Source organism: Luteimonas sp. 3794 (assembly GCF_031456825.1).
Lineage (GTDB): Bacteria > Pseudomonadota > Gammaproteobacteria > Xanthomonadales > Xanthomonadaceae > Luteimonas.
In genome coordinates, this window is the sequence record NZ_JAVDVJ010000002.1 from 112,403 (window position 1) to 570,594 (window position 458,192).

Sequence of the window (458,192 nt, forward strand, 5' to 3'; positions counted from 1 at the left end):
GTATAGCCGATGACATGCGCCTGCTGGCGTCGATACCCGATGGATACGCGCTCTCACATTTAAAGGGGGCGGGTGAACCGGGCTTGTGCCTGCGTGCGGCTTCGCTTGAGATACGCCGCTTCGGCCCTATACTTGCGTGGTCAGAGCGACTTCTGACTCCCGGGGGTGCCCAGGCTTCGACGGGGGTTGCGAAATTGCCTGGTGCATGCCGAGGGGGCGACTTTCCTCGTTAATCCAGTAGCAAACTTTTAGTTGCCAACGACGACAACTACGCTCTCGCCGCTTAAGGCGTAAGCCCCGAACCTACTTGTGCCCGTGCTCGTAGATGTAGGGTCATTATCACGGAACCGGCTGTGATGGCTGCCTGTCAGTCACGGCTTAACCAAAGCAGGCTGGTCCTGGAGTGCGCTTCGCGCACCGTGCTGCTTCAGGGCGAGATCCAACGGTGAGCTAAGCATGTAGTACCGGGGATGGAGTGCCTTCGGACGCGGGTTCGATTCCCGCCACCTCCACCATTCATGAAAACCGGGCCTTCGGGCCCGGTTTTTTTGGTCGATTTCTCCGTTCTCGTTATGCTGTCGTGATGGCCGCGTCCACGCCGCAATCCGTTTCATCCCCCTTGCCTCGCACCCGCGCCTGGCGGCTACGTCGAAGCCATGCGTTGGCGGGTCTCGTGCTGCTCGGGTCGCTGCTGATGGTCGCGCTTTATGCGCGCGGCGCACACGAACGCGAGCGCCGGCTGGCCGAGGCGAGCTTCGTCGCCGACGCCGACCGGCTGGCGGAGGCAATCCGTCAACGTCTGCTGCAGTACGAGCTCAGCGTGCGCGGCGGCGTGGCGCTGCACAGCGCGGCGGTGGAAACTCCGACCGCGCGGCAATGGCGCGGCTACGTGGACGGTCTCGATGTCCGCCGGCAGCTGCCGGGCATGATGGGGCTTGGCTACGTCGCGTACCTCGATCCGCAATCGCTGACCGACCTGCAGCTGCAGCGCCGTGCGGCGGGCGAGGGTTTTTTCACGGTGACGCCGCGGGGCGTGCGTGAGCAATACGGCGCCATCCTGTATTTCGAACCTGAGATCGAAACCAGCCGGCTGTCGATCGGCTACGACCAGTACAGCGATCCGACGCGCCGTGCGGCGATGGACGCGGCCCGCGACAGCGGCGAGATCCGATTGAGTGCGCCCGTACAGCTGCGCCAGCAGGGGCGCGACGGGCAGGCAGGCGTGCTGCTATTCGCGGCGGTCTACCGCACCGCGCGTCTGCCGGTTTCGCAGGCGGGGCGCCGGCAGGCGCTGGTCGGTTGGGTGTACGCGCCGTTCCGGACCGCGGAGTTCATCGGCAGGTCGATGATTCCGGTCGATCACAATCTGGCATTCCGGATTGTCGATGTCACCGGCGGCGCGGAGACGCCGGTGCTCGCATCAGACGGCTGGGTCGAGGGCAATGCGGGGCAGGGCGCGCGCGTGCTGCATACCGTGACCCAGCATCTCTATGGACGCAGTTGGCGCTACGATTTCCAACTGATCGGTCCCTTGACCTCGGCGAGCATGCGCGAACTTCAGGCCACCCTGATCACCGGGGTGGTGGCGTCGCTGTTGCTGTTTGCGATGGTGATGACACTGGCGCAGACACAGTCGCGCGCCGAGACGCTGGCGCACCGGCTGAGCGATTCCTACCGGCGCAGCGAACAACGCTTCCGCAACGCCATGCAGTACTCGGCGATCGGCATGGTGCTGCTCGGCCGCAACGGCGCGATTCTCGAGAGCAATCCGGCGATGGCGGAGATCGCCGGCGTGAGTCAGGCGACGTTGACGGGGACACTATTCCACGGCTACTTCGCGGACGGGCACGACGAGGTGTCGCGCACGCGGGAGATGCAGGCATTGCGCGAGGGCGTCCATCGCAGTACGCGACGCTTGCGCCGCCACGACGGCGACATCCGTGAGGTGCATCTGGCCTCCACCCTGATGCCCGGCGACGACGGGAGCGACGTGGCGCGGCTGGTGCAGGTCGAAGACGTGACCGAGCGTCTACGCGCGGAAGCCCAGGTGCATGCCCTCAACCGAACGCTGGAATCGCGCGTGGAGCGTCGAACGCGCGCGCTCACCCAAGCCAATCACGAACTCGAATCGTTCGCGTACATCGTCTCGCACGATCTGCGGGCGCCACTGCGCAGCATCGATGGATTCGGTCGTATCCTCGCCGAGCGCTACAGCGCGGTTATCGATGCGCAGGGACAGGACTATCTCGCCCGTGTGCGCAATGCCGCCGCGCGCATGGATGCACTGATCGACGCGCTGCTGAAGATGTCGCGGATCAGCCGCGGCGAGTTCAAGCGCGCGCCGCTCGATCTCAGCCGCATGGCCCGCGAGGTCCTGTCGGAGTTGCGCCAGACTGATCCAGGCCGCGAGGTCGCAGTGCGCGTCGCACCTGGCCTGCGGGCCGAGGGTGATCCAGCGCTGGTGCGCAATCTGCTGGAGAATCTGCTCGGCAACGCCTGGAAGTTCACGGCGAATACCGCCCGTGCGACGATCGAGTTCGGTGTCGAGCCGGGCGAGGTGTTCTACGTCGCCGACAACGGAGCAGGCTTCAACGCCGAATACGCGGGCAAGCTGTTCCGGCCGTTCCAGCGCCTGCATCGTGACGACGAGTTCAAGGGGCACGGCGTGGGCCTGGCCTCGGTACGCCGCATCGTCGAGCGCCATGGCGGCACGATCGATGCGGTGGGGCGCCTCAACGGGGGCGCAACCTTCCGCTTCACGCTGGCCGCAGCCACGGCGCGCAGCTGAGCGAAGCCGGCGTGCCCTCAAGGGGCCGCGACCCGTGTTGCGAGATGCAGCGCGTCAGGCGTTCTTGTTGTGCGCTCGCATGGCGCGCTGCTTGTCGCGCGCCCAGTCCCGATCACGCGCGACATCGCGCTTGTCGTGGCTTTGCTTGCCTTTCGCCAGCACGACTTCGGCCTTGACCTTGTTGCCCTTCCAGTAGAGCGATGTGGGCACCACGGTGTAGCCATCGCGCTGCACCCGACCGATCAGTGTGTCGATCTCGCGCCTGTGCAGCAGCAGCTTGCGCGTGCGGTGCGGATCGGCGACCACGTGCGTGGAGGCCTGACTGAGCGGCGTGATCTGCGCTCCGATCAGGAACAGCTCGTTGTTGAGGACCATAGCGTAGCTCTCGCCGATGATCGCGCGGCCCGCGCGGATCGCCTTCAGCTCCCAGCCCTGCAGCGCCAGACCTGCTTCGAAGCGGTCTTCGAAGTAGTACTCGTGGCGCGCACGTTTGTTCAGCGCGATGGTGCCCGTGCTGTTTGCTTTATCCTTGTCCTTGCCACTCTTCTTGCTCATCCGTCCATTGTCCCCGAAGCAGGTCCCCCAGGCGAGTCATGCCCAAGATTGAACGTAGTGCCCTCGTCGGGCAGCCCGCCGAGCGCATGTACGCGCTGGTCAACGATGTCGCCGCCTATCCCCGCCGCTTCGCCTGGTGCGATGCCGCGGAGGTCCAGGAGACGACCGAATCGCGCATGGTCGCGCGTCTGGATCTGGGGCTCGGCGCGCTGCGGACGTGGTTCACGACCGAGAACACGCTGTCGCCACCCGACACCATCGACATGCAGTTGCGCGATGGTCCTTTCAAGTCGCTGCACGGCCGCTGGACCTTCCAGGCGCTCGACGAGGCTGCCTGCAAGGTCACGCTGCTGCTGGAGTTCGAACCCAGGAGCCGGTTGATGCTGCCTGCAATGACGCTCGGCTTCAAAGGCCTTGCCGACCGCATGGTCGATGATTTCGTGCGGGTTGCAGAACACGAGCCGGCGGCGTGAAGACAGTGCGCGTGGTCCGGGCCCGCCCCGGACGCCACGCGGCGTGGGCGCTGCAGCTCGACATCGATGCGTCCGTTGCCGATGCGATCGTCGCGATACGCCAGATCGCGCCCGAGGCACTCGATGCGGTCGCCGGCTATGCGGTGTTCGGCGTTCGCGTACAACCGGAGACGGTGCTCGGAGACGGCGATCGCCTCGAACTGCTCGAAGCGCTGCAGACCGATCCCAAGGATGCACGCCGCCGTCGCGCCGCCGCCAGTCGCGGCGACGCACGCTGAAGCACCCGATCAGCGGCGCTGGTTGCCCTTCTGGCGCGGCAGATTGCCGAACTTGCGCATCTCGGCGGCCAGCTCCTGGTCGCGTTTCGGAAAGTACTCGCCTTCCCAGCGGGCGAGCTGATCGTTGTCGAAGAACACCGTGAAGTTCTTCACCTCGGTGCGACCGCGACGGTCCACGCGCTGCGAAGCGGTGTAGTCCCAGCGCTGGTGGTGGAAGGGATCGGCGATCGACGGCGTGCCCAGCAACGCTTCGACCTGCGCCTTGCCCATGCCGACCTGCAACTGCTCGACCGCCGAGCCGTCGATCAGGTTGCCCTGGTAGATCGGCTGCTTGTACAGCAGGCCGCAACCGCTGGTGGCGAGGGCGAGAACCGGAACGAGAAGAAGCTTGTGCATGTCGTGGGGACGGCCTGGAATGACCGCCCGATGATACACTGCCGCCACGCCGCAACCGCGATCCAGGCAGCTGGCGTTCAACCGCCGGTGGCATGCCTGCCTGTATTCGGAGACACCATGGAATCGCTCGACCTGCGCAAGGCCGGACTGAAAGTCACCCATCCGCGGATGCGGATCCTGCAACTGCTCGAGCAGCGCACGCCGCGCCAGCATCTGACTGCCGAGGCCATCTACCGCCAGCTGCTGGAGCAGGGCGACGAGATCGGCCTGGCCACGGTGTATCGCGTCCTCACCCAGTTCGAGGCTGCGGGCCTGGTACTCAAGCACAACTTCGAAGGCGGTCACGCCGTCTATGAACTCGATCGCGGCGGCCATCACGACCACATGGTCGACGTGGACACCGGCAAGATCATCGAGTTCGAGAGTGCCGAGATCGAAGAGTTGCAGCGGCAGATCGCTGATCAGTACGGCTACATCCTCGAAGAGCACTCGCTGGTGTTGTACGTCCGCAAGAAGCGCTGACGCGCTCTACGAACCCTGCGCAGGCGAGCGCAGGGCGGTGCGCATGGTGTCCCTGCCGCATGCTGCCAGTGAGTTCCTGCCAGCCTTGAGCGTGTTCGGCGTGCAAGTCGACTGCCTGCGCGGGAGATCAGGATCGCCGACTGCGCCGCGCGCAACCGCGGTCAGATCGGGGTGCGCGTCCACGACATGCCACACGTTCGCACTGTAGGCGGAGCGACGCGCGCATACGTGGTTCGAAGTCGCCGTGCGTGCGTATTCGCTGTGCGCAAGAGTTGCTGAGAACGGAAGCCGTGTCTGCGCGCCGAGGATGCTGTCGCCGCAGCGCTGGCAGTCCTGACGGTGGCCGGCGGACACCCGGCGCCGGACATCGCGACACGCGAGCGCCCGCAGACGGTGCGGCAGCGGGGTTCGTCTCAGACCATGCCCTGCAGCAGTTTGCGCGCCGCGGCGCGTGCTTCCTTGCTGACGTCCACGCCGCCGAGCATGCGCGCGAGTTCCTCGGTGCGCTCGGCAGTGTCGAGCCGGCTGACCTGGCTTTCGGTCGCACCATCAGTGCTGGACTTGTGCACGCGGTAATGGGTGTGTCCCTTCGAGGCCACCTGCGGTAGGTGGGTCACGCACAGCACCTGGCGGCTGTCTCCGAGCGCGCGCAGCTTGCGGCCGACGATATCGGCGACGGCGCCGCCGATGCCCGAATCGACTTCGTCGAATACCATCGTCGGCACGGCGTCGTGGCCGAGTGCGGCGACTTCGATCGCGAGCGAGATACGCGACAGTTCGCCGCCCGACGCAACCTTGCGCAGCGGGCGCGGTGGCTGGCCGGCATTGGCCGAGACCATGAATTCCACGCGCTCGGCGCCCTGTGGATCGGGTCGTGAGGTCTCGACCGGTTCGATCGCGACCTCGAACACGCCGCCGCCCATACCAAGTTCGTGGATCAGCGCGGTGGACGCCTTCGATAGTGCCTTGGCCGCCTTGCGGCGTGCCGCGCCCAGGCGATCGGCCGCGTCACGCCAGCGGCCCATCGCGGCTTCGATCTCGCCGTCGAGCTGCTTCAGGCGTTCGCCGGCGCCATCGAGCTGGTCGAGTTCACCGGCCAGGCGCGTCTGCACGTCGATCAGTTCTTCCGGGGTCACGCGATGCTTGCGCGCAAGTTCGTGCAGCCGGCCGAGGCGCTGTTCCAGCGTCTCCAACTGCTCGGGATCGATATCGAGATCATCGCGGACCTGGCCGAGCAGCAACGTCGCTTCGTCGAGCTGGATCGCCGCAGCGTCAAGCAATGCGTCGACCTCGCCCAGGCGCGGCTCATGCGCGCGCATCCGCGTCAGGTCTTGGCGCAGCGTCTGCAGTGCCTGCGGGAGGCCGAGCTCGTCGTCTCCGCGCATGCGCTCGAGCGCCGCGTCGCAGGTCTGGATCAAGCCGGCCGCGTTCGCATGCCGGCGGTGGCTCGCGAACAGGTCGGCCACCGCGTCGGCGGCGAGCGATTCGCCGTCGAGTTCGCCGAGCTGGTGGCGCAGCCAGTCGCGGCGCTCGGCCACGTCGCCGATCCCCACCAGTGCATTGCGCTCGTCGTGCAGCGCGCGCCAGGCTTGGGCAGTGCCGCGCACCTCGGCGAGCAACGTGCCGTTGCCGGCCTGCGCATCCAGCAGTGCGAGCTGGCTGCCGCGGGCGAGCAGGGCCTGGTGTTCGTGCTGGCCGTGGATCTCGACCAGATGCCCGGCCAGTTCGCCGAGTTGGGTGATCGTCGCCGGTCGGCCGTTGATCCAGGCGCGCGAGCCGCCATCGGCGCGCAAGGTGCGGCGCAGCTGGCAGGTGTCACCGTCGTCGAGTTCGTGTTCGCGCAGCCAGCGCAACGCGGGCGCGGCGTCGTCGAGGGCGAACTCGGCGTGTAGTTCGGCGCGTTCGGCGCCGTGGCGCACGATGCCGCTGTCGGCGCGCTGGCCCGACAGGAAGCCCAGCGCGTCGACCAGCAGCGACTTGCCGGCGCCGGTTTCGCCGGAAATGACGGTCAGGCCGGCGCCGAACTCCAGGTCCGATTGGCTGGCGACGGCGAAATTGCGGATGGCGAGATGGGTCAGCATGGGTGCGGATTGTGCCTTGGTGCGTCGCGGGCGAGTAGGTGGATCGCTGGAAGCGATGGCCAACGGTGCGCTAAGTATCGTGCCCGCGTCTCAGCGCAAGAGAATGAGCGCTTGCATCGCAGTGAGGCGCACCGTATACCGCCCGCATGTCATCCGATCCGCGTCATCCGCTCGATCCGCGCGCCAGGCAGCTGTTGCGCACGCTGATCGCCCGGCATATCCAGGACGGTGGCCCGGTCGGCTCGCAGACCCTGGCCCGGCATGCGGGGCTCGATGTCAGCGCCGCGACGATCCGCAACATCCTCTCGGACCTGGAAGAGGCCGGCCTGCTGGCCTCGCCGCACACCTCCGCGGGCCGGGTGCCGACCGCGCAGGGCTATCGCGTGTTCGTCGACTCGCTGCTGCAGGTCAAGCCGCTGCGGGCCCAGGAGATGGAGCGTCTGCGCGGCGAACTGGGCGGCGGCGGACAACAGTCGCTGCTGGGCAGTGCATCCGAACTGATGTCGGCGATGACCCATTTCGTCGGCGTCGTCTCGGTGCCGCGTCGCGAGCAGCTGGCGTTCCGTCATATCGATTTCGTGCCTCTGGACGGTCAACGGGTCATGGCGATCATCGTCTTCGCCGACCACGAGGTGCAGAACCGCATCATCCAGACCCGGCGCAGCTTCGAGACTGCCGAGCTCGAGCGGGTGGCCAATTATCTCAACCAGCAGTTCGCTGGACGCCCGCTCGGCGACATTCGCGCGGCACTGGTCGACGAACTGCGCCACGCTCGCGACGAGATGGAAGCCTTGCTGTCGCAGACGATGGAACTGGCCGAACAGGCGCTGGTGCCCGGCGACGACGACATGCTGCTGGCCGGGCAGAACCGCCTGATCGGTGTGCAGGACCTGTCGGATCTCGACCGTCTGCGCGAGCTCTTCGATGCCTTTTCCCGCAAGCGCGAAATCCTGCAGCTGCTCGAACGCACGATCCGCGCGCCGGGCGTGCGGATCTTCATCGGCGAGGAGACGGGGCTGGCGCCGCTGGAGGGCATGTCCCTGGTGACCGCGCCCTACGGCGCGGGTGGTCGCACGCTCGGCGTGCTGGGCGTCATCGGACCGACGCGCATGGCCTACGAGCGGGTGATCCCGGTGGTCCAGGCGACTGCGAGTGTGCTCGGCGCGGCCCTGCATCCCGAGCCTTGAATCGCCGGTCGGCGGCCCCATAGCTGGGCGGGTCGGCGGCCAGACGCCCGCCCCGGAACCGGACATGACCCAGCCCCAAGACGACGCCCAGATCCCGAACCTTTCCGAAGACGAGGCCGCCGAGCTCTCGGTCGAACACCAGCTCGCCGAGCAGGTGGAATTGCTGAGCGCTGAGCTCGAGCAGCTGCGCGCGCAGGTGCTGCTCGAGCGCGCCGATCTCGAAAACCAGCGCAAGCGCCTGGCCCGCGAGGTCGAAAGCGCCCGCCGCTTCGCCAACGAACGACTGCTGGCCGCGCTTGTGCCGGTGTTCGATGCGCTGGAAGCCGGCCTCGCCAGTGCGTCCGATACCGATCCGCTGCGCAGTGGCGTCGAACTCACACTCCGCGAGCTGACCCGGGCGACCGAGTCGAATGGCCTGGCTACCCTCGCCCCGGCGCCGGGTGATCCGTTCAATCCCGAACACCACCAGGCGATGAGCATTGTCGAAGTACCTGGCGTGCCGCCGGGCGCGGTGGCCCAGGTCTTCCAGAAGGGCTACCTGCTCAATGAGCGCCTGCTGCGGCCCGCCATGGTCGTCGTCGCCAAGGCGGATTGACGCCCGCCCGGGCATTGCCCGGGCCAGTTCGATACACGACACCGCTTGAACGCTGTGTTGCGTGTCCCCAGATCACGGTCATCGACGGCATCGGCCGTCCCCCAGACATATTTCTTAGAGGAAGCACCGCAATGGCAAAGATCATCGGCATCGACCTGGGCACGACGAACTCGTGCGTGGCGATCATGGACGGCGGCAAGGCCAAGGTCATCGAGAACAGTGAGGGCGATCGCACCACCCCGTCGATCGTCGCCTACACCAAGGACGGCGAAGTGCTGGTCGGCGCCTCGGCCAAGCGCCAGGCGGTGACCAACCCGCACAACACCTTCTTCGCGGTCAAGCGCCTGATCGGCCGCAAGTTCACCGACGGCGAAGTCCAGAAGGACATCGGCCTGGTGCCGTACAAGATTCTTGAGCACGACAACGGCGACGCCTGGGTGTCGACCAGCGACGGCAAGAAGCTCTCTGCGCAGGAAGTCTCGGCGCGCATCCTCGAGAAGATGAAGAAGACCGCCGAGGATTATCTGGGCGAGAAGGTCACCGAGGCGGTCATCACCGTACCGGCGTACTTCAACGACAGCCAGCGCCAGGCGACCAAGGACGCGGGCAAGATCGCGGGCCTGGATGTGAAGCGCATCATCAACGAGCCGACCGCGGCCGCGCTGGCCTACGGCCTCGACAAGTCCGGCGGCGACCGCAAGATTGCCGTCTACGATCTCGGCGGCGGCACCTTCGACGTGTCGATCATCGAGATCGCCGAAGTCGACGGCGAGAAGCAGTTCGAAGTGCTGGCCACCAACGGCGATACCTTCCTGGGCGGTGAAGATTTCGACGCACGCGTCATCGATTATCTGGTCGAAGAGTTCAACAAGGACCAGGGCATCGACCTGCGCAAGGATCCGTTGGCGCTGCAGCGTCTGAAGGATGCGGCCGAGCGCGCGAAGATCGAGTTGTCCTCCTCGCAGCAGACCGAAGTCAACCTGCCGTACGTCACCGCCGACGCCTCGGGCCCGAAGCACCTCAACATCAAGCTCACCCGCGCCAAGCTCGAGTCGCTGGTCGAGGAACTGGTGCGCCGGACGATCGAGCCGTGCCGCACCGCGCTCAACGACGCCGGCCTGCGTGCGTCCGACATCAACGAGGTGATCCTCGTCGGTGGCCAGACCCGCATGCCCAAGGTCCAGGCGGCGGTCGCCGAGTTCTTCGGCAAGGAGCCGCGGAAGGACGTGAACCCCGACGAGGCCGTCGCGATCGGCGCGGCGGTGCAGGGCGGCGTGCTGGCCGGTGACGTCAAGGACGTGCTGCTGCTCGACGTGACGCCGCTGAGCCTCGGCATCGAGACGCTGGGCGGTGTGTTCACCAAGATCATCGAGAAGAACACCACGATTCCGACCAAGGCCTCGCAGACGTTCTCCACCGCCGATGACAACCAGTCGGCCGTGACGGTGCACGTGCTGCAGGGCGAGCGCGAGCAGGCCCGCTTCAACAAGTCGCTGGCGCGCTTCGACCTGACCGGCATCGAGCCGGCGCCGCGCGGCATGCCGCAGGTGGAGGTGTCGTTCGACATCGACGCCAACGGCATCCTGCATGTGTCCGCCAAGGACAAGAAGACCAACAAGGAACAGAAGGTCGAGATCAAGGCCGGTTCGGGCCTGTCGGACGACGAGATCGCCCGGATGGTCGCCGATGCCGAAGCGCATCGCGACGACGACAAGAAGTTCCAGGAGCTTGTCGGCGCGCGCAACCAGGCCGACGCGCTGGTGCACTCCACCCGCAGCGCGATCAAGGACAACGGCGACAAGCTGCCGGGCGACCTGATCGGCCGCGCGGAAGGCGCGATCGCCGAAGTGGAAACCGCGATGAAGGGCGACGACAAGGGTCAGATCGAAGCGAAGTCAAAGGCGCTGGAGGAAGTGGCGCAGCAGCTCTTCGCCGCCGCCGGTGCCGCCGGCCAGGCCGACGCTGCGCCGGGCGCGGATGCGCCGAAGTCCGACGACGTGGTGGACGCCGAGTTCACCGAGGTCAAGGACGACGAGAAGAAGGCGTAATTGGTGGATTCGTGATGCGTGATTGGAAGAAGCGGAGCGCAGGCTCCGTTTCTTTCGCACGTCATCGCGGACTCGACGCGCTTTTCCGAATCACCAGTGACGAACGACGAATCATGGCCCCATGAGCAAACGCGATTACTACGAGGTGCTGGGCGTCACGCGCACGGCCACCGAAGACGAACTGAAGAAGGCCTATCGCCGCTGCGCGATGAAGCACCATCCGGATCGCAACCCCGGCGACGCCAGCGCCGAGGCCGCGTTCAAGGAGTGCAAGGAGGCCTACGAGGTGCTGTCGGACGGCGGCAAGCGTCGCATGTACGACCAGCATGGCCATGCCGCGTTCCAGCACGGCATGGGCGGTGGCAACGCCGGACCGGGCTTCGGCGGCGGCGCCGACATGGGCGACATCTTTGGCGACATCTTCGGCAACATTTTCGGCGGTGGCGGTGGCCGTGGGGGGCCGCGTCGCGGTGCCGACATCGGCTACGTGATGGAACTCGACCTCGAGGATGCGGTGGCCGGTGTCGAGAAGCGTGTCGAGTTGCCGACGCTCGCCGGTTGTGATGATTGCGACGGCAGTGGCTCGGAAGACGGCAAGCGCGAAACCTGTTCGACCTGCGCCGGCCGCGGCCAAGTGCGCATGCAGCGCGGCATCTTCACGATGCAGCAGGCATGTCCGCATTGCGGCGGTCAGGGCCAGATCATCGCCAACCCCTGCAAAACCTGTCACGGCGCCGGACGCGTCGAGGAAGAGAAGGTGTTGTCGGTAAAGGTGCCCGCCGGCGTCGACACCGGAGATCGCATTCGTTTGGCTGGCGAGGGAGAAGCGGGCCCGGCCGGCTCACCGCCTGGCGACCTCTACGTCGAGGTGCGTGTGCGTCCGCATGCCATCTTCGAGCGCGACGGCGACGACCTGCACTGCGAAGTGCCGGTGCGCATCTCGCAGGCAGCGCTCGGCGACATCGTGCGTGTGCCGACGCTCGGCGGCGAGGCGGAAATCCGCGTGCCGGCCGAGACCCAGACCGGCAAGGTCTTCCGCCTGCGCGACAAGGGCGTCAAGTCGGTGCGCAGCCGCGGCCCGGGTGATCTGTACTGCAAGGTCGTGGTCGAGACGCCGGTCAATCTGACCAAGGAGCAGCGTGATCTGCTGGCGCAGTTCGAAACCACCTTCACGCGCGAGAACGCCCATCGGCATTCGCCCAAGTCCAGTACGTTCATTGACGGGGTCAAGGGGTTCTGGGACCGGATGACCTCCTGAGCCCTGATCGTATTGAATGACAACGCCCGGCCCAGCGCCGGGCGTTGTCGTTTCCGGGGATGGGTGCGAGGCGCCACACGCGGTCGGGGGCCCGCGGACCGCGCGGCCTGCGGACGCACGTCATCCACAGAAGGTGTGGATCACCTGTCGACAAAGCTGTGGATAAGCATTCCAAGTGCGCGTGTGCACAGGGCGCGCGGATACTGGTCAATGCGTGACCACTGTGACGCCGCGCACATCGACGCAGAATTGGCGTTTTCGAGCCAAACGCCGCTGTGGCGCGGTTTCTGGGATATCCGGACACGCCAATGCTTGACGCAGGCGACAAATGCGCCTAGTGCCCCGCTGGTGCCAGACGGCCTGCGCGGACTGTGGGTTGTGATGTGGATAAACGCGCGGAGGCACGCGCAGCGCTGTTCCCATGCGCATCCAGCGCCGTCCGGTCGGGATGCGGATGCCGGGTGACGTGAACGCCGACCCACCAGCCCTGTGCGGTGGCGCATGGCGGCGGATGCTCGGCCCATTCGGCCCGTTCGCCGGGTGCGGTCGGCCGTACGCTTGTCCGGGCTTGGTCTGAAGATCCGAGACACCGGGCGCAAGGGCGTCCAGCAGCGTTTGACCTCGCCGCGTGCATCGCGTAGCGATCCGTTTCTCCACAACCCATGTGGATCATCTGACGAGAAACTTGTGGATAAGCGACGCACGTCGCGTTGTGCCCGTGCGTGAGCTCGCTGGTGGTTTTCTCGCCAGTGGTGCGTGTAGATGCGTACACGGTGCTTGACCTGCGCAAGCAGATCGGCAGTGCCAGCAAGCGCCGCCGTGATGCGTGGCCCGCGCGCGCTTGGGGCGCCGGACCCGCGCCTGACCGCATGCGGGCAAAAGATATGGCAGGCGAATCATCCACAGCGGGTGTGGATGATTCGGCGGCACGTCTGCGGACAAGTGACGGAAAGGCGCTCGCGACGCGGTGCGCCGAGCGCCGGTCATTGTTTGACCAGGGCCGAGTCCCCGCACCAGCGCGATGCTCGACGCGCGCAGAACGCGCCGTCTTCACCCGGCGCGCGCGGCGAAACCTGCCTCGGTACCGGCTGGAAGAAACATTCAGTCGCGGACCAGCCCGCCATCGACGACGAGGTTTTGCCCGGTCACGGCGCGCGCCCATGGCGACGCGAAGAACAGCGCGGCGTCTGCAAACTCGACCGGTGTCGTGACCCTGCGCAGCGGGGTGTTGGCGGCGATGTAGTCGAACACCGCGTCCGGCGTGGCGGCGCTGGCGTCGGTCGTGCGCAGCAGTCCGCCCGACAGCATGTTCACCGTGAGGCCGTGCGGGCCGAGGTCGCCGGCGAGCGTCCGTGTCAGTGACAACAGCGCAGCTTTTGCCGCGGTGTAGTCGTGATACGGCACCACCGGGTTCTGGAAGAGGTTGGTGCCGATGTTGATGATGCGGCCGAAACCCTGTGCGCGCATGCCCGGCAACCCGGCCTGCACGGTATGCAGCGCAGCGCGGACGCTGCCTTCGAACTGGGTCGCGAACGCCGGCCACTGGATGGTGCCGGCGTCCGGCCGCGCATCGCCGTCGAATGCAAAATCGACCAGTGCATTGTTGATGACAGTCGTGAGATCGGCGCCGAAATGTGCCCGCGCCTGTGCGTACAGCGCGTCGACCTGGACGCGTTCGGTCACGTCCGCCTGCAATGCGATCGCGCGTGGCCCGATCTGCGCCGCAAGCGCTTCGGCGGCTTCGCGGCTGCGACGATAATTGACGACCACCCGCGCGCCTTCGCGCGCGAAGGCGCGGGCGATCTCGCGGCCGAGGCCTCGGCCGGCACCGGTGACGAGGACGATCTGTTCGGACAATTGCATGGCGAGGCCCGCGGGGAGGAACTGCAGAGCGTAACCGCGGCGGCGCCGCCGTCCGACACGCGGCTTGGCAAACGTCGGTCTTCATGGGTGCCGGCCTGCGTGATGCACGTCGAGTGCGACGCTAGAATGCGGCCATGAGTCTTCTTCCAGTGTTCTCGAACGTAATGCTTTTTTCGCTACGCGCGCGCCTGCACGCGGGTGCCGCATGAGCGCGCCGACCCGGGTGCTGATCCACGGCGCCTCCGGGCGTATGGGGCAGGCCTTGCTGCGCCTCGCCGCGTCGCGCGCTGATCTCGTTGTCGTCGCTGCCGTGTCGGGACGTGCGCCCAGGCAGCGGGTCGTCGAAGGTGTGCCGTATTTCGGTGCGTCCGAGCTCGGCGGCGCGCCGGCGTTCGATGTCGCCGTCGACTTCAGCCTCCCCGGTGGCTTCGATCCGCTGCTGGCCCTGTGCACCCGGCGTGGCGCGGCGCTGGTCTCGGGCACCACCGGGCTCGACGATACCCAGCGCGCCGCGCTCGATGCGGCAGGGGCGTCGATAGCGGTGGTCTGGGCCTCGAACTTCAGCCTCGGCGTCGCCGTGCTGCAGGACCTGGTGGTACGTGCCGCTGCGGTGCTGCCCGGCTGGGATTGCGACATTGTCGAGTCGCACCACACGCGCAAGCTCGACGCGCCGTCCGGCACTGCACTGACGCTGGGCGAAGCCGCGGCCGGGCAGGGCGCGACACCGCATTACGCCTCGATCCGTGCGGGCGACATCGTCGGTGAGCATCTGGTGCAGTTCACCGGTCACGGCGAGCGCATCGAACTGGTCCACCGGGCGACCAACCGCGACATCTTCGCCGGCGGTGCGCTGCACGTGGCGACGCGTCTCGCGGGGCGCGGACCGGGCCGGTATGCCATTGCCGACCTCCTCGGCGCCGCCCCGGTCTGAGTTCACCGCACGAATCACTGAACGCAGTCGTCACATGGCTGGCGCGACGCGGGGCGCATCGGTACAATTCCCGCTCGCCTGAACCCCAAACCTCCGGACCGGTTTCCACCGCTCTGGCGGTTTCCTGCAACCTGACGTAGGCGAAGACCTCGTGACAGATTCCGCAATCCTCGTCCTTGAAGACGGCACCGTATTCGAGGGCGTTTCCGTGGGCGCCCCCGGGCTTTCCGTCGGCGAAGTGGTGTTCAACACCGCGATGACCGGCTATCAGGAAGTGCTGAGCGATCCCTCGTACGCGCGCCAACTGGTGACGCTGACCTATCCGCATATCGGCAACACCGGCTGCACCGACCAGGACGATGAAGCGTCGAAGATCTGGTCAGCCGGCCTGATCGTGCGCAACGTGCCGCGCCGCCCGAGCAGTTGGCGCAGCCAGGTGTCGCTGCCGGATTGGCTGCGCGCGCGCGGCATCGTTGCGATCTCCGAGATCGACACCCGCAAGCTGACGCGCCTGCTGCGCGACCGCGGCTCGATGAACGGTGCGGTGATGGCGGGTGAGGTGAATGTCGAACAGGCGCTCGAAGCCGCGCGCAAGTTCCCCGGCCTGAAGGGCATGGATCTGGCGAAGGTGGTCAGTACCACCGGGCACTACGGCTGGACCGATGGCCAACTCGATCTCGACAGCAATGTCTTCGTCACCGCGCCTGCCAAGTTCAAGGTCGTGGCCTACGACTACGGCGTGAAGACCAACATCCTGCGCATGCTCGCCGAGCGCGGTTGCGAGTTGACGGTGGTGCCGGCGCAGACGCCTGTCGCCGATGTGCTCGCGCTCAAGCCCGACGGCGTGTTTCTGTCGAACGGCCCCGGCGATCCGGCGCCCTGCGATTACGCGATCGACGCGATCCGGGTGTTGATCGAGAAGAAGATGCCGACATTCGGCATCTGCCTTGGTCACCAGTTGCTGGCGCTTGCTGCCGGCGCGCAGACGCTGAAAATGCCGCACGGCCACCACGGTGCGAACCACCCGGTGCAGGACCTCGAGTCCGGCAAGGTGCTGATCACCTCGCAGAACCATGGCTTCGCCGTCGACGAGGCCTCGCTGCCGGCCAACGTGCGCGTGACGCATCGTTCGTTGTTCGATGGCACGAACCAGGGCATCGAGCTCACCGATGCGCCCGCGTTTTCGTTCCAGGGGCATCCCGAGGCGAGCCCCGGCCCGCACGATGTGGCGCCGCTGTTCGACCGGTTCGTCGCGCTGATGGGTTCCGCCCGGGCATGAGTGCAAGGCACGTCCTCGGACTCGTCGCGCTGCTCGCCGGGGCTCCAGTGCAGGCCGCGCCCGCGCCGGAGGCCGATGTGGCCGCGTTGCTGCAGCGCCTCGGTCTGGACCTGCTGGGTGAGGAGATCGCCCGCGGCGTGGTGGCATCCACGCCGCCGTTCTCCACACAGGCCGAAGCGGCGCGGCAATGCGCTGCTGGCCCGATGGGAGACCTGATCCTCGGGCACATGCGGGACATCTTCACCGACGCCCTGGGGCCGAACGGCGCCGAACACCTGGCGGCGTGGGATGCGTTCCTGCAGACGCCCGCCGGCGCGCGCATCGGCGATCTGGTGACCGCCAACATGCGTGCCGGGGCGGTCCATGCCTTGCCTGACGACATGACGGCAGGCGACGCGGCGGAAGTGGAGATCTTCATGCGCAGCGAGGCGTTTGGCGCCTTTGTGCGCGGGTTCGACCAGGGCATGAATTTCTCGCCCAAGCGCGTGCAGGCCGCGGTCGATGGATTCGAGCGCAAGTGCCGCATCACCGTGCCCGTCGAGATGCTGTCCTGAACATGCACGCCCCCGCACGTTACGCCGCCGCGCTCGGCGCGCCCCCGCTACGCTCACCGTCGGGCGCTGCAGCCCGGACTGGGAGGCGTTGCCAGCTCGCGGTGTTCGACGCCGGTCGCGAGCCATGCGCGGCGACACGTTCGCGGACGCCGGGCGTGATGCCGCAATACAGGGACGCCGTCCTTCCCGAAGTTCCATCCTGATCGACCGCGTGCGATCGCCCTTCGACACGCCGTACCGACTTTAGAGAAAACCATGCCCAAGCGCACTGACATCAAGACGATTCTCATCATCGGCGCCGGCCCGATCGTCATCGGCCAGGCCTGCGAGTTCGATTATTCCGGCGCGCAGGCGTGCAAGGCGCTGCGCGAGGAAGGTTTCCGCGTGGTGCTGGTCAACAGCAACCCGGCGACGATCATGACCGACCCCGAGATGGCCGATGCGGTCTACATCGAGCCGATCAACTGGCAGACGGTCGAGAAGATCATCGCCAAGGAAAAGCCCGACGCGCTGCTGCCGACGATGGGCGGCCAGACCGCGCTCAACTGCGCGCTCGATCTCGCCGATCACGGTGTGCTCGAGAAGTACAACGTCGAGCTGATCGGCGCCAAGCGCGACGCGATCCGCATGGCGGAGGACCGGGAGCTGTTCCGCGTGGCGATGGGCGAGATCGATCTCGAATGCCCGCGCGCCGAAGTGGCGCACACGCTCGAGGAAGCGATCGACATCCAGACACGTGTCGGCTATCCGACGATCATCCGTCCGAGCTTCACGCTCGGCGGTTCGGGCGGCGGCATCGCCTACAACCGCGAGGAACTGGTCGACATCGTGACCCGCGGTCTCGAGCTGTCGCCGACCACCGAAGTGCTGGTCGAGGAATCGGTGCTGGGCTGGAAGGAGTTCGAGATGGAAGTGGTCCGCGACACCGCGGACAACTGCATCATCGTCTGCTCGATCGAGAACCTCGATCCGATGGGCGTGCACACCGGAGACTCGATCACCGTCGCGCCGGCGCAGACGCTGACCGACAAGGAATACCAGCGCCTGCGCAACGCGTCGGTCGCGGTGCTGCGCAAGATCGGCGTCGACACCGGCGGCTCGAACGTGCAGTTCGGCATCAACCCGAAGGATGGCCGCGTGGTCGTCATCGAGATGAATCCGCGCGTGTCGCGCTCGTCCGCGCTGGCCTCCAAGGCGACGGGTTTCCCGATCGCCAAGGTCGCGGCCAAGCTCGCCGTCGGCTACACGCTCGACGAATTGAAGAACGAGATCACCGGCGGAAAGACCCCGGCCTCGTTCGAGCCGTCGATCGACTACGTGGTCACCAAGATTCCGCGCTTCGCGTTCGAGAAGTTCCCGCAGGCCGATGCCCGCCTGACGACGCAGATGAAGTCGGTCGGCGAGGTCATGGCGATGGGCCGCACCTTCCAGGAATCGATGCAGAAGGCGCTCCGCGGCCTCGAGACCGGCAAGGTCGGCTTCGATCCCACCGGCTTGGATCTCAACGACGAAGACGATATGGCGACGCTGCGCCGCGAAGTGCGCGAGCCGGGTCCCGAGCGGTTGTTCTACCTGGCCGACGCGTTCCGCGCCGGGCTGTCGGTCGAGGACGTCTATGCGCTGTCGTATGTCGATCACTGGTTCCTCGACCAGATCGAGGAACTGATCACGACCGAGGCCGAAGTGGCTGCTGCCGGCATCGATGCGCTCGACAAGGCGCGCGTGCGTGCGCTCAAGCGCATGGGCTTCTCCGATGCGCGTCTGTCGCAGCTGCTGGGCACCGACGAGCAGGCGGTGCGCGCATTGCGCCGCGCGTTCGGCGTGCGTCCGGTCTACAAGCGTGTCGACTCCTGCGCGGCCGAATTCTCGACCGACACCGCGTACCTGTACTCGACCTACGAGGACGAGTGCGAGGCGCAGCCGACGGGCCGCGACAAGATCATGATCCTCGGCGGCGGTCCCAACCGTATCGGCCAGGGCATCGAGTTCGATTACTGCTGCGTGCACGCCGCGCTCGCGCTGCGCGACGACGGGTACGAGACCATCATGGTCAACTGCAACCCGGAAACCGTGTCCACCGATTACGACACCTCCGACCGCCTGTACTTCGAGCCGCTGACGCTCGAGGACGTGCTGGAGATCGTCGAGGTCGAGAAGCCCAAGGGCGTGATCGTGCAGTACGGCGGCCAGACCCCGCTCAAGCTCGCGCGCGCGCTCGAAGCCAACGGCGTGCCGATCATCGGCACCTCGCCGGACTCGATCGATCTGGCCGAGGACCGCGAGCGCTTCCAGAAGCTGGTCGACGAACTGGGCCTCAAGCAGCCGCCGAACCGCACTGCGCGCAACCCCGAAGAAGCGCTGGTGCTGGCGCGCGAGATCGGCTATCCGCTGGTCGTGCGTCCGAGCTATGTGCTCGGTGGCCGCGCGATGGAAGTGGTGCACGCCGACAGCGATCTCGCGCGCTATATGCGCGACGCAGTCAAGGTCTCGAACGATTCGCCAGTGCTGCTCGACCGGTTCCTCGACAACGCGGTCGAGGTCGACATCGACGTGATCGCCGACAAGGACGGCAACGTGCTGATCGGCGGCGTCATGGAACATATCGAGGAAGCCGGCGTGCATTCGGGCGATTCCTCGTGCTCGCTGCCGCCGTATTCGCTATCGAGCGAGGTGCAGGCGCGTCTGCGCGAGCAGGTCGTCGCACTGGCGCGCAAGCTCAAGGTCATCGGGCTGATGAACACCCAGTTCGCGGTGCAGACCGACGACGACGGCGTGGATACGATCTTCCTGCTGGAGGTGAATCCGCGTGCCTCGCGCACCGTGCCGTTCGTCTCCAAGGCGATCGGCATTCCGCTGGCCAAGATCGCGGCGCGCTGCATGGCCGGCAAGACGCTGGCCGAGCAGGGCGCCACGACCGAAATCGTGCCCGAGTACTACTCGGTCAAGGAAGCGATCTTCCCGTTCGCCAAGTTCCAGGGCGTCGACCCGATCCTCGGGCCGGAGATGCGTTCCACCGGTGAGGTGATGGGCGTGGGCGAGAGCTTCGGCGCCGCGTTCGCACGCGCGCAGGAAGCGGCAAGCATCAAGACCCCGCCGACCAGCGGCAAGGTGTTCGTGTCCGTGCGCGATCCAGACAAGCAGCGCGTGCTGCCCGTCGCCCGCGACATCATCGCGCGCGGCTACACCATCGTCGCCACCGCCGGCACGGCCAAATGGCTGCGCGAGCACGACATCGCCTGCGAACAGATCAACAAGGTCGTCGAAGGCCGCCCGCACGTCGTCGACCTGATCAAGAACGGCGAGATCGCGTACATCGTCAACACGACCGAGGGCAAGCAGGCGATCGCCGACTCGTTCTCGATCCGGCGCGAGGCCCTGCAGCACCGGGTGACGTACTCGACCACCGTTGCCGGCGCCAAGGCCCTGCTGCATTCTCTGGAATTCCGCGGCACCGGCCCGGTCTGGGCACTGCAGGAACTGCACGCGCGGCTCAAGGGCAGCGCGGCAGCCACCACCACTCACTGACGGAGGCACGCCCATGCGCGCACCCATGACCATGCGCGGCGCCCAGCGCCTGCGCGAAGAGCTCGAAGAACTGAAGTCGGTCAAGCGCCCGGCGGTGATCGAGGCGATCTCCGAAGCGCGTGCACACGGCGATCTCAAGGAGAACGCCGAGTATCACGCCGCGCGCGAGCAGCAGAGCTTTATCGAGGGCCGCATCAAGCAGCTCGAAGGCGAACTGTCGCATGCCGATCTGATCGACGTCTCCAAGCTCAATGCCGGCGACAAGGTGGTGTTCGGCGCGACGGTTGTCATCGCCGACACCGAGACCGATGAAGAGAAGCGCTACCAGATCGTCGGCGACCTCGAAGCGGACATCAAGAAAGGTCTGATCGCGATCTCATCGCCCGTGGCCCGCGCGATGATCGGCAAGCACGAGGGCGACAGCGTCAGCATCGACGCGCCTGGCGGCTCGCGCGAGTACGACATCATCAGCGTCGAGTACCTCGGCTGAGCCGATGACCTCGGCCACCTTCCTGTTGCCCGCGGCCGCACGCTTCGGTGCGCAGCGCTGGCAGCAGGACGTATCGCGCGCGCTCGGGCGCGCGGATGTGACGTCGCTGGCATCCGGTCGTCGCGCGCAGCTGGTCCGACAGATCGAACTGCCAGGCGGTACCTGGCCGCTCGCGGCCCTGTCGCGCCAGGTCGACGTGGGCGATGCCGACACGCCGGACAGCGCCTGGCTGCGCGCCGATCCGGCGTGGCTGCGGCCCGACATCAACGGCGTGCGCCTGATGGCGCACGGTGACGCGCTCGGCCTGACTCGCGAAGACTGCGATGCGTTGCTGCCGGCGCTGCAGCCGGTGTTTGGCGATGCCGGCTTCGCACTCGATGCACCTGATCCGGCGCGCTGGTATCTGCGCGTGCCGCGCGCGAGTCCCGTCCCCGAGTTCCTGGATCCGTCCGAGGCGCTGGGCACCGACCTCGCCGATCATGACGACGACAGTGCTGCGGCGCGCCGCTGGCGCGCGCTGGCGACCGAGGCGCAGATCATCCTGCACAACCATCCCTGGAACGCACGCCGCGTTGCGGCCGGCAAGACGCCGGTCAATGCGCTGTGGTTCTGGGGTGGTGGCCCGTTGCCCGATGCGCGCGTGCACACGCGGAGCGCGCATGCGCAGGTCTACACCGAAGATCCCACCCTGCGTGCATTGGCCGCGAGCGCGACCACGGTTGCGCCGTTGCCGAAGGCCTTCTCCGCGCCGGGCGACGCGATGCTGTTCGATCTGGTCGGCGAGCGGGACCTGCGCCGGCTGCAGACCGATTGGCTGCAGCCCGCGCTCGCGGCATTGGCCCGCGGCCAATTGCGCACGCTGCACATCGATGACGAGGACGGGAACGTGCTGACGCTGCGTCGCTGGCATCGTCTGCGCGTCTGGCGTCGCCCGCGCATCGCATCGCCGGCGGCGACACCATGAGCGCGCAGGCGCCAACGATCCGCCGACGCGAGGCCGCAGTCGGCGATGGCTGGCCGGCGACCGTGCCGTCGCTGCTGCGGCGGATCTACGCTGCGCGCGGCGCACATGATCTCGATGCCGCGCAGCCGAAACTTGCGGGTCTGCTGCCGCCCGATGCGCTGTCGAACATCGACGCCGCGACAGAACTGCTTGCCGAAGCCATCGCCAGCGGCGAACGCATTCTCGTCGTCGGCGATTTCGACTGTGACGGCGCGACGGCCTGCGCAGTCGCCGTGCGCGGGCTGCGCATGCTCGGTGCGCGCGACATCGTGCATGCGGTGCCCAACCGCGTCACGCACGGCTACGGCCTGTCGCCGGCGCTGGTCGAATCGCTCGCGCCGCTGGCGCCGTCGCTTTTGGTGACCGTGGATCACGGGATCGCCTGCCATGCCGGCATCGAAGCTGCGAAAGCGCTGGGCTGGCGCGTGCTGGTGACCGATCACCATCTGCCGGGCACCGAGCTTCCGCCGGCCGATGCGATCGTCAACCCGAACCTGCCGGGCGACACCTTCCCGAGCAAGATGCTGGCCGGCGTCGGCGTGATCTTCTATGTGCTGATGGCGCTGCGCGCGCGGCTGCGCGGGCGGGGGGATGCACGTGCCGCGGATGCGGATCTGGGCAGCCTGCTCGATCTTGTCGCGGTCGGCACCGTCGCCGATCTGGTGCCGCTCGATGCCAACAACCGCGCGCTCGTGTCCGCCGGCCTGCGCCGCCTGCGTGCGCGTCGCGGCTGCGCCGGCCTCAACGCGCTGATCGAGATCGCCGGCCGCGATGCTGCGCGCCTGACCGCGGCAGACATCGGCTTCGCGATCGGTCCGCGGATCAATGCCGCCGGTCGACTCGAAGACATGGCGATCGGCATCGAATGCCTGCTCAGCGATGACGGCGCGCATGCGCGTGATCTCGCCGACACGCTGCATCAGATCAATGCCGAACGCCGCGCCGTGCAGCAATCGATGCTCGACGACGCCGAGGTTGCGGTCGCCGGGCAGCAGCCGGTCGATCCTGCCAGCGCCGGTGTCTGCCTGTTCGATGCCGAGTGGCATCCGGGCGTCGTCGGCTTGGTCGCGTCGAAGATGAAGGATGCGCTGCATCGCCCGGTGATCGCATTCGCGCCGTCCGAACCCGACAGCGAGCAGCTGCGCGGCTCGGCGCGTTCGATTCCCGGCCTGCACATCCGCGACGTGCTCGCGGCGGTCGACGTGGCCTATCCCGGGCTCATTGAGCGCTTCGGCGGTCATGCGATGGCGGCCGGACTCACCCTGCAGCGCGATCGCCTCGATGCGTTCACCGAAGCCTTCCGCGCGACGGTCGAACGGATGCTCGACCCCGCGCTGCTGCGCGCGGAGATCCTCACCGACGGCGCATTGCGCGGCGAGGAGTTCGACATCGTGCATGCCGCGCATCTGCGCGATGCCGGGCCGTGGGGGCAGGGCTTTCCCGAGCCGCAGTTCGATGGCGAGTTCGCGGTCGTCGACTGGCGCGTGGTCGGCACCCGGCACCTGAAGCTGACGCTGCGCGTTGACGGACATCCGAAGCCGCTGTCGGCCATCCATTTCGGCGGTTGGCGCGACATCGCCCCGGCCGCGCGCGAGCGCATCGTCTACCGGCTGGCACCGGATGACTACCGCGGCGGCGACGCGGTGCAACTGGTCATCGAACATCGCGAGCCGCTCGGCGCCTTCTAACGCTTCCGGCGTGTTGCGTGCGCAATTGTGAATGCGGGTGCAGAATAGACCGCCGCGCAAGCGGATGCCGCGGTCGTTGCCCCCGCAACGCCGCCCACTTCTGTACCGGGAGATGTTCTTGAAGACTGTCCATACCTTGGCCCTCGCCGTGGCGCTGGCCCTCGCACCGACCCTCGTCGCGCAGGCTGCGCCGGGCGATGCCGCCGAATCCGTGACCCTGGGCGCCGACCGCCGGGGCGAGATCACCAGCCGCTCCAGCCTCAACCACCAGGACGGCTCGCGCAGCCAGCTCTACCGCGTCGATCTGCGCGAAGGGCAGGTGGCATCGTTCAAGCTCGAAGGCCCGCTGCGCGGCAAGCTCACGGCGTTCCTCGGCGGTGATCTGGTCGCGGCGTCGAATCCCAACCGGGAATCGGCCTCGCTCATCGTGCGCGCCAAGCGCGCCGGCAGCTACACCATCGCCGTGAGCGGCGCAGATGCCAGCGCCTATGGTCCGTTCACGCTGCAGGCGACCGCGATCGAGGCCTACAACGGCGAGACCCTGCGCGTGGGCGCGGCGATCAGCGACTGGGCTGATGCCAAGCGCCAGCTGCCACTGCAGATCGACGAGGCCGGCTTCTACACCATCGACATGATGTCCGACGATTTCGATTCGGTGCTCAAGCTCGACGGCCCGGGCGTTGCGCTGAGCAACGACGATGGCGGCGACGGCAGCAATGCGCGCATCAGCGCACGCCTCGCGCCGGGCACCTACACGCTGACGGCGGAAGGCTACGGCAGTGATCGCATCAACGGCATGTATCAGCTCCGCGTTGCCGCGCGTCCGCTGCCCGCAGGCGGCCTGCGCGAAGGCGGCGAGCTGACGGTCGGCAGCACGGTCACCGGTGTCTACGAGGGCAACGCGCATCCCTATACGTTCTCGCTGCCGGCGCGTCGCGTGGTGCGCATCGACATGCAGAGCGACGAGATCGACCCGGCGATGCATCTGACCGGCAACGGGATCGACAAGAGCGACGACGATGGCGGCGACGGGCTCAACTCGCGCATCTCGATGCTGCTCGAGCCCGGGGACTACACGCTTCGCGCAGACGCCGCCTCCGCAGGCGCCGGCCTCTACACGCTGGCGCTGGCGGCGACGGAAGCGCCGGACAATGTCGGCGGCGGCGCGCTGGCGACAGGGCGTCCGATCGAGGCGACGCTGCTGCCCGGCATGACCGACCGCTGGACGTTCAGCGTGCGCAGTGCCGGCGAGTATGTGATCGCGATGAATTCCGACGATGTCGACAGCTATCTGCGTCTGAGTCGCGACGGCCAGGAGGTGGCCACCGACGACGACGGCGGCAATGCGTTGAACGCGCGCATCGCACACCGGCTCGACTCGGGCAGCTATGTCGTCGAAGCCTCGTCTGTCGACGGCAGCGCCGGCGGCAGCTACCGCCTCTCGCTCGAGCGTCGCTGAGGTCCAGCGACCGGCGCCGCGCAGTGCGGCGCCGGTCTGTCAGCAGGCCGGGGCAACGCCCGACGCTCGACGCGACTACGCCGGTGGGTGATCCGGGGTGGGGTCAGCCGCCACCTCGGCTTCGCCGGCGCCCCAATGGATCTGCGCCCGGCTGCTGCACGCAGCCGCGGCGCCCGATGCGATCGCGCCCTCCGGGTCGCGCAGGATTCCCGCAACGGTCGCGTCCGTGATGGCGTCGCCTCCCCACAGACCGGTCCACGCCGCCCGCCCGCCGCGTTTGGACGCGTAGAGCGCGCGGTCGGCCAGGTCGACTGCCTCCTGCCAGCCACCGCGACTCGCGCCAACGCCCGGAAGAAACGGCCAGCAGGCGAATCCGAGCGAGATCGACAACGGCACTGCGCCCACCTCGTCGATCTCGAACGGTGCGTTGCCGATCGAGTTCCTGAGGCGTTCGGCGATCTCGGTGGCGGCACGCAACCCGACACCCAGGCCCCGCGGCTAGAACTCGTCGCCTGCTTGGCGTGACGTCTTGCCAGGCGGTATCCAGCCCGAGCATCTGGCTTGCGTGTGTGGCCGCGTGATCGCCGGGGCCCGCATGGTGCGGCAAGTCCAGCCGGAACCGCCATTCAGCAGACCCGGATACGGCGCGCGGCGTGGCCGGGGACTTGGTAGAATCCCCGGTTTTCCGCGGTTCCCAATCCCATGCTTGAACTCAATCCTGTTCGCCAGCGCATCGTCGACCTTCGCGGTCGGCTGGATGCGCTCAGGGGGTTTCTTTGACTACGACGCCCGTCGCGAGCGTCTGGAAGAAGTCGAGCGCGAGCTCGAAGACCCGACCATCTGGAATGATCCCGAGCGCGCGCAGGCGCTGGGGCGCGAGCGCTCGACGCTCGACAAGACCGTCAACGGCATCCGCAGCCTGACCGAAGGTCTGGAAGGCGCGAACGAACTGCTGGAACTCGCCGAATCCGAACAGGACGAGGATACCGCGCAGGCAGTTGTCGACGACGTCGAGGGGTTCGCCGTCGAGGTCGACAAGCTGGAATTCCAGCGCATGTTCTCCGGCGAGTTCGACTCGGCAAACTGCTTCGTCGACATCCAGGCCGGCGCCGGTGGCACCGAGGCCCAGGACTGGGCCGAGATGATGCTGCGCATGTATCTGCGCTGGGCCGAGAACCGCGGCTGGAAGACCGAGTTGATGGAAGTGTCCGGCGGCGAAGTCGCGGGCATCAAGTCGGCGACGGTGCGCGTGGAGGGCGAGTTCGCCTACGGCTGGCTGAAGACCGAGATTGGCGTGCATCGCCTGGTGCGCAAGTCGCCGTTCGATTCCGACAACCGTCGGCATACCAGCTTCACTTCGGTGTTTGTGTCTCCGGAGGTCGACGACAACATCGAGATCGACATCAATCCGGCCGACCTGCGCACTGACGTGTATCGCTCCTCCGGCGCCGGTGGTCAGCACGTCAACAAGACCGAATCGGCGGTGCGTATCACCCACATCCCGACCAATACCGTCGTCGCCTGCCAGAACGGCCGCAGCCAGCACCAGAACCGCGACACCGCGATGAAGATGCTCGCCGCCAAGCTCTACGAGCTGGAAGTGCAGAAGCGCAATGTCGAGAAGGACGCGCTGGAAGCGACCAAATCCGACATCGGCTGGGGCAGCCAGATCCGCAACTATGTGCTCGACCAGAGCCGCATCAAGGATTTGCGCACTGGCGTGGAGCGCAGCGATACGCAGAAGGTGCTCGACGGCGATCTCGACGAGTTCGTCGAGGCCAGCCTGAAATCGGGTCTGGCGGCGGGTTCCAAACGTACCGACGCCGTCTGATCGACCCCTCCTGCCGACGCGCCGCGTCGGCACGTCGCGCGACCGGCACGCCGGTCGCGCGTGATTCCTCTTCGCACACCTACGAACCGCACCCATGACCGACGCCCCCGCACCGCAGACGCCCGCTGACGAGAACGCCCTGATCGCCGAGCGTCGCGCCAAACTGACCGCGCTGCGCGGCCAGGGCGTCGCGTTTCCGAACGACTTCCGTCGCCGCGACGAGGCCGGCGCTCTGCAGGCCTCGCACGGCGATGCGGAGCGTTGGACCGGTGAGGCGCTGGAAGCGGAGGGTGTGCAGGTTGCGGTGGCCGGTCGACTGATGGCCAAGCGGATCATGGGCAAGGCCGCGTTCGCGACGGTCCAGGACGTCAGCGGCCGCATCCAGCTGTTCCTGCAGTCGGCGACGCTGGGTGAGCGCTACGACGCGTTCAAGGGCTGGGATGTCGGCGACATCATCGCGGCCGAAGGCACGCTGATGCGGACCAAGACCGGCGAACTGTCGGTCAAGGCATCATCGTTGCGGCTGTTGACCAAGTCGCTGCGCCCGCTGCCGGACAAGTGGCATGGCCTGAGCGACGTGGAACAGCGCTATCGCCAGCGCTATGTCGACCTGATCGTCTCGCCCGACGCGCGCGCCGTGTTCGTCAAGCGCTCGAAGATCATCGGCGCGATCCGCCAGTGGCTCGATACCCGCGACTTCCTCGAAGTCGAGACGCCGATGATGCATTACATTGCCGGCGGCGCCGCGGCCAAGCCATTCACGACGCACCACAATGCGCTGGATCTCGATCTTTTCCTGCGCGTCGCGCCCGAGCTCTACCTCAAGCGTCTGGTCGTCGGCGGTTTCGAGCGCGTCTACGAGATCAACCGCAATTTCCGCAACGAGGGCGTGTCGACCCGGCACAACCCCGAGTTCACGATGCTCGAACTCTACGAGGCCTACGTGGCCTATGAAGAGGTCATGGATCTCACCGAAGCGCTGATCCGCGATGTCGCGACGCAGGCCGTCGGCACCACGGCGCTGGAATGGGACGCCAATGCGATCGACGTCGGCCCGGCATTCCGCCGCTGGAAGCTCGAAGAAGCGGTGCGCGAGCTCAACCCCGAGATCACCGTCGCCGACTGCCGCGACCGCGAGGCCCTGGCCGCGCATTGCGCGCGCCTGGGCGTGCACGTCAAGGCCGGCTACGGCTGGGGCAAGCTGCTGCTGGAGATCTTCGAAAAGACCGTCGAGACCGGGCTGATCCAGCCGACCTTCATCACCCATTACCCGGTCGAGGTCTCGCCGCTGGCGCGCGAGTCCGACAGCGAGGCGGGCATCACCGACCGCTTCGAACTCTTCATCGGCGGCAAGGAAATCGCCAACGGTTTCTCCGAGCTCAACGATCCCGAAGACCAGGCCGCGCGGTTCCGCGCCCAGGTCGACGCGCGCGACAGCGGCGACGACGAGGCGATGCACTACGACGCCGATTACATTCGCGCGCTCGAAGTCGGCCTGCCGCCGACCGGCGGTCTAGGCGTCGGCATCGACCGGTTGGTCATGCTGCTGACGGGGTCCTCGTCGATCCGTGACGTCCTGCTGTTCCCCTACATGCGACCGCAGACCGAGGCCTGAGTCATCTTCCGCCTTTGGAGGCGGCGCATGCGACGGCTGCCATGCGAGACTTCGCGGTCTGCATGTAGGTATTTCCCGCGAGTGTGGTGCGGGACTTGCTTCCGGTGGAGATCGCCCGCGATGATGCGGGCAGGGGACACCAACGGGAGACCAGCTACATGAACATCGTCATCGTCGATGATCAGATGTCCGCTCGGACCATGCTGCGTCATATTCTCGAGGACATCAGCCCGGAGCTCGAAGTGTTCGACTTCGGTGATCCCGAGCATGCGCTGCGCTGGTGCGACGATCATCGTCCCGACCTGCTGCTGCTCGACTACCGCATGCCGGTGGTCGATGGCCTCGAATTCGCGCGGCGGTTCCGCCGCCCTTTGATGCATCGTGATGTGCCGATCGTGCTGGTGACGGTGGTCGGGGACGAACCGATCCGGCAGGCGGCGCTGGAAGTGGGTGTCATCGATTTCCTGGTCAAGCCGGTACGGCCGCGCGAACTGCGGGCGCGCTGCCGCAATCTGCTGCAACTGCGCCAGCAGTCGGAGTCGGTGAAGCAGCGGGCGCTGTCGCTCGAACAGCGGCTGCTCAAGAGCATGCGTGAGGTCGAGGAGCGCGAACGCGAGACCCTGACCCGGCTGGCGCGGGCGATCGCGTATCGCGATGCCAGCACCAGTGCCAATCTCGAGCGCGTGGCCGCGGTGGCGGGCATGGTGGCGGAGGCACTGGGTCTGTTCGAGGACGAAGTCCGGATGATCGAACTCGCCGCGCCGCTGCACGACATCGGCAAGATCGCCATTCCCGATGCCATCCTGATGAAGCCCGGCCCGCTGACGGCCGAGGAAACGGCGCAGATGCGGCAGCATCCGCAGATCGGCTACGAGCTGCTGAGCAACAGCGAGAACCGTTTCATCCAGCTCAGTGCGGTGATCGCCTTGCGCCACCAGGAGCGCTTCGACGGCACCGGTTATCCCGACGGTCTGGCCGGCGAGGAGATTCCGCTCGAGGCGCGCATTGTCGCGATCGCCGACGTGTTCGATGCGCTGATGTCCAAGCGGCCCTACAAGCGCGCCTGGTCGATCGAGGAAGCGCTGGCCTACATCGGCGAGAACAGCGGTCGCCATTTCGATCCGCGCTGCGTCGAAGCGATGCTCTCCAATGTCCCGCGTCTGCAACACATCTGCGCGCAGTTCGGCGGACGGCCCGCCGGGCCGCTGCAATAAGCCGTTCGCGATGATCGCTGTCATCAACTCGTTGCGCGCGCGTCTGAGCGACCGCAACGACAGCGAGCACGGCCAGGCCACCGTGCGACTGGTGATGCTGGTGGTCATCTATGCCTACCTGCAGCTCGTCGTCGGCGGCAAGCCGGAGGTCGCGCGCGAACTGTGGTTGTCCGAAGCCTACCTCGCGATCGAGTATGCGGTCGCGCTCGGCATCTTCGGTTGGCTGCTGTGGCGACCAGGCGTCTCGCATCCGCGCCGTGTGCTGGGCATGGTGGCCGATTACAGCCTGATGGGCGTGGGCCTGTTTCTGCTCGGCGATCTACTGGCCTGGCTGTATGTGGTGATCATGTGGGTCACGGTCGGCAACGGCCTGCGGTTCGGCCCGCGTTATCTGTACGCCGCGATCGGATTCGCCGTGGTGACGTTCGGAACGGCGGTGGCAATCACGCCGTACTGGCAGCAGAACCTGTCGCTCGCGATCGGCCTGCTGGTCGGCCTCGTCGCGGTGCCGCTGTATCTGAGTTCACTGCTGCGTGCGCTCACAGAGGCCACGCGCGCGGCCAAGGCCGCGAGCGAGGCGAAAAGCCGGTTCCTGGCCAACATGAGCCACGAATTTCGCACGCCGCTCAACGGCATCATCGGCATGTCGGATCTGCTGGTGACCACCCCGCTGACCGCCGAGCAGCGCGATAGCGCCCACGTGATCCAGACGTCGGCGAAGGCGCTGCAGGCGCTGGTCGACGACGTGCTCGACATCTTCAAGATCGAGGCGGGCAAGTTCAGAAGCTTGCATGCCGATTTCTCGCTGCCCGAACTGGTGCGCGGTATCCAGGTAATGCTGATGCCGAGTGCGCTCACCAAGGGGCTCCAATTCGAGGCCGAGGTGGCAGACGGGGTCCCAACGCTGCTGCATGGCGACAGCAACCAGCTCCGGCAGGTGCTGGTGAACCTTCTGTCGAATGCGATCAAGTTCACCGACCAAGGCAAGGTCACGCTGTCGATCGATGCGGTTGCCGGCGAACAGGCGCCTTCACGCGTGCAGTTGCGGTGCTCGGTACGCGATACCGGCATCGGCATGCCGCCCGAGGCGCTGACCGGTATTTTCGACGCGTTCGAGCAGGTCGAAACCGGCCTGGGCCGTCGCTTCGGTGGCACTGGCCTGGGTACCACGATCGCGAAGGGCCTGACCGAACAGATGGGCGGGCAGATCCATGTCGAGAGCCGGCTGGGAGAGGGCTCTCACTTCTGGATCGAGATTCCGCTGGGCGTGGTCGAGCGTGACGCCTCGGCGCCGGCCCCGGCCAGCAATGTCATTCCCTTCGACGATCCGTTCGTCCGTCATCGCGCGCGCGTCGAGCCGATGCGCATTCTCGTCGCCGACGACCAGCCGGCGAACCGCATGGTGCTCAGGCGTCTACTCGAGAAGGCGGGCCATCGTCCGCACATCGTCAACGATGGCGATGATGTGCTGTTGGCGCTCGAAACCCAAACCTTCGATGCGGTGATCACCGATCTGCACATGCCGGGCGCGGATGGCCTCGACATCATCAGGCAGACACGTTTCATGGAGGCGGGGCGCGGCCGCCGGACACCGTTCATCGTGCTGACCGCCGATGCGACCGCCGAGGCGCGCGAGGCCTGCATTCGCGCCGGTGCAATGGCCTACCTCACCAAGCCGATCGTCATCGAGCGAATGCTCGAGAAGCTTGCCGAGATCGCGTTGGGTGGCGCGGCCGTCGCGGCAGTCCCCCCGCTGCCGGTTGCGCCGACGCGTGAAGCGCGTATGTCCGAGACCAGCGTGATTTCGCAGCACATCCTCGACGAACTGCGCGAGATGGGGCTGGGCGAACAGTTCGTACAGCGGTTCCTGGGCGAATGCACGCGCGATGCCCGCAAGTGTCTCGTCGATTTCGAGCATTCCGCCGGGAGCGGCAACTGGGATGCGGCCCGCGATGCCTGCCACGCGCTCAAGGGCGCGGCCGGCAACATGGGCGCAGTCCGGTTGGCCGACAGCGCGTCGACCGGAATGGGCATGCGCTCCGATCAGTTGCAGAAGGAATGGGGCGGTCTGCTCCTGACCCTGAACCAGCAGCTCGACGAAGCACTGGTTGCATTGCGCGAACGGGGCGATCTGCCGCGTGCGGGCATGCCCGGGTCCGAGAAAGCCTGACCCGGGCTTTGCGTCGCGCGCTCAGCCGACGTCGGCGGCCTTGTCGGCGTCCACCGCATCCGGCCTGCGCAGTTGCGCGCGTACCAGACGCTCCATCGTGCGCAGCTGGCGATCGCCGAGCTGCAACGCAGTGTCCACCCAGATCCGGGTGATGCGCATCAGTTCTTCGTGCGTCACCGGATGCGCGCCTTCGCGGACTTCGTGCAGGGCCAGACGTGCGGCGGCGATCCGGCGGTTCTGGCGGATCACCTCGTGCACCGCACGCGTGCCTTCGCCCTTGGGCACGAGCACGTCGACGATCCCCATCTTGTGGAGCTCGTCGCTGCTGTACATCACGCCGTTGAGCATCATCTCCTCGGCGACCTTCGGGCTGACCTTCTGCGCGAGCAGCGAGTAGGCGCCCATACCCGGGAACAGGCCGAACAGGACTTCGGGAAACCCCATCTGCACACCGCTCTCGGCGACGATGGTCTGGCAGGCCAGCGCCAGTTCGAAGCCACCGCCGAGCGCGTCGCCCTCCACCAGCGCCACCGTATGCGCATTGCGGTGCAGGCGCGTGTGCAGCAGATGGATGTTGTCGACGCACTCTGTCGCGTAGCGCAGCAGGCCCTCACGGTTGCGATCGCGGATCAGCGATGCGAAGAGCTTGAGATCACCGCCGAGATTGAACACGTGGCTGTCCGCGCCGAGCACGATGTGCGACACATGCATCGGTTCGGCCTCGGCCCGGCCAGCGATGCGATCGATCGTCTGCTGCGCGAAGAGGCGCAGTTCGCGTAGCAAGGCGGGGGAGAAGCAGGCGCGATAGGTAGGATCGGAGAACGCGTGCTGCGCATGCATGAAGCACCAGTGCGAATCATTGGATGCGTCATGTTCGATACGGATTGTGGACAGTGCGGCGGTTGCGTCACCGTGCAGCAGCTCGACGTTATGCATTGAAAATCCCCCTGAGCGGACCTCCTGCCGGTCGGGCGCCCGGCAGGCTGTCCCTATAAAAGTTTTCGCCCGATGCCGGCTTCTATGCGCGCATCAGGCGAAAAGGGCAAGGATTTCAATGGTCTAACGGCTGAATGCGAAAAACGTCACGCAATTTTGCGAACTGCGTCACACTTTAGGCGCTTCGTCCCGTAGTTCGCGCCGCAGGATCTTGCCGACATTGGTCTTGGGAAGTTCGTCCCGGAACTCGACCACACGCGGGTGCTTGTAACCCGTCAGGTTTTCACGCGCGTGCGCCTTGACCTGCTCGGCGGTCAGCGCCGGGTCCTTGCGCACGATCACCACCTTGACCGCCTCGCCAGATTTCTCATCTGGCACGCCGATCGCCGCGACCTCGAGCACGCCGGGCATCATCGCGATCACATCCTCGATCTCGTTGGGATACACGTTGAAGCCCGAGACCAGGATCATGTCCTTCTTGCGGTCGACGATGTAGAAGTACCCGTCCGGGTCCATCTTGGCCATGTCGCCGGTGTGCAGCCAGCCGTCGGCATCGATGGCTTGCGCCGTGTCCTCCGGACGCTGCCAGTAGCCCTTCATCACCTGCGGGCCGCGGATACACAGTTCGCCCACCTCGCCCTGCGGCATCAACGCACCGGCCTCGTCCTTGATGCATGCATCTGTGGACGGCACCGGCAGGCCGATCGCGCCGTTGTATTCGGCGAGTGTCATCGGGTTGATGCAGGCCGCGGGCGAGGTCTCGGTAAGGCCGTAGGCTTCGATCAGCGTCGTCCCGGTGGCCTGCTTCCAGCGCTCAGCGACGGCGCGTTGCACCGCCATGCCGCCCCCCAGGGTGAGATGCAGCCTGGAGAAATCGACCTCGTCGAAACCGGGCGTGTTTAGCAACCCGTTGAACAGCGTATTGACGCCGGTGATCGCGGTCATCCGGATGCCCTTGAGCTCCTTGACGAAGCCCGGCATGTCGCGCGGATTGGTGATCAGATGGTTGTGGCCACCGAACTTCATGAAGACCAGGCAGTTCGCCGTCAGTGCGAAGATGTGGTAGAGCGGCAGCGCGGTGACGATCAGCTCCTCGCCCATCTTGGCGTTGGTGCCGATCCAGGCGGACGCCTGCTGCATGTTGGCCACCATGTTGCGGTGGGTCAGCATTGCGCCTTTGGCCACGCCGGTGGTGCCGCCGGTGTACTGCAGGAACGCGATGTCCTCCAGTGTGATCGAGACCGCCGGCAGGGTGTGCTTGCTGCCGCGGGCGATCGCGTCGCGGAAGCGGATGGCACCCTGGATGCTGTAGTCGGGGACCATCTTCTTGACGTGCTTGAGCACGAAATTGACGATTGGACCCTTCGGGAAACCCAGCAGGTCGCCAAGGCCGGTGGTGATCACCTGCTTGATCTGGGTGTCGGCCAGTACGTCCTGCACGACCTTGCCGAAGTTGTCGAGCACCAGGATGGCTGCCGCGCCGGAATCCACCAGCTGGTGGCGCAGCTCGCGCGGCGTGTACATCGGGTTGGTGTTGACGACGGTCAGGCCGGCACGCAGCACGCCGAAAATCGCGATCGGATACTGCAGGCAGTTGGGCATCATGATCGCGACGCGATCGCCCTTCTTGAGCTTGAGCTCGCCAAGCAGATAGGCGGCAAACTCGCGACTGCGCGCGTCCAGCTCACCATAGGTGATCGTCCGCCCCATGTTGGAGAAGGCAGGCCGGTCGCCGAACTTCGCGATGGCCTCCTCCAGTACCGCCGGCACCGAACTGTATTGCCCGGGATCGATGTCCGCAGGCACGCCTGCGGGATAGTTCGCCAGCCACGGGCGTTGATCGGTCATGCAATCCTCTCCCTGATTGAAGGCCGTCACTCGAACGGGTGACGTGCCTGTGCAATGCGCTCGATTGGAGCATAGGCTCCAGGGGTAGGCAAGGCGCGATGCGGCGTAAATCGCGCAGGTTGCGCGCTGATCGGCGCGCTTTCGTCGGACGTAGCAGGGGGTTTGAAACATGCAGCACGCATGCAACAGGGCGGGATGGACACACTGGGAACTGGTGGCGACGCTGGTCTGCGTGCTGGCGATTGCCGGCTGTGGTCGCGAAGCGCCCGAGGACGCGATCCGTGCACAGGTCACAGCCCTGCAGTCCGCCATCGAGGACCGCAGCGCATCGGACGTGGCCGAAGTGCTCGATGAGGATTTCATCGGGCCATCCGGCATGGATCGCCAGGGCGCGCGGCGTATGGCTGCGGCGATGATGCTGCGGCATCAACGCATCGGCGTGCTCACCGGTCCGGTCGACGTCGCGCTGCAGGGCGAGGATCGAGCCACAGTGCGCACCCGCGCCGCGCTGACCGGGGGCGGGGGGAGTGCGGTGCTGCCCGACAGCGCGCAGGCGTGGCGGGTCGAGAGCGGCTGGCGCGCACGCGACGGCGTCTGGCGGATCACCAGCCTGACGTGGACGCCGGTCCTGGAGTGAGCCAGGGCGCTGGCAAGCGCCGCGTCCGGATCACTCGAAGTCGTAGTGCATGCCCGGACTCGCGGCGGCAAGGAAGTTGCCCTGCACGTAATCGATGTCGGCGCCGAACAGGATCGACATGCTGGCGGCATCCTGCACGAACTCGGCGATCGTGCGGATACCGACCTGGCGAGCCCGACGCGCGATCTCACCGATGCGTGCCTGGTTCTCGCTGTTGCCGGGCAGGTCCTCGGTGAAGCTGCGGTCGAGCTTGAGCAGATGCGGCTGCAGGTGGCTGAGCAACTGAAACGAATCGAGGCCGACGCCGAACTGTTCGAGCGCGAAGCGGCCATCGAAGCGCGCGAGGCGCGCAGCGAAGGACTGGGTCGCCTTGAGGTGGGTGAAGACCTTGGATTCGGGCAACTGCAGCACGAGATACTCGCCGGGCACTTGATGCTCGGCCAGCTGCGCGCCAATGAAATCCGCGAACGCGTCGCCTTCGAGCGACGCCTGGCTGACCTTGACCAGCAGCGTCGTGGGCTGGCCGGCGCGCAGGCGCTGGCCGATCGCCGCGATCGCCCGGCTGGCGACGTAGCGGTCGATCTCGCCGAGCATGCCGTTGTCTTCCGCGATCTGCAGGAACGTACCGGGCGCGATCAGCTCGCCGTCGCCGCCATCGAGCCGGAGCAGGATTTCGTAGACCGCGGCATTGTCGCCCTGCAGATTGATCACTGGCTGGTAATGCAGCACGAAGCCGTCGTCGTCGAGCGCGCCGCGAAGACGCGTCACCCAGGCCTGGATGCGCTCTTCCTCGACGCGATCGACAGCGCTCGGGTCGAACACCTCGCAGCGGTTGCCGCCGGTGCCCGACGCCGATTCCAGCGCATGGGTCGCGCGTGCCAGGACCTGGGCGACGTTGGCGATCTTCTCGCCGATCTGCACGCCGCCGATGCTGACGGTGATGACGCTGGAGCGTTCGCCGACGTCGAAGACGTGATCGGCAAATCCCGCGCGGATGCGTTCGGCGGTCGCGGACGTGGCGTGGTAGTCGTGCCCGCGCAGCAGGATGGCAAGCGTGTGGCCGGCGTAGCGGGCCACGGTGGCACCTTCGCCGACCAGCGTCCGCAGCCGCTCGGCCGCTGCCGCCAGCAGGTCGTCCGCATGGTGGAGACCGATGTCGGCCAGCAGTTGTTGGTGATGGTCGGGCTCGAGCATCAGGAAGCCGTACTGGCCATCCGACTGCGCGGCGTCGTCAACGGCGTCCTCGATCGCGCGCAGGAACGTCGGGCGGTTCAGCAGGCCGGTGACCTGGTCGCGGTGGCGCAGTTCCTCGAGTTCGAGCACGAGGTCGGCATCGAGTTCCTCGCGGCGACGGAACACCACTTGCAGGCAGGGTTCGCCCTCGTACTGCGCGGTGGTGAACTCCATCGCGGCCGGGAACGCATTGCCGTCGATGTCGCGCGCCTCGATCTCGTGGCGCGGCGGCGGCGGCTCGCCCTTGCTCAGGGATTTCAGCAGCGACTTGAACGATTCCACGTGCTGCGGCGCGACCATGTCGAGCAGCGAGATGCCTTCGACATCCTCGAAGCTGTCGTAGCCGAACATCTCCAGGTACGCGGCGTTGGCACGGATGTGCATGCCCTCGTGGATGTAGGCGATCGGGTCACGCGAAGAATCGATCAGCGCATCGCAGCGGCGCTCGGTTTCGCGTACGCGTGCTTCCAAGCGGCGCAGGCCACGCCGCGCGTCGCGGTCCGCCCAGGCCTCGCGCACGCAGGCGAGCACCTGCTGCGGGGCATGGCGCAAGGCGACCGCGCGGGCGCCTGACTGGATCGCGTCGAGATAATCGGCCTCCACCAGCGTGTCGACCAGGGCGATGACCGGCAGGTCACGGCCGCTGTCGGCGACGCGCTGCATCACCTGGGCGAAGGGCAGCAGGGTGGAGCCGCGCGCGGCGATGAGCACGTCGGGCGACTGGCTGCCGATGATGCGGCCCAGGTCGTCGTCAGACTCGGGCCGCAGCGGACGCACCGCGATGCCTGCATTGCGCAAGCCGCTGGCGAGCGCTTCGGCATCCTCGACACGGTCGTCGACGATCAGCAGGCGCAGCGCGGTGTCGGCTTGGGTCGACATTGGGGTCTCCAGGGCAGACCGCCTTATGCCACGGAGGGGGGGATCCGTCCATCGCCAGGCCCGGTCATCGAGCGTTTGGATGCGTCACCTGCGACCTCGCGCACAAGACGCGGCACCAGATAGCCCGACTGGCGGGCCACGAGCGCCGCGTGCAGGGCGAGCGCAGTCGCGTCGTCGACTTCGAAATGCGCGGCGCCGGCCACCCGATCGAGCTGGTGCAGGTAGTAGGGCAGGACGCCGGCAGCGAATCCGCGCTCGGCCAGTCCGGCCAGCGTGTCGACATCGTCGTTGACCCCGCGCAACAGCACCGCCTGGTTCAGCAGGACCGCGCCCGTGTCGCGCAGGGCGCGCATCGCCGAATCGACGTCGGCGTCGAATTCGTGCGCGTGGTTGACGTGGACCACGATCGCGACCGGCCACGGCAACGCCGCGAGCCAGGCGCACAGTTCGGCGTCGACGCGTTCCGGCAGCACGATCGGCAGGCGGGTGTGAATGCGCAGGCGGCGCACGTGCGGGATCGCGCGCAGCGCATCGGCGAGTTCGACCAGTTTGGCCGTCGCCAGCGAGAGCGGATCGCCGCCCGACAGCAGCACCTCGTCGATGCTCGTATCGGCAGCGATGGCCGCAACCGCCTCGCGCCATCCGTTCGCGGCCGCCGTTTCCTCGGCATACGGGAAGTGCCGGCGGAAGCAATAGCGGCAATGCACTGCGCAGCTGCCGGTGGTGACCAGCAGGGCGCGGCCCTGGTACTTGTGGATCACGCCGTGGCCAGCCTTGGCGGCGCCGTCGCCGACGGCGTCCAGGCTGAAACCGGGCACGGGACGCATCTCGGCGTCGAGCGGCAGCACCTGGCGCAGCAGCGGGTCATGCGGGTCGCCTTGGCGCATTCGGGCGACGAAGCTGCGCGGCACCCGCAACGGGAACTGTGCGGCGGCTTCGGCCGACACGCCCGGCGCGATATTGCCCAGGCCCAGCAGGTCCAGCAGTTCGCGCGGGTCCCGGACGGCCTCGCGCCAGGCCTGTTGCCAGCGCCGCGGCTGCATCGTGAGGGGGGCTGCGGGTATCATGTGCGATTGAATCCGAAGAGCCGTCCGCGTGGGTCGCGGCCGGTAAACCCCATAGTGTAGCCGCCGGCGAGTCCGGCCCAGCAGGAGCAGACGATGGCCAGTTATGGCTTGAACGACGTCAAGAACGGACTGAAGATCCTGGTCAACAACGATCCTTGCGTGATCACCGAGACCGAGTACGTCAAGCCGGGCAAGGGCCAGGCGTTCACCCGCATCAAGTACCGCAACATCAAGTCGGGCCGCGTCGTCGAGTTGACGATGAAGGCGACCGACTCGCTGGAAGCGGCCGATGTCATGGACACCGACATGCAGTACCTCTACAGCGATGGCGAGTACTGGCACTTCATGAATCCGGAATCCTTCGAGCAGGTGCAGGCGGACAAGGCCGGCATGGGCGGCGCGGAGAAGTGGCTCAAGGGCGAGGAAGAGTGCGTGGTGACGTTGTGGAACGGCACGCCGATCCAGGTCACGCCGCCGAACTTCGTCGAACTGCAGATTACCGAGACCGATCCGGGCGTGCGCGGCGACACCTCCGGCGGCGGCGGCAAGCCGGCGACGCTGGAAACCGGCGCCGTGGTCCGCGTGCCGCTGTTCGTCGGCCAGGAAGAAGTGATCAAGGTCGACACCCGCTCGGGCGAGTACGTCAGCCGGGTGAAGTGATTGATCCGCAGCGAAATCGCGAAGCGATTTGCGTCGCGGATCAATCATCCCCGCGCAGGCGGGGATCCAGCGTCTATGCCCGTTTCGTGCGAAATCGCGAAGCGGTTCGCGTCGCGGATCAGTCATCTCCGCGCAGGCGGAGATCCAGTGCCCGTGCGAGAGGTTGACGGCACCACGAAGCGATTGCGCAGGTGCCTCGCGGCGGGCGCTCTGCTGCTTGCGGCTGTGGGTGCGCCGGGCATGGCATTGGCGAAGGACGCCTGTCCGCTGCAGACCCTGTACGCATTGACCCAGGCGTCGTTGCTCCCGGCGGGCAATGACGTCCCGCTGGTGGCCGAGGCGTGCAAGGTCTGGCCTTACGACGACTCGCTCTCCCTGGCGGCGGTCGCCTATCCATTGCCGGCCTCCGATGAGAACGAGCGCGTGCTGCGTCTAGTGATCGCGGTGCTCGGTGCGCAGGAGGCCAACATTCTCGCGGTGCACGAGACCGATCTCGCCGAGGATGCGGTGTTTGCGCTGGCGGAACACGGGCTGCTTCTGGACACCGCGCGTTATGACCTCGCTGCCGGCGTGCGTGCGTTCGGCGTCATGCTCCGCAGTTCGGCGCCGGGCCCGAGTTGTCCGGATGGCCGTTTCAATGACGAACTCACGCTGTACGTGCGCGAGGGGCGTGCGTTGAGACCGGTGTTCACGTCGCCCATGGATTTCTGGGCTCGTGTGGAAGGTGAGCCCTGCAGCTGGTCCCAGGGTAAGCGTCTGGTGACCGAGGAAGCGGTGTTTACGATCGGCGTGGAGCAGAGCGCGCACAACGGCTTTGCCGATCTGCGGGTCACCGCCCATGTGGCGCGTATCGAAAGCGCCGCCACCAGCGAGGACGAGACGACGGTGCCACGCCGTGCCAGCCGAGTCGTGCGTTACGACGGCAGCCGCTACAACGTGGACGCGCTGGAAAACGGGTTCTTCTGGACCCAGGCCCCCGAGGACAAATGAACATGCATGATGCCGCCCCGCAATCCATCGACCTGTTGATCGAAGCCGCCCACGTGGTGCCGGTCGAACCACACGCGGTCGTGCTCGACGACCACGCCGTCGCGGTCCATCGCGGCGTCATCGTGGCGGTATTGCCGATCGCCGAGGCGCGTCAGCGTTTCGCGCCGACGGAAACGGTCTCGCGTCCGCAGTCGGCGCTGCTGCCCGGGCTGGTCAACGCGCACACCCACAACCCGATGACCCTGCTGCGCGGCATCGCCGACGACCTGCCGCTCAAGGTCTGGCTGCAGGAGCACATCTGGCCGATCGAAGGCGCGGTGATCGGCCCCGAGTTCGTCGCCGACGGCGTGACCCTGGCGCTGGCCGAAATGATTCGCGGTGGCACCACCTGCGTCAACGAGAACTACTTCTTCCCGGACGTGCAGGCCGCGGTCTACAAGCGTCACGGCTTCCGCGCGCGTGTCGGCCTGCCGGTCATCGATTTTCCGACCGCGTGGGCATCCAGCGACGACGAGTACTTCGAACGCGCTGGTGAAGTCCACGACCAGTGGCGCGACGATCCGCTGATCTCGATGGCGTTCGCGCCGCATGCGCCGTACACGGTCAACGACGCGAACTTTGAGCGCGTGCGCATGCTCGCCGACCAGCTGGATCTGCCGGTGCACCTGCATCTGCACGAGACCGCGCAGGAAGTGCAGCAGTCGATCGACGAGCACGGCCAGCGGCCGATCGCGCGTCTCGATCGTCTCGGTCTGGTCAACGACCGCCTGATCGCGGTGCACATGACCCAGCTGACCGACGCCGAGATCCACTTGTGCGCCGAACGCGGCGTCAGCGTGGTGCATTGCCCCGAATCCAATCTCAAGCTGGCGTCGGGCTTCTGCCCGGCGTGCGCGCTGGAACGCGCGGGCGTGAACATCGCGATCGGCACCGACGGCGTGGCCAGCAACAACGATCTCGACATGTTCGGCGAGACCCGCACCGCGGCAATCCTGGCCAAGGCGGTCGCGAACGATGCTGCCGGCTTCGATGCGTTCACGGCATTGCGCGCGGCGACGCTCGGCGGCGCGAAGGCGGTGGGCTTCGGTGATCGCATCGGCTCGATCGAGCCGGGCAAGCAGGCCGATCTGATCTGCGTCGACCTGTCGCCGATCGAAACCCAGCCGCTGCATCACGTGGTCTCGCAGCTGGTCTACGCGACCGGCCGCCACCAGGTCGGCGATGTGTGGATCGCCGGCCAGCCCAAGCTGCAGTCGCGGACCCTGATCGGCTTCGATCTCGACGCCATCACCGCGAACGCGCGTCAATGGCGCGCGCGCATCGCCACGTTGCGCAACGGCGCATGAGGACACCGCAATGACCGCAGCACGCGACAACTTCCACCAGGCCGAACTCGACAAGTTCGGCGCGCTCGCCAACCGCTGGTGGGATGCCGACGGCCCGCAGAAGGCGCTGCATGCGCTCAATCCGGTGCGGCTGGACTACGTGCGCGAACGCACCCGCCTCGACGATGCGCGCATCCTTGACGTGGGGTGCGGCGGTGGCCTGCTCAGCGAGGCCATGGCGAAGCGCAGTGCGCGCGTGACCGCGATCGATCTGGCCGAGGATCTGGTCAAGGTCGCGAAGCTGCACGGGCTGGAGAGCGGCGTGCAGGTCGATTACCGCGTGCAGTCGGTCGAGGCGCTCGCCGCCGAACAGCCGGGCAGCTTCGATGCGGTGACCTGCATGGAAATGCTCGAGCATGTGCCGGACCCGGCCGCGATCCTGAAAGCCTGCGCCACCCTGCTCAAGCCGGGCGGCTCGCTGTTCGTGTCCACGCTCAATCGCACGCCGGCCGCGTTCGCGTTGGCGATCGTCGGCGCCGAATACGTGGCGCGCCTGCTGCCGCGCGGCACCCACCAGTACGCCGCCTTCATCAAGCCGTCGGAACTCGGCGGCTGGTTGCGTGAAGCCGGGCTTGAACTACAGGATGTCACCGGCCTGATGTACGAGCCGTGGCGCAACGGCGCGCGGCTGATTCCGCGCACCGACGTGAACTACCTGGCCTGGGCGCGGAAACCGCAGTGAGCGATTCGAGTCCTGCCGCCCGGTTCCCGGCCGGCGCATTGTTCGATCTCGATGGCACGCTGCTCGACAGCGCGCCGGACATGCTCGCGACCGTCAACCGGATGCGCGCGAGCCGCGATCGTCCGCCTCTGACGCTGTCCGAGATCCGGCCCGTGGTCTCGCGCGGCGCACGCGCGATGGCCTCGGTCGCGTTTCCCGAGCTCGATACCGAAGGCGTGGCCGGGCTGGTGCCGGAGTTTCTTGCGGTCTACGCCGAGGAACTCGGTCGCCATAGCGTGCTGTTCGACGGCGTCGAAGCGATGCTGGCCGCGCTTGAAGCCGCCGGCACGCCGTGGGGCATCGTCACCAACAAGCCGGAATACCTGGCGGCGCAGATCCTGCCGCAGCTCGGCTGGCAGGACCGCTGCGCGGTGCTGATCGGCGGCGACACCCTGGCCGAACGCAAGCCGCATCCGCTACCGCTGCTGCGCGCCGCGGAGTCGATCGGCATCGCGCCGGCAGACTGCGTCTATGTCGGTGACGATGCGCGCGACATCACGGCCGCGCGCGCAGCGGGCATGCCGTCGGTGGTGGCCTTGTGGGGCTATCGGCTCGACGACGATGATCCGGTCGCCTGGCAGGGCGACGTGATGCTGGACGCGGTGCAGGCACTGGTCGATCCCGCCGGCTGGCCGCAGCGATGAGCGCGGCGATGCAATCGGGTGACGAGGATTTCGTCGGCAAGTGGCAGGCGCGTTGGCCGGAATGGCGCATCGGTATGGCCTTCGTTGCGCCGGCGCAACGCGACCGCGCTGCGCCGTGGTTCTCGCTGCTCGACGAGTTGTGCGATGCGGCCTGGGCCGGCACCGATGCGACGCCGGGGCTCGCGAAACTCGCGTGGTGGCAGGACGAACTGCAGGGCTGGGCCAAGGGCGCGCGACGGCATCCGCTGGGCGCGCAGCTGCAACGCGTGGATGCACCGTGGCAGACACTCGCCCTGGCGCTGCGTCTTCTACCTGCGACCCGCGAGCATCCCGCCGACACCGCGCGCAATCTCGCGCAGTTGCAGGATCTTGCGCTGGCGATCGCGGCCTGCGAATCGCGCCTGTTCGGCGATGGCAGTCGCGGCAGCGGCGATGGCCGTATCGACGCCGCGCCGCTGCTGGCGATGCAGGCGTTGGTGCGCACCGATCAGGCACTCGCTGCGCAATTACTGGCCGACTGGCGCGTCCCAGGCGACGGCACCCGGCCGCGACGGATCGGGGACGCGATTCTCGGCGCCCGTTTGCGCGTGCTGGCGCGCGACGGCGTGAGTCGTCCTGTGCCCGGGCCGCGCGTGCTGTGGTCGAGCTGGCGGGCTGCGCGTCTGCGCTGAACATCGGCTGCGCCCCACGGCCGCGGAAACGCAGCGTTGCGGGGGTCGATGCGGACGAGCCGGTAGACTGGCCACCCACGACGGGCGCCGAGAACCGGCGCCCGTCGCCTCATTCCCGCCCCATGCCACGAGTCCCGTCTTGAGCATCGCATCTTCCACCGACCGCCTCCCCGACGTCGCCGGCGACCAGGCCCAGGCCGCGCGCCTGCTGGACTGGGTGGGCATGGGCAATATCGCATTGCCGCTGCGCATCGAGGATTCCCATGGCGGTTCGGTCACGGTGCCGGCCTCGGCCGACATCGGCGTCAACCTGATCGATCCAAACGCGCGTGGCATCCATATGTCGCGCCTGTACCTGCATCTGCAGGACGCGCTGTCGAGCCAGGTGCTCGATCGCGAAACACTCGCGCGCGTGCTGCGCGACTGCATCGAGTCGCAGCGCGGTCTCGCCGATCGCGTGCAACTGACCCTGCGCTACGGTCAGCTGCTACGCCGTGCGGCGCTGGCCAGCGCGCATAGCGGCTGGAAGACCTACCCGGTCGAGATCGATGCGGTGCTCGGCCCTGATGGCCTGGCGCTGACGCTGTCGCTGTCGGTCGAATATTCGAGCACCTGTCCGGCATCCGCCGCGCTGTCGCGGCAACTCAATGCCGCACGCTTCGCTAGCGACTTCACGCCCGATGCTGTCGGCTACGACGTCGTGCGTGACTGGCTGGAATCGCCGCGCGGCCTCGCCGCAACCCCGCACGCCCAGCGCAGCCGCGCTGACGTGCGCCTGACGCTGGCGCCGGATGTCGAGACGTTTCCGATCCTGGCGGTCGTCGACGCGCTCGAGCACGCGCTCGGCACGCCGGTGCAGACCGCGGTCAAGCGCGAGGACGAGCAGGCCTTCGCCAGTCTGAATGCCGAGAACCTGATGTTCTGCGAAGACGCCGCCCGTCGCGTCGCTGCAGCGCTGTCGGCCGACCCGCGTGTCGCGAACTTCGACGCCAAGGTCTCGCACTTCGAAAGCCTGCACGCGCATGACGCGGTGGCGCGGGTGAGCGGGCCTTAAAGTACGGTTGCGGCGCTGCCTTCAGCGCAGCGGCCCTTGCGCCGCAGATCCCACGTGTTCGTGACGTTTCATTTCCAGGCCAACGGAAGTGGGGGCACCCGGCTGGCAGTCTGGGTTCCAGCACACGGGCCCGCCCTGACGCAGATGCTCGCGCTGTCTTGTTCTGGATTGCGCGACGCGTGCGCCACACGACGAGCGACACTTGAAAAAAAGAAGGGCGGCCGGAGCCGCCCTTCGTCTGGAACGCGACCGATCCTCAGAATTGCACGGAGAACCGGGCGTTGGCGCCGTGGTCACGCGCTTCATCCGACAGCGCGCCGCTGTAACCGAATTCCAGCATGCTGTTGGCCGACGTCCGGGCTGCCAGACCCAGTTCGACCAGCATGGCCTCGTCCCGGATGACCGGGCTGCGGACGCCGTACCACTGGTTGCCATTGAAGGACAGTTCCGTGGCCCGCGCCTGATTGCCGCCTGCGTAGCGGTAACCCAGGTTGCCGCGCAGGCTCAGCCAGCTCTGCTCCTGGGCCGTGCCGCTCAGGTTGACCGCGAGCCGGACGCCCGCCGTGGCCAGGTCGACACGCGTGTTGGCATCGCGTCCGCGCAACGCAGCCGCGCCGCCATCCTCGGTGAAGCCATCGGTGTCGAGCTCGACATGGGCGTACTGCAGGTAAGGCTCGAACTCCCAGGCGCCGGCGCCGAGGCGATAGCCGACCTCGGCGAACGCCTGCCAGCTGTCCGCGTCGTAGCGGCCATGCACGCCGTCGGCGAAGCCGGCGAAGCTGATGTCGCGCTGGACGTCGAGCTCATGCCATGCGTGCGTATAGCCTGCGCGCACGCTGAATCCGCTCCAGGTCTGGCTGCCGTAGATGCCGACATGGCGCGTATCGGCGTCGCCCTTCGAACTGCGATCGCGCACATCGAAATCGGTGCTGCCGACACCACCGAACACGCCCAGGCGCCATCCGCCTTCGAACTGCCGGTCGATGCCGGCCAGGGCTGCGGAGCCGTTGTACTGCGTGCGCGCAGCACTGCCGTCATTTGCGATGTGCCCGCCCTGGCGATGCACTTCCACCCAGGCGCCCGAGTTCGCATCCGCGTCGCGCTGTCCGCCGAAGCCGTCGGTGCCTGCGGCTGCGCGGGCGAGTGCGGCATCGCGGACCAGACGACCACTGTCGATCAGCACCTGCTGCGCACTCGCATGCACCTCGCCCGAGAGCTGGTCGAACGCGCGTGGCGCCGCAGCGGCGCTGAGGAGGGTGATCGGGACGAGCAGGCCGTTGCTGTCGGGAAGTGCGTCGACGGCATTGGCGACCGCCCACTGGTTGTCGCTCTGGGCCGCAGTCGAAAGCGCTGCGCCACGCACCACGCCGACATCGAGCGCGTTCGCGCCGTAGAGCATCGAAAGCGACAGGAAGGGCGAGAGTGCACCGGTGTCGACAGTGTCGAATGTGCCGGTGATGCCCCCGGCTGCCGAGAGGATCCTGTACTCCTGTCCGAGCAGGAACGTACCCGGCAGTTGGCGCGCGAGCAGGGTGCCGCCGAGCAGGGTCGCCGAACCGGTCACCTCGAGCAGATCAGACTGGTCCGGTGGCTGCATTTCGGCGACCAGGGTCGCGCCCGCGGCATGGGTGTAATCACCGTCGATGGTGAGCGTGCCGATCGAGTTGCCCGGTGCGATGGTGCCCGCCACCCAGGTGTCGCCGAGGGTGCCGCTGCCGCCGAGCAGGCCGCCGGCTTCGACGCGCGTGGGCGCACCGGTCACGCTGCCGTTGACGATGGCTACGCCGCCCGTCGTGCCGCCTTGTGTCCCGCGAACGGTGAGGGCGCTACCGACCAGGCTGCCCTGTGCATCGATCAGCAGGCGCCCGCCCGACACCACCACGTCGTCGGTCAGGGTGTTGCGGCCGCGCAGTTCGAGGGTGCCGCCGGTAACGCTGGCGCCGTTGAAGCTGTTGTCGCCATCCAGGCGCAGCCAGCCGCCGACATTCGAGTGGAAACCGAGGCGCCCCGGACCACTGATGTCGTTGCTCCACATGTCCCAGGCGTCGCCTTCCCAGACCTTGCGACCGCCGGCTGCCACATCCATCACCACGTCGGTGTCCACGCGCAGCGAGCCGTAGCCCTCGATGGCCGCTTCCAGGTTCAGCAGGCCCCAGCCGTAGATCTCATCAACGCCCGCCGCACCGAGGTCGGTGGCGGTGGTCAGCATCACGTCGCGTACCTGGTAACCCTGCAGGTAGGGGAAACGTTCGAACAGCAGGCCCAGTGCGCCGGTGACATGAGGCGCGGCCATGGACGTGCCCGAGTAGTCGGCAAAGCCCGGCAGGCCTTCGCGACTGTCGAACTCGTAGCGCAGGTTGCCTGCCTCGTCGACGAACCAGTCGCCCTGCACCAGATCGCTGTCGAAGACGGTCGAGGTGATGAAGCTGCCTGGCGCCGTGATGCACCACTGGGCCGAGACGCCGCACTTCATCGAGCGGTCGCTCAGCACGCCCGCTTCGTTGAGGTTCACGACGCTGACCCAGTACTGCTCGATGTCGGCGAAGATCGCCGGCAGGGTGGCCGGCGCCGCGGCCTGCGGGCTCGCCGCCGGCGATGCATTGACGCCGCTGTTGCCGGCGGCCACGACCTGGATCATGCCGGAACGCCGCGATGCGTCCGCCATTTCCTCGAACGTGGCTGCAATCGACGGGATCGTCATCAGCAGTTCGTGGTAGAGCGCGGCCTCCTCCGGGGTGTACGCCGTATAGGTGTAGCCCCAGCTGTGGTTCATCGCGCGCACGCCGTGGTCGATCGCCTGGTCGTACATCTGGGCGAAGGCGGTGCTGCCGGCCGATGTGCCGTACGTTTCGCACTGGTTGAGCAGAATGCACGGCAGATCGACGAACGTCAGGCTGTCGTTGAACAGACGCGCCGAGCTCAGGTCCGCGCCGAAGGCGACGCCGTGCATGCCGCTGCCATCCCGGTTGGCCGCGATCGTGCCGGCGACATGCGTGCCGTGGCTGTTGAAATCGAAGAACGTATTGCCCCAGAGGAAATTGTTCGCCGGGTTGGGGAAGAACGCGGCCAGTGCCGGGTCGTAATACTCGCCGTCGATCGCGACCTGGTCGCCTTCGGAATAAAAACAGGCATCGGGCCCCGCAATCGCACTGGTGTTATTGCACAGGGTGCCGTCTTCGAGGACGTCGGCCATCGTGATCGAGCGGTGGTCCTTGCCCGCGAATTCGGGATGGTCGAAGCCCGCGCCCGAGTCGAGCAGGCCGAGGCGGACGCCCGCGCCGGTCAGGCCGCGCGCATACGCATGGTGGGCGTTGATGACCTCAAGACCCCAGTCGGCCTGGAACTCTTCGGTGATCCATGACTGAGGATCGGACGGCGACGCCGGCACATCAGCAGCGGGCTGGGCGCCTGCCTGGCTGGCGGCTGCAGTCGCAGGTGCGCTGCGCTGCCAGCGCCGGCTGAAATCCTGCGCGGCAAGCGGGCGCCTGGGCAGCGGCGTCGAACGTGGGGTTGCATCGAAGGCCTCACGAATGACGCTGGCGACCGCGCTGTCCGATTCAATTTCAGACGCATGCGCGCTTCCGAATGCGGCCGTCATCAGAAGGCCACCGGTGATCGCCAGCGCGAGTGGCGTGCGCGCAAGACGGTGCGGGCGCGCGGAAATGGAGGTGTTGCGTGAATTCATGCGGACTGTCCCTGTGAGTGATGAACGCCGTGCTCATCAGCCGGCGTTCATCGATCCTAACCGCATGCCGGACTTATGTCAGTCGGGTTGTCCGCCGATCACGACGACATTGAAGCGGAGTGGCGTCAGCGGCGCAGGGCGCCGCACACGGATTGTCCACGTGCCCTCGGCAGGCGCTTTGAGTTCGAATCGTCCGTCATCACCGACGGTCAAACGCTGCGAATCGGTTTCGACAATGCTGGCTGGCGGCGCGCGCCCGTGCAGCGTCGCAAGCGCCGGCACCGTCGAGGGGACTCGGACAGCACTTTGCGCAACTTCACTGCCGGCGGCGCGCGTGGAGACGGCGTCAGACCTGTCCGGACGCTGTGCGTCCATGGCGGTCACGCTGGCGCAGCCCGCGGTCGCCAACACGAACCACCATGCGCACAGACGGCGCAGCGGTGAGGCAAGTGGGCGAGGCGGCGTGCGGGCGACATCGCGCATGACAACGCGCTCAGCGCTCAAGCACCAGCTGCGGATCCACCCGTACATCCAGCCAGTTCATGCCCCAGTGCAGATGCGGCCCGGTCGCTCGGCCCGTTGCGCCGACGGCGCCGATCACCTGACCCTGTTCGACGCGATCGCCCACTTTCGCGTCGATGCGCGACAGGTGCAGGAAGTTCGAACTCACGCCGTGGCCATGATCGAGCAGCAGCGTGCCGCCAGTCAGATAGAGATCTGGTCCGGCGAACGTGACGATGCCGGCAGCCGGCGCCTTGACCGGTGTGCCGGTCGGCGCGGCGATATCCATGCCCGAATGCGGTGAACCTGGCTGTCCGTTGTACGAACGCGCGCGGCCGAAGCGTCCACTGATGCGACCTTCGACCGGGCGGATGAAGCCGTTGCCGAAATCAACGCGGTCGTCGTCGCGTACGCGCGCTTCGGTGACCTGCGCCTGTTCGCGGCGAATGCGCTCGGCGATCGCCGCCGGCGGATTCACCGTGGCGGGCGGCACGCCGTTGACGCGCTCGACCGGCCAGTCGCGTGGCGTGATCGCGATCGATGCCGACTGGCGGCTGCCGTCAGGGCGCGTGACTTCGAGTTGCACGGGGCCGGTCTCGTCGCGCCCGACGCCGAGTACCACGGTGCCATAGCCGCTGACGCGCAGCGCGCGGTCGCGGTACTGCACCCGGCTGCCGGCCGGCACCTTCCCAATCACCAGGCTGCCCTGTTGCACCTGCGCCGGAAACCGCACGTCAGCCGCCTCCTGCGCCGCCAGCGGTGCTGCGCACACAAGCATTGCGAGGATCAGAAAACACGCGAGCGGCAAACGGCGGAGCAGGGGCATGCGGTGGTCCGGGCAGGAAGGGAATGCGTCGGGCACGCTACGTACCCGGCGATGAAGACACGGTGTCCCGTCGACGAATCAGCGTGCGAACGCGAGGCGTTGACCGGCCGCTTCGCCGACCAGCTGCGTGCCGTCCCATGCGAGACGACCGTTGACCCACGTCGAGGCGATGCGCGAGCGGAACGTCGTGCCCTCGAACGGCGACCAGCCGCACTTCGACAGCACCTGCTCGCGCGTCACGGTGAACGGCGTGTCCTCCACCATCACCAGATCGGCGAAGTAACCCTCGCGAAGGAAGCCGCGTTCGGCGACATCGAACAGCTGGGCCGGCGCATGTGCGAACTTCTGCACCACGCGGGTGATGTCGAAATGACCTTCGTGCACGCATTCCAGCGCCGCGCTGAGCGCGAACTGCACCAGTGGAAGGCCGCTTGGCGCACGCGTGTAGGGATTCTCCTTTTCGCTGAGCAGATGCGGCGCGTGGTCGGTCGCCAGCACATCGATGACATCGTCGGCCAACGCGCGCAGCAGCGCCTCGCGGTCGGACGCATCCTTGATTGCCGGATTGCACTTGATCTTGTGGCCCAGACGCGCGTAATCGGCGCGGTCGAAGCGCAGGAAGTGGATGCAGGTCTCGGCGGTGATGCGCTTGCGCAGGCGACCGGCAGCGTCGAGCAGCGGGCCTGCCTCGAACAGCGCCAGTTCCTCGGCGGTCGAGATGTGCAGCACGTGCAGACGCGTGTCATGGCGGCGCGCCAGCGACAGCGCCAGCTGCGTCGACTTCATGCAGGCCTCGCGCGAGCGGATGTCGGGGTGACATTCGGCCGGAATATCGTCGCCGTACTTCGCCACGTATTCGCGCTGGATCGCGTCGATCGTCGGCGTGTCTTCGCAGTGCGTGATGATCGGCACCGGGGTCTCGCGGAAGATGCCGTCGAGCGTCTCTGGATTGTCGACGAGCATGTTGCCGGTCGATGCACCCATGAACACCTTCACGCCCGGCGTGGTCAGCGGGTCGATGCGACGCACGTGATCGAGGTTGTCGTTGCTGGCGCCCATGTAGAAGCCGTAGTTCGCGCGGGCGCGACCGGCGGCGCGGTCGTACTTGTCCTGCAGCACGTCGGCGCTGAGCGTCGGCGGGCTGGTGTTGGGCATGTCCATGAAACTGGTCAGGCCGCCGGCAACGGCCGCGGCCGATTCGGTCGCCATGTCGGCCTTGTGTTCCATGCCCGGCTCACGGAAATGCACCTGGTCGTCGATCATGCCGGGCAGCAGCCAGCGGCCGGCGGCATCGACGATGGTGTCGCCATCGCGTGCGGCGAGGTCGCCGCCGATCGCGGCGATGCGGCCGTCGGCAATGCGCAGGTCGCCGTCGAAGATGCGGCCTTCGTTGACGAGACGGGCGTTGCGGATCAGGGTCGAGGTCATGACTTGGAGTCCAGGTTCGGCATCGGCACGGGGTCGTTTCCGCCCGGATGCAGGGGATGGCAGCGCGACAGGCGGCGCAGGGCGAGCCAGCCACCGCGCAGTACACCGAAGCGGGCGATGGCCACCATCGCGTACGACGAGCAGCTGGGATGGAAGCGGCAGCGCGGGCCGAGCAGGGGGCTGATGAAGCGCTTGTAGCCCTGCAGCAGGAAGATGAGCAGGCGCGCGATCACGGCAGGTCGGCGGGGGCGATGAACACGGTAGTCAGGACGGTTGCCGCTGCAGGGGCATGCAGGGTATAACACGCCGCTTCCCCGCCCAAGGGAATGACAAGGAACGCAGCACGTGGCAGTCAAGAAACCCGCAAAGAAGGCCGTCAAGAAGGCCGCAAAGCCCGCCGCGAAGGCCGCCGTCGGGAAGAAGGCTGCCCCCGTCACCAAGCCACCCGCCAAAAAGGCACCGGCCCCGAAGAAGGCCGTCGCCAAGGCCGCGCCCGCCAAGTCGGTTGCGAAGAAGGCGCCGGTCAAGGCACCCGCGAAGAAATCAGCGCCGCCCAAGCCTGCTGCCAAGAGCGTGCCTGCACAGAAAACGGCGAAGGCAGCCCCGGCGAAAGCCGTGGCCACCCAGCCTGCGACGAAGCCGAAGGCCGCTGCTCCCGCAGCGGTGACCAAGCCCGTCGCGAAGAAGGCGGCACCGGCCAAGTCGATCGCCGACACGTCCGCTGCCGCCCCGAAGACGGAAGCCCCGAAGAAGGCCTCCGCTCCGGCGAAAGCCGCCGCGCCGAAGCCGGTGCCGGCATCCACTCCCACGAAGCGTCCACGTCCGGTCGGCAAAGTCGCCGTCGCGGGCGTTGCGCGCCAGCAAGAGCCGGCGCCCAGAACAAAGGTGAAGGTCGTGCAGTACAAGACCGATGCAGAAACAGGTCGTCCCATCCTTCCGCAGGGCTACAAGCCCAGCGCCGACGAGGAGTACATGAGTGCGTTGCAGCTCGAGTACTTCCGCCAGCGCCTGCAGAACTGGCGTGCGGACCTGGTCGAAGAATCCAAGCAGACGATCGAGAATCTCAAGGACGAAGTCCGTGACGTCGGCGATGAAGCCGAACGCGCGACCCGCGAAACCGAGAACTCGCTCGAACTGCGCACGCGTGACCGCTACCGCAAGCTGATCGGCAAGATCGACAGCACGCTCAAGCGCGTCGACGAGGGTGAGTACGGGTACAGCGTGGATTCGGGCGAAGAGATCGGTCTCGACCGTCTCGAAGCACGTCTGACCGCCGAGCGTACGATCGACGAGCAGGAACGCTGGGAACATATGCAGAAGCAGATGGGGGATTGATCTAAAGCCGTGAGTGGGGATGACCAGCCGTTCGGCTGTTGAAAACCGTGATTCGGGATTCGAAAGAGCGGATCGCGATCACGCCCCCACTCCCTGCAGAAAAAGCCCGCCGTTGGCGGGCTTTTTCGTGCGCGCGGCGAGCTTCCCCCATCCCCAATCCCGAGCTCAGGTATTCACGTCAGCTCCCGCAGATCCAGCCGACGCAGCTTCGGCGCACGCCACGCAGTGGTCGCGACCACGCCCATCGTCACGAAGCCGCCGATCACGACCGCCGGCACCAAGCCGAGCAGGCGCGCCATTGAGCCCATGTAGAACGCGCCGATCTCGTTCGACGAGCCGACGAACAGGCCATTGATCGACGACACCCGCCCACGCATGTGGTCCGGTGTCGAGAGCTGCATGATCGTCGAGCGCATGACGACCGACACGCCGTCGAACATGCCCGACAGCAACAGGAAGAACGCCGACAGCCAGAAGGCCGTCGACAGGCCGAAGCCGACCATGCACAGGCCAAAGCCGGCAACCGCGACCAGCAGGAAGCGGCCCGCGTTGCGCTGGATCGGATTGCGCGCCAGCCAGATGCCCATCGCCACCGAGCCCAGCGCCGGTGCGCTGCGCAGGATGCCGAGGCCTTCGGGACCGTAGTCGAGGATGTCGTGGATGAAGGCCGGCGCCAGCGAGATCGCACCACCGAACAGCACCGCGAACATGTCGAGCGCCAGCGCCGCGAGGAGGATCTGGTGGCCGAACACGAAGCGCGCGCCCTCGGCGATGCTGGCGAAGACGGGTTCGCGCTGCAATTGCTGCGCAGGCTCGGTGACGTCCATGCGCCCCAGGAACACGATCACTACAAGTGCGAAGATCGACGCCAGCAGGAAGACGCCGGGAATGCCGAGTGGCTTGATCAGCAGGCCGCCGATTGCAGGGCCGAGCACCAGCGCGCTCTGGAATACGATGCTGCCCAGGCTCGCGCCGCGCACGAACTGGTCCCGTGGCAGCACGCGGGCGAACAGCGCGTTGTACACCGGTCCGAGAAACGCGCGGACCATGCCCGTCAGCATGATCGGCAGATACAGCAGCCAGACGCTGCCGGCGATCAGTCCCGAGGTCAGCAGTGCCAGCAGCAGCGGCGTGATCGCCAGACCCGCGGCGGCCACCATGCCGAGCTTGCGCCGCGGCAAATGGTCGACCAGATAACCGGCGAACGGCGCGACGCAGAAGTAGGGCAGCACTTCGGCCAGGCCGATCAGGCCGAGCATCCACGGATTGCCGGTTTCGGCGTAGATGTGCCAGCCGGCTGTGACCGCGACGATCTGGTACGACAGGATCGTGAAGATGCGGTAGCCCAGCAGGGCCCGGAAGTTGCGGTTGCGCAGCGGCGCCGCGCGACTGGAATCGCCAGCGCCCGATTCGTCGGGCTCCGGCGGTGGCGCGGTGCTCACGCCAGCGCACGCTGCGCGCGGTCGCGGATGAAGGCGAGCAGGGCAGCCAGGCCGTTGTTGCGGGTCGGTGACAGATGTTTCGCCAGGCCGATGTCGCCGATGTAGTCGGCATCGGTGTTGACTATCTCACGGGCGCTGCGGCCCCCATACACGCGCAGGGCCAGGTAGATCAGGCCCGAGACGATCGCCGAATCGCTGGCGGCAGCAAAGTCGAGACGGTCGGCGTCGCCGGAAGCGACGATCCAGACCATTGACTGGCAGCCATGCAGGCGGTGTTCTTCGGTCTTCAGCGCATCGGGAAACTCGGGCAGCTTGCGGCCAAGATCGATCAGATACTGGTAGCGCTCGGACCAGTCGCCGAAGAAGGCGAATTCTTCGGCGATGGCGCGCTGGGCATCGGCGGGGCTGGCTTCGAGGGGAAAGGGGGAGGCAGTCACGGGGGAATCGACTCTCAGACGCGGACGCGCGTTCGCAAGCCGGATATTGTGACCGATCCATCCCGAACACACCGCTGCCGGTGGCCGGCGGGCGCCTGTTTCCACGTTCGCCGGTTTTTACGGGACACCGCTTTCTCACGATCCTCACGCGTATTCATGGAAAGTCCGCCGCGGTTTGGCGCAAGGGGAAGCGCTGTGGCAAACGCGATCGTCTGGTTCCGGAACGACCTGCGACTCGACGACAACCCGGCGCTGCGTGCCGCACTGGATGCGGGGCTCGCGCCTGTCTGCGTGTACATCCATGCACCCGACGAAGAGGGTGACTGGGCGCCGGGCGCGGCCTCGAACGCCTGGCGTCACCGCTCGCTGTCCGCGTTGGACGCCGAGCTGCGCAAGCGCGGCAGCCGTCTGCGCCTGTTCCATGGCCCCAGCCACGCGACACTCGAAACGCTGGTCGACACCTGCGAGGCCGGGGCGGTGTTCTGGAACCGGCGCTACGACCCCGCGATCGAAGCGCGTGACACCGGAATCAAACGCGATCTGCGCGAATCCGGCATCCGCGCCGAAAGCTACAACGGCGCGCTGATGCTCGAGCCCTGGTCGCTGCAGACCGGGCAGGGCGGGCCGTACAAGGTGTTCACCCCCTTCTGGCGCAAGGCGCTGACCGAACTGCATCTGCCCGAGACCTGGGAGGCGCCGCGCACGTTGCCCGCCGTGGACGCCGGGCCGTCGGGCGTCGCACTCGACGACCTGCAGCTGGCGCCGACGCTGGATTGGGACACCGGTTTCTGGACGCTCTGGGACCCGGGCGAGGCCGGCGCCCGCGAAGCGCTGGAGGTCTTCGTCGACGGCGCCTTGCGCGGCTATCGCGCGAGCCGTGATCGTCCCGACCAGGCCGGCACCTCGCGCCTGTCGCCGCATCTGCATTTCGGCGAGATCGCGCCCTGGCGCGTCGTCGCCGCGCTCGAGGCCGAGCGCACCGCGGCTACTGCGCCGGACATCGATGCCTACGTACGCGAACTCGGCTGGCGCGAGTTCGCGCATCACCTGCTGCACCATTTCCCGAAGACGCCGGAGCAGGATTTCAATCCGCGCTTCAAGCGGTTCCCGTGGGCGCGCGCGGAACCGGCCGCGCTCGATGCCTGGCGGCAGGGGCGCACCGGCGTCCCGATCGTCGACGCCGGTCTGCGCGAGCTCTGGCACGTCGGCTGGATGCACAACCGCGTGCGCATGATCGTCGGCAGCTGGCTGTGCAAGCACATGCGCATCCACTGGCGCGAAGGTGCGCACTGGTTCTGGGACACATTGGTCGACGCCGATCTCGCCAACAACACGCTGGGCTGGCAATGGATCGGCGGTACCGGCGCGGACGCTTCGCCGTATTTCCGCGTGTTCAATCCGGTCACGCAGGCGCAGAAGTTCGATCCCGAAGGCAGCTACATCGCGCGCTGGGTGCCGGAGCTTGCCGGGCTGCCAGTCCCGCTGCGTTTCAGTCCGTGGACCGATCCGGACCTGCTGAAGTCCGTCGCACCCGACTATCCGCGTGCACCGATTGTCGATCTGGCGGCGGGTCGGGAGGCTGCGCTCACCGCGTACCAGACCTCTCGCTGACGCGTCGGCTGTGCCGGTCGCGTGCTCCACTCCCTCGTCTGACAGTCGAGGGGATTGCGTGGGAGTGCTCGACTGCACACCGCAAGCGTCGGCGCCGCACGCCAGGAACGCGCGTCGATACCGCATGGCCGCGCGTGGCTGCCACGCCAGACCGGCGGGGATCGCGGCCCTGCGGGCTTACGCCGAATGGAGGCCCGTAGACCCCTCGCACGCTATCCGAGCGATGGATCGACTGCGCGCAGTTCCCCGAAAAGCCGTCGGCCCCGCGAACAGCGCGACCCCAACGAAGACGGTCGCTTCGAGTTCGACTGTTCCAAGCGGCGCGCGGTATCGCCGGGTCCCCGGTTGCGGCGGCAGCGCATACACGCACGTGGATGCTCCAGACCGTTATCGACGGGCAAGCGTCCGTTACGCGGTCCCGGCACACCGCGCTGCAGTGCCATCTGATCGAGGCCACGTGGTTCATCACGGGCCGCGCATCCATCGCTGAACCCTATCGCTTTCGGGCCGGTGCAGATGCGGGTGTGGCTCAGCTAGCCCCGTTGTGGTCGGTCGGCGGCGATCTGGCCGCCAAGCCTGTTCGAGGCCGATGGCACGGGGGGCGCGCAGCCCCACTCGCACGTCGCAGGGGCAATGCCGGGCCGTGTCGTCGCTGTAGCTGCGCGCGCGCTGAACAATGTCCGTCTGGGGCGTCAGCCCGTCACCCTCTGTGCATTCTGAACACGCTAGTTTCGGCTCCGATTCGAGGTTCCGGGCACCATCGCCCGCGCCACACCAGGAGACCGACATCATGCGTAGACTCACCACCGCAGGCCTCACGACCGCACTTGCCAGCACCTTGCTGCTGTCGAGCTGCGCCACCTACACCGGCCAGACTAGTGCACCGGACGATCCGAACCGCACCCGCAACAATGCGCTGATCGGCGCAGGCATCGGCGCTGTCGCCGGACTGCTTAGTGGCGGTGATGCGACCGAACGTCGTCAGCGCGCGATGGTCGGTGCCGGCGTCGGTGGCCTCGCCGGCGGCGCGGTCGGCGTCTATCAGGATCGTCAGGAAGCCGAACTGCGTCGTCAGACCCAGGGCACCGGTATCCAGGTCGATCGCGATGGCGACGTCATCAAGCTCAACCTGCCCGATGGCGTGACTTTCGACTTCGGCAAGGCCGATCTGAAGTCGCAGTTCTACCCGGCGCTCAATAATGTTGCGCGCACGCTGGCCGAGTACGACCAGACGATCGTCGAGATCTCGGGTCACACCGACAGCGTCGGTTCGGACGCCGTCAACCAGCGTCTGTCGCAGCAGCGCGCCGACTCGGTGGGCAACTACCTGATCGGCCAGGGCCTGCTGCGCCAGCGCTTCGAGATCGTTGGCTTCGGCAAGACCCGTCCCATCGCCGACAACAGCACGGATCAGGGCCGCGCGCTGAACCGCCGCGTCGAGATCCGCGTGATTCCGCTGCAGTCGTAATCAGTTCCAGCGTCTAACGAAAAAGCCCCGGCAATGCCGGGGCTTTTTTGTTCTGTAGGAGAGCGCTTGCGCGCGAAACGCTTTACCGGGACAGGTCGACAAGGAGAGCCCTATCGCGCGCGAGCGCGCTCCTACAGGAAGCGGGGCACCTCAGAGCGCTTCGATCACACCCGCTGCGCCCATGCCGGTACCGATACACATCGTCACCAGACCGTAGCGCTTCTTGCGACGGCGCATGCCGTGGACGATCGTCGCGGTGCGGATCGCACCGGTCGCGCCCAGCGGATGGCCCAGCGCGATCGCGCCGCCCAGCGGATTGACCTTGGACGGGTCGAGGCCGCTGTCGCGGATCACCGCCAGCGCCTGCGCGGCGAAGGCCTCATTGAGTTCGATCCAGTCGATGTCGTCGAGCGTCAACCCGGCCTGCGCCAGCGCCTTCGGAATCGCCGCGATCGGACCGATGCCCATCACGTCCGGACGCACGCCGGCAACGGCGAAGCTGACAAAACGCGCCAGCGGCTTCAGACCGTAGTCCTGCACCGCGCGGCCCGAGGCCAGCAGGATGCCGGCGGCGCCGTCGCTCATCTGCGAGCTGTTGCCGGCCGTCACCGAGCCGCCGAACTGGCCGTTGCGGAACACCGGACGCAGCTTGGTCAGACCTTCGATGGACGAGTCCTGACGCGGACCTTCATCTGTGTCGACCAGCAGCTTGCGCAGACGCACCGCATTGCCGGCGAGGTCGGGCTGGTGCGAGACGATCTCGTAAGGGCTGATCTCGTCCTTGAACTCGCCGGCCTCGATCGCGGCGATCGCCTTCTGGTGCGAGGCGAGGGCGAACGCGTCCTGGTCCTCGCGCGAGACCTTCCATTCTTCGGCGACCTTCTCGGCGGTGATGCCCATGCCGTAAGCGATCGCGACGTGGTCGTCCTTGAACACGCTCGGTGAGAGCGCGACCTTGTTGCCCATCATCGGCACCATCGACATCGACTCGGTGCCACCGGCGAGCATCAGGTCGGCATTGCCGAGGCGGATCTCGTTGGCGGCCAGCGCCAGCGCCTGCAGGCCGGACGAACAGAAGCGGTTGACCGTCTGCGCGGCGACGGTGTCGGGCAGGCCGGCCAGCAGCACGCCGATGCGTGCCACGTTCATGCCTTGCTCGCCCTCGGGCATCGCGCAGCCGATCACGGCATCGTCGATGCGGTTGACGTCGATACCCGGCGCCTGCGCGACGACGGCCTTGAGCACGTGCGCCAGCATGTCATCGGGACGGGTGTTGCGGAACACGCCCTTCGGCGCCTTGCCCACCGGGGTGCGGGTGGCGGCGACGATGTAGGCGTCCTGGATCTGCTTGCTCATGGAATGTTCTCGTAATTGAGTGAGGGGGTGAGGGCGTCAGCCGGGTTGCCTCGACTGACACTTCGCGCGCACTGCGCGCCTGACGTCCTCACTAGTTCCGAAGCGGCTTGCCGGTCTTGAGCATGTGGCCGATGCGCGCCTGGGTCTTCTCCTGCTGGGCGAGCTCGACGAAGTGCTTGCGCTCCAGACGGATCAGCCAGTCCTCGTCGACGACCGCGTTGCGGTCCACGTCGCCGCCGCACAGCACGGTGGCGATGCGCTCGGCGATCTCGTAGTCGTATTCGCTGACGAAACGGCCTTCGAGCATGTTGACCAGCAGCATCTTGAACGTGGCGATGCCGACGTCACCCGCAACGCGAATCGCGCGCGCGGGCAGCGGCGGGCGATAGCCGGCTTCCGCCAGCGCGGATGCCTGCTGACGCGCGACGTGCAGCAGTTCGAATGCGTTGAAGGTCACGATGTCGTCGGCGCGCAGCAGGCCGAGTTCCTTGGCATTGACCGCCGAGTTCGACACCTTGGCCATCGCGATGGTCTCGAAGGTCTTCTTCAACTCGGCGAACACATCGCCATTCGGACCCGCGGCTTCGGACGCCCGCACTGCCAACTCCTTCAGGCCGCCACCGGCCGGCAACAGGCCGACGCCGGCCTCGACCAGGCCGATATAACTTTCGAGATGCGCCACGGTGCGCGCGCTGTGCATCTGGAACTCGCAGCCACCGCCCAGCGCCAGACCGCGGACGGCTGCGACCACGGGGACCAGCGAGGACTTGATGCGCTGGCTGGTCTTCTGGAAGTTCTCGACCATGGCCTCGAACGCATCGACCTTGCCGGCCTGCAGCAAGCCGAGCGCGCCGGCGAGATCGGCACCGGCCGAGAACGGCTCCTTCGGCTGCCAGATCACCACGCCCTTGAACTTCTGTTCACTGATGCCGATCGCTTCCTGGATACCGTCGAGCACGTGGTCGGAGACCGTGTGCATCTTGGTCTTGAAACTGATCACGCCGATGTCGTCGCCGTCGGTCCACAGACGGATGCCATCGTTCTCGTAGACGGTCTCGCCCGTCTCGAAACGCTCACCCAGCAGCGGATCCGGGAAGCGCTGGCGGCGATACACCGGCAGCGCCGAGCGCGGCAGCTTGGCATTCTTCGCCGGGCTGTAGCTGCCTTCGGCGGCGTGCACACCCTCGCGGCCGTCGAATACCCAGTCGGGCAGCGGCGCGCTGCTCATGGTCTTGCCGGCGACGATGTCCTCGGCGATCCAGTCGGCGACCTGCTTCCAGCCCGCGGCCTGCCATAGTTCGAACGGACCCTGCTGCCAGCCGTAACCCCAGCGGATCGCCAGGTCCACGTCGCGCGCGGTCTCGGCGATGTCTTCCAGGTGCACGGCGCTGTAGTGGAACAGGTCGCGCAGGATCGCCCAGACGAACTGCGCCTGCGGATGTTCGCTGGCGCGCAGCTGCGCCATGCGCTCGGCCGGGTCCTTGGTCTTGAGGATCGCGACGACCTCGTCGGCGGCCTTGCGGTCCGAAGCGCGGTAGTCCTGCTTCTCCAGATCGAGAACGAGGATGTCCTTGCCGGCCTTGCGGAAGATGCCGGCGCCGGTCTTCTGGCCCAGCGCGCCCTTGTCGATCAGCGCGGTCAGCCATTTGGGTGATGCGAAGTACTCGTGCCAGGGATCCTCGGGCAGGGTGTCGGCCATCGTCTTGATGACGTGCGACATCGTGTCCAGGCCCACCACGTCCGAGGTGCGGTAGGTCGCCGACTTCGGACGGCCGAGCAGGGGCCCGGTCAGCGCGTCGACCTCGTCGAAGCCAAGCTTCGATTCCTGGGTGTGATGGATCGTCGACAGGATCGAGAACACACCGATCCGGTTGCCGATGAAGTTCGGCGTGTCCTTGGCGTAGACCACGCCCTTGCCGAGCTGGGTGGTCAGGAACGCTTCGAGACCTTCGAGCACCGACTTGTCGGTGGTCTTCGCCGGGATCAGCTCGGCCAGATGCATGTAGCGCGGCGGGTTGAAGAAATGCACGCCGCAGAAACGGTGACGCAGTTCTTCGGGAAGAACATCGGCCAAGGCATTGATTCCCAAGCCCGAGGTGTTGCTGGCCAGCACCGCGTGCGACGGCACGTGCGGCGCGATCTTGCGGTAGAGGTCCTGCTTCCAGTCCATCTTCTCGGCGATCGCCTCGATGATCAGGTCGCAGCTTTCGAGCTCGGCCAGGCCGGTTTCGTAGTTCGCCGGGACGATGGATTCGGCCAGCGACTTGCTGCTCAGCGGGGCGGGGCTCAGCTTGGCCAGGTTCGCGAGTGCTTTGCGTACCACACCGTCCTTGTCGCCCTCCTTGGCCGGCAGGTCGAACAGGACCGTGTCGATCCCGGCGTTGGTCAGATGCGCGGCGATCTGCGCGCCCATGACACCCGCACCCAGAACCGCGGCGCGACGTACAAGCAGTTTCTCAGACATTTGCTCCATCCCTTTGTTTCGAAAGAAACCCGGCCTTGGCCGGGCAGGTGGTCAGGCGCGGAACCCGGCCGCGGCGAAGCGGATCAGCTCGCCGGCGATCCGGGTGCGGTGCGCATGTTCAGTGGTATTCGGCGGGCGCTTGATCAGGCCGAAATCGGCCATGGCATAGGTCAGCGCACCGGCGAGGAAATCGAGACGTCCGTAGAGCTCCGCCTTGCCAAGGCCGGGCAGACAGACGGCGAGGGCACCGGCGAATTCGCGCGGCACATGGCCGTACTGCTCGGAGAGGAACTTGCGCAGGGCGTCGTTCTTCTCCACGTATGCCCGGGCGATGACCCGGACGAAGGCGCCGCTGCCGGCGCGTCCGCTGGCCATGTCGAGTGCAGGCTCGACGAAGGCGGCGATGATCGGTTCGATCTCACCGGGCTGCTCGGCCAGTGCGCGCTTGAGCTGGGCGAGGCGCTGCGCGCTCATCTGGTCCATCCGGCGGCGGAACACCTCGTTGACGAGGTTCTCTTTGCTGCCGAAGTGGTAGTTGACCGCTGCGATGTTGACGTCCGCCCGGCTGGTCACCTGGCGCAACGATGTGCCCGCAAACCCATGTGTGGCAAACAGTTCCTCGGCGGCGCCGAGGATCTTGTCCTTGGTCGAGAACTGGACGGTACTGGCCATGCAAACGTGTGCCTCGATCAAACGCTTGTTTGGATTCTGGGGGCCAGGCGCCTGACGCGTCAATGACCGGCGACAGGGCTCGGACCGACGCAGTTGCAGCGGATACGTTAGAATCTCCGCAGCCATGTTGGCTAAACCCGCGTTTCGGCGCGGGTTTTTCCATGTAGACTCGGCCGTTCCGGAGTGGACGGCCCCATTCCAGACCGGAGAACTCCAGATGGCGCTCGAGCGCACTCTTTCCATCGTCAAGCCCGATGCCGTTGCCAAGAACGTCATCGGCGAGATCTATTCCCGCTTCGAAAAGGCGGGCCTCAAGATCGTGGCGGCCAAGTACAAGCAGCTCACCCGTGAGGAAGCCGAGGGCTTCTACGCCGTGCACAAGGAGCGTCCGTTCTTCGGCGCGCTGGTCGAGTTCATGACCTCCGGCCCGGTGATGATCCAGGCCCTTGAAGGCGAGAACGCCGTGGCCGCGCACCGCGACCTGCTGGGCGCCACCAATCCGAAGGACGCCGCGCCGGGCACGATCCGCGCCGACTTCGCCGACTCCATCGACGCCAATGCCGCCCACGGCTCGGATTCGGTCGAGAACGCGCAGACCGAGATCGCGTACTTCTTCAAGAACGACGAAGTCGTTTCCCGCTGAGGGATGCCATCGTGACCGAGGTCGCCATCGACGCCACCGTCGCCAAGCAGAACCTGCTCGACCTCGACCGCGAGGGTATGGAGCGCTTTTTCGCCGAGACTCTCGGCGAAAAGCGCTTCCGTGCCCACCAGATCATGAAGTGGATCCACCATCGCTACGTGACCGACTTCAACGACATGACTGACCTCGGCAAGGCGCTGCGCGCCAAGCTCGAGGCGCATGCCGAAGTCCGTGTGCCGCAGATCCAGTTCGAGAAGCCCTCCACCGATGGCACCCACAAGTGGCTGATCGCGATGGACGGCAAGAACGCCATCGAGACCGTCTACATCCCCGACAAGGGGCGCGGCACGCTGTGCGTGTCGTCGCAGGTGGGCTGTGCGCTCAACTGCCAGTTCTGTTCCACCGCGACCCAGGGCTTCAACCGCAACCTGTCGACCGCCGAGATCATCGGCCAGGTCTGGGTGGCGGCGCGGCATCTGGGCAATGTGCCGCACAAGCAGCGCCGCCTGACCAATGTCGTGATGATGGGCATGGGCGAGCCGCTGATGAATTTCGACAACGTGGTCCGCGCGATGAGCATCATGCGCGACGACCTGGGCTACGGCCTGGCTAACAAGCGTGTGACGCTCTCGACCGCCGGCATGGTGCCGATGATCGACAAGCTGGCTGAAGTCAGCGACGTGTCACTGGCGGTTTCGCTGCACGCCGCCAACGACGCGCTGCGCACTGAACTGGTGCCGCTGAACAAGAAGTACCCGATCGCCGAACTGATGGAAGCCTGTGCGCGCTATGCGCAGCGCAAGCGCGGCGAGTCGATCACCTTCGAATACACCCTGATGAAGGATGTCAACGACCAGCCGCAGCATGCGCGCGAGCTGGCCCGGCTGATGCGCGAGTTCGACAATCGCCTGCAGATGAAGGATGCAGCGAAGGTCAACCTGATTCCGTTCAATCCCTTCCCGGGCACGCGTTACGCGCGCCCTGACGATGCGACCATCCGCCGGTTCCAGAAGCTGCTCAACGAATCCGGCCGCATCGCACCGGTGCGCCGGACCCGCGGCGACGACATCGACGCAGCCTGCGGCCAGCTCAAGGGCCAGGTCGCTGATCGCACGCGTCGCCAGGCCGACCATCTCAAGCGTCTCGAAGCGCAGGGCGGGCCAGGTGTCGATGCGGCTGCCTGAGGCTGCCGTCTGCATTGTTCTCCTGCTGGCAGTGGCCGGCTGTTCACGTCTTACATTCATCAAGCCAAGCGCGAAGGGCGACTACCGCCCGGAACCGCCGTCGTACAACATCCGGGGCAATGCCGAGTCGCGGCGTAATGACGCGACGCGCCAGCAATTGGCGATCGCATCCCGCGAGTTCGCGGCCGGCAATTTCGACGCGGCGGCCAGCGCCGCGCGCGATGCGCTGAAAGGCGAGGGCACGGCAGCCGACGCCAATACATTGCTCGCGGTCATCGAAGACCGACGTGGCCGCAGCGCGCAGGCCGGCGGCTACTACAAGGCCGCCGCCGAACGCGCACCGGACCAGGGCGCCTATCTCAACAACTACGGCACCTGGTTGTGCCGCAATGGTCGCGCGACCGATGCGCTGGCTTATTTCGACGCTGCAGTGCGCGATCCCGCCTACGGCGATCCTTCCGGCGCACTGGCCAACGCCGGCACCTGTGCGATGACCGCAGGCGATACGGCGCGCGTCGAGCGCGATCTGCGGGCGTCGCTGGAGCTCGATCCGGAGAACCTGGTCGCGCTCGATGCGATGTCGCGCTACATGGTCAGCGAGCACCGTTACTTCGATGCCCGGGCTTTTTCGCAGAGACGGCTTGCCGCGGCCCCCGTAACTGCGGCAGCATTGCAACTTGCGGTGCAGATCGAGACCGCGCTCGGCGACACAGGGGCCGCCGAACGATATCAGCGACGCTTGCGCACGGAGTTTCCGTCCGCATCGAACCTTCAGCCAAGGGAAACCAGTCCACCATGAGTTCTTCGAACCAGACCATGCCAGCGTCTTCGCCTGGGGTCGGAGAACATCTGCGCGCGACGCGCATGGAGGCCGGACTCACCGTCGCCGATGTCGCCAGCCGGCTACGTATGCAGTTGCGGGTCGTTGAAGCACTCGAAGCGGAGAACTGGGCGAAACTCGGCGCGCCGGTCTTCATCCGCGGCCAGCTGCGCAGTTACCTGCGCCTGTTGAAACTGCCCGAATCGCTTGCAGATGGCGTGGCCGATGGCGACGGGCGGCCGCCCGACCTGACCCCGCGCACCTATACCCCGCCCATGCAGCGCATGCTCGACAAGGCCATGGGCCGCGCGGTGTATGTGGTGATCACCGCGCTGATCGCAGTGCCCGTCTGGGTGGCGACACGCTCGCATGTCGATGACAGCCGTCCGGCCGAGACGGCTTCGCTGGGACTGGATGGCGATCTGCAGAATGCCGGGGACGAGCCGCGCCCCGCGCGGCCGACTCCGGTGACCGCCTCGCTGGGCGCGCTGCCCAAGCGTGCGCCGCTCGCGCAGCCCGCGACCGAATCCGCTGCATCCGACGCCCAGGTGCAGGCGAGCTTGCTGATGCGCTTCAGTGGCGACAGCTGGATCGAAGTGATCGGTCCCGATGGCGGTCAGGTGGAGCAGGCACTGGTGCGGGCAGGTCAGGAGCGCCGCTTCGACGCGGGCACTGTCGCCCGCGTCAAGCTTGGCAATGCCAACGCGGTCGAGGTGTCCAGCGACGGCGACGTTCAGGATCTGTCCCGGTTCCAGCGGGCCAACGTGGCACGCTTTACGGTATCCTCCGACGGCACGCTGGCGCCGGCTTCCGAGTAGTTTCCGGCGACTGCGCCGGGTTCTGGGCCACCGCATCGATGCGGTGGCCGCAATCTTTCTTTCATCCGTTTGACCCGCCTTCGACAGCGGGCGTAGAGACCATATGGCGATTGACGAGTTGCTGGACGAGCGCGAACAGGGGGAGCGGGTCAAAGCCTGGCTTCGCGACAACGGTCTGGGGCTGGTGGGTGGCCTGGTGCTCGGCGCCGCCCTGATCGGCGGCTGGCAGTACTGGAAGAACCGCACGTATACGCAGGCGGTCGAGCAGCACGCGGCCTATCAGTCGGCGCTGCTCGACATCCGCGCCGGCGAGTTCGAAAAGGCGTCGCAGACCGTGTCGGCTTTGCCGGATACCGCGTACGGCGAACTGGCCGCGTTGCAGCTGGCCAAGGCGCAGGTCGACAAAGGCGATCACGAGGCTGCGATCGCGACACTCGAAGCGGTCGAGGGCGCCGAGCCCGGCGTGGCCGCGGTCGTGCAGCAGCGCCTTGCGCGGCTGCTGACCGATGCCGGTCGCGGCGAAGATGCGGTCAAGGTGCTGGCCGATGCCGAGGATGCGGTGTCGCTGGAAGCCCGCGGTGACGCGCATTTCGCACTCAAGCAGAACGAACAGGCCCGCGCCGATTACGCGCAGGCCCTGCGCCAGCTCGACAGCGCCGCGCAGCAGCGCGGTCTGCTCGAACTCAAGCTTTCCGAAGTCGGCGGTACGCCGGACGAACCCGAGGTTGAATCCTGATGACCCACCAGACCGCGCGTGGCGCGTCTTCCCATGCGCCGCAACGCCTCGTGCGCATCGCGGCGATCGCGCTCTGCGTGATGACCGTGACCGGCTGCAGCACTGTGCGGGGCTGGTTCGGCAACAGCGAGAAGGCCAACGCCAAGGCGCTGTCCGAGCCCGCGCGACTGACCGACATCGACGAGACGCTCAGCGTTTCGCGCCTGTGGTCGGCGAATGCCGGCAAAGGCGAAGGCCGTCTGGGCGTGCGCCAGTCGCCCGCCGTGGCCGATGGCCGGGTCTATGTCGCAGCGATCAAGGGCGGCGTGCGGGCGTTCGATCTGCAGACGGGCGCCTCGGTGTGGCGCTACGACTCGGACCTGCGGCTGAGCGGCGGCCCCGGCGTGGGCGAAGGCCTGGTCGTGGCCGGCAGTCTGGACGGTGAAGTCGTGGCGCTGGACGCGGCGACCGGCGCGGAGCGCTGGACCGCCAAGGTCTCCAACGAAGTCATCGCCGCGCCCGCGATCGGGCAGGGCGTGGTGCTGGTGCGCTCCAACGACGGCCGCGTGACCGCGTTCGATGTTGCGAGTGGCGAGCGTCGCTGGTTCTGGGTCCGCGAACTGCCGTCGCTGACGGTGCGTGGCAATGATGCGCCGGTGCTCGGCCCGGGTTTCGTGTTCGTCGGCAACGATGACGGCACCATCGCCGCGCTGTCGCTTGCCGACGGCCGCACGCTGTGGGAGCAGGCCGTCGCCCAGCCCGACGGTCGCACCGAGCTCGAGCGCATGTCCGATGTCGACGGCACCCCGGTGCTCGACGACGCCGTGCTCTTCGCCAGCAGCTACCGCCACCGCACGATGGCGTTGGAAGGCCCGAGCGGCCGTCCGCTGTGGGTCAGCGAGCACGGCGGTGCGAATCGTCCCGGCCTGTCGCCGCAGCGCGTGGTCGTGACCGATGCCAACGGCACGGTCTGGGCGCTCGACAAGTACAGCGGCACGGCCGCATGGCAGCAGCCGGCGCTGGCGCGTCGCAACCTGACCGGCGTGGCCATCCAGGGCGATTACGCCGTGGTCGGCGACCTCGATGGCTACCTGCACTGGATGCGTCTCGACGACGGCGAGTTCGTCGCCCGCAAGCGCGCCGGCCGTGATCCGATCCGTGGCGCGCTGGTCGTCGCCGACGGCGTGCTCGTGGTTCAGAACGTGGACGGCAACGTGACCGCCTGGCGCCTGGCGCAGTAATTCCGCCCCAGGTGCGACAATGACGGCCCCGGGCGGACCTCCTGCCCGGGGCCGTGTGTTTCCGGGCCTGCCGGCGCAACACGCAAGACCCATTCGAACGGAATCCGCCCCATGCTTCCCCTCGTCGCCCTCGTGGGCCGCCCCAATGTCGGCAAATCGACGCTGTTCAACGCGCTGACCCGCACCCGCGACGCACTCGTCCATGACGAGCCGGGCGTCACCCGCGACCGCCATTACGGTGTGTGCCGGCTCAATCCCGATGTGCCGTTCGCGCTGGTCGACACCGGCGGCATCGCCGGCGAGAACACGCATCTCGAGAGTGAAGGCCTGGCTGGTCCGACCGCGAAGCAGTCGCGCGCCGCCGCGGCCGAAGCGGATCTCGTGCTGTTCGTCGTCGACGGCCGCGAAGGCGCATCGGCGCTCGACGATGAGATCCTGCGCTGGCTGCGCAAGATCGACAAACCCACGTTCCTGGTCATCAACAAGACCGACGGACTCGACGCGCGCGCAGCCGAGGCCGATTTCTCGCGCTACGGCTTCTCCGACACGCATGCGATCTCGTCGGCGCATCGCCACGGCATCGACGAGCTGGTCGACGAGATTCTCGAAAAGCTGCCGGAAGTGGGCCAGTCCGAGCAGCTCGATAGCGACCCCGACCGCGTCCGCGTGACCTTCGTCGGCCGCCCGAACGTGGGCAAATCAACGCTGGTCAACCGCATCCTCGGCGAGGAGCGGATGATCGCGTCCGAAGTCGCCGGCACCACGCGCGATTCGATCGAAGTCGATCTCGAACGCGATGGCCGCAAGTATCGCCTGGTCGACACCGCCGGCATCCGCCGCAAGTCGAAGGTGGACGAGGCGGTCGAGACGTTCTCCATCATCAAGACCCTGCAGGCGATCGAGCATTCGCAGGTGTCGGTGGTGATGATCGACGCCAGCGAAGGCGTGACCGACCAGGACGCCAGCGTGCTCGGCGCGGTGCTCGACTCGGGTCGCGCGCTTGTCGTCGCGGTCAACAAATGGGACGGCCTCACCGACTACCAGCGCGAGCAGACTGAAGCGCTGCTGTCGCGCAAGCTGGCATTCGTGCCGTGGGCGGAAGCGGTGCGCATCAGCGCCAAGCACGGCTCGGGCCTGCGCGAATTGTTCCAGGCCATCCACCGCGCGCATGCGTCGGCCAACTACAAGTTCGGCACCTCGGAGGTCACCAAGGCGCTCGAGATCGCCTACGAGACCAATCCACCGCCGGTCGTGCGCGGTCACGCGCCGAAGCTGCGTTACGCGCATCCGGGTGGCGAGAATCCGCCGACGATCATCGTCCACGGCAACCGCCTGCGGACGCTGCCCGACAGCTACAAACGCTATCTGGAGAACTTCTTCCGCAAGCGCTTCAAGCTCGTCGGCACGCCGGTACGCTTCCTGTTCCGAGAGGGCGACAACCCCTACAAGGACAAGAAGAACGTACTCAACGATCGTCAGCTGGCGAAGAAGAAGCGACTGATCCGGCACGTCAAGCGCAAGTGATCCCACCGCCGTCCCGCGACACGCTGACCGTCGGCCTGCTGGCCGGCGGTCGCGCGACGCGGCTGGGCGGCCTCGACAAGGCCTGGCTGCTGCGCGATGGCGTGCCGCAGGTCGAACGGCTCCGCGAACGTTTCTCCGGGCATGCGTCGCGCGTGATTGTCAGCGCGAATCGCGAGCTGTCGCGTTACGCCGAGATGGGCATCGACGCCATCCCTGATCGCCATCCGGATACCGGTCCCCTGTCGGGTCTGGACGCGCTCGCGGCTGCGACCACGACGCCGTGGCTGTTCACGCTGCCGGTGGACGCGCTGCATGTCGATGCATCGGTGCTGGCGCGATTGATCGATGGAGCCGGCGACACCGGCGCGAGCGCGGAGGACGACGATGGTCTGCAACCGTTGGTCGCGCTGTGGCCGGTGCCCCCATTACGCGTGGCCGCCGCCGCCGCGCTGACCGGTGACGACTTCTCGGTGCGCGGTCTGCAGCGCGCACTCGGCATGCGGACGTTGCGTTTCTCGCAGGTCCGCTTCGGCAACCTCAACACGCCCGACGATCTGGTCCGGGCCGGAGTCACCCATGACTGAGCCTACGTTCCCGTTTCGCGTGCCTTTCACCGAGGCCTGCGCGATTGTCGATGCCGTCGCCGCCGAGCGTCGCCTGCAGCCGCAGACCGTCTCGCTGTCGCGCGCACATGGCCACGTGCTGGCGCGCGATGTCGTCGCCACCCTGCCGCAGCCGCCGTTCGACAACTCGGCGATGGACGGCTTCGCACTGCGCCACGCGGATCTCGCGACAGACGGTGCGCCGACGCGCCTGCGCCTGACCGGTGAGCAGTTCGCCGGTCCCGACACCGCGCTGACGGTCGAAGCGGGCAGTTGCGTGCGCATCACCACCGGCGCGCCGTTGCCGGCTGGCGCCGACACGGTGGTGATGAAGGAGAACACCGCGCTCGATGGCGACGATGTCATCGTGCAGGTCGCACCGAGACTGGGCCAGCACGTGCGCCGCGCCGGTGAGGATTCGAATGTCGGCGATCTGCTGCTGCAGGCGGGTGACACGCTGACGCCGGCACGCATCGGCCTCGCGGCTTCGCAGGGTCTGGCACAGCTGGATGTCGTCCGGCGGCCGACGGTCGCGGTGTTCGCCACCGGAGACGAGCTCGTCGAGCCCGGCATGTCGCTCGGCCCGGGTCAGATCTACAACTCCAACCGCGACCAGCTGATGGCGCTGCTGCGCGCCGAAGGCCTCGAGCCAGTTGCGTTTCCGACCCTGCCCGACGACGCCGCGCAGGTCACTTCAGCGCTGCGCCACGCCGGCGAAGCCTTCGATCTGGTGCTGACCTGCGGCGGGGTGTCCGCCGGTGAGAAGGATCTGCTGCCCGAACTGCTGCAGCGTCGCGGCCGTGTGCGGATGTGGAAGGTCATGATGAAACCCGGCATGCCGCTGCTGCTGGCCGAAGGCGACACGCTCGGTCCCGCGCTGTTCCTGTGCCTGCCGGGCAATCCGGTATCGGTCCTTGCGACCTGGCTTGCGCTCGGGCGTCGCCTCGTCGACGGTTTGCAGGGCAGGGCGCCGCGGGCGCTGCGACGTGCGCGTCTGGCCTCGGACTGGACCAAGCGACACGAACGTCTCGAACTGCTGCGCGGCCGCTGGTGGATCGACGCCAATGGCATCTCGTGGGTCGAACCGAATCCGGCAGATGGCTCGCACCGCATGCAGGCCGCGGCCGACTCGGATGCGCTGATCGTGCTTGATGCGGGACCGCGCGCCTACGCGACGGGCACACCTGTCGACGTGCTGCCGTACTGACGCCGCTCTGTCGGCGCGCGCTTGCGCGCGATGAGGCTGTCCCGACAATGCCCTCGCGCGCAAGCGCGCTCCTACAGGGTCTTCGGTTGATCGGGCGGCAGCCGCGCGTTCCGTCTCGAGCGTGCGCTTAGCGAGGCGCGGCCTCTGCGTTCCGCGCGATAATCGCGCTATGGCCATCCAGGAACTCACGCCGGCGCAGGCCCGGCAACGCCAGCAGCAGGGCGTGCGCCTGATCGATGTGCGCGACGCGCACGAGCGGCTCACCGGCATGGCCGAGGGCGCGGACGGTATCGATCGCGCCGTGCTCGAAGCCGCGCCGCTGGCCCATGCGCCGGACCTGCAGGCACCGCTGCTGCTGATCTGCCAGAGCGGGCGCCGCTCCATGCAGGCGGCCGAGACGCTGGCCGCGCTCGGCTACACCGACCTCGCGTCGATCGCGGGCGGCACCAGCGCCTGGCAGGCGGACGGACTGCCGACGGTGCTGCCGGACGGCGATGTCGATCTCGACTTCCACGAGCGCTACTCGCGCCACCTCAAACTGCCGGAAATCGGTCTCGCCGGCCAGCAGCGGCTCGCCGAGGCAACGGTGCTGGTGATCGGCGCGGGTGGCCTCGGGTCGCCGGCTGCGTACTACCTCGCTGCGGCGGGCGTCGGCACGCTGCGGATCGCGGACGACGATGTGGTCGACCGCAGCAATCTGCAGCGGCAGATCCTGCATGCCGAAGACCGCATCGGCCAACCGAAAGTGCAGTCGGCGGCGACAACCCTCGGCGCGCTCAACCCGCGCACGCGCATCGAAGCTGTTGCCGAGCGCGTGACCAGTGACAACGTCGACCGGCTGCTCGATGGCGTCGATCTGGTGCTCGACGGCGCCGACAACTTTCCGGTGCGCTATCTGCTCAACGATGCCTGTGTGCTGCACGGTGTGCCGCTGGTCTACGGCGCGGTGCATCGCTTCGACGGACAGGTCAGCGTCTTCGACGCCGGCCGCCGACGCGGCGAATGCCCTTGTTATCGCTGCCTGTTTCCCGAACCGCCGCCGGCCGAAGCTGCGCCGAACTGCTCGGAAGTCGGCGTACTCGGCGTATTGCCGGGTGTGATCGGCCTGCTGCAGGCGACCGAAGCGCTGAAACTGTTGCTGGGTATCGGCGTGCCGTTGGCTGGTCGTCTATTGCAGTTCGAAGCGCTGCGCATGCAGTTTCGCGAGACGCGACTGTCGCCCGATCCTGACTGTCCGGTCTGCGCACCGGGCCGCGCGTTCCCCGGCTATATCGACTACGCCGCGTTCTGCGCGGGCTGAGTGCGCGAGCGGACCCGCCCTTCACGTGCGACTGGGGCACGATGGCGGCAGCCGCGTGTCCCGCGCGGAATGGACGCCCCCGATGCGATCGATGCGCCACCTGTTGCTGCTCGTCTGCCTGCTGCTGTCCGCGCCGCTGACCGCGTTGGCGGCCGACCCCTGTCCTTTGTTGCGTGCGCAAGTCGCATCGCCCGATCCTGCGACCCGGCTCGCCGCTGCCGCGTGCGAAGAGCATCTGCTGTGGCACCGGCCTTTCATCGATGTCGAAGGCCGCTATGCCGGCTCGACGGTGCGCGAGGCCGAGACCGCGTTGTTGACCAATGGCGAACAGGCCTGGCGACGCGTCGCCGGTTACTGGCGCGGCGCGGATCAGCTGTCGCAACTCCAGCATCGTCCGGGCGCCTACGACTGCATGTTCGCCCCGACGAGCAGCCAGCCGTCGCCGGCCTGCCGCAGTTTTCTCGTCGACGTGCCGTGGTCGGCCGCGTTCGTGTCCTGGATCGCGCGGCGCGCGACGCTGCCGGGCTTCAGCGGATCGCCAAGCCATGTCGACTACGTGCGCAACGCGTACCGCAGCCCGGAGACGAACGCGTATCGCGTCGCCAATCCGGTCACGGCGCGTCCCGCCCGTGGCGATATGCTGTGTTACGTGCGCGCCGCCAATCGCGTGTTCGGTTTCTCCGGGCTCGCCACGTTGCTCAGCAGCGAAGAGGGCGGGCTGGGTATGCATTGCGACATCGTGGTCGGCGTCGAGGGCGGGCAGGCGCAGCTCGTCGGCGGCAATGTGCTCGACGGCGTGACGATGCGGCTGATGCCACTGACCGCGGGTGGGCAGTTCGCCGCGCTGGCACAGCGCAGTCTCGACGACCCACCGTGCAGCCCCGACGCCCCGCAGGCCTGCGATGCGAACCGGCAGGACTGGGCGGTGCTGTTGCAGTTGCGGCCGGCCAACGAACTCGCCGGCTTGCAGCCTTCGCCGGGCCTGTATGTCGCGCCGGCGCCGATGCCGGTCGGGCCGGACGTGCTGCAGCCGGGTCAGTCGACGCCGCGTCCGCAGACCGCACCGTGCTGTGTGGAGTGCAGCGTGGGCGATGGCTTGCCGCGGTGCCCGGGGGTGTGAGGCCTGCGCTTCCAGATGAAGCCCTGTAGGAGCGCGCTCGCGCGCGAAGGGGCTTTCCGGCGACGTTTCTCGCGCGCAAGCGCGCTCCTACAAAGAAAGGCCCGCATTTGCGGGCCTTTCTTGTTCCGATCAGGCTGATCTTTTCGCCGCCAACTGCCTCAGCACGTCATGCAGCAGACCGCCATGGTGGGTGAGTCGGGCGCGCTGCAGCCGGGTCAGTCGACGCCGCGTCCGCAGACCGCGCCGTGCTGTGTGGAATGCAGCGTGGGCGATGGCTTGCCGCGGTGTCCCGGGGCTTTGAGGCTTACACGTCATTGTAGGAGCGCGCTCGCGCGCGAAGGGCTTTCCGGCGACGTTTCTCGCGCGCAAGCGCGCTCCTACAAAGAAAGGCCCGCATTTGCGGGCCTTTCTTGTTCCCATCAGGCTGATATTTTCGCCGCCAACTGCCTCAACACGTCATGTGGCAGACCGCCACGGTGGGTGAGCCGGGCGCGCTCGCTCGCCCGATCCGGAGTCAGGCGGCTTTCTTTGCCGCCAATTGACGCAGCACGTAGTGCAGCAGACCCCCATGACGGAAGTACTCGACTTCCTTCGGCGTCAGCAGCAGCACGTCGACCTCGAAGCGGATTTCGGTGCCATCCGCGCGTGTGGCCACGATCTGCGCGGTCTTCGACTTGCCGTTCTCAAGACCGGTAAGTTCGACCGTCTCCGAGCCGTCCAGACCGAGGCTCTGCGCGTTGTCGCCATTGCGGAAGCTGCACGGCAGCACGCCCATGCCGACGAGGTTGGAGCGATGGATGCGCTCGAAGCTCTCGGCGATCACGGCCTTCACGCCCAGCAGGTTGGTGCCCTTTGCCGCCCAGTCGCGCGACGAGCCGGTGCCGTATTCCTTGCCGGCGAACACCACCAGCGGCACGCCGGCGGCCTTGTACTTTTGCGCGGCGTCATAGATCGACAACTTCTCCGGTTCTCCGTCGCCGAAGTACAGCGTGTTGCCGCCTTCCTCGCCGCCGAAGAACAGGTTCTTGATGCGGATGTTGGCGAAGGTGCCGCGCACCATGACGTCGTCGTTGCCGCGGCGTGAGCCGTAGCTGTTGAAGTCGGCCGGCTGCACGCCGCGGTCCTGCAGGAAGCGGCCCGCCGGTGAATCGCCCTTGATGTTGCCGGCCGGGGAGATGTGGTCGGTGGTGATCGAATCGCCGAACAGGCCCATGATGCGCGCGCCGTGGATGTCGTCGATGCTGCCGACGTCCATCGTCATGCCGTCGAAGTAGGGCGGGTTCTTGATGTAGGTCGAGGCCTCGTCCCATGCGTAGAGATCGCCGTCGGGCGATTCGATCGTGTTCCAGCGCGTGTCGCCCTTGAACACGTCGGCGTAGTTCTTGGCGAACATCTCCGGCCCGATCGTCTTGGCGATGAAATCGCCGATCTCCTGGTTGGTCGGCCAGATGTCGCGCAGATAGACCGGATTGCCGTCCGCATCCTTGCCCAGCGGATCGTGGGTCAGGTCGATATCGACCGTACCGGCGATCGCATAGGCGACGACCAGCGGCGGCGAAGCGAGATAGTTCATCTTCACTTCGCCGTGGATCCGGCCTTCGAAGTTGCGATTGCCCGAAAGCACTGCCGAGACCGCCAGATCGTTCTCGGCGATGCCCTTCGACACCGCGTCCGGCAGGGGGCCGGAGTTGCCGATGCAGGTCGTGCAGCCATAGCCGACGACGTAGAAGCCGAGCTTCTCCAGATCGTCGAGCACGCCGGCTTTCTCGAGGTAATCGGTGACCACCAGCGAGCCCGGCCCGAGCGAGGTCTTGACCCATGGCGCGGCCTTCAGGCCCTTGGCCGCCGCGTTGCGCGCGAGCAGGCCGGCGCCGAGCATCACCGCCGGGTTGGAGGTGTTGGTACACGACGTGATCGCGGCGATGACGACCGAGCCGTCGGTCAATTCGTGTTCGCCATCATCGAGCGTGATCGTCGACACCGGCCGCGCGGCGAGACGTTCGGCCTGCGGCTGGCCGCCGCCTTCCTTCTCAAATCGGTCGACCTGCGGATCCTCGCTGCTGGCCTTGCTGCGCTTGGCGATCAGCGGGCCGACGTTGTCGCGGAAATTCTGCTGCACGTTTTCCAGCAGCACGCGATCCTGCGGACGCTTCGGGCCGGCCAGCGACGGACGCACGTCGCCCATGTCGAGCTCCAGCACGCTGCTGTACTCGGCTTCGGGCGCGCCGGGTTCGTGCCACAGCTGCTGCGCCTTCGCGTACGCCTCGACCAGCGCGATCTGCTCTTCGCTACGGCCCGACAGGCGCAGGTAGTTCAACGATTCCTGATCAATCGGGAAGATGCCGCAGGTCGCGCCGTATTCGGGCGCCATGTTGCCGATCGTCGCGCGGTCGGCCAGCGGCAGATGCTGCAGGCCTTCGCCGAAGAACTCGACGAACTTGCCGACCACGCCGTGCTTGCGCAGCGTCTCGGTGACCGTCAGCACAAGATCGGTCGCGGTCGCGCCTTCCGGCATGCGGCCCTTTAGCTTGAAGCCGACGACCTGTGGAATCAGCATCGACGAGGGCTGGCCGAGCATCGCGGCCTCGGCTTCGATACCGCCGACGCCCCAGCCGAGCACGCCGATGCCGTTGATCATCGTGGTGTGCGAGTCGGTGCCGAACACCGTGTCCGGGTATGCCCAGGTCGAGCCATCCTCGCGCTCGGCGGTCATCACCACGCGGGCGAGATGCTCAAGATTCACCTGGTGGACGATGCCGGTATTGGGCGGCACCACCTTGAAGTTGTCGAACGCCTTCTGGCCCCAGCGCAGGAAGCCGTAGCGCTCCTTGTTGCGCTGGAACTCGATCTTGCCGTTGAGATCCAGTGCATCGGGGCGGCCGAACACGTCGACCTGCACCGAATGGTCGATCACCAGCTCCGACGGGATCAGCGGATTGATCTGCTCCGGGCGACCACCCAGACGTACCACCGCGTCGCGCATCGCCGCGAGGTCGACGACGCAGGGAACGCCGGTGAAATCCTGCAGCACCACACGCGCGGGCATGAAGGCGATCTCGGTGTCCGGCTCGGCCTTCGGGTCCCACTTCGCCACCGCCTCGATGTGGTGCGCGGCAACGGTCTCGCCGTCCTCGTGGCGCAGCAGGTTCTCGAGCAGGATCTTCATCGAGTAGGGCAGGCGGGCGATGTCGAACTGCTTGCCCAGCGCCGGCAGGCTGGCGTACTTCAGCCGGCGCCCGCCGACTTCGAGTTCGGCGTGGGTGGAAAAGGAATCGGTCATTCGGGGCTCCTGTCGCGGGGTGCTGGCGATGACGGCGCGTGGCGGTCACAGCGTGCGGGGACGGGTTCGATGCGACGGCTACCGATAGGCGGAACGAGTCGGAGGCCTGCGGATCGATCAGCAGAGTGTAGGCCGATCCACGTGGCGGATTTGTGCTCGCGCCGGGACGCATCGTGTTCTGGGAGTGCGGCAGGAGCCGACGCGGCAGGCGTCACGCGCGGCTTCACCACCGCATCGGCGCGAGTGCCGGCCCCAGTACTCGGTTTGGGTATGCGCAGTCAGGTATGTATAATCTGCGCATACCGCATCGGAGCCCGTCATGGAAGCCACCGTCGCCGAGCGTGGCCAGATCACCCTGCCCAAGGCCGTGCGCGATGCGCTGGGCCTGAGCAAGGGCACGATCCTGAAGGTCGAACTGGAAGGCAGCCGCATCGTGCTGCGCAAGAGCGTTGACGACGCCGTCTCACGCGCCCGCGGCCGTTTCAAACTGGAAGGCTTCGACGACACCGACGCGGCGATGCGCGCAGTGCGCGGCCAGCCGGCCGGCGAGCCCGAGGCCGGAATCGCGCACGATGGAGACGCCGACCGGTGATCGCCGTCGACGCGCCCGTGCTGGTGGATCTACTGGCCGACGGCCCGCAAGCCGACGCCGCCGAGGCCTGCCTGCGTCAGCACTTGAGCGCAGGGCCGGTCGTCGTCTGCGACGTCGCATTGGCCGAGATCTGTGGCGCGCTGCACGACGGCGCAGAGACGATGGCGGTGCTCGAGGACATGGGCGTACGCTTTTCGGCGATCGAAGCCAAATCGGCACTACGCGCCGGCGAGATGCAGCGGCGCTCCTGGCAACGCGGCGACATCGCCGGCCGCCCCTCGCGCGATTTCCTGGTCGGGGCGCATGCGCTGTTGCAATGCAATGGGCTGATCACCCGCGACGACGCGTTTTTCCGCACCTATTTCAAGGGTCTCAAGCTGATCGTACCGTCGGCCTGAGACCGGTTATCCCGGTACCACACGAACAAGACTCTGGAGTTGCCTGCATGTTGGAAGCCTACCGCCACCACGTTGCCGAGCGCGAAGCGCTGGGCATCCCGCCGCTGCCGCTCGACGCCCAGCAGACCGCCGACGTCATCGAACTGCTGAAGCATCCGCCGGCCGGTGAAGAGGCCTTCCTGCTCGACCTGCTGACCCACCGCGTGCCCGCGGGCGTCGACGACGCCGCCAAGGTCAAGGCCTCGTATCTCGCCGCGATCGCGTTCGGCACCGAGCGCAGTGCGCTGATCACCCGCGCGCGTGCCACCGAACTGCTGGGCACGATGCTCGGCGGCTACAACGTGCAGCCGCTGGTCGATCTGCTCGACGATGCGGACGTGGGCGCGATCGCTGCCGAAGCGCTCAAGCACACCCTGCTTGTGTTCGATGCGTTCCACGACGTCGAAGAGAAGTCCAAGGCCGGCAACGCCAACGCCAAGGCCGTGATTCAGAGCTGGGCCGACGCCGAGTGGTTCACCAGCAAGCCGGAAGTGCCGCAGTCGATGACGCTGACGGTGTTCAAGGTGCCGGGCGAGACCAACACCGACGACCTGTCGCCGGCGCCCGACGCGACCACGCGCCCGGACATCCCGATGCACGCGCTGGCGATGCTGAAGAACAAGCGTGACGGTGCAGCGTTCGAACCTGAAGAAGACGGCAAGCGCGGTCCGATCCAGGCCATTCGCGATCTCAAGGACAAGGGCCATCTCGTCGCCTACGTCGGTGACGTGGTCGGTACCGGTTCGAGCCGCAAGTCGGCCACCAACAGCGTGCTGTGGTGGACCGGCGAGGACATCCCGTTCATTCCGAACAAGCGCTTCGGCGGCGTGTGCCTGGGTTCGAAGATCGCGCCGATCTTCTACAACACGATGGAAGATGCCGGCGCGTTGCCGATCGAACTCGATGTGTCGCAGATGGAGCAGGGCGATGTCATCGAACTGCGCCCGTATGACGGCAAGGCGCTCAAGGACGGCACCGTCATCGCAGAGTTCCAGGTCAAGTCCGAGGTGCTGTTCGATGAAGTGCGCGCCGGTGGCCGCATTCCGCTGATCGTCGGCCGTGGCCTGACCGCCAAGGCGCGCGAGTCGCTGGGCCTGCCGACGCTGGAGCTGTTCCGCCTGCCGCAGCAGCCGGTCAATACCGGCAAGGGCTTCTCGCTGGCGCAGAAGATGGTCGGCCGTGCGATCGGTCTACCGGAAGGCCAGGGCGTGCGTCCGGGCACCTATTGCGAGCCGCGCATGACCTCGGTGGGGTCGCAGGACACGACCGGTCCGATGACCCGCGACGAACTCAAGGACCTCGCGTGCCTCGGCTTCAGCGCGGATCTGGTGATGCAGTCGTTCTGCCACACCGCGGCGTATCCCGAGCCGGTCGACGTCAAGACGCATCACACGCTGCCGGAATTCATCTCCACGCGTGGCGGCATCTCGCTGCGTCCGGGTGACGGCATCATCCACAGCTGGCTCAACCGCATGCTGCTGCCCGACACCGTCGGCACCGGTGGCGACTCGCACACGCGCTTCCCGATCGGCATCTCGTTCCCGGCGGGCTCTGGCCTGGTCGCGTTCGCGGCCGCGACCGGCGTGATGCCGCTCGACATGCCGGAGTCGGTGCTGGTCCGCTTCAAGGGCAAGATGCAGCCCGGCGTGACCCTGCGCGATCTGGTCAACGCGATTCCGCTGTACGCGATCAAGGCCGGTCTGCTGACCGTCGCCAAGCAGGGCAAGAAGAACATCTTCTCCGGCCGCATCCTCGAGATCGAAGGCCTGCCGGATCTGAAGGTCGAGCAGGCATTCGAACTGTCCGACGCCTCGGCGGAGCGTTCCGCGGCCGGCTGCACGGTGCATCTCGACAAGGCGCCGATCATCGAATACATCACGTCGAACATCGTGATGCTGAAGTGGATGATCAGCGAAGGCTACGCCGACGCCCGGTCGATCCAGCGCCGCATCGAGAAGATGGAAGCCTGGCTCGCCGATCCGCAGCTGCTCAAGGGCGACGCCGATGCCGAGTACGCCGCGGTCATCGAGATCGACCTGGCCGACGTGCACGAGCCGATCGTCGCGTGCCCGAACGATCCGGATGACGTCAAGACGCTCTCCGAAGTCTCCGGCGCGGTCATCGACGAAGTCTTCATCGGCTCGTGCATGACCAACATCGGTCACTTCCGCGCAGCGTCCAAGCTGCTCGAAGGCAAGCGCGACATCCCGACCAAGCTCTGGGTCGCGCCGCCGACCAAGATGGACGCCGCCGAACTGACCAAGGAAGGCCACTACGGCACCTTCGGCGCCGCCGGTGCGCGCATGGAAATGCCGGGCTGTTCGCTGTGCATGGGCAACCAGGCGCAGGTGCGCGAAGGCGCGACGGTGTTCTCCACGTCCACCCGCAACTTCCCGAACCGCCTGGGCCGCAACTCGAACGTGTATCTGGGCTCGGCGGAACTCGCTGCGATCTGCTCGCGTCTGGGGCGCATTCCGACCAAGGCCGAGTACATGGCCGACGTGGGCGTGCTGGATGCGTCGGCGACCGAGATCTACCGCTACATGAACTTCGACCAGATTTCGGAGTACGTGGACGCGGGCGAGAAGACCGCCGCCTGACGGCAGCGGTTTGCGGACGCGAAAAACCCGGCCTGGTGCCGGGTTTTTCGTGTCTGCGCTTTGGTGATGCGTGCCTGCAGGACGCGCGCTGTCTGGTGCGCCGACCCGCCGCCGATGCGCTACTCGCGGGCGAGCGCCAGCAGGCGTGCGGCGATGGCGTCGAGCGGCAGGATCTCCTGCGCAGCGCCCAGCTTGGCCGCGGCCCCCGGCATGCCCCACACCACACTGGTGGCCTCGTCCTGCACCAGCGTCGCAGCGCCGGCCTGACGCAGTTCCAGCAGGCCGCGCGCGCCGTCGTCGCCCATGCCGGTGAGGATGGCGGCAACCGCATTGCTGCCGGCGTTCTGCGCGACCGAACGGAACAGCACGTCGACTGCAGGCCGATGGCGGTTCACCGGCGGACCCGGATCCAGCTTGCAGCGCCAACGGGCACCGTCGCGGACCACGCGCAGGTGATGATCGCCGGGCGGCAGATAGGCATGGCCGGGCAGGATCATCTCGTCGTCGCGCGCCTCGCGGACCAGCATCGCCGAATGCTTGTTGAGCCGCTCGGTGAAGGGCCGGCTGAAACTCGCCGGAATATGCTGGGTCAGCACGATCGCGGGTGCGTCGGGCGGCATCTGCTCGAGCACCACGCGGATCGCCTCGGTGCCGCCGGCGGATGCACCGATCGCGATCAGGCGGTCGGTGGTGCGGTAGCGCGTGGCGACCGGCGCGACGATCCTCGGCGCCTCGGCGCGCGCAATCGGTGTCGCCACGGGCCCGGTCGCGGCGCGCACGCGTGCGCGCGCCGCAGCCTTGACCTTGGTGGTGATCTCTTCGGCGTACTCGGTCAGCCCGTTGGCGAGGTCGAGCTTGGGCTTGGTGACGAAATCCACCGCGCCCAGTGCCAGTGCCTGCAGGGTGATGTCGGCGCCACGCTCGGTCAGCGACGACACCATGACCACCGGCATCGGCCGCAGCCGCATCAGGTGTTCGAGGAACGCCAGCCCGTCCATGCGCGGCATCTCGACGTCCAGCGTCAGCACGTCGGGGTTGAGCCGCTTGATCTTCTCGCGTGCGAGCAAGGGGTCGGCGGCGCTGCCGACGACCTCGATGTCCGGATCCTGGTCCAGGATCTCGGTGAGCAGCTGGCGGACGACGGCGGAATCGTCGACCACAAGGACCCGGCAGCGGCTCATTCGAACAGCTCCACGCCGCCACTGACCGGCGTCTTCGACAGGCGCGCGCGCACGGCGGTTTCGGCGGCGACCACCTCGGCTTCGTGGGCGTGCGGCAGCTTGTTGACCATCACCTTGCCGGTCTCGGGGAAGAACCAGACCTTGCGCGGATGGATGCCGCGCAGGTCCTCGGCCACCACCGGGATCTGCTCGGCCTGCAGATACGCGAGCACGAACTCCGCGTTGCGCGTGCCGACCGGATTGGAGGTGAACCCCTTGAGCACGTTCGCGCCGCCGAACACCTTGGCCTCCAGGCGACGGCGACTGGCGCCGCGCTTGAGCAGTTCGTTGATCAGCAATTCCATTGCATAGCTTCCATAGCGTGCCGGGGCGCCGTCGCCGACGTTGCCGTCGGGCAGCATGAAGTGGTTCATGCCCCCCAGCTGCAGCAGGGGGTCACGGACGCAGGCGGCGATGCAGGAGCCGAGCACGGTCACCAGCGCGGTGCCGTCATCGACCACCAGGTACTGCGTGGGCAACAGCTTGGCGGCCGGCACCTTGAAGTGCGGGTCGCGGTAACGCAGGACATCGTCCTCTTGCAGGGCGGCGCGACTCATGCGGCGTCCGTCCCGAAGTTCCGCCGGTACAGGGTGCGGCCGCAAGGCCGGATCAGGTCCGCCGCGTGCAGGTAGTTCTCCGAATGCCCGGTGTAGAGCAGGCTGTCGGCATCCATGTGGGTCACCAGTCGCGACAGGATGCCGCGCTGGGTGGGTTTGTCGAAATAGATCATCACGTTGCGGCAGAACACCGCGGCGAACGGCCCGCTGATGTCGTAACGCGGCGCCAGCAGGTTGAGCGGGCGGTAATCGATGAGTGCCTGCAGGGCCGGATGCACCCGGCAGTGGCCCTCGTTGGGACCGGTGCCGCGCTGAAAGAACCGGCGGCGACGTTCGGCGTCCAGCCCGGCCACGCGTTCGACCGGATACACGCCGCGCTGCGCGGTCGCCAGCACCTGGGTATCGATGTCGGTGGCGAGGATGCGTACCGGCGGCGTCAGCGTGCCGAAGGCTTCGCAGGCGGTGATGGCGATGGAGTAGGGCTCTTCGCCGGTGGAGGCGGCGCAGGACCACAGCGCCAGCGGCGTGCGCGGCGAGGCGCCGGACGCGGCCAGTTGTTCGTGGAGATGCTCGAAATGGTGCGGCTCGCGGAAGAACGCCGTGAGGTTGGTGGTCAGCGCGTTGGTGAACGCCTGCCACTCCTCGCCGTCGACGTTGCGCTCGAGCTGGTCGAGATAGGTGCCGAACTCGGTCAGCCCGAGTGCGCGCAGGCGCCGTGACAGACGGCCGTAGACCATGTCGCGCTTGCTGTCGACCAGGGCGATGCCGGCGCGGTCGTGGATCAGCTGGCAGACCCGGCGGAAATCGCGCTCGGAGAACACGAAGTCGCGGTTGCCGACAGGCGAGTGGGGCAGAAGATTGGCGGCCATGGCACCTGGGTCTCGGACAAGGGATCTACAGCGTTATCGACCCGGACGGCCGGAAATTGACCGTCCGGGTGTGCGATGACGCGATCGGACTCAGAACTCGGCCCAGTCTGCTTCGGCGACGGCCAGCGCCGGCTTTGCAGCGACGGGGCGTGCCGGTGCGCGACGCGCCTGGGCGGGCGCGGCGAATGCCGGGGTGGACGCGACCGGCGCAGGACGGCGTGGCGCGGCCGCGCGGACCGGTTCCCGGCTGGCGTCGATGCGGAACACCGAGACGGTCTGGGTTAGCGCCGCGGCCTGTTCTTCCATCGAGCGCGCGGCGGCCGAGGCTTCCTCCACCAGCGCCGCGTTCTGCTGCGTGGTCTCGTCCATCTGGGTGACGGTCTGGTTGACCTGCTCGATGCCCGAAGCCTGCTCCTGCGAGGCGGCGGCAATCTCCGACATGATGTCGGTGACGCGCTGCACGGAGGACACGATCTCGCCCATGGTCTTGCCGGCCTGGCCGGCCAGCGCCGCGCCATCGGACACCTTGCTGGTCGAGTCGTCGATCAGGCCCTTGATCTCCTTCGCTGCCGCGGCGCTGCGCTGTGCAAGCGTACGCACCTCGGAGGCGACGACCGCAAAGCCGCGGCCCTGCTCGCCGGCACGCGCCGCTTCCACGGCGGCGTTGAGCGCCAGGATGTTGGTCTGGAAGGCGATGCCGTCGATGACCGAGATGATGTCGCCGATCTTGCGCGAGGACTGCTCGATGTCGGCCATCGTGGTGACCACCTGGCCCACCACGTCGCCGCCCTGCGATGCGACCGAGGCGGCGCCGATCGCCAGCTGGTTGGCCTGGCGGGCGTGATCTGCGTTCTGGCGGACGGTGGAGGTGAGTTCCTCCATCGAGGCTGCGGTTTCTTCGAGATTGGCAGCCTGCTGCTCGGTACGCTGCGCCAGATCGTTGTTGCCCGAGGCGATTTCGGAGGACGCGGTACCGATCGCACCCGCCGCGCCCTGGATCTGCGCGACGATCTCGCGGAGCTGGGCGACGGTTGCATTGGCGTCGTCGCGCATCTTGGCGAACACGCCCTGGAATTCGCCATCCATGCGCGTGGTGAGATCGCCCTTGGCGATCGCCTGCAGCACGTCGGACACCTGCTCGAGATTGCTGTCGGTAGTCGCCATCAGATGGTTCAGGCCTTCGACCATGTCGCGGAAATCGTGCTGGTACTGGCCCGCGTCGCCGCGCTGCGAGAAGTCGCCGCGCCCTGCGGCGCCAGCCAGACGCTTGATCTCGGCGTTGATCGCGGACAGGTTGCGTTTGACCGCGTCCATCGACTGGGTGATGACGGCTTTTTCGCCAGGCAGTTTCTCCATGTCCTGCGAAAGATCGCCGATCGCGTAGCGAGAAACCATGTCGACAATGCGCAACTTCGTTTCGATATGCGACGCGACCACGGCATTTGTGCCGCTGACCATGCGCGCGTAGTCACCCGGGAAGGCAGCCTCGTCCATGCGATAGCTGATCTGACCCTCGTCGTGGCGACGGGCCATCTCGGCCTGTGCAGCGAGCAGATTGCGCAACTGGGTCTGCATGCCGCGCATCGCGCTCAGCAGGCGTCCACTCTCGTCCTTGGCCTTGCTCTCTACGTCGTTGTCCAGACGCCCGCCGGCAATCGCTTCGGCGGCGCGCGTGGCCCGGGCGAGCGGCAGGGTGAGGCTACGGGTGATGGCGAAGGCCAACAGTACGCCGATGATGACGACCAGGACACCGACGACCAAGAGCAGCGTCCGCCCGCGGTTCATCACCTCGGTGGCCACGGCGTACGAGGCCGCGGTCTGCTGCGTCTGCAGCGCGACGTTTTCTTCGATCGCGTGTTGCCAGGCTTCCATTGCCGGGCGCGCGCGCTCCGTGAGCAGCGCCTGCGCTTCCTCGTTCCGATTCTCCTTGGCGAGTGCCATCACCTGGTCGTTCAAGGTTCGTGACGTTTCGCGATGGCCATCGATCGTCTCGCGGTTCCGGCGTGCAGCCTCGTCGGCGGGAAACTTTTCGAGCGCCTCGCGCGCGGCCTGGTAGCGCTGGCGCCCGTCCTGGATCCCCGCCAGCGCCTGTGCGTTCATTTCTTCGCTGGTCACCATGACCAGGGCGCCAAGCGCGATGAAGATCTCCGAGTTCGCGCTGTGCATGGCACTGCCCAGCTGCGTTTTCGCGACATTGACCTGGACGATCTCGTCCAGCTCGGCGCGGGCGCTGGACATCGTGCTGAGGCCCGCAGCGACCAGGGCGGCGGACAACAGGATCAGAATTCCGAACGCCGCTCCCAGACGGCGACCTACGTTGTAGCGCTGCAGAAATGCATTCATGGCAGAGTCCGAATGGAGTGAGCGGTATGGAGTGCCCAGACGAGCGCGTCATGCTCGATCAGTGGTGCACAGCAGATAACGGCGCTTTCATATCGGAGTTGAGGGGGTAACGGCGTCCAGGCGACAAGCGGTATTGAAACTGGAACGGACGATGTGAAATTCAGGAATCTGGCGAGGTCGATAAACCGGATTCCGCTGGCGACGCGGAGGCGCCGGCGCGATCCCGCCCTGCGAATGGGGGCACCCGAGCCGGTCGCGTGGCTGGAACGTCCAGTATTGACGGGTCGCCAACCGACCTCACTGCGATGAGATGGTCGCGGTCATGCGCACCGCAGGGCTGAATCTGCAGATCGAAGACGAGCGCCGCGCTTGTGTGCGTGAGCAGGCGCACGTGAGTGGTCTGCGGCAGAGGCGGGGAGTGGACCGTTCGCCCGCGAACCGTGGATACGCTGCTGACCTCGAATCTTCGCTTCGACTGGGGTATACCGTTCGTGGCGCCGCGAGCGCCCAAAACTCCGGCAGACGACGCGAGGGGGACTGCGCCCGCCTTGCGAGGCGGGCGCCGGTCCGGACACTCAGAACTCGGCCCAGTCCGCTTCCGCGAGCGCGGGCTTGGCTGGGGCAGAGGGCGCTTGCGCCTTCCGCACCTTCGGCGCCGGACGCACAGCTGGACTCGCGACCGAAGTCGCGCGTGGCGGAACCGCGGCCAGCGCGAGCGGCGCGCCTGCCAGCCGGAAGATCGAGACGGTCTGGGTCAAAGCCGCGGCCTGTTCTTCCATCGAGCGCGCGGCCGCCGAGGCTTCTTCCACCAGCGCCGCGTTCTGCTGGGTGGTCTCGTCCATCTGGGTGATGGTCTGATTGACCTGTTCGATACCCGACGCCTGCTCCTGCGAGGCCGCGGCGATCTCCGACATGATGTCGGTGACGCGCTGCACGGACGACACGATTTCGCCCATGGTCCGGCCGGCCTGGTCAGCCAGGGCCGCGCCGCTGGAGACCTTGCTGCTCGAGTCGTCGATCAGGCCCTTGATCTCCTTGGCCGCGGCGGCGCTGCGCTGCGCCAGTGTGCGCACCTCTGAGGCCACGACCGCGAAGCCGCGGCCCTGTTCGCCGGCGCGCGCCGCTTCCACCGCGGCATTGAGCGCGAGGATGTTGGTCTGGAACGCGATGCCGTCGATGACCGAGATGATGTCGCCGATCCTGCGCGAGGATGTCTCGATGTCTGCCATGGTGGTGACCACCTGACTGACGACATCGCCGCCCTGCGAAGCGACCGAGGCCGCGCCGATCGCCAGCTGGTTGGCCTGCCGGGCGTGGTCGGCATTCTGGCGCACGGTGGAGGTGAGTTCTTCCATCGAGGCTGCGGTTTCTTCGAGATTGGCAGCCTGCTGCTCGGTGCGCTGCGACAGGTCGTTGTTGCCCGAGGCGATCTCAGACGAGGCCGTGCCGATGGCGCCGGACGCTTCTTGGATCCGCGAGACGATGCCGGCCAGCTGTGCCACCGTGGCATTGGCAGCATCGCGCATCTGGGCAAATACGCCTTGGAAATCGCCGTCCATGCGCGCGGTGAGATCACCCCGGGCCAGTGCCGTCAGCACGCTCGACACCTGATCGAGGCTGACCGCATTCGCATCGAGCAACCCATTGAGTTGCTGCGCCAGTTGCAACAGAAAACCCTGCTTGTCGTCGGTGCGGACACGGCCCGACATGTCGCCGGCCGCCGCCGCGGCAACGATCCGCGAGACCTCGGCTTCGACCCGGACTTCGGCGGTGCGGTCCGCCCATTCGACAACGAAGCCTTCCTGACTGCCGTCTGCGGCGAGCACCGGGTTGATGATCAGCTGCATCGTGCGGCCACCGACGTGGATCTGCGCGCGGTGTGTATCGCGCAGCTTCGCCAGCATCGCGGCCTGGTGCTCGGGCGCGCGGTGGAAACCGTCGATGTTGCTGCCAATCAGAGTGGCCACGTCGAAAGCAGGCAGATCCTGGCGGATTTCGCTTTCGACATCACCCAGCATCTTCACCAGCGGGGCATTCGCGTAAATGATGGTGCGATTGGAATCGGCGATCATCACGTTGGCGGTGACCTGCTCCAGCGCGGTGCGGATACGCAGGTTCTCGGCGGCGATGCCGCGCTCGCGCTCGATCCGTTCCCGAAGCTCGCGCTGCATGCGCGCCAGCGCCGCCATCAGGCTGTGCGCGTGCTTGGCGGCGACCGGGATGGGTTGATCCAGACGACCTTCGGCGATGTGCTGGGCAGCGGCCATCGCCACGCGCGGTTCGCCGCCCAGCAGGCGCGAGAGCGAGCGCAGGATCCAGGCGGCGGCCAGTCCCAGACACAGGATGGCCAGCCCCACGGCACCGGCCTGCTGCCGGGTGACGCGATGGCTGTACCGTTCGGCTTCGCTGCGGTTGGCTGCGTTCAGTGCCGCGATCCGATCGCTGATCGAGCTCATGCTGGTCTCAAGCTGCTCGAACTTGACGGAAAAATCGGTATAGGCGGCGCCGCTGTCCGCCTGCGATTCAACCAGCGAGACGACCTGCTCCGCGGCCGCGATATATGCCTGAAGCGCAGGCGCGACGGCATCAAGTTCGCTGCGCAGTGCGGGGTCCAGCGGCAGCTTGCGGTTGTCGTCCAGCGCTTGGCTGAACTCGGCGGCATGCTCGGCCAGCGCGCTACGCGCGGCCTCGACGCCTGCAGTGTCCTGGCGCGAAGCCGACAGCAGCGCAGTGGTCACGTCACCGCGCAAGGCGTCATGCATCATGTCCGCCTGCATGTGGTTGCGCAGCGCATCGGATGACGTGACCTGCGCGGCGACCGCGCTGAGCAACCCCTGCTGCGCACCGTATCCGACGCCACCCAGCGCGAGCAGTGCGAGCACCGCGACCAGCACCAGAATTGCGAGCATGTGCACGATCTTCATGTGGATCACCTGATTCAGAAGCGGATGGATACACCGGCGCCGAGCGCATGTTCTGGCGCACGATCATTGAGGCTGTGGCTGTAGACCGCATCCAATTGCACGTCCTTGCTCAAGAGCCAGGCCGAACCGATATTGATCAAAGCGCTGGTACCGCCGTCGTCGCTGCTGGCGATCTGCGGCAATGCCAACTCCACGAACGAGCGGCTGCGATCGGTCCACGCCTTGCCGACCACCGCACCGAAGATGCCGGCTGCGTAGCGATTGCCGTTGCCGTCGTCGTCCCAGATCACGCCGGGCATCAATCCTGCAGAGACGCTCTCGCTGAGATCCCATTCGGCCACGAAGCGCAACGATGGCCGGGCGCCATGGCCGCGCAGGGCGCGTGCGCCGCTGGGCAGGTCCACGTGCAGCAGCCAGGCCAGCGATGCACCGCCGTCGCCGGAGCCGGCCAGGTGATGCTTGACCCCGAGGGAGACGTCGGCGAGACCCGAGACCCTGGGTTCGCCGTCTGCGTTGATGCGCTGCCAGCCGTCGCTTTCCAGGCGCAGTTCCCAGTTCGGGCCAAGCCCGTAGCGGAACAGCGTGGGCGTGGCATAGCCCTCCACATCGCCATCGCGCTCCCAGGTGACGCTGGTTTCCACTTGCAGGCGGTGATGGCCGACCGTGAGGCTGGATTCGACGAAGTCCGGCCGATCGGTGGCGATCGTCCCTTCGTCGGAGTGCGCAGGGCTGGCGATGCCGAACAAGGTCAGGCAGCTGGCAAGAACGATTGGCCTCATTGTGATCTCCCTGGATCGCGAGCTTGGAACACGGGTGCCTGGCTGTTCGGTCCCGCGATGCGCACAGGCTGCGTTTCCAAACCGTGGCTGCGCTTTCGTGACGTTGCCAATCCAGGTGTCTTAAGGACGCTAGCGGTCCGGCCCGGGGTTTCTTGACAGATCTCCGACAAACGGTGCGCGGCGTGCGCCCGCAGTAGGCGCGGGTCCACGCGTGTCGTGGTGCTTGTGGGCTTGCGCACGGTGTTGCCGCTGGTCAGGCGCAGGCGGACGCGCACCCGGGAACGCGCGCACTGGTGTCGACTGGCCAGCGCATTTGCCCTGAGCGGCAGGTTGTTCCCGGTCAGCGCACGGGCGAATGCCGGCCGTGTCTGCACACGGCCGGCTCGAAGATGGGCCATCCCCCGATTGCCCCAGCACTGAACATCACCCGCTATGGGGAGTCGCCCGGCGGGCAGGGCAGCTCAGAATTCCTGCCATCCGGCATCCACCAGGGCCAGGTCGGCGCGACCGCTGGCCTTGGCCTTCTGCGGCGCTGGCCTGGGGGCGGGCTTGCGAGCTGCGGGGGCGACTGCAGCCCGCGGCGCGGCCGGGGCGGAGCTGTGGATGTGGCCATCGCCCGCCTGCAGCACGAAGATCGACACGGTCTGGGTCAGCGCCGCCGCCTGTTCTTCCATCGAGCGTGCGGCCGCCGAGGCTTCCTCGACCAGCGCCGCGTTCTGCTGCGTGGTCTCGTCCATCTGGGTGATGGTCTGGTTGACCTGTTCGATACCCGACGCCTGCTCCTGCGAGGCTGCGGCGATCTCCGACATGATGTCGGTGACCCGCTGCACCGAGGACACGATCTCGCCCATGGTCTTGCCGGCCTGGCCGGCAAGCGCCGCGCCGCTGGAGACCTTGCTGGTCGAGTCGTCGATCAGGCCCTTGATCTCCTTGGCCGCGGCGGCGCTGCGCTGGGCAAGGGTGCGCACTTCGGACGCCACCACCGCAAAGCCACGGCCCTGTTCGCCTGCGCGCGCCGCTTCGACCGCCGCATTGAGCGCGAGGATGTTGGTCTGGAAGGCGATGCCGTCGATGACCGAGATGATGTCGCCGATCCTGCGCGAGGATGTTTCGATATCGGCCATGGTCGTGACCACCTGGCTGACGACATCGCCGCCCTGCGAGGCGACCGATGCCGCACCGATCGCCAGTTGGTTGGCCTGGCGGGCGTGGTCGGCGTTCTGGCGGACGGTGGAGGTGAGCTCCTCCATCGACGCAGCGGTTTCTTCGAGATTCGCAGCCTGCTGTTCGGTGCGCTGCGACAGGTCGTTGTTGCCGGACGCGATTTCGGAGGACGCGGTGCCGATGGCACCCGACGCCTCCTGGATGCGCGACACGATGCCGGTCAGCTGCGCGACTGTGGCATTGGCGTCGTCGCGCATGCGGGCGAACACGCCCTGGAACTCACCATCCATGCGCACGGTCAGATCGCCCTTGGCCATGGCCTGGAACAGGCGTGACAGTTCGCCCAAATTGTGGTCGCTGGTTGCCATCATCGCGTTGAGGTCACGCACCATGGCGCGGAAATCCGCCTGGTAGGCGGCCTCGTCGCCGCGCACGCTGAAGTCGCCCGCGGCGGCGGCATCGGCCAGGCGACGGATCTCGCCATTGATCGCGCGCAGACTGGCCTTGGCGGCATCCATCGATTCGTGCAGCACGGCGCGACTGCCGGGGAGCCGGCGGGCGTCGCGTGTGAGATCGCCATTGGCGTAATCCTGGAGCACGTCGACCGCGTCCAGGATCGCGTCCAGATGTTCGAACATCATCGTGTTGATGCCGGTCGCCAGCTCGCCGTAGACACCCTGAAAATCTTCCGGCATGCGGTGGCTGATGTCCTCGGCCTCGTGCTTGCGGGTCATCTCGCGCACTTCGCCGGAGAAACGCTCCAGCGTATGCACCATCTCGTCGGTCGCCTTGAGCATCTGCCCGATCTCGTCGCGACCATGGACGCCGGTGCGCACTTTCAGATCGCCGCGTGACACGCCGCGGATGGCGCCCAGCGCACGGCCGATGGAATCGAGCACCGAAGCGCCAATCGCCCAGCCGATCAGCAGATTGATCAGCACCAGAACACCGCCGGCCGCGGTCATGATGCCGGTGAAGCTCATGGCCTGTGCCTGGGTGTCGTCGAGATAGACGCCCGTGCCCACCACCCAGCCCCAGGGCGCGTACTGCGCGGCGTACGAAGTCTTCTGCACCGGGTCGGGCACGCCGGCCTTTGCCCAGGTGTAGTCAACAAACCCACCGCCGGCCTTTGCGACGCGTACGAACTCGGGAAAGATCGCTTTCCCATCCGGGCTGCGCACATCGCCGACGGGTTTGCCGGTCAGATCGTCGCGCAGCGGATGCATCAGCATGCGCGGCGAGTCGTCGGTAATGAAGAAGTAGTCCACGCCCTCGGATGCCTGCATCACCCGCAGCGTATCGAGCGCCCCGGCCTGGGCGGTCGCCACGTCCATCTCGCCGGCCTCGGCGCGTGCGGCGTACTGCTTGATCACGCCGAAGGCCATCTCCGTCTGCGCGCGCAGCGCGGCCTGACGGGTGGCATTGAGGTCCAGATACTGCATGCGCGCGGCCACGACGGCCAGCGCGACGATGCCGATCGCAACGAAGATGGTCTGCAGCAGGAATTTCTGCCGCATCGACAGATTGGACAGTCGTGCGTAGACGGCGCGCCTGAAATTCATAGATGGGTTCCGGAGTGTGTCGAGGTGGCTCCACTCCGGTATCGGCCGCCACCGGCATTTCTGTGGCGGTGGCGGCCGGACCAACTCACGGACAGCCCGGATGTTCCGGGTACTGGGCTTTTAGAACTCCGCCCAGTCCGCTTCGACCGTCGCAGGCGCAGGCCGGGGCGTCGATGCGCGGGCGCTGCGTGCGGGTGTTGCCGTCGCGGGGCGGTTGCTCTGGCGTACGGGCGTCGAAGGCCGCGTCCCGCGGGAGGCCGGGGGCAGGGGGGCGGTGTCGACACGGAACACCGAGACCGTTTGCGAAAGCGCCGCTGCCTGTTCTTCCATCGAGCGCGCCGCAGCCGAAGCTTCTTCGACCAGCGCCGCGTTCTGCTGCGTGGTTTCGTCCATCTGGGTGATGGTCTGGTTGACCTGCTCGATGCCCGACGCCTGTTCCTGTGAAGCAGCGGCGATCTCGGACATGATGTCGGTGACGCGCTGCACCGACGAGACGATCTCGCCCATGGTCTGGCCGGCTTGGCCGGCCAGCGCGGCACCATCAGACACTTTGCTGGTCGAATCGTCGATCAGACCCTTGATCTCCTTTGCAGCCGCCGCACTGCGCTGTGCCAGCGTGCGGACTTCGGAGGCAACGACCGCGAAGCCGCGACCCTGTTCGCCGGCACGTGCCGCCTCGACTGCCGCATTGAGCGCGAGGATATTGGTCTGGAACGCGATGCCGTCGATGACCGAGATGATGTCGCCAATCCTGCGCGAGGACTGTTCGATGTCGGCCATCGTCGTTACGACCTGGCTCACCACCTCGCCACCCTGCGAGGCGACCGAGGCCGCACCGATGGCGAGCTGGTTGGCCTGACGGGCGTGGTCGGCGTTCTGCCGCACGGTGGAGGTGAGTTCCTCCATCGATGCAGCGGTTTCTTCGAGATTCGCTGCCTGCTGTTCGGTGCGTTGGGACAGGTCGTTGTTGCCGGAGGCGATTTCCGAAGACGCGGTACCGATGGCGCCGGACGCGTGCTGGATACGCGAGACGATATCGGTCAATTGGGCGACCGTGGCATTGGCATCGTCGCGCATCTGCGCGAACACGCCCTGGAACTCGCCGTCCATCCGCACCGTGAGGTCGCCGCGCGCGATGGCCTGCAGCACGGTGGACACATCGGCGAGGTTGCCATCGGCTGTCTGCATCAGGCGGTTGAGCCCGTCGACCATGTCGCGGAAATCGTGCTGGAACCGCGCTGCATCGCCGCGCTCGCTGAAGTCGCCGCGCGCGGCGGCCTCGACCAGGCGGCGGATCTCGCCGTTGATCGCGACGAGATTGGCCTTGACCGCATCCATGGTCTCGGTGATCGCGGCCTTTTCGCCGGGCAGGCGGTCCATGTCCTGCGACAGGTCACCCACCGCATAGCGGCCGGCCAGATCGATGACCCGCATCTTCACCGCGATGTGGGCGGCGACGAGTGCATTGGTCCCTGCGACCATCGCGCCGTAGTCGCCGGGCAGGGCGGCGGCGTCCATGCGGTAACTGATCGCGCCGGCATCGTGTTCGCGGGCCATGTCACGCTGCGCGGCGATCACCGCGCGCAACTGCGCCTGCATCTGACCCATGGCCGTGAGCACCTGGCCCACCTCGTCCCGCTTGCCTGGGGCGATGGCGTCATCGAGTTCGCCGCGACTGACACGTTGCGCCGCGTCCAGCATGAGTCGCAGCGGTCCGGTGATGCTGCGCGTCAATACAAAGGCGATCACACCGGCGGCGATCACCGCGAGCAGGGTCAGGATGAGCATGAACATGGCGAAGCCGTCCGTCGCGTCCATCGCGGTGGCGGCCTCCTGCTGGTTCTTGCCTTCCTGCAGATCGATGAAGGCGTTGATGCGCGCCAGCCACGTGACGAATGCCGGGGCGGCCTGCGTCATCAACAGCTGCTGGGCGCCAGCGGCGTCGCCGGCATCGCGCAGGGCGCGGACCTGTGCGGTCAGCGGCAGCGCTTCGGCCTCGATCGCCTGGATGCTGGCCAGCATTTCGGCTTCGCGCGGATCCGTGGATTGCGCGACCAGGGCGTCCAGCGGCGCGGCCGATTCGGCGTAGAACGCCGCCAATGTGTCGATCTGCGTTTCGGCCGCACCGACGGCTTCGGGGCCATCGGCCAGCACGACGTCGCGCAGGGCGATTGCGCGATCGTGCACGCTGCCGCGGAAGTTGATGGCATGACGCTGTTTGACGCTGTTGACGTCATTGATGACGTGCAGGCTGTCGCTGATGCGGTGGACGCGCTGGATGCTCACCACGCTCAGCACGAGCGTCAACAGGATGAGTATGGAAAAGCCGGCAGCGAGTCGCTGCCCAATTCGAAAATTGCCGATATGCATGATGGTCTCGTCGTTGGATCCGGTTGTGCGGCGCTATCCAGGACCGTCGGGTGCTCCGGTCGACTGCTATAACGGCGCCGAAACCAAACTCTGAGTACTCAAAAATGCAACGAATCATGTGATCGGATTTTGGGATCCAAACGTGATCGGGATACGTATGAAGCGCGGTCCGCGCGCTCTCCTCTTGTCAGATGTTCAGGAACGGACGCGTCGGTGCCGCTGGTATGTCCCTAGCGTGCACCTGGGCACGCTGTGGTCCGTGCTTCACACCAACGCCATCGACGCGATGCTTCCGCGTCGATGGCGATCCGGATGCCGTCAGGCGATCGCGAGGTCCTGCGCGATCGCACGTCCGCGCGCAGGCGGCAGCGTTCCGCTGTCGGACTGCAGCCGGAAGACAGAGACAGTCTGCGACAACGCCGCAGCCTGCTCCTCCATCGAACGGGCAGCAGCCGAGGCTTCTTCCACCAGCGCCGCGTTCTGCTGCGTGGTCTCATCCATCTGGGTGATGGTCTGATTGACCTGCTCGATACCCGAGGCCTGCTCCTGCGAGGCGGCGGCGATCTCCGACATGATGTCGGTGACACGCTGCACCGAGGACACGATCTCGCCCATGGTCTGGCCGGCCTGGCCGGCCAGCGCCGCGCCGCTGGAGACCTTGCTGCTCGAGTCGTCGATCAGACCCTTGATCTCCTTGGCAGCCGCCGCGCTGCGCTGCGCCAGCGTGCGCACTTCAGTGGCGACGACCGCGAAGCCGCGGCCTTGCTCACCGGCACGCGCCGCTTCCACGGCGGCGTTGAGCGCGAGGATGTTGGTCTGGAATGCGATGCCGTCGATGACCGAGATGATGTCGCCGATTTTGCGCGAGGACTGTTCGATATCGGCCATCGTGGTCACGACCTGGCTGACCACGTCGCCACCCTGCGACGCGACCGAGGCCGCGCCGATGGCGAGCTGATTGGCCTGACGGGCGTGATCGGCATTCTGGCGCACGGTGGAGGTGAGTTCCTCCATCGAGGCCGCGGTCTCTTCGAGATTGGCGGCCTGCTGTTCGGTGCGCTGCGACAGGTCGTTGTTGCCCGAGGCGATTTCCGAGGACGCGGTGCCGATGGCACCGGACGCCTCCTGGATGCGCGACACGATACCGGCCAGCTGTGCGACCGTGGCATTGGCGTCGTCGCGCATCTGCGCGAACACACCCTGGAAATCGCCGTCCATGCGCGCGGTGAGATCACCCTGTGCCAAGGCCGTCAGTACGCTCGACACCTGGTCGAGACTGGTGGCATTGGCGTCGAGCAGGCCGTTGAGCTGCTGCGCAAGCTGCAGCAGGAAACCCTGCTTGTCGTCGGTGCGGACGCGGCCCGACATGTCGCCGGCCGCCGCTGCGGCGACGATCCGCGAAACCTCGGCTTCGACCCGGACTTCGGCGGTGCGGTCCGCCCATTCGACGACGAAGCCTTCCTGACGACCGTCGGCAGCGAGCACCGGATTGATGATCAGCTGCATCGTGCGGCCGCCGACGCGGATCTGCGCGCGGTGGGTGTCGCGCAACTTCGCCAGCATCGCGGCCTGATGCTCGGGCGCGCGGTGGAAACCGTCGATGTTGCTGCCGACCAGCGTGGCGGCATCGAACGCGGGCAGATCACGGCGCAGATCCGCCTGGGCCTCGGCGAGCATCTGCTGCAGCGGACGGTTGACGTAGACGATGTCGCGCGCGGTGTCGGCGATCATCACGTGGGTGGTCACACTGTCGAGCGCGGTGCGGATACGCAGATTCTCGCGGGCGACGACCAGGTCGGCCTCGGCGCGCTGGCGCAGGCCGGCCTGCATGCGTGCCAAGGCCTGCAGCAGCTTCGCGGTCTCGTCGTGCCCGACGGTGGTGATCGTGGTGTCCAGATCGCCGGCGGCGACACGATCAGCGATCGTGATCGCGCGGCCCAGCGGGCGCGACACCAGTCGGCGGCTGACCACGACGATGGCGGTGATCAATACGACCAGGGCGAACAGGGACACGCCGGCGATCTTCCAGCGCATCGTGGCCAACACGGCCTCGGTCTGCTGGCGCGGCTTGACTGCCAGCAGCACCCAGTTCCACGGCGCGAACGCGACCGCATGCAGATCGGCGCTGGCCGGGGGAGCGGATGCGTCCGGCGACAAGGCCATCCGCGCATCACCGCTGGCAGCAGGATCGGCCAGCAGCGCAGCGAACGCTGCTTGCTGATCGGCTTCGGCCAGCACCAGCGGATCGCCTGCGAGCCCTGCGGGATGGGACACCAGCACGGGCGCCTCGCCACTGCGATCGACCACGACGATGTAGCCGTCGCCGCCAATATGGGTATCGCGCAGGCGCGTCGCGAGGGCCGCGAGGCCCTCGGTGTAGTCCAGGCCGATGAAGAGGCTGCCCAGCAGTGCCCCGTCCGCGTCACGCAGCGGGCGGTAGTGGGTCATGTAGTCGCGGCCGAACAGTCGCGCCCGGCCGGTGTACGACTCGCCCGCGAACAGGCGTGCATAGGCAGGGTGTGCGGGATCGAGCGCGGTGCCGATCACGCGGTTGCCGGCGTCGTTGGTGAGCGACGTGGTCACGCGGACCAGTGCGTCGTCGTCGCGCGCGAAGATAGTGGCCACCGCGCCCGTGTTCGCGGTGAAGCGGTCGACGCTGTCGAAATCGAGATTGGCGACGTGGCTGCCGAACGTCAGAAGTGGTGTTTCGCGCTCGCCCACCGTGATGGTGGAACTGGCGTCGAGGGTCGGTGTGCCGGCGGGCAGCATGGCTGCGAATGCGCTGCCAAGACGCTCGGTGTTGTCGACCAGCGTGCGTTCGTACAGCGCGACACTTTCGCCGATGGTGTCCGCGGTGTCGGCGAGTGATACCTGGGCCTGCGCCTCGTACACCGCGGCGGCATCGCGATAGACGATGGTGGCCAGCAGTAATAGGCACAGTCCGGCGGCGAGCGCGGCGGCGAGCGAGAGTCGGGTGCCGATGGTGGCGTGTTGCAGGGCGCGAAGCATAGGGGCATCCGTTCAGTAACTGTGTTCACGTTCGTTATCGGCGGGTGAAGTCCGGCCTTGAATCGCGCCCGACGAACGGTGTCCAGATGTAGCGACGCCCCGGTCGATGACCGGGGCGTCGGGTGCAACACATGCAGGCGGGGTGGAGACCGTCAGAACTCGGCCCAGTTCGTTTCGCTGACGCTGCTGGGCGCCTGCTTCACCGGGGCCGGGCGCGCCGCCGCTGTGGGCTTGCGGCGTGCGGATAGCGCAGCGACGGGAGTCGCCTTCTGCACCGACTGCACCGACTGCACCGACATGGCGGCCTGCACGGCGACCTGGGTCGGGTCGAGACGGAAGATCGAGATCGTCTGCGCCAGACCCGCGGCCTGTTCTTCCATCGAGCGCGCGGCCGCCGAAGCTTCTTCCACCAGCGCCGCGTTCTGCTGTGTGGTCTCGTCCATCTGGGTGATGGTCTGGTTGACCTGCTCGATGCCCGAGGCCTGCTCCTGCGAGGCGGCGGCGATCTCCGACATGATGTCGGTGACCCGCTGCACCGAGGAGACGATCTCGCCCATGGTCTTGCCGGCCTGGCCGGCCAATGCCGCGCCATCGGAGACCCGGCTGGTCGAATCGTCGATCAGGCCCTTGATCTCCTTCGCCGCCGCGGCGCTGCGCTGGGCGAGGGTCCGCACTTCCGATGCCACGACGGCGAAGCCGCGGCCCTGTTCGCCGGCGCGTGCCGCTTCCACCGCCGCGTTCAAGGCCAGGATGTTGGTCTGGAACGCGATGCCGTCAATGACCGAGATGATGTCGCCGATCTTGCGCGAGGACTTCTCGATGTCGGCCATCGTGGTGACCACCTTGCTGACCACCTCGCCGCCCTGTGAGGCGACCGAGGCGGCGCCGATCGCCAGCTGGTTGGCCTGGCGGGCGTGGTCGGCGTTCTGGCGGACGGTGGAGGTGAGTTCCTCCATCGAGGCGGCGGTTTCCTCAAGGTTGGCGGCCTGCTGCTCGGTGCGCTGCGACAGGTCGTTGTTGCCGGACGCGATTTCCGAAGACGCGGTCCCGATGGCGCCGGAGGCCTGCTGGATCCGCGACACGATGCCGGTCAGCTGCGCCACGGTGGCATTGGCGTCATCGCGCATCCGGGCGAACACACCTTGGAAGTCGCCGTCCATGCGCACTGTCAGATCGCCGCTGGCCAGGGCGGTCAGCACGGTCGAGACCTGGTCGAGGCTGGCCGCATTGGCGTCGAGCAGGCTGTTGAGCTGGCTGGCGAGCTGGAGATAGAAGCCCGTCTTGCCGTCCAGGCCGATGCGGTGGGTCAGATCGCCAGCGGCGGCCGCGTCGATCACCCGCGCCAGTTCCACTTCCACGTGGACCTGCGGCGTGCGGTCGCGCCATTCGACGACGTAGCCGAGCAGGTTGCCGCTGTCGTCGTCGACGCGGGCCATGGTCTGGCCGAAATGCGCGCCGCCCATCGTGAGTTCGTCGTGGTCCACGCCGTCGAGCTGGGCCAGGACATTCGCGGTGCGCTCGGGATTGCGCTGATAGGCGTCGATCGAACTGCCGAGCAGCGTGTCGATATCGAAGTCGGGCAGGGCGACCTGGACCTCGGCATCGTACTGGCGCAGCAGATCGGTGACGGCGGCGTTGGCGTAGATGATGGTGCGCGCCGGATCGGCAATCATCACGCTGGTGCCCGAGCTGTCGAGCGCGGTGCGGATGCGCAGGTTCTCGCTGGCGATGGCCTGGTCGCGTTCGATCCGCTCGCGCAGGTCGCGCTGCATGCGCTGCATCGACTTGAGCAGGTCACCGATCTCGTCGGCGCGGCGGGTATCGATGTGGCTGTCGAGCTTGCCGTTGGCGATGTCCTGGGTCACGGATGCCGCTTCGCGGACCGCCGAGGTCAGACTGCGGGCCATCAGCCACGCGATCACCACGCCGCTGGCGATGCCGGCCAGCAACAGCACCACCAGCATCATGCTGGAGGCGGAGTAGGCACTGTCGGCCTGCGCCTGCGATTCGGCAGCGACACGGTTGGCTTCGACGGCCAGCGCCGCGAGTGCATCGCTCGCGACATCGTGCAGGCGACTAGTTTCGCCGATGAAGGTGTCGGTGGCGTCGTCGGGGAGCTCGAGGTCGAGCATCTCGTTGACCGAATCGTAGGAGGTTCTTGCGGCCGCCCATGCGGTGACGAGCTCCTGCAGAAGGCGCTGCTCTTCGGGCGTCGAGGCGTAACGCTGGTAGGCCTCGAAGTTGGCGGCCAGTTGGCCGTCGATAGCCGTTGCGCGTTCGCGCGCTTGCTGCTTGACCGCTTCACTGGCCCGGACCAGGCCACGATACGAGGTGGTGCGATATTCGCCGAGCAGGGCGCGCGTATCGCCGACGAGGGTGACGCTGGGCAGCACACCTTCAACGAGGTTTGTGGTGACCCGGTCCATGGAGCGCAGGCCGCTGTAGGCGCCGATGCCCTGGACGACCATGATGAGCAGAACGAGGCCGAACGCCAGCATCAGCTTCGGCGCGAGTTTGAGATTCGAGAACCACTGCATGTGTCTACTTCCTTGCGACGGAATGAAGAACGGCCCGGCCCCAGGGTTGGGGCCGGGCCGCGGCATCACTTGATCGTGGCGAGCTTGACGTCGCTCGGAGAGCGGACGGCGATCTCGGCACGCCCGGCATCGCGCTGGATGGTGCCCAGGACGCAGACGTCCTTGCCTTCAAGCTCTTCGGGAGTCGGGCGGAAGTTGCCGCGCTGATCCTGGGGGATGCGCGCGGAGAAGGTATGACGCGGGAACGCGCCACCCATGTGCAGGAAGGTGGGCTGACCTTCCGAGTTCTCGGCGTAACGGGTCTTCTCGACCTTGCCGCAGACCATGCCGCTCTGGCCGGCGAAACGGACGGCCTGTTCGGGACGGATGGCGTCCTGGGCGACGGCGGCGGACGCGAGGCCGGTCAACAGCAGGGTGGCCAGCAGGCGGGTCGGGGTCTTGGGGGGCATTGCGATCTACTCCAGTCGGGGTCATCGGGCCAAGGTGTTGCAGCCCGTTGCCCCCTCTAGCGGCAAGGGGGCGGGGAACTTGAGAGCGATTTCAGAAGAATTTCACGCCGCGACGGCGAGCGCGGCGGTGTCGACGAAATCGGCGCTGTCGAGCAGAGTCTCGATGTCGAGCAGGATCAGCATGCGTTCGTCGAGCGTGCCGATGCCGGCAATGAACTTGGTGTCGACCGTGGCGCCGAATTCGGGCGTCGCCCGCACCTGGTCCTCGGCCAGCGGCACCACGTCGGAGACGCCGTCGACGACGATGCCGACCACGCGGTCCTCGACGTTGAGCACGATCATCACGGTGAAGCTGTCGTAGCGGGCTTCGGCCAGGCGCAGCTTCAGGCGCAGGTCGATGACCGGCACGATGGTGCCGCGCAAATTGATGACGCCCTTGATGTAGTCGGGTGCGTCGGGGAGGCGGGTCACCGCGTCATAGCCGCGGATCTCCTGGACCTTGAGGATGTCGACGCCGTAGTGCTCGGCGCCAAGCGTGAAGGTCAGGTATTCGCCAGCGGCGCTCGGGGTGGAACTGGACATGCGGTGCGCTCCTGCTGCGTGGGCCGCGGAAGTGCGGCGAGTGGGGACATGCAGGAGATCGGCCGGCGCGGCGGCAACTTTAGGGCCGCGTCAGCCGCCGTGGCGCTGGCGCGCATTGCGCTGGCGCTCGATCTGGAAGATGTACTGCAGCACCCGCTGCTCATGGGCCGCGGGCAGGTTCACGAAGCGGCATCCCGCGCGCCAGAACGGCACGCCGCGGATGTCGAGGCGTTCGCCGTGGGTGACTTCGAGTGCGACCTGGATCGGCGCGGCATCGCCCAGGCGCAGCAGGCAGGGCGCGATGCGGGCATGGGCGGAGAAGCGTGATTCCTGGTGTTCGGGCGCGGCCAGCGCAAGGCCTCCGCCGCTGATGTCCAGCACGCGCAAACCGGATGCGTTGGCGTCCGGTCCGGCGCCGCTGTCGTCGACGTACAGGGTGACGGGCGCCGCCGTCGAGACCTGCAGGCGATACATCTCGCGGCGCTGCAGACGCAGCAGCAGGTCCGGCCAGGGCGCGCTGAAGGCGGCATAGCCTTCGTAGTCGATGGGTGTCGGTGTGGGCAGCCGGAAGCGGATCGGCACGAGATCGAGCTGGGTCCTGCAGACCAGACGGGTGGCGGCCGCCATGCGCCGGTTCATCGCGTCCTGACGGTTGCCGTCGAGCACCAGCGTGCCGTCGTCGTGGACGGCCAGCAACGCGGTGGGACAGGCCAGCCCGCCGGGCACCAACTGCGCGGTGATGATCGACCGTGCCTCGACCAGGGTGCGCAGCACGCCGCCGATTTCGAGCGGATGCCGCAGCGCGAAGGGCGAGTCTTCGTCGTCGTCGAGGAGGGACGCGTTTTCTTCAGCGACAGGCATCGTCGGGGCGGAGACATCCAGTGGTTGCATACGATAGCGGCCGCGCGCCCCGGGAGTTGAGGCGCGCGGCCGTGGCCTGTGCAGGGCGCTCGGCTCAGGCCGCTTCGGATGCCCGATACGATGTCGAGGCCCGGTCCATCGTGCTCTGCAATAGTGCTGTGGTGGCGTCGATGCGGAACACGGCGACGGTGTCGGTCAGGTCGCTGGCCTGTTCTTCCATCGCACGGGCGGCGGCCGAGGCTTCCTCGACCAGTGCTGCGTTCTGCTGCGTGGTCTCGTCCATCTGGGTGATGGTCTGGTTGACCTGCTCGATGCCGGCGGCCTGTTCCTGCGAGGCTGCCGCAATCTCCGACATGATGTCGGTGACGCGCTGCACCGACGACACGATCTCGCTCATGGTCCTGCCGGCCTGATCGGCCAGCGCCGCGCCGCTCGCGACCTTGCCGGTGGAATCCTCGATCAGGCCCTTGATCTCCTTGGCGGCCGCGGCGCTGCGCTGTGCCAGCGTGCGCACCTCGGAGGCGACGACTGCGAAGCCGCGGCCCTGTTCGCCGGCGCGCGCCGCTTCCACCGCCGCATTGAGCGCGAGGATGTTGGTCTGGAAGGCGATGCCGTCGATGACCGAGATGATGTCGCCGATCCTGCGCGAGGAGACCTCGATGTCGGCCATGGTCGTCACCACTTGGCTGACGACATCGCCGCCCTGCGAGGCGACGGACGCCGCGCCGATCGCCAGCTGATTGGCCTGACGGGCGTGGTCTGCGTTCTGGCGGACGGTGGAGGTGAGTTCTTCCATCGAGGCGGCGGTCTCCTCGAGATTCGCCGCCTGCTGCTCGGTACGCTGCGCCAGGTCGTTGTTGCCCGACGCGATTTCCGAAGACGCGGTGCCGATGGCGCCGGAGGCCTGCTGAATCCGCGAGACGATGGCGGTCAGCTGGGCCACGGTGGCGTTGGCATCGTCGCGCATGCGGGCGAACACGCCCTGGAAATCACCCTCCATGCGCGCGGTCAGATCGCCCTTGGCGATTGCCTGCAGCACGGTCGACACGTCGGCCAGGTTCTCGTCCGCGGTGTGCATCAGGCGATTGAGCCCGTCCACCATGTCGCGGAATTCGTACTGGAACCGGTCCGCGTCGCCGCGCACGGTGAAGTCACCCGCGGATGCGGCGTCGACCAGGCGGCGGATCTCGCCGTTGACGCCAGTCAGGCTGGCCTTGACCGCATCCATCGACTCGGTGATCACCGCTTTCTCGCCGGGCAGCTTTTCCATGTCCTGCGACAGATCGCCGATCGCATAGCGCTTGATCAGTTCGACCAGGCGCATCTTGACCGCGATATGGGCGGCGACGAGTTCATTGGTGCCCGCTACCATCACGCCGTAATCGCCGGGGAACGCCGTCGAATCCATGCGGTAGCTGATGGCGCCGGCCTCGTGCTCGCGCGACATGTCGCGCTGTGCGCCGATCACCGAGCGCAGCTGGTCCTGCATGCGACCCATCGCTGTCAGCAACTGTCCCACCTCGTCGCGGCGACCCAGCGCGATGTGGCCGTCGAGACGACCGGCCGAGACGTTCTCGGCCAGCTTCACCGCCGATCCGATCGAGACGGCCAGCGTGCGTGCGATAAAGACGCCCATGGCGACGGCCACCGCGATCAGCAGCGCGATACCGACCATCATCGCCACCACGCTGCTGCGGTAGGTGGCGTTGGAATGGGCGATATCCGCGTTGAGTCGATCGACGTTGAAGGTATTCAAGACCGCCATCGCCTCGAACAGGCTGCGACGCAGCGGACGCGACTGTTCGTCGGAGACGGCTTGCGCGGCGACCGGATCGCCGGCCTCCAGGGCACGTTCGATCTCGCGGTGTGCGCCCAGATAGGCCTTCAGGCGTTCGTCGACGACGCTGTAGAGGCGACGCTCCTCGGCTGCGAACGGAAGCGCCTCGTAGAGTGCCTGGTACTCGGCGATGCTGACCTCGATCTTCGCCAGCCGCTCGTTGTAGTCCTGCACCGCGTCGGGTTCGTCGAGCCGGGTGAGCTGTGCGATCTCGAACGTGCGGTACTCGCCCAGCTGGGCGCGGATCTCCCCCAGATACTGCACAGCGGGCATGTCGTCGGTGCTGACCTTCTGCAGTTCGTCGTTGATGCTCGACAAGCGCGCCAGGCCGAAGCCGCCGACGCCGATCGCGAACACGGAAATCAGGGTGAAGGCGATCCCGAGCTTGCGCGCGATCGACATGTTGTTGAGCCAGTTCATGCGGAGTCTCCGAGAAGGACGCGCCTGGCACGAATGTCCGTGAGGCGCAGGGTGCTGCTGTGAGGGATATCGGCCCCGGCGGCGCCGACTTGACTTCGAAATGACACATTCGGCAAGGCGGGAGGGGGGCAGTTCACCGCCGTGACGGCGCGATGCGGGCACCGGACAGGCAGCAGGAACTCGACGCGGCGCGGCACGCAGGAGTGCAGCGCTTGCACCGCAGAGTGGCGACGCGCCTGGCCCGGACGTACACGCCGATGTAGCCGGCGAGACCCCACACGCGATGGTTCGCCGCGCCACCGCGGTCGTCCAAGCAAGCGAGAAGGCCCTGGGGGATAGCGCAAGTCCGCTGCGCCGTTACATCTGGCGCGTCGGTATCGATCTCAGGGTCTGTACTGACGTCTGTCAGGATTGCCTGATACGCGCATTCAGGATTTTCGTATGCCGCTATCGACATCGGTCATGGCCGGGGCATGCCCGGCCGTGACCTCTCGCGTCAGGCGGCCTGCGGCACCCGCAACGTACGCACCAGGCCACCGATATCGACGATCAGGGCGACCCGGCCATCGCCGAGGATCGTGGCGCCCGAGATGCCGTCGACGCGGCGGTAGTTGTTCTCGAGGTTCTTGACCACGACCTGCTGCTGTCCGATCAGGTCGTCGACCTGCAGGGCCAGCTTCTGGCCGTCGCCTTCGACCACGACCACGATGGCGTCGTCGCGGCGGGCCTGTCCGTAGCGGTAGTACTCGTTGAGCGAGACCAGCGGCAGGTACTCGCCGCGCACCCGCAGCACCCGGCCTTCGCCGGCGACGCTGCGCATGTCGCCCGGCTCGGGCTGCAGGGCCTCGATGACGTGCGACAGCGGCAGGATCAGGGTTTCACTGCCGACGGCGACCGTCATGCCGTCGAGGATCGCCAGCGTCAGCGGCAGACGGATGACCACGCGGGTGCCACGGCCCAGTGCACTTTCGAGCTGCACTTCACCGCCCAGCGCCTGGATGTTGCGGCGGACCACGTCCATGCCCACGCCGCGGCCCGACAGGTCGGTCACCGCATCGGCGGTGGAGAAGCCGGGCTGGAAGATCAGATCCCAGACCTGGTTGTCGGTGGGCTTCTCGGGCACCACCAGGCCGCGCTCGGCGGCCTTGGCCAGGATGCGCTCGCGGTCCAGACCGCGGCCATCGTCGGTGACTTCGATGACGATGTGGCCGCCCTGATGCGACGCGGCGAGGGTGATGGTGCCGGTCTGGTCCTTGCCGGCCGCCATGCGGGCGTCGGGCAGTTCCAGGCCGTGATCAATCGAGTTGCGGACCAGATGCACGAGCGGGTCGGCGATCTTCTCGATCAGGCCCTTGTCGAGCTCGGTGCCTTCGCCCAAGGTCTTCAGGCGGACCTGCTTGCCCAGGCGGGCGGACAGGTCGCGCACCAGGCGCGGGAAGCGGCGGAACACGGCCTCCACCGGCAACATGCGCACGCCGATCACGGCTTCCTGCAGATCGCGCGTGTTGCGCTCCAGCAGGTCGAGGCCTTCGAACAGGCGCTCGGCGAGGGCTGGATCCAGGTTGGCGCTCACCTGCTTGAGCATGGCCTGGGTAATGACCAGTTCGCCGACGAGGTTGATCAGCCCGTCGATCTTGTCGGTGCTGACGCGGATCGAGCTTTCCGCCGCGTCGTGGCCACCACTCTTGGCTTCCGTGGCCGCGGCGACGGGGCCGGCGGCCGGCTCGAGCGCCGGTGGCAGGCTGATGTCGGCGCTATCTTCGGGCGCGTCGGGCAGGATCGCCTGCACGTCGAGTTCGCAATCGTCCTCGACCCAGGAGAACGCCTCGTCCACCGCGCTGCGCGGCACCGCGCCGATCAGGCCCAGATCCCAGGCCAGATACGCCTCCAGCGGGTCCATCTGCTCGAAGCCGGGCAGGCGTTCGACGCGGCAGGCGACTTCGAGATTGCCCAGGCGATCGAGCTCGCGAATGATGCGCAGCGGGTCGTTGCCACTCATGAACAGCGAAGGCGCCGGGGTGAAACCGATGCGCCAGCCGGCCGGTTCGGCCACCGGCACTTCGGCCTTCACCGCGGCGAGCACCGGGGCTTCGGTGCCGGCGAGCACGGCGTTGAGCCGGGCCTGCACGGCCTGCGAGGCCTGCGGATCGGCAGGGTGGCCGGTTTCGGCTTCACCGAGCAGGGCGCGCAGCACGTCGACCGAAGCCAGCATCGCATCAATCGCGTTGCCCGTGATCTGGCGCTTGCCGGCGCGCAGTTCGTCGAGCAGCGTCTCCAGCACGTGGGTCAGTGCGGCCACGGCGTCGAAGCCGAACGTGGCCGAGCCGCCCTTGATCGAGTGGGCGGCACGGAAGATCGAGTTGATCAGGTCCGGGTCGCGGTTGCCCTGCTCGAGGTCCAGCAGGCCGGCCTCCATGGCTTCGAGCCCCTCCCGGCTTTCCTCGAAGAAGGTGGCGTGAAAGCGCTGCATGTCCATGCTCATGGGAACTCGGCCTGCGGTCGGTGTAGGGGAGGTGCGCCGGGCCTTAGCCCAGGACCTTCTGGACGGTGGCGATGAGCTGCTCGGGATTGAACGGCTTGACCAGCCAGCCGGTCGCGCCCGCGGCCTTGCCTTCGGCCTTCTTGTCGAGGCCCGATTCGGTGGTCAGCATCAGCATCGGGGTGAACTTGTAGTCGGGAATACCGCGCAGGGCGCGGATCAGCGAGATCCCGTCCATGTTCGGCATGTTGACGTCGGTGACCACCGCATTGAAGCGCTTGCCCTGGGCACGCCCGAGGGCGACCTGGCCATCCTCGGCCTCGTCGACTGTGAAACCGGCCGAGGTCAGGGCGAAGGCCACCATCTGGCGCATCGAGGCCGAATCGTCCACTACCAGAATGTGTGCGCTCATGCGGCGTTCTCCACTGTGCTTGCGTGTGTTGCGTTGGAAGGATCCGGGCTGTCGTCGCCGAGCCCGAGTGCCGGCCCGAGGCCGAGCAGGCGGGCCGCATCGAGCATCGGCTCGCTGCTGCCCCGAAGCTGGGTGGCATGCCCGGTGCCGGCGCGGCTTGCGAAGAAGGCGCACAGCACCTGCATGCCGGCGGTATGTACCCGCCGCACGTCGGCCGCGTCGAGAACGACGGCGTCCGCCCGGTCCAGGTACGGCGCGAGCCGCTCCTTCAGGCCGGTGCTGGCCTCGATACCGAGGTCATCGCCCAGGTGCACGGTGTCCATGACATCTCCGACAAATTCAAAGGGGGTGGTCACGAATAGCGGCGTGCCGGCGACGATCTTTAGCCGCGCCGGCTGCCGCGATCGATCAGTTGGGCGGAAACAGCGGAATCGCCATGAGCTTGGCCGAATCCAGCAGCAGGGTGACCATGCCGCCCAGGCGGGCGATGCCGCGGATGCGGTGGTCGCCGACGGGTGCAAGTCGCGAGGTATGCGTGCCTTCGATCTGTGCATCGCCGATCAGCACCACGTCCTCCACCGCCGACACGCGCAGCCCGAGCACATCGCCGCCGTCGTCGAGCACGATGATGCGCGTGAGCGCCGTCTCCTCGACCGGCGCCGCGCCCAGCTGCAGGCCCATGTCCACAACCGGGACCACTTGCCCACGCAGGTTCATCACCCCGACCACGCATGGCGCGGCGCCCCGCAGCTGCAGCAGCGAAGCCGGCAACACCACTTCGCGGATCTTCAGCAGTTCGATCGCATAGGCCTGCGTGCCGCAGCGCAGACGCAACCAACGCGCCATGCGGTCGACGCTCCGGCGCTGCTGCGGCAGGGTGGTGTCGAGCACGTCGCCGGCTGCACGTGGCAGGGGCGCGATCGCGACCTTCGCGCTGGGAGGTGCGGCGCGCGGTGGGGGCGGCGATGCAGGTGGCTGTGGTGGCGCAGGCGGACGTGCCGGCGGGGCGGGTGCCACCGCGGCTGCAGCAGGCGCGGGCGCGGGCGCCTGCGGTGCAGGCAGGGGCGCGCGGCGCGCGGGCGCCTGCACCGCGGCTGCGGGCTCGGCGACCGCTACAACCGCCGGCGCCGGTGGCACCGGCGCGACCGGTGCCGACAGCAGCATGCCCAGATAGTCGTCGACGATGCCGGCGGCGCTCATGCGGCCTCCTCGACGGCCTGCTCTTCGGCGAGCAGCCAATCCAGGGCGCGCGTATAGGCCGACATCGCGCGGCCCGGCATGTCGCCGCTGAACACCTGACAGGCGAGCACGTCGGCATTGCTGAGTTGTGTGTCGACCGGCACCGCCTCGGTCCAGATGCGGCCGCGGTATTCGTCCTGCAGCTGCGCCAGCGTGTCGCGGCCGATGCGTGTGCGGCGGTCGTACATCGTCGGAATGATCGAGGCCGGCAGCGGCCGCTGACGGGATTTTTCGACCATCTCGCCGGTGCGCACCATGCCTGCCAGCCCGTAGAGCGCGAGTGGTTCGCACTGCGTGGGCACGATCAGGCGATCAGCCGCGGCCAAGGCATTGACCATCAGCAGGCCCAGCGTCGGCGGGCAGTCGAGCAGAATCGCGTCATGGCCGCCGGCGTGGCGGGTGATCGCCTGCGACAGCGCCAGGCCCAGGCCGGGCTGCGTCGCACTGCGCCGTTCCAGCGTCGCCAGAGCGGTTTGCGCGCAGACGAAGTCCAGGCCCTCGGTCGGCGAATGTCGCAACAGCGACTCCAGCGCCGGCGGCGGCGCGCCGAACAGGTCGACGACGCCCGGCGGCGGTGGTTCGCTCGGAACGCCGAAGGCGCGCGTCAGCGATGCGTGCGGGTCGAGATCGACCAGCAGCACACGCAGCCCGCGCGCCACCATGGCGCGTCCGAGGGCGAGCGAGGTCGTGGTCTTGCCCACGCCTCCCTTCTGGTTGGCAATCGCCCAGACACGCATCAGCTGTCTCCTTGCGGTGGGGGGGAGGAAAGGGGGGAGGGTGCGGCGGGAGAGGCGGCAACGGCGGGCTGCGGCACCGGCGCGGCCGGGTAGGCAGGTGCTGGCGGCGCGGCGGCGGGCTCGGGCACCGGGGATGTGCGGGGCGCGGCTGCGGTGTTCTGCGTGGCGAGCACCATCAGCACCACCCGACGGTTCGCATTGCGACCAGCGTCGGAGGTGTTGTCGGCCTTGGGTCGGTACTCGCCGTAGCCGACCATCACCAGCCGCTCCGGCGCGAACCGCTCGCTGACGAACAGATGCACGACGCTGGCCGCACGCGCGGCCGACAGCTCCCAGTTCGACGGGAACTGGGCGGTCGCGATCGGCCGGTCGTCGGTATAGCCCTCGATGCGGATCGGATTGGGCAGATCGCGCAGCACCACAGCCAGTCGCCCCAGCAGCTCGCGCGCCCGGAATTCCAGCGTCGCCGAGCCGCTCGCGAACAGCAGGTCGCTGTTGATCTCGACCTCCAGCCACAGGTCGGACCGACGCACGGTGATCAGGCGCGCCTTGACCATCTCCGACAGCGTGTCTTCGAGCTGCAGGGCCAGGCCCGAAAGCTGCTCGCGCGCCGCCGCGATCGATGCGGCATCCGCGCCGCCGTCGCCGATCCGGTCCGCGCGCAGTTTCGATTCCAGGATCGGCCGCAGCGGCGAGTCGAGCATCGGGCGCGAGGTCGGGCCTTCACGGGCGCCACGCGGCACCGGCGTGGGCTTGCCGATCGAGGCTTCCGCCTTCTGGTTGTCGCCGATCTGGATCGGGTCGAGCGTGCTCGGCGGCGCATTGAACGCGCTGGCCAGCGACGCGGCGACGGCGCGGTACTTGCCTTCGTTGACGGAGGAGATCGCGTACATCACCACGAAGAACGCGAGCAGCAGCGTGACCAGATCGCCATAGGGGATGGCCCAGGCTTCGTGGTTGATGTGGTCCTCGTGGGCCTTCTTGCGTGCCATGTCTGCGGATCAGTGCAGGAAGCCGGCGAGCCGAGCCTCGATGTTGCGGGGGTTTTCGCCCTGCGCGATCGCGATCAGCCCTTCGATGGCCAGCTCGCGCTCTCCGGTGCGGCGGCCGATCACACTCTTGAGCTTGGCGGCCATCGGCAGGAAGAACATGTTGGCCGAGGCGATGCCGTAGATCGTGGCGGTGAACGCGGCGGCGATGCCGTGGCCGAGCTTGCTCGGATCGGCGAGGTTCTTCATCACCGCGATCAGGCCCAGCACCGCGCCGACGATGCCCAGCGTGGGCGCGTAGATGCCCATGCCTTCGAACACCTTGGCCGCGGCGAGGTCATGGTGTTCCTCGCCCTGCAGTTCGATCTCCAGCATGTGACGGATGGCCTCGGGCTCGACGCCGTCGACCAGCATCTGCAGGCCCTTCTTGAGGAACGGATCGGTCTGCGCCGCGACGTGGCTTTCCAGCCCCAGCAGTCCCTGCTTGCGCGAGACATTGCTCCATTCGATGAGTTGCGCGATCAGCGCCGCGCGATCGGACACCGGCGGCTTGACCACCCAGCCGGCGATCTTGAACGCGTGTTTCAGCGTGCTGCCCGGTGTGTGCAGCATTATCGCCGCGACCGTGCCGACCATGACGATCAGGAAGGCGGCGGGCGACCAGAGCGCGCTCAGCCCCGCACCCTTGAGCACGCTGCCGCCCAGGATGGCGATCAGGGCAAGCACGAGTCCGGCGACGCTGAAAAGGTCCATGAGCTAGGTATCGGCGGAAACGGGAAGGACTTAAATGGGGCGCGGACCTGCCGCGGCCCGCGATCAGCGCAGGCGGAGCGCGTCGACGTCGAGGATCAGCGCGAGACGCCCATCGCCGATCAGCGTCGCACCGGCATAGCCGGGCAGGCCGCGCAGGGCCTTGGGCAGCGGCTTGATCACCACCTCTTCGCGGCCACGCACTTCGTCCACGACCAGGCCGAAGCGGCTGTCGCCGCGCTGCAGGACGACGATCGTCAGCAGGGTCGTGTCCGGCGCCGGGGTGCCCAGCCAGTGACGCAGGTCGAGCAGCGACAACGTGTGCGAGCGGCGGTCGAGTGCCGCGCGGCCGTCGAACCAGTTCACCGTGCGCGACGGCGCGTGCAGCACTTCCTGCACACGTGCCAGCGGCAGCGCATACGCATCGCCCGAGGCATGCACGAGCAGGGTCGGCAGGATGGCGAGCGTGAGCGGCACGCGCAGCGAGAAGCGGCTGCCGCGACCGAGTTCCGAGGTCACCTGGATCTGGCCGCCGAGCTCGCGGATGCGCGACTGCACCACGTCCATGCCGACGCCGCGCCCGGAGATGTCGCTGACCTCGTCGCGGGTGGAAAACCCGGCCATGAAGATCAGGTTGAGGCATTCCTCGGCGCTCAGGCGGGCCGCCGACTCGGCGTCGATCAGGCCCTTGTCGCGCGCCTTCGAACGCAGGCGTTCGGGATCGATGCCGGCGCCGTCGTCCTGGATCTCGATGCCGACGTAGTCGCCCTGCTGCTGCGCGCTCAGACGCACGCGACCGGCGCGCGGCTTGCCGGTGGCTTCGCGCAATTCGGGCATCTCGATGCCGTGGTCGATGGCATTGCGCACCAGATGGATCAGCGGATCGGCCAGCGCCTCGACCAGGTTGCGGTCGAGCTCGGTCTCCGCGCCCACCAGGTCCAGGTCCACTTCCTTGTCGAGGGCGCGGGCCACGTCGCGGGCGAGCTTGGGGAAGCGCGAGAACACCTTGCCCACCGGCTGCATACGCGTGCGCATGACCGCGCTCTGCAGGCGCGCGGTGGCGTTGTCGAGCGTGGTCACCGCGCGGTCGAGATCCTCGTCGCGCAGGCGCGTGCGCAGGGTCTTGAGCCGGTTGCGTGCGAGTACGAGTTCGCCGACCAGATCCACGATGACATCGAGCCGCTTGGTGTCGACGCGGACGGTCTGTTCGCGCTCACTCGTCGGCGCCGCTGCATCCGTCTTGGCGGCTGGCGGCGGCGGGCGACGCGGTGGCGGGGCGATGGCGGCCGGGGCCGCGGGTGCAGCTGCAGCCGGCGCCGCGACCGTGCCCGGCGCGGCGCCGCCATGCAGCTGGTCGAGCAGGGCCTCGAATTCGTCGTCGCCGATCATGTCGTCGGCAGGCGGGACGGCGGCGGTCGGCGCCACGCCAACAGACGCGCCCGGCACGCCGGCACCGTGAAGCTGGTCGAGCAGGGCTTCGAACTCGTCGTCGCCGATCATCCCCGGGTCGGGGGCGGGACCGGTCTGCAGACCCGGTGCGCGTTCGCCGTGCAACTGGTCGAGCAACGACTCGAACTCGTCGTCGGTGATCATGCCGTCGCCGCCGGCTGCGGGCGCGGCCTGGGGCGGCGCGGCAGCGCGCACCGGCGCGGCCGCGGGAACGTCGAACGGCGCGAAGCCGGCGATCAACGCATCCGGCGCGCTCGGAACGGTGTCCTGGTATTCGATCGCATCGACCATCGCCTGCAGCCAGTCCAGCGACTGCTGCGCGGCGTCGAAGTGACGCGGCAGCAGCGCCGCCTGGCCGGCGCGCACCATGCCGAGGGTTTCCTCGGCGGCGTGGCACAACTGCACCAGTGGTACCGCGCCAAGAAAGCCGGCACCGCCCTTGAGCGTATGGAAGGCGCGGAACACCGCATTGAGGCGCTCGCGATCATCGGGCGTCTGTTCCAGGCCAACGAGTTGCCCGCCGAGGTCGTCCAGCAGTTCGCGTGCTTCAAGCACGAAGTCGGCGACGATGTCGGGCGACTGCATGGCTCAGAGCCCCAGGTTCGACAGCAGGTCGTCGGCGTCGCTCTGGCCGACGGTGTGGCGGTCCAGCCCCGACACCGCCGGCCCGTTGCCGCGCGCGTTGTCTTCCTTCGGCGGCAGGCCGAGCGCGCCGAAGCCTTCGTGCACGCCGCGCACGATGCCTGCGACGCGGCGGATGATCTGCCCGCCCAGGTCCTGGTGACTCTGCGCCAGCGCCATCTCGCGCAGGTTCTCGCGCAGCGATTCCACGGTACCGGTCTGGGTGTCGTCGAGCGGACCTTCCTTGAGCCGGGCCACGAGCGCGCGGCTGTCGTCGATCAGGTCGAGCGTGCGATGGGTGGCCTGTTCGGTCATCTCGACCACGTGGTCCAGGCGCGCACACGCGTCGTCGAGTCCGTTGCCCTCGGCCGGCGTGGGCGGCAGCGTGTCGAGGGCCTGCGAAAGATCGCGGGCCAGGCGTCCCAGACCGCTGACGAGGCTGCGCGCGCGCGCGGCGGCCAGCGCATCGATCTGCCGGCGCCAGCCGTCCTCGTCGCCGCGCTCGAGCGCTTCGAGGGCGTCATGGAGCAGCGTGGCGAGCTGGCTGCGTTCGGTGGCGGTGGCGGTCATGCCGCGGTCCCCAGGCGTTCGAAGATCTTGCCGAGCTTTTCTTCGAGGGTCTGCGCGGTGAACGGCTTGATGATGTAGCCGTTCACGCCGTTCTGCGCGGCTTCGATGATCTGCTCGCGCTTGGCTTCCGCGGTGACCATCAGCACCGGCAGGGCGCGGAACTTGGGGTCGGCGCGGATTTCGCGCAGCAGTTCGATGCCGGTCATGCCCGGCATGTTCCAGTCGGTGACGACCAGTTCCACTGCGTCCTGACGCAGCACGGCGAGTGCGCTGTTGCCGTCTTCCGCCTCGACCGTGTTGTTGAAGCCCAGATCGGACAGCAGGTTCTTGACGATCCGGCGCATCGTCGAGAAATCGTCGACGACCAGGATGCGGATGTTCTTGTTCAAAACGGACTCCAGAGTGAGCGTGACATCAGTCGTCGGCACCGTAACCGGTATCGGCGAGTTCGAAGGCGGTGAGACGGCCGCGCAGGCGCACCACGGCCTGGCCGTGGATCTGGCAGACGCGTGACTCGCTGACGCCGAGCACGGCGCCGATTTCCTTCAGATTGAGTTCCTGTTCGTAGTACAGCGACAGCACCAGCTGCTCGCGCTCGGGCAGGTGGCCGATCGCGGACATCAGCTCGCGGCCGAATTCGCCACGCACCAGGTTTTCCTGCGGCGTGGGGCCGCCGCCGCGGTTGACCGGTTCCACCTCACCGTGGTCTTCGATGTGCGAATCAAGGCTCAGCACCTGACCGCGAGCGGCGTCCTCGAGCAGGCGCTGGTAATCCTCCAGCGGCATCTCCAGCTTCGCGGCGACCTCGTGGGCGCTCGCGGCGCGGCCGGTGCTCTGCTCGATCGAACGGATCGCCGAGGCCGCGTCGCGGGCGCGCCGGTGCACCGAGCGCGGCACCCAGTCGCCGCGGCGGATCTCGTCGATCATCGAGCCGCGGATGCGGATCGAGGCATAGGTTTCGAACGAGGCCCCCTGGTCGGCGTCGTAGCTGCGCGAGGCCTCGAGCAGCCCGATCATGCCGGCCTGGATCAGGTCGTCGATCTCGACGCTGGCCGGCAGCCGCGCAGCAAGGTGATGGGCGATCCGGCGCACCAGTTCGGCGTGCTGCACGAGCGGATCGACATCGGGGGCGACGGCGCGTTGCACCGACTGGTACTGCTGACGTGCGGCGAGGCTCATGCGACTGCTCCCTGGCGCAACATGCGCTCGACGAAGAATTCCACGTGGCCGCGCGGCGCGGTCGGTGCCTGCCAGCGCGAGACGCGCTGGGCGATCTCGATCAGCGCACGTGCCGACGGACTGCCCGGATACGCGGTGACCACGGCCTGCTGGCGCTGTACGGCCATGCGCAGCCAGTCGCACTGCGGCACCGCGCCCAGATAGTTCAAGGACACATCACCGATGAAGCGCTCGCACACGCGCGAGAGTTTCTCGTGCAGGTTGCGGCCTTCCTGCGGGCTGCGGACCATGTTGGCCACCACCTGCACCCGGTTCACCCCACGCTCGCGCGCCAGCACCTTGATCAGGGCGTAGGCGTCTGTGATCGAGGCCGGTTCGTCGCAGACCACGACAATCGCGTCCTGCGCGGCCTGGCAGAAGGTCAGCACCGAATCGGTGATGCCGGCGGCGGTGTCGACGACCAGCAGGTCGAGGTCACGCTGCAGGTCGTTGAACACGTTCACCAGCCCCGCATGTTCGGCGGGACGCAGCTCGGCCATGTGGCGACGCCCGGAAGCGGCGGGGACCACGAGCACGCCCGCGGGGCCTTCGAGAATGATGTCGTCGAGTTCGCAGCGTCCGGCCACCAGATCGGCCAGCGTGTGCTTGGGCGACAGGCCCAGCAGCACGTCGACGTTGGCCAGGCCCAGGTCGGCATCGAGCAGCAGTGTGCGCTGGCCCATGCCCGACAGCGCGACGGCCAGATTGGCCGATACGTTGGTCTTGCCGACGCCGCCCTTGCCGCCGGTGACGGCGAGGGTGCGGACGGGCTGGAAGGGCGCGGAGGACATCGGGAGCAGCTCAGGCGACGGCATGGGTATGTTCCGGGACAATCGGCTTATCGGCATCGCGGCGCAGATCTTCAAGGCGAAGCACCAGATGGGCGGCATTCGCCCGGTGCAGGTCTTCGGGCACGCGCTGGCCATCGGTGACCCAGGTCAGCGGCAACTGGTGGTCGACGGCGACCGACAGGGCGCTGCCCAGGCGGCCGGTTTCGTCCAGCTTGGTCAGCACCACGCCCTGCGGGCGCACGCTGTCGAAGCGGCGGACCACCTCGTCGAGATCGGCGAAATGGGTATTGGCTGGCAGGACCAGCAAGGTGCGCACGTTGCGGGCGGCGCGCAGCCAGTTCAGCTGGCCGGCCAGCGCACGGTCACGCTGGCTCAGGCCGGCGGTGTCGACCAGCACCAGCTTGTAGTCCTCCAGCTTCTGCAGCAACTGCACCAGGCCGGTTTCGCTGTCGGCCTCATGCACGGCGATGCCGAGCTGGCGGCCGTAGCTGTGCAGCTGTTCGCGTCCACCGATGCGCGAAGTGTCCGTCGTCACCAGGGCGATATCGCGCGCCTGGTGCTGGGACGCATACAGCGCCGCCAACTTGGCGATGGTCGTGGTCTTGCCGGCACCGGTGGGACCGACGAGGGCGATCACGCCCGCTTCGCTCAGCGGGTCGATCGGACAGACCGGCAGGCGCTTGGACAGCAGGGCGAGCATCAGGCCGCGCACGCGGGAATCGGGGGTGTCGGCGGGAATCTGCAGCACGGTGTCGCGGGTGATGCCGGCGTCGAAGCCGTAATCCTCCATCAGTTCCATGGCCTGGGCGCGCGCCGGCGAACCGCGCAGGCGCTCGTCGGTGAGGCGGGCCATCTCACGCTCGATCATCATGCGCATCTGCGCGAGCTCGTCGCGCATCTGCGCCAGTTCCCTGTCACTTGAGGGGACGGGCAGGCTGGGCACGGCCGACAGGACCGCCGGCTCGGGCGCGCTCGGCGACGGAAAACCGTCGTCCTGGGTGAGCGCGGCGGAAACGGGCGCGGGTGCTGCCGCGCGCGCCGGTTCCGGAGCGGAGCGCGGTGCCGCGGCCACAGGCGCTGCGGTGCGCGGCGCGGCCGGCGTGTCGTCGCGGTGGCCGGCGGCCAGCAGTTCGGCGAAGGTGGGGCCATCGAGATCGAAGCGGGCCAGTTCGGCCGGCGGGGCGAACGCAGCCGGTACCGGCGCGGAAGCCTGCGCGGCGGCGACGGCAACGGGCGCCGCCGCCAGCGTTGCGCCAGTGCGAGCGGATGCCTCGGCCCGCTGCGGCGTCGGCGCAGCCGGGGCCGCCGGTGGGGCTGCGAGGTCGCGCAGCCAGCGTTCGGACGGCGCCAGCGCGGCCTCGTCGTCGCGCATGGCGCGGCTGCCGCGCAGCATCGTCGCCAGCGGCGGGGCGGCCGCGGGCGCGTCGCGCTGCGCATCCTCGATGGCCCGCTGCACGTAGCCCTCGTCGTAATTGCTGGCCGCGACGATCTCCACGCCTTCGTCGGTCCGGCGGTTGGACAGGATCACAGCGTCCGGGCCATGCGCCTCGCGCACCATTTGCAGGGCGCTACGCATGTCGGCGGCGACGAAACGGCGGATTTTCATGTCGGGAGCCCGGAATTCGGAGTGCGTGAGAAGTGGTTCGAGACGCGGCGGAGCAGGGACGGCAACGGGTCGGGGGGCGGACCCTTGCAGGGGGTGACACGCGGCAGCGGGAGATGCATGCGCCGCGCGGCCGGATCCGCCGTCGCGGGCACCGGTCCTCGACGTGGTGGCCAGCGCCCGGTCTGCGGGCAGCCCGGCGTGGCGCCGGTTCTACCCTGCATGGGGTCCCGCGGCTGCGTTGTGTCGTCCATCACGTCTGACCAGTACCTGTTCAATTGATCGTTCCCAGGAGCTTCAAGCGCTTGTCTTCCGGCACTTCGTTGTAGGACAGCACCGAGAGGTTGGGGACGCTGTGCCGGACCAGGCGCGCCAGCGCGGCGCGGACCTGTCCGGGTACCAGCACCACCGCCGGCTCGTTCCTGGCTTCCTGCTCGCCCGCGCACGTGGCCAGGCTTTGTTGCAGGCGTTCCGCCAGGCCCGGCTCCAGTGCAGCGCCACCGCCCTGTGCAGAATCCTGCAAGACGCGTTCCAGATTCGGCGCCAGCGTGTAGACCGGCAGTTCCTCGGCCGGCCCGGCGATTTCCTGGACGATGAAGCGGCCCAGTGCGGTGCGCACCACGGCGGTCAGCTGCGCCGGGTCCTGGGTATGCGCGGCGTGCTCGACCAGCGCCTCGGCGATGCGGCGCAGCTGGCGCACCGGGATGCGTTCGATCAGCAGGTTCTGCAGCACCCGTACGACCACCGCCAGCGGCAGCGCCTTGGGCGTGAGGTCATCGGCCAGCTTGGGCGCGCTGCGCGCGAGGGTGGCCAGCAACTGCTGCACTTCCTCGTGGCCGAGCAGTTCCGGCGCCTGCTCGCGCACCAGGTGGGACAGATGGGTCGCGACCACGGTGGCCGGATCGACCACCGTATAGCCCGCGGCTTCGGCATTGGCACGCTGCACCGGCAGGATCCACAGCGCGTCCAGGCCGAAGGCCGGGTCCTTGCCGGGCAGGCCGTCGATCGGATGCAGGGCGCCGCCCGAATCGAGTGCCATCAGCCGGTCCGGATGGACTTCGGCGGTGGCCACCGGCACGCCGTGGACCAGTAGCCGATACGCGGTGGGCGCAAGTTCCAGGTTGTCGCGAATGTGCACCGGCGGGATCAGAAAGCCCACGTCCTGGGTGAGCTTGCGGCGCACGGCCTTGATCCGCGCCATCAGTTCGCCGCCCTGGGCCTTGTCGACCAGCGGGATCAGCCGGTAGCCGACTTCCAGGCCGAGCGGATCCACCGGCCGCAGGTCGTCCCAGCCCAGGTCGGCATTGGCCACCTGTTCCGGCGAGGGAAGCGCGGCGAGATCGGGATCGGCTTCCGCGCGTTCGGCGTCGAGGGCGCGTTTGCGCATCACCCAGGCGCCGTAGCCGACCACCGCCGCCAGGCTGAGGAAGGCGAGGTTGGGCATGCCCGGCACCAGGCCGACCACCAGCAGGATGATCGCCGCGATCGTCAGCGCCTTGTACTGGCCGAACACCTGGCCGCTCATCGCGCCGCCCATGTCCTGCTTGCGCGAGGCGCGGGTGACCAGCAACGCGACCGACGACGACACCAGCAGCGCGGGGATCTGCGACACCAGGCCGTCACCGATCGACAGCAGGGTGTAGATGGCGGCGGCCTGTCCCACCGGCAGGCCGTGCTGCATCACGCCGATCGCCAGCCCACCGATGATGGTGACGAACATGATCAGGATGCCGGCGATCGCATCGCCGCGGATGAACTTGTTGGCGCCGTCCATCGCACCGTAGAAGTCGGCTTCCTGGCGGACTTCCTCGCGACGCGCCTTGGCTTCGTCGCGATTGAGCAGGCCGGCGTTGAGATCGGCGTCGATCGCCATCTGCTTGCCGGGCATGGCATCGAGGATGAAGCGCGCGGTGACTTCCGAGACGCGCCCCGCGCCCTTGGTGATCACCACGAAGTTGATGATCGTCAGGATGGCGAACGCGACGATGCCGACCGCGAAGTTGCCGCCGACGACGAACTCGCCGAAGGATTCGATGACCTTGCCGGCCGCGCCCGGACCGTCCTGGCCGTTGAGCAGGATGACCCGGGTGGACGCCACGTTCAGCGCCAGGCGCAGCATCGTGGTGATCAGCAGCACGATCGGGAAGATGCTGAAGTCGAGCGGACGCTGCACGTAGATCACCGCCAGCAGCACCACCAGCGACATCGCGATGTTGAAGCTGAACAGCATGTCCAGAATCAAAGGCGGCAGCGGCACCACCATCATCGCCAGCAACGCAATCACCAGCAGTGGCGCACCCAGGCCGTTGCGCAGCATGTCGAATGCGCGGCGGGGGCCGGACGCCATTACCGCGCTCATGCGCCTGCGCCGCGGGTATCAGCGTCGACGACGCCCAGATCGGCCAGCTGCGGTTGCGGCGTGCCCGCCCGCCAGTCGCGGAGCTGATAGACGTAGGAGAGCACCTGGGCAACGGCAGCGTAGAGTTTCACGGGGATTTCCTGACCGATCTCCGCTTCCCGATACAAGACGCGTGCCAGTGGCGGCGCCTCGACCAGCGCGATCCGATGTTTCTTGCCGACTTCGCGGATGCGCAGCGCCATTTCGTCGATGCCTTTCGCCACGACACGGGGGGCGCCCATCGCACCGCCGTCGTACTTCAGCGCCACCGCGTAGTGGGTGGGGTTGACGACGATGACGTCGGCGGTGGGGATGTCTTCCATCATCCGCCGCTGCGACATCTCGTGTTGCAACTGGCGGATGCGCCCCTTGACCTCCGGGCGGCCTTCGCTCTCCTTCATTTCCTCGCGCAGTTCCTGGCGCGTCATCATCAGCTTCCGGCGCCAGTTCCACTTCTGGTAGGGCGCGTCGGCCAGGGCCAGGAGCAGCAGCGCCGCGGCGGTGGCCATCAGCAGCCACAGGGCGAACTTCAGCCCGCCGGCCGCGGCCTGCTCCAGGGGCTGGTGCAGCATCGCGCGCAGCCGCGGCATCGCCGGCCACAGGAACAGCGCGGCGGCGCCGCCGACCAGCAGCACGCGGAGTATCGACTTCAGCAATTCGGCCAGCCCTTCCGGGCCGTAAATGCGCTTGAGCCCGGCCATCGGATCGAGCTTCTTCAGATCGGGCACCAGGCCCTTGGTGGCGAAATTGAAGCCACCCATGGCCGCAGGCGCCACGAAGCAGGCCACCAGGGTGGCGATGATCAGCGGGGCCAGGACCAATAGCAGGCTCAGCAGCAGCTCGCCGAAATGGCCGAAGAGGTTCTGCGGGCTTTCGAGCAGGGCGAGATCGGGCGTCATCGCGCCACGCATCCAGTCCTTGGCCCGTGCGGTCACCCCGCCGCCCATTGCCAGCAGCGAGGCCACGCCGGCGCCGAAGACGGCGACCGTGCCCAGTTCCTTCGACCGCGGCACGTTGCCCTTTTCGCGGGCCTCCCGCAGCCGTTTTTCGCTGGGGAGTTCGGTCTTTTCCTGACCGTTTTCGTTCTCGGCCATGGGCCTGCATGCGCGGGGAGTCGGTCTTTCATCTGCAAGCGCCGTGCCGGCTCGCGGCGCTGGGCTTCACAGATGCGCTGGCCCGACGGGCGCCCGCTTGCCGGCGTCGCCGTTTGGCTCAGGGACCGCCCAGGGGCACGCGCCCTGCCGCATCGAACGCGCTGTCGAAGAGACGCTGCACCGGCGGGCCGAGTTCGCCGGCCAGCATCGCAATCAGGAACAGGCCGACCAGGACCGAGATCGGCAGGCCGAGCTGGATGGGATTGAGCGCGGGCGCTGCGCGTGCGAGCACGCCGAAAGCCAGGTTCACGGCCAGCAGCGCCACCATGACCGGCAGCGCCAGGGTCACCCCGCCGCGCAGCACCAGGGCGAAGAACTCCGGCGCGATACGCAACGTCGCCCGGACGTCAGGCAGGGCGGTGCCGATGGGCAGCGCCTCGTAGCTGTGCACCAGCATCGCCACCACCGCCAGATGGCCATTGGCGGCGAAGAACAGCAGGCCGAAGGCCAGATAGAACCATTGGCTGACCACGCCCGACTGCACGCCGCGCATCGGATCGCTCATCGTCGCGAACGACAGGCCCGAGCCCTGCGAGATCAGTTCGCCGGCCAGTGCGCCGGCCTCGAACACCAGCCGCAGCATGAAGCCCATTGCCGCGCCGACCGCCAGTTCGCGCGCGACCGACAACACCGTGGCGGCGTCGAATCCGGTCCAGGGCGGCGGTGCCGGCATCAGCGGCGCCAGCGCCAGGCTCAGCACCAGCGCAGCCATGACCCGGATGCGCGCGGGCAGGGCGCGGGTGCCGATCACCGGCATCGCCATCAGCAGCGCACCCACCCGCAGGGCGGTCCACAGCAAGGTGCCGATCATGCCGAAGGCCTGCTGGCCATCGATCGCAATCTGGGTCGCGGAATCCATCAGCGTGGGCGCACGTGCATCGGCGGTGTCAGCCGATCAGATGGGGAATGCTGCGAAACAGCGTGATCGTGTAGTCGACCAGGTAACCGAGGAGCAACGCGCCGAGTGCGAACAGGGCCGCCGTCAACGCGGCGGCCTTGGCGACGAAGGCGATGGTGGGCTCGTTGATCTGGGTCGCGGCCTGCACCACGCCGACGATCACGCCGACCGCCAGCACCACGGCAAGCAGCGGTCCGCCGACCCACAGCGCGACCTCGAGCCCACGCCGCAACTCAGTGAGTGCGAGTTCGGGAGACATGCCGGCGCCTCAGTTGAAGCTGGCGGCGAGGGTGCCGACCGTCAGCACCCAGCCGTCCACCAGCACGAACAGCAGGATCTTGAACGGCGCGGACACCAGCATCGGCGACAGCATCATCATGCCCATCGACATCAGCACACTGGCCACGACCAGGTCGATGATGATGAAGGGGATGAAGATCAGGAACCCGATCTCGAACGCGGTCTTGAGTTCGCTGGTGACGAACGAGGCCACCAGGACCTGGAACGGCACGTCGTCCGGGCCGGCGTAGGTGCTGTGCCCGGCCAGACCGGCGAAGGTCATCAGGTCGGTCTCGCGGACCTGGGCCAGCATGAAGCCGCGCAGCGGCGCGGTGCCGAGGTCCCAGGCGGTGCGGAAGTCGATCTGCCCGTTGAGGTAGGGCCCGAAGCCGCTGTTCCAGGCCGCCTCCCACACCGGCGTCATCACCAGCGCGGTCAAAAACAGCGCCAGGCCGACCAGCACCTGGTTCGACGGCGTCTGTCCCGTGCCCAGCGCCTGCCGCAGCAGGGCGAACACGACGATGATCCGGGTGAAGGCGGTCAACACCAGCAGCATCGACGGGATCAGCGTGATCGCCGTCATCAGCAGCAACGTCTGCAGCGGCAGGCTGACCGGCGCATTGCCGATCTGGCCGACCGTCACGTCGGGCAGCGCCGGCAGCTGCGGCGCGCCGGTGGCAGCTGCCGCCCACAGTGGCAGCAGCAGGCTGAGGACCAGGGCAACCAGCGCGATCAGGCGCGGACGGGTGCTGCGGGGCATGTCAGGTGTCCTTGCGCAGGCGCTGCGCGAGCAATTGCTTGAAATCGGGAAGGTTCTTGAGCGTCGGCATCTGCGCGGGCGATGTCTCGGGCAGCGGCTGCGGCAGTACGTGCAGGGTGCGCACCCCGCCGGCGCCGATCCCCAGCAGCAGTTGCTCGCCGCCGACCTGCACCACCGCCGCGCGCTCCTTGCCGCCCAGCGGAATGCTCGCGACGATGCGCAGGCCGTCCGCCTGGCGGAAGCCGCCGCCGGGCAGGCGCTTGAGCAGCCAGCCCAGACCGACGATCAGGCCCAGCACCAGCACCAGTGCAAGGAACGCGCCACCGAGCCCAGGGCCCTGCGGCGCATGTGCGCCGATGACGATCGGCTTGGCCGGCGGGGCGACGCTGGCCGTCGTCTCGACCGCCCGTGCAGGCGCTGTGGTCGATGCCACCACGGTCGAGAAGTCGACGGCGCCGTCTGCCGCGGCATTCGCCGCACCGTCGCCGCCCGTCTCCAGAGCGGCCGCCTCGTCGTCGTCGCGGGCGGACGATGAGGCCTCGATCTGCGGCTCTAGACCGATCTCGGCGGAGATCGACGGCGGAGCCGGGTCCGGCGCCGTGGCGTTTTCACGCGCCTGGGTCACCGCAGTCTCCGGATCCGCTCGCTGGGGCTCACCACGTCCGTCAGACGCACGCCGAAGCGGTCATTGATGACCACGACCTCGCCATGCGCGATCAGGGTGCCGTTGACGTAGACATCCAACGGCTCGCCTGCGCCGCGCTCGAGCTCGATGACCGAGCCGCGGTTGAGCTGCAGCAGGCTGCGGATCGGCATGCGCGTGCGGCCGACTTCCAGCGACAGCGCCACCGGCACGTCGAGGATCACGTCGAGGTTGAGATCGGCGCCGTCGATCGGGCCGTCGGCGCGCAGGTCGTCGAACTTGGCGGGCGCGGCGGCGTTCTGTGGAAACACGTTGTCCTGGTCACTCATGCGGGCAGATCCTGGGGTTCGGTACGGCGCGCGGGCGTGGCGCCCGGCGGATGGGTCTCGGTGATCTTCACGACGTTGTAGCCACCGGCGGTGCCGAAGCGGCCGGTGAACACGGGAATGCCCTCGATGCAGATCGGCACTTCGGCAGGCAGGTCGATCGGCAGGATGTCGCCGACTTTCAGGCAGGTCAGCTGGCGCAGCTCGATGTTGCGTTTGGCCAGCACGCTCGACACGGTGACCTCGGAATTCATCAGCTGCTGCCGCATCGAGATGTTCCAGCTCTCGTCGCGGTCGACGCGATCACTCTGGATGCCGGCGTCGAGCAGCTCGCGGATCGGCTCGAGCATCGAGTACGGCAGGGTGATGTGGATCTCGCCGCCGCCACCCTCCAGTTCCACATGGAAGCGGCTCACCACCACGTACTCGCGCGGAGTGACGATATTGGCGAAGTGCGGGTTGATCTCGGAGTTGATGTATTCGCAGTCGATATCCAGGACCGGCGCCCAAGCCTCGGTCATGTCGGCGAAGGTCTGCTTGAGCATCAGCTGGATCACCCGCATCTCGGTGGCCGTGAACTCGCGGCCTTCGATGCGCGTCGGGTAACGCCCGTCACCGCCGAAGAAGTTGTCGACCACCGCGAACACCAGCTTGGGTTCGAACACCACCAGCCCGGTGCCGCGCAGCGGCTTGAACTTGATCAGGTTGAGGTTGGTGGGCACGTAGAGCTGGTGCAGGTAGTCACCGAACTTCACCAGGTCGATGCCGCGCACCGAGACGTCGGCCGAGCGTCGGATCAGGTTGAACAGGCCGATGCGCCACAGGCGCACGAAGCGCTCGTTGACCATCTCCAGCGTCGGCATGCGGCCGCGGATGATGCGGTCCTGGCTGGCGAAATCGTAGGTGCGGGCGACGCCCGGATCCGGCGCCGGCTCGGTGTCCACCACGCCGGCGTCGACGCCGTGCAGCAGCGCGTCGATCTCGTCCTGGGAGAGCAGATCGCTCATCGTGGCGGGCTCACTGGGTCACGAAACTGGTGAACAGCAGCGCTTCGGCGACCGGCTTGCCGGTCTCTTCCGTCATCAGCGCCTGCACTTCCTTCAGGGCCTGCGCCTGCAGCGCCTCCTTGCCGGCGCGCGTGGACACGCCGTCATAGGTCTGCTGCGCGAACAGCATCAGCAGCCGGGCGCGCAGCGCCGGTTCGTGCGCCTGCAGCGCCGCGCCCGCCAGTGGATCGCGGGTGACCAGCTGCACTTCCACCTGCAGATAGCGGGGGCCCGACGGGGTCTCGTCCAGGTTCACCACGAAGGCAGGCGTCATCGGCAGGTACTGGGCCGGCGCAGGCAGTGCGGTCTTGGCCTCTTCCGCCGGGGCGGCCGCCTTGTGCATGAACATGTACCAGCCGCCGGCGCCGGCGCCGGCGAGCACGAGCAGGCCGATGGTGATCATGAGCAGGCGGCGTTTCTTGGAGGGCGCGGGCGAGGCGGGGCTGACGGCGGTCACGGGGCTGTACCGGTTGGGAATCCACCGGGAGGGATGCAAACCCTGTGCCGGACCGGCGCCGGTTTTCCGTCGGCCCCGTCGCGGCGCGGCATCGCAGGCCTCACGCAGGCTTCACGCCGCCTTGGATTGCACCCGTGGAGGTGACGCGAGACGGAATTCTGTCGTGATGGCCATCCCGTCCGATGCGCCCGCAAGCGGGCGGCAGGCGCCCCAGATACCTCGCTTGCCGTCCGCAGGTGCGGGTAGGACGTGGATCAGAGGTGTATCGGTCCGTGACCCGGCCCACGGGCGAGCAAACGCGAGGCGCAGGCGGCGCGTCGGGCGCTGGGATCAGGCGTAGGCGTCGAGCAGGCCGAGCGTGCGCATGTGCGCCGTCGGCGCGCGTGGGCCAACGCCCTCGTCTTCGGCGCCGCTGCTGTTGCCGTCCGGCGTTCCAGCGCCGCCGGACTGGCCAGCGCCGGGCTGACCGCTGCCCACGTTGGCGTGGGCCAGCTGGAAGCCGTGCTCGCCCAGCAGATCGCGCAGCCGCGGCATCCCGTGCTCGAGGGCCTGGCGGGTCTCGGTGTTGGCGCTGACGAAATCGGCGCGGATCCGGTCCCCGTCCAGATGCAGACGCACCTCGACCGGTCCGAGATCGTTCGGCGTGACACGGATGCGGGCCTCGCTGATCTTGCGGTCCGCCATCCATTCGATCTGGGCGCCGAATCGCGCCTCGAAATCCTCCGCGCCCACCTGGGGCGTGGGCAGTGGCGTCGCCAGCAGCGGCGGCGGTTCGCGCAAGGGCGCAGGCGTGGGCAGCACGAACGCGACCGGCGCAGGCTCGCCGCCTTCGATGGGCGCAGCCGCCTCCGCGGCCACGGCAGGAATCGGAAGCGGCGCTTCATCTGCGACCGGCAGTGTCGCAACCGGCATCGGTGTCGTGACGGGCACGCCCGGCGCAGAGGGCAGGTCGCGCGCCGGCGCCGGCGCTGCGCCCGTCAGCAGGCCTGCGGCCGGCAATTCGGCGTCCGCCCCGGCATCGGACGGCGCGAGGGGCGTCGGCATCGGCGATGCGTCATCAACCGCGAAGCCGAGCAGACCGGCCAGTCCAACGGGCGGCCAGACCGCGGTGGGAGGCTGTGCGTCGATCGCGGCCGGCGCATCCGGTGCAGTGTCGTCGACGGCGGCGCCATCCTCCAAAGTGGCCTTGTCATCCGCGAATCCCAGCAGACCAGCCAGTCCGACCGGCGGCCAGACCGCGGCGGGAGGCTGTGCGTCAATCGCGGCCGGCGCATCCGGTGCAGTCTCGTCGACGGCGGCGCCTGGCGGAGAGGTCGTCTTTGCCGGCGCGGCGCCGGTTGACGTCGTCGGATCGTTCTGGGGCGGCCCGCCCGCACGCTGCGCACCGGCGCTGCCGTCCGCGGCCTGACGACGCTGCAGCGCCTTGGCGAACGCATTGGATTCGCCGCCGCTGCTGGCGGCTGCGTCGGCGCGCGCCCCGGGCTTGGCCGCGACAGGCGCAGGCGACGGCGACGGGGCCGCGGTCAGCGGCGTCATGCATCCGCTCCGTCGGCCGCGGCGAGCTGGGCGATGCGCACCCGGCGTGCGCCCAGATCGTCGAGTTCCCGTTGCGAGCGACGTTCGTCGACCTGGCGTTCCTGCGCGCGGTAACTCGCCGCGAGCTGTTCCAGAACCTGTTTGTCGCGGCTGGCGAGCAGCAGGCGGCCGCGTTCGAGCTCGACGGTCTGGCGACTGTTGTCGACCGCGCGCGACTGTTGCTCGACGGCCGACTGCAGGCGGTCGAGGAAGGCACGGCGGTTGGCCAACTGGGCGGGATTGGTCGCCGACAGCTGGCTGCTGCCGTATTCGTCCGCATAGCGGCGCAGCTCGTCGAGCTGGGCCTCGTGCTGGGCCAGCGTGCTCTGCCGGTCGGCCAGCACGCGCGCCGCCGCGTCCTGGGTTTCCTGGGCGCGGTTGAGCAGCGGATCGATGCGGCGGGACTGTTTCATGCGGCGGGTTCCTCGGGATGCAGCAGGCGCTCGAGCGCTTCACGGCTGTGGGTCAGGTCGGCGGCGTGGGCGATGTCCTGGCCCAGGAATTCGACGATCTCGGGCCAACGCGCCAGGGCCTCGTCGACCGCCGGATCGGCGCCACGTTGATAGGCGCCGATGGCGATCAGGTCGCGGTTGGCGGTGTAGGCCGAGATCAGCCGCTTCAGTGAACGGATGCGCTGGCGCCAGGTCTCGTCGGCGATCTCGGTGACCACGCGGCTGACTGACGATTCCACATCGATCGCTGGATACAGGCCGGCGTCGGCGATCCGGCGCGACAACAGAATGTGGCCGTCGAGAATGGCGCGCGCGGCGTCGGCGATCGGATCCTGCGGATCGTCGCCCTCGGTCAGTACGGTGTAGAACGCGGTGATCGAGCCGCGCCCGGCGGCGCCGTTGCCGGCACGTTCCACCAGTGCCGGCAGCTTGGCGAACACGCTCGGCGGATAGCCGCGGGTGGTCGGCGGCTCGCCGACCGACAGGCCGATCTCGCGCTGCGCCTGGGCGAAGCGGGTCAGCGAATCCATCAGCAGCAGCACGTTGAGTCCCTGGTCGCGGAACCATTCGGCAATGGCCGTGGCGCGATAGGCGCCGTGCAGGCGTGCCAGCGGTGGACGGTCTGCCGGCGCGGCGACGACGACCGCGCGGCGCAGGCCCTCTTCGCCGAGCGTGCTCTCGACGAAATCGCGCACTTCGCGGCCTCGTTCGCCAATCAGGCCGACGACGATGACGTCGGCCGCGGTGAAGCGGGTCATCATGCCGAGCAGCGTCGACTTGCCGACGCCCGAGCCGGCGAACAGGCCCACGCGCTGGCCGCGACCGATCGGCAGCAGCGCATTGATCGCGCGCACGCCCACATCCAGCGGCTGGATGATGGGCTCGCGGGCCAGTGGATTGATTGAGACGCCGGCCATGCCGACGCTGCCTTCGGCGCGGATCGGGCCCTTGCCGTCGAGCGGCACGCCGTCGGAATCGATCACCCGGCCCAGCAGGCCTTCGCCGACCTCGACGCCGCCGCGGCGCAGCACCGGCACCACGCGTGCGTTGGGCAGCAGACCGTGGGTTTCGGCGCTCGGCATCAGCGAGGTGCGATCGCCGGCAAACCCGACGACCTCGGCCTCGACCCAGCCGCCATCGACTTCCACCTTGCAGGTGGCGCCCATCGGCGCTTCGCAGCCGACGGCTTCCAGCGTCAGGCCCACGGCGCGGCGCAGGATGCCTTCACGCACGAGGCCGCGTCCGGCCGCGGGATCCGGGCCGGTCGCATCCAGGCGCGTGGCCAGGCGCAGGTTGCGCGCGGTCAGCCAGTCGGCCGGATCGGCGAAGGGCAGGGCGACGGGACTCATGTGCGTGTCCCCGCGCGGCGCATCACGGTGTCCAGCACGCCGCGCAGACGGGCGTCGAGACTGCCGTCGATGCGGACGGTTTCCGCGTGCACGCGCAGGTCGCCGCGCGCCAGCGCCGGATCGGCCACCAGGCGCGTGGCCGGCGCGAGCGTCAGGATCGGTGCCAGCGCGGCGATGTCGTCGGGGTGCAGGCGCACCTCGACCTCACGCGCCATGCCGCCGGCCGCGTCCACCGCCTCGGTGACCAGGCCAGCCAGCAATTCGGGATCGGCCTCGTAGGCGCCGCCCACCAGCCCACCGGCGATGCGCACGGCGAGATCGCCGAGCGCCGCGACCACTTCGTTCTCCAGCCTGACCAGCGGCCGCGAGAAATTGTCGAGGATGCCTTCGATCTGCGCGGTCAGGCGGCGCATCTCGCCCTGGGCCTGGGCCAGTCCTTCGGCGTGGCCCTGGGCCATGCCTTCATTGAAGCCTTCGTGCTGGGCGTCGTCGCGGATCTGCTGGATCTCCTCCAGCGACGGCGGGTGCGGCATCTCCACCGGTTCATCGTCGACAACCGGCGGCGCCGCGTCTTCCAGCGACGGCGCATACCACCGCACGGCGCTGTTCATACGAGCGCCTCGGCGCTGCCGCCGCCGAGCGAGATGGTGCCCTCATCGGCCATGCGCCGGACCAGGGTGAGGATCTCCTTCTGCGCGCTTTCCACATCCGACAGACGCACCGGGCCGCGGGCTTCCATGTCCTCGAGCAGGATCTCCGCCGCGCGCTGCGACATGTTGCGGGTGATCTTGTCGCGGACCTTGGGATCGGCGCCGCGCAGGGCGATGCCCAGGCGCTCGCCGGAGACTTCACGCAGCACGGACTGCAGTTCGCGATCGTCGAGCTCGTTGAGATCGTCGAACACGAACATCAGGTCCTGGATGCGCTGGCCGAGCACTTCATCCACCTTGCGGATCGCAGCCAGCAGGCCCTGATCGGGACCGGTATCCATGAAATTGAGAATGTTCGCCGCCACCTTGATGCCGCCCACCGCGGACGATTTGAGGTTCTGGTTGCCGGAGAACTGGCGCTCCATGATCTCGTTGAGTTCGTTGAGCGCGTTGGGCGGAATGCCGTCGAGGGTGGCGATGCGCAGCAGCACATCGGCGCGGGTGCGCTCGGGCAGCAGCTTCAGCGCATCGGCCGCTTGGTCGGCGTCGAGATGCGAGAGCACGATCGCGATGATCTGCGGGTGCTCGTGACGCACCAGATCGGCGATTGCGCGCGGGTCCATCCACTTGAGCGTATCGAGGCCGGTGGTGTTGCGGCCGAGCAGGATGCGATCGATCACACCGCCGGCCTTGTCGGCGCCCAGCGCCTGCACCAGCACCGCGCGGATGTAGTCGTCGGCGCCGACGCCGAGCGAAGTCTGCCGGTCGAGCGCGCCCGAGAAGTCCTCCATCACGTGCCCGACCTGCTCGCGACTGACCGAGCCCATGGTCGCCATCGCCAGGCCGAGCTTCTGCACTTCCTTGGCGTCCATGTGCTTGAGCACCTCGGCCGCGTCCACTTCGCCGAGCGAGAGCAGCAGCACGGCTGCGCGCTGGACGCCGGTCAGGGCGTTGAGGTCATGCGGCCGCTTCATCGTCCAACCATCCCTTGACTACTTGCGCCACGCGCTTGGAATCCGTCTTCACCGCCTCGCGCGCAACGCGCAGACGGTCCTCGTAGGCATCCGATGGCAACGCGATCGGCGCACGCCCACCTGACAGTGTGTCGATGCTGGCGGTGTCCTCGGCCAGAGCCGGCAGCGGTTGATCGCCGTCGAGCAGGGTGACTTCGGCCGTCGCCGGCGTCTTCGGTGCGGGCAGCTTGGACGGGCCGGTGATCTGGCGGACGGCGGGGCGGACCACGCCGAACAGCAGGGCCAGGACCACGAGTGCACCCAGCGCCAGCCGCGCGATGTCGCGCAGCATCGGCTGCTGCCACCACGGCGGCCCTTCGAATCCTTCGGACGCCTCGCGCACGAAGGGCGCGTTCATCACCGACACCGTGTCGCCGCGCGCTTCGTCGAACCCGACGGCCTGACGCACCAGCGCCTCGATGCGCTGCAGTTCCGCGGCCGTCAGCGGCTGCGCGGTGGACGTGCCATCGGCACCCGTGCGCGGCACGTGGTCGACCAGCACCGCGGCGCTGACCCGGCGGATGCGACCGGGCGGCTGGCGGGTATGGCTGAGCGTGCGGTCGAGTTCGTAATTGCGCGTGGAACTGCGCGAGGAATCGCCGGCGGCGTCGCCGCCGGTGGCGGCTGCGACCTGGGCGTCGAGCGGCGCCGGGTTGATCGCATTGTCGGGCAGGTTCGGGGTGGCGCCGGGTACGCCCTGGGCCGCCGCCTCGCGGCTGGAGGACTCGCTCAGCTGCTCGCTGCGCAGCTTCGGCGGATCGGCGTTGTAGAGCTCGCGCGCTTCCTCGCTGACCGAAAAGTCCATGTCTACCGTGACTTCGGCATTGACACGTCCGGCGCCGGCCATCGGCTCGAGCAGCTCGCGGATGCGCTGGTTGAACGAGGTTTCCTGACGACGCACCTGCTCGAACTGGATCGCGCTGAGCGCGGCCGCGGGGTCCTGCGCATCGTTGCTGAGCATGCGTCCGTTCTGGTCGACGACCGTGACCCGGTCGGGCGAAAGATCGGGAATGCTCGACGCGACGAGGTGCACGATCGCATCGACCTGACCACGCTCGAGCGTGGAGCCGCCACGCAGTTCCAGCACCACCGAGGCGCTGGCCGCTTCGCGCTGACGGGTGAACGCCGAGGGCTTGGGGATCGCCAGATGCACGCGGGCATCGCGCACCGGGCGCAGCGCGGCGATGGTGCGCACCAGTTCGGTCTCCAGCGCATGCTGGTAGCGCGCGGTCTCGACGAACTGGCTGACGCCGAAGCCCGGATCACGCTCCATCAGTTCGAAGCCGACCCGACCCGACTCACCCAGCCCTGAGCCGGCGAGCTTCAGTCGCGCGTCGTAGAGATTGGCCTCCGGCACGGAAATCGCGCCCGACGCCTGGTCCATCTTGAACGGGATCTGCGCCGCCCGCAGCAGGTCGGTGGCTTCCGCGGTGGCCTTGGCGTCGAGCCCGGCGTAGAGCGGCACATAGCCGGGCTTCTGCGCCCAGAAGAACACCATCAGCCCGACCGCGATGGCTGCGGCCAGCAACATCATCTTCGCCAGACGGCCGGCCAGCTGCATTTTCTCGAGACGATCGAGCACGTCGACCGCCTTGCGGCTGGCCGCATCGGTGTTGAGGGCTTCCTTGGACAGCGTGATCGCCATGGGTTTCGCTTATTCCTGTCCGGGCCGCATCACAGCGGCATGTTCATGACGTCCTGGTACGCCTGTACCAGTCGATTGCGCACTTCCACGGTGGCGCGGAACGCCACCTGCGATTGCTGCGAGGCGACCATCACCTTGGCCAGATCCGCGCCGGGCTCACCCAGTTCGAATGCCCGCACCAGCTGCCCCGACTTCTGCTGCGCCCCGTTCACGCCTTCCAGCGCGTTGCGCAAGGTGGCGCCGAAACTCGGTGCCGTGGTCCCGGTCGTCGCGCCGACGCCCTGCATCCCGCCCACGCCGCCCTGGACCGCGATCGCATCGCTGCGCGGGACATCGCCGGCCATCGGCCGCGACTGGGTCACCTGGCCCTGGTAGCTGCGGATCTGCGACAGGATCGAATTGACGGAGTGGCTCATGGGATGGCCGGGGACGGAAACCTGTCAGCAGTGATGCAAGACGTGTGCCGGAATCTGTGGATCGGCGTGCCGGAATCCCGGCACGCCATGCGGCGTCGAATCGCGATCCCCGCGCCTGCGGGTCCGGCCCCCGGCCGGCCAGCTTGAGGGCCGGCTGTCTGGCCCCTGCCAGCGGGCCGTCCATGCGCGGACGGATCAGGCCGCTATATCGCGCTCGATGCCGTACTTGCGCAACTTCTCGGCCAGGGTGGTGCGACGCAGGCCCAGCAGCTGGGCCGCATGGGCAACCACGCCATCACTGCGCTCCAGTGCTTCGCGGATCAGGCCCAGTTCGATGCGCGCCATGTGGTCGCGCAAGTCCATGCCGTCCTCGGGCAGGTGCGCGCCGTCGTCGCTGCCCGCGGCGGTCTCGGCTGCTGCAGATACCTGTGACGCGACGGCAGCGGGCGGCACCGGCGGTACAGGCGCGGCTTCGATCTCGGGCAGCAGATCCATGGCCAGATGGTCGCGATAGCGCTGCGGCAGATCGTGCACGCGCACCAGGCCACCCGGATTGAGCACCGCCAGGCGCTCGACCAGGTTGCACAGTTCACGCACATTGCCCGGCCAGGCGTAGCCGGCCAGCACGTCGAGGGTGTCGGCCGCGAAGCGGATCTCGCCGCGGCCGTTGCGGGCCAGCTGCGCGGCGACGGTGCGCACCAGCTCGGGCAGGTCGTCACGGCGCTCGCGCAGCGACGGCATTTCGATCGGAAACACGTTCAAGCGATAGAACAGGTCCTCGCGGAACTGGCCGTCGCCGATGCGGGCTTCGAGATTGCGGTGGGTGGCCGCGATCACGCGCACGTCGCACTTGATGCTCTGGTTGCCGCCGACCCGCTCGAAGCAGCGCTCCTGCAGCACGCGCAGCAGCTTGACCTGCATCGGCAGGCTCATGTCGCCGATTTCGTCGAGCAGCAGGGTGCCGCCTTCGGCCATTTCGAAGCGGCCCTTGCGCGCCGACAGGGCACCGGTGAAGGCGCCTTTTTCGTGACCGAAGAGCTCGCTTTCCAGCAGCTCGGCCGGGATCGCGCCGCAGTTGATCGCCACGAACGGGCCGTTGCGCCGGTTCGAGCGCTGGTGGATCGCACGCGCGGCGACTTCCTTGCCCGAGCCCGATTCGCCCAGCACCAGCACCGTCGTATCGAACGGCGCCACCTGGTCGATCATCCGCCGCAGGGCCTGCACCGAGGCGCTGGTCCCGGTGGGGCCGCCGGCGTCGTCGGTCTTGACCTGTTCGGCGTCGAGCCGCTTGAGGCTGGCCATGCGCAGCAGATTCTCCAGCTGCATGTGGCGCAGCGGCGATTCCAGCGCCCAGACGCCGGCCTCGTGCAGGCCGTGCGCGGCGGCAAAGCGCGCGGGTTCGTCATCGAGCAGCAGCACCGGCGGCGGCACGGCGTCCTGGCCGAGCCAGGCGAAGAAGGTCTGCGCGGCCGACGCATCCTCGATGTTGCCCACCAGCACGGCCATCCAGTCGCTGGGCCGGTTGCGCGCGGCCGACACTTCGCCGGGCTCCGAGACCCAGCGCGGACGCAGGTCCATGAATTCGAGCAACGTGCACAGACGCTCGGCGCGGTCGCCGTTGCTGTCGATGACGAGGATGCGGGGTTCACTCACGACACGGCTCCATCACGCGCGGTATCCGCGTGCAGCGACTCGAGGATCTGCATGACGTCCTGGATGTAGGACAGCTTGCTGACGAAGTTGTCGGCGCCGGCGCGGGTGGCGTGCTCGCGGTGCTCGGCGTCGTCGAAATGGCTGGCGATGACGATATAGGGCGGTGCGTCCTGGGCCTTGATCAGGCGCGTGGCCTGCAGCCCCCCCATCTCCGGCATGGCCAGGTCCATCAGCACCACCTCGGGACGCAGGGCCTCGGACTGGGCGATCGCCTCCAGACCGTTGCTGGCGGTGCCGATTACCTTGAGCCAGTCGACCTTGCGGAAATGGCGTTGCGCGGCGTTGATGAAGCCTTCGTGGTCGTCGACGAGAAGCACGTGGATGGTCTGCATTGCGATGTCCTCAGCCCGCACGGGCGAGCAAGGTGGGGCGGGCGCCGCGACGGCGCGCGCGCGCCGGGGCGATGTCGAGCTGTTCGCGGTACTTGGCCACGGTGCGGCGCGCGATGTGCACGCCCTGGCGGGCGAGCAGCGCGGCGATCGCGTCGTCGGCCAGCGGGCGCAGGGCCGGCTCGGCCTCGATCAGACGCCGGACCATGGCCCGGACCGCGGCGCCGGAGACCGTCGCGCCCTCGAGACGCACGGCGAAGAAGCGCTTCATCTCGATGGTGCCGCGCGGCGTCTGCAGAAACTTGCCGCTGGTGATGCGCGACACCGTGGATTCGTGCATGCCGATCGCATCGGCCACGTCCTTGAGCGTGAGCGGCGCGATTTCTTCCTCGCCGCGCTCCAAGAACGCGGCCTGACGCTCGACGATCACCCGCGCCGTGCGCAGCAGTGTGTCGTAGCGCATCGACAGGCCGCGGGTGAACCAGCGGGCCTCCTGCAGCATCTCGCGCATCGGGCCGCTGCTCTCGCCATCGGCGAGTGCACGCTCGTAGCCGGCGTTGATGGACACCCGCGGCGCCGCGGCAGGATTGAGCGCCACGCGCCAGCCGGCGTCGGCATGCCAGACGACCACGTCCGGGACGACCGCGGTGTTCTCGCTGGGCGCACCCGCCTGCGCGGGACGCGGGTCGAGCGCCAGGATCAGGCGCACCGCCTCGTGGATGTCGGCCTCGTCGCGCTGCAGCTGGCGAGCCACCGCGGCGATGTCGTGCGCGCCGAGCATGTCGAGCGCTTCGTCGATCACGCGGCGTGCCAGACCGCGGCCGGCGACGCGACCGGGCAGGGCATCGAGCTGGGCGATCAGGCACTCGCGCAGATCGCGCGCCGCAACGCCGGCCGGATCGCCCGACAGCAAGGCCTGGCGCACACCTTCGACCGCGTGCGCAGCGCGACCGAAGGTGGCGACCGCCTCGCCGAGCAGCGCCGCATGCGGCCGGGTCAGGTAGCCGGCATCGTCGCAATGCTCGAGCCAGAACGCGGCAATCGGCAGATCGTCGGCGTCGAGCGTGGTGGCCAGACGCTGCAGGATGCGCAGATGCGGATCGCTCGACTCCGTCGCGGCAATGCGATGCAGGCCGTCTTCGTCATCGCCGCTCCAGCTGCTGCCGCGCACGTCCCACATCGAGGATTCGGGCAACTCGTCGAACGCGGCCACGTCGGAGGCACCATCGCTGACGTCCGGCACCGAATTTGCAGACGTCTCCTCGTCGAGTTCGAGCAGCGGGTTCTGCTCCAGCACGCGACGGATTTCCAGCTCCAACTGCAGGCCGTCGAGCTGGAGCAGACGGATCGACTGCAGCAGCTGCGGCGTCATCTGCAGGCCCTGGCCAAGCTGCATCGAGGTGGTGGCGCTGGCTTTCATGGCGTAGTCCCGATTCCGTCGTGGCGCGTGCTGCGCCAGTGAAAGAATCGTGAAGCCACGGTGACGGATCCGCTATCAGGGCGTTTCCCATGCCTGCCGGGGTGTGCCCCACAACTGTAGGGGTTTCCCTGACAGCAGGGCGGGCGCGCCGGTGGCGATTTTCCGTCGGCAGTCGCTCAGGTGTCGCTGCGGTTCTGGCGCGCGGCCAGCAGGACCAGTTCATTGGCGCGGCGGCAGCCGAGCACTTCCATCATGCGCGCGCGATGGGTTTCCACCGTCTTGACGCTGATCTCGAGTTTGACGCCGATCTCCTTGCTGCTCAGGCCGCGCCCGATCAGATCGAGAATCTGTCGTTGCCGGTTCGACAGTGCATCCACGCCCGATGTCATGGGCCGCCCGAACAGCGGCGCCATGATCCGCGACGACAGCCGCGGACTGAGAAACACTTCGCCGGCAAGCGCGGTGCGCAAGGCGAGTTCGAGCTCCAGCGGGGCGGCATCCTTGACCACGAACCCTGCTGCGCCGCGTTCGAGTGCGCTGCGCACGTGCTGGGCATCGTCGTGCATCGACATGATGAGCACCCGGACCGTCGGCAGTTCGGCGTGGATCGCCGCCATCGCCTCGATGCCGCTACGGCCGGGCAACGACAGGTCCATGAGGACCACATCGGGGCGGTGGATCAGGGCGAGGTCCAGGGCCTCGTCGGCCCGGCTGGCCTCGGCGCAGACATCGACACCACCAAACCCCTGCAGCAGCCGGGTCAGGCCTGCCCGCACAAGGGTGTGGTCGTCGACAATCAGCACTCGCAACAGCAGCTCTCCCTGCAGCCGGGCGTGCCCGGTGGCGCAAGGATACGACAGACGCCGATCCTCAGCGTCGACGCTGCTCGGCGACGGCGCGGCGGTGCAGGCGGAAGAGGTGGCGGTCGAGGGCTTCGACCAGGTCGCCGCGCAGGTCGACGAAGCCCAACCAGAGCCGCACGCGGCTGTCGAGCTGCTTGCGCGCGATCACCCGCGCCGGCAGTTCGAGGTGATCGGGCAGCCATTCCGCAGGCTGCAGACGCACCAGGGCGGGCGCGCCCGGCGTGAGCGCCGGGGCATCGTCCAGGTCCACGCGCACGCCGGCCGCCGACCACCGCAGGGCGCACTCCGGCAGGCCGTCCGCGCGCGCCGCCAGGCGGCCCACCAGGGCCAGGATGAGATCCAGCTTGGCGTCCATGCGCTGCGCGAGCAGCGGCAGGTCGCCGTGTTCCTCGTTCACGCCTTCGTCCTTGCGCAGATCCTCGATCTGGGCGAGTCCGTGAAGCAGGGTCACGGCCTGCGCCTGCCGTCCGCTCGCAGTTGACGCGACCACCTGCACCGGCAACGTCAGCGAGCAGTCCAGCGTGTCGCCGAAGAGCAGGGCGTCGGCGGGATCCTCGATCGGATGCAGGTCGCTGGTCACAGGGCGCTCTCCGCGGCGGAATAGGCGTTGGCTGCCGTTGCCTGGCGTTGGCTCTGGCGCAGGATCTCACCGATCGAGGCCTGCCGCTCGCGCATCTGCAGCAGCACGGCGTTCTGCATCCGCAGCAGCTCGCGCAGGACCTCGACAGGCGCATGGGGCGTGGTGGTCTCGATATAGCCACGCAAGGCCGTGTCGTAGCGGGCCATGCGCTCGGCCGCATCCTCGACGTCTCCTGACTCGACCGCGGCGCCGATCGCGGCAAGTTCGGATTCCAGCGCGGCCTGGCTGGCCTCTGTCACGCGCTCGCTCCGACCGTGAGCGCCGGCTCGCCGGCAGGCCGGATCGCGGTCCACGCCGAATCGATCTCGCCCAGCAGCTCCAGGCACTCGCGCAGCGCCGCCGGATCGTTGTGCAGGTTGGCTTCCGTCAGGCGCCGCAGCACGTAGTCGTAGAGCGACGACAGATTGGCCGCGATCTCACCGCCGGCCTCGTGGTCGAGCGAGCCATTGAGGTGACCGACGATCGAGCACGCCTCGCCGATCGCCTTGCCCTTGCGCGCGGGCTCGCCGCGTTCGAGGCAGATCTCGGCCAGGCGGATCCGCTCGCAGGCGCCCGAGAGCAGCAGCGCCACGAGCTTGTGCGGATCGGCATCCATCACCGCGCCCTCGAGCTGGCTCTGGCGGTACTGCTGGGCATAGTGGCGCTGCATCATGTCGGGTCTCCGCGCTTATCTCTGTTGGTTCTGGGCTGACAGGTTGGTCAGTTGCTGCGCCAATGCGCTGCTGGTGGTGGTCATCTGCGACATCAGCGAGTCGAGGGCGACGAATTGGGTGCGGTAGCGTTTGGCGGCCGCCTCCATACGCGCGTCGAGCGCCTCGCGTCGGCGACCGACGTCCTTTAGCTGATCGTTCAGACCCTTGGTGCGCAGGGTGATCGCGCCATCGGTGCCCACATACGTCTTGACGACCTCATTGAGCTTGGCGGCCAAGCCGGACTCGCCAGTGAAGGCGGCCACGACGCTTGCCGGGTTGGCTGCCATTGCTTCGTTGAACTTGGCCGAGTCCAAGACCAGGGTGCCGTCGGGATTCGGAAACCCCTGCGTCTGCAGCCCGAGCGTCTTCGCATCCAGGCCCTGGGCGGCAAGTCCACCCAGCAGATCGTTCATCACGCTGCGCAGCTGCGAGGCGGCGCCACGCATCTGCGCGTCGCCGGTTAGCGAAGACGGGGTCTTGGTCTCGGCGTTGTAAGAGGTCGCGCTGCCGATGGCCTTGAGCGCAGCGTTGTAAGCACGCACGAATCCATCGACCGCAGCCCGGCTGCCCGATGGATCGGACTTGACCTCGACCCGGCTGGTGCCGGTCTGCTTGAGCGCCAAAGTCATGCCCGGCACTGCTTCAGTGATGGTATTGCTGGCCGATGTGGTGACCAGTCCGTCGATGGATACCCGCGCGTCGGCCCCAGGGGACTGTTCGGTCAGCCCGTCGACGAGTGCGCGAAGATCACTGCCGCCTTCAACGATTTCGATACGGATCGCGTTCGCAGCGCCTGTCTTCGCACTACCGATCGAAAGGTGATGGCCTGCGTCGGAGGTCAGCAGTGCGGCCTGTACACCGTGCTTGCCTGCGGCCTCGTTGATGGCGCTGCGGATATCTGCAAGCGACGCACCGGCCTTGACCTCGACGTCCACCGACTCGCTGCCGATGGCGACGCGCAACATGCCTGCTTCGAATTTGCTGCCGATCTCGGTACCGCTGCCGAGCATCTTGTGCGCGGTGGCCAGCGCCTGGACCTCGACCTCGTAACTCCCTACCGGGGTGTTGCGGCCGGCTGACGGTGTGAGGACCGGGTCGGCCGTCCCCGTGGAGGTGGCGCCCGAAGCAAGCGAGAGCATCGTCGAGCTCACGCTCCGCGCGCCCAGGGCATCCACCTTCTGCAGGCTGTCGAGCGAGGTCTTCAAGGTGTTGAAGGCCGAAGTGACAGTGCCCAGCCCCGAAAGCTTGAACTTGGTGGTCGATTCCAGGGTGTTGAGTCGAGCGTTCTGCGGCGCACGGTCGGCCGCGACCAGTTGGTTCACGATCCCGCTGATGTCGAGACCGGAGCCGATGCCGCCGTAACCGAATGAATAGTCCGCCATGGTCCATCTCCTCGCCGGGAACCGCCCGGACGGGCCGCGCGCGGCGGCCACATGGTGTAACGGCACAATGCCGATCTTCTTGAGGGCTGCAAGATGTGTGCCTGCATGCCATGTCGGACTCGGCAATGCACGCAAACACAGCTTCCGTAGGAGCGCGCTCGCGCGCGATAACGCTGTCCTGGTAACCCACATCGCGCGCGAGCGCGCTCGGACGCCAATGGCCGTTGATCCAAGCCAGGGGCTCGAAGCAGACGCAATCGGCGAGGACCCAAAAAAAAACCTCCGGCGAATGCCGGAGGTTTTTGAAGCGGGCGAGGCCGGAACCGGTCTCGCCGCCAGTGTCGCCAGGACTCAGCGCAGCAGGCTGAGCACGCTCTGCGGCAGCTGGTTGGCCTGGGCCAGCATTGCGGTACCGGCCTGCTGCAGGACCTGCGAGCGCGACAGCTCGGCGGTTTCCTTGGCGAAGTCGGTGTCCATGATGCGGCTGCGCGATGCGGTCAGGTTCTCTGACGAGGTCTGCAGGTTCGCCACGACCGAGCTGAAGCGGTTCTGGATCGCACCCAGGTCCGCGCGAGCCGAGTTGACCGCGCTCAGCGCGCCGTCCATTGCCAGGATCGCGTTGTCGGCGCCGTCAATGGTCGAGATGTCCAGATTGGCGAAGCCGGTCGAGGCCTGGCCAGCCGCATAGTTGGTGCTCGCGCCCGCGGCCAGGCCGGTGTCAGCCGCTGTTGCCGTGCCACCCACCGTCACGTTGCCACCGGTCGAACTCACCACCAGTGCGCCGTTCTCCAGAGAGGCGGTTACGCCGGTGATGCCTGCGCTGTTGATCGCCGCCATCAGGTCCGAGGTGCGCTGCGATGCGCTCGTGGCCGCACCGACAGTGATCTCAGTGCCATTGATGGTGAGGGCACCCGTGCCGAGCGCACCGAAGGTTGTGGTACCGCCGGTGCTGGTCTGCGCAGCGACGGTGGCGGTCAGACCGCCGGTGATCGCGACTGGGGCGGCGCCGGCATTGCTCAGCGCGACATTGTCGCCATCGACGGTCGCGGTGAGGTCAGCGATGTTGGCACCAGTGATCGCGGTCTGAACCGCTGCGGCGAAATCTGCCGCCGAACGGCCCGGGGCCGCCGCGATGTCGATGTTGGCGCCACCGTTGATCGAGAACGAGACTGCGTCTTCGGGGTTGCTCAGTGTGAGGGTCGCGGTACCCGGACTCGGCGTACCGCCAGTGACCGTGCCCGTCGGTGCAGTACCGGTGACGGAGCCCGGCGTCGCCAGGCTCGTCCACTCGCCCAGCGAACCCAGGCTGGCGTTGGCGATGCCGCTGATCGAGATCGTCTGTCCCTGGTTCGCGCCGACCTGGAAGGCCTGGTCGGTGAAGGAGCCGTCGAGCAGCTTGGTGCCGTTGAAGTCGGTATCACGGGCAACGCGGCCGATCTCTTCCTTCAGCTGCACGACTTCTGCCTGCAGCGCGGCGCGGTCGGTGCCGGAGTTGGTGGCGTTGCGCGACTGGACGGCCAGCTCGCGGATACGCTGCAGGTTGTTGCCGATCTCGCCCAGTGCGCCTTCGGCGGTCTGTGCCAGCGAGATGCCGTCGTTGGCGTTGCGAGCGGCCTGGTTCATGCCGCGGATCTGGGTGGTGAAGCGCTCGGAGATGGCGAGGCCGGCGGCGTCGTCCTTGGCGCTGTTGATGCGCTGGCCCGACGACAGGCGCTGGATCGTGGTCGACAGACTGGCCGAGTTGGTGGCCAGGTTGCGCTGGGCGTTGAGCGAGATGGTGTTGGTGTTGATGACGGACATGATGCAGGTCTCCTGGTATGGGGAATCCGGCGCGGGAACAGGGCCTGGCCGGTGGCTCCGCAGGGAGTTGCCGGTGTTCGGCCCTGTCCTCTGCTGTAACCAATAACGGCGTCTCGTCGTCAAGCTTTAGTGCTGTAGTGCCGGCGATCCGCAGCCCGTTTCCGGACTGCTTGCATTAACGGCAGGACATCGCGCGGGTTTAGCAACGGCGTGCTGGCGGCGTCGCGCAATGGGCCGCAAGGGCGGCGGCGTCCCGTAGGAGCGCGCTCGCGCGCGATGTGGCCTTGCCGGTAAAGCGTCTTCGCGCGCGAGCGCGCTCCTACAGGCGCATGTGCGTCAGGGCGGACGGACTCTGGATGACGGTCGATCAGCCGGGAAGATCAGCAGCGACGCACGCTGCATCAGCGCGAAACTCTGCGGAACGTGGACCATGCCCTGTAGGAGCGCGCTCGCGCGCGATGTGGCCTTGCCGGTAAAGCGTCTTCGCGCGCAAGCGCGCTCCTACAGGCGCATGTGCGGCGGGAGCGGACCGTCTTTTGATGACGGTCGATTAGCGCGGCAGATCAGGCAGCGAAAGCGCAGGATCAGCGCGAAACTCAACGGAATATGGGCCACGCCCTGTAGGCGCGCTCGCGCGCGATGTGGCCTGGCCGGTGAAGCGTCCTCGCGCGCGAGCGCGTTCCTACAGTCGCAGGTGTGCTGCGGCGGACCGTCTTTCGATGACGGTCGATCAGCGCAGCAGGTCGAACAGCGACAGGCGCTGCATCTGCACGAAGCTCAGCTGGGCCGCTTCGAGCGCGACCTTTTCGAGATTGAAGCGACTGATCGCTTCGGCGTAGTCGAGATCGCGGATGCCCGACAGCGTGGTATCGAGGGTGAGCGTATGCGCGTCGCGCAGCGCGGCCGCGTTGTCGAGCGCGGCGAGTTGCGCGCCGCCATTGGCACGCACGTCGATCATGTGTTCCTGCGCGGTGGCGATGTCGCGCATCGCGCCCTGCAGTGCATTCTGCTGCGCGGCACGTTGTGCATCGGTGGTCGGTGCCATCTTCAGTGCGCCGAGCAGGTTGTCGATCGTCGCGAACACGTCGCGCGTGGCCGATGGTCCGAGCGAGAACGTATCGCCGTCCGCAGGCACGCCGCCGATGACCACGCGCGCGCCGGCGACGGTGATCGCCTCGCCCGTGGCATGCACGCCACTGGCCAGGACGTTGCCGCCCGCATCGCTCACCTCGTACGCACCGTCGGCGCCGAAGCTGATGCTGTAGGTGCCGCCGTTCCACTGGCCCGAGTCGGTCAGTCCGAAGCTGCCCACCTGGCCCGTGCCGGTATTGGTCGCGCCGGCTGCGACATCGATCCGGCCATCGCCGGTGCGTACGCGCAGGAAGACCTCGCTGCCGGGCATGGTGTCGGCCACGAACATCTGCGGCGCAATCTCGACCTGGCGACGGGTCTGGTCGCCTGCATAGGCGACACCGCCGGCGACCTTCGCGAACGGCGGCGACCCGTCCTGGGTGCCGCCGAACAGATAGCGTCCGGCGCCGTCGGGACTGTTGGCGACATCCAGCAGGCTGGCGCGCAGGCTGGTGACCTCGGTGGCGATCGCCTCGCGGTCGCCGTCGGACAGCGAGGCGCTGTTGGCGCGGACCGTCAGTTCGGTGATGCGGCCCATGATGCCGCCGGCCTGGGTGAGCGCCGCTTCCTGCATGCCCAGCCGGTGGCCGACTGCGTTCGCGTTCTCGCCGAAGCGCTTCAGCTCGGCCTTCGATCGGTCCAGCCCGACGGCAGCGCCAGCGCCGACCGGGTCGTCCTTGGCCGTCAGCACCTTCTTGCTGGTGGTCAGCTCGTTCTGGATACGCGCCAGCGACGCCTGCTTGGACTGCAGCGTCGAGATCGACTGCGTGTACAGCATGCCGGTTGAGATACGGGTCATCGGCGGACGGCTCCGAGCAGGGACTGGAACAGGGTGTCGGCAGTCGAGATGATCTGCGCCGCGGCCTGGTAGGCCTGCTGCAGTCGGAGCATGTTGGCCGCCTCTTCGTCGAGATTGACGCCCGAGATGCTCTCGCGCGCCGTGGTCGCCTGCTCGTGCAGCGTGGCCTGGGCCTGGGCGGCATAGCTGGCGTGACGCGCCGCCGAGCCCACCGCGGTGGTCAGGCCGGAGATCGCCCCGTTGAGGCTGAGCGAACCGCCGTTGAGCGCTGCCCGGTCGTCGACACCCGCCAGCAGGGCCGCATTGCCGTTGTTGCTCGAGCCCGGCGCAGTGGCTGCCATGGTGAAGGTGTCGCCGGCCGACGGAATGCCGTCGAGCACGAACGACCAGCCGTTGGCGCTGACCGTGTCGCCGGGCGTATAGGGGTAGGGGCCGTCGCCATCGATCAGATACTGGTTGGCGTCCAGGAACTCGATTGTCGAGGGTGTGCGCAGTGCGGGATTCGCGGCGTCGACGATGCGCACGGCACTGGGTTTTGCGCTGCCCAGATTGCCCAGCGTGGCCTGCACCTGGACCGGCGCGGCCGCGGCGATGCGGCCCGGATCGGTGATCGCCACTGCCAGCCCGCGCGCGGCCTGCGCAGTGGGCTGCAGCAGGAAGCGGTCGCCGTCCTGGGCAGTGCCGTCGATGGACAGCGCAATGCCGCCCACACGCAGCGGATCGCCCGGCGCGCCGGATCCGGTCACCGTTTTCGCCGCACCCGTCAGCGCATCGGTCGCCGACCATGTGCCGCCCTGGAACTGCAGCACGAGATTGCGGCCGTCGACTGCGGCGATATCGGCGACGCTGGCCGAGAATCGGGCCGTGCCACCGTTGGCTGCGTGGCCAGTGGCCACAGGCGCCGGGATATTGAAGAACGCCCCACCCATGTCGCCGTACTGGTCCACACCTGCGGAGTGCCCGGCATTGAAGGTGGTGCCGAGGGCGAGCGCGATCCGGCCCAGTTCAGCCTGGGTCTGGTCCAGCACCTGGCTGCGGAATTCGAGCAGGCCGCCGATCCGCCCGCCCATCACGCGCTCGTCGAGGCGGATCGTCTGGCCCTGGGTCTGCAGCGCCAGCTGCTGGCGTTCCGGGCGGTAGGAATCCGGTATCACGGTCAGCTGAGAAGCCTGCACACCGACCACCAGCGCCTGGCCACCGGCCGAGAACACATTCATCGCGCCGCCGTCCTGCTGCACGGCGGTACCGCCGGTCAGCGCGACGAGATCGCGGATCATTTGGTCGCGGCGGTCGAGCATGTCCGGTGCTGCGGTCTGCGCGCTGCCGATGCGGCCGTTGAGTGCGGCGATTTCGCTGGCGAGGCGGTTGACCTCGCCGGCGCTGGCGGCCAGGCCGCTGTCGACCTCCTTCGACAGCTGGTCGAACTGGCCCTGGAGCTGCTGGAACCGTGTAGTCAGCGCGTTGGCCTGGCCCAGCATGTTCTGGCGCTCGGCGGGCGCCGAAGCGTTGGAAGAGAGTGCGCTGACGGAATCGAAGAAGTTCGACCACAGGCCGGCGACGCCGGTGGTCGACTCGGACATCAGGCTGTCGATGCGGCCGGACATCGACGAGAGCTGTTGCAGGCGCGCCAGTTCGCCGCCGCTGTCGATGACCCGGGCGTTGGCGAGCTCGTCAGCGACGCGCCGGACATCGGTGATCTGGGTGCCGCGCCCCACATAGCCCGCGCCGATGAACTGCGGCGAGCGTGCCTCGAAATCGACCTGCTGCCGGCTGTAGCCGGGCGTGTTGATGTTGGCGACGTTGTGGCTGACCGTCGACAGCGCCCGCTGGAAGGCGAGCAGGGCGCTGGTGCCGGTGGAGAGGATGTTGGCCATGGACGGGACTCAGCGACGCAGAAGGGCCTGGGCCGCGCGCTCGGCGGCCTCGGCGATGGTGTTGACGGCAGTCGGCGCCGCGGTGGGCGGCGTTGCGCGGCTGCCGGCGCGTGCGAACTGGGAGATCGTGGACAGCGCCCGGTCCATCGTCGGGCCGTTGGCGATCGCGCTGAGCTTGTCGGCATAGCGTGGGTCGGTGGCATAACCGGCCTGCTGCAGCGCGCTGGCGAAGCGGCGGACGTCGCCGCCCGATTCCAGCGCCTGGCGGTAGCGTGGGTTCTGCTTCAGCAGGCGCACATAGTCGGCGAAGCTCTCGGCGGGCGAAGCGTAGGCGCGGAAGTCGGCACGCTCGGTGTGGCGCACCCCGTTGGTGTATTCGTGAGTGTTGACGGTGGCACGGTCGCCTTTCCAGCCGGTGGCCTTGATGCCGAACAGGTTGTTGGCGGTGCTGCCGTCGCTGCGGGCGATGGTGCGGCGTCCCCAGCCGGTCTCGAGCGCGGCCTGGGCCACCAGCGCCTTGGCATCGACACCGAGCTCGCGCGCCGCGGCCTGGGCATGCGACCAGATCGACGCGACGAAGCGTTCGGGCGAACGCGGCGCGAACGTGTCCGCGGCCGCGCGCGCGGCCTGCTCCAGCGCTGCGGGCGCCTGCGTGGCGGCTGCCACCGCGGTGCGGGCGACACCGGTTGCGGCATCGGCCAGCGGCCGTGCGCGCGCCATCAGGCCTTCGATGAAGCCATCCATCGGCGAACGCGCGTCGGAGGACGCGGACGCGGCTTCGGTCATCGGCCGGCCGGCGATCAGATCCAGCGTCTGCGCGCCGAGCGCCTCGGGCAGGGCGCTCATGCCCCCACCGCCCAGGTCGAGGCCCGACGTCGGCGCTGTCGGCGGCGTCAGGCGCGGATCGAGCGCAGGCCCGGAGGTGTCGCCGCCCAACTGGCGTGCGATCACCTTGGCCAGGCCGAGGCCTTCGCCATCGGTCATCGACTTCGCCAGGCGCTGGTCGTACATCTCGCGGTAGAGCTGGTTCTCGCCTGGAAACAGGGCATCGCCGAAGCTGGCGTCGCGCATGCTCTTGATCAACATCTGCGCGAACACGCCTTCGAACTCGCGCGCGGCCTTGTCGATGCGCGCGGCATCGGGTCGCTGGACGGGATTGAGCTCGATGGGGGCGGCGGCGATGCGCATGTCAGATGACCTCGAGCTCCGCGCGCAGCGCACCGGCCTGCTTGAGCGCTTCGAGGATCGCGATCAGGTCGCCCGGCGCCGCGCCCACGGCGTTGACCGCGCGTACGATCTCGTCCAGCGACGAGCCGCCGGCGAACTTGAACATCCGGCTGCCGCCCTCGTCGACCGAGATCTCCGAACGCGGTGTCACCACGCTGCTGCCGCGGCCGAAGGCATCGGGCTGGCTCACATCGAGGTTTTCGGTGATGGTCACGCTGAGCGAGCCGTGGGCGATCGCCGCAGGCATCACCCGGACCTGCGCGCCCATGACCACGGTGCCGGTCCGCGAATTGACGATGACCTTGGCCGGCGCAGTGCCGGGCGAGATCTGGACGTTCTCCACCTGGGCCAGGAAACCGATGCGTGCACCCGGATCAAAGGGCGCGCGCACGGACACCGTGACACCGTCGACGGCGCGCGCCGTGCCCGGGCCGAAGCGGGCGTCCAGCGCGCTGACCATGCTGGAAATCGTGCTGAAATCGGCGCGGTTGAGATTGAGGGTCAGCTCACCGCTGTCGCCGAAACCGCCGGGGACCTCGCGCTCGACCATCGCCCCGTTGGGAATCCGGCCGACGCTGGGCACGTTGACCGAAACCCGCGAGCCGTCACGGCCCTGGGCGCCGAAACCGCCGACCACCAGGCTGCCCTGGGCCACCGCATAGACCTGGCCGTCGGCGCCCTTGAGCGGTGCCATCAGCAAGGTGCCACCGCGCAGCGAGACCGCATTGGCGATCGACGAAACGGTGATGTCGATGGTCTGGCCGGGCTTTGCGAACGGCGGCAGTTCGGCATGGATCGCCACGGCCGCCACGTTCTTGACCTGCGGATTGACGTTGGCCGGCACGGTCACGCCCAGTTCGTTGAGCATGTTGCGCAGGCTCTGCACCGTGAAGGGCGCCTGGCTGGTGCGGTCACCGCTGCCGTCGAGACCCACAACCAATCCATAGCCGACCAGCGCGTTGCCGCGCACGCCGCCGACGGACGCGAGGTCCTTGATGCGCTCCTGCGCATGCACGGGCAGGGCCAGGACGGCGACGGCCAGCACAGCGGTCGGCAGCAGGCGGAACAGGGAGATACGGCGCATGGTCACGGTCCGGTGGAGACTCAATAGGGGTTCAGGCGCGAATGGAAGAACCGGCCGAGCCAGCCCATCGCGTTGGTTTGCGCAATCGCGCCGCGGCCGCCGTAGACGATGCGGGCGTCGCCCACACGGCTCGACATCACGGTGTTGTCGGGGCCGATGTCGGCCGGGCGCACGATGCCCTGCACCTGGACCAGCTCGTTGCCCTGGTTGAGGCGGATCTGCTTGCTGCCCTCGACCACCAGGTTGCCGTTGGGCAGCCGCTGGACCACGGTCACGGTCACGTTGCCCTGCAGGCGGTTGCTCTGGGCGCTGCGGCCGCTGGCGTCGAAGTCGCGGCTGCCGGCAGCCGATGCACTGAGCACATCGCGGCCGCCGATCGTGACCGGCGCGCCGAACACGCGCGGCGCGCCGATGTCGATGCTGCTTTCCTTGCCCATCTGGGTGCTGGCATTGGTCTGTGCGGTGGTGTTCTCGACCAACTGGATGGTCAGCAGATCGCCGACATCGCGCGCGCGCCGATCGGCGAACAGCGACATGCCGCTGCTGCCACCGCCCTGGTAGATGGCGCCCGGCGAGGCCTGCGCGGGCAAGGCGACGACCGGCTGGATCGGCGCCATTGCAGGGTAGGGACGGACATCACCGGCGGCGACGCAACCGCCCAGGAGGGCGGGCACGGCCGCAAGGGCGACGAGACGGAGGGTGTGGACGGCACGGTTCATCGCGGTGCTCAGACGTTGTTATTGAGGTAGCCGAGCATCGAGTCGGTCGTCGAGATCGCCTTGGCGTTCATTTCGTAGGCGCGCTGGGTTTCGATCATGCTCACCAGTTCCTCGACCACGTTGACGTTGCTGCCTTCCAGCGCGCCCTGCTCGAGCATGCCGAGGCCGTTGAGGCCGGGCGTGCCGTTCTGGGCCGGGCCGGAGGCGGTGGTCTCGAGGTAGAGGTTCTCGCCGCGGGCCTGCAGGCCCGCCGGGTTGATGAAGTCGGTGACCGTGAGCGCGCCGACCTCCAGCCCCTGCGCTTCGCCGGCGACCTGCACGCTGACCGTGCCGTCCTTGCCGATGGTCACGGCCTGCGCGCCCTCGGGGATCTGGATGCCGGGCTGCACCGGGAAGCCGCTGCTCGTCACCAGCTCGCCCTGGGCATTGATCTGGAAGCTGCCGTCGCGGGTATAGGCCGAGGTGCCGTCGGGCATCAGCACTTCGAAGAAGCCGCGGCCGTTGACCATGACGTCGAGCGCCCGGCCGGTCTGCTGCGGATTGCCCTGCTGGAAATCCTTGGACGTGGACACCACGCGCACGCCGGTGCCCAGTTGCAGGCCGGTCGGCAGCTGGGTCTGCGCGGAACTCGCGCCACCCGGTTGGCGCACCTGCTGATAGAGCAGGTCCTCGAAGTTCGCGCGGTCGCGCTTGAAGCCGGTGGTATTGGTGTTGGCGAGATTGTTGGACACGACCGACATGCGCGTCTGCTGCGCATCCAGTCCGGTCTTCGCTACCCACAGCGCCTGGTTCATCGGTCATTCCTCAGTGCGGGCGCACGTGGCGCCGTCGTGATGGGAGATGCAATCGCTGTGCCAGTGGCGCCGGGATTGGTGATTGAGGGTTCGTGATTCGGACAAGCGGCGCGGCCGCGAGTGTCATCCGGCAGGGCGCAGCGCCCGCCGTTCGCGTATCAGGACGCAAGAGTTAGGTGTGTTCCCGACTCGAGGCGAGGGCGTTGGCAATTCGCAACTCCGGGGCACGAACACCCGGCCGGATCACCGGCGCCAGCAAAGTGCCGCCTTTGCCAAGCCAGAATCCCAACTCCCACGCGCGCGAAGCGCGCCAATCAGCCGCCCAGACGCAGCAGGCTGTTTGCCGACTGGGCGTTCTCGTCGCCGCGGCTGATCAGCTTGACCTGCATCTCGAACTGGCGCTGCAGCTGAATCATCTGCACCAGGGCACCGGCCGCGTCGACATTGCTGGCTTCCAGCGTGCCGGTGGTCATGACTTCGCCGGGTGCCTGGGCGAAGGGCTGCTGCGGATCGGTATTGCGCATCAGGCCATCGAGCCCGCGCGTGAGCCGATCGGGCGCGGCCTCGACGGTCCGCAGGCGGCCGATGACCGCCATCGTCTGGGGGCCTTCCCCCTGCGGGATGATCGACACCGTGCCGTCGTGGCCGATGTCGAGCGCCTGGTGCGGGGGCAGGGCGAAGGGTTGGCCGTTCTCGTCGACCAGTGGATGGCCGCCGCCGGTCACGAGCTGGCCGTTGGGCGTCAGCGACAGGTTTCCGGCGCGGGTGTAGGCCTCGCCGCCATCGGGCGACTGCACGGCCAGCCAGCGGTCCGGTCGCATCGAGACATCGAGCGGATTGCCGGTCACCCGTTGTGCGCCGACGCGGCTGTTGAAGCCCTGGTCGATGTGCACCGCGTCGATGCGCGAAGCATGGGTGCCGCCCGGAATGCGATAGGCCTCGGTATTGGCCAGCGCCGCCTTGAAGCCGGCGGTGTCGGCGTTGGCGAGGTTGTGCGACACCGTGCCCTGCGCCTGCAGCGTGGCGCGGGCGCCGGTCATCGCGACGTAGAGGGCTTTGTCCATGGGCGGGGATTCGGGATTGGGGATTCGGGATTGGAAAGAACGGGATCAGGCGCGGGGAGGCGAGATGCGAGTCCGAATCCCGACGCCCCAATCCCGAATACCGCAGTCATCAACGGATGTTGATGACCGTCTGCGTGACCTGGTCCTGGGTCGAGATCATCTGCGCGTTGGCCTGGAAGTTACGCTGCGCGACGATCATGTTGACCAGTTGCTCGGTCAGGTCGACCGTCGACGATTCCAGCGCGCCGGACTGGATCTGGCCGAAGTCCGAGCTGTCGGGCGCGCCGGTGCGGCCGGCGCCCGAGCTGTAGGTCTCGGCCCAGACATTGTTGCCCTGCGGCTGCAGGCCCTGCGGGTTGACGAAGGTGGTCAGCGCGATCTGGCCCAGCGCGGCATCGGCGCCGTTGGAGTAGCGCGCGAACACCACGCCCTCGGCCGAAATGCTGATCTCGTTGAGCTTGCCGGCGGCGTAGCCGTCCTGACGGGTATCACGCAGCTGGAAGCGTTCGCCGTACTGGGTGGAGCCGCCCAGATCGAGGTCCAGGTTCAGCACGCCGGCGCCATTGGCGGGGGTGAACGGGTCGAGCGTGATGCGGCCGTTCGCCGGCGTGAGCAGGGCGCCGCTGTCGGAGAACTGCAGGGTGGTGGGCGCGCCGACGCTGGCGCCGTCGACGTAGTTGTGCACCTGCCATTCGTTGGGATTGGCGGTCTTGACCAGGTAGGAGGTCTGCACGTGGCCCACGCCGAGCGAATCGAACACGGTGATGCCGCCGGTCGAATGGCTGTAACTGTTGGGCTCGCTCGGATCGAAGGTCGCCATGGTCGGCGGCTGCGCATTGCCGGGCAGGGTGAACATCAGGTTGACCCGGCTGCTGGGCCGCGGCGGGCTGTCGGTGGTCAGCAGTTGCAGGTCACCGACGCGGCCCACATCGAAACCGTCGCCATTGGGGCGCGGCTGGTAGACCTGCAGGCGTGCGCCGTCGGGCGTGCCGACGAAGCCCTGTGCATCGGTCTGGAAATTGCCGGCGCGGCTGAACACGCGCGCGCCGTTCTTGTTGAGCGTGAAGAAGCCTTCGCCGTCGACGGCCATGTCCAGGCTGCGCCCGGTGGGGTCGATGTTGCCCTGCGAGAACTGCTGGGCCACGTTGCTGAGCTTCACGCCCGAGCCGATCGCATTGCGCGCCAGGCCGTAGGAGCTGTTGGAGAACAGGTCGGCAAACTCCGCGCGCGACTCCTTGAAGCCGGTCGTGTTGACGTTGGCGATGTTGTTGGCGGTGACGTTGAGATTGGCGTTGGCCGCGTTGATGCCGGACAGCGAGGTGTTGAAGCTCATGGCGGACTCCGTGAGGTCGTGCGCAGGGAATGGAGAGAAGAGGGGGGTCAGCCGACCCGCAGGACGTGGCTGAGCGGGGCGGTACCGAGGCCTTCCAGATCGAGGTACAGGCCATCGGACCCCACCGAGACGCTTTCCACCTTGCCGCGCACGTAGGTGCCGAGGTTGCTGCTCGTGCCGGTCTCGGTGACGTGCTTGGCGGTGATGCCGTAGGGGCCGGCGGGCAAACGCTCGCCGGCTGCGTTCTTGCCGTCCCAGGCGAACGCCACCTCACCGGCTGCCTTCGCGGGTACCGTGAACTGGCGCACCGGCAGCCCGTTGGCGTCGGTGATCTCGAAGGTGACCATGCCGGAGGAGGGCGCGGCGACGATGCCGGTGGTATCGCCCTCGGCCGGCAGGGCCACCCGCGACGACGGCAGCAGGACATCGCGCCCGACCATCGTCGCGCCGCGCAGCAACTGGTCGGTCGCCATCGACCCGGCGAAGCCGTTGACGGTGGCGTTGAGGCCCTGGATGCCCTGCACGGTGGAGAACTGGGCCAGCTGGCCCAGGAACGCGCTGTTCTCCATCGGCTTGAGCGGGTCTTGGTGCTTGAGCTGTTCGGTCATCAGGCGCAGGAAATCCGCCTGGCCGAGCGATTCGGCCTTCTTGTCGGCGGCTCTGGGCGCACCGGTCAGCCCGAGGCTGCTGGTGATGTCGTTGGCGATCGTGCTCATCGGTGGGTGCTCGGGTGGCGGGGCGGCGGGCTCAACGGCCCATGCTCAGGGTGGCCATCGCCAGTTCCTTGGCGGTGTTGAGCATCTCCACGCCGGCCTGGTAATTGCGCGAGGCGGAAATCATGTTGACCATCTGCGAGACCGGGTCGATATCGGGCGCGTAGACGTAACCCTGCTCGTCGGCCAGCGGATGGCCGGGCTCGTAGCGCTGGAGGGGCGGTGTGTCGCGCTCGACGATGCCGGCCACCTGCACACTGGTCAGTGCCGGATCGCTGGCATGGGCCGTGGCCCGGAACACGGGCTCCAGCGGCCGGTACACCTGGTCCGGCGAGCCGGCGACCGAATCCGCATTGGCCAGGTTGCTGGCCAGCGTGCTCAATCGTATGGACTGGGCCTGCAGCGCGGAGCCGGCGACGTCGAAGATCGGCAGATTGCTCATGGCTTACTGTCCCGTGATGGCGGTCAGAAGAGTGCGGACCCGCGACTCGAGGAAGCTCAGGGACGCGCGGTACTCGAGCGCAGCGCGGCCGTAGGCGGCCCGCTCGGCGTCCGGATCGACGGTGTTGCCGTCCAGGCTGGCCTGGGTGGCGACGCGGGAGATTTCGAAGGGCTGCAGCGAGTCGAAGCCTGTCAGCGGAATCTGTTTGCCCTGCTCGCGCGGCGGCGCTGCACCGGCCTCGCGAACCCGCGCGGCGTTGGCCAGGGCGGCATTGAAGTCGAGGTCACGGGCCTGGTATCCGGGCGTGTCGGCATTCGCCAGATTGCTGGCGATCAGCTTCATGCGCTGCTCGCGCAACGGCAATGCGTCGGCCTGCAGCCCGAGATAGGACGAGATCGGATTGGACATCGGCGCCTCCGGCAAACCTGTGCCGGGACTGCTGCAAGCGGCGTGCCAGAAGCCGTGGTGACGCGGGCGGCCGCGTCTACGGCGGTGCGGGAGCCGGTGTGCAATCCGCATGCCGGGCATACGCGGTGCTGGAGACTGGCGTGGCTTGCGGCGCCGTGAAGGCGATAGACGGGCGGCGCGGGCGCCCGGCCCCGAGCGCCGGTTCCGGATTATTGGCGTTCTATGGAACGCTCGGCGGATTGCCTGCGGGCGGTGGGCCAGCGCGCCGGATTGGCCTGGCGAGCTGCGGTCGAGTGCGGCCGCGCAGCGGGTGCGCCACCTGCCGGTCCCTTGACGGGACCGGGCTGGATCAGGCGTTGGCCACCAGACGCCCGCCGGCGGCTTCTGCCACCTCGTTCAGGCGCTTGAGCACCTCGTCGGCCAGATCATGGGGGCTGTACTTGGCGACGAACGCATCGGCGCCGACGCTCTTCACCATGGAGGTGTTGAACACGCCCGACAGGGAGGTATGCAACAGCACGTACAGGTCCGCCAGCCCCGGATGCCGACGGATTTCCGTCGTCAGGGTATAGCCATCCATTGCGGGCATCTCGATGTCCGACACCACCATGGCGTAGCGCTGCGACGGTGTCTCGCCGGCTGCGTGCAGTTGCAGCAGATGGTCCAGCGCCTGACGGCCATCCGAGAGCAGGGTCACGCCGACGCCCAACTGGTCGAGCACGCTGCGGATCTGCTGACGGGCCACGCGCGAGTCGTCGACCACCAGCACCTGCATCGGTGGTGCGCCTTCGGGCAGGGCGTATTCGGACGACAGATCGGCGTCCATGCGGGCCTGGGAGATGTCTGCCAGCACGCTTTCGACGTCGATGACCTGGATCAGCTCGCCCTGGTAGCGCGTCACGGCCGTCAGATAACCGCCGTCGGCGCCGAGATCGGGCGGCGGCAGGATGTCCTCCACCGCGATATTGACGATCCGCTCGACCTCGCTGACCAGAAAGCCCTGGACCGACCGGTTGAACTCGGTGACCACCAGGTAGCCGGGCAGGTCGTCGATGCCGCGTTCGGGATGGCCGATGGCCAAGCCCAGGTCGAGTACCGGCACGCTGCGTCCGCGCACGTCGGCGACCCCGGCGAATTGCGCCGGCAGTCCCGGCACCTGGAACAGCTTGGGCCGGCGCAGGACTTCCTGCACCTTGAACACGTTGACGCCAAAAACCTGGCGCCCACCCAGACGGAACAGTAGGAGCGCCAGCCGGTTGTGACCGGCGAGGCGGGTACGTTGATCGATGCGGTCGAGCAGATCGTGCGACATGGTCCCGGTATCGGCACCGGTCTCGATCACTTGAGTGGGCCCGTTGGATTGCCGACCTGCGAACCCGCAGGTCGCAGGCCCGGCGCCAGGCGGACCCGGCACGGGACTTGCATCGCAGACGGCAACCCGTTCCCGGACCGTCTCCATGCTCCCGTCCCCGCGTTCGCTTCCGCACTGGCACCTCGTTGTCAGACGCACCGTCATGGGCGCGTTGCTCGGGATGGCCGCCGCCAGTGCGGCCGCCAGCGGCTTCCACCCTGTCGACGCCATCCGCGCCGCAGCCCTCTCCACGGCGGAGGCCGGCGAAGACGCCGAGGTCACCCTGGATCCCGCGCTGCGCATGCCGCGCTGCGCGCAGGACCTGCAGGCGCGACGGTCCGGCGCAGCCACGGTTGAAGTTGCATGCCCCGAGGGCTGGCGCCTGTTCGTGCCCCTGCGCGTGCGTCGCCACCAGACCGTCCTGGTGCTGTCGCGCAGCGTGGCTGCAGGCGAGCCGATCACGGCCGATACCTTCATCGCACAGCAGCGCGATGCCAGCCGCATTGCGGGCGCTGCGATCGCCGACCCTTCCGAGGCCATCGGCCGCAACGCACGGCGCACCCTGGTGGCCGGCAATGTATTGACCGCCAACGACCTGGTGACGCCGCGTCTGGTCCGCAGAGGCGATACCATCGCCCTGGTGTCGCAACAGGGCGGGATCGAGGTCCGCATGGCGGGGCGTGCGCTGGCTGACGCAGGCGTACGGGAACGTGTCAGCGTCGAGAACCTGAGCTCGCGCCGGGTGGTGCAGGGCACGGTGAACGAGGCCGGCGACGTGCGGGTCGGCCTGTGAACCGCTCGATGAAAACGCCCCTCAAGCTTCCCGCAAACTGGCCGATACCGGTCATGTCCCCCAACAAGACCCGCGTGTCAGGAGCTCCGATATGAGCAACAGGATCGAAGGAACTGCCGCCCCCGTCAGCAACCGCGCTGTCGGTGCGGTGGGTACCGGCCAGGTCAGCCGGGCTGGCGAATCGCGTGACAAGCCGGTCGAGGCTGCGTCGCCGGCCGACAGCCTGCGGCTGACCGGCGAGGCCACCGGCCTGCAGGCGCTGCAGCGTGACCTCGCTACCAAGCCCGCGTTCGACGAAGCGCGCGTCCAGGCCCTTCGCGAGTCGATCGCGTCAGGCAGCTACAAGGTCGACGCCGAGGCCATCGCCTCGCGCATGCTCGATCTGGACGCCCGGCTGGCCGGCTGATGTCCGACCCGCAGGCCAGTCTGGAGCGCCTCGCGAGCGCGCTCACCGAAGAACGTGAGGCCCTGATCGGCCACGACGTCGAAGCGCTGATGCGCTCGACGCGCGCCAAGATCGTCGCACTGCGTGAGCTCGAGGCCTTCCCCAGCGGTGAACTGTCCGGTCCGCTGGCCGAGCTGGCCGAACTCAACCGCGCCAACGGCGCGCTGCTGGCCCGGCGTCGGCGCGAGGTCAACTGGGCCCTGCGTCATCTCGGTCGTGTGGAAAGCGCACCGGCCTACGACTCAAGTGGTCGCAGCGAATCCACCCGCCGGCCACGCGAGCTGGCTGTCGCCTGAGCGACTCGGCGGACACGCCCGGCGGTGCCGGGCTTAGACTCCAGGTTCCATGTCTCCGGATCCTGCCCGCCGTGCAACCGCCCTCACCGCTGCCCGCACCATTGGCCGACAAGGTTCTGACCCGCCTCGAAGAAGGCGTGCTCCTGCACGAGGCCGACGGCCGGCTGATTTACGCCAATCCCGCCGCCGATGCCCTGATTCGCCTGCATCCGGTCTGGACGGAAATGCGCGGGCAGCTCGATCAGATGATTCCGGTGCAGGCGATCGCGGACGCGCGCGCGCACCCCGATTGGCACGGCGTCGTCCCGTTCCTGCCCGGCCGAATGCTGGACGCGCGCCTGTACTGGCTGGGCCCCGATGCCGGCCGATTCCTGCTGCTGCTCAAGGATGGCGTGCGCGTGCGCAGCGACGACGAGCAGGCGCTGCAGTTGCGCCACGAAGAGCTCAATGTCCGCTTCAACGCCGCCCAGGAGCAACTGCTGCAATCGGAGAAACTCGCGTCGATCGGCCAGCTCGCTGCCGGCGTCGCGCACGAGATCAACAACCCGATCGGCTATGTCCACTCCAATCTCGGCAGCCTGCAGGAATACGTCGGCAACCTGTTCGCACTGATCGATGTCTACGAGCGCGCGATGCGCGCCCACGACCCGCACGCGATGCGCTCTGAGATCGACGACACGCGCGAGCGTCTCGACGTGGACTTCATCAGCCGCGATCTGCCGCAGCTGCTGACCGAATCGCGCCAGGGCATCGAGCGTGTGACCGCCATCGTGCGCGATCTGCGCGACTTCTCGCGCTCCGACCGCGAGCATGCCTGGCGGCTGGCCGACCTTCATGCGGGGCTGGATTCGACGATCAACATCGTCTGGAACGAATTGCGTTACAAGGCCACGCTGCAGAAGGACTACGGCACGCTGCCGATGGTCGAATGCCTGCAGTCGGAGTTGAACCAGGTCTTCATGAATCTGCTGATGAATGCCGGCCAGGCGATCGACGGCGAAGGCGTGATCAGCGTGCGTACCGGGCATGAGGCCGGCCAGGTGTGGGTGGAGATTGGCGACACCGGCAGCGGCATCGCACCCGAGATGCTGCAGCGGATCTTCGATCCCTTCTTCACCACCAAGCCGGTCGGCAAGGGCACCGGCCTGGGACTGTCGATTTCCTATGGCATCGTCGCCAAGCACCATGGGCGGATCGAAGTGGAGAGCACGCCGCAGTCCGGTAGCCGGTTCCGGGTGATCCTGCCGGTGCGCCAGCCGCACGTGGACGTGGCGCCCTGATCAGGGCGAGTTTTCGCGCCCCCGCTGGCTGTCGTAGGTGCGAAACGCCTGGCGGATGTGCTCGCGCAGCTTGTTGTCGTCCCACGGCTTGGTCAGAAACCGGTAGATGGCGCCGCGGTTGATCGCATCGGTGACGGTGGCCAGGTCCGTATAGCCCGACAACACCAGGCGGATCGTATCCGGATACAGCATCTTCACCCGGCCGAGAAACTCGGTGCCGTCCATTTCCGACATCCGCTGATCCGACAGGATCACCTGCACATCGTTGGTGGCCAGCAGGCCGAAGGCGTCGCGCACGTTGCCGGCGGCGAGGATGCGATAGCCATCGCGACGGAACAGGCGCACCAGCGAGCGCAGCACGTTCTGCTCGTCGTCGACCAGCAGCAGGGTGCGGTCGGACTGGGTGGCGGTGAACAGTTCCGGGCGCAGGTAGCGTCGACGCAGGGCCTGGCCGGCGACCTCGGCGCTGGTGGGTTCGCCGAACAGATAGCCCTGGAAATAATCGCAGTCGGCGCGGCGCAGGAAGCCCAGCTGGGCTTCGGTCTCCACACCGTTGGCGATCACCTTCATGCCCAGCTGGTGGCCCATCGCGATCAGGGCACGGACAATCGCGGTCTCGCGACTGCCGGCCGGCGCGGCGCTGATGAAACTGCGATCGATCTTGAGGATGTCGGCCGGGTAGCGCACCAGCGCGCTCAGGCTGGCATCGCCGGTGCCGAAGTTGTCGAGCGTGACGCAGATGCCCTCATGGCGCAGCGCTGACACCGTGCGGTAGACCACATCGGTGCTGTTGTGGGTCAGCACGCGCTCGTTGAGCTCCAGCACGATAGACGACATCGGCAGGCCGGCCTGCTGCATCCGGCCGAGCAGCCGGTCGACGAAGTCCGCCTGCAGCAGTTGCTGCGTGGTCACGTTGATGCCGACGAAGAAATCGTCGAATCCCTGTTCGCGCCAGGTGCGGACCTGGGCGACGACGCGATCGAGCATCCAGTCGCCGATCTGCAGAATCACGCCGATACGCTCGGCCGTGGGCAAGAACCGCTCGGGCAGCAGCAGCCCCAGCACCGGCGACTGCCAGCGCACCAGGGCTTCCATGCCGATCACGCGGCCATCGCGGGCGCTGATCTTGGGCTGGTAACGCAGCCGGAACTCGCCGTTGAGCAGCGCGTCGACGATCTGCCGCGCGATCGCGCTTTCGCTGTGGGCGCGGTCCTGCATGTCGGTGGCATGCAACTGCACCGGTTCGTCGGCCGCATGTGAAGCGCGGCGCACCGCAGTCTCCGCCAGATGCAGCAGTTCGTTGGGGTCATCGCTGTGTTGCGGACACAGGCTCACGCCGATCTTGGCCTCCAGGAACAGCGTGTAGGGCAGTACCTCGAGCGGCCGCTCGATCTCGGCGATCAGCGCTTCGGCCACCGTCTGCGCGGCTTGGGCATCACCGCCCGCGTGCAGCGGTACGGCGGCCACGAATTCGTCGCTGCCATGGCGCCAGACGCGGCCCTCGCCCTGCAGCCGTTCGTTGAGGCGCAGCCCGACCGCGACCAGCGCGGCGTCGCCCACCTCCATGCCCATGTTCTGGTTGACCGACGCGAAATGGTCGATATCGATATGCAGCAGCACCAGCGGCACGCCACTGCCCGCAGCCTCCCTGACCATGTCCACCAGATCGGGATGGGCGGCGCCCAGACGGGGCAGGGCGGAAGGTGGATCAGGAACGGACATGTGCATCGACCGAGTTTAGCGGCTTCACCCGGCGTGGCCGTGGCTGGGCTGCGGTGCATACGGGAACCACGCCTCGATGCGCGTGCCGCTGCCCGGCGTCGATGTCAGATCGAGGCGGCCGCCGACCCCTTGCGCGCGCTCGCGCATGATCACCAGGCCCAGGCCACGCGCGCCCTCGGGGGCGAAACCTGCGCCGTCGTCATGGACGCACAGATGCAGGCCTGCGCCGTCGTCGTGCAGGCGCAGCGACACCCGCTGCGCGCCTGCATGCCGGACCACGTTGGTGAGCGCCTCCTGGGCGATGCGGAAGCAGGCCTGCTCGACCGTCGCATCCGGACGCATGGGCAGCGCATCGATACCGAGGTCCGCGGTGATGCCTGCATTGCGCAGCAGGCGCTCGGCATGCCAGCGCAAGGCCGCCTCCAGTCCCAGGGCGTCGAGCTGGGGCGGCCGGAGCAGGATCGAGATGTCGCGCAACCGTTCGAGCGTCGCATCGGCGAGGACGAGGATATCTTCCAGATCGTCGCGGCGGCGCTGGGCATCTGACTCGTCGAGGGCCGAACTTGCGGCCATCTTCATCGCTGTGACGGACTGCCCGATGTCGTCGTGCAGTTCGCGCGAGATCGCGCGGCGCTCGTCTTCCTGCAGCGTGAACACGCGCGCAGCGAGCGCCTGCAGCTCCCGGTTGCCTGCGGCGAGCGCGTCACGCATGCGTTCGGCTTCGGTCAGATCGCGCACCACCAGCAGGGTGCAGGGCCGGTCCTCGTGTCGTGTCCGCGCCGCAGTCAGTGCGCCATGAAAGCCGGATCCGTCGCGGCGGCACATGCGCGGCGTGGTCGGCGGCGCGTCGGCGCCCGCGCCTGGTGACTGCAACCACGCATGGAAGGCCGCGCGCGCGTCCTCGCTGACCAGATCCGTCGCCACCATGCCCGCCAGCGCGCCCGGCGGGTGACCGAACAGAAGCTCGCAGGCGGGATTGGCATAGGCGATGCGATCGTCCACCACCAGCAGCACGCCATCGGGCAGCAGCCGCATGAGCTCCCGCAGTTCGCGGGCCCGGGCAGACGGAGCGTCGCATCGATCGGGGTGCAGCGAGCGGGCCGTCAAACGCGGCACCGCGATGTGCAGCCAGACAAAGAGTGCGCCCGTGCCCACCAGCGCCAAACCGAGCGCCGACCCCCACGCCCGAGGCGTGTCGGACGGCGCGGCGCCTGGCCAGGCCGCTGCCGCGATCGCCAGCGACGCCAGCACGAGGATCAGATGGGCGAGTGGCACCTGCCAACGCAACCCGGAGGGCCGGCGCCCGGAGGTGGCCCCAACGCGACGCGAGATCTCGACGTTGGGCTGTCGGGTCGACATACCGGCGACTCCTTCCATGCGAGTCGGGGCAGTCTACTCCGCATCGTCGGGCGCGGCTCAACTTCAGGCCGGAGGCGCCGCTAACACATGGGATGCCCTGCGTCGGTTCCGACGGCGGGGCATGCAGATCACGGAGCATAAACAGCGCGATGGAATCCGGCCTCATCTCCAGCCTCATCGATCATCCGGTATCGGATGGCGTGCTGCTGCTCGATCGGGGCGGCCGCTGTCTGGTGGCCAACCCCGCCGCACGCCGGCGCGGCCTCGATCGCCTGGTCGAACGCCACGCTGCCTCGCTCGCCGGTCTCTACGCGCGGCTGCTCGACGGCGAACCGGAACTGCCCTGCGAACTGCCGGACACCGGCATGCCGCTGCGCGGCCTGCTGCGGACGGTGAAGATCGATGGCGGTGCGCCGATCGCCTTCTCGCTGAGCATCCGGCTCTCCGAGGACCTGGATGATTGGCTCGAAGCCGCCGAATCCGGTGGTCATGCCCTCTGGGTCTGGGACCTGCGCCACGACCAGATGCGGGGCTCCGGCGCGTGGATTGACTGGGTGGGAACGCCCGGCCGCGATGCGCCGCTCCCGTTCGAGGCGATCGAGTCGCGCATCCATCCCGATGACCGCGTCGCGATGCGCGCCGCGCTCCACCGCTATCTCGAGGGCGAGGGCAGCCAGTACCTGTGCGAATACCGCTGCGCGCGCGCTGATGGCGCGTGGCGCTGGGTGCGCGACAGCGGTCGGGTCACCGCGCGCGATGCGCAGGGACGACCGTCGAAGGTCGCCGGCACCCTGACCTGCATCGACAATCAGAAACGCCTTGAACAGACCCTGCGCGAACAGCGCGGTCTGGTCGAAGACACCCAGCGGCTGGCCGGCATGGCCAGCTGGTGCTGGGATCTGGGCACCGGACGGGTCTGGTGCGCCGCCGCCCTGCGCGAGCGCCTGGGCCTAGCCGACGGCGCCGGCATCCGCGCCTGGCTGCGTCGCTGCGGCCGCGCCGACAACCATCCGATCGTACGCCGCGCCTGGCGCGATCTGCGCGACCGCGGCTCGCAACGCCATTTCGAACTGCTCGCCGACGGCGTCGATGGTCCCGTCCATCTGCAGGTGTGGGCGTCGCTGCAGGAGTCTGCCGACGGTGGCCCGGCGCGTATCGTCGCCCAGGTGCAGGACGTCACCCGGCAACGGCGCCTGGATGCGGAAATCCATCGACGCAGCGCGCTCCTGCGCCGCGTCGCCGAACTCGGACGCATCGGTGGCTGCGAGATCGATGCCGAGACCCGCACGTTGCACTGGACCGGCGAATGCGCCGGCCTGCACGGGCGCGAGGGCGAATCGCTGCCGCTGCAGGATCTGCTGCGCCACTACACCACCGAGTCGCGCGAAGCGCTGGAAGCCGGGATGAGCCGCGTGGCCGCCGGCGCGCCGCCCGAGACGCTTGAACTGTGTTTCTACCGTCCGGACGGCGAGCAGATCTGGACCCAGGCGGTGGTCGACTTCACCCGTGAGGGCGGGCTGCCGCCGCGCTATCTCGTACTGTTCCGGGATATCTCCGGCGAACGCGCTGCCAGTGAGCGGATCGAGCGCCTGGCGCATTTCGACGCCCTGACCGGACTGCCCAACCGCGCCCGCCTGCGCCAGGACGTGGATACCGCGCTCGCCGCTGGCGGCACCCTGTACCAAGCGCTGCTGCTGCTCGACATCTCCGGTTTCGGCGGCATCAATGAAGCGCACGGCCATGCAGCAGGCGACATCGTGCTCAAGGCGGTCGCCGCGCGGCTGCACATGCTGGTCGATGCCGGCGACCTGTTCGGTCGCGTCGGTGCGGACGAGTTCGTAGTGCTGCTGCAGCAGGGCACGGGACGCGACGATGTCGCCGCCACCGCGCAGCGGATCGTCGCCGGCCTGTCGGATCCGGTGCCCGCGGCGGGGGAAATCCTGCGCTTCGGCGTGAGCGCCGGCATCGCCGTGCGCCCGCCGGGCGTCGGCTTCGACGAACTGCTGCGCGCCGCAGGTGTGGCCCTGCACGGGGCACGCCAGCAGGGTCGCAACCACTTGGAGTTCTACAGCCCGGATGCCTGGCGGCGTGCACGTCGGCGGCTGGACATCGAGCACGCGCTGCGCGGTGCGCTCGAACACGAAGAATTCTCGCTGGCTTACCAGCCCCTGATCGATCTGTCGCGCCATTCGGTCTGCGGCATCGAAGCGCTGCTGCGCTGGCATCACCCCGAACTGGGCAGCTGTGCGCCCGACGAGTTCATCGAGATCGCCGAGGCCACCGGTGACATCGTCGCCATCGGCGAATGGGTCGTGCGCGAGGCCTGTCGCCAGGCGGCGGCGTGGAAGGCGGCCGGGCTCGAGTTCGGCCGCATGTCGGTGAACGTCTCGGCGGTACAGCTGCGTGATCCGGGCTTCGCCCAGCGCGTGCTGCAGGCCTGTGCGGACACCGGCTGGCCGGCGATGTGGCTGGAGCTGGAGATCACCGAATCGGCCCTGCTGCTCGACACCGATGCGCTCTGGGCCTGCTTCGATGTGCTGCAGAGCGCCGGCGTGGGCCTGTCGATCGACGATTTCGGCACCGGCTTCTCCAGCCTGAGCTACCTCAGCCGGTTCCCCGTGGGCCGGCTGAAGATCGATCGCAGCTTCATCGCCGATCTGGCCAGCGCGGACGGCACCGGGCGCGCAGTCGCCGTCACCCGCGCGATCATCCAGCTCGGCAAGGCACTGCGCATGCAGGTGCTGGCCGAAGGCGTGGAATCGAGCGCGGACGAAGAACTCCTGCGCGAGTACGGCTGCGACGAGGTGCAGGGATATCTCTACTCCCGCCCGTTGCCGCCGCGCGAGATGGTGCGCTGGCTGCAGGACCAGGCCCAGGGCATGGCCGAGCATCGGCTGGCGCTGGCCTGAAGTACACCGTCCACGCCCCCGGGCGTGGACGCGGATCGACCTGCCGCGGCGTCTCTCCGCATTCGCGGTGACGCGCCGCCCGGCGCATGGCCGCGCCACATCGTGCATCTCGACTGCAGCGATGCCACCCCCTATGCCGCATCGACATATCGGCCCGGCACGCATTGCGACGCCTGCGGCGCCCGGTGACGCATTGGCGCGGGCAACAAAAGCGCATGTTCGATATGCGGCTCGCAGTCTGCGAGACCCTGGACACCGTGCAAGGAATTCGGCGATGGACGTCTTTTTGCCGTTGTAAGCACACGGCTGCCGTCAGGCCTTGTATCGAATCGGCGACGCGGGCCTGCCCTGAAGATCCCGGCATTCGCGCGACGCAGTGCGGACGCTGCCGCGTGCAGCACACCGCCTGCACGCCGCGCTGCGAGCACGGCGCCGCCGCCGCGAACAGGCTGCAGCCTGGAGCGTGAATCGAATGGATGTCGGCACGGCGTGCGGCGACATGTGCACGTGGCAGCCGCCTGCCTGCGCCTGTGCGCAAGGTGCGCCCAACGACCGGGCAGTGCGCTGCGAGGCGAGCGCTCGTTGCTCCGCCCACGTGCGTCGCTCGAGGGCCCAGGTGCCGGGACCCGGCAAGGCGGTATCGACGCGTCAAGTCAGCGTTCGACTGATGGTCTCAGGTCGAGCAGATCGGCGGTGCCCAGCGCCGGGGTCCTGATGTGTCGTGCGCAGTGTTGGGTGACGCGTGCAGCACGCCCCCGCCGCGTGGTCGTCGACCTCGCGCTCGCGTCCCCGGGCCGACGGGCGTATCGCGCCCTGTGGGATTGCCGCAGGCATCTGTGTCGGGCGTGCCGCGCAACGGCGGCCCAGCGAATCGCAGGGGATGGATCAGAACCCGGCCGCCAGATCCCAGGCAATGACGGATTCCACCGGATCGAGCGGGTCGACGTGCCCGGCCGCAGCGGGCGAAGCGGCAGCCGCCAGCAGCGCGTTCAGTTCCTGCCGCGCTGCGGCCTCGAGCCGGTCGAGCAGATCGCCACCGATCCGGGTAACCGAAGAGGGTTCAAGCGTCAGCAACGCAGAGGCCCCGGACGGGGCCGGGGCGTGCGGGGTGTCGCGAGTGGGGGCTCGGTCCAAGAAGTTCGGCCGGTCAGAAGAGTTCGACGGTGCCGGCGCCCATCGAATCCTGGGTCACGGCCTTGTGCGGGGGACGCTCCCAAGTGTTGCGCAGCTCGCGCAGACGCTGGCCGATGCGCTGCAGGGCATGCATCAGTTCCTCGTTGAAGACGCCGCCATTGCGACGCAGCAGGTCCTGCAGGTCGATCGCCTCGCGGTTGATCGCGTTCAGGCGCTCGAGGTGCGTATGCACGCCGCCCAGGGCCTGGGTCGCGATGTCCTCGAACTGCAGGGCGCGCACCGCGTCGGTGACGCTGGCATCGATTGCCTTGCCGCACTCGGAGATCTCGCGCATGCCGTCGCCGAGCGAACGATTGATCGAGGCCACCTGTTCCAGCATGCCGGCTGCTTCGGAGCGTGCCTCGCGGGAACGGTCCAGGTCGCGGGACGCCATGCCCGACACCGTGTCACGCACCTTGGCGATCGACTCCTTCGACGAATGTGCGAGCTTGCGGATCTGTTCGTTGAACGCGGTCGAGCGCTCCGACAGGTTGCGCACCTCGTCGGCCACCACCGCGAACCCGCGTCCGGCTTCACCCGCCCGGGCGGCTTCGATCGCGGCGTTGAGGGCCAGCAGATTGGTCTGGTCGGCGATCGACTTGACGTCTTCGAGCAGGGCGAAGATCCCGTCCAGGTGTCCGGCCATTTCATCGATATGGGTGACGGTGACGCCACTCTGGCCGCTGACCTGTTCCAGCGCTTCTACCAGCTGCTCCATCCGCTGGCTGGCGTGCTGGGCGAAGCGGGCCACGTCGGCGCCGCCCATCCCGTCCTGGTCGCCGGTGCGATCGAGCAGACGGCTCATCGCCTGGGCCTGCTGCCGGGACTTGCGGTTCATGGCGTCGAAGCTGCTGCCCAGACCACTGACCGCCTGGCGGATCAGCTCACGGGCCCGCTCGACTTCGACACGCGAGCCTTCGATCTCGGTGCCGACGAACTGGCGCAGGTCGCTCAGCAACTCGTCCTGTTCCTTCATTGCACGGGCGTGCTCGGGACCGGGACGGCCCTCGCGCCGCACCAGCAGAAACGCGGTTACCAGCCAGCTGGCGGTCAGGGTGATCAGGATCGCCCAGCGCGCCGGAGCGGGCCAGTCGAGGACGGTCGCCACCGGCAGCAGCAGGGTCAGCGCGAGCGGCGCGGCGAGGCGGATCAGGATGCGTGCGTACATGGGCGCTCTCAGGGGATTACTCACGTTTCCGGTATCGGCACAGGGCCGCGCGGCTTTAGCGCGCCGTACGTGATCATCGGCCTCCTGCGCCGCTGCCCGCGCGCCCGGTGCGAGGCGTGGATCCACGCCTCGCGCCGCATAGCGCGCAACGCTGAATGAAGACGGTAGTTGCGCGTCCGGACAGACGTGTGTGACACAGGCAGCGCGGGCGGCGCATCCCGCTGGGGCACCCATCGCTCGGCCCGAGGAGGCCGCAGCCGCCGCGGCGCCGCTTCGTAGGCAGCTGGCTGAAAGGCGTCAGATCTGCTTGAGCATCTGCTGTCGACGCAGCAGGAAATCCCACAGGCTGCCGCCCATCTGCCGCCACAGCACCGCCGACCGCAGCGATGCGAGCAACACCGCGCGGATTTCGGCGACCACGTGGGCCTGTCCGAGATAGTGCGGATTGCCCTGAACCATCACCTTCGGGCGCAGATGGCTGACCGTGTCCGCATACAGGGCGCCGAGCGCGGAGAGCACCTCGGGATGGGTGTGGCCCAGTGCTTCGGCCTTGGGCTTGATCTCAAGAATGCCGTGGTGGACCTCGCCGCTGACGGCGCTGTCGTGGATGAAGCGGCGCTCGAGCTGCACGACAGCCAAACCGAGCTTGGGCAGCAGCGGATCGCTGCCCTGGTTGCCGAAGTAGTCGCGTAGCAGCATCAGGCCGGGCACCACCGCCTCGCGGCCGCCGTAGACATCGGCAGGTGACGTGGCATCGATGCGGAACACGCTGTCGAGCGCGGTCGACAGCACCGCGGCGTCGGCCTGGCCGGTTTCGGCGATGCGGCGGACCTGCTTGAGCGCCTGCGCCATGCCGGCGAGGGCGAGGACCCGTTCTTCCATCATGCCGCCACCCCCCGTGCGCGCAGTTCCAGCGGCGCGTCGGTACGCGCAATGACTGCGCCGCCGAGGCAGACATCGCCGTCGTAGAGCACCACGGACTGTCCGGGCGTGACCGCACGCTGGGGGCGGTCGAACCGCACGTCGAGCTGGCCGGTGTTCGCGTCGATGGTCACTTCGCAGAATTCCTCGTGTTGCCGATAACGGGTCTGGGCGGTGCAGCGGAAGCGCTGCGCCGGCGGGTCGCCGGCGATCCAGTGTGCGGGTTCGCTCGTCAGATGCGACGACAGCAGGTACGGCGTGTCGGCACCCTGGGCGACGAAGAGCACATTGTCGCCCACATCCTTGCCCACCACATACCAGGGCGCCGCGTCGAAACCGCGCACACCACCGATCTGCAGGCCTTCGCGCTGACCGAGGGTGAAATAGAAGACGCCGGGATGCGTGCCCACGCGGTGTCCGTCGGGCGTGCGCATCTCACCCGCGCGCGCGGGCAGGTACTGGCCCAGGAACGTGCGGAAATCGCGTTCGCCGATGAAGCAGATGCCGGTCGAGTCCTTCTTCTCCGCGGTCGGCAGGCCGGCGGCGCGGGCGAGGGCGCGCACATCGGTCTTGGGAAGTTCGCCGAGCGGAAACAGGGTGGCGGCGAGTTGCGCCTGGCCGAGCTGGTGCAGGAAGTAGCTCTGGTCCTTGTTGCGATCACACGCGCGCAGCAGGCGCCAGCGGCCGGCTTCGAAGTCGACGCGCGCGTAATGCCCGGTCGCGATCCTCAAAGCGCCCAGATCGCGGGCCGCATCGAGAAAGTGCTTGAACTTGATCTCGCGGTTGCACAGCACGTCGGGATTGGGCGTTCGCCCCGCGGCGTATTCGGCGATGAAATGTTCGAACACACCGGCCCAGTACTCGCCGGAGAAGTCACGAAAATGGATCGGCAGCCCCAACCTGCCCGAGACGGCGACCGCATCGCGGCGATCATCCTCGGCCCGGCAGTCACCGCTGCCGTCCTCGGCCCAGTTCTGCATGAACAGCCCGGCCAGCGGCGTGCCCGCGTCGCGGAGCAGCAGCGCGGCAACCGAGGAATCCACACCCCCGGACATGCCGACGATGACCTCCGGCGTGCTCATGCGATGTGCTGGAGCAGTGACAGCGAATGACGCTGGCCGGACAGACAGTCCGCCACCGCCTGCCAGACCAGTGGGCTGCGATGGCGCGCCTGTGCCTGGCGCAGTGCTTCGGGCGTCATCCACAGCGCTTGCGCGATGCCGTCGTCGAGCCTGCGGTCCGGGTCGTGCGACACCGGCGTCGCGACGAAGGCGAAACGCAGGAAATGGCGGCCGTCCGTCTCGCCCGCGCGCGGCGGCGACTTCCACTGGTAGGCACCGACGAAACCGGTCAGGGCGACCGTCCAGCCGGTTTCTTCCACAGTCTCGCGCAGCGCAGCTTCGACCAGCGACTCGTCCGGCTCCAGATGGCCGGCGGGCTGGTTCAGCACCAGGCGGCCGTCGACACGCTCCTCCACGCACAGCACACGGCCCGCGTCGAGCACGACGGTCGCCACGGTGACGTCGGGTTGCCAGAACCGCCCCTGCCGATACGCCATCACAGTTCGTCCCGGCCGCCCGAGAGTTGGATTTCCATGTCGTCGGCAGTCTGTGCGGCCATGTCCACCGCCTCTCGCAGGCGCGCACTGTCGGCGTCGTCGTAGACCTTGATCACATAGAACAGCACGTCCCCGTCGATCTCCCAGGCGCCCAGCACATTGGTCTGGCTGTCGCGCAGCAGCAGGTTTGCCTGCTCGGCGCTGAAGCCGCCCGCCGGCACCCGCGCGGCCGCGGAGAACACTTCGCGGACGGCGCCGGTCCCGAGCGAATGGGTCCGGCCGGACACGAAGGTGAGCTGCGAGCGGTTTTCCTGCTGCCAGCCGACCAGGATCCGGAAGTCGCCATCCACGTCGACTTCGTAGCCCAGCGACTCGGCCTCGAGCCGCGTGCGCACCGAGGCATCACCTTCAGGCGAAGCTGTCGACTGCGCGGGCACGACACCGTCGCGGGACGACGGCGCAGGCGTCTGCGCAGACACCGATGCCGCCATCGCCAGCGCAAGGGCAGCCAGCGGCACGGACACGGAGCGGGGAGGGCGGTTCAACATGGCGCGACACCTGGATGGGATGGCGCATTCTGAAGGGGGTGCCGGGACCCGTCCATTCGCGCCGGACTCTATAATTGCCGCATGAGTCGAAAACACCAGCACGAACACCACCACGGCACCGTGGCCGAAGCCAGCAAGCCCGAAGTGGCGCCGCCGCCGCTGTATTCGGTGCTGTTGCTCAACGACGACTACACACCGATGGACTTCGTGGTCGAGATCCTGGTGCGGTTCTTCGCGCTGGACCTCGAACGCGCCACCCAGGTCATGCTGCATGTGCATACCCGGGGCAGGGGCGTGTGCGGTGTCTACAGTCGGGAAGTGGCGGAGTCGAAGGTCGCACAGGTGAACGAATACGCACGGCTCAATCTGCACCCCTTGCTCTGCACGATGGAAAAGGCCTAAGTAGAGGCCAACGGGGGCAGGGTTTGTTTGCCGGAATCGGGCCCCATCTAGGGTGTCAGTGAAGCCGGAGGCGTCCGCCCCATGTTCAGCAAAGATCTCGAGTTCACGATCGGCCAGTGCTACAAGCGCGCCCGCGAGGCCCGCGACGAGTACATGACGGTCGAACACCTGCTGTTGTCGCTGCTCGAAAACCCGTCTGCCGAGGCCGTACTCAAGGCCACCGGCGCGGAATTCGAGCGTCTGCGCGGCGATCTCGAACAGGCCATCCTGACGTCGGTCACCAAACTGGCGGAAGACGACACCCGCGATACCCAGCCCACGCTCGGGTTCCAGCGCGTGCTGCAACGCGCGGTGTACCACGTGCAGTCCTCGGGCAAGAAGGAAGTCACCGGCGCCAACGTGTTGGTCGCGATCTTCGGCGAGAAGGATTCGCATGCGGTCTACTACCTCAACCAGCAGGACGTGAGTCGGCTGGACGTCGTCAACTACCTCTCGCACGGCATCGCCAAGAGTGGTGGCGAAGAGGGCGAAGGCGTGCAGGAAGATCCCGCCCTGGGTCGCCCCGAAGGCGCGGAAGGCGAGGGTAAGGGCGACGCGCTGGCCGAATTCGCCAGCGATCTCAATGCCGCCGCGCAGGAAGGCCGGATCGACCCGTTGGTTGGACGCGCCGAGGAAGTCGAGCGCACGATCCAGGTCCTGTGCCGCCGCCGCAAGAACAATCCGCTCTACGTTGGCGAAGCCGGTGTGGGCAAGACCGCCATTGCCGAGGGTCTGGCCAAGCGCATCGTCGACGGCGAAGTGCCCGAGGTACTGGCCGATGCGACGATCTTTTCGCTCGATCTGGGCGCGCTGGTTGCCGGCACCAAGTATCGCGGCGATTTTGAAAAGCGCCTCAAAGCGGTGCTGGCAGCGATCAAAAAGCATCCTGGCGCGATCCTGTTCATCGACGAGATCCACACCATCATCGGCGCCGGTTCGGCATCGGGTGGCACGATGGATGCCTCGAACCTGATCAAGCCGGCGCTGTCGTCGGGCGAACTGCGCTGCATCGGTTCGACCACGTTCCAGGAATACCGTGGCATCTTCGAAAAGGACCGCGCGTTGGCGCGTCGTTTCCAGAAGATCGACATCGTCGAGCCGACGGTCAGCGAGACCTACCAGATCCTGCAGGGACTCAAGCCCCGCTACGAAGCGCACCACGACGTGACCTACGCCGACGACGCGCTGCAGGCTGCGGTGGATCTGTCGGTCAAACACATCGCCGACCGCCTGCTGCCTGACAAGGCCATCGACGTCATCGACGAGGCCGGCGCCCGCCAGCGTCTGCTGCCAGAGGGCGTGCGCAAGGCGCTGATCGACGTCGAGGAAGTCGAGACCATCGTCGCCAAGATGGCGCGCATTCCGGCCAAGCAGGTCAGCGCGACCGACAAGGACGTGCTCGAGCATCTGGAACGCAACCTCAAGATGGTGATCTTCGGCCAGGACCCGGCGATCGAGATGCTGACCTCGGCGATCAAGCTCGCGCGTTCAGGGCTCGGCAGTCCAGACAAGCCGATCGGCAATTTCCTGTTCGCTGGTCCGACCGGTGTCGGCAAGACCGAGGTCACGCGCCAGCTGGCGCTGCAGCTCGGCATCGAACTCGTGCGCTTCGACATGTCCGAGTACATGGAGTCGCATTCGGTGAGCCGCCTGATCGGCGCGCCGCCGGGCTATGTCGGTTTTGATCAGGGCGGTCTGCTGACCGAGAAGATCGTCAAGACGCCGCACTGCGTGCTGCTGCTCGACGAAGTGGAAAAGGCGCACCCCGACATCTTCAACATCCTGTTGCAGGTGATGGACCGTGGCGTGCTGACCGACACCAACGGTCGCGAAGCGAACTTCCGCAACGTGATCCTGGTGATGACGACGAATGCCGGTGCCACCCAGGCCGCGCGCCGTTCGATCGGCTTCATGCGCCAGGACCACAGCAGTGACGCGATGGAAGTGATCCGCAAGAGCTTCACGCCTGAATTCCGCAATCGTCTGGATGCGGTGGTGCAGTTCCAGTCGCTGGGCTTCGAGCACATCCTGCGGGTGGTCGACAAGTTCATGATCGAACTGGAGGCCCTGCTGCACGAGAAGAACGTGTCGTTGTCGGCGACGCCGGCTGCGCGCGACTGGCTGGCCCAGCACGGCTTCGATCCGCAGATGGGCGCGCGTCCGATGTCGCGCGTCATCCAGGACAAGGTCAAGCGTCGCCTGGCGGACGAACTGCTGTTCGGCAAGCTGGCCAATGGCGGACGGGTGTCGATCGACGTGCAGGACGGTGAACTCACCGTCGAGACCTGGGCGGAGCCGGAACGACTGCTCACTGCCACGGTCGACTGAGCACCGTGTAGGAGCGCGCTCCTACAGCACGAAGAAGGCGCCCTAGGGCGCCTTCTTCGTTCACCGGCCTGGAACGCAATCAGCGCGTCGACGCCTCCACCCACGCATCGACACGGCGTTCGAGCAGATCCAGCGGCAGCGCACCACCGCCGAGCACCGCATCGTGGAAGCCGCGGACATCGAAGCGCTCGCCGAGACGTGCTTCGGCTTTGCTGCGCAGTTGCTGGATGCGGATCATGCCGATCTTGTAGGCCGTCGCCTGGCCCGGCCATGACAGATAGCGCTGCACTTCGGAGCGGATCGTCGCTTCCGGAAACCCGCTGTTGTCGTTGAAGTAGTCCACAGCCTGCTGCTCGGTCCAGCCCTTGGCATGCATGCCGGTGTCGACGACCAGCCGGATCGCCCGCCACAGTTCGGAACTCAGCTGGCCGTAGCGCGAGTAGGGGTCGGCGTAGGTGCCCGGAATTTCCTTGGCCTGCCATTCCGAATACAGGCCCCAGCCCTCCGAATATGCGGTGGTCTGATACTGGGTGCGGAACTGCGGCAGACCGGTGAGTTCCTGTGCAATCGCGATCTGCATGTGATGGCCGGGCAGGCCTTCGTGATACGCGATGACTTCCAGTTCCGGCTTCGGCATCGCGTCCATGTCGGACAGGTGCGCGTAGTAGATGCCGGGCCGGCTGCCGTCGGGGCTGCTCGGAAAATAGTGCTGCGCGGCGCCGGGTTCTTCGCGGAACGATTCGACGCGGCGCACGACCAGATCGGCTTTCGGCAGCAGCCCGTAGAACTGCGGCAGCTGCTGCTTGATGTTGTCGAGCAGGCGCGTGGATTCGTCGAGGTAGGCCTGGCGGCCCGCATCCGTGTTCGGGAACTTGAACTGCGGATCAGTGGCGATGAAGCGGAAAAAGGCCTGGAGATCGCCGTCGAAGTCGACCTCGTCCTTGATCGCTTCCAGATCCCTGTGGATGCGTGCGACATCCTGCAGACCGATGTCGTGCACCTGCTCAGGCGTCAGCTCGGTGCTGGTATTGCGGCGCAGCTGCGAGGCGTAATACGCCTCGCCGTTGGACTGCGTAGTGCCGACGCCTGCGGGATTCTCCAGCGCATTGGCGAGGTCGCCTTCGTGCCAAGCGATCACCCTCTGGTAGGCCGGGCCGACGAATTCGAGCAGCGCCGCGCGTGCCTGCGCCTTGAGCGTGTCGGCTTTCGCCGCATCGATCGTGCCGGCCTCGCGCAAAGCGTCGGCCTTCTTGACCAGGTCGGCCCACAGCGCGGTGTCGTCACGCTCGGCGAACGGTGCACCGGTGATCACGTTGCGCGACTGGGTGATGACGCCGGTGTAGGCGAACTTCGGTGCGCGGATGCCGGCGTCGGCGCTGGCCTGCGTGTGTGCGAGCAGGGTGTCGAACATCGTTGGCAACGCACGCAGACGGGCGACGTAGGCGAGATAATCGGCCTCGCTGTCGACCTTGTGGAAGTTGATCAGCAGCGTCGGCAGCATCGCCTGCGGCCCCATCATCTGGGTGAAAGCGTAGCCGTTGCGACGGTATTCGAACTGCTCGGCGGCCTCGCGCGCCTGCTGCGCCCAGAGTTCATAGGACAGCTTGCCCTCGAGATCGAGCGCGTCGGCATCGAAGCTGCGCTCCATTTCGGCGACGCTCGCGCGCTGCCAGGCCAGCTGCCGTTCCATCGCAGCGTCGGAGACATCGTCGAGCTGGTCGTAGAGGTCCTTGCGGCCGAGGAAGGTCAGCCCGATCGGGCTGAAGCGCAGCGAGGTCTCGTACTGCTGGTCGAGCCAGGCATTGAGGCGCACGGTCTCGGCGGCCGGCGGCGCCTGGGTCATCGCCGTGGGCGCAGGGACGGCAGGCGCCGACTGCGCGTGAGCGGGCAGGGCGAACGCGAGCGCAAGTGCGAGCGCGGTGATGGCGGGCAGTCTGGGCATCGGAAGCATCCGGTCGATCGTGGGGACCGAGCCTACGCGATCGATTCGCCTACGGCAGAGGCGGAATCGTGAGAGACCCCGACGGGCACCGAAAATCCACGGGCAGCGCAGCGACCCGGCGGCGCGGGTTGTGCCTCTCCCGTATGGAAGCGCCCAAACGCAAGAAGGCAGCCTGCGCTGCCTTCCAATTGCAATCGTCGCAATGTCTGCGTCGATTACTTCATGCGGTAGGTGATGCGGCCCTTGGTCAGATCGTAGGGCGTCATTTCGACCTTGACCCGGTCACCGGTCAGGATGCGGATGTAGTTCTTGCGCATCCGTCCGGAGATGTGCGCAATGATTTCGTGGCCGTTCTCGAGCTTTACCCGGAACATGGTGTTCGGGAGGGTCTCGGAGACCGCGCCTTCGAACTCGATGACGTCGTCTTTCGCCATTCGTCTGGAATATCCGTCGTTAGGGATGCGGCGCGCGGCCCGAATGATTTCGAGCTCGCGCCAACAAAGCGGGGTATTGTCGCACGCGACTGCATGCGATGCAAAACCACCCGCAGTGGAATTCAGTCCCGGGCGTCGAGCGCGGTGGCGGGGATCTCACCGAACGCGGAGGTCCACGGGCCGGCCACCGGGACCGTCGCCTCGGCCAGCGTATCGACCGATTCGATGAACCGTTCACGCGGCCATCTAGCAGCGCCCAGCGACGCCAGATGCGGATTGCCGACCTGGGCATCGATCAGCGGCATGTCCCAGCTGCGCATCTGCCGCGCGAGACCGAACAGTGCCGCCTTCGATGCGCCGCTGCGGGCGCTGAACATGCTTTCGCCGAAGAACATCCGGCCGATCGAGACGCCGTAGATGCCACCGACCAGCTCCGTGTCGTCGAACACTTCCACGCTGTGGGCGAATCCCGCAGCGTGCAGCGCGAGGTAGGCATCGCGCATGGCCTCCGTGATCCAGGTGCCGTCCTGACCGGGTCGCGGCGCCTGTGCGCAGGCGGTCACGACGTCGGCGAACGCGGTGTCGGCGCGCAGGATCCAGCCACTGCCACGCAAGGTGCGGGCGAAGCGCCGGTTGGGGCGCAGGTCTGCGGTCTCGAACACCGTGCGCGGATCCGGCGACCACCACAGGATCGGCTGCCCGTCGGAAAACCACGGAAACACGCCATGGCGATAGGCATTGCGCAGGCGCGTCACCGATAGATCGCCACCGAATGCGAGCAGACCGTCGGGACGGCGCAGTGCGCTGTCGACTGGCGGAAACGGCGCATCCGGCGCCACGCCGAGGCGCGGCAGGTGCAGGCTCACGGCGCTGCGTTCCGGAACGGGCTGCTGGCGGCGAGCGTCGCGGCGTAACCGCGGATCGACTGCGCCTCCTGCGTGCACCACTCGTGCAACGCACGCCGGAACTCGGGATCGGCGATCCAGTGACGGCTGTGCACCAGCGTCGGCAGGAAACCACGCGCGAGCTTGTGCTCGCCCTGCGCGCCTGGCTCGAAGTGGCTTAGGCCCTCGCGCAGGCAGTAGTCGATGCCCTGGTAGTAGCAGGTCTCGAAATGCAGGCCGGGCAGGGTGGCGATCGCGCCCCAGTAGCGGCCGTAGAGCGTGTCGCCGCCGCGCAGGCACAGGGCGCCGGCGACCGGCACGTCTCCCAGGTCGGCCAGCACCAGCACCAGCTGGCGCGGCATCGTCGCGGCGAGATGGCGCAGGAAATCCAGCGTCAGCGCGGGCGAGTTGCCGTATTCGGCGAAGGTCTGCAGATAGAAGCGGTACATCGTCGCGAGGTCGTGGTCGCTGGCCTCGTCGCCGTGCAGCACGCGGAAGCTCACGCCGGCACGCGCGACCTTGGCGCGCTCCTGGCGGATGTTCTTGCGGTGCTTGTGATCCATCGCGCCGAGGTAATCATCGAACGTCGACCAGTCGCCGGGATTGCGCCAGTGGTACTGCACGTCGATGCGCGGCAGCCAGTCGGCGTCGAATGCATCCGCTTCGGCTTCGGTGTGGAAATTGACGTGCGCCGACGACCAGCCCGCATCGCGCGTCGCGCTTTCGAGGGCGATGCGCAATGCGATCCGCGAGGTCGCATCGCGTGCCAACAGGCGCGGGCCGCTCACCGGCGAGTAGGGCGAGGCGACGAGAAGCTTCGGGAAATAGTCGTGCCCGTACTGCGCATAGGCGCGCGCCCAGGCATGGTCGAACACGAACTCGCCATGCGAGTTGGTCTTGCGGTAGGTCGGCGCAGCGGCGATCAGTGTGTCGCCATCCCACAACGTCAGATGCTGCGGGGTCCAACCCCATTCGGCGCGCAGACAGCCGTGCAGCTCGAGGCCCGCCAGGAACGCGTGGCTGACGAAGGGATTGCCGTCGTGCAGGGCATCCCACTGCGCCGCAGGCAACGCTGCGAGCGACTCGAGAAGCCGGATGTCGGGCGCGGCACGCATCAGGGTTGCAGCTCCAGTATGTCGATGGCCGGCGGATTGAACAGACGCAGCGGCAGACCCACCTCGCCCATGCCTGCCGTGGTGAACACGCGCACCGGTCTGCCATCGCGACCCGGGGTCGAGCCTTCGCCCCGATCGAATCCGAGTGCGCTGGGAATGGCGTGGCGATACAGCCCCGGGATCCGGATCTGACCGCCGTGGGTGTGGCCGGCCAGCACCAGCGTTGCCCCGGACATCGACAACCGCGACGCGCTGTCCGGATTGTGCGTGAGCATGAGCGTCGGCAGATCCGACGGCGCCTGCTCCAGAAAGCCGGGATCGTCCCGGCGGGCCCAGCGGTCACCGAGTCCGGCCCAGCGATAGCCATCGGCCTCGACGATGTCGCCTTCGATCACGCGCACGCCGTGCGCCTGCAAGGCTGCGCGCAGGGCGACGTCGATATCGGGCCCCGGCGCCTGCTGATCGTGGTTGCCCAGAACTGCGTAGACCGGCATCTCCAGCCGCGCGAGTGGCTCGAACAACGTTTCAAGCGCATGCGCCTGCGGCTCGTAGGTAAAGTCGCCGGCGATCGCGACCGCGTCGACCTGCAAGGCGGACAGCCGGTCCACCACCCGGTCGAGAAACGCCCGGTCCTTGTATACGCCGAGATGGAGGTCGCTGATCAGCGCAATGCGCGCCTCGATGCGGGTTCCCGCAATGCGCGTTTCCTGCACGCGGATCATCTGCGGCTCGATGAAGCGCGCCCAGGCAAACGTCAGGCTCGGAACCAGCAGCAGAAGCGCCAGCGAGCGTCGACGCCGCTCACGCAGCTGCCAGAGCAGCCACGCGACGAAAGGCAGCGCGAGCCAACTTGCGTAGAACAGGCACCGCTTGAGCAGGATCTTGTCCATGCGCCGACCGTCGACGCGGCGGACTCAGCCCTGCTGGTCGAGGAAGCGTTCGGCGTCGAGCGCGGCCATGCAGCCGAAGCCGGCCGAGGTGATCGCCTGGCGATAATGCTGGTCGGTCACGTCGCCCGCGGCGAACACGCCCGGCACATTCGTCGAGGTCGCATTGCCGTCGATACCCGAGCGGATCTCGAGGTAGCCGTTGTTCATCGCCAGCTGGCCTTCGAACAGCGTGGTGTTGGGCGTGTGGCCGATTGCGACGAAGAAACCGTGCACCGCGATCTCGCGCGTGCTGTCGTCCTGCACCGACTTCAGGCGCAGACCGGTCACGCCGGCGTCGTTGCCGAGCACCTCGTCGACGGTGTGGTGCCACACCGGCACGATCTTGCCGGCCTGGATCTTGGCGTTGAGCTTGTCCTGCATGATCTTCTCGGCGCGCAGCGTGTCGCGGCGATGGACCAGATACACAGTCCTGGCGATGTTCGACAGGTACAGCGCTTCCTCGACCGCGGTATTACCGCCGCCGACCACGGCCACGTCCTGGTCCTTGTAGAAGAACCCGTCGCAGGTGGCGCAGGCCGACACGCCCCGGCCCTTGAACGCCTCTTCCGACGGCAGGCCGAGGTACTTCGCGGTCGCGCCGGTGGCGATGATGATCGCGTCGGCGGTGTACTCGCCGCTGTCGCCCTTGAGCCGGAACGGGCGCTGCGACAGATCCGCGGTGTGGATGTGGTCGAAGATGGTCTCGGTGTCGAAGCGCTCGGCATGCGCCTGCATGCGCGCCATCAGGTCCGGACCCATCAGCCCGTGTGCATCGCCCGGCCAATTGTCGACCTCGGTGGTGGTCATCAGCTGGCCGCCCATCTGCATGCCGGTGATGACCACCGGCTTGAGGTTGGCGCGGGCGGCGTAGACGGCCGCGGTCCAGCCGGCGGGGCCGGATCCGAGGATCAGCAGACGGAGGTGGCGGGGGCTGGTATTCGGAGCGCTCATGTATACTCGCGGGCTTCGGCACTGCGGCCTGACGTGGTCCATAGCTTGGCGGTGCGCCCCCCGCAAAACAAGGTTCGGCAACGTCAGCCGACCGGAACAATCCATCCGCGACACGCCGCCGAAAGCGGCGTTTTTTGTGCAGGAGTCGGCGACATGCGTATCGGTATTCCCAGTGAGACCAAGACCCTCGAAGGCCGCGTGGCCCTGGTGCCGGAAGCGGCAGGCGATCTGGTCAACCGTGGTCACGAAGTGTGGGTCCAGCAGGGCGCGGGCCTGAAGTCGGGCTTCAGCGACGAGGCCTACACCCGCCTGGGCGTGAAGATCGCGCCGGACGCGGCCGCGCTGTACGAGAAGGGCGAACTGATCGTCAAGGTGAAGGAACCGATCGAAGGCGACCTGGCGCTGCTGCGCAAGGACCATCTGCTGTTCTGTTACCTGCATCTGGCGCCGCTGCCGGAGCTGACGAAGCGCCTGCTCGACATCGGCCTGACCGGAATCGCGTTCGAGACCGTCGAGCTCGACAACGGCGAACTGCCGCTGCTGGCACCGATGTCGGTGATCGCCGGCAAGATCGCGGTGCAGGTCGGCACGCATTACCTGCATCAGCCGCTGGGCGGCAAGGGCAAGCTGCTCGGCGGCCTGCCGTCGACCGAGCGCGGCAAGGTTGTGGTGTTCGGCGCGGGCGTGGCGGGCGGGGCCTCTGCGGCGCTGGCCGCGGCCGGCGGTTCCAATGTCGTGGTGTTCGAGAAGCGCGCCGACCGCATGGAACAGATGATGCGTCTGGGCAACAACGTCACCGCGCTGTATCCCTACGACGACGTGGTCGCCCGCGAGGTCGCCTCGGCAGACCTGGTGATCGGCGCGGTGCTGGTGACCGGCGCGGTCGCCCCGCACGTCGTCACCCGCGAGATGATCAAGTCGATGGAGGACGGTAGCGTGCTCGTCGACATCTCGATCGACCAGGGTGGCTGCTTCGAGACCTCGCGTGGGACGACCTGGAAAGAGCCGGTCTATGTGGAGGAGGGCGTGACCCACTTCTGCGTGACCAACATGCCCGGCGCCGTCCCGCAGACGTCCTCGCAGGCGATCTGCGCGGCCATCCTGCCGTGGGTCAACAAGCTGGCGTCCGGTCAGTGGCGCGACAGTCAGCCCCTGGTCCGCGGCATCAACATCGAAGCCGGCAAGCTCGTGCATCCTGCGCTGCAGGACATGAAACTTTGACGTAAGATCAAAGGCCTGTACCGACTTTCTCAGGTAAAAACGCACGGTGGCACGACCGCTTTCAGACCGCCCCAAGCGCACGCGCAGCGCAGCCAAGGATGCCGCAGCCGCGGCGTCCGCCAAGGCTGCGCCCAATCCGCGTCGCCAGCGGCTGGTCCGCGACATCGCGCTCATCCTGATCGCGCCGCTGCTGCTGTACCTGCTGGCGTGTCTGGTGACGTATTCGCATACCGATCCGGGCTGGACCAATGCCGGCAGCGTCACCGCGCCGCTGCACAACGTCGGCGGCCCGGTGGGCGCGTGGATTGCCGACGTGCTGCTGCATCTGTGCGGCTATGTCGCCTATTTGCTGCCGGTGATCCTGGGCGCGGTCGCCTGGATTGCGCTGTTCGGCATCGAACGCGATCCCGAGGGCACCGCCGATTTCGGCCCGGCCCTGCGTCTGGTGGGCATCGTCGGCTTTCTTGTGTCGGCCACCGGCCTGCTGTATCTGCGCGTGCCGGCGGTGCAGAACCTCTCGGCCGGCGGGGGCGGCATTCTCGGCCGGTTGGTCGGCAATTCGCTCTATGGCGTGATCGGGCCGGTCGGCGGCAGTCTGTTCCTGGTGGCGCTGTTCCTGGTGTCGGTGACGCTGGCGACGGGTCTGTCCTGGTTTGCGCTGATGGACCGGCTGGGCGGCTGGGTCATGCAGTTGCCGGTGCTGTTCCGCCGCAGCAGCAAGCAGGCCACCGACTGGAAGGAAGCCCGCGTGCACCGCGAGGAGCGCACCGAGGCGCGCAAGGTCGACACCGAACTGCGGGCCAAGCGCGCGCCGGTGAAGATCGAAGCGCCGGTCGTGCCGCCGGCGGTCGAGAAGAGCGAGCGCGCCAAGCGTGAGCAGCAGATCCCGATGTTCCACGGCGTCAATGCCAACGGTTCGGACCTGCCGCCGCTGTCGCTGCTGGATGATCCCAAGCCGCAGCCCCAGGGCTACGACGAGGACACGCTGGAAACCCTGTCGCGGCAGATCGAGTTCAAGCTCAAGGACTTCCGCATCGACGTGGTGGTCAAGGAAGCCCAGCCAGGGCCGGTGATCACGCGCTTCGAGATGGAACCCGCGCCGGGCGTCAAGGTCAGCCAGATCAGTTCGCTGGACAAGGACATCGCGCGCGGCCTGTCGGTGAAGGCCGTGCGCGTGGTCGATGTCATTCCGGGCAAGTCGGTGATCGGCCTGGAAATTCCCAATGTGCGCCGGGAGATGATCTATCTCTCCGAGCTGCTGCGCTCCAAGGAATACGACAAGTCGCCGAGTCCGCTCACGCTGGCGCTGGGCAAGGGCATCAGCGGCCAGTCCGTGGTCGCCGATCTCGCGCGCATGCCGCATCTGCTGGTCGCGGGTACCACCGGCTCGGGCAAGTCGGTTGCGGTCAACTCGATGGTGTTGAGCCTGCTGTTCAAGGCCAGCCCGAAAGAGCTGCGCATGCTGATGATCGACCCGAAGATGCTGGAACTCAGCGTCTACGAGGGCATCCCGCATCTGCTGGCGCCTGTGGTCACCGACATGAAGGAGGCCGCGAACGGCCTGCGCTGGTGCGTGGCGGAGATGGAGCGCCGCTACAAGCTGATGAGCGCGGTCGGCGTGCGCAACCTCGCCGGCTTCAACAAGAAGGTCAAGGATGCGGAGGACGCCGGGCAACCGATGTCGGACCCGCTGTTCCGGCCGAATCCCGAATCGAGCGACGTCGCCGAACTGCTCGAGCCGCTGCCCTACATCGTCATCTTCATCGACGAATTCGCCGACATGATGATGATCGTCGGCAAGAAGGTCGAAGAACTCATCGCGCGCCTGGCGCAGAAGGCGCGCGCAGCCGGCATCCACCTGATCCTCGCCACGCAGCGGCCCTCCGTCGATGTCATCACCGGTCTGATCAAGGCCAACATCCCGACCCGCATCGCGTTCCAGGTCAGTTCCAAGATCGATTCGCGCACCATCCTCGACCAGTCAGGCGCGGAGACGCTGCTGGGTAACGGCGACATGCTGTATCTGCCGCCGGGTACGGCGATGCCCGAACGCGTGCACGGCGCGTTCGTGTCCGACGAGGAAGTGCATCGCGTCGTCGAACATCTCAAGCAGAGCGGCCGGGCCGACTACATCACCGGCGTGCTCGACGAGGTGCAGACGATGGGCGACGGCACCGTCGTCGGCGCGACCGGCCTGCCGGAATCGAGCAGCAGCGGGGGCGACGAAAGTGATCCGCTGTACGACGAAGCGGTGAAGATCGTCACCGAAACCCGTCGCGCCTCGATCTCGGGTGTGCAGCGCCGGCTGAAAATCGGCTACAACCGCGCTGCGCGTCTGGTCGAGGCGATGGAAGCGGCGGGCGTGGTGACGCCGCCCGAGCACAATGGCGATCGCAGCGTGCTGGCACCGCCGCCGCCTGCGCGCTGAGTGTTCGGCCAACGGCGTGCGATGAATCGTCGATGCACGGCGTCGTCGGAATGCGGCACTGTCGTCGCCGCATTCAGCGAAGAATTCGCACACTCGCTCCACATCACACCGAACCCTGAGGTTGCTTCGATGCGCTCGATGATCCGTCATTCCCGCTGGTTCGCCGCCGCTGCCGTGCTGATGGTGGCCGGCCTCGCGCAGGCCGCCGATGCGCGCCCGCAACTCGAGCAGTTCACGCGGGGCCTCAAGGGCCTCGAGGCCCAGTTCACCCAGCAGGTCGCCGATGGCAACGGCCGGGTCAAGGAGAGTTCGAGCGGCACGCTGGCGCTGTCGGCGCCGCGTCTGTTCCGCTGGGAATACGTGAAGCCGTATCCGCAGCTGATCGTCGCCGATGGCCGCACGGTGTGGGTTTTTGATCCTGACCTAGAGCAGGTCACGCGCCGCTCGCAGGGCAGCGAAGAACAGGACAGCCCGCTGGCCGCGCTGATCGATCCGTCGAAGCTCGATCGTGATTTCAGTGTTGCCGAGGCCGGCAGCGCAGGTGGTCTGAACTGGCTCGAGCTGCGCCCCAAGCGCGCCGAGAACGCGGCGTTCGAACGCGCACGTCTGGGCTTCGGCAGTGATGGCAGCCTGTCGCGCATGGAGATCCACGACACCCTGGGCCAGCGCACGACCATCGGTTTCAGCGGCTGGAAGCGCAATCCCACGTTCGCCGCCGACACGTTCCGCTACACGCCGCCGGCGGGTGTGGATGTGGTGGGCGAGGAATAAGTCTTTCGCGTCCCGCGCTGCGGGATTCGCGGTGCATCGCATCGAGCGGCCGCCTCCGGGCGGCCGTTTGCGTTTCAGGCCTCGTGCGTCGCAATGCGATCGTGCGAGCGCCTAGCGATGCATTTCGCCGACCTGCCGGATCGGCGTGAACGCCGGCAGCACCAGCCGGTAGTGGTAGGGCGCATCGGCGGGCTGACGGCCCGCAGGGCGTGGCCGGCTGACGTCCACCGTGCCGCATGCGTCGATGTCCTGGCAGGCCCAGAACTGTCCGCGCTCGGCGGTGATGTCGATCGACACCGGGGCCAGATCGTGGAGATGGGCCGTCATCGGCGTCGTGCCCGCGAATGGACTCGCGGGATCGGTCGGGCGTTGGCGCATCGCGTGGAGATTGCCGACGACCACGACGATGCGGCCCGCGGGGAAGCCGTCGTACGCGCGCCTGAGCATATCGGCCATCACCGCTTCGCAGTTTCCGCGTTCATAGCAATCTCTGCTGCGCGGATCGAACGGCAGGATCGCGACATCGTGTCCGGCGCTGCGCAGCGCACCAATGCGCTGGACGAGCGACAGCACGTCTTCGCTGCGTCGGCCATCGCTCTGTTCGGGCGACAACGCCCACCATGGCCGCTGCCGCAGGCGATCGATCAGCGCGTCGGTGCCGCCACCGGTGACCGCTTCGCGCAGCGCCGAATGCTCCCGCGTGGGAATTTCCAGTGCGAGCAGTACGGGCGCCGCCTCGCTCCAGTGCTCCACCAGATCGCCTGCCAGCAGCGGAATCTCGCGCGTGCCGTGCATTTCGCCCAAAACCACGAGTCGATGCGCGCCGCTTTCGCGAACGAGCGTGTTTACCGCATCGCTGCGCCAGTCGGCTGCGGCCGTGGTCGAAGCGGCGAGCAGCAGAAGACCGCTGGCAAGCCGGGTCAGTCGGTGTCTTGCGGTTGTGATCACGTCCGTATGTCGCAATATCGTCATCCCGGCACTCCGTTGCAGCCCAGGCCGACAGGTTAATCGCGTGTCCCGTTCCCGCCCAACCCGCGCCGATGGCGGCGACCTGCTGCAGGTCGATCGCAGCGCCATGCGTCCGCTGGCCGAACGCATGCGCCCGGCGACGCTCGACGAAATGGTCGGGCAACGCCGGTTACTGACCGAAGGCACCGCGCTGCGCACGGCGGTCGAGGCCGGCAAGATCCATTCGATGGTGCTGTGGGGGCCGCCGGGCTGCGGCAAGACCACGCTGGCGCTGCTGCTGGCGCATTACGCGGACGCGGAGTTCAAGGCGATCTCGGCAGTGCTCTCCGGCCTGCCGGACGTGCGCCAGGTGCTGGCCGAAGCCGCGCACCGCTTCGATGGCGGGCGCCGCACGGTGCTGTTCGTCGACGAGGTGCACCGCTTCAACAAGACCCAGCAGGACGCGTTCCTGCCGCATATCGAGCGCGGCACGATCGTCTTCGTCGGCGCGACCACAGAAAACCCGTCGTTCGAACTCAACTCCGCGTTGCTGTCGCGTTGCCGCGTGCACGTGATGGAATCGGTGTCGCCCGACGACATCCTCGAATCGCTGCATCGTGCGCTGGCCGATGTCGAGCGCGGTCTCGGCGATCGCGGGCTGCGGATCGCCGACGATCTGCTGCGGCTGATCGCAGTCGCCGCCGATGGCGATGTGCGACGCGCACTGACGCTGCTGGAAATCGCCGCCGAGCTGGCGGGCGAGGGCGGCGAAGTCACCGCCAGCACGATCGAGCAGGTGCTGGCGGATCGCACGCGTCGGTTCGACAAGGGCGGCGAGCAGTTCTACGACCAGATCTCGGCGCTGCACAAATGTGTGCGCAGCTCCAACCCCGATGCCGCCTTGTACTGGTTGACGCGCATGCTCGATGGCGGTTGCGACCCCGGTTACCTCGCCCGGCGCATGACACGCATGGCGGTGGAAGACGTCGGTCTGGCCGATCCGCGCGCCTTGCAGATGTCGATCGATGCCTGGGACACTTTCGACCGTCTCGGCAGTCCCGAGGGCGAACTCGCGCTCGCGCAGCTGGTGATCTATCTGGCCAGCACCGCGAAATCCAACGCCGGCTACATGGCCTTCAACCAGGCCAAGCGCGACGTACGCGAGTACGGCACGCAGGACGTGCCGATGCATTTCCGCAATGCGCCGACCAAGCTGATGAAGGAACTCGGCTACGGCACCGGCTACCAGTACGACCACGACGCCGAAGGCGGCATCGCGCTCGACCAGACCGCGTTCCCGGATGCGATGGGCGAGCGGGTCTACTACCAGCCGGTCGCGCGCGGCATGGAGATCAAGCTCAAGGACAAGCTCGACGCGCTGCGCGCCGCGCGCGCCGAGGCGATCCGCAAGGCCCGAGAGGTTGGCGGCGACTGATCATCTGCGGATTTCCTGACGATCCTTGTGGGCCGCGACCGAAGGCGCGTGGGCGTTCGCACGATGGTGCAAGCCAGGGCAAGCGCGCAGGGTCGTAAGCGGTTCTTCCACGGAGGGAATGCCGATGCGGATCTGTGCAGTTTTGCTGCTGTTCGTCGCGTGGCCGGTCGCCGCGCAGTCGGTGCACAAATGCGCCGACGGTCGCGGCGGCCACAGCTATCAATCGCAACCCTGCACCGATGGCGAAGCACTGCGGACGTGGACGGCCGAGGTGCAGGACGCGCCTGCAACCACGGCAACGCAGCGCCCGGCGACACCGCCGACGCAACGTCGTGCGGCCACATCGACGCGGCAGACACCGGTACGTGCGACAAGGCCTCGACGCGACGATCAGCACGCGCGATGTCTGGCCGCACGCGCCAGTCGCGAGAACGCCCTGCGCAAGCTCGGCACCCAGCGCCGTTATGACGATCTGCGCCGGCTCAACGAACGCGTGTCGGCGGTGTGCAATCACCGCGGACGCGGCTGAGGCGACGGGCGATCAGGGATTACAAGGACGGTTGGTGCCTTCCCAACCGTTCGGCAGGCGACGGATGACCTGACCGCCGGCGCAGCGCTCGCCGGCCTGGAGCGGCGTCGACCGATACGCCACGAGCTTTTGCGCAGCGGGCGCGACGACCGCCGGCTTCGGATATTCGTAGATCACGCGCTCGGGCGAGGGCAGGTGGCCGAACTGACGCGAGAGCCCCGTCGCATCGTCGTCGCTACGGCTGGCGTGCAGCCAGGCCGCATTGGACGCGACCAGCAGGGCCAGCAGCACGATTGCCGTCGCCTGCCAGGTCGAACGCCGCCAGCGGGCGGGGAACAGGAACACGTTGCGTTGCCGATCCACGATGCGCTCCAGAGTCCGGACAGACTGGATTCGATGCTAGGCGCGGGAGGATGGGCGGACCACTAGGGACAACCCTGTAAACGTTTTCCGGTGCATCCATTAGTGGTCGCGTATCGCGTGGCAAAGGGCGCCTGCATGAACCGCTCAGGCGCGACACCGCCACCATCGCGAGGGCGGCAGTGAGGCGTGGAAGGCCGATCCTGGAACCGATGGCATATCGCGTTTCGAAGGTGTACAAATGTACACCATGAGCGATCTGTCCCCCCAGCGTGCCGCCGTCCTCGACTTCCTGCGCGAACGCATCGCCGCAGGTGCGCCGCCGAGCCTGGCCGAGATTGCTGCGGCCTTTGGCTTCGCGTCGCGCAATGCCGCGCAGAAGCATGTGCAGGCGCTGGTCTCGGCCGGGCTGGTGGAACTGCAGGCCGGTCAGAAGCGCGGGTTGCGGCTGCCGGGGCAGGGCGAACGCATGGCCGCATTGCCGGTGCTCGGACGCGTGGCCGCGGGTGTGCCGATCGGTCCTGACACCGGCAGCGACCGCGTGCTGTGGCTGGACCGCAGCCTGTTCTCGCTGCGCCCGGATTACCTGCTCCGGGTCGAGGGTGATTCGATGATCGACGACGGCATCCTCGAAGGCGATCTCGTCGGTGTGCACCGCAGCCGCGATGCGCGCGACGGTCAGACCGTCGTCGCGCGGCTGGACGATGCCATCACCATCAAGCGGTTCGAACACCGCGAAGGCGGCGTGCGCCTGTTGCCGCGCAATCCCGCGCATGCGCCGATCATGGTCGCCGCCGATGCCGATTTCGCCATCGAAGGCCTGTACTGCGGCCTGGTGCGACAGGGCTGAGATGGCGCCTGCACTGCAATCGCTGGATGCATTGCTCGCCGCGCGCACGGTGTGGTCGGCCGGACGCGGCACGCGCTGCGCCGACATCGGCCAGCCGACCGGGCATGCCGCGCTTGATGCCGCGTTGCCGGGCGGCGGCTGGCCGCCGCGCGCATTGACCGAACTGCTGCTGCCGGCCGATGGCGTCGGCGAAATCTCGTTGCTGTTTCCGGCGCTGTCGCGCATCACCGCCGCTGGTGGCCGCGTGGTGCTGGTTGCGCCGCCCTGCATTCCGTACGCACCGGCGTGGCAGGCGGCGGGCGTGCGCCTGGATGCATTGGATGTCGTCGAGGCATCGCCCGGCGATGCACTGTGGGCGTTCGAGCAATGCCTGCGCAGCGGTGCCTGCGCCGCGGTGCTGGGCTGGCCGGACACCGGTGATGCGCGGTTGATGCGGCGTCTCCAGGTCGCCGCAGACAGCGGCGATTGCCACGCCTTCGCGCTGCGCGACCGGCGCCACGCGGCGAATGCATCGCCGGCGGCGTTGCGGCTGGAATATCTGCCCGAAGTGCAGGCCTGGCAGGTGCGCAAATGCCGTGGCGGACAGGTGCCGTCGCAACCGCTGCGATTGGCGAGCTGAATGATCCTGCGATGCTCTGGGCCTGTCTTCTCCTGCCGCAACTGGCGCTCGACGCCGTTCTCCGCCGTCTGCCCGATCCCGACGCACCGTTCGCGCTGGTCGAAGGGCCCGCGCAGCTGCGCAAGCTGCACAGCGTCAACGCAGCGGCAGGCGCACACGGACTGAAGGCCGGCATGCGTCTGTCGGCCGCGCATGCGCTCTTGGCCGACGTGCGCACGCAACCGCACGATCCGCTGGCGGAATCGACCGCGCATCGTTTTCTGGCCGCCTGGGCGTATCGCCACAGCTCGCTGGTGAGCCAGCAGTGGTCACGCGCGATCGTGCTGGAAGTGCAGGCGAGCTTCCGCCTGTTCGGGCCGTGGTCGCAGTTCGAACGCACGCTGCGCGAAGAACTCTCGGCATTGGGCTTCGCGCATCGCATCGCACTCGCGCCGTCGCCGACCGCCGCGCGCGTGCTGGTCGGTCTGCGCGATGGCTTCGCGGTGACCGGGGCGGCGGAACTGTCGGCGCTGCTGGACCGCACGCCGGTGCGCCGCGCCGCATTGCCGGGCGATGCCGGTGAGCGCCTGTATCGCATGGGTGTGCGCACGCTTGGCGCCTTGCGTGAACTGCCGGGCGCGGGCGTGCAACGCCGGTTCGGCGCGGACGTGCTGGCGCACGTGCGCAGGTTGTATGGCGAGAGCGACGATCCGGTCGCCTGCTACACGCCGCCGGACCGTTTCGACATGCGCGTCGAGCTGGGTTACGAAGTCGAAGCACATCCGCCGCTGCTGTTTCCGTTGCGGCGCCTGATCAACGACCTGTGCACGTATCTCTCTGCGCGCGACGGTGGCGTGCAGCGTTTCGTGATCGGGCTGGAACACGAAGCGGGCAGTACCAACGTCGAGGTCGGCCTGCTCGCGCCCGAACGCACATCAACGATGCTGTTCGAACTGGCGCGCAACCGGCTCGAACGCACCGAAATCGCCAGGCCGGTCGTCGCGATGCGCCTGCTCGCACGCGAACTGCCGCCGTTCGTGCCGGCCGCGCGCGATCTGTTCGATACGCGCCCGCAACAGGCGCTCGACTGGCCGCATTTGCGCGAACGCCTGCGCGCGCGGCTTGGCGACGATGCGGTCTATAGCGTGACACCGGCCGGCGATCCACGTCCGGAGCGCGCATGGGCGCGTCGCATCGGCGATGGCGGTGACGCGATTGCGGATGCGCCCATGCGTCCGCCGCGTCCAGCCTGGCTGCTGCCGCAACCGGTACCGCTGCACGACGCTGGCCTGCGCATCCTGTCCGGGCCGGAGCGTCTGGAAAGCGGCTGGTGGGACGACGCCGATGCGCGACGCGATTACTACGTGGTCGAAACCCGCGAGGGCCAGCGCGGCTGGGCCTTCGTGCCCCCGGGACGCTTCGACGGCTGGATGCTGCACGGCTGGTTCGCATGAGCTGGGACGATGCGATCGATGGCGTCGACCGCGACACGCCGGGCAGCCATGTGCCACGTGCGCTGCGCGTCGCCGGACGCCTGCGCGCAGCTGCGAACGACGATGTCGCGCACGACACCAGCGATGATCTGCCGGCGTATGCAGAACTGCATTGCCTGTCGGATTTCTCGTTTCTGCGCGGCGCGTCCAGCGCGGAGCAGCTGTTCGCACGCGCCGTGCACTGCGGCTACAGCGCGCTCGCGATCACCGACGAATGCTCGCTCGCCGGCATCGTGCGGGGGCTGGAAGCGTCGGAGGAAACCGGACTCAAGCTGATCGTCGGCAGCGAATTCCGGCTGCTCGACGACACGCGTTTCGTGCTGCTGGTCGAAACCCGCGCGGGTTACACGCAACTGTGCGCGCTGATCACCCGCGGCCGCCGCGCCGGCACCAAGGGCCAGTACCGGCTGTCGCGCGCGGATGTCGAAGCCGAATTCCGTGGGAAGACACCCGGGGTTTTCGCCGTGTGGCTGCCGGGTGAGACGCCCGAAGCGGGGCAGGGCGCCTGGCTGCCCGACCTCTTTCCCGGGCGCGCGCACCTGGCCGTGGAACTGCACCGCGAACGCGACGATGCCGAGCGTCTCAGCGATCTGCTGGCGCTGTCGCGCACGCTCGGGATTCCGGCCCTGGCCAGTGGCGACGTGCACATGGCGACGCGGCGCGAGCGCATCCTGCAGGACACGCTGACCGCGATCCGCCACACCACGCCGATCGCCGACTGCGGCGAACACCTGTTCCGCAACGGCGAACGGCATCTGCGGTCGCGGCGCGCGCTCGGCAATATCTACGGCGCCGCGCTGATGCAGGCCACTGTCGACCTCGCGGCGCGCTGCACATTCGGTATGCGCGAACTGCGCTACGACTATCCGGTCGAACTGGTACCCGAGGGCCACACACCGACAACATGGCTGCGCGAACTGACCGAGCAGGGCATCCGCGTCCGCTGGCCGGGCGGTCCGACGGACAAGGTCCGCAAGCTGATCGATTTCGAACTGGCACTGATCGAGAAGAAGAAGTACGAGGCCTTCTTCCTGACTGTTGCGGACGTCGTGGGATTTGCCAGGGGGCAGGAGATTCTTTGCCAAGGCAGAGGATCATCTGCGAATTCCGCGGTCTGCTACGCGCTGGGTATCACTGCGGTGAATCCGGACGACACCCGTCTGCTGATGGCGCGCTTCCTGTCGGAGAACCGCAACGAGCCGCCCGACATCGACGTCGACTTCGAACACGAACGCCGTGAAGAAGTCATCCAGTACGTCTACGCCAAATACGGCCGCGAACGCGCCGCGTTGGCGGCGACGGTCATCGCCTATCGTGGCAAGAGCGCGGTGCGGGATGTCGCCAAGGCCTTCGGTCTGCCGCCGGACCAGATCGCATTGCTGGCCAACTGCTACGGCTGGGGCAATGGCGAGACGCCGATGGAACAGCGCATCAGCGAGGCCGGGTTCGATCTCGACAATCCGCTGATCGGCAAGATCCTCGTCATCACTGAAATGCTGCGCGACCACCCGCGGCATTTGTCGCAGCACGTCGGCGGTTTCGTGATCTCCAACGAACCGCTGTCGCATCTGGTGCCGATCGAAAACGCGGCGATGGACAACCGCACGATCATCCAGTGGGACAAGGATGATCTGGAGACGATGCAGCTGCTGAAGGTCGACTGCCTCGCGCTCGGCATGCTGACCTGCATCCGCAAGACGCTGGATCTGATACGCGGACAACGTGGGCGGACGTTCGAGATTGCGACGTTGCCGAGCGAAGATCCGCAAACCTACAACATGATCCAGATCGCCGACACCGTCGGCGTCTTCCAGATCGAATCGCGCGCGCAGATGGCCATGTTGCCGCGGCTGAAACCTGCGCGCTTCTACGATCTGGTGATCGAAGTCGCCATCGTGCGACCAGGGCCGATCCAGGGAAACATGGTGCATCCCTATCTGCGGCGGCGTCAGAATCCCGAAGAGATCGTGTACCCCTCCGAAGAAGTCGCAGAAATCCTGGAACCCACACTCGGCGTGCCGTTGTTCCAGGAACAGGTCATGGAACTGCTGATCAAGGGCGCCGACTACACCGACAGTGAAGCCGACAACCTGCGACGCTCCATGGCCGCGTGGCGACGCGGCGGCGACATGGAGCCACACCGCCTGCGTGTGCGCGAGCGGATGACCAAAAAAGGCTACGACCCGGGTTTCATCGAGCAGATCTTCGAACAGATCAAGGGCTTCGGTTCCTACGGATTTCCGCAGAGCCACGCCGCGTCGTTCGCGAAGCTGGTCTACGCCAGTTGCTGGCTCAAGCGGCATGAACCGGCGGCGTTCGCCTGCGGTCTGCTCAACGCGCAGCCGATGGGCTTCTATTCGCCGAGCCAGATCGTGCAGGACGCCCGTCGTGGCAGTCCGCATCGCGCACCCGTGGAGGTGTTGCCGGTCGATGTGATGGTCAGCGATCGCGACTGCACGCTGGTCGGCGGACGTCCGTGGCGCAGCGACATCGATCACGGCACGCAGCCCGACATCCGACTCGGCCTGCGTCTCGTTGCGGGATTGTCCAAAGACATGGCGGAGGCCATCGTCGCTGCCCGCGCACGGCGCCCGTTCGCCAGCGTCCAGGATCTGTGCCTGCGCGCCGGCCTCGACGAAAAGGCGCGCAGCGTGCTCGCCGAATCCGGTGCGCTGGCATCACTGGCGGGCCATCGTAATGCAGCGCGCTGGGCGGTCTCTGGCATCGAGCGGCAACGGCCGCTGTTGCCCGGCAGTCCCGACGAAGATGTCGTCGAACTGCCGGTGCCGCGGGCAGGCGAGGAGATCCTGTCGGACTACCGCAGCACCGGTCTCACGCTCGGCCAGCATCCGATGGCCTTGCTGCGCGCGCAGATGGCCGGGCGCCGGATCATCGGCCTGCGCGATCTGCAACAGCGCCGGCATGGCAGCGGCGTGCATGTCGCGGGCCTGGTGACACAAAGGCAACGCCCGGCGACCGCCAAGGGCACGATCTTCGTCACGCTGGAAGACGAGACGGGAATGATCAACGTGATCGTCTGGCCGCACCTCGCGTTGCGGCGGCGTCGTGCGTTGCTCGAGTCACGCCTGCTGGCAGTGCGCGGGCGCTGGGAACGCGTCGATGGCGTCGCGCACCTGATTGCCGGTGATCTCGAGGATCTCAGCGGCATGCTCGGTCGCATGCAGTTGCCATCGCGGGATTTCCACTGAGGCCGCATCCGCGATTGGCTCCGTGATTGTTATGTTGTAACTTTCGCGGCCGTCTTTCGCGCCAGCTATCAGGATCTCGATGTCGCTGTATCACCGGATCGCCGAACTCCAGGGCGATCGCCCCTGGGGCGCCATGCTCGACGCCGGGACCGGCCGCAATTCGATGCGCTGGCTGCTGTCACTGCCCACCGAACGCTGGACCGCGGTCACCGGCTCGGCGTCAATGGCGCGCCGGACGGACACCGAAATCGGTACGCGCAGCCGCCAAGCCGACCGTCTGGTCGTCGGCAACTGGCTCAATCCCGCGCTGCTCGCGGGCGAGCGCTACGACACCGTGCTTGCCGACTATCTGCTCGGCGCGATCGAAGGTTTCGCGCCGTACTGGCAGGACCAGCTGTTCGCGCGCCTGCGCGATCTGGTCGCGGCGGACGGCCGGCTGTACGTGGTCGGCCTCGCGCCCTATGTGCCGCAGCTTCCCGATACGCTCGATGCAGCCGGCAGTCTGGTCACGCGCATCGGCCGCTTGCGCGACGCCTGTCTGCTGTTGGCCGGCGATCGACCGTATCGCGAATTTCCAGTGGACTGGACGCTGCGCCAAATCGAGCGCGCGGGCTTCCGCGTCCTGCATGCCGAGCAAATGCCGATCCGGTTCGGCACGCGTTTCGTCGATGGCCAACTCGACATGTGCATACGCGTGCTCGAGCGCGTGGCGGATCGCCAGCTCGCTGCCGCGCTGCATGCGCACGTCGATACGCTGCGGATGGAAGCGCATCTGCGCATCGCCGAGGACGGCGGTCTGCGAACCGGTCACGATTACGTGATCGCGGCAGAGCCTGTCTGACGTCAGCTGGTTCGGCCCGCGTTTCAACCGGCGTGCAGGGGATGGAGGCTATCCGCAACCTTTTGATGACGCCGGAACGCCTGCTGCCCGATGCGACAGCTGACCCATCCGCCGGCAACTCAGGCAGCACGGCGGGTGGTTTGCGGAAGCAGGGCGGTCGCCAGTCCCAGCAGCGGCAGGAATGCCGTGACCTGATAGACCCAGACGATGCCGCGCGCGTCGGCCAGCTGGCCCAGCCCGGCCGCGCCGATCCCGCCGATACCGAACATCAGGCCGAACATCACGCCCGAGACCATGCCCACGCGTCCGGGCACCGCTTCCTGCGCGTAGACCACCAGCGCGGCGAATGCCGACGACATCACCAGACCGATGATCACCGCGAGGATCGCAGTCATCGCCAGACCGACGTGGGGCAGGGCGAGTGCGAACGGCGCGACGCCGAGGAAGGAAATCCAGATCACCGCCTTGCGGCCGATGCGATCGCCGATCGGGCCCCCGGCGAATGTGCCGAGCGCGATCGCGCCCAGGAACAGGAACAGAACCACCTGGCTCTGCTGCACGCTCACGCCGAAGCGCTGGATCAGATAGAAGGTGAAGTAGTTGGTGAACGACGCGATATAGACGAACTTCGCGAACATCAGGACCGACACCACGGTCATCGCCTGCACGATCTTGCCGCGGGACAGGCCCGTGCCGCGGGTGACCGCCAGCCGGCTCAGGCGCGCCTGTCCATGCTGCACCGTCCATTTCGTCAGCCGCAGCAGCACGAACACGGCGAGCGCGGCGACCAGCAGAAACCACGCGATGGCCGACTGGCCGTGCGGAATCACGATCGCTGCGGCCAGCAACGGCCCGATCGCCGAGCCGGTGTTGCCGCCGACCTGGAACGTCGATTGCGCAGTGCCGAAACGCCCACCCGAACCCATCCGCGCCACCCGCGAGGCTTCCGGATGGAACGTCGCCGACCCCACGCCGACAATCGCCGCGGCGACGAGCAGCATCGCGTAGCTGTGCGCCATCGCCAGCACACCAATGCCGATGAACGTCACCGCCATGCCGGCCGGCGACATCCAGGGCAGGGGACGCTTGTCGGTATAGAGCCCGATCCACGGCTGCAGCAGCGATGCGGTGATCTGGTAGACCAGCGCGATCACGCCGATCTGTCCGAAGCTCAGGTCGAAGTCGGCCTTGAGCATCGGGAAGATCGCCGGCAGCATCGCCTGGATCAGATCGTTGAGCAGATGCGCGAACGCCGCGGCGCCGACGACGCGGATCGCGAAGCCATGCGGCGGGGTGGAGATGTCGACCGGCACGACGGCCGACGCGTGATCAGGGTTGGGGACGGGTTGCGGCATCGAGGAGGAAGGCGATCCTGAGTCGCTCTGAAAGTCGCCCAACTGTGGGGCGTTCGTGCCGGTCGGCAGCGTCAGGAATCGGGAGGCGGTAGTGGGGCGTGCAGCTTAGGCGGTCCACGTCGAAGACCGCGAGGGCCGTACTGGGATTGATCTTTCCGCAATTCCGGGGCGGGAAGCCTCAACCCGCCGTAACGCTGAAATTGCGCCCTATGGGTGACTACGGTGTCGGGACCGGTGGCTACTAGGGGAGGGTGTGCGTACGTGCTGTGCTGTCCTCTCCGCTATGCTCCGCCTCGGGGAATGGAGCTAGTGCATATGGATTGGAAATACTGGGCAATAGTCGCATGCGCTCTTGCGCCTATTCCGGCATCCGCTCAGCACGTTTACAAGTGCATCAACTGGCAGGGCTCGGTTTCGTACCACTCTGACCGGTGCCCGCAGGGCCATCGTCAGGATCGCGTGTACTCACCAACGCACGTCGATGTCGACGGTCGAGCAGTTCGTAATTTTGTGCCCACTGCCAGTGCGGCCGCTGGGGGTCTTGCTCCGACCTACGGCCAGCCGATGAACGTCGACGGCTCGGCCAAATCCGATGCACTGTGTGGTGTCGCGCAGGCTGCGACAGCGCGCCGGCGGTATCGAAATATCGAACTTCTGGCGAGTGACGCCTCGCTGCGTTCGGCCCACTGCAATCACACGCGCGGACCGGGCGGTTGAACGCTGCAGGGCAGCGCCCTGCGGATACGCTTCATGCTGAGCCGACGTTTCGAAGTGCCGGATACCCGCATTGGCGGTACTCGGCGACCTCGGGTGACACGAGCTCTTTTCAGACCATCGGCCGGCAAGCCCACGGTTGCAAGGTTCCGTACAGGCATCTATTGAACTTCGCATAATGTACATTATGTAATTACTGGACCGACTGGCCCGGACCGCTAGGTGGCGCCCACTACGGGCGCCACCTCAAAGTCAGAACCAGGTCCGCAGCCCGAGCACGATCTTGGTGTGGTCTGGTGCCTCACCCATCGCGTCACGCAGGTCGCGCGTGTCGCCGTACGCACGTTCGTGCACGACGCCGATGTACGGGGCGAACTTGCTGGTGACCTCGTAGCGCAGGCGCAAGCCGGCCTCCGCCTTGGTGAGACCACTGCCGATGCCGCGCGTGGGATCGTCGCGGCGGGCCAGTTCGAGTTCGACCACGGGCTGCAGGATCAGCCGGTTGGTCAGCAGCAGTTCGTACTCGAGTTCGAGTTCGCCGATGACCTGGCCGCCTTCACCGGCGTACGCCATCGCCGAGACCTCGAACATATACGGCGCGAGGCCCTGGATGCCGATGGCTGCGAAGGTCTGCGATGGCCCTGGCCGGAACGATTGGCGAGCGCCGGCGACGACGTCCCACCATGGCGAGATGCTGCGCCCATAGAGCACATCGAGATCTGCGGCGTGGGTGCGCCCTGCACTGCGCTCGCCGCTGGCTTTCAGCCACAGTCGATCGATGTCGCCGCCGATCCATGCGTCCGCTTCCCAGGCTTGGCCGCTGCCGTGGTCGCCGTCGAACACTTCCAGCCGGTCGATCCGGACAAAGCTGCGAATCGCGTCGCCGTGCATCTCGTGGCCGTGCAGATGGTCGGGGAACGCAGCGGCGCGATCGGCGTCGGTGATCGGTGGCAGCGGTTCTCGTGGCGGATGGTCGGCTGGTAGATCGCCGGCGGGCTTTGAAGGTTCACCTCGATGGTGTGCGTGTGCGTCCTTGGCTGCGGGCGGCACAGGCGTATTGCCGGAAGCAGGATGCCCTGCATGAGACGCGTGATCCCGCGCGGCGTCGGGTTCGGCAGCGGCTTGGTTGCGATGCTGCGCATGCGAGCCTTCCGTACGCCCGCCCGTCGCGCCTGCAGGTTCGCCATGCCCGCTGCCATGCGCCTCATGCGTGGCCGCCGAGGCTGTATCGAGGCGCGGCGTCACCGCCGGTTCTGCTGGCCTGCGGTGATGCGCATGGGGATCCGCAGCCGGCGCCGTCGCAGGCTTCGAAGCGCGAGGTCGCGGCGGTGTCGCGCGCGGTTGCGCCGGCTTTTCTGCAGGCTTCGCGGTCGGCACATGATGCCCATGCGCGCTGTGTTGTGCGTGCGCGCTGCCGATCGCGGCACACAATGCAGCGGCCAGCACGCCGGTGCGTGCGAATGTCGACAAGGCGCTCATTCGACCACCTGCACTTCGCGGAACATGCCCGCTTCCATGTGGTACAGCAGATGGCAGTGGTAGGCCCATCGTCCGAGCGCGTCGGCGCGCACGCGGTAGCTGCGTTTTGAGCCCGGCGGCATGTCCACGGTGTGTTTGCGCAGCTGGAAGTTGCCCTGCGCGTCTTCGACATCGCTCCACATGCCGTGCAGATGGATCGGGTGCGTCATCATCGTGTCGTTGACCAGTACCACGCGCAGACGCTCGCCGTAGTTGAGCCGCAAGGGCTCGGCGTCGGCGAACTTGATGCCGTCGAACGACCACGCGAACTTTTCCATGTGGCCGGTCAGGTGCAGCTCGATCTCACGCCCTGGCGCGCGGCCGTCCGGATCGTCGAACAGGCTGCGCATCATCCCGTAGGTCAGCACGGTGCGGCCGTTGTCGCGCAGGCCGATACCCGGATCGTCGAGCCGGTGCGTCGGCGTCATCGTCTGCATGTCGACCAGCGGATTGTTCCGCTCGCTTTCGGGATGCGCCTGCATGGCGCTGGCGCCGTGATTTTCGCCGAGCCCCATCGCGGCATGGTCCATAGACGCATGATCCATCGCGGAATGGTCCATGCCATGCCCCATCGCGGCATGATCGGGCGCACTCCCCTGCCCCGCGCCGTGCCCGGCATGACCACCATCATGCATCCCGCCGTGGCCCATATCGTCCATGGTCAGGATCGGTCGCGCGTCCACATCCGGCACCGGCGCACGCAGACCTTCGCGCACGGCGAGCGTGCCGCTGACGAACCCGGTGCGCCCCATGTCCTGGGCGAAGATCGTGTAGGCGTCCTGGCCGGACGGCTCGACGATCACGTCGAAGGTTTCGGCCACCGCGATTCGGAACTCGTCGACGCTGACCGGATGCACGTACTGGCCGTCGGCTGCGACCACCGTCATCTTCAAGCCCGGAATGCGCACATCGAAGTACGTCATCGCCGAGCCGTTGATGAAGCGCAGGCGGATCTTTTCACCGCTGCGGAATAGCGCCGTCCAGTTGCCCGGCGAGGTCGTGCCGTTCATCAGATAGGTGTAGGTGTGCGCGTTGACGTCGGAAATGTCGGTCGGCGTCATGCGCATTTGGCCCCAACCACGGCGCTCGGCCAGCGTTGCCCGCAGGCCGTCTTCGCGCGCGTCGCGGACGAAGTCGCCGAGCGTGCGCTTGTAGTAGTTGTCGTGCTCGGCCATTTTCTTGAGCCGCGCGAACAATACCTGCGGCGGCAGGTCGGTCCAGTCGGTCAACAGCACGACGTAGTCGCGGTCGAACGCGAACGGCTCCGGCTCGATCGGGTCGATGATCAGCGCGCCGTACATGCCGGCCTGTTCCTGGAAGCCGGAATGGCTGTGATACCAGTAGGTGCCGCCCTGGCGCACGTCGAAGCGGTACTGGAAGGTCTCGCCGCGGTGGATGCCATCGAAACTCAGGCCCGGCACGCCATCCATGTTCGAAGGCAGCAGGATGCCGTGGCAGTGGATCGAGGTCATGTCGCCGTAGATCGAACCGGCCGGCAATGCGTTGCGCACGCGCAGATCGACCGTGGTGCCTTCGCGCCAGCGCAGGATCGGTGCCGGCAGCGATCCGTTGATCGTGGCCGCTGGGCGCGTGCGGCCGGTGAAGTTGACGAGGGTCTCGCCGACGACGAGGTCGAAATCGGTGCCGGCGAGCACGCGGCTCGTCGGCGACTGCAGCGCCCAGCTGGCGCGTGGCCACAGGCCGGCACCTGCGGCGGCGATGCCGCCCAGCGCCAGGCCCTGCACGAAACGTCGGCGCGACGGCGCAACGCCACCGTCCGCGGGAATTCGGAATGTCATGTCTGCTCCAGATCGGATGTCGGGTCGCGGGGCGACCCATGCCCTGCCCCAGTCGAGGCAGCGATGCGATCAGGCGCGGTGGATCGGAGGTCGGACGGGATCGTCGAGATGCGGCGCGGCGCGACCCTTCGACACATGCGCGACGACGACCGTACTGCCACTGGAAGCGGCGATGCGCGGCACCACCGGCAACACGCTGCCGCAGCCATGCAGACAGAGGCAGTCGCCGCCGTCGCAACAACTGTCGGATGCGGGCTGTTCGTCCGTATCCGCCGCCGCGGCATCGGGATCCGAAGCGATCGAATGGCAAGGCGGCGGCGTTTCGGAAGCCCCATGCGCGGCATGCGACATCGATTGCACAGGTGCCGCGGCTGCGAATACAGCGCCCATGCCGTCGAACGCCAGCAGGACGGCGAGCAACAGATGCAGCAGCACGAGCGCGGAAGAACGCATGCGGCGAGTATACGGCGACGGGCCGGTGCGCCACGCGGTACATGGGCCGGCCGCACATAGCAGAACGGGCAGCCCTTGCGAGCTGCCCGTTTGCCTGAAAAGTGGCGTCCCCACGGGGATTCGAACCCCGGTGTCCACCGTGAAAGGGTGGTGTCCTAGGCCTCTAGACGATGGGGACGCAGAAACCTGCATCATTCTATCGATCGGCCTTTGATCGACAGACAAATTGTGGTGGAGCCAGGCGGGATCGAACCGCCGACCTCCTGCATGCCATGCAGGCGCTCTCCCAGCTGAGCTATGGCCCCACGTTTGGGAGCGCGAAAGTGTAGTGTTCCGTGTCGGCAACGTCAACAGAATTTCGCACTTCCTTCGTTCGCGTCGATTCGTTCCGGGGAACGTCTCAGCCGGTGGCGCCGGCCTCGCTGCGATCGAGCCGCGCATCATCCTGATTTGGACGCAGGCTTGCAAGCCCATGTCCCTGATCGTCGAGATACTGCAGCCACTTTCCGAGGAAGGTGTTCATGCGCAGGCGGTGATCGACCACTTCTTCCGGCGGCGGAAACATGCCGATCACGTCCTGCCAGCGGCGGCCGACATAGCAATGCGTCGCCTCGACCTGCCCTGCATCCCGGTACAGACGCAGATGCGCGGACGGATCCGGTTCGCCGGTCACCGGGTCGAGCATCGCGTAGCTCAGGCGCAGTTGCGTGGTGTAGGGGTGCTGCTCGATGACGTCGAGAAACACCGGCAGCGCGCCTGGCACGTCGGAGCGGTATCGACCTGGTGCGAGGCGCGTGGGGTCGAACAGGCGGACCAGCCGCTCGTGGTTCTCCGCGTACAGCGCCATCAGCCAGCCGAACCGGCCCATTGAGGGAACGCGGGGACGGCGGCGGGTCAGGACCTTTTCCATGGATCGATGCTACATCCGCGGCGATGAATCCGTCAGGATCGAACACAGTCGCTTGGGATGGGATTCGGGGCCTGCAGGCCCCATCTCCGGCGCGACCGCTTCAATACATCACGCGCTCGATGCCCAGTGTCGACAGCACCTTGCTCGATATCTCCTCGATCGACGTGTGCGTGGTGCTCAGCGACGGCATGCGCTCGGCGCGGAACAACGCTTCAGCCGCGCTCACTTCGTGCTTGCAAGTCTCCAGCTTCGCGTACCGCGAGTTCGGCCGGCGTTCCTGACGGATCTGCGCCAGACGCACCGGGTCGATCGTCAGTCCGAACAGCTTGGCGCGATGGGCGCGCAGCCGCGGCGGCAGGCGATCATGTTCGAGATCCTCTTCGGTCAACGGATAGTTCGCCGCGCGCACGCCGTGATGGAGCGCGAGGTATACGCAGGTCGGCGTCTTGCCTGCGCGCGACACCGCGACCAGGATCACGTCGGCCTCGTCGTAGTTCGTCGCCATGCCGTCGTCATGGGTCAGCGCGAAGTTCATCGCGTTGATGCGGCGATGGTAGGTCTCGAAATCAACCATGCCGTGAGCGCGGCCCACACGTGATTCGCGCGATTCGAGCAGTTCGCGTTCCAATGGCTCGATGAACGGTGCGAAGACGTCGAGCACCAGCGCCCCGCTCTCCGCCAGGCCCGAAGCCAGCGCCGGGTCGACGCAGGAACTGATGACGATCGGGCGAACGCCCATCGCTTCGCCACGCGCGCGAATCAGCGCCGCCACCTCGCGGGCGCGTTCGAGCGAGTCGACAAACGGAATCCGATTGGTACTGAACTGCGTGCCGCTGAACTGGGTGAGCAGGCTGTGGCCGATGGTTTCGGCGGTGATGCCTGTGCCGTCGGACACGTAGAACACCGGGCGGGGACTGGACATGCGGGCTCCGGAAGTCGCGTGACGAGCGCCGCGGCGCCCGGGAGGGCTAAAATAGCCGTTCGATGCCGGGCCTGCCCGACCTCCTTCTCGATCAACGCGACACGGAGTCTCACCTTGAGCGCCAACATCCTGTGGCTGCATGACCTGCGCCTGTCCGACCTCGCCCAGGTCGGCGGCAAGAACTCGTCCCTCGGCGAGATGATCGGCAACCTCGCCAAGCTCGGCGTTTCGGTGCCCGGCGGTTTCGCCACCACGGCGGATGCATTCAAGGCGTTCATCGCCCACAACGATCTGCACCAGCGCATCTTCGATCGCCTGGCGCCACTGGACGTCGAAGACGTCGCTGCGCTGACCGCGGCCGGCAAGGAAATCCGCGGCTGGGTCATCGACGCGCCGCTGCAGCCCGATCTCGATACCGACATCCGCGCCGCCTACGACAAGCTGGCAGCGGAAAACGGCGGCGGTGACATCGCCGTGGCAGTGCGCTCATCGGCCACTGCCGAAGATCTGCCCGATGCCTCGTTCGCCGGCCAGCAGGAGACGTTTCTCAACGTCACCGGCGCCGACGACGTGGTGGTCAAGGTCAAGGAAGTCTTCGCTTCGCTCTACAACGACCGCGCGATCGCCTACCGCGTGCACCACGGCTTCAAGCACGAGGATGTGTTCCTGTCCTCGGGTGTGCAGCTGATGGTGCGTTCGGACATCGGCGCCTCGGGCGTGCTGTTCACGCTCGATACCGAGTCCGGCTTCCGTGACGTGGTGTTCGTGACGTCCAGCTTCGGCCTCGGCGAGATGGTCGTCCAGGGTGCGGTGAATCCCGACGAGTTCTACGTCTACAAGCCCACGCTGCGCGCCGGCAAGCCGGCGATCCTGCGTCGCGGCATCGGCAGCAAGCAGCTGCGCATGGTCTATTCCGATGTGCCCGGCGAGCGCGTGCGCATCGAGGACACGCCGGCCGAGCTGCGCGACACCTTCTCGATCACCGACGAGGACGTGCAGGAACTCTCGCGCCAGGCGCTGATCATCGAGGAGCACTACAAGCGCCCGATGGACATCGAATGGGCGAAGGACGGTGCCAGCGGCAAGCTGTTCATCGTGCAGGCGCGCCCGGAGACGGTGAAGTCGCGCACCAAGAACACCCAGATCGAGCGTTTCTCGCTCGAGCAGCGTGGCGAGGTGGTCTGCGAAGGCCGCGCGATCGGCCAGAAGATCGGCGCCGGCGTCGCACGCGTCGTGCGTTCGCTCGACGACATGAGCCGCGTGCAGCCCGGTGACGTGCTCGTTGCCGACATGACCGATCCCGACTGGGAGCCGGTGATGAAGCGCGCCTCGGCGATTGTCACCAACCGCGGTGGCCGTACCTGCCACGCGGCGATCATCGCCCGCGAACTCGGCGTGCCCGCGGTCGTCGGCACCGGCAATGCGCTGGAGACGATCGAAGACGGCCAGGAAGTCACGATCAGCTGCGCCGAAGGCGATACCGGCTTCATCTACAGCGGCATCCTGCCGTTCGAGCGCATCACCACCGATCTGACCTCGATGCCCGAGGCGCCGCTAAAGATCATGATGAACGTCGCCAACCCCGAGCGCGCGTTCGACTTCGGTCAGCTGCCCAATGCCGGCATCGGCCTGGCGCGTCTGGAGATGATCATCGCCGCGCATATCGGCGTGCATCCCAACGCCCTGCTCGAGTACGACAAGCAGGACGCAGACACGAAGAAGAAGATCGACGCCAAGACCATCGGTTACGGCAGCCCGGTCGATTTCTACGTCAACCGTCTGGCTGAAGGCATCGCCACGCTGACCGCGTCGGTCGCGCCGAATCCGGTGATCGTGCGTCTGTCGGACTTCAAGTCCAACGAGTACGCGAACCTGATCGGCGGCAAGCGCTACGAACCGGAAGAAGAGAACCCGATGATCGGCTTCCGCGGCGCCAGCCGCTATGTCGATCCGTCGTTCACCGAGGCCTTCGCGCTCGAATGCCGCGCGGTGCTCAAGGTCCGCAACGACATGGGCCTGGAGAACCTCTGGGTCATGATCCCGTTCGTACGGACGCTCGACGAAGGCCGCCGGGTCATCGAAGTGCTTGAGAAGAATGGTCTCAAGCGCGGCGAGAACGGCCTGAAGATCATCATGATGTGCGAGCTGCCGTCGAACGCACTGATGGCCGACGAGTTCCTTGAGATCTTCGACGGCTTCTCGATCGGCTCCAACGATCTGACCCAGCTCACCCTGGGCCTGGATCGCGATTCGTCGATCGTCGCCCACCTGTTCGACGAGCGCGATCCGGCGGTCAAGAAGCTGTTGTCGATGGCGATCAAGGCCGCGCGCGCCAAGGGCAAGTACATCGGCATCTGCGGCCAGGGCCCGAGCGACCATCCGGATCTCGCGCAGTGGTTGATGGACGAAGGCATCGAGTCGGTGTCGCTCAACCCCGACACCGTGGTCGACACCTGGCTCAAGCTCGCGAAGTCGAAGTCGAAGGCGAAGCGGCCCGCTGCCTGAGACGACATGCGCTTAATGCCGCATCGGCCAGTCTGATGCGGTCCACGAGCCCCGCTCCGGCGGGGCTCGTCTGTTTAAGGGCTGCAAGGTGCAGGCCCGCTCGACGCCGATGGAGGAAACGCGTGTTCCAATTCGAATCCGTGCACTGGAACCAGTTGCTGGTGTTGTGGGGCCCGCCGTTGCTGAAGACAGCTGGCGTGCTTGTGATCGGCATCTGGCTGGCGCGGCGTCTGACCGGCATGGTGCCCACCGCCCTCACCCGCTTCGGCTTCGACCCGATGCTGGGCAATTTCCTGCGCAACATCGCCTACATCGCCGCGGTGGTGATCGTGGTCGTGGTCGCGCTCGGCACGTTGGGGGTCGAGACCACGCCGCTGCTTGCGGTGATCGGCACTGCCGGTCTCGCAATCGGCCTCGCGCTCAAGGATTCTCTGTCCAATATCGCCTCGGGCGTGATGCTGGTGACGCTGCGTCCCTTCCATGTGGGCGACGTGGTGACCGCCGCCGGACAGACCGGCACCGTGCGCGAAGTGCGCATCTTCCAGAGCGTGCTGGAAGGCCCGGACAAGCAGCTGCACACCATCCCCAACAATCTGATCACCTCGTCGGTGATCACCAACCTGACGACCCAGGGCATCCGCCGCGTCGAACTGGTGATCGGCATCGGCTATGGCGACGACATCAAACAGGCCCGCCGCGTGGCGTTGGAACAGGTTCGCGCCGACTCCCGGGTGCTCGAGGAACCGGGCGCGGATGCGGTGGTCTACGAACTCGGCGACAACGCTGTGAACCTGGGGATCCGGTGTTTCGTGAAGTCTTCGGACTGGTTCGGCACCAAGACGACGCTGCTCGAACGCATCAAGACTGCCTACGATGCGGCGGGTATCAGCATTCCTTACCCGCAACGCGACACCCACCTGTATCTCTACGACGGCGACGGCAAGCGGGCGTCGCTCCCCGCGCCTGTACCGCGCGACGAGCCGGTCGTTCGCTGACGCCCCGCTCGGCTGATTGGGTGGTGCTCCCTGTCAGGCCATCGGTGACGCGAGCGCGGCCATGTGCCGCCGGTAGTGGCGCAGCTCGTCGATCGAATCGCGTACATCGCTGAGGGCCGTGTGCGCCGAGTGCTTGGTGAAGCCCGCCAGCACCTGCGGCGCCCAGCGGCGCGCGAGTTCCTTGATGGTGCTGACGTCGAGGTTGCGGTAGTGGAAGAACTTCTCCAGCGCCGGCATCTGCCGGTGCAGGAAGCGACGGTCCTGGCAGATCGAGTTGCCGCACATCGGCGACTTGCCCGGCGCGGCCCATTGCTGCAGAAACTCGAGCGTACGCGCCTGCGCTTCGGCCAGGCCCACGCCCTGCTCCAGCGAGCGCTGCCACAGGCCCGAGCGACGATGCTGGCTGCGGTTCCAGTCGTCCATCGCTTCGAGCACATCGAGCGGCTGCACGATCGCCAGCTCCGGGCCTTCGGCGAGCACATTGAGTTCGGCGTCGGTGACGATGGTCGCGATCTCGAGGATGCGGTCATGGTCGGTATCCAGGCCGGTCATTTCCAGATCGATCCAGATCAGTCGGCCTTCGATGGCCTTGTCGGCATTCATGCGAGCATTCGCCTTACGCGGAGTGACGGCGCATGATATCGCAGCCGTCCGGACGAACTGCCCGCGTGCTTCCTTCCCAGATCCTGTCCAATCCAGCCTTGACGCACTACGCCATTCTCACCGCGATGCTTGCACCGGCGTTCTTCCTGACCGCCACTGCGTCGCTGCTCGGCTCCGCGAACGCGCGTCTGGCCCGTGTCATCGACCGCACACGCGCGTTGCTGAGAGAGTTGGCCGACGACCAGAACGGTGACGCAGACGACCGTCGCATCCTCGAAGCACGCATCGCCCTGCAGCGTCGCCGCAGCCGCATCATCCTGCGCGGCAGCCAGCTGTTGTACGTGGCGATCAGCTGCTTCGTCGGCACCAGCCTGACCGTCGCCGGCGACTCACTGCTCGATCACCGGTTCGAGCAGGCACCGACCGTGCTGGCCTGCCTCGGCGTGCTGGCGATGTTCGCGTCCAGCCTGCTGCTGGCGCGCGAAGCGGCGATCGCCGTGCATGCGGTCAATGAGGAGATGGACGATGCCCACCGCAAGGCGAATCGCCGCAGTCCGTTGATTTGAGCTTTTGTGGTCCTTCTCCCTCTGGGACGAGGTGCCCTCCGGGGTAGAAGGTGTTCGAAGGGCGGATGAGGGTGCTCTCAGGCATTGGCCGCTTGAGCCCCGGCCCTCACCCCAAGCGCTGCGCGCTTCGACCCCGGATCGAGTCCGGGGCAGGCTCTCTCCCGGAGGGAGCGGTGTTGATTGGCCGCGATCCGAAAAAACGCGCGTTGATCAGCGCGGTGGCAGGCCGCGCTTGGCGCGGAAGTAGTTCGTCAGCATCGGTCCCGCGACATCGGCCAGTACACCGCCGCTGACCTCGATGCGGTGGTTGTGGCGCGCATCGCCGAGCACATCGAACACGCTGCCGGCCGCCCCGGTCTTGGGGTCGAACGCGCCGAACACGACGCGTGCGACGCGCGCATGGACCATGGCCATGGCGCACATCGCGCAGGGCTCGAGGGTCACGTACAGCGTGCAGCCGATCAGCCGGTGATTGCCGATCGCACGGCCGGCACGGCGCATCGCGACGATCTCGGCATGGGCGCTGGGATCGTGCTCGGCGATGTTGCGGTTCCAACCTTCGCCGATGACCGTGCCATCGGCGCTCACGACCAGTGCGCCGACCGGAATCTCGTCGTCCTCCTGCATCGCACGCTCGGCCAGGGCCAGGGCGCGCGTCATCCAGACAGCGTCGATGTCCTCGGCGTTCGGAAAAGGAAGCAGCGACATCGAAACCTCAGCGTGTCTCGCGAATCTGCGTGGCGCGCAGCAGGCCGGCGCTGCTGCAGACGGCGCACAGGCTGCAGGGGATATCGGGAATCCTGACCATGCGCTGTGCCCCGTCTGCCGGCGCGGCGCCGCAGTTCGGCGGCGACTTTACCGCAGGCGTGATTGCACGGCGCGGCTCAACACGAATCCCGGCGCCATTGCGCGGCTTCCGTGCGAATCAGCACCCGCTCCGCCGCGTCCAGCCGCTCCAGGCTGCGCACCTGTTGCGAGGTGCGCGGATTGCCGGCCAGCAACGCTTCGTGACGCAACATGAAATCCCAGTACAGACGCGTGTACGGACAGGCCTGCGCGCCGGTGCGCTGGCCCGGATCGAACCGACACCGGCGACAGTAGCTGCCGGCGCTCATGCGTTCGATGTAGCGGCCGCTGGCGATGTAGGGCTTGCTCGACATCAGCCCGCCGTCGGCGAACTGGCTCATACCGAGCACGTTGGGCATCTCCACCCATTCCACCGCGTCGACGTAGACGGCGAGAAACCAGCGGTGCACCTGCGCCGGCTCGACGCCCAGCAACTGCGCGTACAGGCCGATCACCATCAGCCGCTGGATGTGATGGGCGTAGCCGAGGTCGAGCGTCTGCCGCAGCGCGTCGGCCAGGCACGGCATGGGCGCATCGCCCGTCCAGTAGAAGCCTGGCAGATCGCCGGTCGCCTGCAGCGCGTTGCTGTCGGCGTAGCGCGGCATCTGCGTCCAGTAGACGCCGCGCACGTACTCGCGCCAGCCGAGGATCTGGCGGATGTAGCCCTCCGCCGCCGCCAGCGGCGCCCTGCCCGCCCGCCATGCGGCCTCGACCGCATCGACGACTTCCCTTGGATGCAGCAGCTTGAGATTCAGCGCCGACGCGATCTGCGAATGCCACAGCCATGGCGCGTCCGGCCACAGCGCGTCCTGCCAGCGGCCGAAGGCCGGCAGGCGCTCCTCGACGAAGCGCTCGAGTGCATGCAAGGCCTGCGCCCGGGTGACCGGCCAGGCGAAGGCATCCAGACTGCCGGGGTGATCGGCGAAGCGCATGCGCACCAGATCGAGCACCTCGCGCGTGATCGCATCGGGTTCCACCTGCGGTGGTCCGGGCACGACGCCCGGACCCTGCGCATCGAACGGCGCGCGGTTGTCGGTATCGAAGTTCCAGCGGTCGCCCGCGGGCGCGTCGCCGTCCATCAGCACACAATGCGTGCGGCGCATGTGCCGGTAGAAGGTTTCGAGCCGGAGTTCCGGCTGGACCCGCGCCCACGCGGCGAATGCGCGGACGTCGCAATAGAAGTGCCGGTCCGGTTCGATGACCAGTTGGACGCCCGCGGCCGACGTCGCATCGCGGATCGCCTGCAGCATGCGCCAGTCGCCCGGCGCGGTCATCCGCACCGTCTGCGGTCGCAGGCGGGCGATCACCGCGGCCAGTTCCGCGCCGAGGGCGCCGCGATTCTCCGGATCGTCGAGCGTGCGGTAGTCGACCGTCCAGCCGTCGGCACGCCGGTCCTGCGCGAAGTGCCGCATCGCGCTCAGGAACAGCGCGGTCCGCATCTTCGTCGACCACACGTGCGTGGATTCTTCGGCGACCTCCGCCATCCAGACGATGTCGAGCGCGGGATCGCAGCCGTCGAATGCGGCAGCCGCCGGATCGAGCTGGTCGCCGAGCACGACGACGAGATGGCGCACCGGGGCATCAGCCATCGCGCGAAGTTTCCGGCGCACCCGCCGCGCCCTTGTTGCGCCGACAGCGTTCCGAGCAGTAGCGCACCTCCTCCCAGGTCTTCGCCCACGCGCGGCGCCAGGTCATCGTGCGTCCGCAGACCGCGCAGAGTTTGCTGGGCAGATAGGCCTTGTTGCCGGCGAACGCGCCGTTGCGCTTGCTTGGCATCGCTACCCTGCCCTGTCCGTGCAACGACGCGATGATCCGGAGTCGCGTCGCAGCGCCTGCGATTGTCCGGGCGCCGGACGCTCGAACGCCGCGCCGCCGCTGCGAACAGCGGGCCCATGCGCGCTCAGGCGCCGCATGCGAACACCAGGAACTGGTGCAACGCCTCCGCCGGCGTGGACAGGGCATCGTCCGGACGCCAGACCAGACCGACTTCCATCGGCGGAATCGCGTCGTCCAGGGTCCGCACGTCGATCCGCCGCCCTTCCAGCGACCACGGCCGGTAGACCATGTCCGACAGGATGCTCACCCCGAAGCCATAGGCGACCAGCCCGCGCAGCGCTTCCAGCGACGAGGTGCGGAAGGCCACGTTGGGCTCGCGCTGCACCGACTGCCAGTAGCGCAACGCCGAGGCTTCGCCCTCGTCCACCTTCAGCATGATGTAGGGATGCGCGGCCACATCGGCCAGCCCGATCACCGGCAATGCGGCAAGCGGGTGCGACTCGGCCAGCCACAACTGCCGGCGCGAGCGGATCAGCAACTGCCGCTTCAGGGTGTAGGGCTCGACCATGTTGGAGATGATGCAGAGCCCGAAGTCGAGCGCGCCCTCGGCCACGCCGCGTTCGATCTCGACCCGGTCCATGTCGATCAGGTCGATCTCCACCAGCGGATACGAGCGCTTGAACCGGGCCAGCAGGCTGGGCAGGAAGTAGCCCAGCACGGTGTAGGACGCGCCCACCCGCACGGTGCCGGCCAGCGTGTTGGCCAGGAACATCGGCTCGCTGAGCGCGTCCTGCAAGGTGTCGAGGATGTGGCGCACGTGCTGGTGGAAGCGATGGCCTTCCGCCGTCAGCGCCACGCCGTGCGGCATGCGGTCGAACAGGCGCAGGCCCAGCAGGGTCTCCAACTGGGCGACCGCGGTGGTGATCACCGACTGCGAGACGTGCAGTTTGCGCGCGGCCTGCGAGAACTGCCCCAGCTCCGCCGCTTCAGCGAAGTAGCGCAACTGGCGCAGCGACATGTTGGCGGGGATCTGCACAACGCGCCTCCCGAGGGCACAGGTATCTGAATAAACAATACCTCATAGTCAATTAAACAAATTTACGATGCAGGGTCGCGCCCTTAGACTTCACTGCTGGCGGACTGCGTCACCGTCCATGCCGCCTCGAAAGCCGCGGGCCGACGCCCGCACGACCGGGAGAAGCGTTCTTTGTACCGTGCCCCGTCCCGTCCCCGCCTGCGCGCGCAGTCTGCGCGTGCCTGCCCGACGCACGCGGCTCCGGCCCCTGCCCGTTCCGCCATCGCCATCGCCTGCGCCCCCCGCCGCCGGCATGCCTGCAGCTCCATGACCCATGCCCAGCGAGGCCCCTGACATGTCCACATCCCAGAATCCGGCCGCGACCGAACCCTTGCGGTTGCACGTGCCCGAGCCGAGTGCCCGTCCGGGCCAGGCCACCGACTTTTCCTATCTGCAGCTCAGCCCGGCCGGCAGCGTCGACAAGCCCGCGACGGACGTGACCGCCCAGCAGACCATGCCGATGACCCGGCAGCTGATCCGCGTGCTCGACGACAACGGCGACGCCGTCGGTCCGTGGGCCGCCGACATCGACGACGACGTGCTGCTGCGCGCGATGCACGCGATGCTCAAGACCCGCGCATTCGACGCGCGCATGCTGATCGCGCAGCGCCAGAAGAAGACCTCGTTCTACATCCAGTGCACGGGTGAAGAAGCCATCGCGGTCGGCCAGACGTTGGCGCTGCGCGATGGCGACATGCAGTTCCCGACCTATCGCCAGCAGGGCATCCTGATCGTCAAGGACGTACCGCTGGTCAGCATGATGTGCCAGATCCTGTCGAACGCCGCCGACCCGCTGAAGGGCCGCCAGCTGCCGATCATGTATTCGTACAAGGACGCGGGCTTCTTCTCGATCTCCGGCAACCTGACCACGCAGTACATCCAGGCCGTGGGCTGGGCGATGGCGTCGGCGATCAAGGGCGACACCAAGATCGCGACCGCGTGGGTTGGCGACGGCGCGACGGCCGAAGGCGACTTCCATGCCGCGCTGGTGTTTGCGCACGTCTACCGCGCGCCGGTGATCCTCAACGTGGTCAACAACCAATGGGCGATCTCGACGTTCCAGGCGATCGCCGGTGGCGAGAACACCACCTTCGCCGCGCGCGGTGCCGCGTACGGCATTCCGTCGCTGCGCGTGGACGGCAACGATCTGCTGGCCGTCTATGCCGCCTCGCGCTGGGCCGCCGAACGCGCGCGCAGCAACCTCGGCTCGACCATGATCGAGTGGGTGACCTACCGCGCCGGTCCGCACTCGACCTCGGACGATCCGTCCAAGTACCGCCCCGCAGACGACGCCCAGCACTTTCCGCTCGGGGATCCGATCGACCGTCTCAAGGCACACCTGGTCAAGCGCGGCCTGTGGAGCGACGAGCAGCACGAACAGGTGCGCGCCGAACTCGATGCGGAAGTCTCGCGGGCGTTGAAGGAAGCGGAAACCCACGGCCTGCTCGGCAGCGACAACCGTCCCGGTGCCGCCGACATGTTCAACGACGTCTACAAGGAGCTGCCCGAGCACCTGCGTCGCCAGCGCCAGCAGTTGGGAGTTTGAAGATGAGTGAGACCCAGACCAACGGCGGCTCGCCGATGACGATGATCCAGGCGCTGCGCTCGGCGATGGACGTGATGCTGGAACGCGACGACAACGTCGTCGTGTTCGGCGAGGACGTGGGCTACTTCGGCGGCGTGTTCCGCTGCACCGACGGCCTGCAGGCCAAGTACGGCAAGCAGCGCGTGTTCGACGCGCCGATCTCCGAAAGCGGCATCGCCGGTGCGGCGATCGGCATGGCGGCCTACGGCCTGCGCCCGGTCGCCGAAATCCAGTTCGCCGACTACATCTATCCGGCCTACGACCAGATCGTGTCCGAGGCCGCGCGCCTGCGCTATCGATCAAACGGCATGTTCACCTCGCCGCTGGTGTTCCGCACGCCCTGCGGCGGCGGCATCTACGGCGGCCAGACGCACAGCCAGAGCCCGGAGGCGATCTTCGCCCACGTGGCCGGCCTGCGCACGGTGATGCCGTCCAACCCCTACGACGCCAAGGGCCTGCTGATCGCCTCGATCGAGAACGACGATCCGGTGATCTTCCTCGAGCCCAAGCGCCTCTACAACGGCCCGTTCGACGGCCACCACGACCGCCCGGTCGTCGCCTGGTCCAAGCACAGCGACAACCTCGTGCCCGAGGGCTACTACAGCGTGCCGCTGGACAAGGCCGCCATCGTCCGCGAAGGCAAGGCGGTCACGATCCTGACCTACGGCACCACGGTGTGGGTGGCACAGGCCGCGGCCGAGGACGCCGGCATCGACGCCGAGGTCATCGACCTGCGCAGCCTGTGGCCGCTGGATCTCGACGCGATCACCGAATCGGTCAAGAAGACCGGCCGCTGCATCGTGCTGCACGAAGCCACGCGCACCTGCGGCTTCGGCGCCGAGCTGGTCGCGCTGGTGCAGGAGCACTGCTTCTATCACCTGCAGGCACCGGTCGAACGCGTCACCGGCTGGGACACCCCTTACCCGCATGCGCAGGAATGGGACTACTTCCCGGGCCCGGCCCGGGTCATCGAAGCGCTGCAGCGCGTGCTGGAGGACTGAGCCATGGGACATCACGTCATCAAGATGCCGGACATCGGCGAAGGCATCGCCGAAGTCGAAGTGATCGCCTGGAAGGTCGAAGTCGGCGGCCAGGTTGCCGAAGACGAGATCGTGGCCGAGGTCATGACCGACAAGGCCATGGTCGAGATCCCCTCGCCCGTCGCGGGTACCGTCGTGTCGCTGGGCGGCAAGCCCGGCGAGATGATGGCCGTCGGCAGCGAGCTGATCCGCCTCGAAGTCGACGGCGCCGGCAATGCCGCGTCCGCCGGTGCACCGGCTGCGACGAAGCCCGCAGAAGCCGCCGCCGAGCCCAAGGCCGAAGCGCCGAAGCCGACTGTTGAAGCAAAGCCGGCACCGGCAGCGGACGCCAAGCCTGCTGCCGCACCTGCGAAGGCCGCAGCGCCTGCACCGGCCGCCAAGAACGATGCACGCGGCGCGGTCACCAACAGCGTGCTCGCTGCCGGCGAACAGCCGCTGGCCTCGCCTGCGGTGCGTCGCCGCGCCTGGGATCTGGGCATCGAGCTGCGCTACGTGCCGGCAACCGGTCCGGGCGGCCGCATCCTACACGCCGATCTCGACGCCTACGCCGAGGCCGGTGGCAAGGCGCAGCCGGTCGGCGGTGGCGCGGGCAGCAGCAGCTACGCGCGTCGCACCGGCGAAGAGCAGGTGCCGATCATGGGCCTGCGCCGCAAGATCGCGCAGAAGATGCAGCAGTCCTGGTCGAACATTCCGCACATCACGTATGTGGAAGAAATCGACGTCACCGAGGTCGAGGCGCTGCGCGCCAAGCTCAACGACCGTTGGGGCAAGACGCGCGGCAAGCTGACCCTGCTGCCGTTGCTGGCACGTGCGGTGGTGCTGGCCGCACGCGATTTCCCGCAGATGAACGCCCGTTTCGACGACGAAGCCAACATCGTCACCCGCTACGAGGGTGTGCAGCTCGGCATCGCGACGCAGAGCGCGGTCGGCCTGTCGGTGCCGGTGATCGCGCATGCCGAATCGCTGGACCTGTGGCAGACCGCGGCCGAGATCGGGCGTCTCGCCACCGCCGTGCGCGAAGGCAAGGCGACCCGCGATGAACTGTCCGGCTCGACGATCACCATCAGCAGCCTCGGCCCCGTCGGCGGTGTGGTGTCGACGCCGATCATCAATCACCCGGAAGTGGCGATCGTCGGCGTCAACCGCATCATCGAACGCCCGATGTTCCGCGAAGGCCAGGTCGTCGCGCGCAAGCTGATGAACCTTTCGTCCTCGTTCGACCATCGCATCGTCGACGGCATGGACGCGGCCGAATTCGTGCAGGCGATCCGTCAGCGCCTGGAAACCCCTGCACTGCTGTTCGTGGAGTAATTGATGAGCCAGACCCAGACCATCGAAACCCAGCTGCTGGTCGTCGGCGGCGGCCCCGGCGGTTACATCGCCGGCATCCGCGCCGGCCAGCTCGGCGTCAGGACCATCGTCGTCGAAGGCGTCAATCCGGGCGGCACCTGTCTCAACATCGGCTGCATTCCGTCCAAGGCGCTGATCCATGCCGCCGAAGAATTCGCCAAGGTCGCGAGCTATGCGGCCGGCACGTCCCCGCTCGGCATCAGCGTGCAGGCGCCAGCGCTGGATCTGGCCAAGACCATCGAGTGGAAGGCCGGCATCGTCAAGAAGCTCACCGGCGGCGTCAGCGCGCTGTTGAAGAAGAACGGCGCGCAGCTGATCAAGGGCTGGGCGACGATCGTCGACGGCAAGACCGTCGAAGTCGCGGGCGCCGGTGAAGACGGCGGCGCGCTGCGCATCAAGTGCGAGCATCTGCTGCTGGCGACGGGCTCGGACGTTGTCGAGCTGCCGTTCCTGCCGTTCGGCGGCAAGGTGATCTCCTCGACCGAGGCGCTGTCGCCGACCTCGCTGCCGAAGCATCTGATCGTCGTCGGTGGCGGCTACATCGGCCTGGAACTTGGCACCGCCTACCGCAAGCTCGGCTGCGAAGTCACCGTGGTCGAAGCGCAGGACCGCATCCTGCCGGCCTACGACGCCGAGCTGACCAAGCCGGTCGCCACCCACCTGCAGAAATCGGGCGTCAAGGTGCTGACCAGCCACAGCGTGCTCGGCCTCACCGATGACGGCGCGCTGCGCGTACGCGATCCGGGCGGCAACGAACTCACCCTCGATGCCGACCAGATCCTCGTCGCGGTCGGTCGTCGTCCGAAGACCGATGGCTTCAATCTCGAATCGCTGGGTCTCGATCTCGCCGGCAAGGCGATCAAGATCGACGACCAGTGCAAGACCTCGATGCGCAATGTCTGGGCGATCGGCGATGTCGCCGGCGAGCCGATGCTGGCGCACCGCGCGATGGCGCAGGGCGAACTCGTGGCCGAGGTGGTCAGCGGCAAGAAGCGCCACTTCATGCCGGCGGCGATTCCGGCGGTGTGCTTCACCGATCCGGAAGTCGTCGTCGTCGGCCTGTCGCCGGACGACGCCAAGGCGCAGGGCATCGAGATCAAGACCTCGATGTTCCCGTTCGCGGCCAACGGCCGCGCGATGTCGCTGGAATCGACGGACGGCTTCGTACGCGTGGTCGCGCGTGCCAACGATCACCGCATCCTCGGTTGGCAGGCGGTCGGCGTGCAGGTGTCTGAACTGTCGATCGCGTTCGTGCAGTCCATCGAGATGGGCGCGACGCTCGAAGACATCGCCGGTACCATTCATCCCCACCCGACGCTGGGCGAAGCCGTGCAGGAAGCCGCACTCCGTGCACTCGGCCATGCCCTGCACATCTGAGTCCCGCGCATGACTGACGCCACGTTCCCCACCTTCCGCCACGTCCCTTCGCAGCAGGCGCGCGCGCAGGCCGACCGCGAGAAGATCCTTGCCGATCCCGGTTTCGGTGTGCATTTCACCGATCACATGGTCGCCATCGACTGGACCGTCGAAGACGGCTGGCACGACGCGCACGTGCGTCCGTACGGCCCGCTGACGTTCTCGCCCGCCGCCGCGGTGCTGCATTACGGCCAGGAAATCTTCGAAGGCATGAAGGCGTTCCGGCATGCCGACGGTTCGGTGTGGACCTTCCGTCCGGAGTCCAACGGCCGTCGCCTGCAGCATTCGGCCCGCCGCATGGCGCTGCCGGAACTGCCGGTGGACCTGTTCGTCGAATCGATCAAGCAGCTGGTCCAGGCGGACGAAGCCTGGGTGCCGGCCGGCGGCGAGTCGAGCCTGTACATCCGGCCCTTCATGATCGCCAACGAGGATTTCCTTGGCGTGCGCCCCGCGCGTCGCGTGGCGTACTACGTGATCGCCAGCCCAGCGGGCGCCTATTTCAAGGGCGGCGTCAAGCCGGTCTCGATCTGGCTCTCGCGCGACTACGCACGCGCAGGCCGAGGTGGCACGGGTTCGGCGAAGTGCGGCGGCAACTACGCGTCGTCGCTGCTGCCGCAGCGCGAGGCCGTCGAGAACGGCTGCGCGCAGGTGCTGTTCCTCGACGCGGAAACCAATAAGTACGTCGAAGAGCTCGGCGGCATGAACGTGTTCCTGGTGCTCAAGGATGGCAGCGTCGTCACCCCGTCGCTGACCGGCAGCATCCTCGAAGGCATTACTCGCGACAGCGTGATCCAGCTGCTGCGCGATCGCGGCCACACCGTGACCGAGCGCCGCGTCGAGATCACCGAGTGGATCGAAGGCGTGCGCTCGGGCGAGATCGCCGAGGTCTTCGCCTGCGGCACCGCGGCCAGCATCTCGCCGATCGGTGTGCTCAAGGGCCACGATTTCAGCGTCGGCGATGCGGATGCGCAGCCGGGCGAGATCACGATGGCGATCCGCAAGGACCTGCTCGACATCCAGTACGGCCGCGCGCCGGACCGGCATGGCTGGCTGACGCGACTGGTCTGATCCATCGCGCCATGGTGTGACGAAAAAGGCCCGCATGGCGGGCCTTTTTCCTGAGCGTTTCTTGCTCCATGCGGGCGCGTTTCAGAGACGACCACGCCGACCGGCGCGATCGCGGCGCGTGCTTCGAGGCGCGGGGCCATGTCCGCTCGCGCCACACATCCGACCCGATTGCAGCGCCGCGAATGCCGCAGGAGGCAGCTTCCACGCGAATCATGTGTTGACAGCGCGACGGGGCGGCCCGAGGCTCGCCGGCATGAAGATCGATGTCGATGCACTCACCATTCGCGAACTCGATGCACTGCTGGCTGCCGCCGAGCGACGGAAGACCTTGCTGGCCAGTCGCCGACCCGTCGCCGTCGTGCGTAATGCACTGATCGCATTTGCCGAGTCGCAGGGGTACGCGATCGATGAACTCATCGGCGTCGCATCGCCGGCGCCCGCCGCCCGCAGGCCCGCGAAGAAGCAGAAGCGCGCGAAAGCGGCGGTGAAGTATCGCGACCCGCAGAACAAGCGGAACACCTGGTCCGGCCGTGGCCGGATGCCGCGCTGGCTCGCAGAGAAGACGAAGCGCGGCCAGAGCGCCGCGGACTTCCTCATCCCGGGCCTGGCCCGGCCGACCGCCAAGAAGAGCAGTTCAATCGGCCAGCGCTCGGTGTACAAGCAGGGCTGAATCGTAAGCTCCCCCACCTTACAGACACCGCATAAGTAGATCTTTCTGGCATCGTTTCCTCAGCCGGGAGGTTCCATGCGCACATCGAAGTTCACCGAGACGCAGATCATCGCGACGCTCAAGCAGGCCGACACAGGCGTGCCAGTCAAAGACATCTGTGCCAGGTCGGTATCAGTAAGGCGACGTACTACCAGTGGAAGAGCAAGTACGGCGGCCTTGAGGCGTCGGAACTGCGCCGGGTCAAGGCGCTCGAGTCCGAGAACGCCAAGCTCAAGCGCATGTATGCCGAGCTGGCGCTCGACAACGCGGCGATAAAGGATCTGATCGCAAAAAAACTCTAGGGCCGGCGCGCAAGCGCAGGCCGCGGCGGTACCGGATCGGCCGAGTGCGGCGGCAAAAACGTGTTTCTGGTGATGCGTGACGGCAGCGTGGTCACGGCAGCATCGTCGAGGGCATCACTCGCGACAGCTTGATCCAGCTGCTGCGCGATCGCGGCCACACCATGAGCGAGCGGCGCGTCGAGATCGTCAAGTGGATCGAAGGCGTGCGCTCGGGCGATTTCGCCGAGGTCTTCGCCTGCTGCACCGCGGCCAGCATCTCGCCGATCGGTGTGCTCAAGGGCCACGATTTCAGCTTCGGCGATGCGGATGCGTAGCCGGGCGAGACGACAATGGCGATCCGCAAGGAACTGCTCGACATCCAGCACGGCGCGCGCCGGACCGGCATGGGTGGTTGACGCGCCTGGTGTCACCAATACTTGACTACGCGCCGATAAACCTCCCGTCGCCTCAACGGCGGGAGGCTTCATCTTGCTATGGGATCCAATGATTGGCGGGATTTTGATATTCCGCAGAAGAAACTTCGGGTAAGTGCTGTTCAATCACCAGATCAAGGACATCGCGATAACGCGACGCGTGAATGCCCGGGTGAGCGAGTTCGTAGCGTAGGACACGGACGATACTGCGACTTCCGGCAGGCGCATTGAATCCCCTGATCAACGGCATTACCGGAGAAGGTGCCGCCTCGGCGTGCCATGCACCATCGGCATGCTGTTTCACCCGACGCGCTGTCACGCAAGTATTCTCCGCGCGCCCTGGGATGTGTGGTCCGTTGTACCCGCACCCCATCGTGTCCGGGCCTATCTGAAGATACAGAACGACAGGCTGCGGAAGCACGTCCTTCGGGTCGGTGAAGCGCAGCTCCCCGTTGTCGTAGAGCAAGAACTCATCGCCCCCAGGAGATTTGAGATGAAGCGCCGGTTTGGCCATCTGCGCGATTGGGGCGAACGAGACGCTAAACCCTCCTTTGAGCCGTTCGACCACAGATGCAAACGCGCCATCATCTTCGCAATCACCCAGCGAAGCGTACGCCTGCGCAATCACCAGTTGCTCCCCCTGCTGGCGGTAAGGGGCGACCAGCCGCCTGCAGGCGGTCGAAAATTCCAAATAACCTGCTCGGAACAACAGGGGCACGATTGTCCTGGCCCGATCGGGACTCTCCATGAAAGGCGCGACGGGATTCCCGTCCCCATCTCTGACTTGAAACAACACCCAAGCGGTATCCTGAAGGCTACGTGCTTCAGGCTTGCTTCCGCTGGCGTTCGCGGACCCCTGCGTGAGTACTAACGCCAATGTCAGTACCAGAGGCGCTGCACTTTTGACTGCGCGCCCAGCTACTGCATTCAAAGCTCTTCCAATGAACATGGCGGCTCCTAGAAAATCGATTTAATCCGCAGATTAACTTAATCTCTATCTTTTACGAGACTGAAATTGCGGCCGAAACGCCATGGAGCAACCGGCGACAGCGCGAGGCACTCCGAGCGTCAGCCGACTGTAGAGGACGCAGTATCAAGAGCGTCCGATCTGCTCGTCGCGTTCGCCAACGCTACCGTCGCGAGCTTGCTGGCCGGCTTGCGCCCCAGTTTGCCGCTGATCCACACAGCGGTGTCGGTCACTGCCGGCAGATCGATGCCGGTCCGCAGTCCCAGTCCGTGGAGCATGTACAGCAGGTCCTCGGTCGCGAGGTTGCCGCTGGCGCCCTTCGCATACGGGCAGCCGCCGAGTCCGCCGACCGCGCTGTCGACCACGCGCACGCCGGCTTCCAGACACGCCAGCACGTTGGCCAGCGCCTGGCCGTAGGTGTCGTGGAAGTGCACGGCGAGCTGCGCCATCGGCACGGTCTGCGCGCAGGCCAGCAGCATCTCGCGGGCGTTGGCCGGGGTGCCGACGCCGATGGTGTCGCCGAGCGAGATCTCGTCGCAGCCCATCGCGTGCAAGGCGCCGGCGACGCGTACGACGTCGGCGAGCGGCACATGGCCCTGGTAGGGACAACCGAGCACCGTCGACACGTAGCCGCGCACCGAGACACCCGCAGCGCGTGCCTGTTCGACGACCGGCTTCAGCCGCTCGAGTGAACCGTCGACGTCGATGTTGGTGTTCTTGAGATTGAACGCATCCGAGGCCGCGGTGAACACCGCAATGTGGCGCACACCGGCGGCCAGCGCCCGCTCCAGGCCCTTCGCGTTCGGCACCAGCACCGGATAGGCGATGCCGTCACGTCGCTGGATGCCGGCGAGCACCTCCTCGGCATCGGCCAGCTGCGGCACCCACTTCGGGCTGACGAAGCTGGTGGCTTCGACGACCTGGAAACCGCAGGCGGACAGCCGGTCGATCAACGCGATCTTGGTCGTGGCCGGCACCAGCGTTTTCTCGTTCTGCAGGCCGTCGCGCGGGCCCACTTCGACGACGCGGACGAAATCGCTCATGGCGCGTCCTCCGCACCGCCTTCGACGAAATCGACCAGCACCGCGCCATCGGCGACCAGATCGCCCTGCTTGGCCAGGAACGCCTTGACCACGCCGTCGTGCGGCGCCTGCAGCGTGTGTTCCATCTTCATGGCTTCCATCACCAGCAGCGGCGTGCCTTTGGTAATCGGCGTGCCGACCGGCGCCAGCAGTTCGACGATGCGGCCCGGCATCGGCGCGATCACCGCGCCGGCATGCGCTTCGGCGCCCGCATGTCGATGCAGCGGATCGACGTGCTCGAACACGAAGCGGTCTTCGCCGCGATACAGCACGACCTGACTGCCCTGCACCAGCACGTCGACGTTGCGACGCACGCCGTCGAGGGCGGCGGTCAGCGTCGGTGCGTGCCACTGGAAAGTGATCGGGCTGGCCGCCTCGCCGTCGAAGCCAATGCGCAGAGCGTCGCGGTCCTGGCGCAGTGCGACCCGGCGGGTCTGTCCGTTTGCCGACAACTCGATAAAGCGTGCGGCGTGGGTGTCGAGGCGCCAGCCGTCGGCGATTGACCAGGGAGAAGCGGCCCTCACCCCTGCCCCTCTCCCGGAGGGAGAGGGGTTCGAAGTCGCGCTATCCGTTGCCGCCTGCAAATGCGCCCAGAACCCGAGCGCCGCCAGCATCCAAGCCGCTTCGTCGGCTTCGGGCAACGGTGCCAGCAGCGTGTCGATCTCGCGTGCAACGAGTCCGGTATCCAGACGCGCCGCCGAGAAATCCGCCTGACGCGCGAGGCGTCCGAGGAATACTGCATTGGTGGTGACGCCGACGACGCGCACCGCATCGATGGTCTGGCGCAGACGCTGCAGGGCGCGCGGACGGTCCTCGTCCCAGACGATCAGCTTGGCGATCATCGGGTCGTACCACGGGCTGATCGCGTCGCCCTGCTCCACGCCGGTATCGATGCGCACATGCGCGCTCGTTTCGGGAAACTGCATGACCTGCAGCGTGCCGGTCGACGGCAGAAAACCCTTCAACGCGTCTTCTGCATAGAGACGCGCTTCGATCGCATGCCCGCGGTGTTTGATCTGATCCTGACGCAGCGGCAGCGCCTGACCGGCGGCTGCGCGCAACTGCCACTCGACGAGATCGATGCCGGTGACCAGTTCGGTGACCGGATGTTCGACCTGCAGCCGGGTGTTCATTTCCATGAAGTGGAAGTCACCACCCTCACCCACAATGAACTCAATCGTGCCGGCGCCGATGTAATCCACCGCGCGCGCGGCCGCGACCGCAGCCTGCGCCATCGCCTCGCGCTGCGCGTCGCTCAGTTCGGGCGCGGGCGCTTCTTCCAGCACTTTCTGGTGCCGGCGCTGCACCGAGCAATCACGCTCGAACAGATGCACCACGTTGCCGTGGCTGTCGCCGAAGACCTGCATCTCCACATGGCGCGGCCGCACGATGTAGCGCTCGATGAGCACGCGCGCATCGCCGAACGAACTTTCGGCCTCGCGCTGGCAGGACAGCAGCGCCGCCGCGAAGTCCTCGCTTTTCTCGACCAGACGCATGCCCTTGCCGCCACCGCCGGCGCTGGCCTTGATCAGCACCGGGTAGCGGATCTCGTCGGCCTGCAGCTGCAGGAACGCGGGATCCTGGTTGTCGCCGTGATAGCCGGGCGTCACCGGCACACCCGCGGCCTGCATCAGCGCCTTGGCTTCGCGCTTGTCGCCCATCGCCTGGATCGACGATGGCTTCGGGCCGATGAAGACCACGCCGGCATCGGCGCAGGCCTGCGCGAATGCCGCGTTCTCGGACAGGAAGCCGTAGCCGGGATGGATCGCCTGCGCACCGGTGCGGCGTGCGGCATCCAGCAGCTTGTCGGCGCGCAGATAACTCTCGCGGGCCGCCGAGGGACCGATGTGCACGGCCTCATCGGCCAGACGCACATGGCGCGCATTGCGGTCGGCGTCGGAATACACCGCCACGGTACGGATGCCGAGCCGGCGACAGGTGGCGATGATGCGGCACGCGATCTCGCCACGGTTGGCGATCAGCACCGTGTCGAACAGCGCACCTTTGGAAATTCCAGTGGTCATCGGGCGTCCTTTGCGCGGCGTGCGGACAGGAACGCATCCAGTCGCGTGCGGGCTTCGTCGGTGGCGCGGATGTCGGCGATGCGCGCGGCGGTGTCGGCGATCAGTGCATCACCGATGGTCTGGCCATCGAGATCGCGGATCAGCCGCTTGGACTGTGCCTGCGCATTCGGACCACCCTGCGCCAGCGCCTGCACCAGCGTGTCGATCGTGGCATCGAGCGCATCGTCGGCGACGACTTCGTGCACCAGCCCGATCTCAGAGGCCTTCGCCGGCTGGATCAGTTCGGCAGTGAGGAAGTAACGCGCAGCCTGGCGCGCGCCGATCGCGCGGAGCACGTACGGCCCGATCGTCGCGGGAATCAGTCCGAACTTGACCTCGGACGTCGCGAACACCGCCTTGTCGCTGGCAACCGCGATGTCGCAGGCAGCGACCAGACCCAGCCCGCCACCGATCGCCGCGCCATGCACGCGCGCGATCGTCGGCTTCGGCAATTCCGCCAGACGGCGCAGCATGCGTGCGAGTGCTTCGGCCTCGTCGCGGTTGCGGGCCACGTCGTAATCGGCGGCGCGACGCATCCAGTCGAGATCGGCGCCGGCGGAAAAACTGCGGCCGCGACCGGCCAGCACGACGACGCGCACGCTGTCATCAGCGCCGAGCGTCTGCAGGCCACGGTCGATCGCTTCGATCAGGTGTTCGTCGAACGCGTTGTGCCGCTCGGGGCGATCCATCCACAAGGTCGCCACGGCGCCGTTGCGTTCGATCCCGATGTTCGGTGTGTCGGTCATTGCGGTGTCCTCGTCGCGCCCGGTCACATCCGGAAGATGCCGAACCTGGTTTCTTCGTTCGGTGCGTTCAATGCCGCCGACAGGGCCAGCCCCAGTGCGCGACGGGTCTTGGCCGGATCGATGATGCCGTCGTCCCACAGTCGTGCGCTGGCGTAGTACGGATGGCCCTGCTGCTCGAACTGTTCGCGGATCGGCGCCTTGAACGCGTCCTCGTCTTCGGCCGACCAGCTGCCGCCCTTGGCTTCGATGCCATCGCGACGCACGGTGGCCAGCACGCCGGCCGCCTGCTCGCCGCCCATCACGCCGATGCGGGCGTTGGGCCACATCCACAAAAAGCGCGGCGAATACGCACGGCCGTTCATGCCGTAATTGCCGGCGCCGAAACTGCCGCCGATGACCACGGTGAACTTCGGCACCTTCGCGCAGGCGACCGCGGTGACCAGCTTGGCGCCATCACGCGCGATGCCGCCGTTCTCGTACTTCTTGCCGACCATGAAGCCGGTGATGTTCTGCAGGAACAGCAGCGGAATGCCGCGCCTGGCGCACAGCTCGACGAAGTGCGCGCCCTTGAGCGCGCTCTCGGAGAACAGGATGCCGTTGTTGGCGACGATGCCGATCGGGTAGCCGTGCAGATGCGCGAAACCGGTCACCAGCGTGGTGCCGTAGCGCGCCTTGAACTCGTCGAAGCGCGAGCCGTCGACGAGGCGCGCGATCACTTCGCGCACGTCGTAAGGCTTGCGCGTGTCGGCCGGAATCACGCCATAAAGTTCTTCTGCCGGATACAGCGGTTCTTCCGACGGCTGCGTCAGTAGTTCGCCCTGCTTGCGCCAGTTGAGGGACGCCACGATGTCGCGCACGCGGGCCAAGGCATCCAGATCGTCTTCGGCGAAGTGATCTGCAACGCCGGAGATGCGCGTGTGCACGTCAGCACCGCCGAGCGATTCGGCGTCCACTTCCTCGCCCGTCGCGGCCTTCACCAGCGGCGGGCCGCCAAGGAAGATCGTGCCCTGCTCCTTGACGATCACCGTCTCGTCGCTCATCGCCGGCACATAGGCGCCGCCGGCGGTGCACGAGCCCATCACGCAGGCGATCTGCGGAATGCCCTGCGCCGAGAGATTGGCCTGGTTGTAGAAGATGCGGCCGAAATGGTCGCGGTCCGGAAACACCTCGTCCTGCATCGGCAGGAACGCGCCGCCGGAATCGACCAGATAGATGCACGGGAGACGGTTCTGCTGCGCGATCTCCTGCGCACGCAGATGCTTCTTCACCGTGATCGGGTAATAGGTGCCGCCCTTCACCGTCGCATCGTTGGCGACGATCATGCATTCGACGCCGCTGACCAGGCCGATGCCGGCGACGACACCCGCGCTCGGCACTTCGCCGCCGTACATGCCGTGCGCCGCCATCGGCGCCACCTCGAGGAACGGCGCGCCGGGATCGATCAGCGCATCGATGCGATCGCGCACCAGCAGCTTGCCGCGCTTGCGGTGCTTCTCGCGCGCAGCTTCGCTGCCGCCCTGGGCGATGCGCGCATGCGTGGCGCGCAGATCGTCGAGCGCCGTCTGCATCGCGGCCGCGTTGGTCTGGAAACTCTCACCGGCCGGATCGATCCGGCTCTGCAGGATGGCCATCGGTGCGCCCTTAGCTGGTCTGGCGGAACAGTTCGCGGCCGATCAGCATGCGCCGGATCTCCGACGTGCCCGCGCCGATCTCGTAGAGCTTGGCGTCGCGCCACAGCCGGCCGGCCGGGTACTCGTTGATGTAGCCGTTGCCGCCCAGCGCCTGGATCGCCTCACCGGCCAGCCACGTCGCCTTCTCGGCGGCGTAGAGGATCACACCGGCCGCATCCTGGCGGGTGATCTTGCCGGCGTCGGCCGCCTTCGCCACCGCGTACACGTAGGCGCGGCAGGCGTTGTAGGTGACATACATATCGGCGATCTTGCCCTGCATCAGCTGGAAGTTGCCGATTGCCTCGCCGAACTGGTGGCGCTCGTGCACGTACGGCAGCACCGTATCCAGGCCTGCGGCCATCAGGCCCAGCGGACCGCCCGCCAGCACCAGGCGTTCGTAGTCCAGGCCCGACATCAGCACCTTGACCCCGCCGCCGACTTCGCCGAGCACGTTCTCGACCGGCACTTCGCAGTCCTCGAACACCAGCTCGCAGGTATCCGACGAGCGCATGCCCAGCTTGTCGAGCTTCTGCGCGGTCGAGAACCCCTTGAAGCCCTTCTCGATGATGAAGGTGGTGATGCCCTTGGGGCCGGCGTCGGGATCGGTCTTGGCGTAGACCACCAGCACGTCGGCGGTCGGGCCGTTGGTGATCCACATCTTGTTGCCGTTGAGCACGTAGCGATCGCCGCGCAGTTCGGCGCGCAGCTTCATGCCCACCACGTCCGAGCCCGCGCCCGGCTCGCTCATCGCCAGCGCACCGACGTGTTCGCCGCTACACAGCTTCGGCAGGTATTGCTGCTTCTGCGCCTCACTGGCGTTCTTGCGCAGCTGGTTGAGGCACAGGTTGGAGTGCGCGCCGTAGGACAGGCCGATGCCGCCCGAGGCGCGCGAGATCTCCTCCATCGCGACCACGTGGGCCAGGTAGCCCAGGCCGGTGCCGCCGTATTGTTCCTCGACGGTGATGCCCAGCAGGCCCTGCGCGCCGAGCTTGGTCCACAGCGCGTGCGGAAACTGGTTGTCCTCGTCGGCGCGCGTGGCGAGAGGCGCGATCTCCTGCGCGGCGAAGTCCTGCACGGACTCGCGGATCATTTCGATCTCTTCGCCGAGTTGGAAATCGATGGACGGAATACGCATGCTGGACTCCAGGTTCCCGGGACGACGACCCGCATGGCAGCGCGCCTGCGCGGTGGTCCTGACCGGCACAGGCTAGCGGGTTCCGGGCAAGAATTGAACTAGAATTCACAAATTGAACCGAGGATCACGATTTTGAGCTATCGGCGTTCAGACCTGATGGAAGAGCGGATGACCCGCAACCGCGAGCGGATCGTGCATGCCGCGCGCACGCTGGTGTCCGTCGGCGGCTTCCGCGGCGCGCAGGTGGCCGCCGTCGCGGCCGAGGCCGGCGTGTCGACCGGGCTGATCTACCGCTACTTCCCGTCCAAGACCGAGCTGTTCGTGGAAGTGCTGACCGTCGCCATCGACGCCGAGATCGTGATCCTGCGCGGCGCCGCCGCCGCTCACACCGACGCCCGCGACCAGCTGGGCGCCGCCATCGAAGCCTTCGTGCGCCGCGCCCTCGCCGGCCCTGCCCTGGCCTACGCCTTCATCGCCGAGCCCGTGGACCCCGAAGTGGACGCCGAACGTATCCGCGGCCGCCGCCGCTTCGGCGAAGTCTTCCGCGACATCCTGCTGGCCGGCATCGAACGCAAGGAATTTCCCTCGCAAGACGCCGACGTCACCGCCGCCTGCATCGTCGGCGCGTTCACCGAAGCGCTGGTCGGGCCGGTGGCGCCGATCCTCAGAGAGAAGACGGCGGGACCGGCGCAGTTGGTGGAGTCGATTCGGGAGGTGTGTTTGCGGGCGGCAGGCTCGGTGGGCTGAGCCTTCCCGCTGGCACCGAACGGTCCGGTCGTTGACGCGCTTCACGACGCCCCGCTGGAATCCTCCGCAAGCGCCTTGACCTCCGGTACGGCTTCACGCTGCGAGACGGCTTCAAGGCGCCGAGCCATGCCCGTCACCCATCATTGCGCGCCCGCTGGCCTGCGGATTGAAACCGGGCATACCGTTGCCTGCGTTTACGCGGCGCGACGCGGCCCCGCGAACCCGACATCGGGCGTTACGCCCATAGCACCGGCTTGGCGACCATCAGATAGAAAACCACCAGCATCGCGACAAAGGCGGGATAGCCAAGTGCTTCCCACCAGCGGGCGTAGCGCCAGTACGCGGCAGGAAGTTCGCTCCGATCACGCCTGGATGCCGCGGCCATGGCGGCCATGCGCAGCTGCAGCCAGACCACAGGCAACCAGAAGGCGCCGGTCACGACGAACAGAATGATCGACAGCATCAGCCACGGCGTCGTCAGGGGCCAGCCTGCCCAATGCACCAGGTACAGCCCACTGGCGGGCTGGATCAACACCGCGGGCGTGGTGAACCACCAGTCGGCGCGGACCACCAGCCGGGAGACGACGGCCTGCGCATCCAGGCTGCCGCTGCGGTTGGCGAAGAACATGTAGAACGCGGTGCCGAACCCGGTACCAACGAGCACGACGCTCGAGAGCACGTGGATCCACTTGATGACGAGGTAGGTCGTCATGTCGATCTCCTGATCAGAATCCACAACGCTGCGGCGATTGGCAGGTTCTTCGTCAGCGGGCCGAGCGGATGCAGCCACAGCGATGGATCCAGCACGCTGGCCACGATGGTCATCACGAGCATCAGGCCCAGCGCGATCGAAAAGACGCGGCGTGATGGCCAGCGTGCCATCGCGATGCCGATCACAAGGTCTGCGCCCGCGCCCGCAATGATCAGAAAGCTGACGAATTGCGGATCATCGATGCCGGCCGCCATCAGCAGCGCGGTGCTCTGTCCATTGAATTCCAGAACGCTGGCGGCTGCGGTGGCCAACCACACGAAGACCACGCTCAGGCGCAACAGGGTCAAGTCGGACTTGCTCATGACACGCGTGCGCCAGTGTCCACGGGCAGATGCACATCCCCGGCGTCCCCCGCGCCGTCAACCAAATCGGTGACCATGCCCCACCTCGCGAACTCAGGTGCGAACGCCTCGAGCGGCAGCAGGCCTGCTGCCGTATGCGCGCCCGAGGGAATGTCCGCGCCCGACGCGAGTTGTCTTGCCAGCAGGATCGCCGCCATGCAGGGGATCTCGGGGCCATGATCGTGGTCGGCGGCGATGTGCCAGGCACACTGCGCAGTGCGCCCGCCGGCATTCAGGCCTTCGATGCGCACCACCATGCCGCCGAGTCGCGTGCCCAGTGGATCCGCCAGGACACTGACGCGATCCAGCAGCCCCGCTAGCCGCTCCGGTCGCTTCAGCAAACCCTTGGCACGCAGAGCAGAAAGCGCAGCGAAGACGTGCTGCGTCGCGGTCACTTCGAGCGCGGCGCGGAACATCACGCGGTCGCGCACGTCATAGCGCGCGGGAAAAAGCTCCAGGTCCGGAATGTCGCACAGCGCGCCGACCCGCGGCTTCAGCCGTTGGAACGTCACGCGTTCGGGTGCTGCCCAGCCGAGTCCCTGGGTCCAGCCTCCGTCTTGCCACACATCGATCGGCTTGCCGCAGTAACTCAGCACCGCCGCCAGCGTCGCCTTGCCGCGTGGCGCGGTCTGAGCAGGCGCGATGCAGATATCAATCGCATGCAGGCGCTGCCAGCCGGCAGACAGGTGCTCGACCACGGCCGACGACAAGGCGGGCACGGTGCTAGCCCCGCTGATGCCCACGCGCCCAGCCTGCTGGAATGCGTGCTGCAGCGCGGACGGAAAGTCGCAGACGAATCGGCGTCCATCGGCGAGGTCGATGTAGTGCGCACCAGCGCGGGCCGCAGCCTCCGCCACCGCATACGATTGCGCCTGGAATGGGCCTGCGGTGTGGATCACCAGTCCGATGCCGTGCGCGGCCAGCGCCTGCACGAAGTCGGGCGCCGCGCAATCGATCGCGAGGCCACTGGCGGAGCCGCCAAGCGTGTCGGCGAGATGGCGCGCCCGCGCGCCGTCGCGCCCTGCGACGACCAGATCGATTGCAGCATCTGCCGCGAGCGCCCGGCAGATGCGGGCACCGAAGTTGCCGTAACCGCCGAGGACGAGCACCTTCATTGTGTTCAGAGATCCTTGCATTGCCGCGGTCAGTATCGCCGATGCAGGCGCGCCGATGCGTCTCGAATCGGATGACACCCACGCGCCAGGCGCGCAACGCACCTCGCCTGCACTGCGCGATTCCAGGATGCGAGACGGACTACGCGCCGTGGCACAACTTGTCCCGAGCATGAGCAGCGGCGCGCCTCCTGGCTCAGCGCGGTGGGCGCGCCCTCTCCCATTCGAGCGTGGCCGAAACTTGCTATCGTCGACTTCTCCTGGATGGCGGCGAATGGTGCGCTGTGAGCCTGAAGTTGAACCTTCGATGGCGAGTGTCATGCACTGCACTCGCATTGCTCTTGCTCACGGGTCTGTCCGCATGCGCAGGCTCGATATCGAGCCCTGTCTATTCCCAATCAATGGTCGAGCCGATCAGCGTCCAAAGACTGTCCGAAGACGAGATCGCCCTCCGCTACCGGGTGCAGCCCGAAAGCCTGTATTACTCTAGCGGTGTCGACTTTGAGCGTGTCGGCGATGCGCTTCGTGTGGTCATCACGAAATGTGCGGTGGGTGCCACATGCGCGCCGATGGCGAAGTCGGTCATCGCGCTGGATAACAGCTGGCAGGCCGAGGTGCACCTTCCCTACAACGGCGCACGCGTGATCGTCGCGCATACCGACGGTGAAACGCAGGTCTATCCCTGACGCCTGACTTCGCAGTCGGATCGCAGTTGCAGATCTTGTGTTTGTGAGCACGAGCGAAAAGGTTTCGCCGGCCCCAGCTCTACTGGACGTATCGCCCTGCCGCATCGTCATATGCGAAGACGCTTGCATCACCCGAGCCAAGCGCCCTGACTTCGTCTGGGCCTGAAACCTCTTCGCCCGACAATTCCACGCGCAGTCGCGGCAGCCCGCCATCTGGACTTGGCTCGAAGGTCAGTGTGCCCACGCTTCTCGCACACGTCAGGACGGCGCCGTCGACACATGCGGCATCGTTGTCGCTCCCGGCCGGTAGGGTGCCAGCGTAGGTCCACATGCGAAACGGCTGGCCTTCCACGCCCTTTTGATTGAAGACGAACATGGCATAGGCGGCGTACGACACGCCCCGATCGAAGCCCCGTGTTGGAATCGCGAGCACAAGCCGCCCGTCTGGAGTCGTATGAGATGTCGCTTGCCTCGACGCGTCGATCGTCTCCGCCTGGTTGCGCTGGCCGAATTCACCGACGTAGCCATCCCTGGAGATCGTGGTCCAGGTGGCGGGGTCGCCACCCAGCACCATCGTCACCTGGCCGATCGCGACGTGGCTGGGCTCCATCGTGCTGCTGCTCTCCTCTGTTCCCTCGGCTTCGGCTGTCAACGACGTGAAGCCGGTGAAATAACGCTGCCCATCCAGTTCGAATGCGTGCCCGAACCAATAGGTCGCCATCGCGCCGTCATCGGCGGTCGCACGGGTGCCGTCTCCGCTCTCCAGCGCATAGAGCGATCGCAGAATCTCAGCACCGGATGGCGGCTCCGGCGAGGCCGCAGCGATCGGCACTGCCGGATCCGGTACGGCAAGCGCATCCGACGGATCCGCGGCCTGCGCGTCATCACGCGGGCCGCAGGCAACCACCGACAGAAGGGCTGCTGCAATCGCCACCCTCTTCATGTGCTGCATCATGGTTTCCATCCGTCCTATTGCGGCAAGGGCGCCGCGCCGACGCCGGCGGGAGACATCACCACTTCAAAGAACTCTGCCTTCTCGGCATTCGGGACCGGGTCCGAGAACACATTCCTGGAGATCGGCGGTTTTTTACGAGTGGTTGGCATGAGGTCGATCAGCGACGCCTCATGCCACCAAGGTGAGCACGGGCTCTGCACCGTCCGGCGTTTCACGCACGCGATAGCGCGAAACCTGATCCACCAATGCATCGGCTTCGTGCTCGAGGCTGCGCGCACTCGCCGTCGCTTCTTCGACCAGCGCCGCGTTCTGCTGCGTCGCTTCATCCATCGCGTTGATCGCGCCTTTGACCAGGTCGATCCCCGAACTCTGTTCGGCGGCCGCGACGGCAATGTCGGCCATCAACCGGTTGACCTGTCGAATACTTTCGACCGTGCGCGCAATGGTGGCGCCCGCATCGGCCGCGATCTTTGCGCCCGCATCGACATTTCTGCCCGACTCGGAGATCAGGCCCCGGATATTCTTCGACGCCTCTGCGCAGCGTTGGGCAAGGGCGCGGATCTCGGTCGCCACGACTGCGAAGCCGCGTCCGTCCTCACCGGCACGCGCCGCCTCGACGGCCGCGTTGAGCGACAGGATGTTGGTCTGGAAGGCGATGCCTTCGATGACCGACGTGATCTCGGCGATCTGGGCGGCGCTGTGTTGGATCTCGCGCATCGTCCCGACCACCTGGCTCACCAGATGATTGCCCTCTTCCGCCACCTGGGTCGCGTTCTGCGCCAACGCTGTGCTCTGCCTGGCGTTCTCCGCCGTGGCGCGGACGGTCGCCGCGATTTCTTCCATAGACGACGCCGTCTCCTCCAGCGATGACGCCTGACTCTCGGTGCGCAGCGACAGGTTCTCGTTGCCCGCCGCAATCTCGGTAGCCGCGGCATGCACTTCCGACGAAGCGGCCGACACATGGCGCACCATGCGCCCCATCGATTCGACCAGCGCATTGACGCCGCCGCACAGCTCGGCGATCGCGCCACTCCGGCCTACCAGTGAGACACGCCGGCGCAGATCGCCGTTGCCTGCATCCGCCACCACCGCGCCGACCTCGGCGACAGCCGTTGCAAGATCGCGCTCGCGCATGACTTCTTCGGTGATGTTGGTCGCGTACTTCACCACCTTCCACAGGCGCCCGTCGCCATCGAAGATCGGGTTGTAGGACGCCTGGATCCAGATCTCGCTGCCGTCCTTGCCCACGCGCCGGTAGCGTCCGGCGTCGAAGTTGCCTGCCGCCAGGTTGGCCCAGAACGCACGGTAGACGTCCCCGCGAGGCTCTTCGGGATGCAGGAACATCGAGTGGTGCTTGCCCTGGATCTCCGCAAGCGTGTAGCCAGTGGTGGCCGAGAAGTTCTCGTTCGCCCACAGCACGCGGGCCTGCAGGTCGAATTCGATCACCGCCTGCACCTTGGAGATGGCGGCGATCTGCCCTGCAAAATCAGCCGCCTCGCGCATCTTGGCGGTGATATCGGTCGCGAATTTGACGATCCTGCAGGGCACCCCGGCGGTGTCGAGCACGGGGTTGTAGGACGCCTCGATCCAGACCGGCTCGCCGGTACTGGAAATCCGGCGGAAGCGCCCGGTCTGGAGTTCGCCGCTGCGGAGCGCCTGCCAGAACTGCGCGTACTCACGCGAGTTCGCGTATCCGCCTTCGACGAAGATCCGGTGATGCTTGCCCTGGATCTGTTCGAGGCTGTAGCCCACCGCCGCGAGAAAATTCGCATTGGCGGTGCGTATGGTGCCGTCGAGATCGAACTCGATGACGGCCTGGGCCCGATCGATGGCGGCAATGAGGCTCCGAGCTTCAGCCAAGGCGAGATCTGCACGCGCAGTTCGGGCGGTGGTGCCCCTGCCGGCGAACAACCTCGCAATGTTGTTGAGTCTCATGCGTCTCCGTGTGCGCCAGCACTCGATGTAAAGGGGTCCCTTGTTTCCACTATCGACCGGGTTGTGCATTCCTTGATGCCATGCGCTGACGCACCCCGCCGCCGGATCGAGGCTTCCGCCGCATTCCCAGCTCAAGGGCCGGTCTTGTTCGAGGCCTCGTGCGAACCTGCGGATGGAACTCTGCAAACTGATTAGGTTCGCGATCGATATCACCGCCAACAAGTGCGATACGGTCGCCGCCCCGCCCGGCTTGGGCTCGCAGTGCGCCGACGCTTCACGAAGAACACTGTCGCCTGCCGCATCACCCGCACATGCACTGCGGAGATTCCGCTCGCCGCTATTCGGCGAACGAGACCCGATTCCTGCCCGACTGCTTCGCAAGATAGAGCTGCGCGTCGGCGCGCCTGATCAGGGCGGCGGCGTCGGGATCGGACGCATGTGCAAGCGCCACGCCGATGCTGACGGTGACGCGTCCGACAACGTCGAAATGCGTCGCGGCGATGCCGTCGCAGATCTTCTGGGCCAGCACCTGCGGGCCCTGCTCGCCCTCACTGTGCGGGACCACGACCGCGAACTCCTCACCGCCGTAGCGCGCCACGAAGTCCGTGGCGCGGGTCAGGCGCCGTAGCAGCTGTGCCAGTCGCACGAGCACCTCATCGCCGGTGGCATGGCCATGGGTGTCGTTGATGGATTTGAAGTGGTCTGCGTCGATCAACAACAAGGCAAAACCCTGTTGCGTGCGCTTGAGAAGCAGAGTGCACTCGACCAGCTTCTCGTCCAAACGGCCGCGGTTATGCACACCGGTGAGCGCGTCGTGCGTGGCGAGTTGCAGCAGTTCGGCGTTGGCCTGTGTAAGCGCTGCGGTGCGTTGGGCGACGGTGGCTTCCAGCAAGGCGTTCGCATCTTCCAGTTCCCGCTCCTTGCCCAGCAGGGAGTCGGTCATGGTCTGCATGGACTGGCTCAGCTGGGCGATTTCCAGCACAGGCTGGTGCTGCGGGAACGACACGCCGGTGTGATGGATCTGGACCTGCTGGGCCGCGCGCGCCAGTTGCTCGATCGGCCGGCTGAGATTGCGCGCCAGGTAATACGCCACGGCGGTAAACAGACACGCGCCAAGGGCACCCAACGCCAACAACTTGTAGAGCAGCACGCGCGCCGGCTGCAGGGCGCTCGCCAATGGCTGGCGCACCGCGATGTACCACGACAGGTCCGTGTCGGGAGGCGGCGGCACCAGTGCGAGGCTACTCAGATAATCATCATCCGCCGACCAGCCCGGCCGGTTTTCGGCGTGCACGGGCAAGCGGGTCTGCTGCTGACCGGCCAGCCGCTCGGGATACAGAATCCGTCCGTCCTCATTGACGATGAGCACCTCGATGTCAGGGCTCGATCCGGATCGCACAACCGCAGATTCCACAATGCCGGTCACCCAGTTCCAGTGCGCATGCGCGCCCAGCACGCCGATGACCCGACCGTCGCCATCGACGATAGGCGCGGCGAAATCGATGAAGCGCAAGGGTTCGCCGCCGGCATTGGCTGGCAGCATCTTGGCCAGCAACACGGCTTCATGCGGATCCGCCGTATAGGGGCCGCGCAGTCCCGCCTGGAACCAGGGGCGGGCCTGCACCGACTGGTTCCGCAGCAGCCCCTGCGCCGCCTGACGCACACGGCCGTCGAGATCGACCACACCCATCCACGCGTACTCGGCGCGCGCCTCGCTACGCAATTCCATCGAGCGCAGGATGTCGGGATCATCCAGCTCGCCCCGAACAAGATGGGGCTCACGACTGAGCAGATGGATGTCCTGCTGACGGTCCCGCAGTTGCAGGCCCAGCAGCGCCGCGGTGGATCCGGCAGCGTCGGACAGCGCGTTGCCGCTCGCTTGCCGGACCTGTTCGGTGGCGATATGGCCGACATATGCACCCACGATCAGCAGCGTGAGCAGCGACAGTCCGCCGAACCACAAGGTCAGATGGCTGCGAAGGCTGGCTTTGAACATGGGACGCGACTGGAGGATTGGACTGTCGCCATGCTATGCGCAATGCCTAGCCGCTGCGACGCATCGAGCCCGTGCGACCTGTCCGCCGGCCGGCGCTGCGCGGACTCGCTCAGGTCAAACGCTCAAGATGAAATCGGTCTGGCTGGTGTTGCTGCTGCGCGCAGACAACAACAATCGCAATGCGCCTGTCCCCCGATTAGCAGGTGGGCCGTATGCGGAGACCTGGCGTGGCCGATCAGGCTGCCGAGATCGGGAGATAGAGCGTCAGGGCGCGTGACGATGTGCACCGGAAGCCGTAGCCGGCATAGAAACGCGCCGCAGCTTCGTCCTTGGCATCTACGATCAGCACGCGCACGCCGAGGGTCTGCCGAGTTGCCAAGGCGATGTTCACCGCATGTCCGACCAGCAACTGGCCATATCCCCGCCCTTGCGCATCCGTATTGACAGCCAGACGTGCCATCCGGATCGCGGGAACGGGATAACTGGGAAGCCGCGCGCGATCGTCGGGCTCGAGTTCTTCGAGCTGCAACTGTGCGGCGGACAATGTGCAGTAGCCCAGCACGCGCTCGGGAGCGCCGTCGTCTACAAGAACATGCGTGGTCGCGATGCCGTCGCGTTGGTGCTGACTCGCCTGCCGGCGCAGATAGTCATCCAGCGCGGGAACGCCGCATGAAAATGCGGTTCTGTCGTGCACCCGCCTGTCGAGCAGCGCGAAACCGAGCGCCATGCGCCGTCAACGCCGCTCGGTGAGCCGGGCAGCGCTTTTCATCGCCTTCTTCAGACGCGCATTGGGCTGGAAAGGCGCGTCCAGCGAAGCCAGGAAATGTCGCGACTCCGCCGGGGACAGCGCGACGGTCGTTTCGGCTGCGATGGCCGTATCCGCTTCCCGCAGCACAGCACTGCGGACAAACGCCGACACCGCCATGCCGCGCAGGGCGGCAGCACGAGTGATCCGGTCCTTGTCCCGGGCGTCGATGCGAAGATCCAGACGGGCGGCTGCGTTGGTCATGGGGATTCTCCTGTGTACGGCAATCTACCGTACACAGGCGTGTGACTGCAAATGACACGGGCAGCTGGGTACCGCCGGCGGCTCGCTGATGTCGTAGACCACGCGCGAAACACCGCGGACTTCGTTGATGATCCGCTTCGAGACGCGGCAGAGGACGTCGTCCGGCAGGTGCACCCAGGCGCAGTCCGAAATCGATGGGCTCAACGGCGCTCATCAAGAGCACCGGGGAAGTCCTCAAAACCGCAGCCTGTGCACCGCGCTGATCTGCCCGACCTGCCCCTCTTCGACCCCCGCCCTTCCGGCGAACGTGGGCCACTGCGCAACGGCAGCCAATACGTCATCCAGCATCTTCCGATCCCGCCCGCGCTTGAGGCCCGCAACCGCTGCGACCGCCTTGAAGTCCTCCAAGGTGAAGCCATCACGCTTGCCGTTGACCCGCATCTGGTGCGTGGCCGTCCAGTCGCCACCCGGGTTGTAGCTGTAGCTGACGTCGAACGCCGGCGCCAATGACCACTGGCCCTGCTTGTCCATCAGGAACGCGATGTTCTTGACGTGGTCGTCCTGGTTGCGCGCCACGACGTTGAACAGCATGCGGCGGAACTGCTGCTCGATGGCCGCCATCGGCAGGCCCAGTTGGCGGATGACGAGGAAGGCCTGTTCGTAGGAATACGCGCCCGGCAGGTTGTAGTCGAAATGCGCCAGTGCGCCGAGCGACTGCATGTGCAGCTTGCTGCCGTCGTCGAGGCGGTCGAAGCGGCGCGTCATGAAATGGCGGCGTCCGCCCTCTTCCAGCAAGCGGCATTCGCTCATGTCGATGCCGGCCGCCCGCGCCATCAGCGCATAGGCGTATTCGATGGCGCCGTAGCCCTGTGGATCGAGCAGTTCCTTGTCCTTGTTGCCCGCCACGCCGTCGAACTTGAGCAGCCAATGGCTGTAGCCCGGATCGGCCTGCACCTGGCCCGAACGCACTTCATGGGTCTCTGCATTCCAGGCGATCAGCGCCTTGGCGCGCGCGCCGCCGGCCGAGGTACCCACGCGCAGGATGTCCTGCATGGCCTTCTGCCGCGCCGGGCGTTCGAGGCTGGCGTCGAGACCTTCGCGATGGGTGAGGATGTCGGAGGCCAGTCCGACCAGCGCCGCGACATCCAGCGTGTCGGAGCGGCTGGCCTTGGGCCCCTGCACTGGCTTGAACTCCAGCGCGCCCATGCCGCGCGCGCCGGTGTAGCAGAGACGTTCGACGGCATTGAAGCTCTGCGGCGTGCGGCCCTGCATCGCCAGCCATTGATCGATCAGCGCATTGCCGAAGCGATCCGGCAGGGAGTCGGCCAGCAGCCCGGGCAAGCCGTGGAACGTGGGCTGCGCGAGTTCCGGAAAGGCATAGATGCGAGGCTGCAGCGGCATGTGCAGTGGTGAAAGCTCGATGCCGCTGCCGAGAAATTCCGGCACGTATTCGAACGCGGCCGTCGTCGCGCCTGCCTGCACCGACACTGCGCCGATGGTCCGGCCCCACAGCTGGACTTCGGCGATCGTCATGCCTCCCAGCTCCAGCCCGTGCCCGGCTTCGCCTTCGGCGCCGGCGCGTCCTTGCTTGCCCCCGATGCGCGCTGGCGTGTGCGGCGCTGCTGACGCAACTGGGCCACGGGGCTGTCGACCGGTTCGGGCACCAGTTGCGCAAGGCGGCCTTCCAGCCCGAGCACCCCGCAGACCCGCAGGAACGTGGACAGTTGCGTGGCCGTGGCCCCCGCCTCCAGGCGTTCGACCGTCCGCTTGGACACGCCGGCCTGCTCGGCCAGTTCCGCCTGGGTGAGGTTGCGCGACACGCGCAGGGCCGCCAGTTGGCTGCCCAGCTGTGCGAGCGACGGGACGTGATGTCGGTCGGGAGTGTTCATATGTCGCCGAATATGACGACTAAAAGCCTGATATTCAAATAAATCGTCATTAAAGGCGACTTATACAACCTTCTAGCTGATTCAAGAAGTCTGCATGCGAGTCGCCTTCGAGCTCAGCTAGCACCGGATCCAACGTGCCCGCTTACGCAGTGGATCGTAACGACGCCATCCACACGCCGGGCCCAAACGCGCTGGACGGATCGGCGAAAGTCGCCACGGCCTGGCTTGAAGTGCACCTGGAGATGCAGCGGGAGTCACCAACTGGGGGATCGGACGGAGTCGATAAGAACCGGATCCCGAACGGGGATGCCACGGCCGATTCCGGCGAGCATCGTGCCTGCACGTTTCCCCAGAATGTCTGCATCCACAGCACAGGGGAAGCAGGCATGACAAGACAGACGCTCGCCGGCAAGACGGCGATCATTACCGGCGCGAGTTCGGGCATCGGCCGTAGCGCGGCGCTGCTGTTCGCGCGCGAAGGCGCACGACTGGTCATCGGCGCCCGCAGCGCGGATGCGCTTGCGGAGCTGGTCGACGAAATCGAGCGCGCTGGGGGCGTGGCGATCGCCTGTCCCGGCGACGTGCGCGAGTCGTCCCACAACGACGCCCTGGTCGACACCACGCTGACACGTTTCGGCCGCCTCGACATCGCATTCAACAACGCAGGGGGCACCGGCACGATGGCCCCGGCCGTCGACATGGAGGTGTCAGACTGGCGCGACACCATCGACACCAACCTGACCGCGATGTTCCTCGGCGCGCGTCGGCAGATGGCGGCGATGCTCGAAGCCGGGCGCGGCTCGATCATCTTCACGTCCAGCTTCGTCGGCCACACTGTCGGCCTGCCTGGCATGGCCGCCTACGCTGCGGCCAAGGCCGGCGTGATCGGCCTGACTCAGGTACTCGCCGCCGAGGGCGGCTTGCGGGGCGTACGTGTCAATGCGCTGTTGCCCGGCGGCACGGACACGCCCGGTGCACGCGATTTCACCGTGGACCCCGATTCGCGGGCGTTCGTGGAGGGCATGCACGCCCTCAAGCGCATCGCCGACCCGGCCGAGATCGCCGAAGCCGCCCTGTTCCTCGCCTCCGATGCCTCAAGCTTCGTCACCGGCAGTGCAATGCGAGTGGACGGCGGAGTGTCGATCAACCGGACCTGAGAATCGGCTTCCCTACCGGGCCACTGCCGACCCAGCCGGCCCCACCCGTTGCCCTCGCGGTGTTGGGGCTGCACGGAGCAATCGCATTGCTCAGGTTGCCGCGTTGTTACAACGCCAAACTTCATTGACGCTCCTGATGAGCTTGATTGTCCAAGGGCGTGATGTCGTTACGATGCGTCCGCTCCCGGCCAGAAGCGGACGTCAGCGTTCGGCTTCGATGGTCACAGCGGAACATTGCTCAGCCTGGCCCATTCCCATGCGTGTGACTTGCGTCAGCCGCATCCAGCTCGTATCCCAGCAAGTCTCCGGGCGTGCATTCCAGCACCGCGCACAGCGCTGCAAGCGTTGAGAAGCGCATGCCGCGCACCTTGCCGGTGCGTAGCAAGGACAACTGTGTCTCGCTGAGTCCGATCCGGCGCCCGAGTTCCTTCGCCGTCAGCCGACGTTCGGCGAGCATTGAATCCAGCGTGACCACCACCGGCATCAGACGAACTCCGTGAGTTCGTGCTCAAGAGCGGCCGCGCGCTCCTGTGTGTCAATCGCGCGCTTGATCAAACCGCCGAGCAACACCAGCGCAAGCCCGACCACGCCGATCGCGACGTATGCCACGTCGAACACCATCAGCGTGTGCGACATCGGATGCGCGCCCGTTGCGAACCATCGCACCAGCAGGGGCATGCCGAAGGCGCTGATGCCAGCCCCGACTGCCAGCGCTCCGCCGGCGTGTCGGCAGGCCCGCACCATGAGTGGCCCGAGCACGCCGCCGCGCGCGTAGGCCGCGAATGCCTGACGGATCGCGAACACCGCGAACAGGTACGGCAACGGCACGAGCCAGTGCGCGACCAGTTCGCCACGAAGGACATCGGCAGCGGATTGCCTCGTGAGAACGAAGAGCGTCGGGAGCACAAGGGCGGCGACGGTGCCGGCCAGCATGAAGTCGGCGATGCGCGCCAGCCAGCGGCTGTGCTGCTGTAGGGGGGAGCTCGAAGTGGCATCCATAATTTAGGTTGCAGTTAAATTTATTTAGGAATAGCTTAAATAATACCGCCAGGATGGATTGAACATGGAACCGGCTGTCCGTACCCGCGAACTCACCTGCACTTTCGGCCGGGTGCACGCCGTGCAGGATGTCGACCTGCACGTCCCCGCCGGCGCGGTCTATGGCTTCCTGGGCCGTAATGGCGCCGGCAAGACGACCACGATCCGCATGCTGCTGGGCCTGCTCCGCCCGAGCGCAGGCCGCATCCAGATCCACGGACTCGATGCGCTTCGCGACCGGCGGCGCGCGGCCTGCCTGATTGGCTCCATGGTGGAGACGCCAGGCCACTACGACCACCTGAGCGGACGCGACAACCTCGGGCTCACGGCAGGCCTGCTGGAGCTGGCGCGTGACGCGGTCGATCGTGCACTCGACATCGTCGGCCTGACCGCCGATGCCGGCCGGCGTGTCGGCGACTATTCGCTCGGAATGCGTCAACGCCTCGGTGTCGCCCGCGCCCTGCTCGCCCGACCGCGGCTACTGGTCCTCGACGAGCCCACCAACGGGCTCGACCCGCGCGGCGTACGCGACATGCGTCAGCTGCTTCGCGAATTGCCCGAGCGCGAAGGCGCGACCGTGTTCGTCTCGAGTCACGCACTGACTGAGATCGACCAGATCGCGACCCACGTCGGGCTGATGCACGAGGGAAGGCTCGTGCTACAGGCGCCGATCGAGGAGTTGCGGCGACGCAACCGCAGTGCGATCGAGGTGGACACCGCGCAACCGGACAAAGCCGCCGCGATCTTGCGTCAGGCTGGAATGGTGGTGCGCACCGATGGCATGCGGCTGATCGTTCCGTGTCGCGAAGGTGCGCCGGAGGCCGCGGACCTCAACGCGCTTCTGGTCCGCCACGGCATCCCGGTGCACGGACTGGGCCCGGGCACGCTTCGCCTCGAAGCTCTCTTTCACGACGCCACCGGAGATCGCGACGATGTATCCGCCGCTGCCTGAGCACACCTTGTCGCGCTGCCTGCGCGCCGAATTCACCAAGCTGCGTGGCTCGCTGGCGCTGCTGTTGTGCCTCGTCGCGCCGGTTGTCGTCGCCGTTCTGATGGCACTGATCTTCAATCGGCATGGCGGCGGCGATACGCCATGGCGGATGTACCTGATGGGGAACGCCGCCACGTGGGCATTCTTCATGTTGCCTATGACCGTCACGGCCCTGACCGTGCTGGTCGCGCAGATGGAGCATGGGCCGCGGATGTGGAATCACCTGCTCGCGCTGCCGATACCGCGCAGGCACGTTTTCTTCGCGAAGGCGAGCGTGGTGATGCTGCTGTGCGCGGGCATGACCATCGTACTGGCACTGCTGGCGCCGCTGCTGGGGTTCGTCAGTGATGCCATCACGCCCGACCGCGGGCTGACCGGCCCCCTCGGATGGGGCGAACTGCTCAGGGTGCTGTTACGCATCTACGCAAGCGCCTGGTTACTGGTCGCGATCCAGCTATGGGCCGCGCTGCGCTGGAGGAGCTTCGTGCCGCCCCTGGCGCTGGGAATCGGCGGCACATTCGTCGCGGTCGTAGCCACGGGCTCTGAGCTAGGCCCCTACTTCCCTTGGCTCATCCCGGCCACGGCGCTGGCGGCCGACCCCTCTGCCGTAACCATCGCACTCGTCATCGGCATCGCCGGCGGCGCGGCCTGCACTGCCGCCATGGCGTGGGATCTGGCGCGTCGACCGCTCGGTTGACATGCATACGATCCCCCCGCGGGGGTCGGGTCCGCTCGCGCGTGCCGCGGGTCCACGTCGTGCAGTGGCGGTCGAGCCGCGAGCATCAGCTCTCCCTTTGCAGGATCGACCCGTCGAACGGTCTGGCGCCGAGCAAGCATGTATCGCTGAGGTCATCTTTCTCACACGTAGCAGTGCTATGACACGTCCGCTTTGGGTCGGAAGCAGCCACCGAGCCGATGTCTGCTATTGGCCGAAAGCAGACCTCAGCCAGCGCGATCCGAAGCATTCGATTGGAGTGAAATCCGGACTCGCTGCCGCATGCTTGCGAGACGGGCGCGAGGCCGAGGCTCCGCCGGCGCGCGTTGCAGCACCGTCACACAAATGTAATATCGACTGCGGGACCTGGAGAAACACAGACATGGAGGGCCGCGATGATCGCGAGCCAGTCGAAAAGCACGCGCCTGTACGGACAGCTCAGGCGTGCATTGCAGTGCGGACGTTTCGCACCCGGCCAGCGCCTCGAGCCGGCCGCGCTGGCGGATGAGTTCGACGCCAGTCTCACCCCGGTGCGGGCCGCGCTGCATCGCCTGCACGGCGAATGCCTCGTCAATGACAGAGGGCGCGACGGGTTCTACATGCCCTTGCCGACCGAGGCCGCACTGCGCGGCCATTACGAGTGCATGGAACTGCTGTTGCTCAATGCCTGCGACAAGGGCGCATCGCCCAACGGCCGCAGGCACGCCGTCCCCGAGCCACCCGAGGGCACGGCCAAGGCGACCTGGCAATTGTTCGACACCATCGCGCGCCGTACGCCTTTGCGGGACCTGCAGCACATCGTGCAACTCGCCAATGACCGGCTCGCACCCATCCGTATGGCCAAGAAGGCGATCGTGCGAGATGCGCACGCAGAACTCGCCGAACTGGTCAGCGTTTGGGAGCGCGCGGACATCGCACGTCTGAAGTCCGCGTTGCGTGCCTACCACGCGCGCCGCCGCCAGCTGGTACCGGCTATCGTGGAGCTGTTGAACGACGCACACGACGCCTTGCGCTGAGCGCCCCGCCGGACTTGAACGCGCATGCGCGCAACGCGCATCACAGTTCCAGGGAATATCGGAAATACACAATAGAAATTATTTGAGAACACAAATCTCGCGCTTCAACACTGACTCCGTCATGGGACGTCCATGACACAACGAAGGAGACAGTGATGAACACCAACGACAACAGCTATCGCGAACTGCAGAACGACGTGATCGAGGTCGGCATCGCAAGCCTCGACACCGCAGGCCCCGCCGTCTTCGGTGAGGAAATCGGTGGGCCCGCCAGTCCCGGAATCTCCGAAGACTGACCCGAGTCCGCATCGCGCGTTCGAACAGGAGATCGCAACAATGGACAGCAACGCAAGCAATGCAGTCCGTGCTGTGAATGCCGAAAGCGGTATCGAGGTTCTCGGCATCGCAAGTGTCGATACCCACGGTGTACGCAATACCGGGGAAGACATGGGCGGCATCACCACCGCCGGCATTTCCGAAGACTGAGCAACTGGGGCGCACCTGCACGGTGCGCCCTTTTTTCTGGTGGCTGAAATGACAACGTGCACTTTGCGAGGCGATCTGTCGTGCTGTCGGATTGGCACGGATGTCGTGTTCCTGGATGTCATGCAGGACCGCTACTTCCGATTGCCGCCTGATCTGGAGCGCGCGTTCGCGAACTTCATGGATGGCAAGCAGAGCGAATCGACGCTGATCGACGAGCTGCGCCGCCGGAACATCCTGGTACCTGGCTCACATGGCCACCAAGTTGGATGGACGATTGCCGAGCCTCCCGCCCGCAGCGCAATGGAGATGCTCGAGCATCCCGTGCGCCTCAGTCTGGCGACCAGCGCCGAGGTGCTGCTCACCACGCTGCGCGCTCGACGGGATCTCAAGAAGAAGCCACTCCGCCACATTCTGGCCGCCCTTGGCCCCCAGATCGGAGGCCCCGGGACTGACCAGCTGCCCGGCCTCAAGACGCAGCGTCTGCTCGACTCCGCTGCTCAGTTTCGCCGCGCGCGCCTCTATGCGCCGGTCGCGATGCGCTGCTTGGTCGACTCCATTGCAATGACCCGGTTCCTTCGGCGGAGAGGCCTGCCCGCCTACATCGTGTTCGGCGTCGCCGTGAACCCCTTCTCGGCGCATTGCTGGGTGCAATCGGGCGATCTGGTCCTCAACGATTCGGTGGGCAACGTCAACGCGCACACCGTGATTCGGGTGGTCTGATGTACCGCTATATCGCGGTGCGCACGGACGCAGCGGGCGTTTCGCCCGATACCGGGGCGCGCTTGTCGACGCTCGGCTTGCCGCTTCGAGCGTCCCTGCCCGGCCTCACCATTTACGCATCCTCACAAACGCCTGTGCAGATCCATGCCGGCAACAGCGTATTGATCGGCCATGTGTTCTGCCGAAGCACGAACGATCAGATCACGCCCGACCGACTGCCCGCTTCCAGCTTGCGCAACGTCATCCGCTATCTGATTGACGAATGCTGGGGCGAGTACGTGCTTCTGGCATCCGGTGATACGCCGGGCGTCGTCATGTCGATGCGTGACCCTTCAGGCGGACTCGACTGCCTCTACGCACCCGAACGAGGGTTCATCACATCCGATATTTCAGCAGCGGCACGCGCACGGCTATTCGAGAAGTCCGTCGACTGGGACTTCATCCTCAACAATCTGGTGTATCCACACCTGAAGACGGGGCGCACCGGTTTCGTTGGCCTGCATCACCTGCTGCCGGGCTTTCGCCTGGATCTACATCGAGTCGAGAGCACCCTGGAGCAGGTCTGGGATCCCTGGATCTTCGTCGCCCCCGAGCGGCGGTACACGCAGGCGGAAGCGGCACAGAAGGCAGTCCGCGAGTCGGTAGGTGCTGTCGCCAAACGGTGGGCCGAAACTGACGAGCACGTACTGCTGGAGCTGTCGGGCGGTCTGGATTCTTCGATCGTTGCGGCGGCCATCGGTGGTTCACGGGCCAGCATCGCCTGCTGCAATCTGATCACGCCGGTGCCCGGTGCGGACGAGCGCGAGTACGCGATTCCGATGGCGGATGCGATCGGCGCCGAGTTGCACGTCGATACCTTGGGCTTCGAGAACACCTACCTGGACGAGCCGCCGCCGGCACAGGCCGTGGCGCCAAGTACATGGTTTCTGCAGCACGCATCCAATGCATTGAAGGCGTCGATCGGCGCCCGCGTCGGTGCCCATAGCTACTTCTCTGGCGGTGGCGGCGACACCATCTTCGGATACACCCGAACAGCCGCGCCCGCGGCCGATGCTTTCCGCGCCCGAGGATTGTCGACTGGTCTCCGCGCCGTCCACGACCTCGCAGAACTGCATCAATGCACTGTCTGGAAAGCCGGTCGATTGACCGCCAGAAAACTGATGACCCCGCCCAGGCCGCCACGCGATCCGGATCTCTCATTTCTCGCGAGCGCCGCCGAGCAAGAGGCCTTCGTGCCCCATCCCTGGCATGCCGCGCCGTCGGGCGCGCTTGCTGGCGACCGCGAGCGCATCTTCGACCTGGCCGGCACGCAGATCTTCCGCGACGGTCTCGCCCGAAGTGCAGAGCGTCACCTGCGCATGCCGCTCCTGTCGCAGCCCGTCGTAGAGAACTGCCTGCGAGTTCCCAGCTGGCTCTGGATCGCTGGCGGCCGTAACCGCGCAGTGGCGCGCGACGCCTTCGCCGATGTGCTTCCGCCCGCAATCCTGCACAGACGCAGCAAGGGCACTTTCATGAACTACTCCGGTGCCGTTTTCCATCGGAACAAGGCCCAGCTGCGCGAATACCTGATGTCGGGTGTGCTCGCGAGCCGTGGCCTGCTGGACACCGGCGCCCTGCTCCGCTTCCTGGGCCGGGACCTCGCCCAACGCGAGACCACCTTCATGCGCATCTTTGAGCTCTGCGCAGCCGAGAACTGGGTGCGTCATCAGGGCTGATCCCGCGCGTCCCGCTTGGCCCGCATTTCCTCCCATCGCGCGTACTGCGCGGCCTTGTCCGGCGCGGGATCCTGTTCGTCCTTGAGCCAGAAGCGAAACCAGTCGAGGTTGCGCTCGTACACCGCCAGCTTGTGCCGCGGCTGGAACTTCTGGTGTGGCTCATGCGGAAACACATACAGCTCCGCGCGTTGCGCCCGCAGCAGCGGGATCATGTAGTCCAGACCGTACAAGTACTCCTGCTCCGAGTGCTGGAAGAGCACCGGCGCTTGAAGCCGATCGAGCTTGAAGACCGGCGAGAGCGCTCGCCATTGATCTGGCGTTTCCTCAGGTGCGCCCAGTTGCCAAAGCGTCTGCAGACCTTCAGAGAAGGCGTTCCCCTTTAGGCTGGCAAACAGGTGGTAGAGCGGCGACACCACGGGGGTCGCGGCCGACGCGGCGGCAAGGAGGTCGGATTCGGTAGCCGTCCAGAGCGTGACCGCACTGCCGAAGCTCAAGCCGCCCATGCCAACGCGGGTGCGATCGACGACACCCGCTTCTGAAAGCAGGTCGACCACACGGCGTGTGGCTTCCAGCCCGTACTGATGCCGCGCGACCGCGTCGACGGCGAAGCCGGGGCGCTGGTTGATGCAGAGCGCTGAAATCCCGGCGTTCGCGAGCGAGGCCATCGGCCACTCGTTGCCCACGCCGCCGCGCACGAAGCCCGGACAGCTGTAGTAGGTCACGAAGAGCGGCGCAGGCTGCTGGCCGCTACCTTTCGCCGCATAGAAGTGGCCCGCGTACTCGAAGCCGCTCTCATCGGTCCATCGAAGCAGGCGGGCTGGCGTGGTTTGGGCGATGTCGCGAGCAAGCGAAGCATTCGGGTCGAACAACACATGTCGCGACCCGTCGGCCAAAGCGATCCGCTCGAGCCGAGGCGGCTGGTCAGCCTCGGCGCTGATGCAGATCGCCGCATCGGCGGACAGCCCACAAGGCATCGAGGGATACAGTCCGCCACCGAGCAGACCACCCGCCTTGGCGACAGGCAGCACATTCCCCGTAGCCACGTTCCAGAGATTCAGTGACTGCGCCAGCGTCTGCGGATCCGTGATGGTGAACACCACTTCGTCGTGTCCCGGACGCCACTGCACGCTGGTAATGGGCTGCTTGGTGCAGAGAGGCGATGCGCAGTGCGTCGCCGCCCGGTCATTGCCAGAAAGCACCGACAGCAGCACATCTGGCCGCACCATTCGTCCCGTCTGATCTCCAGTGCGCGTCAACGCAGCCACCTTGTCGCCGTGAGCCTGGCGCACGGCCGTCAAGGGATCCCCCTCAACACCTTTCGGCAGAACCGGGGCCGGCGCGCCTTTCGGCGTGAAGCCTGGCAATGCCCGTCGTTCTCCCGTGGCGAGATTCAACTCATGCCAATGATCAGGCTCGGTGTCCATCAGGAATCTGCGGTCGAACCACGCCTCACCGAAACGCTGCGTCGCCAGACGACCTTCCAGCTTCCCTGAGCGGAACAGGCCTTGGCCGACAGGCACATCCGCCTCGATACGGATGCCTTGGTCGTACTCCGCCTGCTCTACAGCGATCACCGCCTCGCGGGTCACGCCAACGCTGTACCTCAGATGCAAGCCGTCCTCGCTGAGCTCGAAGGCCCGGACATCCGCCGCGTCCTGAGTGACCGCGGTGGCCCTCGCCCCGTTTGCAGCGGCGCGCCAGACATCAGTACGCCCGTCGATCCTCGCCAGGTAATAGATCCATCGCCCATCGGCGGACCAGGTCGCATGCGCTTCCACAGGATTCCCCGCCGTCTGGTGCGAAAGCGCGCCCCCATCGGCCACTCGCCGGGGCGTGGCTTCTGCGAGTCCCTGCACATACCAGACCGTGTCGTAGACGTTGCGCTCCACCGATGCTTGCTCGGTCCGGAACGCAACGTGCGCACCATCCGGCGACACGCTCACACCAGAGAAATCGACAACTTCCAGCAGCGCTCTCGGCGGTACCGCAAGCGCGGGGCTGGAAAAAACGCACAAGCCCACCAGGACGCCGGCACACCGGCGCCTCCAATCAGTACTCAACATCAGAAGTTCTCCTTCGAGACTGCTTCGCGACCGGCCCCTGACCGATCGCAGCCGGCTACCAGCGCTTGGAGATCGCCAGGCTCACGAACCGGCCGATCGGCGAGTAGTTCGTGGAGTCGTACGGCGCCACGTAGAGCGGCGAGGCCACCTGATACAGCGGCGGATCGCGGTCCAGCGCGTTGTCGATCGACAACGCGAAGTCCATGTCTGACCACAGCCCAGCGCCGTCGCCCGTGATGTAACGCACGGTGGTATCCAACGTGGTGAAGGAGGCCGACCTCACGTCATCCAAGCGATTGGTCACGCCGCCGCGGTAGTTGCCGAACAGCGACGCCGACAGCCCGCCCCGGCTCCACACGCCACCCACGCGGCTGCTGAGCTTCGGTGGGTTGAACAGCGTGCCGGACACAGCGAACGGGGCTTGGCCGGGAATGGTCTGTTGCGTGCTGTCCAGCCAGCTCGTCGAGCCACGCAACGTCAGCGTTCCCGATGCGAAGGCCAGCCGGTACGAGCCCGACAGATCCACGCCGCGGATGTCCTGCTGCGCCACGTTGGCGTACTCGGTACGGATGATGGCGGCCACATCGGCCGCGTCGTACGGCCTGCCGATGAAGTTGTAGAACGCATTCGCGCCGGCAATCAGGCTGGCCTGCGCCGCTGCATCCGGGTTGCGCTGCACGAACGGCGCATAGATCGGGTTGCTCAAGGCTTGCGAAGGATTGGCGAGCGGCTGGATCACGCGGTCCCGGTAGTCCACCTGGAACCACGTCAGTTCCGCTTCCAGCCCGTCCACCGCTTGCGGGTGATACGCCAGCGACACGGACGAGGTGCGGGCGCGTTCCGGATCCAAATCCGGATTGCCGCCGCTCAGCACCAGCACGGTGGCATCGGCCGGCGAGCCCCTGCCGCCGAAGCCGCTTGCAAAATCCACATAGGCACTGGCCGCGTAGCTGCGCTCGAACAGCGTGGGCGCCTTGAACGATTTGCCCCAGGACGCCTTCAAGGTGAACTCCGCGCTGGGCGCGTAGATGAGGCCAAGCTTCGGCGTCGTCACCCCGCCGAAGCTGCTGTAGTCCTCGCGCCGGGCGGCGGCCGTGAACGACAGCCGCTCCACGCCGCGCACGCCCTGCCCCGCCGCCACCAGCGGCAGATCAATCTCCGCATACGCAAAGCGCGCGCTTTCACGCCCATCGATGATCACCGCGCCCGTGAGGTTATTGAGGTTCTGGAACGTATTGCGCCGATACCCCACACCGGCCGCGACGCGCGCATCCCCCGCGGGCAATGCGAACAACGGCCCTTCCGCGCCAAGCTCGTAGCTGCGGCTCTCATTGCAGTAGCACTGGTCAATGAGGTTCACCGCGCCTGTCGCCACCACCGTCTCCCGGCGGACCTGATCATGCGTGCCACGCCCGAACGCACCGCTCAGCGACAGACTCCAATCGCCCGGCAGCCAGACGTCGAGTCCGGGTGCGACCAGCGTTGAAACACTACTCGGCATCACCCGGCTGTTTCGCCCCGCCCAGTTGTAGAAATGCAGCTGATCGCGCTCGGTGCGTAGCGCATCCACGCGCAGTTCGGCGGTCTCACCAAGCGCTTGATGCGCGCTCAGCAGGCCGCTGCGCAGATCACTGCCGGGATAGAGCGTCGACGGGTCCACCAACTGCTCTGTATAGGCGCGCCGATCGGTGTAGATCGGATCCACCGAGGCATTCTTGTATGTGGCAATCAGCCCCCCGCTGGCCCACGTGGTGCCGGCGGCCACCGTGTACTCACGGGTGGCCAGACCGCCCTGCGTGGCGGACCCGAACCGCGTGCCGACGCCCACGCCGTCGTAATCGCGCTTGAGCACCACATTGCCTACACCGCCCACCGCATCGGAGCCGTAGATGGCCGAAGCGCCATCGGCAACGATCTCGATCCGCTCCACCGCATCCAACGGAATCGCGCTGATGTCCACTGACTGGGTGTAGCCGCCATAGGCCATGCGGCGTCCGTTGAGCAACGTCAGCGTGGCATCGGCGCCCAGGCCGCGCAGATTGAGGGACGATCCGCCCGTGATGTTCTGGTTGGCGTTGCCCGCGCCCGCCAGGTTGCCGCTGGACACGCCGGGGTTCTGGCCCCCGGAGAAGTTCTGCGACACGCTGCGGATCACCTCGCCCAGATCCGCGAAGCCCTCTTCCTGGATGCGCTCGTTGCCGATGGTGACCACCGGCGATGGCGTCGTGCCGCCGCGGATTCGGGTGCCTGTGACTAGGATCGTGTCGAGTTGGACAGCCTCGGTCTCAGTCTCGCTGCTGTCCCCTTGATGATCAACGTCTTGGCGCTGCTGGGCCACTACCGCGGAGGGCGACATGACTGAAAGCGCCGCTACGATCGCGAGCGCAAGTGCGTTCTGCTGCCGCTTTGCTTTCCAACGCCCTTCCTCACCGGCCCCGCGGGATGCCGTGATCGCGCTCCATCTCACCGGGCCCGCCGATACCGGGCCGCCCTGACCGTTCCCTGCTTGTGCTCCATGTATGTCCCTGGAGCCAGTCCCACACTCGCTCCCCACCCTGTCCCAAAGCATGCGGCATCTCCGTTGCTGTCAGTGCGTCCGCGCAGGCATTCGAGGGCGCCGTAGAGACTGCTCTGCCCGGCTAGTAGACACACCTGAGGACGCCCCGAGGCGGACTGTATCCGTTTTTCGGATATTTGAAAAGCAGATATAGCTTCGGTGTGGCCTTCAACTTGGGACGCCACAAATGGGTAAGAAGTCTGTCTACCGGCCGGAGAACAAAGTCCTCACCACACTCCTTCGCGAAATTCGCAAGGAGGCCGACCTCGATCAATCGGAGCTGGCTGAGCTGCTGGACCGCCCCCAGTCATACGTCAGCAGCGTTGAGCGAGGGCAACGTCGACTCGACCTGCTGCAGCTGCGTGACCACTGCATGCACTGTGGCCTGGACCTCGCGGTCTTCGTCGGGAGGTTCGAAGAAGCCGTTGCTGAAGCGAGCCAACCGCTCCCATAGGTCAAGTTCTACAGCGCATCGATGCATCCGTTTTTCGGATAACGAAAAACCGGATATACGGTTCGTGCGGCCTTTTTTCTGTGAAGCCGCATGTCTCCGAAGTCGATCCACAAGCCTGAGTATCAGGTCCTGCTTGAGCTGCTCCGCGAAATGCGGGTCAAGGCTGACCTGACGCAGACGGAGCTGTCAGCCGCACTGGATCGGCCTCAGTCATACGTGAGCGATGTCGAGCGCGGCGTACGGCGGCTGGACCTGCTTCAGTTGCGTGAATACTGCAGCGCCTGCAAGCGGGATCTCACCGGCTTCGTGCGGCGGTTCGAGAAGGAACTCGATGCATCCTGATCTGCGTTCTCCCCGACCTAGGGACTTTTTTGTGCTCGGATGAAACATCGGCGTAGGCATGCATGTCAGGTCGCCAGAATGCTGAAGCCCGGTGATCTTCTTGATCTTCTTCAGCCGAGCAAGACCTTGGGCTTAGAGGCGCCTGCCAAGTTCTGAGCTGTGCACCTCTTTTCAAATTCTCCGCGCGCGCTGAGGCACTTCTTCGCGAAGTTGAGTACGCTTCGCCCAGGTATCGATCCCTCGTATCATTGCCTGCGAGCTCGACGCTGGCAGGGGATGCCAAATGACGCCTGAAATCAAAGCCAGAAGTCTGATCGACGTCAAGTTGCAAGCGGCTGGCTGGAGCGTCCAGGACATGAAGCAGCTCAACCTAGGCGCAGGCCCGGGTGTTGCAGTCCGCGAGTACCCCACCGACACTGGCCCAGCCGACTACATCTTGTTCGTCGATAGAACGCCCGTAGGCGTGATTGAAGCCAAGCGCGACGAGGACGGCGGAAGCCTCCACCAACACGAGGCGCAGACCGAGCGCTACGCCAATGCCACCCTGAAGTGGCGCAAGGGCAACCAGCCGCTCCGCTTCCTGTACGAAAGCACCGGCCAGATCATCTTCTTTACCGACGGTGCCGACCCCGCGCCCCGGGCCCGCGAGCTGTTCCAGTTTTTCCGGCCGCAGACGCTCGCGGAATGGGCCGCACGGCCCGACACCCTGCGCCGCCGCCTGGCGCAGATGCCGCCGCTGCCCGAGCGCAACCTGCGCGACTGCCAGATCAACGCAGTCACCGGCCTGGAGAAGTCGCTGGCGAAAAACAGGCCGCGCGCACTGGTCCATATGGCCACGGGCGCCGGCAAGACCTTCACCGCCATCACCTCGGTCTACCGGCTGCTCAAGTTCGGCGGCGCCAAGCGCATCCTGTTCCTGGTCGATACCCGCAATCTTGGCAAGCAGGCCCATCAGGAGTTCATGGCGTACACGCCACCGGACGACGGCCGCAAGTTCACCGAGCTGTACAACGTCCAGCGCCTGTCCAGCAGCCATATCGACCCGCACGCGCAGGTGTGCATCAGCACCATCCAGCGCATGTACTCGATCCTGTCGGGCACCGAGCTGGCCGATGCCAGCGAGGACATCTCGCTCAACGAACTCGGGCAGGCCGATACCCAGGCCCGGCTGGTGCAGTACAACCCGCAGGTCCCGATCGAGACCTTCGACTTCATCGTCATCGATGAGTGTCACCGCAGCATCTACAACCTGTGGAAGCAGGTGCTGGACTACTTCGACGCCTTCCTGATCGGCCTCACCGCCACCCCGGACAAGCGCACCTACGGCTTCTTCAACGAAAACGTGGTGGCCGAATACAGCTACGAGCAATCCGTGGTGGATGGGGTCAACGTCGGCTACGACGTCTACGAGATCGAGACCGAGATCACCGCCAAGGGCGCCGAACTCAAGGCCCGCGAATGGGTGGACCACCGCGACCGCGAAACCCGGGCCAAGCGCTGGGCCCAGACCGAGGAAGACACCGCCTACGGCGCCACCGAGCTTGATCGCTCCGTGGTCAACCCCAGCCAGATCCGCCAGGTGATCCAGGCGATGAAGACCGCCGTCGAGACGGCCATTTTTCCCGGCCGCAAGGAAACGCCTAAGACCCTGATCTTCGCCAAGACCGACAGCCACGCGGACGACATCATCCGCACCGTGCGCGAGATCTACGGCGAGGGCAATGCGTTCTGCAAGAAGGTCACCTACCGTGCCGGCATCGACCCGGACACCGGCAAGCCCGTGCCCGGCGACGACGCCGACAGCGTGCTCGCCAGCTTCCGTAACGACTACTACCCGCGCATTGCCGTCACCGTGGACATGATCGCCACCGGTACCGACGTCAAACCGCTGGAAGTGCTGCTGTTCATGCGCGACGTGCGCAGCAAGGGTTACTACGAGCAGATGAAGGGCCGTGGCGTGCGCAGTCTCGACGCCGAATCGCTGAAGAAGGTCAGCAACTCCGCCGAGGGCGCCAAGACCCACTTCGTTCTGATCGATGCCGTGGGCGTGGAGAAATCGCTCAAGACTGAAAGCCGGCCGTTGGAGCGCAAGCCCGGCCTCAGCCTCGACAGCCTGCTCAAGGGCGTGGCCGTGGGCGCCCGCGACGAGGACACCGTGCTCAGCCTTGGCAACCGGCTGGTCCGCCTGGCTAAGCAGCTGGACGACAAGGCCCTAGCGAAGATCAAACAGACCAGCGGCGGCACCGGCCTATCGGACCTTGCGCGTGGCCTGGTGCAGGCGCTAGACCCGGACCGGGTGACGGCCGACGCTTTGGACGCCGCCAGGGCGGCGGGCATCACCCGCAGCGAGGACACCCTGACGCCTGGTGAGTTGGAAGCCGCCCGCCGCAAGCGGGTGGATGCCGCCTGCCAGCCTTTCGACAACCCGGCGCTGCGCGAGCTGATCGAGTCCGCCCGGCGTGAGCGCGAACAGCTGATCGACCACCTCAACCTCGATTCGGTGACCCGCAGCGAGTTCGCCGCGCAGGCGCAGGCCAATGCCGAGGCCGCCGTGGGCCGCTTCCGCGAGTTCCTCGAAGCCCACCGCGGCGAGATCGCGGCACTGGGTTTCTTCTACGCCCAGCCCTACCGCCGGCGCGAACTGACCCTGGACATGATCGAGGAGCTGCACGACGCCCTGCAGCGCCCGCCCCTGATGTTGACCACGGAAAAACTGTGGTCGGCCTATGCCCGCGTACAGGAGAGCAAGGTGCGTGGCGGCGGTGTGCGCCGGCAGCTGACCGACCTGGTCTCGCTGGTGCGCTTCGCCCTGGGGATGGACGAGGAACTGCGGCCCTTTGCCGAGCACGTGGACAAGCGCTTCCAGGACTGGATCTTCCGGCACAATGCCCGCCGCGCGACGGCTTTCACGCCGGAACAGATGGAGTGGCTGCGGCTGGTCAAGGACCACATCGCCAGCAGCTGCCGCATCGAGCGCGACGATTTCGACTACGCACAGCTGGCCGGCAAGGGCGGACTACAGAAGGCGTGGACAGTATTTGATGGCCAGCTGGATGAACTGCTGGCCGAGATGAATGAGGAGTTGGTGGCTTGAGCAGTAACAAGGCGGAGCCTGAGCTTCCAAATGGCTGGTGCTGGGCGACAGTCGGGGATACTGGCCGGTACATCAACGGGTTCGCCTTCAAACCCGAACATCGCGAGCCAACTGGGCGCCCGATCGTACGAATCCAGAATCTAACCGACCCAGAAAAGCCGCTGAATCGGACGTCGCTAGCGGTTCCGGACGACTTTTGCGTCGGGACCGGAGGATTACTGGTGAGCTGGTCGGCAACTGTGGATGTGTTTCTCTGGAATCGCGAACCTGCGCTCGTGAATCAACACATCTTCAAAGTCGTTCCTGACGAAAATCTAGTTGACCGGACATTCCTATTTTATTGGCTCAAAGTGGCCATCGATCAGCTGCTAGATTCGGAACATCTTCATGGAAGCACCATGAAGCACATCAATCGCGGGCCATTCATGGCCCATAGAATCCCGCTGCCTCCCCTCCCAGAGCAACAGCGGCTGGCCGAGAAGCTAGAAGAATTACTGTCAGACCTTGACGCCGCCGTGGCCGAACTTAAGGCCGCGCAGCGCAAGCTGACGCAGTACCGCCACTCGCTTCTGAAGGCCGCAATGGAAGGCGCCCTGACGGCCGATTGGCGCGCAGCCCGTGGCGAACCCGAGGAAACCGGCGCCGTACTCCTGCAACGCATCCTCGCCGAACGCCGCGCCCGCTGGGAAAAAAAGCAACTCGCCAAGTTCGCCGAGCAAGGCAAGCCACCGCCCAACGGGTGGCGAGCCAAGTACCCCGAACCCGTCACCCCCAATATGACGCACCTACCGCAGCTACCTGGAGGGTGGGCTTGGGCAACCGTCGACCAATGTGCCATTGATGAAGATGGAATCACGGACGGACCATTCGGCTCGAACCTGAAGTCTGAGCACTACACTGAATCGGGTCCCCGAGTAATCCGTCTTCAGAACATAGGCGACGGACGCTTTCAGGATGCACGCGCACACATTTCCGTGAAGCACTACGAAAAGTTGAAGAAGCACGCGGTAGTTGATGGCGATGTTGTTGTCGCGATGCTGGGCGAGATCTTGCCCCGTGCATGCTCCGTACCGGCAGGCATCGCCCCTGCAATCGTAAAGGCAGATTGCGCAAGAGTTCGAATCAATGCTGCTCTTGTTCCGGCAGACTTTTTGGTAGTAGCTCTCAACTCAGAGCCGACTCGAAAGCAAGTCGAGCGACTGATAAAGGGCGTCGGGCGGCCAAGAATAACTCTTGGAAACATCCGGTCGATTCCAGTTCCACTGCCGCCGAAGTCCGAGCAGCTTCATATGCTCAGCATGCTTGCGGAATCATTGGAGTCTTGCGACGTCCAGAGGTCAACAATTGAAATGGGCTTCTCACTCTCAGCTGCACAACGCAAGAACATTCTAAAGGCTGCCTTTGCCGGTCAGCTAGTTCCGCAAGACCCGAGTGATGAACCCGCCGGCGCGCTGTTAGCTCGTGTCCGTGCTAAGCGAGAAGCGCATGAGAAGCGACCGAAGGGACGCAAACAAGAACAGCAGAAGGAGATTGCCGTGGCACGCAAACTGATAGACGTGCTCGCCGAGGCGGATGACTGGATGCCAGCGCAGGAGCTGTTTCGCCTCTGCGGTGTGGCCGATGGCGCACAAACAGACCAGGTTGAAGCTCTATATGCAGAGCTGCGCAGCCTAGAAAAGGCAGGCCGCCTAGCAGTGGAAGCGGTAGCCGATTCAGAGGGCCGCAAGCTGTACGACCGACTTAAATTGCAGGCTGCCTGACCGTGCGTCTGGACAAATTCACCATCGGCAGTGCCAAGGACAGCCCTGCACACCAATTCAAAAACCTGAAGAACGTCACGATCGACTTCGATCAGGATCACTGGGTGACAGTGGTGATTGGGTGGAACGGTACCGGCAAGTCCAATGTGCTTGAAGCGCTGGCCATCATCTTTCGCGACCTGATTGCCCGGAAGCGAGTTCCGGCCTTTGCTTTTCAGTTGGCCTATCGCATGGGGGCTGGAGATAGTCTCCGACACATCCACATCGACGCGGATCCAGACCGAATCAATGAACCACTCCTCATTCATGTCTCCGCGGATGCGCAAGCCAGAGGCGAAGGTACGCTGGTTTCCCTCATCGAGCGCGAGCCGGAGGTATCGGCATTACAGGGTAAGCGCATCAAGCTGACGCCTTTTTTTGCTGACGACGGGCTCCATTTGCCGCGCTACGTCTTTAGCTACTACTCGGGCGAAAGTACGCGTATGCACGAGGTGTTTCGCCCTTACCTCGAGGACTTCGATGGGAAGCTGCGAAATGGCGAAGACCCCGGCCTCAAACGCCTGTTCTATGCCATGCCGGTGCATAGTCAGTTCGTTTTATTAGCATTCCTGATTCACCAATCAGAGGTAGTTAGGACATTTCTGGACGATCATCTTGGCCTAGATCCCGATGAAGGAATCGAATCCGTACTGTTCATACTCCGGCAGCCACCATGGAAGTCAAAGGCGATCGATGGTGATTCTAGGTTCTGGAATGCGCGCGGTGTCGTAAGCAACTTCCTGTCGCGTCTCTACGATATAGCCTTGGCTCCGGTTGACATCAGTCGCCGCGTTTCGACGTCGCTATGGAACAAGCAAGCACTTCAGTTCAAGTATCTGTACGTCAAGGACATAGACGCGCTTCGCCGTTTGGTGGGAGATCAAGCCCCTGCCCAGTTTTTTAGGGACTTGGAGAGCACCTACGTGTCAGAACTGATTGAAGAGGTGCGCATTCGGGTGCGCCTAAAGAAGAATGACGGCAGCGTGACCTTTCGCGAGTTGAGTGAGGGCGAGCAACAGCTGCTAACGGTCCTTGGGTTGCTGCGTTTCACCGCCGAAGCCGAGAGTCTGTTCCTGTTGGATGAGCCTGACACCCATTTGAATCCTCGATGGAGTGTGGACTACATCTCCTATCTTAAAAAGTTCATATCGACGGAGGGAGGCTCACAAGAGACCAGTCATGTCCTGCTAACCACGCACAACCCTCTTGCTATTGCAGAGCTGGACAGAGAGCAGGTGCAAATTCTGCGGATGGCTCAGTCTCAGAAGGCGGAGCAGCGACGCATAGTTGCGTGCTATCCGGAAATGTCGCCGCGTGGTATGGGCTATGCCGCGATTGTGACGAGCGACATGTTTGGAATTGCCTCCACACTTGATCGACCAACTCAGCTCCTCTTAGAAATGCAGCGTGCCTTTTCGGCCAAGGAAGTCCTGACGGAGGACGAGCAGCGAGAGTTAGATATGGTCAATGCAGAACTGGATCGCCTCGGGTTCAGGTTCTTTCACCCCGATGATGAGTTTTCGAGGTACATCCGGCTCCGCAACGAAGCATTGAAAGCCCGCTTCAATGTGGTCCATCCGGTCGCGGTCGCAAGGGCGGCAGTCGATATGGGTCGCGAGGAGCGCGAGGATCTCGCCGAAAAGCTTATTGGGGAGCTGCTTGCGGAAGGCCAAGAGCAAGTGGAGGTGCTTGGCCAATGAGGTACATCGATCACGACGAGTTGGAATTGCCTGAGGGCTGGCTAGAGCGTGCGGCTCAGGCGGCCGATCTTGTGGCGGCCGGCGCAGATCCAAACGATCACGCCGAGGTCTGGCGTGAGCTCAAGGATTGCTTGGCTGCGCTGCTACCCGAAAAGAAGTGCTGGTACTGCGAATCGCCGGTTGATCGTTCCGACAATGCCGTCGACCATTTCCGCCCAAAGGGCCGCGTAAGTGATGCCGCCTCCCCGCATAGCGGATATCGATGGCTGGCGTTCTGGCAGCGCAACTTCCGATACGCGTGCACCTTCTGCAACAGCCGCCGTAAGGACTTGGCGAACGGATCGGCCGGAGGCAAAGCGGACAGATTTCCCTTGGTAGTGGAGGTCAATCGTCTATACGGACCAGGGCCATTGAGCCAAGAGGCGCCGATGCTGCTCGATCCTTGCGAGCTGCACGATTGGGAACTACTTGGCTGTCGGCAGGAGAACGGAAAGCCGTGTCCCACCAGCACAAACCAGGCCGAGCGCCTTCGGGCGGAAGAGTCGATCGGAATCTACCATTTGGACTACGAGCCAACCTGCAAGCAGCGACACGCAGCGGCCGTGCGATTGACGTCTGATGTAGAGCAAGCCAAGCGTTTGTTCGGTCAACCAGGCATGGACGATGAGTTCACGTCCGTCGCTAGAAAGATCAAACGTGCGATTGGCCGCAAAGCACCCTACAGCGGGGAGATGATTTTCCTTCTCAGGGGTCAAAGACACGCCGACCATCCTTGGATTCAAAAGTTGTTGGAAGCCTGAATTGAACGCATCAACCCTAGTCCAGAAGATCTGGAACTTCTGCCATACCCTACGCGACGACGGCGTGGGTTACGGCGATTACCTTGAGCAGCTCACTTCGCTGCTTTTTCTCAAGCTGGCGCATGAGTACTCGCAGCCGCCGCACAACCGCGAATTGAAAATCCCCAAGAAGTACAGCTGGGTCAGTTTGAAGAGCAAGACCGGTCCGGTTTTGGAGTCTCACTATTTGGAGGTCCTGCAGAAGCTGGGTGAAAAGCCCGGCATGCTTGGCGCAATCTTCTTCAAGGTCCAGAACAAGATTCACGACCCTGCCAAACTGTCCCGTCTTGTTCAGATGATCGATTCGGAGAGCTGGCTCAGTCTCGAAATCGACGTCAAGGGTGACATGTACGAGGGGTTGCTGCAGAAGAACGCTGAGGACACGAAGAGTGGCGCCGGCCAGTACTTCACTCCGCGCGTCCTGATCCAGACGATGGTCGAATGCGTGCAGCCCGAACCCGCCAAGACTATCGCCGACCCGGCCTGCGGCACGGGTGGCTTCTTCCTCGGCGCCTATGAGTGGCTGACCCGCCCGGGCACGCGTCTGGACAAAAGGCAGCAGAAGTTTCTGAAGCACGAGACCTTCTTCGGCAACGAGATCGTCGCTGCTACCCGACGCCTCTGCTTGATGAACCTGTTCTTGCACAACATTGGCGATCTCGATGGCGAGCCGACGGTGGAGCGAGCGGATGGTCTTCTGACCAAACCTGAGAAGACGTTCGACTATGTGTTGGCCAATCCGCCCTTCGGCAAGAAGAGCAGCATGACCATCACCAACGAGGACGGCGAGGAAGATCGCGACGCGCTGACCTACGAGCGTCAGGACTTCTGGCAGACCACCTCGAACAAGCAGCTCAACTTCCTGCAGCACATCGTCTCGATGCTGAAGACCACCGGCCAGGCGGCCGTGGTGCTGCCGGACAACGTGCTGTTCGAGGGCGGTGCCGGCGAGAAGATACGCCGAAAGCTGCTGGAGACCTGCGACGTCCACACCCTGCTGCGCCTGCCCGCCGGCATCTTCTACGCACAGGGCGTCAAGGCGAACGTGCTGTTCTTCGACGCCCGGCCCAAGGACGGCAAGGTGCAGACCAAGGGCGTATGGATCTACGACCTGCGCACCAACAAGCATTTCACTCTGAAGACCCGGCCGCTGCGCCGCGAGGACCTGCAGGAGTTTGTCGAAGCCTACAACCCGGCCAACCGCCACAGGCGCGTGGAATCCGAACGGTTCCGCTACTTCGCCTACAAGGACCTGATCGCCCGCGACAAGGCCAGCCTGGACATCTTCTGGCTCAAGGACGACAGCCTGGATGATCTGGACAACCTGCCGCCGCCGGATGTGCTGGCGCAGGAGATCATCGACCACCTCGAAGCAGCACTCGTGTCATTTCGCGACGTGGCGGCGGCACTGCCCCGCTCCACCAATTGAGCACGCCGTTCCGCGACTGGAGATCCTGCATGGCGCTATACACCTACCACCATGACGCTCCGACCATCACGGCGGCCGGCCGCCAATGGGTACAGACCTGCCTGGTTGGCGACGGCAGCGTCCTTGGCGGCGGCGCGATCAGCACGGCGACCAACTACGACGCGCTGGACCGCTACTTCGTGCAGCGCCTCGACGTTGGTGATGGGGGGTTCTACGAGAAGCTGCGAGCCCAGCTTGCGGATGCGCCATCGGATGCCCGCAAGCTGATGGCGGAACTGCTGTGGGCGCTGTTCCTGTTCCCCAGCAACATCGGCGAGGACACCAAGCGCGAAGGCATCCTCGAGGTCTGGGGCTGGTCCGGTGAATCGCTCGATCCGGCGCATCCCATGCTGTCGAGCAAGCTGCTCGATGGCATCGGGTCCGGCGGCATGGGCGTCAACAGCAATCGCTGGCGCGAGATGATCTATCTCGTCCGGCTGGGGCAGGCAATCAAGGCGGTTCCGGCGAATGAGCGCGCCGGCATCTTCGCCGACTACGACCAGTTTCTTGGCTGGATTGAAACGCTTCCGGATAGTGGCGACCGCCAGTTCCGCCACATGCTGCGCTACTTCCTGTTTCCCGAGCGCGTCGAGCGCATGTCCAGCAATGGCGACCGCCGTAAAGTCCTTGCCGGGTTTGGCGTGGCACCGATGAAGGAAACCCGTCACTGGACCGACCGGGAGCTGGATGATGCGCTCTTCGAGCTGCGCCGACGAATGGAGCAGCGCTATGGCTCGGCGGATATCGACTTCTATCTCGAACCGCTGCGTGACCAGTGGAAGAAGCCCAATGAGCCGGATGACCCGCCGGCAGGCGACGGCGCCACGGACAGCGCCGGAGTGGAGGTGGTGGAACCCGGCCCCGCCTACCCGCGACGCCCGGGCTCGGCGCGCAACCTGATCCTGTACGGGCCACCTGGAACCGGCAAGACCTGGAAGCTGCAACAGTTGTTCACCCGCTATACGGACCAGCCCGCCGACGTGGATAGGGCGACCTGGGAGCTGGGGCTGGTGGCCCGTTTTGGCTGGCGTGCGGTGATTGCCGCCGCGCTTGCGGATATCGGTCACGCGGTCAAGGTGACAGCGCTTGAGCAGCACGTGTTGGTCAAGGCCAAGGCCGCCCAGCGCAAGCGGACCAATGTGCGTGCGAGCCTCTGGGGCTACATGCAGAGCCACACCCCACCGGAGATCACGACGGTCAACGTCGCCGACCGCCGACCGCCCTATCTATTCATCAAAAGCGAACAATCCGATTGGGCCGTAGTCCCGGATTGGCGGGACGTGGATTCGGAAGCTGCGGACCTGATAGACGCCTGGCGGGCGGGCCCTGGAGTCGCGATGCGTTCGGTTCCCCGTTATCGCGTGGTGACATTCCATCCCTCCTACTCGTACGAGGATTTCGTCATCGGCCTGCGGCCAGTCGTCGCGGACAGCAACGGCGATGCAGCGGGGTTTCGGATGGCCGACGGCGTGTTCAAGCAGATCTGCGCGGACGCACGGGCGAATCCCGGCAAGCCGTACGCGCTGTTTATCGACGAGATCAATCGCGCGAACATCGCCAAGGTCTTCGGCGAGCTCATCACGCTGATCGAACCCGACAAGCGCGCGCACTACGACGCTGCAGGAAACTTGCTGGGCGGCATGGAAGTCCAGCTGCCGGGTACCGGTGACGACGACGGGGAGGCCGAGCGGTTCGGTGTGCCGGAGAACCTGGACATCTACGGCACCATGAATACGGCCGACAGGTCGATCGCCCTGCTGGACATCGCCCTGCGGCGGCGCTTCGAGTTCGAGGAAATGCCGCCGGACTACAAGGTGCTGGAACGTCGGATCGAAGGGGTGGACCTGGCGCGGCTGCTGCAGGCGGTCAACCAGCGGCTGGAGTTCCTGGCCGACCGCGACCGCCTCATCGGGCACGCCTACTTCACGCGCGTCGGGAGCCTCGACGATCTACGTGTCGTCTTCCGATCGCAGGTCATTCCGCTGCTGCAGGAATACTTTTTCGATGACTGGAGCCGGGTTGCCCTTGTGCTGGCAGCGCGCAACGGCAGCTCACCCTTTTGGCGCGCCGAGACACTGGATGCGGCGGAGGTGTTCGGCAGTCTGGCGGATGTCGGCACAGGCGAGCGAGTGCGCTACACGCAGACGCCGGCATCCACGTGGACCGGCGAGGCCTTCCGATCCATCTACGAGTCCGCTGAAGCGCTGGCCTGAGCAATGCAGGTGCGCACGGTCACCGCGATCGAGCACCAGGTACTGCCGGTCGGATCGGGCGGCGCTGCGCTGTCTCCAGCGGAGGGTGAGCGCCTCGCAGCGCTCGGCCTGCAGCGTCGCGGGTTCTGCGTCCTGGGGCACCGGTCGCTCCGGCTCTCCCAGTTCGTCGGGCTGGTGAGCCTGGGCAATGGACGCGTCCTGGAGATCCTGCCCAAGGTCGGGGAGCAGATCGATCCCGCGCGGGCGCGGGGCACATTGCTTCGGCTGCTGCGATGGGCGTACGACCTGCCCTCCTTCGCAGGCGGGGGCGTGGACCACGGCCTTCAGCAGCGGGAACTGCTGGATGCGTTCGTGCTTGCGTATCTGCGTGCGCTGGTGCCGCTGGTGCGTGCCGGCCTCGTCCGGCGATACAGGAGCCGAGAGGAGGATCTCGGCGTGGTCCGGGGGCGCCTGCTCCTGAAACGGCAGATTGCGGTGCACGCGATGCGGGTCGACCGGATCGCCTGCCGCTTTGATGACCTCACTGCCGACAACCCATGGAACCAGGTGCTGAAAGCAGCTTTAGTTGCGGTAAGACCATGGGCGCGCAGCCTGGAATCGGGTCGCCTGTGGCTTGAGATGGCGGCAGCGCTTGATGAGGTTCATCTGCGCACCGATGGCCTCGCCTTGCATCGCAGTCTGCGCTCGGATCGGCAGGTCAATCATTACCGCCCTGCCCTACGATGGGCAGGCTGGATTCTGCAACTCCTTTCTCCAGACCTTCGCAGCGGTTCCAGTTCGGCGCCCGAGCTGTTGTTTGATATGAACCGGGTTTTCGAGCTGGCGGTGACCGCGAGGCTTCAGCGGCGTGCCAACGCTCTTGGGCTTCGACTGCATTCTCAGCACAGTGGTCGCCATCTGGCCTATGACATTGCAGACCCGCATCGACCCTTTTTCGGCCTACGCCCTGACCTGGTTCTAAGTCGCGGCGATGAAATTCTTGCCGTGGCGGATACGAAATGGAGTCGTCTTGCCAAGGACAAGCGCGGGTACCTTATTCCCACTGACGCGCATGCATACCAGGTCAATGCCTACGCGAGTGCATACCCGTGTGACGAAGCCGTACTGATTTACCCGTTGCATCAGGCCTTAGGCGATGCACGGATGTCAGGCTATGGCCTGCCCGACGCCGGCGACCGTCAGCCGGTCCTCCACGTCGTCTGCGCAGATGTGGATAACGAGGACCTACCTTTGCACTTCGTTGATCCGCGATCGCATTTTGCAGGGCTGGCTCGCTGAGTTCTCGCAAGAAGGCCGTACGCGCAGCGACGCGCGTCGCTGTTTCCCACCTTTGACGCACTACGACATTTTGGCCAACGCCCGACGCGCGACTTTGGTCACTCCCACTCGATCGTCGCCGGCGGCTTCCCGCTGATGTCGTAGACCACGCGCCACACCCCGCGCACCTCGTTGATGATCCGGTTGGAGACGCGGCCGAGGAAGTCGTACGGCAGGTGCGCCCAGTGGGCAGTCATGAAGTCGATGGTTTCCACGGCGCGGAGCGAGATCACCCATTCGTAGGCGCGGGCGTCGCCGACGACGCCGACGGACTTGACCGGCAGGAACACGGCGAAGGCCTGGCTGGTCTTGTCGTAGAGGTCGGCGCGGCGCAGTTCTTCGATGAAGATGTGGTCGGCCTTGGCCAGGATGTCGGCGTACTCGGCCTTGACCTCGCCGAGGATGCGCACGCCCAGGCCCGGGCCCGGGAACGGGTGGCGGTAGACCATCTCGCGCGGCAGGCGGAGTTCGACGCCGAGGCGTCGCACTTCGTCCTTGAACAGCTCGCGCAGCGGTTGTACTTGCCCCACCCTCGGACCTCACGCGCCGTGCGAATGTCATCGCATATGCGCGCAGGCGCCTACGCGAAGAGGCCACTACTTCAACTGCCGGGCCATATCCGCAATCGGCCCATGCACGATCTGACGCAACAGGCGCGCTTCGCCCGGCAACGTGCTTGCTTCCGTTCGATCGAGCAACTGCGCCGCGGCGGGCAGGATTGCATCGACCAGCGCCTGCACGTGCCGAGCGGCCACACGTTCGGGCACGCCGAGTGCGGCCGCGAATGCCAGCACGTGCGCCCGTCCGATGCGTGCCAGTTGCTGCTCGCCTCCGGTGGGAATGACACTCTCCGCACTGCCCCAACCGGCCTCCACATAGATGGCGGTACTGAGCAGGTCGTAATGCGGTGCCAGCTCGATACCCGCCGAGGTCACCAGCGCGCTGAGGTTCTTGAGGTGCGCGTCGCCGTTGCCGATCAACAGGTTGAAGCAGTGCCAGCGCAGCAGTGCGAGACGCGTCGCGCCCGGGCGCCTGCACAGATCGATCAACTCGACCAGACGTTCGACGCTTGCCTGCGAATACTTGTAGATGCGATCAAGCGACAGCAGCTGGCAGGCATCGAGTGCGTGAAGCCTGCGCGCGTCGAGGCCGTCGCCCACCCGGTCAAAGCGGCGGACCAGATAGACGGGCTCCGGCACGCGACGCAGTGCGACGCTCGGCACCGGCAGACCGCAGGCATGGGCCAGCTGCATGCAGAACCATTCGTTGGCGGCGCTGTGCGGGTAATCGTCCCGGCGCTCGTGATCAGGCTTGAGCAGATGGCTGGAGGCCGCACGCCCAACCGGCTCCCACAGTTGCTCGTCGAGCTCGACCACCGGAAGCTTGTGCTGCGCGCCGGCCAGTGACATGCGCTTGGGTGCAGCATGGTCCAGCGGCACACGCGGCAGGTTGCGGATGCGCGCGGACAATTCGGCATCGGCCAGAGGCCTGAGTTGCGCTTCGGCGAGCGTCTGGCCGGCTGACAGCAGCGTCAACGCGCCGGCCGATTCCGGCCCGAAACGCGTCAGCAGCCCGAAGGCGTCTGCTGCATCGAGGCCTGCATCCCGAGCGAGCAGAGTTCGCGCGCCTTCTTCGGGCAACAGGTTGTCGAAGAACCATTGCACCGGGCGATGGCTCGCGCCGTCGATCAGTTCACCCTCCGCCCTTGGTAGGCCTGGCGCGAGGTCGAAGCCGCTTGCTTGCCACGCAGGGTCGTAGGCCAGTGCCCAGACGTTGCCCTGTTCGCGCAGTTCACCGACCCGGCGCTCGTCCAGCAGAAGCTCGAGACGGCGGGCTGTCCGTGTGCTCATGGCGATCCAGCCTCGGGGGGCAGATCAAGTGGCAGGTCCACACGGATCTCGATGCCGAGCTCGCGTAACACCGCGAACAGCCGCCCCCACTGCACGGACTCCTTGCCGCGCTCGACATCGCCGAGGAACACATGGCTCGCCCCTACCAAAGCAGCCAGATCATCCTGCCGCATCCCCTGCGACTTGCGGACAGCCCGTATCCACTGCCCGATCTCGCCGGCCGTTTCCAACTTGATCTGCATCGCGCACCTCGAAATCTAAGCAGTAGCTTAGATTATGCAAAGGCGGCCCGGCCGGCGCAAGAAATATAAGCCGCAGCTTAGAACGCTCATCCAATCAGATGATTTGCGCGCAGTGGCGCATCGACGCTTTAGATTCTGGTGGCATGCGCGTCAGTGTGCATTCAGGGCGTTGTGGAACCTCGCCCTACTCCCACTCGATGGTCGCCGGCGGCTTCCCGCTGATGTCGTACACCACGCGCGAGACGCCGCGGACTTCATTGATGATCCGGTTCGAGACGCGGCCGAGGAAGTCGTACGGCAGGTGCGCCCAGTGGGCGGTCATGAAGTCGATGGTCTCCACGGCGCGCAGTGAGATCACCCACTCATACGCGCGGGCGTCGCCGACGACGCCGACGGACTTGACCGGCAGGAACACGGCGAAGGCCTGGCTGGTCTTGTCGTAGAGGTCAGCCTTGCGCAGTTCCTCGATGAAGATGTGGTCGGCCTTGGCCAGGATCCCGGCGTACTCGGCCTTGACCTCGCCGAGGATGCGCACGCCCAGGCCCGGGCCCGGGAACGGATGGCGGTAGACCATTTCGCGCGGCAGGCCGAGTTCGACGCCGAGCCTGCGCACTTCGTCCTTGAACAGCTCGCGCAGCGGTTCGACCAGGCCCATCTTCATGTGCTCGGGCAGGCCGCCGACGTTGTGGTGGCTCTTGATGACGTGGGCCTTGCCGGTCTTGCTGCCGGCGGATTCGATGACGTCGGGATAGATGGTGCCCTGCGCCAGCCACTTGGCGTTGGTCAGCTTGTTGGACTCTTCGTCGAAGATCTCGACGAACAGGTTGCCGATGATCTTGCGCTTGGCTTCCGGATCGCTCACGCCTGCGAGCGCGCTGAAGTCGCTGGGTTTAAACATCCAGGGCAACACTGAAGATGTCGTCATCTCCCGCGAAAGCGTGAGTCCATAGACGTTCAACCCATTGAAATCAAAGTCCTTGGATGACCAGCCGTTCGGCTGTTGAAAGCCCCGCCTGACCAGACATGCGTCTGTTGAGAGCCGCGGGAATGACGAGCAGTCACGGACTTGGTCAGCGTTACCCTAGCGCCCGGCCGACCGCTCCGGCCGGTAGCGCTCCACCACCACCGCATCGGCCGGCTCGCCATCGCTGAACGCCAGCGTCACCGCCTCGACAATCCCGTCCCACACTCCGGGCGTCTTCAACACCGGCATTTCCTTGGCCAGGACGTTGCTCAGGGCCCCGCGATTCTGCTCGATGGAGCGCAGCACGCGGTCAGCCTGATGGTCGGGCATCTCCACGACCTCCTTCAGCCCGGCGCGCGCGCGCGCATGGCTTCGCAGGTAGCGCGATTCCTCGCGCATCTGCTCGGTGAGCGTGCGGCCGATGACGTCCGACAGATAGACCACGTGCGGCCCGAGGTCGGGATAGCGCCAGACCGGCCCTGCCACTTCGGCGCCGTTGAACGCGAAATTCGACGCCACGCCATCCGGATAGGTGGTCAACGTGGCCTCGAACGCCACAAGCTCCCGTACCGTCTCCATCAACGGCCGCGAAACCCGGTCCAGGACGCGGTCGTAGCTGCGCCGCTCGCCGGCGTCGTCGGTGATGACGGCCGACACCGGCAGGATCACCGGGTCCGGCACCACCCCGTCGCGGCGCAGCGTGTCGTTGACGAGGAAGCGGTGCACGCGGCCATTGCCGTCGGCCAGCGGATGGATGTAGACGAAACCGAACGCCGCCACGGCACTGCGCATCACCGGCGACTGCCCCTGCGTTCTGTGCAGGAAGATGCGCAGGCCCTCCAGCATCGGCGCCACGTCCGCCGGCATCGGCGCCACGTAGTGCACGACTTCCTCGTAGCGCACCCGCTCGCCGACGAAGACGGGCGACTGGCGGACGCCGAAACGTACGAGCGTGGTCCTGTCGCCGAGGATCTCGCGCTGCAGCTCGGCGAGCGTCTCATTGGTGAGCGGGGGCCCGTCTTGGCCGGTGCGCCGGGCCATCACGTCGGCAAAGCGCTGGACGCGGCTGTCCTGGTCTGCCTCGCCCTCGATTGCGAAACTGGCCCGGCTCTCTCGCAGCGTCATCCAGGCCGCCGCGCGCATCAGCAGGTCTTCGCCGAACTCGCTCTCCAGCGCACCAAACAGTGCGCGCACGTCCAGCTCCGCGGCGCGGAGCACGGCGTCGGTCTTGACGACCATCGGGCAGAACCACCGGGTGCCCGGCAGGTTGTCGTTGACCCGCCAGCGCTGGACCTTGTCCACCTGGGCAGGCGAGGCGGCGACCAGCTTGGCGTCGTCGATCGCATCGACGTAGTTGCCGCCGAGCCGCGCCGGCACCTGCAAGGCATCGCCGGTCAGCCATTCGTACAGGAACGCCGCCCGCCGGGCGTACTGACCGGTGGGCTCTGTGTCCACCCAAGCCTGGACGAAGACCGGCCCGCTGCGCGCAAACAGCCGGGCCAGGAACTCCAGATGGGGGACCTCGTGGCGAAGATGAAACTGCAGGTGCGCGGCCGGCTCCGAAGACGGCCGCATCGCCTCTTGATGGGTTTCCAGACGGAAGCCGTCCTCGACCGCCGTTGCCCGTCGCCCGCCTATCTGGCTGAGCACCGGCATCCGTCCGACGGGCAGCACATCGAAGCGCCGGGCGAGCCACGCGGCACCGATCGGATCGGCAGGCAGATCGTTCATGGCATGCCTCCTGGGCACCCGCTTTAACGGGCGCGAGCGCCGATGGTGGCGACCGCGCGCTCGTGCATCATTCCGATTACGGGCGGATAGGATCGATTAAAGTTTAATAAAATTGCATGGTTTTGATTAACATACAGCAATCTTAGCGCCGTACGCGCCTTCGAGCCGGCCGCTACAGGAAGCTTGCGGGCGAACCTAATGCCATGCCGGGCGCCCGGATCACCGAGCGGACTACCACATGGCTGCAGGTGCGGCGCGACAGTCCGACCACAGGAAAACCGAACCCGGCGCTTGCCGCCCCACTCGCCTCTCCCGGCCGTTATCCGAATCGCAATCGACCTGCTGCGCCGCCAGGAAGGTCTGAACAATTCCGCTTTTGGCCGTCATTCCCGCGAAGGCGGGAGTCCAGCGTCTTTGGTTTTCAAAGGCTTGAAGTCACTGGATCCCCGCCTTCGCGGGGATGACGGCAGTTATTCAGACCTTCCCTGGCACTAAACAAAGCAGGTCGCGCTCAAGCTGAGCCAACAGGAAGACAACAGCGATAGCCCCCGAAAGACGCTCCGTCACTCCCACTCAATCGTCGCCGGCGGCTTCCCGCTGATGTCGTAGACCACCCGCGAGACGCCGCGGACCTCGTTGATGATCCGGTTCGAGACGCGGCCGAGGAAGTCGTACGGCAGGTGCGCCCAGTGGGCGGTCATGAAGTCGATGGTCTCCACGGCGCGCAGCGAGATCACCCATTCGTAGGCGCGGGCATCGCCGACGACGCCGACGGACTTGACCGGCAGGAACACGGCGAACGCCTGGCTGGTCTTGTCGTAGAGATCGGCGCGGCGCAGTTCTTCGATGAAGATGTGGTCGGCCTTGGCCAGGATCTCGGCGTACTCGGCCTTGACCTCGCCGAGGATGCGCACGCCCAGGCCCGGGCCCGGGAACGGGTGGCGGTAGACCATCTCGCGCGGCAGGCCGAGTTCGACGCCGAGCCTGCGCACTTCGTCCTTGAACAGCTCGCGCAGCGGTTCGACCAGGCCCATCTTCATGTGCTCGGGCAGGCCGCCGACGTTGTGGTGGCTCTTGATGACGTGGGCCTTGCCGGTCTTGCTGCCGGCCGACTCGATGACGTCGGGATAGATGGTGCCCTGCGCCAGCCACTTGGCGTTGCTGAGCTTGTTGGACTCTTCGTCGAAGATCTCGACGAACAGGTTGCCGATGATCTTGCGCTTGGCTTCCGGATCGCTCACGCCTGCGAGCGCGCTGAAGTAGCGCTCGCTCGCGTCGACGCGGATCACGCGCACGCCCAGGCCATGAGAGCTGGAGGCATCGGCGAAGGTCGTCATGACCTGGTCGCCCTCGCCCAGCCGCAGCAGGCCGGTGTCGACGAATACGCAGGTCAGCTGTTCGCCGATCGCCTTGTGCAGCAGCGCGGCGACGACGGACGAATCCACACCGCCCGACAGGCCGAGGATCACCTCGTCGCTGCCCACCTGCTCGCGGACGCGCGCGATCTGGTCGTCGATGATGTTGGCTGCGGTCCACAGCGTGGCGCAGCCGCAGATGTCGACGACGAAGCGGCGCAGCAGCGCGAGGCCCTGCTTGGTGTGCGTGACTTCGGGATGGAACTGCACGCCGTACCAGCGCTTGTCCTCGTTGGCGAACGCGGCCACCGGCACGCGCTCGGTGCTGGCGGTAACGGTGAACTCGGGCGGCGCCTCGGACACGTGGTCGCCGTGGCTCATCCACACGTCGAGACGCTGGGCGCCGGCGTGATCGCTGAGGCCTTCGAACAGGCTGTCCTTGGCGACGATGGCGACTTCGGCGTGGCCGTACTCGCGCGCGTCGGCGGCTTCGGTCTCGCCGCCCAGCTGCTTGGCCATCGTCTGCATGCCGTAGCAGATGCCCAGCAGCGGCAGGCCGGCGTCGAAGACGTCCTGCGGCGCACGCGGGGAGCCGTGTTCGGTGGTCGATTCCGGGCCGCCCGACAGGATGATGCCCCTGGGCGCGAACGCGGCGATCTCGGCCGGATCGTGGTCCCAGGCCCAGATTTCGCAGTAGACGCCCAGCTCGCGGATGCGGCGGGCGATCAGCTGCGTGTACTGCGCGCCGAAGTCGAGGATGAGGATCTTGTCGTCGTGGAGGTTCGGGGTCGGTGATTCGGAAACGCCGGTCATGTGTGCCTCAATTCAATCTGATGTTTGTCGAATCACGAATTGCTACTTGGACGAGCCCGGATCGCCCCTACCGTCATTCCCGCGTAGGCGGGAATCCATGGACTTGGACGTCCCACAGCTGTCGATTGACGCTTAGAGCAAAGTCCCTGGATTCCCGCCTTCGCGGGAATGACGGGTCATAGAAGACATGCAGGCGGGCGGATCCCGCTTCTCCGAATCCCCAATCCCAACTCCCTACTCCCGCCAGGCGGGCCTCAGCCCGCCTGGTAATTCGGCGGCTGCTTGGTGATCGTGACGTCGTGCACGTGACTCTCGCGCTGGCCGGCGCCGGTGATCTTCACGAACTTGGGCTGGGTGCGCATGTCTTCGATGGTCGCGCAGCCCACGTAACCCATGGTCGCGCGCAGGCCGCCGGCAAGCTGGTGGATGATGCCGCCCAGCGCGCCGCGGTACGGCACGCGGCCTTCGATGCCTTCGGGGACGAGCTTGTCGGCGTCCGAGGAATCCTGGAAGTAGCGATCCTTGGAGCCCTGCTCCATCGCGCCCAGCGAGCCCATGCCGCGGTAGCTCTTGTAGCTGCGGCCCTGGAACAGTTCGACTTCGCCCGGGGCTTCCTCGGTGCCGGCGAACAGGCCGCCAATCATCACCGTCGATGCGCCGGCGACCAGCGCCTTGCCGATGTCGCCCGAGTAGCGGATGCCGCCGTCGGCGATCAGCGGGATGCGGTCCTGCAGGGCCTCGGCGACCATGTCGATCGCGGTGACCTGCGGCACGCCCACACCCGCGACGACGCGCGTGGTGCAGATCGAACCGGGGCCGACGCCCACTTTCACCGCGTCGGCGCCGGCGTCTTCGAGCGCCTTGGCCGCTTCGCCGGTGACGATATTGCCGCCGATCACCTGCACCTGCGGGTAGGTCTTCTTGACCCAGCTCACGCGGTCGAGCACGCCCTGCGAATGGCCGTGCGCGGTGTCGACGATGATCACGTCCACGCCGGCCGCGACCAGCGCTTCGACGCGCGCCTCGGTATCACCGCCCACGCCCACCGCGGCGCCGACCAGCAGCTGCTCGTCGGCATCCTTGGCGGCGTTGGGGTTGTCGTGCGCTTTCTGGATGTCCTTGACCGTGATCAAGCCACGCAGCGCGAAGTCGTCGTTGACGACCAGGATCTTCTCGATGCGGTGCTTGTGCAGCAGCGCCAGCACTTCGGTGTCACTGGCGCCCTCGCGCACGGTGATCAGGCGGTCCTGCTTGGTCATCACGTTGCGGACCGGATCGTCGAGCTTGGTCTCGAAGCGCAGGTCGCGCCCGGTGACGATGCCGACCAGCTTGGTGCCGTCGACGACCGGCACGCCGGAGATGTTGCGCGCGCGGGTGAGGCGCAGGACCTCGGCGATGGTGGTGTCCGGGCCGACGGTGAAGGGCTCGCGGATCACGCCGGCTTCGAAATTCTTGACCTTCGAGACCTCGGCGGCCTGGCGCTCGACGCTGAGGTTCTTGTGGACGATACCGATGCCGCCGAGCTGGGCCATCGCGATCGCGAGCCGGGCTTCGGTGACGGTGTCCATCGCCGCGGAGATGATCGGCAGGTTCAGGCGCAGGTCGCGCGTCAGGCGGGTGGCGAGCCGGACATCCTTGGGCAGGATCAAGGAGTGGGCTGGAACGAGCGATACGTCGTCGTACGTGAGTGCTTCGGCCTGGATGCGCAGCATGTGGGGCGCCGGGGAGGAGAAGCGCGCCATTCTAGCGCGTTTGGCCCGTTCACGCTGGCAACACAGCAGTTCGTCGACGTGCCTGTGCGCGGGCCGCTAGGCCCGGCGCGGCCGGATCACTGCGCGGCTTCGGCGGCTTCCAGCGTGTTCTGCATCAGTGTGGCGACGGTCATCGGCCCCACCCCGCCCGGCACCGGCGTGATCCAGCTGGCGCGCTGCGCGGCGGCGGCAAAGCCCACATCGCCGACCAGGCGTCCATCGTCAGTGCGGTTGATGCCGACATCGATCACCACCGCGCCCGGCTTCACCCAGTCGCCCGGAATCAGCGACGGACGCCCGACCGCGACCACCAGGATGTCGGCCTCGCCCACGTGCCGGCGCAGCACATTCGGCGGGGTGAAGCGATGGCAGGTGGTGACGGTGCAGCCGGCGATCATCAATTCCAGCGCCATCGGCCGGCCGACGTGATTACTCACGCCGACGATCGTCGCGCTGGCGCCGCGCACCGGGCGGTCGGTGTAGGCCAGCAAGGTGGTGATGCCGCGCGGCGTGCACGGGCGCAGGCCGAACTGGCGCAGCGCTAGGCGGCCGACGTTCTCGGGATGGAAGCCGTCGACGTCCTTGCGCGGATCGATGCGGTGGATGATGTGGGTCGCGTCCGGAATGCCGGGCAGCGGCAGCTGCACGAGGATGCCGTGGACGGCTGGATCGGCATTGAGGCGGTCGATCAGCGCGATGAGTGCGTCTTCGCTGGTGCCCACGGGCAGATCGAAATCGAAGGCCTGGATGCCGACCTTTTCCGCCGCCCGGCGCTTGTTGCGCACGTAGGACTGCGAGGCGGGATCGCCGCCCACCAGCACGACCGCAAGCCCCGGGCGCGAGCCGCCGGCGGCAACGCGCGCATCCACGCGCACGCGCAGCTGGTCGAGCAAGGTGTCGGCAATACGCTTGCCGTCGAGGATGCGGGCCGGGGTGGGATCAGCGGCGGTCATGCGGAGGTCGTGCGGCGTAAGGGCGGCCATTGTCGCCGATTCGGCTGACCCTTGTAGGAGCGCGCTCGCGCGCGATGGGGCGCTATCGGGCATGCCATTCGCGCGCAAGCGCGCTCCTACAGGGGGCGTGGTGTTGCTTGCGGGGGCGCCGGGACGCCCCGATGCTGTGGGGCTTCCCGCTTTCGGAGTTCCACCATGGCAGATGCCACCTCCACCCTGTCCGACGACGCCCGCACCCGCATCGAAGCCGCCGCATTCCGGCGCCTGCTCGCGCATCTCAACGAGGCGCGTCCGGATGTGCAGAACATCGACCTGATGATCCTGGCGGGCTTCTGCCGGAACTGCCTGGCGGACTGGTACCGCGATGCGGCGACGGCAGAGGGCGTGGCGCTGGACAAGGACGCCGCGCGCGAGGCGGTTTACGGGATGCCGTTTGCGGATTGGAAGGCGCGGCATCAGAAGGACGCGACGCCGGAGCAGCTGGCGGCGTTCGAGGCGGCGCAGAAGAAGCACGCGGGCGGCTGAAGATCGCCGCGATTTGCGCCTTCCTCCGTCGAGGCTCTTCCCGTCATTCCGGCGAAAGCCGGAATCCATTTGGCTTGTGAAGCCTTGCCCACCTGGAAAATCTTCCGCCCAGATCAAAATGGATTCCGGCTTTCGCCGGAATGACGGGTTCAAGAGACGCCGCAATGACGGGTTCGAGGGGCGCCTCGGCCTTCGCCGGAATGACGGGTTCAAATGGCGCTGCGGCTCTTCCCGGAATCCAGCCTCCGCCGGAAGCCGACTGGAAAGGACGCCCAACAAAAAGCCCGCCTTTCGGCGGGCTTTCGTTTAGATCCGTGCGGACCGATGGATCAAGCCACGATCCCCTGACGCACCGAATCACGGCTCGGCGGCGCGTTGCGCAGCGAGGCGATGCGCTCTTCGAGCGGCGGGTGGCTCATCAGCAGCTTCTTCAGGCCGATGCCGACGCCACCGCTGATGCCGAACGCAGCGATGGTCTTGGGCATCGTGCTCTGGCCGTAGGTCTGGGCCAGGCGCTCGAGTGCGGCGATCATCTTTTCGCGGCCGGCCAGCGCGGCGCCGCCCTCGTCTGCGCGGAACTCGCGGTAGCGCGAGAACCACATCGCGATCATCGAGGCGAACAGGCCGAAGATCATGTCCAGCACGAACACGATCGCGAAGTACGCGATGCCGCCACCGCCGTTGTCGCGGCCGCCGTTGAGGTAGCCGTCGATCGCGCGGCCGACCACACGGGCCAGGAAGATCACGAAGGTGTTGAGCACGCCCTGCAGCAGGGTCATCGTCACCATGTCGCCGTTGGCGACGTGGGCGACTTCATGGCCCAGCACGGCTTCCGCTTCATCGCGGGTCATCGAACGCAGCAGGCCCGTCGACACCGCGACCAGCGCGTTGTTGCGATTGGCACCGGTGGCGAAGGCGTTGATCTCGGGCGCGTCATAGATCGCGACCTCGGGCATGCCGATACCGGCCTGCTCTGCCTGGCGACGCACTGTGTTGACCAGCCAGCGCTCGGACTCGTCGCGCGGGTCCTTGATGACGTAGGCGCCGGTCGCGCGCTTGGCCGACCATTTCGAGATCGCCAGGGTGAAGAACGCGCCGCCGAAGCCGAACAGCGCCGCGAACACGAACAGCCCGCCATAGCTGGACGGGTTGATGCCGAAGATCGCCATGACGATGCTGACCAGCGCCAGCACGGCGAGGTTGGTGGCGATGAGAAGACCGAAACGCTTGAACATTGGGTACCTTGAGTCCGGATGACGCCTGCGCCAGGCGGAGATGGAAACGTGACGCACCAATCTGCGTGCACGAACGCGCGATTTCAATTCGATACGGCGCAAGGCACAGTGGCGACCCCATGACAGTTCATGCGCCAGACAGTTTGACTGAACTAAGCGACGCGCCCGCGTATCGCGGCCGTTACGCGCCCTCGCCCACCGGTCCCTTGCATGCCGGCTCGCTGCTGGCCGCGCTCGGCAGCTGGGTGATGGCGCGGCAGGCGCATGGGACGTGGGCGGTGCGTATCGAAGACGTCGATCGTCTGCGCGAAGTTGCCGGCGCGGCGCAGTCGCAACTGGCGACGTTGCAGGCGTTCGGTCTGCAGCACGATGGGCCGGTGCTGGTGCAGAGCACGCGTGATGCGCGCTATGCGGCGGTCGTCGACGAGCTGCTCGCGCGCGGCGATGCCTTCGTCTGCCATTGCAGCCGCGCCGATCTCGCTGCGACCGGTGGCCGTCATCTCGGCGTCTGTCGTGCAAGCGGCACGCGACCGGATCCCGCGACCCGCCTACGTGTGCCGCCCGGTACGACGATCGAGTTCGTCGATGCGATCCGCGGCCGGCAGGTGCAGCAGGTCGATGTCGAGGTCGGCGATTTTGTGTTGCGGCGCGCCGATGGGTTCTGGGCGTACCAGCTCGCCGTCGTCGTCGACGATGGTGATCAGGGCATCACCGATGTGGTGCGCGGCGCTGATCTGCTCGACTCCACCGCGCGGCAGATCCTGCTGCAACGCATCCTCGGACTGCCGACACCGCGCTACGCGCATCTGCCGCTGCTGATCGATGGCGAAGGCCGCAAGCTGTCGAAGTCGGAACAGGCGATTCCCGTCGATGCACGCGACCCGATGCCTGCCCTGCACGTCGCGTGGAACGCGTTGGGACAAACGTCGATCGACGCGCACGCACCGGCGGCATTTCTCGAACGCGCGATCGCTGGCTTCGAGATCGCACGCATGCCGACGCACGATATTCGCATTGCTGCGACGCACAACACGGGTGTCACCCCCGTTGCATAGACTGCAAAGCCCGCTGCCGGACCGGCAGCACACCCCACAGACGAGGACGGCATGAGCGGACGCGTTGCACTGGTGACCGGCGGCACAGGTGGTATCGGAACGGCAATCGTGAAGCGGCTGGCCGACAACGGCTATCGCGTCGCCACCAATTACCGCAATGCGGAAAAGGCACAGGCCTGGCAAGCGCAGATGCGCGACGCCGGCTACGACATCGCGATCGCCTCGGGCGACGTGTCCGATCACGAAGCGGCGGAAAAAATGGTGCGCGACGTCGAAGCGCAGCTCGGGCCGATCGATATCCTGATCAACAATGCCGGCATCACCCGCGACGGCACGTTCCACAAGATGCACGCGCTGCAGTGGCAGGACGTCATCAACACCAATCTCAATTCGGTCTACAACGTCACGCGCCCGGTGATCGAAGGCATGCGCGAGCGCAAGTGGGGCCGGATCATCCAGATCAGTTCGATCAACGGTCTCAAGGGCCAGTACGGCCAGGCCAACTACGCCGCGGCCAAGGCCGGCATGCACGGCTTCACGATTTCGCTGGCGCGCGAGAACGCCAAGCTCGGCATCACCGTCAACACGGTGTCGCCCGGCTACGTCGCCACCGACATGGTGATGGCGGTGCCGGAAGAAGTGCGCGCGAAGATCGCAGCCGACATTCCCACCGGTCGCCTCGGGCGCCCCGAGGAAATCGCGTATGCGGTGAACTTCCTGGTCGCCGACGAAGCCGCGTGGATCACCGGCTCGAATCTCGACATCAATGGTGGCCACCACATGGGTTGGTGAGCCCGCCGCGCATCTCGCGCGAACCGTCGGCACCATACGTGCGCGGACGGTTCGCGGCACGACGCGGAAACGCCCCGTTCAGCCCCTTTGTGCAGTTGCGCCGGCCCACCCCGCTACGCCATGCTGCGCAGCATCAAAGGATCAGAGTGTTGGCTTCATGAGCAGTGCCGTGCGCATCATCAAGAAGTACCCGAACCGTCGCCTCTACGATACGGAAATCTCCAGCTACATCACCATCGAAGACGTCCGTCAGTTGATCGTCGACGGTGAGGATTTCGAAGTCCGCGACGCCAAGAGCGGCAATGACATCACCCGTTCGGTGCTGCTGCAGATCATTTCCGAGCACGAGTCGGACGGCGAGCCGGTGCTCTCGACCCAGCTGCTGAGCCAGATCATCCGCTTCTACGGCGACTCGATGCAGGGCTTCATGGGCAATTATCTCGAGCGCTCCATGCAGACCTTCCTCGACCAGCAGCAGCAGTTCCGTCAGCAGATGGGCGGCCTGCTCGGGCAGACTCCATGGACGATGATGAACCAGCTGACCGAGCGCAATCTGGAGCTGTGGAAGGAATTCCAGAAGACGATGGTCAGCGGCGTGGCACCAAGCGCGAAGCCTGCCGATCGAGATCCGCCAAAGCGCGGGCGCTGAGTTTTTCTACCGCTTCGAGACGACAATCCAGGTCGTCATTCCCGCCCCGGCCGTCATTCCCGCGAAAGCGGGAATCCAGGGACTTGGCTCTCCGTTTGCATTACGTGCGGGTTTCTCCGCTACGTCTTTGTGAAGCGATCTTCCAATGCTCTATCGGAATTCTTTCGATCTGTACGAAAGTCCCTGGATTCCCGCTTTCGCGGGAATGACGGGGCTTGATTACGTCGTGATCTGAGGGCGAGACCCATCACCCGCCGCTCAAATCCTTCAGGACACACCCATGCACAACACTCCACGCATCGCCATCGTCACCGGTGGCCTCGGCGGCATCGGCCGCGCCATCTGTCGCCAGCTCGCCGAACGCGGCGTCCATGTCGTCGCCGCCGATCTGCCCGCGGATACCGCGCGTCTTGATGCCTTCGCTGCCGACATGGCCGGCCTGCCGGTGACCACGCTCGCCGTCGACGTCGGCGATGCCGACGCCTGCGCGGCCGCAATCAAAGAGGTCGAGACGCGTCACGGCCGGATCGACATCCTGGTCAACGCGGCCGGCATCACCCGCGATGCGACGCTGCGCAAGATGGCGACCGAGCAGTGGGACGAGGTGCTGCGCATCAATCTCGACAGCGCATTCCACCTGTGCCGCGCCGCGGTCGAAGGCATGGTCGCGCGCGGCTTCGGCCGCATCGTCAACATCAGTTCGGTCAGCGGACAGACCGGCAACTTCGGCCAGACCAACTACGCCGCGGCCAAGGCCGGCCTGCACGGCTTCACGATGTCGCTGGCGCGCGAAGTCGCGGCCAAGGGCATCACCGTCAACAGCCTGTCGCCGGGCTACGTCGAAACGCCGATGACCTCGAAGATGCCGCCCGAAGTGCTTGCCCGCACCATCGCCGGCGTGCCGGTCGGCCGCGTCGGCCAACCGGACGACATCGCGCGCGCGGTCGTGTTTCTGACCGCCGACGATGCCGGTTACATCACCGGCATCAACCTGCCGGTCAACGGCGGGTTGCTCATGGGGTTCTGAGCGCGGCGGTCGTCTCGCCCTGCGCGTCTTCGCAGAACTTCGCGCGGTATTCCATGGCCTTGGGCATCAGCGCTTCCAGGGTCTGGATGCGGGTGCCGGGATTGGGATGCGTGGAGGAGAATTCCGGCGGCGCCTGGCCGCCACTGGCCGCGGACATGCGTTCCCATAGCGGCACCGCTTCGCGGGGATCGAAGCACGCGGCGGCGGCGAGCATCAGGCCGATGTTGTCGGCCTCGGTCTCGTGCTTGCGCGCGTATGGCAGCAGGTAGCCGTACCCCATCGCGGCCATCGCCATCTGTTGCTGCTGCGGGTCCATTCCGCTCATCGCGCCCGCCATCTGCCCGACCTGGGTCAGCTTCTGCTGGGCCATGCGCTGCGCGCCGTGGCGCAGCAGGGCGTGGGCGATCTCGTGGCCCATGACGACGGCCAGCGCATCGGCGTTCTCCGCGACCGGAATCAGGCCGGTATAGACCGCCATCTTGCCGCCCGGCAGGCAGAACGCATTGGCCTGATCGGACTCCAGCACGTTGACCTCCCATTCGAAGGTCTGCGAGAAACGCGTCGGTTCCAGCCCGTGTTCGCGTGCGAGTTCGGCTTCGACGACGTCGACCTTGGCGATCAGGCGCTCGGCGATCAGACGCACGTCTTTCGCGATCTCGCTGTCAGGATCGACCGGGCGTTCCTGGCCGAGGATTTCCTGATAGGCCTCCAGACCGAGCGCCTTCTCCTGATCCACGTCGAGACCGCGGTCGATCAGCACCGTCTCGCCGGTGACCGGGTCGACGCTCTGGTTGGAGAAGTAGTAGTACGCGCCGTAGCCCGCGAACAGCAGCAGGACCACGAAGCGCATGCCGAAACGGCGACGCGGCGCGCGGCCGGGCTGGCGACGGTCACCGCCGCCGAAAGGATTCTGTCGCATTCCAACTCCCCAGGCCGGTCGCCCGGCACACATTCAAAGTTCGCGTACCACGCGGAAACCGAGTCTTGCGTTTGTCGTATCCACCTGCGCCAGCGCCCGCCAGCTGGTGCGGGTCTGCGCCGGTGAACTGGCCCAGGACCCGCCGCGGATCACCTGGTTGCGGCAGCCGGGATTCACCCAGGCCGAGCCGTCCTTGGGCGCGCGCCGGTAGTTCTCGTGCCAACAGTCGGCCATCCATTCACTGACGTTGCCTGCAAGATCGTGCACGCCCCAGGTGTTGGGCGTGAAGCTGCCCACGGGCGCCGGTCCCCAGTAGCCGTCGCCGTATTCGGGGAAGGCGTTCCCCCAGCGGCGGCCGCTGGGCGAACGGTCCAGCGCGCCGGTCATGTTGCCGGCGCCTTCGGGCGGCGTGCCCTCGCCCCAGGGATACCGCTCGGCTGTGCCGTTGCGGTAGGCGTACTCGAACTCCGCCTCGCTCGGCAGGCGGTAGCGTCGGCCACTCTGCGCCGACAGCCAGTCGACATAGGCTTGCGCGTCCTTCGCACTGACATGCAGCACCGGCATGGTGTCGCCGGCCGGACGACCGACGTAGTCCGAGCGCCAGTCGACGTTGCTGCGCCGGAGAAAATTGCCGGTGCGCTCGTCGTAGGCCATCGAGAACCCCCGACGCACCGCGCGTGGCTGGTAGCCGGTGGCGTCGACGAAGCGGCGGAATTCCCCGACCGAGACCTCGCGCACGCCCATGGCGAACCCGCGTTCGAAGCGCACGCCGTGGCGTGGTGACTCGTTGTCTTCTGCGTCCTCGTCGCCCGGCAGCGCGCCCATCATGAAGCCGCCATGCGGCAGCACGACGACCTGCGGCCCGCGCGCGCCGCCTTCCAGCGCATCGGTGAACACCTGGCCAGGCCGGAAATCGCCGTAATGCACGTGCCGGTCGATACGCTCGCGCAGATCGTTGACCACCGGATCGCCCGGCTCGGCGATGCCGATGATCTGCGCCAGCCGCTCACGCGCGACCGCTACGCCGTTCATGGCCGGCAGGGCCTCGACCCCCTCGTCGCGCAGGCGGCGGATGTGCGCCGCGCGCCTGAGCTGCAGGCGCTGTCCGGCATCGCTGACGGTGTGGAACCCCGGACGGATCTTCGCTGCATGCGCCAGCCAGCGCGTCGCCTCTCGATAGTCCGCGCCATCGGCGGCGACTTCCGCGCGGCGGATCATTGCACTCTCGACGGCCGCCATGCCCTGCAGGGCGCGGGGGTGTCCGGGCCGCAGCTCGGCGGCCTCGCGAAACAATGCGAGCGCGCCACCGCCCGCCTCGCCGAGCTCGCCGGCCTGCAGCGCACGCTCGGCAGCGCGGTTGAGTTCCCAGAGCCGGTCGCTCTCGTCCACCCGCTCGAGATACCGCACCACCGCGTCGTCGCCCGCGGCCAGGTAGCGCGCGACGGCGGCGAAATCGTGCGCGGCGCGCAGACCCGCGATTGAATCCAGGTCGTCGGCTTCCCGCAGCGCCTGCGCGCCGAGTCCGAGCAGCCGCGCCTGGGCGCGACGCAGGCCCGTGCGCGCGGCGCGCTCGCTGCCGGGGCGCTGGGCCAGGGCGAGATACAGCGGGATCGCCGAGGCGGGCGTGGCATAGAGATCGTCGGCGGCCAGCGCGAGCCGCGCCTGCTCCAGCGCATCGGCCTCGGCGCCCGCTTCGATCACCGTCGCCGGCGGCGTCCAGTTGAGTTCGGGCACCACCGCATCGTCGCCGCTGATGGTCACGGTGCCATCGCCGGCTGCCGGATCGCTGTCGGCGGGTTCGCCCTTGCAACCCGCCAGCACGAGCACGCCCAACAGGCTGACGACGAAAAGACTGCGCAAACCGGGCTCCCTGGACGGCATCGCGCCAGATTAAGCCATCGCGGCCGTGGCGGCGATGCGACAGCACCGGCGATTGCCGCCACCGGCGCGCGCCGCTAGGCTTTCGCGCATGTCATCTCCCAACTCTTCCTGGATCGACGATCCGGCGATCCTGCGGGCCCGTCTGCCCGACGCCCCGTGCCGCATCGGCCTCGATACCGAGTTCATCCGCGAACGCACCTTCTGGCCGCAGCTGGCGCTGGTCCAGATCGCCATCGAAGGCACCAACGGCATCGAGGTGCTGCTGGTGGATCCACTGGCGCCGGGCATCGCCGAGGCCCTGCGTCCGATGCTGGCCGATCCGGCGATCCTCAAGATCATGCACAGCGCGAGCGAGGACCTCGTCGCGTTCGGCCACGCCTGTGGTGCGGCGCCCACGCCGCTGTTCGACACCCAGATCGCCGCCGCGCTGTCGGGGACAGGCGCGGGCATGGGCTATCAGCGGCTGGTGCAGGAAACGCTGGGCGTCGCACTAGCCAAAGGCGAGACGCGCTCGGACTGGCTGCGGCGTCCACTGTCGGCGACCCAGCTGGAATACGCGATTGACGACGTCGCACATCTGTTCGCACTGCACGACGTGCTCGCCGGCAAGCTCGATGCGCTCGAGCGCGCGGACTGGCTGATCGAGGACTGCGCGCGGCTCGTCGCGACTGCCGGCAACATGGAAGGCGAGCGCTGGCCGCAACTTGGCGGCCGCGCCGGGCTGTTTCTCGATGCCGACGCGCAACGCCGTCTGGCCCGCCTGCTGCGCTGGCGCGAGACGTATGCGCGCGCGACCGACCGGCCGCGCAGCTGGATCCTCGACAACGAACTGGCCACCCTGCTCGCCCGCGATCCACCTGCGGACACGACTTCGCTGCAGCAGCGGCTCGATGCGCATCCCAAGGCGCCGCGCAAACTCACCAGCGTGATCTGGCAGGCGCTGACGACCGAGCTCCCGGACGAAGCCGAGATGCCGCTGTCGAGTGGTGAGGAACCGGACCGCAAGCAGCTCAAGCGCCTGCAGCAGGCGGTGGCCGAGCGCAGCGCGCAGATCGGCCTGCCCGATGGCGTACTCGCGTCGCGCAAGTGGCTCGAAGCGCTGGCGGAAGGCGCCGACTGGCCCGGCGCACTCTCGGGCTGGCGTCGCGGTCAGCTGGAACCGTCACTCGCTCCGTTGCTCGACAGGGCTGGCGAGCCCGCAGCGGGGACCGTATAATCGCCACGCATCATGTGGGGCCATAGCTCAGCTGGGAGAGCGCGTCGTTCGCATCGACGAGGTCAGGAGTTCGATCCTCCTTGGCTCCACCACTTGATACCGCAGAAACGCCAGGACCCAGGTCCTGGCGTTTCTGCTTTCAGGGCGCGGCGGTCGCGTCGCTCAGGCGCGGTACTGCTTTTCTTCGACGAAGCGCGAGCCGGCCAGCCGGTTGATCGTGTTCTTGATCTGCACGCGATCGCCGTTGTGCCGCGCGACCGCGCGTGCAAGCTCGACGAATTCATCACCAAAATCCTGCGCGGCTTCTTTCGCGCGCAGCGCGTCCTGCACGTCCCACATGCGGGTATTGGCTTCGCGCAGCGCGGTCTTGAGCGCGGCCATCTCGGGCTGCGTCTGCGCCAGCGGCGCCCATAGCGGCAGCAGGTCGTCGAGTTCGGTGCGGACGTTCGCCAGCTTCTGCGCGTCGCCGATGCGTTCAGACTTGATCTCGAGAATGGTGATCTTGTCGGCGAGTTCGCCGATCGACACCGGAACCAGAAGCGTGCTCACGGGATGTCCTCTTCGCGCAGGTCGGGGGCCGGACATGGTAACGCGGCGCTGAAGGCGCTTCAGCCAGAGCGCATGCCATGCAGGCCGGACCGCAGCGCGTGCTGCGCCGCGGCGTAAACTCTGCGGCGGCGCGATCGGCGTCGAACGTGGAACCGCCGTGCGCTTCAAGGACCGCCTGCCCGAATGGCTGCACGACTGGCTCGACATCGTCACGCCGATCAGCCAGATCCTGCTCATCCTGCTGGCAGCCTGGCTGCTGCGGCTGCTGGTGCGGCGGGTCATCGACCGCGTGGGCCACCGCTACACGCTGCCGGCCGAAGCCGTGGTGGGCGGGCGCCGCGTCACGTCCTTCCTGATCTACGCAGCCGCGTTGCTGCTGATCCTCGAACGCCTGGGCGTGTCGGGCACCGTGCTGTGGACCGCGTTCACCGGCTTTGCCGCCGTGGCAGCGGTGGCGTTCTTCGCCGCGTGGAGCGTGCTGTCGAACATCTTCTGCACGATGCTCATCCTGACCACGCGCCCGTTCCGGCTCTACGACCATGTCGAATTGCTGGAAAACGGCGAGAAGCCCGGACTGCGCGGCCAGGTGGTCGACATCAACCTCGTCTACACCACGCTGCGCGAGACCGAGGACGGTGACGGCGCAGGCACCTGCCTGCAGATCCCCAACAGCCTGTTCTTCCAGCGTGCGCTGCGCCGCTGGCGCGGTGGCGCGTTGCCCGCCGAGCGTGGCCGGATTGCAGGCGACGCACTGGACGTCTGAGCGGATGCGCGAGGGACGGGGCGATTGCGCGCCCGTGCCGCCAGTCCGTCAGCCGGCTTCGCCCGGCACCTGCACATCGGTTCCCAGCACCTCGCGCACATACAGGCGCTTGACCAGCACATAGAGCACCACGGTCAGTGGAGCCGCCAGCAGCAGGCCTACCGTCCCCTGCAGGCTGCCGAAGATCACCAGCGAGAACAGCAGGACCGCCGGCGGCAGTTCGACCGCGCGCTGCTGGATCAGCGGCTGCAGGAGATTGCCTTCGATCTGCTGGATGACCAGATACATCGCGGCGGTGGCGAGGCCAATCTGCGGGCTCACCGTGAAACCGAGCAGGATGCCGGGGATCGCTGCGACGATGGGCCCGACGATCGGCACGAAATCCAGCAGGAAGGCGATCAACGCAAGCGCGAACGCGGCCGGCACGCCCAGCAGCCACAGCCCGAGTCCGGTCAGCAGGCCGACCAGCAGCATCGCCACCAACTGCCCGCCGAGCCACATCCGCAATGCGCGGCCGCTCGCTTCCATCGCCTCGCCGGCGGTCTTGCGGACGCTGCCAGGCACCAGCAGCAACAGGCCGTTGCGATACATCTGCGGCTGCGCGGCGATGTAGATCGCCCCGATCAGCACCAGGAACAGGTCGACCAGCCCACCCGACACCGTGATCGCGATCGCCCCGGCGCTGCTCGCGATCCGCCCCATGCTGTCGCGCAGGGTGTCGAGCTGCTCGCTGACGAGGCCGCCGAGACTGGTGCCGTCCAGCCATTGCTCGAACTGCGCATACGCGCCCGGCAAGGCCTCGGTCAGCGCGGACAGTTCACCCGACACCTGCGCGCCGAACAACCAGAGCAACAGCCCGAAGCCACTGCTCAGCACGACGAGCACCACAGCCAGTGCGGCGCCATCGCCGAGCGGCGTGAACCGTTGCAGCAGATGCGACAGCGACAGAAACAGCGCGGCGACGACGATCGCGCCGAAGACCAGCATGAAGACCGGCAGCAGCGCCCAGGCCAGCACCAGGACGACGACGAGTGCGAGGACGATCAGGACCTTGCGGGTGAACGGAACAAGATCCTGCGACGGCGCCATCGACCACTCCAGAAACGGACACGCGCCACGGAACTGCGGCGCGCGTTCTTATCCCACGCCAGGTGTCGATGCGTGGTGCAGGCATGCTTCAGCGCAGTTGGCTGTCCTTGCTGCCGCGGCGGTTGTAGCCGCTGTGCGCATCGCCATCGTCATGGGCGGCCTGGCATTCCACGCACAGCCGGACGCCCGGCACGGCGCGTCGGCGCGCCTCGGGAATCGGCGCATCGCATTCTTCGCAATGCGTCAGGCCCGGCCCGCTGCGCAGCTGGCTGCGGGCACGTTCGATCGCATCCTTGACCGTCGCGTCGATCTGATCCTGCACGGCGCCATCGCCAGCCCAACCCGTGGCCATGACGGCCTCCTGCTTGTCGCTTCCAGACGGTGCCGGCACGCTAGCAGCCGGCGCGTCGACCCGGGATGATCGGCGCGCCGGTCATAATGGCGTCGATTCCGCTGGAGGACCGACCATGGCCCTGACCCTGCTGCTGCGTTGCACCGATCTCGAGCGCACCCGGGCGTTCTATGCCGCGCTGCCCGGCTTCGACGCCTCCGCCTCTGCTGGCGACACCTTGACCATCACCGGTCATGGCGCGCGGCTGGTGTTCACCGCCGCCGATCTCTGGAGCCGCGCGCCCACCCTGACCGGCACGCTGTACTTCACCGTCGACGACATCGACGCCTGCTTTGCCCAGGTGCAGGGGCGCGCGCAGCTCGCCTGGTCGCTGCAGGACATGCCCTACGGCGCCCGCGAGTTCGGCATCGTCGACTGCAACGGCTACATCCTGGCGTTCCAGCAAGGCGCCTGAGATGTCGGATGTGCGTCTCCCACGGCTCGCCATCGTCGGTGGCGGGCCGGCAGGACTGTTCGCCGCCGAACGCGCGCGGGCGGCGGGGCTGGACGTCGATCTGTTCGAAGCCAAGGGTTCGGTCGGGCGCAAGTTCCTGATCGCCGGCAAGGGCGGCCTGAACCTCACGCATTCCGAACCGCGTCCCGCATTCGATGCACGCTACGGCGCGCGCGAAGCGGCGGTGGGTGGCTGGCTCGACCGCTTCGATGCACAGGCCCTGCGTGACTGGGCCGCCGCGCGCGGCGTGCCGACCTTCGTCGGCAGCTCCGGGCGCGTGTTTCCTGACGACCGCAAGGCCGCGCCAATGTTGCGCGGCTGGGTGCGGCAATTGCGCGAGGACGGGGTGCGCTTCCACGTGCAGCATCGCTGGACGGGCTGGAACGATTCGGGCGCGCTCGTGTTCGAGACGCCCGATGGCAGCGCGACCCATGTGGCCGATGCCACGCTGCTCGCACTGGGCGGCGCCAGCTGGCCGCAGCTCGGCTCCGATGGACGCTGGCAGCCGGTGCTGTCGGCACGCGGCGTGGACGTCGCACCGCTGTTGTCGGCGAACTGCGGATTCGACATCGGCTGGAGCGCGCATCTCACCGAGCGCCACGCGGGCGCGCCGCTGAAACCGGTCGTGCTTCACTGGACCGGGCTCGACGGCACGCCGCATGCGCTGCAGGGCGAATGCGTGCTGACGACGACCGGCATCGAAGGCAGCGCGATCTACGCGATCTCGGGCACGCTGCGCGACACGATCGCGCGCGACGGCAGCGCGCTGCTGGAACTGGATTTGGCGCCGGGACGCGATCTTGAGCGCCTGCAGACCGATCTGTCGCGCCCGCGCGGCCGCCGCAGCATCGGCGAGCATCTGCGCCGCGCGACTGGTCTCGATGCCGCGAAGACCGCGTTGCTGTTCGAACTGCTCGACCGCGCCGCACTCGACGACCCGGCACGCGTGGCAGCGGCGATCAAGCGTCTGCCGCTGCGGCTGCAGGCCCCGCGTCCGATCGCCGAAGCGATCAGCAGCGCAGGCGGCGTACGTCTGGAGGCGACCGACGACGCGTTGATGCTCGATGCACTGCCCGGCGTATTCGTTGCCGGCGAGATGCTTGACTGGGAGGCGCCGACCGGCGGATATCTGTTGACCGCATGTTGGGCGAGTGCCGCGGTCGCAGTGGATGGGGTGCTGGCTTGGGTAAGGCGCGACGTGGGCGCTGCCTGAGCAAGGCTGGGCACGCCACAGGTTGAGCGGTTTTGCGTGTGAAGCCCATTCGCGCGCGAGCGCGCTCCTACAGGACAGACCCGCGTTTCTGTAGGAGCGGCCTTGGCCGCGATGCTTCTGGCGTGGGCGCGCGAACCTGGTGGCCGATGAATCCAGTTCTGCGCGTGCAGGCCCGTTCGCGCGCGAGCGTGCTCCTACAGAACAGGCCCGCTTTCTTGTAGGAGCGGCCTTGGCCGCGATGCTTCTCGCGTGGGCGCGCGAACCTGGCGGCCGATGAATCCAGTTCTGCGTGCAGCCCCGTTCGCGCGCGAGCGCGCTCCTACAGGACAGACCCGCTTTCCTGTAGGAGCGGCCTCGGCCGCGATGCTTCTGGCGCCGGCGCGCGAACCTGGCGGCCGACCGAATCCAGTTCTGCGTGCAGCCCCGTTCGCGCGCGAGCGCGCTCCTACAGGAAGACCCGCTCTTCTGTAGGAGCGGCCTTGGCCGCGATGCGTTTGGGTCGCCGCGTGAACCTGACGGCCGATCTAATCCAGCGCTTCCATGAGCAAGAATCCCGATTCGAAACGACGCAGACGCCCATCAAGCGGATCCTCGAACGCGAGCGCGCGGGCCAGCAGCTGCAGCGGGGGGCGAGTTTCGTCAGCCTCGTCCTGCAACGTCGGATACCAGGGGTCGTGCAGGATCGGCGCGCCGAGCGCGGCCATGTGTACGCGCAGCTGGTGCTTGCGCCCGCTGACCGGTGACAACGCATAGCGCCATAGTTTGGCGCCGTGTTGGCGCACATCGATGTGCGTCTCGCTGTTCGGCGTGCCGTCGGTCTCGCACATGCGGAAGAACGGGTCTCCGCGTTCGATACGGCTGCGGCGCGTCAGCGGAAAGACGAGATCCGGCAATGGCGGCGCCAACGCTTCATAGGTTTTGCGGATGCGCGATTCGCGGAACAGCGCCTGGTAGCGCGCGCGACTTGAGGGACTGGCCGAGAACAGCACCAGCCCGGCCGTGCCGCGATCGATCCGGTGCAGCGGCACGAGATCCGGATTGCCGAGCGTCGCCACCAACCGCGTCAACAGGGTCTGGGTGACGAAAGCGCCGGTCGGCGCGACCGGCAGGCCGTGCGGCTTGTCGGCGACCACGAGGTGGTCATCGACATGCAGGAGACGTTCGACGGCATCGATCACCGGCTCATCGACAACTTCCCGGTAATAGCCGATCTCGGCGCCGACGCGATGCGGCGTCTCCAGCGTGATTGGCTCGCCGTGCGCGTCGAGCACCTTGCCCCGGGCGATGCGGTTCCGCCATGTGGATGCGTCCACTTGCGGAAACCGCGCGACTAGCGCATCGAACACGGTACGCCAGGGGCCCGGCGGCAACTGTAGCCGGCTTGCCGGCACGCCGCCCTGTGGCGGGAACCGCGGACGGCTCATGCGATCGCCACGCCGTCATTCGGCCGCATCGGCCTCTTCGCGGCCCTGCTGACGGATGACCGCTTCCTGGCGCGCATCCTCGATCGACCACAGGATCGCGCCGGTGTCGGCCTTGCGGGTATCGAACACGAAGTTGCCGGTCAGCGGCGTGTCGGGTTGCAGGTCGCCGGCCTCGTACAGCGCCCACATCTCTTCGCCGTAATGCGTGTCGGCGATTTCCGGTGCGAAGCGCGCCAGCGTGTCGCGAATGTTGTGCACGTCGCGCAGCAGCATCTCCCGCGCGGAATTGTTGCCGGCAGCGCTGACGACCTGCGGAAAATCGATCAGCACCGGGCCGTCCGGCGTCGCCAGCACGTTGTACTCGGACAGATCCCCGTGGACCATGCCCAGCACCAGCATCCGCACCACGTCGCGCACCAGCATCAGGTGCCATTCGCGTGCCTGGTCGGGCTCGAGGTCCACATCGGCCAGACGCGGCGCGCTGAAGCCCTCGGCATCGGTGACCAGGTCCATCAGCAGCACGCCGTGGAAGAAACCGTGAGGCTGCGGCACGCGCACCCCGGCGTCGGCCAGAGCGTAGAGCGCGTCGACCTCGGTGGTCTTCCACGCGGCTTCCTGCTCGCGGCGACCGAACTTGGTCGCCTTGCCCATCGCACGCTGCTCGCGGCTGCCGCGGACCTTGCGGCCCTCCTGGTACTGCACGCGGGCCTGGAAACTGCGCTGCGCCATGTCCTTGTAGACCTTCGCGCAACGCACCTCGTCGCCGACCTGGACGACATAGACCGAGGCCTCCTTGCCGCTCTTGAGCGGTCGCAGCACCGCATCGATGATGCCGTCCTCGATCAGTGGCTGCAGTCCCTGCGGGATCTTCATGGCGCGATGGGCTTTCGGAATTGGCCGGACATTGTGCGGCCTGCGCCGGCCGCGCGCCCGAACGGCACCCGACCGGCGGACGGCATCATCGCGTCGGCAGCCCCATTTCCTCGAGCAATGCGGGCGCCGGGTACACCTTGGCCATCAGCCAGCGCATGTAGCGCATGTCGACGTGGATGGCGCGCTTGTAGCGCGGATCGAACCACCAACTGGCGCTGACCGACTCCCAGTTGCTGTCGAAGTTCAGGCCGACCAGCTCGCCGCGCGCGTTGAGCACCGGCGAGCCGGAGTTGCCGCCGGTAGTATCGAGATTGGTCAGGAAGTTCACCGGCTGGGTGCCGAGCGAGGCTTCGGCGGTGCCTTCGAAATCCCCCTTGGCGATTGCGTCGAGCAGCGGCTGCGGTGCGTCGAACGGCACCTGCCCGGTGTGCTTCTCGACGATGCCGGCGACGGTGGTCACCGGCGAGAACGCCACCGCGTCACGCGGCGCCAGCGCTTCGACGCGGCCGTAGCTCACGCGCAGCGTGCCGTTGGCATCCGGATACACCGCACGCCCCTGCTGCGCGCGCCATGCGAACAGGGCGCGCATGTAGGCCGGCCGCAGTCGCAGCTGTTCGCCTTCGCGGGTCTTGCGCGCGTCCTCGGCTTCGAGCTGGGCGGCGACCAGCTGCGCGGCCAGCGCGAGCAGCGGATCGTCGGCCAGAGGACGGCCGGCGCGGGCATCGGAGAAGCGCGACAGGCGCTCGGTCTCCTCGCCCAATGTGGTGCGCGCATAGACCGTGTCCAACGCCGTCTTCAGCGATTCCGGTGTGCGGCCGAACGCGGCATCGAAGGCCGGCAGGCGCTGCGCGTCCGGCAACTGCTGGTAGCGTCCGACCAGGACCGAAAGCAGCGCCTTCTCCGCGGACGGCGCGTACCGACGCTGCGCCTGGCGCAGCACGCCTTCGATCAGGGCATGGTCACGCTGCTGGTAGCCACTCTCGCGCGCGGCATCGTCGGGCTTCGCCGATTCGATGCGCAGGCGTTCGAGCAGCAGCGCCGAGCGCAGCAGCTGGGTCTGGCTGGCGACGAGCGTCAATAGCTGGTCGCGCGCGGCGGCGTCATCGGCCTGTCCGAGGATCGCCTGCAGCGTGGTGATGTCGGCAGCGTCTTCGCCGCGCGTCGCGGCCAGCATCGCGGCCTCGTCCTCGCCGCGCAGGCGCACTGCATCGCTGCGCAGCACGCCTTCGAGCTCACCGGCGGCGCGCTTGCGGTTGTTTTTCAGCGACTGCAGCTGCGAGGCGTAGCGCGTGCGGATGTCCGCATCGTCCTGGCCTGCGGTCTCGACCGCATCGATCAACGCATCGAAGACCGCCACGCGCTGCGGCAGCACGCGTGCGACCTGGGCATCGAATTCGGCCGCGGTGCGGTGACGGAACGTCGTGCCCGGATAACCCGCCAGCATTGCGTAATCGCCCGCATGCAGGCCGCCGCGGGCGATCTGCAGATGCGCCGGCGGCGCGTAGGGCACGTTGTCGGCGCTGTAGTCGGCCGGCTTGCCGTCACGGCCGACGTAGGCGCGCAGCAGGGTGAAATCGCCGGTGTGGCGCGGCCACATGAAGTTGTCGATCTCGTCGCCGTAGTTGCCAATCGCGCGCGGTGGCGCATAGACCAAGCGCACGTCGCGCAGCTCGAGCTGGCGGATGCGGTAGAAATCGGTGCCGTAATACATGTTGGCGACGCTGCAACGCACCTCGCCCGACTGCTCGCACTTGGCCACGATGCGCTTGCCGGCGGCGTCCACCGCATCGAAATACGCGCGACCCGTCTTGCCGCGTGCTTCGGCCAGCACTTCGTCGGTGACCTTGTCGAAACCGACCGTCACCAGCACACGGAAATCGGGATTCGAGGGACGCTCGTCGGCGCGGCCGTCCGCGATGAACCCGCCGTCGATGATGTTGTGCTCGGCGCTGCTGTTGTACTGGATCACGCCGTAGGCGACGTGGTGGTTGGTCAGCAGCAGACCTTCATCAGAGACGAAGGCACCGGTGCCACCCCCGACCTTGACCACGGCGCTGAGCGGCGGCGCGGTGACGTCGGCCAATGCATCGGCGCGACCGCGGAAACCCGCTTCGCGCATCGGCTTGGCGATGTCGGGCAGCTGGCTTGGCATCCACATGCCCTCATCGGCGTGTGCGGTCACAGTGGCGGAAAGCGCGAGGCCGGCAACGAGCGCGGCGGTGGCGGGACGGCGTAGCGGCATGCGGACATCCGAAAGAACCTGGCAAGCCGCGACCTTAGCCAGCGGCGGCCGCCGGGGCAACGGGCGGAGGTCATGGCGGCACGATTCAAGGGTGAGGCGGGCTTGCGCTGCGCCCGCCTTTTCTCTTCCCCCTTTGGGGGGAAGAGCCTGGCCCGTACTTGATACGGGGTGCCCGGAGGGCGGATGAGGGGGCTTTGAGGGCTTCAGCTGCAAAGCCTAACCCTCACCCGACGCGCTTTGCGCGTCGACCCCGGCTCAGGCTCTCTCCCGAAGGGGAGAGGTGCTGGCATCGCGGCAACTGGAAAAGATGCGAATCAACTCTCCGCCGGACGCACCCGCCAGACCGGCGTCATCGTGACCGTTTCCGATTCGCTCATCAGCTGCAGTTCCCCGTCCTGGATCATCGCGGTCAGGCGCATGCTCCGCTGCAGGAGGCCGACCGCTTCCTCGATTTTCGCGGGTTCGAGATCGACCACGGTGAGATTCTTCAGGCGTGTCAGCGAGTTCGCGATCCGGTCCCACCAGATCTGCGCCGCATTGCCGCTGTAGTTGACCACCACGACATGACGCGCGCGGCCGCTGGCCTTGCGGATGCGGCTCTCGTCCGGCTGGCCGAGATCGATCCACTGCTCGATGTCACCGGTGTAGTCGCGGCGCCACAGGTCGGGTTCTTCTTCGTTGCTGAGGCCGCGGCCGAATTCCAGGCGCTCCTCGGCGAACAGCGCGAAGGTGATCAACCGCACCATCAGACGCGCCTCTGTTTCCGACGGGTGCTGCGCCAGCACGAGGTCGTGCGAGGCGTAGTAATGCCGGTCCATGTCGGTGACCTGGAGTTCGGCTTTGTAGACGGTGGCCTTGGGCGCCATAAGAAAGGGTCTGCGCGAGTGAGGCGCGATTGTAGGTTAAACAGGTGTCAACGCCGGGTCCCAATGTGGTCACGACCGCATCATTCCCGGATTGCGAGCATGCGCGCCATGCCTGATATACGCCGTTCCGCACCCGCCCCGCTGTTCTCCGACACCACGCCGCCAGCGCTGCTCGAGCACGTCGACGCCTGGGAGCTGTCTGTTGCCGATGGCCCCGTCATCGCCACTGCGATCCACGATGGCCACGCGCTGCGCCAGTCGCTGCGTGCCCGCGTCGCGCTCGATGACGATGCGCGCTGGCGCGAGGAGGACCCCCTCACCAGTTTTTTGACCCAGGTCGGCGATGCGCGCCTGCGGGTGCGCCAGTCGCGATTCGAGGTCGACCTCAACCGTCCGCGCGCCGAGGCCGTCTACACCAGTCCCGACGCCTGCTGGGGACTCGATGTGTGGGCCACGCCGCTCGACGATGTCGAGCGCGAGACCTCGCTGGCCCTGCACGACCGCTTCTACGACATGATCGGCGAGCTGATCGACCGCACCGTGGCCCGCTGGGGCAGCGCGCTGTTGATCGACATCCACAGCTACAACCACCGCCGCGACGGACCCGATGCCGCGCCCGCGGCCCAGGACGACAACCCGGATATCGAGCTGGGCATCACCACGCTGGATCCGGGACGCTGGGGCGATACCGCCCGGCGTTTCGCCAACGTGCTGCGCCGCCATCCTGTGCGCGGGGCGTTGCCGGACGTGCGTTGCAACGTGCGCTTCCCGACCGGCGGACACTTTCCCGAATGGGTCTATGCGCACTGGGGGGATCGTGTCTGCACGATCTCGCCCGAGTACAAAAAGATCTTCATGGACGAATGGAGCGGTCAGGCGGACATCTCCGCGCTGTACGCCCTGCGCGACGGCCTGTCACACGCGGTCGACGCCGTGCGTCCGGAGTTCCTCAAGTGAGCGCGGGTGTTGCCCGGCGGCCGGTCGCCCGACCGTTGCCGCCGGTGGCCGCGCGCGTGGACGCGTCGCTGGCCGTGCTCGATGCGCGACTCGACTGGCTGCTCGCGCTGTCGCCCCTCGATGGTGTCGGCCTGTGGAACGCCTTTGAAGCCTCCGGCCGCACGCTCGAGCCCACGCTGCGCTATGTCGACCTCGATACCGATCTGACCGAAACCCGTCGCGCGCTCGACGCCCTGCCCGTTGGCGAGATCGAGCCGCCGCCGCTGCAAACGCTGCTGGCCGAAAAGCAGGCCGAACTCGGCCGCATGATCGACCTGGTCGAGCAGCGCGACCAACCGGGCTTCGTCGATGCCAGCGTCGCGTTGTTCGGCGCGGTGGAGCCGGAACTGGTGGAACTCGCCGAGCGCATCCTCGCCACGGTCGGCAGCGGCGAACCCTTGTCTGCCGACTGCGGCATCGACGAGGTGCGCAGCCAGGTCGACGCCGAGATCGCCTGGTATCGCGCGCAGGCACCGGATTTCCATATCGATGTCGTCGTCGATACAGACATCAGTTCGATGCTGATGGTCTCGCACGGCACCTTCTATATCGACGGCAACATCCGCCTGCCGCGCGCCCGCGTGCAGCCCCTGATCCAGCATGAGATCGGCACGCATGTCGTGACCCGGCACAACGGACGGCAGCAGGCACTGCGCCAGCTCGAAGTCGGGCTGGCGCATTACGACCCGATGCAGGAAGGCCTTGGAGTGCTCGGCGAGTTCCTCGCCGGCTACCTGCCCGGCGAACGGCTGCGGATCCTGGCCGCGCGCGTGGTCGCGACCTCGATGGCGGCCAACGGCGAACAGCTTCCGGCGATCTTCGCCTGCCTGCATGAAACACATGGGCTGCCGACCGACGACGCCTTCGATGTCGCCGTACGCGCGCGGCGCGGCGGCGGGCTGACCAAGGACGCCGTCTACCTGCGCGGTCTGCGCGACCTGCTCGCCTATCTGGAGGCCGGTGGCGAGTTCGATGCGCTGTTTCTGGGCAAGTTCGCTCTGCCGCAGCTCGAACTGCTGGAGGCACTGGTCGACGACGGCTGGATCGTGCCGCCGGTGCTGTTGCCCCGCTACGCCGCCCATGACGATTTCCGCACCCGGCTCGACGCCTGCCGACGCACCCCGGTCGAACGCCTTTTCCACACCCACCGCCCCACGGAGCATGCTGCATGACCGACGGACATCCCCTGCGCTTCGGCTTTGTCGTCAATGACGTCGACACCGAGCAGGACAACTACACCACGATCCGTCTGGCCCGCCGCGCGCTGTCGCGCGGTCATGAGATCGCGCTGATCGGCCTTGCCGATTTCACCTACGACGCCGACGGCACGGTACGTGCCTGTGCCCATATGCCCTGCGGCAAGGACTACGCCGACGACGCGGCCCTGCTCGCCGATCTGCAGTCCGACGGCTGCCCGACCGAGCGGATTTCAGTCGATGACCTCGACGTGCTGATGCTGCGCAGCGATCCCGCCGACGAGATGGTCGAGCGGCCCTGGGCACCGGGCAGCAGCCTGCTGTTCGCCCAGCTCAGTGCGCTCAAGCGGGCGCTGGTCGTCAACGACCCGATGCATCTCACCGATGCTTCCAACAAAACCTACTTCCAGCATTTTCCTGAGGAAGTCCGGCCGGTCACCTGCATCAGCCGCGATGTCGAGGAGATCAAGGCCTTCATCGAGGCGCGCGACGGGTATGGCGTCATCAAACCGCTGCAGGGCTCGGGTGGCCAGAGCGTCTTCGTGGTCACGCCCGAGAGCGGCGGCAATCTCAACCAGATGATCGACGCGGTGCTGCGCGATGGCTATGCGATCGCGCAGGAATATCTGCCAAAGGCCAAGGACGGCGACCTGCGCCTGCTGATGCTCAACGGCCGCCCACTCGAGGTTGACGGCACCTACGCCTGCATCCGCCGCTACAACGACAGCGGCGATGCGCGCAGCAACATCAGTGCCGGCGGCAAGTATGAAATGGCAAAGCCCGACGCCGATGCCCTGCGCCTGGCCGAACTGGTCGCGCCCAAGCTGATCCGCGACGGCATGTACTTCGTCGGCCTCGACATCGTCGGTGACAAGCTGATGGAAGTGAATGTCGACACGCCCGGCGGCATCAACATGCTCGAAGAGCTGACCGGGCTCGATTTCTCGGGCCGCATTCTCGACGACCTCGAGCGCAAGCTGCGCCTGCGCCAGCATTACGGCAAGACGCTCAGCAACGTCGAACTGGCGATGTTGTAAGCCCGGGCGGCGGTGCAGATGCAGGTCTAGATCTCTGGACGGCGATCCTCGCAGGTCGCCATCCGGATTACAGACAGGAATCGTCAGAATGGGCGCCGGTCGCTCCGACGCCGGGGCACGGCGCTTGCGTCGTAAACGGTTTCGATCCCGAGTCCAAAGAGTGCGCCAACAGCACTTACGGAAGGTCTGAACGATTCCGCTTCTGGCCGTCATTCCCGCGGCTTTCAACGGACGCATGCCGATCAGGCGGGCATCCAGCGTCTTTGGTTTTCAAAGGCTTGAAATCACTGGATCCCCGCCTTCGCGAGGATGACGGCAGTTACTCGGACCTTCCCTCGATTGCATCGACGCAGGGCACCGGATGCCGCTGTCGAGCTGCCTTGCGGGTGCAGGCAACGAGACGAAGCGACGTAGTTTCCCACTGGAGCTGCGAGCCGGCTGTGGCGCAGACAGGCGGGCTGTTCGGATCCGCTGCGGATGCGTCCGTCCACCGGCCTACGCAACGTCTTGTCAGACCGACGCCGATACCATTCGTGTCGGCGCCCGCATCAGCACGCGTGCTGCGCCGCAGTCAGAGCGACCCTGCGCGAGCTGCGTTGAGAGCCGCGAGGGCACCGCATGCCCCGCAGATCATCAGCCGCTGTCTTCCGCATACGGCGCCGACCGACCCTCAACCCGGCGCAGGCCCCGGCGGCACCGGGGCATTGCCGCCGCGCACGACACGCACCGGCACCGACTTGCCCGCGGGCACATGGCTGTCGATCGCGTGGTGCGACACCGGGATCAGCGGATTGCATTCCGGGTAATACGCGGCGATGCAGCCGCGCGGAATGCGATACGGGATCGCGCGCAGGCCGCCGACCTCGCGAACCTCGGCATCGCCATCGAAATCCGCAGCAAGCGTGATCTGTTCACCGTCGTCCAGGCCGAGTTCGGCGATGTCGTCGGCATTCATCAGCACCACGCGGCGGGTCCCGTCGATACCGCGGAAACGGTCGTGGTAGCCGTAGACGGTGGTGTTGAACTGGTCGTTGCTACGTACCGTCAGCAGGCGGTAGCGCCCTGCCTTGTCTTCGAAACCGGTCGCGCACAGCACGTCGGGGACGTGGAATTCGGCTTTGCCGCTGTCGGTCGTCCAGCGCCGTTCGCGTGCGGCGACCGGGCGCGGGAAGCCCCCCGGGGTGTGCAGGCGCGCATTGAAATCGCGGAACTGGTCGGGATAGGTGGCTTCGATCGCATCGCGCACGCGCGCGTAATCGTCGACCCAGTCCCGCCACGGCGCACAGGCGGTCCGCTCGGGCGGCAGGATCGCCTGCGCGAGCGCAGCGACGATTGCGGGCTCGGAACGCAGCATCGGGCCGGCGGCTGGACTGGTGCCGAACGACGCGTGGATGCAGGTGGTGCTGTCCTCGATGCTGACGCGCTGCGCCACGCCGTTCTGCACGTCTTCCTCGAGACGCCCCAGGCACGGCAGCAACAGCGTCTCGCGTCCGCACAGCAAGTGGTTGCGGTTGAGATGCGTCGCGATCTGCAGGCTCAGCGCGAGGCCCCGCCAGGCCGGCTCGAGCCTGCCGGTATCGGGCGCGGCCCGCGAGAAATTACCGCCCAGGCCAATGAAGGCCTCAACGCTGCCGTCGAGAATGCCCTCGACCGTGCCGACCGTGTCGAGCCCCTTCTCACGCGGCGGCTCGAAGCTGTACTGCGCGGCCAGCGTATCGAGCGGCACAAGCTCGGGCTTTTCCGAGATGCCGACGGTGCGCTGGCCCTGCACATTCGAATGCCCGCGCACCGGACAGATGCCGGCGCCGGGTCGGCCGACGTTGCCGCGCATCAGCGCGAGATTGCAGACCATGCGCACGTTGTCGACGCCGTGGCGATGCTGGGTGAGCCCCATGCCGTAGATCAGGATCGACGACTCCGCCTGCGCATAGACACCGGCCACCCCTTCGATGTCGGCGCGCGACAGGCCGCTCTCGCGCTCGATGTCGGACCAGTCCGCCGTGCGCAGCCAGGCCTCGAACGCCTCGAAGCCGTTGGTGTGGGTGTCGATGAAACCGACATCGAGCACGCGGGCGCGCCCCTCGGCCTGCGCGGCGTCATCGAGATCAAGCAGCGCGCGCGCCAGGCCCTGCATCAGCGCGATGTCGCCGCCCGCACGGACCGGGAAGTACGCGTTGCTGATCCGGGTCGATGCGCCGGTCGCCATGGCCAGCGGTTCCTGCGGGTTGGTGAAGCGCTCCCAGCCGCGCTCATACAGCGGATTGAAGGTGATGATCTCGGCGCCGCGTCGCGCGGCTTCCTGCAGGGGATGCAGCATGCGCGGACTGTTCACGCCCACGTTCTGCCCGAAGGACAGGATGCAGTCGCAGTGGTCAAAATCTTCCAGAAGCACGGTACCAACCGGTACGCCGATGCTACGCGGCAGGCCCACCGAGGTGCTCTCGTGGCACATGTTCGAACTGTCGGGCAGATTGTTGTTGCCGTACAGGCGCGCCAGCAGCGCGTACATGTACGAAGTTTCCAGTGACGCGCGGCCCGATGCGTAGAAGACGGCCCGCTCCGGCGACATGTCGCGCAGCACGCGGCCCGCGATCGCGAATGCGTCTTCCCACGAGACCGGCACATAGCGATCACGCGCGGCGTCGTAACGCATGGGTTCGACCAGCCTGCCCGCCGCTTCGAGATCGTGGTCGGCCCAGGTCAGCAGTTCACTGACCGTGTGAGCCTCGAAGAACGCGGCATCGGCCCGTCGCGTATCGAGTTCCCACATGGTCGCCTTGGCGCCGTTCTCGCAGAACTCGAACTTGTGAGGCTCGGCGGGCTTCGCCCATGAGCAGCTGACGCAGGCAAAACCGTCGACCTTGTTCTGCCGTTGCAACTGGCGTGTGCCTTCGACGGTCTGCGCCCCATCGCCGGTGCCGTAGCGCAACAGCGACCGCACCGAGCCCCACCCGCCTGCAGGCGCCTTGTAAGGCGTGAACGTCGGATACGAATCGGTCATGGCGGGCTCCGGCTTTGACTGAGCCTTCTACGGTCGCCGACAGCGTCTGCCCGCAACGTGAAAACGCGGGCTCACGGGATGCGTACGCGCAACCGGGCATCGTCAATACATGCAGGACGTCGCCAGATTGCAGTGCCCTTGGTGCGGAGAACGTTTCGAGACGTTGGTCGACGCCAGCGCCGGCGACGCCGACTACATCGAGGACTGTCCTGTGTGCTGCCGCCCGATCGAGATGCATCTGTCGATCGACGAAGACGGGACGCATCTCGCCGCAGGACGCGAAGATTGAGGCCTTCAGGGATCGTCGGGAATCGCCGGCGTAAGCTCCCAGAACGTACGAACCAGCGGCGCGGCGTCCTCCCAGGTCATCTGCGGATCGCGTCGCAGACGTATCCAGCCAGCCTGAAGCTCGGCTTCGCACTCCCGCCACGATCGCGCACTCAGATACTCCCGGGACATCTGTCCGTAGATCCGGCACAACTCGACGTCGTCTGCGTTCACGTCGGCATCCTGTGGGGCGGTGCGATCGGGGCCCGGTTGCGCGCCACACCGTGTCGTTAGCATGTGAAGGAGACCCGTACAGGGTCTGTGCGAAATCGCACATAGCGTCAGAAGCTGTATGCGCGGTGCCGTACATACGGCACCGCATTCAGGCTGGAAAATCCACACTCGTTCATCGATGGATCTTTTACTGCGCATGAAGAAGAAAGCGCCCTGGGCGCCGCTCAATGGATTGCTGCAGGACCTGCCCGACGACGTCTGTGATCGCGTCGGCGATGAAATGCAGCTGGTCGACATGCCGGCCGGCAAGGTGCTGCACGAGGCCAATGTGGCCCAGACGACGATCTATTTCCCGCGCGAGGGCATCGTCTCCTTGATGTATGCGCTGGAAAGCGGCGACACCAGCGAATTCGCGATGGTCGGCAACGAGGGCATGGTCGGCGTGGGCCTGCTCACGGGTGCGCGCAGCGTGCCTACGCGCGCCGTGGTCAAGGTGGGCGGCGAGGCGCTGGCGTTGCGCGGCGAATTCGCCGTCAAGGAGTTCCAGCGGGGCGGCGCGTTCCAGGAGATCCTGCTGCGCTATTTCCAGGCACTGATGACCCACACTGCCATGACCGGCGTCTGCAACCGGCACCACACCGTCGACAAGCAGTTGTCGCGCTGGCTGCTGCTGGTCAACGACCGGGTGGGTTCGGTGGAGATCAAGATGACCCAGGAGCAGATCGCGCACCTGCTGGGCGTGCGCCGCGAGGGCATTACCGAGGCGGCGCGACGTCTGCAGGAAGAAGGCTGCATCCGCTACAGCCGCGGCGTGATCCAGGTGCTGGACCGCGAATGTCTGGTGGCGCGCACCTGCGAGTGCTACGGCGTCGTGCGGACCGAATACGACCGCTTGCTGCGCCCTGCTCTCGACGCCTGAACGACGGCGCGTCCGGCTGTTAGTACGTGTCAGATCGATTGCGCCGCGTCGTCACGGCATGTTGCGCGCATCGCGCGAGCATGGGCGCACGTCCTGAAGGAGTGTTCCGATGAGCCAGACGCCCCCACGCATCTTCACCAGCCGCGAGGACCTCGTTGCGATCGAACAGCGCATCGTGCTGCTCGACGACGAGGCCCGCGTGCGGGTCACGCTCGACGACGGCACCGTCGTCCGAGGCACGGTGTCGGCCCGGCCGACGCTGGAGATTTTCCGCAACAGCGATGGCGATGAAGGCCACAACGCACGGTTGCGGCTCGACGATCTGGAGCACCCGGACATCCCGCATTACATCTGGGTGGGCGACGTACGCGACATCGAAGGAATCGGGACGGCCTGACGGCGGTCACGTCGCCAGCCGCGTTGTCGCTCAGGCATCGCAGCGCACGCGACGCGTGACGTTGCCCATCGCGTCTTCAACGAGCAGCCCATCAGGGCCATCGAGCGTTAACGTCCGTGTCTCGTTCCAGGTGTCGCCTTCGCCTTCATACCGGCCTTCAAGCTGGACCGTGTCGACATCAGGAGTCCGCACCGTCACCGGCGTGACGGTGCTCTCGTAGAACCGCAGCACTTCGGGCTCGATGTGCAGCACCAGCTCGCTGCCGTTTGACCCGCAGGCCTCCGCGCTGGCTTCCCAATGTCCCAGGAAGCGCGCGGGCATCGCAGTCGATGCCGGCGTGTCACCCGTTTCGTCCGGCGGGGTCGGCGGCGGCATCGACGCAGGCCGCGCGCAGCCACGGAACGGGCCGCGACCATCGATCGTCAACAGGCCGGTCATCGGGAAGCGGGCCCCGGACATATCGTCTTCGCAGCGCATGCGGCGCACGATCATGACGATGTCGCCGGTCGCGTCGGATGCATCCAGGCGCAGGCCGTCCGCGGTCATCGAACTGCGCACATCCGGGAACAACCGACCGGATTCATCCAGACCGCTCAGCACGATCGCACCACGCTCGAAGCGCGCCTGCCAGAACGGTTCATTGGTCGACACGACCACATCGCCTTCTGCGTCTGCATCAGGTGCCTCGGCATCTGATGCGGATGTCGCGCCATCGGAGACCTCGACTGGCGACGCATCAGGTTGGCAGCCGGCCATCAGCAGGACGGCGGGCAGCAGCAGTCGGATCGCGGCGATTCGCATGACGGGTTTTCTCCAGGAACGGCTGGGACAGCTTCACCCATCGCGTGTTCATTTTTCGATCACGCCATCCAGGATGCGCCGCAAGCGCATGATTGCACTACAGTTTTCGCTGCAATGCAGCATCCGGGAAAGCCGTCGAGAATCGGTTAAAATATTCAATATTTTCAATGTGTTATAGTTCCACACCTTCGCTGCTCGCCGTGAGGGCCTCACCATCCCAGTCGTCCGTAATCTTGCCGCGCTGCTCGCCGGCGTCGCCCTGCTGCTGATGGGCAGTGGCCTGCTCGGCACCTTGCTGGCCGTCCGCGGCGGTCTCGAGGGCTTCAGCGACCAGACCCTTGGCCTGATCATGTCGGGCTACTTCGTCGGCTTCTTCCTCGGCACTTACCTGGCGCCTGGGCTGATCCAGCGCATCGGCCACATCCGTGCGTTCGCGTTCTACGCAGCGCTGTGCGCAGCGGCCATCCTGCTGCATCCGATCTTCATCGATCCCTGGGCCTGGGCCGCGCTGCGGGTGATCACCGGCATCGCGCTGGTGGGGCTGTACACGGTCATCGAAAGCTGGCTCAACGTCGAGGCGCCGCCGGAAAAACGCAGTCAGGTCTTCGCGGTCTATATGGCGGTGAACCTGCTGGCGCTGGCGGCCGGGCAATGGTTGATCGGCTTCCAGGATCCCGCCTCGTTCGCACTCTTCAGCATCGTGGCGATCCTGATCTGCCTGGCGGCGTTGCCGGTGGTCGCCAGCCGCATGACCCAGCCGACGTTGCCGGTCGTGCCACGGCTGGCCCTGGCAGCACTGTGGCGCACCGCGCCTGCAGCGGCGACGGGTGCACTGCTGGCCGGTGTGGCGATGGGTGGCTTCTGGGGCATGGGCGCGGTCTATGCAGCCGGGGTGGGCCTCGATCTGCAGGGCATTGCGTCGCTGATGAGTGCGACGATTCTGGGCGGCGCGCTGCTGCAATGGCCGATCGGCCGCCTCTCCGACGGCGGTGACCGGCGCACGACACTGGCCCTGATCTGCGCGGCAGCCGCGCTGATCGGCGTGGCGATGATGTTCGCCGGCGATCGGTCGCAGTTGGCGCTGTTCGGCCTGTTCTTCCTGTTCGGCGGCGTGGCGTTCGCGATCTATCCGATCTGCGTTGCGCATCTGCTCGATCACCTGCCGACGGAAGACACGCTTTCGGGCTGTTCCAGCCTGCTGCTGCTCAATGGCGTGGGCTCGGCGATCGGCCCGGCGATCGTCGGCGTGGCGATGTCGCGCTTCGGCCCGAGCGCCCTGCCCGCCTCGTTCGCGCTGATTCTCGGCGCACTCGCGCTCATCGCCGCCGGTCGCCGACTGCTGCGCCAGCGCGACAACGACCATCCGTCCGTCTTCCATCCGATGCTGCGCACCACGCCATCGGCGCTCGAACTGCTGCCTGAAACCGGCCCCGCACCCGAGGGCCCCGACCTTTCCGATCCACATCACAAGGACCCACATTGACTCAGGAAACGACCACACCCGACCTCACCCCCGCCAATACCCCGTTCGTGCCGCGACTGATGCTCGCGACCGACCTCGACGGCACCTTTCTCGCCGGCTCTCCCGCCCATCGCCAGCAGCTCTACCGCCTGGTCGACCGCCATCCCGAGATCCGCCTGACCTTCGTCACCGGCCGCGGCCTCGAAGCCGTCATGCCGCTGCTGTCCGATCCCAGCCTGCCGCGTCCCGACTACGTGATCTGCGATGTCGGCGGCACCGTCGTCGACGGCCACACGTTGCAACCGATCCAGCCCTTGCAGACGCGCATCGATCGTCGCTGGCCGGGCGAGCGCGCCGTGGCTGATGCGATGGCCGGCTTCGCCGGACTCGTGCGCCAGGACGTGCCGCAGGAACGCCGCTGCTCCTATTTCTGCGAACCGGCCGCACTCGCCGATGTGCGCGGCGATATCGAGGCCACCGCGCGCAAGCTCGGCTGCTCGGTGCTGTATTCGGCCGACCGCTATCTCGACATCCTGCCGCCCGATACCGACAAGGGCCGCACGCTCGCCGCGCTCGCCGATCATCTGGAACTGCCGCGCGAGCGCGTCCTCGTCGCCGGCGACACGCTCAACGACCTGTCGATGTACACCTCCGGCTTCCAGGGCGTGTGCGTGGGTGAATCGGAGCCGGCGCTCGTCAAGGCCACCGACCAGCTGTCCAACGTGTTCCATGCCCAGGCGCCGGGTTGCGGCGGCATCCTCGAGGCGATCACCCACTTCGACCTGCTCGACGCCGACGATCCATATCTGCGCAAGATCGCCGAGCCCGCAACCGGCCAGTCGGATCTGGTGATGGTCTATCACCGCCTGCCGTACGAGGAATACGTGGAAGACGGCCAGCGCAAGCGCCGGCGCCCGACCTCGCCCAACGGCATCATTCCTAGCCTGCTCGGCTTCTTCGGCAGCGGTCAGAAAGGCTCTTGGGTCGCGTGGAGCGTGGATGATCCCAAGCTCGGCAAGTTCGAGACACGCACACCCGTCGATGCCGACGCCTATCCCAACCTCACCGTCGCCCGCGTGCCGCTGACGCACAGCGAGGTGGACGCGTTCTACAAGCGGTTCTCGAAGGAAGCGTTCTGGCCAATGCTGCACACCTTCTGGGAGCGTGCACGTTTCAACGAGGACGACTGGAAGATCTATCTGCGCGTGAACCGCAAGTTCGCCGAGGCCACCGCCGCCGAAGCCGCGCCCGGCGCGACGGTCTGGCTGCACGACTACAACCTGTGGATGGTGCCGGCCTACCTGCGCGAGCTGCGTCCCGACGTGCGCATCGCATTCTTCCACCACACCTATTTCCCGTCGGCCGACGTGTTCAACGTGGTGCCCTGGCGCCGCGAGATCCTCGGCAGCTTGCTGCAGTGCGACTACATCGGCTTCCACATTCCGCGCCAGGTCGAGAACTTCGTCGACGTGGTGCGCGGCGCGATGCCCACCGAAGTGCTCAAGCGCGAAGGCTGCGCCCCGCGGTTCCTGACCTACGGCTGCGCGGTGGGCATGGACGAGATGAGCACGCGCATCCGTGTCGGCGATCGCGAGGTCGGCCTCGGCGCGCATCCGGTCGGCACCGACCTCAAGCGTATCGAGACCGGTCTGGCGCAGCCGCGCGTGCGTGTGCGGCTGGAGCAGATCCGCCGCGAATTCTCCGGTCGCAAGCTGGTGCTGTCGGTCGAGCGTCTCGATTACACCAAGGGCACGCTGGAGAAGCTGCTCGCCTTCGAACGCCTGCTCGGCGAACAGCCCGACCTGCGCGGCAAGGTCACGCTGCTGATGGTCTGCGTGCCGGCGGCGAAGGAGATGACCGTCTATCAGGAGCTGCAGACGCAGATCGAACAGGCGGTGGGCCGGATCAACGGCCGCCACGCGATGCTGGACTGGTCGCCGGTGCGGTTCTTCGCCCGCGGCCTGCCGTTCGAAGAAGTGCTGGCGCACTACGCGGCCGCCGATGTCATGTGGATCACGCCCCTGCGTGACGGCCTGAATCTGGTGGCCAAGGAATTCGTTGCAGCGCACGGCATTGAGGGCTCGTCAGGCACGCTGGTGCTGTCGGAGTTCGCCGGCGCCGCCGCCGAACTCAAGGGCGCGGTGCTGACCAATCCGCACGACCTGACGGATCTCGTCGCCGGCCTGCGTCAGGCGCTGTCGATGCCCGAGCACGAAGCCGTGGGCCGTCAGCGCCAACTGTTCGACATCGTCCGGTATTACGACGTCGAACGCTGGGGGCGCGATTTCCTCGAGGCGGTCGACACCGCGGGCAGCGGCGCCGACCAGCATCGGTACGCAATGCGCGGACTCGCTGCCTGATCGGCTGTAGGGGCGCTTCGTACAGGAATGTACGAAGCGCTTCCGCGCGTTGCATCGGGGTCCCGTTCTTTCATTGGCAACACGTGCCGGCATCGGCATTGCGTGCCAGGACGACCGCATGTATCCCGCACCTTTTCCTCCGGGAGAGAGCCTGCCCCGAACCTGTTCCGGGGTCGACGCGCATAGCGCGTCGGGTGAGGGAACGGTCTCACCGGTCTGATCTGCGGTCGCGCCTCTTCGCAGCTTCAGGATTCCGACGACCTTGGACGACGACGGCGATGGGTTTCGCTGTGCTCTACCCATCACGCGAACCGATCAGGCGCCATGTCAGGAGACGCCACTCTCCGTTCACCGTGCCTTCCCTAGCCTGCCGAGACTTGTCGGCACCACGCCGGCGCCCGACTCGAAGAGGACCTCACATGCGCGCAGCTCCCGCCACTGCTCTCCTGCTCACGTTTGCCCTGGCCGCCTGCGGCGGCGAATCGACGCCCGCATCGCCGGCCGTGGACGCGCCACCGCCTCCGCCACCTGCCGCCGCGCCTGCGGAAGAAGCACCGCCCACCGGCTCACTCGCCGCGCGCGAAGCCGAAGCCGCGCCGTCGAACACGGTCAACTATGACTGCGAAGGCACGCGTATCACGCTCGCGCAGGAAGGCGAAGGCGACGAGGCACGCGTGAAGTTCGTCGTTGACGGGGTGACGCTGGATCTGCCCCGCGCGGAAACCACCCAGGGCGACCGCTTCGCCGATGCAGACGGCAATGCGTTCTGGAGCCACGGCACCGATGAAGCACGTCTGGCGCTCCAGGGCCAGCACGAGCGCAACTGCGCGCGCGTGTACTGAGCCGATCGCCCATTCATCGCCTCCGCCTTCCGGAGGCGATATCCTCGAACCGCTCCCCCCGCTCCGACGCGTCGATCCGATCCCCAAGGCAAGGAGACGACAATGCGCTGGTTTACACCTGTGTTGACTGTGGCCATCGGCCTGACACTGGCAGCCTGTTCGCCGGCAGAAGCACCGACCGTCGACGATCCGGCAACGCCGCCCGCGACTGAGAGTACTGAGCCGGCCCCGCCCGATCCTGCAGCGCCGGCGCCGCAGGTGATCCACTACGACTGCGAGGGCACGCCCGTCGACGCCACGTTCGACGGCCACGGCCAGGTGAGCGTCGCGGTGGACGGCGCCAATCACGTATTGCGCACCGAAGACGGCCCGTCCGGCACGAAGTACGTCGACGACGCTGGCGTTGTGCTGTGGAAGCGGGGCGAACACGACGCGCTGCTGACGCGTCCCGACCGTCCGGACCGCATCTGTAGCGGTGCGCCGGCAGCGCCGGTTTAAGGCCAGCCGCGGCCTCTCGTGGAAGCGTGCTCGCGCACTGGGTGGTGCGAAGCACTCCATCGCGCGCGAACGCGCTTCCACGCATCCCGTGTCTCCAGGTAGACCATTGTCCAGCAGGCATCCCCTGCCTGCGCCACTAAGCTGGTCGAAGTCCCCCTGCGACGGTATCCGCCATGTTCCAGCGCGCCACGCGCCTGTCCGTCCGACTCGTCGAACGCTACCTGCCCGACGCCTATGTCTTCGTCCTGATCTTCACTGCGTTGGCTGCGATCGCCGCCTTCACGATCGAGCAGACGCCGCCACTGGAACTGATCCGCTACTGGGGCACCGGCTTCTGGGAACTGCTCGGCTTTTCGATGCAGATGCTGCTGGTCCTGGTGACCGGCTTCATTCTCGCCAAGACGCCGCCGGTCAAGCGCGGTATGACCTGGATGGCTTCGCGCTGCCGCACGCCGAAGAACGCGATCGTCGTGGTGACCCTGGTCGCGATGGCCGCCAACTGGATCAACTGGGGCTTCGGACTCGTCATTGGCGCGCTGTTCGCCCGTGAAGTGGCGCGCTTCGTGAAAGTGGATTACCGGTTGCTGGTGGCGAGCGCCTATTCGGGCTTCGTCATCTGGCACGGCGGCCTGTCGGGTTCGATTCCGCTGACGATCGCCACCGAAGGCCACTTCATGCAGGAAGCCATCGGCGTGATTCCGGCATCGGACACCATCTTCGCGCCTTTCAATCTGCTGATCATTGCGCTGCTGGTGATTGCCATCCCGCTGATCAATCGCGCGATGACACCGCCCGACCAGGACGCAGTGCTGTTCGATCCGCCCGAGGATCCCGAGCCGCCGGCGCCAGCGCAGGACCAGAGCCCGGCCGAACGTCTCGAGCACGGCTGGATCCTGTCGGTCGCGGTCGGCGTCGCCGGCCTGGTGTTCCTCGCCGATCACTTCATCGCCGGCGGCGGACTCAACCTCAACATCGTCAACTACGGCTTTCTGATGCTTGGCATCGTGCTGCATCGCACTCCGGCGCGCCTGCTGGCGGCGCTGCAGGAAGCGATCAAGGGCGGCGCGGGCATCGTGATCCAGTTCCCGTTCTATGCCGGAATCATGGCGATCCTGGTCGGTTCGGGCCTGGCGACCACACTGTCGGCGTGGTTCGCCTCCATCGCCAGCGCGCAGACCCTGCCCGTGCTGACATTCCTGTCGGCCGGGCTGCTCAACATGTTCGTGCCGTCCGGTGGCGGCCAATGGGCCGTGCAGGCACCGGTGATGATTCCGGCGGCGCAGGCGCTGGGCGCGGATCTGCCGCGTGTGGTCATGGCCGTGGCCTGGGGCGATGCGTGGACCAGTATGCTGCAGCCGTTCTTCGCCCTGCCGCTGCTGGCGATCGCGGGGCTCAAGATCAAGGACATCATGGGCTACTGCCTGATGGTCCTGTTCGCCGCGGGCGTGATCATCGGCCTGGTGTTCCTGCTGTTCTGATCGATCTGTGCAGGTCCGCCGCGCGACAGGCGCGCGGCGGGGTCACTGGTCACTCCGCGTGGCGAGCGGCGATCTCCGCCAGACGCGCATCGAGCGCCTCACGCGGCCACCAGCGGCCACGCGCCATGACACCGAGCGGTGCCTGGACATGCGACAGGTCTTCACGCGGATCGCCTGCCAGCAACACCAGATCCGCGCGCCGGCCCACTTCGATGGTGCCGAACGCCTCCGGCGTGCCGAGCGCCTGCGCGGCATTGCGTGTGCCGGTCACCAGCACTTCGTAGGGCGTCATGCCCGCGGCCTGCATCATTGCCATCTCGCGGTGGATCGAGAAACCCGGCACGTTGAAGAACTGCGGCGCATCGGAGCCGAGCACGATCGGCGCACCACCATCGTGCAGCGCCTTCAGCAGTTCGCGTCGCAACGTCACCAATGCCTGCGCCGCGTCCGGCTGGAAGGTCTCGCGCGCCGCGTACCCGTGTTTCGCACGGCGCCAGCGTTCGCGCTCCGACGCCGGCATGTAACGCATCTCCGGCCACTGCAGCATCGCTTCGGGCGTCTCCGCCGAGGCCATGTGTTCGACCAGGGTCAGCGTCGGCACATTCCAGGTCCCGGCAGCACGGGTCCGCGTGACGGCGTCTTCGATCCGCCCGCGCTCGACCCACTGCACCCAGCCGCTGCCGAACCAGCCTGCTTCGCGATCACCGGTATCGGTCCCCGGCGGCACCAGGAACTCCACGTAGCGGTCGAAGTGATCGATCGAGGTCTGTTTCGCGTCGAGCGCCACCTCGAGCGGGACGCCGTCCGGGATATGACCGGCGAACGGCATGCCGAGCGCATGCGCCGTCTCGGCCATCCGCCGATACGCATCGGCAGGAATGCTGCCGATCTTAACCAGGTCGAAGCCGGCGGCGTGATGCGCGCGCACCTCCCGTGCAGCCTCGTCGGCGTTCTCGCTCCGCAACCACGGACTGGCCACGACCATCGTCGGACCACTGATTTCACCGCGTTCGATGCGCGCGCGCAGTTCGGGATGCGAGACATCGCCCGACATGTTGCGCACCAGGGTCACGCCGTTGGCGAGATACAGATCGAGTGTGTCCTGCACGTAGACGGGATCATCGCCGCCGGGCACGTGACCATGGAATTCCGCCAGTCCGGGCATCAGCACACGGCGCTCGCCGGCAATGCGCGTTGCGTCTTCGGGTACATCGACGCTGGCACTGGGACCGATGGCGACGATGCGTCCATCGCGGACCACGACCGTCTGCGATTCCAGGCGCACGTCGCGGTCCATCGGCAGCACGTCGACATCGACGAATGCGAAGGCACCTGCAGCGCCCGCAGATCCGGTCGACTGAGCGTGCGTGGCCCCCGCCAGCAACAACGCCGTTGCCGCGAGCCCCTGCAACCACCTCATGTGGACGGACGCGCGTGCAGCGCGACATTGAGCTGGTCGATCACGACGATCCAGTCGGCGTCATCGATGCGCTCTTCGCGCAGCAGCTGCGCCTGCGACTCGGTCCAGAACGGCGCTTCTTCCAGTCGCATGTCGTCGGGCAACGGCCCGTGGGAGGCGATGAAGTCACGGATCGAGGCCTCGTCGTTCGGCAGGCCCAGCTGGGCAAAGAGTTCTGAAAACGGATGGACGGTCGATTCCACGGTGCACTCCAGTTTGGTCGTGCAACGAGCCTAACGCGGCCTGCGTCAACGCAGGCGCAGGCGCCGCCGGTGTGCGGATCCCGGAAACGCCAACCGCCCGGCAAGCGGGCGGTTCGGTCGACACAGATGGAGCTGCGCGGGCTAACGGACGACTTTCTTCGCCACCGTTAGGCCCAGCACAAACAGCACGACAGCGATGATGACCGCTGCCCAGAACAGGAACTTCGCGATGCCCATCGCGCCGCCTGCGACGCCGCTGAAACCGAGCGCGCCGGCGATCAGGCCGATGACTGCGAAAATGATGGCCCACTTGATCATGAAACGTTCTCCTTGCGAGGCGGCGCGAGCGCGCGTCGCCAGTGGCCGAAATCTTCCGCCGCGCGTGGTGCGAGCCGCGTGAACAGGTCGCCGCACGTACTCAGCGCAGGCGCGTGGCGAGCGCGCGCAGCATGCAGATCATCCAGGCAAGGATCAGCACGATCACCGTCTTCTGCGCGAGTCCGCGCGGTGCCTCGCGCCACGCGGCGAGGATCCACACAGACGCAAAACACAGCAGTGCCCAAGGCAATGCCCATCGCGCGGTGCGCCGCCACGCCGGATCGCGCAGGAAGCCGAGCGCCTGCACCACCATGCCGGTGGTCGCGAACAGGAACGCGCCTTTCGCGGACACGCCGTGGATCAGTCCCTCCAGCGAACGGTCCACGCCCGGCATGTCCATCCATGCGTAGGCCGTGATCGACAACGACATGCCCGCGAGCGCGAACAGCAGCAGCGCCGCAGAACTCCGCGCGGGCGGCGCATGTGCTTCCCGCAATGCCCAGGCAAGCGCGACCATGCCCACGCCCAGCGCGACATAGGCCGCCTGCAGCAGCGGACCCCAGGCACCGATCAGATACAGGCTCATCTGGCTGGCGACCGGATCAAGCTCGGGACGCCGCAGATGCAGCACGATCGCCGCGATGACAAACGCGGCGAGACCCGCAGCGGAGATGTGGAGCGCGCGGCGGATCGCTGGGCGCCGAAAGACAACGGTATCTGCGACCATCGCAAACAGGTGTCGGGAAATCGCAACGCATGCTACCGGAGCCGTCACGTTCCGCTACCTGCGCGCCCGTAACGATGCGGGTCACCAACGAAGCCCTGTATCCCGATGCCGCGAGACACCCGCAACCGACACGCCGCGATCCGTCTGCCGGATCTGCGCATCGACAGCTGCAACCTGCCCCTGCGAGACCCCGACGGCGACGGATTCCTCGGCGACCACGCGAGTCAGACAGCGTTCCGGCGCTTTCTCGACGCGCGACGGCGTCACCACTTCACCGGACGCCGCGATCCCTTTGGCCGGACTGCGACGCATGCCATCTCCAAGAGCGAGATCGATCTCGTTCTTGTCGGCGGCAATGCCGACGCCGCGCATCTCGTGCACGCGGCGGTCGAGGATCATGCGCACCAGCTCTCCGGCGTGGTCCGCGGTTTCCTGGCCACCGACGCGTGGCATGGCGTGCGCCGCATCGTCATCGGGGGCGGGTTTCCGGGCAGTCGCGTGGGCGCGCTGTCGGTCCGCCGCGCAGCGCGTCTGCTCAAGCTCTCACGCAGCGGCGTGGACCTGTCGCTGCTGCGACACGATGGCGACGATGCCGGCCTGCTCGGTTGGGTGCCGCTGGCACCGGCTGCGACCCATCGGCATGCGGCGTTCCTCGCCGTCGACATCGGCGGCACCAACATCCGCTGCGGCATCGTCGCGCCGCATCTGGATCAGCGCGACGACGGCAGCCGCGCACGGGTCCTCGAGCGCAGCCAGTGGCGGCATGCCAGCGAATCGCCGGATCGCGAGGATGCGGTGAACCGCATGGCCGCGATGCTCAATGGACTGATCGCACACGCACGCACGATCGGCCTGCGGCTCGCGCCCTTAGTCGGCATCGCCTGCCCGGGGCAGATCGACCTCGACGGCCGCATCCTGCACGGCGCGCAGAACCTGCCCGGCGACTGGGAGGCCGAGGATTTCCGGCTGGCGGACGCGCTGCGGTCACGGCTGGACCGGATCGGCGGCCGGGCGCCGCGGGTATTGCTGCACAACGATGCCGTCGTGCAGGGGCTCAGCGAGCGACCACGTATGACCTCGGTGGACCGTTGGGGCGTGCTGACCATCGGTACCGGGCTGGGCAACGCCAGCTACACCAACCACCGCGGCTGAACCGCCCGAAGGCCCCGGGGCCGGTCTTGGGCGCCCGGATGCTATGCTCGATCCTCGGGCCGCGCCCGATCCGTGCGCTCCGCGCGACCTGAGCCGTCGCCCGCCTCGCTTTCTCTCCCGCGTGACCGCCCTTCGAGGGCTCCGCTCACAGGAAGCTTCGTGCCCGGTTACTCCACACGTATCGTGACCGTCCAGGTCGGTGGCCATGCCTACCGCCTGCGCGTGCTCGGAGATCTGCAGCAGTACGCCGATCCCGATGGTCATGGTGCGGACCTGGGGATTTCGTCGGCGCAGTGGTCGTTGTTCGGTCAGGTCTGGCCGTCCGGTCGTCTGCTCGCACAGACGATGGAACGTGCGGATGTGGCAGGCAAACGTATTCTGGAGGCCGGCTGCGGTCTCGCATTGTCGAGTCTGGTGCTCCAGCGTCGAGGCGCGATCATCGTTGCCTCCGATGTGCACCCGCTCGCCGAAGGATTTCTCGCGTACAACGCGGCGCTCAACGCGTTGGATGCGGTGCATTACCGGCAGATGCGCTGGGACGTCGAACTCACCACGCTCGGTCGGTTCGACATGATCATCGCCTCCGACGTGCTCTACGAACGGGCGCACGCGGCGCTGCTGGCGGATGTGGTCGAGCGCTACGCGCAGCCGATTGCCGAGATCGTCATCAGCGATCCCGGCCGCGGCAACAGCGCGGCCTTGAGCCGGCTGCTCGATGCGCAGGGCTTCTCGCTGCACGAGTCGCGTGCGGGCATCGACAACGACGCCGCCGCATTGCCGCGCGGCCGCTTGCTGCACTACCGCCGCGGTATGGGGCGGCTGCAATGAGCGGCCGCGCCGACTGCGATCGTTGCGATGCCGTGTGTTGCCGCCTGACGGTGGTGCTGCAGCCGGGTGACGATGTCCCGGAACGTTTCACCGATGTCACCGACGCCGGACTGCCGGTCATGGCGCGTGACGAGGAAGGCTGGTGCGTCGCCATCGACAGTGCCCGCATGTGTTGTTCGATCTACGAAAGCCGTCCTGACGTCTGCCGACGTTTCGTCATGGATGGTCCTTACTGCCGCGACATCCGTGCCGATTACATCGAGCGTGGCAGTCGCGGTATCCCGCTGGCGATGTATTGACGGAGTCCACCGGATGTCCCGTACCAAAACCCCGAGTCCCCCGCAGTCCGACACGCGTCACCTGTTCGCAGGTGCGCGCAAACCCAATGAGCGTGGCGCATCGCTGACCAGCGACCGCATCGCCAACGATCTGGCATCGTTCCGCAAGTCCGGCGGCAAGATCGAAGTGCTCGGCAACACGCGCACTTTGACCCGCATCGACGGGCCTGCGGTGCCACCCCCGGTCGAAGCCGCACCGCGCAAGCGCCGCGCGGGCTGAAGCCCCGCGCTGTCGCTTTGACGACGGCGCGTCGATCCACGTGTCCCTAATGTGTCGGCCTGTCTTCCAGGAGCCGCCCGCATGTCACTGACACCGCCGATCAGGCCTTTCGATGCAACACCCCTGCTCGATCGCGTGGTGCTGATCACCGGCGGCGCGCAGGGCATCGGGCGTGGCATCGCCCAGGCAGTGCTGGGTGCCGGAGGCCGTGTGGTCGTCGGCGATCTCGACCGTGACGCCGGCCACGCCTGCCTCGCGGAATGGGACGTCGGCGCGCGCGCCCGCTTCCTGCCGCTCGATGTGTCGCGTGAAGCCTCGGTGCGGACATTCGCAACCAGAGCACTGGCGGCGTTCGGTCGCATCGACGGCCTCGTCAACAATGCCGGCCCCGCTGACCCGGTGATCAATGACGTCTCGACACTGTCGCTGGTCGACTGGCGTCGCTTCATCGACGGCCATCTGACGGGCACGTTCCTGTGCAGCAAATACGCATTGCCTGCGCTGCGCGACGCGCGTGGTGCGATCGTCAACATCGCCTCCAGCCGAGTGCTGCAGTCCGAGCCGCACACCGAAGCCTATGCATCGGCCAAAGGCGGCGTGGTCGGATTCACCCATGCGCTGGCGATCAGCGAAGGTCCGCAGGTACGGGTCAATGCGATCAGTCCGGGCTGGATCGTCACCGACGACTGGCGGAAGCCGTCCGCGCGTCGCGCGCCGAAACTCTCGAAGCGTGATCACGCCCAGCATCCGGTGGGACGTGCTGGCGTGCCCGACAATATCGGTGCGCTTGCGGTGCATCTGCTCTCGGACGCCGCAGCGTTCATCACCGGCCAGAATCTCATTGTCGACGGCGGGATGACCCGGAAGATGCAGTACGTGTGAGCCGGACATCACGCGCGGGCCACGGCGCTGAACCGCTCGCGTCGGTACGGCCGCATTTCACCCGTAGTTGCGCAGCGCGCTGCAAGCATGCAGGCCTGTCACCCGCTTGGAGAACACCGATGAATCCCATCCGTACCCTTGCTGCCGTGGGGCTGCTCTCGCTCGCCGGTACGAGCCTCGTCCATGCACAGTCCTACGGGCCGGAAGACGAAGGGCGCCGCTTCAACGACGGCAGTCGTGTGGTCTGCAACGATGTCGAAGTCCAGCGCAACGCAAGCGATCCGAACCGTGTCGGCGGTACTGCGGCAGGCGCCGTGATCGGTGGCCTGGTGGGCAACCAGATCGGCAGCGGCAGCGGTCGCAAGATCGCGACTGTCGGTGGTGCTGTCGCAGGTGGCGCAATCGGTCGCAACGTGCAGGGCAATCGCCAGGAAGCGAACGGCAATCGCGTCGTCGAAACCCGCTGCGAGCGCGTGCGTCGCTGATTTCGGAACACCTGCTTCCAGCAATTCGATCATCCGGACGGGTCGGCCATGCGCCGGCCCGTTCGCGTATGCGCGGTCCTACCAGACCAGATCGTCCGGCACCGCGTACTTCGGATCGTCGTAGTCGTCATCGGCTCCCTGCACTGGCGTGTCGCCTGCGTGGTCGAGCACGATGGCCTGCGGATCACGCTCGCGCACACGTGCCACAACTGCGCGCGGCAACAACACGAAGCTGCTGTCCAGGCGCGCGATCACCAGCGCGCCGCTGGCCAGCTGGCGCGCCTGGGCGTCGTCGACCACGACGCTGCGAATGCCGCCGTCGACATCGAACCGATACGCACGCTCGCCGGTCGACTTGACCTGGTTGTCGACGATCAATTGGCGCGCCTGGCTGCGACGCTCACGTTCGCGCGCTTCCTCGTTGCGGGCCTGCGCCAGTGCGCGGTCGCGCTCGGCCTTTTCCTGCCGCACGCGCTCGACCTCGCGCTGCGATTCGGTCTTCGCCGTCGGCTGTTTGCCGTGTCGCGCCTTGGTCTGCTCGCGCGCGATTTCGGCCACCTTGCCCTTCTTGACCAGGCCGGCCTTCAACAGCTGTTCCTGCAGCGGATTGCGCATGCCACATCGTCCACGGTGTTCGGACGTCGATGATACCGGCTGCGCGATGTCCGCTCCGGCGCTATCGTGCCGCGATGGATCCCCTGCCCTACCTCGCCGGCTATCCAGCCGACGTCCAGATGCGTGTGCGTGCGCTGCGCGACGACGGCCGCCTCGGCGATTACCTCGCCCGCCGCTATCCCGACCCGCACGCGATTCGCAACGATCGCCAGCTCTACGACTATGTGCAGGCGCTCAAGGACCGGTATCTGCGCCAGTCCACGCCGCTGCACAAGGCGATCTACGATGGCAAGCTGCAGGTGCTCAAGCATGCGCTGGGCACGCACACGACCATCTCACGCGTGCAGGGTGGACGGCTGAAGGCGAATCGCGAGATCCGCATCGCCAGCGTGTTCCGCGAGGCGCCAGCCGCGTTCCTCGAAATGATCGTGGTGCATGAGCTGGCGCATCTGAAGGAAAGCGACCACAACCGCGCCTTCTACAATCTGTGCACGCACATGTCGCCGGATTACCACCAATTGGAGTTCGACCTGCGGCTGTATCTGATGCATCAAGAGGCCACGCCGGCAGCATCCGGCTGAACGCAAGGCGCTAACACCCATGAATGCAACGATCCTTCCCGATTCGCCAGGTCGTTCCACCCATGGTGTGGATGCAGACTTGTGAACAGGCCGCTCTTGCGGCACCGATCCGTCCACCACGAGTCCCGAACATGTCCAACACCTTCATCGCCGCCGCCACCCGTCGCCGCAGCCAGTACGCCCTCGGCAAGGCGTTGCCGCTGTCGCAGGCCGACACCACCGCGCTGATCCAGGAAGCCGTGCGCCAGGCCCCCTCCTCGTTCAACTCGCAGAGCTCGCGCGCCGTGATCCTGTTCGGCGATGAGAGCCTGAAGTTCTGGGGCTTCGTCGAGGACGCGCTGCGCAAGATCGTGCCGACTGACGCATTCGCCGACACCAAGGCCAAGCTCGACAGCTTCGCTGCTGGCGCCGGCACCGTGCTGTTCTATGAGGACACTGCGACGGTGCAGGCGCTGCAGGAGAAATTCCCGCTCTATGCCGACAACTTCCCGGTGTGGTCCGAGCATTCGAGCGGCATCGCGCAGTACGCCGTGTGGACCGCGCTGGCCGAAGCGAACATCGGTGCGAGCCTGCAGCACTACAACCCGCTGCCCGACGCTGCCGTCGCAGCCGAGTGGGATCTCCCGCCGACGTGGCGCCTGCGCGCGCAGATGCCGTTCGGTTCGCACGAAGCCGGTTTCGGCGAGAAGACCTTCATCGACGACGCCATCCGGTTCCGCGTCCACGGCTGATCCCCGCCGCGCATTCCGGTCATCGGCAGGCCCTGCGTAGAATCGCAGGGCCTTGCCTCGTCTGGAGTTCCGATGCGCCTGCCGATCCGTCCCGCGTCTCTCGCGCTTGCGCTGGGCGCCTGCCTGCTCACCGCATGCGCACCTGCGCCACGTGGTGAATCGAGCGATGCACGCGCGACCGTCGAATCATCGACCCAGGCCGCGACCTTCTTCGAACGCTTCACCGACGCGTGGATGCGACGCCAGCCCTCGGCCTCGACCGCGAGCCGCTACTTCGGCGATGCCGAACAGGCGCGCATGGATCGCGAACTCACACCGCAGACGCAGGCGTTCCGCGCCGAGACCATTGCGCTCGCCCAGCGCGGCCTGACCGAGCTGTCCGCGATCGATCGCACATCGATGCGCGACGTCGACCGCGTCTCCGCCGAACTGATGGACTGGCAACTGCGCAGTCTCATCGACGGCGACCGCTTCGATGACTACGGCTTTCCGTTGCAGCAGTTCAGCGGCGCCAACGTCAATCTGCCGAATCTGATGACGGTCGTGCATCCGCTGCGCAGCACGGCCGATGCCGACAGCTATCTCGCGCGCCTGTCGCAGTTCGAGGCGCGCATGGACGAATCCACCGCCCGCGCATCGGAACTCGCGGCGCGTGACGTGTTGCCGCCCCGCTTCATCGTCGAGGCGACCATTGCCCAGATGCGTCGCTTCATCGCCGATACGCCCGCGCGCAATCCGCTGGTGGCGACGTTCGACACGCGCCTGCAAACGGTCGAATCCATCGACGCGCCCACCCGTACGGCGCTCGTCGACAGAGCGACGGCGCTGGTGGAAAGCGGCGTGTATCCCGCGTGGTCACGCGCGATCGCGGAACTCGAACGCCAGCTGCCACGCACAACCGACGACGCCGGTCTGTGGCGTTTTCCCGACGGCGCGGAGGCTTACGCGTACCAGCTGCGGCGTTTCACATCGACCGCGCTGAGCGCCGAGGAGATCCACGCGATCGGCCTGCGCGAAGTCGCGCGTATCGAAGCGGAAATGGACACCATCCTGCGTTCGATCGGTCTCACCGACGGCAGCGTCGAAGCGCGACTCAAGCAGCTGCGTGTCGATCTTGCGTACACCGAGGATGACACCGGCCGCGCCGCGATCATGGCCGACATCGACACGATGATGCGCGACGCCGAACGCCGCAGCGATGCGCTGTTCGACATCCGCCCGCGCTCGGCGGTGATCGCCCAGCCCTATCCCGAATACCGCTGGGACAGTGCCGCCGCGAGCTACACCGCGCCGCCGCTTGACGGTTCGCGCCCGGGCGTCTACCAGATGCCGCTGCGCAAGGACCGCCTGACCCGCTTCGGCCTGCGCACGCTGGTCTATCACGAGACCGTGCCCGGCCATCATTTCCAGGTTGCGCTGTCGGTCGAAAATCCCGCGCTGCCGAAGTTCCGCCAGACCCGCGCGCTCGGCGGCATCTCCGCCTTCAGCGAAGGCTGGGCGCTGTACGCCGAGCGTCTCGCTGCAGAGGAAGGCTGGTACGAAGGCGATCCCGAAGGCCGTCTGGGTCAGCTCGATGCCGAACTGTTCCGCGCCCGCCGCCTGGTCGTCGACACCGGACTGCATGCGATGCGCTGGACACGCCAGCAGGCGATCGACTACGGCATTCCGGCCTCGGAAGTGGACCGCTACGTGGTCATGCCGGGCCAGGCCACGTCCTACATGATCGGCCAGCTGGAAATCGTGCGTCTGCGCGACAAGGCGCGTGATGCGCTCGGCGATCATTTCGATCCGCGCGCCTTCCACAACCGCGTGCTGCTGACCGGTGTGGTGCCGCTGGAACTGCTGGAGCGCGAGGTGGATGACTTCATCGCGCAGGAGAGAAGCTGATGCGCCGGCGCTGGATCGCAGCCAGCTGCATCGTTGCCACAGGCCTGTTGATCGTCGCATTCTTCGTCAAGCCTACCGATACGCATACGGACGTTGGCACACCTACGAACGAGGTCGCCCACAACGTAGGCGACTCCCCGCAAGGGGAAAGGTGGCCGGCGATTCCGGACGGGCCGTTCGACTCGCAACGCGTGCAGCTCGAAACTGCAGCGGCCAATGGCAATCCCCATGCCGCATTCCGGCTGGGCAATGCGATCGCACATTGTCTCGACTACAACCCGATCGCCAGTGGCCGGGCAGCCCAGATGATGGCGGAATTGATCGCACAGGCGGGCACGAGCATCCGGATCGGCGGCCGTCCGCTAGGCGACGAGCGCAGCATCGACACGGTCCTGTTCGCGCAGCAGGAGGCCCGGCGGATATGCGCTGACACTGACAGCCTGCGCGCCAGCCCACCGACGCTCGACGCCTACCATTACATCGCGCAGGCAGCCGAGGCCGGCCATCCCCGAGCAGGCGCCCTGTATCCGGATGTGGCCTTCCTCGAGTTCCGATCGCCGATCGAATTGATCGACAATGCCGAAGAAGTCGACAGGCGCCGCGCACGTGCGCGCGCCTACCTGCTGGCCGCCGTCCGCGCGGGCGAACCCGAAGCGCTGCTCGCCGCGTCACGCGCATACGCCACGGACGGTTGGCTGGCACGTGATCCCGAACAGGCATTGGCCTACTGGATCGCCTACACGGCAAGCGACGATTTCACGCGCATTCCCGAAAGCCTCGCCACTGACCGGACGGCGGAACTGGAGGGGATGCTCACGGCGTCGCAGCGGGAGCAGGCGGCGACACGCGCTGCCGGGCTCATGGATGTTTCAAGGGAGCGAACGGATGCGAACTGAATCTCTGATGCGGTGCCTGCTGGCCGCGGCCCTGCCGATCGCGCTGCTTTCGGCTTGCGCGGACCGGGAGACGGGGGTGCCCCCCGCTGCGGAAATGACGCCTGCTGGAGCCGACGCGTCTCCGACTGCGGCTGCACCTTCCGAAGTCGCGCGCGGGGCCGGCTCGACCACGTTGTCTCAACTGCAGCAATCGCTGGAGGCGAATGGCCTGGGGGCCGCCCCCCCGATCCAGCGCATGACCCGTCAAGAGGTTGCCGCCCGATTCGCGGCGTCGGCAGACGCCGGGGATCCGGCCTCGGCCTACATCGCCGGTCGAAGCCTTGCCGAGTGTCACCGGATCCTGCGCGACGACACGCCACAGGCCATGTTGTCCCGCCAACGCGAAGACACGCTCGAACTGCAGCAGCGCGAGGGCACACCGGGATACGAGATGTTGCGGCAGCAACTCGAGCAAAGATCCGCCAGACGGGTCGCGGCGTACTCGGATTGCAACGCGCTGGCGCCGGGACTGATCGCACGATCAGTCGGGTGGCTGGAGCAAGCGGCAGCGGCGGGCCATCTGGATGCTCGCAAGGATTACCCGTCACTGGCGATGCTCGAGTTCGAGACCCGCGAGGGCATCATCCGCGACCCGATGGAAGCGCGACGGCGGCAGGCGCTCGCACGTGAATACCTCGAAGATGCCGTCCAGGCAGGTGACCCTCAAGCGCTCGATCTTTACCTGGGTGCCCAATATGGTCAAGGCCCCCTGTACCCGGAGGACCGCCGGGCCGCTCAGGTCTACGGATACGTGCAACAACTCGTTTTGCATCAGCCGAGACCCTCTGATCCGGTGGGCGACGCTGTCCAGGCAAGGCTGGACAGACTCCGGGTCGAGCAAGGCGGGGCGTCACGCGAGGACAGGTTCCAGTCGTTGCTCAGGAACGGCCCGCCCCGCTCTTCATCAGACGAATTCAGCGATGCGGAGTGGGCCGACATCACTGCCGAGGGCCGGCGTATCTTCGAGGACGCGTTCCGAACCGACACTCCAGCGCGCTGAAACGCGGGTTGCCGGACGCTTGCCGACATGCGCACCACGCGACGCCGGGATTGCATTGTTAGACTGCCCGGCCACTCGATACGGCAGGCACGATGACTCCAACCAAGGCGGCTGGCCCCTCATCTCCTCCTCCGCGCAGCGCTGTTACGCGTTTGCTCAACGGGGTCGAGTTCCTCGGCAATCTGCTGCCGCATCCGGTCACCCTGTTCGCGTTGCTCGCGCTACTGATCGTGCTGCTGTCCGGGATTCTGGGCGCCTACGGCGTGTCCGTCCCCGACCCGCGCCCCGTGGGCTCCAGCGGACGCGCCGACGACGGGATCATCCGGGTCATCAGCCTGCTCGACGCAGAAGGCCTGCGTCGCATCGTCACCGGACTGGTGACCAACTTCACCTCGTTCGTGCCGCTGGGCACGGTGCTGGTCGCGATGCTGGGTGTCGGCATCGCCGAGCGGTCTGGCCTGCTGACCGCCGCGATCAAGCAGCTGGTGCTCGGCGCGCCGAAGAGTCTGGTGACGGTGGTGGTGGTGTTCGCCGCGATCCTGTCCAACACCGCGTCGGAAATGGGCTACGTGGTCGTGATTCCGCTGGCCGCGGCGATCTTCCACGCGCTGGGGCGTCATCCATTGGCGGGTCTGGCTGCCGCGTTCGCCGGCGTGTCGGGCGGCTACAGCGCCAACCTGCTGATCGGCACCGTCGATCCGTTGCTCGCCGGCATCACCCAGGAAGCGGCGCGGCTGATTGACCCGGCGTATGAGGTGCACGCGGCGGTCAACTGGTACTTCATGATCGTCAGCACCTTCGCCGTGACCGCGATGGGCTGGTTCGTCACCACCTACATCGTCGAGCCCAAGCTGGGCGCCTTCGACCCGAAGGATCTCGATCCGGACGCCGAGCCGGTAAACATGGAGCCGCTGGCCGCCCGCGAACGCCGTGCGCTGATGTGGGCCGGTCTGGCCGCGCTGGTGGTGGCCGGGGGCATCGCCGCGCTCGTGGTCCCGTCGAATGGCGCGCTGCGCCTGCCGGGCGTCGAGGACACGCTAGGCAGCCTGCGTCCGTTTCTGACCGGCATCGTGGTGCTGGTGGCCGTGTTCTTCGCGGTGGCCGGCATCGTCTACGGCGCGCTCACCGGTTCGATCCGCAATGATCGCGACGTCATCGACGCGATGGCGAAATCGATGGCCACGCTGAGCCTCTACATCGTGCTGGTGTTCTTCGCCGCCCAGTTCGTCGCATTCTTCAACTGGACCCAGCTGGGCCAGGTGATGGCGGTGCTCGGCTCGAACCTGCTGGAGTCAATCGGCCTGACCGGGCCGCTGGTGTTCCTGGCCTTCATCGCCCTGTGCGGACTGATCAACCTCTCGTTGGGCTCGGCCTCGGCGCAGTGGGCGGTGACCGCGCCGATCTTCGTGCCGATGCTGATGCTGGTGGGTTACAGCCCCGAAGTGATCCAGGCGGCCTACCGCATTGGTGATTCGGTGACCAATCTGATCACGCCGATGATGAGTTACTTCGGACTGATCATGGCCTTCGCCGCGCGTTACAAACGCGACCTCGGCGTAGGCACGCTGATCGCAATGATGCTGCCGTATTCGATCGTGTTCTTCTTCGGCTGGACGCTGTTGTTCTTCGTCTGGGTGTTCGTGCTGGGCCTGCCGGTCGGGCCGGGTGCGCCCACCTACTACGCGCCTGGCTGATCGCGCAGCTTCGATAGGACATGCCGCTGCGCCTCTGACGACCTTTGTCCTGTGCCCGGGCAAATCCACGTTTCCCCTGATGCGCGCTTGCGCCGCCGCGTCGCGATTCCGCGATGCCGCATCATGCTCAGGGAGTGACCTTCAGATGCCGCAGCAGACAGTCCAGATTCCATTCGCCCATTTCCGCGCTTTCCTGCCCGCAGACGGCGTGCGGCAGGTCGTGTGGAACGGCACGATGAACAAGTGGAAGCAGAACAAGGAGGCGTTCGAGCGGCACGAGACCGCGGAGGTCGCCTTCGGTCGCGGTATCCGCGCACAGAAGAAGCATCGCAGAGACGAGAAGTCGCTTTCGCCAGGCGTCACGGCCCACGCGGGCCGCATCCACGTGCGCGGTGGGTGGGCCGTGCACAAGGACGTGCCGGTGCACAACGACTACTTCGACGGGCTGTTCCACGCCGACATCTTCGTGCTCGTCCGCAATGGCCATATCGATACCGATCTGCAGAACTTCAACTTCACCTGGAATGCGAGCCCCGCCGCGAAGGTCATCGACTTCACCGGCATGCTGCGCAACATCGTCATCGGGATGATCCGCTCGCAAGTGCGTCACGAACTCGCCACGCGCCTGCGGGCAGAGGTGCAGAACGCGGTGGCGGATCTGCTTCGACGGTACCCGCAGGCGCAGGTCGCGCTCGAGTCGACCAGTATCGAGATCCGCGAGGATGCGATCGCCGTGACTGTGCACTACGTACAGAAAGTCAGGTCGGTGGCACAGAGCGTGACAGCGCTCGGCACCGCCGCAAAAAGAACAGGGCGCGTCCTTGCGACCTCCACGCAGGCCGACCGTATCGTGAAGCCGGCTCGCCGGATCAAGGCTGTAAAAATGGCCTGATCTGCACGCATCGACGACCGGTCTATTGGCCTACGGGCGATGTCGGCGGGACTGGCAAACAGAAAGGGCCGGGAAATCCCGGCCCTTTCGTCGCTCAGTGATCCGCGTGGATCACCAGATGCGGACGCGATCTTCCGGAGCGATCCACAGTGCGTCCTGCGCGGTGATGTCGAACGCGTCGTACCACGCGTCGACATTGCGCAGCGGTGCGAACGCACGGATGTGGCCGGGCGAATGCGTGCCGTTGACGAGCTGCTGACGCAGTGCGTCGTCGCGCCACAGGGTGCGCCACACCTGCGCCCAGCCCATGAACAGGCGCTGCTCGCCGCTGAAGCCGTCGATCTCGGGCGCCGGCTTGCCGTCGAGCGAGCGGCGGTAGGCTTCGAGTGCGATCGTGATGCCGCCGAGGTCACCGATGTTCTCGCCCATCGCGACCTTGCCGTTGATGTGCATGCCCGGCAGCTGCGGGAACTCGTAAGCCTCGTACTGGGCGCCGAGCTTGGCCGCCTGGGCCTCGAACTTCGCCGCGTCCTCGGCCGTCCACCAGTCGCGCAGCACGCCTTCGCCATCGGACTTGCGGCCCTGATCGTCGAAGCCGTGGATGATCTCGTGACCGATCACGCCGCCGATGGCGCCGTAGTTGACCGCCGGATCTGCGTCGGGATCGAAGAACGGCGGCTGCAGGATCGCGGCCGGGAACACGATCTCGTTCTTGACCGAGTTGTAGTAGGCGTTGACGGTCTGCGGCGTCATGCCCCACTCGCCCTTGTCGACTTCCTTGCCCAGACGGTTGCGGCGGTAGTCCCATTCGAACGCCATCGAGCGCTCGGCATTGCCGAACACGTCGCCACGCGCGACCTGCAAGCCGCTGTAGTCACGCCAGGTGTCCGGATGGCCGATCTTCAGGCCGAAGCCCTCCAGCTTCTTGTGCGCCTCGGCCTTGGTCTCGGCGCCCATCCAGTCGAGCTGGTCCAGACGCGCGCCCATCGCCACCTTCACGTTGGCGACCAGTTCGTCCATCTTGGCCTTGGAATCGGCCGGGAAATACAGCTGCACGTAATCGCGGCCGATCGCTTCGCCCATCGTGTTTTCGGCGAAGGACACGCCGCGCTTCCAGCGCTCCTGCTCCTCGGGCTGGCCCGACAGGAACTTGTTGCGGAATTCGAAGCGGGCATCGGAGAACGCCTTCGACAGCAGCGGCGACGCGCTGTCGATGGTGCCGAACGCCTGCCAAGCCTGCAGCGTGGCGATGTCGGTCTCACCGAAGATCGCCGCCAGCTTCGGGATGGCGGTGCTCTGGCGCACGACGGCGCGCGGCGCCTGCGGCACGCCGGCCGCGGCGAAATACGTCGCCCACGGGAAGCCCGGCGCGGTGGTCTCGAATGCGGACAGGTCGACCGGGTTGTAGGTCTTGTCGCGGTCGCGGCTTTCGGCGCGCGTCCAGTGCGCCTCGGCGATCTTGGTTTCCAGCGCGAGGATGGCTTCGGCATTCTGCTGCGGGTTGTCCCAGCCGCCGAGTTCGAGCATCTGCGCGATGTAGGCCTGGTAGCGCTCGCGCTGCGGCGCGAAGTTCTCGCGCAGATACATTTCGCGATCGCCGAGGCCGAGACCCGACTGGCTCATGTACAGCGTGTAGCGATCCGGGTCGCGCTGGTCATCGGACACGCCCAGACCGAAGAAGCTGCGGCCGAAGTCGCCCTGGCTCTCGCCCATCAGGGTTGCGAGCGCTTCACGGTCGGTGGCAGCGCGGATCGCCGCCAACTTCGGCTCGAGCGGCTTGGCGCCCAGCGCTTCGATCGCCGACTCGTCCATGAAGCCCGCGTACAGCGCGGCGACCTTGGCCTGATCGCCATCGGTGGCGGGATCGCCGGTCGGATAGCCCTCGACCAGCTGACGCACGCGCGCCTCGGACAGATCGCGAAGCACGAGGAACGCGCCGTAGCTCGACTTGTCGGACGGGATCTCGGTGTTCTCGGCCCACTTGCCGCTGACGTAGCGGAAGAAGTCCTCACCCGGACGCACGCTGGTGTCCATGCCGGCGGTGTCGATGCCCCAGGTGCCCATGCGTTTGGCCGCGACCGTCGCTTCGGCGCTGCCGCCGGCGGACGTGTCGGCCTGGAACAGCGACTGCAGCTGGCACAGGTCGTCGAGGCAGGCGTGCTCGTGGTCGTGGGCAATAGCGGACGAGGCCGCCATCGTCAGCGCGACGGCGGTGGCCGCGGACAGCAGGGTCTTCTTCAAGGTCGATCTCCGGGAATTCGTTTCGGGTCCGGGGCCGCGGTTACACGCGAAACCGGTCACCCAGCATACCGGTCCGGGCGTGCACGCCGCCCTGACCTGGACCCAACGAATGGCACTCGCGGTGATGGAAATCGCGGGCGCAACGCACGGATTTCCCCTGCGGCACGACACCCGCAGATTCAGTCGCGCGGCAGGACCCGAACGCGCTGCGTCAGGAAGTGCGTCTTTCCAGGCGCCAGACGGACGATGTCCGGTCCGGCATTCGCAGCTTCCAGGCACAGGAAACCGCGCCACGCGCCCGCGTTCATGTCGCTGCTGCGCTGCGCAGATGTTTCACCCGGGTTCCACACCACGAGCGTGCGGCTACCCGATGTCGTGAGCTCGATGCGGCGGTCAAGACCGGGATCGTCGAGATGGTAGCGTCCGCCGGCATCGGCATAGATGTAGTCGCTGCGCCCCGGATCACGGGCATCGTCCAGCACCCAGTTGCCGATCTGCGTGTGCGCGGCGTAGCCGTCGTTCTTGTCGAGGAAGCGCAGGCCGTCGAGGCCGTCGACGCGCACCTCGGCGACGTCCGAGACGCGGAAATAGCTGTGCAGCGCCTGGGTGAACGCAACCGGCTCATCGCCGGTGTTCGTGGTTTCGAGCGTCTGTTCGAGCGTCCTGCCGATGCGCAGATGCATGCGCAGCTCCAGGCCGAGGTCTGCGTAGCGCGGCGGCGCGAGCGTCAGCGACACGCTGCCGTCGGCATCGCGCGAAGCGTCGACGAGCTGCCAGCGGACCGTGCGGACGAACCCGTGCGACGGTACATCGTTGCCCTGCCCCTGGCGCCCGAAGAACGGCCACACCACCGGCACGCCGCCGCGGATCGCGGCCGGCGCGTCGGCGAGCCGCGGCGACAACCACAAGAGGTCTTCGCCGCCGGCCGGCACGTACGACAGCAGATGGCCGCCGTGCAGCGCGATCGCCGCGCGTGCATCCGCGATCTCGACCAGCACCGCCGGATAGCCGGCGAACGTGCCGATCCGCACGCCGTCGACCTCAGGCGCTGTCGTCTCCGCAGGCGGTGACGCCGCCATGGCGACTTCGTCCGCATAGCGCGCCGGCGTCGTGAATCGGGTTTCGGTGAGTTCGGTGTTCGGCGGCATGGCAGCGGTCCTGGGCAGCGAGGTGTTCGGCCGGCCCGCACTGCAACCCGCAAGTGCGGCGATCAGACACGGCAGCAGCAGGCGAATGGCAGGGTGCATGGCAGGGCTCCTGGAAATCCGGCGCAGGGTAACGCACGCGGTACCGCCAGCAGCGCTCTACTGCCATGACGGCGCGCTGCGCCGCGACCATAAGCGCGACCGCAGTACGGTGGTCAACGGAGCCGCGTCATTCGCCCGACGCCCAAGGCGCCTGCGCCAGCTTGCGCGCGATGTGATCGACCAGGGCCTGCACCCGTGTCGGCCGGCTCCGGCCCGGCGGCATCACCACATGCACCGCGATCTCCGGCGGCTGCCAGCCGGGCAGCGCGACTTCGAGCGCGCCACGGCGCAACTCGCGCCAGACCAGAAATTCCGGCTGCAGCGCGAGCCCGGCGCCGGCCAGCAGCGCCGGCGTCAGCGCTTCGGCATTGTTGGCGCGCAGCACCGACGGCACGCCCACGGAGTAATCGCCATGGCGTGCGTGGTGGAAACGCCACGCCGCGCCAGACCGCGCATAGGCATAGGTCAGTCCGCGATGCGTGCCCAGATCGCGTGGATGTTTCGGCCGCCCCGCGCGCTCGAAGTAAGCCGGTGCACCGACCAGCAGGATGCGCACGCCGCACAGCCGGCGCGCGACGAGACTGGAATCTTCGAGCGTGCCGATACGCAGCGCGAGATCGAAGCCGCCGCCGACGATGTCGACGGTCTCGTCGCTGAGCGCGAGTTCCAGCGTCACGTCCGGGAACTTCGTCATGAAGGCCGGCAGCAGCGGCGCCACATGGGCCACACCGAACGACATCGGCGCGGCCATGCGCACGTGTCCACGCGGGCTGACCGCCTGCGCGGTCACGGACGCCTCGACCGCTTCGCCCTCGGCCAACAAGCGGCTGGCACGCTCAACGGCGGCTTCTCCGGCCGCGGTCAAGGTCATCCGGCGCGAAGTGCGATGCAGCAGCGGCGTGCCGATGCGTTTCTCCAGCCGTGCGATGGCTTTCGACACCGTCGGCTGGGTGATGCCCAGCGCCTCGGCCGTCGCCGCGAACGAGCCGAGTTCCGCGACGCGCGCGAAGATCGCCCAGGCCTCGAGATCGGGAAGCTGCATGACAACGTAAATGGAATGGATGGTGTTCCATTCTTTCCATTCCCAGCATTATGCGCAAGGCGTAACGTGGCGCCATTCCCGACGTGCACTGGAGAAAGACATGATCGAACGCCGCCCCTTCGCCACCCTCGGCGCCGCGAACCACGGCTGGCTCGACGCCCATCACCACTTCTCGTTCGCGAGCTACCACGAGCCGGCGCGCATGGGCTGGGGCGCGTTGCGGGTGTGGAACGACGATCTGATCGCGCCGCGCACCGGCTTTCCGCCCCATCCGCATTCCGACATGGAGATCATCACCTACGTCCGCGAAGGTGCCATCAGCCACAAGGACAACCTCGGCAATGCCGGCCGCACAGGCGCAGGCGACGTGCAGGTGATGAGCGCGGGTACCGGCATCCAGCACGCCGAATACAACATGGAAGGCGAGCAGACGCGGATCTTCCAGATCTGGATCATTCCGGATGCGCGCGGTGGCGCGCCGACCTGGGGTACCAAGCCGTTCCCGAAAGACGCGCGCAGTGGCGATTTCATTGCGCTCGCCAGCGGCTTCGAGTCGGACGATAACGCCTTGCCGATCCGCGCGGCGGCGCGCGTGCTCGGTGCGACGCTCAAGGCTGGCGGCACAGCGGCGTACACGTTCGCCGAGGGGCGTCTCGGCTATCTGGTGCCGGCGTCTGGCGCGGTCGAGATCAACGGCACGCGCATCGAGGCGCGCGATGGTGCGGCCATCCGCGACGAATCGGTGATCCGCGTGACGGCGCTTGAGGATGCGGAACTGGTGCTGGTCGACACGGCCCCGTAAGCGCGTTCATCCGGTTTCACCGTGCCGTCTGAGCACGCGACGCTCTCGCCCGCCGATGCTGCGCATGCAGCATCGGCTGTTCTGTATGCGCGTGATTTCACAGGGCGCAAACGCAATTCCGTGACTGCGTGCCCCGAATAGCACATCGGCGGCGCGACGTTTTGACAGCGTTGTCAATGGACGGCAGCGTCGGTCTCGGTCCAGACCAGGGGGTGGGCCACCACCATCACGCAAGGAGCCCACATGGATCGCACATCCTGCATCGCCCTTCCGATCGCCGCATGCGTCGGCCTCGCCGCACTCACCCTGCCCGCTGCCGTGCAAGCGCAGACGCCGGTTTGGGAGGAAAACTTCAACGGCAATGCGATTGACGGCAACACCTGGACCTTCGATGTCGGCACCGGTTGCCAGATCGGCATCTGTGGCTGGGGCAACAGCGAACTGCAGTACTACACCAGCCGCCCGGAGAACGCGCGCGTCGAGAATGGCAATCTCGTCATCGAAGCACGACGCGAGACCTTCGAAGGCAGCCCCTTCACCTCGGCGCGCCTGAAGACCGAAGGCCGTGTGCACTTCAAGTACGGCACGCTGGAGGCGCGGATCAAGACACCCGAAGCCGGCAACGGCCTCTGGCCGGCGTACTGGATGCTTGGCGCGATCGGCGTGTGGCCCGACCGGGGCGAGATCGACATCATGGAGATCGGCCACGTTGACGGCATCGCGGCCGGCATGGTCAATCGCCGGGTCGGCGGCGCGGTGCACTGGAACTACGGCGGCGGCCACGCCAGTCACGGCGATTTCGCGGACTTCCCGACGGATCTGCATGACGACTACCGCACCTACCGTATGACCTGGGATCCGGCGTTCATCCGCGTCACGGTCGACGGCCTGCAGTACTTCGAGATGGCGATCTCGGACATCGAAGGCGCCTCGCTGCACGAATTCCACCAACCGCATTTCCTGCTGCTCAATCTCGCAGTCGGCGGCACCTACACCGGCATTACGGATCCGAACGGCATCACCGCACCGCTGCCCGGCCGGATGCTCGTCGACTGGATCCGGCTGTACCAGGACCATCCCGACAGCGAACTGCACATCGGCGGTAACAGCGCCGTGCCGTCGGGTCGCTTTGGCGTCTACTCCGAACAGGGCGGCCTGGCCGGCGCGCTGGATTTCGGCAGCGACGCGGACCTGTTCGTCTGGAACAATCTCGCGCCGATCAGCGCCGCGCCGTTCGAAGGCACCGAGGCGATGGCGTTCCGCGCGAGCGCCGGGCAATGGTTCGGTCTGGGCATCCTGACCGAGTACCGGAACATGAGCGCCTACGCAGGCGGTTCCTTGAAGTTCCACATGCGCACGACGACGTCGTCGACGTTCAAGATCGGCATCAACACCTCGTTCGGTGACAGCTGGGTCGACTTCGCTGCAGGCGGGGCGAATTACGGTCTCGTCCGCGACGGGCAGTGGCACGAGGTCACGATCCCCTTCAACGCCTTCTATGATCTGGATCTGCATGCGGTGAAACAGATGTTCATGGTCGTCGCCGACCCACCGGCGCAGGACGTCGAATTGTTCATCGACAACGTCTACTACCAGAGTCCGTGAGTACCCCGGCCGGGCGTGGCGCGCCGCGCCCGGCTTAGAACACCGACAGACCCGTCAGGCGGGTGAAGCGATGCAAGGCGTAACCGCCGAGCAGTGAATTGCCCTTCTCGTCGAGCGCGGGCGACCAGACGCACAGGTTCAACACGTGGGGCACCACCGCGACGATGCCGCCGCCGACGCCGCTCTTGGCCGGCAGGCCCACATGGAACGCGAACTCGCCGGCAGCATCGTAGGTGCCACAGGTCATCATCACCGCGTTGGTGCGCCGGGCGCGCTCGATGCTGGTCACCTGCTCGCCCGACGACGGGCATCTGCCGCGATCGGCGAGGAACTGCAGGCTACGCGCGAGGTCGATGCAGTTCATCTTCAAGGCGCACTGGAAGTAGTAGAAATCCAGCACCGCCTGCACGTCGTTCTTGATGTTGCCGAAGCTGCGGATGAAGTTGGCCAGCGCCACATTGCGGTAGCCGCTCTTGCGCTCCGACTCCCAGATTTCGTCGTCGCGGCCGATGTCCGCATTGCCCGAGCGCTCGCGCATGAACTGCAGCAGCGCGGCCTCCGGATCGTCGTAGTGCGACAGGATCACGTCGGCGACGACGATCGCGCCGGCATTGATGAAGGGATTACGCGGGATCCCGCTCTCGTGCTCGAGCTGGATCAGCGAGTTGAACGGATCGCCCGACGGCTCGCGACCGACCCGCTTCCATAGATCGTCACCGGCCTTGTCGAGCGCAAGCGTCAGCGTATGCACCTTGGAGATGCTCTGGATCGAGAACGGCGCATGCGCCTCACCGACGGTGTGGATCTCACCATCGAGCGTCGCGACCGCCATGCCGAAGGTGTCGGGCGACACCGACGCCAGCGCCGGAATGTAGTCGGCCACCTTGCCCTTCTGCTCGCCGAAGCGTTCGCGGACCTCGCTGTGGATGGTCCGCAGGATGCCCGGGATATCGTGCCGTCCGAGATCGTGCGGGTTCTGCGGGGGGTTGCGCATGTCGACTCGCTTGGAACACGGGCGTGCAGCATGGCGATGCGGGTGTGACCGTGCGGTCACAGCACCGCGCCCGCGGGTGACCACCTCGCCTTGACCCGGTATCGGCGAGGCTGTGCTCCACCGCACACCGCGCTGCAATCGCACAGGACACAGAACACATGGGCATGCTGATCGAAGGCCGCTGGGAATCCGACGACGACAAGCTCGTCGGTGAGGACGGCGCGCTGAAACGGCCCGAGTCGGCCTTCCGCAACTGGATCACGCCTGACGGCGCGCCCGGGCCGACCGGCGAAGGCGGGTTCCCCGCCGAGCCCGACCGTTATCACCTGTACATCGCGCGCGCCTGCCCCTGGGCGCATCGCGCAGCGATCTTCCGCGAGCTCAAGGGCCTGCAGTCGATGATCGGACTGTCGGTCACGCACTGGCTGATGGCCGACGACGGCTGGACCTTCGCCAATGGGCCCGACGTGATTCCCGATCCACTGCACGGCGCCGAGACGGTCTGGCAGCTCTATGTGCGCGCCGATCCGCGCTACACCGGCCGCGTGACCGTGCCGGTGCTGTGGGACACGCAGCGCGAGACCATCGTCAGCAACGAATCGGCCGACATCATCCGCATGTTCAACAGCGCGTTCGATGGCGTCGGTGCGACGTCCGGTGACTTTGCGCCGGCGGCGCTGATCGGCGAGATCGACGCGCTCAACGAGCGCATCTACGACGGGCTCAACAACGGCGTCTACAAGGCGGGCTTCGCGACCAGCCAATCCGCCTACGACGAGGCTGTGCGTGGCGTGTTTGACACCCTCGACTGGCTCGAATCACACATGTCCGGGCGCACCTGGCTGTGCGGCGACGTGCAGACCGAGGCCGACTGGCGCCTGTTCACCACTTTGCTCCGCTTCGACGCGGTCTACCACGGCCACTTCAAGTGCAACCTGCGGCAGCTGAGGGAGTACCCGGTGCTGTCGGCCTACGCGCAGCGGCTGTACGCAACGCCTGCGGTCGCGCCGACGGTGGATTTCGATCACATCCGTCGCCACTACTACCAGAGCCATCGCCAGATCAATCCGACCGGTATCGTGCCGGCGGGTCCGGACCCGCTCTTCCCGGGCGTGGTCTGAGTCAGGCGCCGGGAGATGCGGGCCGTGTAGCCGTGCTGACCGCCGACTTGCTCTCGTAGAGTTCCAGCGGCAAGCCGTCCGGATCGGCGAAAAACACGAAACGCTGACCGGTGTGGGCATCAACGCGCGCGGGTTCCAGCGCGACGCCGCTTGCCGCGAGCTGCGCGCAGGCCACGTCGATGTCGTGGACGGCGAATGCCAAGTGCCGCAGGCCACGCGCCTCCGGCCAGGACGGGCGCGCCGGCGCATCCGCAAACGAGAACAACTCGATCTGGCCGCCGTCCGGCAGTGCGAGATCAAGCTTCCAGGACTGCCGCTCTTCGCGGAAATGCTCGGCCAGCACACGCAGGCCCAGCGTCTCGACGTAGAACGCCTTCGACACCGCGTAGTCGCTGCAGATCACCGCGACATGGTGCAGACCGCGCAACATGGTCAGGCGGGCGTTTTTAATGTGCGTGCGAACAGCGCCAGCATCTTCGACCAGGCGTCCTTGGCGGCGGCCTCGTCGTAGCGCGGCGTGGTGTCGTTGTTGAAGCCGTGTTCGGTGTCGGCCGGCTGATACAAGGCGAATGTCTTGCCGGCTGTTTTCAACGCAGCTTCGTAATCGGGCCACTGCGCATTGACGCGCGCATCGTTGGACGCCAGCGCCACCAGCAGTTCGGCCGCGATCTTCGGCACATCTTCGAGCGGCGCCGCCGGTCCGTAGAACGGCACCGCCGCGCGCAGCGAGGGCAATTGCGTGGCCAGCCAGTTCGCCATGCCGCCGCCGTAGCAGAAGCCGACCACGCCGAGGCGGCCATTGCCGCCGTCGATCGCCTGCAGCCAGCCCGCGGCAGCCAGGAAGTCCTGCTGCGCCTTGTCCTGATCGAGCGTGGCGAACAGGGCGCGCGCGGCGTCTTCTTCGCCCGGATAGCCGCCCTTGGGAAACAGCGCATCCGGCGCGAACGCGATATAGCCTTCGAGCGCGACACGCCGCGCGACATCCTCGATATGCGGATTGAGCCCGCGGTTCTCGTGCACCACCAGCACCAGCGGCAACGGGCCGCTCGCGCCCGCCGGCCGGACCAGGTAGCCGCGTCCGCGGCCATTGCCCTCGGGGGCATCGAATTCGACGTGGCGCGTCTGCAGACGCGCGTCATCGGGTGCGATCTGTTGCGCGCTGGCGAACTGTGGACTCAGCGCGGCCAGCAGACCTGCCGCGCCTGCGGCGCCGGCAATGCGACCGGCGCGCGTCAGAAAGCCGCGTCGGTCGATCGCGCCGTGCACGTAGTCATCGAACAGGGCGAGCACGTCGGGGTCGAAATGGCGTGCGGTCTGCTTCGGCGGTGTGGACATCACGGGCTCCTGCGGCGGATCGGATACCGATGGTAATCGCGGCGGCCGGGTGACGTACGAAGTTCCGACCAGCGCTGCACCGCAACAAAACTTCAATACATCGTCGTTAGCCTGCGCCCCGGTCGCACCGCGGCCATCGCGTCGCGTGCAAGCGCACGGCGCGCGTTCGTCCAACCGTCTCCTAGGGGAACACCTGGCATGAAGTCCTACCACCCGGCGCGCCGCGCGCCCGGGCCGCGCCCGCGCTGCCTGAGCCGCAGCATCCATCTCCTTCTCGTCGGTGGCATGGTCGCCATGCCGACGCTCGCCCTGGCGCAGGACGCGCCGGCAGCAGACGACATCCGGGCACTGGACGCGGTGACGGTCAACGGAAGCTACAGTCGCAGCCTCGAGCAGGCGGTCGATCTGAAGCGCGACAACGTGGGCTTCTCCGATTCAATCGTCGCCACCGACGTGGCCGATTTCCCCGAGCAGAATCTCGCCGAGGCGCTGCAGCGCATGCCGGGCGTGACCATCGAACGCAGCAAAGGCCTTGGCGCGCGGGTCAATGTGCGCGGGCTGCCCTCCGACTACACACATGTCTCGATCAACGAGCTCGCCACCGCTTCGGGCAGCGGTGGCCGCGAGGTCGAGTTCGACATCTTCGCCTCCGAGATCATCCAGCAGGTCACGGTGCAGAAGTCCCCGACGGCTGCCGATGAAGAAGGCGGCATCGCCGGTTCGGTGAAGATCTCCACCGCGCGTCCGTTCGACTACAGCAGCCGCCAGCTGGTCGCCTCGTTCGAAGGCGCGCACAACTCCATCTCCGAGGAAACCGACCCCAAGCTGTCCTTCCTCGCCGCCGACACCTGGGGCAACTGGGGCGCCCTGGTGTCGATCTCGAGCGCCAAGCGCACCAATCGCACCGACGCGACCTCGGGCATCAACTTCCGGCCGATGTCGCGCTTCCTCGGCGCCTCGGGCGTGCGCGGATCGCAGGCCGAAGCGGTGATCGAGCGCGACACCGGTCGGCAGATCGGCAACCGCAACGACACTGCCGAATCGAACCTGATCGTGTTCCAGGACAAGGTCGGCGACCGCGTCTTCCTCAACGAGCAGGACAAGTGGGGCGCGACGGGCTCGCTGCAGTTCAAGCCCAGCAACGACTTCAGCCTGACCTTCGACGCGTTGATCGGCGGCTACGATTCCAACGAGGACGAGTACGACGCGGCGGCCTATTCCGCGTCCAGCCGCAGCACGCTCGAGACCATCCACGAGTACGACGACACCACGCTGGCCCAGCACGGCATCCTGGTGTTGCGCGACGTGTCCTACACCGCCACCCAGCACGAGTTCCTGAGCAAGGAACGGCGCAACGAGACCGATTTCCGCCAGTACAGCGCGGCGCTCGACTGGCGCAGCGACACCTGGACCATCGATGCCCTGCTCGGCTACTCCGGCGCGCGGAAGTCGCTCGACTACGCGAACCTCAAGCACGTGGCGTATGCGCCCTCGCGGACGCGGTGGAACGGCAACAGCGGCGAGACGATCCCGAGCGCCTCGTCGAACGGGTTCGACATGTACAACTCGCCGGAACGCTATCTGTTCGAAGCCTACGAGACCACGCTCGAGCAGATCAGCGACGACAAGTACGCCGCCCAGGTCAACATCGCCAAGACCCTGGACCTGGCCTTCCTGCCGGCGCTGCGCGGGGTGCAGTTCGGCGCGCGCCATACCGACAAGTCGAAGGAGCGTGCCTACGGCGAAGCCAAGATCGGCGGGCCGTCGGCCGGCGACAACCGCTGGGTCAACACCCGCACGCTGGCCGACAGCCAGCTGCGCCCGATCGGCGACATCGTGCCCGGCGGTGCCTACACCGCGCGCGACCTCGACTGGCAGATGGCCTCCAACGCCTATGCGCGCGACACGTTCCGCTACGCGGGCTTCTCCACGCCGTTCGACGACGCGCAGTACTACCGTGTCGATGAGCAGGCCACGGCGCTGTACCTGATGACGGACGTGGCCTTCGAGCTGGGCCGGGTGCCCGTCGACATCAATGCCGGCGTGCGCTACATCGACACCTCGGTGACCTCGTTCGGCTACCACCCGGTACAGAACCCCGACGGCAGCACCGGCTACACCGACACGCCGGTCTCGATGGACGGCGATTACAGCGACGTGCTGCCGAGCCTCAACCTCAGCGCGGAACTGCGCGAAGGTCTGCTGCTGCGCGCCGCAGCGTCGCAGACGCTGATCCGCCCGGCGATGACCGACATTGCCTACAAGCGCACCGCGAGCTGGAGCTCCTACCGCTTCACCGACGGCAACCCGGCACTAAAGCCGACCTATGCCGACCAGTGGGAAATCGGCCTGGAGCAGTACCTCGACAATGGCGGGCTGCTGGCGGCGTCCTACTTCCGCAAGAAGATCGATGGCGTGGTGATCAACGCGCTGACCGGGGTGGTCGCGGACGTGCCCGTCTACAACGCCAACGGCACGCTCAACGGCATTTACGACTTCGACGTCTACCAGCCGATCAACGCCGCTGGCGCGTACGAGGTCGACGGCGTCGAACTGATCGCCCAGCTGCCGCTGACGGCACTGCACCCGGCGCTCGAAGGCTTCGGCATCAACGCCAACTACACGATGCTCGACAGCTCGCTGGCAGGGCAGTCCGCCCTCGGCATCCAGACGCCGATGCCGGGCCTGGCAGAGAAGACCTGGAACCTGACCGCGTACTACGAGAACGCACGCTTCGACGCGCGCGTGTCCTACAACCACAAAAGCGAATACGTGGAATCGATCGGCTACAACATGTATCCGATCTACCGCGATGCCTACGGCCAGCTCGACGTGTCGATCGGGCTGCGTCTGGCGGACAACGTGAAGCTGAGCCTCAAGGGCATCAACATGACCGACGAGGCGACGACCGGCTACACCATGGATCCGTCGTTCCCGACGATGTACGAACTGTCGGGCCGCCGCATCTCGCTGGGCCTGCGCGCGGATTTCTGATTGGCGGCACTGCGATTGGATCGGGAGAAGCCACCGCATGCGGTGGCTTTTCTTTCGCAGGCGACGTCGTTGAACAGATTTGGTTCCTGTTCGAGAACCGGTCCGGTTGACGGGAGGGGCGTCGACGCTCAGTCGGACAACGCGGCCTCGGAAGCGGCTCCCTCCCAAGCATGCGGGGCTTTGCGCCCTGCGCGGATGGACGCTTGGGATGGGAGCGAACGGCCGGATTGCGGCACGAACGGGATACGCGCCGTGCAGATTTGAATCGTCAGATCTACCTGATCTGAGTGCGCGCGCGCCCCTCCCCGCCATGCGGGGGAGGCCTTCCGATGACCGGCCGCTTTCGAGACTGGCCGACCTGGAGCACTTGCCGTGTACGGCCTTCAGTACGCGGGGGATCAAACGGGCAGACACCGTCCGAACACGTTTTCGATCAGCGATGCGCCAGGGCGTAATCCAGCGCCGCGACGATCGACGCGACCTGCGCGGCATTGCATTCGGCCGGTGTCGTGCGGGGGCTGTCGGGATAGACCTCGGTCGTGGTGACGTAGCGCGCGCCGGTGATGCCGGCGCACAGGCCGAGCGTCTCGACCGGATACTCGATGACGCCGTGGGCGACGACGGGCGAACCGATCATCTGGCCGTCGGCATCGGCCGGCGCGATATGCGTCACCTGCTCCACCGCGGCGATCACCGCCTGCTGGAATGCGGGCTGTGGGCGCTCGCTGTCGTCGACCAGATAGAAGCCATCGGGGATGCCCCCCGGCTCGAATGCCACGCCGTCGCGCGCGGCCAGCGCCGGACGGAACTCGGATTCGTCGCTGTCGGTGGTCTCGTGCAGGTCCACGTGCACCAGCACGCTGCCCCGCAACGGCGCAAGCAGCGCGACCAGCGCCGCCGACTCTCTCGCCGGGCTGCCCGCGCGGAACGATCGGTTGGGATCGATCGCATCGATGTTCCAGCGCTGGATGTGTTCGTAACCCCAGGGGCTGACACACGGCACGACCAGCAGATTGAGCCGGCCCGCATAGGTGCCGGCAGACTGCTCGACGAATTCCAGTGCACCCTCGATTCCGCTGGTCTCGTAGCCGTGCACGCCCCCGGTGACCACAGCGATCGGCAGGTCGCGGTTCCAGTCGCGGCTGCGGACCGCAAGCAAGGGATAGTGGCGCCCGCCTGCGTCCAGCGTGCCGTAGGTGTCGACGTCGAAGCGATCGCGCAACGCATCGACGCGTGTCACGACATCGTCGGCGTGACTGCGGCGGCGAATCTGGCGCGCACGCCACTGCGCGCGTTCGGACTCGCCCCAGGGCTGGCCGGGCGTGCCGACGGGATAAAACAGGCTGTGCTGCATGGGTGCTCCGCTGCCGGGAAAATCGCCGGCACTCTAGCACCGCGCCCGCGGGCGCCCGCTCAGATCGGCATGGGCCGCCCGTAGAGGTAGCCCTGCCCGTACTGGCAGCCGAGCTCGTCGAGGATCTCACGCTGCGCCGGCGTTTCGATGCCTTCGGCAATCGTGTCGATTCCGAGCGTGCCGGCAAGCGCGAGGATTGCGCGCACCAGCGCCAGGCTCTCGGCATGCAGGTCGCTACCCAGGCCCTGGACGAAGCTCTGGTCGATCTTCAGCGCCCGGATCGGGAAGCGATGCAGATAGGACAGCGCCGAGAAGCCGGTCCCGAAATCGTCGAGCAGGGCCAGCACGCCGCGTTCGCGCAGCAGGCTGAGCATGCGCAGTGCGCGCGGTGCATCGTCGAGCAGCGCGACCTCGGTGATCTCGATCCGCAGGCGCGCAGGGTCCGCGCCGGCGCCGTCCACCAGCTGCATCAGACGCTCGACGAAATCGTCCGAGCGGAAATGTCGCGGCGAGACGTTGATCGATACGTAGCCTGGCGCATCCAGCTTCGCCATCATGCCGATCACCTTGCGATACATCAGCCAGTCGACCTGTTCGATCAGGCCGCTGTCCTCGCCGACGCCGATGAACTCGGCGGGCGGCAGGATTCCGTGCAGCTCGTGCCGCCAGCGCAGCAGGGCCTCGTGGCCGATCACCACCCCGTCGGACAGGCGCACGATCGGCTGGAAGAACGGTTCGAACGCATCCTGCAGGATCGCACGGCGCAGGTCGGCTTCCAGATCGAGCAGTCGCGTGGCTTCGGCGCGCATCGCCTCGTCGAAGCGTTCACTGCGGTCGCGGCCGCAGGCCTTGGCGCGATACATGGCCGCGTCGGCGTCGCGCAACAGGCCGTCGCCATCGGCGCCCGGGTGCGACATCGCGATGCCGATGCTGGCCGATGGATAGAGCTCGCGCCCGGCCACCCACATCGGCCGCGCCAGGGTGGCCAGCAGCGCCGCCGCCATCGTGTCGGCAACGCACGCGTCGTCGACGCCGCCCAGCACCACCGCAAACTCGTCGCCGCCCAGCCGCGCCGCCATGTCCTGAGGCCCGAGCAACGCGGAAATGCGTTGCCCGACCTCGATCAGCATTGCGTCGCCGGCCGCATGGCCGACGCTGTCGTTGATGAGCTTGAAACGGTCGAGATCGAGGAAGAGCACCGCGAAGGGCTCCTGACGGCTTTCCGACGACGCGAGCGCGGCATTGAGCCGTTCGAGCAGTTGGACGCGGTTCGGCAGGCCGGTCAGTGGGTCGTGACGCGCCTGGTGGACGAGACGCTGCTGCGCGCGGACCCGCTCGCCGATCTGCGCACGCAGTTCGCGATTGGCCTGTTCCAGCTCGCGCGTGCGTGCATCCACCCGGAACTCGAGCTCGGTATGCGCCGCCTTCAGGGCTTCCTGCGCGCGTTTACGCTCCAGGGCGCTGTCGATGTGGTGCGCGACGAAGGTCAGCAGCGCCTGGTCGGCCTGCGTGAACTGGATGGCCGGGTCGTAGCTCTGCACCGCGATCGCACCGACCGGCCGCCCGTCCCGGCTCAGCGGCACGCCGAGCCAGCACTGCGCCTGGGTGCCGCGACTCTGCAGGTCGCCGCGGGCCTCGAGCAAGGCGATGCTTTCGCGCCGCGCGAGCAGTGGCTCGCCGCTGTCGAGAACGTATTCGGTGAGTCCGTTGGCCCGCTTGCGCGGACGCCGGGCGATGTCGCGCTCGTCGACCGAATAGGGAAACTCGATGCGCTGGCCGTCCTGGCTCAGCATCGCGATATAGAAGTTCCGCGCATACAACAGCTCGCCGACGATCGCATGCAGGTCGGCGTAGAAACGCTCCACGCTGCCGGCGGCCACCGATAGTTCGCTGATCCGGTAGAGCGCCCGCTGCAGGCGTTCGGCGCGCGCGCGCTCGGCAATCTGCGCCTGCAGGCCGAAATTCGCGTCCTGCAGTTCCTGGGTGCGCGAGTCCACACGGCGCTCCAGCTCGGACTGCGCCTGTTTGCGGTCGAGCGCGGTCAGGATGTGCTGGGCCACGAACTCGAGCAGTGCCCGGTCTTCCTGGGTGTAGCGATCGGGCCGGTCATAGCTCTGCACCACGATCGCCCCGCAGACGCGTCCGTCGCGGCGCAGCGGCACGCCCAGCCAGTCGGCGCTGTCCGGGCCGTGCAGCGGGTTTTCGGCGTCGACGCCATGGGCGCGCCGCAGCTGCGCCGACGGCCCTAGCATCGGCTGCCCGGCACGCAGCAGCGCGATGGTCAGGCTGTTGGGCATGTCACTGACATGCAGTTCCTGTTCGGGATCCGCGACCCAGGGATCGCGCGCATCGACGAAATACAGGAACCGCAACGTCTCGCTGAGGTCGTCATAGAGCACGATGTAAAAGTTCTCGGCGGTCATCAGCGCACCGACCACGCCGTGGATCCGCGCCAGCACGTCCCCCATCTCCAGCGACGAGCCGGCGAGATCGGCGATCTCGTACAGCGCCTGCTGCAGCCGCTCCGAGCGTTTCAGCGCCGCCACGCCATGGGCGGTGACCAGCGAGTCCAGGGCCGCCAGCATCGTGTTCGCCGCCAGGCGTGCCCAGGCGTCGCGCAGCGCCTCGTCCGCGCCGGCGCCGGTGGCCACAGCAATCCGCATGCCGTCACGTCGGCCGTGCTGCACGCATGCGCCCTCGGGCACCCCACCCTCGTCGTCATCGAGTGCGGCCATGGCGACATCGCGCATCGAGGGCTGGGCGCCCGTCGCATCGATCACGCCGCGCCCGCTCAAGGCGCACTCCCAGGCGATCGCCACCGCGAGCCCGGCAGGTGCAGTGTCCAGAATGTCGCGGGCGCGCCCTGCCGCGTCGACCCGCGACGGAAGTAGAGACTCGGGAAGCGGACGATCAGGCACGTGATGTGGGCGAATGCAGACTGCAGCGAGCATACCCAATCCCCGGATCGATCCCGCACCCGTGACCCCGAATGCCGCGGCGACGCGTTCGTCAGTCCATGTCCGCATGCACCGCTTCCGCGCGCCGCACCCATGAAGTCTTCACGGCCGCGGCCGCAGCACGTAACCTGCCCGCCATGCCCGACATCGCCAGCCAGCAGGAACCGCCCGGCGACGATGCCCTGATGCAGGCGTGGGTGCATGGCGATGTCATGGCGTTCGAGACGCTCTACCGCCGTCACCGGGACAAGCTTTACCGGTTCCTCGTACGCCAGCTGCGCAACGGTGCGCTGGCCGACGAGGTGTTCCAGGACATCTGGCAGCGCGTGATCGCCGCGCGCGGCACCTGGCAACCGGAGGCGCTGTTCACCACCTGGCTCTACCGGATTGCCCACAATCGTCTCGCCGATCACTGGCGCGCCGCGCAGCACCGGCCGCCGCCGCCCGAGGACGCGGACCTGCGCACCGCGCGGATCGTCGATCCGGACTCGCCCGAGCGGCAGCTGTCCGAGTTCGAGCAGCGTCGCCAGTTGCAGCTGGCGCTCGAGGCGCTGCCTGAGGAGCAACGCGAGGTGGTGCTGCTGCGGCTGGAGCAGGAACTGACGCTGGAGGAGATCGGCGCGATCACCGGCGTCGGCCGCGAAACCGTGAAATCGCGCCTGCGCTATGCGATGGACAAACTGCGCACGTTATTGAACCCATGACCTCAACCGACCGCCCACCGCTGACGCCCGAAGAACGCCTGCTGGCCGATCGCCTGACACGCGACGGCGGTGCCGTGTCGCCGTCGGCCGCGCTCGACGCGGCAATCCTCGGCGCTGCGCGCGAAGCCGCGGATGCAGGCGCGCCGCAGCCGCACGTCGCCGTCGCACACCGGCGGACACCGCCCCGACGCCGAGGATGGCCATTCGCCGCCGGCATTGCCGCGTCGCTGGCACTGGCGGTCGGCATTGCCTGGCAGTTGCGTCCGGCTCCCGAAACGGAAATGCGTGCGGCATCCGAGCGGCCCGATGTGGCTGCATCCGATACCGCACCTGCACCGGAAGTGCTCCGGTCCCACGAAGAGGCAGCGCCGGGCCCCATGCAAGCGCCATCGCCGGCACCTGCCAACCCCCGGGTGCCGGCTGCAGATGCAAATGCAAGCGTGGACGAAGCACCACGGCCTGCAGCAAGGCAGCGGGAAGCGGTCGCGGTCGAATCGGTAGAGGCGACATCGACGCCTGCGCCCGCAAACGCGCAGCAGCAGGCCGAACGCGGAACTGCATTCGGCGCCGATGTGCACGCTGCGTCCGCGGCGCCGCCTGCGACACCCGCGGCCGCGCCGGCACCCTCGGCACCCGCACCTGCACGACCGCCTGCACCGCCCGCCCCGCCCGCGCCGATGCAGGCGCCTGCGGCGGAGGCGACAGCACGTTCCGCGGCGGCTCCTGCGGCGAGTGCGGCTATGCAACAGCGCCGCGCGGAATCGCAGGCGCTGATGCTCGACACGATCGACGACGTGCCCGATGACGGCGATCCACCCGCCTCTGCCGATGCGCCCGAAGTACGTGCCGCCTGGCTGGCGCGCGTGCGTGAGCTGCTCGATGCCGGGCGCATCGCTGAGGCCAAGGCGAGCCTGGCCGAATTCCACCGCCGGCATCCGCAGGCCGAACTGCCGCCGGATCTGCGCGCGTTGCTGGACTGATGCCGCTCGACACCCTGGCCGGGCCGGTCGACCACACGCTCGAGGTCAAACACAGCCGCTTCATCGCGCACGCGGCGCCGGTCGACGATGCTGACGGCGCCGCCGCTTTCATGCAGCAGGTGCACGTGGCCGATGCCACCCACAACTGCTGGGCCTGGCGCATCGGCGATCAATACCGCTCCAGCGACGATGGCGAGCTTGCCGGCACCGCGGGGCGCCCGATCCTCGCCGCAATCGATGGTCAGGGCTTCGACCGCGTCGCGGTCGTCGTCGTGCGCTGGTACGGCGGCATCAAGCTCGGCGCTGGCGGGCTTGTCCGTGCTTACGGCGGCTGCGCAGCCGAATGCCTGCGCACCGCGCCGCGCGTCGCGCTGGTCGAAATGGCGACGCTGCGGCTGCATGCGCCGTTCGACGCGATCGGCAGCGTGCACGCTGCGCTGCCGGCCGCACTCGCGGTCAAACGCGAAGAGACCTTCGACACCCAAGGCGTGTCCGTGGTGCTGGACTTGCCGGCCGATCGCGTCGACGACTTGAAAACCCGCCTGCGCGATGCCACCCGTGACCGGGTCCGCATCGACGACAATGGCTGATGGCATTCCAATCCCCCCGCTCGACGCCTGACGCCGGCGAACCGAAGGCGCGCATCGGCGCGCTCAAGACCCTGTGGCCGTTCGTGATGCGCCAACGCGGCCTGTTCGCCGCCTGGATGGTCGCGCTCGCGCTGTCGTCGGCCGCGACGCTGAGCCTGCCGATGGCGGTCAAGCAGATGATCGACCACGGTTTCACCGGCGGCGACCAGATCGACCAGGCGTTCGCGCTGCTGCTGCTCGTCGCGATCGCGCTGGCGGTGTTCACCGCGGCGCGGTTCTTCTTCGTCTCGCTGCTCGGCGAGCGTGTCGTCGCTGACCTGCGCAACCGGCTCTACGGGCATCTGCTCGATCTCGACCAGACCTTCTTCGAGCAGACCCGCAGCGGTGATCTGGTCTCGCGGCTGAGCGCGGACACCGAACTGCTGCGCGCGGTCGTGGGCTCGACGATGTCGGTCGCGCTGCGCAGCACGGTGATGGTGATCGGCAGCGTCGCGATGCTGGTGGTCACCAGCCCACGGCTCGCGGCGTTCACCCTGATCGGCATTCCGCTGTTCGTACTGCCGCTGGTGCTGGGCGGGCGCAAGCTGGCGAAGATCTCGCGCCAGAGCCAGGACCGCGTGGCCGATGCCAATGCGCTCGCCAACGAGACCCTGACCGCCATCCGCACCGTGCAGGCGCATGCGCGCGAGCCGTGGGAGCGCGGACGCTTCGGCGAGGCGGTCGCGCAGTCGGTCGCCACCGCGCGCCGGCGCATCGGCCTGCAGTCGATCATCACCGCGGTCGCGATCACCCTGATCTTCGGCGCGGTGACGGTGGTGCTGTGGTCGGGCGCGCACGATGTGATCGAAGGCCGCATGACCGCCGGAACGCTCGGCCAGTTCGTGCTCTATGCGCTGTTCGGTGCGGGCTCGGTCGGTGCGCTCGCGGAAGTGTGGAATGAACTGCAGCGTGCCGCCGGCGGCATGGGCCGGATCGGCGAGCTGCTGGTCGAGCATCCCGGCATCCGCGCGCCGGATGCGCCGGCCACCCTGCAGGAACCCGTGCGTGGCGAACTGCGCTTCGAGAACGTGCGGTTCAACTATCCTTCGCGTCCGGACGCGCCGGCGCTGGAGCATTTCAACCTCCATGTCGCCCCCGGCGAGACCGTCGCCCTGGTCGGCCCGTCCGGTGCCGGCAAAAGTACGGTGCTGTCGCTGCTGCTGCGCTTCCATGACCCTGCCGAAGGCACGGTGTCGATCGACGGTGTCGACATCCGCGGGCTCGATCCCGCCGCGCTGCGCGACCATCTCGCGCTGGTGCCGCAGTCGCCGACCATCTTCGCCACGAGCGCACGCGAGAACATCCGTTATGGCCGCCTCGACGCCAGCGATGCCGACATCGAAGCGGCAGCCCGCGCCGCGGAAGCCGATGCATTCATCGGTGAACTGCCCGACGGCTACGACGCCCAGCTCGGCGAACGCGGCGCGCGGCTGTCTGGCGGCCAGCAGCAGCGCATCGCGATCGCCCGCGCCCTGCTCCGCGACGCCCCGGTACTGCTGCTCGACGAAGCGACCTCCGCGCTCGATGCGCAGAGCGAGTTTGCCGTACAGGAAGCGCTGGCGCGTCTGATGGAGGGCCGCACGACGCTGGTCATCGCGCATCGGCTGGCGACCATCCTCAAGGCCGACCGCATCGTGGTCATGGATCGCGGCCGCATCGTCGCCCAGGGCACGCATGCGGACCTGTTGGCGCAGGGCGGGCTTTACGCGGAGTTGGCGCGGTTGCAGTTCATCGACTGAGCCGATGCCGCTTCACCTGTAGGCGCGCGCTTGCGCGCGACAGAACTGCCGGGAACCGCATCATCGCGCGCAAGCGCGCGCCTACAGCGATCGCGAGGCGTATCGCGTGTTCGCGTTCCGCTGTAGCGATTCCATCGCGTGGTCCACCGCATGCCGCAACATCGCCGGCGCGATATAGCGGCGGTGCACGCCGCTGATCGCGGCCATGTAGACGCGACCGAACAGGTTGCGGGTGCGTACGCGCGTCGCCATCGTGCAGACGAGCCTGTCGTCGGCGCCAATACGCACCCCGATGCAGGTGCGGAACATCAGGTGTCTGTCGTCAGCGCCCAGCACCACTTCCACCCGGCGACCGTCTCTGCTGCGTCGCTCAACCAAAACCGGATGTCGGCCGGCGAACTTCAATGGCGCCTCGACCGACAGCAACGAGGATGCCGGACACCCCAGGGGCGACGTGCGCAGGCCCGCAGGGCGCACCAGCACGTTGCGCAGCGCCATCAAGCGCGACACACCGTCCGGCGGATTCTCGACGAAGCCGGCCAGCAGATGGTCCATCACGTCCGCAGGGGCGATGCCGGCGAAGGCCGCTGGACCTGCCTGCAAGACCACCTGGTCCTCGTGGGCAATCGGGCCGGGCAACTGCGTCTGGAGCAGCGAATCCGCATCGACTTCACCTGTGATCAGCGCTTGACCGCCGCGGGTGTCGGCGCGGAATCCTGCCGCCTCGCGACGCTGGGCGACCGCCGCACGCAGGCGGCCCATCGCGCCGCGCACAGCGTTGCACAATCGCGCAGCAAACGACGCAGGCGGCACATGCAACGACAGCGCGGTCGTCGCGATTGACGCCGGCTCGCGCAACGCGTCATCGAGCAGCACCTGCACCGATGAAGGCAGCACCTCCGTCAATGCCGGAATGTCCGCCGTATTGCCGAGCACGCGCGCCTGCGTGGCGGCATCGAGCGCACCGGCGGTTTCATCAGGGTGGCAAGACATCGCGAACAGCGTGGGATGCGGCCCGCCCGGCCGTGCGGCGATGAACTGGTGCCAGGTGCCGCCGCCGAAGCGCACCGAGAACAGGCAGTCGGGCGGCACCTCGACGACGTGCAGCGCGTCGAGGAATGCGCGCGGATCGGCCTCGATCTGCGCCTGCGACGCAGTGGAGAACCGCAGGTGCGCGCCGGCGCTGCCGGACACCGCGGTGAACATGCGGCTGCCGGCATGGCGATGGAAGGGGTGGCCGTTGCCGCCCACGCCGAAGGTGTACAGCGATGACGGATCGCCGCGGGCGAGATCCATTCCGCCGATCCGCGCGGACGGCTCGTCGAGCGCATCGACGAATGCGGGATGCGCCCGCTGACGCCGCAGGGCGTCGCCGATCACCGCATCACCCTGTCCGGACGCGAACTGCGCGATCAGCGTGACTTCGACCGGCAGTCCACCGCAATAAGACGGCAGACGCACCGACGGAAACGTGGCGGATGCGCGGATCGCAGCGAACGAGGCGTACGCAGCGGACCCCGCACGCCGCGCAGCCCCGGCTGCGGCACTCACGCCGCGCCTGCCTTGCGCCGCTCGCGCTTGAGCGGTCCCCCGACCGGACACACTTCGGCCGCCCAGGCGAAGATCGTATTGGCCAGCCTGTCCGGCACCAGCCGGAAGAACACGAACTGGCCGCGCTTCTCGCGCTCGATCAGGCCGGCCTGCTCCAGCACACGCAAGTGACCCGACAGTGCCGGCTTGCTGAACTCGAACCGCGCGCCGATCTCGCCAGCGGTCAGCTCGCCGGCATTGAGATAGGCCAGGATCTGGCGGCGCGGCGTCGATGCGAGGGCTTCGAAGACCCGCTCCATGGCGGCATCCAGTTAACTAATTACCTAATTAATTACGCCGTTGACGGGGTGGTGTCAAGCCTGCTCTGCGCGAGCGGTGACTGACACGGCCTGGCACGGCCATCAGGCAGCGGCTTGCCGGCCGATGGGTTACTGGCTGCTATCGGCTTCAACTGCGCTTTGCGGTGAGTTCCGGCTCCCGAGCCGTAGAGCGAGCCGAGCAGGTCCGAGACCCGAGGCCAAATCCGAAAGCCAGAGCAACAACAAGAGCAAGACAGAAGCACGACTAGCGCGAAGAAACCCCTGCCGCCCCGAATCCACCCAAGGCCTCCACGAATTCCGGCGCCAACGCCAGCGATCCAAACGCACCGTGCTGCGTGCCGCTGAGCACCCGCAACATGTGCCCGCGCCCGCCGGGCAGGCGGCCCATCGGCTGAAAAGCGACGTCGCGCGCCTTCGCGATCACGTCGCGTTCGGACTGAAACACCGGCGTCAGCCAGCGGCTCCAGAACTGGTAGATCGCCACGTGCCGGCGACGCACGCGGGCGTAAGTGCTCAACGCATCCGCAAGTGCTTCCGCGCGCAAGGCATCACGCAAGGCTTCGGCATCGAGCAGGGCCATGTTGACGCCCTGCCCCAGCTGCGGACTCATCGCATGCGCGGCGTCGCCGAGCAGCACCCAGCGGCCGCGATGCCACTGCGTCAGCGTGACATCGCGATAGGTCGCGCGTGCCAGCTGCGCGTGTGTGGTCGTCGTCGCAAGCAAACGCGACGCCTCGGGCCAGATCGAGGTCACCGTGTCGCGCCAGTCATGGAGCGCGGCGGACTGCCAACCATCGAAGGCCGCGACCGGCAGACTCCAGAAGAAGCTGAGCCGGGGGGTGGCATCGCCCGGACGCGTGCCGACCGGTAGCAGGCCGATCATCCGGCGCGCGGCGACGTAGCGCTGGCGCAACTCGTTGAGGTACGGCCAGTCGTCGGCATCGAGCAGGCACCACAGCGCGCCCCACGGATACACCGCGTCACGACGCACGCCGCCGAGCCTGCCACGCAGGCGTGAGGCCGCGCCGTCGGCCGCCAGCACCAGATCGAATGGACCATGACGACCACCCTCAACGTCGCGCAACCAGCGGTCGTCCGTATCGTCCGGCCCTTCGATGGTGATGCCCGCGTGCAGCCGCACCGCATCGCCGCGCGCCTGGTCGAGGATCGAGAACAGCGCGCCGCGCTGCATGCCGACGCCACACAGGCGCGGGTCGAGCCCCGCGTAGCGCATGTCCATCACCGCGCGGCCGCAGGGCGTTTCGCCATACAGGCGCTCGACGCGCGCGCCATGCGCCAGCACCGCATCGAGCAGTTCCATGCGCCACAGCACCTGCAGCCCGGTGGGCTGGAGCAGGAAGCCGGCGCCGACTGGTCCGGGTTCGGAGGCACGTTCGAAGACCTCCACCCGATGCCCGTCGCCGGCGAGCAGAACCGAGGCGGCCTGCCCGGCCGTGCCGTAACCGACGATGGCGATATGCAATGGCGTCATGTGTGCTCCTGAACGGGTCGCCAGCATAGCGGGGCGTCCGCGGGGCCGGCAGCGACCGAAGCGCGCGCCACCTATGCGAAGGGCCGCCCTGTTGCCAAGGCGGCCCTTGCAGATCAGAGGTTGCGGCAATCAGTGCGCCGGTCGCTCGTCACCATCGTGTTGCAGACGACGGTCGTGCTCGCCTGTGTCGAGACGCGGATCCGGCTCGTCGAGTTTGTCGCCTAGCACGCGACGCACGATGATGAAGAACACGGGGATCAGCAGCAGACCAAGGAACGTCGCGAACAGCATGCCGCCGATCACGCCGGTGGCCAGTGCGTGACGTGCGCTGGAACCGGCGCCGCTCGACAGCGCCATCGGCGTGACGCCCATGATGAAGGCGAACGAGGTCATCAGGATCGGGCGGAAGCGCAGGTTCGCCGCTTCCACCGTCGCATCGCGCAGCGTCTTGCCTTCCTTGTACTGCTGCACCGCGAACTCGACGATCAGGATGGCGTTCTTCGCCGCCAGACCGATCACCGTCACCATGCCGATCTTGAAGAAGATGTCGTTCGACAGACCCGGGCGCAGCATCGTGAAGACCACCGCGCCGAGGATGCCCAGCGGCACCACCAGCAGCACGGCGACCGGAATCGACCAGCTCTCGTAGAGCGCGGCCAGACACAGGAACACCACGACCACCGAGAGCAACAGCAGCAGCGTCGCCGTATTGCCCGCGATGATTTCCTGGTAGGACATGCCCGCCCAGTCGTAGCCGAAGCCTTCCGGCAATTCGTTCTCGACGATCTCTTCCATCGCCGCCATCGCCTCACCCGTACTGCGACCGGGTGCCTGCGAACCGACGATGTTGATGGCCGAGTAACCGTTGTAGCGCGTCAGCGACGGCGTGCTGGCGCCCCACTCCGGGGTCACCACCGTGCTCAGCGGGATCATCGTGCGGGTGCCGTCGCTATTGGCCGCGGTCGCACTCGGCGTGTAGAAGCGGCCGATCGACCCCGGGTCGGTGCGGTACTGCGCATCGGCCTGCATGTTGACGCGCTTGATGCGGCCGTCGGACACGTAGTCGTTGACGTATACCGGCGCCAGCATCAGCTGGATCGCGCCGTAGATGTCGGTCACCGACAGGCCCATCGACTGCGCCTGCACACGATCAACGTGCAACTGCAGCTGCGGCGCGTCTTCCAGCGTGTTCGGGCGAACGCCCTGCAACACGTCGGTCTTCTGCGCGGCCGCACCCAGCAGCTGGTTGCGTGCCTGCTGCAGCGCCGCGTTGCCGGCGCCGGTGCGGTCCTGCAGATACATATCGAAGCCGCCGAACTGGCCCAGGCCCTGCACGGTCGGCAGGTTCACGACGAAGATCGTCGCGTCCTGCACGCCCTGCAGCGCGCCGTTGGCTTCGCCGAGGAACTGGTTGATGTCGGCGTCGCGCTCACCCCAGTCCTTGAGCTTGATGAAGCCCATGCCGACGTTCTCGCCCTGGCCGACGAAGCTGAAGCCCGCGACCTGCAGCATTGCTTCGTACGAGGGGTTCTGCTCCAGGCGTGCGCGCACGTCCTCGAACACCGCGTTGGTGCGCTGCAGGGTCGAACCCGGTGGCAACTGCACGATCGCCAGCGCGTAACCCTGGTCCTCGTCGGGCACGAAGCTCGTCGGCAGCTTGATGTAGAGGAAGCCGCAGACCACGCACAGCACCGCGAACACCGCCATCCAGCGCGGTGCATGCCGCACGGCGCTGCCGATATGACCGACGTAGGTCCGGTTGACCTTGTCGTAGTACTTGTTGAACGTGCGCACGACGACGTTGCTCTTGCGCTCGCCGGGTGGCGCATGCTGCTTGAGGAACGTCGCGCACAACGCCGGCGTGAAGCCGAGGGCGAGGAACGCCGAAAAACCCATCGAAATCGCGATCGTGATCGCGAACTGCTTGTAGATCTCGCCCGAGGCGCCGCCCTGCAGGGCGCTTGGAATGAACACGGCGGCCAGCACCACGGTGATCGCGACCACCGCGCCGGTGATCTGGTCCATCGCCTTCATCGTCGCTTCGCGTGGCGGCAGATGTTCCTCCGCCATGATGCGTTCGACATTCTCGATGACCACGATCGCATCATCGACCACGATACCGATCGCCAGCACCATCGCGAACAGGGTCAGCTGATTGATCGTGTAGCCCAGCATGCTCAGGCCGAGGAACGTGCCGAGCAGCGCGATCGGGATGACCAGCGTCGGGATGATCGTCGCACGCAGGTTCTGCAGGAACAGCAGCATCACTAGGAACACCAGGACCACGGCTTCGATCAGGGTCGCGATGACCTCCTTGATCGACAGCGTGACGAACGTGGTGGTGTCGTAGGGCTTGAACCACTCGATGCCCTGCGGGAACGTCGGCTGCAGCTCGTCCATGCGCGCCTCGACCGCGCTCGCCACCGTCAGCGCGTTTGCGCCGGGTAGCAGCTGGATCGCAAACGCGCCGGTGGCCTGGCCGTTGTACTTGGTGTCGAAGCCGTAGCCGGACGCACCGATCTCGACGCGGGCGACATCCTTCAGCCGCACGGTCGCGCCCTCGCTGTCGGCCCGCAGGATGATGTTCTCGAACTGCTCGGGCGTGCTGAAGCGACCTTCGGCGGACACGGTCGCGGTGAAACCCTGGCCTTCGGGCGCAGGATCGGAGCCGACCGAGCCGGCGGCGAACTGCACGTTCTGTCCGCGCACCGCGGCCATCACCTCGGTCGCCGACATGCCGTAGCCCTGCAGCTGGTCCGGGTTGAGCCAGATGTTCATGGCGTACTCGGAACCGAACTGCTGGGTGCTGCCGACGCCCGGGACGCGGGCGATCTGTTCGAGCACACGTGAGCCGATCAGGTCGTTGAGCTGGTTTCGGCTGACGGTGGGATCTTCCGAGCGCAGGCCCACGACCATCAGGAAGCCGGCATTGGCCTTGGCCACCACCACGCCCTGCTGCACCACTTCACTGGGCAGGCGCGGCGTGGCCAACGAGACCTTGTTCTGCACCTGCACCTGCGCGATATCCGCGTCGGTGCCGGTTTCGAAGGTCAGGGTGACGCTGGCGCGGCCCGATGAGCTCGAGGTTGAGCTGAAGTACAGCAGGTTGTCGATACCGGTGAGCTGCTGCTCGATGACCTGTGTCACCGCGCGCTCTGTGGTGTCGGCGCTGGCGCCGGGATAGGTCGCCGAGACGGTGACCTGCGGCGGTGCAACGCTCGGATACGACTCCACGCCCATGTTCAGCAGCGAGATCACACCCGCGAGCGAAATCAGGATGGAGACGACCCAGGCGAAGACCGGGTGGTTAATGAAGAACTTGGGCATGGCGGATCAGTCCTGCGTGTCGTTCGCAGCGGGCGCCTGGCCGGCGGCGTCCTGCGGGGGAGCCGCAGTGGCGTCGTCGGTTGTCGCAGGCGCGCCGGCGGCGTCCGCAGGCTGTCCGGCAGGCGGTGCGCCTGTACCTGCCGCGGGCGCGGCCTGGGCCTGTTCCGGCGTCCAGGGCTTGGGCGCGACCACCGCGTCAGGACGCGCCTTCGGCACCCCGCTGACGATCACCCGATCACCGGCCGTCAGGCCTTCGGTGATGACCCACTGACCGTCCTGCGCGCGGTCGGTACGGACCGGCTTGCGGACGACCTTGTCGCCCTCGCCGGCCACCAGCACGTAGGCGGTGTTGGCGTCGCGCAGCACGGCGGCCTGCGGCACCAGGAACACGCCGCTCTGCTGGCCCATGTTCGCGCGCAAGGTCACATAGATGCCGGGCAGCAGGCGGCGGTCCGGATTGGGCACCGTCGCGCGCAACTGGATCGCGCCCGAGGCCGGATCGACCACATCGCCGGAGAAGTCGAGCGTGGCCATCTGGTCGTGCACCGAGCCGTCCGCGAGCACGATCTCGACCTGGCCGCCACCGGCGCCCTGGTCCAGCGACATCGCGCGGATGCGGTTGAACTCGGCGGCGCTGATCGAGAAGTTGATGTACAGCGGATCGATCTGGTCGACCGTGGTCAGCAACGTCGAATCGCCCTGCCCGACCAGTGCGCCTTCGGTCAGCTGCTGCTTGCCTGCGCGGCCGGAGATCGGGGCACGCACGGTGGCATAGCCGAGATTGATCTGTGCGGTCTGGGTCGAGGCACGGGCCGCCTGCAATGCGGCCTCGGCGCTACGCTCGGCGGCGAGCGCGTTGTCGACATCGGCTTTGGAGATGAAGTTGGTCGGCGCCAGCTGACGCGCGCGATCGGCTGCCGTCTTCGCATTCGCGTAGTTGGCCTGCGCCTGCGCCTGCGCGCCCTGGGCGGTGCCGAGCGCGGCCTGCAACTGCGCCGGATCGATCCGGAACAGCACATCGCCCTCGTTGACGTCACTGCCCTCCTGATAGACGCGACGCTCGAGCACGCCCGGCACGCGGGCCCGGACATCCGCGCTTCGGAACGGTGCCAGACGGCCCACCAGTTCCTGCTCCAGCGCGACGCTGGTCGGCTGCACGGTCAGCACGCCGACTTCCGGCGGCGGTGGCGCGGCCTGCTCCTCTTGTTGACCGCAGGCGGAAAGTGCCGCGGCGAGGACGGCAATGGAGAGGAGTCGGCGCATGGGGGATGACCTGGGAGAGGGTGGGACGGATTTACTATACTGGCGAGTATAGCAAATTCAGATTCCGGTTCGCGCAGTGACGGAAGTCATCGATTTCGCGCAACGCCGCGACGCTGCGTTGCGCATGAGACGGTTCCGAATCTTGCTCACGTAATGAACCAGGTTCATACTCCGCGCCGCTTCTGATGCATTCAGGTTCCTGATGTCGCCCCTGTCCCCCGCCATCGCACGTCGCCAGCGCGAGATAGTCGCCCGCGAGCGTGTCCTGCTCGACACCGCCCAGGCACAGATCCAGCGCGACGGGCTGCTGTCGTTGCAGATGGCGCGCGTAGCGGAGGAGTGCGGCTATGCGATCGGCACGCTGTACAAGCATTTCGCCAGCAAGGAAGACCTGCTGGTCGCGCTCGCCACGCGCAACAGCTTCGACCGGGTCGAACTGTTCGAGCGCGCAGCGAAGTGGGACGGCCCGACCCGCGAACGCATGCTTGCCGTTGTGCTCGCCGACATGCTGATCATCCGCGAGCAACCCGAGCACTTCCGCCTCGCCCAGTTCGTCTGGACCGACGTGGTCTGGGGCGCGGCCTCGGTCGAAAGCCGGCGGCGTGCGCTGGCCGCCTGCGAGCCGCTGGCCACGCTGATCGACGGCATCGTCGCCGAGGGGCGTGCACGCGGTGAACTGCCGGCATCGGCGCTGCCCGATGGCGCGCTGACGATGGGGCCCTGGATGATGACCGTCGGCATGCATGCGCTCGTGCAACAGCAGGGCTTGGTGGATACGGCCGTGACCGGCGATCCCTACCGCCTGCTGATCCGCCAGCTGCAGTACCTGTTCAACGGCTACGGCTGGCAACCGCTGATCGACGCCGAGGACGACGCCGCGCTCGATGCGCTGATCGCCCGCGTCAGCCGCGCTGTCTTCGATACCGACTGGTCCAGCATCACGCCCGACCTGCCCCCTTCCCTTCCTCTTTCCTGACGGAAACCGCCCATGTCCAGGACCGAAACCCGTTCCGCCCCGCGCAAACCGCGTCCGCGCCTGCGGATGATCGTGATGCTGATCCTCGTCGCCGTGATCTTCGGCGGGGTCTTTCTGGCCAAGGCCCTGATGGGCAAGGGCATGAACGACTTCTTCGACAACATGCCGCAGCCGCCGGTCGCGATCACGACCTTTGAGGCCGCGCAGCAGTCGTGGTCGACACCGCTGGAAGCGGTCGGCACGCTGGTCGCGGTCAACGGCACGGACGTCACCACCGAAGCCGGCGGTGTGGTCCGCAAGCTGTCGTTCGAGCCCGGCCAGCCGGTCAAGGCCGGCACCGTGCTGGTGGAACTCAACACCGACAACGAACTCGCGGTGCTGCGCTCGAGCGAAGCTGCCGCCAAGCTCGCCGTCGTGCAGCGCGATCGCTGGCGCGAACTCGGCGAGACGCAGCTGGTGTCGAAGGCCGAAGTCGAGGAACGCGCGACCCAGGCGGCGACATCGATTGCGCAGGTTGAGGCGCAGCGCGCCCTGATCGCGCAGAAGACCATCCGCGCGCCGTTCGACGGCGTGCTCGGCATCCGCAAGGTCAACCTCGGTCAGTTCCTCTCGCCGGGCACACCGATCGTCAGCCTGCAGCAACTCGATCCGATCTTCCTCGACTTCACCCTGCCCGAGCAGCAACTGCCGCTGATCAATACCGGCGCGACGCTGCAGGCGGTCGTCGATTCGCTGCCCGGCGAACAGTTCGAAGGCACGATCACCGCGATCGAACCCGCGGTCGATGCCGGTACCCGCAACTTCATGGTGCAGGCGACCCTGTCCAACCCGGACGGCAAGCTGCGCCCGGGTGCGTTCGCGCGCGTCGGTCTCGCAGTCGGCGGCGAACAGAATGTCGTGGTGATTCCGCAGACCGCCGTGACCTTCAACCCCTATGGCAACGCGGTGTACGTGGTGTCGGAGCAGCCGGTGGATCCCGACGCGCCCAAGGCCGAAGGCGACGACGCGCAACAGGGCCCGACCCTGATCGTGCGCCAGCGCTTCATCAAGACCGGCGCAACCCGCGGTGATCTGATCGTGGTCACCGAAGGCCTCAAGCCCGGCGAGCAGGTCGCGACCAGCGGCCTGCTGAAGCTGCGCAACGATGCGGTGGTGACGATCAACAACCGCGTGCAGCCGAGCGCGGACGCCGCGCCGACGCCTGAAAACCGTTGAGCGATCGCCGCTTCCCGATCGATGCGTCCGGACGCCCTGCGCCCGCCCCGCTCCCTGACCCGCGCGACGCCGCGCGGGGGAGACCGAGATGAAATTCACCGACATCTTCATCCGCAAACCCGTGCTGGCGATGGTCGTCAGCCTCTTCATCCTGCTGTTCGGCCTGCGCGCGTTCTCCGAGCTCAACGTGCGCCAGTATCCCGAACTGCAGAATGCGGTCGTCAACATCAGCACGACCTACTTCGGCGCCGACGCCGACCTGATCCAGGGCTTCATCACGACGCCGCTGGAACGCGAGGTCGCGAGCGCCGAGGGCATCGACTATCTGACCTCGACCAGTTCGGCCGGCGTCAGCGTGATCCAGGCCTACATCCGGCTGGACTACGACCCGAACGAAGCGCTCACCCAGATCGCAGCCAAGGTCAACAAGTTGCGCAGCGAGCTGCCGGCCGAATCGGAAGATCCGGTCATCGACCTGCAGCAGGGCCAGCAGGTCGCGGCGATGTACGTCTCGTTCGCCAGCGACGCGCTCAACGACAACCAGATCACCGACTACCTCACCCGCGCGGTCGAACCGACCATTGCGACGATTCCCGGCGTGCAGCGCGCCGAGATCATGGGCCCGGGCTCGTTCGCGATGCGCGTGTGGCTCAAGCCCGATCGCATGACCGCGCTCGGAGTGACCGGCAGCGATGTGTCGACCGCGCTGCAGTCCAACAACGTGCTGTCCGCGCTGGGCTCGACCAAGGGCCAGATGGTCTCGGTCGACCTCACCGCGCGCACGGACCTGCGCACGCCGGAGGAATTCCGTGCCCTCGTTGTACGCGAGGCCGATGGCGCGATCGTGCGCCTGGGCGACATCGCCGACGTCGTGCTGGGATCCGAGAATTACGGCTCGTCGGTGCGCATCAACGGCGCCGCGGCGACGTTCATGGGCATCTATGTTTCGCCCGATGCGAACGCGCTGGACGTGATCGCCGAGGTGCGCAAGGCCTGGGACAACGAGATCGTGCCGCAGCTGCCCGAAGGCATCGAAGCGACGATTCCCTACGACAGCACCGAGTCGATCCAGGACGGCATCAACGAGGTCATCCGCACGATCATCGAAGCGGTGATGATCGTCATCGTGGTGATCTACCTGTTCCTGGGCTCATTCCGCAGCGTGCTGATTCCGGCGGTCACGGTGCCGCTGTCGCTGGTCGGCGCGCTGTTCCTGATGCTGCTGATGGGCTTCACGATCAACCTGCTCACGCTGCTCGCCATGGTGCTGGCGATCGGCATCGTGGTCGACGACGCGATCATCGTGCTGGAAAACATTCACCGGCACATCGAAGAAGGCATGACACCGCACGACGCCGCGATCCGCGGCGCACGCGAGCTGGCGTGGCCGGTGGTCGCGATGACCACGACGCTGATCGCCGTGTATCTGCCGATCGGCTTCCAGGGCGGCCTGACCGGCGTGCTGTTCACCGAGTTCGCGTTCACGCTGGCCGGTGCGGTATTCCTGTCGGGCATCATCGCGCTGACGCTCACGCCGATGATGTGCGCCAAGATCCTCAAGCCGCATGGCGAGCAGAGCAAGAGCCGGCTGGAGCAATGGCTCGACCGCCGCTTCGATTCGCTGCAGCAGGGCTACCAGCGCAGGCTGCACGGCGCGCTGCAGACGCGCGCGGTGATCCTGACCTTCGGTGGCATCGTGCTGGTCTCGTGCGTGTTCCTCTACCTCGGCGCGCCCAAGGAACCGGCCCCGCCGGAAGACGAAGGCTTCGTGTTTGCAATCGGCAGCGCCGATGCGGCCAGCACGCTCGATTATGTGGAGAGCTACACCGAAGAGATGACCGCGGTGGTCGAGCAGATTCCCGAGATCAACGACTTCTTCCTGTTCAACGGCGGCATGGGTGGCATGGGCGGCAGCAACAGCGCGATGGGCGGCTTCGTCATGAAGCCCTGGAGCCAGCGCGATCGCTCGACCAACCAGATCCTGCAGCAGGACCTGCAGCCCAAGCTCGCCGAGATCACCGGTCTGAACATCTTCGCGCTGGTGCCGCCCTCGCTGCCCTCGGCCGGTGGCGATGGCGGCGGCGAGTTCCTGATCGGCGGCATCGGCTCGCTGGAACAGCTGTCGGAAATCGCGGACCAGGTGGTCGCACGCGCGCAGGAAAGCCGCCGTTTCATCTTCCTCGACAAAGACCTGAAGATCGACAAGCCGCGCGTCGAGGTGCAGATCGACCGCGACAAGGCGGCGCTGCTCGGCATCGACATGCGCACGCTGGCCGCCGACATGAGCGCCCTGCTGGCCGGCGGTTACGTCAACCGCTTCGCGATGCAGAACCGCTCGTATCGCGTGATTCCGCAGGTCCAGCGCAGCGATCGCCTCAACGCCGAGCAGCTGGGCAACTACTACACCCGCACCCGAGACGGCGACCTGATTCCGCTGTCGACGGTGATCTCGTTCAAGGAAAGCGCGCAGCCACAGTCGCTCAAGCGCTTCCAGCAGCTCAACGCGGTGGGGATCACGTTTGCACCGCGTCCCGGCGTGACCAAGGGCGAGGCGCTGCGCGTGCTCGACGAGATCGCCGCCGACGTGCTGCCGCAGGGCTACAGCGTGGACTACGCCGGCGAGTCGCGGCAGTTCAAGCAGGAAGGTACGACGATGCTGATCACCCTCGCCTTCGCGCTGGTGATCATCTTCCTGGTGCTGGCCGCGCAGTTCGAAAGCTTCCGCGATGCCCTGATCATGCTGGCCACGGTGCCGATGGCGATCAGCGGCGCGCTGCTGGTACTCAATGCGCTGGCGCTGCTGTCGGGTGTGCTGCAGTTCGCCGGTATCGAGGCCTTCCCCGGCATGTCGATCAACATCTACACCCAGGTGGGTCTGGTGACGCTGGTCGGCGTGATCTCCAAGCACGGCATTCTGATCGTGGAGTTCGCGAACAAGCTGCAGGTCAACGACGGCGTGTCGAAGGCCGAAGCCATCGAGCAGGCCGCTGCAATCCGCCTGCGTCCGGTGCTGATGACGACCGCGGCGCTGGTGTTCGCGATGGTGCCGCTGCTGATCGCCAGCGGTCCCGGCGCAGCCGCCCGCTTCTCGATGGGCCTGGTGATCGCCGCCGGCATGTCGATCGGCACCGCGTTCACCCTGTTCGTGCTGCCGGCGTTCTATCTGCTGCTGGCCCGCGACCACAGCCACGACCGCGATGCGGCCGAGGCACAGAAGGCGGACCGTCGAGACGGGGAAGATCTGGAACCGGTGCCGCAGGGGCATTGAGTTCCGGCAACAGGTGACACGGAAAAGGCGCGACTTCGGTCGCGCCTTTTTTCTGTGGACGAATCGAGTTGGGTCAGATGGCGATGATGGGTTTCACTGCGCTCTTCACATCCCACGGTGGGAGTGCCGGCGCCTTTGTAGGATGGGTAGAGCGCAGCGAAACCCATCGCGCAACTCGCTAGAGGCTCGCGATCCACGCCGCATCGAGCGACAAGGTCGCAGGCAGAACGCTCCCGTCCGCAACGAACGGCAACACCCCAAGACACGGCGCCGGCAAGGCGTCCGTCAGCAGGCCGACGTAATCATCCGCCCGCGAGAACGCAGGATCGATGCGGTTACCGATCCATCCGGCCAGCCGGCAGCCGTCCGCCTCGATCGCTCGCGCAGTCAACCGCGCATGGCTCAGGCAGCCGAGCTTCAACCCGACGACCAGCACCACTGCGCCGCCAAGCTGCCGCGCGAAGTCCTGGTGTTCAAGCCCCTCCGCCAGCGGCGCATCCCAACCACCGGCGCCTTCGACCAGCACCACGTCCGCATTCGATGCGAGCCGCGCATGCGCGGAATACAGTTCTGCGATGTCGACCGTCACGCCGGCCGCGATCGCAGCCAATGTAGGCGCCGTGGGTTCGGGCAGCGCGACCGGATTGATGTCGCCGTAGTCGGGCCGCGGATCACTGGCCGCCTGCAGGGCGAGTGCATCTTCGTTGCGCCAACGCCCGTCGATCCAGTCGCATCCGCTCGCGATCGGTTTCATGCCGACCGCACGGAGACCGTTGGCGCGCAGGGCATGCAGCAAGGCCACGCTTGAATGCGTCTTGCCGATGCCGGTGTCCGTACCGGTGACCAGGAAACTGCGCGCGCTCATGCGGACTCCTCTGCGCGCACGCGCGCCAGTTCTCGCGCCCCACGCACGCTGTACCACGGCATCAGCACCGCCAGGGTGCAGTAGACAATGCCGGGCAGGCCCTGCCACCACGTCCCGGGCGGCATCGGCAACAGCGACAGCACGATCGAAGCCGCAGTCGGAATCAACAGCCACGCCATCGCGCCGGCTTCCTGTCTCAATACGCAGCGCTCGACCGGATCGAGCGCCAGCACGTCGGCGCGCGCAAGTCCGTGCCGGTTGAGCAAGAGCATGATGCTGCACATCGCGGCGAAGCCGATGCCGTAGATGACGTAAAGACTGCGGAATTCGCCTTCGCTGAAGCCGATCGGCATCGGCGACGGCGCCCAGCCACCGGTCAGAAAATGCAGGGCGATGCCCATGATCAGGCGCAACGGGTAGACGTACAGCAGCGCTACCGCGATCAGCATCAGGCCGAGCGTGGTCACTCGCGCATCGGCCAGCCCGGTGCGGCGACTGAAACGATGGTGGGTCGCCCAGAACATGGCGAGAATCGCAAAGCCCGCCAGAAACGCCGGCGCGCGGCGGAGCGCTTCATGCAGCTCGGGCACATTTGCTGGCATTGCATCGAACGACACGACTAGCAGCGTCACCGCGAAGGCGAATGCGGCGTCGACGAACGTCTCGAGGCGCGAGGCCTGTCTGCCTCGCAGCCGGAACCCGTCCGCATCCCGCGGCAGCGCATCCAGCTGCAGCGGCCCCGCCGGGGCCGCTGCTACACTTCGCGACATGTTCACGTCATCTCCCCTGACCGGCTCCAAGGCCGAACAGTATGCCGCGCTGGCGGCCCAGGCACGGGCGCTGCTGCACGGCGAACGCGATGCGATCGCCAATGCAGCGAACCTCTCGGCGCTCGTCTATCACGCCCTGCCCGACCTCAACTGGGTGGGCTTCTATCTGTTCGACGGCACCGAACTCGTGGTCGGGCCGTTCCAGGGTCTGCCGGCCTGCGTGCGCATTCCACTCGACAAGGGCGTCTGCGGCGCCGCGGCGCGTACGCGCGAAACACAGCGCATCGACGACGTGCATGCGTTTCCCGGCCACATCGCCTGCGACAGCGCCTCGCGTTCGGAACTGGTCGTTCCTCTGTATATCGGCGAGCGCCTGATCGGCGTGTTCGACATCGACAGTCCTGTGCCGGCGCGTTTCGACGTTGAAGACCAGACCGGTATCGAGTCCCTCGCTGCCGCCTATCTCGAATCGATGCAATGACCGCACCGACGCCGCTGAAGCTGCGCAACATCGGCCCCAAGTCCGCGGCCTGGCTGCGTCAGGTCGGCCTGCGCACGCGCGAGGATCTGGAAGCGGCCGGCGCGGTGGATGCGTTCGTCAAAGTGCGGCGCGCGGGCTTCAAGCCCAGCCTCAATCTGCTGTATTCGCTGGAAGGCGCGTTGCTCGACTGCCATTGGCAGGACGTGCCCGAAACGCGTCGCGTGCAACTGGTCGAAGCTGCGGAGGCCGCGACCGCCCTGCTCCCTGATCCGCGCGCGCGCCAGGCCGCCGGACCGGTGACGACGACCATCAGCGAAACGTTCGAGCCCGAATCGCCGCTGGACAGCCTATTCGACCGCCGCGACGACTGACCGCCACACCGGCGCGCCCTGCCCGCGCCCGCAGTCCTGCGCTCACGTACAATCCGCGCCAGCTTCATGGTGACCCGCCGGTGTTCTGCCGTCCGGGTTGAAACGGGAAGCCGGTGACGCGCGTATGCGCCAGCCCGGCACTGCCCCCGCAACGGTAAGCGTGTTCAAGGCATCGCATCCGCCACTGTGCTCCGGCCCGGGAAGGCGCGACGCCCGGGAGAACTCTCCCACGCGCGAGTCCGGAGACCGGCCACGAAGTCTTCCTCGATTGCGATGCGGCGGGCATTGCGGCGGCGTTCCGGACGGCTTTTGCGCGTCCGGCCGGCAGCCGTGTCCGTCCTCGCGATCTCCCGACATCTCGCGTGCGTGGGTGCACGCGACCAGGAGACTGCAATGCCGTTCCGTACTCTGACCGTGGCGATCGTCGCCGCACTCGCTTCACCGATCGCCGCAGCGGCGACCGCCGCCGACGCGCGCGATCTCGACACCGTGCTCGTGACCGCCAACCGCGCCGAAAGCACGCTCGGCGACACCATCGTGCCGGCCCAGGTCATCGACCGTGCCGAGATCGAACGCACCCAGGCGCGTGACCTGCCCGAACTGCTGCGCGGCCGCGCCGGCATCCAGATCGCGAACCAGGGCGGCCCGGGCAAGCTCAGCTCGGTGTTCATGCGCGGCAGCGAGTCCGACCACGTGCTGGTGCTCGTCGATGGCGTGCGCATCGGCTCGGCGACCGCCGGACTGGCGTCGTTCCAAGACATCCCGGTCGACCAGATCGAGCGCATCGAAATCGTCCGCGGCCCGCGCTCCAGCCTCTACGGCTCGGAAGCCATCGGCGGTGTCATCCAGATCTTCACCCGTCGCAACACCGGTGCGGTCCGCCCGCACGCGCGTGTCGGCGTGGGCAGTCACAACCTGCGCGAAGCCAGCGCCGGCCTCGGTGGCCGTGCCGGCCGCGGCTGGTTCGGCGTCGACGCGGCGTTCCAGCGCACCGATGGCATCAATGCCTGCCGAGGCCGTGGTCCATTGAACGACGACTTCGGGGCCGGCTGCTTCGTCGACGAACCCGACCGTGACGGCTACCGCAACCGGTCGTTCAATCTGCGTGGCGGTGTCGAACTCGCGGACGGCCTGACGCTCGAGGGCAATGCGCTGCGTGCCGACGCCTTCAACGAATACGACGGCAGCTACGGCAACGAGGCAGAAAACGTGCAGCAGGCCGCCGGCGGCAAACTCACGTACGCGCCTTCCGACGTGGTGCGCCTGACTGCGCAGGCCGGCCGTTCTTACGACAAGTCGATGACCTACCAGCGAAATGCGGACGCAGGAACGCGGACTGATTTCGGTCATCTGGATACCCGCCGCGACACCGGGTCGTTACAGGCGGACTTCACCCTCGCCCCGACACAGGCCTTGAGCCTCGGGTTCGACTGGCTATCGGACAACGTGGAAAGTCAGACCGTCTACGCGGTGACCCAGCGCGACAATTTCGCGACGTTCGCGGAGTACCAGGGACGATTCGGTGCACACCGCCTGCAGGCGAGCGCGCGCTATGACGACAACGAACAGTTCGGCGGTCACGGTACCGGCAGCATCGGCTGGGGCATGGATCTCGAGCGCGGTCTTCGCCTCAACGCGAATGTCGGCACGGGGTTCAAGGCACCAACATTCAATGACCTTTACTACCCGGGCTCGGAAAGCCCGGACCTCAAGCCGGAGCGTTCGAAGAGCGCCAACATTGGCGTCGCGCAGTATTCGGATAGCTGGAACTGGTCGTTCAACGTGTTCGAAAGCCGGATCGACGACCTGATCGTGTTCGTCTACCCGCCGCCGGATTTCATCGGCACCGGCATGAACATCGAAGAAGCCCGTATCCGCGGCGCCGAACTGACGTTCGCAACCACCCTCGCCGGCTTCGATCTGTCGACCGAACTGAGCCACGTCTATCCACGCGACCGCAGCGACAGCGCCAACAACGGCAACTTGCTTGCCCGTCGTGCGCGCAACAGCGGCCGTCTCGACATCGACCGAAGCCTGGGCGACTTCCGCATCGGCACCACGCTGCGCGCCAGCAGCAGCCGTTTCGACAACGCCACCAATACGGTGCGCGTCGCCGGCCACGGCACGCTGGACCTGCGCGCCGCGTGGGCATTCAACCCCGACTGGACGCTGGAAGCCCGCGCGACCAACGTGCTCGACAAGGATTACGAGACCATCGCGTGGTACTACCAGCCCGGCCGCGAATACGGCCTCGCGCTGCGCTGGTCGCCGACCGCGCGCTAATCAAGAAAGAAACCCCGCAAATGCGGGGTTTCTTCTTTTGCGGCAGCCATGAAAAAAGCGGTCTCGTCTCTATGCTGCGCGGATGGCAGCGGCAGGCCGTCAAAGCAAATCGAAAAGTGCAGCACCGGCACGCGGCGCCGGCTGGGCGCTCGGTCAGCGCGCCGCTAGGAGATCAGCCCGCAAGCAACGCCCGCAACAGCGGAGGAATGCCCGACGATGCGGCGGCGACATTGTCGAGCACGTCCTCGAAGGTGATCACCTCGTCCACCTGCGGACCGGCGCCCGCCGCCCAGTTGGCGACGATCGCCAGACACGCGTAGTCGAGCCCGAGTTCGCGCGCGAGGCCTGCTTCCGGCATGCCGGTCATACCGACCAGATCGCAGCCGTCGCGGCGCATGCGGGCGATCTCGGCTCGCGTCTCCAGCCGCGGGCCCTGGGTGGCGCCGTAGCAACCGCCATCGACCAGCGTCACCCCGGCAGTCGCCGCCGCATCGAGCACGCGCCTGCGCAGCGTCGGCGTATAGGGATCGCCGAAATCGACATGCTGCACCTCGGTGCCCTCCTCCTCACAAAAGGTCGAGACCCGCCCCCAGGTGTAGTCGATCAGCTGGTCCGGACACGCAAGCACGCGCGGCCCGAAGCGTTCGGTGATGCCACCCACCGTATTGAGCGCCAACACCCGCGTCGCACCCAGCGCCTGGAGCGCGGACAGATTGGCGCGGTAGTTCACCCGGTGCGGCGGCACCGAGTGCCCCTCGCCATGGCGCGCGAGAAACGCGACGCGCTTGCCGTCGAGCGTCCCCACCCGCACAGGCCCCGACAGCGCGCCGTAGCGTGTGACCGGCTGATGCGGCTCCACGTCCTGCAGGTCGGCCAACTGGTAGAGACCGGTGCCGCCAATGACGGCCAGATCGATGTCGAGGTGCATGGGGGTTCTCGCAATGAGGATGGGGCCGGGAGGAGAGTGTCCTCCGACCTACCTTAGAACGGCGGCAAAGGGCGTCAGACGGACAAATCAGGACCCGATTCCGAGTGGGACGCGGCATCGGCCACTGGCAAAGCCGCAATGCGCTCAGCCAGTCACTCCGCCAGCGCGTAGATCCCAGGCAGATTCCGGCCCTGCTCATGGAAATCCATGCCGTAGCCGAATACATACCGGTCCGGTACTTCGACGCCGACGTAGTCAGCTTCGACGCCGTCCACGCCGCGGTCGTGGACCTTGACCGCGAGTACGGCGACGCGGACGTCAGCCGCGCCCTGGTCTTCGACCCACTGACGCACGGCCTTGAGGGTGTGGCCTTCGTCGAGGATGTCGTCGACCAGTAGCACGCGGCGGCCCTGCAGCGGGGTCGCGGGGCGATGCAGCCAGGCGAGGCCCGAGCCGGTGGTGTTGCCGCGGTAGCGGGTGGCGTGCAGATAGTCAAACTCGAGATCGACTTCGTTCTCGCCGATCGCGAACGCGAGCTGGGTGGCGAACGGCATGCCGCCGTGCATGATCGTGATGTAGACCGGCGGCACGTCGTCGTCGCCGTACTCGTCGGCGATCTCTTCGGCCATCGTCTCGATGGCGTCTTCGAGCGCGTCGCGGTCGAACAGCAGGTCGGCGGTGTCGATCACGTCGTCGAGGCGTGGGACGTTCATGCGATGTCTCCAGTGCGGGGGGCGGACGCGTCGCCGGCGATCGCGCCGTCCCAGCCGAGCGGACCACGTCCGATCAGGCCGGTCAGCGCCATGGTGTTGAGGGCGCGGCCTTCGACCGCGGCCAGCGATTCGGCGACGAGTTCGGGATGGCAGACGAGCACGACGTCGCAGCCGGCGTCGAGGTGCGCATCGACGCGCGATTTGATGCCGCCAGCGGAAGACGCCGCGGCCATGCCGATGTCGTCGGAGAACACGACGCCGCGGAAGCCCATCTGCTCGCGCAGGATGGTGTTGATCCACAGCGGCGAATAGCCGGCCGGTTCCGCCGCGACCTGCGGATAGACCACATGGGCCAGCATCACCGCATCGGCGCCGGCATCAATGCCGGCGACGAACGGCACCAGATCGTGCGCGCGGATGGCATCGAGACTGCGGTTGTCGACCGCGTCGTCGAAATGCGTGTCCTCGCGCACCGAGCCGTGACCCGGGAAGTGCTTGAGCGTCGCGGCCATGCCGGCCTCGTGCATGCCTTCGACATAGGCACGCGTGAGCGCTGCGACGATTCGAGGATCCTCAGAAAACGAGCGATCCCCGATCGCGAGATTGCCGTGGCCGACATCGACCACAGGCGCAAAGCTCAGATCGACGCCGCTGGCGCGCACTTCCTGCGCCATCAAGCGCGCGTGCGCACGCGACGCGGCCATCGCAGCATCAGGATCGGCGAGATACTGCGCGCCGAAACCGGCGAGTGACGGCAGTTCGGAATAGCCGTCCTGGAAGCGCTGCACACGGCCGCCTTCCTGGTCCACGCAGACCAGCTGCGAACGCGGCGCGGCGTCGCGGATCGCGGCCGAGAGTTCGGCGATCTGCGCGCGCGAGGCGAAGTTGCGCTTGAACAGGATCACGCCGGCGCAGGCATCGTGCTGCAGCCAGTCGCGCTCCTGCGCGGTGAGTTCGGTGCCGGCGACGCCGATCACGAGCATTGCGGACCTCTCCATCGAACACGCCCCATGGCGCGGACGGGCATTGTCGCAGATGCGGGCGCGCGTGCCGTCGGGCGAGGCGACGTGTTCAGTCGCAGTCGGAGACTCGCGATGGATGCTGCCGCTGCCCGCGCGTCACGCACCGCTCGCGCGGTGCTTCAGCTCGGCTTCGCGTACCAACCAACCGCGCGGTCCGAAGGCAGCGGTCAGCCGCGTTCCGCCGCGTCCCAGCGCGAGAACGGACGTGCGGCCAGCGCGAGGTTGAAATAGCGTTGGTGCGCGGTGACTTCGACGCCCAGCCAGTCGGGCCGATCGAAGGCTTCGTCGGCGTCGTCGAGTTCGATCTCGGCGACCACGAGACCGGCGTTGTCGCCGAGGAACTCATCGACTTCCCACAGATGCGCGCCGAAGCGCACGAGGTGCCGGCGCTTCTCGACCAGCCCGCCGACGCACAGCTTCAGAAGCGCCTGCGCATCGTCGACCGGCAGCGGCAGTTCGAACTCCTGCCGCGTGGTACCGGGCTCGCGCGACTTGATGTTGAGGAACGCCACATCGCCCTCGATGCGTACGCGCACCGAAGCGTTCTGCGCGCCGCTGGCGATCGACGCGGCATCGTTGAGATAGCCCTGCGCCATCGGCACCACCGCATGCGCGGCCGCGCGCCAGGCGTCGGACACGACGAGGAATTTGCGTTCGATCTCGATGCCCATGCAGTCCTCAGCGTTTCTCGAACAGGGCGATGGATTCGACGTGCGCGGTCTGCGGGAACATGTCCATGACGCCCGCATCCGAGAGCGTCCACCCACGCTCGTTGACCAGGTAGCCCGCATCGCGCGCCAGCGATGCCGGATGGCAACTGACGTAGACGATGCGTTTGAAACGTTCAAGCGGCAGCTGGCGCAGCACATCACTCGCGCCCGAGCGCGGCGGATCGAGCAGCAGTTTGTCGAAGCCCTGCCGCATCCACGACGCGCTGCGCTGGTCCTGGGTGAGATCGGCGGCATGGAACTGGGCATTGAGAAGCCCGTTGTGCACCGCGTTCTCCTTCGCCCGCGCCACCAGACCGGCCTCGCCTTCCACGCCGACGACCTCGCGCACGCGGCGCGCCAGCGGCAATGTGAAATTGCCCAGGCCGCAGAACAGATCGAGCACGCGGTCGTCGGGTTGCACATCGAGCAGCTCGAGCGTGCGCGCGATCATCGTCCGGTTGAGGCCGGCATTGACCTGGATGAAATCCAGCGGCCTGAACTTCAGTTCGATGTCCCAGTCTTCAAGCCGGAACGAAAGCGCCGGCGCCTCCGGCCACAGTGCATGCACGCTGTCGTTGCCGCCGGGCTGCAGGAAGATCGCCATGCGGTGCTGCTGCCCGAACGCCAGCAGCGCTGCCACATCGGATTCGCTCAAAGGCTGCAAATGGCGGAACACCAGCGCGATGCCGTCGAACTCCGGGCGCGGATCGCCGGCGATGAACTCGATCTGCGGCAGCGTGCTGCGCGCGTCCATGCCGTCGACGAGCTGCGCCAGCGCCGGAATGATCGCGGCGATCGGCGCGATCACCGTATGGCATTCCTGCAGCTCGGCGACGAAGCGCGGATCGCGCTCGCGGAAGCCCACGAGCGTCTTGCCCTTCTTCTCCACCCGCTTGACCGAAAACCGGCCCTTGCGCCGGTAGCCCCAGGCGCGATCGACCATCGGTGCCATCCAGCGCTTCGGCGTGACATGGCCGATGCGCTCGAAGTTCTCGCGCAGCACGCGGTCCTTGGCGATGATCTGCTGCTCGGCATCCAGGTGCTGCAGCACACAGCCGCCGCAGGTCCCGAAATGCGGGCAACGCGGCGTGATGCGGTGTTCGGAGGCGCGCAGCACCTCGAGCGTCACCGCCTCGTCGAAACTGCGCGAACGCGCAAAGCGCTGGGCGACGACCTGCTCGTCCGGCAGCGCGCCGGTGACGAACAGCGCCTTGCCATCGGGCAAGCGCGCGACGCCACGGCCGTCGTGGGTGAGGTTGAGGACATCGACCTCGAAGGGGGTCTGATCGAGACGTTTACGGGCCACGTGGCGAAGGCTGCGGGCAGAAGGGCCGCGCATTGTCGCAGAAGCGCTACTGCGCAGCCCGTCCTGCACGAGCACGCTCGCGCGCGATGGGGCTCCACCGCGAACACCCATCGCGCAAGCGCGCGCCTGAGCTTCGGCGCCTGCCTCCAATCCACGCCCCTCGGCGCAAATTCGCAGCCGGGGATTACTTCTGCGTCCAGCTCCCGCCCTGCTGATACCACCAGCCCGGACGCGCACTCGCAATCCACTGGCGTGCGAACACGTCGCGGATCTGCGATTCCCACTCGGGATGCCCGTTCGCGACCGCGATCTCGCGGTACACGGCCTGTCGATCGCGATTGTCGTCGGCGACAGCCGAGTTCACCGCGACGCGGTCCTTGATTGGCAACTGTGAGGCGTCGCGCACGACGATCATGCCGTTGCCGCCGAAGCCGAGCGCGCCGGAATCGAAATGGGGGCGCAGGGTGCCGTTGAAGCGCTGCTCCATGCGCGATTGGATGGCCTGGATCGCCCGCGTGCGGATGCTGATGTCAGGCGCCTGCGCCTGCGCGCTACCGATACCGATCAGCATCCAGGGATCGAAGCGCGTCGAGGTCTGCGCCATGCCGCCGCCGGGCACGCTCGCGGGCGGCGTCTCGGTCGCGGGCGCCTGATCGCCGATCACGTTCTCGACGAACTCGCGCGCCGCTTCCTTGGCCTCGGCAGCGGGAAAATACACATTGATCGTCACGCAGGCGGTCAACGCCAGTGCGGCCACGGCCGGCAAACCCATCCAACGCGCCATCGACACTCTCCTGTCAAAAATACGGAGCGCCGGTCATTCAATGACCGGCGCGACATCACCACCTGCGGCGGCTGCGAGGCGCTCGACCAGCACAGGCCAGTCGACGTCCCGGTTGAAGCCCACCACGTTCAGACGTGGCAGGCCTGCACCCTGGACGATAGTAAAGGCGTTGCCCTCTGAACGCAGGCCGCCCATCCGGCAGACTGCATTGCGCAAGCGGCACGAGATGCCGATGCCGCGATAACCGAAGTCGTCGAACAGCGCGATTGCCCGGCCCTGCAGGGTCGTCACGAACGAAGCGTCACCGACGCTGGAGATGTCCTGCACGGCGCGCTGGCTGATGCGCTGGCGCACGCCCGGCGCAGCCTCGGTGTGCAGCTCGGCATCGAACGCGGTCGCGTTCCAGTCGACCAGCCGCAGGCCGTCGATGCGCCCGTGCAGGCGCCCTTCGATGCTGCCGAAGCCGAACACGCCGGTCAGCGCATGCAGATCCAGCGACGAGAGCGCAAGGTCACCGGTCACTGTCGGCAGGACGCCGAACGGCCGCTCTATCGCCAACGACGACACATCGATGCGGCCGTCGAACAGGGTCATCGACAGGCCGCCGTCGAAATCGATGCGGTTCTCGGCGTAGCGCACCGTTGGAATGCGCCCGGCAAGCACGCCTTCGAACGCCGGCCAGTCGAGCGTTTTCGCGAGCATGCCAATGTCCAGCGCATCGAGCCGCAGCGCGGTCTGCATGCGCAGGCCGGTATCGCCGGAGGGCGGTTGCAACTGCAGCGATTCGAAACCGATCTCACCGCCGAGAAACGAGAACGCAACCGGCTCGCGCAGACGCAACACGCCGCCACCACTCTCCAGGCTCCACGCCGCCGCGTCGAAGGGCATGCCGTACAGCGCCCCGCCGCGCCAGGCGAAGGCGCTGCGCACAGGTGTCGACGCGGCGTAACGCACCGTGCCATCGAGCCCGTCGAGGCGGAAGCGGCCGTCGGCATCGTCGATATCGAGGCGCTGAAACGCGAGTTCGCCCCTACGCAAGGTGGATCCGTCGATCTCCAGCGCCGCACGGAAGCCGCCGGCCAACGACAGGCCCGGGATGCCCGCAGGCCCCAGCCAGCCGGAGAGATAGCGCGCCGGCAGTGCCGAGGCATCGGCACTGACCGCGGAGACGGCGAGCGCACCGATGTCGAATTCGGGCGTCAGTCGCGCATTGCCAACGACCTGAAGGGTGTCACCGTCCTGCCATTGCAGGCGCGGCAGTGTCCAGTTGCCCTCGCCGACACGCGCGAGATCGACGCCGATTCGGATAGGCGCGTCCGGCAAGGCGAGGTAGGCATTGCCGAACAGCAGTTCACCCCCGCGGAGGCGACCGTCGACGCGTGCGTCCAACCCCTCGTCGGGCAGCGTGAGATGCACCTGGAGATCGGCATCGACATCGGCAGCAGCGACGCTGCCGTCCTCGGTTTCCAGAGCGAGTCCAACAATGGCGAGATCCGCCTCCACCCGTACGGGGCGGTCGGCCGGTGAGGCAATCCGGACCTCGCCGTCGAGAGCGCCAGCGGGCAGCCGCGCGGATGCCCAACCCGCGCGCAACAGGGCTTCGACCCAGGCCGCCGGCACGCGCTGCAGATCGAGCCGGGTGGCGTCAGGCGCTGCCGCGTTGCGCGACAGCCCCACGTGCGCAGCGCCCGTGGAAAGCGCAGCCGTCGTCGTCGCCGAATCGAGGACGAGCGACAGCTGCAAGGGCGCCCCCCGACCGCTGCGGACCGGTCCCTCGCATTGCCAACGGGTGTCATCACCCACAACGTGCCGCTGCAACGGGCAGCGCCAGTCGAGGTTGCGGAAACGCCAACCGAGTGCGCCGGCGTCGAGATCGCCAGCCTGCAGCCGCAACTGCCCCTGCGGTGCCGCCGCAGGCCAATCCAGGGTCAGGCGCACGTCGCTCAGGGTCACGCCGGCCGCCTCGACCTTCGCGATTCGCGCCTGCATCGACTGGGCCTGCACCGCAATCGGCACACAGGCGAAAAACAGCGGTAGGATCATCAGGACGGGGCGCGGCATCGCCGCAGGATACCCGTGACATCGAGGACGCGATGAATCGATTGCTGCTGGTCGAGGACGACCCTACAAGCCGCAGTTTCCTGCAAGCTGCAAGTGCTGCACTTCCCGCCGAAGTCGACATTGCCGACTCGGTCGAAGCTGCGTACGCGCTGGCCACAGTGAACGCCTACGACGCCTGGCTGATCGACGCCAATCTGCCCGATGGCACCGGCGCCACTCTGCTGGCCCGATTGCGGGCAGCGGGTTGCACCGCCCCCGCCATCGCCCACACCGCCGCGCGGGAACGCCGCGAGCTCGATGCTCTGCGCGCCGAGGGCTTTGCGGCCGCGATCAGCAAACCGGTGGGGGCCGATGTCTGGCTGGGGGCGATCCGCGGGGTATTGGGGCGTCGCAGCGGCACGCATCCGGCGGCGCCGCTGCCCGATGCGCGACGCAGTGGCGAAGCGCCCTTGTGGAATGGTGAAACCGCACTCGCCGCGGTCGGCGGCAACAGCGGCAACGTCCGCGGGTTGCGCGACCTGTTCGTCGGGGAACTCGACGGCACCCGTGCGAGGATCGCAGCCGCAGCAGCGGCGGGGGACGAGAACGCGGTCCGCGGCGATCTGCACCGGCTGCGCGCGGGCTGCGGCTTCGTCGGCGCAGAGCGCCTGGGCCTGGCGGCGCGCGTGCTGCATGTGGAGCCCGCATCGGCGGTCGCGCTACATGCGTTCCTCGAGACCCTGGACGCTACGCGCGAAAGCGCGAATGGCTGAAGGCTCAGCGCCGTGGCGACTGGGCCGCCAGTTCCCAGGACTTGAGACCGCGCGGCCCCAGATGATGTGAGAGCACTGCGCGCAGGGCGCGGCGCAGACTCGCCATGTCGGCCGCATCCGGTGCGGTGTCGGCCGCGAGCGCCAGCAGGGCGTGCCCGGTCGCTGCCGCGCTCCGGTTCGCGGCCTCGCCGTCACGATGTAGACGACGCGGGCCATGCTCGGGGTCGAGTCGATAGCGCGCAGCCGGCTCGATTTCATTGCCATCGCCGTCGGTGTCGTAGGCGAACCCCAGGCCGATCGCATCGAGCAGGTCACGCTCGAACCGGCGCAGCGTCCAGGCCAGGCCTTCGACGGCCAGCCGCTGTCGCACGTCCGCGAATGCCGCGTAGAGCTCGGGCGCGGGATCCTGGCGCGGTGCGAGCCGGAGCACGAGTTCGCTGATGTAGAAGCCGGCGAGCATGGCATCACCGGTGAGCCGGGGGGCCGCATCGAGCGCTTCGGCCGAGCGCAGCTGCGCCAGTTCGCCGCGCAGCACGGCGCTCAGACGGATGTGCTGCAACGGCTGCAGCGCGGCCCGCAGCACGTGTTTCTTCGGCCCCTGTACGCCGCGCGCCACCAGGCCGAGCCGGCCGTGGTCGAGACTCAGGACTTCGACCAGCAGACTGGTCTCGCGCCAGGGCCGTGTGTGCAGCACGAACGCCGGCTGTTCCTCGATGCGCACCGTCGGCCCGTGGCCTGCGTCAGCCGGCGCCGATACGGGCGAAGAACGCCTCGCCGGTCAGATGTTCGCCCGGTCCGTCGAGCGCGTACCACTCCGGTTTGGCGTCGATGAAGATTTCCGCTTCGAAGTGCGCGCCGGGAATCGCATCGAACAGACCGGCGGCGACGTAGTGCTGTCCTTCGCCGGTGCTACGGAAGAACAGGCTGCTGCCGCAGGCCCCGCAGAATGCGCGCTCGGCCCAGTCCGAGGATGCGAACCTGCGAACCAGCGCGTCACCCGTTTCGATGCGCAGGTCCTCTCCCGCTGGCAGCACCATCGCCGGTCCGCCATGCCATCGGCGGCAGGCACCGCAATGGCAGGCGTGCACCGCATGCACATGTGCCGGCACGCTGAGCGCGACGCCGCCGCACAGGCAATGCCCGTGCAGGCGGTCGGCGTTGTCGGCAGCTTCACTCATGCGCGCGTGACCTTAGTCGCCGTAGCCGAGCGCCTTGAGCGCGGCTTCGTCGTCGGACCAGCCTTCGCGCACGCGCACCCAGGTCTCCAGGAACACCTTGGCGTCGAACAGACGCTCCATGCCCATGCGCGCCTTGGTGCTGATGTCCTTGAGCCGGGTGCCGGCCTTGCCGATCACGATCGCCTTCTGGCCTTCGCGCTCGACCCAGATCACCGCGCCGATGCGCAGCATGGTGCCATCCAGGGCGAAGCTCTCGATCTCGACCGTGGTCGCATACGGCAGTTCATTGCCGAGCTGACGCATCAGCTGCTCGCGCACCAGTTCGCCGGCCAGGAAGCGCTGGCTCTTGTCGGTAATCTCGTCTTCGCCGAACAGCGCGTCCTGCGCCGGTATCAGCGGAAACACGGTCGACTTCAGCTGCTCCAGACCCTTGCGCTTGAGCGCGGACAGCGGCACGACGCCGGCGAAATCGCGGCCTTCGGTGACCTTCTGCAGATACGGCAGCAGGGCCGTCTTGTCCTTGATCCGGTCGACCTGGTTGACGACCAGCACCACCGGCACGCCGGCCTCGTGCAGCGCGTCAAAGGCCAGACTGTCCTCGTCGTCCCAGCGCCCGGCGACGACGACCAGCAAGGCCGCATCGACGCCTTCCAGTGCGCCACGCGCCGCGCGGTTCATGATCCGGTTCATCGCGCGCTTCTGCTCGCGGTGGATACCGGGCGTGTCGACCAGCATCAGCTGGCCTTCCGGGAACGTCGCGATGCCGAGCAGACGATGGCGCGTGGTCTGCGGACGGTTGGAGACGATGCTCACCTTGGCGCCGACGAGGGCATTGACCAAGGTGGACTTGCCGACATTGGGTCGGCCTATGACGGCGACGTAGCCGGCATGGTGGGGCGTGGTGTGGGGTTCGGTCATGCCGGCATTCTACGGAAATGCCGGAGGCGCGACGCGGAAACCACTGCAACCGGCTAGAGCGGGCTCAGGGCGCCGCTTCGAGCAGTCCCATCACCGCCTCGGCCGCCCGCTGCTCGGCCGCACGGCGCGAACTGCCCTGCCCTTCGGCAGCGACGCCGGCATCGCTCAGAGCGCAGCGCACCAGAAACGTCTTGGCATGCTCCTCGCCACTTTCCGACAGCAGTTCGTAGACCGGCAGCGCCTTCTGCCGCCCCTGTAGCCACTCCTGCAGCCGGGTCTTGGCATCCTTGGCAACGCGGCCGCTGGCCAGCGCGACCATGGTCTTCTCGAACAACGGGAGGATCACCTCGCAGCAGGTGTCGAGTCCGGCATCGAGATAGATCGCGGCGATCACCGCTTCAAGCGCATCTGACAGGATCGAATCGCGACGGTGGCCACCGGACTTCAGTTCGCCCGGCCCCATGACCAGGCGTGCGCCGAGGTCGAGCTCGCGCGCGACTGCAGCCAGCGAAGACTCGCGCACCAGTTCCGCGCGCGCGCGGGTCAGCGTGCCCTCGTCGGCATTCGGCCAGCGACTGTACAGCGACTCGGCGACCAGCGCCCCGAGCACGGCGTCGCCGAGGAATTCCAGACGTTCGTTGTGCGGAGCGCCGGCGCTGCGATGCGTCAGCGCCTGAACCAGCAGGCCTGGATCCCGGAACACATGCCCCGCGAACCGACCCTGCTGACGGTCAAACTCCGTCGCCACCGCGCTTCAAGGTCTGGGTCGCATGGAACTTGCCCACGACATCGAGGTTGAAGATCAGCGGGCGACGGACTTCGTACTGCACATCAATCTGCCAGCCGTTATCGGCGCGACGGATTTTGAAGTGCTCGGGCTTCACGTTCGATGTGTAGTCAATCATCAGGCGACGAAAAAAGAGCTCTTGAATGCGTGCCGGGTCAGCTGCGGCCGTATCCGCCTCGTTGGACATGCCCTTGAGCGCGGACTTCACGCTGTAATACTCCGAGTACATCGGAAACAACTTCATGCCCACATAGGCGAAAAAGCCGATGAGCCCGAGAACAATAATGAATCCGAGCAGCGTGATGCCGCCTTGTTTACGTTTCATGGACGCTCCCCTAGAGCCGATGCCATTGGTCACTTGATGCTCTGCCCGATCCTTCCCCAATCCACCCAGCCCGGCGCGGCGGTATCGACGTTCATCCAGATCAGGAACGCCTTGCCACGCAGCTGGGTCTCGGGGAGCGTACCCCAGAAGCGGCCGTCATCGCTGCGGTCGCGGTTGTCGCCCATGACGAAGTAATGCCCTTGCGGCACATGGAACGTGCCCTCGCCCAGATGGAACGGCGCGGCCTGGTCGATGTGCAGGATGTCATGGCTGCGGCCCGGCATCTGCTCGGTGTAGAGCGATGCGCCGGTCATCTCGGCGCCACGGCCCGCGCCCTCGTAGGTGCCGACGCGCTGGTATTCGAACGGCGTACCGTTGACGAAGATCTGGTTGTCGCGGAATTCCACGGTATCGCCCGGCAGGCCGATGACACGCTTGATCCAGTCCTGGTCGGGATGCTGCGGCGGGCGGAACACCACCACATCGCCGCGCGCCGGCTCGCCGATGTCGATGACCTTCTTGTTGGTGATCGGCAGACGGATGCCGTAGCTGAACTTGTTGACCAGGATGAAATCCCCGATCAGCAGCGTCGGCATCATCGAACTGGACGGAATACGGAACGGCTCCGACACGAAGCTGCGCAGGATCAGCACGACGAACAGCACCGGGAAGAAGGCCTTCGCGTAATCGACGACGATCGGTTCCTTTTCCTCGAGCAGTCCGGCGCGACGCGCGCGCGCCTTGGCCAGCACCAGCTTGTCGAGCAGCCAGATGACGCCGGTCAGCAGCGTCAGCACGACCAGGGCGGTCTCAAACCATTTCATGCAGCATCCTCGGACACGGGATCGGGCGGCCGCGCTGGGCCGCCGCTATGAAAACACGAATCAGGACTCGCGCGACGTGCTCAGCACCGCCAGGAAGGCTTCCTGCGGAATCTCCACGCGGCCGACCTGCTTCATGCGCTTCTTGCCTTCCTTCTGCTTTTCCAGAAGCTTCTTCTTGCGCGAGATGTCGCCGCCGTAGCACTTGGCCAATACGTTCTTGCGCAGCGCCTTGACCGTGGTGCGGGCGATGACCTGCGCGCCGATCGCGGCCTGGATCGCTACGTCGAACTGCTGGCGGGGGATCAGTTCCTTCATTTTTTCGGTCAGTTCGCGGCCGCGGCGGTCGGCGTGGCTGCGATGCACGATCAACGACAGCGCGTCGACCTTGTCGCCATTGATCAGCGTGTCCACGCGCACGAACGGGCCGGCGTCGAATCGCACGAAGTGGTAGTCCAGAGAGGCGTAACCGCGACTGGCAGACTTGAGCTTGTCGAAGAAGTCGAGCACCACTTCGGCCATCGGCAGCTCGTAGCTGATCTGCACCTGGCTGGCGAGATACTGGATGCCGATCTGCGCGCCGCGCTTGTCTTCGCAGAGCTTGATGATCGCGCCGATGTAGGCCTCCGGCGTGAGGATGTTGGCGCGGATGATCGGCTCGCGCACTTCCTGGATCAGGTTCGCCTGCGGCAGCTTGGCCGGATTGTCCAGCGGCATCACTTCGCCGTCGATCTTGAGCACCTCGTAGATCACCGTGGGCGCGGTGCTGATCAGGTCGAGATCGTATTCGCGCTCCAGACGCTCCTGCACGATCTCCATGTGCAGCATGCCGAGGAAGCCGCAGCGGAACCCGAAGCCCATCGCTTCAGAGCTCTCGGGCTCGAAGCGCAGCGCGGCGTCGTTGAGGCGCAGCTTGTCCAGCGCTTCGCGCAGATCCGGGTAGTCCTCCGCATTGACCGGGAACAGACCGGCGAACACGCGCGGTTGCATCTCCTGGAAGCCGGCCAGCGGCTTCTCGGCGGGCTTCGCGGCCAGGGTCAGCGTGTCGCCGACCGGCGCGCCGTGCACGTCCTTGATCGACGCGGTGATCCAGCCCACCTCGCCCGCACGCAGCGCAGGCAATTCCTTGCGCTTGGGCGTGAACACACCGACCTTGTCGACGTCGTGCGTGCGCCCGGTCGACATCACCAGGATCTTGGTCTTGGGCGTGATCTCGCCCTGCATCACGCGCACCAGTGACACGACACCCAGGTAATTGTCGAACCAGGAGTCGATGATCAGCGCCTGCAGGCGATCGGTATCGCGCGGCTTCGGCGGCGGAATGCGATGCACGATCGCCTCGAGCACCTCTTCCACGTTGAGGCCGGTCTTGGCACTCACCGCGACGGCATCTTCGGCATCGATGCCGATCACCGCTTCGATCTCAGCCTTGGCCTTCTCGATGTCGGCCGTCGGCAGGTCGATCTTGTTGAGCACTGGAATCACTTCCAGACCCTGTTCGATCGCCGTATAGCAGTTGGCGACCGACTGCGCTTCCACACCCTGCGCCGCGTCGACGACCAGCAGCGCGCCCTCGCAGGCGGCCAGCGAGCGGCTCACCTCGTAGGAAAAGTCGACGTGGCCCGGCGTGTCGATGAAGTTCAGATGATAGATCTGCCCGTCACGCGCCTTGTACGGGAGCGACACCGACTGCGCCTTGATCGTGATGCCGCGCTCGCGCTCGATCGGATTCGAGTCGAGCACCTGCGCTTCCATCTCGCGCGCCTGGAGGCCGCCACAGATCTGGATGATGCGATCAGCGAGCGTCGACTTGCCATGGTCGACGTGGGCGATGATGGAGAAGTTGCGGATGTTCCGCATCGGATCGTGGGTCATTGGGCGGCGGCCGGGCCGTCGTCGAAAAGGTAACGGGCGATTATCGCACAGCGCCCGCGTCGCACGCGGCCGGCGGATCCGGCAGGTTGCGCCGTTCACCCCGAATGCCGGCGCGCCTACGAAAACGGCCCGCGGAGTGCGCGGGCCGTGGGTTTCGCACACCGGGGCAGCGATCAGCGCTCGGCGGCGTCCGGCACCGAAACAGCGCGGTACTGCGTCGCACCGCCGCGTCCGCGGACGAGCAGCATCACCGTGTCGCCCGGCTTGACGTCACGCAGGGCCCTGTCGAGGGCCGCGGCACTGCCCACGGGCGTACGGCCGACGCGAAGAATCACGTCGCCCTGGGCGATACCGGCACTCGCCGCCGCGCCACGACCGGCGCTGGCGACAAGCACACCTTCATCGCCGGCAAGTCCGAACTGGCGCCGCTGCGCGGCGTCGAGATCGCGGCCGGTCAGACCCAAGGGATTACCGCTTGCAGCCGAGCCGGGCGCTGCCGCCGATTCGCCACGCGTCGCCGCAGTTGCCGCACCCGCATCGAGCGCGGTCAGGGTGACGTCGAAATCGCGCGTACGGCCTTCTCGCAGAACGGTCATACGCACCTTGGTGCCGGGCGTCTTGCCACCAACCAGCGGTGGCAGCTCGCTCGATGCGATGATCTCGGTGCCGTCGACCGCGCGGATCACGTCGCCGGGCTCGAGGCCCGCACGTTGCGCCGGACTGCCCGGCAGGACCTCCTGCACCAGCGCGCCCTTGGTATCGGGCAGCTTGAAGCCGGCTGCGACTTCGGAGGTCACATTAGAGACCTGCACGCCGAGCGAACCACGCTGCACGCTGCCGGTTTTCTTGATCTGCTCGGCCACGTTCGCCGCCAGATCGATCGGAATCGCGAAACTCACGCCCATGTAGCCGCCGGAGTTGCTGAAGATCTGTGAGTTGATGCCGATCACCTCACCCGCCACGTTGAGCAGTGGACCACCCGAGTTGCCCTGGTTGATCGGCACATCGGTCTGGATGAAAGGCACGTAGCGCTGGTCGGCGTACTGGTTGGCGCGCTGCACGGCGCTGACGATGCCGGCGGTCACCGACTGCTCGAAGCCGAACGGCGAGCCGATCGCGACCGCCCACTGGCCGGGCTTCACGCTGGCGCCATTGCCGAAACGCAGCGTGGGCAGGCCGGTGGCGTCGATCTTGAGCACGGCGACGTCGGATTCGGCGTCGCTGCCGACCACTTTGGCGGTGAACTCGCGACGGTCGGAGAGCCGCACCTTGACCTCTTCCGCGCCATCGACGACGTGGTGGTTGGTCAGCAGATAGCCGTCGGCCGAGATGATGAAACCGGTGCCCATCGACGTACCACGCGGCGCGTTGCCACCGCGACCCGGACCACCCGGTCCACCCGGTCCACCCGGCATCTCGAAGCCGGGGCCGAAGAAGCGGCGGAAGATCTCGGGAATCTGCGCATCGTCGGGCATCTGCTGCCCACGGGACTGCCGCGGCCCGATCGTCGATTCGATGCTGACGACGGCCGGGGCCACGCGCTCGACCAGGCGGGTGAAATCGGGCAGACCCGAGACCAGGGGCGCTTCGGGGGTCGACGACACGCTGGCGGCGGCATCGGCCGGCGTCTGGGCGCCGGATTGCGCGGTGGCGCTCGGCAGGAGAAAGGCAGTGGTGCCGGCCGAGAGCACGGCCACGAGCGACACCGCGAGCAGGGACTTCTTCATCGAGGACATGACGGACTCTGAGGGAAATATGCGATGCGAAACGATGCAGCGGGCGCGGGATGGCCGCGCGTGGCGTCAGGACACTTCAGATAGGGCTCAGGGGACGGCGCGCAGCTGCGGACGCGCGGCGTCGGCGGGATCGACCGGGAAGCTCGGAAGTACGGAGCCGCCCGACACCGGCGGCGCATCCCAAGACGGTGCGGCGAACGAATCGCCGTAGCGCACCGAGAAACTGCTGTTGGCCGACAGCGACGACGCCTTCGGCCAGGGCCGCGCGCCGATGGGGGCGTCCGGTAGACCGGCGGCGATCACCGGCGCCGCGACCAATGTGGTCGCCACCGTGTCACTCGTGACGGCCGGTCGCGAAGATGCAGCCGAGGCCACCATGCGCGTCTCGGTGGCCTGACGGGCCTGCGTACTCCGCAACGCGGCGCGCTGCGACTGACCGCGAGAGGCGCGCTCGCCGTTGCCACGACGCGGTACTTCGCCCGCGGCCAAGGCGGCCGCACCGGCCATTGCCGCTGTCGCGTCCACCGGCGATGGGGATTGGATTGCGGATGCATCGGCCACCGCGTCCGATGCGCGTGGCGCGGCCGGCGCAGCAGACGCTGCATCGGCAACCACCGGCAACACGTCGTCGGCGTCGTCGAAGGATGCGCCCGGACGACCGACGAACAGCGCCACCAGCGCGACCGAAGCGGCCAGCGCGGCACCGCCACCCCAGCGCAGCAGACGCGGACGCCTGGCCGCCGGCACCTGCGCGATCACCACATCGCCGGCCGCGATGCCGCGCGCGACACGATCAGCGAAATCTGGCGGCAGCAGCGAGACCTGGCGGCCGCGCAGTACATCGCCGCAGACCTGCCAGCGCTCGAAGCAGCCGGACAGTTCCGCGTCATGCTCGAGCCGGCGGCGCAGAAAGCGCGCCTGGTCCTGCGACAGCTCGCCATCGAGCATCGTCGACAGCTGCTGGCGGTGGAACCGCTCGAGCTTGTCGGGATCGGGGCCGATCTGCAGGGTATCGATGTCGTCGGCAGTGTTCATCGGGTCACGCGCTCCACTTGTGTTTCGTTGTCCATCAAAGGCCGCAGTTCGCGATCAATCGCCTCGCGTGCCCTGAAGATCCGGGAACGCACGGTGCCGATCGGACAACCCATGCGTTCGGCGATTTCGTCGTAACTCAGGCCGTCCACTTCGCGCAGGTTGATCGCCACCCGGAGTTCCTCGGGCAGTGCTTCGACCGCGCGCATCACCGTGTGTTCCAGCTGCTGGCGCATCAGCTCACGCTCGGGCGTATCGCTGTCGCGCAGGCGGATGCCGCTGTCGAAATGCTCCGCGTCCTCGATGTCGATGTCGTCCGTCGGCGGACGGCGGTTGTGCGCCACCAGATGGTTTTTCGCGGTGTTGACCGCGATCCGGTGCAGCCAGGTATAGAACTGCGCATCGCCGCGGAAGTTCCCCATCGCGCGATAGGCGCGGATGAAGGTTTCCTGGGCGACGTCCTGGACTTCACTCCAGTCGGAGACGTAACGCCCGATCAACGCCGCGATCCGGTGCTGGTACTTGCGCACCAGCAGATCGAAGGCTGCGGTGTCGCCCGCCTGTACCCGCTTGACCAGTTCCTCGTCCAGTTGAATCCGCTCCTGGCTGTGGTGTTCTGCGACCATCGGGCCGGATCTCCTTGGGGACACCCGGCCTGGCTCGGGTAGTTAGGACAGGTCACTGCGCGAAAAGTTCCGTCACAGGCGGTGTGGCATCGTCGCCGCGTCACCGTGCTGCCTGTTCTTGGGGCGGCGCCCGCGCCCTGCAAGACGTGGATGCGCTCCAATCTCTGGCGCACGCGGCGATCAATTCAAACGCAGCTTTCAAGCGCCGATTTGACGGCGTCGAAGCAACCTCGGGATCATAGGCAGATCCCACATACCTACAAGAATGGTGTCGTATGTTCGCAGGCCTCGACGGGCTTCGCTTCAGTCATTGGCAAGCCGAACCGCGCGAAGACGGTGTGCTCGTGCTGTTCTTCGACCGTGCTGACGAATCGGTCAACACCTTTGCGCAGGATGTGCTGATCGAGCTCGATGCCCTGCTCGAACGCCTCGCGCTCGATCCGCCGAAAGCGCTGGTCATCCGCTCGGCCAAGGCGAAAGGCTTCATCGCCGGCGCCGACATCCGTGAATTCCAGGCGTTTGATGCCAAGGGCACGATCGGCGATTCGATCCGCCGCGGCCAGATGACGTTCCAGCGCCTGGCCGAGTTGCCCTGCCCCACGGTCGCCGCGATTCATGGATTCTGCATGGGCGGCGGCACCGAGATCGCCCTGGCCTGCGACTACCGCGTCGCCAGCGATGATCCGTCGACGAAGATCGGCCTGCCCGAAGTGAAGCTGGGCATCTATCCCGGCTGGGGTGGCAGCGTGCGCCTGCCGAGGCTTGTCGGCGCACCGGCTGCGTTCGACATGATGCTCACCGGTCGTGCGCTGTCAGCGAAGGCCGCGCGCGGCATCGGCCTGGTCGACAAGGTGGTCGAGCCGGCGCTGATCGTGGATGCGGCGATCGCGCTGGCGCGCAAGGGCACCACGCGTCCGTTCAAGCAACGCTTCATGGGCTGGGCCACGAACATCTGGCCGGTGCGCCAAGCCTTGGCACCGGTGCTGGTCAAGCAGGTCGCGCGCAAGGCGCGTAAGCAGCACTACCCTGCCCCTTACGCGATGATCGAAACCTGGCGCCGCGCGTCGGGCGACACCCGGCGCCTGCTGGACGCCGAACGCAAATCCGTCGTCAAGCTCGCCGGCACGCCGACCGCGCGCAACCTCACTCGCGTCTTCTTCCTGATGGAGCGCCTCAAGGGCCTCGGCGGCAAGGCTGCGAGCGGCCAGGTGCCCATCAGGCGCGTCCACGTTGTCGGCGCCGGCGTCATGGGCGGCGATATCGCCGCGTGGTCGGCCTACAAGGGCTTCGATGTCACCCTGCAGGACCGCGAGCAACAGTTCATCGACAAGGCGCAGACCCGCGCCGCGACGCTGTTCGAGAAGAAGGTCAAGGATCCGGCCAAGCGCCCCGAAGTCGCCGCGCGTCTGCGCTCCGATCTCGCAGGTGACGGCATCACCGATGCCGATCTGGTGATCGAAGCGATCGTCGAAAACGCGGACGCCAAGCGCAGCCTCTATAGCGATGTCGAACCGAGGCTGCCCGCGGGCGCGCTGCTGACCACCAACACCTCGTCGATTCCGCTCGACGAACTGCGCAGCGGCGTGCAGCGTCCGGGCCAGTTCGCCGGCCTGCATTATTTCAATCCGGTCGCCTCGATGCCGCTGGTCGAAATCGTCCATCACGACGGCGTCGACGAGGTCACCACGCAGCGTCTGGCCACGTTCTGCAAGTCGATCGACAAGCTCCCCGTGCCGGTCGCCGGCACGCCGGGTTTCCTGGTCAACCGCCTGCTGTTTCCGTACATGCTCGAAGCCGCGAGCGCCTATGCCGAAGGCATTCCGGGCAAGGCGATCGACAAGGCCGCCGTCGACTTCGGCATGCCGATGGGTCCGATCGAACTGATCGACACCGTCGGCCTCGATGTCGCATCGGGCGTCGGCCAGGAGCTGGCACCGTTCCTCGGCCTGCGCATCCCCGCGTCGCTGGCCACGCCGCCCGAACCGGGCCAGCGCGGCAAGAAGGACGGCCAGGGCCTCTACACCTGGGTCGAAGGCAAGGCGCAGAAGCCCGACCTACCGAAGGACTACAAGGCACCGGAAGATCTGCAGGATCGCCTGATCCTGCCGCTGCTCAACGAGGCCGTGGCCGCACTGCACGACGGCGTGGTCGCCGATGCCGATCTGCTGGATGCGGGCGTGATCTTCGGCACCGGCTTTGCGCCCTTCCGCGGTGGCCCGATCCAGTACATCCGCGACACCGGCGCCGACGTCATCGTCGAACGCCTGCGCACACTGCAGGCGCGCCATGGCGACCGCTTCGCGCCGCGACCGGGCTGGGACAATCCGGCGCTGCAGCCGCTGCCGCGCACGTCCTGAATCAGCTCGAACAGGTCGCGCCCGCTCGGGCGCGGCCTCGTGCCGGCTTGTAGGAGCGCGCTAGCGCGCGAAAGGCTGTCCGCAACACACTGCTGGTGCGCCACTCACGAATCAACGTGCCCCGATCAATCGCCGCGACGACACGCGCGGCAATGGCGACATCAGCCCGGATGCCGCGCCGCCAGCGCCGCGGCCCGCGACTCCAGCGCTGCAATCAGCGCCGCACGTTCCGACGCGGTCAGGTCGAGCATCTCGAACGCATCGCCGAAGAACAGCCCGTCGAACGCGAGCGTGACCAGCAGCGCCTCGACGAAATCCGGTCCCAGCTTGCGCAGCCGCTGCGCATGGGCGACCGCGTACTTCCGCGGCGAATCCATCAGTTCGGGCGTGTTGACCGCAGCCGCGATGAAGGATTGCGTCGCCTTCGGGCCGCCATGCAGCTTGGCCTCCAGCCCTTGGCGCTGCGCATGCACGAATGCCTGCAGATAACCGCCCGGCGTGGTTGGAAACATGGTTTCGGCCAACTCGAGGTCGCGCTGGTGCTGGTCCATGTGATGCTCGACCACGCCTTTGAGCAGCAGGTCCTTGCTCGCGAAGTGGTACAGCAGCCCCCCCTTGCTGACGCCAGCCTCGGCGGCAACGGCGTCTAAGGTCAGATGCGCGGCACCGACGCGATCGGACACGGCAAGCGCCGCATCGAGGATGCGCGCGCGGGCGTCGCTGCGGGGCTTGCGGGTCATGAAGAGAAGTCTTGACGGAGGGATCGAGATTCTAGACTATACCGTCCAGCCGGTTTAGATCACCTGAAGGATCCTCTCATGCATGGCGTCCCGACCCTGTCGAACCGCGAGCCGCGTCAGGGACATCCCGCCGCACCGGATGCCTACGCGGCGATGGGCTGGATCGAAGCATTCTCGGAACTCGCCCAGATGGCGATTGCCGAGGAAGACGATGAGAACCTGCGTCGCGGTTACGAAGACGAACTGCTGCGCCGCGCGGTGTATCTGCGCGCAGCGGGTCTGTTCGATGTTGTGGAGATCCGGCACCCCGCACTGCGCGCGATGCTCGACGACGCGCGTTGAGCGCGTCGTAGTGAACGCAAGCCCGCGCAATGCGGGTGACGGACTCACATCGTGTGGGTCGACTTCTCGGACTGCAGCGTGCCGGCAAGCAAGGTTTCGATCCGGTTCTTGACCGCTTCGCCCTCCGGCGTATCGGCGAACTGGACGCCCACCCCCGCAGTGCGGTTGCCCTGCGCGCCGGCCGGCGTCACCCACACCACCTTGCCGGCAGTCGGCAGGCGATCGCTGGACTCGGGCAGCGTGAGCAGCAGGAACACCTCGTCGCCGAGGAAGTAGCGCTTGGGCGTGGGCACGAAGATGCCGCCATGCTTGAGATAGGACATGTACGCGTTGTACAGCGCAGCCTTGTCCTTGACGGCGAGCGACAGAATGCCCTGACGTGCCCCAGCAGCGGTTGCGCTCATGGTTCGGTTTCCAGCGTAGAAGTCAGTTGCGGGCGACGGTGCCGCGCCAGGCGAGCAGCAACTCAGTGATCGCGAGATCGGCGCGCACCGTGGTCCTCAGCAGATCACGTGTGCGGTTGGCGGCGTCGAACCACGCGGCCAGCTTCCCGATTCCCGTGACATCGGTCAAGCCGGATGCACGCGCAAGCGCGAGATCGGCGGCATGCGCGACCCGTTCCGACGCGTCATCGCCATTGGCCCAGCGCTGCGCGGTGGCGACGACGGGCAGATCGCCCTTCGCCACGCCGGCGAGATCCTTGGCCACCTCGCGCCGCAGGGCCATGCCGCCACCATCGAGCCATTCGGCCGCGAGGCCGGGATGCCCACGCGCCGCGTCCAGCGCTTCGACTGCGTCGGCTTCCCGATGGCCGCGCCCCGCAAGCCAGGCCAGCGCTTCCTCGCGCGGGGGCAGGCGGAACTCGATGCGCTGACAGCGGCTGCGGATCGTCGCGGGCAGACGCAGCGGATTGGCGGCCACCAGCCACAGATGACGGCCCGGCTGCGGCTCCTCGAGCGTCTTCAGCAACGCATTGCAGGCGGAGGTGTTGACCGCATCCGCCGGGTCGACAATCGCGACCTGCGCGCTGCCGTACTGCGGCGTCAGCGACAGCTTGGCCGACAGCTCGCGGATCTGGTCGATGACGATCTCGGTGCGCAGCTTGGTGCCGTCCTTGGTCGGCACGAACGACACCGCATGGAAATCGGGGTGCGTGCCGGCTGCGAGCAACTGCGCACTGCGCACCTCGCGATCGAGGCCGAGCACGTGCGCGGCGAGCGCATCGGCGACCGCGCGCTTGCCGAGACGCGCCGGCCCACAGAACAGCAGCGCATGGCCGAGCCGGCCGCTGTCGAGCGCGCTACGCACTTGGTCATGGATGCGCGCCTGCCACGGCGCGAATGCGGGTTGCGCGCTCATGCCGCGGTCCGCGCCGCATGCAGCGCCTGCACCGCGTCGGCGGCGACAACGTCGGCGCTGCGCGTCGCATCGATGACGCGGACGCGCTGCGGCTCTGCCTGCGCCCGCGCGAGGAACGCGCTGCGCACACGCTCGAAGAATGCGTCCTGTTCGGCCTCGATGCGATCGGGAAACGCATCGCGCCCCCGCGCGCGTTCGCGCCCCTGCGCCACGCCGAGATCGAGCAACAGCGTGATCGCCGGCGCAATGCCGACATGCGCGGCTTCGAGCGCGGCGATACGCGCCGGATCGATGCCCCGACCACCGCCCTGGTAGGCATAGCTGGAATCGGTGAAGCGGTCGCTGATCACCCAGGCGCCGCGTTCGAGCGCCGGCACGATGGTCTCGCGCACATGCTGGGCGCGCGCAGCGAACACCAGCAGCAGTTCGGTGTCCGGGCGTGCGGGCTCGTGCCCGGGGTTGAGCAACAGGCCACGGATCAGTTCGGCCAGCGGTGTGCCGCCGGGCTCGCGCGTACACACCACCTCGTGTCCATCGACGGCCAGCGCGTCACGCAGGGCGCGCAGCACCGTGGTCTTGCCGGCGCCCTCGCCGCCTTCGATCGTCACGAAGCGCGGGTACGTCTTCAATGCGCTCACCCGTCCGATTCCGCTGCGCCGGTGGCCGCTTCCACTTCGATCGCATTCGGCGGCGCGGCGTCGCCGCCGACAGCCGCTTCTGCAGCATTGCCGCTGCTCGCATCGCCCTGTCCGAACTTCGAGCGGTAGCGGCGCACGTACTCGCGCACCGCGACGTTGTGCGCTGCGTAGGTGGGCGAGAACACATGCCGGCCGCTGCCATCGCCGACCGCGACGAAATACAGCGCATCGCCATCGGCCGGGTGCGTGGCCGCGTGGATCGCGGCCGCACCGGCCATCGCGATCGGCGTCGGCGGCAGGCCGTCGCGGGTGTAGGTGTTGTAGGGCGTATCGGTCTGCAGATCGCTGCGGCGGATGTTGCCGTCATAGGCAGTGCCCATGCCGTAGATCACGGTCGGATCGGTCTGCAGCCGCATCCCGATCTTCAGGCGCCGATTGAACACGCCCGAGATCGCCGGACGTTCTTCGGCAATGCCGGTTTCCTTCTCGATGATCGAGGCCAGCACCAGCACCTGCTCGCGGTCCTTCAGCTCGAGCCCTTCGGCGCGCGATTCCCAGGCGCGGTCGAGCGCGGCTTCCAGCGCGGTGTTCGCGCGTCGCAGCAGATCCATGTCGCTGTCGCCGGTGGTGTAGAGATAGGTCTCGGGCAGGAAGCGGCCCTCGGGATGCACGCCGGGCTTGCCCAGCGCGTCCATCAGCGCGGCGTCGTCGATGTCCCGAAGCGTCTGCACCAAGGGCGTCGCACGGCCGAGCGCGGCGCGAAGCTCGCGGATGTTCCAACCTTCGACGATCGTGAAGCGGTGATGGATCACCTTGCCGTCGCGCATGCGCACCAGCAGCTCGCGCGGGGTCGTCTTCGGATCGAGCGGATATTCGCCGACCTGGATGCGTGCATCGGCGCCGAGTTCACGCGCCAGCAGACGCCATTCAAGTTCGTGGCCCTGCACTGCGCCCGCCTCACGCAGGCGGCCGAGCACGCGCTGGAACGAATCACCGCGCGCGACCACCAGCGTGCCGTCGGTCGACAGACCCGCCAGCGGCGCGTCCGCGAAGCGGGTGTAGCGCGCATGCAGGAACCAGGCGGACAGGCCGGCCAGCAGCGCGACGATCACGAGCCCGCCCAGCAGGATCTTGCCGATGCGGCGACGGGGACGTGGCGATGCGGAGTCGGTCATGGGCGGCGTGGGCCGTCGATGCGGAAAGGGCGTGCAGGATACCGTGGCCGGCGGAAGGCCATGCAAGGCATGGCCGCTGGGCGCGGCTTCCCCCGTCAGTGACGGAGACAGACATCCACGCGGAGCGCGCCATGCAGCAGACCCGGATCACCGGCTATCAGGTGATGTATTCGGCCAACCGTTTCCCGCCGCGCATCTGGCTGCACGGCGACAGCGGCTCGATCGGCCAGTTGGTCTTCCACGCCAACGGCGAGACCCTGCCCGAGGACGCCATCCAGGGCACCGCGCCATCACTGCATTACCACCTCGACGATTTTCACAACGCGCTCGACGTGCTGCGCAACGAAAGTCCGGTGTGGCTGCTGTACTCGGGCAGCGGTGGCGGTTACGAAAACGGGTTACGGACGGACCTGGAAGGGGTCGGCGAAGGCGAACCCCGGTTGCGTGCGGTGGCTCGGATCGACTGACGGGGGTGTAGGAGCGCGCTTGCGCGCGAATGCAATCCGGATTGAGTCGCATCGCGCGCAAGCGCGCTCCTACGGGGATCAGTCGGCGACGCCGAGCGCCCGCAGCGTGCCGCGGGCCTTGGCGCGCGTCTCTTCCAGTTCACGATCCGGATCGGAATCGGCGACGATGCCTGCGCCGGTGCGAAAGCGCGCGGTGTCGCCTTCGATCTCGGCGCTGCGGATCAGGATGTTGAGGTCGAGATCACCGTCGCGGTTGATCCAGCCCATCGCACCGGTATAGGCGCCGCGGCCCTGCCCTTCGAGCTCGGCGATGATCTGCATGCAGCGGACCTTCGGACAGCCGGTGATCGTGCCGCCCGGAAACACCGCAGCGATCGTGCGGCCCGGCGTCGCGTCGCTGCGCAGCCGCCCGCGCACATTGCTGACGATGTGGTGCACGTGGGCGTAGCTCTCCACGCACATCAGTTCGTCGACTTCCACGCTGCCGGGCACGCAGACGCGGCCCAGGTCATTGCGTTCGAGATCCACCAGCATCACATGCTCGGCGCGCTCCTTCGGATGACCAACCAGTTCCTGCACGCGCGCGGCATCGTCGTCGCCTTCGAAGCGCGCACGGGTGCCGGCGATCGGGCGCGTTTCGACCAGATCGCCGCGTACGGACACGAGCCGCTCCGGTGATGCACTCGCCACCGCCCAGCCATTGCCCTGCAGCAGACCGGCGAACGGCGCGGGGTTGTGTTCGCGCAGGCGCGCGTACAGGGCCGCGGGATCGAGCGCGCCGTCGAAACCCGCCTGCCAGCCGCGCGACAGATTCGCCTGGAACACGTCGCCGGCCGCGAGGTAGTCAAGCACGCGGCGCACGCCATCGGTGAAGCGCACGGGCGCGTCTTCGTCGAGTGTCTCGGGTGGATACCACGGTGGGGCTGGTTCGACTGCAGCGCCGGCAGCGGCCACGAGCTCGGCGAGCAGCGCCTCGGCACCGGCTTCGGCGACCACGATGCATTCGCCGGTCGCGTGATCGCGCAGCACCGCGGCGGGACAGCGCCAGGCGACGGCCACCGGCAGGCCACCGACGGCGTCCGGCAGCTTCAGCACCGGCTCGACCTGCCCCGCCAGCTCATAGCCCAGATACAGCGCCCAGCCGCCGCGGAACGGCCAGCGCGGCTCTTCGCGCGGCGTGCGCAGATCCGTCCACGCAGCATCCAGCGCAGCGAGGAAATCGCCGTCGACGAATGCGCCGGTCCCATCACGGGTGACGCCGTCGACATCCAGCTGCAGGCGCGTGCCGTCGGTCGCCAGCAGCAGGTCCCAGCGCGCATGCGCGGTGCCGTGCGCGACCGACTGCAGCAGCAGCGGATGACGCGCGGGCGCCGCGCGTTGCAGCGCCAGCAGGTCGGTCTCGGCAGGCAGCGGACAGGTGATCAGCACGGCGACGGTTTCCAGTGGTCCGCCGACGCGGCGGCAGCGATCAGGCGTCGAGTTCGGTCCAGCGCAGATAGGCCGCATCGAGCGCGCTCTGCGCCTCCTGCAACTGCTGGCCGTGCGCGGCAATGGCCTCGGCGTCGCGCTGGTAGAACGTCGGCGCGTGCATGTCAGCGGTCAGACGCGCGACGTCCGCTTCCAGCTGCTCGATGCGGGCCGGCAGCAGGTCGAGTTCGCGCTGATCCTTGTAGCTGAGCTTGCGCCTGGCGACCGGCGCCGGCGTCGCCGGCGCAGCAGTCGCCGCGGCCGTGACTGCAGCCTTCGGTGCGAGTGTCGTGCCCGGCAACGCCGCGCCCGGCTGCGGCCGCTGGCGCAGCCAGTCTTCGTAGCCGCCGATGTACTCGCCGACGCGGCCCTCGCCTTCCATCACCAGGGTCGAAGTCACCACGTTGTCGAGGAAGTCGCGGTCATGGCTGACCAGCAGCAGCGTGCCGGGGTAGTCGCCCAGCAGTTCTTCGAGCAGTTCCAGGGTTTCGACGTCGAGATCGTTGGTCGGTTCGTCCATCACCAGCAGGTTCGACGGCTGCGCGAACAGCTTGGCCAGCAGCAGACGATTGCGCTCGCCGCCCGACAGCCGGGTGATCGGCGCACGCGCGCGTTCCGGCGTGAACAGGAAGTCCTGCAGGTACCCGATCACGTGCTTGCGCGTGCCGTTGATCTCGACGAAATCCTGACCCTCGGCGACGTTCTCCAGCGCGTTCCAGTCCTCGCGCAGCGTCGCGCGATACTGGTCGAAGTAGGCGATCTGCAGCTGGGTGCCAGTCTTGACCTCGCCCGCCTGCGGCTGCAGTTCACCGAGCAGCAGCTTGAGCAGCGTGGTCTTGCCGGTCCCGTTGGCGCCGATCAGGCCGATGCGGTCGCCGCGGAAGATCGTCGTCGAGAAGTTCTCGATCAGCGTGCGCTCACCGAACGAGAACGAGACGTCCTGCATCTCGACGACCTTCTTGCCCGACGCATTCGCCGACGCGGCGGCCATGCGCACGTTGCCCGTCAGGTCACGACGCTGACTGCGCTCCAGGCGCATCGCCTTGAGCCGCCGCACGCGGCCTTCGTCGCGGGTGCGGCGGGCCTTGATGCCCTGACGGATCCAGACTTCCTCCTGCGCCAGCATCTTGTCGAAGCGCTGCTGTTCCTGGGCTTCGGCGTGCAGGCGCTCCTCGCGGCGACGCACATAGTTGTCCCAGTCGCCGGGCCAGCTGGTCAGCCCACCGCGCTCGATCTCGACGATCCGCGTGGCGAGTGCGCGCAGGAAGCGCCGGTCATGGGTCACGAACACCAGCGCGCCGGGCCACTGCTTGAGGAAGCCTTCGAGCCAGTCGATCGCCGCGATGTCGAGATGGTTGGTCGGCTCGTCGAGCAGCAGGATGTCGGGCGCCGACACGACCGCACGCGCCAGCAGCACGCGGCGCTTCATGCCGCCCGAGAGCTTGGTGAACGCCGCATCACCGTCGAGCTGCAGGCGTTCCAGCACTTCGGTCACGCGCTGGTCGATGCGCCAGCCGTCGAGTGCTTCGACGCGCGCCTGCACATCGGCGAGCGCGTCGTAGTCTTCCGCATGCAGCAGCCGGTGATACTCGGCCAGCGCCGCGCCGGCATCACCGAGCCCGCCGGCGACCACGTCGTAGACACTGCCGTCCGCGCCCGCAGGCACTTCCTGCTCAAGCCGCGTGACACGCACGCCCTGCTCGCGACGGATCTCGCCATCATCGGGTTTGAGCTCGCCATCGATCAGGCGCATCAGGGTGGACTTGCCGGCACCGTTTCGGCCGATCAGCGCAATCCGCTCGCCACGTTCGATCGAAAGCTCGACACCGTCCAGCAGCAAGGGTCCGCCGACGCTGTAGTCGACGTCATTCAAGGTCATCAAAGGCATCCGGCCATTCTAGCGGGTCGGGGTGGATCGGATGCGGGTTCGGCGCGACGGCGTGGCCACCAGAGGTCTCGAGAGCCCCACTCTCCCTGGGGTGAAGCGGCCCGATTGCGAGCCACCGGCTCGTGTGCGGATAAACGCGCTCGCGGCGACGCGAGGGCCGGGGTGCGGAGCGGGGGTTGGTGTGCGGGTGCGCGAACGATTCGCCGACAGGAAAGAGCGCCCCTGGGAAAGCCCCGACCCTCACCCCACCATCGGCATCCGCCGATGTCCCTCCCCTCCCCCCGGGGGAGAGGGACACAGGCGTTTCGCCTGCGGCGAAACATCATTTCATCAGGAACTGCACGACAGCATCGAACACCCTGCCTTCGTCCGCGCCCAGTCCGGGCGCTTGCCGGCGAACGCTTCGCGGCCGGGCTGTTCGTCATACGGCCGACGCATGACATCCAGCAGTTCGACGATGCCCGACGGATCGCCGGCCTCGGCGCGATCGATCGCCTGCTGCGCAAGATAGTTGCGCATCACGAAGCGTGGATTCGCCGCGTGCATCCGGCCGCGTCGCGCGTCGCCGGACTCGCCGGTGTCCTGCAAGCGGGCGGCGTAATCCACGAGCCAAGCATCGAACTCGCCCTGCACGCGAGCGCGTTTCGCATCGTCGTAGAACGCATCCGCCACCACCTCCAGCGACGGCGCCGCCGGGTCGAGATCCGCCAGCCCGCGGAAGAACAGCGTCATGTCGACCTCGCCCGCTTGCAGCAGCGCATGCAGCCGCTGCATGCGCTCGACATCGTCGTCTCTGCACTCGGGCAGGCCGAGTTTTGCGGCGATGGTCTCGCGATCCAGCTGCGCATACGTCGCGGCGTAGGCATCGAGCCCGGCCTGCAACGGCGCGACATCGCCGAACAGTGGCGCCAGTGCCTGGGCAAGACGGCCCAGGTTCCAGTGCGCGACGCGCGGCTGCCAGGCGAAGCGATAGCGGCGGCCCTGGGCGTCGGTCGTGTTGGGCGTCCAGTCTGGATCAAAGTCGTCGACCCAGCCGTAGGGGCCATAGTCGATCGTCAAACCGAGGATCGACATGTTGTCGGTGTTCATCACGCCATGCACGAACCCGACGCGCATCCAGCCGGCGATCATCGCCGCGGTGCGCGTGCAGATCTCGGCGAACCAGTCGCCGTACAGCGCTTCGCCTTCGCCGGCCAGATGCGGGAAATCGCGAGCGATCGTGAAGTCCACCAGCTGCCGCAGCAGCGCGACATCGCCGCGCGCAGACGGCAGTTCGAAATGGCCGAAGCGAATGAACGACGGCGCGACCCGGCACACGATTGCGCCGGGTTCGGGCGCGGCGTTGCCGTCGTAGAACATGTCGCGCATCACTGCGTCGCCGGTGCCGACCAGCGACAGCGCCCGCGTGGTGGGCACGCCCAGATGGTGCATGGCCTCGCTGCACAGAAACTCGCGCACCGACGAGCGCAGCACCGCGCGGCCGTCGGCGGTGCGCGAATACGGCGTCGGGCCGGCGCCCTTGAGTTGCAGTTCCCAGCGTCGTCCGTCCGCAGCGAGGCCCTCGCCCAGCGTAATCGCACGACCGTCGCCGAGCTGCCCGGCCCAGTGACCGAACTGGTGACCGCCGTAGTTCGAGGCATACGGCTTCATGTCGGGCACCAGCGCGTTGCCGCCAAACACCGCCGCAAACTCGGGAGAGGCGACGGTGTCGACATCGAAGCCGAGCGCGTCGGCCATCTCCGCCGAATACGCCAGCAGGCGCGGACTTGCCACTGGCGTGGGCAGCACCGGTGACCACAGCGCGCCCTCGACCTGCCTGCGTCGCGCACCGGCTTCCGGCTCGCCCGGCAGCGCTTGGACAAAGCGGTTGTCGAAGCGCAGCGCGTGCGCGAGCGGCACCGAGGCCGGCACCTGCTGAGGCTCGGTCATCGACCCAGCTCGAACGGACCGCCCGTTTCCAGCGCCCGCTGATAGGCCGGCCGCGCATGGATGCGCTCGACGAAACGGCGGATGTTGGGCCCCACGCGTTCGGCAGCGCGCACGACGGCCGCTTCCAGCGGAAAACTCATCTGGATGTCGGCCGCGGTGAAGCGGTCGCTTGCGAACCACTGGTAAGCACCGAGCTCGCGCTCGACGTACTCCAGGTGCGTCTGCAGCTGCGGACCGATGAAGCGCTGCATCGCCTTGTCGGCGATACCCCGGGCGATGGGCCTGGCGAAGAACGGCATCGGCGCGCTACGCAGGCGCCCGAACACCAGCGACATCAGCAGCGGCGGCATCGCCGAGCCTTCGGCGTAATGCAGCCACTGGCGATACCGCAGGCGCTCGTCCTCGTCCTCTGGGGATGGCGACAGCGTGTGATCAGGATCGAACCGCTCGACCAGCGCCTCGATGATCGCGCCGGATTCGACCAGCCTGCGCCCGTCCAGTTCGAGCACCGGCGACTTGCCGAGAGGATGGACGTCGCGCAGGGCCTGGGGCGCCAGCATGGTCTTGGGATCGCGGGCGTAGCGCACCACCTCATAGGGCTGACCGAGCTCTTCCAGCAGCCAGAGCACGCGCTGCGAGCGGGAGTTGTTCAGATGATGCACGCGGATCATGGGCGGACTCGAAGCGGAATGCCGTCATGATGGGGGCGCGATAGGCCCGACCGAAGCGTCCTCGCATCTGCGCGTATGCATCCGTTACCGCATGTGAATGGCAGGCATCGGCGCTCACGCATCCCGCCCTGCGCGACTGCGGCGTCGCGGCCCGCCCGCTACACTATGCGGTTCCCCGACCGGCCCTGCCGGCGCTAAAAGAGACCGAATCATGAGCGCCGAGTCGCCCATCACGCCTGCCGATGCCCCCAAGTTCACCGATCTCGCGCTGCCCGAGACCCTGCTGCGTGCATTGACCGCAGTCGGCTACGAGTCGCCATCGCCGATCCAGGCCGCAACCATTCCGCCGCTGCTCGAAGGCCGCGACCTGCTGGGCCAGGCCCAGACCGGTACCGGCAAGACCGCCGCGTTCGCGCTGCCCGTGCTGGCGCGCATCGATCCCGCCCAGCGCAAGCCGCAGGCGCTGGTGCTCGCGCCGACCCGCGAACTGGCGATCCAGGTGGCCGAAGCCTTCCAGAAGTACGCGGCCTTCATGCCCGGCTTCCACGTGCTGCCGATCTACGGCGGCCAGGGCTACGCCCAGCAGCTGAGCGCGCTCAAGCGCGGCGTGCAGGTGATCGTGGGCACGCCGGGCCGCGTCATCGACCACCTCGAGCGCGGCTCGCTGGACCTGTCCGAACTGCGCGCCCTGGTGCTCGACGAAGCCGACGAGATGCTGCGCATGGGCTTCATCGACGACGTTGAAGCGGTGTTGAAGAAGACGCCGGAAACGCGTCAGGTCGCACTGTTCTCGGCGACGATGCCGAGCCAGATCAAGCGCATCGCCCAGACCTATCTGAAGAATCCCGTCGAGATCGCGATCAAGGCGACCACGACGACGGCCGCCAACATCCGCCAGCGCTACTGGATGGTCAGCGGCGTCAACAAGCTCGACGCGCTGACGCGCATTCTCGAAGCCGAACCGTTCGACGCGATGATCATCTTCGCGCGCACCAAGCTGGCGACCGAAGAACTGGCGCAGAAGCTGGCGGCGCGGGGCCTGTCGGCCGCGGCGATCAACGGCGATCTCGACCAGAAGCAGCGCGAGCGTGCGATCCAGAACCTCAAGGATGGCCGTCTCGACGTGCTGGTGGCGACCGACGTCGCCGCGCGCGGCCTGGACGTGGACCGCATCAGCCATGTGCTGAACTACGACATTCCCTACGACACCGAGAGCTACGTCCACCGCATCGGCCGCACTGGCCGCGCCGGTCGCAGCGGCGAGGCGATCCTGTTCGTCGCGCCGCGCGAGCGCGGCATGCTCGGCGCGATCGAGCGCGCGACGCGGCAGAAGATCGAGCAGATGCAGCTGCCGAGCGTCGAGATCGTCAACGAGGCGCGCGTGTCGAAGTTCCTCGAGAAGATCACCGGTGCGCTGGAAAGCAGCGAGCTGGGCATGTTCCGCGAGCTGATCGAACGCTACGAGCGCGAGCACAACGTGCCGGCTGCCGAGATCGCCGCCGCGCTGGCCAAGGTGGTGCAAGGCAATACGCCGCTGCTGCTGGAACCGCCGCGCAAGCCGGACAAGCCCGCATTCGAACGTGAGTTCGTCGAGCGTCCGGGTGGCCGCGAGGCGTCGCGTAGCGCGCGCGAACCGCGTGAAGCCCGCGAGCCGCGCGAAGCGCGTCCGCCGCGTCCCGACACCGGTCCGCGTGACCCGGACGTGGGCATGGAGACCTTCCGCATCGAGGTTGGCTATGTGCACGGCGTGCAGCCGGGCAACATCGTCGGCGCGATTGCCAACGAGGCCGATCTCGAGAGCAAGTTCATCGGCCGCATCGACATCCGCGACGACTACAGCCTGGTCGACCTGCCGGAAGGCATGCCGCGCGAGTTGCTGGAGCACCTGAAGAAGGTCCGCGTCGGTGGCCAGCCGATCCGCATCCGCCGCGCCGAAGACGCCGACATGACCGCGGCCCCGCCGCGCGCGAAGCGCCCGTTCGGCGCCAAGCCGCCGGGCCACAAGCCGGGTGGCTTCAAGCCGGGCGGCCCGCGCAAGGGACCGCCGCCGCGTCGCGATCCGCGCTGAGTCTCCAGCGCCGCGCATCGTGGTCGTCATTCCGGCGATCTTCAACGGCCGAATGTCCGGTCAGGCCGAATCCAGTGACGCTCTGCCTTCCGCAGAGTTCCAGGACACTGGATCCCGGCCTACGTCGGGATGACGGAGTCGGCGTCCAGAGGTTCGGCTTTCAGTAGAGGTGCAATTCTTGGAGCCCGGCTTGACCGGGCGCCCGTCTCTGAAAGCCGACGGACGACGAGCAAGGAGCTCAGGTCGAGCAGCAAGGCGTCGCTCGACCGTGTCCTAGAATCCCCCCATGCCCCGCATCCTCGTCTTCCAGCACGTCGCCGCCGAACCGCTGGGCACGCTCGATCCGCTGATCCGCAGGCGCGGGCATCGCATCCGCTTCGTCAATTTCGAACGCGAACCCCACGCGCAACCGAACGTGGACCGCTATCGCGGCCTGGTGGTGCTCGGCGGACCGATGAATGTCGAGGAACGCGACGCGCGCCCGCATCTGCTGACCGAGTTGCGTGCGATCGAACGCATGCTCGAACTCGGCCGGCCGGTGCTCGGCATCTGCCTTGGCGCGCAGCTGCTTGCGCATGTGCTCGGCGCACCGGTACGGCGGATCGAACGTCCCGAAATCGGCTGGTATCCGCTGCTGACGACCGAGGCAGGCCAGGCCGATCCCGTGCTCGCGCCACTCGGCGCCGCCGCGCCGGTGTTCCAGTGGCACGGCCGCCACTTCGAAGTGCCGTCGACGGCAGTGCATCTGGCCCGCACCGACAGCTGCGAACAACAGGCCTTCCGCTACGGCGACAGCGCCTACGGCTTCCAGTTCCATCTGGAAATGGATGCGCCACTGATCGAACGCTGGCTGGCGACGCCGGCGTATCGCGACGAGCTCGCGGCCTCCGGCCTGCCGCACGACGACGCGGCGATCCGCGCACTGACGCAGACCCGTATCGCGCCGATGCAGGCGCAAGCCGAAGCGGTGTTCAACAATTTCCTCGATCTCGTCGGCCGCCCCGAGCGCCGGTTCGTGCTGCCGTCGCGCGAGTTCGGCTGACGCGTCGGCGTCTGTAGGAGCGCGCTCGCGCGCGATGGGCCTTCCTCGGGACAGCCCGATCGCGCGCGAGCGCGCTCCTACAGGCGCGGGCAGTGCATCTCCGGCTGATGTCTACGGAAGCTTGAGTTCCGGCATCGGCACGTCCGGCAGGCGCACATCCGGCCCCAGCACATGGAACAGCTCACCCAGCGTCGGCCAGCCGAAGATGGGGGCGAGCCACCAGTAGGCGGCGATCACGATCAGCACCGTGACGATCAGGCGCAGCACGACGCCGGCGACCTTGAAGGCCAGCCAGATCCCGAGGATCACCAGCACGAAGCCGAGCCAGCTCATGCGGGCGCCCCCGCATGCAGCGGACGCAGCTGCGGGTCGAGCGCGACACGGTCATCGAACACGAAACAGCGCCCGTCGTAACCGAAGCCGCCGACCTGCTCGAAGTACCCGAGGATGCCGCCGTCGAGCTGCAGCACGTTGGCCATGCCGTCGGCGCGCATCCACAGCGCAGCCTTCTCGCAGCGGATGCCGCCGGTACAGAAACTCACGACCGTCGCATCGCGCAATGCCTCGCGATGCGGCGCGAGTGCGTCCGGCAACTCGGTGAAGTTGTCGATCGGCAGTGTCAGCGCATCTTTGAACGTGCCGAACCCGAACTCCTCGCGGTTGCGCGTGTCGAGCAGGACGAGACGCTTGCCGGCATCGTCATGTCCCTGCGCGATCCAGCGCGCCAGCGCATCGGGTGACACCGCTGGCGCGCGGGCGGGCGCGCCGAGCGGCATCGCCTCGGGCTTGCGGAAGCTGATGATCTCCGGCTTCACCTTGACCTTGAGCCGCGCGAACGGCACCACGTCGCTGCGGCTGCGCTTGACCTGCAGCGCCGCGAAACGCGCATCGCCGCGCACGGTCGCGACCAGCGTGTCGATCGCATCGACGCTGCCGGCCAGGAACAGGTTGATCCCCTCGGGCGCGACCAGCACTGTGCCGCGCAGGTCGCCCGCCTCGGCCAATGCGTGCAGCCACGCAGCGACCGCGTCGGGGTCGTCGATGGCGACGAAGTGGTAGGCGGCGAGGTTGTCGATCATGGGGCAATTGTAGCGGGGGCGCGCCTATACCTTGCCTCAAATCGCGTCCGTCCAATTCCGCACTGGGTACGGAACGCGCATGACCTGCGCGCGCAGCCGGCTTGCACGAAATCCACCTTCAAGGGCTTTGAACTGTCCTCGAACCGTGCAAAAGATGCCGTCATCCCGGCGAAGGCCGGAAGCGCTCTTCAACAGCCCGATGGCTGGTCATCCAGTGTCTTTCGCCCTGAATTCGAGGTTGCAGCAAGCGCTGAGTCGCTGGATCCCGGCTTTCGCCGGGATGACGGAGCGTGAACGAGATGACAGGACCTACGGACGACCGGCCACCCATGATCCTGCCTCAGCGCTCGTAGTTCTCCCGCACGAAGCGGTCGAACAGCCGCACGCCGTACGCCGACGCGCCCGCCGGCGTCGTCGACAGTTCGTTGCCGTCGCGCCAGGCCATGCCGGCGATGTCGAGATGCGCCCACGAACGGCCCGCGTCGATCCATTCGCCGATGAAGTGTGCCGCCGTACCGGAGCCCGGACGGCCGCCGCCATTGCGCATGTCGGCGATCGGCGATTCCAGCAGCTTGCCGTAGCCCGGATGCATCGGCATGCGCCACACCGGCTCACCCGACGCCTCACCGGCGGCCGTCAGCTGCGCAGCCAGGGCGTCGTCCCGGGTGAACAGGCCCGCATAGTCATTGCCGAGTGCGGTGACGATGGCGCCCGTGAGTGTGGCGATATCCACGATCACGCGCGGGTTGTCCTGGCGCTGCACGTACCAGAGCGCGTCGACCAGGACCATGCGGCCCTCGGCATCGGTGCTCATGATCTCGTAGGTCTTGCCGGCGGCGGTGCGGATCACGTCACCCGGACGCGTCGCCGAGCCCGACGGCATGTTCTCGGCCAGGGCGGCCACGGCGACGGCATTGACCTGCGCGTTGCGGCCCGCGAGCGCGAGCACGGCGCCGGTCGCGCTCGCGGCGCCGGTCATGTCGTACTTCATGCGCCACATGTTCTCGCCGGGCTTGATCGAGATGCCACCCGAATCGAAGGTGATGCCCTTGCCGACGAACGCAATCGGCGCTTCGCCACGTGCGCCGCCGTTGTAGCGGACGACCATCATCCGGGGCGGACGCACGCTGCCCTGCCCGACCGCGAGAATGCTGCCCATGCCCAGACGCTCCATCGCCGGCACGTCCAGCACTTCGATGCTGACGTTCGGCTTGCCCGCGAACGCGGCGCGCGTGCGCTCGACGAAGCTCTCGGGATAGATCGCGTTGGCCGGCTCGGTGACCAGATCGCGGGCGAACTTCACGCCTTCGGCCACCGCCTTCCAGTCGTTGTCCCAGGCACTGGCGGCGTCGGTGCCGGCGGGGCTGCGCACGACCAGCGTGCCGGTGCCCGCGGCATCCTCCGCCTTGCCGGTGGTGCGGTACTGGTCGAAACGGTACTCGCCCAGCGCAGCGCCGAACGCCAATTGCGCCGCTGCGTCGGCCTCGGCGCCCTCCCACAGCACATCGACCTGGGGCGCCTTGCTGCGCGCGGCGAAGCGGCCGATCAGCCCGCCGACATCCTCCAACCGGCGCGCATCGGGCGTGCCGCTACCCGTGCCGACCAGCAGCACGCGATCGAAGCCGGCGATGCCCGGCAGATCGAGCTGGCTGTCGGCCTTGCCGCTGAAACCCGCCGCGTTGATCGCACGCGTCAGCGCGCCCTGGCTGCCGGCATCGATACGCGCGAACGCGCCTTGACGCGTCTCACCGTCCGCGGTTTCCGGTACCGCCAACACCAGCGTGCCGGTGGTGGAGGCCTCGGCGGCCTCGAAACGGATATCGCGCTGCGCAGCGACCGGCAGTGCGGTGAGTGCGGCGATCAACACGATCGGGGCGGCGAACAGGATGTGCGATGACGTGCGGCGTGCGCGCATGGAATCTCCGGGCAATGGCTAAGGTCTGCCGCGCATCGGCGCGGCCAACCAGTGACCTTAGCAAGCCGTCATCGAACGCAGGCCGTGCCGATGGTCATGCGCGAATCGCGAATCGCCTGTTCATGTGACGATTGACCTCGTGCATCAAAGGTCCACCCGTCTGCGCGGCGCCTACGGCCCACCGACAACGATGACGCGACGCATCCACGGCGCGATCGCATCCGCCGCGACGCACATGCCATCGACAGCGGTCACGACTTCGCAGAACCGTCTTTCGAAAGGGTGCTGCTGGCCCACATGTTGTCGACGAGATTCGGATAGCGCCGACCGGCTTCGTCGGCGCGCTGACGGGCGCGGTCTTTCTGCGCGTCGGTCAAGGGTTCGCGCGCGGCACGCGGTTTCGGATTCGGCCGCGTCCACGGCTTGGTCTTCGGTTTGGGATGCGCGCGATCGTTCGACGTAGGCATGGGCTCGACTCTGGTTGCCCGCCCCCGCCCGGCGACATGACGCCGGCGCGGGCGGTAACGGACAGGCGCGCAGTCTTGCGCGACGATCGTTGCCGCGGAGTGACGCAGCCGCAGACAGGCAACGCGACTCAGCGCGACAGCATGTAGCCAGGCACGGCCATCAGGCCGATCAGAAACACGATCGCGATCACGATCAGCGCCACGCGCTTCGGATCGTTGCGCACGATATCGCTGAAGGTCTCGGCAGTGCCGTCGCGTTCGGCCTGCGATTGCGCCGCTTTCGCCTTCGCCTGGCGCGCTTTCTGATACTCGGCCATCAGCGCCTTTGCACGCGGCAGATCGTCGTTCTCGCGCAGCCAGATTCCGCCCAGCGAGATGCCGAACGGACTCGGACGGGTCTGATACCAGGGGATACCGGCCTCGTCGAGGAACGCGCACACGTCGGCAGCTTCATCGTCGGGCACGTAACGCAGATTGAGCAGGAGTTTCGCCATGCGCCGATGATACCGGCATGGCCCTGTAGGAGCGCGCTTGCGCGCGCTTGCGCGAGATCGGCCTGTCCGGTCATGTGCGAGCGCGCAAGCGCGCACCTACGCAGCGTCCCTCAGCGCTTGGTGGTGATCGCGCGACGCAGGTTGTGCCGCGCCTGCGCGTCGAGGCGCGCGTGGAAACCGTCGTCGAGATAGATCCGCGGCCTGGCCAGCAGCGACTTCAGGAAGCGTCGCCGGTTCACCGCATACAGCCAGCGCGGCACGTGCCGGTACTCGGCGGCGATGCCGCGGTCATAGGCATCGAACGCGGCATCGTCGGAGGCCAGGATCGCCATGTCGCAATCGAGGAAGCGACGCGCGTCATCGGCATGCGGATCGTCGGCGAAGTCGTCCGGCGACAGCTGGCCGTGACGCGCGGTCAGACGAATGAGATGGGCGACGCGCGTGGTGTCGACGCCGGCATCGGGCAGCCAGCGTGCGATGGACTCGGCAGCGAGATCGGCCGAGCGCGCTTCGTTGTCGCTGGCGCGCGCGTCGTAGATTGCATCGTGATAGTGGATCGCCAGCCGCACTTCGACCGGCTGCGCCCAGCCGTCGCGCACAGACACCTCGTCGAAATGCCGCAGCAGGGTCTCGACGTGGCCGAAGTTGTGGTACGCACGCGGCGGCGTGGCGTAAGCCGATTCGAGCGCGGCCTGCATCCCAGCCGGCAACGCAAAAATCGTGCGATCAATGCTCGACATGGATCATCCCGCCTGCCAGGGCCGCAACACCAGCAGCGCGCCGACACCGACCAGCAGCGCGCCAAGCAGACGCATCGCGTCGACCGGGCGCGGCTGCGCCAGCACGCCGTAGTGGTCGAACAGCAGCGAGCCGACCAGTTGCCCGGCAACGACCAGGCAGATCATCCCGGCTGCGCCGAGCCGCGGCACCAGCAGCGTGCCGCAGAACACGAACACCGCGCCGATCAGGCCCCCGCACCACAGCCACACCGGCAGTGCCGTCAGCGTGCGCATCGAGGGCAGCGGCGTGCGCGTGACCAGCAGCACCAGCGTCAGGGCCAGCGTGCCGACCGCGAACGACACGAAGGACGCGAACAGCGCGCCCTCAGTCAACGCGCCGACGCGCGCGTTGAGCAGCGCCTGCAGCGGCAGCAGCATGCCGACCAGCACGGCGACGACGATGCTCAGCAGCAGCCAGTGATGCATGCGCGACTCCGCGGCGGATGGCGGACCAGTCTAGCGCCCGGCTGGCAGATCGCCCGGCGCGCCGTCGCGTGGCAGCATCGACAGCGCGATGAAACTCAGCACCGCAGCCCCCGCGAGGTACCAGCCCACCGACACCAGACCATGCCGCTCGGCCAGCCAGGTCGCGATGTAGGGCGCCAGCGATGCGCCGAAGATGCCGGCTAGATTGAACGCCAGCGACGCGCCGGTGTAGCGCACCGCGGTGGGAAACTGCTCGGCCAGCAGCGTGCCGACCGGCCCATAGGTCAGCCCCATCAGTCCGAGCCCGATCATCAGGAACGCCAGCGTGGCGCCATGGCTGTCGGCGACGAACAGCGGCGCAAAGCACAGACCGAATACGACAATGCCGACACTGGCGATCAGCATCGCGCGGCGGCGACCGAAACGGTCGGCATACAGCGCGGAGATCGGAATCGTGGCTGCGAAACAGACCACGCCGGCGAGCTGCAGCATCAGGAAGTGCTCGCGCGAGTAGCCGAGCCGGGAGGTGCCCCAGCTCAGTGCAAAGACGGTCATCAGGTAGAACAGCACGAAAGTCGCCAGGGCCAGCAACGTGCCGGACACGACGCCGCGCCACTGGTGGACCAGCACTTCGCGCATCGGCAGACGCACGCGCCCGCCCTTGTCGAGCACCTTCTGGAAATCCGGGGTCTCGGTGATGCGCAGCCGCACCCAGAGACCGACCAGCACCAGCACCGCGCTGGCCAGGAACGGAATGCGCCAGCCCCAGGCGAAGAACGTGGCGTCGTCCATCACCTCGGTCAGCACGAGGAAGATCGCCGTCGCCAGGAAGAAGCCGAGCGGCGCACCGAGCTGCGGAAACATGCCGTACCAGGCACGCTTGCCCGGCGGCGCGTTCTCGGTCGCCAGCAGCACCGCCCCGCCCCACTCGCCGCCCAGGCCCAGCCCCTGCCCAAACCGGCACAGCGCGAGCAGCAGCGGCGCGGCCACACCGATCTGTGCATGTGTCGGCAACAGACCGATGACCACCGTCGAGATGCCCATCGTCAGCAGCGCCGCAACCAGCGTCGCCTTGCGGCCCACGCGATCGCCGTAATGACCGAAGACCGCCGAGCCGATCGGGCGCGCGAAGAACGCGAGCGCGAAGGTCGCCAGGGACTGCAGCGTGGCCGATGCGGGATCGGCCGACGGGAAGAACAGCTTCGGAAACACCAGCACCGCAGCGGTGGCGTAGATGTAGAAATCGAAGAACTCGATCGTCGTGCCGATCAGGCTGGCGAACAGCACGCGGCCCTTGGCGGGCGCAGTGGCAGCGGGTGCGGTCATCGGGACTGTGCGAAACGGGGAGCCGGCGATTCTGCCAGTCGCCCGCGCGTTCCTCGACGGTTGCGTGCGCAACCTGTAACGCGCCGACAGGTGATGCGCGAAGCACCCCGCGCCGAGTTGTCTACTGTCGTGCCATGGTCGCTGATCGCTTTTCGAAGACCCATGAAAACGGGCCGGTCATGGACCGGCCCGTAGGGTCACGCGGATGTCGCTGGATTACTTGGCGTTCTTCATTGCCAGCTTGCGGGTGCGCATCACGTCATGGCATGCACGCACTTCCGGCAGCAGACGGACGACGACATCACGGGCGGCCGGCGGCGTGTCGGCATCACGCGAGGCCTCGTCGAACGCTTCAAGGAGACGGTCTTCCGACTCTTCAAGCTCGGCGACATAGCCGTATTCCTTGTCGCCCAGCGTGGCGCGGATCTTGCCGTACATCTGCTGCATGCTGCCGACGAACGTGCCGGAGTCTTCCGGCTTGCCGCCAGCGGCCTGCACGGCAGCGCTGAGTTCGGTGACGATCTGCGACTTGGTGGTCGCGATACGCGCGAACAGCGTGCGCAGCTCGGTGTCGTCGACCTTCTGCGCGGCTTCCTCATAGAAGTCCTTGCCGTCGCGGGCAATGGCGATGAGGTCGTTGAGGGTATGCGCGGTCTTGTTGGACATTGGGTTCTCCATTGGGGAAATCAGGGCGGCGGTTGCGGATCTGCCGCATCGTCCGTGCGCCTGCCGGGCAAAGCCGGGGCCGCGAGTCGCGACCGGAAGTGCCGTGGCGCGGATCGATGGGACGCAAGGTATCGATCAGCTGCGGAAAGAAGCGTGACGCGCGAGAGACGGTGGCGTGAATGTGAGCCGCATCCAACGCGATGAAGCCGGTGATTCTGAATGCCTCGAATCGCGCGCCGAACGCATGGTAGAGCGACGCGAAACCCATCAGGAGCCTTCGCAAAAAAAAAGCTTGTGCTGGCGCATTCGCCTACGTGTTCGGGTCACCGACGATGGGAGCCTGGTGGTTCTGAAGATCAAGATGGATCCCAACTTTCGTTGGGATGACGGATCAGGTTTTTGGGGCCACCAAGTTCTCGCGGTAACAAAAAGCCGCGCCGGAGACCCGGCGCGGCTTCGTGACGCTCGAGGCGGATGGAACTCAGCGCTTGGTGTCCGGCGCCGGCAGCGCGTAGTCGAGCTCGTAGGCCGGTGGCTCTCCACCGGGACCGGTCAGGTAATGCGTCATCCACTGCATCAGGCGCAGCGAATAGTCGTAACGCGATGCACCGCGGCTATTGCCATGGCCTTCACCGGGATACAGCACCAGGCGCACCGGCGCCTGGCCGGCCAGCTGCAGGTAGCGGTACATCATGTAGGACTGCATCACCGGCACGCGCGGGTCGGCCTCGCCATGCAGGATCAGTGTCGGCGTACGCGACTTTTCCGCGTGGGTGATCGGACTGGTCTGGCGATACATCTCCGGGCTTTCCCACGGCCAGGTCTGCATGTGCACGTTGTACTGCTCGTAAGGAATGTCGCCGGTCGTGACCAGGCTTGCCTGGTCGGAAATACCGACGAACATCACCGAGGCCGCAAAGCGCTCGCTGTAGTACGTGGCGCCCCAGGCACTGGCGTAGCCGCCGTAGGAACCACCGGTGATGCCGACCTTGTCGCGGTCCACCAGACCGGCCTCGACCAGTTGGTCGACGCCGTCGACGACATCGTCGAATTCTTCCATGCCCGGACGGCCCTGACCGAGCTTGGAGAACGCGACGCCGCGGCCGGTGCTCGACCGGTAGTTCGGGAAGAACGAGGCGAAGCCCCGCGCAGCGGCGACCTGCGCCGGCTGCGAATACGCGTTGAGCCATGCGTTGGAGAAGTGGGACTCGGGACCGCCGTGCACCACCAGGATCAGCGGTACGCGCGCATTGCCGCGGCGCTCGAGCGGATGCACCAGCAGGCCTTCGAGTTCGAGCCCGTCGCGCGCGGTGTAGCGCACGACTTCCTGGCGCGCGAGACGCACGTCCGCGAGCCAGGGATTGCTGTCGGTCAGCCGGCGCGCTTCGCTGGCCCCCGCGGCGAGATGGAACACTTCCGACGGATGCGTGGGATCGCTGCCGACCAGCGCGATGTCGCCGCGCGGCGACGTGCTCAGGCCCATGTGCACCGGGCCGCCCGCAGCCAGCACGGTGCGCGGATTGCCGCCGTCGGCCTGGACTTCACCGATGCGACTCTGCACGCCCTCGTGGCTGAGGAACACCAGTGTCGTAGCGTCGCGCCAGGCGACGCCGCGCACGTGACCTTCGAGGCCGGGCAGCAGATCGCGCTGCGCGCCGCCGTCGCGACTCACTACGGTCAGGCGGCCTTCGCTGGGATCGTTCTTGTCCTCGGCCGAGATGATCGCCAGATGCGCGCCATCCGGGCTCCAGGCCAGGTCGCCGAGCTTGCCGGGATTGTCGACGCGCCCAAGCTCGCGGCCTTCGACCGAGTAGATTCGCACACGCGCCTCGACCATCGTGTCGTCGGTGAGCTGGCGCGGTGTGACCACGACGGCCAGGCGGTCGCCTGCCGGGCTCCACCGCACCGCTTGCACGCTGCCCTCGATGTCGATGCGGCGCGGCGCGGCCTCAGCGCCGAGTTCAGCGATCCACAGTTCGACCGGGCGCCAGTCTTCTTCGTAGACCTTTTGCGAAAAGCCCTTGTCGCGCAGCGCCTTGCGTGCATCGCTTTCGCGCTGGGCCGACAGCAACGCGGCGCGACGACCATCCGGCGAGAGGTCATAGCTGGAGATGTCACCAGCCAGCTTCGCCACGCGTGTCGACTCACCGCCGCGCAGCGGAATCGTGTAGAGGCCGCGGGTTTCGTCGCCCTCGCGCTTGGACAGATACGCCACGCGCTGGCCATCGGGCAGCCAGCGTGGTGACGCGACATCGACCTTGCCGGTGATGAAGCCACGGCTGTTGTTGTTGCGATCGACGACATGCAGCTCGGTGCGCGCCGGGCCGTCGGGATCGACCCCCAGCGTGCGCGGCACCGACAGGATGTAGGCCACTTCCTGGCCGTCCGGGCTGATCTGCGCCTGGGTGACGGCGCGCGTCTGCGCGACCTGCTCGAGCGTCATCCCGCCCGTCTTCGTGGCCGCGCCCGCGAGCGGTGCGCCGGTTGCCAGCACGAGCGCGCAGGCGAGTGTCCGGATCCATCGTTGCATTCGGTATTCCCCATGAACAGTTGCAGTCGACGAACGACTTTGCAGGGGAATGGGCGGGGGTGCAATGCCGCCATCCTCGGCATGCCGGCGGCTTTCGACGGACGAACGTCCGGCAAGGCCCGGATCCGGTGACTTCGAGACAACGACGTCAGCGTCCAACGTATCGCGGCGGCGCGCTGTTTCAATTCCGTGCCGAGTTGCTGGATCCCGGCCTTCGCCGGGATGACGGACTTTTCCGCCCTGGAGGGTCTACCGCCCTGTCACCGTCCGATGCCGCACCACCCGCACCGCGATCCGCGGAAATACCTCCGGCAGCAGCGAACGCACCGACATCGATACGCGCATCGTCAGCGCTTCGGCATCGAGCGCCGGCAACGCACCGCGCCAGGCGAACGCAACCCGGTTGCTCATCTTCGGCTCGTCGACGACCAGCACATGGTCGGCACCGAACGCGGCGCGCAGTTTCTGCACGTGCGTCTCGGGATCGCGCACGTAGAGATTGCAGGCCACAACGCCGGACGGGCTCAGCGCGTCACGGCAGGCGTCGTAGAACGCCTGCGTCGAGAGTTCGGCGGGAATGCCGTGCTCGTCGTAGCCGTCGACCAGCAAGACGTCGAAGCGGCCGCGGCGCTGTTCCACGAACCGCACCCCATCATCGACGACGACAGACAGCCGTCCATCGTCATCGGGAATGCCGAACGCGCCGCGCAGCGCGACCACGTGCGGATTGTTCTCGACCACCTCGATACGTGTATCCGGCAGCTGCCGGTACGCAAACTTCACCTGCGAACCACCGCCGAGGCCCACCATGCCGAGCACCGCCGGCGCGGGCTGCCACAACAACGCGGCGAACATGGTGCGGGTGTAGTCGATCAGCAGCCGGTCCGGATCGTTGCCGACCATGCGGCTCTGAGTCTGCCGACGCACGAACTGCAGCGACACGAAACCCTCGTGCTCGCGCACGTAGGGCTTGCGCGGTCCGGACGCGCCACCGCGCAACCGCTCGATCCAGCGGCCGAATAGACCGCGTCCGTTCGTGCCCCTCATCGTGCTCAGCGGTTCGACCAGCCGTGCGGCACGTGGCCGGCGGCGACGTGCGGGCGCGCGGAATCGATGTTGTGCTGCGAATCGTCGAAGAAGATGTCGGCGCCGAAGGCATCGAGGAATGGGCCCTTCGGACGACCGCCGAGGAACAGTGCTTCGTCCAGACGCACGCCCCAGGCACGCAGCGTGCGGATCACGCGTTCGTGGGCCGGCGCCGAGCGTGCAGTGACCAGCGCGGTGCGGATCGGCGCGTCCTTGCCGGCGGGATACGCGGCCTGCAGATCGTGCAGCGCGGCGAGGAAGCCACGAAACGGGCCGCCGGTCATTTCCTCGCGCGCGCGTTCGCGCTCGTGCTTGTGGAACGCGTCGAGTCCACCCTCCTGCGACAGGCGCTCGCCCTCGTCGCCGAAGATGACCGCGTCGCCGTCGAACGCGATCCGCAACTGGTCGTTACGGTGGGCCGGTGCGCGCGCCGGGATGATCGTTGCGGCGGCGACGCCGTTCTCCAGGGCGCGACGCACCGAGTCTGGATTCGCCGACAGGAACAGCTGGGTGCCGAAGGGCTTGATGTAGGGCCAGGTCGGCTCGCCGGAGGTAAAGGTCGCGCGGGTGATGCCCAGGTTGTGGTGCTGGATCGAATTGAAGATCCGCAAGCCGCTGTCGGCCGAGTTGCGCGAAAGCAGGATGACCTCCACGTGCGGTGCGTCCGGCGGCGCGTCGGTGTTCAGGGCCAGCAGTTTGCGCACCAGCGGAAACGCGATGCCCGGCTCGAGGATGTCGTCCTCGTGGGCACGCTGGTGTTCGGCGTAGGCCTCGATGCCTTCGGCCTCGAACACTGCATGGCTGTCCTCGAGATCGAACAGGGCGCGCGTGGTGATCGCGACGGTGAGCGTGGGAACAGACAGATCGGGCATGGCGGATCGCAGGTCGATGGGGGACGGCGCTGTCCGGGCGCGCGCGGAATACGAAGATCGCGCGGTGACCAGATGGCCTGCACGAATTATGCGCGATCCGGGCTGCCGCGCCCTGGACCGGAGGACCGGGCCGCCGCGCGCGCGGCGTGGGTTGCCGGACACGCAGAGAGGCGAGGCGCCCATCGCTTGACGCCGCTCAGACCACGAACTGTTCGCTGAGGATCCGCTCTTCGAGATTGTGTTCGGCGTCGAACAGCAGGGTCACGGTACGCTCGCGCGATTCGTGGATGGTGACCTCGACGACATCGCGCACTTCGTGCGAATCGGCGGTCACGCTGACCGGGCGCTTGTAGGGATCGAGCACACGGAACCGCACTTCGGTCTCGGCGCGCAGGATCGCGCCACGCCAGCGCCGGGGCCGGAACGGCGCGATCGGCGTCAGGGCGACGACGCCCGCACCGAGCGGCAGGATCGGCCCGTGCGCCGAGAAGTTGTAGGCGGTGCTGCCAGCTGCGGTCGACAGGATCACGCCGTCGGCGACGAGCTCCTCGAGACGCGTGACCCCGTTGAGATCGATCTGCAGATGCGCAGCCTGCCGCGTCTGCCGCAGCAGCGCGACCTCGTTGTACGCGAGCGAGATGATGGTTGCACCCGACTCGGTCTCGGCGCGCATTTCCAGCGGACGCAGCACCGCGGGCTCGGCCGCGGCGATACGCGCGAGCAGGTCGGAGCCCGACGCGGGATCGTCCTGCCGGTAATGATTCATCAGAAAGCCAACCGTCCCCAGCTTCATGCCGTAGACCGGCTTGCCGAGCTGGCCATAGCGATGGAGCGTCTGCAGCATGAAACCGTCGCCGCCGAGCGGGACCAGCACATCGGCGGACTCGGGATCACACTGCCCGTGCAGACCCGTCAGCACCGACAGGGCGCGTTGCGCCTCGGCGGCTTGGCTGGCAATGAAAGCGATACGGGGCGTTGCGGTCATCGGCGGCCCGGTGCGTGAACGACGGCGCGCAGCTTAGCGCAGGCGCCGTAGCGGGATGTTGCGTACCAGGCCCCGATCTCCCGGTTCCTCCCGACATGCGGGAGGAACCGGCCAGCGGACGGCCGCAGATGCAAGGCTGCGATCAGCTGCGCTGCACCAGCTGCGACACGCGTTGCACCGCGACCGAGGCGGTCGGATAGTCCAGCGACTTCTGCGCGGCGAGTTCGCCGAGCATCGCCAGCGTGAAGCGCAACGCGGCATCGTCGCGTTCCAGCCACGCCTGCACCTTGGCTTCCGGCGTTGCACCCGGCATCGACAGCACCTGCGACACGAGTGCGCGGTGCTGCTGGCCGAGTTCCTCCCGCAACACGCCACGCGCGACCGCGTGCCAGCGGCCGTCGACTTCCAGCGCATCGATCTGCGCGGTGAGCCACGGCAGGTTCAAGGCTTCGCCGAGACGGAAGTGCAGACGCGCCACATCGACCGGCTTCTGCTTGCGCTCGCTGGCGACCTCGATGATGTCCCAGGCCGCTTCGAGATACGGCAGCGCCGCCAGCTCGATCGCGAGCGATTTCGGCACGCCCTTCTCGATCCACGTCTGCAGGCTCGCGTCGTGTTCGGCGCGCTGGACATCGGCGATGATCTTGCTGCCGTCGCGGATCGCGTGGAACCCGTCGTGGTAGCGCTCGACCGCGGTGGTGATGTCCGGAATCGCCCCCGGGCGGGCAAGCAGCCAGCGCGTGAACGCACGCTGCAGGTTCCAGATCACCTGCAGCGCATCGACCTGCACGGACTCCGGCACTTGGCCGTCGAGCGCATCGATCTGGCCCCAGAGCGCACGCGCCTCGATCGTCTCGCGCGTGATCGTGAATGCCTTGGCGACTTCGCCCGGGCCGCGGCCGCTGTCTTCCTGCATGCGCAGCAGGAACGTCGCGCCCATGCGGTTGATCATCGTGTTGGTGACCGCGGTCGCGATGATCTCGCGCTTGAGGCGATGGCCTTCCATCAGCTCGGCGTACTTCTTCTGCAGCGGCTGCGGGAAGTAGCGCTGCAACTCGCGCGACAGATACGGATCTTCCGGAATGTCGGAATCGAGCATCTGGTCGAACGCGACCAGCTTCGAGTACGACAGCAGCACCGACAGCTCGGGACGCGTCAGGCCCAGGCCCTTGGTCTTGCGCTCTGCAATCTCGGCATCGGACGGCAGGAACTCGATCTGGCGATCCAGCAGGCCCTGCGATTCCAGCGTGCGGATGAAGTGCTGCTTGGACCCCAGGCGCGAGACGCTCATGCGCTCCATCAGGCTCAGCGCCTGGTTCTGGCGGTAGTTGTCCCACAGCACCAGGCCGGCGACCTCGTCGGTCATCGATGCCAGCAGCTTGTTGCGCGCCGGCAGTTTCATCTTGCCGTCCTGCACCAGCGCATTGAGCAGGATCTTGATGTTGACCTCATGGTCAGACGTATCCACGCCCGCCGAGTTGTCGATGAAGTCGGTATTGAGCAGCACACCGTGCAATGCGGCTTCGATGCGGCCGAGCTGGGTCAAGCCCAGATTGCCGCCCTCGCCCACCACCTTGCAGCGCAGGTCGCGGCCGTCGACGCGCAATGCGTTGTTGGCGCGGTCGCCGACGTCGGCATGGGTTTCGCTGGACGATTTCACATAGGTCCCGATGCCACCATTCCACAGCAGGTCGACCGGCGCGCGCAGGATCGCCGACATCAGTTCGTTCGGGCTGATCGACGTCGCATCGCCTTCGATGCCCAGCGCTTCGCGCGCCTCCGCCGACAGCGGAATCGACTTCGCGCTGCGCGGCCACACGCCGCCGCCCTTGGCGATCAGGGACTTGTCGTAGTCCTCCCAGCTCGAACGCGGAATCGCGAACATGCGCTGGCGCTCGGCGAACGAGCGCGCGGCATCCGGGTCCGGATCGATGAAGATGTGACGGTGATCGAACGCGGCGATCAGGCGGATGTGTTCGCTGAGCAGCATGCCGTTGCCGAACACGTCGCCGGACATGTCGCCGACGCCCACGGTGGTGAAATCCTCGGTCTGCGAATTGCGGCCCATCGCGCGGAAGTGGCGCTTGACCGATTCCCACGCACCGCGCGCGGTGATGCCCATGCCCTTGTGGTCGTAGCCGACCGAACCGCCGGATGCGAACGCATCGTCGAGCCAGAAGCCGTGTTCGCGTGCGATGCCGTTGGCGATGTCGGAGAACGTCGCGGTGCCCTTGTCGGCGGCGACGACGAGATAGGGATCGTTGTCGTCATGACGCACGACATCCACCGGCGGCACGATCTCGCCCTCGACGATGTTGTCGGTGATCTGCAGCAGGCCGTTGATGAAAAGCGTGTAGCAGGCGACACCTTCGGCGAACTGCGCGTCGCGATCACCGCCGGCGGGCGGACGCTTGACGATGAAGCCGCCCTTCGAGCCGACCGGCACGATGACGGTGTTCTTGACCATCTGGGCCTTGACCAGGCCCAGCACCTCGGTGCGGAAATCCTCGCGGCGGTCCGACCAGCGCAGGCCGCCACGCGCCACCGGGCCGAAGCGCAGGTGGATGCCTTCTACGCGCGGACCGTAGACGAAGATCTCGCGGTACGGGCGCGGCTTCGGCAGTTCGGGCACGCGCGCCGAATCGAACTTGAAGCTGATCGTGTCGAGCAGGCCGTTGTCGCGGTTCTTCTGGTAGTAGCTGGTGCGCAGGGTGGCGTCGATGACGGCGAGATAGCTGCGCAGGATGCGGTCCTCGTCGAGGCTGGACACGCGGTCGAGCAGCCCCTTCAGCGCGGCGCGCGCAGCCTCGTATTGCGTGTCGCGGTCGCTGCCGCGTGCTTCGAGCAGCGGCCGCAGCGACGTGAGCGTTGTCTCGTCGTCGCCGGTCAGCGCCTGCAGCTGGGCAGCGAATGCGTCACGGCCAGTCTGGATCTGCGCGCGGCTTTCGCTGCCGGTCGCCGGATCGAAACGCGATTCGAACACTTCGACCAGCAGACGCGCGAGCAGTGGATAGCGGGCCAGCGTGTCTTCGACGTAGGCCTGCGAGAACGGCACACCGACCTGCAGCAGGTACTTGCAGTAGCCACGCAGCATCGCGATCTGGCGCCAGTCCAGATCGGCACCCAGCACGAGGCGGTTGAAGCCGTCGTTCTCGGCATCGCCGCGCCATACGCGATCAAACGCCTCGGTGAAGGCTTGCGCGCGGGCCTCGACATCGATCGCACCGGCGGTGGCCTCGACATAGAAGTCCTGCAGGAACAGCGTGGTACCGTCGACTTCGATGCGGGTGGGATGCTCGGCGATCACGCGCAGGCCGAGGTTTTCCATCACCGGCAGCACGTCCGACAACGGGATGTGCGCGTCGCGGCGGTAGAGCTTGAAATGCAGCACCGACTCGCCTGTAGTCGGCAGCGGCTGGCGGTAGAAACTCAGCTGCAGCGCATCGCTCTCGGCGGTGGCGGCGAGCTTCTCGACGTCGGTCGCGGCCGCGGCCGGCGATGCGAACTCGATGTAGGCGGCGGACAAGGCACGACCGAAACGGCCCGCCAGGCGCAGACCATCGGCCTCGCCATGGCGACGCACGAGTTCGTCGCGCAGATCGTCCTGCCAGTTACGCACGATGGTCTGCAGGGACTGTTCGAGCGCAGCCTGATCGATGTCGGCGGACGCGCCTGCACGCGGGCGCACGATCAGATGCAGCTGCGCGAGCGGCGATTCGCCGAGCACGACACTCGCATCCACGTGGTCGGCCTGCATGACGTCACGCAGCAACTGCTCGATGCGGTGACGGACATCGGTGTTGAACCGATCGCGCGGGATGTAGATCAGCACCGAATAGAAGCGGCCGTAACGGTCCTTGCGCAGGAACAGGCGGCTGCGCACGCGCTCCTGCAAGCCGAGGATGCCGGTGCCGAGGCGGAACAGCTCGTCGGGCGTGGACTGGAACAGCTCGTCGCGCGGCAGCGTTTCGAGCAGATGCTTGAGCGCCTTGCCGCTGTGGCCGGTGGGCTTGAGGCCCGACTCGCTCATCACGTGCTCGAAGCGCTCGCGCACCAGCGGGATGTCCCACGGACGGCGGGTGTAGGCACTCGAGGTGTACAGGCCGAGGAAGCGCTGCTCGCTGACGACATTGCCGGCATCGTCGTAACCGAGGATGCCGATGTAGTCCATGTAGCCGGGGCGGTGTACGGTCGAGCGCGCGCTGGTCTTGGTGAGGATCAGCGCATCGATCAGGCCTTCGCGGCGCAGCGCATCGGCGCCCAGTTCGCTGATCGGACGCGACTTCACCGCGCCGGGCGTGCGCAGCAGGCCCATGCCGCTGCCCTCCACCGCCTCAAGCCGCGCGTCGTCGCCCTTGCGCCGGACCTTGTACTCGCGGTAGCCGAAGAACGTGAAGTGGTCGCTCGCCGCCCAGCGCAGGAATTCCTGCGCTTCCTCGCGGCTCGACTCGGACACCGGAATCTTCTGCGACGCCAGATCGGTGGCCATCTGCAGCATCTTCTCGCGCATCTGCGGCCAGTCGGCGACGATCACCCGCACATCGTCGAGCACGCCGCGCACCAGCGCCTCGATGCGCGCGCTCTCCTCCGGCGTCTGCCGGTCGATCTCCAGATGCATCACCGATTCGGCGTCGCCCTCGCCCACGCCAGTCAGCCGGCCCGCGCGGTCGCGCGCGATCGACAGCACCGGATGGCCCAGCACGTGCACACCGATGCCCTGCTCGGCCAATGCCATCGTCACCGAGTCGACGAGGAACGGCATGTCGTCGTTGACGACCTGCAGCACCGTGTGCGGCGACTCCCAGCCGTGGGTCTTCATCACCGGATTGAACAGACGCACATTGACCGTCCCCGGCTTGCGCTTGCCGGCGAATTCAAACAGGTCGGCGGCGAGCGCGGCCCAGCCATCGGCGCTGTGCAGGGGCAACTCGTCCTCGGTCATGCGCCGATAGAAGGCCTGCGCGAAGGCGCTGGCATCGGCGTGCGCGGCCTTGCCGGCGCGGCGGCGGACCGCGTCGAAGATCGGGTCCAGCAAACCGCTGTTGGCGCGACGCGGGGGCGCGGGCAGCACGCGGGACGCCTTCTTTGCAGGCGCGACGGACTTCGTGGCGGCTTTGGCCGATGTCGCAGGCGCGGCGGCTGCGGCGGATTTACCTGTCTTGCGGGATGAGGTCATGACGACAAACGTTCCGATGCAATGAGGCCCGCGTTTTCACGCGGGCCGACGGGAAGGAATCTCTCAATACGACGCGGCCGCATTTGCGACCGGGTCGGGAACCACCGACGCCGCGCGGCCGCGGGGGCGGCGCAGGCGACGGAGACACGCGATGCTGGCGTGGCGAAGCGGCATGCGGATCAGCGCAGGCCGGTCTCGTTGCGGGCGATCACCAGCCGCTGGATCTCGCTGGTGCCTTCATAGATCTCGGTGATCTTGGCGTCGCGGAAATACCGCTCGATCGGCATCTCCTTCGAATAGCCCATGCCGCCGTGGATCTGCAGGGCCTGGTGGGTGATCCACATCGCGGCTTCCGAGGCGGTGAGCTTGGCGATGGCGGCTTCGTTGCTGAAGCGCTTGCCCTCGCCCTTGAGCCAGGCGGCGCGCAGCGTGAGCAGCAGCGATGCGTCCAGCTTGCACTTCATGTCGGCGATCTTGGCCTGGGTCATCTGGAACGCGCCGATCGGCTGACCGAATGCCTTGCGCTCCTTGACGTAGGCGATGGTCGCTTCATACGCGGCGCGCGCGATGCCGATGGCCTGCGACGCGATACCGATGCGGCCGGCGTCGAGCACGCCCATGGCGATCTTGAAGCCCTGACCTTCCTCGCCCAGTACGTCGGAGGCCTGGGCCACGTAGTCCTGGAACTCGATCTCGCAGGTCGCCGAGGCGCGGATGCCCAGCTTGGGCTCGGTCTTGCCGCGGTGGAAGCCGTCGCGGCTGCCGTCGACCAGGAACGCGGTGATGCCGCGCGCGCCCTTGTCGAGCTCGGTCACCGCGAACAGCACGAAGTACTTGGCGACCGGGCCGGAGGTGATCCAGCTCTTCTTGCCGTTGATGACATAGCTGCCGTCGGCCTGCTTGACCGCGCGGCACTTCATCGCGGTGGCGTCGGAGCCCGATTGCGGCTCGGTCAGTGCGAATGCGCCGATCTCGCGACCTTCGGCGATTGCGCGCACGTAGGTCTGCTTCTGCTCCTCGGTGCCGTGGGTCAGGATGCCGTTGCAGAACAGCGAGTTGTTGACCGACATGATCGTCGAATGCGCGGCATCGGCCGCGGCCACCTCGATCATCGCCAGCACGTAGGAGATCGGGTCCATGCCGGCGCCGCCGTACTCGTCGGGCACTTCGATGCCCATCAGGCCGTTCTCGCCGAGCACCTTCATGTTCTCGACGGGGAAGTCACCGGTCCGGTCATGGTGTTCGGCGCTGGGCGCGATGCGCTCCTGGGCGATCCGTCGCGCGATGTCCTGGATCATCAACTGCTCTTCGCTGAAACCGAACTCCACGGCGTGCAACTCCTGCTCGAAAACGATCCGGCGATTGTAACGTTCCAGCACGGTAAAACACCCGACAAACCGGTTGCGCAGTGCAGCATGAATCGCCCGGAAACACCGGGCGACGCGTTCGGCCAAGTGGGATGCAAAGGGTGTATGTCCACGCCCCGGCGATGTGACCGTCGCATGACGTCGCCCCCGCGCAACCTTGACCCAAGCGCCTTGCGCGCCGACAATTATCTCTATATCGCGATATGGAGATATTGATGGATCTGGAGGCCTGGTCCGCGCGCCTGAAAGTGCTCGCCGACCCCACACGTGTCCGCCTGCTCGCCCTGCTTGAGGTCGAAGAGCTCACAGTGGCCGAGTTGTCCTCGATCACCCGTCTCGCGCAGCCGCGCGTGTCCACGCATCTGGCGCGCCTGAAGGAAGCGAACCTCGTGCGCGACCGCCGCGCCGGTGTGTCCGCCTATTACCGCTTCGATGATGCCGCGCTCGACCCCGCGCAGCGCGCCCTGTGGCAGGCCTTGTCGACCGGCAGCGACGATCCGCTGCTGCGCCAGGATGCCGAACGCACGCCCGCCGTGCTGGCGACGCGCGCCGCCGATCAGAGTTGGGCCGACACCGTGGCCGGCGACATGGAGCGACACTACTCACCCGGCCGCACCTGGGAGGCGCTCGCGCGCTCGGCGCTGCCGCTGCTGGAAACCGGCGATGTGCTCGATATCGCATCCGGCGACGGCGTGCTAGCCGAGCTGCTGGCGCCGCATGCAAACCGCTATGTCTGTCTCGATGCCAGCCGACGGGTCGTCGCGGCGTCGGCCGAACGGCTGAAGCGTTTCACCAACGTCGAGGTGCGCGAAGGCGACATGCATGCCCTGCCCTTCGACGACGCCAGTTTCGATCTCGTCGTGCTGATGCACGCACTGACCTACGCGACCAAGCCGGCGCAGGCCGTCACCGAAGCCGCGCGCGTGCTGCGGCCCGGTGGCCGGCTGCTGCTGTCGAGCCTCGACCGCCACGGTCACGAGACCGCGGTGCAGGCCTATGGCCATGCGAACCTCGGCTTCCCGGACAAGGAACTGCGTCGCTTCGTCACCAAGGCGGGACTCGAAATCCACAGCGCCGAGACCGTCACCCGCGAGAAGCGTCCGCCGCATTTCCAGGTGATCTCGATCATCGCGAGAAAGCCATGAGTGCCTGGCTGCACCCCGAGCGCGTCGCCGCCCTCGACGCGGCGCTGGCCACGCGCATTCTCGTCCTCGACGGGGCGATGGGCACGATGATCCAGCGCCATGAACTCACCGAAGCCGACTACCGCGGCGACCGCTTCACGGATGGCTACGATGCGATGCACGCCGTCGATGACCACGCACATGGCGCCAGCTGCGGCTGCGAAAGCTTTGATCAGCGCGGCAACAACGATCTGCTGACGCTCACGCGGCCCGACATCATTCAGGGCATCCACGCCGATTACCTCGCCGCGGGCGCGGACATCGTCGAGACCAATACCTTCAACTCGACTGCAGTCTCGCTGGCCGACTACCACCTGCAGCACCTCGTCCACGAGCTCAACCGCGAAGGCGCGGCGCTTGCGCGAGCGGCCTGCGACGCCGCGCAAGCGCAGACCCCCGATCGCCCACGCTTCGTCGCCGGCATCCTCGGGCCGACCAGCCGCACCGCCTCGATCAGCCCGGACGTCAACGATCCCGGCTATCGCGCGGTGACTTTCGATGAACTCGTCGCGATCTACCGCGACGCCGCGCATGGCCTGATCGACGGTGGCGCCGACATCCTGATGGTCGAGACCGTGTTCGACACGCTCAACGCCAAGGCCGCGCTGTACGCGATCGAGACCGTGTTCGACGACCGCGGCGGACGGCTGCCCGTGATGATTTCCGGCACGATCACCGACGCTTCGGGCCGAACGCTGTCCGGCCAGACCGCGGAAGCATTCTGGTATTCGCTGCAGCACGCGCGTCCGCACGCGGTCGGCCTCAATTGCGCGCTGGGCGCGAAGGACCTGCGTCCGCACGTCGAGACCTTGGCGCAGATCGCGCAGACCTATGTGTCCTGCCATCCCAATGCCGGCCTGCCGAATGCGTTCGGCGGTTATGACGAAACGCCCGAGGACATGGCCGAGGGGCTGCGCGAATTCGCGACCGCCGGCCTGCTCAACATTGTCGGTGGTTGCTGCGGCACCTCGCCCGACCACATCCGCGCGATCTCCGAAGCAGTCGCCGATGTGGCGCCACGGGTGCCGGAGCGCGAGCAGGAGGCAGCGGCATGACCACTATGCGCCCAGCCTGTGTAGGAGCGCGCTCGCGCGCGATCGGGCGTTCGAAGGACAGCGTCATCGCGCGCGAGCGCGCTCCTACAGGGGTCGCGAGATGACCCGCCATATGCGCCTGTCCGGCCTCGAGCCGCTGATCGTCACCCCGGAACTGCTCTTCATCAATGTCGGCGAGCGCACCAACGTCACCGGCTCGGCGGCGTTCCGCAAGCTCATCAAGGAAAACCGCTATCCGGAGGCCGTCGAGGTCGCGCGCCAGCAGGTCGAAGGCGGCGCGCAGATCCTTGACGTCAACATGGATGAAGGCATGCTCGATTCCGAGCATGCGATGACCACCTTCCTCAACCTGATTGCCGCCGAGCCGGACATCGCGCGCATCCCGGTGATGGTCGACTCTTCGAAGTGGACCGTCATCGAGGCCGGGCTCAAGTGCCTGCAGGGCAAGGGCGTGGTCAACTCGATCTCGCTCAAGGAAGGCGAAGCCGCGTTCCTCGAACAGGCGCGCAAGGTGCTGCGCTACGGCGCGGCCGTCGTGGTCATGGCCTTCGACGAGGTCGGCCAGGCCGACACCAAGGACCGCAAGGTCGAGATCTGCACGCGCGCCTATAAATTGCTGACGCAAGTCGTCGGGTTTCCGCCCGAGGACATCATCTTCGACCCGAACATCTTCGCGATCGCGACCGGCATCGCCGAGCACGACAACTACGCGGTCGACTTCATCGAAGCAACCCGCCAAATCAAGGCGACGCTGCCGCATTGCCACGTCTCGGGCGGCGTCTCCAACGTGTCGTTCTCGTTCCGCGGCAACGAGGTCGTGCGCCAGGCGATCCATGCGGTCTTCCTGTTCCACGCGATCCGGGCCGGCATGGATTTCGGCATCGTCAATGCCGGCGCGATGCCGATCGTCGACGATCTGGATCCCGAACTGCGCGAGTGCGTCGAGGACGTGGTGCTCAACCGCCGCAGCGATTCGACCGAGCGCCTGCTCGATCTGGCCGAGCGCTACAAGGGCAAGAAAGGCGCGGCCCATGTCGAGAACACCGCCTGGCGCGAGGCGCCGGTGCAGCAGCGGCTCACCCATGCCCTGGTGCACGGCATCGACCAGTACGTGGTCGAGGACACCGAAGAGGCGCGGCAGTCGAGCGCGCGGCCGCTGGATGTCATCGAAGGGCCGTTGATGGCGGGCATGAACGTCGTCGGCGATCTGTTCGGCGCCGGCAAGATGTTCCTGCCGCAGGTGGTCAAATCCGCGCGCGTGATGAAAAAAGCGGTCGCGTATCTGCTGCCCTATATCGAGGCCGAGAAACTGCGCACCGGCGACGTGGGCAAGAACAACGGGCGCGTGCTGATGGCGACGGTCAAGGGCGACGTGCACGACATCGGCAAGAACATCGTCGGCGTGGTGCTGGCGTGCAACAACTTCGAGGTCATCGATCTCGGCGTCATGGTCGCCACCCAGACCATCCTCGACAAGGCCCGCGAAGTGCAGGCGGACGTCATCGGCCTGTCCGGGCTGATCACCCCGTCGCTGGAAGAAATGAGCCACGTCGCCCGCGAGATGAAGCGCCAGGGCTTCGAAACGCCGCTGCTGATCGGCGGCGCAACGACCTCGCGCGCGCATACCGCGCTGAAGATCGCGCCGCATTACGCATCGCCGACGGTGTGGGTCAAGGACGCCTCGCGCGCGGTCGGCGTTGTGCAGTCGCTGATCAGCCCCGAGCTGCGCGGCGCCTTCGTCGCGGCCAACGACGCCGACTATGCCGAAATCCGCACACGCCACGCCAACCGCGGCGACGCGAAACGGCTGGTGTCGCTGGCCAAGGCCCGCGCACAGCGCTTCGACGGCGACTGGGCCACGTACGTGCCGCCTACACCACGCGCTCCCGGCGTGCACGTGTTCGAGGACTGGCCGCTTGATGATCTGGTCGAGATCATCGACTGGACCCCGTTCTTCAATGCCTGGGAACTGTTCGGCCGCTACCCGGCGATCCTCAGCGACGACGTCGTCGGCCCGCAGGCCAGCGAACTGTTCCGCGACGCCCAGGCGATGCTGCGCACGATCGTCGACGAGAAATGGCTGGCCGCGAAGGCGGTGTTCGGCCTGTGGCCGGCCAACAGCGTCGGGGACGATGTGGAGGTGGTTCTGTCCGACCAGCGGGCTTCGGCAAGCGGAAACCGGGATTCGGATGCCACCGGCACTCGCGTTTCCGAATCCCCAACTCCCAATGCCCAACCCCGAACCACCACCCTCCACTTCCTTCGCCAGCAGGTCGACAAGCCGGTCGAGCGGCCGGACTTTTGCCTCGCCGACTTCATCGCCCCGAAGGACAGCGGGGTCGAGGACTGGATCGGCGCGTTCGCGGTCACCGCGGGCATCGGCATCGAGCCGCATGTTGCCCGCTTCGAAGCCGCGCACGACGACTACAACGCGATCCTGCTCAAGGCGCTGGCCGATCGTCTGGCAGAAGCACTGGCCGAGCGCCTGCACCAGCGCGTGCGCACCGAGTACTGGGGGTACGCGGCCGACGAAGCGCTCGATACCGACGAACTGATCGCCGAGAAATACCGCGGCATCCGCCCTGCCCCCGGTTATCCGGCATGCCCGGAGCACAGCGAGAAGGGCCGTCTCTTCGAGATGCTGGATGCAACCGCCCACACCACCATGACGCTGACCGAAAGCTTCGCGATGCTGCCGACGGCGGCGGTATCGGGCTATTACTTCAGCCATCCCAAGAGCCAGTATTTCGTCGTCGGCCGGGTGTCCAAGGAACAGGCACAGGACTACGCCAAGCGCAAAGGCGCAACCCTGGCGCAGGTCGAACGCTGGCTGGCCTCGAACCTGGATTACGACCCGGAATAGGACCGCACGCGGCATGGACACACGACCGCCACCCGGCGGTCGGTAGGCTGTTGCGTCCTCCACGAAACAGGACGCCCGCATGTTCCGACGCCCCGGCGCACTCGTCTCGCTCGCCGCCACGGCCTGCCTCGCCGCCTGCAGCGGCCCCGCACAGGACGCAGCCACCGCTGACGCATCCGCCACGCCCGATGTCGACACCGGCGTAATCGTCATCGACAACGCGCGCGTGTTCGACGGCATGCGCGATCTGGGCGAAGTCTCACTGGTGATCCGCGACGGCCTGATCGAACGCGTCGCAGAGGCCGGTGCGAACGACCTGCCCGAAGGCGCCGAGCGCATCGACCATCGCGGCCGTTTCATCATTCCCGGTCTGGTCAACGATCACGCGCACGTCGGCAACACCCGCGGCACCGAGCACGGCGACCGCTTCTATACGCAGGACCAGGTCTCGGCCGATCTGCGCCAGTTCCAGGCCTACGGCATTACAACCCTCGCGTCCCTGGGCATGAACGGCAACGCGTTCGGCGAGATCCGCACTGCGATCAATGCCGACCCGATGCGCGGCGCCCAGCTCTACGGCGCGGGTGGTGGCGTCGGTACACCTGACGGCGCGCCGCCAGCCGCGAACATGGGTCTGTCGGACGATCCCGTCGCGCGCCCCGTCGATGCCGAGAGCGCTCGCGCTGCGGTGCGCGCACAGGCCGAATCCGGCGTGGATCTGATCAAGCTCTGGGTCGACGATCTCGGCGGCAAGTCACCGCAGATGACGCCCGAGGTCTACAAGGCCGCGATCGAGGAAGCGCATTCCCTTGAGCTGCTGGTCGCCGCGCATATCCATGATCTGGAACCGGCGGCGGATCTCGTCGCCAGCGGCGTCGACATCATCGCCCACGGCATCCGCGACCAGAGGATCGGCGCGCCGCTCGTCGATGCCATGAAAGCCGCGGACACCGGCTACATCGCCACGCTGCAGATCGACGAGGCGAACTACATCTACGCCGAGCAGCCGGACTGGCTGGACACGCCGTTCCTGCGCAACGCCCTGCCCGCGTCGGTGCGCGCGCAATGGTCGGACGGGGCGTGGCGCGAGCAGAAGCTGGCCGATCCGGCGACGCAGACCCATCGCGACGCACTGGCGGTGAATCTCGCCAACCTGTCGACGCTGCGCGAGGCCGGCGTGCGTATCGGCTTCGGCACCGACGCCGGCGCGTTGCCGCACCGCGTGCCGGGCTTCGCCGAGCATCGCGAACTGGAGCTGATGGTCGAGCGGGCCGGTTTCAGCCCCGAGCAGGCACTGGTGGTCGCCACGAGCGCGGCCGCGCAGATGCTGCGCTTCGACGATCGCGGTCTGCTGCAGCCGGGCAAGCGCGCCGACTTCGTGGTGCTGTCGGCCGATCCGCTGACCGACATCCGCAACACGCGCAGCATCGAAGCCGTGTGGCAGGCCGGGCGCAAGGTCGCCGGCCCCGTTGCCGACTACGACCCGCAGGCGCGGGACTGATCCAGGCACCGTCGCGATCCGCGCCCATCCACGCGGGTCGCGGCCGTCGATGGAGACGCGTCAGGGCAGCAGGAAGGACACGCCGAAACCGCCGGTCCAGTCGTCCTCGTCGGCGGCGAATCCGCGCAACACCGACAGATCCAGCTGCACAGCGGGCGCGACGCGCCAGGTGACGCCGGTGCCCAGCGCGCGTGAGCGCTGCGCGCCCGTGCCGAGCCCAGCTTCGACGTACGCACCGAGGGTATCGGTCGACAGGAACGTGTAACTCGGTGAAACCGTCCAACCGGTGCCGGTCTCGTCGCGCGTGCCGTTGACGTAGAACGCGAGATCTCCGGTCGCGACGCTGACGCCGAGATCCTGCTGCGCGCGTTCGGCGCGGATGTCGGACGCGCCGCTCAGCACGCCCTGCCGCGCCAGCAACGCCCACTGCGTGTCGTCGTTCGAACCGGGCAACACCCACTTCAGCGCGACGCTGCTGTCGCCACCACCGTGCACGCGCTCGTGTGCATCCGCGCTGCGCGTGCGCTCCCACACGCGGCTGTCGCTGCCGAGCTGCAATTCGAGATCCGCGCCCAGGCCCACGCGCAACACACTCGCGGCGGCGTAACGCGTGGTGCGCACCCCGTCGCTGTCGTCATGGCCGATGTCGGGCAGCCCCTGCTCCCAGGCAACCTGCCCGGGCGCCAGTACCGATGGCGAGAAGCCGATACCGGGCCGGTCGAACTCGACATCGGCCGCGTCCTGGGCCTGCGCAGCGGCGCAGGCGAACGCGAGCAGGCCGATCGCGCCTGCACGCATGGCGAAACGCGCAGGCGTCGACTGGGTCACCAGACGAGGTCGTCGGGAACCTGGTACTTCGGATCGCTGTAGGGGTCGTCCGCGGCAGGCGCATTCGGATCGATGCGAAGCGCCACCGACGGCGCGAAAATCGCACCGGCTTCCTCCAGCACGGCCGCGGTCACCAGCATGTAGCGACCATTGAGCTGCACGACGCCGAGCTCGCCGGCGTTGAGCGCCTTGAGCTGGGCCTCGTCGACATGGATGCGCTTGATCTTGCCGCCGTACTCGAAGTGGCGGGCGATCTCGGCTTCTTTAATGTTGAGCGACTTGTCGGCCAGGAACACCTCCAGCTTCGCGCGCGCCTCGCGGCGCAGCCGGGCCTCTTCCTGCTTCAGGCGCTCGGCCTCGATGCGCTCGTCCTTCTCGCGCTGGGCGCGGATGGCGAACGCCTTGGCCAGATCGATGTCCTCGCGCGGCGGACGCTTGCCCTGCGGCGCGCCGCGGCGATCGTTCGGACGCGGCTTTCCATCGTTGCGCGGCGCAGCGTTGTTGCGGGCCTGTGGACGCGCGGCGCTGTCGCCACGCGGCGCGCCGGCCTTGCCATCGCCGGCGCGGCCGGCCGGCCGCGGACCACGACGGTCGTCAGGCCGCGGACGACGCTCGTCGCGACGGGGCTTGGGCGCAGCCGGGGCCGGCGCCTTGAATCCGAGGCCGAGCAGCTGGTCGCGGAGGGTATCGGTCATTGCGGTCGACCTCAGTAATGCGGGGGCGGCGGTTCTTCCGACGCGTCGGGGAACTGCACGGTGCGCGCCTGGCGCAGGTCGTCCATCATCCGGCGCAGCAACCCGGTCTGGGCGCTGAGCTCGAGTCGCGCCTGACTCAGCGCGTCGTTGAGCTCGCCGATGGTCTGCTCCTGGAACGCGAGTCGCGTCTCCAGTTCGGTGACGCGCGATTCCAGCGCGTCGTATCCGGTGTCATTCATTGCATTCTCGATGGACCGGCGCGCCGCGTGGAGCGGCGCACCGGCCAGGGTCTTACTTGACGATGTCCTGCAGCTCGACTTCGAACACCAGCGCCTGGTTCGGACCGATCGGACCCGAGCCCATCTCGCCGTAACCCAGCGCCGCCGGGATCCACAACTCGTACTTGCTGCCGACCGGCATCAGCTGCAGGCCTTCCTGCCAGCCCGGCACCACCTGGTTGAGCGCGAACTGCGCCGGCTCGCCGCGATCGATCGAGCTGTCGAAGGTCTCGCCGTTGAGCAGCGTGCCCTTGTAATGCACGCGCACGGTGTCGTTCGGGCCTGGCTTGGCGCCGGTGCCTTCGGTGATTACGCGGTACTGCAGGCCCGATGCGGTGGTCTGCACGCCTTCACGCTTGCCGTTCTCGGCGAGGAACTTCTCGGCCTCGGCGGCATTGGTCCTGGACTTCTCTTCCATCTCCGCAACCTGCTTGGCCTGCATGCGCTCGCCGAACTTCTGCATCACGCCCATGGCCTGCTCGTCGCTGATCTCGACGGCCTTGTCGTCGAGCGTTTCGGCAATCGCGCGCTGCAGCGTCTTGACATCGATCTCGTCCTTGATCTGCTTGAGCTGCTCGCCCATCTGGTTGCCGATGATGTAGCTGATCTGCTCGCGCTCGCCCTTGAGGCCGGCGATCTCGCCGCCTTCGTCCGGCGTCTCGGCAGCGGCGCCTTCGACCGGCTTGCCGGTCTCCTTGTCGATCGGCTTGCAGGCGATCATCGCCAGCGGCAGGACGGCGACGAGGCCGACGATGGCGAGGCGCTTGGTGTTCTTCATGCGGTCAAAACTCCGGGATAAGAGGATCTGGAACGGACGAACGCGCGCGGCGGTCGACGGAAGGAGAAACGGGTTGTCTAGAGGATGTCGATCAGTTCGACATCGAAGATGAGCGTGGAGTTCGCGGGAATGTTCGGCGGGCTGCCGCGCACACCGTAAGCCAGCTCTCCGGGAATCCAGAAACGGTATTTGCTGCCGATCGGCATCAGCTGCAGGCCTTCGGTCCAGCCGGCGATGACCTGGTCGAGCCCGAACACGGCCGGTTCGCCGCGGCTGTAGGAACTGTCGAACTCGGTGCCGTCGAGCAGCGTGCCCTTGTAATGCACGCGCACGCGGTCGCTGGCGCGCGGGCGTGGTCCCTGCCCCGGCGTCTGGACGCTGTACTGGATGCCCGACGCGGTGGCGAACACGCCCGGCTTGCCACGGTTGGCCGTCATGAAGGCAATGCCGGCCTGGCGGTTGTCGTCGGCCGCGCGTGCCGTGCGCAGCTGGCCGCGGGTGATCATGGCCTGACGCACCTGGGCGATCTCGTCGGCGGCCAGTGCCGGCGGCTTGCCGTCGACCGTGTCACGAAGGCCGCGCATCAACGGCGCCACTGCAATCTCGTCGTGCATCGGGGCCAGCGACCGGCCCACGTCGGCACCGAGCATCTGGCCGACCTTGGCGCGATCGACGGCGGGCGGTTCGCTGCCCGGGGGCAGGCCCGGCACCGGTCGACCACTGCGCGAGGCGACGCGCTGCGCCAGTGCCTGGCCGATGCGCTGGGTTTCGGCGGGGTCGAGCGTCGGCGACGTACCCGCGAGTGCCGCCGTCACCGCGGCCTCGAACGCGGCGAGGTCGAGATCGGGCGTCACCTGCGCGAGTTGGGCGGCCATGTCCATGCCGACCACGTAGCTGCTCTTGTCTCGATCGGTGCCTTCGGCAGCCACCGCCAGCGTGGCGACCGGCGCCAGTAGCAACGCAAGTGCCGCGGCACGCATGTGATTCAACATCCGCATGGGTCTCCTGCCCCGGATGCGGGGCGATGCAGCCCGCTATTGTCGCGGGCGCGCGGCGGCGGGGCAATCACGCCTGCCGCAGGCTTCAGCGGGCGGCCGGCCTCGGCGCGGCCAGCGCACGCTCGATGGCGGCGAGGATTTCCGGCGCGTCCGGTTTGGTACGGCTGCCCCACTGGCCCAGCACCCGCCCATCGCGGCCCACCAGATACTTGTGGAAGTTCCACTGCGGCGCCTGTCCGGTGGCCTCGGCGAGCTGCTTGTACATGGGCGTGGCCTCGGGGCCGACCACATGCACGCGCTGGAACATCGGGAATTTCACGCCGTAGGTCAGCGTGCAGAATTCCTGGATCGCCGCCTCGTCCTCGAACTCCTGTTCCTTGAAATCGCCGGACGGAAAGCCCAGCACGGCGAAGCCGCGCGGACGCAGGCGTGCATGCATCGCCTCGAGCGCTTCGTACTGCGGGGTGAAGCCGCACTTGCTCGCCGTGTTGACGATCAGCACCACGTCGCCGCCGTAGGTGCTGCGCAGATCGACGGTTTCGCGGACTGCGAGCTGGCGGAACTGATGATCGAGCACGGCGCGTGGCGCAGCCGGGTCCTGCGCGAACGCCGCGCCGGCCAGCAATGTCACACCCACCACCAGCGCCATGCGCCGGAACCACCGATTGCCACGCATGTCGCGGTCTCCTGGACGGCCGGCGGACCCGTGCCATCAGTTGGGTAGAAATTTCTGTAGCCCGCGTTGACACCTGCTGCGGTGGTGTTATAGTCACCTACAACACCTACCCACTAGAGCAGGACGGTCCTCATGAACCGCAGGCTCCACACCCCGATCATCGCATGCACCGCCTCCGCCCTGGCGCTCTCGGCCGGCCTGCTGTTCGCCGGTCCGGCGCTGTCGGCCGGCGAGATCGCTTCGCCGCCCGTGACCGTCGCCGTTGCCGCGAAGGCACGTGCCCAGACCGAGCGTGCTGCGACGACGACCGACATCGACGCGGAGACCCCCCGTCCCCGCACCCGCCGTGCCCGTAGCGGCTTCGCCCTGCCGTACTTCTCGTTCGCGCGGGGCGCTGGTGGAAGGAGCTGACGTCATGGCCAATATCGAATGGAGCGACGGCGCTCCCATCTACCGCCAGCTGAAGGAACGCGTCATCGCGATGATGCTCGACGGTGTCCTCAAGCCCGGCGATGCCCTGCCTTCGGTGCGCCAGGTGGCCGCCGACTACCAACTCAACCCCATCACCGTGTCTCGCGCCTACCAGGAGCTCGCCGACGAGGCGCTGGTGGAGAAGCGCCGCGGCCTGGGCATGTTCGTCACCGAGGAAGCCTCGAAGAAGCTGCGCAGCAGCGAGCGCGAGCGGTTCCTGCACGACGAATGGCCGCAGGTGGTGGAACGGATCGAACGCCTGGGACTGTCGACCCGGGACCTGCTGCAATCCATCGGCAATGGAGCCAACGAATGAACGCCGTCCTCGACACCCCGGTGATCACCGCGCGCAACCTCACCAAGACCTACAAGGGCGCGCGTGCGCTCGACGGCACCAGCTTCCAGATTCCGGCCGGCCGCATCGTCGGCCTGATCGGACCCAACGGCGCCGGCAAGACCACCGCCTTGAAGGCGCTGCTGGGCCTGATCCGCTTCGACGGCGAGATGTCGGTGCTGGGCCGCGATCCACGCACCGAACGCGACGCACTGATGAACGATGTCTGCTTCATCGCCGACGTCGCGGTGCTGCCGCGCTGGATGCGTGTGCGTGACGCGATCGATTTCGTCGAAGGCGTGCATCCCCGTTTCGACCGCGCCCGTTGCGAGCGCTTCCTCGCCAATACCAAGCTCGGTCCGAAGCAGCGCGTGCGCGAAATGTCCAAGGGCATGATCGTGCAGTTGCATCTGGCCCTGGTGATGGCGATCGACGCGAAGCTGTTGGTGCTCGACGAGCCGACGCTCGGGCTCGACATCCTCTATCGCAAGCAGTTCTACCAGCGCCTGCTGGAGGACTACTTCGACGAGCAGAAGACGATCATCGTCACCACACACCAGGTCGAGGAGATCGAGCACATCCTCACCGACGTGCTGTTCATCCAGAACGGCAAGATCGTGCTGGATGCGCCGATGGACGAGGTCGGTGAGCGCTTCGTCGAGGTGCTGGTCAACACCGAACACCTCGACGCCGCGCGCGCGCACCGCCCGATCGACGAGCGCGCCCTGCCCTTCGGCAAGACCGTGATGCTGTTCGACAACGTGCCCGTTACCACCCTGTCGACGTACGGCGAAACCCGCAACCCGGGCCTGGCCGACCTGTTCGTGGCCACGATGAAAGGAGCCTACGCATGAATGCCGCCGCCGAACCCGTGGGCACCCCGGTGCCGTCCCGCACCTTCGCGGCCACCCATCCGACCAGCCGCTTCCGCCTACTGCTGCGGCGCGAGTACTGGGAGCACCGGGGCGGCATCTTCTGGGCACCGATGATCGCCGGCGGCGTGTCGCTGCTGCTGTCGATCGGTCTGCTGATCGCCGGCATCGCATTCGCCCACAAGGCAGTCGCCGAGGGCAATCTGGTCCAGCACAACGGCGTGACCATCAACGGGCTGGATCTGGGCACCCTCGCCCAGCAGTTGAGCAGTGACGATCTGCAGCAACTGTCGGAAGGCCTTACGTTCACTTTGATGATGTCCGCGACCTGGCCGTTCCTGGTGATGATCTTCGTCGCGTTCTTCTACTGCCTGGGCGCGCTGTACGACGACCGCCGCGACCGCAGCGTGTTGTTCTGGAAATCGCTGCCGATCTCCGACATGTCGACGGTGCTGTCCAAGGTCGTGACGGTGACGCTGGTGATCCCACTGTTCGCCACGCTGTTCGCGATCCTCATCATGTTCGCCTTCCTGATCGCACTCAGCATCGCGGCCGCGGCCCACGGCGCCAACCCGCTGCCGCTGTTGTGGGGCAATGGCGCGGTGTTCCTGCTGTCCGGCCAGTTCCTGGCGTCGATTCCGGTGTACGCGGCCTGGATGCTGCCGACGGCCGGCTGGCTGCTGCTGTGCTCGGCCTGGGCCAAGAGCAAGCCGTTCCTGTGGGCCCTGCTGATCCCCCTGGCGCTGGGCGTTGCGACCTCCATGACCGGCCTGCTTCAGGTGATCGGGCTGGAACGCCACTGGCTCTGGGGCAACGTGATCTCGCGGATGCTGCTGGGCACCGTGCCGGTGACTCACCGCGATCTGGCCTATCTCCAGTCCGGTTCCGTGCAGGCCAGCGAGATGTACTCGGTCCCTGGCATGTACAGCAATTTCCTCGAGCCTTCGATGTGGATCGGCATCATCGCCGGCGTGGTGATGATCGCGATCGCCATCCGCCTGCGTCGCTGGCGCGAAGAAGGCTGAGCCACCCCGTTTCTCCCAGCCAGACTGCTTCCGGAGATCACCCATGAAAGCTGCAGCCGTCACCGCATTCGCCCTTGCCCTGTGTCTGCCGATGGCCGCCTGGTCGGCGCCGCCCGAAAACGGCGGCGTGCGGGACGAGATCCGCCGGGATCTGGAAGACGCCCGTCGTGACATCCGCACCGATCTCGCCAAGGCCCGCGCCGAGCTCGAAACCGAAAATCTCGATGTCGGCAACAGCCTGCAGGTCCACGGCGATGGACGTCGCAAGGCGAATGCGGAACCCCAGTTGCCGAAGGCCGAGATCACCCCGCAGGGCGATTTCCTGATCGACGGCGAGGCCATCGCGATCAATGCAGCGCAGCGCCGCCAGCTGCTCGCCTACCGCGGGATGGTCATCGAGGTCGCCAAGGCCGGTATCGACATCGGCGAGGTCAGCGCGCTGGCGGCCGTGGACTCGGTCGACCGCGGCGTGTTCTCGCTGATGGTCGGCGCGATGACCGGCAGCCTGGAGCGTCGCATCGAGCGGACCGTTCGCACCACGGTCGGGCCGGCGGTCCTGCTGATCTGCGACCGCATGCCAGCCCTTCGAGACGCGCAGCAGCAACTGGCCGCCGAGCTTCCGGCGTTCCAGCCCTACGCGCGCCTCGAAGCGCGGGACGCCGAGCAGTGCCGCAGCGAAGTGCGCCGCGAGTTTGCGAGACGCTGAAACCGCGTTCCAGGCCCACTCGCGCGACATCATCGATTCAGGTTAGGGTCAGCCACCACTGCCTGCCGCCCATCCAGCGCGCGCGGCCTACTTGCCAGGGAGTTCATCGAATGACGCCAGCTATCGCACGCCCGCTGTTTGCCACGCTCATCGCCGCATCGCTCATCATGCCGTTCGCCGCACAGGCGCAGTACGACCGGCAGTGCCGCCATAGCCAACCGCGCGACTTGACCCTGCAGCTCGATGGGGTACGCACGGTGCGTTTCGAGATCGGCAACAGCAAGCTGCGGGTCGAAGGCGCCGAGCGCCCGGATACCGGCCTGCGTGGACGCGCCTGCGCTTCCAGCGAGGCGATGCTGTCGTCGCTGGTGCTGGAACAGCAACGCTCAGGCGACACCCTGACCGTCACCCTGCGCCGCACCTCCAATTCCACCGGCTGGATGGGGAACCAGTACGCCTATATGGATCTCTCCGGCCAGGTGCCCGCAGATGTTCTGGTGCAGGCCGTGGTCGGCTCCGGCGACGCCTGGGTGACCGGCGTGTCCGCCGCGAGTGCCGATGTCGGCTCGGGTGATGCGGAACTGCGCCGCATCCAGGGCCGGGCAACCGCGAAGGTCGGCTCGGGCGACATCACCGTCGACGACGCGGGCGAGCTCAAGGTGCTGTCGATCGGCTCGGGCGATGTGGAAGCCCGCGGTATCCGCGGCGCGGTCGAGGTCGGCAGCGTCGGCTCCGGGGACTTCAAGCTCGAAGGTGCGGGCGGCGATGTCCGCATCGGCAGCCTCGGCTCGGGCGATATCGATCTGCGCGACGTGCAGGGCAGCGTGCGTGTCGGCTCGATCGGCTCGGGCGATCTCGACGCGCGCGGCATCGGCGGCGACCTCGAGGTGGCCGCCAAGGGCAGCGGCGACGTCAGCCACCGCGATGTGCGCGGCGCAGTCAGCCTGCCGCGCAAACGCTGATTCCTTCCCGGCTCCGGAGTCCGACCATGAAGACCTGCAAGCGCCATACGCTGCCGCTCGCCCTGCTGCTCGCCTGCGCGGCCACACTGACCGCCTGCGGTCGCGACGACGCGCCGCCGCCTGCCAGCGGCGACACCACCACCGCACCGGCCCAGGAAGGTTTCGTGGCCCGCACCACTAGGCGCGCGCTCGAATCGGCGCGCCGGGACCTGGTCGAGAACAACATCAGCGTCGGCGGCAGCGGCGGCGGGCTCAACATCAACGGCTTCCGTTTCGGTGGCAAGGACAGCCGCACGTCCGGACTGCCGAAGGCCGAAATCAGCCCGGCCGGTGACTTCCTCGTCGACAGCAAGATGGTCGAGATCGACACTGCCCAACGCCAGCTGCTGCTGGCGCATCGCGCCAACATCATCGCGATCGCCGACGCCGGCATCACAATCGGCCTGCAGGGCGCACAACTCGGCGCCGAAGCCGCAAAGGGCGCGATCGCCAGCGCGCTGTCCGGCCAGTCCGCGGAGTTCGAGCAGCGCATGGAAGCCGAGGGCGCGAAGATCGAAGCAGAGGCGGACAAGCTCTGCGATCGGCTGCCGGCCCTGCTCGCCTCGCAGCAGGCGCTCGCCGCCGGCCTGCCCGCTTTCCAGCCCTACGCCACGATGGACGCGACCGACGTCGAAAACTGCCGCAAGGACACCGTCATCCAGCGCGATGACGCCGCTGCGGAAGCGGACGCTGCGGCGGCGGAACCGACAACGCACTGATTGGTGACGCACTTGTAGGAGCGCGCTTGCGCGCGATGGGCCCTGGTCAGAAAGCCCCATTACGCGCGCGAGCGCGCTCCTACAAAAATAGCTTCCACTCTGTACCGAGATCGATCGCCAAAGACCGGCCAATGACCGGTCTTTTCTACGGCACTTAGCCGCCGCCGCTGCCACCTTCGTGAATACCGCCCTTGGTCAGTTCGCCGGGGTCGAGCAGGGTCTCGAGTTCGGCATCCGAGAGCCCGCTGTCCTCGCGGGCGATGTCGAGCACAGGCCTCTGCTCCTTGTAGGCGCGCTTGGCGATCGCCGCAGCCTTCTCGTACCCGATGATCGGATTGAGCGCCGTGACCAGGATCGGGTTGCGCGCGAGCGCGGCGTCGACGTTCTCGCGGCGCACCTTGAGGCCGGCGATCGCGTCGTCGGCCAGCAGCCGGGTCACGTTCGATAGCAACTGGATCGAGTCGAGCAGGTTCGCCGCAATCAATGGCAGCGCGACGTTGAGCTGGAAGTTGCCGGTCTGCCCGGCGACGGTGATTGCGGCGTGGTGGCCGATCACCTGCGCGGCGACCATGACCGTCGCCTCGGGAATCACCGGGTTGACCTTGCCGGGCATGATCGAGCTGCCCGGCTGCAGCGCCGGCAGTTCGATCTCGCCGAGACCACCGAGCGGTCCGGAGTTCATCCAGCGCAGATCGTTGGCGATCTTGATCAGCGCGACAGCGAGCGCATTGAGCTGGCCGGACAGTTCGACCGCGTCGTCCTGTGTGGCGATGCCCTCGAACTTGTCTTGCGCGGAATCGAAACTGGTGCGGGTCAGGTTCGACAGCGCACGCGCCACCTTCTTGCCGAACTGCGGATGCGCATTGATGCCGGTACCGATTGCGGTGCCGCCGATCGGCAACCGACGCAGCCGCTTGAGCGTATCGCCCAGCCGCGCTTCGGCCGAGGCCAGCTGCGAAGACCACGCGCCGAATTCCTGCGCGAACGTCAGCGGCATCGCGTCCATCAGATGCGTGCGGCCGGTCTTGACCACCTTGCCGAGCGCGCGGCCGCGCTTGTCGATCGTGCGGCGCAGGTGCTTGAGCGCCGGCAGCAGGTCTTCGACGACGGCGAGTTGCGCCGAGACGCGGATCGCCGTCGGCACCACATCGTTCGAACTCTGGCCCAGGTTGACATGGTCGTTGGGGTGCACCTTGCGCGTCGCGGTCGAGGCCAGCGTCGCGATGACCTCGTTGGCATTCATGTTCGACGAGGTGCCGGACCCGGTCTGGTAGATATCGACCGGGAAATGCGCATCGTACTTGCCGTCGGCGACCTCGAGCGCGGCGGCGCGGATCGCCTTGGCGGATTTTTCAGGCAACAGGCCAAGTCCGCCGTTGACCTCGGCAGCGGCCGCTTTGACCAAGCCCAGCGCACGGATGAAACCGCGCGGCATCGGGCGGCCGGAGATCGGGAAATTCTGTACGGCGCGCTGGGTCTGTGCGCCCCACAGGGCGTCGTCGGGGACCTGCAGCTCGCCCATGCTGTCGTGTTCGGTACGGAACGCTTTCGCGTCGTCGGTCTTGCGCATCGATTCGGCTCCAGAAGGGGGAACGACTCGGCTGGCACGGTCGCTGGCGTCGTGGCCGCAGGATACGCGAGGGCCGTACAGGCTAAAATGACGGCTTCGCCCGCTGCGCCCCACGCCTCCCATGTCCGACACCCAGAAGACCGAAGCCGCCCTGCTCGCCCTGTCGCCGCTCGACGGCCGCTACGCCACCAAGGTCGATGCGCTGCGTCCGATCTTCTCGGAATACGGCCTGATCCGTGCTCGCGTGCGGGTGGAGATCGAATGGCTGCTGGCGCTGGGCGACGAGCCGGGCATCGTGGAACTGCCCGCCTTCGACGACACGCAACGCGCCCGCCTGAAGTCGCTCGCGGAGGATTTCTCGGTCAATGACGCCGCGCGCGTCAAGGCGATCGAGCGCACCACCAACCACGACGTCAAGGCGGTCGAGTACTTCATCAAGGAACAGCTCAAGGACGATGCTTCGCTGGCGTCGTCGCTCGAGTTCGTGCATTTCGCGTGCACCAGCGAGGACATCAACAATCTGTCCTACGCGCTGATGTTGTCCGAAGCGCGCCGGGACGTGCTGTTGCCGACGCTGGACGCCCTGATCCAGACGCTGCGCACGATGGCGCACGACCACGCAGCGCTGCCGCTGTTGTCGCGTACACACGGGCAGACCGCATCGCCGTCGACCATCGGCAAGGAGCTGGCCAATGTCGTCGCACGTCTGCAGCGCCAGAGCGAACTGCTGTGGGAGGTCGCACTGACCGGCAAGATCAATGGCGCCGTCGGCAACTACAACGCGCATGTGGTTTCGTACCCCGATGTCGACTGGCCGGCGTTCGCGCAGCGCTTCGTCGAATCGCTGGGCATCGACTTCAATCCCTACACCACCCAGATCGAGCCGCACGATTGCGTCGCCGAGATCAGCGACGTGCACAAGCGCATCAACACGATCGGCGTCGATCTGTGCCGCGACATCTGGGGCTACATCTCGCTGGGCTACTTCAAGCAGGCGCTCAAGGAAGGCGAAGTCGGCAGCTCGACGATGCCGCACAAGGTCAACCCGATCGACTTCGAGAACGCGGAGGGCAACTTCGGTATCGCCAACGCGCTGTTCGAACACTTCGCCGCCAAGCTGCCGATCAGCCGCTGGCAGCGCGACCTGACCGACTCCACCGTGCTGCGCGCGCTGGGCACCGCATTCGGCCACACCCTGATCGCGCTCGACGCCCTGCAGCGCGGCCTCGGCAAGCTCAGCATCAATCCGGAGCGTCTCGCTGCCGATCTCGATGCCTCGTGGGAGGTGCTGGCCGAAGCCGTGCAGACGGTGATGCGCCGCCATGGGCTGCCGAACCCCTACGAGCAGCTCAAGGCCCTGACCCGCGGCCAGGGCATCACGGCCGAGTCGATGCAGATCTTCGTGGAGTCGCTGGATTTGCCGGAAGATGCCAAGCAGTCGCTGCGTGCGCTCACCCCCGGACGCTACATCGGACTGGCCGACTCCCTCGCGCGCGCAATCTGAGCGCGCAGCGCGACACCCCCACCCTCCACATCCCGCCAAGGATTCCGTCATGCGTATCGCCCTATCGGCCGCCCTGTTTGCCGCATGCCTGCTCTCCGCCTGTGGCAATGACCCGTCGCCGGGGGAGGCATCCACGTCCGCGAGCGAGGCGGCCGCGCGCGTCCTCTCGACGGTGACCGGCGGCGTATTGACCGACCCGGCCAGCGGCGCGAACTGCAACGGACAGGACGTCGCGATCACCCGGGACGGGTTCAGCCTCGTGCTTGAGGGCGATTGCGGAACGATCGTGGTCACCGGCTCCAACGGTGCCGTCAATGTCGACCGCGCACGCGCGATCCGCGTCGACGGTCGCGAGGTCACCGTGTTGAACATGGAAGTGGCCGACGTCGACGTGGCGGGTTCGAACAACATCCTCAACCTGACCGAAGTGGGCGCGCTGCGCATAGCCGGCGACGACAACATGGTGCTGGCGCGGCAGATCGAGCGGGTTGCGATCAGCGGCCGGTCCAACACCGTGAACCCGGACAACACGCCCGAACTCGACGACACCGGCAGCGGCAACCGGGTGCTCTGAGCCGGCGCTTGCCCCGCCGTCGTCAGGTCCGGACGAACACCTCGACGCGGCGGTTGAGCTGGCGTCCGCCGGGGTTGTCCCGGCCGAACACCTCGTTGGGCGCGACCGGACGCGATTCTCCATGGCCGACGGCTTCGGCCTCCACGTCCAGACCCCGCGCCCGTAGCGCTGCGAGCACCGCGGCGGCGCGCCGTTCGGAGAGCGCCTGGTTATAGGCATCCGTACCCTTGCTGTCGGTGTGCCCGCCGATCTCCAGCGTTCGCGCCGAGATGCCGGCAAGTGCGCGCGCAAGCGCGTCCAGCACATCGGACGCATCGGCCCGGATCTCCGCCCGGTCGAAGTCGAACAGCACCCGGTCGTTCAACGTGATCAGAGTGCCGCAGGGCGCGCCGGGCGGCGCGAACCGGCGCAGCGGTGGAAAGCGTCCCGCCGGCGGCACGTTCGGCAGCGGCGCCATTGCTACTTCGCGGCCCGGTGTGCCGACCATGCCGGTGCCATCACCGTGATTGACCACCAGCCCCGCATCCCCGTTCCAGGTGCCGGAGCCATCGGCGTTGATGGTCACCAGCCCCTGCGGGCCGTTCCAGGTACCACTGCCATCGCCGTTGTTCTGGATCAGCCCACTGTCGCCGTTCCAGGTGCCGCCCCCCTTCCCATCCAGCACGATCAGGCCGGCAGGGCCGTTGTAGCTCCCGGAACCGTCGGCGTCCACCTGCACCAGCGCCTCCTCGCCCTCGCCGACGGTGCCGTTGATGGTGCCGCTGCCGTCCGCTTCGATCGTGACCAGTCCGCCTTCGAAGCGCGCCGTGCCGCTGCCGTCGGCATTGATCTGGAACAGCCCCTCGTCGCCGTTGCGCACCAGGTTGCCCGCGGCGTCGATTGCGGTGATGCCGGCATCGTTGACCAGCACGCCATCGGTGCCGCAGCGCGCGGGCGCGATGCTGACGCCCTGCATCGGATCGAGTACGCCCGCCATTGAGGCCTCGAGGGCGCGCTGGGCCGGCGTGACGCCGAGGATCTCCGGCACCACGATGACCGGAATCGCCGGAAACTCCGGCAGCGGTTCCTGCATCGCAGCGGCTTCGGCCGGCAGCTCGTCCGATGCGGACGCGGCGGCAGGCGCAGCGGCTTCGGACGACGCGGGCGCCGGGGTCGCGGGCGCGCTGCACGCGACCAGCCACATCGATGACACCAGAATCGGCAATACGCGCATGGAGATCTCCCCGGAACGGTGGCGGCACTTGAACCGGGCGCCGCCGGATTGTCAATCGGGGCGCACCCTGGCCCTGGCCTTCTTGACTCGCTGCACCATGCATCGCGCAGTGCGCTGGGCGACAATGGCCGCCGTGCCGGCTGAGGTCGGCGTTCTTCCTGCCGGATCGCCCAAACGTGAACCACACCGCTGCACTTCCCTTCGAACTCGACGCCGGGGGCAACGCGCCGTTGGGCATGCCGCCCGCGCAGTTCCTGCGCGATTACTGGCAAAAGCGCCCGCTACTGATCCGCAACGCGTTCCCGGACTTCGAGGCGCCGCTGCAACCCGAAGATCTCGCGGGCCTGGCCTGCGAGGAGGTCGCGCTCTCGCGGCTGATCCGGCACGACCGCGCGCGCGATGGCTGGCAGGTCGAGACCGGCCCCTTCGACGAGGACCTGTTCCCCGGCCTCGGCGACCGCGACTGGACGCTGCTGGTGCAGGACGTCGACAAATGGGACGCCGATGTCGCGGCGCTGCTGCCGCATTTCGCATTCCTGCCGCGCTGGCGCATCGACGACATCATGGTCAGCTTCGCGGCGACCGGCGGTTCGGTCGGCGCGCACGTCGACCAGTACGACGTCTTCCTGCTGCAGGGCCAGGGCCACCGCCGCTGGCAGATCGACGCCTCCGACGCGATGGGCCGCGGCGTGCCGCCGCAGGACTTCCGCGACGATGTCGAAATGCGGTTGCTGCGTGAATTCACGCCGACCCATGAGTGGGTGCTGGGTCCCGGCGACATGCTGTACCTGCCGCCGATGGTGCCGCACCACGGCGTGGCCGAAGATCCCTGCCTGACGTTCTCGGTCGGCATGCGCGCACCGTCGGTCAGCGAACTGATGGGCGACTACATCGACACGCTGGCCGCCGAGGCCGACGAATCCATCCGCTATCACGACGAGACCCTGCAGCCACCGGCCGATCCGAACGAGATCGACGCCGACGCCATGGCGCGCGTGGTCGAAGCGCTCAATGTGATGCGGATGAAGGATCCCGATCGCCTCGGCGACTGGTTCGGCAGTTTCATCACCGGCTACCGCAATGCGCAGCAGGTGGTCGCGGGTGGCACCGCGCCGCCGCGCATCGAGCTCGAGTGGCTGCTGTCGCAGGGCCAGGCGGTGCTGCATCGAAACCCCTTTACGCGCATGGCCTGGCGTCGTGCCGGCGACGGCGCACGCCTGTTCGCATCGGGCACTGCATGGCCGGTGCCCTTGCGCGACGCACGCACGCTGGCCGCCGAGGCGCGCCTGGATGGCCGCACATACACGGCGCTGTCGAACGCCGGCCGCGAGACGGTCCTCGAACTGCTTGCAGAAGGGCATTACACGCTGCTGGACGCGGACTCCGAATGAGCGCGGCGGCGCCGTTCCGGGTCGCCCTGGTCACCGATGCGGGTGGGCTGGCTGCCGCGCACGCCGTGCGCACAACGGTCTTCGTCACTGAACAGGGTGTTCCAGCCGACCTCGAACGCGACGCGCTCGATGCGCTGAGCCGACATGTCCTGGCGACTGCCACCGATGGCACACCGATCGGTGCCGGGCGGATCGCCCCCGACGGCCGCATTGGACGGCTTGCGGTCCGCAGCGACTGGCGGGGTCGCGGGGTCGGCGAGGCGATGCTGCGCGCCCTGCTCGATGCCGCGCGCAACGACGGTTTGCGAGCGACCTATCTACATGCGCAGTTGCAGGCGATGGGGCTCTATGCGCGCGCGGGTTTCGTCGCCGAGGCTGCGCCTTACGAGGAAGCCGGCATCGCGCACCGCACGATGCGCCGCGTCGCCGGCGCGACGTTTCCGGTCGACGACCTCGCGGCCGCGGTCGACACGACCGTCACGGTCATTGCCGCTGCGCGCCGCACGCTGTCGCTGCGCACGCGCGCTCTCGACCCCGGCCTCTACGATCATCCCGACGTACTCGGCGCCCTGCGGCGCTTCGCCACGGCCGGCCGCAGCGTGCAGATCCAGATACTGCTGCACGACCCGGCCACCCTGCAGCGCCGCGGTTCGGCGGTGCTCGCGCTGTCGCAGCGATTGAGCAGCGCATTCGCGTTTCGCGCCGTGATCGACCCGGTGGACCGCGAATACGCCGGCGCCTTTCTCGTCAACGACGCCGGTGGCTTCCACGTGCGTCCGCTGGGGTACCGCGTCGACGGCGAAGCGGCCACCGATCTGCCGGGGCGCGCCCGCCAGCTGGCGCAGCAGTTCGCACCGGTATGGGAACGTTCACGCGCCTGCAGCGAGTTCCGCGCCCTGGGCATCTGAGTCGTTTTACGCATTCCGACGCACCCGGGACGCTGCGCAGACGCAGTGTTGCGCGTCGAGCCGAGTCGCCCGATGGTGCATCGCGGCGAACGACCCGCGTATACTCTCCGGCGTCGTTTCGCGCCAGATCCCGCCTGTTTTCCGGAGATCGCTCCGGGTCAGCCCTGCCCTTTCCAAACGAGCACGAATCACCCGACGTGGACAGTCTCCTGAAGCAGTTTGCGCAGTCCTCCCAGTTCGGCGCCAATGCCGCCTTTATCGAAGACCTGTACGAGCAGTACCTCGTCGAGCCCGACAGTGTCGGTTCGGACTGGAAGCGCTGGTTCGATGCTTTCAAGGGTCGTGAAGCCGGTGATGTGCCCCACTCGGCAGTGGTGTCCGCCGTGGCCGAAGCCGGCCGCAAGGCGCTGCGTGGCGTGGTCGAGTCGACGCCCGGCGGTGCCGGCGACGAACGCGAGCGCCATGTCGGTCGTTTGATCACGGCCTACCGCTCACGCGGCCATCTGGGCGCCAAGCTCGATCCGCTGGATCTGGCCCCACCGCTCAATCCGCCGGATCTGGGCCTGCCCTTCCACCAGCTCACCGATGCTGACCTCGACGACGAGTTCAGCACCGGCGGCGTGGGCGGCCAGCCGCGGATGAAGCTGCGCGACCTGCTCGCACTGCTCAAGACCACCTACTCCAGCCAGATCGGCGCGGAGTTCATGCACATCCCCGACTTCGAACAGCGCAGCTGGCTCTACCAGCGCCTCGAAGCCGCCGGTGGCCGCTTCGCACGCAGCGAGACGGAGAAGAAGCGCATCCTCGAACGCCTGACCGCGGCCGAGGGTCTCGAGCGCTACCTGCACACCAAGTACGTCGGCCAGAAGCGTTTCTCGCTCGAAGGCGGCGACGCGCTGATTCCCCTGCTCGACAGCGTGATCCAGCGCGCCGGCAAGGAAGGCGTCAAGGACATCGTGGTCGGCATGGCCCATCGCGGTCGTCTCAACGTGCTGGTCAACACGCTCGGCAAGAACCCGCGCAAGCTGTTCGACGAGTTCGAGGGCAAGTTCGACCACCACGACTCCGATCGCGCCCACACCGGCGACGTGAAGTACCACATGGGCTTCTCGGCCGATCTGACCACGCCAGGCGGCCCGGTCCACCTGGCGCTGGCGTTCAACCCGTCGCATCTGGAAATCGTCAACCCGGTGGTAGCCGGCAGCGTGCGTTCGCGCCAGCACCGCCGCCGCGACACCGAGCGCAAGCTCGTGCTGCCGGTGCTGCTGCACGGCGACGCCGCGTTCGCCGGTCAAGGCGTCAACATGGAGTTGTTCCAGATGTCGCAGGCCCGCGGTTTCGCGGTCGGCGGCACGCTGCATGTGGTCATCAACAACCAGGTCGGCTTCACCACCAGCGATCTGCAGGACGCGCGCTCCACGCTGTACTGCACCGACGTCGCCAAGATGGTCGGCGCGCCGATCCTGCATGTGAATGCAGACGATCCGGAAGCGGTGGTGTACTGCGCGGAACTCGCCTACGACTTCCGCCAGCAGTTCGGCAAGGACGTGGTCATCGATCTCGTCTGCTACCGCCGCCACGGCCACAACGAGGCCGACGAGCCGGCGGCGACGCAGCCGCTGATGTACCAGATCATCCGCAAGCACCAGACCCCGCGCGAGCTCTACACCGCGAAGCTGGTGGCCGAAGGCGTGCTGGCCGAGGCCGATGCCAAGGCCATCGTCGATGGCTACCGCAACAAGCTCGATGCTGGCGAAGTGACGGTCGAGCTGGCCGACGCCAAGCCGAGCGACTACGAGCTGACGATCGACTGGGATCCCTACCTCGCCGGCCGCCTGACCGACACGCTCGACACCACGGTGTCGGTCGACAAGCTCAAGGCGCTGGCGACCCAGATCACCACGCTGCCCGACACCATCACGCTGCAGGCCCGCGTCGCCAAGATCTACGACGATCGCCGCAAGATGGCGCGCGGCGAACAGGCAGGCGACTGGGGCTTCGCCGAGAACCTCGCCTACGCCACCCTGCTCGACGCCGGCCACCGCCTGCGCCTGGTGGGCCAGGACAGCGGCCGCGGCACGTTCTTCCACCGCCACGCGGTGCTGCACGACCAGTCGTCCGGCGACACCTACATGCCGCTGCGCGAGCTGGTGAAGAATCCGGAAGACGCCACGATCATCGATTCGCTGCTCAGCGAGGAAGCGGTCATGGCGTTCGAGTACGGCTACGCATCGTCGGAGCCGGGCACGCTGTGCATTTGGGAAGGCCAGTTCGGCGACTTCGCCAACGGCGCCCAGGTGGTCATCGACCAGTTCCTGTCGTCGGGTGAAGCCAAGTGGGATCGTCTCTGCGGTCTGGCGCTGTTCCTGCCGCACGGCTACGAAGGCCAGGGTCCCGAGCACAGCTCGGCGCGTCTCGAGCGCTTCCTGCAGCTGTGCGCGCTCGACAACATGATGGTCTGCGTGCCGACGACTCCTGCGCAGGCCTTCCACATGATCCGCCGCCAGCTGTGCATGACCACGCGCAAGCCGCTGGTCGTCATGACGCCGAAGTCGCTGCTGCGCCACAAGCTGGCCGTGTCCTCGCTCGAGGAGCTAGCCAACGGCGAGTTCCAGCACCTGATCCCCGACACCGACGCCGACCCGAAAAAGGTCACGCGTGTGGTGGCCTGTTCGGGCAAGGTCTATTACGACCTGCTGGAAGAAGCCCGCAAGCAGGCGCTCGACAACGTCGCGCTACTGCGCGTGGAACAGCTGTATCCGTTCCCGCGCGAGTTGCTGGCCACCGAGCTCAAGCGCTTCCCGAAGGCCACCGAGGTGGTCTGGTGTCAGGAAGAACCGCAGAACCAGGGCGCCTGGTACCAGATCAAACACCATCTCGATTTCTGCTCGGGCGCCGGGCAGTCGGTGCACTACGCCGGTCGCGCACGCTCGCCCTCGCCCGCCGTCGGTCATTTCAACGACCACGTCGCCGAGCAGCAGCAGCTGATCGCCGATGCGCTGGTCAACGATCTCGCCGGCAAGGTGCTCGCCGAGTAATCCGGCGCGCATCCCGCTCATCCATTTCCCCACATTCAACGCTTTTCCAGGAAGCCACATGGCCACTGAAATCAAAGTCCCGGTCCTGCCCGAATCCGTCTCCGACGCGACCATCGCCACCTGGCACAAAAAGGCCGGCGATGCGGTCAAGCGCGACGAGAACCTCGTCGACCTGGAGACCGACAAGGTCGTCCTCGAAGTGCCGTCGACCGTTGACGGCGTGCTGAAGGAAATCAAGTTCGAAGAAGGCGCGACGGTCAACAGCGCGCAGGTCATCGCGATCATCGAGGAAGGTGCCGCCGCCGAAGCGCCGGCCGCCGAATCGGGCGCCAAGGACAAGGAAGCGCCGGCCGCCGGTGCCGAGGAAGTGCAGCCGAAGTCGGAAGCCAAGAAGGCCGACGACAAGGCGCCGTCCTCGACCAAGCCGCAGACGTCGTCGGGCAAGAACGACGGCCTGCCGCCGGGTGCGCGCTTCACCGCCGAGACCAAGGGCATCGACGCCTCGCAGGTCGAAGGCACCGGCCGCCGCGGCGCGGTGACCAAGGAAGACCTGCTGAACTACGCCTCGGGCAAGACCCCCGGCGTGTCCGGCGGTGCACGTCCGGAAGAGCGCGTGCCGATGACCCGCATCCGCAAGACGATTGCGGCGCGCCTGATGCAGTCGAAGGAATCGATTGCGATGCTGACCTCGTTCAACGAGGTGAATCTCAGCAAGGTGATGGCGCTGCGCAAGGAGCTCGGCGAGCAGTTCCAGAAGGACCACGGCATCAAGCTCGGTTTCATGAGCTTCTTCGCCAAAGCCGCCGCCAATGCGCTGGCCAAGTATCCGGTGGTCAACGCCTCGGTCGACGGCAACGACATCATCTATCACGGCTACGCCGACATCTCGGTCGCCATCTCGACCGATCGCGGTCTGGTGACGCCGGTGCTGCGCAACGTCGAGCGCCAGGGCTTCGCCGAAATCGAGCAGGGCATCGCCGATTACGCCAAGAAGGCGCGCGACGGCAAGCTGGGCCTCGACGATCTGCAGGGCGGCACGTTCACGATCACCAACGGCGGCACCTTCGGCTCACTGATGTCGACGCCGATCGTCAACCCGCCGCAGTCGGCGATCCTGGGCATGCACTCCATCAAGGAGCGTCCGATCGTCGAGAACGGCCAGGTGATCGCCGCGCCGATGATGTATCTGGCGCTGTCCTACGATCACCGCATCATCGACGGCAAGGACGCGGTGCTGTTCCTGGTCGACATCAAGAACCAGCTGGAAAACCCGCACCGCATGCTGCTCGGCATGTGATGCGCCGCGACCCCCTCCACGGAGGGGGTTCGCACTTGTGGCGCCCGCGCCGCACCCCCAAATTCGCCGCATCGGCACCCTGCCCTCCATCGCAGGCATCGAAACAAGGAAATCCCCATGGCTGAACAATTCGACGTCGTCGTCATCGGTGCCGGTCCGGCTGGTTACCACGCTGCCATCCGCGCCGCGCAGCTCGGCAAGAAGGTTGCCTGCATCGACGCGGCGCTGGGCAAGGACGGCAAGCCGGCCCTCGGTGGCACCTGCCTGCGCGTGGGCTGCATTCCGTCGAAGGCGCTGCTCGATTCCTCGCGCCAGTTCTGGAACATGGGCCACATCTTTGGCGACCACGGCATCAGCTTCAAGGACGCGAAGATCGACGTCGAAGCCATGATCGGCCGCAAGGACAAGATCGTGAAGCAGTTCACCGGCGGCATCGCGATGCTGTTCAAGGCGAACAAGGTCACGCCGTACTACGGCTTCGCCACGCTGCATGCCGATCGTCTGGTCAAGGTGGCGCAGCACGACGGCACCGAGGTCGAACTGACCGGCGCCAACGTCATCATCGCCGCCGGTTCGGATTCGATCGAGCTGCCGTTCGCGAAGTTCGACGGCGACACCATCGTCGACAACGTCGGCGGCCTGGACTTCACCGAAGTGCCGAAGCGCCTGGCCGTCATCGGCGCCGGCGTCATCGGTCTCGAGCTCGGCAGCGTGTGGAAGCGTCTCGGCGCCGAGGTCACGATCCTCGAAGCCCTGCCCGATTTCCTCGCACTGGCGGACGCCGAAGTGGGCAAGGTCGCGCTCAAGGAATTCAGGAAGCAGGGCCTCGACATCAAGCTGGGCGCCAAGGTCTCGAAGACCGAAATCACCGGCAAGGGCAAGAAGAAGGAAGTCGTGGTCAGCTACGCCGACAAGGACGGCGAGCAGACGATCACCGTCGACAAGCTGCTGGTCGCCGTGGGCCGCAAGGCCGCGAGTAAGGGCCTGCTGGCCGAAGGCAGCGGCGTCAAGCTCACCGAGCGCGGCCAGATCGAGGTCGACGCGCACTGCCACACCGGCGTGGATGGCGTCTGGGCGGTCGGCGACTGCGTGCGCGGCCCGATGCTGGCGCACAAGGGCTTCGAGGAAGGCATCGCGGTCGCCGAACTCATCGCCGGCCTGCCGGGTCACGTCAACTTCGACACGATTCCGTGGGTCATCTACACCGAGCCGGAACTGGCCTGGGTCGGCAAGACCGAGCAGCAGCTCAAGGACGAAGGCATTCCCTACAAGGCGGGCAGCTTCCCGTTCGCCGCCAACGGCCGCGCGGTCGCGATGATCGAAGCCACCGGTTTCGTCAAGGTGCTCGCGCACGCCGAGACCGACCGCGTGCTCGGCATGCATCTGGTCGGCGCCAACGTGTCCGAACTCGTGCACGAAGGCGTGCTGACGATGGAGTTCAGCGGCTCGGCCGACGACCTCGCCCGCATCTGCCACGCGCACCCGTCGCTGTCGGAAGTGGTGCACGACGCGGCGATGGCGGTCGACAAGCGGTCGATCCATAAAGCCAATTGATCGAACGCTGGGATTGGGCATGTGGGATTGGGGATTCACAGAGCCCCGCCCCGCGATCTGACCGATCCCGAAAATGGACGCCGGGCCTTGCCCGGCGTTCGCATTTCCAAATCCCCAATCCCGAGTTTCGAAGCCCGATGAAAAGCATCTGCGTCTACTGCGGTTCCAACGCCGGCAGCAAACCCGTCTACGCCGAACGCGCGATGGCACTGGGCGACCGGCTCGCGAAGGACGGCCTGCGCCTGGTCTACGGCGGCGGCAATGTCGGCCTGATGGGCACCGTGGCCAACGCGGTGCTCGATGCCGGCGGCCAGGTCACCGGCGTGATTCCGCAGCAGCTCGCCGACTGGGAAGTCGCCCATCGCGGCCTGACCGAACTCGAGATCGTCGATTCGATGCATGCCCGCAAGATGCGCATGTTCGAACTCTCCGACGGCTTCGTCACCCTGCCGGGCGGTTTCGGCACGATGGAAGAAATCTTCGAGATGCTGACCTGGCGCCAGCTGGGCATCGGCAACAAGCCCTGCGCCTTTCTCGACGTCGACGGGTTTTATGCGCCGCTGATCGGCATGATCGATCGCATGGTCGAGGAGCGCTTCCTGCACCCGGACCAGCGCGCGGACCTGTGGTACGGCAACGACATCGACGAGATGCTGGCGTGGATGCGGGCGTATGAACCGGCGCAGGCGAGTAAGTGGATCGACGAGAAGCGGCGGAGTGTTGTGAAGTGAGGGTTTGAGCGGAGGAATGAGCGTGTGCCTCCGTGTGGCATCACGCGCAGTGCTCCCGCGTTGTTCCGTCGCTTCGATCATTTCACTCGCGAAGATGGGTCCCAGCTTTCGCTGGGACGACGGTTTCGAAGTCTGGTTCTCTCGTTGAGGGCCCACAGTTCTCCGCCCGTCGCCCCAGCGAAAGCTGGGGCCCATTTTGATCTTGAAGCGACATCGACTCGCGGTTTACTCCGACGAACCGCCATGCATCCGCTTGCAACTATCGGAACTTCGATACTGCACTCGCAGTCATGCGCACCCGGCTACCCTGCACCTACATCTTAGCCAGCGCCCCACGCGGCACGCTGTACACGGGCGTGACCTCGAATCTCGTCCAGCGCGTCTGGCAACATCGCAACAACCTCACGCCGGGTTTTACCTCGCAACATCGCATCCATCGGCTGGTCTGGTTCGAAACGCACGACACGATGCACGCCGCGATCACGCGCGAAAAGCGTCTCAAAGCCTGGCAGCGCCTGTGGAAGATCCAGCTGATCGAGTCGACGAATGCCGAATGGCGCGACCTGTATCCTGACCTCATCTGACACCACGAGGTTTCCGGATGCCCGTCCCCGACCGTTTCGACGCCTTCCGTATCCACAACGACGATGCCGGTTATCGCAGCGGCATCGAGCAGATCGCCGTCGATGATCTGGCCCACGGCGAGATCGACATCGCGGTCGTGCATTCGTCGGTGAACTTCAAGGACGCGCTGGCCGGAACCGGCAAGGGCAAGATTCTGCGACGCTTCCCGCTGGTCGGCGGCATCGATGTCGCCGGGCATGTGGTCGCGTCGCGCGATCCCGCGTTCAAGGAAGGCGACGCGGTGCTCGTCACCGGGAGCGGGCTCTCCGAAACACGCGACGGCGGCTACGCGCAGTACGCGCGTATCGAAGCCAAGTGGGCCGTGCCCCTGCCCGCGGGGCTGAGCCTGCGCGAGAGCATGATCCTCGGTACCGCCGGTTTCACCGCCGCGCTCGCGCTGCTGCGCATGCGTGAGAACCGCCAGACCCGCGAACACGGCCCGCTCGCGGTGACCGGCGCGACCGGCGGCGTAGGCTCCCTCGCGGTGGACATCTTCAGCAGTGCCGGCTTCGACGTGCACGCGGTCAGCGGCAAGCCCGAGCACGCGGATTACCTCAAGTCGATCGGCGCTTCCGCTGTTCTGGGCCGAGATGCACTTGCTACCACGCGCCCGATGGAGTCCGCGCGTTTCGGTGGCGGCCTCGACAATGTCGGCGGGCCGATGCTGGTCAGCCTGCTCGCGCAGACCGTGCCCTACGGCAACGTCGCCAGCGCAGGGCTGGCCGCGAGTGCCGATCTCGACGCGACGGTCATGCCCTTCATCATCCGCGGCGTGTCCCTGCTCGGCGTCGCGTCCGCGGGTACCCCGCGCGATGTCCGCGACCGGGTCTGGCAACACCTGGCCAACGACTGGAAGCCGCGACATCTCGATGCGATCTGCACGCGCGAGATCGGACTGGCGGACTTGCCTGCCATCTTCGACACCATGCTCGCCGGCGGCGCATTCGGGCGGACGCTCGTCACGCTTTGACGTGCGGGGCGCGCGCGCGCGATGAATGCGAAGCTAGAATCGCACTCGTCATTTCGGGGGGAATCGATGGCACGCATTCTGATTGTGGACGACTCGCCGTCCCAGTTGATGGGCATCCGGCGGATCGTTGAGAAACTGGGCCATGAGGCCCTGACCGCGGAAGACGGTCAGGCCGGCGTCAACGCGGCCAAGCGGGAATTGCCCGACCTGATCCTGATGGACGTGGTGATGCCGAACCTCAACGGGTTCCAGGCGACGCGTTCGATCACCCGCGAGCCGACGACCGCGCACATTCCGGTGATCCTGGTGACCACGAAGGACCAAGACACAGACCGGGTCTGGGGGATGCGCCAAGGCGCGAAGGCCTACCTCACCAAGCCCTTCAGCGAAGTCGAGCTGTCGGACGCGATCTTCAAGACCATCGGGGGCGGCGCGACGCCTGCGGCCTAGGCGCCGTGCCCTACACCGGGCGCGGGGTTCGAGCGCCTTCCCAGCGGCCTCGCACGGACCCCCGGCCGGTCAGGCCTGATCGTCCGTCGAGCGCCGGCGCTGGTCAGCTCACTTTCGCGCCGCCACGAACGCATCACGTAGTGCCTCGTAGGCCGCTATCTGCTGCAGGTCCTTCGCCACTGGCGCCTGAATTTCCAGTTCAACGATCTGATCCCCATCCGGCGCGCCGCCTGCGCCCGGCAATCCACGCCCCCGCAGGCGCAGCTTGCGTCCCGCTTCGGAACTGGCCGGAATCTTCAGGTCCACGTGCCCACCGAGGGTCGCCACGCTGATCGTCGCGCCCAGCGCGGCGTCCCAGGGCGCGATCGGCAAGGTGTGGATGATGTTGCGGCCATCGACTTCAAAATCCGGATGCGCGGCGTACTCGATTTCCAGCAACAGATCGCCACCGTGCTGGCCCTGTCGCGGTAGACGCACCACCTGGCCTGGACGGATGCCGCGCGGGATCTTCACGTCGAAGGTCTTGCCCATCACCGGTACCCGCACGCTGTCGCCGCGGTGGATCGTCTCCAGCGGCACTGCCAGACGCGCGCGCGTGTCGCCACGCGGCTGCGGTCCGCCGGGGCTGGGCTGCTGCGGGCCAGCGTAGCCGCCTGCGCGCCGGCCGAACATCTGTTCGAAGAAATCGCTGAAGCCGCCACCCGCGCCACCGCCGGCGAAGATCTCGTCGAAATCCACGCCGCCCGGTCCCCCGCCGAATCCGCCGGGGGGCGGTTGCACGTCGTCGCCCGGCCGGTAGCCGCGCGCCCGCAAGCCGTCGTAGGCCTTGCGCTTCTCGGGGTCGCGCAGGGCCTCGTACGCTTCGTTGACCGACTTGAACGTGTCCTCCGCCCCCGGCTCCTTGCTGACATCCGGGTGGTACTTGCGCGCGAGCCGGCGGTACGCGGTCTTGATTTCCGCATCGCCCGCGTTCGGCTCGACGCCGAGAATTCCGTAGTAATCCTTGAACTGCATGTGTCCGTATCCGATGCGGGCGCGCGGCCCGCCGCCCAGTGGAACGCCATAAACGGCGACGGCCCGCAGGATACCCGCAGGCCGTCGCCACGTCGTGGACTCCGCAACCGTCGACCGCGCGGTTGCGGCTGGCGACCTTACTGGCGGGTGCCCGACTCCAGCGCCGCGCCCACCTGGATGCGGCGCGGCGTGGTTTCCGGACGCTTGGGAATGCTGATCTCCAGCACGCCGTTGTGACCGGTCGCGGTCACGCCGTCCGCATCGGCGCTGTCGGGCAGCGTGAACCGGCGATGGAAGCGGCCGGTGCTGCGCTCGACCCGCGAGAAACGCACTTCGCCGGTCTCGCCGTCGGCCGCTTCACCAGCCAGCGGCTTGCGCTCGCCTTTGAGGCTGAGCACCCCCTTGTCCATCCAGACTTCGACCTCAGCCGGATCGATCCCCGGCAGATCGGCCAGGATCACGAACCGGTCCCGGTCCTCCCGGATGTCGACGCGGGGCGTCCACTGGCTGGTGACGACCGAGGAGCTGTCCGTGGCATCACCGCTGACGAAGTGGGTCAGCAGCTGGCGCATTTCGTCATGGAGGCTGGCCCGCTGGGGACGGGCGGACTGGTGGACGAGGGGGCGCAGGTCTTCGTTACGCATCTGAGTCACTCCACTGGTTGGGCGGCGCAACGCCGCGATGCGCGGAATCTGGGCGCTCCCCGTCGTCTTTCAAGCGGGCTGCGAGCGCGACCGGATAGACTCCGTTCACCCTCACGCGCGAGCACGCCCATGGCCATCCAGATCGGCGACACCATTCCCGAAGTCACCCTCAAGCATATCCACGACGGGGTGCGCGTTATCGACACGCCCACGCTGTTCACCGGCAAGCAGGTGGTGCTGTTCGCGGTACCGGGCGCGTTCACACCGACCTGCTCGGAGCATCACCTCCCCGGCTTCGTCGAACATTTCGACGCGTTCCGCAAACGCGGTATCGATGTGATCTGCATCGCCGTCAACGACCCCTTCGTCATGCAGGCCTGGGGCGAGAGCGCGGGCGTGCCGGATGGCCTGCAGATGGTGTCCGACGGCAACGGCGACCTGGTCAAGGCCATGGGTCTGGAAATGGACGCCAGCGCCTACGGCATGGGCCTGCGCGCGAAGCGCTTCGCACTGTATGCGGACGATGGCGTGGTGAAGCAGTTGTTCGTCGAAGCGCCGGGCGAGTTCAAGGTGTCGTCGGCCGAGCATGTGTTGGCGCATCTGGACTGACGATTTGCGCTTTGAAGTTCGCGCTCGCTGGAGATCGAGTTTCCGGAAGTCGGATTGCAGCGCTGAAGTCGCTGGGCCCCGGCGTGCGCCGGGGCGACGGCAGTTGTCACGCGTCTCTTTCAACCGGGGTTACCGGCTCTTCACCGTCATCCGGGCGGCTGGTTATCCAGTGAAGGGAGCGAGGTCCTCCGGACGCGTCCAGCAACGTCTTCTGAAGCCCGGAATCGTTTTTCAGGATCATCCCCAGCGTCGCCCCAGCGCACGCTGGGGGCCATTTTGATCTGGCTAGATCAGATCCAAATGGATCACGTCCTCCGGTGATGGGCGCTTCGAGCGAACACGCGCCAGATTGCCCCTCACTCCGCGACCCGGAACGCCACACTCCGCCACGCGCCATCATCTGCAAGCGCCGTCAGCGTATGCGCGCCCGGCATGTCGAACTCGTGCCGCAGCCATTGCGTGCCACGCGTTTCGCCGATCCAGCGTCCGTCGAGCAACCACTGCACGCGCCCCTCGCTGCCGAGCGCGCGCAACTGCAGGCGCACGCCATGGGTGCTGTTCGGTGGCCGCGCCAACAGCGTGCCGGGGGTCAGGCCTTCGATGTGCAGCGCTTCGGACGCATCGCGTCCGTCGGGGACACAGTCAGGCGCCAGCGCAGGCAGTCTGGACGCCTGGCGCGCGGCGGCCGGTAGCCATGGCGCAACCAGCGCTGGCCATCGGGCGACCTCGGCGCTGCGTCGCAGGTGCGGTGCGCTGCAGTCCGCCGACAGACGCAGCCCACTGCCCGCATCGACATCGAAGCGCACGATGCCTGCGCCCCAGCGGTTTGCATCCCGCTCCGCCAGTGTCGGCGGCACATTGCCGTCGAGCGTCCAAGCATCACGTCGGCGTTGGCAGAGCGCATCGGTCTGCGTATCCGCGGCGGTGCCGAGCGGCCAGCAGATCTCGACTTCGCGCACGTTGACCGGTGGCGGCGCACGCATGGCATCGCTGCGGTCGCGCGGCAGGCTGTCGACGGTCTCGAACAGCAGCGGCAATGCGGTCACTGCACCGTACTGGCCCGGCAGCGGCGTGCCATCGGGCCGCCCCACCCATACGCCGACCGTGTAGCGGTGCGTGCCGCCGATCGCCCAGGCATCGCGATAGCCGTAGCTGGTGCCGGTCTTCCACGACACACGCGGGCGGCCGCCGGTATCAAAGGTGGCGGCGCGCTCGCCCGGGCGCGGATTCGATTCGAGGATCTCGCGCACGATCCACGCTGCGCCCGGTGACATCAGACGTCGCTCGACCAGCGGCGCGTCCGGCGTCAGGCGCACGCGCGCCGCGATCCCCTCACGATGCAGCGCCGCATGCGCACCGACGAGCTGCTCCAGCGTCGCCCCGGTGCCACCGAGAATCAGCGAGAGATTCGGCGCCGCGCCACGCGGGAAGCGCAGTGTGACACCCGCGTTCTCCAGCCTTGCCGCGAATCGTGCGGGGCCGACGCGGTCGAGCAGGTCGACGGCCGGCACATTGAGCGACAACCGCAACGCGTCTTCGGCCGCGATCGGCCCGTTGAACGCGGCATCGAAATTGCCGGGGCGATACCCGTCGAATGACTGCGGCGCATCGCTCAGCAGGCTGCCGGAATGGATCAGGCCGTCATCGAGCGCCATGCCATAGAGGAACGGCTTGAGCGTGGAACCCGGCGATCGCCAGGCGCGGACCATGTCGACGTGCCCGAGACGCGCGCGATCGCCGAATGCGACCGAACCCACGTAGGCCTGCGCCTCCAGCGTGCGGTTGTCGACCACCAGCAACGCGGCCGAGGTGCGCTCGGGCAGCTGCGAGAAGTAACTCGAGACGCGTTGTTCCAGCACGCGCTGCAGACCGATGTCGATCGTCGACACGATGCGCGCCTGCCGGGGCGCCGATTCGCGCAGACGCTGCGCTAGCAGCGCGGCGTGCATGGGCTGGCGCAGGCTGCGCGCGACGACCGCTTCCACCTTGGCATCGTCGACATCGGCGCGTGCCCACACGCCCAGCGTCGCCATGCGCTCGAGCACCTTGTCGCGCGCCGCGCGTGCGGCCTCGGGTTCGCGGTCCGGGCGCAGCCGGCTGGGCGCCTGCGGCAACACCGCGAGCAGCGCGGCTTCTGCATGCGAGAGCTCCGCGGCCGGCTTGCCGAGATAGGCCCAGCTCGCCGCCTCGACGCCTTCGATCGTGCCGCCGAACGGCGCGCGCGTCAGATACAACGCGAGAATCTCGTCCTTGGACAGGTGCACTTCCAGCTGCACCGCGCGCAACATCTGCACCAGCTTGCCGCCGACGGTACGTCCACGCGGCGTTGGATCGAGAATGCGCGCGACCTGCATCGTCAGCGTCGACCCGCCGGAGACGATGCGACCGCCGCGCATCCACTGGCCGCCCGCCCGCGCGAGCGCCCAGGGATTGATGCCAGGGTGCCGACGGAACCAGCGATCCTCGTAGCCGAGCAGCGCCTGCAGATACAGCGGCGACACCGTGTCGGGCGAGGCCGGATGTCGCCACACGCCGTCGGCATCGGCGAACGCGCGCAGCGGCGTGCCGTCGCGCGCGACGACGACGACACTGGTGTCGGCACGTGTCGGCAGTTGCGGCGGGAATGCGAGGTCGAGCGCCAGCAGCGTCAGCAGCAGTGCGGCCGTGCCCCAGCGCAACCATGGCGCGACGCCGCGCCACACCTGCCCTGCCCGGTTGCGCCGTTTCGCACCTGCGTCAATCAAGGCGCTGAATTCCCGCCTACGCGGGAATGACGGCGGAGAGGACATGCATCTCCACCGTCAGGTGCCCGGGGAATCCAGCTCCGGTGCAGCTGTCGACTGCTCCACTCACGGCTGCACCACCGTGATCCGCGCCGGCACCGAGGTGCCCACGCCGCGCAACTGCGGGCGGTACATGTCCTCGACCAACGGCGGCGGCGCGGTGTACGTGCCCGGGCTCACCGCACGTACGAGGTAGAACACGCGCGCGGTGCGGCCGCTGGCGAGCTTGAGCGCGGCGACGTAGCGGTCGTCGCGATACTCCTCGTGCTGCACCGTCGCCGCGCTGCCGCGTTCGGTGATCCGGATGCCGTCGACCACCACGTCCGCCCACTGCTTGGCATCGCCCAGGTTGAAGTTCTCGACCTCCAGGCCCGCTGGCAACAGATCCGTCAGCAAGGCATCGGGCATGGCGCGATCCGCGACGACGGAAATCGCGACGATCAACGCCTCGCCTTCTTTCAGCGGTCCCGGCGTCCATGGCTTGCCGTCGGTGCCGTAAAGCTTGCGCTCGACCTTGAGTACGCTGGCATCGGCAGCCGGCGCCTGACGCGGCACGCCGGCGACGTCGATGCTGGCGTACAGCGGGGGCTCGCCCCGCGGTGTGAAGCGCACGCCCCGGCGCAGGCCGGCCTCGTCGTAGGCACGGCCGACGATCGTCGCGGGCGCCACGGCCTCGTCCACGTCGCCTTCGCGCAGGGTGCCGCCGACACGCTTGCGCTGGTCGGATGAGAGCGCGCGGCCGAGTCGCGCGAGCGCGATCTGCTCCTGCGTGCTGAGGTACATCCATCCGCGGTTGCGACGCACATCGACCTCGCGCCCGATATCGACCGCGCGCGCGTCGAACGCGGGCTTGGCGACGCCGCGCTCGTGGGTCAGCGCGATCATCAGCGAGGCGTCGCGCAATGGCGTGCCGTAGTCCCACAGATACCCCGGCCGGTCACCACTGAAATCGAACCCCGCCTGCACCGCCCGCTCGCCACGCGCCTTGTCGCCCTGCAGGGACAGTGCAAGGCCCAGATGCACCAGCGGCAGGCCGCTGAGCGTGCGGCCGCGGTCGTTGTCGTAGAGCGCGCGCAGCGTGCCCAGCGGTGCACGATTCACCCGGGCGAGCACGTAACCGGCATAGGCGCGGTAGGCGAAACGCAGGTGCTCGCGATGGTCCTGTCCGTAGAACTCGTTGCCGCCCGAGAGCAGATCCTCGCCGAGTCGCTCGAGCGATTTCTGCAGCACCGCGTCCGGCACCGCGAAGCCGGCATCGCGCGCATCGAGCAGGAACTCGACGATGTACGGCGTGAGCATCGGATTGACGTAGCCGTCGCTGCCCCACATCGAGAAGTGCCCGGTACTGACCTGCATCGATGCGAGGCGTCCGAACGCGGCTTCGACGAACTGCCGGCGCTTGGCCGCATCCACGCCCTGGATGCCGAGCATCGACACCGTGGCATCGTCGAGCTGTAGTGCTGCATAGCCGCGGCTCGTGGTCTGCTCGGCGCATCCGTAGGGATACGACAGTGCGCCGGTGATCGCGGCCGCGAACGGAATCGGCGGCAGCGCGCTGACGGTGAACCGCGCGTTGACCGAACCGGCCATCAGCCCGTCCATCAGTGTGGTGTCGAGCGTCACCGGCGTGGCGCCGTCCAGCACCCGGGTGCTCGAACGCAGCACCGCCGGCCAGGCTGCACGCACCGGCAGATCGTAGCTGCGGTCCACGCGCACGCCCGTGCCCGTTACACGCACGCGCACCTTGGCCACGGTATAGCCTTCCTGCGCGGTCAGCGGGAAGCTCAACGTCGTTTTGCCCTCGGCTGCGAGGTCCACCTTGCGCCGGCCCTCGCCGATCGCGAGCGGGCCGATGCCATCGACCTGCACCTCGAAACTGCCGGCACGCCCGCTGAAATTGCTCAGATCCAGTGTCACGGTGCTGGTGTCGCCAGGTGCCATGACCCGCGGCATGCTCGCCTCGGCGACTAACGGCGCGCGCACGACGGTCTCGACATCTCGACTGCCGTAGCGGTCCGCGGACCACACCAGCGCGGACACCCGCAGCGTGCCGTTGAAATCCGGCAGCTGCAGCGGCACGCGGGCGTTGCCACGCGCATCGAGCTTCACCGGCCCCGCGAACAGATCCACCGTCTGCACGCGCGCGGTCGGCCGCCGTGCCTGCGGCAGCGCGGCCAACGGCGCATCGCCGCCGAAGCGCAGGCGCGCGGTGCCGCCTTCGAAACTCTCGATCACCCGGCCGTAGAGATCAAAGGCATCCACGCCGAACCGGCGCTGCGCGAAGAAGTGCGTCCACGCATCGGGCACCGGGAAGCGGGTGATGTTGAGGATGCCGACATCCACTGCCGACACGGTGACCCAGGCATCCTGCCCGGCCAGCTGCGGCGCGCTGACGGTGACCTGCATCGGGACTTCGGGGCGCGTGAGTTCCGGCGCCTTCAGGCCGACGGCGATGCGTCGTTCGCGACGTTCCATCGGCACATGCGCCACGCCGACCGCGCGCGCCGGCGTCACCGTACTGGTCGCGCTGCCGCCGCGGAACACCAGCGCGGTCACGTAGACGTCGTGGCGCTCCCAATCCTCGGTGACCGGGATGTCGAAGGTGCTGCCCGGCTTGGCGTCGATCTCATGCAGGTAGAGCATGCGGTCGCTCTCGACCATCAGCAGGCCCTTGCCCGGATGCGGCGGCGTCACCGTCACGCGCATCGTGTCGCCGGCGCGATAGCCCGCCTTGTCGAGCGCGACCTTGACCTTGTCCGGGCGCGCGTCGAGGCCGCGGTTGCCGTCGTCCCAGCTCCAGCCGGCGCGGAACGGATAGCGCGAAACCAGCTTCGTGGCCGGGTCCTCGACATCGATGCGGTATTCGCCCCACTCCACCGGGAAATCGAAACGCGTGGCATCGCTGCCGGCATCGAGCGTTCGCGTCTCGACGGTCTCGAAGCGGCGGGTGAACTCGTAGCGCCAGCCGGCGTCGTCATTGCGCCAGTGGTAGTCGCGATGCTCGCGGATCAACGACACCTTGAGCCCCGCCTGCGGCCGCGTCTTGCCGTCGGCGCCCACCCGGGTCAGTTCGAAGCGCGCGTTGGTGTTGGGGTCGGCGCCATCGCCGGGTTCGAACAACGGACGTACGCCGACCAGCGCATCGGCCGGCCACAGCACGCGCTTGAGCGTGCGGTTGACGCTGCGGCCACCGGTCTCGTACAGGCTGCCGGACACGATCGCGGCGATCGGCGTCGTGGGCCTCGCTTCTTCCGGCAACGGAATGTCCGTCGTCAGGCGACCCTGCGCATCGAATGTGCCTTCGAAGACATCCTTGGCCTCGCGCGGCAGGTCGACAGTCGCATCGCCGAATACGAAACCGGGCAGGCCTTCGACCGGCGAGCGCTCCACGGCCAGCGCCAGGCGCGCGGTGAACCGGTTGCCGCTGGCCGGCGCGCCGTAGAGATAGGCGCCGGTCGCCTGCAGCTTCAGGGGCTCGCCCGGTCGCAATGTTGCCTGCGCGTCGAGATCGAGCTTCATGCGCTCGGGCAGGAACTCCTCGATGCGCAGTGTCATGCCCTGCACCGCTTCGCGCGCGGCGGGATCGGTACGGAACTCGACCCGCCAGCTGCCGGTGGGCGCGTCGACCGGAATCTCGCGCTCGAACCGGAAGTACCCGCTCTCGCCCGGCTCGACGCGGGTTTCGAAGAAGGTCTTGCCATCGGGCTGGCGCAGACGCGCGAACAGCGACTGCGAACGGCCGTCCTTCGCCGCGACTGGACGTCCGTCCTGGTCCCGCAGCAGCGCCGACACGCGCACGGTTTCGCCGGGACGATACAGATCGCGGCCGGACCACGCGAACACGTCGAACCAGGCCTGCTCGCGGCCGCTGACGGCGAATTCCGACAGATCCAGCGCGGGCTGGTTGAATGGCAACAACGACACATCGCTGCCGCGGCTGGCGACCAGCACATGGCCGGCGTCCAGCGTGTAGTCGAGCATCGCATTGCCCTTGGCATCGGTGCTCGCGCGGTAGACCGTCGCGCCCTTGGCATCGAGCACCTTCAGCTCGGCACTGCCGATCGGCGCGCCGTTGTGCAGCGACGCGGTATGCACGAACAGCTTTTCGCCATACGCGCGGGCATGCAGGCCGATGTCGCTGACCGTGAAGAACGCGGTTTCGTACTGGTCGGCGAACGCGCCGGCGCGCTTCATCACGGCAAAATACAGACCCGGCTGCTGCAGCTCGCGGATCTCCTGCAATGGCAGATAGGTCAGCACGCGCTCGTTGCGCGCGCCGTCGATGGCGAAACGGTTGACGTAGACCGGCGTGGCCAGCTTCGACAGCGGCGTGTTCTCGCCCCAGCGGTTCTCGAGTTCCCAGCTGCCGCGGCGGCCGCCGCGCTGGTACTGGGTGAGGAACGCGGGCAGCGATTCATCATCGACGCGCAGGAACTCGACATCGACCTCGGCGAGGTTGATCGACACGATCGGCAGGCCGCGCGATTCCTTCGCCGGCAATACGCTGCCCTGTGAGGCGAAACCCACCACCGGTTCCAGCTCGCCGGTGAAGACCTTGCGTTCGACATCCGCGCCGAGCGTGTCACCGCCTGCCGAAGCGAGTTGGCCCGACAGGCGCACGATGTAGTCGCGGTTCGCCTCGACATGCGGGAAGCGCAGAATCCTGGCGTCGTCATCGAGCGTCCAACTGCCCTCGCGCGCGGCGCCATCGGCGAAGGTCACCAGCGCATCGAAATCCTGCGTACCGACCAGCGGCTCGGAGAACTCGAGCGCCAGCGCGAGTGCGCCGTCGCGCTGGTCGGGGAACGCGCGCACCAGACCGAAGCCTTCGATCGTCTCGCGATCGGTCTGGATCGCTTCGCCGCTGATGCCGGGCGTCTGGCCGGCTGTCTCGCGTTTGCACGCCGCCAGCCCGCACACGATGAGCAGGACCATCAGGCCTGCGAGCAGATGACGCATGCGCAGCGATGCGCGTTCGGTTCCGAAGGACATCCGCTGTGCTCCGCTGGTTGTTGGTCGTGAGTATAGGCCCGTCGTGTGGCGTTCCGGCGGCGGGTGACGGGCGGTTTGCGTGTCGCGATGGCGCGTGCAGGCGTCAGGGTTTGGACGCATCGGAGTGGAACAGCGTGCTGTGGATGTCTTCGACAATCGAGCCCGCGAGCCTTTGCCCGCACCCTGCCTCCGGAGGGAAGCGGCTCGGATTCTTGCGCGGTCTTTCGCGTGCTCGCGACCGCAGGTAGAGAAGCATCCGCATACAAAAAAGGGCCGGCAATGCCGGCCCTTTTCAGTCAATCGAAACGCCTCAGGCGTCAGGCGACGCGCTCGGTGCATCCGTCGTCGGCGTCTCGCCCGGCGGCAGTGCATCGATGTCGTCATCGCTGCTGTCGACGATCGAGCCGTCCACGCGCTCGATGCCCTGCAGGCGCTCGTCCTTGGACACGCGCATCAGGGTCACGCCCTGGGTGTTGCGGCCCACGCGCGCGATTTCCGAGGCACGGGTGCGCACGAGGGTGCCGCCGTTGGAGATCAGCAGCACTTCGTCGTCGTTGCGCAGCAGCACCGCGCCGACCAGTGGACCGTTGCGTTCGGTGGTCTGGATACCGATCACGCCCTGCGTGCCACGCCCCTTGCGCGGGTATTCCGACAGCGGCGTGCGCTTGCCGTAGCCGTTCTCGGTCGCGGTGAGGATGTAGGGAATGTCATCCCCGGCGCCGATTTCGACCGCGACATCGCCGGCCGTCTCGACGCTGGCATCCTCGCCGTTCTCGTCAGACTCGTCCTCAAGACCAGCCGCGGGCTCGGACACAATCAAACTCACCACCTGCTCACCCTTGGTCAGGCGGATGCCGCGCACGCCACCAGCGGTGCGGCCCATCGAACGCACGCGGTCCTCGCCGAAGCGCACCGTCTTGCCGTTGGATGCGAACAGCAGCACGTCCTTGTCGCCGTCCGTCAGCGCCACGCCGATCAGCGCATCGCCCTCGTCGAGACGGATCGCGATCTTGCCGCGCGCCAGGCGATAGGCGAATTCGGTGAGCGGCGTCTTCTTGACCGTGCCCGCGCGGGTGGCGAAGAACACGAACTGGTCGGCCGCGTATTCGCGCACCGGCACGACGGCCTGCACCTTCTCGTTGGCTTCCAGCGGAATCCAGTTGATGATCGGCCGGCCGCGCGCATTCGGGCCGGCGTCGGGCAACTGGTGCACCGGCAGCCAGAACACCCGACCCGCGCTGGTGAATGTCAGCAGCGTGTCGTGGGTGTTGACCAGCCACAGCTGCTCGATGAAATCCTCGTCCTTCGTCGCTGCCGCATTGCGGCCTCGGCCACCCCGCTTCTGCGCGCGATAGGCGCTGACCGGCTGGCGCTTGGCGTAGCCGGAATGCGACAGCGTCACCACCACGTCCTCGGGCGCGATGAGGTCGAGGATGTCGAGATCCTCCTCGCTGGCGCGGATTTCGCTGCGACGCGCGTCGCCGAACTCTTCCTTGACGTTGCGCAGTTCGGTGCGGATGACGTCCAGCAGCACGTCCGGGTTCTCGAGGATTTCGATGAGGCCGCGGATCGCCTCCAGCAGCACCTTGTATTCGTCGGTGAGGCGGTCCTGCTCCAGCCCGGTGAGGCGATGCAGACGCATCTCGAGGATCTGCTGCGCCTGGACGTCGGTCAGCTGGTAGTGACCGTCGATGAGGCCGACGCCATCGGGCAGGTCTTCCGGACGCGAGGCCTCGGCACCGGCCGCGCCGAGCAGCGCGCCGACCAGGCCCGCTTCCCAGCGCCGGGCGAGCATCCGCTCCTTGGCGACCTGCGGATTCTCGGACGTCTTGATCAGCTCGATCATCTCGTCGATGTTCGCGAGCGCAACCGTCAGACCTTCAAGGATGTGGGCGCGGTTGCGCGCCTTGCGCAGCTCGAAGATCGTCCGGCGCGTGACCACTTCGCGGCGGTGACGGACGAAGGCTTCGAGGATCTGCTTGAGGTTCAGCAACTGCGGGCGGCCGTCGACCAGCGCCACCATGTTGATGCCGAACACCGACTCCATCTGCGTCTGCGAATAGAGGTTGTTGAGCACCACGTCGGCCGAGTCGCCGCGCTTGATCTCGATATAGATGCGCATGCCGTCCTTGTCGGACTCGTCGCGCAGCTCGCTGATGCCTTCGAGCTTCTTTTCCTTCACCAGCTCGGCGATCTTCTCGATCAGCCGCGACTTGTTGACCTGGTACGGAATCTCGGTGACCGCGATCGCCTCGCGGCCGTTGTCCGCGACTTCGATCTCGGCGCGCGCACGCATGCGCACACGACCACGACCGGTGCGGTACGCCAGATGGATGCCACCGACGCCGTTGATGATGCCCGCGGTCGGGAAATCGGGCCCGGGGATGTACTCCATCAGCCCGTCGATATCGATCTCGGGATTGTCGATCAACGCAATCAGCGCATCGATGACCTCGCCCAGATTGTGCGGCGGGATGTTGGTCGCCATGCCGACCGCGATACCGGCGGAACCGTTGACCAGCAGGTTCGGGAACCGGGTCGGCATGACCGTCGGCTCGCTTTCCTTCTCGTCGTAGTTGAGCTGGAAATTGACCGTTTCCTTGTCGATGTCGGCCATCAGCTCGTGGCTGAGGCGCGCCATGCGGGATTCGGTGTAACGCATCGCCGCGGCGGAATCGCCGTCGACCGAACCGAAGTTGCCCTGGCCGTCGACCAGCATGTAGCGCAGCGAGAACGGCTGGGCCATGCGCACCAGGGTGTCGTACACCGACTGGTCGCCATGCGGGTGGTACTTACCGATGACGTCACCGACGATACGCGCCGACTTGAAGTACGCCTTGTTGCTGTGCGCGCCGAGCTCGTGCATCGCGAACAGCACGCGGCGGTGAACCGGCTTGAGGCCATCGCGGACGTCGGGGAGTGCGCGCCCCACGATCACGCTCATCGCGTAATCGAGGTAGCTGCGGCGCATCTCGTCTTCGAGGTTGACGGGGATGATTTCTTTCGCGGAATCGACCATCTAGAGGGTTTGCATCCTGTCTACGCGGTCCGGATTTCCGGCGCTGGGCGCAAGGCACCAACGCGGCGCGTACCGGCCGCCGGCAACGCGATCAAAACGACAGGAAATCTTAGCACAAAAGCGACCCTCACAGGCCGCCTTTCCGACGCAAAAACAATCACTTAAGCGATTCGCGCTGCTGTATTTCCGGCGAACACCACGCAAACGACGCGTCGCGCGCTTGCACGTGCCCAACGGGCCATCGGAATCAGGCTTGAAACAGCGCCCGCATCGATGCTGCCGTCGGCTGCTCCACGACGCCCTGCTCGGTCACGATCGCGTCGATCAACTCGCCAGGTGTCACGTCAAACACCGGGTTCCAGGCCTGGATGCCTTCCGCCACGGTGCGTGTGCCGCCGATGCCGAACAGCTCGCCCGGATCGCGCTGCTCGATCTCGATCAGATCGCCCGACTCGGTATCCATGTCGACGGTCGACGACGGCGCGACGACCATGAATTTCACCCCGTGATGGCGTGCGGCGATCGCCAGCTGGTAGGTGCCGATCTTGTTGGCGGTATCGCCGTTCGCGCAGATGCGATCCGCGCCGACGACGATCCACTGCACTGCGCCGGTCTTCATCAGATGCGCGGCCGCGGAATCGGCGATCAGCATGGCGTCAATGCCGTCCTGCTGCAGCTCCCACACCGTCAGACGCGCACCCTGCAGCCACGGCCGCGTCTCGCCAGCAAACACCTTGCCGATACGTCCTTGCGCCATACCCGCGCGGATCACGCCCAGCGCGGTGCCGAAGCCCGCCGTCGCCAGCGAGCCGGTATTGCAGTGGGTCATGACGCCACTGCCGGGCGCGATCAGTTCCGCGCCGAGCGCGCCCATGTGACGGTTGGCGGCGAGATCCTCTTCGGCGATCGCCTGTGCCTCGCGCGCCAGCACGTCACGCCAGTCGGCGCCCGATGTCGCCAGCACACGCCGCATCCGCGCCAACGCCCAGGCGAGATTCACCGCCGTCGGCCGCGCGGCATTGAGCCGCTGCAATGCCGGCTCGAGCTTCATCAGCGCTGCCTCGCCGTCATCGGCCTCGATCTCGCGCGCACCCAGCACCGCGCCCCATGCCGCCGCAATACCAATCGCCGGCGCCCCGCGCACAGTCAGGTCATGGATCGCCTGCGCGACCTCGTCGCTGCTGGTGCAGGACACATGCTCGACCACGAACGGCAACTTGCGCTGGTCCAGCAGCTCGAGCGTGTCGCCGGTCCAGAGGATCGGGCGGATGTGGTCGTAGCGGTCGAAATCGAGGGGGGATGTGTTCATCGGGGCATTGTAAATCGGGGATGTTGTATTGCTGTTGTTGGGATTGGTGTGGCCTCCTGCGCTAATGCTGCTTGTGCGCGCGTTCGTCGAAGAGGCTTACGGCCAGCTTGCAAAATCCGTCATTCCCGCGGCTTTCAACAGACGTACGTCTGGTCAGGCGGGAATCCATCTTGATCTTGTTTTGGTCTCAGATTCGGCTCCAGCTCCCCGCTTTGGCTTTGGCTTTGGCTTCCAGCTTTTGATCTGAAATCGAGCCGTAGAGCGAGCCGAGCACCGGAGCCTGGCGTGGCCGAAGAGCAGCCCATGTCTGAGCGCAGCGAGTTTGGGCTGCGTGCCGCGTCA

The 458,192-nt window shown here is 67.1% G+C and carries 392 protein-coding genes, 3 tRNA genes, 1 other RNA gene, 4 pseudogenes and 1 riboswitch; of the genes and pseudogenes, 170 read left to right on the plus strand and 230 right to left on the minus strand.

Going from position 1 to position 458,192, the window contains the following annotated elements:
* The first annotated feature begins 161 nt into the window (after positions 1-161).
* Positions 162-515: a transfer-messenger RNA gene (gene ssrA, locus J2X52_RS04185) on the plus strand.
* Positions 516-619: 104 nt separating this feature from the next.
* Positions 620-2,788 (plus strand): CHASE domain-containing protein, encoded by a 2,169-nt coding sequence (locus tag J2X52_RS04190; protein ID WP_310149177.1) that lies wholly within the window; start codon positions 620-622, stop codon positions 2,786-2,788.
* Positions 2,789-2,842: 54 nt separating this feature from the next.
* Here the strand turns inward: J2X52_RS04190 and smpB are convergent, their stop codons facing one another.
* A complete protein-coding gene (gene smpB, locus J2X52_RS04195) occupies positions 2,843-3,343 on the minus strand; it encodes an SsrA-binding protein SmpB (protein ID WP_310149181.1) in 501 nt (166 codons plus the stop codon).
* A gap of 38 nt (positions 3,344-3,381) precedes the next feature.
* Here smpB and J2X52_RS04200 point away from each other — a divergent pair, with 38 nt between their 5' ends.
* Both J2X52_RS04200 and J2X52_RS04205 read left to right on the plus strand, forming a co-directional pair.
* Positions 3,382-3,816 carry a type II toxin-antitoxin system RatA family toxin gene (locus J2X52_RS04200; RefSeq protein ID WP_310149183.1) on the plus strand — a complete coding sequence of 145 codons (435 nt, stop codon included), beginning with the start codon at positions 3,382-3,384 and terminating at the stop codon, positions 3,814-3,816.
* Positions 3,813-4,094, plus strand: coding sequence for an RnfH family protein (locus J2X52_RS04205; RefSeq protein WP_310149186.1), 282 nt, complete (start codon positions 3,813-3,815; stop codon positions 4,092-4,094). Before J2X52_RS04200 ends, J2X52_RS04205 begins: the two co-directional genes overlap by 4 nt.
* Positions 4,095-4,103: 9 nt before the next feature.
* Here the strand turns inward: J2X52_RS04205 and bamE are convergent, their stop codons facing one another.
* Positions 4,104-4,490 (minus strand): outer membrane protein assembly factor BamE, encoded by a 387-nt coding sequence (gene bamE, locus J2X52_RS04210; protein WP_310149190.1) that lies wholly within the window; start codon positions 4,488-4,490, stop codon positions 4,104-4,106.
* Positions 4,491-4,607: 117 nt separating this feature from the next.
* Between bamE and fur the strand changes: the two genes are divergently transcribed.
* Positions 4,608-5,012, plus strand: coding sequence for a ferric iron uptake transcriptional regulator (gene fur / locus J2X52_RS04215; protein WP_310149192.1), 405 nt, complete (start codon positions 4,608-4,610; stop codon positions 5,010-5,012).
* A 413-nt stretch (positions 5,013-5,425) separates the two neighbouring features.
* Here fur and recN read toward each other — a convergent pair whose 3' ends face one another.
* Positions 5,426-7,093, minus strand: coding sequence for a DNA repair protein RecN (gene recN, locus J2X52_RS04220; protein WP_310149195.1), 1,668 nt, complete (start codon positions 7,091-7,093; stop codon positions 5,426-5,428).
* 146 nt (positions 7,094-7,239) lie between these two features.
* Between recN and hrcA the strand changes: the two genes are divergently transcribed.
* The 4 genes from hrcA to dnaJ all read left to right on the plus strand — a co-directional run bounded on the left by hrcA (position 7,240) and on the right by dnaJ (position 12,181).
* On the plus strand, positions 7,240-8,280 hold the full coding sequence (hrcA, locus tag J2X52_RS04225) for a heat-inducible transcriptional repressor HrcA (protein WP_310149198.1): 1,041 nt from the start codon (positions 7,240-7,242) through the stop codon (positions 8,278-8,280).
* 64 nt (positions 8,281-8,344) lie between these two features.
* Positions 8,345-8,875 (plus strand): nucleotide exchange factor GrpE, encoded by a 531-nt coding sequence (gene grpE, locus J2X52_RS04230; RefSeq protein ID WP_310149200.1) that lies wholly within the window; start codon positions 8,345-8,347, stop codon positions 8,873-8,875.
* 131 nt (positions 8,876-9,006) lie between these two features.
* Positions 9,007-10,923 (plus strand): molecular chaperone DnaK, encoded by a 1,917-nt coding sequence (gene dnaK / locus J2X52_RS04235; protein WP_310149202.1) that lies wholly within the window; start codon positions 9,007-9,009, stop codon positions 10,921-10,923.
* A gap of 121 nt (positions 10,924-11,044) precedes the next feature.
* Positions 11,045-12,181: a molecular chaperone DnaJ gene (gene dnaJ / locus J2X52_RS04240; RefSeq protein ID WP_310149205.1), complete on the plus strand. Its 1,137-nt coding sequence runs from the start codon at positions 11,045-11,047 to the stop codon at positions 12,179-12,181.
* A 1,101-nt stretch (positions 12,182-13,282) separates the two neighbouring features.
* On the opposite strand, the gene J2X52_RS04245 is transcribed toward dnaJ, so the two are convergent.
* A complete protein-coding gene (locus J2X52_RS04245) occupies positions 13,283-14,044 on the minus strand; it encodes a 3-oxoacyl-ACP reductase (RefSeq protein ID WP_310149209.1) in 762 nt (253 codons plus the stop codon).
* 205 nt (positions 14,045-14,249) lie between these two features.
* On the opposite strand from J2X52_RS04245, the gene dapB reads away from it, so the two are divergent.
* From dapB to J2X52_RS04285, 8 genes are all read left to right on the plus strand, one after another.
* A complete protein-coding gene (gene dapB / locus J2X52_RS04250; RefSeq protein ID WP_310149212.1) occupies positions 14,250-14,975 on the plus strand; it encodes a 4-hydroxy-tetrahydrodipicolinate reductase in 726 nt (241 codons plus the stop codon).
* 151 nt (positions 14,976-15,126) lie between these two features.
* Entirely contained in the window at positions 15,127-16,254 is a 1,128-nt protein-coding gene (gene carA, locus J2X52_RS04255; RefSeq protein ID WP_310149215.1) for a glutamine-hydrolyzing carbamoyl-phosphate synthase small subunit, read from the plus strand.
* The gene (locus tag J2X52_RS04260) at positions 16,251-16,808 is read left to right on the plus strand and encodes a hypothetical protein (protein ID WP_310149216.1); all 558 of its coding nucleotides are present in this window, start codon (positions 16,251-16,253) and stop codon (positions 16,806-16,808) included. The genes carA and J2X52_RS04260 overlap by 4 nt, the downstream gene beginning before the upstream one ends.
* Positions 16,809-17,063: 255 nt before the next feature.
* Entirely contained in the window at positions 17,064-20,333 is a 3,270-nt protein-coding gene (carB, locus tag J2X52_RS04265) for a carbamoyl-phosphate synthase large subunit (protein ID WP_310149219.1), read from the plus strand.
* 25 nt (positions 20,334-20,358) lie between these two features.
* The gene (gene greA / locus J2X52_RS04270; RefSeq protein WP_310150256.1) at positions 20,359-20,823 is read left to right on the plus strand and encodes a transcription elongation factor GreA; all 465 of its coding nucleotides are present in this window, start codon (positions 20,359-20,361) and stop codon (positions 20,821-20,823) included.
* A gap of 4 nt (positions 20,824-20,827) precedes the next feature.
* On the plus strand, positions 20,828-21,787 hold the full coding sequence (locus tag J2X52_RS04275; RefSeq protein ID WP_310149222.1) for a phosphoglycerate mutase: 960 nt from the start codon (positions 20,828-20,830) through the stop codon (positions 21,785-21,787).
* The gene (gene recJ, locus J2X52_RS04280) at positions 21,784-23,514 is read left to right on the plus strand and encodes a single-stranded-DNA-specific exonuclease RecJ (RefSeq protein ID WP_310149223.1); all 1,731 of its coding nucleotides are present in this window, start codon (positions 21,784-21,786) and stop codon (positions 23,512-23,514) included. Before J2X52_RS04275 ends, recJ begins: the two co-directional genes overlap by 4 nt.
* Before the next feature lie 118 nt (positions 23,515-23,632).
* On the plus strand, positions 23,633-24,973 hold the full coding sequence (locus J2X52_RS04285; RefSeq protein WP_310149226.1) for a hypothetical protein: 1,341 nt from the start codon (positions 23,633-23,635) through the stop codon (positions 24,971-24,973).
* Positions 24,974-25,048: 75 nt separating this feature from the next.
* On the opposite strand, the gene J2X52_RS04290 is transcribed toward J2X52_RS04285, so the two are convergent.
* Positions 25,049-25,450, minus strand: coding sequence for a hypothetical protein (locus J2X52_RS04290; RefSeq protein ID WP_310149229.1), 402 nt, complete (start codon positions 25,448-25,450; stop codon positions 25,049-25,051).
* Between the two features lie 225 nt (positions 25,451-25,675).
* On the opposite strand from J2X52_RS04290, the gene prfB reads away from it, so the two are divergent.
* From prfB to J2X52_RS04310, 4 genes are all read left to right on the plus strand, one after another.
* A protein-coding gene (gene prfB, locus J2X52_RS04295; protein ID WP_310149231.1) for a peptide chain release factor 2 occupies positions 25,676-26,804 on the plus strand; the annotation gives its coding sequence in 2 pieces (ribosomal slippage) (positions 25,676-25,750 and positions 25,752-26,804; 1,128 coding nt in all).
* Between the two features lie 94 nt (positions 26,805-26,898).
* Positions 26,899-28,419 carry a lysine--tRNA ligase gene (gene lysS, locus J2X52_RS04300; protein ID WP_310149232.1) on the plus strand — a complete coding sequence of 507 codons (1,521 nt, stop codon included), beginning with the start codon at positions 26,899-26,901 and terminating at the stop codon, positions 28,417-28,419.
* 158 nt (positions 28,420-28,577) lie between these two features.
* Positions 28,578-29,633, plus strand: coding sequence for a two-component system response regulator (locus J2X52_RS04305; RefSeq protein WP_310149236.1), 1,056 nt, complete (start codon positions 28,578-28,580; stop codon positions 29,631-29,633).
* A 10-nt stretch (positions 29,634-29,643) separates the two neighbouring features.
* On the plus strand, positions 29,644-31,803 hold the full coding sequence (locus J2X52_RS04310) for an ATP-binding protein (RefSeq protein ID WP_310149239.1): 2,160 nt from the start codon (positions 29,644-29,646) through the stop codon (positions 31,801-31,803).
* A gap of 21 nt (positions 31,804-31,824) precedes the next feature.
* Here J2X52_RS04310 and J2X52_RS04315 read toward each other — a convergent pair whose 3' ends face one another.
* A complete protein-coding gene (locus J2X52_RS04315; protein WP_310149241.1) occupies positions 31,825-32,739 on the minus strand; it encodes a crotonase/enoyl-CoA hydratase family protein in 915 nt (304 codons plus the stop codon).
* A 168-nt stretch (positions 32,740-32,907) separates the two neighbouring features.
* On the minus strand, positions 32,908-34,587 hold the full coding sequence (locus tag J2X52_RS04320; RefSeq protein ID WP_310149244.1) for a long-chain fatty acid--CoA ligase: 1,680 nt from the start codon (positions 34,585-34,587) through the stop codon (positions 32,908-32,910).
* Positions 34,588-34,756: 169 nt separating this feature from the next.
* Here J2X52_RS04320 and J2X52_RS04325 point away from each other — a divergent pair, with 169 nt between their 5' ends.
* On the plus strand, positions 34,757-35,224 hold the full coding sequence (locus J2X52_RS04325; protein ID WP_310149246.1) for a nuclear transport factor 2 family protein: 468 nt from the start codon (positions 34,757-34,759) through the stop codon (positions 35,222-35,224).
* A gap of 30 nt (positions 35,225-35,254) precedes the next feature.
* Here J2X52_RS04325 and J2X52_RS04330 read toward each other — a convergent pair whose 3' ends face one another.
* Together J2X52_RS04330 and epmB are read right to left on the minus strand one after the other, a co-directional pair.
* Positions 35,255-37,336, minus strand: coding sequence for an EAL domain-containing protein (locus J2X52_RS04330; RefSeq protein ID WP_310149248.1), 2,082 nt, complete (start codon positions 37,334-37,336; stop codon positions 35,255-35,257).
* Between the two features lie 23 nt (positions 37,337-37,359).
* Positions 37,360-38,403 (minus strand): EF-P beta-lysylation protein EpmB, encoded by a 1,044-nt coding sequence (epmB, locus tag J2X52_RS04335; RefSeq protein ID WP_310149251.1) that lies wholly within the window; start codon positions 38,401-38,403, stop codon positions 37,360-37,362.
* 93 nt (positions 38,404-38,496) lie between these two features.
* On the opposite strand from epmB, the gene efp reads away from it, so the two are divergent.
* From efp to folE2, 7 genes are all read left to right on the plus strand, one after another.
* On the plus strand, positions 38,497-39,063 hold the full coding sequence (gene efp, locus J2X52_RS04340; RefSeq protein ID WP_310149253.1) for an elongation factor P: 567 nt from the start codon (positions 38,497-38,499) through the stop codon (positions 39,061-39,063).
* Between the two features lie 240 nt (positions 39,064-39,303).
* Positions 39,304-40,053 carry a hypothetical protein gene (locus tag J2X52_RS04345; RefSeq protein ID WP_310149255.1) on the plus strand — a complete coding sequence of 250 codons (750 nt, stop codon included), beginning with the start codon at positions 39,304-39,306 and terminating at the stop codon, positions 40,051-40,053.
* A 2-nt stretch (positions 40,054-40,055) separates the two neighbouring features.
* Positions 40,056-41,399 (plus strand): TRZ/ATZ family hydrolase, encoded by a 1,344-nt coding sequence (locus J2X52_RS04350; protein WP_310149258.1) that lies wholly within the window; start codon positions 40,056-40,058, stop codon positions 41,397-41,399.
* A 10-nt stretch (positions 41,400-41,409) separates the two neighbouring features.
* The gene (ubiG, locus tag J2X52_RS04355; protein ID WP_310149261.1) at positions 41,410-42,120 is read left to right on the plus strand and encodes a bifunctional 2-polyprenyl-6-hydroxyphenol methylase/3-demethylubiquinol 3-O-methyltransferase UbiG; all 711 of its coding nucleotides are present in this window, start codon (positions 41,410-41,412) and stop codon (positions 42,118-42,120) included.
* Positions 42,117-42,803 (plus strand): phosphoglycolate phosphatase, encoded by a 687-nt coding sequence (locus tag J2X52_RS04360; RefSeq protein WP_310149264.1) that lies wholly within the window; start codon positions 42,117-42,119, stop codon positions 42,801-42,803. The genes ubiG and J2X52_RS04360 overlap by 4 nt, the downstream gene beginning before the upstream one ends.
* Complete coding sequence (locus J2X52_RS04365) at positions 42,800-43,474, plus strand: phytoene/squalene synthase family protein (protein ID WP_310149267.1); 675 nt, start codon at positions 42,800-42,802, stop codon at positions 43,472-43,474. Before J2X52_RS04360 ends, J2X52_RS04365 begins: the two co-directional genes overlap by 4 nt.
* 139 nt (positions 43,475-43,613) lie before the next feature.
* Positions 43,614-44,528: a GTP cyclohydrolase FolE2 gene (gene folE2, locus J2X52_RS04370; protein ID WP_310149271.1), complete on the plus strand. Its 915-nt coding sequence runs from the start codon at positions 43,614-43,616 to the stop codon at positions 44,526-44,528.
* Between the two features lie 256 nt (positions 44,529-44,784).
* Here the strand turns inward: folE2 and J2X52_RS04375 are convergent, their stop codons facing one another.
* From J2X52_RS04375 to yidD, 5 genes are all read right to left on the minus strand, one after another.
* Positions 44,785-48,213, minus strand: coding sequence for an autotransporter domain-containing protein (locus J2X52_RS04375; protein ID WP_310149273.1), 3,429 nt, complete (start codon positions 48,211-48,213; stop codon positions 44,785-44,787).
* A 78-nt stretch (positions 48,214-48,291) separates the two neighbouring features.
* Positions 48,292-48,696: a hypothetical protein gene (locus tag J2X52_RS04380; protein ID WP_310149278.1), complete on the minus strand. Its 405-nt coding sequence runs from the start codon at positions 48,694-48,696 to the stop codon at positions 48,292-48,294.
* A 10-nt stretch (positions 48,697-48,706) separates the two neighbouring features.
* On the minus strand, positions 48,707-49,492 hold the full coding sequence (locus tag J2X52_RS04385; RefSeq protein ID WP_310150259.1) for a M23 family metallopeptidase: 786 nt from the start codon (positions 49,490-49,492) through the stop codon (positions 48,707-48,709).
* A gap of 126 nt (positions 49,493-49,618) precedes the next feature.
* A complete protein-coding gene (locus J2X52_RS04390) occupies positions 49,619-50,968 on the minus strand; it encodes a dihydroorotase (RefSeq protein ID WP_310149282.1) in 1,350 nt (449 codons plus the stop codon).
* Positions 50,965-51,201, minus strand: coding sequence for a membrane protein insertion efficiency factor YidD (yidD, locus tag J2X52_RS04395; protein WP_310149285.1), 237 nt, complete (start codon positions 51,199-51,201; stop codon positions 50,965-50,967). The genes J2X52_RS04390 and yidD overlap by 4 nt, the downstream gene beginning before the upstream one ends.
* Positions 51,202-51,313: 112 nt before the next feature.
* Here yidD and dksA point away from each other — a divergent pair, with 112 nt between their 5' ends.
* The gene (gene dksA, locus J2X52_RS04400) at positions 51,314-52,303 is read left to right on the plus strand and encodes an RNA polymerase-binding protein DksA (RefSeq protein WP_310149288.1); all 990 of its coding nucleotides are present in this window, start codon (positions 51,314-51,316) and stop codon (positions 52,301-52,303) included.
* 173 nt (positions 52,304-52,476) lie between these two features.
* On the opposite strand, the gene J2X52_RS04405 is transcribed toward dksA, so the two are convergent.
* Positions 52,477-53,745, minus strand: coding sequence for an MFS transporter (locus tag J2X52_RS04405; protein ID WP_310149289.1), 1,269 nt, complete (start codon positions 53,743-53,745; stop codon positions 52,477-52,479).
* Complete coding sequence (locus J2X52_RS04410; protein WP_310149291.1) at positions 53,742-54,182, minus strand: SufE family protein; 441 nt, start codon at positions 54,180-54,182, stop codon at positions 53,742-53,744. Before J2X52_RS04410 ends, J2X52_RS04405 begins: the two co-directional genes overlap by 4 nt.
* Before the next feature lie 195 nt (positions 54,183-54,377).
* On the opposite strand from J2X52_RS04410, the gene J2X52_RS04415 reads away from it, so the two are divergent.
* Together J2X52_RS04415 and J2X52_RS04420 are read left to right on the plus strand one after the other, a co-directional pair.
* Positions 54,378-55,793, plus strand: coding sequence for a deoxyribodipyrimidine photo-lyase (locus J2X52_RS04415; protein WP_310149293.1), 1,416 nt, complete (start codon positions 54,378-54,380; stop codon positions 55,791-55,793).
* A 790-nt stretch (positions 55,794-56,583) separates the two neighbouring features.
* Positions 56,584-57,261, plus strand: coding sequence for an OmpA family protein (locus J2X52_RS04420; protein WP_310149295.1), 678 nt, complete (start codon positions 56,584-56,586; stop codon positions 57,259-57,261).
* A gap of 150 nt (positions 57,262-57,411) precedes the next feature.
* Here J2X52_RS04420 and J2X52_RS04425 read toward each other — a convergent pair whose 3' ends face one another.
* The 3 genes from J2X52_RS04425 to J2X52_RS04435 all read right to left on the minus strand — a co-directional run bounded on the left by J2X52_RS04425 (position 57,412) and on the right by J2X52_RS04435 (position 61,753).
* Positions 57,412-58,617, minus strand: a complete 1,206-nt coding sequence (locus tag J2X52_RS04425; RefSeq protein ID WP_310149297.1) for an acetyl-CoA C-acyltransferase — start codon at positions 58,615-58,617, stop codon at positions 57,412-57,414.
* 91 nt (positions 58,618-58,708) lie between these two features.
* A complete protein-coding gene (locus J2X52_RS04430; RefSeq protein WP_310149299.1) occupies positions 58,709-61,081 on the minus strand; it encodes a 3-hydroxyacyl-CoA dehydrogenase/enoyl-CoA hydratase family protein in 2,373 nt (790 codons plus the stop codon).
* 51 nt (positions 61,082-61,132) lie between these two features.
* Positions 61,133-61,753: a TetR family transcriptional regulator gene (locus tag J2X52_RS04435; RefSeq protein WP_310149301.1), complete on the minus strand. Its 621-nt coding sequence runs from the start codon at positions 61,751-61,753 to the stop codon at positions 61,133-61,135.
* Between the two features lie 217 nt (positions 61,754-61,970).
* On the opposite strand from J2X52_RS04435, the gene ndk reads away from it, so the two are divergent.
* From ndk to J2X52_RS04490, 11 genes are all read left to right on the plus strand, one after another.
* Entirely contained in the window at positions 61,971-62,396 is a 426-nt protein-coding gene (gene ndk, locus J2X52_RS04440) for a nucleoside-diphosphate kinase (RefSeq protein ID WP_133392641.1), read from the plus strand.
* Positions 62,397-62,473: 77 nt separating this feature from the next.
* Positions 62,474-63,580: a 23S rRNA (adenine(2503)-C(2))-methyltransferase RlmN gene (gene rlmN / locus J2X52_RS04445; protein WP_310150261.1), complete on the plus strand. Its 1,107-nt coding sequence runs from the start codon at positions 62,474-62,476 to the stop codon at positions 63,578-63,580.
* Positions 63,567-64,379: a type IV pilus biogenesis/stability protein PilW gene (pilW, locus tag J2X52_RS04450; RefSeq protein WP_310149310.1), complete on the plus strand. Its 813-nt coding sequence runs from the start codon at positions 63,567-63,569 to the stop codon at positions 64,377-64,379. The genes rlmN and pilW overlap by 14 nt, the downstream gene beginning before the upstream one ends.
* Complete coding sequence (locus J2X52_RS04455; protein WP_310149315.1) at positions 64,376-65,218, plus strand: RodZ domain-containing protein; 843 nt, start codon at positions 64,376-64,378, stop codon at positions 65,216-65,218. The genes pilW and J2X52_RS04455 overlap by 4 nt, the downstream gene beginning before the upstream one ends.
* 103 nt (positions 65,219-65,321) lie before the next feature.
* Positions 65,322-65,954 carry a tetratricopeptide repeat protein gene (locus J2X52_RS04460; protein ID WP_310149318.1) on the plus strand — a complete coding sequence of 211 codons (633 nt, stop codon included), beginning with the start codon at positions 65,322-65,324 and terminating at the stop codon, positions 65,952-65,954.
* Positions 65,954-67,174, plus strand: a complete 1,221-nt coding sequence (bamB, locus tag J2X52_RS04465) for an outer membrane protein assembly factor BamB (RefSeq protein WP_310149321.1) — start codon at positions 65,954-65,956, stop codon at positions 67,172-67,174. Before J2X52_RS04460 ends, bamB begins: the two co-directional genes overlap by 1 nt.
* A gap of 111 nt (positions 67,175-67,285) precedes the next feature.
* Positions 67,286-68,698, plus strand: a complete 1,413-nt coding sequence (der, locus tag J2X52_RS04470; protein ID WP_310149324.1) for a ribosome biogenesis GTPase Der — start codon at positions 67,286-67,288, stop codon at positions 68,696-68,698.
* On the plus strand, positions 68,695-69,282 hold the full coding sequence (locus J2X52_RS04475; RefSeq protein WP_310149327.1) for a molybdenum cofactor guanylyltransferase: 588 nt from the start codon (positions 68,695-68,697) through the stop codon (positions 69,280-69,282). Before der ends, J2X52_RS04475 begins: the two co-directional genes overlap by 4 nt.
* Entirely contained in the window at positions 69,275-70,507 is a 1,233-nt protein-coding gene (glp, locus tag J2X52_RS04480; RefSeq protein ID WP_310149330.1) for a gephyrin-like molybdotransferase Glp, read from the plus strand. Before J2X52_RS04475 ends, glp begins: the two co-directional genes overlap by 8 nt.
* Before the next feature lie 169 nt (positions 70,508-70,676).
* The gene (moeB, locus tag J2X52_RS04485; RefSeq protein ID WP_310149333.1) at positions 70,677-71,807 is read left to right on the plus strand and encodes a molybdopterin-synthase adenylyltransferase MoeB; all 1,131 of its coding nucleotides are present in this window, start codon (positions 70,677-70,679) and stop codon (positions 71,805-71,807) included.
* 82 nt (positions 71,808-71,889) lie between these two features.
* A complete protein-coding gene (locus tag J2X52_RS04490) occupies positions 71,890-72,927 on the plus strand; it encodes a DUF2272 domain-containing protein (RefSeq protein ID WP_310149336.1) in 1,038 nt (345 codons plus the stop codon).
* Positions 72,928-73,441: 514 nt separating this feature from the next.
* Here the strand turns inward: J2X52_RS04490 and acnA are convergent.
* Positions 73,442-76,207, minus strand: a complete 2,766-nt coding sequence (acnA, locus tag J2X52_RS04495) for an aconitate hydratase AcnA (protein WP_310149339.1) — start codon at positions 76,205-76,207, stop codon at positions 73,442-73,444.
* A 319-nt stretch (positions 76,208-76,526) separates the two neighbouring features.
* Here acnA and J2X52_RS04500 point away from each other — a divergent pair, with 319 nt between their 5' ends.
* The 3 genes from J2X52_RS04500 to acnB are packed head-to-tail and all read left to right on the plus strand — an operon-like array spanning position 76,527 to position 79,836.
* Positions 76,527-76,799, plus strand: coding sequence for an AbrB/MazE/SpoVT family DNA-binding domain-containing protein (locus J2X52_RS04500; RefSeq protein WP_310149342.1), 273 nt, complete (start codon positions 76,527-76,529; stop codon positions 76,797-76,799).
* Positions 76,796-77,197 carry a type II toxin-antitoxin system VapC family toxin gene (locus J2X52_RS04505; RefSeq protein ID WP_310149344.1) on the plus strand — a complete coding sequence of 134 codons (402 nt, stop codon included), beginning with the start codon at positions 76,796-76,798 and terminating at the stop codon, positions 77,195-77,197. Before J2X52_RS04500 ends, J2X52_RS04505 begins: the two co-directional genes overlap by 4 nt.
* Before the next feature lie 47 nt (positions 77,198-77,244).
* Positions 77,245-79,836 carry a bifunctional aconitate hydratase 2/2-methylisocitrate dehydratase gene (gene acnB, locus J2X52_RS04510; RefSeq protein WP_310149347.1) on the plus strand — a complete coding sequence of 864 codons (2,592 nt, stop codon included), beginning with the start codon at positions 77,245-77,247 and terminating at the stop codon, positions 79,834-79,836.
* Positions 79,837-79,955: 119 nt separating this feature from the next.
* Here acnB and J2X52_RS04515 read toward each other — a convergent pair whose 3' ends face one another.
* The 64 genes from J2X52_RS04515 to J2X52_RS04830 form a co-directional block, all read right to left on the minus strand.
* Positions 79,956-81,017 (minus strand): chemotaxis response regulator protein-glutamate methylesterase, encoded by a 1,062-nt coding sequence (locus tag J2X52_RS04515; RefSeq protein WP_310149350.1) that lies wholly within the window; start codon positions 81,015-81,017, stop codon positions 79,956-79,958.
* The gene (gene cheD, locus J2X52_RS04520; RefSeq protein WP_310149352.1) at positions 81,014-81,613 is read right to left on the minus strand and encodes a chemoreceptor glutamine deamidase CheD; all 600 of its coding nucleotides are present in this window, start codon (positions 81,611-81,613) and stop codon (positions 81,014-81,016) included. Before cheD ends, J2X52_RS04515 begins: the two co-directional genes overlap by 4 nt.
* Positions 81,610-82,482 (minus strand): CheR family methyltransferase, encoded by an 873-nt coding sequence (locus J2X52_RS04525; protein ID WP_310149355.1) that lies wholly within the window; start codon positions 82,480-82,482, stop codon positions 81,610-81,612. The genes cheD and J2X52_RS04525 overlap by 4 nt, the downstream gene beginning before the upstream one ends.
* Before the next feature lie 90 nt (positions 82,483-82,572).
* Positions 82,573-84,825: a methyl-accepting chemotaxis protein gene (locus tag J2X52_RS04530; RefSeq protein WP_310149357.1), complete on the minus strand. Its 2,253-nt coding sequence runs from the start codon at positions 84,823-84,825 to the stop codon at positions 82,573-82,575.
* Between the two features lie 575 nt (positions 84,826-85,400).
* On the minus strand, positions 85,401-87,749 hold the full coding sequence (locus J2X52_RS04535) for a methyl-accepting chemotaxis protein (protein ID WP_310149358.1): 2,349 nt from the start codon (positions 87,747-87,749) through the stop codon (positions 85,401-85,403).
* A gap of 14 nt (positions 87,750-87,763) precedes the next feature.
* The gene (locus J2X52_RS04540; protein WP_310149361.1) at positions 87,764-88,528 is read right to left on the minus strand and encodes a transporter; all 765 of its coding nucleotides are present in this window, start codon (positions 88,526-88,528) and stop codon (positions 87,764-87,766) included.
* Positions 88,529-88,989: 461 nt separating this feature from the next.
* Positions 88,990-91,254, minus strand: coding sequence for a methyl-accepting chemotaxis protein (locus tag J2X52_RS04545; protein WP_310149363.1), 2,265 nt, complete (start codon positions 91,252-91,254; stop codon positions 88,990-88,992).
* Between the two features lie 120 nt (positions 91,255-91,374).
* A complete protein-coding gene (locus tag J2X52_RS04550) occupies positions 91,375-93,624 on the minus strand; it encodes a methyl-accepting chemotaxis protein (protein WP_310149366.1) in 2,250 nt (749 codons plus the stop codon).
* A 318-nt stretch (positions 93,625-93,942) separates the two neighbouring features.
* Positions 93,943-96,633: a Cache 3/Cache 2 fusion domain-containing protein gene (locus J2X52_RS04555; protein ID WP_310149369.1), complete on the minus strand. Its 2,691-nt coding sequence runs from the start codon at positions 96,631-96,633 to the stop codon at positions 93,943-93,945.
* A gap of 152 nt (positions 96,634-96,785) precedes the next feature.
* Positions 96,786-99,170 (minus strand): methyl-accepting chemotaxis protein, encoded by a 2,385-nt coding sequence (locus tag J2X52_RS04560; RefSeq protein ID WP_310149372.1) that lies wholly within the window; start codon positions 99,168-99,170, stop codon positions 96,786-96,788.
* Between the two features lie 65 nt (positions 99,171-99,235).
* Entirely contained in the window at positions 99,236-99,619 is a 384-nt protein-coding gene (locus tag J2X52_RS04565) for a hypothetical protein (RefSeq protein ID WP_310149374.1), read from the minus strand.
* A 102-nt stretch (positions 99,620-99,721) separates the two neighbouring features.
* Positions 99,722-100,201 (minus strand): chemotaxis protein CheW, encoded by a 480-nt coding sequence (locus tag J2X52_RS04570; RefSeq protein ID WP_310149378.1) that lies wholly within the window; start codon positions 100,199-100,201, stop codon positions 99,722-99,724.
* Between the two features lie 90 nt (positions 100,202-100,291).
* Positions 100,292-101,062: a flagellar brake protein gene (locus J2X52_RS04575; protein WP_310149381.1), complete on the minus strand. Its 771-nt coding sequence runs from the start codon at positions 101,060-101,062 to the stop codon at positions 100,292-100,294.
* Between the two features lie 94 nt (positions 101,063-101,156).
* On the minus strand, positions 101,157-103,319 hold the full coding sequence (locus tag J2X52_RS04580) for a methyl-accepting chemotaxis protein (protein WP_310149383.1): 2,163 nt from the start codon (positions 103,317-103,319) through the stop codon (positions 101,157-101,159).
* Between the two features lie 496 nt (positions 103,320-103,815).
* The gene (locus tag J2X52_RS04585; protein ID WP_310149386.1) at positions 103,816-105,801 is read right to left on the minus strand and encodes a chemotaxis protein CheA; all 1,986 of its coding nucleotides are present in this window, start codon (positions 105,799-105,801) and stop codon (positions 103,816-103,818) included.
* 43 nt (positions 105,802-105,844) lie between these two features.
* Positions 105,845-106,210: a response regulator gene (locus J2X52_RS04590; protein WP_310149389.1), complete on the minus strand. Its 366-nt coding sequence runs from the start codon at positions 106,208-106,210 to the stop codon at positions 105,845-105,847.
* On the minus strand, positions 106,207-106,533 hold the full coding sequence (locus tag J2X52_RS04595; RefSeq protein WP_310149391.1) for an STAS domain-containing protein: 327 nt from the start codon (positions 106,531-106,533) through the stop codon (positions 106,207-106,209). Before J2X52_RS04595 ends, J2X52_RS04590 begins: the two co-directional genes overlap by 4 nt.
* An 85-nt stretch (positions 106,534-106,618) precedes the next feature.
* Positions 106,619-107,410 carry a chemotaxis protein CheW gene (locus tag J2X52_RS04600; RefSeq protein ID WP_310149394.1) on the minus strand — a complete coding sequence of 264 codons (792 nt, stop codon included), beginning with the start codon at positions 107,408-107,410 and terminating at the stop codon, positions 106,619-106,621.
* Complete coding sequence (locus tag J2X52_RS04605) at positions 107,407-108,186, minus strand: ParA family protein (protein WP_310149397.1); 780 nt, start codon at positions 108,184-108,186, stop codon at positions 107,407-107,409. The genes J2X52_RS04600 and J2X52_RS04605 overlap by 4 nt, the downstream gene beginning before the upstream one ends.
* Entirely contained in the window at positions 108,186-109,178 is a 993-nt protein-coding gene (gene motD / locus J2X52_RS04610) for a flagellar motor protein MotD (RefSeq protein WP_310149401.1), read from the minus strand. The genes J2X52_RS04605 and motD overlap by 1 nt, the downstream gene beginning before the upstream one ends.
* Before the next feature lie 9 nt (positions 109,179-109,187).
* Positions 109,188-109,928, minus strand: a complete 741-nt coding sequence (locus J2X52_RS04615; RefSeq protein WP_310149402.1) for a flagellar motor protein — start codon at positions 109,926-109,928, stop codon at positions 109,188-109,190.
* A 63-nt stretch (positions 109,929-109,991) separates the two neighbouring features.
* Complete coding sequence (locus J2X52_RS04620; RefSeq protein WP_310149405.1) at positions 109,992-111,959, minus strand: chemotaxis protein CheA; 1,968 nt, start codon at positions 111,957-111,959, stop codon at positions 109,992-109,994.
* 3 nt (positions 111,960-111,962) lie between these two features.
* Positions 111,963-112,565 (minus strand): protein phosphatase CheZ, encoded by a 603-nt coding sequence (locus J2X52_RS04625; protein WP_310149408.1) that lies wholly within the window; start codon positions 112,563-112,565, stop codon positions 111,963-111,965.
* Entirely contained in the window at positions 112,562-112,954 is a 393-nt protein-coding gene (gene cheY, locus J2X52_RS04630; protein WP_310149411.1) for a chemotaxis response regulator CheY, read from the minus strand. Before cheY ends, J2X52_RS04625 begins: the two co-directional genes overlap by 4 nt.
* Before the next feature lie 25 nt (positions 112,955-112,979).
* The gene (locus J2X52_RS04635; protein WP_310149413.1) at positions 112,980-113,744 is read right to left on the minus strand and encodes an RNA polymerase sigma factor FliA; all 765 of its coding nucleotides are present in this window, start codon (positions 113,742-113,744) and stop codon (positions 112,980-112,982) included.
* A complete protein-coding gene (locus tag J2X52_RS04640) occupies positions 113,741-114,598 on the minus strand; it encodes a P-loop NTPase (RefSeq protein ID WP_310149416.1) in 858 nt (285 codons plus the stop codon). The genes J2X52_RS04635 and J2X52_RS04640 overlap by 4 nt, the downstream gene beginning before the upstream one ends.
* The gene (gene flhF, locus J2X52_RS04645; RefSeq protein WP_310149418.1) at positions 114,585-116,180 is read right to left on the minus strand and encodes a flagellar biosynthesis protein FlhF; all 1,596 of its coding nucleotides are present in this window, start codon (positions 116,178-116,180) and stop codon (positions 114,585-114,587) included. The genes J2X52_RS04640 and flhF overlap by 14 nt, the downstream gene beginning before the upstream one ends.
* Positions 116,181-116,451: 271 nt before the next feature.
* Positions 116,452-118,536, minus strand: a complete 2,085-nt coding sequence (gene flhA, locus J2X52_RS04650) for a flagellar biosynthesis protein FlhA (protein WP_310149420.1) — start codon at positions 118,534-118,536, stop codon at positions 116,452-116,454.
* Positions 118,533-119,669 carry a flagellar biosynthesis protein FlhB gene (flhB, locus tag J2X52_RS04655; protein WP_310149423.1) on the minus strand — a complete coding sequence of 379 codons (1,137 nt, stop codon included), beginning with the start codon at positions 119,667-119,669 and terminating at the stop codon, positions 118,533-118,535. The genes flhA and flhB overlap by 4 nt, the downstream gene beginning before the upstream one ends.
* Before the next feature lie 118 nt (positions 119,670-119,787).
* Positions 119,788-120,588, minus strand: a complete 801-nt coding sequence (fliR, locus tag J2X52_RS04660) for a flagellar biosynthetic protein FliR (protein ID WP_310149426.1) — start codon at positions 120,586-120,588, stop codon at positions 119,788-119,790.
* A 28-nt stretch (positions 120,589-120,616) separates the two neighbouring features.
* Positions 120,617-120,886, minus strand: coding sequence for a flagellar biosynthetic protein FliQ (locus tag J2X52_RS04665; protein ID WP_310149429.1), 270 nt, complete (start codon positions 120,884-120,886; stop codon positions 120,617-120,619).
* Between the two features lie 9 nt (positions 120,887-120,895).
* Positions 120,896-121,666 carry a flagellar type III secretion system pore protein FliP gene (fliP, locus tag J2X52_RS04670; RefSeq protein ID WP_310149432.1) on the minus strand — a complete coding sequence of 257 codons (771 nt, stop codon included), beginning with the start codon at positions 121,664-121,666 and terminating at the stop codon, positions 120,896-120,898.
* Between the two features lies 1 nt (position 121,667).
* Positions 121,668-122,099 carry a flagellar biosynthetic protein FliO gene (gene fliO / locus J2X52_RS04675; protein ID WP_310150265.1) on the minus strand — a complete coding sequence of 144 codons (432 nt, stop codon included), beginning with the start codon at positions 122,097-122,099 and terminating at the stop codon, positions 121,668-121,670.
* A 188-nt stretch (positions 122,100-122,287) separates the two neighbouring features.
* Complete coding sequence (fliN, locus tag J2X52_RS04680) at positions 122,288-122,638, minus strand: flagellar motor switch protein FliN (protein ID WP_310149434.1); 351 nt, start codon at positions 122,636-122,638, stop codon at positions 122,288-122,290.
* Entirely contained in the window at positions 122,635-123,642 is a 1,008-nt protein-coding gene (fliM, locus tag J2X52_RS04685) for a flagellar motor switch protein FliM (RefSeq protein WP_310149437.1), read from the minus strand. Before fliM ends, fliN begins: the two co-directional genes overlap by 4 nt.
* 10 nt (positions 123,643-123,652) lie before the next feature.
* Entirely contained in the window at positions 123,653-124,138 is a 486-nt protein-coding gene (locus J2X52_RS04690) for a flagellar basal body-associated FliL family protein (protein WP_310149440.1), read from the minus strand.
* Between the two features lie 330 nt (positions 124,139-124,468).
* On the minus strand, positions 124,469-125,674 hold the full coding sequence (locus J2X52_RS04695; RefSeq protein ID WP_310149445.1) for a flagellar hook-length control protein FliK: 1,206 nt from the start codon (positions 125,672-125,674) through the stop codon (positions 124,469-124,471).
* Positions 125,671-126,126 carry a flagellar export protein FliJ gene (fliJ, locus tag J2X52_RS04700; protein WP_310149448.1) on the minus strand — a complete coding sequence of 152 codons (456 nt, stop codon included), beginning with the start codon at positions 126,124-126,126 and terminating at the stop codon, positions 125,671-125,673. The genes J2X52_RS04695 and fliJ overlap by 4 nt, the downstream gene beginning before the upstream one ends.
* Positions 126,123-127,514: a FliI/YscN family ATPase gene (locus J2X52_RS04705; RefSeq protein ID WP_310149451.1), complete on the minus strand. Its 1,392-nt coding sequence runs from the start codon at positions 127,512-127,514 to the stop codon at positions 126,123-126,125. The genes fliJ and J2X52_RS04705 overlap by 4 nt, the downstream gene beginning before the upstream one ends.
* Positions 127,511-128,125, minus strand: a complete 615-nt coding sequence (locus J2X52_RS04710) for a FliH/SctL family protein (protein WP_310149454.1) — start codon at positions 128,123-128,125, stop codon at positions 127,511-127,513. The genes J2X52_RS04705 and J2X52_RS04710 overlap by 4 nt, the downstream gene beginning before the upstream one ends.
* The gene (gene fliG, locus J2X52_RS04715) at positions 128,122-129,111 is read right to left on the minus strand and encodes a flagellar motor switch protein FliG (protein ID WP_310150267.1); all 990 of its coding nucleotides are present in this window, start codon (positions 129,109-129,111) and stop codon (positions 128,122-128,124) included. Before fliG ends, J2X52_RS04710 begins: the two co-directional genes overlap by 4 nt.
* Positions 129,112-129,121: 10 nt before the next feature.
* Positions 129,122-130,822 carry a flagellar basal-body MS-ring/collar protein FliF gene (gene fliF, locus J2X52_RS04720; protein WP_310149456.1) on the minus strand — a complete coding sequence of 567 codons (1,701 nt, stop codon included), beginning with the start codon at positions 130,820-130,822 and terminating at the stop codon, positions 129,122-129,124.
* Between the two features lie 29 nt (positions 130,823-130,851).
* The gene (gene fliE / locus J2X52_RS04725) at positions 130,852-131,238 is read right to left on the minus strand and encodes a flagellar hook-basal body complex protein FliE (RefSeq protein WP_310149459.1); all 387 of its coding nucleotides are present in this window, start codon (positions 131,236-131,238) and stop codon (positions 130,852-130,854) included.
* Positions 131,239-131,433: 195 nt separating this feature from the next.
* Complete coding sequence (locus J2X52_RS04730) at positions 131,434-132,891, minus strand: sigma-54 dependent transcriptional regulator (RefSeq protein ID WP_310149461.1); 1,458 nt, start codon at positions 132,889-132,891, stop codon at positions 131,434-131,436.
* Positions 132,888-133,283: a response regulator transcription factor gene (locus J2X52_RS04735; protein WP_310149465.1), complete on the minus strand. Its 396-nt coding sequence runs from the start codon at positions 133,281-133,283 to the stop codon at positions 132,888-132,890. The genes J2X52_RS04730 and J2X52_RS04735 overlap by 4 nt, the downstream gene beginning before the upstream one ends.
* A 10-nt stretch (positions 133,284-133,293) precedes the next feature.
* A complete protein-coding gene (gene rpoN, locus J2X52_RS04740) occupies positions 133,294-134,700 on the minus strand; it encodes an RNA polymerase factor sigma-54 (protein WP_310149468.1) in 1,407 nt (468 codons plus the stop codon).
* 176 nt (positions 134,701-134,876) lie between these two features.
* Positions 134,877-135,509 carry a response regulator transcription factor gene (locus tag J2X52_RS04745; RefSeq protein ID WP_310149471.1) on the minus strand — a complete coding sequence of 211 codons (633 nt, stop codon included), beginning with the start codon at positions 135,507-135,509 and terminating at the stop codon, positions 134,877-134,879.
* Between the two features lie 61 nt (positions 135,510-135,570).
* Positions 135,571-136,143 carry a PilZ domain-containing protein gene (locus J2X52_RS04750; RefSeq protein ID WP_310149474.1) on the minus strand — a complete coding sequence of 191 codons (573 nt, stop codon included), beginning with the start codon at positions 136,141-136,143 and terminating at the stop codon, positions 135,571-135,573.
* On the minus strand, positions 136,140-136,442 hold the full coding sequence (locus J2X52_RS04755; protein WP_310149477.1) for a hypothetical protein: 303 nt from the start codon (positions 136,440-136,442) through the stop codon (positions 136,140-136,142). The genes J2X52_RS04750 and J2X52_RS04755 overlap by 4 nt, the downstream gene beginning before the upstream one ends.
* Positions 136,439-136,855, minus strand: coding sequence for a flagellar export chaperone FliS (fliS, locus tag J2X52_RS04760; protein ID WP_310149480.1), 417 nt, complete (start codon positions 136,853-136,855; stop codon positions 136,439-136,441). The genes J2X52_RS04755 and fliS overlap by 4 nt, the downstream gene beginning before the upstream one ends.
* Before the next feature lie 15 nt (positions 136,856-136,870).
* Positions 136,871-138,412: a flagellar filament capping protein FliD gene (gene fliD / locus J2X52_RS04765; protein WP_310149483.1), complete on the minus strand. Its 1,542-nt coding sequence runs from the start codon at positions 138,410-138,412 to the stop codon at positions 136,871-136,873.
* Positions 138,413-138,628: 216 nt separating this feature from the next.
* Positions 138,629-140,080 carry a flagellin gene (locus J2X52_RS04770; RefSeq protein ID WP_310150269.1) on the minus strand — a complete coding sequence of 484 codons (1,452 nt, stop codon included), beginning with the start codon at positions 140,078-140,080 and terminating at the stop codon, positions 138,629-138,631.
* 727 nt (positions 140,081-140,807) lie between these two features.
* Positions 140,808-142,007, minus strand: coding sequence for a flagellar hook-associated protein FlgL (gene flgL / locus J2X52_RS04775; protein ID WP_310149486.1), 1,200 nt, complete (start codon positions 142,005-142,007; stop codon positions 140,808-140,810).
* On the minus strand, positions 142,004-143,881 hold the full coding sequence (gene flgK / locus J2X52_RS04780) for a flagellar hook-associated protein FlgK (protein WP_310149489.1): 1,878 nt from the start codon (positions 143,879-143,881) through the stop codon (positions 142,004-142,006). The genes flgL and flgK overlap by 4 nt, the downstream gene beginning before the upstream one ends.
* A 9-nt stretch (positions 143,882-143,890) precedes the next feature.
* Complete coding sequence (gene flgJ / locus J2X52_RS04785; RefSeq protein WP_310149492.1) at positions 143,891-145,069, minus strand: flagellar assembly peptidoglycan hydrolase FlgJ; 1,179 nt, start codon at positions 145,067-145,069, stop codon at positions 143,891-143,893.
* A 1-nt stretch (position 145,070) separates the two neighbouring features.
* Positions 145,071-146,192, minus strand: a complete 1,122-nt coding sequence (locus tag J2X52_RS04790) for a flagellar basal body P-ring protein FlgI (protein ID WP_310149495.1) — start codon at positions 146,190-146,192, stop codon at positions 145,071-145,073.
* A gap of 20 nt (positions 146,193-146,212) precedes the next feature.
* Complete coding sequence (flgH, locus tag J2X52_RS04795) at positions 146,213-146,911, minus strand: flagellar basal body L-ring protein FlgH (protein ID WP_310149498.1); 699 nt, start codon at positions 146,909-146,911, stop codon at positions 146,213-146,215.
* Between the two features lie 8 nt (positions 146,912-146,919).
* A complete protein-coding gene (flgG, locus tag J2X52_RS04800) occupies positions 146,920-147,705 on the minus strand; it encodes a flagellar basal-body rod protein FlgG (protein WP_310149500.1) in 786 nt (261 codons plus the stop codon).
* A 314-nt stretch (positions 147,706-148,019) separates the two neighbouring features.
* The gene (locus J2X52_RS04805; protein WP_310149502.1) at positions 148,020-148,769 is read right to left on the minus strand and encodes a flagellar basal body rod protein FlgF; all 750 of its coding nucleotides are present in this window, start codon (positions 148,767-148,769) and stop codon (positions 148,020-148,022) included.
* A 109-nt stretch (positions 148,770-148,878) separates the two neighbouring features.
* Positions 148,879-150,102 carry a flagellar hook protein FlgE gene (gene flgE / locus J2X52_RS04810; RefSeq protein WP_310149505.1) on the minus strand — a complete coding sequence of 408 codons (1,224 nt, stop codon included), beginning with the start codon at positions 150,100-150,102 and terminating at the stop codon, positions 148,879-148,881.
* 47 nt (positions 150,103-150,149) lie between these two features.
* Positions 150,150-150,818 carry a flagellar hook capping FlgD N-terminal domain-containing protein gene (locus tag J2X52_RS04815; RefSeq protein WP_310149507.1) on the minus strand — a complete coding sequence of 223 codons (669 nt, stop codon included), beginning with the start codon at positions 150,816-150,818 and terminating at the stop codon, positions 150,150-150,152.
* Positions 150,819-150,849: 31 nt separating this feature from the next.
* Positions 150,850-151,257: a flagellar basal body rod protein FlgC gene (gene flgC / locus J2X52_RS04820; protein WP_310149510.1), complete on the minus strand. Its 408-nt coding sequence runs from the start codon at positions 151,255-151,257 to the stop codon at positions 150,850-150,852.
* 3 nt (positions 151,258-151,260) lie between these two features.
* Positions 151,261-151,665: a flagellar basal body rod protein FlgB gene (flgB, locus tag J2X52_RS04825; RefSeq protein ID WP_310149513.1), complete on the minus strand. Its 405-nt coding sequence runs from the start codon at positions 151,663-151,665 to the stop codon at positions 151,261-151,263.
* Positions 151,666-152,014: 349 nt separating this feature from the next.
* Entirely contained in the window at positions 152,015-152,977 is a 963-nt protein-coding gene (locus tag J2X52_RS04830) for a chemotaxis protein (protein WP_310149516.1), read from the minus strand.
* Positions 152,978-153,179: 202 nt separating this feature from the next.
* On the opposite strand from J2X52_RS04830, the gene flgA reads away from it, so the two are divergent.
* From flgA to J2X52_RS04850, 4 genes are all read left to right on the plus strand, one after another.
* Positions 153,180-153,809, plus strand: coding sequence for a flagellar basal body P-ring formation chaperone FlgA (flgA, locus tag J2X52_RS04835; protein ID WP_310149519.1), 630 nt, complete (start codon positions 153,180-153,182; stop codon positions 153,807-153,809).
* 91 nt (positions 153,810-153,900) lie between these two features.
* A complete protein-coding gene (flgM, locus tag J2X52_RS04840; RefSeq protein ID WP_310149522.1) occupies positions 153,901-154,215 on the plus strand; it encodes a flagellar biosynthesis anti-sigma factor FlgM in 315 nt (104 codons plus the stop codon).
* Positions 154,215-154,550: a flagellar protein FlgN gene (locus J2X52_RS04845; protein WP_310149524.1), complete on the plus strand. Its 336-nt coding sequence runs from the start codon at positions 154,215-154,217 to the stop codon at positions 154,548-154,550. Before flgM ends, J2X52_RS04845 begins: the two co-directional genes overlap by 1 nt.
* Before the next feature lie 71 nt (positions 154,551-154,621).
* The gene (locus J2X52_RS04850) at positions 154,622-155,830 is read left to right on the plus strand and encodes an ATP-binding protein (protein ID WP_310149527.1); all 1,209 of its coding nucleotides are present in this window, start codon (positions 154,622-154,624) and stop codon (positions 155,828-155,830) included.
* Here J2X52_RS04850 and J2X52_RS04855 read toward each other — a convergent pair whose 3' ends face one another.
* Positions 155,831-157,552 (minus strand): EAL domain-containing protein, encoded by a 1,722-nt coding sequence (locus tag J2X52_RS04855; protein WP_310150271.1) that lies wholly within the window; start codon positions 157,550-157,552, stop codon positions 155,831-155,833.
* A 24-nt stretch (positions 157,553-157,576) separates the two neighbouring features.
* Positions 157,577-158,911, minus strand: coding sequence for an ATP-binding protein (locus tag J2X52_RS04860; protein ID WP_310149530.1), 1,335 nt, complete (start codon positions 158,909-158,911; stop codon positions 157,577-157,579).
* A 149-nt stretch (positions 158,912-159,060) separates the two neighbouring features.
* Between J2X52_RS04860 and J2X52_RS04865 the strand changes: the two genes are divergently transcribed.
* Complete coding sequence (locus tag J2X52_RS04865; protein ID WP_310149534.1) at positions 159,061-161,820, plus strand: EAL domain-containing protein; 2,760 nt, start codon at positions 159,061-159,063, stop codon at positions 161,818-161,820.
* 885 nt (positions 161,821-162,705) lie between these two features.
* On the opposite strand, the gene J2X52_RS04870 is transcribed toward J2X52_RS04865, so the two are convergent.
* The 6 genes from J2X52_RS04870 to J2X52_RS04895 form a co-directional block, all read right to left on the minus strand.
* On the minus strand, positions 162,706-162,894 hold the full coding sequence (locus tag J2X52_RS04870) for a hypothetical protein (RefSeq protein WP_310149536.1): 189 nt from the start codon (positions 162,892-162,894) through the stop codon (positions 162,706-162,708).
* Positions 162,895-162,967: 73 nt separating this feature from the next.
* On the minus strand, positions 162,968-164,161 hold the full coding sequence (locus tag J2X52_RS04875; protein ID WP_310149539.1) for a methyl-accepting chemotaxis protein: 1,194 nt from the start codon (positions 164,159-164,161) through the stop codon (positions 162,968-162,970).
* 297 nt (positions 164,162-164,458) lie between these two features.
* Positions 164,459-165,043, minus strand: coding sequence for a high frequency lysogenization protein HflD (gene hflD / locus J2X52_RS04880; RefSeq protein ID WP_310149542.1), 585 nt, complete (start codon positions 165,041-165,043; stop codon positions 164,459-164,461).
* Complete coding sequence (mnmA, locus tag J2X52_RS04885; protein ID WP_310149545.1) at positions 165,043-166,164, minus strand: tRNA 2-thiouridine(34) synthase MnmA; 1,122 nt, start codon at positions 166,162-166,164, stop codon at positions 165,043-165,045. The genes hflD and mnmA overlap by 1 nt, the downstream gene beginning before the upstream one ends.
* Positions 166,161-166,640 (minus strand): NUDIX hydrolase, encoded by a 480-nt coding sequence (locus J2X52_RS04890; RefSeq protein ID WP_310149548.1) that lies wholly within the window; start codon positions 166,638-166,640, stop codon positions 166,161-166,163. Before J2X52_RS04890 ends, mnmA begins: the two co-directional genes overlap by 4 nt.
* On the minus strand, positions 166,640-167,188 hold the full coding sequence (locus J2X52_RS04895) for a hypothetical protein (RefSeq protein WP_310149552.1): 549 nt from the start codon (positions 167,186-167,188) through the stop codon (positions 166,640-166,642). The genes J2X52_RS04890 and J2X52_RS04895 overlap by 1 nt, the downstream gene beginning before the upstream one ends.
* 81 nt (positions 167,189-167,269) lie before the next feature.
* Between J2X52_RS04895 and clpS the strand changes: the two genes are divergently transcribed.
* Both clpS and clpA read left to right on the plus strand, forming a co-directional pair.
* Positions 167,270-167,590 carry an ATP-dependent Clp protease adapter ClpS gene (clpS, locus tag J2X52_RS04900; protein WP_310149555.1) on the plus strand — a complete coding sequence of 107 codons (321 nt, stop codon included), beginning with the start codon at positions 167,270-167,272 and terminating at the stop codon, positions 167,588-167,590.
* An 81-nt stretch (positions 167,591-167,671) separates the two neighbouring features.
* Positions 167,672-169,957, plus strand: a complete 2,286-nt coding sequence (gene clpA, locus J2X52_RS04905) for an ATP-dependent Clp protease ATP-binding subunit ClpA (protein WP_310149557.1) — start codon at positions 167,672-167,674, stop codon at positions 169,955-169,957.
* 79 nt (positions 169,958-170,036) lie between these two features.
* Here clpA and J2X52_RS04910 read toward each other — a convergent pair whose 3' ends face one another.
* From J2X52_RS04910 to trxB, 6 genes are all read right to left on the minus strand, one after another.
* The gene (locus tag J2X52_RS04910; RefSeq protein WP_310149560.1) at positions 170,037-171,899 is read right to left on the minus strand and encodes a DUF885 domain-containing protein; all 1,863 of its coding nucleotides are present in this window, start codon (positions 171,897-171,899) and stop codon (positions 170,037-170,039) included.
* Positions 171,900-172,114: 215 nt separating this feature from the next.
* Positions 172,115-172,333: a translation initiation factor IF-1 gene (gene infA, locus J2X52_RS04915; RefSeq protein WP_055248081.1), complete on the minus strand. Its 219-nt coding sequence runs from the start codon at positions 172,331-172,333 to the stop codon at positions 172,115-172,117.
* Positions 172,334-172,455: 122 nt separating this feature from the next.
* The gene (gene aat, locus J2X52_RS04920) at positions 172,456-173,199 is read right to left on the minus strand and encodes a leucyl/phenylalanyl-tRNA--protein transferase (RefSeq protein ID WP_310149571.1); all 744 of its coding nucleotides are present in this window, start codon (positions 173,197-173,199) and stop codon (positions 172,456-172,458) included.
* Positions 173,196-174,332, minus strand: a complete 1,137-nt coding sequence (locus tag J2X52_RS04925) for a GNAT family N-acetyltransferase (RefSeq protein WP_310149574.1) — start codon at positions 174,330-174,332, stop codon at positions 173,196-173,198. The genes aat and J2X52_RS04925 overlap by 4 nt, the downstream gene beginning before the upstream one ends.
* Complete coding sequence (locus J2X52_RS04930) at positions 174,332-175,222, minus strand: metallophosphoesterase (protein ID WP_310149577.1); 891 nt, start codon at positions 175,220-175,222, stop codon at positions 174,332-174,334. Before J2X52_RS04930 ends, J2X52_RS04925 begins: the two co-directional genes overlap by 1 nt.
* 24 nt (positions 175,223-175,246) lie before the next feature.
* A complete protein-coding gene (gene trxB / locus J2X52_RS04935; protein ID WP_310149579.1) occupies positions 175,247-176,212 on the minus strand; it encodes a thioredoxin-disulfide reductase in 966 nt (321 codons plus the stop codon).
* Between the two features lie 153 nt (positions 176,213-176,365).
* Between trxB and J2X52_RS04940 the strand changes: the two genes are divergently transcribed.
* The 3 genes from J2X52_RS04940 to lolA all read left to right on the plus strand — a co-directional run bounded on the left by J2X52_RS04940 (position 176,366) and on the right by lolA (position 180,632).
* Entirely contained in the window at positions 176,366-177,433 is a 1,068-nt protein-coding gene (locus tag J2X52_RS04940) for an alanine dehydrogenase (protein WP_310149581.1), read from the plus strand.
* Positions 177,434-177,479: 46 nt separating this feature from the next.
* On the plus strand, positions 177,480-179,861 hold the full coding sequence (locus J2X52_RS04945) for a DNA translocase FtsK 4TM domain-containing protein (RefSeq protein ID WP_310149584.1): 2,382 nt from the start codon (positions 177,480-177,482) through the stop codon (positions 179,859-179,861).
* A 138-nt stretch (positions 179,862-179,999) separates the two neighbouring features.
* Positions 180,000-180,632 carry an outer membrane lipoprotein chaperone LolA gene (gene lolA / locus J2X52_RS04950; protein WP_310149587.1) on the plus strand — a complete coding sequence of 211 codons (633 nt, stop codon included), beginning with the start codon at positions 180,000-180,002 and terminating at the stop codon, positions 180,630-180,632.
* Positions 180,633-180,743: 111 nt separating this feature from the next.
* On the opposite strand, the gene J2X52_RS04955 is transcribed toward lolA, so the two are convergent.
* Positions 180,744-181,604, minus strand: coding sequence for a calcium-binding protein (locus J2X52_RS04955; RefSeq protein ID WP_310149589.1), 861 nt, complete (start codon positions 181,602-181,604; stop codon positions 180,744-180,746).
* A gap of 40 nt (positions 181,605-181,644) precedes the next feature.
* On the opposite strand from J2X52_RS04955, the gene J2X52_RS04960 reads away from it, so the two are divergent.
* Positions 181,645-183,015 (plus strand): replication-associated recombination protein A, encoded by a 1,371-nt coding sequence (locus J2X52_RS04960; protein WP_310149591.1) that lies wholly within the window; start codon positions 181,645-181,647, stop codon positions 183,013-183,015.
* Between the two features lie 124 nt (positions 183,016-183,139).
* Positions 183,140-183,544, plus strand: coding sequence for a hypothetical protein (locus J2X52_RS04965; RefSeq protein WP_310149593.1), 405 nt, complete (start codon positions 183,140-183,142; stop codon positions 183,542-183,544).
* Positions 183,545-183,556: 12 nt separating this feature from the next.
* On the opposite strand, the gene J2X52_RS04970 is transcribed toward J2X52_RS04965, so the two are convergent.
* Positions 183,557-183,907 (minus strand): hypothetical protein, encoded by a 351-nt coding sequence (locus J2X52_RS04970; protein WP_310149595.1) that lies wholly within the window; start codon positions 183,905-183,907, stop codon positions 183,557-183,559.
* A gap of 247 nt (positions 183,908-184,154) precedes the next feature.
* Here J2X52_RS04970 and lexA point away from each other — a divergent pair, with 247 nt between their 5' ends.
* The 5 genes from lexA to J2X52_RS04995 all read left to right on the plus strand — a co-directional run bounded on the left by lexA (position 184,155) and on the right by J2X52_RS04995 (position 190,895).
* Complete coding sequence (lexA, locus tag J2X52_RS04975; RefSeq protein WP_310149599.1) at positions 184,155-184,754, plus strand: transcriptional repressor LexA; 600 nt, start codon at positions 184,155-184,157, stop codon at positions 184,752-184,754.
* Between the two features lies 1 nt (position 184,755).
* On the plus strand, positions 184,756-185,373 hold the full coding sequence (gene imuA, locus J2X52_RS04980) for a translesion DNA synthesis-associated protein ImuA (protein WP_310149601.1): 618 nt from the start codon (positions 184,756-184,758) through the stop codon (positions 185,371-185,373).
* Between the two features lie 11 nt (positions 185,374-185,384).
* Positions 185,385-186,806 (plus strand): DNA polymerase Y family protein, encoded by a 1,422-nt coding sequence (locus J2X52_RS04985; RefSeq protein ID WP_310149604.1) that lies wholly within the window; start codon positions 185,385-185,387, stop codon positions 186,804-186,806.
* Positions 186,803-190,054 (plus strand): error-prone DNA polymerase, encoded by a 3,252-nt coding sequence (locus J2X52_RS04990; protein ID WP_310149608.1) that lies wholly within the window; start codon positions 186,803-186,805, stop codon positions 190,052-190,054. Before J2X52_RS04985 ends, J2X52_RS04990 begins: the two co-directional genes overlap by 4 nt.
* A gap of 79 nt (positions 190,055-190,133) precedes the next feature.
* The gene (locus tag J2X52_RS04995) at positions 190,134-190,895 is read left to right on the plus strand and encodes a class I SAM-dependent methyltransferase (RefSeq protein WP_310149613.1); all 762 of its coding nucleotides are present in this window, start codon (positions 190,134-190,136) and stop codon (positions 190,893-190,895) included.
* Positions 190,896-191,014: 119 nt separating this feature from the next.
* Here the strand turns inward: J2X52_RS04995 and J2X52_RS05000 are convergent, their stop codons facing one another.
* The 8 genes from J2X52_RS05000 to J2X52_RS05035 all read right to left on the minus strand — a co-directional run bounded on the left by J2X52_RS05000 (position 191,015) and on the right by J2X52_RS05035 (position 198,566).
* Positions 191,015-192,250, minus strand: coding sequence for an MFS transporter (locus tag J2X52_RS05000; RefSeq protein ID WP_310149619.1), 1,236 nt, complete (start codon positions 192,248-192,250; stop codon positions 191,015-191,017).
* A 966-nt stretch (positions 192,251-193,216) separates the two neighbouring features.
* Positions 193,217-194,014 (minus strand): copper resistance protein B, encoded by a 798-nt coding sequence (locus tag J2X52_RS05005; RefSeq protein WP_310149622.1) that lies wholly within the window; start codon positions 194,012-194,014, stop codon positions 193,217-193,219.
* Positions 194,015-194,439: 425 nt separating this feature from the next.
* Positions 194,440-196,281: a copper resistance system multicopper oxidase gene (locus tag J2X52_RS05010; RefSeq protein WP_310149625.1), complete on the minus strand. Its 1,842-nt coding sequence runs from the start codon at positions 196,279-196,281 to the stop codon at positions 194,440-194,442.
* A gap of 69 nt (positions 196,282-196,350) precedes the next feature.
* The gene (locus J2X52_RS05015; RefSeq protein ID WP_310149628.1) at positions 196,351-196,734 is read right to left on the minus strand and encodes a CopL family metal-binding regulatory protein; all 384 of its coding nucleotides are present in this window, start codon (positions 196,732-196,734) and stop codon (positions 196,351-196,353) included.
* A 102-nt stretch (positions 196,735-196,836) separates the two neighbouring features.
* Positions 196,837-196,912, minus strand: a tRNA-Glu gene (locus tag J2X52_RS05020).
* 51 nt (positions 196,913-196,963) lie between these two features.
* Positions 196,964-197,039, minus strand: a tRNA-Ala gene (locus J2X52_RS05025).
* 95 nt (positions 197,040-197,134) lie between these two features.
* Complete coding sequence (locus tag J2X52_RS05030; RefSeq protein ID WP_310149630.1) at positions 197,135-197,644, minus strand: DUF1249 domain-containing protein; 510 nt, start codon at positions 197,642-197,644, stop codon at positions 197,135-197,137.
* A 100-nt stretch (positions 197,645-197,744) separates the two neighbouring features.
* Complete coding sequence (locus J2X52_RS05035; RefSeq protein WP_310149633.1) at positions 197,745-198,566, minus strand: pyruvate, water dikinase regulatory protein; 822 nt, start codon at positions 198,564-198,566, stop codon at positions 197,745-197,747.
* A gap of 114 nt (positions 198,567-198,680) precedes the next feature.
* Here J2X52_RS05035 and ppsA point away from each other — a divergent pair, with 114 nt between their 5' ends.
* Positions 198,681-201,071, plus strand: a complete 2,391-nt coding sequence (ppsA, locus tag J2X52_RS05040) for a phosphoenolpyruvate synthase (RefSeq protein ID WP_310149636.1) — start codon at positions 198,681-198,683, stop codon at positions 201,069-201,071.
* A 122-nt stretch (positions 201,072-201,193) separates the two neighbouring features.
* On the plus strand, positions 201,194-202,066 hold the full coding sequence (locus tag J2X52_RS05045; RefSeq protein WP_310149639.1) for a mechanosensitive ion channel domain-containing protein: 873 nt from the start codon (positions 201,194-201,196) through the stop codon (positions 202,064-202,066).
* A gap of 33 nt (positions 202,067-202,099) precedes the next feature.
* On the opposite strand, the gene orn is transcribed toward J2X52_RS05045, so the two are convergent.
* The gene (orn, locus tag J2X52_RS05050) at positions 202,100-202,669 is read right to left on the minus strand and encodes an oligoribonuclease (protein WP_310149641.1); all 570 of its coding nucleotides are present in this window, start codon (positions 202,667-202,669) and stop codon (positions 202,100-202,102) included.
* A gap of 65 nt (positions 202,670-202,734) precedes the next feature.
* On the opposite strand from orn, the gene J2X52_RS05055 reads away from it, so the two are divergent.
* Complete coding sequence (locus J2X52_RS05055) at positions 202,735-203,235, plus strand: DUF2721 domain-containing protein (protein ID WP_310149644.1); 501 nt, start codon at positions 202,735-202,737, stop codon at positions 203,233-203,235.
* Between the two features lie 210 nt (positions 203,236-203,445).
* Here J2X52_RS05055 and tadA read toward each other — a convergent pair whose 3' ends face one another.
* The 4 genes from tadA to J2X52_RS05075 form a co-directional block, all read right to left on the minus strand.
* Complete coding sequence (tadA, locus tag J2X52_RS05060; RefSeq protein ID WP_310149646.1) at positions 203,446-203,943, minus strand: tRNA adenosine(34) deaminase TadA; 498 nt, start codon at positions 203,941-203,943, stop codon at positions 203,446-203,448.
* 176 nt (positions 203,944-204,119) lie between these two features.
* Complete coding sequence (locus J2X52_RS05065) at positions 204,120-205,670, minus strand: cryptochrome/photolyase family protein (protein ID WP_310149650.1); 1,551 nt, start codon at positions 205,668-205,670, stop codon at positions 204,120-204,122.
* The gene (locus J2X52_RS05070) at positions 205,663-205,857 is read right to left on the minus strand and encodes a DUF2256 domain-containing protein (RefSeq protein ID WP_310149654.1); all 195 of its coding nucleotides are present in this window, start codon (positions 205,855-205,857) and stop codon (positions 205,663-205,665) included. Before J2X52_RS05070 ends, J2X52_RS05065 begins: the two co-directional genes overlap by 8 nt.
* Positions 205,858-205,981: 124 nt before the next feature.
* On the minus strand, positions 205,982-206,893 hold the full coding sequence (locus J2X52_RS05075) for a LysR family transcriptional regulator (protein WP_310149657.1): 912 nt from the start codon (positions 206,891-206,893) through the stop codon (positions 205,982-205,984).
* A gap of 334 nt (positions 206,894-207,227) precedes the next feature.
* Here J2X52_RS05075 and J2X52_RS05080 point away from each other — a divergent pair, with 334 nt between their 5' ends.
* From J2X52_RS05080 to J2X52_RS05115, 8 genes and pseudogenes are all read left to right on the plus strand, one after another.
* Positions 207,228-208,478: a 3-methyl-2-oxobutanoate dehydrogenase (2-methylpropanoyl-transferring) subunit alpha gene (locus J2X52_RS05080; RefSeq protein ID WP_310149660.1), complete on the plus strand. Its 1,251-nt coding sequence runs from the start codon at positions 207,228-207,230 to the stop codon at positions 208,476-208,478.
* A gap of 2 nt (positions 208,479-208,480) precedes the next feature.
* Entirely contained in the window at positions 208,481-209,518 is a 1,038-nt protein-coding gene (locus J2X52_RS05085; RefSeq protein WP_310149664.1) for an alpha-ketoacid dehydrogenase subunit beta, read from the plus strand.
* Positions 209,519-209,521: 3 nt separating this feature from the next.
* On the plus strand, positions 209,522-210,868 hold the full coding sequence (locus J2X52_RS05090) for a dihydrolipoamide acetyltransferase family protein (RefSeq protein WP_310149667.1): 1,347 nt from the start codon (positions 209,522-209,524) through the stop codon (positions 210,866-210,868).
* 3 nt (positions 210,869-210,871) lie between these two features.
* Entirely contained in the window at positions 210,872-212,284 is a 1,413-nt protein-coding gene (gene lpdA / locus J2X52_RS05095; protein WP_310149670.1) for a dihydrolipoyl dehydrogenase, read from the plus strand.
* A 9-nt stretch (positions 212,285-212,293) separates the two neighbouring features.
* Complete coding sequence (locus tag J2X52_RS05100; RefSeq protein WP_310149673.1) at positions 212,294-213,391, plus strand: branched-chain amino acid aminotransferase; 1,098 nt, start codon at positions 212,294-212,296, stop codon at positions 213,389-213,391.
* Positions 213,392-213,644: 253 nt separating this feature from the next.
* The gene (locus J2X52_RS05105) at positions 213,645-214,061 is read left to right on the plus strand and encodes an H-NS histone family protein (protein WP_310149675.1); all 417 of its coding nucleotides are present in this window, start codon (positions 213,645-213,647) and stop codon (positions 214,059-214,061) included.
* A 75-nt stretch (positions 214,062-214,136) separates the two neighbouring features.
* Positions 214,137-214,419: pseudogene (locus tag J2X52_RS05110) on the plus strand (transposase); the annotation flags it as partial.
* Positions 214,420-214,444: 25 nt separating this feature from the next.
* A pseudogene (locus J2X52_RS05115) lies at positions 214,445-214,805 on the plus strand (branched chain amino acid aminotransferase); the annotation flags it as partial.
* 68 nt (positions 214,806-214,873) lie between these two features.
* Here the strand turns inward: J2X52_RS05115 and J2X52_RS05120 are convergent.
* From J2X52_RS05120 to J2X52_RS05145, 6 genes are all read right to left on the minus strand, one after another.
* Positions 214,874-215,533, minus strand: coding sequence for a hypothetical protein (locus J2X52_RS05120; RefSeq protein ID WP_310149678.1), 660 nt, complete (start codon positions 215,531-215,533; stop codon positions 214,874-214,876).
* A gap of 350 nt (positions 215,534-215,883) precedes the next feature.
* Positions 215,884-216,825 carry a hydroxymethylglutaryl-CoA lyase gene (locus J2X52_RS05125; RefSeq protein WP_310149680.1) on the minus strand — a complete coding sequence of 314 codons (942 nt, stop codon included), beginning with the start codon at positions 216,823-216,825 and terminating at the stop codon, positions 215,884-215,886.
* Entirely contained in the window at positions 216,822-218,888 is a 2,067-nt protein-coding gene (locus J2X52_RS05130; protein ID WP_310149683.1) for an acetyl/propionyl/methylcrotonyl-CoA carboxylase subunit alpha, read from the minus strand. The genes J2X52_RS05125 and J2X52_RS05130 overlap by 4 nt, the downstream gene beginning before the upstream one ends.
* Complete coding sequence (locus J2X52_RS05135) at positions 218,885-219,673, minus strand: enoyl-CoA hydratase-related protein (RefSeq protein WP_310149685.1); 789 nt, start codon at positions 219,671-219,673, stop codon at positions 218,885-218,887. Before J2X52_RS05135 ends, J2X52_RS05130 begins: the two co-directional genes overlap by 4 nt.
* A gap of 23 nt (positions 219,674-219,696) precedes the next feature.
* Entirely contained in the window at positions 219,697-221,304 is a 1,608-nt protein-coding gene (locus J2X52_RS05140; RefSeq protein WP_310149688.1) for a carboxyl transferase domain-containing protein, read from the minus strand.
* Between the two features lie 10 nt (positions 221,305-221,314).
* The gene (locus J2X52_RS05145) at positions 221,315-222,478 is read right to left on the minus strand and encodes an isovaleryl-CoA dehydrogenase (protein WP_310149691.1); all 1,164 of its coding nucleotides are present in this window, start codon (positions 222,476-222,478) and stop codon (positions 221,315-221,317) included.
* A 132-nt stretch (positions 222,479-222,610) separates the two neighbouring features.
* Here J2X52_RS05145 and J2X52_RS05150 point away from each other — a divergent pair, with 132 nt between their 5' ends.
* Entirely contained in the window at positions 222,611-223,225 is a 615-nt protein-coding gene (locus tag J2X52_RS05150) for a TetR/AcrR family transcriptional regulator (protein ID WP_310149693.1), read from the plus strand.
* Positions 223,226-223,460: 235 nt separating this feature from the next.
* Here the strand turns inward: J2X52_RS05150 and J2X52_RS05155 are convergent, their stop codons facing one another.
* From J2X52_RS05155 to J2X52_RS05165, 3 genes are read right to left on the minus strand one after another with little or no spacing between them, the layout of a single operon-like run.
* A complete protein-coding gene (locus J2X52_RS05155) occupies positions 223,461-223,937 on the minus strand; it encodes a DUF2269 domain-containing protein (protein ID WP_310149695.1) in 477 nt (158 codons plus the stop codon).
* On the minus strand, positions 223,934-224,299 hold the full coding sequence (locus J2X52_RS05160) for a DoxX-like family protein (RefSeq protein ID WP_310149698.1): 366 nt from the start codon (positions 224,297-224,299) through the stop codon (positions 223,934-223,936). Before J2X52_RS05160 ends, J2X52_RS05155 begins: the two co-directional genes overlap by 4 nt.
* A complete protein-coding gene (locus J2X52_RS05165) occupies positions 224,296-225,474 on the minus strand; it encodes a saccharopine dehydrogenase NADP-binding domain-containing protein (protein ID WP_310150273.1) in 1,179 nt (392 codons plus the stop codon). Before J2X52_RS05165 ends, J2X52_RS05160 begins: the two co-directional genes overlap by 4 nt.
* A 377-nt stretch (positions 225,475-225,851) precedes the next feature.
* On the opposite strand from J2X52_RS05165, the gene J2X52_RS05170 reads away from it, so the two are divergent.
* On the plus strand, positions 225,852-226,136 hold the full coding sequence (locus tag J2X52_RS05170; protein WP_310149701.1) for a hypothetical protein: 285 nt from the start codon (positions 225,852-225,854) through the stop codon (positions 226,134-226,136).
* 79 nt (positions 226,137-226,215) lie between these two features.
* Here J2X52_RS05170 and J2X52_RS05175 read toward each other — a convergent pair whose 3' ends face one another.
* The 8 genes from J2X52_RS05175 to J2X52_RS05205 form a co-directional block, all read right to left on the minus strand.
* Entirely contained in the window at positions 226,216-227,088 is an 873-nt protein-coding gene (locus tag J2X52_RS05175; protein WP_310149704.1) for a hypothetical protein, read from the minus strand.
* A gap of 171 nt (positions 227,089-227,259) precedes the next feature.
* A complete protein-coding gene (locus J2X52_RS05180; protein WP_310149706.1) occupies positions 227,260-229,161 on the minus strand; it encodes a methyl-accepting chemotaxis protein in 1,902 nt (633 codons plus the stop codon).
* Between the two features lie 202 nt (positions 229,162-229,363).
* Positions 229,364-230,716, minus strand: a complete 1,353-nt coding sequence (locus tag J2X52_RS05185) for a diguanylate cyclase (RefSeq protein ID WP_310149708.1) — start codon at positions 230,714-230,716, stop codon at positions 229,364-229,366.
* 541 nt (positions 230,717-231,257) lie between these two features.
* Positions 231,258-231,749: a GNAT family N-acetyltransferase gene (locus J2X52_RS05190; RefSeq protein WP_310149711.1), complete on the minus strand. Its 492-nt coding sequence runs from the start codon at positions 231,747-231,749 to the stop codon at positions 231,258-231,260.
* 6 nt (positions 231,750-231,755) lie between these two features.
* Positions 231,756-232,031, minus strand: a complete 276-nt coding sequence (locus J2X52_RS05195; RefSeq protein WP_310149712.1) for a DUF1778 domain-containing protein — start codon at positions 232,029-232,031, stop codon at positions 231,756-231,758.
* Between the two features lie 24 nt (positions 232,032-232,055).
* A complete protein-coding gene (locus tag J2X52_RS17405) occupies positions 232,056-232,205 on the minus strand; it encodes a hypothetical protein (protein WP_343226788.1) in 150 nt (49 codons plus the stop codon).
* A gap of 60 nt (positions 232,206-232,265) precedes the next feature.
* Positions 232,266-233,564 (minus strand): type II toxin-antitoxin system HipA family toxin, encoded by a 1,299-nt coding sequence (locus tag J2X52_RS05200; protein ID WP_310149714.1) that lies wholly within the window; start codon positions 233,562-233,564, stop codon positions 232,266-232,268.
* Positions 233,561-233,920: a helix-turn-helix domain-containing protein gene (locus J2X52_RS05205; RefSeq protein WP_310149717.1), complete on the minus strand. Its 360-nt coding sequence runs from the start codon at positions 233,918-233,920 to the stop codon at positions 233,561-233,563. Before J2X52_RS05205 ends, J2X52_RS05200 begins: the two co-directional genes overlap by 4 nt.
* Positions 233,921-234,054: 134 nt before the next feature.
* Between J2X52_RS05205 and J2X52_RS05210 the strand changes: the two genes are divergently transcribed.
* A complete protein-coding gene (locus tag J2X52_RS05210; protein WP_310149720.1) occupies positions 234,055-235,077 on the plus strand; it encodes an SDR family oxidoreductase in 1,023 nt (340 codons plus the stop codon).
* A gap of 238 nt (positions 235,078-235,315) precedes the next feature.
* Here the strand turns inward: J2X52_RS05210 and J2X52_RS05215 are convergent, their stop codons facing one another.
* Together J2X52_RS05215 and J2X52_RS05220 are read right to left on the minus strand one after the other, a co-directional pair.
* Positions 235,316-235,561, minus strand: coding sequence for a helix-turn-helix transcriptional regulator (locus tag J2X52_RS05215; RefSeq protein ID WP_310149724.1), 246 nt, complete (start codon positions 235,559-235,561; stop codon positions 235,316-235,318).
* On the minus strand, positions 235,561-236,010 hold the full coding sequence (locus J2X52_RS05220; protein ID WP_310149727.1) for a DUF2975 domain-containing protein: 450 nt from the start codon (positions 236,008-236,010) through the stop codon (positions 235,561-235,563). The genes J2X52_RS05215 and J2X52_RS05220 overlap by 1 nt, the downstream gene beginning before the upstream one ends.
* Positions 236,011-236,140: 130 nt before the next feature.
* On the opposite strand from J2X52_RS05220, the gene J2X52_RS05225 reads away from it, so the two are divergent.
* From J2X52_RS05225 to J2X52_RS05255, 7 genes are all read left to right on the plus strand, one after another.
* Complete coding sequence (locus J2X52_RS05225; RefSeq protein ID WP_310150275.1) at positions 236,141-237,067, plus strand: ATP-binding cassette domain-containing protein; 927 nt, start codon at positions 236,141-236,143, stop codon at positions 237,065-237,067.
* Entirely contained in the window at positions 237,048-237,803 is a 756-nt protein-coding gene (locus tag J2X52_RS05230) for an ABC transporter permease (protein WP_310149730.1), read from the plus strand. The genes J2X52_RS05225 and J2X52_RS05230 overlap by 20 nt, the downstream gene beginning before the upstream one ends.
* 413 nt (positions 237,804-238,216) lie before the next feature.
* On the plus strand, positions 238,217-238,837 hold the full coding sequence (locus tag J2X52_RS05235; protein ID WP_310149733.1) for a GntR family transcriptional regulator: 621 nt from the start codon (positions 238,217-238,219) through the stop codon (positions 238,835-238,837).
* Positions 238,838-238,992: 155 nt separating this feature from the next.
* Entirely contained in the window at positions 238,993-239,133 is a 141-nt protein-coding gene (locus J2X52_RS05240) for a hypothetical protein (RefSeq protein WP_310149736.1), read from the plus strand.
* A 40-nt stretch (positions 239,134-239,173) separates the two neighbouring features.
* A complete protein-coding gene (locus J2X52_RS05245; protein WP_310149738.1) occupies positions 239,174-239,323 on the plus strand; it encodes a hypothetical protein in 150 nt (49 codons plus the stop codon).
* Between the two features lie 105 nt (positions 239,324-239,428).
* Positions 239,429-240,043, plus strand: coding sequence for a lasso peptide biosynthesis B2 protein (locus J2X52_RS05250; RefSeq protein WP_310149741.1), 615 nt, complete (start codon positions 239,429-239,431; stop codon positions 240,041-240,043).
* Positions 240,043-241,758 carry an asparagine synthase C-terminal domain-containing protein gene (locus tag J2X52_RS05255; protein ID WP_310149743.1) on the plus strand — a complete coding sequence of 572 codons (1,716 nt, stop codon included), beginning with the start codon at positions 240,043-240,045 and terminating at the stop codon, positions 241,756-241,758. The genes J2X52_RS05250 and J2X52_RS05255 overlap by 1 nt, the downstream gene beginning before the upstream one ends.
* Here the strand turns inward: J2X52_RS05255 and J2X52_RS05260 are convergent.
* Both J2X52_RS05260 and J2X52_RS05265 read right to left on the minus strand, forming a co-directional pair.
* On the minus strand, positions 241,749-243,821 hold the full coding sequence (locus J2X52_RS05260) for an Atxe2 family lasso peptide isopeptidase (RefSeq protein WP_310149745.1): 2,073 nt from the start codon (positions 243,819-243,821) through the stop codon (positions 241,749-241,751). The genes J2X52_RS05255 and J2X52_RS05260 overlap by 10 nt on opposite strands.
* A gap of 55 nt (positions 243,822-243,876) precedes the next feature.
* Positions 243,877-246,390 carry a TonB-dependent receptor gene (locus tag J2X52_RS05265; protein WP_310149748.1) on the minus strand — a complete coding sequence of 838 codons (2,514 nt, stop codon included), beginning with the start codon at positions 246,388-246,390 and terminating at the stop codon, positions 243,877-243,879.
* A gap of 175 nt (positions 246,391-246,565) precedes the next feature.
* Here J2X52_RS05265 and J2X52_RS05270 point away from each other — a divergent pair, with 175 nt between their 5' ends.
* The 9 genes from J2X52_RS05270 (at position 246,566) to J2X52_RS05310 (ending at position 259,565) form a co-directional block, all read left to right on the plus strand.
* Positions 246,566-246,832 (plus strand): helix-turn-helix transcriptional regulator, encoded by a 267-nt coding sequence (locus tag J2X52_RS05270; protein ID WP_310149750.1) that lies wholly within the window; start codon positions 246,566-246,568, stop codon positions 246,830-246,832.
* Positions 246,833-246,922: 90 nt separating this feature from the next.
* Entirely contained in the window at positions 246,923-247,174 is a 252-nt protein-coding gene (locus J2X52_RS05275; RefSeq protein WP_310149753.1) for a helix-turn-helix transcriptional regulator, read from the plus strand.
* Between the two features lie 355 nt (positions 247,175-247,529).
* Entirely contained in the window at positions 247,530-250,268 is a 2,739-nt protein-coding gene (locus J2X52_RS05280; RefSeq protein WP_310149760.1) for a type I restriction-modification enzyme R subunit C-terminal domain-containing protein, read from the plus strand.
* The gene (locus J2X52_RS05285) at positions 250,265-252,028 is read left to right on the plus strand and encodes a restriction endonuclease subunit S (RefSeq protein WP_310149763.1); all 1,764 of its coding nucleotides are present in this window, start codon (positions 250,265-250,267) and stop codon (positions 252,026-252,028) included. The genes J2X52_RS05280 and J2X52_RS05285 overlap by 4 nt, the downstream gene beginning before the upstream one ends.
* A 2-nt stretch (positions 252,029-252,030) precedes the next feature.
* Positions 252,031-253,767 carry an AAA family ATPase gene (locus J2X52_RS05290; protein ID WP_310149765.1) on the plus strand — a complete coding sequence of 579 codons (1,737 nt, stop codon included), beginning with the start codon at positions 252,031-252,033 and terminating at the stop codon, positions 253,765-253,767.
* Positions 253,764-254,567: a hypothetical protein gene (locus J2X52_RS05295; protein ID WP_310149768.1), complete on the plus strand. Its 804-nt coding sequence runs from the start codon at positions 253,764-253,766 to the stop codon at positions 254,565-254,567. Before J2X52_RS05290 ends, J2X52_RS05295 begins: the two co-directional genes overlap by 4 nt.
* Position 254,568: 1 nt before the next feature.
* A complete protein-coding gene (locus tag J2X52_RS05300) occupies positions 254,569-256,035 on the plus strand; it encodes a class I SAM-dependent DNA methyltransferase (RefSeq protein WP_310149770.1) in 1,467 nt (488 codons plus the stop codon).
* 29 nt (positions 256,036-256,064) lie between these two features.
* Positions 256,065-258,287 (plus strand): AAA family ATPase, encoded by a 2,223-nt coding sequence (locus J2X52_RS05305; protein ID WP_310149773.1) that lies wholly within the window; start codon positions 256,065-256,067, stop codon positions 258,285-258,287.
* Between the two features lie 3 nt (positions 258,288-258,290).
* On the plus strand, positions 258,291-259,565 hold the full coding sequence (locus J2X52_RS05310) for a hypothetical protein (RefSeq protein ID WP_310149776.1): 1,275 nt from the start codon (positions 258,291-258,293) through the stop codon (positions 259,563-259,565).
* 98 nt (positions 259,566-259,663) lie between these two features.
* On the opposite strand, the pseudogene J2X52_RS05315 reads toward J2X52_RS05310, so the two are convergent.
* The 8 genes and pseudogenes from J2X52_RS05315 to folD all read right to left on the minus strand — a co-directional run.
* Positions 259,664-260,137, minus strand: a pseudogene (locus J2X52_RS05315) (GMP synthase (glutamine-hydrolyzing)); the annotation flags it as partial.
* A 63-nt stretch (positions 260,138-260,200) separates the two neighbouring features.
* The gene (locus J2X52_RS05320) at positions 260,201-261,454 is read right to left on the minus strand and encodes a HipA domain-containing protein (protein ID WP_310149779.1); all 1,254 of its coding nucleotides are present in this window, start codon (positions 261,452-261,454) and stop codon (positions 260,201-260,203) included.
* Positions 261,451-261,696, minus strand: a complete 246-nt coding sequence (locus J2X52_RS05325; protein WP_310149781.1) for a helix-turn-helix domain-containing protein — start codon at positions 261,694-261,696, stop codon at positions 261,451-261,453. The genes J2X52_RS05320 and J2X52_RS05325 overlap by 4 nt, the downstream gene beginning before the upstream one ends.
* Positions 261,697-261,880: 184 nt before the next feature.
* Positions 261,881-262,576, minus strand: a pseudogene (gene guaA / locus J2X52_RS05330) (glutamine-hydrolyzing GMP synthase); the annotation flags it as partial.
* A gap of 201 nt (positions 262,577-262,777) precedes the next feature.
* Entirely contained in the window at positions 262,778-264,391 is a 1,614-nt protein-coding gene (locus J2X52_RS05335) for a Fic family protein (protein ID WP_310149785.1), read from the minus strand.
* A 563-nt stretch (positions 264,392-264,954) separates the two neighbouring features.
* Positions 264,955-266,559, minus strand: coding sequence for a glutamine-hydrolyzing GMP synthase (gene guaA, locus J2X52_RS05340; protein WP_310149787.1), 1,605 nt, complete (start codon positions 266,557-266,559; stop codon positions 264,955-264,957).
* 254 nt (positions 266,560-266,813) lie between these two features.
* Positions 266,814-268,271 (minus strand): IMP dehydrogenase, encoded by a 1,458-nt coding sequence (gene guaB / locus J2X52_RS05345; protein ID WP_310149790.1) that lies wholly within the window; start codon positions 268,269-268,271, stop codon positions 266,814-266,816.
* 116 nt (positions 268,272-268,387) lie between these two features.
* Positions 268,388-269,263: a bifunctional methylenetetrahydrofolate dehydrogenase/methenyltetrahydrofolate cyclohydrolase FolD gene (folD, locus tag J2X52_RS05350; RefSeq protein WP_310149792.1), complete on the minus strand. Its 876-nt coding sequence runs from the start codon at positions 269,261-269,263 to the stop codon at positions 268,388-268,390.
* A gap of 195 nt (positions 269,264-269,458) precedes the next feature.
* Between folD and J2X52_RS05355 the strand changes: the two genes are divergently transcribed.
* Entirely contained in the window at positions 269,459-269,788 is a 330-nt protein-coding gene (locus tag J2X52_RS05355) for a DUF1244 domain-containing protein (RefSeq protein WP_310149794.1), read from the plus strand.
* A 329-nt stretch (positions 269,789-270,117) separates the two neighbouring features.
* Here the strand turns inward: J2X52_RS05355 and htpX are convergent, their stop codons facing one another.
* Positions 270,118-271,023, minus strand: coding sequence for a protease HtpX (htpX, locus tag J2X52_RS05360; RefSeq protein WP_310149797.1), 906 nt, complete (start codon positions 271,021-271,023; stop codon positions 270,118-270,120).
* A gap of 119 nt (positions 271,024-271,142) precedes the next feature.
* On the opposite strand from htpX, the gene gluQRS reads away from it, so the two are divergent.
* From gluQRS to J2X52_RS05380, 4 genes are all read left to right on the plus strand, one after another.
* Positions 271,143-272,078: a tRNA glutamyl-Q(34) synthetase GluQRS gene (gluQRS, locus tag J2X52_RS05365; RefSeq protein ID WP_310149800.1), complete on the plus strand. Its 936-nt coding sequence runs from the start codon at positions 271,143-271,145 to the stop codon at positions 272,076-272,078.
* A 51-nt stretch (positions 272,079-272,129) separates the two neighbouring features.
* Positions 272,130-272,870 carry an acetoacetyl-CoA reductase gene (gene phbB / locus J2X52_RS05370; RefSeq protein ID WP_310149803.1) on the plus strand — a complete coding sequence of 247 codons (741 nt, stop codon included), beginning with the start codon at positions 272,130-272,132 and terminating at the stop codon, positions 272,868-272,870.
* 157 nt (positions 272,871-273,027) lie between these two features.
* Entirely contained in the window at positions 273,028-273,519 is a 492-nt protein-coding gene (phaR, locus tag J2X52_RS05375) for a polyhydroxyalkanoate synthesis repressor PhaR (protein ID WP_310149805.1), read from the plus strand.
* A gap of 280 nt (positions 273,520-273,799) precedes the next feature.
* On the plus strand, positions 273,800-274,546 hold the full coding sequence (locus J2X52_RS05380) for a beta-ketoacyl-ACP reductase (protein ID WP_310149808.1): 747 nt from the start codon (positions 273,800-273,802) through the stop codon (positions 274,544-274,546).
* On the opposite strand, the gene J2X52_RS05385 is transcribed toward J2X52_RS05380, so the two are convergent.
* Together J2X52_RS05385 and J2X52_RS05390 are read right to left on the minus strand one after the other, a co-directional pair.
* On the minus strand, positions 274,533-275,396 hold the full coding sequence (locus J2X52_RS05385; RefSeq protein WP_310150278.1) for a M48 family metallopeptidase: 864 nt from the start codon (positions 275,394-275,396) through the stop codon (positions 274,533-274,535). The two genes, J2X52_RS05380 and J2X52_RS05385, sit on opposite strands and share 14 nt — an antisense overlap.
* 102 nt (positions 275,397-275,498) lie before the next feature.
* Positions 275,499-277,325: a formylglycine-generating enzyme family protein gene (locus tag J2X52_RS05390; protein ID WP_310149811.1), complete on the minus strand. Its 1,827-nt coding sequence runs from the start codon at positions 277,323-277,325 to the stop codon at positions 275,499-275,501.
* A gap of 109 nt (positions 277,326-277,434) precedes the next feature.
* On the opposite strand from J2X52_RS05390, the gene rnd reads away from it, so the two are divergent.
* The gene (gene rnd, locus J2X52_RS05395) at positions 277,435-278,562 is read left to right on the plus strand and encodes a ribonuclease D (RefSeq protein WP_310149815.1); all 1,128 of its coding nucleotides are present in this window, start codon (positions 277,435-277,437) and stop codon (positions 278,560-278,562) included.
* Positions 278,563-278,578: 16 nt separating this feature from the next.
* Positions 278,579-278,654 (plus strand) — tRNA-Ala (locus J2X52_RS05400).
* Positions 278,655-278,724: 70 nt separating this feature from the next.
* On the opposite strand, the gene J2X52_RS05405 is transcribed toward J2X52_RS05400, so the two are convergent.
* Positions 278,725-279,111 carry a DUF6165 family protein gene (locus J2X52_RS05405; protein ID WP_310149818.1) on the minus strand — a complete coding sequence of 129 codons (387 nt, stop codon included), beginning with the start codon at positions 279,109-279,111 and terminating at the stop codon, positions 278,725-278,727.
* Between the two features lie 175 nt (positions 279,112-279,286).
* Here J2X52_RS05405 and J2X52_RS05410 point away from each other — a divergent pair, with 175 nt between their 5' ends.
* A complete protein-coding gene (locus tag J2X52_RS05410) occupies positions 279,287-279,874 on the plus strand; it encodes a mechanosensitive ion channel family protein (protein ID WP_310150281.1) in 588 nt (195 codons plus the stop codon).
* A 48-nt stretch (positions 279,875-279,922) separates the two neighbouring features.
* On the opposite strand, the gene J2X52_RS05415 is transcribed toward J2X52_RS05410, so the two are convergent.
* Positions 279,923-280,963 carry an AI-2E family transporter gene (locus tag J2X52_RS05415; RefSeq protein WP_310149821.1) on the minus strand — a complete coding sequence of 347 codons (1,041 nt, stop codon included), beginning with the start codon at positions 280,961-280,963 and terminating at the stop codon, positions 279,923-279,925.
* 88 nt (positions 280,964-281,051) lie between these two features.
* The gene (locus J2X52_RS05420) at positions 281,052-281,315 is read right to left on the minus strand and encodes a DksA/TraR family C4-type zinc finger protein (protein WP_310149824.1); all 264 of its coding nucleotides are present in this window, start codon (positions 281,313-281,315) and stop codon (positions 281,052-281,054) included.
* 115 nt (positions 281,316-281,430) lie between these two features.
* Here J2X52_RS05420 and J2X52_RS05425 point away from each other — a divergent pair, with 115 nt between their 5' ends.
* Entirely contained in the window at positions 281,431-281,769 is a 339-nt protein-coding gene (locus J2X52_RS05425) for a VOC family protein (RefSeq protein WP_310149827.1), read from the plus strand.
* Position 281,770: 1 nt separating this feature from the next.
* Positions 281,771-283,021 carry a TIGR03862 family flavoprotein gene (locus J2X52_RS05430; protein WP_310149830.1) on the plus strand — a complete coding sequence of 417 codons (1,251 nt, stop codon included), beginning with the start codon at positions 281,771-281,773 and terminating at the stop codon, positions 283,019-283,021.
* Between the two features lie 524 nt (positions 283,022-283,545).
* Here the strand turns inward: J2X52_RS05430 and J2X52_RS05435 are convergent.
* The 4 genes from J2X52_RS05435 to J2X52_RS05450 all read right to left on the minus strand — a co-directional run bounded on the left by J2X52_RS05435 (position 283,546) and on the right by J2X52_RS05450 (position 288,426).
* A complete protein-coding gene (locus tag J2X52_RS05435) occupies positions 283,546-284,445 on the minus strand; it encodes a pseudouridine synthase (protein ID WP_310149832.1) in 900 nt (299 codons plus the stop codon).
* Between the two features lie 15 nt (positions 284,446-284,460).
* A complete protein-coding gene (locus J2X52_RS05440; RefSeq protein WP_310149836.1) occupies positions 284,461-285,318 on the minus strand; it encodes a PA4780 family RIO1-like protein kinase in 858 nt (285 codons plus the stop codon).
* A gap of 85 nt (positions 285,319-285,403) precedes the next feature.
* Complete coding sequence (locus J2X52_RS05445; RefSeq protein WP_310149838.1) at positions 285,404-287,560, minus strand: S46 family peptidase; 2,157 nt, start codon at positions 287,558-287,560, stop codon at positions 285,404-285,406.
* Between the two features lie 314 nt (positions 287,561-287,874).
* Complete coding sequence (locus tag J2X52_RS05450; RefSeq protein WP_310149841.1) at positions 287,875-288,426, minus strand: YaeQ family protein; 552 nt, start codon at positions 288,424-288,426, stop codon at positions 287,875-287,877.
* 99 nt (positions 288,427-288,525) lie between these two features.
* Here J2X52_RS05450 and J2X52_RS05455 point away from each other — a divergent pair, with 99 nt between their 5' ends.
* The 3 genes from J2X52_RS05455 to J2X52_RS05465 are packed head-to-tail and all read left to right on the plus strand — an operon-like array spanning position 288,526 to position 291,655.
* Entirely contained in the window at positions 288,526-289,383 is an 858-nt protein-coding gene (locus tag J2X52_RS05455) for an N-formylglutamate amidohydrolase (protein WP_310149844.1), read from the plus strand.
* Entirely contained in the window at positions 289,380-290,594 is a 1,215-nt protein-coding gene (locus J2X52_RS05460; protein WP_310149846.1) for a tyrosine/phenylalanine carboxypeptidase domain-containing protein, read from the plus strand. Before J2X52_RS05455 ends, J2X52_RS05460 begins: the two co-directional genes overlap by 4 nt.
* Entirely contained in the window at positions 290,591-291,655 is a 1,065-nt protein-coding gene (locus J2X52_RS05465; RefSeq protein ID WP_310149849.1) for a hypothetical protein, read from the plus strand. The genes J2X52_RS05460 and J2X52_RS05465 overlap by 4 nt, the downstream gene beginning before the upstream one ends.
* 670 nt (positions 291,656-292,325) lie before the next feature.
* On the opposite strand, the gene J2X52_RS05470 is transcribed toward J2X52_RS05465, so the two are convergent.
* Complete coding sequence (locus J2X52_RS05470) at positions 292,326-294,656, minus strand: FdhF/YdeP family oxidoreductase (protein WP_310149852.1); 2,331 nt, start codon at positions 294,654-294,656, stop codon at positions 292,326-292,328.
* A 109-nt stretch (positions 294,657-294,765) separates the two neighbouring features.
* Here J2X52_RS05470 and J2X52_RS05475 point away from each other — a divergent pair, with 109 nt between their 5' ends.
* Entirely contained in the window at positions 294,766-294,945 is a 180-nt protein-coding gene (locus tag J2X52_RS05475) for a CPXCG motif-containing cysteine-rich protein (RefSeq protein WP_310149855.1), read from the plus strand.
* Between the two features lie 5 nt (positions 294,946-294,950).
* On the opposite strand, the gene J2X52_RS05480 is transcribed toward J2X52_RS05475, so the two are convergent.
* Positions 294,951-295,157, minus strand: a complete 207-nt coding sequence (locus J2X52_RS05480; RefSeq protein WP_310149856.1) for a hypothetical protein — start codon at positions 295,155-295,157, stop codon at positions 294,951-294,953.
* Between the two features lie 196 nt (positions 295,158-295,353).
* Here J2X52_RS05480 and J2X52_RS05485 point away from each other — a divergent pair, with 196 nt between their 5' ends.
* Complete coding sequence (locus J2X52_RS05485) at positions 295,354-296,076, plus strand: Crp/Fnr family transcriptional regulator (protein WP_310149859.1); 723 nt, start codon at positions 295,354-295,356, stop codon at positions 296,074-296,076.
* Positions 296,077-296,185: 109 nt separating this feature from the next.
* The gene (locus J2X52_RS05490; RefSeq protein WP_310149862.1) at positions 296,186-296,473 is read left to right on the plus strand and encodes a DUF3247 family protein; all 288 of its coding nucleotides are present in this window, start codon (positions 296,186-296,188) and stop codon (positions 296,471-296,473) included.
* Between the two features lie 30 nt (positions 296,474-296,503).
* On the opposite strand, the gene J2X52_RS05495 is transcribed toward J2X52_RS05490, so the two are convergent.
* Positions 296,504-297,274 (minus strand): hypothetical protein, encoded by a 771-nt coding sequence (locus J2X52_RS05495; protein ID WP_310149865.1) that lies wholly within the window; start codon positions 297,272-297,274, stop codon positions 296,504-296,506.
* Positions 297,275-297,488: 214 nt separating this feature from the next.
* On the opposite strand from J2X52_RS05495, the gene J2X52_RS05500 reads away from it, so the two are divergent.
* From J2X52_RS05500 to J2X52_RS05520, 5 genes are all read left to right on the plus strand, one after another.
* Complete coding sequence (locus tag J2X52_RS05500) at positions 297,489-298,757, plus strand: MFS transporter (RefSeq protein WP_310150283.1); 1,269 nt, start codon at positions 297,489-297,491, stop codon at positions 298,755-298,757.
* Positions 298,754-301,096 carry a glucosylglycerol-phosphate synthase gene (gene ggpS, locus J2X52_RS05505; protein WP_310149869.1) on the plus strand — a complete coding sequence of 781 codons (2,343 nt, stop codon included), beginning with the start codon at positions 298,754-298,756 and terminating at the stop codon, positions 301,094-301,096. The genes J2X52_RS05500 and ggpS overlap by 4 nt, the downstream gene beginning before the upstream one ends.
* Before the next feature lie 419 nt (positions 301,097-301,515).
* Positions 301,516-301,938, plus strand: coding sequence for an MliC family protein (locus J2X52_RS05510; RefSeq protein ID WP_310149872.1), 423 nt, complete (start codon positions 301,516-301,518; stop codon positions 301,936-301,938).
* Between the two features lie 102 nt (positions 301,939-302,040).
* Positions 302,041-302,436 carry an MliC family protein gene (locus J2X52_RS05515; protein WP_310149875.1) on the plus strand — a complete coding sequence of 132 codons (396 nt, stop codon included), beginning with the start codon at positions 302,041-302,043 and terminating at the stop codon, positions 302,434-302,436.
* Between the two features lie 173 nt (positions 302,437-302,609).
* On the plus strand, positions 302,610-303,914 hold the full coding sequence (locus J2X52_RS05520; RefSeq protein ID WP_310149879.1) for a TIGR00366 family protein: 1,305 nt from the start codon (positions 302,610-302,612) through the stop codon (positions 303,912-303,914).
* Positions 303,915-303,963: 49 nt separating this feature from the next.
* On the opposite strand, the gene J2X52_RS05525 is transcribed toward J2X52_RS05520, so the two are convergent.
* The 4 genes from J2X52_RS05525 to J2X52_RS05540 all read right to left on the minus strand — a co-directional run bounded on the left by J2X52_RS05525 (position 303,964) and on the right by J2X52_RS05540 (position 306,621).
* The gene (locus J2X52_RS05525; protein ID WP_310149881.1) at positions 303,964-305,334 is read right to left on the minus strand and encodes an amidohydrolase family protein; all 1,371 of its coding nucleotides are present in this window, start codon (positions 305,332-305,334) and stop codon (positions 303,964-303,966) included.
* Entirely contained in the window at positions 305,331-305,576 is a 246-nt protein-coding gene (locus tag J2X52_RS05530; RefSeq protein ID WP_310149885.1) for a DUF2789 domain-containing protein, read from the minus strand. The genes J2X52_RS05525 and J2X52_RS05530 overlap by 4 nt, the downstream gene beginning before the upstream one ends.
* A gap of 141 nt (positions 305,577-305,717) precedes the next feature.
* Complete coding sequence (locus J2X52_RS05535; RefSeq protein WP_310149888.1) at positions 305,718-305,894, minus strand: DUF1328 domain-containing protein; 177 nt, start codon at positions 305,892-305,894, stop codon at positions 305,718-305,720.
* A gap of 100 nt (positions 305,895-305,994) precedes the next feature.
* Positions 305,995-306,621, minus strand: coding sequence for a DUF998 domain-containing protein (locus J2X52_RS05540; protein WP_310149891.1), 627 nt, complete (start codon positions 306,619-306,621; stop codon positions 305,995-305,997).
* 105 nt (positions 306,622-306,726) lie between these two features.
* On the opposite strand from J2X52_RS05540, the gene J2X52_RS05545 reads away from it, so the two are divergent.
* The 6 genes from J2X52_RS05545 (at position 306,727) to J2X52_RS05570 (ending at position 310,526) form a co-directional block, all read left to right on the plus strand.
* Complete coding sequence (locus J2X52_RS05545) at positions 306,727-307,773, plus strand: ROK family protein (protein ID WP_310149894.1); 1,047 nt, start codon at positions 306,727-306,729, stop codon at positions 307,771-307,773.
* 159 nt (positions 307,774-307,932) lie between these two features.
* Positions 307,933-308,601 carry a methyltransferase domain-containing protein gene (locus J2X52_RS05550; protein WP_310149897.1) on the plus strand — a complete coding sequence of 223 codons (669 nt, stop codon included), beginning with the start codon at positions 307,933-307,935 and terminating at the stop codon, positions 308,599-308,601.
* Complete coding sequence (locus tag J2X52_RS05555; protein WP_310149900.1) at positions 308,598-308,900, plus strand: YkgJ family cysteine cluster protein; 303 nt, start codon at positions 308,598-308,600, stop codon at positions 308,898-308,900. Before J2X52_RS05550 ends, J2X52_RS05555 begins: the two co-directional genes overlap by 4 nt.
* Before the next feature lie 13 nt (positions 308,901-308,913).
* Complete coding sequence (locus J2X52_RS05560) at positions 308,914-309,159, plus strand: hypothetical protein (protein WP_310149903.1); 246 nt, start codon at positions 308,914-308,916, stop codon at positions 309,157-309,159.
* 81 nt (positions 309,160-309,240) lie between these two features.
* Positions 309,241-310,041: an SDR family oxidoreductase gene (locus J2X52_RS05565; protein ID WP_310149907.1), complete on the plus strand. Its 801-nt coding sequence runs from the start codon at positions 309,241-309,243 to the stop codon at positions 310,039-310,041.
* A 119-nt stretch (positions 310,042-310,160) separates the two neighbouring features.
* Positions 310,161-310,526, plus strand: coding sequence for a glycine zipper 2TM domain-containing protein (locus J2X52_RS05570; protein WP_310149909.1), 366 nt, complete (start codon positions 310,161-310,163; stop codon positions 310,524-310,526).
* Positions 310,527-310,604: 78 nt separating this feature from the next.
* Here J2X52_RS05570 and J2X52_RS05575 read toward each other — a convergent pair whose 3' ends face one another.
* The gene (locus J2X52_RS05575) at positions 310,605-311,141 is read right to left on the minus strand and encodes a DUF2058 domain-containing protein (RefSeq protein WP_310149911.1); all 537 of its coding nucleotides are present in this window, start codon (positions 311,139-311,141) and stop codon (positions 310,605-310,607) included.
* 29 nt (positions 311,142-311,170) lie between these two features.
* On the opposite strand from J2X52_RS05575, the gene J2X52_RS05580 reads away from it, so the two are divergent.
* The 7 genes from J2X52_RS05580 (at position 311,171) to J2X52_RS05610 (ending at position 318,861) form a co-directional block, all read left to right on the plus strand.
* Complete coding sequence (locus tag J2X52_RS05580; protein ID WP_310149914.1) at positions 311,171-311,722, plus strand: M48 family metallopeptidase; 552 nt, start codon at positions 311,171-311,173, stop codon at positions 311,720-311,722.
* 131 nt (positions 311,723-311,853) lie between these two features.
* A complete protein-coding gene (locus tag J2X52_RS05585) occupies positions 311,854-312,453 on the plus strand; it encodes a nitroreductase family protein (protein WP_310149917.1) in 600 nt (199 codons plus the stop codon).
* Positions 312,454-312,525: 72 nt separating this feature from the next.
* Positions 312,526-314,340 (plus strand): DUF885 domain-containing protein, encoded by a 1,815-nt coding sequence (locus J2X52_RS05590; RefSeq protein ID WP_310149919.1) that lies wholly within the window; start codon positions 312,526-312,528, stop codon positions 314,338-314,340.
* Positions 314,340-315,236, plus strand: coding sequence for a hypothetical protein (locus J2X52_RS05595; RefSeq protein ID WP_310149922.1), 897 nt, complete (start codon positions 314,340-314,342; stop codon positions 315,234-315,236). Before J2X52_RS05590 ends, J2X52_RS05595 begins: the two co-directional genes overlap by 1 nt.
* Positions 315,226-316,275, plus strand: coding sequence for a hypothetical protein (locus J2X52_RS05600; protein WP_310149924.1), 1,050 nt, complete (start codon positions 315,226-315,228; stop codon positions 316,273-316,275). Before J2X52_RS05595 ends, J2X52_RS05600 begins: the two co-directional genes overlap by 11 nt.
* A gap of 92 nt (positions 316,276-316,367) precedes the next feature.
* Complete coding sequence (locus tag J2X52_RS05605; RefSeq protein WP_310149927.1) at positions 316,368-317,969, plus strand: AbgT family transporter; 1,602 nt, start codon at positions 316,368-316,370, stop codon at positions 317,967-317,969.
* Positions 317,970-318,177: 208 nt separating this feature from the next.
* Positions 318,178-318,861, plus strand: a complete 684-nt coding sequence (locus J2X52_RS05610; RefSeq protein WP_310149930.1) for a hypothetical protein — start codon at positions 318,178-318,180, stop codon at positions 318,859-318,861.
* 111 nt (positions 318,862-318,972) lie between these two features.
* Here J2X52_RS05610 and J2X52_RS05615 read toward each other — a convergent pair whose 3' ends face one another.
* The 3 genes from J2X52_RS05615 to J2X52_RS05625 all read right to left on the minus strand — a co-directional run bounded on the left by J2X52_RS05615 (position 318,973) and on the right by J2X52_RS05625 (position 323,391).
* On the minus strand, positions 318,973-321,102 hold the full coding sequence (locus tag J2X52_RS05615) for a M13-type metalloendopeptidase (protein WP_310149933.1): 2,130 nt from the start codon (positions 321,100-321,102) through the stop codon (positions 318,973-318,975).
* A 179-nt stretch (positions 321,103-321,281) separates the two neighbouring features.
* On the minus strand, positions 321,282-322,349 hold the full coding sequence (locus J2X52_RS05620) for a D-hexose-6-phosphate mutarotase (protein ID WP_310149935.1): 1,068 nt from the start codon (positions 322,347-322,349) through the stop codon (positions 321,282-321,284).
* 127 nt (positions 322,350-322,476) lie between these two features.
* Positions 322,477-323,391 carry a LysR family transcriptional regulator gene (locus tag J2X52_RS05625; RefSeq protein WP_310149939.1) on the minus strand — a complete coding sequence of 305 codons (915 nt, stop codon included), beginning with the start codon at positions 323,389-323,391 and terminating at the stop codon, positions 322,477-322,479.
* Between the two features lie 100 nt (positions 323,392-323,491).
* Here J2X52_RS05625 and J2X52_RS05630 point away from each other — a divergent pair, with 100 nt between their 5' ends.
* Together J2X52_RS05630 and J2X52_RS05635 are read left to right on the plus strand one after the other, a co-directional pair.
* Positions 323,492-324,193 (plus strand): pirin family protein, encoded by a 702-nt coding sequence (locus J2X52_RS05630; RefSeq protein WP_310149941.1) that lies wholly within the window; start codon positions 323,492-323,494, stop codon positions 324,191-324,193.
* A gap of 243 nt (positions 324,194-324,436) precedes the next feature.
* The gene (locus J2X52_RS05635; RefSeq protein ID WP_310149943.1) at positions 324,437-325,798 is read left to right on the plus strand and encodes a glycoside hydrolase family 16 protein; all 1,362 of its coding nucleotides are present in this window, start codon (positions 324,437-324,439) and stop codon (positions 325,796-325,798) included.
* Positions 325,799-325,832: 34 nt separating this feature from the next.
* On the opposite strand, the gene J2X52_RS05640 is transcribed toward J2X52_RS05635, so the two are convergent.
* On the minus strand, positions 325,833-326,792 hold the full coding sequence (locus J2X52_RS05640) for a glutaminase (RefSeq protein ID WP_310149945.1): 960 nt from the start codon (positions 326,790-326,792) through the stop codon (positions 325,833-325,835).
* Positions 326,793-326,950: 158 nt separating this feature from the next.
* Here J2X52_RS05640 and J2X52_RS05645 point away from each other — a divergent pair, with 158 nt between their 5' ends.
* On the plus strand, positions 326,951-327,913 hold the full coding sequence (locus tag J2X52_RS05645; protein WP_310149947.1) for a glutathione S-transferase family protein: 963 nt from the start codon (positions 326,951-326,953) through the stop codon (positions 327,911-327,913).
* A 1-nt stretch (position 327,914) separates the two neighbouring features.
* Here J2X52_RS05645 and J2X52_RS05650 read toward each other — a convergent pair whose 3' ends face one another.
* Complete coding sequence (locus J2X52_RS05650) at positions 327,915-328,343, minus strand: VOC family protein (protein ID WP_310149950.1); 429 nt, start codon at positions 328,341-328,343, stop codon at positions 327,915-327,917.
* A gap of 2 nt (positions 328,344-328,345) precedes the next feature.
* Positions 328,346-329,248, minus strand: coding sequence for a dienelactone hydrolase family protein (locus J2X52_RS05655; protein ID WP_310149953.1), 903 nt, complete (start codon positions 329,246-329,248; stop codon positions 328,346-328,348).
* 198 nt (positions 329,249-329,446) lie between these two features.
* Here J2X52_RS05655 and J2X52_RS05660 point away from each other — a divergent pair, with 198 nt between their 5' ends.
* Positions 329,447-332,242, plus strand: coding sequence for a TonB-dependent receptor (locus tag J2X52_RS05660; protein ID WP_310149955.1), 2,796 nt, complete (start codon positions 329,447-329,449; stop codon positions 332,240-332,242).
* Positions 332,243-332,675: 433 nt separating this feature from the next.
* Here J2X52_RS05660 and J2X52_RS05665 read toward each other — a convergent pair whose 3' ends face one another.
* Both J2X52_RS05665 and J2X52_RS05670 read right to left on the minus strand, forming a co-directional pair.
* A complete protein-coding gene (locus tag J2X52_RS05665; protein ID WP_310149958.1) occupies positions 332,676-333,596 on the minus strand; it encodes a M14 family metallocarboxypeptidase in 921 nt (306 codons plus the stop codon).
* A 59-nt stretch (positions 333,597-333,655) separates the two neighbouring features.
* Positions 333,656-336,391 carry an EAL domain-containing protein gene (locus J2X52_RS05670; protein ID WP_310149962.1) on the minus strand — a complete coding sequence of 912 codons (2,736 nt, stop codon included), beginning with the start codon at positions 336,389-336,391 and terminating at the stop codon, positions 333,656-333,658.
* 299 nt (positions 336,392-336,690) lie between these two features.
* On the opposite strand from J2X52_RS05670, the gene J2X52_RS05675 reads away from it, so the two are divergent.
* From J2X52_RS05675 to J2X52_RS05690, 4 genes are read left to right on the plus strand one after another with little or no spacing between them, the layout of a single operon-like run.
* Positions 336,691-337,257 carry an RNA polymerase sigma factor gene (locus J2X52_RS05675; protein WP_310150286.1) on the plus strand — a complete coding sequence of 189 codons (567 nt, stop codon included), beginning with the start codon at positions 336,691-336,693 and terminating at the stop codon, positions 337,255-337,257.
* Positions 337,254-338,237 (plus strand): hypothetical protein, encoded by a 984-nt coding sequence (locus tag J2X52_RS05680; protein WP_310149965.1) that lies wholly within the window; start codon positions 337,254-337,256, stop codon positions 338,235-338,237. The genes J2X52_RS05675 and J2X52_RS05680 overlap by 4 nt, the downstream gene beginning before the upstream one ends.
* Positions 338,237-338,827, plus strand: coding sequence for a YigZ family protein (locus tag J2X52_RS05685; protein WP_310149969.1), 591 nt, complete (start codon positions 338,237-338,239; stop codon positions 338,825-338,827). Before J2X52_RS05680 ends, J2X52_RS05685 begins: the two co-directional genes overlap by 1 nt.
* On the plus strand, positions 338,827-340,605 hold the full coding sequence (locus tag J2X52_RS05690; protein ID WP_310149973.1) for an ABC transporter transmembrane domain-containing protein: 1,779 nt from the start codon (positions 338,827-338,829) through the stop codon (positions 340,603-340,605). Before J2X52_RS05685 ends, J2X52_RS05690 begins: the two co-directional genes overlap by 1 nt.
* Positions 340,606-340,686: 81 nt before the next feature.
* Here the strand turns inward: J2X52_RS05690 and J2X52_RS05695 are convergent, their stop codons facing one another.
* The 5 genes from J2X52_RS05695 to J2X52_RS05715 form a co-directional block, all read right to left on the minus strand.
* Positions 340,687-342,156, minus strand: a complete 1,470-nt coding sequence (locus J2X52_RS05695) for a DUF2867 domain-containing protein (protein ID WP_310149976.1) — start codon at positions 342,154-342,156, stop codon at positions 340,687-340,689.
* Positions 342,153-342,455, minus strand: a complete 303-nt coding sequence (locus tag J2X52_RS05700; protein WP_310149978.1) for a metalloregulator ArsR/SmtB family transcription factor — start codon at positions 342,453-342,455, stop codon at positions 342,153-342,155. The genes J2X52_RS05695 and J2X52_RS05700 overlap by 4 nt, the downstream gene beginning before the upstream one ends.
* Positions 342,456-342,720: 265 nt before the next feature.
* Positions 342,721-343,968 (minus strand): NAD(P)/FAD-dependent oxidoreductase, encoded by a 1,248-nt coding sequence (locus J2X52_RS05705; protein ID WP_310149981.1) that lies wholly within the window; start codon positions 343,966-343,968, stop codon positions 342,721-342,723.
* A gap of 129 nt (positions 343,969-344,097) precedes the next feature.
* Entirely contained in the window at positions 344,098-347,295 is a 3,198-nt protein-coding gene (locus tag J2X52_RS05710) for a multidrug efflux RND transporter permease subunit (protein WP_310149983.1), read from the minus strand.
* A 6-nt stretch (positions 347,296-347,301) separates the two neighbouring features.
* A complete protein-coding gene (locus J2X52_RS05715; protein WP_310149986.1) occupies positions 347,302-348,558 on the minus strand; it encodes an efflux RND transporter periplasmic adaptor subunit in 1,257 nt (418 codons plus the stop codon).
* A gap of 202 nt (positions 348,559-348,760) precedes the next feature.
* Here J2X52_RS05715 and J2X52_RS05720 point away from each other — a divergent pair, with 202 nt between their 5' ends.
* From J2X52_RS05720 to J2X52_RS05730, 3 genes are all read left to right on the plus strand, one after another.
* Entirely contained in the window at positions 348,761-349,534 is a 774-nt protein-coding gene (locus J2X52_RS05720) for a TetR/AcrR family transcriptional regulator (protein ID WP_310149989.1), read from the plus strand.
* A gap of 12 nt (positions 349,535-349,546) precedes the next feature.
* Complete coding sequence (locus J2X52_RS05725) at positions 349,547-350,749, plus strand: efflux RND transporter periplasmic adaptor subunit (RefSeq protein WP_310149992.1); 1,203 nt, start codon at positions 349,547-349,549, stop codon at positions 350,747-350,749.
* A gap of 88 nt (positions 350,750-350,837) precedes the next feature.
* On the plus strand, positions 350,838-354,017 hold the full coding sequence (locus J2X52_RS05730) for an efflux RND transporter permease subunit (protein WP_310149995.1): 3,180 nt from the start codon (positions 350,838-350,840) through the stop codon (positions 354,015-354,017).
* Between the two features lie 178 nt (positions 354,018-354,195).
* Here J2X52_RS05730 and bioD read toward each other — a convergent pair whose 3' ends face one another.
* Both bioD and J2X52_RS05740 read right to left on the minus strand, forming a co-directional pair.
* Positions 354,196-354,882, minus strand: coding sequence for a dethiobiotin synthase (bioD, locus tag J2X52_RS05735; RefSeq protein ID WP_310149998.1), 687 nt, complete (start codon positions 354,880-354,882; stop codon positions 354,196-354,198).
* Complete coding sequence (locus J2X52_RS05740; RefSeq protein ID WP_310150001.1) at positions 354,879-355,652, minus strand: TMEM175 family protein; 774 nt, start codon at positions 355,650-355,652, stop codon at positions 354,879-354,881. The genes bioD and J2X52_RS05740 overlap by 4 nt, the downstream gene beginning before the upstream one ends.
* Here J2X52_RS05740 and J2X52_RS05745 point away from each other — a divergent pair.
* The 3 genes from J2X52_RS05745 to btuB all read left to right on the plus strand — a co-directional run bounded on the left by J2X52_RS05745 (position 355,651) and on the right by btuB (position 358,787).
* Entirely contained in the window at positions 355,651-356,133 is a 483-nt protein-coding gene (locus J2X52_RS05745) for a GAF domain-containing protein (RefSeq protein WP_310150004.1), read from the plus strand. The genes J2X52_RS05740 and J2X52_RS05745 overlap by 2 nt on opposite strands.
* Positions 356,130-356,504 (plus strand): TfoX/Sxy family protein, encoded by a 375-nt coding sequence (locus J2X52_RS05750; RefSeq protein ID WP_310150006.1) that lies wholly within the window; start codon positions 356,130-356,132, stop codon positions 356,502-356,504. The genes J2X52_RS05745 and J2X52_RS05750 overlap by 4 nt, the downstream gene beginning before the upstream one ends.
* A 50-nt stretch (positions 356,505-356,554) precedes the next feature.
* Positions 356,555-356,774, plus strand: a riboswitch (cobalamin riboswitch).
* Between the two features lie 123 nt (positions 356,775-356,897).
* Entirely contained in the window at positions 356,898-358,787 is a 1,890-nt protein-coding gene (gene btuB, locus J2X52_RS05755; protein ID WP_310150008.1) for a TonB-dependent vitamin B12 receptor, read from the plus strand.
* Between the two features lie 172 nt (positions 358,788-358,959).
* Here btuB and J2X52_RS05760 read toward each other — a convergent pair whose 3' ends face one another.
* The 7 genes from J2X52_RS05760 to J2X52_RS05790 form a co-directional block, all read right to left on the minus strand.
* A complete protein-coding gene (locus J2X52_RS05760) occupies positions 358,960-359,715 on the minus strand; it encodes an S-methyl-5'-thioinosine phosphorylase (RefSeq protein ID WP_310150011.1) in 756 nt (251 codons plus the stop codon).
* Positions 359,716-359,867: 152 nt separating this feature from the next.
* Positions 359,868-360,428, minus strand: a complete 561-nt coding sequence (locus J2X52_RS05765; protein WP_310150014.1) for a hypoxanthine-guanine phosphoribosyltransferase — start codon at positions 360,426-360,428, stop codon at positions 359,868-359,870.
* Positions 360,425-361,411 carry a beta-N-acetylhexosaminidase gene (nagZ, locus tag J2X52_RS05770; RefSeq protein WP_310150017.1) on the minus strand — a complete coding sequence of 329 codons (987 nt, stop codon included), beginning with the start codon at positions 361,409-361,411 and terminating at the stop codon, positions 360,425-360,427. The genes J2X52_RS05765 and nagZ overlap by 4 nt, the downstream gene beginning before the upstream one ends.
* Before the next feature lie 206 nt (positions 361,412-361,617).
* Positions 361,618-362,121: a CYTH domain-containing protein gene (locus tag J2X52_RS05775; RefSeq protein ID WP_310150018.1), complete on the minus strand. Its 504-nt coding sequence runs from the start codon at positions 362,119-362,121 to the stop codon at positions 361,618-361,620.
* 7 nt (positions 362,122-362,128) lie between these two features.
* Positions 362,129-363,466, minus strand: coding sequence for a 23S rRNA (uracil(1939)-C(5))-methyltransferase RlmD (gene rlmD, locus J2X52_RS05780; RefSeq protein ID WP_310150022.1), 1,338 nt, complete (start codon positions 363,464-363,466; stop codon positions 362,129-362,131).
* A 184-nt stretch (positions 363,467-363,650) separates the two neighbouring features.
* Positions 363,651-364,250 (minus strand): YdbL family protein, encoded by a 600-nt coding sequence (locus J2X52_RS05785; protein WP_310150025.1) that lies wholly within the window; start codon positions 364,248-364,250, stop codon positions 363,651-363,653.
* 33 nt (positions 364,251-364,283) lie between these two features.
* Entirely contained in the window at positions 364,284-366,311 is a 2,028-nt protein-coding gene (locus J2X52_RS05790; protein WP_310150028.1) for a hypothetical protein, read from the minus strand.
* Between the two features lie 32 nt (positions 366,312-366,343).
* Between J2X52_RS05790 and J2X52_RS05795 the strand changes: the two genes are divergently transcribed.
* On the plus strand, positions 366,344-367,063 hold the full coding sequence (locus J2X52_RS05795) for a response regulator (RefSeq protein ID WP_310150031.1): 720 nt from the start codon (positions 366,344-366,346) through the stop codon (positions 367,061-367,063).
* Positions 367,064-367,067: 4 nt separating this feature from the next.
* Here J2X52_RS05795 and recO read toward each other — a convergent pair whose 3' ends face one another.
* From recO to rpoE, 10 genes are all read right to left on the minus strand, one after another.
* Positions 367,068-367,784: a DNA repair protein RecO gene (recO, locus tag J2X52_RS05800; protein ID WP_310150034.1), complete on the minus strand. Its 717-nt coding sequence runs from the start codon at positions 367,782-367,784 to the stop codon at positions 367,068-367,070.
* Positions 367,785-367,803: 19 nt separating this feature from the next.
* Positions 367,804-368,241 (minus strand): GFA family protein, encoded by a 438-nt coding sequence (locus tag J2X52_RS05805; RefSeq protein ID WP_310150037.1) that lies wholly within the window; start codon positions 368,239-368,241, stop codon positions 367,804-367,806.
* 12 nt (positions 368,242-368,253) lie between these two features.
* Positions 368,254-369,159: a GTPase Era gene (gene era / locus J2X52_RS05810; protein ID WP_310150040.1), complete on the minus strand. Its 906-nt coding sequence runs from the start codon at positions 369,157-369,159 to the stop codon at positions 368,254-368,256.
* Positions 369,160-369,223: 64 nt separating this feature from the next.
* Positions 369,224-369,907: a ribonuclease III gene (rnc, locus tag J2X52_RS05815; protein WP_310150043.1), complete on the minus strand. Its 684-nt coding sequence runs from the start codon at positions 369,905-369,907 to the stop codon at positions 369,224-369,226.
* Positions 369,891-370,271 carry a DUF4845 domain-containing protein gene (locus J2X52_RS05820; protein ID WP_310150051.1) on the minus strand — a complete coding sequence of 127 codons (381 nt, stop codon included), beginning with the start codon at positions 370,269-370,271 and terminating at the stop codon, positions 369,891-369,893. Before J2X52_RS05820 ends, rnc begins: the two co-directional genes overlap by 17 nt.
* 29 nt (positions 370,272-370,300) lie before the next feature.
* Positions 370,301-371,095, minus strand: coding sequence for a signal peptidase I (lepB, locus tag J2X52_RS05825; RefSeq protein WP_310150054.1), 795 nt, complete (start codon positions 371,093-371,095; stop codon positions 370,301-370,303).
* A 60-nt stretch (positions 371,096-371,155) separates the two neighbouring features.
* Positions 371,156-372,952, minus strand: a complete 1,797-nt coding sequence (lepA, locus tag J2X52_RS05830) for a translation elongation factor 4 (RefSeq protein WP_310150289.1) — start codon at positions 372,950-372,952, stop codon at positions 371,156-371,158.
* A 188-nt stretch (positions 372,953-373,140) separates the two neighbouring features.
* Positions 373,141-374,703 (minus strand): Do family serine endopeptidase, encoded by a 1,563-nt coding sequence (locus J2X52_RS05835; RefSeq protein WP_310150057.1) that lies wholly within the window; start codon positions 374,701-374,703, stop codon positions 373,141-373,143.
* 87 nt (positions 374,704-374,790) lie between these two features.
* Positions 374,791-375,738 (minus strand): sigma-E factor negative regulatory protein, encoded by a 948-nt coding sequence (locus J2X52_RS05840; RefSeq protein ID WP_310150060.1) that lies wholly within the window; start codon positions 375,736-375,738, stop codon positions 374,791-374,793.
* Complete coding sequence (rpoE, locus tag J2X52_RS05845) at positions 375,735-376,361, minus strand: RNA polymerase sigma factor RpoE (protein WP_310150062.1); 627 nt, start codon at positions 376,359-376,361, stop codon at positions 375,735-375,737. The genes J2X52_RS05840 and rpoE overlap by 4 nt, the downstream gene beginning before the upstream one ends.
* Before the next feature lie 275 nt (positions 376,362-376,636).
* On the opposite strand from rpoE, the gene J2X52_RS05850 reads away from it, so the two are divergent.
* The gene (locus J2X52_RS05850; protein WP_310150065.1) at positions 376,637-378,718 is read left to right on the plus strand and encodes a 3-hydroxyacyl-CoA dehydrogenase NAD-binding domain-containing protein; all 2,082 of its coding nucleotides are present in this window, start codon (positions 376,637-376,639) and stop codon (positions 378,716-378,718) included.
* A gap of 161 nt (positions 378,719-378,879) precedes the next feature.
* Here J2X52_RS05850 and J2X52_RS05855 read toward each other — a convergent pair whose 3' ends face one another.
* Complete coding sequence (locus J2X52_RS05855; RefSeq protein WP_310150070.1) at positions 378,880-379,458, minus strand: TetR/AcrR family transcriptional regulator; 579 nt, start codon at positions 379,456-379,458, stop codon at positions 378,880-378,882.
* Positions 379,459-379,536: 78 nt separating this feature from the next.
* Between J2X52_RS05855 and J2X52_RS05860 the strand changes: the two genes are divergently transcribed.
* Positions 379,537-379,800, plus strand: coding sequence for a hypothetical protein (locus J2X52_RS05860; protein ID WP_310150073.1), 264 nt, complete (start codon positions 379,537-379,539; stop codon positions 379,798-379,800).
* 44 nt (positions 379,801-379,844) lie between these two features.
* Here the strand turns inward: J2X52_RS05860 and J2X52_RS05865 are convergent, their stop codons facing one another.
* Genes J2X52_RS05865 through mltG form a run of 4 tightly spaced genes read right to left on the minus strand, consistent with a single transcriptional unit; the run spans position 379,845 to position 382,972 of the window.
* On the minus strand, positions 379,845-380,204 hold the full coding sequence (locus J2X52_RS05865; protein ID WP_232134856.1) for a PilZ domain-containing protein: 360 nt from the start codon (positions 380,202-380,204) through the stop codon (positions 379,845-379,847).
* A 22-nt stretch (positions 380,205-380,226) separates the two neighbouring features.
* Positions 380,227-381,159 carry a DNA polymerase III subunit delta' gene (locus tag J2X52_RS05870; protein ID WP_310150081.1) on the minus strand — a complete coding sequence of 311 codons (933 nt, stop codon included), beginning with the start codon at positions 381,157-381,159 and terminating at the stop codon, positions 380,227-380,229.
* Positions 381,156-381,797, minus strand: a complete 642-nt coding sequence (tmk, locus tag J2X52_RS05875) for a dTMP kinase (RefSeq protein WP_310150084.1) — start codon at positions 381,795-381,797, stop codon at positions 381,156-381,158. Before tmk ends, J2X52_RS05870 begins: the two co-directional genes overlap by 4 nt.
* Entirely contained in the window at positions 381,794-382,972 is a 1,179-nt protein-coding gene (mltG, locus tag J2X52_RS05880; RefSeq protein ID WP_310150086.1) for an endolytic transglycosylase MltG, read from the minus strand. The genes tmk and mltG overlap by 4 nt, the downstream gene beginning before the upstream one ends.
* Before the next feature lie 131 nt (positions 382,973-383,103).
* Here mltG and J2X52_RS05885 point away from each other — a divergent pair, with 131 nt between their 5' ends.
* On the plus strand, positions 383,104-383,439 hold the full coding sequence (locus J2X52_RS05885) for a hypothetical protein (protein WP_310150089.1): 336 nt from the start codon (positions 383,104-383,106) through the stop codon (positions 383,437-383,439).
* Positions 383,440-383,517: 78 nt separating this feature from the next.
* Here the strand turns inward: J2X52_RS05885 and J2X52_RS05890 are convergent, their stop codons facing one another.
* The 4 genes from J2X52_RS05890 to J2X52_RS05905 all read right to left on the minus strand — a co-directional run bounded on the left by J2X52_RS05890 (position 383,518) and on the right by J2X52_RS05905 (position 389,394).
* Positions 383,518-384,867 (minus strand): aminodeoxychorismate synthase component I, encoded by a 1,350-nt coding sequence (locus tag J2X52_RS05890; protein ID WP_310150091.1) that lies wholly within the window; start codon positions 384,865-384,867, stop codon positions 383,518-383,520.
* Between the two features lie 40 nt (positions 384,868-384,907).
* Positions 384,908-386,794, minus strand: a complete 1,887-nt coding sequence (locus J2X52_RS05895; RefSeq protein ID WP_310150093.1) for an ATP-binding cassette domain-containing protein — start codon at positions 386,792-386,794, stop codon at positions 384,908-384,910.
* A 330-nt stretch (positions 386,795-387,124) separates the two neighbouring features.
* Positions 387,125-388,723, minus strand: coding sequence for a YdiU family protein (locus J2X52_RS05900; RefSeq protein ID WP_310150095.1), 1,599 nt, complete (start codon positions 388,721-388,723; stop codon positions 387,125-387,127).
* Positions 388,720-389,394 carry a glutathione S-transferase gene (locus tag J2X52_RS05905; RefSeq protein ID WP_310150098.1) on the minus strand — a complete coding sequence of 225 codons (675 nt, stop codon included), beginning with the start codon at positions 389,392-389,394 and terminating at the stop codon, positions 388,720-388,722. The genes J2X52_RS05900 and J2X52_RS05905 overlap by 4 nt, the downstream gene beginning before the upstream one ends.
* Before the next feature lie 211 nt (positions 389,395-389,605).
* Here J2X52_RS05905 and J2X52_RS05910 point away from each other — a divergent pair, with 211 nt between their 5' ends.
* Both J2X52_RS05910 and J2X52_RS05915 read left to right on the plus strand, forming a co-directional pair.
* On the plus strand, positions 389,606-391,462 hold the full coding sequence (locus J2X52_RS05910; protein WP_310150100.1) for a DEAD/DEAH box helicase: 1,857 nt from the start codon (positions 389,606-389,608) through the stop codon (positions 391,460-391,462).
* A gap of 286 nt (positions 391,463-391,748) precedes the next feature.
* Positions 391,749-392,504: a glutamine amidotransferase gene (locus J2X52_RS05915; protein WP_310150103.1), complete on the plus strand. Its 756-nt coding sequence runs from the start codon at positions 391,749-391,751 to the stop codon at positions 392,502-392,504.
* Positions 392,505-392,615: 111 nt separating this feature from the next.
* Here the strand turns inward: J2X52_RS05915 and J2X52_RS05920 are convergent, their stop codons facing one another.
* From J2X52_RS05920 to J2X52_RS05990, 15 genes are all read right to left on the minus strand, one after another.
* Positions 392,616-392,837 (minus strand): hypothetical protein, encoded by a 222-nt coding sequence (locus J2X52_RS05920; RefSeq protein WP_310150105.1) that lies wholly within the window; start codon positions 392,835-392,837, stop codon positions 392,616-392,618.
* Positions 392,834-393,583, minus strand: coding sequence for a sulfurtransferase (locus J2X52_RS05925; RefSeq protein WP_310150108.1), 750 nt, complete (start codon positions 393,581-393,583; stop codon positions 392,834-392,836). Before J2X52_RS05925 ends, J2X52_RS05920 begins: the two co-directional genes overlap by 4 nt.
* A 340-nt stretch (positions 393,584-393,923) precedes the next feature.
* Positions 393,924-395,498, minus strand: a complete 1,575-nt coding sequence (locus J2X52_RS05930; RefSeq protein ID WP_310150110.1) for a leucyl aminopeptidase — start codon at positions 395,496-395,498, stop codon at positions 393,924-393,926.
* Positions 395,499-395,749: 251 nt separating this feature from the next.
* Complete coding sequence (locus J2X52_RS05935; protein WP_310150112.1) at positions 395,750-395,965, minus strand: hypothetical protein; 216 nt, start codon at positions 395,963-395,965, stop codon at positions 395,750-395,752.
* Positions 395,966-396,093: 128 nt separating this feature from the next.
* Positions 396,094-396,459 (minus strand): DUF6164 family protein, encoded by a 366-nt coding sequence (locus J2X52_RS05940; RefSeq protein WP_310150115.1) that lies wholly within the window; start codon positions 396,457-396,459, stop codon positions 396,094-396,096.
* Between the two features lie 110 nt (positions 396,460-396,569).
* The gene (locus J2X52_RS05945) at positions 396,570-397,199 is read right to left on the minus strand and encodes a hypothetical protein (RefSeq protein ID WP_310150118.1); all 630 of its coding nucleotides are present in this window, start codon (positions 397,197-397,199) and stop codon (positions 396,570-396,572) included.
* Positions 397,200-397,202: 3 nt separating this feature from the next.
* Positions 397,203-397,664 carry a DMT family transporter gene (locus J2X52_RS05950; protein WP_310150121.1) on the minus strand — a complete coding sequence of 154 codons (462 nt, stop codon included), beginning with the start codon at positions 397,662-397,664 and terminating at the stop codon, positions 397,203-397,205.
* Between the two features lie 30 nt (positions 397,665-397,694).
* Positions 397,695-398,990: an MFS transporter gene (locus tag J2X52_RS05955; protein ID WP_310150124.1), complete on the minus strand. Its 1,296-nt coding sequence runs from the start codon at positions 398,988-398,990 to the stop codon at positions 397,695-397,697.
* A gap of 216 nt (positions 398,991-399,206) precedes the next feature.
* The gene (locus tag J2X52_RS05960; RefSeq protein ID WP_310150127.1) at positions 399,207-399,656 is read right to left on the minus strand and encodes a PA2169 family four-helix-bundle protein; all 450 of its coding nucleotides are present in this window, start codon (positions 399,654-399,656) and stop codon (positions 399,207-399,209) included.
* Between the two features lie 481 nt (positions 399,657-400,137).
* The gene (locus J2X52_RS05965) at positions 400,138-402,186 is read right to left on the minus strand and encodes a S9 family peptidase (protein ID WP_310150130.1); all 2,049 of its coding nucleotides are present in this window, start codon (positions 402,184-402,186) and stop codon (positions 400,138-400,140) included.
* Positions 402,187-402,435: 249 nt separating this feature from the next.
* Positions 402,436-403,233 (minus strand): transferase, encoded by a 798-nt coding sequence (locus J2X52_RS05970; RefSeq protein ID WP_310150135.1) that lies wholly within the window; start codon positions 403,231-403,233, stop codon positions 402,436-402,438.
* 5 nt (positions 403,234-403,238) lie between these two features.
* Positions 403,239-404,144 carry a 5'-nucleotidase gene (locus tag J2X52_RS05975; protein WP_310150138.1) on the minus strand — a complete coding sequence of 302 codons (906 nt, stop codon included), beginning with the start codon at positions 404,142-404,144 and terminating at the stop codon, positions 403,239-403,241.
* Positions 404,145-404,340: 196 nt separating this feature from the next.
* Positions 404,341-405,129 (minus strand): NAD kinase, encoded by a 789-nt coding sequence (locus J2X52_RS05980; protein ID WP_310150141.1) that lies wholly within the window; start codon positions 405,127-405,129, stop codon positions 404,341-404,343.
* A gap of 142 nt (positions 405,130-405,271) precedes the next feature.
* Positions 405,272-410,200 (minus strand): NAD-glutamate dehydrogenase domain-containing protein, encoded by a 4,929-nt coding sequence (locus tag J2X52_RS05985; protein ID WP_343226789.1) that lies wholly within the window; start codon positions 410,198-410,200, stop codon positions 405,272-405,274.
* A gap of 284 nt (positions 410,201-410,484) precedes the next feature.
* Complete coding sequence (locus J2X52_RS05990; protein WP_310150292.1) at positions 410,485-411,633, minus strand: acyl-CoA dehydrogenase family protein; 1,149 nt, start codon at positions 411,631-411,633, stop codon at positions 410,485-410,487.
* 254 nt (positions 411,634-411,887) lie between these two features.
* On the opposite strand from J2X52_RS05990, the gene J2X52_RS05995 reads away from it, so the two are divergent.
* The 4 genes from J2X52_RS05995 to J2X52_RS06010 all read left to right on the plus strand — a co-directional run bounded on the left by J2X52_RS05995 (position 411,888) and on the right by J2X52_RS06010 (position 418,275).
* The gene (locus J2X52_RS05995; protein WP_310150147.1) at positions 411,888-412,817 is read left to right on the plus strand and encodes a metalloregulator ArsR/SmtB family transcription factor; all 930 of its coding nucleotides are present in this window, start codon (positions 411,888-411,890) and stop codon (positions 412,815-412,817) included.
* A complete protein-coding gene (locus J2X52_RS06000) occupies positions 412,814-413,911 on the plus strand; it encodes a homocysteine S-methyltransferase family protein (RefSeq protein ID WP_310150150.1) in 1,098 nt (365 codons plus the stop codon). The genes J2X52_RS05995 and J2X52_RS06000 overlap by 4 nt, the downstream gene beginning before the upstream one ends.
* 100 nt (positions 413,912-414,011) lie before the next feature.
* On the plus strand, positions 414,012-416,774 hold the full coding sequence (metH, locus tag J2X52_RS06005) for a methionine synthase (RefSeq protein ID WP_310150154.1): 2,763 nt from the start codon (positions 414,012-414,014) through the stop codon (positions 416,772-416,774).
* A 79-nt stretch (positions 416,775-416,853) separates the two neighbouring features.
* The gene (locus tag J2X52_RS06010) at positions 416,854-418,275 is read left to right on the plus strand and encodes an amidohydrolase family protein (RefSeq protein WP_310150157.1); all 1,422 of its coding nucleotides are present in this window, start codon (positions 416,854-416,856) and stop codon (positions 418,273-418,275) included.
* Between the two features lie 60 nt (positions 418,276-418,335).
* On the opposite strand, the gene J2X52_RS06015 is transcribed toward J2X52_RS06010, so the two are convergent.
* From J2X52_RS06015 to J2X52_RS06040, 6 genes are all read right to left on the minus strand, one after another.
* On the minus strand, positions 418,336-419,103 hold the full coding sequence (locus tag J2X52_RS06015) for a transporter (protein WP_310150160.1): 768 nt from the start codon (positions 419,101-419,103) through the stop codon (positions 418,336-418,338).
* On the minus strand, positions 419,100-419,798 hold the full coding sequence (locus tag J2X52_RS06020) for a DUF2058 family protein (protein WP_310150162.1): 699 nt from the start codon (positions 419,796-419,798) through the stop codon (positions 419,100-419,102). The genes J2X52_RS06015 and J2X52_RS06020 overlap by 4 nt, the downstream gene beginning before the upstream one ends.
* An 11-nt stretch (positions 419,799-419,809) precedes the next feature.
* Positions 419,810-420,037: a SlyX family protein gene (locus tag J2X52_RS06025; protein ID WP_310150165.1), complete on the minus strand. Its 228-nt coding sequence runs from the start codon at positions 420,035-420,037 to the stop codon at positions 419,810-419,812.
* 52 nt (positions 420,038-420,089) lie between these two features.
* Positions 420,090-420,854, minus strand: coding sequence for an FKBP-type peptidyl-prolyl cis-trans isomerase (locus J2X52_RS06030; protein ID WP_310150168.1), 765 nt, complete (start codon positions 420,852-420,854; stop codon positions 420,090-420,092).
* Positions 420,855-420,931: 77 nt separating this feature from the next.
* On the minus strand, positions 420,932-421,852 hold the full coding sequence (locus J2X52_RS06035; RefSeq protein ID WP_310150171.1) for an FKBP-type peptidyl-prolyl cis-trans isomerase: 921 nt from the start codon (positions 421,850-421,852) through the stop codon (positions 420,932-420,934).
* Between the two features lie 85 nt (positions 421,853-421,937).
* Positions 421,938-422,528 carry a glutathione peroxidase gene (locus tag J2X52_RS06040; RefSeq protein WP_310150174.1) on the minus strand — a complete coding sequence of 197 codons (591 nt, stop codon included), beginning with the start codon at positions 422,526-422,528 and terminating at the stop codon, positions 421,938-421,940.
* A 132-nt stretch (positions 422,529-422,660) separates the two neighbouring features.
* On the opposite strand from J2X52_RS06040, the gene J2X52_RS06045 reads away from it, so the two are divergent.
* The 7 genes from J2X52_RS06045 (at position 422,661) to J2X52_RS06075 (ending at position 427,656) form a co-directional block, all read left to right on the plus strand.
* Complete coding sequence (locus J2X52_RS06045; RefSeq protein WP_310150177.1) at positions 422,661-422,939, plus strand: hypothetical protein; 279 nt, start codon at positions 422,661-422,663, stop codon at positions 422,937-422,939.
* A gap of 4 nt (positions 422,940-422,943) precedes the next feature.
* A complete protein-coding gene (locus tag J2X52_RS06050) occupies positions 422,944-423,315 on the plus strand; it encodes a GntR family transcriptional regulator (protein ID WP_310150180.1) in 372 nt (123 codons plus the stop codon).
* Positions 423,312-424,187, plus strand: coding sequence for an ABC transporter ATP-binding protein (locus J2X52_RS06055; RefSeq protein ID WP_310150183.1), 876 nt, complete (start codon positions 423,312-423,314; stop codon positions 424,185-424,187). The genes J2X52_RS06050 and J2X52_RS06055 overlap by 4 nt, the downstream gene beginning before the upstream one ends.
* Positions 424,184-425,230, plus strand: coding sequence for a hypothetical protein (locus J2X52_RS06060; protein ID WP_310150186.1), 1,047 nt, complete (start codon positions 424,184-424,186; stop codon positions 425,228-425,230). Before J2X52_RS06055 ends, J2X52_RS06060 begins: the two co-directional genes overlap by 4 nt.
* Positions 425,231-425,273: 43 nt before the next feature.
* The gene (locus J2X52_RS06065) at positions 425,274-425,936 is read left to right on the plus strand and encodes a hypothetical protein (RefSeq protein ID WP_310150188.1); all 663 of its coding nucleotides are present in this window, start codon (positions 425,274-425,276) and stop codon (positions 425,934-425,936) included.
* Between the two features lie 167 nt (positions 425,937-426,103).
* Positions 426,104-426,898, plus strand: coding sequence for a DUF2807 domain-containing protein (locus tag J2X52_RS06070; RefSeq protein WP_310150294.1), 795 nt, complete (start codon positions 426,104-426,106; stop codon positions 426,896-426,898).
* 26 nt (positions 426,899-426,924) lie between these two features.
* A complete protein-coding gene (locus tag J2X52_RS06075) occupies positions 426,925-427,656 on the plus strand; it encodes a hypothetical protein (RefSeq protein ID WP_310150190.1) in 732 nt (243 codons plus the stop codon).
* A gap of 154 nt (positions 427,657-427,810) precedes the next feature.
* Here the strand turns inward: J2X52_RS06075 and J2X52_RS06080 are convergent, their stop codons facing one another.
* Positions 427,811-429,226 (minus strand): class II fumarate hydratase, encoded by a 1,416-nt coding sequence (locus tag J2X52_RS06080; RefSeq protein ID WP_310150193.1) that lies wholly within the window; start codon positions 429,224-429,226, stop codon positions 427,811-427,813.
* A 121-nt stretch (positions 429,227-429,347) separates the two neighbouring features.
* Between J2X52_RS06080 and purB the strand changes: the two genes are divergently transcribed.
* Both purB and J2X52_RS06090 read left to right on the plus strand, forming a co-directional pair.
* Complete coding sequence (gene purB / locus J2X52_RS06085; protein ID WP_310150195.1) at positions 429,348-430,730, plus strand: adenylosuccinate lyase; 1,383 nt, start codon at positions 429,348-429,350, stop codon at positions 430,728-430,730.
* Between the two features lie 49 nt (positions 430,731-430,779).
* A complete protein-coding gene (locus J2X52_RS06090; protein WP_310150200.1) occupies positions 430,780-431,304 on the plus strand; it encodes a DUF3060 domain-containing protein in 525 nt (174 codons plus the stop codon).
* A gap of 22 nt (positions 431,305-431,326) precedes the next feature.
* On the opposite strand, the gene J2X52_RS06095 is transcribed toward J2X52_RS06090, so the two are convergent.
* Positions 431,327-432,517, minus strand: a complete 1,191-nt coding sequence (locus tag J2X52_RS06095; RefSeq protein WP_310150203.1) for an OmpA family protein — start codon at positions 432,515-432,517, stop codon at positions 431,327-431,329.
* A 176-nt stretch (positions 432,518-432,693) separates the two neighbouring features.
* On the opposite strand from J2X52_RS06095, the gene J2X52_RS06100 reads away from it, so the two are divergent.
* The 9 genes from J2X52_RS06100 to pilH all read left to right on the plus strand — a co-directional run bounded on the left by J2X52_RS06100 (position 432,694) and on the right by pilH (position 443,480).
* Positions 432,694-433,908, plus strand: a complete 1,215-nt coding sequence (locus tag J2X52_RS06100; protein ID WP_310150206.1) for a cupin domain-containing protein — start codon at positions 432,694-432,696, stop codon at positions 433,906-433,908.
* Positions 433,905-434,816 carry a GNAT family N-acetyltransferase gene (locus J2X52_RS06105; RefSeq protein WP_310150210.1) on the plus strand — a complete coding sequence of 304 codons (912 nt, stop codon included), beginning with the start codon at positions 433,905-433,907 and terminating at the stop codon, positions 434,814-434,816. The genes J2X52_RS06100 and J2X52_RS06105 overlap by 4 nt, the downstream gene beginning before the upstream one ends.
* 197 nt (positions 434,817-435,013) lie before the next feature.
* Entirely contained in the window at positions 435,014-437,854 is a 2,841-nt protein-coding gene (locus J2X52_RS06110; protein WP_310150213.1) for a 2-oxoglutarate dehydrogenase E1 component, read from the plus strand.
* A 58-nt stretch (positions 437,855-437,912) separates the two neighbouring features.
* The gene (gene sucB / locus J2X52_RS06115; protein ID WP_310150219.1) at positions 437,913-439,151 is read left to right on the plus strand and encodes a dihydrolipoyllysine-residue succinyltransferase; all 1,239 of its coding nucleotides are present in this window, start codon (positions 437,913-437,915) and stop codon (positions 439,149-439,151) included.
* A 117-nt stretch (positions 439,152-439,268) separates the two neighbouring features.
* Positions 439,269-440,705: a dihydrolipoyl dehydrogenase gene (lpdA, locus tag J2X52_RS06120; RefSeq protein WP_310150222.1), complete on the plus strand. Its 1,437-nt coding sequence runs from the start codon at positions 439,269-439,271 to the stop codon at positions 440,703-440,705.
* A gap of 137 nt (positions 440,706-440,842) precedes the next feature.
* Positions 440,843-441,436, plus strand: a complete 594-nt coding sequence (locus tag J2X52_RS06125) for a TIGR00730 family Rossman fold protein (RefSeq protein ID WP_310150225.1) — start codon at positions 440,843-440,845, stop codon at positions 441,434-441,436.
* Positions 441,437-441,726: 290 nt separating this feature from the next.
* On the plus strand, positions 441,727-442,020 hold the full coding sequence (locus J2X52_RS06130) for a GIY-YIG nuclease family protein (RefSeq protein WP_310150228.1): 294 nt from the start codon (positions 441,727-441,729) through the stop codon (positions 442,018-442,020).
* A gap of 17 nt (positions 442,021-442,037) precedes the next feature.
* On the plus strand, positions 442,038-443,030 hold the full coding sequence (locus tag J2X52_RS06135) for an acryloyl-CoA reductase (RefSeq protein ID WP_310150230.1): 993 nt from the start codon (positions 442,038-442,040) through the stop codon (positions 443,028-443,030).
* 66 nt (positions 443,031-443,096) lie between these two features.
* Positions 443,097-443,480, plus strand: coding sequence for a twitching motility response regulator PilH (gene pilH / locus J2X52_RS06140; protein WP_310150232.1), 384 nt, complete (start codon positions 443,097-443,099; stop codon positions 443,478-443,480).
* A 108-nt stretch (positions 443,481-443,588) separates the two neighbouring features.
* Here the strand turns inward: pilH and J2X52_RS06145 are convergent, their stop codons facing one another.
* Positions 443,589-444,494 (minus strand): DnaJ C-terminal domain-containing protein, encoded by a 906-nt coding sequence (locus J2X52_RS06145; protein ID WP_310150235.1) that lies wholly within the window; start codon positions 444,492-444,494, stop codon positions 443,589-443,591.
* Between the two features lie 137 nt (positions 444,495-444,631).
* On the minus strand, positions 444,632-445,066 hold the full coding sequence (locus J2X52_RS06150; RefSeq protein WP_310150297.1) for an Hsp20/alpha crystallin family protein: 435 nt from the start codon (positions 445,064-445,066) through the stop codon (positions 444,632-444,634).
* A 201-nt stretch (positions 445,067-445,267) separates the two neighbouring features.
* Here J2X52_RS06150 and J2X52_RS06155 point away from each other — a divergent pair, with 201 nt between their 5' ends.
* Entirely contained in the window at positions 445,268-445,747 is a 480-nt protein-coding gene (locus J2X52_RS06155) for a peroxiredoxin (RefSeq protein WP_310150238.1), read from the plus strand.
* A gap of 356 nt (positions 445,748-446,103) precedes the next feature.
* Here the strand turns inward: J2X52_RS06155 and pbpC are convergent, their stop codons facing one another.
* From pbpC to mtnA, 4 genes are all read right to left on the minus strand, one after another.
* Positions 446,104-448,488, minus strand: coding sequence for a penicillin-binding protein 1C (gene pbpC, locus J2X52_RS06160; RefSeq protein WP_310150300.1), 2,385 nt, complete (start codon positions 448,486-448,488; stop codon positions 446,104-446,106).
* A 108-nt stretch (positions 448,489-448,596) separates the two neighbouring features.
* Positions 448,597-453,522: an alpha-2-macroglobulin gene (locus J2X52_RS06165; RefSeq protein WP_310150241.1), complete on the minus strand. Its 4,926-nt coding sequence runs from the start codon at positions 453,520-453,522 to the stop codon at positions 448,597-448,599.
* A gap of 310 nt (positions 453,523-453,832) precedes the next feature.
* Positions 453,833-456,541 (minus strand): DNA gyrase subunit A, encoded by a 2,709-nt coding sequence (gene gyrA, locus J2X52_RS06170; RefSeq protein ID WP_310150244.1) that lies wholly within the window; start codon positions 456,539-456,541, stop codon positions 453,833-453,835.
* A 247-nt stretch (positions 456,542-456,788) separates the two neighbouring features.
* Positions 456,789-457,850: an S-methyl-5-thioribose-1-phosphate isomerase gene (gene mtnA / locus J2X52_RS06175; RefSeq protein ID WP_310150246.1), complete on the minus strand. Its 1,062-nt coding sequence runs from the start codon at positions 457,848-457,850 to the stop codon at positions 456,789-456,791.
* Positions 457,851-458,192 lie beyond the last annotated feature (342 nt).

Coding starts and splice junctions, on each gene's coding strand:
- J2X52_RS05545 (WP_310149894.1), top strand. CDS start 306,727: ATGCCGCGAGACACCCGCAACCGACACGCCGCGATCCGTCTGCCGGAT.
- J2X52_RS04555 (WP_310149369.1), bottom strand. CDS start 96,633: ATGCTTCGCGCCCTGCAACACGCCACCATCGGCACCCGACTCTCGCTC.
- J2X52_RS04455 (WP_310149315.1), top strand. CDS start 64,376: ATGAGTTCTTCGAACCAGACCATGCCAGCGTCTTCGCCTGGGGTCGGA.
- fliN (WP_310149434.1), bottom strand. CDS start 122,638: ATGAGTGACCAGGACAACGTGTTTCCACAGAACGCCGCCGCGCCCGCC.
- J2X52_RS04550 (WP_310149366.1), bottom strand. CDS start 93,624: ATGCATATCGGCAATTTTCGAATTGGGCAGCGACTCGCTGCCGGCTTT.
- J2X52_RS04390 (WP_310149282.1), bottom strand. CDS start 50,968: ATGACCTCGACCCTGATCCGCAACGCCCGTCTCGTCAACGAAGGCCGC.
- J2X52_RS06165 (WP_310150241.1), bottom strand. CDS start 453,522: ATGTCCTTCGGAACCGAACGCGCATCGCTGCGCATGCGTCATCTGCTC.
- J2X52_RS05450 (WP_310149841.1), bottom strand. CDS start 288,426: ATGGCGCCCAAGGCCACCGTCTACAAAGCCGAACTCCAGGTCACCGAC.
- J2X52_RS05165 (WP_310150273.1), bottom strand. CDS start 225,474: ATGCAAGGATCTCTGAACACAATGAAGGTGCTCGTCCTCGGCGGTTAC.
- J2X52_RS05490 (WP_310149862.1), top strand. CDS start 296,186: ATGAGCCAGACGCCCCCACGCATCTTCACCAGCCGCGAGGACCTCGTT.
- flgH (WP_310149498.1), bottom strand. CDS start 146,911: ATGAACCGTGCCGTCCACACCCTCCGTCTCGTCGCCCTTGCGGCCGTG.
- flgA (WP_310149519.1), top strand. CDS start 153,180: ATGGGCGCGTTGCTCGGGATGGCCGCCGCCAGTGCGGCCGCCAGCGGC.
- J2X52_RS05925 (WP_310150108.1), bottom strand. CDS start 393,583: ATGATCGACAACCTCGCCGCCTACCACTTCGTCGCCATCGACGACCCC.
- J2X52_RS05540 (WP_310149891.1), bottom strand. CDS start 306,621: ATGGTCGCAGATACCGTTGTCTTTCGGCGCCCAGCGATCCGCCGCGCG.
- guaA (WP_310149787.1), bottom strand. CDS start 266,559: ATGACCGGCGTTTCCGAATCACCGACCCCGAACCTCCACGACGACAAG.
- J2X52_RS05185 (WP_310149708.1), bottom strand. CDS start 230,716: ATGGGTGTGGTCGATCTCGACGGCCGTGTGCGTCAGGCGGCGCAGGGG.
- J2X52_RS05100 (WP_310149673.1), top strand. CDS start 212,294: ATGACTGACGCCACGTTCCCCACCTTCCGCCACGTCCCTTCGCAGCAG.
- rpoN (WP_310149468.1), bottom strand. CDS start 134,700: ATGAAAGCCAGCGCCACCACCTCGATGCAGCTTGGCCAGGGCCTGCAG.
- J2X52_RS05295 (WP_310149768.1), top strand. CDS start 253,764: ATGAGGTACATCGATCACGACGAGTTGGAATTGCCTGAGGGCTGGCTA.
- J2X52_RS05230 (WP_310149730.1), top strand. CDS start 237,048: ATGTATCCGCCGCTGCCTGAGCACACCTTGTCGCGCTGCCTGCGCGCC.
- J2X52_RS06035 (WP_310150171.1), bottom strand. CDS start 421,852: ATGCGGATGTTGAATCACATGCGTGCCGCGGCACTTGCGTTGCTACTG.
- J2X52_RS05320 (WP_310149779.1), bottom strand. CDS start 261,454: ATGAGCACACGGACAGCCCGCCGTCTCGAGCTTCTGCTGGACGAGCGC.
- J2X52_RS04860 (WP_310149530.1), bottom strand. CDS start 158,911: ATGTCGACCCGACAGCCCAACGTCGAGATCTCGCGTCGCGTTGGGGCC.
- J2X52_RS06095 (WP_310150203.1), bottom strand. CDS start 432,517: ATGCGCGTATTGCCGATTCTGGTGTCATCGATGTGGCTGGTCGCGTGC.
- J2X52_RS06060 (WP_310150186.1), top strand. CDS start 424,184: ATGAATGCCGCCGCCGAACCCGTGGGCACCCCGGTGCCGTCCCGCACC.
- J2X52_RS05580 (WP_310149914.1), top strand. CDS start 311,171: ATGATACCGGCTGCGCGATGTCCGCTCCGGCGCTATCGTGCCGCGATG.
- flgG (WP_310149500.1), bottom strand. CDS start 147,705: ATGAACCAGGCGCTGTGGGTAGCGAAGACCGGACTGGATGCGCAGCAG.
- bamE (WP_310149190.1), bottom strand. CDS start 4,490: ATGCACAAGCTTCTTCTCGTTCCGGTTCTCGCCCTCGCCACCAGCGGT.
- J2X52_RS05195 (WP_310149712.1), bottom strand. CDS start 232,031: ATGACCAACGCAGCCGCCCGTCTGGATCTTCGCATCGACGCCCGGGAC.
- J2X52_RS04545 (WP_310149363.1), bottom strand. CDS start 91,254: ATGAATTTCAGGCGCGCCGTCTACGCACGACTGTCCAATCTGTCGATG.
- J2X52_RS05945 (WP_310150118.1), bottom strand. CDS start 397,199: ATGTCGAGCATTGATCGCACGATTTTTGCGTTGCCGGCTGGGATGCAG.
- J2X52_RS05160 (WP_310149698.1), bottom strand. CDS start 224,299: ATGAGCAAGTCCGACTTGACCCTGTTGCGCCTGAGCGTGGTCTTCGTG.
- J2X52_RS06030 (WP_310150168.1), bottom strand. CDS start 420,854: ATGAAGAACACCAAGCGCCTCGCCATCGTCGGCCTCGTCGCCGTCCTG.
- J2X52_RS05495 (WP_310149865.1), bottom strand. CDS start 297,274: ATGCGAATCGCCGCGATCCGACTGCTGCTGCCCGCCGTCCTGCTGATG.
- J2X52_RS05080 (WP_310149660.1), top strand. CDS start 207,228: ATGTCCACATCCCAGAATCCGGCCGCGACCGAACCCTTGCGGTTGCAC.
- J2X52_RS06130 (WP_310150228.1), top strand. CDS start 441,727: ATGCGCACCCGGCTACCCTGCACCTACATCTTAGCCAGCGCCCCACGC.
- mtnA (WP_310150246.1), bottom strand. CDS start 457,850: ATGAACACATCCCCCCTCGATTTCGACCGCTACGACCACATCCGCCCG.
- dnaJ (WP_310149205.1), top strand. CDS start 11,045: ATGAGCAAACGCGATTACTACGAGGTGCTGGGCGTCACGCGCACGGCC.
- J2X52_RS05685 (WP_310149969.1), top strand. CDS start 338,237: ATGCCGCTCGACACCCTGGCCGGGCCGGTCGACCACACGCTCGAGGTC.
- folD (WP_310149792.1), bottom strand. CDS start 269,263: ATGACCGCCGCTGATCCCACCCCGGCCCGCATCCTCGACGGCAAGCGT.
- J2X52_RS04895 (WP_310149552.1), bottom strand. CDS start 167,188: ATGTTGAACCGCCCTCCCCGCTCCGTGTCCGTGCCGCTGGCTGCCCTT.
- J2X52_RS04925 (WP_310149574.1), bottom strand. CDS start 174,332: ATGCGTGCCGCGCCCGACATCCGGCTTCTCGAGTCGCTCGCAGCGTTG.
- J2X52_RS05715 (WP_310149986.1), bottom strand. CDS start 348,558: ATGCGCCGACTCCTCTCCATTGCCGTCCTCGCCGCGGCACTTTCCGCC.
- flhA (WP_310149420.1), bottom strand. CDS start 118,536: ATGAGCGCGGTAATGGCGTCCGGCCCCCGCCGCGCATTCGACATGCTG.
- J2X52_RS05960 (WP_310150127.1), bottom strand. CDS start 399,656: ATGTCCAACAAGACCGCGCATACCCTCAACGACCTCATCGCCATTGCC.
- J2X52_RS05605 (WP_310149927.1), top strand. CDS start 316,368: ATGACTCCAACCAAGGCGGCTGGCCCCTCATCTCCTCCTCCGCGCAGC.
- htpX (WP_310149797.1), bottom strand. CDS start 271,023: ATGTTCAAGCGTTTCGGTCTTCTCATCGCCACCAACCTCGCCGTGCTG.
- lolA (WP_310149587.1), top strand. CDS start 180,000: ATGATCCGTCATTCCCGCTGGTTCGCCGCCGCTGCCGTGCTGATGGTG.
- der (WP_310149324.1), top strand. CDS start 67,286: ATGCTTCCCCTCGTCGCCCTCGTGGGCCGCCCCAATGTCGGCAAATCG.
- dapB (WP_310149212.1), top strand. CDS start 14,250: ATGAGCGCGCCGACCCGGGTGCTGATCCACGGCGCCTCCGGGCGTATG.
- J2X52_RS04320 (WP_310149244.1), bottom strand. CDS start 34,587: ATGACCGATCAACGCCCGTGGCTGGCGAACTATCCCGCAGGCGTGCCT.
- bamB (WP_310149321.1), top strand. CDS start 65,954: ATGACCCACCAGACCGCGCGTGGCGCGTCTTCCCATGCGCCGCAACGC.
- J2X52_RS05140 (WP_310149688.1), bottom strand. CDS start 221,304: ATGGCCATCCTGCAGAGCCGGATCGATCCGGCCGGTGAGAGTTTCCAG.
- fliF (WP_310149456.1), bottom strand. CDS start 130,822: ATGGCGATCACGCTGTCCAAGGAAGCCCTCAACACCGATGCGGCCAGC.
- J2X52_RS05860 (WP_310150073.1), top strand. CDS start 379,537: ATGCATGGCGTCCCGACCCTGTCGAACCGCGAGCCGCGTCAGGGACAT.
- J2X52_RS05560 (WP_310149903.1), top strand. CDS start 308,914: ATGTCCCGTACCAAAACCCCGAGTCCCCCGCAGTCCGACACGCGTCAC.
- J2X52_RS05245 (WP_310149738.1), top strand. CDS start 239,174: ATGGACAGCAACGCAAGCAATGCAGTCCGTGCTGTGAATGCCGAAAGC.
- J2X52_RS05975 (WP_310150138.1), bottom strand. CDS start 404,144: ATGCCCGATCTGTCTGTTCCCACGCTCACCGTCGCGATCACCACGCGC.
- J2X52_RS05440 (WP_310149836.1), bottom strand. CDS start 285,318: ATGAAGATCCCGCAGGGACTGCAGCCACTGATCGAGGACGGCATCATC.
- lepB (WP_310150054.1), bottom strand. CDS start 371,095: ATGAAATGGTTTGAGACCGCCCTGGTCGTGCTGACGCTGCTGACCGGC.
- J2X52_RS04635 (WP_310149413.1), bottom strand. CDS start 113,744: ATGAGCCTCGCCGCACGTCAGCAGTACCAGTCGGTGCAACGCGCCGTC.
- J2X52_RS05760 (WP_310150011.1), bottom strand. CDS start 359,715: ATGCACCTCGACATCGATCTGGCCGTCATTGGCGGCACCGGTCTCTAC.
- J2X52_RS04910 (WP_310149560.1), bottom strand. CDS start 171,899: ATGCCCAGACTGCCCGCCATCACCGCGCTCGCACTTGCGCTCGCGTTC.
- greA (WP_310150256.1), top strand. CDS start 20,359: ATGACCATGCGCGGCGCCCAGCGCCTGCGCGAAGAGCTCGAAGAACTG.
- mltG (WP_310150086.1), bottom strand. CDS start 382,972: ATGACCGACTCCGCATCGCCACGTCCCCGTCGCCGCATCGGCAAGATC.
- J2X52_RS04570 (WP_310149378.1), bottom strand. CDS start 100,201: ATGTCCAGTTCCACCCCGAGCGCCGCTGGCGAATACCTGACCTTCACG.
- J2X52_RS04420 (WP_310149295.1), top strand. CDS start 56,584: ATGCGTAGACTCACCACCGCAGGCCTCACGACCGCACTTGCCAGCACC.
- J2X52_RS04855 (WP_310150271.1), bottom strand. CDS start 157,552: ATGTCCGTTCCTGATCCACCTTCCGCCCTGCCCCGTCTGGGCGCCGCC.
- J2X52_RS05065 (WP_310149650.1), bottom strand. CDS start 205,670: ATGGCTGATGCCCCGGTGCGCCATCTCGTCGTCGTGCTCGGCGACCAG.
- phaR (WP_310149805.1), top strand. CDS start 273,028: ATGAGCAGTGCCGTGCGCATCATCAAGAAGTACCCGAACCGTCGCCTC.
- J2X52_RS05765 (WP_310150014.1), bottom strand. CDS start 360,428: ATGAACGTCCCACGCCTCGACGACGTGATCGACACCGCCGACCTGCTG.
- J2X52_RS04695 (WP_310149445.1), bottom strand. CDS start 125,674: ATGACGCCGCTGACCGCGGCCCCGTCGCCGTCGCCTGCGCCTGTCGCG.
- J2X52_RS04385 (WP_310150259.1), bottom strand. CDS start 49,492: ATGCTTGTGTGCGCAGCACCGCTGGCGGCGCAGGAGGCGGCTGACGTG.
- flhF (WP_310149418.1), bottom strand. CDS start 116,180: ATGAAAATCCGCCGTTTCGTCGCCGCCGACATGCGTAGCGCCCTGCAA.
- J2X52_RS05475 (WP_310149855.1), top strand. CDS start 294,766: ATGCAGGACGTCGCCAGATTGCAGTGCCCTTGGTGCGGAGAACGTTTC.
- J2X52_RS04600 (WP_310149394.1), bottom strand. CDS start 107,410: ATGAGCGCCGCCGGCATCGTCGACGACTATCTGGGCATGCTGCTGTCG.
- dnaK (WP_310149202.1), top strand. CDS start 9,007: ATGGCAAAGATCATCGGCATCGACCTGGGCACGACGAACTCGTGCGTG.
- recN (WP_310149195.1), bottom strand. CDS start 7,093: ATGCTGACCCATCTCGCCATCCGCAATTTCGCCGTCGCCAGCCAATCG.
- J2X52_RS04995 (WP_310149613.1), top strand. CDS start 190,134: ATGTCGCTGTATCACCGGATCGCCGAACTCCAGGGCGATCGCCCCTGG.
- J2X52_RS04275 (WP_310149222.1), top strand. CDS start 20,828: ATGACCTCGGCCACCTTCCTGTTGCCCGCGGCCGCACGCTTCGGTGCG.
- J2X52_RS05595 (WP_310149922.1), top strand. CDS start 314,340: ATGCGCCGGCGCTGGATCGCAGCCAGCTGCATCGTTGCCACAGGCCTG.
- J2X52_RS04890 (WP_310149548.1), bottom strand. CDS start 166,640: ATGGCGTATCGGCAGGGGCGGTTCTGGCAACCCGACGTCACCGTGGCG.
- J2X52_RS05700 (WP_310149978.1), bottom strand. CDS start 342,455: ATGGAGCGGGTCTTCGAAGCCCTCGCATCGACGCCGCGCCGCCAGATC.
- lepA (WP_310150289.1), bottom strand. CDS start 372,952: ATGCGGAACATCCGCAACTTCTCCATCATCGCCCACGTCGACCATGGC.
- J2X52_RS04580 (WP_310149383.1), bottom strand. CDS start 103,319: ATGAACTGGCTCAACAACATGTCGATCGCGCGCAAGCTCGGGATCGCC.
- J2X52_RS05255 (WP_310149743.1), top strand. CDS start 240,043: ATGTACCGCTATATCGCGGTGCGCACGGACGCAGCGGGCGTTTCGCCC.
- J2X52_RS05125 (WP_310149680.1), bottom strand. CDS start 216,825: ATGAGCGATTTCGTCCGCGTCGTCGAAGTGGGCCCGCGCGACGGCCTG.
- efp (WP_310149253.1), top strand. CDS start 38,497: ATGGCCAGTTATGGCTTGAACGACGTCAAGAACGGACTGAAGATCCTG.
- J2X52_RS05665 (WP_310149958.1), bottom strand. CDS start 333,596: ATGCAGCACAGCCTGTTTTATCCCGTCGGCACGCCCGGCCAGCCCTGG.
- J2X52_RS05070 (WP_310149654.1), bottom strand. CDS start 205,857: ATGCCAAGCAAGCGCAACGGCGCGTTCGCCGGCAACAAGGCCTATCTG.
- J2X52_RS05955 (WP_310150124.1), bottom strand. CDS start 398,990: ATGACCGCACCCGCTGCCACTGCGCCCGCCAAGGGCCGCGTGCTGTTC.
- J2X52_RS05310 (WP_310149776.1), top strand. CDS start 258,291: ATGCAGGTGCGCACGGTCACCGCGATCGAGCACCAGGTACTGCCGGTC.
- J2X52_RS06150 (WP_310150297.1), bottom strand. CDS start 445,066: ATGCGCCAGCTGCTGACCCACTTCGTCAGCGGTGATGCCACGGACAGC.
- flgC (WP_310149510.1), bottom strand. CDS start 151,257: ATGAGCAATCTGCCGATCTTCGACGTCGCCGGCTCCGCGCTGCAGGCC.
- J2X52_RS05385 (WP_310150278.1), bottom strand. CDS start 275,396: ATGCGCTTCGTGGTCCTGCTGCTGTTCGCGGGCTACGGCGCGTACTAC.
- J2X52_RS04425 (WP_310149297.1), bottom strand. CDS start 58,617: ATGAGCAAGCAGATCCAGGACGCCTACATCGTCGCCGCCACCCGCACC.
- J2X52_RS05155 (WP_310149695.1), bottom strand. CDS start 223,937: ATGACGACCTACCTCGTCATCAAGTGGATCCACGTGCTCTCGAGCGTC.
- nagZ (WP_310150017.1), bottom strand. CDS start 361,411: ATGCTCGTGATCGGCGTCGCCGGCACCGAACTCACCGCGCAGGAGCGC.
- orn (WP_310149641.1), bottom strand. CDS start 202,669: ATGAATGCCGACAAGGCCATCGAAGGCCGACTGATCTGGATCGATCTG.
- gyrA (WP_310150244.1), bottom strand. CDS start 456,541: ATGGTCGATTCCGCGAAAGAAATCATCCCCGTCAACCTCGAAGACGAG.
- J2X52_RS04365 (WP_310149267.1), top strand. CDS start 42,800: ATGAGCGCGGCGATGCAATCGGGTGACGAGGATTTCGTCGGCAAGTGG.
- J2X52_RS04620 (WP_310149405.1), bottom strand. CDS start 111,959: ATGCAGTCGCCCGACATCGTCGCCGACTTCGTGCTTGAAGCACGCGAA.
- bioD (WP_310149998.1), bottom strand. CDS start 354,882: ATGAGCGCGCGCAGTTTCCTGGTCACCGGTACGGACACCGGCATCGGC.
- J2X52_RS05725 (WP_310149992.1), top strand. CDS start 349,547: ATGTCCAGGACCGAAACCCGTTCCGCCCCGCGCAAACCGCGTCCGCGC.
- J2X52_RS05220 (WP_310149727.1), bottom strand. CDS start 236,010: ATGCTGGCCGGCACCGTCGCCGCCCTTGTGCTCCCGACGCTCTTCGTT.
- J2X52_RS05465 (WP_310149849.1), top strand. CDS start 290,591: ATGACCGACGGACATCCCCTGCGCTTCGGCTTTGTCGTCAATGACGTC.
- J2X52_RS05980 (WP_310150141.1), bottom strand. CDS start 405,129: ATGACCGCAACGCCCCGTATCGCTTTCATTGCCAGCCAAGCCGCCGAG.
- pilH (WP_310150232.1), top strand. CDS start 443,097: ATGGCACGCATTCTGATTGTGGACGACTCGCCGTCCCAGTTGATGGGC.
- J2X52_RS05435 (WP_310149832.1), bottom strand. CDS start 284,445: ATGAGCCGTCCGCGGTTCCCGCCACAGGGCGGCGTGCCGGCAAGCCGG.
- J2X52_RS04595 (WP_310149391.1), bottom strand. CDS start 106,533: ATGGACACCGTGCACCTGGGCGATGACCTCGGTATCGAGGCCAGCACC.
- J2X52_RS05275 (WP_310149753.1), top strand. CDS start 246,923: ATGTCTCCGAAGTCGATCCACAAGCCTGAGTATCAGGTCCTGCTTGAG.
- J2X52_RS04330 (WP_310149248.1), bottom strand. CDS start 37,336: ATGTCGACCCAAGCCGACACCGCGCTGCGCCTGCTGATCGTCGACGAC.
- J2X52_RS04665 (WP_310149429.1), bottom strand. CDS start 120,886: ATGTCTCCCGAACTCGCACTCACTGAGTTGCGGCGTGGGCTCGAGGTC.
- J2X52_RS05905 (WP_310150098.1), bottom strand. CDS start 389,394: ATGATCCGCGTGCATCATCTGAACAACTCCCGCTCGCAGCGCGTGCTC.
- J2X52_RS04955 (WP_310149589.1), bottom strand. CDS start 181,604: ATGACGATATTGCGACATACGGACGTGATCACAACCGCAAGACACCGA.
- J2X52_RS05090 (WP_310149667.1), top strand. CDS start 209,522: ATGGGACATCACGTCATCAAGATGCCGGACATCGGCGAAGGCATCGCC.
- J2X52_RS06135 (WP_310150230.1), top strand. CDS start 442,038: ATGCCCGTCCCCGACCGTTTCGACGCCTTCCGTATCCACAACGACGAT.
- J2X52_RS06105 (WP_310150210.1), top strand. CDS start 433,905: ATGAGCGCGGCGGCGCCGTTCCGGGTCGCCCTGGTCACCGATGCGGGT.
- J2X52_RS04460 (WP_310149318.1), top strand. CDS start 65,322: ATGGCGATTGACGAGTTGCTGGACGAGCGCGAACAGGGGGAGCGGGTC.
- J2X52_RS05170 (WP_310149701.1), top strand. CDS start 225,852: ATGGTCGAGCCGATCAGCGTCCAAAGACTGTCCGAAGACGAGATCGCC.
- hrcA (WP_310149198.1), top strand. CDS start 7,240: ATGTCATCCGATCCGCGTCATCCGCTCGATCCGCGCGCCAGGCAGCTG.
- J2X52_RS05525 (WP_310149881.1), bottom strand. CDS start 305,334: ATGAGGTGGTTGCAGGGGCTCGCGGCAACGGCGTTGTTGCTGGCGGGG.
- J2X52_RS04565 (WP_310149374.1), bottom strand. CDS start 99,619: ATGCCCCCCAAGACCCCGACCCGCCTGCTGGCCACCCTGCTGTTGACC.
- J2X52_RS04430 (WP_310149299.1), bottom strand. CDS start 61,081: ATGTCTGAGAAACTGCTTGTACGTCGCGCCGCGGTTCTGGGTGCGGGT.
- J2X52_RS05575 (WP_310149911.1), bottom strand. CDS start 311,141: ATGCGCAATCCGCTGCAGGAACAGCTGTTGAAGGCCGGCCTGGTCAAG.
- J2X52_RS05915 (WP_310150103.1), top strand. CDS start 391,749: ATGCCCCGCATCCTCGTCTTCCAGCACGTCGCCGCCGAACCGCTGGGC.
- J2X52_RS05790 (WP_310150028.1), bottom strand. CDS start 366,311: ATGCCGCGCCCCGTCCTGATGATCCTACCGCTGTTTTTCGCCTGTGTG.
- J2X52_RS06000 (WP_310150150.1), top strand. CDS start 412,814: ATGAGTGCCTGGCTGCACCCCGAGCGCGTCGCCGCCCTCGACGCGGCG.
- J2X52_RS05430 (WP_310149830.1), top strand. CDS start 281,771: ATGTCGGATGTGCGTCTCCCACGGCTCGCCATCGTCGGTGGCGGGCCG.
- J2X52_RS05710 (WP_310149983.1), bottom strand. CDS start 347,295: ATGCCCAAGTTCTTCATTAACCACCCGGTCTTCGCCTGGGTCGTCTCC.
- J2X52_RS05635 (WP_310149943.1), top strand. CDS start 324,437: ATGGATCGCACATCCTGCATCGCCCTTCCGATCGCCGCATGCGTCGGC.
- J2X52_RS05680 (WP_310149965.1), top strand. CDS start 337,254: ATGACCTCAACCGACCGCCCACCGCTGACGCCCGAAGAACGCCTGCTG.
- J2X52_RS04515 (WP_310149350.1), bottom strand. CDS start 81,017: ATGAGCCGCTGCCGGGTCCTTGTGGTCGACGATTCCGCCGTCGTCCGC.
- J2X52_RS05930 (WP_310150110.1), bottom strand. CDS start 395,498: ATGCGCGCACGCCGCACGTCATCGCACATCCTGTTCGCCGCCCCGATC.
- trxB (WP_310149579.1), bottom strand. CDS start 176,212: ATGAGCGCTCCGAATACCAGCCCCCGCCACCTCCGTCTGCTGATCCTC.
- J2X52_RS05425 (WP_310149827.1), top strand. CDS start 281,431: ATGGCCCTGACCCTGCTGCTGCGTTGCACCGATCTCGAGCGCACCCGG.
- J2X52_RS04260 (WP_310149216.1), top strand. CDS start 16,251: ATGAGTGCAAGGCACGTCCTCGGACTCGTCGCGCTGCTCGCCGGGGCT.
- J2X52_RS05675 (WP_310150286.1), top strand. CDS start 336,691: ATGCCCGACATCGCCAGCCAGCAGGAACCGCCCGGCGACGATGCCCTG.
- flgJ (WP_310149492.1), bottom strand. CDS start 145,069: ATGCGCATCGCCGCCGCCCCCATCGAGCTCAATCCCGTCCAGCGACCC.
- J2X52_RS05885 (WP_310150089.1), top strand. CDS start 383,104: ATGCAGCAGACCCGGATCACCGGCTATCAGGTGATGTATTCGGCCAAC.
- J2X52_RS04345 (WP_310149255.1), top strand. CDS start 39,304: ATGGCATTGGCGAAGGACGCCTGTCCGCTGCAGACCCTGTACGCATTG.
- J2X52_RS05940 (WP_310150115.1), bottom strand. CDS start 396,459: ATGGCGAAACTCCTGCTCAATCTGCGTTACGTGCCCGACGATGAAGCT.
- flgB (WP_310149513.1), bottom strand. CDS start 151,665: ATGTCCAATCCGATCTCGTCCTATCTCGGGCTGCAGGCCGACGCATTG.
- gluQRS (WP_310149800.1), top strand. CDS start 271,143: ATGACAGTTCATGCGCCAGACAGTTTGACTGAACTAAGCGACGCGCCC.
- J2X52_RS04710 (WP_310149454.1), bottom strand. CDS start 128,125: ATGAACAGCGCCGTGCGGTGGTATGCGCCGTCGCTGGAAGACGCGGCG.
- J2X52_RS05750 (WP_310150006.1), top strand. CDS start 356,130: ATGACCGCACCGACGCCGCTGAAGCTGCGCAACATCGGCCCCAAGTCC.
- J2X52_RS04310 (WP_310149239.1), top strand. CDS start 29,644: ATGATCGCTGTCATCAACTCGTTGCGCGCGCGTCTGAGCGACCGCAAC.
- J2X52_RS05565 (WP_310149907.1), top strand. CDS start 309,241: ATGTCACTGACACCGCCGATCAGGCCTTTCGATGCAACACCCCTGCTC.
- J2X52_RS05470 (WP_310149852.1), bottom strand. CDS start 294,656: ATGACCGATTCGTATCCGACGTTCACGCCTTACAAGGCGCCTGCAGGC.
- J2X52_RS05015 (WP_310149628.1), bottom strand. CDS start 196,734: ATGCGTTCTTCCGCGCTCGTGCTGCTGCATCTGTTGCTCGCCGTCCTG.
- J2X52_RS05260 (WP_310149745.1), bottom strand. CDS start 243,821: ATGTTGAGTACTGATTGGAGGCGCCGGTGTGCCGGCGTCCTGGTGGGC.
- J2X52_RS05455 (WP_310149844.1), top strand. CDS start 288,526: ATGCGCGCCATGCCTGATATACGCCGTTCCGCACCCGCCCCGCTGTTC.
- J2X52_RS05600 (WP_310149924.1), top strand. CDS start 315,226: ATGCGAACTGAATCTCTGATGCGGTGCCTGCTGGCCGCGGCCCTGCCG.
- J2X52_RS04930 (WP_310149577.1), bottom strand. CDS start 175,222: ATGGACAAGATCCTGCTCAAGCGGTGCCTGTTCTACGCAAGTTGGCTC.
- J2X52_RS05740 (WP_310150001.1), bottom strand. CDS start 355,652: ATGTCGCGAAGTGTAGCAGCGGCCCCGGCGGGGCCGCTGCAGCTGGAT.
- J2X52_RS04625 (WP_310149408.1), bottom strand. CDS start 112,565: ATGACCGCCACCGCCACCGAACGCAGCCAGCTCGCCACGCTGCTCCAT.
- J2X52_RS04705 (WP_310149451.1), bottom strand. CDS start 127,514: ATGAGTCCCGTCGCCCTGCCCTTCGCCGATCCGGCCGACTGGCTGACC.
- J2X52_RS04245 (WP_310149209.1), bottom strand. CDS start 14,044: ATGCAATTGTCCGAACAGATCGTCCTCGTCACCGGTGCCGGCCGAGGC.
- J2X52_RS04375 (WP_310149273.1), bottom strand. CDS start 48,213: ATGAATTCACGCAACACCTCCATTTCCGCGCGCCCGCACCGTCTTGCG.
- J2X52_RS05200 (WP_310149714.1), bottom strand. CDS start 233,564: ATGACGATCGCCGAAGTCCAGCTGTGGGGCCGGACCATCGGCGCAGTG.
- J2X52_RS06050 (WP_310150180.1), top strand. CDS start 422,944: ATGGCCAATATCGAATGGAGCGACGGCGCTCCCATCTACCGCCAGCTG.
- J2X52_RS05795 (WP_310150031.1), top strand. CDS start 366,344: ATGAATCGATTGCTGCTGGTCGAGGACGACCCTACAAGCCGCAGTTTC.
- J2X52_RS05325 (WP_310149781.1), bottom strand. CDS start 261,696: ATGCAGATCAAGTTGGAAACGGCCGGCGAGATCGGGCAGTGGATACGG.
- J2X52_RS06040 (WP_310150174.1), bottom strand. CDS start 422,528: ATGCGTGGCAATCGGTGGTTCCGGCGCATGGCGCTGGTGGTGGGTGTG.
- btuB (WP_310150008.1), top strand. CDS start 356,898: ATGCCGTTCCGTACTCTGACCGTGGCGATCGTCGCCGCACTCGCTTCA.
- J2X52_RS05705 (WP_310149981.1), bottom strand. CDS start 343,968: ATGACGCCATTGCATATCGCCATCGTCGGTTACGGCACGGCCGGGCAG.
- fliE (WP_310149459.1), bottom strand. CDS start 131,238: ATGAGCCACTCCGTCAATTCGATCCTGTCGCAGATCCGCAGCTACCAG.
- recJ (WP_310149223.1), top strand. CDS start 21,784: ATGAGCGCGCAGGCGCCAACGATCCGCCGACGCGAGGCCGCAGTCGGC.
- J2X52_RS05910 (WP_310150100.1), top strand. CDS start 389,606: ATGAGCGCCGAGTCGCCCATCACGCCTGCCGATGCCCCCAAGTTCACC.
- mnmA (WP_310149545.1), bottom strand. CDS start 166,164: ATGAGCACGCCGGAGGTCATCGTCGGCATGTCCGGGGGTGTGGATTCC.
- fliP (WP_310149432.1), bottom strand. CDS start 121,666: ATGCCCCGCAGCACCCGTCCGCGCCTGATCGCGCTGGTTGCCCTGGTC.
- J2X52_RS04540 (WP_310149361.1), bottom strand. CDS start 88,528: ATGAGGCCAATCGTTCTTGCCAGCTGCCTGACCTTGTTCGGCATCGCC.
- J2X52_RS06045 (WP_310150177.1), top strand. CDS start 422,661: ATGAACCGCAGGCTCCACACCCCGATCATCGCATGCACCGCCTCCGCC.
- lpdA (WP_310149670.1), top strand. CDS start 210,872: ATGAGCCAGACCCAGACCATCGAAACCCAGCTGCTGGTCGTCGGCGGC.
- J2X52_RS05895 (WP_310150093.1), bottom strand. CDS start 386,794: ATGCCTTTGATGACCTTGAATGACGTCGACTACAGCGTCGGCGGACCC.
- J2X52_RS04500 (WP_310149342.1), top strand. CDS start 76,527: ATGGAAGCCACCGTCGCCGAGCGTGGCCAGATCACCCTGCCCAAGGCC.
- J2X52_RS04815 (WP_310149507.1), bottom strand. CDS start 150,818: ATGAGCACGATCGCCAACGACATCACCAGCAGCCTCGGGCTGACCGGT.
- J2X52_RS04940 (WP_310149581.1), top strand. CDS start 176,366: ATGCGTATCGGTATTCCCAGTGAGACCAAGACCCTCGAAGGCCGCGTG.
- cheD (WP_310149352.1), bottom strand. CDS start 81,613: ATGAGTCGCGCCGCCCTGCAAGAGGACGATGTCCTGCGTTACCGCGAC.
- phbB (WP_310149803.1), top strand. CDS start 272,130: ATGAGCGGACGCGTTGCACTGGTGACCGGCGGCACAGGTGGTATCGGA.
- metH (WP_310150154.1), top strand. CDS start 414,012: ATGACCCGCCATATGCGCCTGTCCGGCCTCGAGCCGCTGATCGTCACC.
- flhB (WP_310149423.1), bottom strand. CDS start 119,669: ATGGCCGAGAACGAAAACGGTCAGGAAAAGACCGAACTCCCCAGCGAA.
- purB (WP_310150195.1), top strand. CDS start 429,348: ATGTCCGACACCCAGAAGACCGAAGCCGCCCTGCTCGCCCTGTCGCCG.
- acnB (WP_310149347.1), top strand. CDS start 77,245: ATGTTGGAAGCCTACCGCCACCACGTTGCCGAGCGCGAAGCGCTGGGC.
- J2X52_RS05305 (WP_310149773.1), top strand. CDS start 256,065: ATGGCGCTATACACCTACCACCATGACGCTCCGACCATCACGGCGGCC.
- J2X52_RS04535 (WP_310149358.1), bottom strand. CDS start 87,749: ATGAAGATCGTGCACATGCTCGCAATTCTGGTGCTGGTCGCGGTGCTC.
- lysS (WP_310149232.1), top strand. CDS start 26,899: ATGACCGACGCCCCCGCACCGCAGACGCCCGCTGACGAGAACGCCCTG.
- J2X52_RS05380 (WP_310149808.1), top strand. CDS start 273,800: ATGCACAACACTCCACGCATCGCCATCGTCACCGGTGGCCTCGGCGGC.
- J2X52_RS04530 (WP_310149357.1), bottom strand. CDS start 84,825: ATGAATGCATTTCTGCAGCGCTACAACGTAGGTCGCCGTCTGGGAGCG.
- J2X52_RS05855 (WP_310150070.1), bottom strand. CDS start 379,458: ATGACCCGCAAGCCCCGCAGCGACGCCCGCGCGCGCATCCTCGATGCG.
- J2X52_RS04605 (WP_310149397.1), bottom strand. CDS start 108,186: ATGCGTGTCTGGGCGATTGCCAACCAGAAGGGAGGCGTGGGCAAGACC.
- fliJ (WP_310149448.1), bottom strand. CDS start 126,126: ATGAAACAGTCCCGCCGCATCGATCCGCTGCTCAACCGCGCCCAGGAA.
- J2X52_RS05660 (WP_310149955.1), top strand. CDS start 329,447: ATGAAGTCCTACCACCCGGCGCGCCGCGCGCCCGGGCCGCGCCCGCGC.
- J2X52_RS04865 (WP_310149534.1), top strand. CDS start 159,061: ATGGAATCCGGCCTCATCTCCAGCCTCATCGATCATCCGGTATCGGAT.
- rpoE (WP_310150062.1), bottom strand. CDS start 376,361: ATGGTCGCAGAACACCACAGCCAGGAGCGGATTCAACTGGACGAGGAA.
- J2X52_RS05175 (WP_310149704.1), bottom strand. CDS start 227,088: ATGCAGCACATGAAGAGGGTGGCGATTGCAGCAGCCCTTCTGTCGGTG.
- J2X52_RS05805 (WP_310150037.1), bottom strand. CDS start 368,241: ATGAGTGAAGCTGCCGACAACGCCGACCGCCTGCACGGGCATTGCCTG.
- J2X52_RS05445 (WP_310149838.1), bottom strand. CDS start 287,560: ATGCCGCTACGCCGTCCCGCCACCGCCGCGCTCGTTGCCGGCCTCGCG.
- J2X52_RS06125 (WP_310150225.1), top strand. CDS start 440,843: ATGAAAAGCATCTGCGTCTACTGCGGTTCCAACGCCGGCAGCAAACCC.
- J2X52_RS05420 (WP_310149824.1), bottom strand. CDS start 281,315: ATGGCCACGGGTTGGGCTGGCGATGGCGCCGTGCAGGATCAGATCGAC.
- J2X52_RS05745 (WP_310150004.1), top strand. CDS start 355,651: ATGTTCACGTCATCTCCCCTGACCGGCTCCAAGGCCGAACAGTATGCC.
- J2X52_RS05645 (WP_310149947.1), top strand. CDS start 326,951: ATGGGCATGCTGATCGAAGGCCGCTGGGAATCCGACGACGACAAGCTC.
- J2X52_RS05820 (WP_310150051.1), bottom strand. CDS start 370,271: ATGAAACGTAAACAAGGCGGCATCACGCTGCTCGGATTCATTATTGTT.
- clpS (WP_310149555.1), top strand. CDS start 167,270: ATGAGTCGAAAACACCAGCACGAACACCACCACGGCACCGTGGCCGAA.
- J2X52_RS05215 (WP_310149724.1), bottom strand. CDS start 235,561: ATGCCGGTGGTGGTCACGCTGGATTCAATGCTCGCCGAACGTCGGCTG.
- J2X52_RS05355 (WP_310149794.1), top strand. CDS start 269,459: ATGGCAGATGCCACCTCCACCCTGTCCGACGACGCCCGCACCCGCATC.
- J2X52_RS05030 (WP_310149630.1), bottom strand. CDS start 197,644: ATGGAAAAGGTCCTGACCCGCCGCCGTCCCCGCGTTCCCTCAATGGGC.
- J2X52_RS05690 (WP_310149973.1), top strand. CDS start 338,827: ATGGCATTCCAATCCCCCCGCTCGACGCCTGACGCCGGCGAACCGAAG.
- J2X52_RS06080 (WP_310150193.1), bottom strand. CDS start 429,226: ATGCGCAAGACCGACGACGCGAAAGCGTTCCGTACCGAACACGACAGC.
- J2X52_RS05720 (WP_310149989.1), top strand. CDS start 348,761: ATGTCGCCCCTGTCCCCCGCCATCGCACGTCGCCAGCGCGAGATAGTC.
- J2X52_RS05270 (WP_310149750.1), top strand. CDS start 246,566: ATGGGTAAGAAGTCTGTCTACCGGCCGGAGAACAAAGTCCTCACCACA.
- J2X52_RS04435 (WP_310149301.1), bottom strand. CDS start 61,753: ATGGCCAGTACCGTCCAGTTCTCGACCAAGGACAAGATCCTCGGCGCC.
- J2X52_RS05870 (WP_310150081.1), bottom strand. CDS start 381,159: ATGAGCGCGCAACCCGCATTCGCGCCGTGGCAGGCGCGCATCCATGAC.
- rnd (WP_310149815.1), top strand. CDS start 277,435: ATGTCATCTCCCAACTCTTCCTGGATCGACGATCCGGCGATCCTGCGG.
- J2X52_RS04200 (WP_310149183.1), top strand. CDS start 3,382: ATGCCCAAGATTGAACGTAGTGCCCTCGTCGGGCAGCCCGCCGAGCGC.
- J2X52_RS05335 (WP_310149785.1), bottom strand. CDS start 264,391: ATGAACGATCTGCCTGCCGATCCGATCGGTGCCGCGTGGCTCGCCCGG.
- J2X52_RS05650 (WP_310149950.1), bottom strand. CDS start 328,343: ATGTTGCGCGGTCTGCACCATGTCGCGGTGATCTGCAGCGACTACGCG.
- sucB (WP_310150219.1), top strand. CDS start 437,913: ATGGCCACTGAAATCAAAGTCCCGGTCCTGCCCGAATCCGTCTCCGAC.
- J2X52_RS05520 (WP_310149879.1), top strand. CDS start 302,610: ATGTTCCAGCGCGCCACGCGCCTGTCCGTCCGACTCGTCGAACGCTAC.
- J2X52_RS05730 (WP_310149995.1), top strand. CDS start 350,838: ATGAAATTCACCGACATCTTCATCCGCAAACCCGTGCTGGCGATGGTC.
- lexA (WP_310149599.1), top strand. CDS start 184,155: ATGAGCGATCTGTCCCCCCAGCGTGCCGCCGTCCTCGACTTCCTGCGC.
- J2X52_RS05655 (WP_310149953.1), bottom strand. CDS start 329,248: ATGTCCACACCGCCGAAGCAGACCGCACGCCATTTCGACCCCGACGTG.
- J2X52_RS06025 (WP_310150165.1), bottom strand. CDS start 420,037: ATGAATGACACCGGATACGACGCGCTGGAATCGCGCGTCACCGAACTG.
- J2X52_RS04525 (WP_310149355.1), bottom strand. CDS start 82,482: ATGGCCGCCAATCTTCTGCCCCACTCGCCTGTCGGCAACCGCGACTTC.
- J2X52_RS05415 (WP_310149821.1), bottom strand. CDS start 280,963: ATGGCGCCGTCGCAGGATCTTGTTCCGTTCACCCGCAAGGTCCTGATC.
- J2X52_RS04845 (WP_310149524.1), top strand. CDS start 154,215: ATGTCCGACCCGCAGGCCAGTCTGGAGCGCCTCGCGAGCGCGCTCACC.
- J2X52_RS05970 (WP_310150135.1), bottom strand. CDS start 403,233: ATGAGGGGCACGAACGGACGCGGTCTATTCGGCCGCTGGATCGAGCGG.
- J2X52_RS05585 (WP_310149917.1), top strand. CDS start 311,854: ATGTCCAACACCTTCATCGCCGCCGCCACCCGTCGCCGCAGCCAGTAC.
- fliS (WP_310149480.1), bottom strand. CDS start 136,855: ATGATGCAGCGCCACTATGCCCAGCAGTACCGCCAGAGCCAGCTCGAG.
- J2X52_RS05265 (WP_310149748.1), bottom strand. CDS start 246,390: ATGCTTTGGGACAGGGTGGGGAGCGAGTGTGGGACTGGCTCCAGGGAC.
- era (WP_310150040.1), bottom strand. CDS start 369,159: ATGACCGAACCCCACACCACGCCCCACCATGCCGGCTACGTCGCCGTC.
- epmB (WP_310149251.1), bottom strand. CDS start 38,403: ATGATACCCGCAGCCCCCCTCACGATGCAGCCGCGGCGCTGGCAACAG.
- flgL (WP_310149486.1), bottom strand. CDS start 142,007: ATGACCCGTATCTCAACCGGCATGCTGTACACGCAGTCGATCTCGACG.
- J2X52_RS05995 (WP_310150147.1), top strand. CDS start 411,888: ATGGATCTGGAGGCCTGGTCCGCGCGCCTGAAAGTGCTCGCCGACCCC.
- J2X52_RS05570 (WP_310149909.1), top strand. CDS start 310,161: ATGAATCCCATCCGTACCCTTGCTGCCGTGGGGCTGCTCTCGCTCGCC.
- J2X52_RS05010 (WP_310149625.1), bottom strand. CDS start 196,281: ATGACATTCCGAATTCCCGCGGACGGTGGCGTTGCGCCGTCGCGCCGA.
- J2X52_RS04560 (WP_310149372.1), bottom strand. CDS start 99,170: ATGCAGTGGTTCTCGAATCTCAAACTCGCGCCGAAGCTGATGCTGGCG.
- J2X52_RS06065 (WP_310150188.1), top strand. CDS start 425,274: ATGAAAGCTGCAGCCGTCACCGCATTCGCCCTTGCCCTGTGTCTGCCG.
- J2X52_RS05035 (WP_310149633.1), bottom strand. CDS start 198,566: ATGTCCAGTCCCCGCCCGGTGTTCTACGTGTCCGACGGCACAGGCATC.
- J2X52_RS05085 (WP_310149664.1), top strand. CDS start 208,481: ATGAGTGAGACCCAGACCAACGGCGGCTCGCCGATGACGATGATCCAG.
- fliM (WP_310149437.1), bottom strand. CDS start 123,642: ATGAGCGATCTGCTCTCCCAGGACGAGATCGACGCGCTGCTGCACGGC.
- J2X52_RS06145 (WP_310150235.1), bottom strand. CDS start 444,494: ATGCAGTTCAAGGATTACTACGGAATTCTCGGCGTCGAGCCGAACGCG.
- J2X52_RS05920 (WP_310150105.1), bottom strand. CDS start 392,837: ATGAGCTGGCTCGGCTTCGTGCTGGTGATCCTCGGGATCTGGCTGGCC.
- J2X52_RS05485 (WP_310149859.1), top strand. CDS start 295,354: ATGAAGAAGAAAGCGCCCTGGGCGCCGCTCAATGGATTGCTGCAGGAC.
- flgE (WP_310149505.1), bottom strand. CDS start 150,102: ATGAGCTTCAACACCTCGCTGTCCGGCATCAACGCGGCCAACGCCAAT.
- J2X52_RS04615 (WP_310149402.1), bottom strand. CDS start 109,928: ATGGACCTTTTCAGCGTCGCCGGACTCGTGCTTGCCCTGATCGCCATC.
- J2X52_RS04380 (WP_310149278.1), bottom strand. CDS start 48,696: ATGCGCGATGTCGCCCGCACGCCGCCTCGCCCACTTGCCTCACCGCTG.
- J2X52_RS04350 (WP_310149258.1), top strand. CDS start 40,056: ATGCATGATGCCGCCCCGCAATCCATCGACCTGTTGATCGAAGCCGCC.
- J2X52_RS05840 (WP_310150060.1), bottom strand. CDS start 375,738: ATGAACACTGCCGACGACATCGATACCCTGCAGATCGGCCCCGATCCC.
- imuA (WP_310149601.1), top strand. CDS start 184,756: ATGGCGCCTGCACTGCAATCGCTGGATGCATTGCTCGCCGCGCGCACG.
- J2X52_RS05850 (WP_310150065.1), top strand. CDS start 376,637: ATGTTCGCAGGCCTCGACGGGCTTCGCTTCAGTCATTGGCAAGCCGAA.
- rlmN (WP_310150261.1), top strand. CDS start 62,474: ATGGAGCGCTTTTTCGCCGAGACTCTCGGCGAAAAGCGCTTCCGTGCC.
- J2X52_RS05225 (WP_310150275.1), top strand. CDS start 236,141: ATGGAACCGGCTGTCCGTACCCGCGAACTCACCTGCACTTTCGGCCGG.
- J2X52_RS05105 (WP_310149675.1), top strand. CDS start 213,645: ATGAAGATCGATGTCGATGCACTCACCATTCGCGAACTCGATGCACTG.
- J2X52_RS05785 (WP_310150025.1), bottom strand. CDS start 364,250: ATGGCGCGTTGGATGGGTTTGCCGGCCGTGGCCGCACTGGCGTTGACC.
- infA (WP_055248081.1), bottom strand. CDS start 172,333: ATGGCGAAAGACGACGTCATCGAGTTCGAAGGCGCGGTCTCCGAGACC.
- J2X52_RS04875 (WP_310149539.1), bottom strand. CDS start 164,161: ATGTACGCACGCATCCTGATCCGCCTCGCCGCGCCGCTCGCGCTGACC.
- J2X52_RS05240 (WP_310149736.1), top strand. CDS start 238,993: ATGAACACCAACGACAACAGCTATCGCGAACTGCAGAACGACGTGATC.
- J2X52_RS05130 (WP_310149683.1), bottom strand. CDS start 218,888: ATGACCACTGGAATTTCCAAAGGTGCGCTGTTCGACACGGTGCTGATC.
- J2X52_RS05235 (WP_310149733.1), top strand. CDS start 238,217: ATGATCGCGAGCCAGTCGAAAAGCACGCGCCTGTACGGACAGCTCAGG.
- J2X52_RS05190 (WP_310149711.1), bottom strand. CDS start 231,749: ATGGCGCTCGGTTTCGCGCTGCTCGACAGGCGGGTGCACGACAGAACC.
- acnA (WP_310149339.1), bottom strand. CDS start 76,207: ATGACCGATTCCTTTTCCACCCACGCCGAACTCGAAGTCGGCGGGCGC.
- J2X52_RS06055 (WP_310150183.1), top strand. CDS start 423,312: ATGAACGCCGTCCTCGACACCCCGGTGATCACCGCGCGCAACCTCACC.
- J2X52_RS05205 (WP_310149717.1), bottom strand. CDS start 233,920: ATGAACACTCCCGACCGACATCACGTCCCGTCGCTCGCACAGCTGGGC.
- J2X52_RS05835 (WP_310150057.1), bottom strand. CDS start 374,703: ATGTCCTCGATGAAGAAGTCCCTGCTCGCGGTGTCGCTCGTGGCCGTG.
- J2X52_RS05590 (WP_310149919.1), top strand. CDS start 312,526: ATGCGCCTGCCGATCCGTCCCGCGTCTCTCGCGCTTGCGCTGGGCGCC.
- J2X52_RS05620 (WP_310149935.1), bottom strand. CDS start 322,349: ATGCACCCTGCCATTCGCCTGCTGCTGCCGTGTCTGATCGCCGCACTT.
- motD (WP_310149401.1), bottom strand. CDS start 109,178: ATGGCACGCAAGAAGGCCCACGAGGACCACATCAACCACGAAGCCTGG.
- J2X52_RS04830 (WP_310149516.1), bottom strand. CDS start 152,977: ATGTCGCACGATCTGCTCGACCGCATCGATCAACGTACCCGCCTCGCC.
- flgK (WP_310149489.1), bottom strand. CDS start 143,881: ATGGCCAACATCCTCTCCACCGGCACCAGCGCCCTGCTCGCCTTCCAG.
- J2X52_RS04315 (WP_310149241.1), bottom strand. CDS start 32,739: ATGCATAACGTCGAGCTGCTGCACGGTGACGCAACCGCCGCACTGTCC.
- ndk (WP_133392641.1), top strand. CDS start 61,971: ATGGCGCTCGAGCGCACTCTTTCCATCGTCAAGCCCGATGCCGTTGCC.
- flgM (WP_310149522.1), top strand. CDS start 153,901: ATGAGCAACAGGATCGAAGGAACTGCCGCCCCCGTCAGCAACCGCGCT.
- pilW (WP_310149310.1), top strand. CDS start 63,567: ATGCGGCTGCCTGAGGCTGCCGTCTGCATTGTTCTCCTGCTGGCAGTG.
- J2X52_RS04965 (WP_310149593.1), top strand. CDS start 183,140: ATGCGGATCTGTGCAGTTTTGCTGCTGTTCGTCGCGTGGCCGGTCGCC.
- fliR (WP_310149426.1), bottom strand. CDS start 120,588: ATGGATTCCGCGACCCAGATTGCGATCGATGGCCAGCAGGCCTTCGGC.
- clpA (WP_310149557.1), top strand. CDS start 167,672: ATGTTCAGCAAAGATCTCGAGTTCACGATCGGCCAGTGCTACAAGCGC.
- tadA (WP_310149646.1), bottom strand. CDS start 203,943: ATGTCGCTGCTTCCTTTTCCGAACGCCGAGGACATCGACGCTGTCTGG.
- carB (WP_310149219.1), top strand. CDS start 17,064: ATGCCCAAGCGCACTGACATCAAGACGATTCTCATCATCGGCGCCGGC.
- J2X52_RS04490 (WP_310149336.1), top strand. CDS start 71,890: ATGCGATCGATGCGCCACCTGTTGCTGCTCGTCTGCCTGCTGCTGTCC.
- guaB (WP_310149790.1), bottom strand. CDS start 268,271: ATGCTGCGCATCCAGGCCGAAGCACTCACGTACGACGACGTATCGCTC.
- J2X52_RS04590 (WP_310149389.1), bottom strand. CDS start 106,210: ATGAGCGCACACATTCTGGTAGTGGACGATTCGGCCTCGATGCGCCAG.
- J2X52_RS04305 (WP_310149236.1), top strand. CDS start 28,578: ATGAACATCGTCATCGTCGATGATCAGATGTCCGCTCGGACCATGCTG.
- smpB (WP_310149181.1), bottom strand. CDS start 3,343: ATGAGCAAGAAGAGTGGCAAGGACAAGGATAAAGCAAACAGCACGGGC.
- J2X52_RS06155 (WP_310150238.1), top strand. CDS start 445,268: ATGGCCATCCAGATCGGCGACACCATTCCCGAAGTCACCCTCAAGCAT.
- J2X52_RS06070 (WP_310150294.1), top strand. CDS start 426,104: ATGCCGTTCGCCGCACAGGCGCAGTACGACCGGCAGTGCCGCCATAGC.
- J2X52_RS05775 (WP_310150018.1), bottom strand. CDS start 362,121: ATGGGCATCGAGATCGAACGCAAATTCCTCGTCGTGTCCGACGCCTGG.
- ubiG (WP_310149261.1), top strand. CDS start 41,410: ATGACCGCAGCACGCGACAACTTCCACCAGGCCGAACTCGACAAGTTC.
- J2X52_RS05555 (WP_310149900.1), top strand. CDS start 308,598: ATGAGCGGCCGCGCCGACTGCGATCGTTGCGATGCCGTGTGTTGCCGC.
- J2X52_RS05965 (WP_310150130.1), bottom strand. CDS start 402,186: ATGCAACGATGGATCCGGACACTCGCCTGCGCGCTCGTGCTGGCAACC.
- moeB (WP_310149333.1), top strand. CDS start 70,677: ATGGCCATCCAGGAACTCACGCCGGCGCAGGCCCGGCAACGCCAGCAG.
- J2X52_RS05000 (WP_310149619.1), bottom strand. CDS start 192,250: ATGCCGCAACCCGTCCCCAACCCTGATCACGCGTCGGCCGTCGTGCCG.
- J2X52_RS04325 (WP_310149246.1), top strand. CDS start 34,757: ATGCAGCACGCATGCAACAGGGCGGGATGGACACACTGGGAACTGGTG.
- J2X52_RS05135 (WP_310149685.1), bottom strand. CDS start 219,673: ATGACCGACACACCGAACATCGGGATCGAACGCAACGGCGCCGTGGCG.
- glp (WP_310149330.1), top strand. CDS start 69,275: ATGACTGAGCCTACGTTCCCGTTTCGCGTGCCTTTCACCGAGGCCTGC.
- J2X52_RS05625 (WP_310149939.1), bottom strand. CDS start 323,391: ATGCAGCTTCCCGATCTCGAGGCCTGGGCGATCTTCGCGCGCGTCGCG.
- J2X52_RS04985 (WP_310149604.1), top strand. CDS start 185,385: ATGCTCTGGGCCTGTCTTCTCCTGCCGCAACTGGCGCTCGACGCCGTT.
- J2X52_RS04735 (WP_310149465.1), bottom strand. CDS start 133,283: ATGCAGACCATCCACGTGCTTCTCGTCGACGACCACGAAGGCTTCATC.
- J2X52_RS04805 (WP_310149502.1), bottom strand. CDS start 148,769: ATGGACAAAGCCCTCTACGTCGCGATGACCGGCGCCCGCGCCACGCTG.
- J2X52_RS05865 (WP_232134856.1), bottom strand. CDS start 380,204: ATGAGCGCAACCGCTGCTGGGGCACGTCAGGGCATTCTGTCGCTCGCC.
- grpE (WP_310149200.1), top strand. CDS start 8,345: ATGACCCAGCCCCAAGACGACGCCCAGATCCCGAACCTTTCCGAAGAC.
- J2X52_RS05280 (WP_310149760.1), top strand. CDS start 247,530: ATGAAGCAGCTCAACCTAGGCGCAGGCCCGGGTGTTGCAGTCCGCGAG.
- J2X52_RS06010 (WP_310150157.1), top strand. CDS start 416,854: ATGTTCCGACGCCCCGGCGCACTCGTCTCGCTCGCCGCCACGGCCTGC.
- J2X52_RS04640 (WP_310149416.1), bottom strand. CDS start 114,598: ATGCCGTCGCCTGAGCTGCTCCCGATGTCCTCCGCGCCCTTCCAGCCC.
- J2X52_RS05640 (WP_310149945.1), bottom strand. CDS start 326,792: ATGCGCAACCCCCCGCAGAACCCGCACGATCTCGGACGGCACGATATC.
- J2X52_RS04990 (WP_310149608.1), top strand. CDS start 186,803: ATGAGCTGGGACGATGCGATCGATGGCGTCGACCGCGACACGCCGGGC.
- J2X52_RS05935 (WP_310150112.1), bottom strand. CDS start 395,965: ATGCCTACGTCGAACGATCGCGCGCATCCCAAACCGAAGACCAAGCCG.
- J2X52_RS06090 (WP_310150200.1), top strand. CDS start 430,780: ATGCGTATCGCCCTATCGGCCGCCCTGTTTGCCGCATGCCTGCTCTCC.
- J2X52_RS05535 (WP_310149888.1), bottom strand. CDS start 305,894: ATGATCAAGTGGGCCATCATTTTCGCAGTCATCGGCCTGATCGCCGGC.
- fur (WP_310149192.1), top strand. CDS start 4,608: ATGGAATCGCTCGACCTGCGCAAGGCCGGACTGAAAGTCACCCATCCG.
- J2X52_RS05145 (WP_310149691.1), bottom strand. CDS start 222,478: ATGCGTATTCCGTCCATCGATTTCCAACTCGGCGAAGAGATCGAAATG.
- J2X52_RS04575 (WP_310149381.1), bottom strand. CDS start 101,062: ATGCCTGTCGCTGAAGAAAACGCGTCCCTCCTCGACGACGACGAAGAC.
- J2X52_RS04585 (WP_310149386.1), bottom strand. CDS start 105,801: ATGAGCATGGACATGCAGCGCTTTCACGCCACCTTCTTCGAGGAAAGC.
- J2X52_RS05900 (WP_310150095.1), bottom strand. CDS start 388,723: ATGACCGAGCCTCAGCAGGTGCCGGCCTCGGTGCCGCTCGCGCACGCG.
- J2X52_RS04790 (WP_310149495.1), bottom strand. CDS start 146,192: ATGCGCCGTATCTCCCTGTTCCGCCTGCTGCCGACCGCTGTGCTGGCC.
- hflD (WP_310149542.1), bottom strand. CDS start 165,043: ATGGAAGAACGGGTCCTCGCCCTCGCCGGCATGGCGCAGGCGCTCAAG.
- lpdA (WP_310150222.1), top strand. CDS start 439,269: ATGGCTGAACAATTCGACGTCGTCGTCATCGGTGCCGGTCCGGCTGGT.
- J2X52_RS05515 (WP_310149875.1), top strand. CDS start 302,041: ATGCGCTGGTTTACACCTGTGTTGACTGTGGCCATCGGCCTGACACTG.
- J2X52_RS06075 (WP_310150190.1), top strand. CDS start 426,925: ATGAAGACCTGCAAGCGCCATACGCTGCCGCTCGCCCTGCTGCTCGCC.
- J2X52_RS05510 (WP_310149872.1), top strand. CDS start 301,516: ATGCGCGCAGCTCCCGCCACTGCTCTCCTGCTCACGTTTGCCCTGGCC.
- J2X52_RS05630 (WP_310149941.1), top strand. CDS start 323,492: ATGATCGAACGCCGCCCCTTCGCCACCCTCGGCGCCGCGAACCACGGC.
- J2X52_RS05950 (WP_310150121.1), bottom strand. CDS start 397,664: ATGCATCACTGGCTGCTGCTGAGCATCGTCGTCGCCGTGCTGGTCGGC.
- J2X52_RS06020 (WP_310150162.1), bottom strand. CDS start 419,798: ATGACCGATACCCTCCGCGACCAGCTGCTCGGCCTCGGATTCAAGGCG.